405 protein-coding genes, 3 tRNA genes, 3 rRNA genes and 9 pseudogenes (2 of these 420 running past the window's edge) are annotated in these 461373 nt (G+C 59.9%); 211 read left to right on the top strand and 209 right to left on the bottom strand.

What is annotated here, in order from left to right:
* The 8 genes from pqqB to pedF form a co-directional block, all read right to left on the bottom strand.
* On the bottom strand, positions 1–485 hold the 5' portion of the coding sequence (gene pqqB, locus WHX55_RS12840; protein WP_150754663.1) for a pyrroloquinoline quinone biosynthesis protein PqqB. The gene continues 430 nt to the left of window position 1, outside the view; 485 of the gene's 915 nt are visible here — the first part of the coding sequence; the start codon lies at positions 483–485; its stop codon lies beyond the left edge, outside the window.
* Between the two features lie 55 nt (positions 486–540).
* Positions 541–612, bottom strand: coding sequence for a pyrroloquinoline quinone precursor peptide PqqA (gene pqqA / locus WHX55_RS12835; protein WP_003253598.1), 72 nt, complete (start codon positions 610–612; stop codon positions 541–543).
* Between the two features lie 262 nt (positions 613–874).
* On the bottom strand, positions 875–2395 hold the full coding sequence (locus WHX55_RS12830; RefSeq protein ID WP_150673238.1) for an aldehyde dehydrogenase family protein: 1521 nt from the start codon (positions 2393–2395) through the stop codon (positions 875–877).
* Between the two features lie 259 nt (positions 2396–2654).
* On the bottom strand, positions 2655–4430 hold the full coding sequence (locus WHX55_RS12825) for a PQQ-dependent methanol/ethanol family dehydrogenase (RefSeq protein ID WP_150724129.1): 1776 nt from the start codon (positions 4428–4430) through the stop codon (positions 2655–2657).
* 286 nt (positions 4431–4716) lie between these two features.
* Entirely contained in the window at positions 4717–5652 is a 936-nt protein-coding gene (locus tag WHX55_RS12820) for a quinoprotein relay system zinc metallohydrolase 1 (RefSeq protein ID WP_353742777.1), read from the bottom strand.
* Positions 5653–5698: 46 nt separating this feature from the next.
* On the bottom strand, positions 5699–6460 hold the full coding sequence (locus WHX55_RS12815; protein WP_353742776.1) for a quinoprotein dehydrogenase-associated SoxYZ-like carrier: 762 nt from the start codon (positions 6458–6460) through the stop codon (positions 5699–5701).
* A 10-nt stretch (positions 6461–6470) separates the two neighbouring features.
* Complete coding sequence (locus WHX55_RS12810) at positions 6471–7346, bottom strand: transporter substrate-binding domain-containing protein (protein WP_353742775.1); 876 nt, start codon at positions 7344–7346, stop codon at positions 6471–6473.
* Between the two features lie 3 nt (positions 7347–7349).
* The gene (gene pedF, locus WHX55_RS12805) at positions 7350–7811 is read right to left on the bottom strand and encodes a cytochrome c-550 PedF (protein ID WP_015095433.1); all 462 of its coding nucleotides are present in this window, start codon (positions 7809–7811) and stop codon (positions 7350–7352) included.
* Between the two features lie 210 nt (positions 7812–8021).
* Here pedF and WHX55_RS12800 point away from each other — a divergent pair, with 210 nt between their 5' ends.
* From WHX55_RS12800 to WHX55_RS12775, 6 genes are all read left to right on the top strand, one after another.
* The gene (locus tag WHX55_RS12800; protein WP_353742774.1) at positions 8022–9206 is read left to right on the top strand and encodes an ABC transporter substrate-binding protein; all 1185 of its coding nucleotides are present in this window, start codon (positions 8022–8024) and stop codon (positions 9204–9206) included.
* 30 nt (positions 9207–9236) lie between these two features.
* Positions 9237–10196, top strand: a complete 960-nt coding sequence (locus WHX55_RS12795; RefSeq protein WP_150754656.1) for a YVTN family beta-propeller repeat protein — start codon at positions 9237–9239, stop codon at positions 10194–10196.
* Positions 10193–10924 (top strand): ABC transporter ATP-binding protein, encoded by a 732-nt coding sequence (locus WHX55_RS12790; protein ID WP_353742773.1) that lies wholly within the window; start codon positions 10193–10195, stop codon positions 10922–10924. The genes WHX55_RS12795 and WHX55_RS12790 overlap by 4 nt, the downstream gene beginning before the upstream one ends.
* The gene (locus WHX55_RS12785; RefSeq protein ID WP_353742772.1) at positions 10921–11712 is read left to right on the top strand and encodes an ABC transporter permease; all 792 of its coding nucleotides are present in this window, start codon (positions 10921–10923) and stop codon (positions 11710–11712) included. Before WHX55_RS12790 ends, WHX55_RS12785 begins: the two co-directional genes overlap by 4 nt.
* A 224-nt stretch (positions 11713–11936) precedes the next feature.
* Complete coding sequence (locus WHX55_RS12780) at positions 11937–12494, top strand: PQQ-dependent catabolism-associated CXXCW motif protein (RefSeq protein WP_353742771.1); 558 nt, start codon at positions 11937–11939, stop codon at positions 12492–12494.
* Positions 12495–12550: 56 nt separating this feature from the next.
* Complete coding sequence (locus WHX55_RS12775; RefSeq protein WP_108215949.1) at positions 12551–13216, top strand: response regulator transcription factor; 666 nt, start codon at positions 12551–12553, stop codon at positions 13214–13216.
* Between the two features lie 108 nt (positions 13217–13324).
* Here the strand turns inward: WHX55_RS12775 and nahK are convergent, their stop codons facing one another.
* The 6 genes from nahK to WHX55_RS12745 form a co-directional block, all read right to left on the bottom strand.
* Positions 13325–15919, bottom strand: a complete 2595-nt coding sequence (gene nahK, locus WHX55_RS12770; protein WP_191625004.1) for a hybrid sensor histidine kinase/response regulator NahK/ErcS' — start codon at positions 15917–15919, stop codon at positions 13325–13327.
* Positions 15888–17045, bottom strand: coding sequence for a nitric oxide-sensing protein NosP (gene nosP, locus WHX55_RS12765; RefSeq protein WP_353742770.1), 1158 nt, complete (start codon positions 17043–17045; stop codon positions 15888–15890). The genes nahK and nosP overlap by 32 nt, the downstream gene beginning before the upstream one ends.
* Positions 17046–17199: 154 nt before the next feature.
* Positions 17200–18384 (bottom strand): porin, encoded by a 1185-nt coding sequence (locus WHX55_RS12760; protein ID WP_353742769.1) that lies wholly within the window; start codon positions 18382–18384, stop codon positions 17200–17202.
* 209 nt (positions 18385–18593) lie between these two features.
* Positions 18594–19400, bottom strand: coding sequence for a sulfite exporter TauE/SafE family protein (locus WHX55_RS12755; protein WP_150754649.1), 807 nt, complete (start codon positions 19398–19400; stop codon positions 18594–18596).
* 9 nt (positions 19401–19409) lie between these two features.
* Positions 19410–20654, bottom strand: coding sequence for an FAD/NAD(P)-binding oxidoreductase (locus WHX55_RS12750; protein ID WP_353742768.1), 1245 nt, complete (start codon positions 20652–20654; stop codon positions 19410–19412).
* 166 nt (positions 20655–20820) lie between these two features.
* Positions 20821–21162 (bottom strand): metalloregulator ArsR/SmtB family transcription factor, encoded by a 342-nt coding sequence (locus tag WHX55_RS12745; protein ID WP_223455981.1) that lies wholly within the window; start codon positions 21160–21162, stop codon positions 20821–20823.
* Between the two features lie 118 nt (positions 21163–21280).
* Here WHX55_RS12745 and WHX55_RS12740 point away from each other — a divergent pair, with 118 nt between their 5' ends.
* A complete protein-coding gene (locus WHX55_RS12740) occupies positions 21281–22144 on the top strand; it encodes an MBL fold metallo-hydrolase (RefSeq protein ID WP_353742767.1) in 864 nt (287 codons plus the stop codon).
* Between the two features lie 9 nt (positions 22145–22153).
* Here WHX55_RS12740 and bkdR read toward each other — a convergent pair whose 3' ends face one another.
* A complete protein-coding gene (bkdR, locus tag WHX55_RS12735; RefSeq protein WP_007976593.1) occupies positions 22154–22642 on the bottom strand; it encodes a Bkd operon transcriptional regulator BkdR in 489 nt (162 codons plus the stop codon).
* A 185-nt stretch (positions 22643–22827) separates the two neighbouring features.
* Here bkdR and WHX55_RS12730 point away from each other — a divergent pair, with 185 nt between their 5' ends.
* The 5 genes from WHX55_RS12730 to WHX55_RS12710 all read left to right on the top strand — a co-directional run bounded on the left by WHX55_RS12730 (position 22828) and on the right by WHX55_RS12710 (position 29062).
* On the top strand, positions 22828–24063 hold the full coding sequence (locus WHX55_RS12730; protein WP_150754646.1) for a 3-methyl-2-oxobutanoate dehydrogenase (2-methylpropanoyl-transferring) subunit alpha: 1236 nt from the start codon (positions 22828–22830) through the stop codon (positions 24061–24063).
* A gap of 1 nt (position 24064) precedes the next feature.
* On the top strand, positions 24065–25123 hold the full coding sequence (locus WHX55_RS12725; RefSeq protein WP_015095444.1) for an alpha-ketoacid dehydrogenase subunit beta: 1059 nt from the start codon (positions 24065–24067) through the stop codon (positions 25121–25123).
* Positions 25124–26398 carry a dihydrolipoamide acetyltransferase family protein gene (locus tag WHX55_RS12720; protein ID WP_353742766.1) on the top strand — a complete coding sequence of 425 codons (1275 nt, stop codon included), beginning with the start codon at positions 25124–25126 and terminating at the stop codon, positions 26396–26398.
* Between the two features lie 18 nt (positions 26399–26416).
* Positions 26417–27799 carry a dihydrolipoyl dehydrogenase gene (lpdA, locus tag WHX55_RS12715; RefSeq protein ID WP_353742765.1) on the top strand — a complete coding sequence of 461 codons (1383 nt, stop codon included), beginning with the start codon at positions 26417–26419 and terminating at the stop codon, positions 27797–27799.
* 243 nt (positions 27800–28042) lie between these two features.
* Positions 28043–29062, top strand: coding sequence for a branched-chain amino acid aminotransferase (locus tag WHX55_RS12710; protein WP_008052737.1), 1020 nt, complete (start codon positions 28043–28045; stop codon positions 29060–29062).
* Between the two features lie 159 nt (positions 29063–29221).
* On the opposite strand, the gene WHX55_RS12705 is transcribed toward WHX55_RS12710, so the two are convergent.
* Complete coding sequence (locus WHX55_RS12705) at positions 29222–29986, bottom strand: metalloregulator ArsR/SmtB family transcription factor (RefSeq protein ID WP_353742764.1); 765 nt, start codon at positions 29984–29986, stop codon at positions 29222–29224.
* Between the two features lie 79 nt (positions 29987–30065).
* On the opposite strand from WHX55_RS12705, the gene WHX55_RS12700 reads away from it, so the two are divergent.
* Positions 30066–31175: a cytochrome P450 gene (locus WHX55_RS12700; RefSeq protein ID WP_353742763.1), complete on the top strand. Its 1110-nt coding sequence runs from the start codon at positions 30066–30068 to the stop codon at positions 31173–31175.
* An 11-nt stretch (positions 31176–31186) separates the two neighbouring features.
* On the opposite strand, the gene dmeF is transcribed toward WHX55_RS12700, so the two are convergent.
* The 4 genes from dmeF to WHX55_RS12680 all read right to left on the bottom strand — a co-directional run bounded on the left by dmeF (position 31187) and on the right by WHX55_RS12680 (position 33376).
* Positions 31187–32119 carry a CDF family Co(II)/Ni(II) efflux transporter DmeF gene (gene dmeF, locus WHX55_RS12695; RefSeq protein WP_353742762.1) on the bottom strand — a complete coding sequence of 311 codons (933 nt, stop codon included), beginning with the start codon at positions 32117–32119 and terminating at the stop codon, positions 31187–31189.
* Between the two features lie 13 nt (positions 32120–32132).
* Complete coding sequence (locus WHX55_RS12690; protein WP_108215964.1) at positions 32133–32408, bottom strand: metal/formaldehyde-sensitive transcriptional repressor; 276 nt, start codon at positions 32406–32408, stop codon at positions 32133–32135.
* A 128-nt stretch (positions 32409–32536) separates the two neighbouring features.
* Positions 32537–33016, bottom strand: coding sequence for an MEKHLA domain-containing protein (locus WHX55_RS12685; protein WP_353742761.1), 480 nt, complete (start codon positions 33014–33016; stop codon positions 32537–32539).
* Between the two features lie 21 nt (positions 33017–33037).
* Positions 33038–33376: an FKBP-type peptidyl-prolyl cis-trans isomerase gene (locus tag WHX55_RS12680; RefSeq protein ID WP_353742760.1), complete on the bottom strand. Its 339-nt coding sequence runs from the start codon at positions 33374–33376 to the stop codon at positions 33038–33040.
* 172 nt (positions 33377–33548) lie between these two features.
* On the opposite strand from WHX55_RS12680, the gene WHX55_RS12675 reads away from it, so the two are divergent.
* The 3 genes from WHX55_RS12675 to WHX55_RS12665 all read left to right on the top strand — a co-directional run bounded on the left by WHX55_RS12675 (position 33549) and on the right by WHX55_RS12665 (position 37870).
* On the top strand, positions 33549–34619 hold the full coding sequence (locus WHX55_RS12675; RefSeq protein WP_353742759.1) for a sensor domain-containing diguanylate cyclase: 1071 nt from the start codon (positions 33549–33551) through the stop codon (positions 34617–34619).
* A gap of 201 nt (positions 34620–34820) precedes the next feature.
* Positions 34821–36629: a monovalent cation:proton antiporter-2 (CPA2) family protein gene (locus WHX55_RS12670; protein WP_150754635.1), complete on the top strand. Its 1809-nt coding sequence runs from the start codon at positions 34821–34823 to the stop codon at positions 36627–36629.
* Positions 36630–36772: 143 nt separating this feature from the next.
* Positions 36773–37870, top strand: a complete 1098-nt coding sequence (locus tag WHX55_RS12665) for a DNA alkylation repair protein (protein ID WP_353742758.1) — start codon at positions 36773–36775, stop codon at positions 37868–37870.
* A 133-nt stretch (positions 37871–38003) separates the two neighbouring features.
* On the opposite strand, the gene WHX55_RS12660 is transcribed toward WHX55_RS12665, so the two are convergent.
* The gene (locus WHX55_RS12660) at positions 38004–38906 is read right to left on the bottom strand and encodes a LysR family transcriptional regulator (RefSeq protein ID WP_353742757.1); all 903 of its coding nucleotides are present in this window, start codon (positions 38904–38906) and stop codon (positions 38004–38006) included.
* A gap of 132 nt (positions 38907–39038) precedes the next feature.
* Here WHX55_RS12660 and WHX55_RS12655 point away from each other — a divergent pair, with 132 nt between their 5' ends.
* Positions 39039–40688: a GMC family oxidoreductase N-terminal domain-containing protein gene (locus WHX55_RS12655; protein ID WP_353742756.1), complete on the top strand. Its 1650-nt coding sequence runs from the start codon at positions 39039–39041 to the stop codon at positions 40686–40688.
* 154 nt (positions 40689–40842) lie between these two features.
* Positions 40843–42465, top strand: coding sequence for an MFS transporter (locus WHX55_RS12650; RefSeq protein ID WP_353742755.1), 1623 nt, complete (start codon positions 40843–40845; stop codon positions 42463–42465).
* Between the two features lie 54 nt (positions 42466–42519).
* Here the strand turns inward: WHX55_RS12650 and WHX55_RS12645 are convergent, their stop codons facing one another.
* Positions 42520–42888 (bottom strand): DUF427 domain-containing protein, encoded by a 369-nt coding sequence (locus WHX55_RS12645; protein WP_057715236.1) that lies wholly within the window; start codon positions 42886–42888, stop codon positions 42520–42522.
* A gap of 258 nt (positions 42889–43146) precedes the next feature.
* Between WHX55_RS12645 and WHX55_RS12640 the strand changes: the two genes are divergently transcribed.
* The 3 genes from WHX55_RS12640 to WHX55_RS12630 all read left to right on the top strand — a co-directional run bounded on the left by WHX55_RS12640 (position 43147) and on the right by WHX55_RS12630 (position 46521).
* Positions 43147–45093 (top strand): DNA topoisomerase III, encoded by a 1947-nt coding sequence (locus WHX55_RS12640; RefSeq protein WP_353742754.1) that lies wholly within the window; start codon positions 43147–43149, stop codon positions 45091–45093.
* A gap of 72 nt (positions 45094–45165) precedes the next feature.
* On the top strand, positions 45166–45669 hold the full coding sequence (locus tag WHX55_RS12635) for a GNAT family N-acetyltransferase (RefSeq protein WP_353742753.1): 504 nt from the start codon (positions 45166–45168) through the stop codon (positions 45667–45669).
* Between the two features lie 522 nt (positions 45670–46191).
* On the top strand, positions 46192–46521 hold the full coding sequence (locus WHX55_RS12630) for a hypothetical protein (protein WP_032829393.1): 330 nt from the start codon (positions 46192–46194) through the stop codon (positions 46519–46521).
* A 113-nt stretch (positions 46522–46634) separates the two neighbouring features.
* On the opposite strand, the gene WHX55_RS12625 is transcribed toward WHX55_RS12630, so the two are convergent.
* The gene (locus WHX55_RS12625) at positions 46635–48137 is read right to left on the bottom strand and encodes an aldehyde dehydrogenase family protein (RefSeq protein ID WP_353742752.1); all 1503 of its coding nucleotides are present in this window, start codon (positions 48135–48137) and stop codon (positions 46635–46637) included.
* Positions 48138–48487: 350 nt separating this feature from the next.
* Here WHX55_RS12625 and WHX55_RS12620 point away from each other — a divergent pair, with 350 nt between their 5' ends.
* The gene (locus WHX55_RS12620; RefSeq protein ID WP_353742751.1) at positions 48488–48994 is read left to right on the top strand and encodes a DoxX family protein; all 507 of its coding nucleotides are present in this window, start codon (positions 48488–48490) and stop codon (positions 48992–48994) included.
* A gap of 70 nt (positions 48995–49064) precedes the next feature.
* On the opposite strand, the gene WHX55_RS12615 is transcribed toward WHX55_RS12620, so the two are convergent.
* Positions 49065–50039 (bottom strand): nitrilase-related carbon-nitrogen hydrolase, encoded by a 975-nt coding sequence (locus tag WHX55_RS12615; protein ID WP_353742750.1) that lies wholly within the window; start codon positions 50037–50039, stop codon positions 49065–49067.
* A gap of 101 nt (positions 50040–50140) precedes the next feature.
* Positions 50141–51073, bottom strand: a complete 933-nt coding sequence (locus WHX55_RS12610; RefSeq protein ID WP_353742749.1) for a GlxA family transcriptional regulator — start codon at positions 51071–51073, stop codon at positions 50141–50143.
* A gap of 157 nt (positions 51074–51230) precedes the next feature.
* Here WHX55_RS12610 and WHX55_RS12605 point away from each other — a divergent pair, with 157 nt between their 5' ends.
* Entirely contained in the window at positions 51231–51893 is a 663-nt protein-coding gene (locus WHX55_RS12605) for a glutathione S-transferase family protein (protein WP_353742748.1), read from the top strand.
* Between the two features lie 99 nt (positions 51894–51992).
* Here WHX55_RS12605 and WHX55_RS12600 read toward each other — a convergent pair.
* A tRNA-Gln gene (locus WHX55_RS12600) sits at positions 51993–52067 on the bottom strand.
* A 321-nt stretch (positions 52068–52388) separates the two neighbouring features.
* Between WHX55_RS12600 and WHX55_RS12595 the strand changes: the two genes are divergently transcribed.
* Positions 52389–52817, top strand: coding sequence for a hypothetical protein (locus tag WHX55_RS12595; RefSeq protein WP_150724323.1), 429 nt, complete (start codon positions 52389–52391; stop codon positions 52815–52817).
* Between the two features lie 165 nt (positions 52818–52982).
* On the top strand, positions 52983–53525 hold the full coding sequence (locus tag WHX55_RS12590; protein WP_353742747.1) for a hypothetical protein: 543 nt from the start codon (positions 52983–52985) through the stop codon (positions 53523–53525).
* A 41-nt stretch (positions 53526–53566) separates the two neighbouring features.
* On the opposite strand, the gene WHX55_RS12585 is transcribed toward WHX55_RS12590, so the two are convergent.
* From WHX55_RS12585 to WHX55_RS12575, 3 genes are all read right to left on the bottom strand, one after another.
* Positions 53567–55555, bottom strand: a complete 1989-nt coding sequence (locus WHX55_RS12585; RefSeq protein WP_353742746.1) for a U32 family peptidase — start codon at positions 55553–55555, stop codon at positions 53567–53569.
* 270 nt (positions 55556–55825) lie between these two features.
* A complete protein-coding gene (locus WHX55_RS12580) occupies positions 55826–56206 on the bottom strand; it encodes a RidA family protein (RefSeq protein ID WP_150724167.1) in 381 nt (126 codons plus the stop codon).
* A 76-nt stretch (positions 56207–56282) separates the two neighbouring features.
* Complete coding sequence (locus WHX55_RS12575; protein ID WP_353742745.1) at positions 56283–57077, bottom strand: AraC family transcriptional regulator; 795 nt, start codon at positions 57075–57077, stop codon at positions 56283–56285.
* Between the two features lie 187 nt (positions 57078–57264).
* On the opposite strand from WHX55_RS12575, the gene WHX55_RS12570 reads away from it, so the two are divergent.
* The 5 genes from WHX55_RS12570 to WHX55_RS12550 all read left to right on the top strand — a co-directional run bounded on the left by WHX55_RS12570 (position 57265) and on the right by WHX55_RS12550 (position 63861).
* Positions 57265–58911, top strand: a complete 1647-nt coding sequence (locus WHX55_RS12570; RefSeq protein WP_353742744.1) for an APC family permease — start codon at positions 57265–57267, stop codon at positions 58909–58911.
* Between the two features lie 45 nt (positions 58912–58956).
* Positions 58957–59883, top strand: a complete 927-nt coding sequence (locus WHX55_RS12565) for a 4-hydroxyproline epimerase (protein WP_353742743.1) — start codon at positions 58957–58959, stop codon at positions 59881–59883.
* A 57-nt stretch (positions 59884–59940) separates the two neighbouring features.
* Entirely contained in the window at positions 59941–60888 is a 948-nt protein-coding gene (locus tag WHX55_RS12560; protein WP_150724171.1) for a dihydrodipicolinate synthase family protein, read from the top strand.
* Positions 60889–60993: 105 nt separating this feature from the next.
* The gene (locus tag WHX55_RS12555; RefSeq protein WP_353742742.1) at positions 60994–62571 is read left to right on the top strand and encodes an aldehyde dehydrogenase (NADP(+)); all 1578 of its coding nucleotides are present in this window, start codon (positions 60994–60996) and stop codon (positions 62569–62571) included.
* 3 nt (positions 62572–62574) lie between these two features.
* On the top strand, positions 62575–63861 hold the full coding sequence (locus WHX55_RS12550) for an FAD-dependent oxidoreductase (RefSeq protein WP_353742741.1): 1287 nt from the start codon (positions 62575–62577) through the stop codon (positions 63859–63861).
* Positions 63862–63885: 24 nt separating this feature from the next.
* Here WHX55_RS12550 and WHX55_RS12545 read toward each other — a convergent pair whose 3' ends face one another.
* Positions 63886–64509, bottom strand: coding sequence for an NIPSNAP family protein (locus WHX55_RS12545; RefSeq protein ID WP_353742740.1), 624 nt, complete (start codon positions 64507–64509; stop codon positions 63886–63888).
* A 267-nt stretch (positions 64510–64776) separates the two neighbouring features.
* Between WHX55_RS12545 and psrA the strand changes: the two genes are divergently transcribed.
* The 4 genes from psrA to phnX all read left to right on the top strand — a co-directional run bounded on the left by psrA (position 64777) and on the right by phnX (position 69135).
* Entirely contained in the window at positions 64777–65868 is a 1092-nt protein-coding gene (psrA, locus tag WHX55_RS12540) for an iron-containing alcohol dehydrogenase PsrA (protein WP_150754620.1), read from the top strand.
* Between the two features lie 130 nt (positions 65869–65998).
* Positions 65999–67294, top strand: coding sequence for an MFS transporter (locus WHX55_RS12535; protein ID WP_353742739.1), 1296 nt, complete (start codon positions 65999–66001; stop codon positions 67292–67294).
* A gap of 54 nt (positions 67295–67348) precedes the next feature.
* Positions 67349–68221, top strand: coding sequence for a LysR substrate-binding domain-containing protein (locus WHX55_RS12530; protein ID WP_150754618.1), 873 nt, complete (start codon positions 67349–67351; stop codon positions 68219–68221).
* A gap of 86 nt (positions 68222–68307) precedes the next feature.
* A complete protein-coding gene (gene phnX / locus WHX55_RS12525; protein WP_353742738.1) occupies positions 68308–69135 on the top strand; it encodes a phosphonoacetaldehyde hydrolase in 828 nt (275 codons plus the stop codon).
* Positions 69136–69176: 41 nt separating this feature from the next.
* Here phnX and WHX55_RS12520 read toward each other — a convergent pair whose 3' ends face one another.
* Positions 69177–69950 carry a helix-turn-helix transcriptional regulator gene (locus WHX55_RS12520; protein WP_353742737.1) on the bottom strand — a complete coding sequence of 258 codons (774 nt, stop codon included), beginning with the start codon at positions 69948–69950 and terminating at the stop codon, positions 69177–69179.
* A gap of 123 nt (positions 69951–70073) precedes the next feature.
* Here WHX55_RS12520 and WHX55_RS12515 point away from each other — a divergent pair, with 123 nt between their 5' ends.
* The 3 genes from WHX55_RS12515 to WHX55_RS12505 all read left to right on the top strand — a co-directional run bounded on the left by WHX55_RS12515 (position 70074) and on the right by WHX55_RS12505 (position 72706).
* Positions 70074–71303, top strand: coding sequence for an MFS transporter (locus WHX55_RS12515; protein ID WP_353742736.1), 1230 nt, complete (start codon positions 70074–70076; stop codon positions 71301–71303).
* Positions 71304–71326: 23 nt separating this feature from the next.
* Positions 71327–71722, top strand: a complete 396-nt coding sequence (locus WHX55_RS12510; RefSeq protein WP_353742735.1) for a VOC family protein — start codon at positions 71327–71329, stop codon at positions 71720–71722.
* 159 nt (positions 71723–71881) lie between these two features.
* Positions 71882–72706: a LuxR C-terminal-related transcriptional regulator gene (locus tag WHX55_RS12505; RefSeq protein WP_150754614.1), complete on the top strand. Its 825-nt coding sequence runs from the start codon at positions 71882–71884 to the stop codon at positions 72704–72706.
* Positions 72707–73042: 336 nt separating this feature from the next.
* Here WHX55_RS12505 and WHX55_RS12500 read toward each other — a convergent pair whose 3' ends face one another.
* A complete protein-coding gene (locus WHX55_RS12500; protein ID WP_353742734.1) occupies positions 73043–73402 on the bottom strand; it encodes a DUF6124 family protein in 360 nt (119 codons plus the stop codon).
* Between the two features lie 517 nt (positions 73403–73919).
* Here WHX55_RS12500 and WHX55_RS12495 point away from each other — a divergent pair.
* The 7 genes from WHX55_RS12495 to WHX55_RS12465 all read left to right on the top strand — a co-directional run bounded on the left by WHX55_RS12495 (position 73920) and on the right by WHX55_RS12465 (position 81244).
* Positions 73920–74132: an MbcA/ParS/Xre antitoxin family protein gene (locus tag WHX55_RS12495; RefSeq protein ID WP_353742733.1), complete on the top strand. Its 213-nt coding sequence runs from the start codon at positions 73920–73922 to the stop codon at positions 74130–74132.
* 100 nt (positions 74133–74232) lie between these two features.
* Positions 74233–75348 carry an ABC transporter ATP-binding protein gene (locus WHX55_RS12490; RefSeq protein ID WP_150759439.1) on the top strand — a complete coding sequence of 372 codons (1116 nt, stop codon included), beginning with the start codon at positions 74233–74235 and terminating at the stop codon, positions 75346–75348.
* 39 nt (positions 75349–75387) lie between these two features.
* Positions 75388–76530: a spermidine/putrescine ABC transporter substrate-binding protein gene (locus WHX55_RS12485; RefSeq protein ID WP_150754609.1), complete on the top strand. Its 1143-nt coding sequence runs from the start codon at positions 75388–75390 to the stop codon at positions 76528–76530.
* Between the two features lie 31 nt (positions 76531–76561).
* A complete protein-coding gene (locus tag WHX55_RS12480; protein WP_102670073.1) occupies positions 76562–77479 on the top strand; it encodes an ABC transporter permease in 918 nt (305 codons plus the stop codon).
* 1 nt (position 77480) lies between these two features.
* A complete protein-coding gene (locus WHX55_RS12475) occupies positions 77481–78308 on the top strand; it encodes an ABC transporter permease (RefSeq protein ID WP_150754607.1) in 828 nt (275 codons plus the stop codon).
* Positions 78301–79773: an aldehyde dehydrogenase family protein gene (locus WHX55_RS12470; protein ID WP_353742732.1), complete on the top strand. Its 1473-nt coding sequence runs from the start codon at positions 78301–78303 to the stop codon at positions 79771–79773. The genes WHX55_RS12475 and WHX55_RS12470 overlap by 8 nt, the downstream gene beginning before the upstream one ends.
* A 703-nt stretch (positions 79774–80476) precedes the next feature.
* Positions 80477–81244, top strand: a complete 768-nt coding sequence (locus tag WHX55_RS12465; protein ID WP_353742731.1) for a metallophosphoesterase — start codon at positions 80477–80479, stop codon at positions 81242–81244.
* A gap of 13 nt (positions 81245–81257) precedes the next feature.
* Here the strand turns inward: WHX55_RS12465 and WHX55_RS12460 are convergent, their stop codons facing one another.
* Complete coding sequence (locus WHX55_RS12460) at positions 81258–81458, bottom strand: CstA-like transporter-associated (seleno)protein (RefSeq protein WP_150724196.1); 201 nt, start codon at positions 81456–81458, stop codon at positions 81258–81260.
* A 199-nt stretch (positions 81459–81657) separates the two neighbouring features.
* Between WHX55_RS12460 and WHX55_RS12455 the strand changes: the two genes are divergently transcribed.
* Entirely contained in the window at positions 81658–82689 is a 1032-nt protein-coding gene (locus WHX55_RS12455) for an NAD(P)-dependent alcohol dehydrogenase (protein ID WP_150754603.1), read from the top strand.
* A gap of 54 nt (positions 82690–82743) precedes the next feature.
* Here the strand turns inward: WHX55_RS12455 and WHX55_RS12450 are convergent, their stop codons facing one another.
* From WHX55_RS12450 to WHX55_RS12430, 5 genes are all read right to left on the bottom strand, one after another.
* Positions 82744–84294, bottom strand: coding sequence for a glycosyltransferase family 39 protein (locus WHX55_RS12450; RefSeq protein WP_353742730.1), 1551 nt, complete (start codon positions 84292–84294; stop codon positions 82744–82746).
* Between the two features lie 3 nt (positions 84295–84297).
* Positions 84298–84576, bottom strand: coding sequence for a lipid-A-disaccharide synthase N-terminal domain-containing protein (locus WHX55_RS12445; protein ID WP_150754601.1), 279 nt, complete (start codon positions 84574–84576; stop codon positions 84298–84300).
* Complete coding sequence (locus WHX55_RS12440; protein ID WP_150754600.1) at positions 84573–85313, bottom strand: glycosyltransferase family 2 protein; 741 nt, start codon at positions 85311–85313, stop codon at positions 84573–84575. The genes WHX55_RS12445 and WHX55_RS12440 overlap by 4 nt, the downstream gene beginning before the upstream one ends.
* 48 nt (positions 85314–85361) lie before the next feature.
* Positions 85362–86339, bottom strand: a complete 978-nt coding sequence (locus WHX55_RS12435; RefSeq protein ID WP_150759449.1) for an NAD-dependent epimerase — start codon at positions 86337–86339, stop codon at positions 85362–85364.
* Positions 86340–86537: 198 nt separating this feature from the next.
* Positions 86538–87158 (bottom strand): cell wall hydrolase, encoded by a 621-nt coding sequence (locus WHX55_RS12430; protein ID WP_150724202.1) that lies wholly within the window; start codon positions 87156–87158, stop codon positions 86538–86540.
* 142 nt (positions 87159–87300) lie between these two features.
* Between WHX55_RS12430 and WHX55_RS12425 the strand changes: the two genes are divergently transcribed.
* The gene (locus WHX55_RS12425; RefSeq protein ID WP_353742729.1) at positions 87301–88152 is read left to right on the top strand and encodes a CAP domain-containing protein; all 852 of its coding nucleotides are present in this window, start codon (positions 87301–87303) and stop codon (positions 88150–88152) included.
* 869 nt (positions 88153–89021) lie between these two features.
* On the opposite strand, the gene WHX55_RS12420 is transcribed toward WHX55_RS12425, so the two are convergent.
* The 4 genes from WHX55_RS12420 to WHX55_RS12405 form a co-directional block, all read right to left on the bottom strand.
* Positions 89022–89177 carry a DUF2474 domain-containing protein gene (locus WHX55_RS12420; RefSeq protein WP_353742728.1) on the bottom strand — a complete coding sequence of 52 codons (156 nt, stop codon included), beginning with the start codon at positions 89175–89177 and terminating at the stop codon, positions 89022–89024.
* Complete coding sequence (gene cydB / locus WHX55_RS12415; RefSeq protein ID WP_353742727.1) at positions 89164–90180, bottom strand: cytochrome d ubiquinol oxidase subunit II; 1017 nt, start codon at positions 90178–90180, stop codon at positions 89164–89166. Before cydB ends, WHX55_RS12420 begins: the two co-directional genes overlap by 14 nt.
* 17 nt (positions 90181–90197) lie before the next feature.
* Positions 90198–91619 carry a cytochrome ubiquinol oxidase subunit I gene (locus WHX55_RS12410; protein ID WP_150724206.1) on the bottom strand — a complete coding sequence of 474 codons (1422 nt, stop codon included), beginning with the start codon at positions 91617–91619 and terminating at the stop codon, positions 90198–90200.
* Between the two features lie 121 nt (positions 91620–91740).
* Positions 91741–94065 (bottom strand): FdhF/YdeP family oxidoreductase, encoded by a 2325-nt coding sequence (locus tag WHX55_RS12405; RefSeq protein ID WP_353742726.1) that lies wholly within the window; start codon positions 94063–94065, stop codon positions 91741–91743.
* Between the two features lie 437 nt (positions 94066–94502).
* Here WHX55_RS12405 and moaA point away from each other — a divergent pair, with 437 nt between their 5' ends.
* A complete protein-coding gene (gene moaA, locus WHX55_RS12400; protein WP_353742725.1) occupies positions 94503–95501 on the top strand; it encodes a GTP 3',8-cyclase MoaA in 999 nt (332 codons plus the stop codon).
* Between the two features lie 5 nt (positions 95502–95506).
* Positions 95507–96406 carry a bestrophin family protein gene (locus WHX55_RS12395; RefSeq protein ID WP_353742724.1) on the top strand — a complete coding sequence of 300 codons (900 nt, stop codon included), beginning with the start codon at positions 95507–95509 and terminating at the stop codon, positions 96404–96406.
* A gap of 259 nt (positions 96407–96665) precedes the next feature.
* Here WHX55_RS12395 and WHX55_RS12390 read toward each other — a convergent pair whose 3' ends face one another.
* Complete coding sequence (locus WHX55_RS12390; protein WP_353742723.1) at positions 96666–96962, bottom strand: DUF1330 domain-containing protein; 297 nt, start codon at positions 96960–96962, stop codon at positions 96666–96668.
* Positions 96963–97032: 70 nt separating this feature from the next.
* Between WHX55_RS12390 and ribBA the strand changes: the two genes are divergently transcribed.
* The 6 genes from ribBA to WHX55_RS12360 all read left to right on the top strand — a co-directional run bounded on the left by ribBA (position 97033) and on the right by WHX55_RS12360 (position 104384).
* The gene (ribBA, locus tag WHX55_RS12385) at positions 97033–98142 is read left to right on the top strand and encodes a bifunctional 3,4-dihydroxy-2-butanone-4-phosphate synthase/GTP cyclohydrolase II (protein WP_150754589.1); all 1110 of its coding nucleotides are present in this window, start codon (positions 97033–97035) and stop codon (positions 98140–98142) included.
* A gap of 320 nt (positions 98143–98462) precedes the next feature.
* On the top strand, positions 98463–99488 hold the full coding sequence (locus WHX55_RS12380; RefSeq protein ID WP_150754588.1) for an ABC transporter substrate-binding protein: 1026 nt from the start codon (positions 98463–98465) through the stop codon (positions 99486–99488).
* Entirely contained in the window at positions 99485–100417 is a 933-nt protein-coding gene (locus tag WHX55_RS12375; RefSeq protein ID WP_150754714.1) for an ABC transporter permease, read from the top strand. Before WHX55_RS12380 ends, WHX55_RS12375 begins: the two co-directional genes overlap by 4 nt.
* A gap of 6 nt (positions 100418–100423) precedes the next feature.
* Positions 100424–101233: an ABC transporter permease gene (locus WHX55_RS12370; RefSeq protein WP_007976227.1), complete on the top strand. Its 810-nt coding sequence runs from the start codon at positions 100424–100426 to the stop codon at positions 101231–101233.
* A gap of 16 nt (positions 101234–101249) precedes the next feature.
* The gene (locus WHX55_RS12365; protein WP_151214963.1) at positions 101250–102404 is read left to right on the top strand and encodes an ABC transporter ATP-binding protein; all 1155 of its coding nucleotides are present in this window, start codon (positions 101250–101252) and stop codon (positions 102402–102404) included.
* Between the two features lie 264 nt (positions 102405–102668).
* A complete protein-coding gene (locus WHX55_RS12360; protein ID WP_151214964.1) occupies positions 102669–104384 on the top strand; it encodes an amidase in 1716 nt (571 codons plus the stop codon).
* Between the two features lie 45 nt (positions 104385–104429).
* Here WHX55_RS12360 and WHX55_RS12355 read toward each other — a convergent pair whose 3' ends face one another.
* Positions 104430–105428, bottom strand: coding sequence for a bile acid:sodium symporter family protein (locus WHX55_RS12355; RefSeq protein WP_151214965.1), 999 nt, complete (start codon positions 105426–105428; stop codon positions 104430–104432).
* An 85-nt stretch (positions 105429–105513) separates the two neighbouring features.
* Between WHX55_RS12355 and WHX55_RS12350 the strand changes: the two genes are divergently transcribed.
* The gene (locus WHX55_RS12350) at positions 105514–106302 is read left to right on the top strand and encodes a helix-turn-helix transcriptional regulator (RefSeq protein ID WP_353742722.1); all 789 of its coding nucleotides are present in this window, start codon (positions 105514–105516) and stop codon (positions 106300–106302) included.
* A gap of 178 nt (positions 106303–106480) precedes the next feature.
* Here the strand turns inward: WHX55_RS12350 and WHX55_RS12345 are convergent, their stop codons facing one another.
* Entirely contained in the window at positions 106481–107581 is a 1101-nt protein-coding gene (locus tag WHX55_RS12345) for a polyamine ABC transporter substrate-binding protein (RefSeq protein WP_151214966.1), read from the bottom strand.
* 225 nt (positions 107582–107806) lie between these two features.
* On the opposite strand from WHX55_RS12345, the gene WHX55_RS12340 reads away from it, so the two are divergent.
* Positions 107807–109399 (top strand): hypothetical protein, encoded by a 1593-nt coding sequence (locus WHX55_RS12340; protein WP_353742721.1) that lies wholly within the window; start codon positions 107807–107809, stop codon positions 109397–109399.
* 386 nt (positions 109400–109785) lie between these two features.
* Here WHX55_RS12340 and WHX55_RS12335 read toward each other — a convergent pair whose 3' ends face one another.
* Complete coding sequence (locus WHX55_RS12335) at positions 109786–111111, bottom strand: OprD family porin (protein WP_353742720.1); 1326 nt, start codon at positions 111109–111111, stop codon at positions 109786–109788.
* 356 nt (positions 111112–111467) lie between these two features.
* On the opposite strand from WHX55_RS12335, the gene WHX55_RS12330 reads away from it, so the two are divergent.
* Positions 111468–112088, top strand: coding sequence for a glutathione S-transferase family protein (locus tag WHX55_RS12330; RefSeq protein ID WP_151214969.1), 621 nt, complete (start codon positions 111468–111470; stop codon positions 112086–112088).
* Between the two features lie 100 nt (positions 112089–112188).
* Here the strand turns inward: WHX55_RS12330 and WHX55_RS12325 are convergent, their stop codons facing one another.
* Positions 112189–113595, bottom strand: a complete 1407-nt coding sequence (locus WHX55_RS12325; RefSeq protein WP_353742719.1) for a cytosine permease — start codon at positions 113593–113595, stop codon at positions 112189–112191.
* 323 nt (positions 113596–113918) lie between these two features.
* On the opposite strand from WHX55_RS12325, the gene WHX55_RS12320 reads away from it, so the two are divergent.
* The 5 genes from WHX55_RS12320 to WHX55_RS12300 all read left to right on the top strand — a co-directional run bounded on the left by WHX55_RS12320 (position 113919) and on the right by WHX55_RS12300 (position 118018).
* Positions 113919–114404: a flavin reductase family protein gene (locus tag WHX55_RS12320; RefSeq protein ID WP_103397475.1), complete on the top strand. Its 486-nt coding sequence runs from the start codon at positions 113919–113921 to the stop codon at positions 114402–114404.
* Positions 114405–114536: 132 nt separating this feature from the next.
* Entirely contained in the window at positions 114537–115580 is a 1044-nt protein-coding gene (locus tag WHX55_RS12315; RefSeq protein WP_008000482.1) for an LLM class flavin-dependent oxidoreductase, read from the top strand.
* Between the two features lie 146 nt (positions 115581–115726).
* Positions 115727–115879, top strand: a complete 153-nt coding sequence (locus WHX55_RS12310; RefSeq protein WP_008021288.1) for a hypothetical protein — start codon at positions 115727–115729, stop codon at positions 115877–115879.
* Between the two features lie 91 nt (positions 115880–115970).
* Positions 115971–116648 carry an isochorismatase family cysteine hydrolase gene (locus WHX55_RS12305; RefSeq protein ID WP_150754574.1) on the top strand — a complete coding sequence of 226 codons (678 nt, stop codon included), beginning with the start codon at positions 115971–115973 and terminating at the stop codon, positions 116646–116648.
* Positions 116649–116653: 5 nt separating this feature from the next.
* Entirely contained in the window at positions 116654–118018 is a 1365-nt protein-coding gene (locus tag WHX55_RS12300; protein WP_151214971.1) for a cytosine permease, read from the top strand.
* A 183-nt stretch (positions 118019–118201) separates the two neighbouring features.
* Here WHX55_RS12300 and WHX55_RS12295 read toward each other — a convergent pair whose 3' ends face one another.
* From WHX55_RS12295 to WHX55_RS12280, 4 genes are all read right to left on the bottom strand, one after another.
* On the bottom strand, positions 118202–119548 hold the full coding sequence (locus tag WHX55_RS12295; RefSeq protein ID WP_151214972.1) for a glutamine synthetase family protein: 1347 nt from the start codon (positions 119546–119548) through the stop codon (positions 118202–118204).
* A gap of 20 nt (positions 119549–119568) precedes the next feature.
* Positions 119569–120123, bottom strand: a complete 555-nt coding sequence (locus WHX55_RS12290) for an XRE family transcriptional regulator (protein ID WP_007976194.1) — start codon at positions 120121–120123, stop codon at positions 119569–119571.
* 25 nt (positions 120124–120148) lie between these two features.
* The gene (locus tag WHX55_RS12285; protein WP_353742718.1) at positions 120149–121438 is read right to left on the bottom strand and encodes an FAD-binding oxidoreductase; all 1290 of its coding nucleotides are present in this window, start codon (positions 121436–121438) and stop codon (positions 120149–120151) included.
* A 137-nt stretch (positions 121439–121575) separates the two neighbouring features.
* Positions 121576–122778, bottom strand: coding sequence for an NAD(P)/FAD-dependent oxidoreductase (locus WHX55_RS12280; protein WP_353742717.1), 1203 nt, complete (start codon positions 122776–122778; stop codon positions 121576–121578).
* A gap of 310 nt (positions 122779–123088) precedes the next feature.
* Here WHX55_RS12280 and WHX55_RS12275 point away from each other — a divergent pair, with 310 nt between their 5' ends.
* Entirely contained in the window at positions 123089–123649 is a 561-nt protein-coding gene (locus WHX55_RS12275) for an Rrf2 family transcriptional regulator (RefSeq protein WP_151214974.1), read from the top strand.
* Between the two features lie 94 nt (positions 123650–123743).
* Here WHX55_RS12275 and WHX55_RS12270 read toward each other — a convergent pair whose 3' ends face one another.
* The gene (locus tag WHX55_RS12270) at positions 123744–124079 is read right to left on the bottom strand and encodes a hypothetical protein (protein WP_151215006.1); all 336 of its coding nucleotides are present in this window, start codon (positions 124077–124079) and stop codon (positions 123744–123746) included.
* Between the two features lie 252 nt (positions 124080–124331).
* Between WHX55_RS12270 and WHX55_RS12265 the strand changes: the two genes are divergently transcribed.
* Together WHX55_RS12265 and osmE are read left to right on the top strand one after the other, a co-directional pair.
* Positions 124332–124571, top strand: a complete 240-nt coding sequence (locus tag WHX55_RS12265; protein WP_150724234.1) for a hypothetical protein — start codon at positions 124332–124334, stop codon at positions 124569–124571.
* Positions 124572–124584: 13 nt separating this feature from the next.
* Positions 124585–124935, top strand: coding sequence for an osmotically-inducible lipoprotein OsmE (gene osmE, locus WHX55_RS12260; RefSeq protein ID WP_150724235.1), 351 nt, complete (start codon positions 124585–124587; stop codon positions 124933–124935).
* A 51-nt stretch (positions 124936–124986) separates the two neighbouring features.
* Here osmE and WHX55_RS12255 read toward each other — a convergent pair whose 3' ends face one another.
* On the bottom strand, positions 124987–125187 hold the full coding sequence (locus WHX55_RS12255; RefSeq protein WP_150724236.1) for an SPOR domain-containing protein: 201 nt from the start codon (positions 125185–125187) through the stop codon (positions 124987–124989).
* A gap of 216 nt (positions 125188–125403) precedes the next feature.
* Between WHX55_RS12255 and WHX55_RS12250 the strand changes: the two genes are divergently transcribed.
* Positions 125404–125766, top strand: coding sequence for an NUDIX hydrolase (locus WHX55_RS12250; RefSeq protein WP_150724237.1), 363 nt, complete (start codon positions 125404–125406; stop codon positions 125764–125766).
* A 3-nt stretch (positions 125767–125769) separates the two neighbouring features.
* Here the strand turns inward: WHX55_RS12250 and WHX55_RS12245 are convergent, their stop codons facing one another.
* The 9 genes from WHX55_RS12245 to WHX55_RS12205 form a co-directional block, all read right to left on the bottom strand.
* The gene (locus tag WHX55_RS12245; RefSeq protein ID WP_150724238.1) at positions 125770–126468 is read right to left on the bottom strand and encodes an alpha/beta hydrolase; all 699 of its coding nucleotides are present in this window, start codon (positions 126466–126468) and stop codon (positions 125770–125772) included.
* Positions 126469–126510: 42 nt separating this feature from the next.
* Positions 126511–127284 (bottom strand): 1,6-dihydroxycyclohexa-2,4-diene-1-carboxylate dehydrogenase, encoded by a 774-nt coding sequence (locus tag WHX55_RS12240; RefSeq protein ID WP_150754567.1) that lies wholly within the window; start codon positions 127282–127284, stop codon positions 126511–126513.
* 157 nt (positions 127285–127441) lie between these two features.
* Positions 127442–128455, bottom strand: a complete 1014-nt coding sequence (benC, locus tag WHX55_RS12235; RefSeq protein WP_353742716.1) for a benzoate 1,2-dioxygenase electron transfer component BenC — start codon at positions 128453–128455, stop codon at positions 127442–127444.
* Between the two features lie 10 nt (positions 128456–128465).
* Positions 128466–128954, bottom strand: a complete 489-nt coding sequence (benB, locus tag WHX55_RS12230; RefSeq protein WP_150754565.1) for a benzoate 1,2-dioxygenase small subunit — start codon at positions 128952–128954, stop codon at positions 128466–128468.
* Complete coding sequence (benA, locus tag WHX55_RS12225) at positions 128951–130315, bottom strand: benzoate 1,2-dioxygenase large subunit (RefSeq protein WP_353742715.1); 1365 nt, start codon at positions 130313–130315, stop codon at positions 128951–128953. Before benA ends, benB begins: the two co-directional genes overlap by 4 nt.
* Before the next feature lie 273 nt (positions 130316–130588).
* On the bottom strand, positions 130589–131548 hold the full coding sequence (locus WHX55_RS12220; RefSeq protein WP_150724243.1) for an AraC family transcriptional regulator: 960 nt from the start codon (positions 131546–131548) through the stop codon (positions 130589–130591).
* Between the two features lie 196 nt (positions 131549–131744).
* Positions 131745–132674 (bottom strand): catechol 1,2-dioxygenase, encoded by a 930-nt coding sequence (catA, locus tag WHX55_RS12215; RefSeq protein ID WP_353742714.1) that lies wholly within the window; start codon positions 132672–132674, stop codon positions 131745–131747.
* Positions 132675–132726: 52 nt separating this feature from the next.
* Positions 132727–133017: a muconolactone Delta-isomerase gene (catC, locus tag WHX55_RS12210; protein ID WP_353742713.1), complete on the bottom strand. Its 291-nt coding sequence runs from the start codon at positions 133015–133017 to the stop codon at positions 132727–132729.
* Between the two features lie 10 nt (positions 133018–133027).
* The gene (locus tag WHX55_RS12205) at positions 133028–134167 is read right to left on the bottom strand and encodes a muconate cycloisomerase family protein (RefSeq protein ID WP_353742712.1); all 1140 of its coding nucleotides are present in this window, start codon (positions 134165–134167) and stop codon (positions 133028–133030) included.
* 127 nt (positions 134168–134294) lie between these two features.
* Between WHX55_RS12205 and WHX55_RS12200 the strand changes: the two genes are divergently transcribed.
* Positions 134295–135182 carry a LysR family transcriptional regulator gene (locus WHX55_RS12200; RefSeq protein WP_151214979.1) on the top strand — a complete coding sequence of 296 codons (888 nt, stop codon included), beginning with the start codon at positions 134295–134297 and terminating at the stop codon, positions 135180–135182.
* A gap of 69 nt (positions 135183–135251) precedes the next feature.
* On the opposite strand, the gene WHX55_RS12195 is transcribed toward WHX55_RS12200, so the two are convergent.
* Positions 135252–136151: a polysaccharide deacetylase family protein gene (locus WHX55_RS12195; protein ID WP_150724245.1), complete on the bottom strand. Its 900-nt coding sequence runs from the start codon at positions 136149–136151 to the stop codon at positions 135252–135254.
* A 197-nt stretch (positions 136152–136348) separates the two neighbouring features.
* Between WHX55_RS12195 and WHX55_RS12190 the strand changes: the two genes are divergently transcribed.
* Positions 136349–137029: an SOS response-associated peptidase family protein gene (locus tag WHX55_RS12190; RefSeq protein WP_353742711.1), complete on the top strand. Its 681-nt coding sequence runs from the start codon at positions 136349–136351 to the stop codon at positions 137027–137029.
* A gap of 197 nt (positions 137030–137226) precedes the next feature.
* Here the strand turns inward: WHX55_RS12190 and WHX55_RS12185 are convergent, their stop codons facing one another.
* From WHX55_RS12185 to WHX55_RS12175, 3 genes are all read right to left on the bottom strand, one after another.
* Positions 137227–137373, bottom strand: coding sequence for a hypothetical protein (locus WHX55_RS12185; protein WP_008051909.1), 147 nt, complete (start codon positions 137371–137373; stop codon positions 137227–137229).
* Positions 137374–137437: 64 nt separating this feature from the next.
* Positions 137438–137749, bottom strand: a complete 312-nt coding sequence (locus WHX55_RS12180; protein ID WP_191628003.1) for an AzlD domain-containing protein — start codon at positions 137747–137749, stop codon at positions 137438–137440.
* Positions 137749–138447 carry an AzlC family ABC transporter permease gene (locus WHX55_RS12175; protein ID WP_223444469.1) on the bottom strand — a complete coding sequence of 233 codons (699 nt, stop codon included), beginning with the start codon at positions 138445–138447 and terminating at the stop codon, positions 137749–137751. The genes WHX55_RS12180 and WHX55_RS12175 overlap by 1 nt, the downstream gene beginning before the upstream one ends.
* 168 nt (positions 138448–138615) lie before the next feature.
* Here WHX55_RS12175 and WHX55_RS12170 point away from each other — a divergent pair, with 168 nt between their 5' ends.
* The 3 genes from WHX55_RS12170 (at position 138616) to WHX55_RS12160 (ending at position 141135) form a co-directional block, all read left to right on the top strand.
* A complete protein-coding gene (locus WHX55_RS12170; protein WP_353742710.1) occupies positions 138616–139551 on the top strand; it encodes a sensor domain-containing diguanylate cyclase in 936 nt (311 codons plus the stop codon).
* 285 nt (positions 139552–139836) lie between these two features.
* Positions 139837–140712: a 4-hydroxy-tetrahydrodipicolinate synthase gene (dapA, locus tag WHX55_RS12165; RefSeq protein ID WP_353742709.1), complete on the top strand. Its 876-nt coding sequence runs from the start codon at positions 139837–139839 to the stop codon at positions 140710–140712.
* A 60-nt stretch (positions 140713–140772) separates the two neighbouring features.
* Positions 140773–141135, top strand: coding sequence for a DUF2784 domain-containing protein (locus WHX55_RS12160; protein ID WP_353742708.1), 363 nt, complete (start codon positions 140773–140775; stop codon positions 141133–141135).
* Between the two features lie 78 nt (positions 141136–141213).
* Here the strand turns inward: WHX55_RS12160 and WHX55_RS12155 are convergent, their stop codons facing one another.
* Together WHX55_RS12155 and WHX55_RS12150 are read right to left on the bottom strand one after the other, a co-directional pair.
* Positions 141214–142758, bottom strand: a complete 1545-nt coding sequence (locus WHX55_RS12155) for a sensor domain-containing diguanylate cyclase (RefSeq protein WP_353742707.1) — start codon at positions 142756–142758, stop codon at positions 141214–141216.
* An 84-nt stretch (positions 142759–142842) separates the two neighbouring features.
* Positions 142843–143370 carry a DUF3087 domain-containing protein gene (locus WHX55_RS12150; RefSeq protein WP_191625008.1) on the bottom strand — a complete coding sequence of 176 codons (528 nt, stop codon included), beginning with the start codon at positions 143368–143370 and terminating at the stop codon, positions 142843–142845.
* Between the two features lie 236 nt (positions 143371–143606).
* Between WHX55_RS12150 and ppnN the strand changes: the two genes are divergently transcribed.
* Positions 143607–144980: a nucleotide 5'-monophosphate nucleosidase PpnN gene (gene ppnN / locus WHX55_RS12145; RefSeq protein WP_150724253.1), complete on the top strand. Its 1374-nt coding sequence runs from the start codon at positions 143607–143609 to the stop codon at positions 144978–144980.
* An 88-nt stretch (positions 144981–145068) separates the two neighbouring features.
* Positions 145069–145509, top strand: a complete 441-nt coding sequence (locus tag WHX55_RS12140) for an NUDIX domain-containing protein (RefSeq protein WP_151214984.1) — start codon at positions 145069–145071, stop codon at positions 145507–145509.
* Positions 145510–145692: 183 nt separating this feature from the next.
* Here WHX55_RS12140 and WHX55_RS12135 read toward each other — a convergent pair whose 3' ends face one another.
* From WHX55_RS12135 to WHX55_RS12060, 16 genes and pseudogenes are all read right to left on the bottom strand, one after another.
* The gene (locus tag WHX55_RS12135) at positions 145693–146016 is read right to left on the bottom strand and encodes a DUF6124 family protein (RefSeq protein ID WP_353742706.1); all 324 of its coding nucleotides are present in this window, start codon (positions 146014–146016) and stop codon (positions 145693–145695) included.
* A gap of 1020 nt (positions 146017–147036) precedes the next feature.
* Positions 147037–147576 carry a type II secretion system protein gene (locus tag WHX55_RS12130; protein ID WP_150756510.1) on the bottom strand — a complete coding sequence of 180 codons (540 nt, stop codon included), beginning with the start codon at positions 147574–147576 and terminating at the stop codon, positions 147037–147039.
* Positions 147551–147925, bottom strand: coding sequence for a type II secretion system protein (locus WHX55_RS12125; protein WP_150759549.1), 375 nt, complete (start codon positions 147923–147925; stop codon positions 147551–147553). The genes WHX55_RS12130 and WHX55_RS12125 overlap by 26 nt, the downstream gene beginning before the upstream one ends.
* 4 nt (positions 147926–147929) lie before the next feature.
* Positions 147930–148403: a type II secretion system protein gene (locus WHX55_RS12120; protein ID WP_150756508.1), complete on the bottom strand. Its 474-nt coding sequence runs from the start codon at positions 148401–148403 to the stop codon at positions 147930–147932.
* A gap of 2 nt (positions 148404–148405) precedes the next feature.
* The gene (locus WHX55_RS12115) at positions 148406–150232 is read right to left on the bottom strand and encodes a secretin N-terminal domain-containing protein (protein WP_150756507.1); all 1827 of its coding nucleotides are present in this window, start codon (positions 150230–150232) and stop codon (positions 148406–148408) included.
* A complete protein-coding gene (locus tag WHX55_RS12110) occupies positions 150229–150747 on the bottom strand; it encodes a hypothetical protein (protein WP_151214987.1) in 519 nt (172 codons plus the stop codon). Before WHX55_RS12110 ends, WHX55_RS12115 begins: the two co-directional genes overlap by 4 nt.
* Positions 150747–151295, bottom strand: coding sequence for a pilus assembly protein PilO (locus WHX55_RS12105; protein WP_150724261.1), 549 nt, complete (start codon positions 151293–151295; stop codon positions 150747–150749). The genes WHX55_RS12110 and WHX55_RS12105 overlap by 1 nt, the downstream gene beginning before the upstream one ends.
* Positions 151282–151827, bottom strand: coding sequence for a PilN domain-containing protein (locus WHX55_RS12100; RefSeq protein WP_150724262.1), 546 nt, complete (start codon positions 151825–151827; stop codon positions 151282–151284). The genes WHX55_RS12105 and WHX55_RS12100 overlap by 14 nt, the downstream gene beginning before the upstream one ends.
* Before the next feature lies 1 nt (position 151828).
* Positions 151829–152632, bottom strand: a complete 804-nt coding sequence (locus WHX55_RS12095) for a hypothetical protein (RefSeq protein WP_353742705.1) — start codon at positions 152630–152632, stop codon at positions 151829–151831.
* Entirely contained in the window at positions 152613–154319 is a 1707-nt protein-coding gene (locus WHX55_RS12090; protein ID WP_353742704.1) for a GspE/PulE family protein, read from the bottom strand. Before WHX55_RS12090 ends, WHX55_RS12095 begins: the two co-directional genes overlap by 20 nt.
* A gap of 84 nt (positions 154320–154403) precedes the next feature.
* Positions 154404–154937 carry a response regulator gene (locus WHX55_RS12085; RefSeq protein WP_150724265.1) on the bottom strand — a complete coding sequence of 178 codons (534 nt, stop codon included), beginning with the start codon at positions 154935–154937 and terminating at the stop codon, positions 154404–154406.
* Between the two features lie 369 nt (positions 154938–155306).
* Positions 155307–156857, bottom strand: coding sequence for an ABC transporter substrate-binding protein (locus WHX55_RS12080; RefSeq protein WP_150756503.1), 1551 nt, complete (start codon positions 156855–156857; stop codon positions 155307–155309).
* Between the two features lie 9 nt (positions 156858–156866).
* A pseudogene (locus WHX55_RS12075) lies at positions 156867–157214 on the bottom strand (hypothetical protein); the annotation flags it as partial.
* Between the two features lie 8 nt (positions 157215–157222).
* Positions 157223–157879, bottom strand: coding sequence for an SCO family protein (locus WHX55_RS12070; RefSeq protein WP_150724268.1), 657 nt, complete (start codon positions 157877–157879; stop codon positions 157223–157225).
* 42 nt (positions 157880–157921) lie between these two features.
* A pseudogene (locus WHX55_RS12065) lies at positions 157922–158152 on the bottom strand (hypothetical protein); the annotation flags it as partial.
* Positions 158153–158465: 313 nt separating this feature from the next.
* Positions 158466–159074: a lytic transglycosylase domain-containing protein gene (locus tag WHX55_RS12060; protein ID WP_353742703.1), complete on the bottom strand. Its 609-nt coding sequence runs from the start codon at positions 159072–159074 to the stop codon at positions 158466–158468.
* A 195-nt stretch (positions 159075–159269) separates the two neighbouring features.
* On the opposite strand from WHX55_RS12060, the gene gspG reads away from it, so the two are divergent.
* The 3 genes from gspG (at position 159270) to WHX55_RS12045 (ending at position 161597) form a co-directional block, all read left to right on the top strand.
* A complete protein-coding gene (gspG, locus tag WHX55_RS12055) occupies positions 159270–159704 on the top strand; it encodes a type II secretion system major pseudopilin GspG (RefSeq protein ID WP_057715501.1) in 435 nt (144 codons plus the stop codon).
* Positions 159705–159718: 14 nt separating this feature from the next.
* Positions 159719–160906 (top strand): type II secretion system F family protein, encoded by a 1188-nt coding sequence (locus WHX55_RS12050; protein WP_353742702.1) that lies wholly within the window; start codon positions 159719–159721, stop codon positions 160904–160906.
* A gap of 187 nt (positions 160907–161093) precedes the next feature.
* Positions 161094–161597 (top strand): hypothetical protein, encoded by a 504-nt coding sequence (locus WHX55_RS12045; protein ID WP_353742701.1) that lies wholly within the window; start codon positions 161094–161096, stop codon positions 161595–161597.
* Positions 161598–161748: 151 nt separating this feature from the next.
* Here the strand turns inward: WHX55_RS12045 and WHX55_RS12040 are convergent, their stop codons facing one another.
* Complete coding sequence (locus WHX55_RS12040; protein WP_150756498.1) at positions 161749–162645, bottom strand: LysR family transcriptional regulator; 897 nt, start codon at positions 162643–162645, stop codon at positions 161749–161751.
* Positions 162646–162790: 145 nt separating this feature from the next.
* Between WHX55_RS12040 and WHX55_RS12035 the strand changes: the two genes are divergently transcribed.
* Positions 162791–164218 (top strand): mechanosensitive ion channel family protein, encoded by a 1428-nt coding sequence (locus tag WHX55_RS12035; RefSeq protein WP_353742700.1) that lies wholly within the window; start codon positions 162791–162793, stop codon positions 164216–164218.
* Positions 164219–164341: 123 nt separating this feature from the next.
* On the opposite strand, the gene ycaC is transcribed toward WHX55_RS12035, so the two are convergent.
* From ycaC to WHX55_RS12010, 5 genes are all read right to left on the bottom strand, one after another.
* Entirely contained in the window at positions 164342–164968 is a 627-nt protein-coding gene (ycaC, locus tag WHX55_RS12030) for an isochorismate family cysteine hydrolase YcaC (RefSeq protein ID WP_007977200.1), read from the bottom strand.
* A 71-nt stretch (positions 164969–165039) separates the two neighbouring features.
* Positions 165040–166878: an amidohydrolase gene (locus tag WHX55_RS12025; protein ID WP_353742699.1), complete on the bottom strand. Its 1839-nt coding sequence runs from the start codon at positions 166876–166878 to the stop codon at positions 165040–165042.
* Positions 166878–167486, bottom strand: a complete 609-nt coding sequence (locus tag WHX55_RS12020) for an antibiotic biosynthesis monooxygenase (RefSeq protein WP_353742698.1) — start codon at positions 167484–167486, stop codon at positions 166878–166880. Before WHX55_RS12020 ends, WHX55_RS12025 begins: the two co-directional genes overlap by 1 nt.
* Complete coding sequence (locus WHX55_RS12015) at positions 167479–167895, bottom strand: DoxX family protein (protein WP_353742697.1); 417 nt, start codon at positions 167893–167895, stop codon at positions 167479–167481. Before WHX55_RS12015 ends, WHX55_RS12020 begins: the two co-directional genes overlap by 8 nt.
* Before the next feature lie 666 nt (positions 167896–168561).
* The gene (locus tag WHX55_RS12010) at positions 168562–169482 is read right to left on the bottom strand and encodes a LysR substrate-binding domain-containing protein (RefSeq protein WP_353742696.1); all 921 of its coding nucleotides are present in this window, start codon (positions 169480–169482) and stop codon (positions 168562–168564) included.
* Positions 169483–169644: 162 nt separating this feature from the next.
* Between WHX55_RS12010 and WHX55_RS12005 the strand changes: the two genes are divergently transcribed.
* A complete protein-coding gene (locus WHX55_RS12005; RefSeq protein ID WP_150756492.1) occupies positions 169645–170106 on the top strand; it encodes an AraC family transcriptional regulator in 462 nt (153 codons plus the stop codon).
* A gap of 36 nt (positions 170107–170142) precedes the next feature.
* On the opposite strand, the gene WHX55_RS12000 is transcribed toward WHX55_RS12005, so the two are convergent.
* Both WHX55_RS12000 and WHX55_RS11995 read right to left on the bottom strand, forming a co-directional pair.
* Complete coding sequence (locus WHX55_RS12000; protein WP_150756491.1) at positions 170143–170967, bottom strand: alpha/beta hydrolase; 825 nt, start codon at positions 170965–170967, stop codon at positions 170143–170145.
* Positions 170968–171001: 34 nt separating this feature from the next.
* Entirely contained in the window at positions 171002–171577 is a 576-nt protein-coding gene (locus WHX55_RS11995) for a flavodoxin family protein (RefSeq protein ID WP_150724281.1), read from the bottom strand.
* A 365-nt stretch (positions 171578–171942) separates the two neighbouring features.
* Here WHX55_RS11995 and WHX55_RS11990 point away from each other — a divergent pair, with 365 nt between their 5' ends.
* Positions 171943–174747, top strand: coding sequence for a winged helix-turn-helix domain-containing protein (locus tag WHX55_RS11990; RefSeq protein WP_353742695.1), 2805 nt, complete (start codon positions 171943–171945; stop codon positions 174745–174747).
* Here the strand turns inward: WHX55_RS11990 and WHX55_RS11985 are convergent.
* Both WHX55_RS11985 and WHX55_RS11980 read right to left on the bottom strand, forming a co-directional pair.
* The gene (locus tag WHX55_RS11985) at positions 174712–176196 is read right to left on the bottom strand and encodes a winged helix-turn-helix domain-containing protein (RefSeq protein ID WP_151215001.1); all 1485 of its coding nucleotides are present in this window, start codon (positions 176194–176196) and stop codon (positions 174712–174714) included. The genes WHX55_RS11990 and WHX55_RS11985 overlap by 36 nt on opposite strands.
* A 162-nt stretch (positions 176197–176358) precedes the next feature.
* Positions 176359–177309 (bottom strand): GlxA family transcriptional regulator, encoded by a 951-nt coding sequence (locus WHX55_RS11980; RefSeq protein ID WP_151215002.1) that lies wholly within the window; start codon positions 177307–177309, stop codon positions 176359–176361.
* Positions 177310–177652: 343 nt separating this feature from the next.
* Here WHX55_RS11980 and WHX55_RS11975 point away from each other — a divergent pair, with 343 nt between their 5' ends.
* Entirely contained in the window at positions 177653–178375 is a 723-nt protein-coding gene (locus WHX55_RS11975) for a pirin family protein (RefSeq protein WP_150756188.1), read from the top strand.
* 212 nt (positions 178376–178587) lie between these two features.
* Here the strand turns inward: WHX55_RS11975 and WHX55_RS11970 are convergent, their stop codons facing one another.
* A complete protein-coding gene (locus WHX55_RS11970; RefSeq protein WP_353742694.1) occupies positions 178588–179598 on the bottom strand; it encodes an AraC family transcriptional regulator in 1011 nt (336 codons plus the stop codon).
* Between the two features lie 163 nt (positions 179599–179761).
* Here WHX55_RS11970 and WHX55_RS11965 point away from each other — a divergent pair, with 163 nt between their 5' ends.
* From WHX55_RS11965 to WHX55_RS11945, 5 genes are all read left to right on the top strand, one after another.
* Positions 179762–180613, top strand: a complete 852-nt coding sequence (locus WHX55_RS11965; protein WP_150756685.1) for a 3-hydroxybutyryl-CoA dehydrogenase — start codon at positions 179762–179764, stop codon at positions 180611–180613.
* On the top strand, positions 180600–181259 hold the full coding sequence (locus tag WHX55_RS11960) for a TetR/AcrR family transcriptional regulator (protein ID WP_353742693.1): 660 nt from the start codon (positions 180600–180602) through the stop codon (positions 181257–181259). Before WHX55_RS11965 ends, WHX55_RS11960 begins: the two co-directional genes overlap by 14 nt.
* Positions 181260–181348: 89 nt before the next feature.
* Entirely contained in the window at positions 181349–181762 is a 414-nt protein-coding gene (locus WHX55_RS11955; RefSeq protein ID WP_150756683.1) for a VOC family protein, read from the top strand.
* A 138-nt stretch (positions 181763–181900) separates the two neighbouring features.
* A complete protein-coding gene (locus WHX55_RS11950) occupies positions 181901–182329 on the top strand; it encodes a hypothetical protein (protein ID WP_353742692.1) in 429 nt (142 codons plus the stop codon).
* Positions 182330–182375: 46 nt separating this feature from the next.
* Positions 182376–183128 (top strand): hypothetical protein, encoded by a 753-nt coding sequence (locus tag WHX55_RS11945; protein WP_353743045.1) that lies wholly within the window; start codon positions 182376–182378, stop codon positions 183126–183128.
* A gap of 65 nt (positions 183129–183193) precedes the next feature.
* Here the strand turns inward: WHX55_RS11945 and rrf are convergent.
* From rrf to WHX55_RS11910, 7 genes are all read right to left on the bottom strand, one after another.
* A 5S ribosomal RNA gene (gene rrf / locus WHX55_RS11940) occupies positions 183194–183309 on the bottom strand.
* Between the two features lie 150 nt (positions 183310–183459).
* A 23S ribosomal RNA gene (locus tag WHX55_RS11935) occupies positions 183460–186353 on the bottom strand.
* A gap of 241 nt (positions 186354–186594) precedes the next feature.
* Positions 186595–186670: transfer RNA gene (locus tag WHX55_RS11930), tRNA-Ala, on the bottom strand.
* Between the two features lie 9 nt (positions 186671–186679).
* Positions 186680–186756, bottom strand: a tRNA-Ile gene (locus tag WHX55_RS11925).
* Positions 186757–186878: 122 nt separating this feature from the next.
* Positions 186879–188415, bottom strand: a 16S ribosomal RNA gene (locus WHX55_RS11920).
* Together the 16S, 23S and 5S rRNA genes with 2 tRNA genes alongside form the textbook arrangement of a ribosomal RNA operon.
* A 697-nt stretch (positions 188416–189112) precedes the next feature.
* Positions 189113–191317 carry an OsmC domain/YcaO domain-containing protein gene (locus WHX55_RS11915; protein WP_353742691.1) on the bottom strand — a complete coding sequence of 735 codons (2205 nt, stop codon included), beginning with the start codon at positions 191315–191317 and terminating at the stop codon, positions 189113–189115.
* A gap of 77 nt (positions 191318–191394) precedes the next feature.
* Complete coding sequence (locus WHX55_RS11910; RefSeq protein ID WP_008047600.1) at positions 191395–192273, bottom strand: LysR family transcriptional regulator; 879 nt, start codon at positions 192271–192273, stop codon at positions 191395–191397.
* A gap of 100 nt (positions 192274–192373) precedes the next feature.
* On the opposite strand from WHX55_RS11910, the gene WHX55_RS11905 reads away from it, so the two are divergent.
* On the top strand, positions 192374–193765 hold the full coding sequence (locus WHX55_RS11905; RefSeq protein ID WP_353742690.1) for an aldehyde dehydrogenase family protein: 1392 nt from the start codon (positions 192374–192376) through the stop codon (positions 193763–193765).
* Between the two features lie 107 nt (positions 193766–193872).
* On the opposite strand, the gene WHX55_RS11900 is transcribed toward WHX55_RS11905, so the two are convergent.
* The 12 genes from WHX55_RS11900 to WHX55_RS11845 form a co-directional block, all read right to left on the bottom strand.
* Complete coding sequence (locus WHX55_RS11900; RefSeq protein WP_353742689.1) at positions 193873–195651, bottom strand: FAD-binding protein; 1779 nt, start codon at positions 195649–195651, stop codon at positions 193873–193875.
* 123 nt (positions 195652–195774) lie between these two features.
* Positions 195775–196965: a Rieske 2Fe-2S domain-containing protein gene (locus WHX55_RS11895; RefSeq protein ID WP_353742688.1), complete on the bottom strand. Its 1191-nt coding sequence runs from the start codon at positions 196963–196965 to the stop codon at positions 195775–195777.
* Between the two features lie 124 nt (positions 196966–197089).
* Entirely contained in the window at positions 197090–198292 is a 1203-nt protein-coding gene (locus tag WHX55_RS11890) for a flavin-dependent monooxygenase (RefSeq protein WP_353742687.1), read from the bottom strand.
* Positions 198293–198406: 114 nt separating this feature from the next.
* The gene (locus WHX55_RS11885; protein ID WP_353742686.1) at positions 198407–199294 is read right to left on the bottom strand and encodes a VOC family protein; all 888 of its coding nucleotides are present in this window, start codon (positions 199292–199294) and stop codon (positions 198407–198409) included.
* Positions 199295–199335: 41 nt separating this feature from the next.
* Entirely contained in the window at positions 199336–200367 is a 1032-nt protein-coding gene (locus tag WHX55_RS11880) for a ferredoxin--NADP reductase (protein WP_353742685.1), read from the bottom strand.
* Between the two features lie 72 nt (positions 200368–200439).
* Entirely contained in the window at positions 200440–201291 is an 852-nt protein-coding gene (locus WHX55_RS11875; protein WP_353742684.1) for an alpha/beta hydrolase, read from the bottom strand.
* Positions 201292–201619: 328 nt separating this feature from the next.
* Complete coding sequence (locus WHX55_RS11870) at positions 201620–202864, bottom strand: helix-turn-helix transcriptional regulator (protein ID WP_353742683.1); 1245 nt, start codon at positions 202862–202864, stop codon at positions 201620–201622.
* A 203-nt stretch (positions 202865–203067) separates the two neighbouring features.
* The gene (locus WHX55_RS11865) at positions 203068–203841 is read right to left on the bottom strand and encodes an SDR family oxidoreductase (RefSeq protein ID WP_353742682.1); all 774 of its coding nucleotides are present in this window, start codon (positions 203839–203841) and stop codon (positions 203068–203070) included.
* A 71-nt stretch (positions 203842–203912) separates the two neighbouring features.
* Positions 203913–206438, bottom strand: a complete 2526-nt coding sequence (locus WHX55_RS11860; protein WP_353742681.1) for an MMPL family transporter — start codon at positions 206436–206438, stop codon at positions 203913–203915.
* 57 nt (positions 206439–206495) lie between these two features.
* Positions 206496–207608: a YCF48-related protein gene (locus tag WHX55_RS11855; protein ID WP_353742680.1), complete on the bottom strand. Its 1113-nt coding sequence runs from the start codon at positions 207606–207608 to the stop codon at positions 206496–206498.
* A 323-nt stretch (positions 207609–207931) separates the two neighbouring features.
* A complete protein-coding gene (locus tag WHX55_RS11850) occupies positions 207932–209281 on the bottom strand; it encodes a DUF1329 domain-containing protein (RefSeq protein WP_353742679.1) in 1350 nt (449 codons plus the stop codon).
* A gap of 71 nt (positions 209282–209352) precedes the next feature.
* Positions 209353–210996 (bottom strand): DUF1302 family protein, encoded by a 1644-nt coding sequence (locus WHX55_RS11845; RefSeq protein WP_353742678.1) that lies wholly within the window; start codon positions 210994–210996, stop codon positions 209353–209355.
* Between the two features lie 340 nt (positions 210997–211336).
* On the opposite strand from WHX55_RS11845, the gene WHX55_RS11840 reads away from it, so the two are divergent.
* The 14 genes from WHX55_RS11840 (at position 211337) to WHX55_RS11775 (ending at position 224178) form a co-directional block, all read left to right on the top strand.
* Positions 211337–213082, top strand: a complete 1746-nt coding sequence (locus tag WHX55_RS11840; RefSeq protein ID WP_353742677.1) for an FAD-dependent oxidoreductase — start codon at positions 211337–211339, stop codon at positions 213080–213082.
* Between the two features lie 118 nt (positions 213083–213200).
* Positions 213201–214229: an acyl-CoA dehydrogenase family protein gene (locus WHX55_RS11835; protein WP_353742676.1), complete on the top strand. Its 1029-nt coding sequence runs from the start codon at positions 213201–213203 to the stop codon at positions 214227–214229.
* The gene (locus WHX55_RS11830) at positions 214230–215360 is read left to right on the top strand and encodes an acyl-CoA dehydrogenase family protein (RefSeq protein WP_353742675.1); all 1131 of its coding nucleotides are present in this window, start codon (positions 214230–214232) and stop codon (positions 215358–215360) included.
* Positions 215361–215377: 17 nt separating this feature from the next.
* Positions 215378–216136: an SDR family NAD(P)-dependent oxidoreductase gene (locus WHX55_RS11825; RefSeq protein WP_353742674.1), complete on the top strand. Its 759-nt coding sequence runs from the start codon at positions 215378–215380 to the stop codon at positions 216134–216136.
* Between the two features lie 33 nt (positions 216137–216169).
* Complete coding sequence (locus WHX55_RS11820) at positions 216170–218287, top strand: acetate--CoA ligase family protein (RefSeq protein ID WP_353742673.1); 2118 nt, start codon at positions 216170–216172, stop codon at positions 218285–218287.
* Positions 218288–218300: 13 nt separating this feature from the next.
* The gene (locus tag WHX55_RS11815) at positions 218301–218780 is read left to right on the top strand and encodes a MaoC family dehydratase N-terminal domain-containing protein (protein ID WP_353742672.1); all 480 of its coding nucleotides are present in this window, start codon (positions 218301–218303) and stop codon (positions 218778–218780) included.
* A 53-nt stretch (positions 218781–218833) separates the two neighbouring features.
* Positions 218834–219244, top strand: coding sequence for a MaoC/PaaZ C-terminal domain-containing protein (locus tag WHX55_RS11810; protein ID WP_353742671.1), 411 nt, complete (start codon positions 218834–218836; stop codon positions 219242–219244).
* Positions 219237–219617: an OB-fold domain-containing protein gene (locus WHX55_RS11805; protein ID WP_353742670.1), complete on the top strand. Its 381-nt coding sequence runs from the start codon at positions 219237–219239 to the stop codon at positions 219615–219617. Before WHX55_RS11810 ends, WHX55_RS11805 begins: the two co-directional genes overlap by 8 nt.
* A complete protein-coding gene (locus tag WHX55_RS11800) occupies positions 219614–220786 on the top strand; it encodes an acetyl-CoA acetyltransferase (RefSeq protein ID WP_353742669.1) in 1173 nt (390 codons plus the stop codon). Before WHX55_RS11805 ends, WHX55_RS11800 begins: the two co-directional genes overlap by 4 nt.
* Positions 220783–221550: an enoyl-CoA hydratase-related protein gene (locus WHX55_RS11795; RefSeq protein ID WP_353742668.1), complete on the top strand. Its 768-nt coding sequence runs from the start codon at positions 220783–220785 to the stop codon at positions 221548–221550. The genes WHX55_RS11800 and WHX55_RS11795 overlap by 4 nt, the downstream gene beginning before the upstream one ends.
* 22 nt (positions 221551–221572) lie before the next feature.
* Entirely contained in the window at positions 221573–222382 is an 810-nt protein-coding gene (locus WHX55_RS11790; protein WP_353742667.1) for an enoyl-CoA hydratase-related protein, read from the top strand.
* A 7-nt stretch (positions 222383–222389) separates the two neighbouring features.
* Entirely contained in the window at positions 222390–223598 is a 1209-nt protein-coding gene (locus WHX55_RS11785; RefSeq protein WP_353742666.1) for an MFS transporter, read from the top strand.
* Complete coding sequence (locus WHX55_RS11780; RefSeq protein ID WP_353742665.1) at positions 223595–223774, top strand: hypothetical protein; 180 nt, start codon at positions 223595–223597, stop codon at positions 223772–223774. The genes WHX55_RS11785 and WHX55_RS11780 overlap by 4 nt, the downstream gene beginning before the upstream one ends.
* A gap of 20 nt (positions 223775–223794) precedes the next feature.
* Positions 223795–224178 (top strand): nuclear transport factor 2 family protein, encoded by a 384-nt coding sequence (locus tag WHX55_RS11775; protein WP_353742664.1) that lies wholly within the window; start codon positions 223795–223797, stop codon positions 224176–224178.
* Here WHX55_RS11775 and WHX55_RS11770 read toward each other — a convergent pair.
* Complete coding sequence (locus WHX55_RS11770; RefSeq protein ID WP_353742663.1) at positions 224175–224972, bottom strand: class III extradiol ring-cleavage dioxygenase; 798 nt, start codon at positions 224970–224972, stop codon at positions 224175–224177. The genes WHX55_RS11775 and WHX55_RS11770 overlap by 4 nt on opposite strands.
* A gap of 277 nt (positions 224973–225249) precedes the next feature.
* Between WHX55_RS11770 and WHX55_RS11765 the strand changes: the two genes are divergently transcribed.
* The 13 genes from WHX55_RS11765 to WHX55_RS11705 all read left to right on the top strand — a co-directional run bounded on the left by WHX55_RS11765 (position 225250) and on the right by WHX55_RS11705 (position 244869).
* The gene (locus WHX55_RS11765) at positions 225250–226077 is read left to right on the top strand and encodes a fumarylacetoacetate hydrolase family protein (protein WP_353742662.1); all 828 of its coding nucleotides are present in this window, start codon (positions 225250–225252) and stop codon (positions 226075–226077) included.
* 32 nt (positions 226078–226109) lie between these two features.
* Positions 226110–226997: an acetaldehyde dehydrogenase (acetylating) gene (locus WHX55_RS11760; protein ID WP_353742661.1), complete on the top strand. Its 888-nt coding sequence runs from the start codon at positions 226110–226112 to the stop codon at positions 226995–226997.
* Between the two features lie 22 nt (positions 226998–227019).
* The gene (gene dmpG / locus WHX55_RS11755; RefSeq protein ID WP_353742660.1) at positions 227020–228054 is read left to right on the top strand and encodes a 4-hydroxy-2-oxovalerate aldolase; all 1035 of its coding nucleotides are present in this window, start codon (positions 227020–227022) and stop codon (positions 228052–228054) included.
* A gap of 292 nt (positions 228055–228346) precedes the next feature.
* A complete protein-coding gene (locus WHX55_RS11750) occupies positions 228347–229378 on the top strand; it encodes a flavin reductase (RefSeq protein ID WP_353742659.1) in 1032 nt (343 codons plus the stop codon).
* A 769-nt stretch (positions 229379–230147) separates the two neighbouring features.
* Entirely contained in the window at positions 230148–231314 is a 1167-nt protein-coding gene (bcsQ, locus tag WHX55_RS11745) for a cellulose biosynthesis protein BcsQ (RefSeq protein WP_353742658.1), read from the top strand.
* Positions 231311–233542, top strand: coding sequence for a UDP-forming cellulose synthase catalytic subunit (gene bcsA, locus WHX55_RS11740; protein ID WP_151213010.1), 2232 nt, complete (start codon positions 231311–231313; stop codon positions 233540–233542). The genes bcsQ and bcsA overlap by 4 nt, the downstream gene beginning before the upstream one ends.
* Positions 233543–233583: 41 nt before the next feature.
* The gene (gene bcsB, locus WHX55_RS11735) at positions 233584–235842 is read left to right on the top strand and encodes a cellulose biosynthesis cyclic di-GMP-binding regulatory protein BcsB (RefSeq protein ID WP_151213011.1); all 2259 of its coding nucleotides are present in this window, start codon (positions 233584–233586) and stop codon (positions 235840–235842) included.
* A 22-nt stretch (positions 235843–235864) separates the two neighbouring features.
* Positions 235865–237091 carry a cellulose synthase complex periplasmic endoglucanase BcsZ gene (bcsZ, locus tag WHX55_RS11730; RefSeq protein ID WP_353742657.1) on the top strand — a complete coding sequence of 409 codons (1227 nt, stop codon included), beginning with the start codon at positions 235865–235867 and terminating at the stop codon, positions 237089–237091.
* Positions 237067–240930, top strand: a complete 3864-nt coding sequence (locus WHX55_RS11725; RefSeq protein WP_353742656.1) for a cellulose synthase subunit BcsC-related outer membrane protein — start codon at positions 237067–237069, stop codon at positions 240928–240930. The genes bcsZ and WHX55_RS11725 overlap by 25 nt, the downstream gene beginning before the upstream one ends.
* A gap of 17 nt (positions 240931–240947) precedes the next feature.
* Entirely contained in the window at positions 240948–241616 is a 669-nt protein-coding gene (locus tag WHX55_RS11720) for an SGNH/GDSL hydrolase family protein (RefSeq protein ID WP_150727297.1), read from the top strand.
* Positions 241613–242287, top strand: a complete 675-nt coding sequence (locus WHX55_RS11715; protein ID WP_150727296.1) for an alginate O-acetyltransferase AlgF — start codon at positions 241613–241615, stop codon at positions 242285–242287. Before WHX55_RS11720 ends, WHX55_RS11715 begins: the two co-directional genes overlap by 4 nt.
* 18 nt (positions 242288–242305) lie before the next feature.
* Positions 242306–243715 carry an MBOAT family O-acyltransferase gene (locus WHX55_RS11710; RefSeq protein WP_353742655.1) on the top strand — a complete coding sequence of 470 codons (1410 nt, stop codon included), beginning with the start codon at positions 242306–242308 and terminating at the stop codon, positions 243713–243715.
* A complete protein-coding gene (locus WHX55_RS11705; RefSeq protein ID WP_353742654.1) occupies positions 243715–244869 on the top strand; it encodes a cell division protein FtsQ in 1155 nt (384 codons plus the stop codon). Before WHX55_RS11710 ends, WHX55_RS11705 begins: the two co-directional genes overlap by 1 nt.
* Here WHX55_RS11705 and WHX55_RS11700 read toward each other — a convergent pair.
* From WHX55_RS11700 to WHX55_RS11685, 4 genes are read right to left on the bottom strand one after another with little or no spacing between them, the layout of a single operon-like run.
* A complete protein-coding gene (locus WHX55_RS11700; RefSeq protein ID WP_353742653.1) occupies positions 244866–245705 on the bottom strand; it encodes a sugar phosphate isomerase/epimerase in 840 nt (279 codons plus the stop codon). The two genes, WHX55_RS11705 and WHX55_RS11700, sit on opposite strands and share 4 nt — an antisense overlap.
* 1 nt (position 245706) lies before the next feature.
* Positions 245707–246948 carry an FAD-dependent oxidoreductase gene (locus tag WHX55_RS11695; RefSeq protein WP_353742652.1) on the bottom strand — a complete coding sequence of 414 codons (1242 nt, stop codon included), beginning with the start codon at positions 246946–246948 and terminating at the stop codon, positions 245707–245709.
* An 18-nt stretch (positions 246949–246966) separates the two neighbouring features.
* A complete protein-coding gene (locus WHX55_RS11690) occupies positions 246967–247287 on the bottom strand; it encodes a MocE family 2Fe-2S type ferredoxin (protein WP_007991153.1) in 321 nt (106 codons plus the stop codon).
* A 36-nt stretch (positions 247288–247323) separates the two neighbouring features.
* Complete coding sequence (locus tag WHX55_RS11685) at positions 247324–248436, bottom strand: fatty acid desaturase family protein (RefSeq protein WP_151213018.1); 1113 nt, start codon at positions 248434–248436, stop codon at positions 247324–247326.
* A gap of 181 nt (positions 248437–248617) precedes the next feature.
* Here WHX55_RS11685 and WHX55_RS11680 point away from each other — a divergent pair, with 181 nt between their 5' ends.
* Positions 248618–249667 (top strand): substrate-binding domain-containing protein, encoded by a 1050-nt coding sequence (locus tag WHX55_RS11680; RefSeq protein ID WP_353742651.1) that lies wholly within the window; start codon positions 248618–248620, stop codon positions 249665–249667.
* A 31-nt stretch (positions 249668–249698) separates the two neighbouring features.
* Here WHX55_RS11680 and WHX55_RS11675 read toward each other — a convergent pair whose 3' ends face one another.
* Complete coding sequence (locus WHX55_RS11675; protein ID WP_353743044.1) at positions 249699–251702, bottom strand: sigma 54-interacting transcriptional regulator; 2004 nt, start codon at positions 251700–251702, stop codon at positions 249699–249701.
* A gap of 211 nt (positions 251703–251913) precedes the next feature.
* On the opposite strand from WHX55_RS11675, the gene WHX55_RS11670 reads away from it, so the two are divergent.
* The 3 genes from WHX55_RS11670 to WHX55_RS11660 all read left to right on the top strand — a co-directional run bounded on the left by WHX55_RS11670 (position 251914) and on the right by WHX55_RS11660 (position 254749).
* A complete protein-coding gene (locus tag WHX55_RS11670) occupies positions 251914–252936 on the top strand; it encodes a Gfo/Idh/MocA family oxidoreductase (protein WP_353742650.1) in 1023 nt (340 codons plus the stop codon).
* Positions 252933–253721 (top strand): TIM barrel protein, encoded by a 789-nt coding sequence (locus WHX55_RS11665; RefSeq protein ID WP_150752331.1) that lies wholly within the window; start codon positions 252933–252935, stop codon positions 253719–253721. Before WHX55_RS11670 ends, WHX55_RS11665 begins: the two co-directional genes overlap by 4 nt.
* A 101-nt stretch (positions 253722–253822) precedes the next feature.
* The gene (locus tag WHX55_RS11660; protein WP_223533714.1) at positions 253823–254749 is read left to right on the top strand and encodes a sugar ABC transporter substrate-binding protein; all 927 of its coding nucleotides are present in this window, start codon (positions 253823–253825) and stop codon (positions 254747–254749) included.
* 114 nt (positions 254750–254863) lie between these two features.
* On the opposite strand, the gene WHX55_RS11655 is transcribed toward WHX55_RS11660, so the two are convergent.
* Positions 254864–255316: an Lrp/AsnC family transcriptional regulator gene (locus WHX55_RS11655; protein ID WP_151213024.1), complete on the bottom strand. Its 453-nt coding sequence runs from the start codon at positions 255314–255316 to the stop codon at positions 254864–254866.
* A 185-nt stretch (positions 255317–255501) separates the two neighbouring features.
* Between WHX55_RS11655 and WHX55_RS11650 the strand changes: the two genes are divergently transcribed.
* On the top strand, positions 255502–256119 hold the full coding sequence (locus WHX55_RS11650; protein ID WP_150727283.1) for a LysE family translocator: 618 nt from the start codon (positions 255502–255504) through the stop codon (positions 256117–256119).
* A gap of 80 nt (positions 256120–256199) precedes the next feature.
* On the opposite strand, the gene WHX55_RS11645 is transcribed toward WHX55_RS11650, so the two are convergent.
* The 12 genes from WHX55_RS11645 to iolC form a co-directional block, all read right to left on the bottom strand.
* A complete protein-coding gene (locus WHX55_RS11645) occupies positions 256200–257222 on the bottom strand; it encodes an ABC transporter permease (RefSeq protein ID WP_151213026.1) in 1023 nt (340 codons plus the stop codon).
* 56 nt (positions 257223–257278) lie between these two features.
* Positions 257279–258844: a sugar ABC transporter ATP-binding protein gene (locus WHX55_RS11640; protein WP_353742649.1), complete on the bottom strand. Its 1566-nt coding sequence runs from the start codon at positions 258842–258844 to the stop codon at positions 257279–257281.
* 70 nt (positions 258845–258914) lie between these two features.
* Positions 258915–259841: a sugar ABC transporter substrate-binding protein gene (locus WHX55_RS11635; RefSeq protein ID WP_007994285.1), complete on the bottom strand. Its 927-nt coding sequence runs from the start codon at positions 259839–259841 to the stop codon at positions 258915–258917.
* Positions 259842–259997: 156 nt separating this feature from the next.
* Positions 259998–261050, bottom strand: coding sequence for a Gfo/Idh/MocA family oxidoreductase (locus WHX55_RS11630; RefSeq protein ID WP_353742648.1), 1053 nt, complete (start codon positions 261048–261050; stop codon positions 259998–260000).
* A 149-nt stretch (positions 261051–261199) separates the two neighbouring features.
* The gene (locus WHX55_RS11625) at positions 261200–262060 is read right to left on the bottom strand and encodes a sugar phosphate isomerase/epimerase (protein ID WP_353742647.1); all 861 of its coding nucleotides are present in this window, start codon (positions 262058–262060) and stop codon (positions 261200–261202) included.
* Positions 262061–262097: 37 nt separating this feature from the next.
* Complete coding sequence (locus WHX55_RS11620) at positions 262098–263123, bottom strand: Gfo/Idh/MocA family oxidoreductase (protein WP_353742646.1); 1026 nt, start codon at positions 263121–263123, stop codon at positions 262098–262100.
* A 31-nt stretch (positions 263124–263154) separates the two neighbouring features.
* Positions 263155–265086: a 3D-(3,5/4)-trihydroxycyclohexane-1,2-dione acylhydrolase (decyclizing) gene (gene iolD, locus WHX55_RS11615; protein WP_353742645.1), complete on the bottom strand. Its 1932-nt coding sequence runs from the start codon at positions 265084–265086 to the stop codon at positions 263155–263157.
* Between the two features lie 186 nt (positions 265087–265272).
* Positions 265273–266094, bottom strand: coding sequence for a TIM barrel protein (locus WHX55_RS11610; RefSeq protein WP_353742644.1), 822 nt, complete (start codon positions 266092–266094; stop codon positions 265273–265275).
* A gap of 25 nt (positions 266095–266119) precedes the next feature.
* The gene (locus tag WHX55_RS11605) at positions 266120–267622 is read right to left on the bottom strand and encodes a CoA-acylating methylmalonate-semialdehyde dehydrogenase (protein ID WP_353742643.1); all 1503 of its coding nucleotides are present in this window, start codon (positions 267620–267622) and stop codon (positions 266120–266122) included.
* Between the two features lie 58 nt (positions 267623–267680).
* Positions 267681–268523 carry a 5-deoxy-glucuronate isomerase gene (gene iolB / locus WHX55_RS11600; protein WP_150752341.1) on the bottom strand — a complete coding sequence of 281 codons (843 nt, stop codon included), beginning with the start codon at positions 268521–268523 and terminating at the stop codon, positions 267681–267683.
* Entirely contained in the window at positions 268520–269413 is an 894-nt protein-coding gene (iolE, locus tag WHX55_RS11595) for a myo-inosose-2 dehydratase (RefSeq protein ID WP_150727274.1), read from the bottom strand. Before iolE ends, iolB begins: the two co-directional genes overlap by 4 nt.
* A 101-nt stretch (positions 269414–269514) precedes the next feature.
* Positions 269515–271452: a 5-dehydro-2-deoxygluconokinase gene (gene iolC / locus WHX55_RS11590; protein WP_353742642.1), complete on the bottom strand. Its 1938-nt coding sequence runs from the start codon at positions 271450–271452 to the stop codon at positions 269515–269517.
* A gap of 310 nt (positions 271453–271762) precedes the next feature.
* Between iolC and WHX55_RS11585 the strand changes: the two genes are divergently transcribed.
* The 3 genes and pseudogenes from WHX55_RS11585 to WHX55_RS11575 all read left to right on the top strand — a co-directional run.
* Complete coding sequence (locus WHX55_RS11585) at positions 271763–272683, top strand: MurR/RpiR family transcriptional regulator (protein WP_353742641.1); 921 nt, start codon at positions 271763–271765, stop codon at positions 272681–272683.
* A 159-nt stretch (positions 272684–272842) separates the two neighbouring features.
* Positions 272843–273958, top strand: a complete 1116-nt coding sequence (locus WHX55_RS11580) for a Gfo/Idh/MocA family oxidoreductase (RefSeq protein WP_353742640.1) — start codon at positions 272843–272845, stop codon at positions 273956–273958.
* Positions 273959–274142: 184 nt separating this feature from the next.
* Positions 274143–274368 (top strand): annotated as a pseudogene (locus WHX55_RS11575) (glycosyltransferase); the annotation flags it as partial.
* Positions 274369–274432: 64 nt separating this feature from the next.
* Here WHX55_RS11575 and WHX55_RS11570 read toward each other — a convergent pair.
* Positions 274433–275398 carry a LysR family transcriptional regulator gene (locus WHX55_RS11570; RefSeq protein WP_150727270.1) on the bottom strand — a complete coding sequence of 322 codons (966 nt, stop codon included), beginning with the start codon at positions 275396–275398 and terminating at the stop codon, positions 274433–274435.
* Between the two features lie 295 nt (positions 275399–275693).
* On the opposite strand from WHX55_RS11570, the gene argH reads away from it, so the two are divergent.
* The 8 genes from argH to WHX55_RS11530 all read left to right on the top strand — a co-directional run bounded on the left by argH (position 275694) and on the right by WHX55_RS11530 (position 284350).
* Positions 275694–277121 carry an argininosuccinate lyase gene (gene argH, locus WHX55_RS11565; protein ID WP_150752345.1) on the top strand — a complete coding sequence of 476 codons (1428 nt, stop codon included), beginning with the start codon at positions 275694–275696 and terminating at the stop codon, positions 277119–277121.
* Between the two features lie 140 nt (positions 277122–277261).
* Positions 277262–278140 (top strand): amino acid ABC transporter permease, encoded by an 879-nt coding sequence (locus WHX55_RS11560; protein ID WP_150727268.1) that lies wholly within the window; start codon positions 277262–277264, stop codon positions 278138–278140.
* 10 nt (positions 278141–278150) lie between these two features.
* Entirely contained in the window at positions 278151–278915 is a 765-nt protein-coding gene (locus WHX55_RS11555; protein WP_150727267.1) for an amino acid ABC transporter ATP-binding protein, read from the top strand.
* A 53-nt stretch (positions 278916–278968) separates the two neighbouring features.
* Positions 278969–279793 carry an ABC transporter substrate-binding protein gene (locus WHX55_RS11550; RefSeq protein ID WP_150727266.1) on the top strand — a complete coding sequence of 275 codons (825 nt, stop codon included), beginning with the start codon at positions 278969–278971 and terminating at the stop codon, positions 279791–279793.
* Between the two features lie 152 nt (positions 279794–279945).
* Positions 279946–280794 carry a polysaccharide deacetylase gene (locus tag WHX55_RS11545; RefSeq protein ID WP_150727265.1) on the top strand — a complete coding sequence of 283 codons (849 nt, stop codon included), beginning with the start codon at positions 279946–279948 and terminating at the stop codon, positions 280792–280794.
* Positions 280787–281674, top strand: coding sequence for a polysaccharide deacetylase (locus WHX55_RS11540; RefSeq protein WP_150752346.1), 888 nt, complete (start codon positions 280787–280789; stop codon positions 281672–281674). The genes WHX55_RS11545 and WHX55_RS11540 overlap by 8 nt, the downstream gene beginning before the upstream one ends.
* Positions 281671–283020, top strand: coding sequence for an MmgE/PrpD family protein (locus WHX55_RS11535; RefSeq protein WP_151213040.1), 1350 nt, complete (start codon positions 281671–281673; stop codon positions 283018–283020). The genes WHX55_RS11540 and WHX55_RS11535 overlap by 4 nt, the downstream gene beginning before the upstream one ends.
* 151 nt (positions 283021–283171) lie before the next feature.
* Positions 283172–284350: an MFS transporter gene (locus WHX55_RS11530; protein ID WP_150752348.1), complete on the top strand. Its 1179-nt coding sequence runs from the start codon at positions 283172–283174 to the stop codon at positions 284348–284350.
* Between the two features lie 85 nt (positions 284351–284435).
* Here WHX55_RS11530 and WHX55_RS11525 read toward each other — a convergent pair whose 3' ends face one another.
* From WHX55_RS11525 to treP, 5 genes are all read right to left on the bottom strand, one after another.
* Positions 284436–284732 carry a PTS transporter subunit EIIB gene (locus tag WHX55_RS11525; RefSeq protein WP_150752349.1) on the bottom strand — a complete coding sequence of 99 codons (297 nt, stop codon included), beginning with the start codon at positions 284730–284732 and terminating at the stop codon, positions 284436–284438.
* Between the two features lie 2 nt (positions 284733–284734).
* Positions 284735–287269, bottom strand: coding sequence for a phosphoenolpyruvate--protein phosphotransferase (gene ptsP, locus WHX55_RS11520; protein WP_353742639.1), 2535 nt, complete (start codon positions 287267–287269; stop codon positions 284735–284737).
* Positions 287270–287330: 61 nt separating this feature from the next.
* Positions 287331–288554, bottom strand: a complete 1224-nt coding sequence (locus WHX55_RS11515) for a carbohydrate porin (RefSeq protein ID WP_353742638.1) — start codon at positions 288552–288554, stop codon at positions 287331–287333.
* Between the two features lie 95 nt (positions 288555–288649).
* Positions 288650–290299 (bottom strand): alpha,alpha-phosphotrehalase, encoded by a 1650-nt coding sequence (gene treC, locus WHX55_RS11510; RefSeq protein WP_353742637.1) that lies wholly within the window; start codon positions 290297–290299, stop codon positions 288650–288652.
* A 116-nt stretch (positions 290300–290415) separates the two neighbouring features.
* Entirely contained in the window at positions 290416–291858 is a 1443-nt protein-coding gene (gene treP / locus WHX55_RS11505; protein ID WP_150752351.1) for a PTS system trehalose-specific EIIBC component, read from the bottom strand.
* Between the two features lie 228 nt (positions 291859–292086).
* Between treP and treR the strand changes: the two genes are divergently transcribed.
* A complete protein-coding gene (gene treR, locus WHX55_RS11500) occupies positions 292087–292791 on the top strand; it encodes a trehalose operon repressor (RefSeq protein ID WP_150727256.1) in 705 nt (234 codons plus the stop codon).
* 266 nt (positions 292792–293057) lie between these two features.
* Here the strand turns inward: treR and WHX55_RS11495 are convergent, their stop codons facing one another.
* Positions 293058–293528, bottom strand: a complete 471-nt coding sequence (locus WHX55_RS11495) for an Lrp/AsnC family transcriptional regulator (protein WP_353742636.1) — start codon at positions 293526–293528, stop codon at positions 293058–293060.
* Positions 293529–293708: 180 nt separating this feature from the next.
* On the opposite strand from WHX55_RS11495, the gene WHX55_RS11490 reads away from it, so the two are divergent.
* On the top strand, positions 293709–294974 hold the full coding sequence (locus WHX55_RS11490; protein WP_353742635.1) for an MFS transporter: 1266 nt from the start codon (positions 293709–293711) through the stop codon (positions 294972–294974).
* A gap of 306 nt (positions 294975–295280) precedes the next feature.
* On the opposite strand, the gene WHX55_RS11485 is transcribed toward WHX55_RS11490, so the two are convergent.
* Positions 295281–297140 carry an ABC transporter ATP-binding protein gene (locus tag WHX55_RS11485; protein WP_353742634.1) on the bottom strand — a complete coding sequence of 620 codons (1860 nt, stop codon included), beginning with the start codon at positions 297138–297140 and terminating at the stop codon, positions 295281–295283.
* A 436-nt stretch (positions 297141–297576) separates the two neighbouring features.
* Between WHX55_RS11485 and WHX55_RS11480 the strand changes: the two genes are divergently transcribed.
* The gene (locus WHX55_RS11480) at positions 297577–299226 is read left to right on the top strand and encodes a DUF1254 domain-containing protein (RefSeq protein WP_224789125.1); all 1650 of its coding nucleotides are present in this window, start codon (positions 297577–297579) and stop codon (positions 299224–299226) included.
* A 39-nt stretch (positions 299227–299265) separates the two neighbouring features.
* Positions 299266–300879: a DUF1254 domain-containing protein gene (locus tag WHX55_RS11475; protein ID WP_219098044.1), complete on the top strand. Its 1614-nt coding sequence runs from the start codon at positions 299266–299268 to the stop codon at positions 300877–300879.
* A 328-nt stretch (positions 300880–301207) separates the two neighbouring features.
* Here the strand turns inward: WHX55_RS11475 and WHX55_RS11470 are convergent, their stop codons facing one another.
* From WHX55_RS11470 to nirB, 3 genes are all read right to left on the bottom strand, one after another.
* Positions 301208–301648, bottom strand: coding sequence for a CBS domain-containing protein (locus WHX55_RS11470; protein WP_150727255.1), 441 nt, complete (start codon positions 301646–301648; stop codon positions 301208–301210).
* Positions 301649–301749: 101 nt separating this feature from the next.
* Positions 301750–302136 (bottom strand): nitrite reductase small subunit NirD, encoded by a 387-nt coding sequence (gene nirD, locus WHX55_RS11465; protein ID WP_353742633.1) that lies wholly within the window; start codon positions 302134–302136, stop codon positions 301750–301752.
* Positions 302136–304697, bottom strand: coding sequence for a nitrite reductase large subunit NirB (nirB, locus tag WHX55_RS11460; RefSeq protein WP_353742632.1), 2562 nt, complete (start codon positions 304695–304697; stop codon positions 302136–302138). The genes nirD and nirB overlap by 1 nt, the downstream gene beginning before the upstream one ends.
* 356 nt (positions 304698–305053) lie before the next feature.
* On the opposite strand from nirB, the gene WHX55_RS11455 reads away from it, so the two are divergent.
* The 3 genes from WHX55_RS11455 to WHX55_RS11445 all read left to right on the top strand — a co-directional run bounded on the left by WHX55_RS11455 (position 305054) and on the right by WHX55_RS11445 (position 306001).
* The gene (locus WHX55_RS11455; protein ID WP_150727252.1) at positions 305054–305287 is read left to right on the top strand and encodes a hypothetical protein; all 234 of its coding nucleotides are present in this window, start codon (positions 305054–305056) and stop codon (positions 305285–305287) included.
* 20 nt (positions 305288–305307) lie between these two features.
* Positions 305308–305649: a hypothetical protein gene (locus WHX55_RS11450; RefSeq protein WP_353742631.1), complete on the top strand. Its 342-nt coding sequence runs from the start codon at positions 305308–305310 to the stop codon at positions 305647–305649.
* Positions 305650–305758: 109 nt separating this feature from the next.
* Complete coding sequence (locus WHX55_RS11445) at positions 305759–306001, top strand: hypothetical protein (protein ID WP_151213052.1); 243 nt, start codon at positions 305759–305761, stop codon at positions 305999–306001.
* 209 nt (positions 306002–306210) lie between these two features.
* On the opposite strand, the gene WHX55_RS11440 is transcribed toward WHX55_RS11445, so the two are convergent.
* Positions 306211–306492: an excalibur calcium-binding domain-containing protein gene (locus WHX55_RS11440; RefSeq protein ID WP_151213053.1), complete on the bottom strand. Its 282-nt coding sequence runs from the start codon at positions 306490–306492 to the stop codon at positions 306211–306213.
* 96 nt (positions 306493–306588) lie between these two features.
* On the opposite strand from WHX55_RS11440, the pseudogene WHX55_RS11435 reads away from it, so the two are divergent.
* Positions 306589–306803, top strand: a pseudogene (locus tag WHX55_RS11435) (integrase); the annotation flags it as partial.
* Positions 306804–307164: 361 nt separating this feature from the next.
* On the top strand, positions 307165–309219 hold the full coding sequence (locus tag WHX55_RS11430) for an acyltransferase family protein (RefSeq protein ID WP_353742630.1): 2055 nt from the start codon (positions 307165–307167) through the stop codon (positions 309217–309219).
* A gap of 46 nt (positions 309220–309265) precedes the next feature.
* On the opposite strand, the gene WHX55_RS11425 is transcribed toward WHX55_RS11430, so the two are convergent.
* From WHX55_RS11425 to WHX55_RS11375, 11 genes and pseudogenes are all read right to left on the bottom strand, one after another.
* Positions 309266–309784 carry a DUF2514 family protein gene (locus WHX55_RS11425; RefSeq protein ID WP_353742629.1) on the bottom strand — a complete coding sequence of 173 codons (519 nt, stop codon included), beginning with the start codon at positions 309782–309784 and terminating at the stop codon, positions 309266–309268.
* Positions 309781–310254 (bottom strand): annotated as a pseudogene (locus tag WHX55_RS11420) (glycoside hydrolase family 19 protein); the annotation flags it as partial. The gene WHX55_RS11425 and the pseudogene WHX55_RS11420, both read right to left, overlap by 4 nt.
* 173 nt (positions 310255–310427) lie before the next feature.
* Positions 310428–312281: a polyurethanase gene (locus tag WHX55_RS11415; protein ID WP_353742628.1), complete on the bottom strand. Its 1854-nt coding sequence runs from the start codon at positions 312279–312281 to the stop codon at positions 310428–310430.
* A 105-nt stretch (positions 312282–312386) separates the two neighbouring features.
* Positions 312387–314084 (bottom strand): polyurethanase, encoded by a 1698-nt coding sequence (locus tag WHX55_RS11410; protein WP_151213058.1) that lies wholly within the window; start codon positions 314082–314084, stop codon positions 312387–312389.
* Between the two features lie 23 nt (positions 314085–314107).
* A complete protein-coding gene (locus WHX55_RS11405) occupies positions 314108–317056 on the bottom strand; it encodes an autotransporter serine protease (RefSeq protein WP_257605496.1) in 2949 nt (982 codons plus the stop codon).
* Positions 317057–317131: 75 nt separating this feature from the next.
* Positions 317132–318499: a TolC family outer membrane protein gene (locus tag WHX55_RS11400; protein WP_353742627.1), complete on the bottom strand. Its 1368-nt coding sequence runs from the start codon at positions 318497–318499 to the stop codon at positions 317132–317134.
* A gap of 2 nt (positions 318500–318501) precedes the next feature.
* A complete protein-coding gene (locus WHX55_RS11395) occupies positions 318502–319851 on the bottom strand; it encodes an HlyD family type I secretion periplasmic adaptor subunit (RefSeq protein WP_353742626.1) in 1350 nt (449 codons plus the stop codon).
* Positions 319848–321623 (bottom strand): type I secretion system permease/ATPase, encoded by a 1776-nt coding sequence (locus tag WHX55_RS11390; RefSeq protein WP_353742625.1) that lies wholly within the window; start codon positions 321621–321623, stop codon positions 319848–319850. Before WHX55_RS11390 ends, WHX55_RS11395 begins: the two co-directional genes overlap by 4 nt.
* 111 nt (positions 321624–321734) lie before the next feature.
* Positions 321735–322139, bottom strand: a complete 405-nt coding sequence (locus tag WHX55_RS11385; RefSeq protein WP_353742624.1) for an AprI/Inh family metalloprotease inhibitor — start codon at positions 322137–322139, stop codon at positions 321735–321737.
* An 86-nt stretch (positions 322140–322225) separates the two neighbouring features.
* On the bottom strand, positions 322226–323683 hold the full coding sequence (locus tag WHX55_RS11380) for a serralysin family metalloprotease (protein WP_353742623.1): 1458 nt from the start codon (positions 323681–323683) through the stop codon (positions 322226–322228).
* A gap of 516 nt (positions 323684–324199) precedes the next feature.
* Positions 324200–325087: a LysR family transcriptional regulator gene (locus WHX55_RS11375; protein WP_353742622.1), complete on the bottom strand. Its 888-nt coding sequence runs from the start codon at positions 325085–325087 to the stop codon at positions 324200–324202.
* A gap of 116 nt (positions 325088–325203) precedes the next feature.
* On the opposite strand from WHX55_RS11375, the gene WHX55_RS11370 reads away from it, so the two are divergent.
* The 4 genes from WHX55_RS11370 to WHX55_RS11355 all read left to right on the top strand — a co-directional run bounded on the left by WHX55_RS11370 (position 325204) and on the right by WHX55_RS11355 (position 328059).
* Positions 325204–325623, top strand: a complete 420-nt coding sequence (locus WHX55_RS11370) for a nuclear transport factor 2 family protein (protein WP_353742621.1) — start codon at positions 325204–325206, stop codon at positions 325621–325623.
* Positions 325624–325626: 3 nt separating this feature from the next.
* Positions 325627–326670 carry an SDR family oxidoreductase gene (locus WHX55_RS11365; protein ID WP_353742620.1) on the top strand — a complete coding sequence of 348 codons (1044 nt, stop codon included), beginning with the start codon at positions 325627–325629 and terminating at the stop codon, positions 326668–326670.
* 79 nt (positions 326671–326749) lie between these two features.
* Positions 326750–327292, top strand: a complete 543-nt coding sequence (locus tag WHX55_RS11360) for a histidine phosphatase family protein (RefSeq protein WP_353743043.1) — start codon at positions 326750–326752, stop codon at positions 327290–327292.
* 98 nt (positions 327293–327390) lie between these two features.
* A complete protein-coding gene (locus WHX55_RS11355; protein ID WP_353742619.1) occupies positions 327391–328059 on the top strand; it encodes an MFS transporter in 669 nt (222 codons plus the stop codon).
* 384 nt (positions 328060–328443) lie between these two features.
* Here WHX55_RS11355 and WHX55_RS11350 read toward each other — a convergent pair whose 3' ends face one another.
* Both WHX55_RS11350 and WHX55_RS11345 read right to left on the bottom strand, forming a co-directional pair.
* Positions 328444–329352 (bottom strand): carbohydrate kinase, encoded by a 909-nt coding sequence (locus WHX55_RS11350; RefSeq protein WP_353742618.1) that lies wholly within the window; start codon positions 329350–329352, stop codon positions 328444–328446.
* Between the two features lie 160 nt (positions 329353–329512).
* Entirely contained in the window at positions 329513–331078 is a 1566-nt protein-coding gene (locus WHX55_RS11345) for a carbohydrate porin (RefSeq protein ID WP_353742617.1), read from the bottom strand.
* A 167-nt stretch (positions 331079–331245) separates the two neighbouring features.
* Here WHX55_RS11345 and WHX55_RS11340 point away from each other — a divergent pair, with 167 nt between their 5' ends.
* The 6 genes from WHX55_RS11340 to WHX55_RS11315 all read left to right on the top strand — a co-directional run bounded on the left by WHX55_RS11340 (position 331246) and on the right by WHX55_RS11315 (position 338080).
* Positions 331246–332520: an ABC transporter substrate-binding protein gene (locus WHX55_RS11340; protein ID WP_150727229.1), complete on the top strand. Its 1275-nt coding sequence runs from the start codon at positions 331246–331248 to the stop codon at positions 332518–332520.
* 21 nt (positions 332521–332541) lie between these two features.
* Complete coding sequence (locus WHX55_RS11335; RefSeq protein ID WP_150727228.1) at positions 332542–333504, top strand: sugar ABC transporter permease; 963 nt, start codon at positions 332542–332544, stop codon at positions 333502–333504.
* Positions 333501–334343: a carbohydrate ABC transporter permease gene (locus tag WHX55_RS11330; protein ID WP_151213068.1), complete on the top strand. Its 843-nt coding sequence runs from the start codon at positions 333501–333503 to the stop codon at positions 334341–334343. Before WHX55_RS11335 ends, WHX55_RS11330 begins: the two co-directional genes overlap by 4 nt.
* A 27-nt stretch (positions 334344–334370) precedes the next feature.
* Positions 334371–335513, top strand: a complete 1143-nt coding sequence (gene ugpC, locus WHX55_RS11325) for a sn-glycerol-3-phosphate ABC transporter ATP-binding protein UgpC (protein ID WP_151213069.1) — start codon at positions 334371–334373, stop codon at positions 335511–335513.
* Positions 335510–337012, top strand: a complete 1503-nt coding sequence (locus WHX55_RS11320) for a glycoside hydrolase family 32 protein (RefSeq protein ID WP_353742616.1) — start codon at positions 335510–335512, stop codon at positions 337010–337012. The genes ugpC and WHX55_RS11320 overlap by 4 nt, the downstream gene beginning before the upstream one ends.
* 75 nt (positions 337013–337087) lie before the next feature.
* Positions 337088–338080, top strand: coding sequence for a LacI family DNA-binding transcriptional regulator (locus tag WHX55_RS11315; RefSeq protein ID WP_353742615.1), 993 nt, complete (start codon positions 337088–337090; stop codon positions 338078–338080).
* 161 nt (positions 338081–338241) lie between these two features.
* Here WHX55_RS11315 and WHX55_RS11310 read toward each other — a convergent pair whose 3' ends face one another.
* Both WHX55_RS11310 and WHX55_RS11305 read right to left on the bottom strand, forming a co-directional pair.
* Complete coding sequence (locus tag WHX55_RS11310) at positions 338242–338883, bottom strand: LysE family translocator (protein WP_150727223.1); 642 nt, start codon at positions 338881–338883, stop codon at positions 338242–338244.
* 116 nt (positions 338884–338999) lie between these two features.
* Positions 339000–339500, bottom strand: coding sequence for an Lrp/AsnC family transcriptional regulator (locus WHX55_RS11305; RefSeq protein ID WP_056724899.1), 501 nt, complete (start codon positions 339498–339500; stop codon positions 339000–339002).
* A 119-nt stretch (positions 339501–339619) separates the two neighbouring features.
* Here WHX55_RS11305 and WHX55_RS11300 point away from each other — a divergent pair, with 119 nt between their 5' ends.
* From WHX55_RS11300 to WHX55_RS11290, 3 genes are all read left to right on the top strand, one after another.
* Complete coding sequence (locus WHX55_RS11300) at positions 339620–340654, top strand: histone deacetylase family protein (RefSeq protein ID WP_150752375.1); 1035 nt, start codon at positions 339620–339622, stop codon at positions 340652–340654.
* A gap of 50 nt (positions 340655–340704) precedes the next feature.
* Positions 340705–341760 carry an ornithine cyclodeaminase gene (locus WHX55_RS11295; protein ID WP_353742614.1) on the top strand — a complete coding sequence of 352 codons (1056 nt, stop codon included), beginning with the start codon at positions 340705–340707 and terminating at the stop codon, positions 341758–341760.
* A gap of 175 nt (positions 341761–341935) precedes the next feature.
* Positions 341936–343351: an amino acid permease gene (locus WHX55_RS11290; protein WP_353742613.1), complete on the top strand. Its 1416-nt coding sequence runs from the start codon at positions 341936–341938 to the stop codon at positions 343349–343351.
* A 316-nt stretch (positions 343352–343667) separates the two neighbouring features.
* On the opposite strand, the pseudogene WHX55_RS11285 reads toward WHX55_RS11290, so the two are convergent.
* Both WHX55_RS11285 and WHX55_RS11280 read right to left on the bottom strand, forming a co-directional pair.
* Positions 343668–343760: pseudogene (locus WHX55_RS11285) on the bottom strand (transcriptional regulator); the annotation flags it as partial.
* 63 nt (positions 343761–343823) lie between these two features.
* Positions 343824–344423, bottom strand: a complete 600-nt coding sequence (locus WHX55_RS11280) for a TetR/AcrR family transcriptional regulator (RefSeq protein ID WP_150727219.1) — start codon at positions 344421–344423, stop codon at positions 343824–343826.
* A gap of 167 nt (positions 344424–344590) precedes the next feature.
* Here WHX55_RS11280 and WHX55_RS11275 point away from each other — a divergent pair, with 167 nt between their 5' ends.
* The 5 genes and pseudogenes from WHX55_RS11275 to WHX55_RS11255 form a co-directional block, all read left to right on the top strand.
* The gene (locus WHX55_RS11275) at positions 344591–345691 is read left to right on the top strand and encodes an alkene reductase (protein WP_353742612.1); all 1101 of its coding nucleotides are present in this window, start codon (positions 344591–344593) and stop codon (positions 345689–345691) included.
* A 74-nt stretch (positions 345692–345765) separates the two neighbouring features.
* A complete protein-coding gene (locus WHX55_RS11270) occupies positions 345766–346554 on the top strand; it encodes an SDR family oxidoreductase (protein WP_353742611.1) in 789 nt (262 codons plus the stop codon).
* Positions 346555–346650: 96 nt separating this feature from the next.
* Positions 346651–347520 carry an alpha/beta hydrolase gene (locus tag WHX55_RS11265; protein ID WP_353742610.1) on the top strand — a complete coding sequence of 290 codons (870 nt, stop codon included), beginning with the start codon at positions 346651–346653 and terminating at the stop codon, positions 347518–347520.
* Positions 347521–347565: 45 nt separating this feature from the next.
* On the top strand, positions 347566–348564 hold the full coding sequence (locus WHX55_RS11260) for an NADP-dependent oxidoreductase (RefSeq protein ID WP_353742609.1): 999 nt from the start codon (positions 347566–347568) through the stop codon (positions 348562–348564).
* A 270-nt stretch (positions 348565–348834) separates the two neighbouring features.
* Positions 348835–349702: pseudogene (locus WHX55_RS11255) on the top strand (site-specific integrase); the annotation flags it as partial.
* Between the two features lie 264 nt (positions 349703–349966).
* Here the strand turns inward: WHX55_RS11255 and WHX55_RS11250 are convergent.
* Complete coding sequence (locus tag WHX55_RS11250; RefSeq protein ID WP_353740938.1) at positions 349967–351403, bottom strand: IS1182 family transposase; 1437 nt, start codon at positions 351401–351403, stop codon at positions 349967–349969.
* A 332-nt stretch (positions 351404–351735) separates the two neighbouring features.
* On the opposite strand from WHX55_RS11250, the gene dctP reads away from it, so the two are divergent.
* The 8 genes and pseudogenes from dctP to WHX55_RS11210 form a co-directional block, all read left to right on the top strand.
* Complete coding sequence (gene dctP, locus WHX55_RS11245) at positions 351736–352680, top strand: C4-dicarboxylate TRAP substrate-binding protein DctP (protein ID WP_224789721.1); 945 nt, start codon at positions 351736–351738, stop codon at positions 352678–352680.
* A 62-nt stretch (positions 352681–352742) separates the two neighbouring features.
* The gene (locus WHX55_RS11240; protein ID WP_150758669.1) at positions 352743–353375 is read left to right on the top strand and encodes a TRAP transporter small permease; all 633 of its coding nucleotides are present in this window, start codon (positions 352743–352745) and stop codon (positions 353373–353375) included.
* Positions 353372–354655 (top strand): C4-dicarboxylate TRAP transporter large permease protein DctM, encoded by a 1284-nt coding sequence (gene dctM / locus WHX55_RS11235; RefSeq protein ID WP_150758668.1) that lies wholly within the window; start codon positions 353372–353374, stop codon positions 354653–354655. Before WHX55_RS11240 ends, dctM begins: the two co-directional genes overlap by 4 nt.
* An 85-nt stretch (positions 354656–354740) precedes the next feature.
* Positions 354741–355691 carry a TAXI family TRAP transporter solute-binding subunit gene (locus WHX55_RS11230; RefSeq protein WP_353742608.1) on the top strand — a complete coding sequence of 317 codons (951 nt, stop codon included), beginning with the start codon at positions 354741–354743 and terminating at the stop codon, positions 355689–355691.
* 75 nt (positions 355692–355766) lie between these two features.
* Positions 355767–357794 carry a TRAP transporter permease gene (locus tag WHX55_RS11225; protein ID WP_150752387.1) on the top strand — a complete coding sequence of 676 codons (2028 nt, stop codon included), beginning with the start codon at positions 355767–355769 and terminating at the stop codon, positions 357792–357794.
* A complete protein-coding gene (locus WHX55_RS11220; RefSeq protein ID WP_150727209.1) occupies positions 357791–358219 on the top strand; it encodes a DUF1850 domain-containing protein in 429 nt (142 codons plus the stop codon). The genes WHX55_RS11225 and WHX55_RS11220 overlap by 4 nt, the downstream gene beginning before the upstream one ends.
* 454 nt (positions 358220–358673) lie before the next feature.
* Positions 358674–358850 carry an IS66 family insertion sequence element accessory protein TnpB gene (gene tnpB, locus WHX55_RS11215; protein ID WP_353742607.1) on the top strand — a complete coding sequence of 59 codons (177 nt, stop codon included), beginning with the start codon at positions 358674–358676 and terminating at the stop codon, positions 358848–358850.
* A 15-nt stretch (positions 358851–358865) separates the two neighbouring features.
* Positions 358866–359582 (top strand): annotated as a pseudogene (locus WHX55_RS11210) (IS66 family transposase); the annotation flags it as partial.
* Positions 359583–359609: 27 nt separating this feature from the next.
* Here the strand turns inward: WHX55_RS11210 and WHX55_RS11205 are convergent.
* Positions 359610–360116, bottom strand: a complete 507-nt coding sequence (locus WHX55_RS11205; protein WP_353742606.1) for a GrpB family protein — start codon at positions 360114–360116, stop codon at positions 359610–359612.
* Positions 360117–360554: 438 nt separating this feature from the next.
* Between WHX55_RS11205 and WHX55_RS11200 the strand changes: the two genes are divergently transcribed.
* The 9 genes from WHX55_RS11200 to WHX55_RS11160 all read left to right on the top strand — a co-directional run bounded on the left by WHX55_RS11200 (position 360555) and on the right by WHX55_RS11160 (position 372572).
* Complete coding sequence (locus WHX55_RS11200; protein WP_353742605.1) at positions 360555–361583, top strand: AraC family transcriptional regulator; 1029 nt, start codon at positions 360555–360557, stop codon at positions 361581–361583.
* Positions 361584–361959: 376 nt separating this feature from the next.
* The gene (locus tag WHX55_RS11195) at positions 361960–363150 is read left to right on the top strand and encodes an outer membrane protein transport protein (RefSeq protein WP_353743042.1); all 1191 of its coding nucleotides are present in this window, start codon (positions 361960–361962) and stop codon (positions 363148–363150) included.
* Between the two features lie 120 nt (positions 363151–363270).
* The gene (locus WHX55_RS11190; RefSeq protein ID WP_353743041.1) at positions 363271–364722 is read left to right on the top strand and encodes a DUF1254 domain-containing protein; all 1452 of its coding nucleotides are present in this window, start codon (positions 363271–363273) and stop codon (positions 364720–364722) included.
* 151 nt (positions 364723–364873) lie between these two features.
* Positions 364874–365548 carry a DUF3313 domain-containing protein gene (locus WHX55_RS11185; protein WP_150672736.1) on the top strand — a complete coding sequence of 225 codons (675 nt, stop codon included), beginning with the start codon at positions 364874–364876 and terminating at the stop codon, positions 365546–365548.
* Between the two features lie 96 nt (positions 365549–365644).
* The gene (locus WHX55_RS11180; RefSeq protein WP_353742604.1) at positions 365645–366457 is read left to right on the top strand and encodes a transporter; all 813 of its coding nucleotides are present in this window, start codon (positions 365645–365647) and stop codon (positions 366455–366457) included.
* 197 nt (positions 366458–366654) lie between these two features.
* Positions 366655–368079 carry a DUF1254 domain-containing protein gene (locus WHX55_RS11175; RefSeq protein ID WP_353742603.1) on the top strand — a complete coding sequence of 475 codons (1425 nt, stop codon included), beginning with the start codon at positions 366655–366657 and terminating at the stop codon, positions 368077–368079.
* A gap of 246 nt (positions 368080–368325) precedes the next feature.
* Positions 368326–368802 (top strand): 2,4'-dihydroxyacetophenone dioxygenase family protein, encoded by a 477-nt coding sequence (locus WHX55_RS11170; protein ID WP_353742602.1) that lies wholly within the window; start codon positions 368326–368328, stop codon positions 368800–368802.
* A gap of 79 nt (positions 368803–368881) precedes the next feature.
* Positions 368882–371245 (top strand): arylsulfatase, encoded by a 2364-nt coding sequence (locus WHX55_RS11165; RefSeq protein ID WP_353742601.1) that lies wholly within the window; start codon positions 368882–368884, stop codon positions 371243–371245.
* Between the two features lie 58 nt (positions 371246–371303).
* Entirely contained in the window at positions 371304–372572 is a 1269-nt protein-coding gene (locus WHX55_RS11160) for an anaerobic sulfatase maturase (protein WP_353742600.1), read from the top strand.
* A 4-nt stretch (positions 372573–372576) separates the two neighbouring features.
* Here the strand turns inward: WHX55_RS11160 and WHX55_RS11155 are convergent, their stop codons facing one another.
* The 8 genes from WHX55_RS11155 to WHX55_RS11120 form a co-directional block, all read right to left on the bottom strand.
* Positions 372577–374211, bottom strand: coding sequence for a 3-(methylthio)propionyl-CoA ligase (locus WHX55_RS11155; RefSeq protein WP_353742599.1), 1635 nt, complete (start codon positions 374209–374211; stop codon positions 372577–372579).
* A 95-nt stretch (positions 374212–374306) separates the two neighbouring features.
* Positions 374307–376742: an MMPL family transporter gene (locus WHX55_RS11150; protein ID WP_353742598.1), complete on the bottom strand. Its 2436-nt coding sequence runs from the start codon at positions 376740–376742 to the stop codon at positions 374307–374309.
* Positions 376743–376778: 36 nt separating this feature from the next.
* Complete coding sequence (locus tag WHX55_RS11145) at positions 376779–377804, bottom strand: YCF48-related protein (RefSeq protein ID WP_353742597.1); 1026 nt, start codon at positions 377802–377804, stop codon at positions 376779–376781.
* Between the two features lie 116 nt (positions 377805–377920).
* A complete protein-coding gene (locus tag WHX55_RS11140) occupies positions 377921–379282 on the bottom strand; it encodes a DUF1329 domain-containing protein (RefSeq protein WP_353742596.1) in 1362 nt (453 codons plus the stop codon).
* A 33-nt stretch (positions 379283–379315) separates the two neighbouring features.
* The gene (locus tag WHX55_RS11135) at positions 379316–381145 is read right to left on the bottom strand and encodes a DUF1302 domain-containing protein (protein ID WP_353742595.1); all 1830 of its coding nucleotides are present in this window, start codon (positions 381143–381145) and stop codon (positions 379316–379318) included.
* Positions 381146–381213: 68 nt separating this feature from the next.
* Positions 381214–382377: an acetyl-CoA acetyltransferase gene (locus WHX55_RS11130; protein WP_353742594.1), complete on the bottom strand. Its 1164-nt coding sequence runs from the start codon at positions 382375–382377 to the stop codon at positions 381214–381216.
* A gap of 216 nt (positions 382378–382593) precedes the next feature.
* The gene (locus WHX55_RS11125) at positions 382594–385194 is read right to left on the bottom strand and encodes a LuxR C-terminal-related transcriptional regulator (protein WP_353742593.1); all 2601 of its coding nucleotides are present in this window, start codon (positions 385192–385194) and stop codon (positions 382594–382596) included.
* Positions 385195–385443: 249 nt separating this feature from the next.
* Positions 385444–386298 (bottom strand): AraC family transcriptional regulator, encoded by an 855-nt coding sequence (locus WHX55_RS11120; protein ID WP_353742592.1) that lies wholly within the window; start codon positions 386296–386298, stop codon positions 385444–385446.
* 161 nt (positions 386299–386459) lie between these two features.
* Between WHX55_RS11120 and WHX55_RS11115 the strand changes: the two genes are divergently transcribed.
* The 7 genes from WHX55_RS11115 to WHX55_RS11085 all read left to right on the top strand — a co-directional run bounded on the left by WHX55_RS11115 (position 386460) and on the right by WHX55_RS11085 (position 394125).
* Positions 386460–387434 (top strand): NmrA family NAD(P)-binding protein, encoded by a 975-nt coding sequence (locus WHX55_RS11115; RefSeq protein WP_353742591.1) that lies wholly within the window; start codon positions 386460–386462, stop codon positions 387432–387434.
* Positions 387435–387491: 57 nt separating this feature from the next.
* Positions 387492–388775, top strand: a complete 1284-nt coding sequence (locus WHX55_RS11110; protein ID WP_353742590.1) for an acyl-CoA dehydrogenase family protein — start codon at positions 387492–387494, stop codon at positions 388773–388775.
* A gap of 40 nt (positions 388776–388815) precedes the next feature.
* Positions 388816–389946, top strand: coding sequence for a DUF5938 domain-containing protein (locus WHX55_RS11105; RefSeq protein ID WP_353742589.1), 1131 nt, complete (start codon positions 388816–388818; stop codon positions 389944–389946).
* Between the two features lie 21 nt (positions 389947–389967).
* Positions 389968–391524 carry an AMP-binding protein gene (locus WHX55_RS11100; protein ID WP_353742588.1) on the top strand — a complete coding sequence of 519 codons (1557 nt, stop codon included), beginning with the start codon at positions 389968–389970 and terminating at the stop codon, positions 391522–391524.
* 55 nt (positions 391525–391579) lie between these two features.
* Entirely contained in the window at positions 391580–392818 is a 1239-nt protein-coding gene (locus WHX55_RS11095; RefSeq protein WP_353742587.1) for a thiolase family protein, read from the top strand.
* A gap of 58 nt (positions 392819–392876) precedes the next feature.
* Complete coding sequence (locus tag WHX55_RS11090; RefSeq protein ID WP_150727188.1) at positions 392877–393671, top strand: SDR family NAD(P)-dependent oxidoreductase; 795 nt, start codon at positions 392877–392879, stop codon at positions 393669–393671.
* 64 nt (positions 393672–393735) lie between these two features.
* Positions 393736–394125 carry a hypothetical protein gene (locus WHX55_RS11085; protein WP_353742586.1) on the top strand — a complete coding sequence of 130 codons (390 nt, stop codon included), beginning with the start codon at positions 393736–393738 and terminating at the stop codon, positions 394123–394125.
* On the opposite strand, the pseudogene WHX55_RS11080 reads toward WHX55_RS11085, so the two are convergent.
* Positions 394126–394488: pseudogene (locus WHX55_RS11080) on the bottom strand (transposase); the annotation flags it as partial. It lies immediately after the preceding gene.
* Between the two features lie 263 nt (positions 394489–394751).
* Entirely contained in the window at positions 394752–395945 is a 1194-nt protein-coding gene (locus WHX55_RS11075) for an XdhC family protein (RefSeq protein ID WP_353742585.1), read from the bottom strand.
* A gap of 314 nt (positions 395946–396259) precedes the next feature.
* Between WHX55_RS11075 and WHX55_RS11070 the strand changes: the two genes are divergently transcribed.
* Positions 396260–396910 (top strand): TetR/AcrR family transcriptional regulator, encoded by a 651-nt coding sequence (locus WHX55_RS11070; protein WP_110658847.1) that lies wholly within the window; start codon positions 396260–396262, stop codon positions 396908–396910.
* Positions 396911–396918: 8 nt separating this feature from the next.
* Here the strand turns inward: WHX55_RS11070 and WHX55_RS11065 are convergent, their stop codons facing one another.
* From WHX55_RS11065 to WHX55_RS11050, 4 genes are all read right to left on the bottom strand, one after another.
* Positions 396919–400488 carry a molybdopterin cofactor-binding domain-containing protein gene (locus tag WHX55_RS11065; RefSeq protein ID WP_353742584.1) on the bottom strand — a complete coding sequence of 1190 codons (3570 nt, stop codon included), beginning with the start codon at positions 400486–400488 and terminating at the stop codon, positions 396919–396921.
* Positions 400489–400502: 14 nt separating this feature from the next.
* Positions 400503–400991, bottom strand: a complete 489-nt coding sequence (locus WHX55_RS11060; RefSeq protein WP_353742583.1) for a (2Fe-2S)-binding protein — start codon at positions 400989–400991, stop codon at positions 400503–400505.
* A 255-nt stretch (positions 400992–401246) separates the two neighbouring features.
* On the bottom strand, positions 401247–401711 hold the full coding sequence (locus WHX55_RS11055) for a MarR family winged helix-turn-helix transcriptional regulator (RefSeq protein ID WP_353742582.1): 465 nt from the start codon (positions 401709–401711) through the stop codon (positions 401247–401249).
* Between the two features lie 105 nt (positions 401712–401816).
* Positions 401817–402869, bottom strand: coding sequence for a 2,5-dihydroxypyridine 5,6-dioxygenase (locus WHX55_RS11050; protein ID WP_353742581.1), 1053 nt, complete (start codon positions 402867–402869; stop codon positions 401817–401819).
* 347 nt (positions 402870–403216) lie between these two features.
* Between WHX55_RS11050 and WHX55_RS11045 the strand changes: the two genes are divergently transcribed.
* The 11 genes from WHX55_RS11045 (at position 403217) to WHX55_RS10995 (ending at position 413834) form a co-directional block, all read left to right on the top strand.
* On the top strand, positions 403217–404365 hold the full coding sequence (locus WHX55_RS11045) for an FAD-dependent monooxygenase (protein WP_353742580.1): 1149 nt from the start codon (positions 403217–403219) through the stop codon (positions 404363–404365).
* On the top strand, positions 404362–405180 hold the full coding sequence (locus WHX55_RS11040; protein ID WP_353742579.1) for an alpha/beta hydrolase: 819 nt from the start codon (positions 404362–404364) through the stop codon (positions 405178–405180). Before WHX55_RS11045 ends, WHX55_RS11040 begins: the two co-directional genes overlap by 4 nt.
* An 81-nt stretch (positions 405181–405261) precedes the next feature.
* Positions 405262–405966, top strand: a complete 705-nt coding sequence (locus WHX55_RS11035) for an Asp/Glu racemase (protein WP_353743040.1) — start codon at positions 405262–405264, stop codon at positions 405964–405966.
* 9 nt (positions 405967–405975) lie between these two features.
* Entirely contained in the window at positions 405976–406608 is a 633-nt protein-coding gene (locus WHX55_RS11030; RefSeq protein WP_150727180.1) for an N-carbamoylsarcosine amidohydrolase, read from the top strand.
* Positions 406609–406877: 269 nt separating this feature from the next.
* A complete protein-coding gene (locus WHX55_RS11025; protein WP_353742578.1) occupies positions 406878–408194 on the top strand; it encodes an MFS transporter in 1317 nt (438 codons plus the stop codon).
* Positions 408195–408399: 205 nt separating this feature from the next.
* A complete protein-coding gene (locus WHX55_RS11020) occupies positions 408400–409692 on the top strand; it encodes an OprD family porin (RefSeq protein WP_224789715.1) in 1293 nt (430 codons plus the stop codon).
* Between the two features lie 871 nt (positions 409693–410563).
* Complete coding sequence (locus WHX55_RS11015; RefSeq protein WP_353742577.1) at positions 410564–410773, top strand: hypothetical protein; 210 nt, start codon at positions 410564–410566, stop codon at positions 410771–410773.
* Between the two features lie 252 nt (positions 410774–411025).
* Positions 411026–411913: a hypothetical protein gene (locus WHX55_RS11010; RefSeq protein WP_353742576.1), complete on the top strand. Its 888-nt coding sequence runs from the start codon at positions 411026–411028 to the stop codon at positions 411911–411913.
* A 346-nt stretch (positions 411914–412259) separates the two neighbouring features.
* Positions 412260–412463: a hypothetical protein gene (locus tag WHX55_RS11005; RefSeq protein ID WP_353742575.1), complete on the top strand. Its 204-nt coding sequence runs from the start codon at positions 412260–412262 to the stop codon at positions 412461–412463.
* Positions 412464–412800: 337 nt separating this feature from the next.
* Positions 412801–413055 (top strand): hypothetical protein, encoded by a 255-nt coding sequence (locus WHX55_RS11000; protein WP_353742574.1) that lies wholly within the window; start codon positions 412801–412803, stop codon positions 413053–413055.
* A 176-nt stretch (positions 413056–413231) separates the two neighbouring features.
* A complete protein-coding gene (locus tag WHX55_RS10995; protein WP_353742573.1) occupies positions 413232–413834 on the top strand; it encodes a hypothetical protein in 603 nt (200 codons plus the stop codon).
* A gap of 146 nt (positions 413835–413980) precedes the next feature.
* On the opposite strand, the gene WHX55_RS10990 is transcribed toward WHX55_RS10995, so the two are convergent.
* From WHX55_RS10990 to WHX55_RS10955, 8 genes are all read right to left on the bottom strand, one after another.
* A complete protein-coding gene (locus WHX55_RS10990; protein WP_353742572.1) occupies positions 413981–414421 on the bottom strand; it encodes a DUF2514 family protein in 441 nt (146 codons plus the stop codon).
* 11 nt (positions 414422–414432) lie between these two features.
* A complete protein-coding gene (locus tag WHX55_RS10985; RefSeq protein ID WP_353742571.1) occupies positions 414433–415071 on the bottom strand; it encodes a glycoside hydrolase family 19 protein in 639 nt (212 codons plus the stop codon).
* A gap of 477 nt (positions 415072–415548) precedes the next feature.
* Positions 415549–417747 carry a hypothetical protein gene (locus tag WHX55_RS10980; protein WP_353742570.1) on the bottom strand — a complete coding sequence of 733 codons (2199 nt, stop codon included), beginning with the start codon at positions 417745–417747 and terminating at the stop codon, positions 415549–415551.
* Between the two features lie 211 nt (positions 417748–417958).
* The gene (locus WHX55_RS10975) at positions 417959–418414 is read right to left on the bottom strand and encodes a hypothetical protein (RefSeq protein WP_353742569.1); all 456 of its coding nucleotides are present in this window, start codon (positions 418412–418414) and stop codon (positions 417959–417961) included.
* Positions 418415–418442: 28 nt separating this feature from the next.
* Entirely contained in the window at positions 418443–419846 is a 1404-nt protein-coding gene (locus WHX55_RS10970) for a host specificity factor TipJ family phage tail protein (RefSeq protein WP_353742568.1), read from the bottom strand.
* Positions 419843–420046, bottom strand: coding sequence for a hypothetical protein (locus WHX55_RS10965; protein ID WP_353742567.1), 204 nt, complete (start codon positions 420044–420046; stop codon positions 419843–419845). The genes WHX55_RS10970 and WHX55_RS10965 overlap by 4 nt, the downstream gene beginning before the upstream one ends.
* Positions 420039–420695: a replication protein P gene (locus WHX55_RS10960; RefSeq protein WP_353742566.1), complete on the bottom strand. Its 657-nt coding sequence runs from the start codon at positions 420693–420695 to the stop codon at positions 420039–420041. Before WHX55_RS10960 ends, WHX55_RS10965 begins: the two co-directional genes overlap by 8 nt.
* Positions 420695–421468, bottom strand: a complete 774-nt coding sequence (locus tag WHX55_RS10955) for a helix-turn-helix domain-containing protein (protein ID WP_353743039.1) — start codon at positions 421466–421468, stop codon at positions 420695–420697. Before WHX55_RS10955 ends, WHX55_RS10960 begins: the two co-directional genes overlap by 1 nt.
* A 274-nt stretch (positions 421469–421742) precedes the next feature.
* Between WHX55_RS10955 and WHX55_RS10950 the strand changes: the two genes are divergently transcribed.
* A complete protein-coding gene (locus WHX55_RS10950; protein WP_353742565.1) occupies positions 421743–421961 on the top strand; it encodes a hypothetical protein in 219 nt (72 codons plus the stop codon).
* A 189-nt stretch (positions 421962–422150) separates the two neighbouring features.
* Here the strand turns inward: WHX55_RS10950 and WHX55_RS10945 are convergent, their stop codons facing one another.
* Positions 422151–422573: a phage regulatory CII family protein gene (locus WHX55_RS10945; RefSeq protein WP_353742564.1), complete on the bottom strand. Its 423-nt coding sequence runs from the start codon at positions 422571–422573 to the stop codon at positions 422151–422153.
* An 83-nt stretch (positions 422574–422656) separates the two neighbouring features.
* Positions 422657–422851, bottom strand: coding sequence for a Cro/CI family transcriptional regulator (locus WHX55_RS10940; protein WP_353742563.1), 195 nt, complete (start codon positions 422849–422851; stop codon positions 422657–422659).
* A gap of 104 nt (positions 422852–422955) precedes the next feature.
* On the opposite strand from WHX55_RS10940, the gene WHX55_RS10935 reads away from it, so the two are divergent.
* Genes WHX55_RS10935 through WHX55_RS10925 form a run of 3 tightly spaced genes read left to right on the top strand, consistent with a single transcriptional unit; the run spans position 422956 to position 424692 of the window.
* Positions 422956–423843, top strand: coding sequence for a S24 family peptidase (locus WHX55_RS10935; protein ID WP_353742562.1), 888 nt, complete (start codon positions 422956–422958; stop codon positions 423841–423843).
* Positions 423844–423880: 37 nt separating this feature from the next.
* Complete coding sequence (locus WHX55_RS10930) at positions 423881–424132, top strand: hypothetical protein (RefSeq protein WP_353742561.1); 252 nt, start codon at positions 423881–423883, stop codon at positions 424130–424132.
* A gap of 56 nt (positions 424133–424188) precedes the next feature.
* Positions 424189–424692, top strand: a complete 504-nt coding sequence (locus WHX55_RS10925; RefSeq protein WP_353742560.1) for a hypothetical protein — start codon at positions 424189–424191, stop codon at positions 424690–424692.
* Between the two features lie 48 nt (positions 424693–424740).
* Here the strand turns inward: WHX55_RS10925 and WHX55_RS10920 are convergent, their stop codons facing one another.
* Positions 424741–425052 (bottom strand): DUF1654 domain-containing protein, encoded by a 312-nt coding sequence (locus tag WHX55_RS10920; protein WP_353742559.1) that lies wholly within the window; start codon positions 425050–425052, stop codon positions 424741–424743.
* A 407-nt stretch (positions 425053–425459) separates the two neighbouring features.
* Between WHX55_RS10920 and WHX55_RS10915 the strand changes: the two genes are divergently transcribed.
* The 6 genes from WHX55_RS10915 to WHX55_RS10890 all read left to right on the top strand — a co-directional run bounded on the left by WHX55_RS10915 (position 425460) and on the right by WHX55_RS10890 (position 428034).
* Positions 425460–425621, top strand: coding sequence for a hypothetical protein (locus WHX55_RS10915; protein WP_353742558.1), 162 nt, complete (start codon positions 425460–425462; stop codon positions 425619–425621).
* Positions 425622–425684: 63 nt separating this feature from the next.
* The gene (locus WHX55_RS10910) at positions 425685–426122 is read left to right on the top strand and encodes a TerB family tellurite resistance protein (RefSeq protein ID WP_353742557.1); all 438 of its coding nucleotides are present in this window, start codon (positions 425685–425687) and stop codon (positions 426120–426122) included.
* Entirely contained in the window at positions 426119–426325 is a 207-nt protein-coding gene (locus WHX55_RS10905; protein WP_353742556.1) for a hypothetical protein, read from the top strand. Before WHX55_RS10910 ends, WHX55_RS10905 begins: the two co-directional genes overlap by 4 nt.
* Positions 426326–427048: 723 nt before the next feature.
* Positions 427049–427330, top strand: a complete 282-nt coding sequence (locus WHX55_RS10900; RefSeq protein ID WP_353742555.1) for a hypothetical protein — start codon at positions 427049–427051, stop codon at positions 427328–427330.
* Positions 427327–427641, top strand: a complete 315-nt coding sequence (locus tag WHX55_RS10895; protein ID WP_353742554.1) for a hypothetical protein — start codon at positions 427327–427329, stop codon at positions 427639–427641. Before WHX55_RS10900 ends, WHX55_RS10895 begins: the two co-directional genes overlap by 4 nt.
* Before the next feature lie 81 nt (positions 427642–427722).
* On the top strand, positions 427723–428034 hold the full coding sequence (locus WHX55_RS10890) for a hypothetical protein (RefSeq protein ID WP_353742553.1): 312 nt from the start codon (positions 427723–427725) through the stop codon (positions 428032–428034).
* A 6-nt stretch (positions 428035–428040) separates the two neighbouring features.
* On the opposite strand, the gene WHX55_RS10885 is transcribed toward WHX55_RS10890, so the two are convergent.
* The 3 genes from WHX55_RS10885 to WHX55_RS10875 all read right to left on the bottom strand — a co-directional run bounded on the left by WHX55_RS10885 (position 428041) and on the right by WHX55_RS10875 (position 429846).
* A complete protein-coding gene (locus WHX55_RS10885; RefSeq protein ID WP_353742552.1) occupies positions 428041–428298 on the bottom strand; it encodes a hypothetical protein in 258 nt (85 codons plus the stop codon).
* A gap of 251 nt (positions 428299–428549) precedes the next feature.
* Complete coding sequence (locus WHX55_RS10880; protein WP_353742551.1) at positions 428550–428897, bottom strand: hypothetical protein; 348 nt, start codon at positions 428895–428897, stop codon at positions 428550–428552.
* A gap of 136 nt (positions 428898–429033) precedes the next feature.
* Entirely contained in the window at positions 429034–429846 is an 813-nt protein-coding gene (locus WHX55_RS10875; RefSeq protein WP_353742550.1) for a hypothetical protein, read from the bottom strand.
* Between the two features lie 594 nt (positions 429847–430440).
* Between WHX55_RS10875 and WHX55_RS10870 the strand changes: the two genes are divergently transcribed.
* The 3 genes from WHX55_RS10870 (at position 430441) to WHX55_RS10860 (ending at position 432414) form a co-directional block, all read left to right on the top strand.
* The gene (locus WHX55_RS10870; protein WP_353742549.1) at positions 430441–430881 is read left to right on the top strand and encodes a hypothetical protein; all 441 of its coding nucleotides are present in this window, start codon (positions 430441–430443) and stop codon (positions 430879–430881) included.
* Between the two features lie 208 nt (positions 430882–431089).
* The gene (locus WHX55_RS10865; RefSeq protein ID WP_150715352.1) at positions 431090–431302 is read left to right on the top strand and encodes a hypothetical protein; all 213 of its coding nucleotides are present in this window, start codon (positions 431090–431092) and stop codon (positions 431300–431302) included.
* Entirely contained in the window at positions 431302–432414 is a 1113-nt protein-coding gene (locus WHX55_RS10860) for a phage integrase Arm DNA-binding domain-containing protein (protein WP_353743038.1), read from the top strand. The genes WHX55_RS10865 and WHX55_RS10860 overlap by 1 nt, the downstream gene beginning before the upstream one ends.
* A gap of 938 nt (positions 432415–433352) precedes the next feature.
* Here WHX55_RS10860 and acs read toward each other — a convergent pair.
* From acs to gabT, 4 genes are all read right to left on the bottom strand, one after another.
* The gene (gene acs, locus WHX55_RS10855) at positions 433353–435308 is read right to left on the bottom strand and encodes an acetate--CoA ligase (RefSeq protein ID WP_150752392.1); all 1956 of its coding nucleotides are present in this window, start codon (positions 435306–435308) and stop codon (positions 433353–433355) included.
* A 212-nt stretch (positions 435309–435520) separates the two neighbouring features.
* Complete coding sequence (locus WHX55_RS10850) at positions 435521–436009, bottom strand: winged helix-turn-helix transcriptional regulator (protein ID WP_150752393.1); 489 nt, start codon at positions 436007–436009, stop codon at positions 435521–435523.
* 47 nt (positions 436010–436056) lie between these two features.
* Positions 436057–436713 carry a 2-haloalkanoic acid dehalogenase gene (locus WHX55_RS10845; protein ID WP_150752394.1) on the bottom strand — a complete coding sequence of 219 codons (657 nt, stop codon included), beginning with the start codon at positions 436711–436713 and terminating at the stop codon, positions 436057–436059.
* A 93-nt stretch (positions 436714–436806) separates the two neighbouring features.
* Positions 436807–438099 carry a 4-aminobutyrate--2-oxoglutarate transaminase gene (gene gabT, locus WHX55_RS10840; protein WP_108219350.1) on the bottom strand — a complete coding sequence of 431 codons (1293 nt, stop codon included), beginning with the start codon at positions 438097–438099 and terminating at the stop codon, positions 436807–436809.
* Positions 438100–438386: 287 nt separating this feature from the next.
* Here gabT and WHX55_RS10835 point away from each other — a divergent pair, with 287 nt between their 5' ends.
* The 6 genes from WHX55_RS10835 (at position 438387) to WHX55_RS10810 (ending at position 444671) form a co-directional block, all read left to right on the top strand.
* Positions 438387–439313: a glyoxylate/hydroxypyruvate reductase A gene (locus tag WHX55_RS10835; RefSeq protein WP_150752395.1), complete on the top strand. Its 927-nt coding sequence runs from the start codon at positions 438387–438389 to the stop codon at positions 439311–439313.
* Positions 439314–439734: 421 nt separating this feature from the next.
* Entirely contained in the window at positions 439735–441075 is a 1341-nt protein-coding gene (locus tag WHX55_RS10830) for an OprD family porin (protein WP_150752396.1), read from the top strand.
* Between the two features lie 338 nt (positions 441076–441413).
* Positions 441414–442271, top strand: a complete 858-nt coding sequence (locus WHX55_RS10825) for a GNAT family N-acetyltransferase (RefSeq protein ID WP_353742548.1) — start codon at positions 441414–441416, stop codon at positions 442269–442271.
* A gap of 57 nt (positions 442272–442328) precedes the next feature.
* Entirely contained in the window at positions 442329–443036 is a 708-nt protein-coding gene (locus WHX55_RS10820) for a cupin domain-containing protein (RefSeq protein WP_150752398.1), read from the top strand.
* A gap of 84 nt (positions 443037–443120) precedes the next feature.
* Complete coding sequence (gene tatA, locus WHX55_RS10815; RefSeq protein WP_150752399.1) at positions 443121–443345, top strand: twin-arginine translocase TatA/TatE family subunit; 225 nt, start codon at positions 443121–443123, stop codon at positions 443343–443345.
* A 141-nt stretch (positions 443346–443486) separates the two neighbouring features.
* Positions 443487–444671: an aminotransferase class V-fold PLP-dependent enzyme gene (locus tag WHX55_RS10810; protein ID WP_150752400.1), complete on the top strand. Its 1185-nt coding sequence runs from the start codon at positions 443487–443489 to the stop codon at positions 444669–444671.
* 85 nt (positions 444672–444756) lie between these two features.
* Here the strand turns inward: WHX55_RS10810 and WHX55_RS10805 are convergent, their stop codons facing one another.
* The 13 genes from WHX55_RS10805 to WHX55_RS10745 all read right to left on the bottom strand — a co-directional run.
* A complete protein-coding gene (locus WHX55_RS10805; protein ID WP_224794435.1) occupies positions 444757–445581 on the bottom strand; it encodes a transporter substrate-binding domain-containing protein in 825 nt (274 codons plus the stop codon).
* Between the two features lie 235 nt (positions 445582–445816).
* Positions 445817–446896 (bottom strand): tartrate dehydrogenase, encoded by a 1080-nt coding sequence (locus tag WHX55_RS10800; RefSeq protein WP_150752402.1) that lies wholly within the window; start codon positions 446894–446896, stop codon positions 445817–445819.
* 41 nt (positions 446897–446937) lie between these two features.
* Complete coding sequence (locus WHX55_RS10795; RefSeq protein WP_150752403.1) at positions 446938–448395, bottom strand: NAD-dependent succinate-semialdehyde dehydrogenase; 1458 nt, start codon at positions 448393–448395, stop codon at positions 446938–446940.
* 204 nt (positions 448396–448599) lie between these two features.
* Positions 448600–450681 (bottom strand): methyl-accepting chemotaxis protein, encoded by a 2082-nt coding sequence (locus WHX55_RS10790; protein WP_150752404.1) that lies wholly within the window; start codon positions 450679–450681, stop codon positions 448600–448602.
* A 207-nt stretch (positions 450682–450888) separates the two neighbouring features.
* Positions 450889–452046, bottom strand: coding sequence for an acetylornithine deacetylase (gene argE, locus WHX55_RS10785; RefSeq protein WP_150752405.1), 1158 nt, complete (start codon positions 452044–452046; stop codon positions 450889–450891).
* Positions 452043–453197, bottom strand: a complete 1155-nt coding sequence (locus tag WHX55_RS10780) for an FAD-dependent oxidoreductase (RefSeq protein WP_150752406.1) — start codon at positions 453195–453197, stop codon at positions 452043–452045. The genes argE and WHX55_RS10780 overlap by 4 nt, the downstream gene beginning before the upstream one ends.
* Entirely contained in the window at positions 453194–454585 is a 1392-nt protein-coding gene (locus tag WHX55_RS10775; RefSeq protein WP_150752407.1) for an FAD-dependent oxidoreductase, read from the bottom strand. Before WHX55_RS10775 ends, WHX55_RS10780 begins: the two co-directional genes overlap by 4 nt.
* Positions 454567–454875, bottom strand: coding sequence for a (2Fe-2S)-binding protein (locus WHX55_RS10770; RefSeq protein ID WP_108232305.1), 309 nt, complete (start codon positions 454873–454875; stop codon positions 454567–454569). Before WHX55_RS10770 ends, WHX55_RS10775 begins: the two co-directional genes overlap by 19 nt.
* On the bottom strand, positions 454872–456716 hold the full coding sequence (locus WHX55_RS10765; protein ID WP_150752408.1) for an ABC transporter ATP-binding protein: 1845 nt from the start codon (positions 456714–456716) through the stop codon (positions 454872–454874). The genes WHX55_RS10770 and WHX55_RS10765 overlap by 4 nt, the downstream gene beginning before the upstream one ends.
* Position 456717: 1 nt before the next feature.
* Positions 456718–457590, bottom strand: coding sequence for an ABC transporter permease (locus WHX55_RS10760; RefSeq protein ID WP_150752409.1), 873 nt, complete (start codon positions 457588–457590; stop codon positions 456718–456720).
* Entirely contained in the window at positions 457587–458543 is a 957-nt protein-coding gene (locus WHX55_RS10755; RefSeq protein WP_150752410.1) for an ABC transporter permease, read from the bottom strand. Before WHX55_RS10755 ends, WHX55_RS10760 begins: the two co-directional genes overlap by 4 nt.
* A 46-nt stretch (positions 458544–458589) precedes the next feature.
* Positions 458590–460236, bottom strand: coding sequence for an ABC transporter substrate-binding protein (locus WHX55_RS10750; protein WP_150752411.1), 1647 nt, complete (start codon positions 460234–460236; stop codon positions 458590–458592).
* Between the two features lie 85 nt (positions 460237–460321).
* On the bottom strand, positions 460322–461373 hold the 3' portion of the coding sequence (locus WHX55_RS10745) for an FAD-binding oxidoreductase (RefSeq protein ID WP_150752412.1). 223 nt of this gene lie beyond the right edge of the window; only the last 1052 of its 1275 coding nucleotides appear in the window; its start codon lies beyond the right edge, outside the window; it ends in the stop codon at positions 460322–460324.

Here is a 461373-nt window from a genome sequence, read left to right as displayed (position 1 = left end):
AGAGGAATCGCGCGAAATTGCAAATGCCCGCAGGCCGGGATGCTGAATGGCTGACGCTCAAGACCGACCGGTTGCCAGTGCAACCCACCGTTCCAGTGTCCGAGCATGTTGAACAACGGGAAACCGCTGCTCAGGTCCTGGTGCACACGCTCGGTGCACCAAACGTCATGCGGGCAGCCTTCGCGCAGGCTGAGCAAACCGGTGCAATGGTCGATCTGGCTGTCGAGCAGCACGATGCCGGCGATGGCGCTGTCACGCAGGCGCCGCGCCGGTTGCAATGGCGCAAAACTCTCGAGTTGCGCGCGAATGTCCGGTGACGCGTTGCACAGCACCCACTCCACGCCGTCGTCACTCAGGGCAATCGACGACTGCGTACGGCGCTGGGCCCGCAGGCTGCCATTGCGCACACCGGCGCACTGGCGGCAGTTGCAATTCCACTGCGGGAAACCACCGCCAGCGGCGGAACCGAGAACGCGGATGTGCATGGCGGATGCTCCAGAAGGCAGGCCCGGCCAACGCATCGGCTGGCCGGGTGGTCAATCAACGGTTGGCGAAATACATCGTCACTTCGAAGCCAATGCGCAGATCGGTAAACGCGGGTTTAGTCCACATGGGTCATTCCTCTTCTTGTGCCCGGGTGATTCCGGTAGAGCCATTAATGCACGGGGCGATGAGCGCCCGAATGCTACTTTCGAAGGAGCTTTGGGGGTGATTTGGTAGGGGGTGTTGCGCGGTCATTGGCATCACACAAACCCCATGTGGGAGCGGGCTTGCTCGCGAAAGCGGTGTGCCAGTCAACATCTCTGCTGAATGACACTGCGCATTCGCGAGCAAGCCCGCTCCCACATTTTGGTTTGTGGTGTTCTTGGGGAAGTTAGAAGAACCCCAGCGGATTGATGTCGTAGCTCACCAGCAGGTTTTTGGTCTGCTGGTAATGATCGAGCATCATCTTGTGGTTTTCCCGACCGACGCCGGACTTCTTGTAGCCACCGAACGCCGCGTGGGCCGGGTACAGGTGGTAGCAGTTGGTCCAAACGCGCCCGGCCTTGATCGCCCGGCCCATGCGGTAGGCGCGGTTGATGTCGCGGGTCCACAGGCCGGCACCGAGGCCGAACTCGCTGTCGTTGGCAATGGCCAGGGCTTCGGCTTCGTCCTTGAAGGTGGTGATACCCACCACCGGCCCGAAGATTTCTTCCTGGAACACACGCATCTTGTTGTGGCCCTTGAGCAGGGTCGGCTGGATGTAGTAACCGCTGGACAGGTCGCCTTCCAGGCGTTCGGCCGCGCCGCCGGTGAGCAGCTCGGCGCCCTCCTCCTGGGCAATGGTCAGGTACGAGAGGATCTTGTCGTATTGCTGCTCGGACGCTTGGGCGCCAACCATGGTCTCGGTGTCCAGCGGGTTGCCGCGCTTGATCTTGACGATCTTCTTCATCACCTCGGCCATGAACGGCTCGTAGATCGACTCCTGCACCAGCGCCCGGGACGGACAGGTGCAGACTTCGCCCTGGTTGAAGAACGCCAGCACCAGGCCTTCGGCGGCTTTTTCGATGAACGCAGGTTCCGCGTTCATGATGTCTTCGAAGAAGATGTTCGGCGACTTGCCGCCCAGTTCGACGGTGCTCGGGATGATGTTCTCGGCGGCGCAATGCATGATGTGCGCACCCACCGGGGTCGAGCCGGTAAAGGCGATCTTGGCGATGCGCTTGCTGGTGGCCAGGGCCTCGCCGGCTTCGCGACCGAAGCCCTGGACGATGTTCAGCACGCCCGCCGGCAGCAGGTCGGCGATGAGCTCGGCGAAGACCATGATCGACAGCGGCGTTTGCTCGGCCGGCTTGAGCACGATGCAGTTGCCGGCGGCCAGGGCCGGGGCGAGTTTCCAGGCGGCCATCAGCAGCGGGAAGTTCCACGGAATGATCTGCCCGACCACGCCCAGCGGTTCGTGGAAGTGATAGGCCGTGGTCAGTTCGTTGATCTCGGCAGCCCCGCCTTCCTGGGCGCGGATGCAGCCGGCGAAGTAACGGAAGTGGTCGGCAGCCAGCGGCACGTCGGCGTTCAGGGTTTCGCGCACGGCCTTGCCGTTGTCCCAGGTTTCGGTGACGGCCAGGACCTCAAGGTTCTGCTCGATACGGTCGGCGATTTTCAGCAGCACCAGGGAGCGGTCCTGGGCCGAGGTCTTGCCCCAGGCGTCGGCAGCGGCATGGGCGGCGTCGAGGGCCTTGTCGATGTCGGCGGCGCTGGAGCGCGGGAATTCGGCAATCACTTCACCGTTGACCGGCGAGGTGTTGGTGAAGTACTCGCCATTGACCGGGGCGACAAACTCGCCACCGATGAAGTTGCCGTAGCGCGGCTTGAAGGTAATGACGGCGCCTGGGGTTCCGGGTTGTGCGTAGATCATGGTGGGCCTCTGTCTGGGTCGATGCCTGTCGTACTGACAGGCGATGAGCCGATACTAGAGAGCCCCGCGTGCCAGACGAATGCATCGTTGGCAGGAGGGGCTCTCGTTATTTGGTCGTAGATTTCACACAGATCACTGTAGGAGCGAGCCTGCTCGCGATGAACCCGAGAACGCCGCGGGGTATCAGGTTTCAAGCGTTATCGTTGACGACCATCGCGAGCAGGCTCGCTCCTACAGGGGTTATGCGGTGGATTCGGGATCAGTGCTTGGCGACGAGGTCCTTGGGCAGCTTGAAGGTCCAGAGCATGCCGCCCTGGTTGAAGTCCTTCACCCGCTTGGCCACTTCGCCGCCCCACAGCGGTACCGCGCCGCCCCAGCCGGAGAGCACCGAGACGTACTGTTCGCCGTCCATTTCCCAGGTCACGGGCGAGCCGAGTACGCCGGAGCCGGTCTGGAATTCCCAGACCTTTTCGCCGGTCTTGGCGTTGAACGCCTGCAGGAAGCCTTCCGGCGTGCCGGTGAACACCAGGTTGCCCTTGGTGGTCAGCACCCCGCCCCACAGCGGCGCGTAGTTCTTGTGACGCCAGACTTCCTTGCCGGTTTTCGGATCGATGGCCCGCAGCACGCCGATGTAGTCTTCGTTCAATGGCTTGATGGTGAAGCCGGCGCCGAGGAACGCCGCGCCTTTCTTGTAGGCGATGCCTTCGTTCCAGATGTCCATGCCCCATTCGTTGGACGGCACATAGAACAGCCCGGTGTCCTGGTTGTAAGCCATCGGCATCCAGTTTTTCGCGCCGAGGAACGCCGGTGCTACGAAGACCGAACTGCCCTTGGCTTCGGAACCCGGGGCACCGGGACGGCTGGCTTCGTTGTAGATCGGCCGGCCGTTCTTGTCCAGGCCGGTGGCCCAGGTGATCTTGTCCACGAACGGGAAGCCACGGATGAATTTGCCGTTGGTGCGGTCCAGCACGTAGAAGAAACCGTTACGGTCGGCAGTGGCTGCCGCCTTGATTTCCTTGCCGCCTTCGCTGTAGTTGAACGACACCAGCTCGTTCACGCCGTCATAGTCCCAACCGTCATGGGGCGTGCTCTGGAAGTGCCACTTGATGGTGCCGTCGTCCGGATTGAGCGCCAGACGCGATGAGGAGTAGAGGTTGTCGCCAGGGCGCAGGTGCGAGTTCCACGGCGCCGGGTTGCCGGTACCGAACAGCAGCAGGTTGGTTTCCGGGTCGTAATAGCCGCCAAGCCAAGGGGCCGCGCCGCCGGTTTTCCAGAGATCGCCCGGCCAGGTCTTGCCCGCCTCGCCGCCGGAGATGCCGTTCTCCACCGCTTTACCGTCCTTGTAGACGTAGCCCATATGGCCTTCGACCGTTGGCCGGGTCCACAGCAGATCACCGTTTTTCGGGTCGTAGGCCTCGATCTTGCCCACCACGCCGAACTCGCCACCGGCCACGCCGGTAATCAGCTTGCCGTTGATCACCAGCGGCGCGGCGCTGATCGAGTAGCCTTCCTTGTGGTCAGCGACTTTCTTGCTCCAGACCACCTTGCCGGTGTCCTTGTTCAGCGCCACGAGCTTGGCGTCGAGGGTGCCGAAAATCACCAGGTCGCCATACAGCGCGACGCCACGGTTGATCACGTCGCAGCAAGGGCGGATGTCATCGGGCAGGCGTGCATCGTATTGCCAGAGTTTCTTGCCGGTGCGCGCGTCCACGGCGAACACTCGCGAATAGGACCCGGTCATGTACATCACGCCGTCCTTGACCATCGGCTGCGCTTGCTGGCCACGCTGTTTTTCACCGCCGAAGGAAAACGCCCACGCCGGGCGCAGCTCCTTGACGTTGTCGACGTTGAGAATATCCAGCGGGCTGTAGCGCTGACCCTGAACGCCGAGGCCGTTGGTCACGACTTGTTCCGGGTTCTTCGGGTCCTGGAGAATGTCCTGGTCGGAAACCCCGGCCAATGCCTGGCCGGACAACAGCATGGCACTGAGCAGCAGGCTCAAGACGAAGGGCTGGCGACGTGCGGGTTGGGTCATGACGGCTTCCTCTGCGGATTTTTGTTATTTCCGGAAAATTTTCCCGGTGTGGTGCAGATTCTTGAGCGCCGCCGCCCTGGCAACAATTGCCCGCAATGAGGAGATTGCTAGTTCCTTGGTACAGGTTCGGAGGAGATGGACACGAGATTTTGTGAACGGCACCGGCCCCCTGTAGGAGCGAGCCTGCTCGCGAAAAACGTCAGACCACCGCGTTCATCCAGGCAGCTTGCGTTATCGTTAACGTCCATCGCGAGCAGGCTCGCTCCTACAGGGGATCTGTGGTCGACTATTTTCTGGGGGAATCCACCCGCGTCATCCGCTCGCGCTCGTAGCGCGGGTACAAATGGCTGACGCTGCGGATCAATTCGTAGCGGCTCAGGTTGATCCCGGCGAAACGTTCAGGGATGGGGCTGCGGATCATCTCGGCCATGTCGCTGCCATTGGCGGCGCCGTCGCGCATCAGCTGATCGAGCCAGGTCAGGTAATCGCGCATCTGTTCGAAGGGCTGCGGGTCACTGGCCACCGGCCCATGGCCCGGCACAATCAGCGTCCAGGGCAAGCCTTGCAGGGTCGCGATGTCCGCCAGCCACACTGACAGCCCGGGACTGTTGGGCGTGGTCAGCGCCCGCTGATAAAACACCAGGTCCCCGGCAAACAGCACGCCAGTTTGCTGGTCGAGAATAGCCAGATCCGCGCCCGTATGCCCACCCAGGCTCAGCAGACGCAGATCGTGATTCCCAAAACTTTTCACGCCGGGTGTCAGCGTCTGCGTGGGCAGCACCACTTCGGTGCCACGCATCCAGTCGCCGACCATCCGGTACATATTCTCGGCCATCGCATCGCCTTGCTGGTGCAGCAGCTCGGTGGTGCCGGCCAAGGCGCCGATCGGCACGTCGCTGAAGGGCTGATTGCCCAGCACATGGTCCGGGTGGTGATGGGTCAGCAACACCTCGATCACCGGCTTGTCGGTCGTGGCGGCAATGGCCTTGCGCATCGCTTCGCCGTAACGCCGGGACGGCCCGGTGTCGATCACCACCACACCGCGTTCGGTGACGATAAACGCGGTGTTGACGATGTTGCCGCCGTTGGCCTTGGCGAAATTATCGGTGCTGCCTTCCAGCAGCCAGGTGTCCTGGGCGATCTGCCGGGGCTTAAGTGAGTAGTCGAGATCGGCCAGGGCCGGCAGACTGACGCTTAACACCATCAACAGGATCCAGCGCATGCCACGCTCCTTGGGGTCGCGCTTCTTGGGGGCACGCTTCTTGGGATCAGAGAATCGACGCATCGAATTCATTGCCGCTGTTGTCCCGTAGTAGCAGCCGCGTTTGCCCTGTTCCTTCGATGTCGAAGGCCAGGTTGGGGTTTTCGCTGACCGCGGGAAACAGCTCCAGCCGGGCCAGCACTTGCTCGTTGTGGTCGCGCAGTTCGGCATGGTTGATGAAGAATTCCGGAATGCCGCTGACCATGCCGTTGTCCATGGGATGGGCCACCTGCATACGCAAACGGCTGAACTCGCCCCGGGGATAGCGCCCGCCGAGCACTTCGCCGATGCGTTCCTCCCAGCCCGGTTGAGTCCGCACCACGCTCGGCGCGGTGCAGCCGCCACCGGCTGCGTCGATCAGGGTCGAACCGACATGCCACACGCCGTCGCGGGTCAACACCGCTGCGCGCAAGGGCGTGGCCTGTTCGATGCGAATGCGCAACGACAGCCAGGGCAAAACCGAATTCAGCGGCTGGAAGTCGACGATTTTCGGCAAGGGATTCAGCTCTGCCCAGGCGAGGATTTTCACCACCTCACCCTTGAACGCCCGGGCGTCGATTTCCAGCGGCACCTGCCGGGCATCTTCGGCAAACGGCGGCGCCAGCAGCTTGACCCGCTCATCGAAAACGAACGGCGCATTGCCCAGAAACTGCTGCTGATAGAAAGCCCACATCACCGATGGCACCGGGTCTTTACCGGGATCGATAGTGCCAGCCTGTGCCGCCAGGCTTAACCAGCAGGCCAACAGACAACTCCCTCGCCATTTCATCGCCTGCTCCTTATTGATACATCTCGGGCACGTCGTAACGCAGGTCGTAATGGCCGTAGATGGTCTTCACCGAACCCTCGCGGATCAGCGCTTCTAGCGCCTCTTCCACGGCATAGGCCATTTGACGGTTGCTTTCGTGCACCGCCATGCCGATTTCCCAGAGCTGCTTGCCCATGTTCGGGTAGGCATTTTCTGCCAGCGCCACCTGCGGGTCGGCCGCTTCGTGAACTTGCCAGTCGATTTCGCCGCGCATGGCCATCACCGCGTCGACCTCGCCGGCCTTCATCGCGGCAAACGCCTGGGGCACGCCAGGATAGTGATGGGTCTTGCCGGCGAGCATGCCGTTGAACACCGAGGTCAGGTAGAACGAAGGCACGCTATCGACTTCAACACCAATCGGGTGCTGCTCGAACACCGCGACGCTGGCGACCTTGTCCAGCCGCCGACGGTCATAAGCCACCTGCCATTGTTCGTTCTGGTACGGACCGAACATCACCACTTGGCCGTTGACCAGTTCACCGAACTCGTTGCGCTTCTGCGCGTAGTCACGGTCATAGGGCACGCGCATCATCAGGTCGGCCAGCTGCTGGTTGTGCAAGGCACTGGCGCGCCAGATGTAGTCGCGCAGGTCGTCATCGAGCTTTTCCCCGGCCGGCGCCCAGATCAGTGTCAGGCGCACGCCGAGCGCCTTGGCCAAGGCTTCCGCGAGTTCGACATCGACACCCTGGGGTTTGCCGGCGCGTTCAAAGCTGTAGGGGGCGAAGTCCTTGTAGACCGCCACCTTCAGTTCCCCGGCGGCGATCATTTCGTCGTAGTTGCGAACCTGCGCCTGTGCCGCCTGGCAGCACAGCCACAGAGCGCTGATCAACACCGCGAGCAGGCGCATGGGTCACTCCTCGACGTGCACAGTGTCCAGATAAGTGCGCACCGCCCACAGGGCTTCCTGGCTCAGGTAGTCGGCCATCTTCGGCATGTACACCCGACCGTCGCGCACCGCGCCATGGCGCACCCGCTCGGCGAACCACTCATCGCCCGCCTCGCCGACATCGAGCATGCGCAAGTCAGGGGCGATACCGCCTGACTTGGCTTCCAGGCCATGGCAGGCCGCGCAGTTCTGGGTATAGGCCGAAGCTCCGATCTCAACCGCCTTGTCATGTTCCGGGGCGGTGCGATACGGGTTCACCGCCGCCCAGCCATCGGCATCGAGCTGTACACCGGCATCTTTTATCGGGGTCAGGCCCTGGGTGGCGACAGCCTGTGGCACCACATTGCCGTGGGCCCAGACGGAACCTGCGCTGATCAAACTGGCCAATAGCCCGGTCACGAGCAAGGCGTTGCGTTTTGTTGTCATTGTTATGCCCTCTGGATTGCACGCAAAACCTCTTGGCAGAGGCTATGGCAGCCATCTTAGAAACGGCATCGCACTCACCCCATGCTGCTTTGGTGGTCGCTACCTAGTCCCTTGGTAGTAAGGCGCTGGATGGACACCACCGGTACTTTCTGCATATTTCCTAAGCCTCACGGGCTACCTAAGCTGGCGCTACCAGTAATGGAGTGCCCCATGCGCCAGCTCATCCCTTACCTTTTGACCTACCTGCTGGCGATTGCCTGCGCCGCCGGCCTGGCCACCCACAGCCAGGCCGCCGATGCGCCCTTGCAGGTGCGGATCGGCTACCTGGGTTATCGCCCCGACCCCGGCCCGCTGCTGTCCAACGTCATCCCCGAGCCCACCGATGCCGGGCTGCGCGGCGCCGAACTGGCGATCACCGACAGCAACAGCACCGGGCGTTTTCTCAACCATGGCTACAGCCTGGTCAGCGCCAGTGCCGACAGCCCCGAGGCCTTGCTCGAAGCGGCAAAGATGCAGCATGAACAGGGCCTGCGCCTGTTTGTGGTGAATGCCCCCGCGACCAGCCTGCGCCAATTGAGTGCGGCACTGCCCGATAGTCTGCTGTTCAACGCCGGTAGCCCCGACGACAGTCTGCGCACCACCGATTGCCTGCCGAACGTGCTGCACACCTTGCCGAGCCGGGCGATGCTCGCCGATGCACTGGCGCAGTTTCTGGTGCTGCGCAAATGGCAGCGGGCGTTGCTGATTGTCGGCCCGACCCCGGACGATCAAGCCTATGCCGCCGCCCTGCGTCGCGCCGCCAAGCGCTTCGGCTTGCAACTGGTGGCGGAAAAACCCTGGAGCTTCGATAACGACCAACGCCGCAGCGCCCAGGCCGACATGCCGCTGTTCACCCAGACCGCCGAGTACGACGTGGTACTGGTGGCCGATGAACGCGGCGACTTCGGTGAATACGTGCCCTACCAGACCTGGTACCCGCGCCCGGTTGCCGGCACCCAGGGCCTGACCCCGGTGGGCTGGCACAAGACCGTGGAAACCTATGGCGCCGCGCAGCTGCAAAAACGCTTCGAAGCCCTGACCGGGCGCTGGATGAATGACCGCGATTTCGCCGCCTGGATGGCCGTGCGCAGCATCGCCAGCGCCGTGAGCAAACTGCGCCAGGCCGAGCCGATGGCGATCCGTACGCTGGAAATCAGCGACCAGTTGCCCCTCGACGGCTTCAAGGGCCGCAAGCTCAGCTATCGGCCTTGGAACGGTCAGTTGCGCCAGCCGATTCCCATCGTCCAGCCCCGGGCGCTGGTCAGCACCTCACCCCAGGACGGCTTTCTGCACCCGTTCAACGAGATGGACACCCTGGGTTACGACAAGCCCGAGGTCAGCTGCCGTTTTCCCTGATCCGATAACCACAACAACAAGGAATCCGCCATGCGCCGCACCCTGCTCTCTTGCACCTTGCTGCTCGCCGCTGGCCATGCCGTTGCCAGCACTGCCTGGGTCTCCAACGAAAAGGACAACAGCCTGAGCCTGATCGACCTGCAGACACTGCAAGTCACCGACACCCTGCCCGTCGGCCAGCGCCCCCGCGGCCTGCTGCTGTCCCATGACAACAAGCTGCTGTACATCTGCGCCAGTGACTCGGACCGGGTCCAGGTGATGGACGTGGCCACGCGCAAGATCATCAAGGAACTGCCCTCGGGTAAAGACCCCGAGCAATTCGCCCTGCACCCCAACAATCGCTGGTTGTACGTCTCCAACGAAGACGATGCGCTGGTCACGGTGATCGACACCGAGACCTCCAAGGTACTCGGCCAGATCGAAGTCGGTGTCGAGCCCGAGGGCATGGCCGTCAGCCCTGACGGCAAATGGGCGGTCAACACCAGCGAGACCACCAACATGCTGCACTGGATCGACACCAGCACCCAGACCCTGGCCGACAGCACTCTGGTCGACCAGCGCCCGCGTTTCGTCGAGTTCTCCCCGGATGGCGCGAAGCTCTGGGCCTCGGCGGAAATCGGCGGCACCGTGACCATTCTCGATGTGGCCAGCCGCACCGTGCTCAAGACCCTGAACTTCCAGATCAAGGGCGTGCACCCGGACAAGGTCCAGCCGGTCGGCATCAAGCTCAGCGCCGATGGCAAGTACGGCTTCGTCGCCCTCGGTCCGGCCAACCATGTGGCGGTGATCGATGCCAAGACCTTCGAGATTCTCGACTACCTGCTGGTGGGGCGACGGGTCTGGCAGATGGCGTTCACCCCGGATCAGAAGCAGTTGCTGGCCACCAATGGCGTCAGCGGCGATGTCTCGGTGATCGATGTCGACAGCCTCAAGGTCAGCAAGTCGGTGAAGGTCGGGCGCTATCCGTGGGGCGTGGTGGTGACGCCATGAACGCACTTGAAGTCAGCGACCTGAGTTTCGCCTACGGTTCCCGAGAGGCCTTACGCAAGGTGAGTTTCAGCCTGGAGCCCGGGCGTTTCGCCGCGCTGCTGGGGCCCAACGGTGCGGGCAAGTCGACCCTGATTGCCCTGCTGACCCGGCTCTATGATCTGCAGCACGGCGAGATCCGCGTCGGGGGCTGCTCATTGCGCAGTGCGGCACGCCCGGCTCTCAAGCAGTTGGGCGTGGTGTTCCAGCAAAGCACCCTGGACCTGGACCTCAGCGTCGAGCAGAACCTGCGTTATCACGCTGCATTGCATGGCCTGTCCCGGCGTCAGACCGACCTTCGGGTCGACGCCGAACTGGCCCGCCAGACCCTGACCGACCGCCGCCGCGAACGGGTGCGCGAACTCAATGGCGGCCATCGTCGCCGGGTGGAGATTGCCCGCGCCCTGTTGCATGAGCCACGCCTGTTGCTGCTCGATGAAGCCAGTGTCGGCCTCGACCCGGCGAGTCGCCTGGCGCTCAACCAGCACATCCGCAGCCTGTGTCGCGAGGAGCGCATCAGCGTGCTCTGGACCACCCACCTGCTCGACGAAGTGCAGCCCAGCGATGACTTGCTGATCCTGCATCAAGGCCGGCTGGTGGCCAGCGGACAGGCCGATGCCCTGAGCCTGGAACACGGCGGTGATCTCGGTTCGGCCTTCACCCGCCTGACAACATCAGGAGCTGCCCAATGAACGCTTACTGGCAATGCTTTAGCGGTATCGTGCTGCGCGAATGGCTGCGCTTTGTGCTGCAACGCACGCGGTTTCTCAGCGCCCTGGTGCGGCCGCTGCTGTGGCTGCTGGTGTTCGCCGCGGGTTTTCGCGCAGCGCTGGGGATCGCGATCATCGAGCCCTACGACACCTACATTCCCTATGAGGTCTACATCATTCCCGGGCTGGCCTGCATGATCCTGCTGTTCAACGGCATGCAGGGCTCACTGTCGATGGTCTACGACCGCGAAATGGGCAGCATGCGCGTGCTGCTGACCAGCCCCCTGCCCCGCACCTTTTTGCTGTGCAGCAAACTGTTGGCCACTTCGCTGATTTCGCTGTTGCAAGTGTATGCGTTCCTAGCGATTGCCTGGATCTACGGCGTGCGGCCACCGGCCATGGGCCTGTTGCTGGCGTTGCCGGCCCTGCTGCTGGTGGCGTTGATGCTCAGCGCGCTGGGCCTGTTGCTGTCGAACGCGATCCGCCAGCTGGAGAACTTTGCCGGGGTGATGAACTTCGTGATCTTCCCGCTGTTTTTCCTGTCATCGGCGCTGTATCCGCTGTGGAAGATGCGCGAGGCCAGCGAATGGCTGTACTGGCTGTGTGCAGTGAATCCGTTTACCCACGCGGTGGAACTGGTGCGTTTCGCCCTATATGAGCGCTTCAATCCGCTGGCATTGGCGGTGTGCACGGGGTTGACGCTGCTGTTTGCGCTGCTCGCCGTGCTGAGCTTCAACCCGCAGCATGCAGCCTTGCGCAAAGCCAACTGACAACACAATTCAAATGTAGGAGCGAGCCTGCTCGCGATGGCGGCGGCACATTCAAGAAATGAGCTGGCTGACACTACGCTTTCGCGAGCAGGCTCGCTCCTACAGGGGATCTTCATTGAACGTCGTGAAATTACTACTTTAGTACTGGTTTCCCTGTCTATCGTCGCATTCCCAACGCCCCCCGACTGGCATGTAATAGGTCCATAACTATAAGGACTGAACCCATGCCACGTGCCCGACGTTGCCTGTTGCGCCCTGCTCTCGCCGCCCTGTCGCTGGGCCTGCTGCTGAGCACCGCGCAGGCCGACACTGCGCTGTTCTCCGCCGATGGCTATCGCATCGGCCTGTACCGCAGCCCGACGCCCGACCAGTTGCAAGGCGCAACCATCATCGACACCCCCGCCCTGCAAACCCTGCTCGGCCAAACCCCGCGCCCGGTGCTGATCGACGTCTACCGCCGTCAGTGGCTGCAGGGGCAATTCATCGAAGACCAGCCCCATGAAAACCTGCCCGGCAGCCATTGGCTGGCCAATACCGGGGACGGCGACCTGACGCCGCAATGGCAGGACTATTTCGCCGCCAACCTGAAAAAGCTGACCGCCGGCGACCCGACGCAACCGCTGGTCTTCTACTGCCGCTCCGACTGCTGGTTGAGCTGGAATGCGGTCAAGCGCGCAGCCACCATGGGCTATAAGACTCTGTATTGGTATCGCGATGGCCTGGACGCCTGGCAAGCGGCCAATCTGCCGGTTTCGCCAGCCCGGCCCGAACCCTTTCCCTGAGCTTTACGCGTGCGTGTTGTTGCCACACCATAATCAAAATAATGAGGTGAAAGGCCATGTACAAAATCCTGATTGCCGACGACCACCCGCTGTTTCGCGAAGCCATCCACAACGTCATCAGCGACGGTTTTGCCGGCAGCGAAGTGATGGAAACCGCCGACCTGGACAGTGCCCTGGCCCTGACCCAGGAACACGACGACCTGGACCTGATCCTGCTCGACCTGAACATGCCCGGCATGCACGGGCTCAATGGCCTGATCAACCTGCGTAACGAAGCGCCGACCATCCCGGTAGTGATTGTCTCCGCCGAGCAGGACAAACAGATCGTGCTGCAAGCCATCACCTACGGTGCAGTGGGCTTCATCACCAAGTCGTCACCCCGCACCCAGATGACCGATGCGATCCAGCAGATTCTCAACGGCAATGTCTACCTGCCCCCGGACATCATCCGCACCGCCAAAAGCAGCACCCACCGGCGCATGAACGACACCCCGAGCTTCCCGCCCGAACTGCTCCAGGCCCTGACCCGCAAGCAACTGCAGGTGCTGGAACGCATGACCAAGGGCGAATCGAACAAGCAGATCGCCTACACCCTGGAAATCGCCGAGACCACGGTCAAGGCCCACGTCTCGGCGATCCTGCGCAAGCTCAACGTGCACAACCGGGTGCAGGCGATCCTGAGTGCCGGAGATATTGATTTCGGGTCATATCTGCGGCGTTGATTCAAGACCGCGGCGCCTCCATCGCGAGCAGGCTCACTCCTACAGGGACAGCGATGTACCTGTAGGAGTGAGCCTGCTCGCGATAGCGGTAGTGAAAACGCCGAGATCTCAAGGCCTGCCAAGCAAATGACTCATCGCCGTCTTCAGCTTCATCGGCCGCACCGGCTTGTGCATCAGGGTATGGCCCAGTTCGCGGATCTGCTGCTTGAGTTCATTGCTGTAGTTGGCGGTGATCATCATTGCCGGGATCGGTGACGCGCGCCGGGCATTGATCCGGGCCACGGCATCGACACCATTGCAATCGTTATCCAGGTGATAGTCGGCAATCAGCAGATCCACCTCGGCATGGTCGTTGTCCACTTGCCGCGCCAGGTCCTCCTCCGACAGCGCCGTCACCACCCGACACCCCCACCCCTCCAGCAAGGTGCGCATGCCGGCACAGATGGTCGCGTCGTTGTCCAGCACCCATATCCGGGCACCACGCAGGCGCTCAAGCATCGGCTCGCTCATCTGCAACGCGAGCTGCGGTTTCGGCGCGGTGGCGCTCAATGGCACTTCGACCGAGAACATCGAGCCCCGGCCCGGCCATGAACGCACATGAATGCGATGCCCGAGGATGCCGGCAATCTTCTCGACAATCGCCAGGCCCAGGCCCAAACCGCGATCCTGATCGGGTCGCTGCACATCACCGCGCTTGAACTCCTGGAAAATTTCCTCCAGGCGATGCTCGGCAATGCCCATGCCGCTGTCCCAGACTTCGATCGTCAGGCACTGATGATGCCGCCGGCAACCGAGCACCACGCGGCCACTGTAGGTATAGCGAATCGCATTGCTCAGCAGGTTGCGCAGAATCCGCGCCAGCAACTGGATATCACTGCGCACCAGCGCCGAACAGCCGATGAAGTGCAATTGCAGGCCTTCACTGCGCGCCACCTGGGTGTATTCGGCGGCCAGGGTGTCCAGCAGTTCACTGAGGGCGAACGGCGCAATATCGGCCTTGATCACCCCCGCATCGAGCTTGGAAATATCCACCAAGGTGCCGAGCAGGTTCTCCACGTCTTCCAGGGAATTGCTCACGTTGCGCACCAGAATCTCGCTGGACATCGGCTCGCGCCGTTCCAGCAAGGCACTGGTAAACAGGCGCGCGGCATTCAACGGTTGCAACAGGTCATGGCTGACGGCGGCGAGGAACTTGGTTTTCGACAGGTTGGCCTGCTCGGCTTCCTGCTTGGCCTCGCGCAAGCGTGACTCGACCAGGCGACGCTCATCGATCTCGCGCAGCAGCTGGTCGTTGAGGGTGGTCAATTCCGCCGTGCGCTCGCGTACCCGCAGCTCCAGGTTCTGATAAGCCTGATGCAGCGCCTCGGCGGTGCGGCGGCGTTCGGTGATGTCGCGGATCAGCACGAATATCCCCACCACCTCGCCACTGGCCAGACGGTTGGGCACATAGGAACGCAGCATGTAGCGCTCCTGGTTGTTGACGTTGGTTTCGGCGAACTCGAAGGTCACGCTCTCGCCGGCCAATGCCCTGGCCACGTAGGACTCCAGCCGCTGGTAATGCTGTTCGCTGTGCACTTCGCGCAGGCTCTGGCCGAGCATCACGCCCCGGGGCCAGCAGTACCATTCTTCGTAGACCTTGTTGGTGAACTCGTAGACCAGGTCGGCATTGAGGTAGGCAATCAATGCCGGTACGTGATCGGTGATCAGGCGAATCCAGTGTTCGCTTTCACTCAGCGCCTCGGCGTGCTGGTAGCGTTCGGTGATGTCGGTGAAGGTGTTGACGAAACCGCCGGTGGGCAACGGATGGGTGCGGATTTCCAGGACCCGGCCATCGTACAGGCGCTGCTCGCATTCCCTTACCGGTCGTCCGTTGCCATCGCGACTGGCCGGGGTCAACAGGTTCAACTCGCTGTCGGCGATCACTTCGGCAAAGGGGCGATGGGCCGCCACCGGCGCCAGGCCGCTCAATTCCAGAAAGCGCCGGTTCCACAATTCCAGGATGCCCTCGGCGCTGACCATCGCCACCCCTTGGGACAGGTTGTCGACCGCTCGCTGCAACAGGTGCGACTTCTGCGCCACCGCCTGCTCACGGCGCATGGTTTCGCTGAGTTTGACGTCGGTAATGTCGGTGAACAGAATCACCCGCCCACCCTCCTGGGTCGGCCGCTCGCTGACCTGCAGCCAGCGCCCGTTCTGCAGGCGGTACAGCAGGTTTTCGTCGGCATGCCCGCGAGGCTCTTCGGTGAACAGGGCGTTGTTCAGCATCAGCCGCTTGACCTCGGTCAGGCGCATGCCGGCGTTGATCCGCACCCGGCTGTTGCTCCAGAACGCCTTGAAACGACTGTTGAACAGCACGATGCGCTGTTCGGCGTCGAACAGCACGAAGGCGTCGGAAATGCTTTCGATGGCATCGATCAGGTGTTGATGCGCCGTTTCCGCGCGCAGGCGGGCTTCGCTGAGCAGATGATTACCGGCCTTGAGTTCGGCCATGGCCTGGTTCAGGGCATCGGTGCGTTCGCGCACTTGTTCGGCCAGCACCACCGAATGCTGGAATGCCGCGTACGGATCGTTGCCGCGGGTCCCCCCGGACTCGACCCGTTCGATCAGCGCGCCATTGATGCGCTGCAGTTTATGGTTTTCCAGGCGCAGCCTGGCCAGTTCGGCCTGCAGCTCAGCGATGTCCTGGGGCACGGCCACGGGCAATGGCAACGCCGGTGAAGGTCTGGTTGATGTGCATGCCATTGAACTGTTCTCCATAGGTGTTGAAACCCATCACCCGTTGCTCACGCAAAAACGAGCCGATCTGATCAAGACTGCCGTCGTCTTCGAGTTCCAGACGCCGCAGGAAACAGTCGCAACCGATGGTCAGCAGCAAATCGCCCAGGCGCTCCTGCAACCCCTCGAACAGGCTCTGCAGGTTCGGCAGCATCGGCCCCGGGGTCATGGCAGTGAGGACGATGCCGTTTTCCACGGCGCAGTAGAAACTCAGGCTCAGGTCCGGATGCACCTGCTGGATGGCCCGCACGTAGTACTGCTGGTTGATCCGCACCGCCAACGGGTGCGCGGCGAAGACCCGGTGATCGAGTTGCGCCACCGGCACACCGATGTGCCGGGCGTACTCCTCGGCGGCCGGCTCGGCATTGAGTTCGAAGACCCGGCGCAAGGTGCTGTCGGCCCCGGTGACCACCAGCTTCTCGGCGCGGGGTAGCACGTGGTGGGTGGTGAACACTTCGAAATCCAGCCAGGTATTGACCAGCACCACCACCGCCGCGCCGCTGTGGAACTCGCCATCGAAGTACACATGAGTATGGGTCAGGTAGTTGTCGTCGCCGGCCGAGCCGCCGAAATGCGGAATGTCGCCCAATGCCGCGCTCAAGGCCGCCAGGACCATTTCTTCGCGGCTGGACAGGCCATCGAGCAGGGTCAGGGCAAAGCTGTTGCCCTTGATCGGCGCCAGGGTGTTGCTGCGACAGCCACTGACCAGGCGCTCGACCATTTGCTGGGCGTCGATCAGGCTGAAGTGTTCCATCTGGTCGATCAGCTCGATCGCGATGGAAAAGTGCCGATGATCGAAGCCCACCGCTGTCACGCAATTGCGTCCATAGCCCAGCGGGGTGATTTCCCCGGCGCTGGTGCAGCCCACCAGGCGAATGCCGCCGAAGCTTTGCTGCAAGGCCTGGCCCAGCGCCCGCAAGTCGTACTCGGCGGAACAGAAGAACAGCACGAACCCCAAGTGCGGATGCAACAACTGTCGTGCCAGTTCCTGCGCGACCTGCCGGGCATCGGTGGCCTGGGACATTGCACTGACGACGCCTTCGCTCTGCTGCATCCTTACCTCCCGCAGGTGCGTGTGTATGAGGCACGAGTGTACGAAGTCTGTGGGGGGCGACGAATGCTACTTGGGTAGCGGGTAGCCGCTTCGATGGGATGAGACGGGTGGCGACCCTCGCCGCGATGCGCACGGCCAGGGCCACCTCCCGGGGTTACCAGGTCAGCACCGCGCCCACGGCGAAGGTGTCGGTGTCTTCGTTCTGCTCATCGGTGTCGTGGCCGTTGATTTCGAACTGGTTGTACTCGGCCACAAGCTTGAGGTTGTCGTTCACGTCATGGAACAGCGCAATGCCGCGGGTCTCGTAGTCCGCGCCGCTGCCGACCACGCCATTGCCATCGTCATTGGTCTTGCCATAGGACAAGGCCAGGCGGTTCTTGCCCAGTTTGTAGGAGCCCTGCATCAGGTAGCCGTCGCTGTCGACGTTGCGCAGGGTCGGCTCGCCGGCATTGTTGGTGAAAAACGGATTGATGCCCTTGGCCTGGAAACCGGACCCGGTGAGGGACAAGCCGCCCATCTTCGCCTGCACGCCATAACCGACGCCCTTGGAGGTGACGGTCTCGACCGTGGAATCGGTGTTGTCTGAGGTCTGGTAGCTGCCGTTGACCCAGCTGTAGATCTTTGCCCCGGCCAGGTCGAACTGATAGGTGACTTCGCTCTCGGTACGCGGGTTTTCCTGATAGGCCTTGCCCGTCGGGCTGCTGTCGTTGGTGTCCACCGGGTCCATGATGCCGACCGCCACGCGCAGACCGTCCATCACCGGGGTGCGATAGGTGATCTGCGAGGTCGGGAACGGATACGGGTAACCGGTGCCGATGTTGCCGAACGACACCCCGCCGCCATCCACCAGCCCCAACGTATCGCTGACCTGACCGTAACCGGCGAGCATTTCGTCGAGCAGGATGTTGGAACGGGCGAACAACCCGAAGTCTTTGCCGATCAGCACTTCGCCCCATTCCGGGTTGGTCACGGTGCCGAAGAACTGCCGCACATCGATGGCGGTGGCGGTGCCGTTGGTTTCGCTGTCGTTGATGGTGACCCAGAACGAGGCGCGGGCACCGAGCTTGAGGTCGTCTACCTGCTTGCCCATGTTGAACCCCAGGTAGTTGGGCAGGAACCCCATCTTGACCCGCGACTGCCGACGGTCGAACTGCTCGCCGGCGCGGTCGACATCGCTGTTCACGTAGAAGGCGTTGATGTAGCCGTCGGTGGAGAACGTGGTCTGGTCCTTGTCGTACAGCATGATATCCGCCTCGGCCACCTGGCTCAGACCAAGGGCAGACAAGCTGGCGATAAAGGCCGGCAGAAAACGATGCGTGACGTTCTTATTGTTGTGCATGGCGCGCTCCGAAACGGGGGACTAAGTGTCGGAGGCGATTATCGAAACCTGACCGGCGGCGCCATACGCTGCCTTGGGGGTGGTTTTCAGGTGCTTTGGATGGGCCGGCGGTGCGCGACCACTATGGCGTAAGACCGCTGGTCGGCGAGGCTCGCCACTTAGGGTGTAGGCCTGTGGACCCGAGTGGCGTCCACAGGAACCGGTAGCGGCTAGGCGTTGGCCCTGAACAGCATGTAGGCGGCGACCACGACGCAGATGCTGGCAAAACCGACCTGCAACGCCCGCGCCGGCACCCGGGCACAGAGCTTGCGGCCGATGATCATGCCGACGATGCTGGAGACGATGAAGGCTATGCCCGAATCGTCGATGCGCACCCCGGCATGGAAGGCGCCGATCACGCCGATCGCCGAAATCAGGCTGATCACCATCAGCGACGTGGCAACGATCCCGCGCATCTGCACGTCGGTCAGTTGCTTGAAGGCCGGGACGATCAGAAAGCCGCCGCCCACCCCCAGCAATCCAGAGACCACGCCGGTCACTGCCCCGAGCGCGGCGAGGGTCGCGGTGCATTTGGCGGTCCAGGAAAAGCGCCCGGTCTGTTGATCGAGCATGCAGTTCTTCTGGCCCCAGTTGGCCTGACCGTGATCGCTGGGGCCCTCATCCTTGCGTTCGCGACGCAACATCCGCCCGGCCACCACGACCATCAGCAGGCTGAACAGGATCATCAGGATCTTTTCCGGCAACTGATGGGCAAAGTAGATGCCCACCGGCGAAAACACCGCGCCCAACGCCGCGATCAGCAGCGCCGCGCGATAACGCACCAGGCCATGGCGCAAGCCATCGATGGCACCGACCGCCGCCGCACTGCCCACTGCGAACAACGCCACCGGAGCGGCCTGGGTCATGCTCCAGCCCAACCCCAACACCAGGGCCGGGACCGCAAGGATACCGCCACCAGCGCCAGTCAAGCCGAGCACCAACCCCATCACTACACCAAACAGACTTGCCAGCAACATAGGGAGTTCTCAGTCGACCCTGGACACACGTGTCAGCCACTCGCGGCCCTTGAGCATGCCGTTCCAGTAGAACCACGGTAGCAGTGTCGCCTTCAGCCACCACGCCGAGCGGCGCGGGGTCGTCGGGTCAAGGGGAAAGGTCGGCAGCAACTTGCCCGCATAACCGAACTCGGCAAGGATCACCTTGCCCTTCTCCACCGTCAGCGGACAGGAGCCATAACCGTCGTACTTCAGCGGCAGCGGCTGTTGCTTGCGCAAGGCCAGCAGGTTTTCGGCCACCACCACGATCTGCTTGCGCACCGCCGCGGCGGTTTTTGCATTGGTGGTGCCGCAGATATCACCCAACGCAAAGACGCCGGGATAACGCGGATGCTGCAAGCTGTGGGGATCGACCTCGCACCAGCCAGCGCTGTCGGCCAGCGGGCTGCGTGCGACGAAATCCGGGGCCACCTGAGGCGGAACGACATGCAGCAGGTCAAAGGTCTTTGCCTGGCGGGTGACATTGCCATCGGCATCCCTGACGTCGAACCACGCGGTTTTCGCCGGGCCGTCGACCTTGACCAGGTTCGAGTTGAAGGCCAACCGGGCTTTGTACTTCTCGATGTATTTCATCAGCGGCGGAACAAAGGTCGCCACTCCGAACAGCGCCGCGCCCGCCAGATTGAATTCGACGTCGAGGTTGTTCAGCACACCGGTCTTGCGCCAGTGATCGCAGGACAAGTACAGCGCCTTTTGTGGCGCTCCGGCACATTTGATCGGCATGCCCGGCTGGGTGAACAGCACCTTGCCGCCGCGCAGTTTCTGCACCTGGTCCCAGGTGTAGGTCGCGTGCCGATAGCTGTAATTGGAGGTCACGCCGTGCTGGCCGAGGGTGTCCTCCAGGCCTTCGATCTTCTCCCAGGCCAGGCGCAGGCCGGGGCAGACCACCAGGTTTTGATAGCTGACCGTGCGCGCGTCACCGAGGGTGAGCTGGCGCTTGTCGGGATCGATGCCCGTCACGGCAGCCTGCAGCCAATGGGCCCCGCGCGGCATCACCGACGCCATCGGCCGCACGGTGTTTTCCACGTTGTAGGCACCGCCGCCGACCAGCGTCCAGGCCGGTTGATAGTAGTGCCGGGAGTCGGGTTCGATCACGGTGATGTTCAGATGCGGGCTACGCTTGAGCAGGCTGGCGACAAGGCCGATACCCGCCGTGCCGCCGCCGATGACCACGATATCTGCACTGATGGATGGGCCCCAGTGTTGATCGTTCATTGCTTGTTCCTTTTGCTGCACGCAAGGATTGAGGCTAGTCGAAACGAAATCTCATTGTGGGAGCGAGCCTGCTCGCGAAAGCGGTGGATCAGCCAATAAAGGCGTCGGCTGACACTACGCTTTCGCGAGCAGGCTCGCTCCCACAGATTCGGTGTGTTGAACAGGATCAGGGTTGAACCCAGCTTTTAAGCACCGCCCCGCAATAAAGCCCGGAGAGGGTTTTCATCACCTGGATCACTTCGTGACTGGCGAGACCGTAAAAAATGTACTTGCCTTCACGACGGGTGGCGACCAGTCCTTCATCGCGCAGGATCCCCAATTGCTGGGACAGGGTCGGTTGGCGCACGCCGGTGATTTTTTCCAGTTCGCCTACGTTGCGTTCGCCCTGGGTCAGCTGGCACAGGATCAACAGGCGATCCTCATTGGCCAGGGCCTTGAGCAGCGCACACGCCTTGGAGGCCGAGGCGCGCAGTTGGGCGACTTCACATTCGGTCAGACTGGATTGCATTTGCAGGATGCCTTCAACGTCACTTAAGCTGCGAACATTATGTCTTTACATAAAGTGTTGCAACCCATGGCTGACTTTCCGTCGTCCGACTTTTCTACCCCTGCACAGGTTCGTGTCCATGCCCGCGCTGATTGAAGCTTTCCTCGACCCCGCCTCCTCGACCTACAGCTACGTGGTCTACGAGGCTGATGGCGGACAGTGTGCAGTTGTCGATCCGGTGCTCGACTACGACGGTGCCGCCGGGCGCACCGCGACTACCCAGGCCGACAAAATCATCGCCTTCGTCCGCGCCCGTCACTTGCAAGTGCAATGGCTGCTGGAAACCCACGCCCACGCCGATCACCTGTCCGCCGCGCCGTACCTGCGCGGGGAGTTGGGCGGCAAGATCGCCATTGGCGAGTCGATCAGCAAGGTCCAGGACGTGTTCAAGGCGCTGTTCAATCTGGAGCCATCCTTTCGCATCGACGGTTCCCAGTTCGACCACCTGTTCGCCCCCAACGAATCGTTCATGATCGGCAACCTCAAGGCGACCGCCCTGCACGTGCCCGGCCATACCCCGGCGGACATGGCCTACCTGATCGGCAACGATGTGATCCTGGTCGGCGATACACTGTTCATGCCGGACGTGGGCACCGCGCGCTGCGACTTTCCCGGCGGCAATGCCAACCAGATGTACGCCTCGATCCACAAGCTGTTGGCCTTCCCCGCCGACGTGCGTCTTTACATCTGCCACGATTATCCGCCCGAGGGCCGCGCGCCCCAATGCATGACCACGGTGGGCGAACAGCGCAAAAGCAACATCCACGTGCGCGACGGCATCGACGAAGCCGCCTTCGTCGACATGCGCACCCGGCGTGATGCCGGGCTGGGCATGCCGACGCTGCTATTGCCGGCGATTCAGGTGAATGTGCGGGCGGGGGAACTGCCGCCGGCAGAGGACAATGGCGTGACTTACCTGAAGATTCCGCTTAACAAATTTTAAGATCGACGTTTAATTCCCCAGGGTCAGCCCATTCGCCGGCAACGGCAGCGCAGTCTTGTACCGCACCTGCTTGAGCGCAAAGCTCGAACGGATATTCGCCACCCCCGGCACCTTGGTCAGAAAATCCATCATGAAGCGCTCCAGCGACTGGATGGTCGGCACCAGCACCCGGATCAGATAGTCCGGGTCGCCGGCCATCAGGTAGCACTCCATCACTTCGGGGCGATCGGAAATCGCCTCTTCGAAATGCTGCAACGCCTCCTCCACCTGCTTCTCCAGGCTGACATGAATGAACACGTTCACATGCAGCCCCAGCAGGTCGGCATCCAGCAGCGTCACCTGCTCGCGAATCACCCCCAGTTCTTCCATGGCCTTGACCCGGTTGAAACACGGCGTCGGCGACAGGTTCACCGAACGCGCCAGGTCGGCGTTGGTGATGCGCGCGTTCTCCTGAAGGCTGTTGAGAATGCCGATGTCGGTACGGTCCAGTTTGCGCATGAGATAAAACCACCTGTTTTTTATGTTTATGCAGGTTTTTTATCTGCAAATGATCTTCAGCGCAACGAAACAGAGAGAAATATTCTTCTTGGGCGGGCCTATGATTGTTGTAGGACAAGATTTCTTCTACCGAACGAAATCTGTCAGCTCACTACAAGAAATTCACAAGATCGAGCGTAGAAGCCATGACCCAAGCGTATGAACCGCTGCGCCTGCACGTCCCCGAACCCTCGGGCCGTCCCGGCTGTAAAACCGACTTCTCCTACCTGCACCTGACCGATGCCGGCACGGTGCGCAAACCCCAAATCGACGTTGAACCGGCTGACACGGCTGACCTGGCCCGTGGCCTGATTCGCGTGCTCGACGACCAGGGCAATGCCCTCGGTCCCTGGGCCGAAGGCGTCTCTAGCGAGATCCTGCGCAAGGGCATGCGTGCCATGCTCAAGACCCGCATCTACGACAACCGCATGGTGGTCGCCCAGCGTCAGAAAAAGATGTCGTTCTACATGCAGAGCCTTGGCGAAGAAGCCATCGGCAGCGCCCAGGCCCTGGCCCTGAACATCGACGACATGTGTTTCCCGACCTACCGTCAGCAAAGCATCCTGATGGCCCGCGACGTACCGCTGGTCGACCTGATCTGCCAACTGCTGTCCAACGAGCGCGATCCGCTCAAGGGCCGTCAGTTGCCGATCATGTACTCGGTCAAGGAGTCCGGTTTCTTCACCATCTCCGGCAACCTCGCCACCCAGTTCATTCAGGGTGTGGGCTGGGGCATGGCTTCGGCGATCAAGGGCGACACCAAAATCGCTTCGGCGTGGATTGGCGACGGCGCCACCGCCGAGTCGGACTTCCACACCGCCCTGACCTTCGCCCACGTGTACCGTGCGCCGGTGATCCTCAACGTGGTCAACAACCAGTGGGCGATCTCCACCTTCCAGGCGATTGCCGGTGGTGAAGCCACCACCTTCGCCGGTCGCGGCGTCGGTTGCGGCATCGCCTCCCTGCGGGTCGATGGCAACGATTTCTACGCGGTCTACGCCGCCTCTGCCTGGGCCGCCGAACGCGCCCGCCGGGGCCTCGGCCCGACCATGATCGAATGGGTCACTTATCGCGCCGGCCCGCACTCGACCTCCGATGATCCGTCGAAATACCGTCCGGCCGATGACTGGAGCCACTTCCCGCTGGGTGATCCGATTGCGCGCCTCAAGCAGCACCTGATCAAGACCGGTCACTGGTCCGAAGAGGAGCACACCGCGGTCAGCGCCGAGCTGGAAGCCGAAGTGATCGCCGCACAGAAAGAAGCCGAGCAATACGGCACCCTCGCCGGTGGCCAGATTCCGAGCGCCGCGACCATGTTCGAAGACGTCTACAAAGAGATGCCGGAGCACTTGAAGCGCCAGCGCCAAGAGTTGGGGATCTGACATGAACGATCACAACAACAATATCGAGCTGGAAACCGCCATGACCACGACCACCATGACCATGATCCAGGCCCTGCGCTCGGCCATGGATGTGATGCTTGAGCGTGATGACAACGTCGTGGTCTTCGGCCAGGACGTGGGCTACTTCGGCGGCGTGTTCCGCTGCACCGAAGGCCTGCAGAACAAGTACGGCACCTCCCGGGTGTTCGACGCGCCGATCTCCGAAAGCGGCATCGTCGGTGTCGCCGTGGGCATGGGTGCCTACGGTCTGCGTCCGGTGGCCGAGATCCAGTTCGCCGACTACGTGTACCCGGCCTCGGACCAGATCATTTCCGAAGCCGCCCGCCTGCGTTATCGCTCGGCTGGCGAGTTCACCGCGCCGATGACCCTGCGCATGCCTTGCGGCGGCGGCATCTACGGCGGCCAGACCCACAGCCAGAGCATCGAGGCGATGTTCACCCAGGTCTGCGGTTTGCGCACGGTGATGCCATCCAACCCGTACGACGCCAAGGGCTTGCTGATCGCTTCCATCGAAAACGATGACCCGGTAATCTTCCTCGAGCCAAAACGCCTGTACAACGGCCCGTTCGACGGCCACCACGACCGCCCGGTAACCCCGTGGTCGAAGCACCCCGCCGCGCAAGTGCCGGACGGGTACTACACCGTGCCGCTGGATGTCGCTGCGATCACCCGTCCGGGCAAGGACGTCACCGTGCTGACCTACGGCACCACCGTGTACGTGTCGCAAGTCGCTGCTGAAGAAAGCGGCGTCGACGCCGAAGTCATCGACCTGCGCAGCCTGTGGCCGCTGGACCTGGAAACCATCGTCAAGTCGGTGAAAAAGACCGGCCGTTGCGTGGTGGTGCACGAAGCCACACGTACCTGCGGTTTCGGTGCCGAACTGGTGTCGCTGGTGCAAGAGCATTGCTTCCACCACCTGGAAGCGCCGATCGAACGCGTCACAGGTTGGGACACCCCTTACCCGCACGCGCAAGAGTGGGCGTATTTCCCAGGCCCGTCCCGAGTGGGCGCGGCGTTGAAACGGGTCATGGAGGTCTGAATGGGCACGCACGTCATTAAAATGCCGGACATTGGTGAAGGCATTGCAGAAGTTGAATTGTCGGTATGGCACGTCAAGGTCGGCGACATGGTCGTCGAAGATCAGGTACTGGCCGATGTCATGACCGACAAGGCGATGGTCGATATCCCGTCGCCGGTGCATGGCAAGGTCATTGCCCTGGGTGGCCAGCCGGGCGAAGTCATGGCGGTTGGCAGTGTGCTGATCAGCATTGAAGTCGAAGGCGCGGGCAACGTTAAGGAGTCGGCGCAACCGGCACCTGTTAAAGAAGCGCCTGTGGCCGCACCTAAAGTTGAAGCCGTGGTGGAAAGCAAACCGGTCGCTGCCCCGGCGCCGAAAGCTGCCGTATGCCAGGGCCCGATGGTGGCTCGCGCAGCCGATGAACGCCCACTGGCCTCCCCGGCCGTGCGCAAACATGCGCTGGACCTCGGAATCCAGCTGCGTCTGGTCCGTGGCAGCGGCCCGGCCGGTCGCGTGCTGCATGAAGACCTCGACGCCTACCTGGCCCAGGGTCAGTCGAACGCTTCGGCACCGGTGGCGGCGGCTTACGCCCAACGTACCGATGAACAGCAGATCCCGGTGATCGGCATGCGCCGCAAGATCGCCCAGCGCATGCAGGACGCCACCCAGCGTGCCGCCCACTTCAGCTATGTCGAAGAAATCGACGTCACCGCCGTGGAAGAACTGCGCGCGCACCTCAACGAAAAACACGGCGCCACCCGCGGCAAGCTGACCTTGCTGCCGTTCCTGGTCCGCGCCCTGGTCGTCGCCCTGCGCGATTTCCCGCAGATCAACGCCCGCTACGACGACGAAGCCCAGCTCATCACCCGCCTTGGCGCGGTGCATGTCGGTATCGCCACCCAGGCCGACATCGGTTTGATGGTGCCGGTGGTGCGTCACGCCGAAGCCCGCAGCCTGTGGGACAACGCGGCCGAAATCTCCCATTTGGCCACTGCCGCACGCAATGGCAAGGCCAGCCGCGACGAGTTGTCCGGCTCGAGCATCACCCTGACCAGCCTCGGCGCCTTGGGCGGCATCGTCAGCACGCCGGTGCTGAACCTGCCGGAAGTGGCAATCGTCGGCGTCAACAAGATCGTCGAACGGCCAATGGTGATCAAAGGCCAGATCGTGATCCGCAAGATGATGAACCTCTCCAGCTCCTTCGATCACCGCGTGGTCGACGGCATGGACGCGGCGCTATTCATCCAGGCCATTCGTGGCTTGCTCGAACAACCCGCTACCTTGTTTGTGGACTGATTTTTGTTGGAGAGCACCATGCAAACTTTGAACACCACGCTGCTGATCATCGGCGGCGGCCCCGGCGGTTATGTGACGGCGATCCGTGCCGGTCAGCTGGGCATCCCGACCATTCTGGTGGAAGGCCAATCCCTGGGCGGCACCTGCCTGAACATTGGCTGCATTCCGTCCAAGGCACTGATTCACGTCGCCGAGCAGTTTCATCAGACGCAGCACCACCATCAGCTTTCGGCCCTGGGCATCAGCGTTTCGGCGCCGACCCTCGACATCACCAAGAGCGTCGAATGGAAAGACGGCATCGTCGATCGCCTGACCACCGGCGTTGCGGCGCTGCTGAAAAAGAACAAGGTCCAGGTCGTTCAAGGCTGGGCCAAGGTGGTTGACGGTAAAACCATCGATGTTGGCGACACGCGCATTCAGTGCGAGCACCTGGTGCTGGCCACCGGTTCGAAAAGCGTGAACCTGCCGATGTTGCCGATTGGCGGGCCGATCATCTCGTCCACCGAAGCCTTGGCGCCGACATCCGTGCCCAAGCGCTTGATTGTGGTCGGCGGTGGCTACATCGGTCTGGAGCTGGGCATTGCCTATCGCAAGCTCGGCGCCGAGGTCAGCGTGGTGGAAGCGCAGGAACGCATCCTGCCGGCCTACGACGCCGAACTGACCCAGCCGGTGCACGACGAACTGAGAAAACTCGGCGTGAAACTTTACTTGAAACACAGCGTTCAAGGCTTTGATTCAAAAGAAAATGCCTTACAAGTACTGGCCCCGAACGGTGCGACCCTGAACCTGGAAACCGATCAGGTGCTGGTGGCCGTCGGTCGCAAGCCGAACACCCAGGGCTGGAACCTCGAAGCGCTGAACCTGGACATGAACGGTTCGTCGATCAAGATCGACCACCGCTGCCAGACCAGCATGCGCAACGTGTATGCCATCGGTGACCTGAGCGGCGAACCGATGCTCGCGCACCGGGCCATGGCCCAGGGCGAGATGGTCGCCGAGCTGATCAGCGGTAAATCCCGCGAGTTCAACCCGACCGCCATCGCCGCCGTGTGCTTCACCGACCCGGAACTGGTGGTGGTTGGCAAGACTCCGGACGAGGCCAACGCCGCAGGTCTGGACTGCATCGTGTCGAGCTTCCCGTTCGCCGCCAATGGCCGGGCGATGACCCTGGAGTCGAAAAGCGGCTTCGTGCGCGTGGTCGCCCGTCGCGACAATCATGTGATTGTCGGCTGGCAGGCGGTGGGCGTCGGGGTGTCGGAGTTGTCCACGGCGTTCGCGCAAAGCCTGGAAATGGGCGCGCGGCTGGAAGACATCGGCGGCACCATCCATGCGCATCCGACGCTGGGTGAAGCGGTGCAGGAAGCGGCGTTGCGGGCGTTGGGGCATGCGTTGCATCTGTGATTCAGAGCGATTGATGGCGGCTGTGATGGCCTCTTCGCGAGCAGGCTCGCTCCCACAGGGGGAATGCATTTCAAATGTGGGAGCGAGCCTGCTCGCGAATTCTCAAGGTCAGCGCGAATTATCTGTCTGTCATCCGATAGTCCGGGCTGCGAAACAGGCCCGGAATGAAGTATTGTTGTCCCCATCCAAAAAACGTCAGAAGCCTTGAACCGTTTCGGCGGTTGTTAAGTGATAGAGGGTGTCATGGGTAACGAAAGCATTAATTGGGACAAGCTGGGTTTTGACTACATCAAGACCGACAAGCGCTATCTGTCGTACTTTCGCAATGGCGAGTGGGACAAAGGCACCCTGACCGAAGATAACGTGCTGCACATCAGTGAAGGCTCCACAGCCCTTCACTATGGCCAGCAATGCTTCGAAGGCATGAAGGCCTATCGTTGCAAGGACGGCTCGATCAACCTGTTCCGCCCGGACCAGAACGCCCTGCGCATGCAGCGCAGCTGCGCCCGCCTGCTGATGCCGCAGGTGGAAACCGAGCAGTTCATCGAAGCCTGCAAGGCAGTGGTCCGTGCCAACGAGCGTTTCATTCCGCCGTACGGCACCGGCGGCGCGCTGTACCTGCGTCCGTTCGTGATCGGCGTGGGTGACAACATCGGCGTGCGTACCGCCCCCGAGTTCATCTTCTCGATCTTCTGCATTCCGGTCGGCGCCTACTTCAAGGGCGGCCTGACCCCGCACAACTTCCAGATTTCCAGCTACGACCGCGCCGCGCCACAAGGCACCGGTGCCGCCAAGGTCGGTGGCAACTACGCCGCCAGCCTGATGCCGGGCTCCAAGGCCAAGAAAGCCCACTTCGCCGACGCCATCTACCTGGATCCGATGACCCACACCAAGATCGAGGAAGTCGGTTCGGCCAACTTCTTCGGGATCACCCACGACAACAAGTTCGTGACCCCGAACTCGCCATCGGTACTGCCGGGCATCACCCGTCTGTCGCTGATCGAGTTGGCCAAGACCCGTCTGGGCCTGGAAGTGATCGAAGGCGACGTGTTCATCGACAAGCTCTCCGACTTCAAGGAAGCCGGTGCTTGCGGTACTGCGGCGGTGATCACGCCGATCGGCGGCATCGACTACAACGACCACCTGCACGTGTTCCACAGCGAAACCGAAGTCGGCCCGGTCACCCAGAAGCTCTACAAAGAGCTGACCGGCGTGCAAACCGGCGACATCGAAGCGCCAGCGGGCTGGATCGTCAAGGTTTGACCTGACGCCAGACACACAAAAGCCCCCCATCGGGTGACCGATGGGGGGCTTTTTGTTTGCATTGTACTGACGATTCCACCCCCCCTTGTGGGAGCGAGCCTGCTCGCGATGACGGCATTGCATTCAATACAGAAGCATCCGGAATACACCTATCGTCAGTCAGCGAATGTTCCCGAACTCCACCGAACCTGCCGTCATTTGCGAAACTTTGACATTACCCTCAACCACCAGCGGCAATTCGATTCCAAACCGCCTTCCAAACTCCTTGCGCCCCAACGCCGTCAATGCCAACGCCCGACTGTCCAGATCCTGGGTCACCCACTTGCGCTTGAGCGCCGTTTGCAGCAACGCCGCCCCCAGCGACCCGCCCAGATGTGGCCGGCGCATGCTCCAGTCCAGGCACGGGCAGGCAAAGCGGCGGCGCAAGGTGCTCAAGTCCTGTACCTCGATCCCGAGTCCTTGAAACATTGCCGTACCGCTGTCGCTCAAGCGATAGGCCTGTTCGTCGGTTTCCTCAAGCCAGCCCGCCTCAAGCATCCGGTCATGCAACAGCACGGCCAGGGTTCCCGCCATGTGGTCGTAGCAGGTGCGGGCAAATTGCAGGCGATCCGGGGTCCGAGACTGAAAGCTCGGCGCGGTGTTCTGGCCGATCACCATCAGTGCCTCCAGGGCCTGGGCCACGCGTTTGTCCGCCAGGCTGTAATAGCGATGACGCCCCTGGACGTGCAACCGCACCAGCGCCAGTTCCTTGAGTTTGGCCAGGTGGGCACTGGCGGTCGACGCGCTGACTTCGGCCACCGCCGCCAGTTCGGTGCTGGTGCGGGCGTGGCCGTCCATCAGCGAACAGAGGATTTTCGTCCGCGCAGGCTCAGCGATGGCTGCCGCCACCTGCGAGACGCCGATGTCGTGTTGTTCTGCGCTCATATTTCGCTCCCGGACGAATCAATGCCCTTTCGGACTGGAGATAGTAGCAACACTTTCCAACAACAAAAGGCTGTGACCCATGGACCCGATCATCGCTGCGACCCATGCCGATCCTTATCCCTACTACGCACAACTGCGTGCCAACGGTGGGCTGGCTTTTCATCCAGGGCTGAACCTGTGGGTGGCCAGCAGCGCCCGGGCGGTGGCCGCCGTGCTGGCGCATCCCGATTGCCACGTTCGACCGGCGCAGGAGCCAATCCCCAGGACGATTGCCGACGGCATGGCCGGCCAGGTGTTCGGCCAATTGATGCGCATGAATGAAGGTGAACGCCAGCGTTGCCCACGGTCGGCGATTGCGCCGGGGCTGGAGTTGATCGATGCGCGGGAAGTCGAGGCCCTGGTCAGCGCCCGATTGATAACTGCGGATACCGCTGGCCTGTACAACGCCATGTTTCGTGGGCCGGTGTGCGTGGTGGCGGCGTTGCTGGGGTTCACCCCGGCCCAGGGCCGCGCCATCAGCGAATTGACGGCGGATTTCGTCGCCTGCCTGTCGCCCTTGAGTGACGCAGCACAATTGGCCGCCGCCCACGCTGCCGCCGAGCAATTGAGCGGTTACTGCATCGAATTGCTCGATGATCCGCACAACCACAGCCCTTTGCTTGTGGGCATCCGCCAGCGCTTCGCCTGCGGCGCACCGCAAACCCTGATCGCCAACCTGATCGGCCTGTTCTCCCAGACCTTCGAGGCCACTGCCGGGCTGATCGGCAACGCCGTGCTGGCTTTGATTCAACACCCGTCGTTGCGCAGCGAATCAACCCCTGTCGAAGACCTGCTGGCCGAAGTGCAGCGCTTCGACCCACCGGTACAGAACACCCGTCGCTTCGTCGCCGCCCCCTGCGAGATTGACGGCGTGAGGCTGAACGCCGCAGACGTGATCCTGGTGCTGCTGGCCTCAGCCAATCGCGACCCGCAGCTCAACGACAACCCCGACACCTTCCTGCTCGACCGCCCGAACCGGCGCAGCTTCACCTTTGGTGCAGGGCGTCATCAATGTCCGGGGCAACGCCTGGCGTTGAGCATTGCCGGCGCCACGCTCAAGCAGTTTCTGGCAATGGGGCCGGCACTGGAGCAGCTGAAATGGCAATACCGCCCATCCACGAATGGACGGATTGCGCTGTTCCGTGATTGAGCGAAAGCCGTTCAAACCGTGCGGTATTCGACGGTCAGGTGAGACAGTTCATGGACCGGCGCCAGGCGTTCGCGAATGGTGTCGGCACTGACATTGGCCGCGGCCACAACGCTGACAATCGCGGCCCGCGCCTGGGGGCCGACCTGCCAGACATGCAGATCGCTGATACGCACATCGTCCGATGACTCCAGCAGCTCACGGATTTCATCGGCAACCTGTGTATCCGTGACATCGAGCAACACCGCAGCGCTGTCACGCATCAATCCAACGGCCCATTTCGCGATCACGATAGCGCCCACGACGCCCATCACCGGGTCAAGCCACACCCACCCCAGATAGCTCCCGGCCAGCAATGCGGCAATCGCCAGCACCGAGGTCAAGGCGTCGGCCAACACATGGACATAGGCCGAGCGCAGGTTGTTGTCGTGATGGTGATGATGGCCGTGGTCATGGCTGTGTCCGTGATCGTGGCCATGATGACCGTGGTCGCCCGCCAACAAAAAGGCACTGACAATGTTCACCGCCAGCCCCACCACCGCAATCACCGTTGCTTCGGTGAATGCCACCGTCGTTGGCTGAAACAGGCGATAAACGGATTCAGCGGCAATGCCGATCGCCACCAGCCCCAGCACCATGGCCGAGGCAAAACCGGCGAGATCCCCGACCTTGCCGGTGCCGAAGCTGTAACGCGCGTTATTGGCATTGCGCCGTGCGAACCCATAGGCCGCCGCCGCGATGCCCAAGGCCCCGGCATGGGTGGCCATGTGAAAACCATCGGCCAGCAGCGCCATGGAACCGGTGATGTAACCGGCGGCAATTTCGCCAATCATCATCACAAACGTCAGCGCCACCACCCATAAGGTGCGTCGGGCGTTTTCATCATGGGATGCGCCGAGAAATACATGATCGTGAGCGAAACGCGAAGCCTGGGGTGTCTGTTTCATGGGATTCAGGCCTCTACTTGGCGTAACGACGGATGGCCAGCAACAAGTCTTCCACGCCCTGGGCGCGCTCTTCATCGCTCAGGCCTGGATGGGCCACGTGCTCGCGGGCATGGGCGTCGATGAACTGCTCCAGCAGACCATTGACCGCGCCCCGGATGGCGGCGACCAGGTGCAGGGTCTTGGCGCAATCGGCATCGGACTCAAGCGCTCGCTCCACCGCTTCCACCTGCCCGGCAATCCGTCTCACCCGCTTGATCAAGTCATCCTTGTGTTCGTGAATGTGCGACATACCTATACCCCCTACCCCTATATAGCGCATATGTTCGCCGATAGAGCGGAGCCTGGCAAGGCACAACCCGATGACAGGTCGGCCTGACATCGATTTTCGTCAGCCAGTCGGCCACTAAAGGTCTGGGCTCAACACCCCAACTGCCCGACACGCTCTGCATCCGGCCAGAACAACGCCGCCTGCCCCACCCGCCCACCGTGTTGATCGATCAGCGTCCACACCTTGCCTTCATGAATCATGAAGGCATTACCCTGCCGATCCACCCGATAGCCGCTGTAACCGTGGGCAATGCCATGGGCCGTGACCTGTTCCAGCAGGGTCTGGCGCACCGCGCGGTCCAGTGGCGAGGCGCTGAACCGTGAGGGCATGCCCAGAAATTCCGGGCGCGGGTACTTGAAGCAGGCCAGCGCCTGTTCATTGGCGTAAAAGAACAGAGGGTCGTCTTCAGTGCCGTGGGCCAGCAAGCTGTAGGGCGCGTGGGCGTGCAGCCAGTGCAGGCGTTCAAGCCCGGTCAGCGACTGCGGGGCTGGCAGGTGTTCACCGGTCCAGTGCCGATAAGACTCGTCCAGCAGTTCGATGGCCGTGGCGTATTCGTTGATTGGTGACATAGGCCTCCCGGGCAACCGCGGTCAATCATCCCGCGTCAGCACTTCCAGCAATTCAATTTCGAAGATCAGGTTCGAATTCGGCGTGATCTTGCCCATGGTGCGTTCGCCATAGGCCAGGTGCGCCGGCACCAGCAACTTGCGCTTGCCACCGACCTGCATGCCGATGATGCCCTGGTCCCAGCCCTTGATAACCCGCCCGGTGCCGATCACGCACTGGAAGGGTTTGCCACGGCTGTAGGAAGAATCGAATTCGCTGCCATCCTCCAGCCAGCCACGGTACTGGGTGGTGATCAGTGCGCCTTTGATGGCGGCTTTTCCGTCACCCGCCTGTAGATCGATTACCTGAAGCTCGTCATTCATTGATTTCACTCGTATGCTCTCTCGCCCTCAAGGGCCTGACGGGCGCCGTTTTCCCAGATTTGCCCTCGATTGGCAACCATTGCCACCTCCCGCGCGACGTTTAAAGCTGTTTGCTGAACTAAAATAATCAACAATTACCCGTACGGTTCACCGCCCTGATGGCCATCCCCGAATGATCCTGCTCTGGACCAGCGTCATCCTTGGTTCAACGACGCTCAGCCTGATCGTCACGCTGGTCTGGCGCGAACGCTCGCTGCAAAAGCGACTGGCGGAATATCGCGCGATCATCAACAACCTGCCCGAAAGCCAGAGCATCCACCAGGATGGCGACGCCGAACGCTTCAAACGCAGCCAGTACTTTGCCCGCATCGGCACCTGGGATTGGGATGTCGACACCGACCGGTTGTATTGGTCAGATGCCATTTTCGGCATGTTCGGCTTCAAGATCGGCGAAGTGACGCCCTCTTACGCCCTGTTCTGCTCCTGCGTGCATCCGGATGATCGGCCCAGAGTTCGGGCCGGCGAACTGCGTTGCCTGGAAACCGGCGAAAACCATGACGAGGAATACCGCGTGGTCTGGCCCGACGGAACGATCCGCTGGCTGCGCGAAACCGGCAACGTGGTCAAGAATGACCACGACGAAACGGTCAAGATGATGGGCGTGGTACGCGACATCACCGAAGAAAAGGCCTCGGCCAACTACCTCAAGCACCTGGCCCATTACGACCCGTTGACCGGCCTGCCCAATCGCCTGGTGCTCGAAGAGCGCCTGTCCGAAGCGCTGGAGCTAGCGCGCACCAGTGCCACGCGGGTGGCGTTGGTGTTTGTCGACCTCAATGGTTTCAAGGCCATCAACGACCGCTATGGTCATGCGGCCGGCGACCGCGTGCTGGTCACGACCGCCACGCGGCTCAAGCGCATTCTGCGCGGCACCGACACCGTCGCCCGGATCGGCGGCGACGAATTCGTGGTCATCCTCCAGGGCCTGCCCCAGGGCAAAAGCCTGCAAGACGAAGCGCGCACCATCTGCCAGAAAATCCTCGTCGAACTCTCCCCGCCCGTCACCATCGGCAACGACCAGCGCCACATCGGCACCAGCCTCGGCGTCGCCGTGTTCCCCGATCATGCGCCGAGCATTGACCGCCTACTGCACATTGCCGACCTGGCGATGTATGAGGCCAAGCGCAGCGGGAACAATCAGTATCGGCTGGGCACCGAGAGCGTGGTGCGGGCACATGGCTAGTAGCACTTCGTCAGAGGGTGCCCACAGTGATTTGTTCCGTACACGGAGTTTGCGTACGACCAGAAACATTGTGGGAGTGAGCCTGCTCGCGAAGGCGGCGGCCCAACTGTAAGGATCCAACTGACAACCCACGGTAGATCTTCGGCAAGCCCAGCCTTTATCCTTGACGCCCCCGCTGTGTCGAGTTCTGGAGTTTCACCCATGCCCCATGAAGGCAACCTGCTACAAGCCGCTGTCGTATTTCTGATGGCGGCCGTGCTCATCGTTCCTTTGGCCAAGCGCCTGCAACTGGGGGCGGTTCTGGGTTATCTGTTTGCCGGGGTGATCATCGGCCCGTCGGTGCTCGGCCTGATCGACAATCCGCAAAGCGTCGCGAACATTTCCGAACTCGGCGTGGTGTTGCTGCTGTTCATCATCGGCCTGGAACTGTCGCCGCGGCGCCTGTGGGTGATGCGCAAGTCAGTGTTCGGCGTAGGTCTGGCGCAAGTGTTGCTCACTGGCACGGTGATTGGCGTGGTCGCGCTGTGGCTGTTTGGCCAGCCGTTGAACACCGCGATCGTCCTCGGCCTGGGCCTGGCGCTGTCGTCCACGGCATTCGGCCTGCAAAGCCTGGCTGAACGCAAGGAACTGACCAGCCCCCACGGGCGGCTGGCGTTCGCGATTCTGTTGTTTCAGGACATCGCCGCGATCCCCTTGATCGCCATGGTGCCGTTGCTTGCCGGTGGCGATCACAGCACCAGCGCCAGCGAAAACCTGAACCACGGCCTGCAAGTGTTGGCCAGCATCGCCGTGGTGGTGATCGGCGGGCGTTATCTGCTGCGGCCGGTGTTTCGCGTGGTGACCAAAACCGCGCTGCCAGAAGTCTCCACCGCCACGGCGTTGCTGGTGGTGATCGGCACGGCATGGCTGATGGAGTTGGTCGGCATTTCCATGGCCCTGGGCGCCTTCCTCGCCGGCCTGCTGCTGGCGGACTCCGAGTATCGCCATGAACTGGAAGCCCAGATCGAACCGTTCAAGGGTCTGTTGCTCGGGCTGTTTTTCATCAGCGTCGGCATGGGCGCGAACCTGAGCCTGTTGCTGAGCATGCCGGTGGCGGTGTTGGGCCTGACCTTGCTGCTGATCGCGATCAAACTGCCGCTGCTGTTCCTGGTCGGTCGCCTGGCCGGGGGCTTGAAAAAGGTCAGTGCGATCCGCCTGGGAATCGTGTTGGCGGCTGGTGGTGAGTTTGCCTTTGTGGTGTTCAAGATCGGCCGCGACCACGGGCTGTTCGCCACCGAACTGTATGACTTGCTGGTGCTGACCATCACCCTGTCCATGGCCGTGACGCCGCTGTTGCTGCTGCTTTGCGCACGCTTGGTCAGCCCGAAGGTGCAACCGGTGGAAGTGCCGGAGAAGTTCCGTGAAATCGACGCCGACGCGCCACGGGTGGTGATCGCCGGCATGGGTCGCATGGGCCAGATCGTTGCGCGGATTCTGCGCGCACAGAACATCAAGTTCGTGGCCCTCGACACCTCGGTGGAAACCATCGAACTGTCCCGCAGCTTTGGTGGCGTACCGGTGTTCTACGGCGACCCGATGCGCCCGGAAATCCTCAACGCGGCCAAGGTCGGGGAAGCCGAGTATTTCGTGATCGCCACCGACGACCCGGACACCAACATCAAGACCGCCGAACTGGTGCGCAAGCTCTACCCACACATGAAAATCATCGCCCGTGCCCGTAACCGCCAGCACGTACATCGACTGATGGACGTCGGCGCCCACGCCGTGCGCGAAACCTATTATTCGAGCCTGGAAATGAGCCGGCAAACCCTGATCGGCCTGGGATTGACCCAGGCCCAGGCGGATGCACGGATCAAACGCTTCAAGCAGCACGACGAAGAGGTGCTTGAAGCCCAGCATGCGGTGTATGACGACGCAGTGAAAGTGATGCAGACGGCGCAGGAAGCGCGGGTTGAACTGGGCAGGTTGTTCGAGTCGGATCAATTGCAGGAGCAAGCGGGCACCAAATGAGGTGAATTTGAGGGACCCTTCGCGAGCAGGCTCGCTCCTACATTGGATCTTTGTCGCTTACACGCTTTTCTGTGGGAGCGAGCCTGCTCGCGATGAACGATGACGCGGTGTGATGGATCAACAACAATTGCCAGGGAACCACCATGACTGACCAACAATCTCCGGCGCTCAAGGAAATCTTCAACACCGAGCGCCTCCAGCACATCGCCAGCGAAATGACCGCGGTCTATCCGCCATTCGAGGCCTGGCGCTTCCTGAAACTGGCCCAGTCCGGCCTGGCAGACCTCAGCGTCATGCAGCGCATGGCCCGGGTCAGCGAATGCCTGCACGCCGTACTGCCCCTGGACTACGAGGGGTCGCTGCAGGTGCTGCGCGCCCTCGCCCCGCGCCTGAACAGCGGCTTCGTCAGCATGTGTCTGCCGCACTACGTCGCCAGCTACGGCGCCCATGCGTTCGAACACTCGATGGACGCGCTGAAGTACTTCACTGCATTTGGCTCTTCGGAATTCGCAATCCGTCACTTTCTGCGCAGTGACCTCGAGCGCTCGCTCAAGCTGATGCATGCCTGGTCGCTGGACGACAACGAGCATGTGCGGCGCCTGGCCAGCGAAGGATGCCGGCCACGCCTGCCCTGGTCATTCCGGCTGGAGACCATCCAGGCCGATCCGACACTGGCCGCGAACATCCTCGACAACCTCAAGGCCGACACGAGCCTGTACGTGCGCAAATCCGTGGCCAACCACCTCAACGACATCACCAAGGATCATCCCGACTGGGTACTCGGCCTGATCGAAGGCTGGTCGCTGGACAACCGGCACACCGCATGGATCGCCAGACACGCCCTGCGCAGCCTGATCAAACAGGGCAACCAGCGGGCACTGGCGATTATCGGCGCGGGCGGCAAGCCCGAAGTCGAGATCGTTGATGTGAAAGTCGAACCGCCGGTGATTGGCCTGGGAGAAAAGATCACCCTGTCGTTTGCCGTCAAATCCACGGTAGAAAGCAGTCAGCGCCTGGTGATCGACTACGCCATCGATTACGTCAAGGCCAACGGCAGCACCTCGGCGAAGGTGTTCAAGCTCAAGGCGCTGACGCTGCCGGGCAACGCTGTCGAAGCCGTCAGTCGCGGCCAGCAGATCAAGGAACTCACCACCCGCCGGCATTATGCGGGGCGCCATGCGGTGCATATCATGGTTAATGGCGAACGGTTGGCCAGTACGGCGTTCGAGATTGTTGGTTAAACCATTAGATCAATTGTGAATCTACCGACGCCTTCGCGAGCAAGCCCACTCCCACAGGGATCTGCAGCGCTACACAGTCGGTGTGAACAGCACAAAAACCTGTGGGAGCGGGCTTGCCCGCGAAGGCGTCCGTTCAGGCACCCTGAGCAACAGCCCCCAACAACAACCCCTGCTCCCGCTCACACAACCCCACCACATAATCCCACAACACCCGCAACCGCACCGATTTGTGCAGTTCGCGGCGGGTGCTGATCCAGTAGCTGCGCTGGATGCTTTCGTCCGGCAGCAACGGCACCAGACCGGGATCGGCACTGGCCATGTAGCACGGCAACACGGCAATCCCCAGGCCCGAGCGGGCCGCCTGTTGCTGGGCGATCACGCTGGTGCTGTGAAACACCACCCGCGGGTTGCGGCAGAAGCTGTTGAGGAACATCAGTTCCTGGCTGAACAGCAGGTCGTCGACATAGCCAATCCAGGCATGCCGCCCCAAGTCCTCGCGACTGCGCAACGGCGGTGAGCGATCGAGATAGTCCTGGCTGGCATAGAGTGCCAGGCGATAGTCGGTGAGTTTGCGGGTGACCAGCATATCGGCGGCCGGGCGTTCGAGGTGGATGCTGATTTCCGCCTCGCGGTTGAGGATGCTGACAAAACGCGGCACCGCCACCAGTTCCACCTCCAGCCCCGGATAGCGCTCGAACAAGCCGTTCATGCGACTGGCGAGGAACATGATGCCCAGCCCTTCCGTCACCCCAACGCGGATCTTGCCCAGCGGCGCGGTGGACTGGGTGATTTCCTCCTGGGCCAGCAGCGCCACGTTCTCCATCGCCTCGGCGTGTTTAAGCAACGCCTCGCCCGCCGGGGTCATCTCGTAACCCTGGGCATGCTGGACGAACAACGCCGTACCGAGGCTCTTTTCGATGGCCTCGATGTGCCGCGCCACGGTGGCATGGGTGGTGTTCAAGCGCCGGGCAGCCGTGAGCAAACGCCCGCTGCGCTGCAATTCGAGAAAAAACCGCAGGTCATTCCAGTCGAACATGAAGCGTCCTTGTTTGTAGCCGTTCGGGATGCTGTTTAAAAACGCACAGCGGCTGCGCAAAAACTAACATTCTTTTGACGAAAGCTAACAACTAGGATGACAGACAACAAGAACAACAACGCGAGGTCAGGGATGCAGACTTCCCTTGATGAATACGATTACATCGTGGTCGGGGCCGGGCCGGCCGGATGTCTGCTGGCCAATCGACTATCGGCCAATCCGCAACATCGCGTGTTGCTGCTCGAGGCCGGTGGCCGCGACAACTATGCGTGGATTCACATCCCCGTGGGTTACCTGTTCTGCATCGGCAACCCGCGCACCGACTGGTGCTTCAAGACCGAAGCGCAACCGGGCCTGCAAGGTCGCGCCCTGAGCTACCCGCGCGGTAAGGTGCTGGGTGGCTGCTCCTCGATCAACGGCATGATCTACATGCGCGGCCAGGCCGGCGACTACGACCGCTGGGCCGCCGACGGCAACCCTGGCTGGAGCTGGCAAGAGGTGTTGCCGCTGTTCAAGCAGAGTGAAAACCACTTTGCCGGCGCCGCCGAATTTCACGGCGCCGCGGGCGAATGGCGGGTCGAACGCCAGCGCCTGTCATGGCCTATTCTCGATGCGTTCCGCAGTGCCGCCGAACAAAGCGGCATTGCCAGCATCGATGACTTCAACCAGGGCGACAACGAAGGTTGCGGCTATTTCCAGGTCAATCAGAAGGCCGGCATCCGCTGGAACGCGTCCAAGGCCTTTCTCAAACCCATTCGTCAGCGTCCCAATCTCACCGTGCTGACCGCTGTCGAAGTCGACCGCGTGCTGCTGGACAATGGTCGCGCATCGGCGATCAGCGCCCGCTGGCAAGGCCAGGCGAAAACCTTCAAGGCGCGCAAGGAAATCGTCCTGTGTGCCGGCTCCGTCGGTTCGCCCAGCATCCTGCAACGCTCCGGCATCGGCCCGCGTCCACTGCTGGAGCGGCTGGGCATTGGCGTCGCCCATGAGCTACCCGGCGTCGGTGGCAACCTGCAGGATCACCTGCAACTGCGGCTGATCTACAAGCTGGAAAATGCCCGCACCTTGAACCAGATTGCCGGCAGCCTGTGGGGCAAGATGGGCATGGGTCTGCGCTACCTGTATGACCGCAGTGGCCCGCTGTCCATGGCGCCGAGCCAGTTGGGCGCCTTTGCCCGCTCGGGGCCGGAGCAGACTTCAGCCAACCTCGAATACCACGTGCAACCGCTGTCGCTGGAGCGCTTTGGCGAACCGCTGCATGCGTTCCCGGCGTTCACCGCATCGGTCTGCGATTTGCGCCCGCAAAGCCGTGGCCGGGTGGACATCCGCTCGGCCGATCCGCAAGAAGCCCCGCTGATCCAACCCAATTACTTGAGCCATCCGGAGGACCTGCGGGTCGCCGCCGACGCCATTCGCCTGACCCGGCGCATCGTCGCCGCGCCGGCCCTGCGCGCCTTCAATCCGGTGGAATACCTGCCCGGCGACAGCCTGCGAAGCGAAGAACAGTTGCACGAAGCCGCCGCGCGGATCGGCACTACGATTTTCCATCCGGTGGGCACCTGCCGCATGGGCAATGACGCCGACGCCGTGGTCGATGCGCAACTCAAGGTCCATGGCATCCCCGGCCTGCGCATTGCCGATGCCTCGATCATGCCGCGCATCACCTCGGGCAACACCTGCTCGCCAACGCTGATGATTGCCGAGAAGGCTGCGCAGATGATCCTCAACTCCGCTTCAAACACAATCCCTGTAGGAGCGAGCCTGCTCGCGATGACGGAATGACAGTCAACATCTTCGTTGATTGACCCACCGCCATCGCGAGCAGGCTCGCTCCTACAATGACCGCATTAGATTCACGGACATCGAGCATTACCCCTGAAATGGAACACGCAACACCAGTGGAACAACAAAAACAATCACTGTGAGGGATACCGGTATGTCAGAAAACGTTCAAACCCTGGAAGCCGTGCGCAGCGCGGGCACCAGCCAGGAAACCCAGAAAGTCATCTTCGCCTCGTCCCTCGGGACGGTCTTCGAGTGGTATGACTTTTTCCTCTACGGCGCCCTCGCGGCGGTGATCAGCAAGCAGTTCTTCGCCGGGGTCAACGACACCACGGCGTTTATCTTTGCCCTGATGGCCTTCGCCGCCGGCTTCATCGTCCGGCCGTTCGGCGCGCTGGTGTTCGGGCGGTTGGGGGACATGATCGGGCGCAAGTACACCTTCCTCGCCACCATCGTCCTCATGGGCCTGGCGACGTTCTGCGTCGGATTGCTGCCGACCTACGCCAGCATCGGCATCGCCGCGCCGATCATCCTGGTGGTACTGCGCATGCTCCAGGGCCTGGCCCTGGGCGGTGAATACGGCGGCGCCGCGACCTATGTCGCCGAGCACGCGCCCGTCGGCAAGCGGGGCTTCCACACCAGCTGGATTCAGTCCACCGCGACCCTTGGCCTGCTGCTCTCGTTGCTGGTGGTGCTGGGTTGCCGCTACTTCACCGGCGATCAGTTCGAAGTCTGGGGCTGGCGCATTCCGTTCCTGTTTTCCATCGTGCTGCTGGGCATCTCGACCTGGATTCGCATGAGCCTGCACGAGTCGCCGGCCTTCGTGAAAATGAAAGAAGAAGGCAAGCTGTGCAAACAGCCGATTCGCGACTCCTTCGGCAAATGGGAAAACCTCAAGGTGGTGTTGATCGCTCTGTTCAGCATCAACGCCGGGCAAGCGGTGACCTTCTACGCCGCGCAATTCTATGTGCTGTTCTTCCTCACCCAGTTCCTGAAAATGGACCCGGCGGTGGCCAACGGTCTGCTGATTGTCAGCGTGACCATTGGCGCGCCGTTCTTCATCTTCTTTGGCTGGCTGTCGGACAAGGTCGGACGCAAACCGGTGCTGATGATCGGCCTGCTGCTGGCCACCGCGCTGTACTTCCCGATCTTCAAGACCCTGGCCCACTACGCCAACCCGGCCATCGACCAGGCCAGTCGCCAGGCACCGATCACCGTGATGGCCGACCCGGCCACCTGCACCTTCCAGTTCGACCCGGTGGGCAAGGCGAAATTCGACAGCCCGTGCGACAAGGTCAAGACCTTCCTGGTCAAGCAGGGCCTGCCGTACCAGAGCGCAGCGGCCCCGGCCGGCAGTGACGTGCAGGTCAGCGTCGGTGACATGAAGATCGATGGTTTCGACGAAGCCGCCTTGCGCGGTGCCGTGACCCTCGCCGGTTACCCGAAACAGGCGGACATGCAGCAGATCAACAAGCCGATAATCGTGGCGCTGATCGTCGCGCTGATCATCATCTCCGCGATGTGCTACGGCCCGCTGGCGGCGTTGATGGTCGAACTGTTCCCGACCCGCATCCGCTACACCTCGATGTCCCTGCCCTACCACATCGGCAACGGCTGGTTCGGCGGCTTCCTGCCGACCGTGTCGTTCGCGTTGGTGGTGTACACCGGGGACATCTTCTACGGGCTGTGGTATCCGGTGGTGATCACCGGGGTGAGCCTGGTGGTGGGGATGATTTGTCTGCGTGAGACACGCAACGTGGATCTCGACAAGAACTGAGGTAATGCATGGCGACGAGGGAGTTGGCTCCCTCGTCGCGACGATCAACCCCGATCAGACCTCGGCATCAAGCAACTCGAACTTCACTTGATCCGGGTAGAACGCCAGGTATCCACGGATTTGTTCCACCGACACCTTGGGATCTTCATAACTCCACACCGCATTGGCGCTTTCATGCCCCGGCACCTGCAGGCTGAAATAGCTGGCATCGCCCTTGTACGGGCAATAGCTGGTGTGGTCGGTGCGGGCGAAATACTTCTCGTCGATGTCCTCTCGCGGCACGTAGTACACCGGCGGGTAATTGGCCTCCAGCAACACCAGGGCCCGTGCCGAGGCGGCTACTTGAATACCGTGAAATTTCACCAGCAGACAGCCAGGCTGCTCGGCGATGGTGATGACAGGGCTAGGACCGGAGCTTTTCATGGAAAACGTTCCTCATGACGGTGATGGACCTGCAAATCGATGATGTGGGAGCGTGGCTTACCCGCGATGGGCTGCGCAGCAGCCCCAAAACCTGAGACCTCGGTTTATCAGGTATAACCCAAGTTTTACCCTCGCGACGGCTTCGCAGCCGAACGGGAGCGACACACAAAGCTGTACATCCATACAGATAAAGATTGCTCCATCGTCCATCAAGCGCCATTCTGTGCACCCTTGGCACATTGATCGACGATGGTGGTTATGCGGCTGTACCTCTGTGAAAAACCTTCCCAGGCCAAAGACATTGCGGCAGTCCTCGGCGCCCGGCGCCGGGGCGATGGCTGCTGGCTGGGAACGGACGTCACGGTGACCTGGTGCATCGGCCACCTGCTGGAAACCGCACCGCCGGATGCCTACGACGCGCGCTACAAGCGCTGGGTGCTGGCCGACCTGCCGATCATTCCCGAAAAATGGAAAATGACCGTCAAGCCGCGCACCGCCAGCCAGTACAAGGCGGTCAAGCGCCTGCTCGGCGAAGCGTCCGAACTGATCATCGCCACGGACGCCGACCGCGAGGGCGAGATGATCGCCCGGGAACTGGTGGAGCATTGCCGCTATCGCGGGCCGATCCGCCGCCTCTGGTTGTCGGCGCTGGACGATGCGTCCATCCGCAAGGCCCTCGCGGCCCTCAAACCGGGGAACGAGACCTTCAGCCTCTATCACTCGGCCCTGGGGCGTTCCCGGGCCGACTGGCTGATCGGCATGAACATGAGTCGACTGTTCACCCTGCTGGGGCGTCAGTCCGGCTATCAAGGCGTGTTGCCGGTCGGCCGGGTGCAAACGCCGACCTTGCGCCTGGTGGTGGATCGCGATCGCAGCATCACCGACTTTGTGCCCGTCCCCTATTGGGCCATCGACGTGCAGCTGCTGCACAACGGCACCGCGTTCACTGCGCAATGGCGCGCGGCATCGGAGCTTTGCGACGATCAGGACCGCTGCCTGAATCAGGCATTGGCACAACAGGCGGCCGCCGCCATGAGTGGCGCGGCCAGTGCGCGGGTGATCAAACTGCGCACCGAACGGATGCGCGAAGTGGCCCCGCTGCCGTTCGACCTGGGCACCCTGCAGGAGGTCTGCTCGAAGAAGCTCGGCCTCGGCGCCCAGGAAACCCTCGACATCGCCCAGGCGCTGTACGAAACCCACAAGGTCATTACCTATCCGCGCAGTGATTGCGGCTACTTGCCCCTGAGTCAGCACAGCGAGGCACCGGCCATTCTGGCGGCGTTGCGCCAGGCCGATCCAGCGTTGAACGTCTTGCACGATCACCTTGATCCGCAACGGCGCTCACGGGCCTGGAACGATGCCAAGGTCAGCGCGCACCACGGCATCATCCCCACCGCCGCGGCGAAGAATCTCGACAAGCTGGCGGGCAAACAGCGTGCGGTCTACACCCTGATCCGCGCGCGATACCTGGCGCAGTTCCTGCCCAATCACGAATACGACCGCACCCAGGCCGACTTCGACTGCGCCGGCGAGGCCCTGCGCGCTGTCGGAAAGCAGATCATCGAGCCGGGCTGGAAGCGCGCCCTGCCCGAAGCACTGGCTCCGGCCAAGGGGCGCGAAGCCCCGGCGCCGCAGACTCTGCCCAACCTGGCCGAAGGCATCGATTGCGCAGTGGCCGGCGTGCAATTCAAGGACCTGTGGACGCAACCGCCAAAGCCGTTCACGGAAGGCGATTTGATCAAAGCCATGAAGAATGTCGCCAAACTGGTGCAAGACCCGCTGCTCAAGCAAAAACTCAAGGACACCACGGGCATCGGCACCGAAGCGACCCGCGCGTCGATCATCCAGGGCCTGCTCGATCGTGGTTATCTGGTCAAGAACGGCAAGGCCCTGGCCGCCACGCCGGCCGCGTTCAGCCTGATCGACGCCGTACCACGGGCCATCGCCGATCCGGGCACCACGGCGATCTGGGAACAGGCCCTGGACATGGTGCAAAGCGGGGAAATGAGCCTGGAAGAGTTCGTCACCAAACAGGCGGCGTGGATGAGCAAACAGGTCAGTCGCTGTGCCGGGCTGAGCCTGACCATCAGCGGCCCACCGCCCGGTGGCTCCGCCGCAGCCCCATGGAAGAAAAAACGAAAAGCCGCCCCGCGCAAACCAGCAAGCGGCACCAAGCGCAGGGCAAAGCCGGCAAGCAAAACCTGAACCCGGCACCGAACCCTGTGGGCAACCATAATGAACGGTGTCCCTGTCCCGGCGTAACTGGAGCCAACCCGCATGCCTTCGATAGAACTGCACGCCGCCGAACGCGATGAACTGGAAACCATCGAGAACCTGATGCAGTTCTACACCTACGACTTCAGCGAATGGTTGCCGCTGAAACTGGGCGAATACGGTTTGTTCAACATCCTGCCCATGCCCGACTACTGGCGAAACCCGGCCACCCGGCCATTCCTGATCAAGGTCGACGGTGAACTGGCCGGCTTCGTCACCGTGGATAACCAGGTCCATCTACCCGGTGCCGACTACAACATCGGCTATCTGTTTGTCAGCCGACGCTTCCGTGGCCAGGGTGTCGCGCGATTTGTCATTTCCACCCTCTTGAGTCAATTCCCCGGTCAATGGCAGATTTTCCACATCGAGGCGAACCGGCCGGCGCGCCTGTTCTGGGCCGCCGTGATGCCGGGGCTCAACGTTGGCGGGCTCACCTTGCATCAGCAGGTGGTTGACCGTTATCCCTGCACTTTTTACCGCTTTGAGTGTCCGCCTTTGTCGTCCTGACCGACACGACCTCGCCCCCCACGCTAATTCCCAACAGCTTTGTCCGACAATATGTAGTGACTGAAAATATTCACTACAAAACCGTTGACGCCTCCGATTTGCCCTTGCATGATGCAGACGTCTCCCCGATCGGGAGTACAGGCAACACGTTTGAGCAAGCTCGTCTGACCGCCGAGCTGTTTTTCCCGGATACACGCTGCCCACAAGGCAGATTGAAGAAGCTGACCTGGCCTGAACGTCCAGTACAAGGGCGAGAAGACTTGGCGAGCAATCCTCATGATGCTTGTGGCCGACCCTGAAAACGTCGGCAGTGGCCTTAAGGTTTTCGCCGCTTCTCTTCGTTGTGACGCTATTGCGTAGCAGTTATTCAACACGACTACATGCAACAGACGCAGGACCCCGCCCGATAAGGCGGTCGAACGCTGACGTCCTGGTTTCGGTGCCAGGGATCAACTAACCGATGGGCTACCTGTATTAGCGAACCAACTTTGAAAGATCACCAATTGGTCAAGGGGCTTTATGATGAATCTGAACAATCAACCAACTATCGATGAACTGGCTCGTATCTTCGCTGCAAAGAAAGACAGCCACGACAACCATATTCTCTGGATCAGCAAGTGTGGCCAGGTTCATATCGACTGCCTGTCGCCGCACGCCCATGAAGCAGAGTTCGACCAGAACAACCAGAACCTGCTGGCCCGACTGAAGATGTACCGTCGCGGCCAGGGCTATGTCGGCAAGAAGGCCGCGGCCGACAAGGACTTCATCGGTAATGTTCTGCAAACCCTGAAACAGGCCTGGGCCTCGATGCAGAATCAGAACGAAGTTCGGGTGATTGACCGGTTCTACTAATTGAATGAGTCATTACTGAGTTATAGATAAACAAGGCCTGCTCCCGATAAGGAGCAGGTTTTTTTATGCCGGAACGAAAACCAGATGTGGGAGCGAGCCTGCTCCCACAAGGTTCAGCGCTTGACGCCCAGTTCGACCTGGGTCATGCGGCTACGAATGGTGAACACGCCATCACCGGAGAGAATCGCACTGCGAGCAAACAGGCGCCCGCTCTCCCAGTTCGAAAGCCCCAGTTCCGGCTTGTTCAGCGCGTACTGGCCGTCGACCCAACGGGTGATGCCGTTGCCGACAAAAGGCGCGTTGACCGCGTTGTAGAAACGCTCCTGGGCCTCGGCACTTTCACTGATCAAGGACACCGTGAATTGCGGGCTGTAGCGATTGAACAAGGCAATGGCACCGTCCAGGTTGTCGACGATTTTCAGGCTGACTTCCGGAGTTTCTTCCCACTCCCACTCACGGCCCAATTGATCTTCCGGCAACGGCTCGGCCTGTGCCTCGCTCTGATAGCCTTCGGCGCGGTACACCTCGACCGTTGCAGCCAGCCAGTCCTGCGGCAGGTGCGGCTCGCTGCCTTCGACGATGTGCAGCTTGCAACCCTGCCCCCGTGCGGTGCCGGCCTGTTTGAGTGCGTCGAGGAACAGCGGCACCAGTTCAGCGGCGCGGTCGCGATGAATCAGGCAGACGTTCAGGGTGTTGCAGACTTTGCGGTCCAGGGAGTTGCGCACCACGGCGGCAAAACGCTTGGCGTCGGCATCGGCGTTGGCGATCAGCCACGCGCCACCGGTGCCGTGCAGGCTGACCGCCGTGCCGGCCTGCTGGGCGATGCTGCCCAACTGGCTGACGGCGCGACCCGAACCACGGGCCACCGCCAATGACAGGCGCCGGTCAGCGAACATCGCCCAACCGGCGGCGTGGTTGACACTTTCCACCAGCGACACCGCACCGGCCGGCAAGCCGGCGTCGCTCAGCGCAGGGTTCAGTGCATGGGTGACGATCGCCTGGGCCGTACCCAACGCATCACTGCCGATCCGCAGCACGGCGGTGTTGCCGGTGCGCAATACACCGGCCGCATCGGCAAACACATTCGGTCGGCCTTCGAAGACGAACGCGACGATGCCCAGCGGCGAGACTACTTGCTCGACTTTCCAGCCATCGTGCTCGACGCAACTGATCACCTTGCCACGGCTGGCCGCTGCATCACGCCACGCGCGCAGGCCGGCGATCATGTCGCGACGCATGCGCTCATCGGCCAGCAACCGGGTGGTCGAGCGACCGCGCGCCTTGGCCCGTTCGATGTCGGCCAGGTTGGCGGCTTCGATCAAGGCCCAGCACTCCGGGGTTTCCAGGCGTTGGGCAAACAGGTCGAAGAAGGCGCTGATCGCCTGGTCAGACACCGCCGACAGCGCGGTGAATGCCGCCTGGGCGCGCTCGATCGCAACGTTGGCCGCTTGCTGGTCCGCCACGGGGATCAACAGCAACTCACCACTGACCTGCTCCACCAACAGGTGGTCACCGGGCTGGAAGCGTTGCGCCAGTTCGGGGCTGACGACCGTGACACGATTACCGGCGAAAGGGATTGGCGTGCCAGCGACTAGACGTTCGAGCGCGAGGGACATGAAGCGGTTCACCATGCAGTGGGCGGCCGGAAAATGTATAGCAATTTCCCTGTGGGAGCGAGCCTGCTCGCGAAGAGGCCCGCACATCCAACATAGCTGCAGCCTGACACTCCGCCATCGTCGGATCGCCGCCCGGAGCAGGTTCGCTCCCACAGGGGTACCGGTTACGTATCTCAATGTATACAACCCCGCCCCAGACACACCCCGCACTCAAAACCCCGCCACAACGACACACCGCAGATACACCCCATTGATGAAATACGCCTGTCGATTGGCCACGCCGATCAAAGCGCTCAACTCACGGGGCATGCCGTTGCCCCGCCGCCCTGACCTGAAAGAGAGCAACGTCCATGAGCACCTCCATTTCTTCGGCCGTCAAAGGCCTGCACCTGAACCTCGACCGTGCTGGCGACTGGGTTGCCCCCCTGGCGTTGCGGGTGTTCCTCGCCTGGGAATTCCTCGAGTCCGGCCTGGAAAAATTCAACGGACAGAACTGGTTCGCCGATATCCAGGCGCGCTTCCCGTTTCCGTTCGACCGCCTTCCAGCGACGCTGAACTGGGAACTGTCGATGTGGGCCGAACTGATCTTCGCCTTGACTCTGCTGGTGGGCCTGGGCACACGTTTTTCGGCGCTGAGCCTGATGGTGGTGACCCTCGTCGCAACCGCCGCCGTCCACTGGCCCGCCGACTGGCACACCCTCAGTGAACTCGCCCAAGGCTATGCCATCAGCAACAAGGGTTACGGCAACTTCAAGCTACCCTTGATCTACCTTGTGGCCCTCACCCCGCTGCTGCTGTCGGGTGCCGGCAAGTTCAGCATCGATGCGCTGCTGGCGCGTTTCATCTGGCGTCGCTGAAACGAAAGCTGCAACACCGACAAACAAAAAGGGGACTTCCATGAAGTCCCCTGTTTTTTTTTGCCCGGAACTAACCCATCACTTCCTCCAGCCCGGTCTGTTCGGCCAACTTCGGATGCGCGCTGCGTTCATGCACATGGGATTGCGGGGTGCGGTCGATCAGCAGGCTCAGCAGTTCCGGGCGGCTGTAGTGGCCGCGGGAATCCATCATGCGTTTGCGCTTGTCGATCAGGCCCATGTCGAGATCAGCGATCACCTCGCCCTCACCTTCCTGCAACGAACCCAGGACCGTGCCATCCGGGCTGATGATCGCGGTATAGCAACCGCCGGAAATCGGGCCGATGGCGCAACCGGTGTCGGCCATGATTTGCGCCTGTTGCTCTGGGTACAGCCACGCCGTGGAGTTCACCACAAAGCACGCGGCCTCCAGGGCATGCTGGCGAATGCTGACTTCCATTTGCGAGGCGAACAACGGACCTGCAAACGACCCCGGGTACATCGCCGCATGGATCTGTTCGCCATCGGCCATCAAGGCATAACGGGCCAGCGGGTTGAAATGCTCCCAGCAGGCCAGTTGCCCGATGCGCCCTACCGCGCTGTCGACGGCACGCAGACCGGAGCCGTCGCCCATGCCCCAGATCATGCGCTCGTGGTAGGTCGGGGAAATCTTGCGGCGACGCTGGATCAGCGAGCCGTCGGCATCGAACAGCAACTGCGTGTTGTACAGCGTGCCGCCATCGCGCTCGTTGACGCCGATGGACACGACCATGCCCGCTTGCCTGGCCGCAGCGCCGATGGCATCGGTGGCGGCCGAAGGCACGGTGACCGCCTGGTCCAGCAGCTTGAGGTGTTCGGCGGCCATTTCGAACGGCGACTGCACGTAGGAAAAGTACGGGTAGTACGGCACGACGGTTTCCGGGAACACGGCGAATTGCACGCCCTGCTCGCCGAGTTCGAGAATCTTCTGCACCACTTTGTCGACGGTGCCTTCACGGCTGTAAAGAACAGGGCTGATTTGTACGGCGGCGGCTTTGACGAGGGACATGGCGGTGATCTCATTGAGGGATACGTTTCAACGAGATCAAGATTACGCAGATAATAAAAAGGCTTGAATGTCGTATACACCACCTTTCAGGACATCACGACTCAGCCCCGACTGGCACGCTGAATCACCTGTGGCGGCTGCCCGAACGCGCGAATAAACGCGCGACGCATACGCTCCCGATCCCCAAAACCAGTGTCCGTCGCCACCACATCGATGGAGTGCCGTCCGGTTTCCATCATCAACCGGGCCGACTCGACCCGCAGGTTTTCGATGGCCTTGGCCGGAGACTGGCCGGTTTCGGCATGAAACACCCGGCTGAATTGCCGAGGGCTGAGATTGGCCGCGCTGGCCAGTTCCTCGACCGACAGTGCGGACTTGAGATTCTGCTTGGCGTAACTCAGCGCGGCCTGTATCCGGTCGGTCTTGGGTGCCAGTTCCAGCATCACCGAAAACTGCGACTGCCCGCCGGAACGCCGGTGGTACACCACCAATTGCCGCGCGACCTTGCGTGCAATGTCGGCACCCAGGTCCTTCTCCACCAGCGCCAAAGCCAGGTCCACGCACGCGCTCATGCCCGCCGCCGTCCACAGGTGGCCATCGTTGATGAAGATCCGGTCTTCCTCGACTTTCACGTTCGGGTACGCCTTGCGAAAGGCCGGCACATGCGCCCAATGCGTGGTCGCCCGCCGACCGTCGAGCAAACCGGCCTCCGCCAAGGCAATCGCCCCCGTGCAAATCGAGCCCAGACGCCGGGTGCCGAGACTGGCGCGGCGCAGAAACTCCAGCATGCCCGGCGTGGTCGGGCGGATCAGGTTGTCGCCCAGGACCAGCAGCGTATCGAACCCGCGCTGGTCGAACGCTTCGGTCTGCACAGCAAAACCGGCGGACGTTTGCACCAGGCCACCCGGCTCGGACAGCAAGGCAATGCGGTACAACGGCTCGTCACCGGCGCTGTTGGCCAACTCGAAGGCGGCACACATGGCCAGGCCCAGAACCTGGAAACCGGGATAAACAATGAGTCCGATCTGGTGCATGGCAATATGACCCTAAACGTGGCATGCCTGAAGTTCAGGCCAGAGACTTGTACTCTAACCCGAACAACAGGCGCCGGACATCAGGGTGGAGCACCTCGCGCATTGGCGGATGGCGATGGATAATCAAGAGGTTTCCATCTCACCGAGGAATTGAAGGATGTCACTGACTCTGTATTTCCATCCGCTCTCGTCGTTCTGCCACAAAGCACTGATCGCTCTGTATGAACTGGAAATCGAATTTGAAAAAAGGGTCATCGACCTGGGCAACGAGGCTGACCGGGCCGAGCTTCAAGCGCTGTGGCCGATCGGCAAGTTTCCGGTGCTGCGCGATCACGCCCGGCAAAAGAATGTGCCGGAGTCGAGTGTGATCATTGAGTACCTGGACCGGCTCCATCCCGGCCAGGCGCATCTGATTCCGGACGATTGGGAAACCGCGCTGGAAGTCCGTCTGTGGGATCGTTTTTTCGACCTGCATGTCCAGGTGCCCATGCAGAAGATCGTCAGTGACCGCCTGAATGCCGCCCATGGCGACCTGACCCGCGAACGCGCCGCGCTGATGACGGCGTACGGCATGCTTGAACGTCAGCTGACGGCAAGAACCTGGGTCGCCAGCCCGGCGTTCAGCATGGCCGATTGCGCCGCCGCCCCGGCGCTGTTCTACGCCAGCACTCTCGTAGCCTTTCCCGACGATCATCGCCACTTGGGTGCTTATTTCGACAGGCTGACCCAAAGGCCCTCGGTCAAGCGGGTGATCGACGAGGCCAGGCCGTATTTTTCCTGGTATCCGTTTGCCGAGGCCATCCCGGAGCGCTTTCGGTAGTGGCACCAGCACGACTGGGGAACGGGAGGCAAAAAACCAGCGAATCGACGAATAATAACCGCCGGTCGAGTGTTATCTGATTACGCAGGAATAAAAAAATGGCAGGGGCGGCTGGATTCGAACCAACGCATGGCAGGATCAAAACCTGCTGCCTTACCGCTTGGCGACGCCCCTGTATCTGTTGCGATGAGTGCCAGGCACTCGCTTTCTTGAGTGGCAACAGGACCTGTTGCCTGCTTGCGTGACGGGCTCCCTGAGGGCCGCTGCAAGAGTGGGCGCAAATTTACCAACATTTTCTTCGTCTGGGAAGCCCCAACAAAAAAAATTGTTCATTAAAACAGGCGCTTAGTGTTGAGCCGAATCTCGGGGTGCTATCGGCGCACATTCAGCCCGAACAGCTCTGCTACGCTTTTCTTTACTCGAATTGAATCGGGAATCGTTTATGCAACACCCTTCCCTTGCCATTTGAGGGCGCCAAAAGTGAAAGGCAAATTAATGGGGGCCGCTGCAACCCTTCTGGTACTCGGGACCGCGATTTATGGGTTGAACACCTGGGAACACATCCAGAGCCAGCGACAGGAAGCGGTCTGCAAGGCCGCCCGGGAGCATCTCAATCGCCTGGAAACCCAGACGCGAGCGTTGGCCTCCGGGTTGACGGTCGAAGCCTATGCCGAAGCCGAAAAAGCCGAGGCCGGCCAGTTGGTTTTAGCGCTCGATACGGCCAAAAATGAAGCCGAGGTCGATGCCGTCATCGACAAGCACGCCGCTGCCATCGAGGCGCAGATAACGGCCGAGGACGCTGAGGTCCAGTCCCGAGGCGAACAACCCTTCCTCGGTCAGGAACTGAAAAAGCAACGCATTCCCACCGACGTCAAACAGGAATTCAAACGAGCTGAAAAGGCCGTCGCCGACACCTGCGGATAGTGTCGACCGCCAGCTCCAGGTTTGCCACCAGCGTCTAGACTTCAGTAAAAGCAGGTTTCAAGCAGACTCCGCGTTTAGAACAAGAATCCTGTAAAAAACGAGGGAGTCTCGACTTTGAAAATATCAGCCCTCTGTGCCATCGCGAGCCTGCTGGTATCGACCGCGGTGTCCGCCACCGGCGTCATTCCTGTCCTGGAAATGGACTTCACACGCTCCGCAATGGAAACCCTGAAAAAACTCGGCATCGACGATGCGTGCATCATCGGCGCTTCGAGCGCCTCTGCGTTCACCTATTGCCGGGAAGGATCGACGACGCTCTGGAAGTATCAGGCACTGGATCTGGAACAAATGGCGGCCAGACACAGTGATGCACAGCGGCCCTCGACGGTCTACCAGCCCATTTCTGTCGTGGAGTTCGAGAGCGCTATCTGTGAAGAAGAGATGAACGAATCCGCCGCTGGAAAGCCGGCAACCATACGTTGGCTGATCCTCGGCCTGTTGGCCATTTCCCTGCTGATCGGCTTGCATTACACCTATAGGGCCATGCTGCAGCGCCGCCATGACGCCGCCGCGTACACGCAACCCCAGGAGCAGGCGTCGAGCGAAGCCCTGCCGCCATTCCAGGCAACCGCACGAATAAAAGCCGTGGCGGCGATTGGTCTGGCTGTTGTCGTGGCATTCGCTTACTTCAACTTCACAGGGTATTGAACAACAGGTGAGCGCGCCGTTGCGGCGCGCTCACCGGTCACTCAGTGCGGTGCGCGCGGGATGGTCTTGAGCAGGTCTTCGGGGCTGATGTGACCGACCACGCTGCCCGGTTGCGGCAGGTTGAGGATGTGGCCTTTCATCTTGCCAATGATGTGCATTTCACAAGGCTTGCAGTCGAACTTCAGCGTCAGCACTTCATCGCCGTGGATCAATTGCATCGGCGCGACCTTGGTGCGTACACCGGTCACGCCCTTGGCCTGTTTCGGGCACAGGTTGAAGGAGAAACGCAGGCAGTGCTTGGTGATCATCACCGGCACCTCGCCGGTTTCCTCGTGGGCCTCGTAGGCCGCGTCGATCAGCTTGACGCCGTGGCGGTGATAGAAGTCCCGGGCCTTCTGGTTGTAGACGTTGGCCAGGAACGACAGGTGCGACTCCGGGTACACCGGCGGCGGCGTGGTTTCGGCCTTGCGGCTGCCACGCGGGTGGGCGGCGACCCGCGCTTCGGTCAAGGCCTCGATCACTTCACGGCGCAAGGCCTTGAGCTGCGAGTTCGGGATGAAGTACGCCTGCGGCGCGTCCAGCTTGATGTCGATGGCGTGGTACTGCGTGGTACCCAGTTGGCCGAGCAGATCCTGCAACTGCTCCAGCGCCTGTTCCGGCTTGTTGGCGGCGCCGAACGGGCCCGCCAGGGTGACGCTGGCGCTGATGCCTTCTTCGCTGGTAGCGGTCAGTTCCAGCTGTTCTTCACGCAGGCGAGCGACCCAGCTCAGTGCGATGCGACGCTCGGCGGAGGTCTTTTGCAGCGCCTGTTGCCAGTTGTGATCGAGATTGCGATTCAGCGGATGGTTGGGGCGTAGCTTGTACATCCCTTCCGGCATCTCGTTGGGCTCGACGCGATAGCGATAACGCTTCTCGCCGTCCTCCTCGAATTCGCCTTTGGGTTCGGCGATGTTGGCGCGGAAACCCACCACTTCACGCTTGACCAGCACGTTGAGGCCGTCGCCGTTGGACAGCGGCTCGTGCGTCACGACCTGCATGTCACGTTTGGCGACTTTCTCGACCACACCCACCGGCAGACCGGTGAAGGTCGGCGAGTCAAAGGCGCCGATATCGATCTTGCGGTCAGTGACAAAGTAATCGGTGCTGCCACGGTGGAAGGTTTTTTCCGGGTCGGGCAGGAAGAAGTGCGCGGTGCGGCCGCTGGAGGCACGGGCCAGGTCCGGGCGGTCTTCGAGTACGGCGTCGAGGCGCTGGCGGTAGTAGGCGGTGATGTTTTTCACATAACCCATGTCCTTGTAGCGACCTTCGATCTTGAACGAACGCACGCCGGCCTCGACCAGGGCGCGGATGTTGGCGCTCTGGTTGTTGTCCTTCATCGACAGCAGGTGCTTTTCGTAGGCGATCACCCCACCCTTTTCGTCCTTGAGGGTGTACGGCAGACGGCAGGCCTGGGAGCAGTCGCCACGGTTGGCGCTGCGCCCGGTTTGCGCGTGGGAAATGTTGCACTGACCGGAAAACGCCACGCACAACGCGCCATGGATAAAGAACTCGATGGCCGCGTCGGTTTCGTCGGCGATGGCGCGGATCTCCTGGAGATTCAACTCGCGGGCCAGCACCAGTTGCGAGAAACCGGCCTGATCGAGGAACTTCGCCCGCTCCAGGGTGCGTATGTCGGTCTGGGTACTGGCGTGCAGTTCGATCGGCGGAATGTCCAGCTCCATCACCCCCAGGTCCTGGACGATCAGCGCATCGACGCCAGCGTCGTACAACTGGTGGATCAGCTTGCGGGCCGGCTCCAGTTCGTTGTCGTGCAGGATGGTATTGATGGTGGTGAACACCCGGGCGTGGTAGCGACGGGCGAATTCCACCAATTGGGCGATATCGCTCACTTCGTTGCAGGCGTTGTGGCGGGCGCCGAAGCTTGGGCCACCGATGTAAATGGCATCGGCGCCATGCAGGATGGCCTCGCGGGCGATGGCGACATCGCGGGCAGGGCTGAGCAATTCCAGGTGATGTTTGGGCAAAGACATAATTTTTTTAGTCGGGCTTGTCACGGTCGAGGCGTGCATTGTAGCGGCGAAACGCCTGACCGGCACCCGTATGCTGCCGGGTGGCGTTTCGGGTAGGCCTGGCCTGCCTCAACCCCTGTAGGAGCGAGCCTGCTCGCGAAGACGGTACAACAGTCAAAGTTGATGGTGACTGACACGCCGCTTTCGCGAGCAGGCTCGCTCCCACATTTGATCGGCGTCGACCACAAATCGAGCCCGCTCCCACAGAGTTGTGTGTATGCCTGGCTGAGATCAGCCCTTGGCCGCCATCGCGGTCACTTCCACGCGCATGCCTTCAACCGCCAACGAGGCAACCCCGACAGCGGCGCGCACCGGCCATGGCTTGGCGAAGTAGCGTTTGTAGACTTCGTTGAACGCGGCGCGGTCGGCCATGTCGGTGAGGTAGATGGTCAGGTGCATCACGCGGTCCATGGAACTGCCGGCACGCTCCAGCGCGACCTTCAGCGCTTGCAGGGTGCATTCGCTTTGCAGGGTGATGTCGCCCAGTTCCAGGCTGCCGTCGGCGCGGGTGGGGATCTGGGTGGAGACCAGCACACCGCCGAAACCGACGACGTCGGAGGAAATCGAATCCGCATCGGGATCGGGGGTAAAGGTCAGGTCGTGGTTTGCCATGAGGACTCTCTTGCTTGAAGTGATGAGGCTGGCGCCTTTTGCGCGGCCAGTTTACAGAGCCATTGGCAGCGCGTCGCTAATCCAGCCCGGGCGGCTGCTCGTGACCGGTGGCCTGGCGGTACTGGCGCGGGGTGAAACCGGTCAAGGCCTTGAACTGCCGGGTGAACGCACTGTGGTCGGTGTAGCCGCATTGCAGGGCGACCTCGGTGATCGGCAGATCGGTGTGGAGCAGTCGATGGGCGTGCTCCAGACGCACCTTCTGGATCATTTGCCGTGGCGTCAAATGGAACACGCGCTTGCAGTAGCGTTCCAGTTGCGCCACTGAAATCCCGGCGATGCGCGTCAACTCGCCCAGGGTGACGCGCCGGTTGAAATGCGCGCGAATGTGCTCGTCCACTGCCGCCAGGCGCTGGTACGCCGGGTGCGTGTCGCTGGCCGATTGCAGGTCGACCGAAATACCCGCCAGACCGATGATTTCATTGCGGCGGTTATACAAGGGTCGCTTATGGGTCAGGCACCAGCCCGGCTCGCGGCTGCCGTACAGATGCAGTTCCAACTGGTCTTCCAGCACCAGACCTTGCTCCAGCACTCGCCGGTCCTGTTCGGTGTAACCGGGCCCCAATTGCTCGGGAAACACCTCGGCGCTGGTTTTCCCCAGCAGCGGTTTCAGCTGCTTCAAACCACAGCGTTGCACCAGCGTGCGGTTGGCCATGACATAACGCGCCTGCACATCCTTGATGAAGATCGCCGCATTCGGAATGACGTCGAGCATGGGCAGCAAAAGCGCGACACCTGCCAGCAGTTGCTCGATGGATTCGGGGCGGTTCGAGTCGTCGCCCTGGCACAACAGCGCAAACGCATCCTGAGTCATCTACCTGTTTCTCCCAATGATCGGCATCTGCCCATTGTGCTGATTTCGTCATCGACACCCAAGGAAAACATCAATCGCGAGTAAGCCGCCAAGTTCACTCTATGGCCACCGCCCTCCTCGGCAAAACCGACCGGGGCGTCTTGAAGTGCACACCTGCCTATCCAATAACTCACAAGAAGGCGATGCCATGTCAGGCCAAGGCAAGTTCAAAAAACAACTTTCGTTGATAGACCTTACGTTTATCGGACTGGGTGCCATCTTCGGCTCCGGCTGGTTGTTCGCAGCCAGTCACGTGTCCGCCATTGCGGGACCGGCGGGGATCTTTTCCTGGCTGCTGGGCGGTTTTGCGGTACTGCTTTTGGGCATCGTCTACTGTGAACTCGGCGCCGCATTGCCCCGAGCCGGCGGTGTGATTCGCTACCCGGTTTACTCCCACGGCCCGCTGCTGGGCTACCTGATGGGCTTCATCACGCTGATCGCGTTTTCCAGCCTGGTGGCCATCGAAGTGGTCGCCGCGCGCCAGTATGCCGCTGCATGGTTTCCCGCATTGACCCAGGCCGGTTCCAGCAATCCAACAGCGCTTGGCTGGCTGGTGCAGTTCGGCCTGCTGTGCCTGTTCTTCATGCTCAACTACTACAGCGTGAAAACCTTCGCCAAGGCCAACAACCTGATCAGCCTGTTCAAGTTCATCGTGCCATTGCTGGTGATCGGCGTGCTGTTCACCTTCTTCAAACCGGAGAACTTCCAGTCCCAGGGCTTCATGCCGTTCGGGCTGTCAGGTGTCGAGATGGCGGTGTCCGCCGGCGGCATCATCTTCGCCTACCTGGGGCTGACGCCGATCATCTCGGTGGCCAGCGAAGTGAAGAATCCGCAACGCACCATTCCCATTGCCCTGATCCTCTCCGTGCTGCTCTCCACCGCCATCTATGTGTTTTTGCAAGTGGCGTTCCTCGGCGGCGTGCCCACCGAAATGCTCGCCAACGGTTGGGCCGGCGTCGCCAAGGAACTGGCCCTGCCATACCGCGACATCGCCCTGGCATTGGGTGTTGGCTGGTTGGCGTATCTGGTGGTGGCCGACGCGGTGATCTCCCCCAGCGGTTGCGGCAACATCTACATGAACGCCACCCCGCGGGTGATCTACGGCTGGGCGCAAACCGGCACCTTCTTCAAGGTCTTCACCCGCATTGACGAAAAGTCCGGCATCCCGCGTCCGGCGCTGTGGCTGACCTTCGCCCTGTCGGTGTTCTGGACCCTGCCCTTCCCTTCCTGGGAAGCCCTGATCAACGTGGTCTCCGCCGCGCTGGTATTGAGCTACGCCGTCGCCCCGGTGTCGGTGGCCGCCCTGCGCCGCAATGCGCCGGACATGCCGCGCCCGTTCAAGGTCAAGCGCATGGGTGTCCTCGGCCCGGTGTCGTTCATCATCGCCGCGCTGATCGTCTACTGGTCCGGCTGGAGCACCGTGTCCTGGCTGCTCGGCCTGCAGATCCTGATGTTCGTGGTGTACCTGCTGTGCGGACGTTTCGTGCCGACCCAACACCTGAGCCTGGCCCAGCAAGTGCGTTCTTCGGCATGGCTGATCGGCTTCTACGCCGTGACCATCGTGCTGTCCTGGCTCGGCAGTTTCGGCGGCATGGGCGTACTGACCCATCCTTTCGACACCGTGGTCGTGGCGGCCTGCGCGATGGGCATCTACTACTGGGGCGCAGCCACCGGCGTGCCGGCGCATCTGGTTCGCCTGGAAGAAGAGGACGGTGAAAGCGAAGCCGATCCTGTTCACAGCGGCACTACCACAGGCCAGCGTCCGATCGGTGTGTCCGCCCAGACCTCTCGCTGAAATTCAGGCCGGCAAAGCCTGCGTGTTCCTCTAATGGAAAGGTTTATGAAAAAAGTACATGTCATTGATTCCCACACCGGCGGCGAACCGACTCGCCTGGTGATGTCGGGCCTGCCCCAGTTGTCCGGCCGGACCATGGCCGATAAGCGCGATGCATTGCGCGAGCAGCATGACCAATGGCGTCGCGCCTGCCTGCTGGAGCCCCGTGGCAACGATGTGCTGGTGGGTGCGCTGTACTGCGAACCGGTGTCGCCGGATGCCACCTGCGGCGTGATCTTCTTCAACAACGCCGGCTACCTCGGCATGTGCGGTCACGGCACCATCGGCCTGGTCAACTCGCTGCATTACCTGGGGCATATCCAGCCCGGCGAGCACAAGATCGATACACCGGTCGGCCCAGTCAGCGCCACGTTGCACGAGGACGGCAACGTCACCCTGCGCAACGTGCCCGCCTACCGCTACCGCCAACAGGTGCCGGTCGAAGTGCCGGGGCATGGCCGCGTGTACGGCGACATCGCCTGGGGCGGCAACTGGTTTTTCCTGGTGTCCGATCACGGTCAGGCGTTGCACATGGACAACGTCGAGTTCCTCACCGAGTACACCTGGGCAATGCTCAAGGCCCTCGAGGCTCAGGGCATCCACGGTGAAGACGGCGCGCTGATCGACCACATCGAACTGTTTGCCGACGACGATCACGCCGACAGCCGCAACTTCGTCATGTGCCCCGGCAAGGCCTACGACCGCTCGCCCTGCGGGACCGGCACCAGCGCAAAACTGGCATGCCTGGCAGCCGATGGAAAACTGGCCGCCGGTGAACGCTGGGTCCAGGCCAGCATCACCGCCAGCCAGTTCGTCGGCAGCTATGAATGGGAAGGCGAACGCATCATCCCTTTCATCACTGGCCGCGCCTACATGACCGCCGACAGCACCTTGCTGATCGACGAACAGGACCCCTTTGCGTGGGGCATTTGAGCCCCACGCCTCTTCTCTCAATCGATCTGAATGAACGCTTCAAGGAGTAACAACAAAATGAGCGACAACATTTTCACTGGCTGCATCCCTGCACTGATGACCCCATGCACCGCCGAGCGCAAGCCGGACTTCGACGCACTGGTGGCCAAGGGTCGCGAACTGATCGACATCGGCATGAGCGCGGTGGTGTATTGCGGCTCCATGGGCGACTGGCCGCTGCTGACCGAAGCAGAGCGTCAGGAAGGCGTGGCGCGCCTGGTGGCCGCCGGCGTTCCGACCATCGTCGGCACCGGTGCCGTCAACAGCCGCGAAGCGGTGTCCCATGCGGCACACGCGGCCAAAGTCGGCGCCCATGGCTTGATGGTCATCCCTCGTGTGCTGTCTCGCGGCGCTTCGGCCACCGCGCAAAAAGCCCACTTCGCCGCGATCCTCCAGGCCGCTCCAGGCCTGCCGGCGGTGATCTACAACAGCCCTTACTACGGCTTCGCCACCCGCGCCGACCTGTTCTTCGAACTGCGCCGCGAGTACCCGAACCTGATCGGCTTCAAGGAGTTCGGCGGTGCCGCCGACCTGCGCTACGCCGCTGAGCACATCACCTCCAAGGACGATGACGTGACCTTGATGGTCGGTGTCGACACCCAGGTGGTTCATGGTTTCGTCAACTGCAACGCCACCGGCGCCATCACCGGCATCGGCAACGCACTGCCGCGCGAAGTGTTGCGCCTGGTGGCCTTGAGCAAACAAGCGGCCAAGGGCGATGTCAAGGCGCGTCGCCAGGCACGGGAGCTGGAATCGGCACTGGCGGTGCTGTCGTCCTTCGATGAGGGCTGCGACCTGGTGCTCTATTACAAGCACCTGATGGTGCTCAATGGCGACAAGGAATACACCCTGCACTTCAACGAGACCGATGCGCTCAGCGATGCCCAGCGTCGTTACGCCGAGAACCAGTACGCGCTGTTCCGCCAGTGGTACGAGCAGTGGTCGGCCGAGCAGAACTTCGCCTGACATCCAGCCTGTACAGCGGCGTGCCAATGCGCGCCGCCTTTATTTTCGCCCACGGCGGTACGGCGTTTTTTCGCAAACGTCTCCCCTCTTTTTTCAGGAACGACCATGATTCTGACAGGCAACATGTTGATCGGCCAGCAGGCCATCGCCGGCAACCGCGAAGCGATCCGCGGCATCGATCCCGCTACTGATCTACCCCTTGAACCGGTCTATCACGGTGGCAGCGGCGAACAGGTCGAACAGGCCTGCGCCCTGGCCTGGAGTGCCCTGGACAGCTATCGCGCGACGTCCCTGGAGGCCCGCGCCGAATTCCTCGAAACCATCGCCAGCGAAATCGAAGCACTCGGCGATGAGTTGATCGACCGCGCTGTGGCCGAGACCGGCCTGCCGCGCCCGCGTATCCAGGGTGAACGGGGCCGCACTTGCCAGCAGCTGCGCACCTTTGCCCGCACCGTACGTGCCGGCGAATGGCTGGATGTACGGGTCGACTCCGCGCAGCCGGAGCGTCAGCCCCTGCCTCGCCCGGACCTGCGTCAGCGTCAGGTGCCCCTAGGCCCGGTGGCGGTGTTCGGCGCCAGTAATTTCCCCCTGGCCTTCTCCGTCGCCGGCGGTGACACCGCGTCGGCACTGGCCGCCGGTTGCCCGGTGATCGTCAAGGCCCATGGCGCACACCCCGGCACCAGTGAGCTGGTGGGCCGGGCGCTGGCCCGTGCGGTCAAACTTTGCGGATTGCACGAAGGCGTGTTTTCGCTGTTGTTCGGCTCCGGCCGCGAAGTGGGCATCGCCCTGGTCACCGATCCGCGCATCAAGGCCGTGGGTTTCACCGGCTCGCGCAGCGGCGGCATTGCCTTGTGCAACGCCGCCCAGGCACGCCCCGAGCCGATCCCGGTGTACGCGGAAATGAGCTCGATCAACCCGGTCTTGTTGTTCCCGGCAGCATTGCAATCGCGAGCCGAAACCCTGGCGCAAGGCTTCGTCGCTTCCCTCACCCAGGGCGCTGGCCAGTTCTGCACCAATCCGGGTCTGGTGATTGCCCGCCGAGGCCCGGACCTTGAACGCTTCATCCAAACCGCTGCGCAACTGCTACGCCGCAGCCCGGCGCAGACCATGCTCACCCCCGGAATTTTCAAGGCCTACGAGGCTGGCGTCGGCGCGCTGGCCGAGCATGCCCACGCGCAATCGGTGGCGGTCGGCCTGAGGGGCGAAACCCCGAACCAGTGCCAGGCTCACCTGTTCGTCACCCAGGCCAGTGAGTTTCTCGCCGACCCAACGTTACAGACAGAAATGTTCGGCGCCGCGTCGCTGATCGTGCAATGCGCCAACGACGAGCAAATCCGCCAGGTCATCGAACACCTCGAAGGCCAGTTGACCGCCACCCTGCACCTGGACGATGCCGACGTGGAGAGCGCCAGGGCCTTGCTGCCGATACTGGAGCGCAAGGCCGGGCGCCTGTTGGTCAATGGCTGGCCGACCGGGGTCGAGGTGTGCGATGCCATGGTCCATGGCGGCCCGTTCCCGGCGACGTCCGATGCGCGCACCACCTCGGTCGGCACCGCCGCCATCCTGCGTTTCCTGCGCCCGGTCTGCTACCAGGACTTCCCGGACGCCCTGTTGCCGGCCGCCCTCAAGCACGACAATCCGTTGCAGTTGCGTCGCCTGCTCGACGGCCAGAGAGAAGCCTAGGCCATGTCCAACGACTCCCTTTTCAACAGCCCCCACGCCGCGGCGGACGTTGCCGTGATCGGTGCCGGAATCATCGGCGTCGCCTGCGCTCTGCGCCTGGCGCGCCAGGGCCGGCGGGTGGTGGTCATCGATCAACAGGAGCCCGGCCGTGGCGCCTCGTTCGGCAACGCCGGGCACCTGGCCACCGAGCAGGTGTTCCCCATCGCCGACCTGTCGATCCTCAAACGCCTGCCCGCCATGCTCATGGACCCGATGGGCCCGCTGCGCCTGGACTGGAAATACATGCCCCGAGCCCTGCCCTGGTTCATGCGCCTGTTGCTCAACCTGCGACCGGCGCCGTTCCAGCGCACCGTGGCCGGCATCCGCGCCCTCAACGAAAGCAGCCTGGGTGCCTGGCAGCGCTTGCTGGAAACCATAGAGCGCCCCGGGTTGCTCAAGGAGGACGGCTCTTTGCTGGTGTTCGAGCGGGCCGACTCGCAACAGGCCATCGAAGCGCTACAGACCCGCATGCGCCAGCAGCAAGTGCCGGTGGATTTCTGGCAGGCCAAGGCGGTACGGGATGCGGCGCCGCAACTCAGCGAGCAGATCCAGGGCGGCTTGTTCTTTCCGCGCACCGGGCATTTTCTCGATCCCTTCCGGGTGGTTGGCGAACTGGTTCACGCCGCTAAAAGCAGCGGCGTGCAGTTCCTCAAGCAGCGGGTCGAGGGCGGGCAATTGAATGAACACGGCGTGTCGTTGATCACCGATCAAGGCCGCATGAGCAGTCGCCAAGTGCTGGTTGCCTGCGGCGCCCATTCAGCAAAACTCACCGCCGCGCTGACCGGCAAGAAGGTGCCGTTGGACACCGAGCGCGGCTATCACCTGATGCTGCCCCACGAACACGAGCGCTTGCCGTTTGCCGTCACCTCACTGGAGCGTAAGTTCATCATGACGCCGATGGCTGATGGGCTGCGCCTGGCCGGCACCGTCGAATTCGCCGGTCTCGACTGCCCACCGACCATGGAACGCGCCTGGCAGTTGCACCGCCTGAGCAAAGGCCTGTTCAAACGCGACCTGAGTGCCGAAGCCGCCACACCGTGGATGGGTTTCCGCCCCTCGCTGCCCGACTCGCTGCCGATCATTGACCGGGTGTGCGACGGCAAAGTCCTGCTCGCCTTCGGCCATCAGCATCTGGGGTTGACTCAGGCGGCGGTCACGGCGGAAATGATTGCGCAGATGGCCTCGCCTTTGACCGACGCCCAGCCTCAAGGCCTGCCGGCGACTGCGCCGTACCGGCTGGATCGTTTCTGAGGCCCCGGTCAAGCCGAGCCCTCGTCATTGCAAGGGCGAGAACTTCGCGGGCAGGTAGATCGTCGAGCGCATGTCGCGCAGTTGCGGGCCGGAGTTTTCCGGCGGCCAGACGCCGTCGGCGACCGCATGGGTGCGCACTTGCAGGCGCTGCTCCAGGGTGGTCCAGGGCCAGATGTGCAAATAGCGTGGCAGCGCACCGTCGGTGGCGTAGAACGCCGCGTACACCGGCGAATACTGTTCAGCGGTTCGCGCTTCGATGGCTTTGCTCCAGCCGTCGAGGGTGGGCTGCAACCCGCTGCTGACCAGGTCGTAGACGCGCAGTTCGTAGAATGGACCGTGCCGGCCCGCGCTCAAGGGTTCGAGGAAGGGAAACAACGTGTAGTTTTCGATGCGCAGATCGGTGATCCATTCGTTGATGCCAAACGCCCCGCCCCCCAGCAAAAAACGCTCGCGCTCCGCTTGTCGAAGGCTTTCGTCTCCATAGCCACGCAGCACGGCGATCTGGTTCAACTGACCGATTTCCGAGGCCCAGCACCCCATCAACACCCCGCCGACTTCCGGCTTCGCCAACTCATTCTCGATGCGTGCCAGCGCATCGGCCACCGTGCGCACGCGCACGGTAAAAGTGATCAGTTCAAATAAACGCATAACGACTCCGCCCACCGGTTTGCCAAAAGCACACAGCCTAGGGCAGCCCCCGCAGGCGGGCTATTGAGACGAACCCCATCGGTAACGGCAATTACCGCAGTGTTGTAGGTAGTTTCTTTATTGGGATTGAAAGCGAAACATCAGCCCGGTCCTTCCAATCGGCCGTTATCGGCCCAGCCGATTCAAACCTGCGAATTATCGATTTGTGCAGCAGTCCGTGGACCGCGAGCATGGCGTCACTTCCAACAACAAAAACAAGGACCCGCCATGACCGCCCGATTTCACAATCCAGTGGATACCCGTTTCGGCTGGGGCAGCCTGCAAGAGCTTGCCGCCATCACCGAACACCAGAACGTTGCCGTCGTGACCTTTCCCGAAGCCCGTGGCCTGGGGCTGGTGGATCGCCTTCAAGCGCTGCTGGGCGAACGCTTGGTCTACGTGATCGAAGATGTCCAGCCCAATCCCGATGTCGCGCAACTTCGCGCAACCTATGAACGCTTCTGGCAAGAGGCCGGTGATTGCCATGCGGTGATTGCCGTCGGTGGCGGCAGTGCGATCGACACCGCCAAGGCGCTGATTGTCGGCACCGAGTCAGGCCGCTTCGATGAGCTACTGGCATTGCTGGCAAGCGGTAAACCCTTCGTTCCGGCACGCAGTAAACAGCTGATCGCAGCCCCGACCACGGCAGGCACCGGCAGTGAAGTCACGCCTTGGGCGACGATCTGGGACTCCGCTAACCACAAGAAGTATTCCCTGCACCTGGACTGCACCTGGCCACGCGTCGCCATCATCGATCCGCAACTGATGCTCACGGTGCCGGCCAGCGTCACCGTTTCCACCGGGCTGGATGCTCTGTCCCACGCACTGGAGTCGATCTGGAACATCAACGCCAACCCGCTTTCCGACACCTTCGCCATCTCTGCTATCGAGGACATCCTCGAATGCCTGCCCTTGCTGCGGAGGGACCTGTCCAGCCAGGAACTGCGTTCACGGATGGCCCTCGCCGCACTCAAGGCCGGCATGGCGTTCTCCAACACCAAGACCGCACTGGCTCACTCCATCTCCTATGAGATGACCTTGCACTACGGCTTGCCCCATGGCATTGCCTGCTCCTTCACCCTGCCACTGGTTCTGGGCCTTGCCTGGGGCCACGACGCGACGCGCGACAAGACCCTGCAACGGGTTTTCGGGCCAGACCTGGATAAAGCCCAGGCCCGTTTGCGCGCCTTCCTGCACAGCCTGGAAGTGAAAACCGAGTTCGCCGACTACGGCGTAACGGCCGAAGAGGCCCAAACCATGATCGATTTCGCCCTGCAGGGCGCACGCGGCAAGAACTTCATCGGCTCACGAGCGGCCTAGGGCTCGCCAGCCCCCAAAGACACTACACTGCCAGCGGCGTAACGAGCCGCGACGATTTCCTGCTGCACCTGAAAAAGAGTGCACCCTGCGATGCAATTCGCAGGGACCGAACAAGAATAAGGAAAAGATCATGAATCGTGCCCAAACCATGCCAGGTCTCGCCGTACACACCGCATCGTTTCGCGTCGCCCAGTGGCGGATGCTGCTGGCAGCCATGTTTTGCTATCTGTTTTTCTACACCGGACGCCAGACCTTCGGTTTCGCCATCCCGGGTATCCAGGCCGAATTCGGCCTGAGCAAGGAAACCCTCGGCTGGGTTTCGGCCGCCATGCTCTGGGCCTACGCCATTGGCCAGGCCATCAACGGCAACCTCGCCGACAAATTCGGTGGCCGGCGCATCATGACCCTGGGCGCCGTACTGTCCTGCGGCGCCAACTGGGTGACCAGTTTCGCCAGCGGTTTCGCCGGGCTGATCCTGCCCTGGGGGATCAATGGCTACTTCCAGGCATTGGGCTGGGCACCGGGCAGTCGGCTGATCTCCAACTGGTGGAGCGCGGGCGAACGCGGCAAGGTCTACGGCTTCTATGTGTTCGCGGCCGGCTGCGCGTCAGTGCTTTCCTACGTGACCTCGATCGTCGTGCTGGAAGTGATGCAACTGGAGTGGCGCTGGATCTTCCGCCTGCCCGTGTTGCTCATGCTGGCGGGCGGCATCATCTTCTACCTGGTGGCCCGCGAGCGTCCGCAAGACCTGGGTTTCGAGCCGCCTGCCGACACCGGTGTGGCCAACGCCGAGGACAAAAGCCATGAAGTGGCCCAGGGCGAAGTCGAAACTTCCGCGCAGCGTTACAAAGCTGTTCTGAAAAACTTTCGCCTGATCATCGCTGCCGCATCCCTCGGGTTTCAGAACGCTGCCCGCTATGGCTTGATCGTCTGGGTGCCGGTGCACTTCCTGGGCGCCAACTGGAAGACCGGCGACAGCATGATCGATCCGAAGTGGATCACCGTGGCCCTTCCGGTCGGCATGGCCATCGGCGCGCTGAGCAACGGCTGGATCTCGGACAAGCTGTTCGGCTCCAAACGCTACCTGGCGATCATGCTCTATATGTTCCTCGGCGCGGCGACCAGTATGTGGATGTGGACCCTTGCCCCCCACAGCGCAACCGGCCTTGTGGCGTTGTTCCTCTGCGGTTTCTTCGTGTACGGCCCCGCTTCCAGCTTCTGGGCGCTGTGCCCGGACCTGGTGGGCGCCAAGCGCGCCGGCACCGCGACCGGTGTGATGAACTTCTCGTCCTACCTGTTCGCCGGCCTGGCGGAACCGCTGATCGGCAGTATGCTCGACAGTACCGGCAACACCTCGCTGATCTTCATCGTGGTCACCGCTGCCTGTCTCTGCAGCGCGTCGGTGGCGCTGTTCATCAGGCGTTGATGGCCCGGCCGGACAGATTGAATCAATGGCAGCGGCTCAGGAACAGGATCGTCTATGTACCAGTACCACAAGTGGCTACGTTCATTTCATGCGGTGGCCAAGACCGGCAGTTTCACCCTCGCCGCCGAGTATTTGAGCGTCGGCCAGCCCACGGTCAGTGAGCAGGTCAACGCCCTGGAGAAGAAGTTTTCCGTGGAACTGTTCCATCGCCGCGGCCGCTTTATCGAAATGAGTGCCGCCGGGCACCAGCTCTACGCGATCACCCAGGGCCTGTTCGGCCAGGAGGATGAAGCCGTGCAATTGCTGCAAAGTTTCAAGCAACGCAAGACCGGCATGCTGCGCCTGGGTGCAGTGTCGCCGCCGATTGCCATGAACCTGACCTACGAGCTGATGCAACGGCATCCGGACATCGAGCTGGAAACCTCGTTCTCCCCGGAAAAAGAGACCCTGGATCGCCTGTTCAACTTCGATATCGATGTGGCGATCCTGGCCCTGTCGGAATTCGACCAACGCTTTGACACGCAGCTTTACCGGCGCTACCCGATCATCGCCGTGGTGCGTGACGACCATCACTGGGCCCGGCAGAAAGAAGTGCATGTCGAGCAGATCAGCGAGGAGAAATGGGTGCTGCGGGAAAAAAGCTCCCGCACTCGTCAACTGGTGGAGGAAAGCTGCAAGCAGCTGGGCGTCGCGCTGAACTGCGTCATGCAGTTGAACAGCCGCGAGGCCATCGTGCATGCCATCGCCAAGGGCATCGGCATCGGTTTCGTCTCGGCCGTCGAGTACGCCGAAACCCCGGGCACCAAACCGATCACCTTCGTCAATCACCCGTTTTCCATCGACTACCACCTGTGCTGCCTGGGCATTCGCCGAAACCGGCCAATGATCGCGGAGCTGTTCGACTCGAGCCCGACCCCGGCCACCTGATTTCGTCTCACCCTTGAGCAATCCATAGGCCTACTTCCTGGCAACAGGAGGGACGGCCTGCCCACAACAAAAAATGGAGAAATACCATGAACTACCAACAACCGACCCAACTGCAAGCCGTGGTCCTGGACTGGGCCGGCACCGTCGTCGATTTCGGCTCCTTCGCCCCCACGCAGATTTTCGTCGAAGCCTTTGCCGAATTCGGCGTCGCCGTTTCGCTGGAAGAAGCGCGGGGTCCGATGGGCATGGGCAAGTGGGATCACATCCGCACCCTGTGCAATCAACCACAGATTGCCGAACGCTACCGTGCGGTGTTTGACCGCCTGCCGACCGATGACGATGTCACCGCACTGTACGAACGGTTCATGCCACTGCAGATCGAGAAAATCGCCCTGCATTCGGCCCTGATTCCCGGCGCGCTGAACACCATCGACGCCTTGCGCGACAAGGGCCTGAAAATCGGTTCCTGCTCCGGTTACCCGGCCGTGGTCATGGAAAAAGTGGTCGAGCTGGCGCGACACAATGGCTACGTGGCGGACCATGTGGTGGCCACCGACGAGGTCCCGAACGGCCGCCCCTACCCGGCCCAGGCCTTGGCCAACGTGATTGCCCTGGGGATCAGCGACGTCGCCGCCTGCGTCAAGGTCGACGACACCTGGCCCGGCATTCTCGAAGGCCGGGCCGCCGGGATGTGGACGGTCGCGCTGACCTGTTCCGGCAATGCCCTGGGCTTGACCTACGAGCAATACAAGGTCCTGCCCTCCGACAGGCTGGACAGTGAGCGGGCCCGCATCGTCAGGATGTTCGAAGGCTCCCGCCCGCACTACCTGATCGACACCATCGTCGATCTGCCGGCGGTCATCGAAGACATCAATGCGCGACTGGCGCGAGGTGAAACGCCGCAAGGATCCTGAGCTGATTCAGGCGTCAAGCGGCCGTCCCACGGGCGGCCGCCTCACTTGAAAAAATCACTCGGCGTCTTGCCGAACTGCTTCTTGAACATGGTGGTGAACGCGCTGGGGCTGTCGTATCCCAGTTCACCGGCAATGTCGATGATCTTCTCCCCGACGGCTATTCGTTCCAGCGCCAGCAGCAGTCGCGCTTGCTGGCGCCATTGGCCGAAGGTCATGCCGGTTTCCTTGCGGAACCTGCGCTGGATGGTTTTGGCGTCGAGGCTCAAGCGGGCGCTCCAGTCCGACAACGTCGAGCCATCCCCCGGATCACGCTGCAACGCGCTACAGATCAGGTTGATACGCTGGTCGGCGGGCTGCGGCAGGTTCAACGGCAAGGTCGGCAGGATCGTCAGTTCATCCAGGATCAGGCACAGTACGCGGGCCTCCCGTGAGTTCGGTTCTTCGCTGAATTCGAAATCAACCGAGACTTTGATCAGCTCACTCAGGAGTGCAGAAACGCTCACAGCCCGAGGTTCGGCGGGCAGTCCGACGCTCGCGTCAGGGTGCACAAAAACACTGCGCATCTTGATTGGCCCGACACAGCGAATCGAGTGCACTTCCCCACTCGGCATCCAGATTCCACGGCTCGGCGGAACGGTCCATTGGCTGCTTGCGGCGTGCACCACCATCACACCTTCGATGGCATAGATCAGTTGATGCTTCTCGTGGGAGTGCGGCTGGATAAACCAGTTTTCCGGGTAATCGGTCGCGCTGCTGCGAACGTCCCAGTCGCCTTGGTCGATGTCCGCGAGAAATTTATCCAGTGGTTTGATCATGACGCCCTTTTTGCGATTGTCGATGCCCGATCTGCGCGAGACGGGCGTTTTCAAGACCCATAGGATAACGCCGAACCCTGAAATTGACTGCTTCGCAGTTCGCGTTTATCCGGAAGATCGCCCATGTCGACCACCACCCTCAGTTCACCCTCATCCACCGCTTCGGTGGCCAGCCAGGCCAGCCCCTTGGTCATGCGCGTCATCGGCGCCTGCGCGCTGGCGCACCTGATCAACGACCTGATCCAGGCCGTGCTGCCGTCGATCTACCCGATGCTCAAGGCCAGCTATGGTCTGAGCTTCACCCAGGTCGGCCTGATCACCCTGACCTTCCAGCTCACCGCCTCACTGCTGCAACCGTGGATCGGTTTCTACACCGACCGTCATCCCAAGCCCTGGCTGTTGCCGGCGGGCATGGTCTGCACCCTGATCGGTATTCTGATGCTGTCGATGGTCGGCAGCTTCCCGGCCATTCTCGTGGCCTCGGCGCTGGTGGGGGTTGGCTCGTCGACCTTTCACCCGGAGACCTCGCGGGTTGCGCGCCTGGCCTCGGGTGGTCGCTACGGCCTGGCGCAGTCGACCTTTCAGGTCGGTGGCAATGCCGGTAGTGCCTTCGGCCCTTTGCTGGCCGCCGCGATCATCATTCCCTATGGCCAGGGCAACGTCGCCTGGTTCGGTCTGTTCGCGGTGTTCGCCATCCTCGTGCAATACGGCCTGAGCCGCTGGTACCGCAATCACCTGAACCTGTTCAAGCTCAAGCAAGGCAGCAAGGCCATCCACGGCCTGTCGAAACGGCGGGTGACCTTCGCCCTGGTGGTGCTGGCGTTGCTGGTGTTCTCCAAGTACTTCTACATGGCCAGCTTCACCAGCTACTTCACCTTCTACCTGATCGAGAAGTTCAACCTGTCGGTGGCCAGTTCGCAGCTGTACCTGTTCCTGTTTCTTGGCGCTGTCGCAGCGGGCACGTTCTTTGGTGGCCCGATCGGCGACCGGATCGGCCGCAAGCGGGTGATCTGGTTTTCCATCCTCGGCGCCGCGCCCTTCACCCTCGCCCTGCCCTACGTCGACCTGTTCTGGACGGGCGTGCTGAGCATGATCATCGGCTTCATCCTCGCCTCGGCGTTCTCGGCCATCGTGGTCTTCGCCCAGGAACTGGTGCCCGGTAACGTCGGCATGATCGCCGGGGTGTTCTTCGGCCTGATGTTCGGTTTCGGCGGGATTGGTGCAGCGCTGCTGGGGCACCTGGCGGATATTCATGGCATCGAATATGTCTACACGTTGTGTTCGTTCCTGCCGTTGCTGGGAATTCTGACCATACTGTTGCCGTCTACTGGACAACGCTCGTCGGGAGCGTGAATAGCCATCAGGAGGCCCCCCTCATGAAAATCGTAGTCACCAGCGTGCTCGTCGATGATCAGGCCAAGGCGCTTGCCTTCTACCGGGATGTGCTCGGTTTTGAACTCAAGCACGACATCCCCATGGGCGAACATCGCTGGCTGACGCTGACCTCTCCCGGCGATCCCGGTGGTGTCGAACTGTTGCTGGAGCCCAATGCCCACTGCGCGGCTAAGACATTCCAGAGCGCGATCAAGCAGGACGGCATTCCCTGCACCTTTTTCGGTGTCGAAGACGTGCAAGCCGAATATGCCCGGCTCAGCGCCGCCGGCGTGCAATTCACCCGCCTGCCGACGGTGATGGGACCGGTCACCCTCGCGGTACTGGACGACACCTGCGGCAATCTCATCCAGATCGTCCAGCACAACTCAACCGCCTGATCATTTCTGCTACCAACCCTGTAGCACTCGGTAACACCCGGCCCCAATGCAGTGCGTCTTTTAAACGCCTTGCCGTGCGCCACCCCGCTCCACACGGGGGCCACCCGCCATGGCGTACTTTGTGCATCCACAGGCCATCCTCTTCTGCCTGTAGCCGCCATGCGCCCCAAGGAACTGAAACTCTGGACCACCGGAGTCGCCCACCTGCTCGACCTGCCTGCCGGGCATGGGCGACTGTCGGGGTTGAGCCATTGGCTTCGGCAAATCTGCCCGGTCGATCATTTCGTGTTGTTCGTCTACGAAGGCAATCACCGGCCACTGGCGTTGTTCGATACGTTCTCGGCGGACAAGCGGGCGGTGTATGTCGACGACTATCAATGCGGGCCTTACCTGCTCGATCCGTTCTACCTGGCTTGTACACGCGGGCAGGCGCCGGGGTTGTGGCGTTTGCGCCAGTTCGCCCCCGACCACTTCTACCTCGGCGAGTACTTCCTGACCTATTACCAGCAAACCGGACTGGCCGAGGAAGTGGCGTTCTTCGTCGACCTCGGCGGTGGTGCCACGGCGGTGTTGTCGTTGATGCGCTCCAGCGCCAGCTGTGCGTTCAGCCGGGATGAAATGCAATTGGTCGAGTGTGCGCAAGCAGTGGTCGAACAGGTCATCAATGAAGCCTGGCGCTTGCGTCAGGCTCAGGAGCCGCGACCGGCGCAGGACCTGGACTTCAAGATCCGCGAAGCCTTCGACCAGTTCGGCGCGCATATCCTCACCGGCCGCGAGCAGGAAATCGTTCAACTGTTGCTGCGCGGTCACTCAAGTGCCTCGGTGGCTGAGCAACTGAACATCAGTCCCGGCACGGTGAAGATTCACCGCAAGAACATCTACGCCAAGCTGGGGATTGGCAGCCAGTCGGAATTGCTGGGGTTGTTTATTCGGGAGTTGACGGAGGATCCGTTGCAGGCGCCCGGTTTCAAGCTGCAAGCCTGATACCTGTCGGTTAACAGAAACCCCCTGTGGGAGCGGGCTTGCTCGCGAAAGCGGTTTTTCGGCCAACATATAAGTTGCCTGACACACCGCCTTCGCGAGCAAGCCCGCTCCCACAGGTCTGTCGATGATCCGGAGATTGTGGTCAGGGCGGATCAAGTTGATCCAGTGCCCCTGGGCTCAAGTTGCAGACCTGATACCTGTCGGCCAGCAGAAACCCCTTGTGGGAGCGAGCCTGCTCACGAAAGCGGTGTATCTGCCAACATCCGCGTTGGATGTGAATCCGTATTCGCGAGCAGGCTCGCTCCCACAGGTCTATCGGTGATCTGGAGATTGTGGTCAGGGCGGATCGAGTTGATCCAGCGCCCGGTTCACCGCCAACTCCCCCAGCATGATCACCTGCGCAATCCCCAGCAGCGCATTGCGGCTCGTCCCTTCCAGATGATCCACCAGATCGTTGGCCATGACATTGGCCGACGCCAGCGACTCACACGCGTGCACCAGCAAGGTTTCGGCACTGAGATCGGGATTGACGATGAACATCGTGCTGGGTGTGCGCGGGGTGGCCATGATCGCAGGGCCGGGGTTGAGGTAATGATCGAGGGCGCGCTCGGCGGCTTCGTGGAGTTTTTTGGAGTCGAGGCTTTCGTATGGGGATGCTGGATCGGTGTCCGGCGGGTTGGGTGTGACCTTGAACATGGCAAGTCTCCGTCTACGAGTTGGAGCTGCTCCATTCGGTTCCAAGCGAAGGGGTGGCAGCTGTACGCAGGTTGGAACCCGGGGTAAACGGAACCCGGCAGACCCTAAGGTCTCCCGCGCACAGCCGCCATAACGGAGTGCACACTTGAAGGTGCGCAGCATATGTTAAGCGGCACGCCTTGTGCCGTTTATTCCTCGGGGTTCCAAGCCCGGTCGCTGAATTGGCAGCGACGCGGGAACGATAAAACCCAGCCCCAAGGCGCACAAGCCGGCGGATTCTGGCGTACCTGTAGGCAACGACGCAAGGTGTTGTAGCTTTCATGAAGTAACGTAGAGCGCACTTAAACAACAACACTAAAACAACGGCAGACGCGCGAATTTTCGCGGCCTAGCAGCGTTTAAATCTGCCTGGAAACACGGGAAATATCCGACGTACTTTTAGGGTTTGTCGTCGGAAATGCGAAGGTTAACGTGGAGGCTGCTGACACGTATCAAACTGGCAACGGAGATCACATCAGTGCGGCTAAAACAGCAAAACAAAACCCTGCATGCAAAAGCCCTGAAACACGCCATCAACGTATTTGGCAATCAACAGTTGGCAAAGGCGTGGCTAAAAAAACCCTGCAAGCCACTGGAAAACCACGTCCCGCAGGAACTGCTCGATGACTCACAGGGATTCCAGAAGGTTGAGGATTATCTGACTCGAATTGAGCATGGGGTCTATCAATAACCCCACCCTCCTATCCCCCAAGGGATATATACACCGTAAAACCCCGATTGCTAGTTTGGCCCCCGACGCACTGATTCATCACTGCAAGGGAGCCCGCCTCGTGAACAACACCCCGCCAAGCGATATCGAATTCTGCAATGTGGTCAAACGCTATGGCGAGGTGCAGGCCGTCAGCGGTCTGGATTTCGCGGTGCGGCGTGGCTCGTTTCATTCCTTTCTCGGCGGCTCGGGCTGTGGCAAGACCACCACCCTGCGCATGATCGCCGGCTTCGAGCAGCCCACCAGCGGCGAGGTTCGTCTGGCCGGCAAAAGCGTGGCCGGTGTGCCGGCCTTCGAGCGGCCGGTGAACATGGTGTTCCAGCATTACGCTTTGTTCCCGCATTTGACCGTGGCGCAGAACATTGCCTACGGCCTGCGTTATCGCAATCCACGCCCGGACAAAAAACAGCAATTGCGCATGGCCGATGAGGCGCTGGAGATGGTGCGCCTGAGCGGCTTCGGCCAACGCAAGCCGAGTGAACTGTCCGGCGGCCAGCAACAGCGCGTAGCCCTCGCCCGCGCCTTGGTCAACAAGCCGACGGTGTTGCTGCTCGACGAACCACTGGCTGCGCTGGACCGCAAGCTGCGCAAGGAGATGCAGTCGGAACTGCTGCGTTTGCAGCGCGAGGTCGGCATCACTTTCGTGCTGGTCACCCACGACCAGGAGGAAGCCCTGTCGATGAGCGACAGCATCAGCGTGATGCACAACGGATCGATCATCCAGACCGCCACCCCGGAACAACTCTACGAAGCGCCGGCCAGTCGCTACGTCGCTGACTTCATCGGCGAGTCCAACCTGTTCGACGGCACCGTGCGCCAGCTCAACGGCAATTCGGTGGTGCTGCGCACCGAGCAAGGGCTGGAACTGACCAGCCCGCTCACCCCCACCGGCAAGGGTCTGAGCGCCAACGCCGCCGGTTGCATTGCGGTGCGGCCGGAGCTGATCAGCATCGCCGGGGCCAACGCCGAGATGGCCCGGGAAGTGAAGCTGCAAGGCTGCGTCGAGGACCGCATTTACCTGGGCAATTCCACCGAGTACCGCGTGCGCACCCAGGCCTTCGGCGTGGTCTGCGTGCGGGTACCGCGCCAGCAGGATCACGGCGCCAATGCATTCGAACACGGCGCGCCAGTGCGCGTCGGCTGGGATCACGCCAATGGGTTGGCCATGGCGTTGTAAATCATCGATTCGTTTCATCAACCGGATGTGGAGCGTGCTATGGACCAGAAGACTTTTATAAAAACCCTGCGCAGCTGGCAGAACGGCTCGATCAGCCGCCGCGAGTTCCTTGGCCGCACGGGCCTGGGGATCGCCGCCGCCGTGGTCGCCACCAACATGCCCGGCCTGCTGACCTCCACCGCTGAGGCCGCCGAGCAAACCAAACTCGGTGATCGCCTGGCGCTGGCGACCTGGCCGAACTACCACAGCCAGGAAAACCTCGACGCGTTCAGCAAGACCACCGGCGCCCGGGTGTCGATGAGTGTTTTCGGCTCCAACGAAGAAATGCTCGCCAAATTGCAGGCCGGCGGCAGTGGCTGGGACGTGCTGGTGCCGACCAACTACACCATCAGCACCTACGTCGGCCTGGGGCTGATCGAGCCGCTGGACCTGTCGCGCATTCCCAACTTCGACGCCTCGGCGTTCCAGCAGAAGTTCATGGCCCAAGGCACGGTGGACGGCAAGGTCTACGCGGTGCCGAAAAACTGGGGCACCACCGGCATGCTCTACGACGCCGGCAAGCTGAAAAACGGTCCCGCCAGCTGGAAAGAATTCTGGGCCGCCGCCCAAGGCCCGGCCAGCGGCCGCACGATCGTTCACGACTACCAATTGACTGCCATCGGCAACGCGCTGAAAAGCTTCGGCTACAGCTTCAACTCTCTGGACCCGATAGAACTGGCCGACGCGGAAAAGCTGCTGATCGAGGTCAAGCCGCACCTGTTCGCGATCAACTCCGACATTCAACCATCAATGCGCAGCGGCGATGCCTGGCTGGCGATGGCGTGGACCGGCGATGCTTCGCAACTGCACCGCGATAACGCGCAAATGCAGTTCGAACTGGGCAAGGAAGGTGGCGAGTTGTGGAGCGACTTTTTCGCCATTCCGAAAAGCTCGGAGCACAAGGACGCCGCCTACGCGTTCATCAATTACCTGCTCGACCCGCAGCACAACAAGCTGGAAGTGCTGAGCCACGGCTACCCGAGCGGCGACAAGCGTGTCGACGCGCTGCTGCCGGTGGCGATGCTCGACGATCCGATCATGTACCCGGCCGCCGAAGCCCTGAGCCCGCTGGAGTTCGGTGCCGCCGCGACGCTGACCAGCCCGGCGCGTGCCGAACTGATGGCGCGTTTCAAGTCCGCCTGATCGCCTGACCATGGCCAATGAGGAGTCACCCATGAATGCCGCCGCCCACCCGCAAACGGTGCAGCCTGGCCATGCCCTGTCGGCCGAGGTTCGCCAACGGCGCAGCCTCGGCCGGCGCATCACCCTGCTAATGCTCTTGCCTTCGACCCTGTGGTTCCTGCTGCTGTTGTTGATGCCGCTGGTGATCATCCTGGTCTTCAGTTTCGGCGAGCGCAGCGCCGTGGGCGGTTACGCCGGTGGCTTCACCCTGGCCAACTACCTGAATCTCGGTTCTCGCGGCGCGGCGTTCAGCAACACGCTGATGCTGGCGCCGCTGGGCACCCTGGTGTGCCTGGTGGCGGCTTATCCATTGGCGTACTTCCTTGCGGTCAAGGTCACGAGGAACCGTTCGCTGTTGCTGACCCTGGTGATCGTGCCGTTCTGGACCAGTTTCCTGATCCGCACCTACGCGTGGATTTTCATCCTCAGCGGCAAAGGCATTCCGGCGCTGCTGGCCAGCCTGGGTCTCGAGGATGTGCGGCTGATCAACACGCCGTGGGCGGTGTTGATCGGCATCGTCTATGGCTACCTGCCGCTGATGGTGTTCCCGATCTACGTCAGCCTGGAAAAACTCGACAAGCGCCTGCTCGAAGCCTCGGCGGACCTGGGCGCCAGTGCCTTCGAAAGCTTTCGCCGGATCACCCTGCCGCTGTCCGCGCCGGGGATCATCACCGGGGTGATGCTGGTGTTCATCCTGTTGATGGGCGAGTTCCTGATCCCGGCCATTCTCGGCGGCGGCAAGGTGTTCTTTGTCGGCAACGCGCTGGTCGACCTGTTCCTGCAATCGCGCAACTGGCCATTCGGCAGTGCGCTGGCCATGACGTTGGTGGCGATGATGCTGCTGATCATCGGCGTGTATTTGAAACTGGTGGCGCGCTACGGCGGCCGCCCTGCCGACGGAGGCCTGTGACATGTGGCTGCGCAGCTATTCAACCTCGCTGTACCTGTTCCTCTATGCGCCGATTGCCTTGATCGTGCTGTTCAGCTTCAACGCCGGGCGCAGTGGCCTGGCGTTCCAGTGCTGCTCGGTGCAATGGTTCGGCACCGCATTCGGCAACCCGTTCATCATGGAAGCCCTGGGCAACAGCGCACTGATCGCCTTCAGTTCGGCAGTGATCGCCACGCTGTTCGGCACCCTCGCGGTGTTCGGCTTGCAGCGCTGCGGCACCAAAGTGCGCTTGCTGTTCGACGCACTGACCTACTGCGCGATCATCGTGCCCGGCATTGTCATCGGCATCTCGACACTGATCGCCTTCATCAGCCTGTTCGACCTGATCAACCCGCTGCTGGCGAGCTGGCTGCCGACAGTGCCGAAATTGAACATGGGGTTCTTCACCGTGATCGCCGCGCACTCGTTGTTCACCATGGCCCTGGTGATGGTGATCGTGCGCAGCCGCGTCGACTCGCTGGACAAGGCCTTGCTGGAAGCCTCGGCGGACCTGTATGCGCCTCCGATGGACACCTTCTGGCGGGTGACCCTGCCGCAGATCAGTCCGGCGATCATGGCCGGGTTCCTGCTGGCGTTCACCTTCAGCTTCGACGATTTCATCATCGCGTTCTTCGTCGCCGGCTCTGAAACGACGTTGCCGATCTACATCTTTTCCTCCATCCGCCGTGGCGTGACACCAGAGATCAACGCGATTTCCACGGTGATCATCTGCGTGTCGCTGGCCCTGCTGTTCACTTCCCGCCATCTGCAAAACCGCCGCACCGGCGTCAAGGAGTCGCACCATGCGTGATCAGCTCTACATCAACGGCGAATGGGTCAGCCCGGACCTGGGCGGTTATCTGGACGTGATCGATCCGGCCACCGAACAGGTCTTCCACCGGGTGGCCGCGGGCACTGAAGAGGATGTCGACCATGCCGTGCGTGCGGCCCGTCGTGCCTTCGACAATGGCTGGGGCCAGACCAGCGGCACCGAACGTGCACAGTGGCTGGAAGCCTTGGCCGATGAACTGGAAAGTGGCCAGCAGGCGCTGGCGGAACTTGAAGTGCGCGACAACGGCAAGCCCCTGCCCGAAGCGCAGTGGGACATTGGCGATGCGATTGGTTGCTTCCGTTACTACGCCGGTTTGGCCCGCGAGCTGGATCAGCAGCAGGATCAGCCGCTGGCCTTGCCGGACGCGCGATTCCGCTGCCGCATCCGCCACGAGCCGATTGGCGTCGCCGGGCAGATCATTCCCTGGAACTACCCGCTGCTGATGGCCGCGTGGAAGGTCGCGCCAGCCTTGGCTGCCGGGGCCACGGTGGTGTTGAAACCGTCCGAACTGACGCCGCTGACCGCCCTGGAGCTGGCGGCCGCTGCCGACCGTATCGGCTTGCCAGCCGGAGTGTTGAACATGGTCACCGGCCTCGGCGCCGACGCCGGCAGCCCGCTCACCGAGCATCCGGGAGTGGACAAACTGGCCTTCACCGGCAGCGTGCCCACCGGGGCGAAAATCATGTCGGCGGCGGCGCGGGACATCAAGAACATCAGCCTGGAACTGGGGGGCAAGTCTGCCTTCATCGTGTTTGATGACGCCGATGTCGAAGCCGCTGTGGAGTGGATTCTGTTCGGGATTTTCTGGAACCAGGGCCAGGTGTGCAGCGCCACGTCACGTCTGCTGGTGCAAGAAAGCATCGCCCCGCGCCTGATCGAACGTCTGGTCGAAGAAACCCGCAAGATCAGCATTGGCCCCGGCATGCAGCCCGGTGTGCTGCTCGGGCCGCTGGTCAGCCAGGGTCAGTACGACAAGGTGCTCGGTTTCATCGACCAGGGCCTGGCCAGTGGCGCCCGTTTGCTCACCGGAGGCAAGCGGCCGGCGCATCTGGCCGAAGGGTATTTCATCGAGCCGGCAATCTTTGATGAGCCGGGGCACAGCAGCATCTTGTGGCGCGAAGAAGTGTTCGGCCCGGTGCTGTGCATCAAGCGTTTCAAGACCGAAGAGCAAGCGGTGCAAATGGCCAACGCCAGCCGCTTCGGCTTGGCTGCCGCCGTGATGAGCGCCGACTTGCAGCGCACCGCTCGGGTCGCCAACCAGCTGCGTGCAGGGATCGTCTGGGTCAACTGCTCGCAACCGACCTTCGTCGAAGCGCCCTGGGGCGGGATGAAACACAGCGGCATCGGCCGGGAACTGGGGCAATGGGGATTGCACAATTACCTGGAGGTCAAGCAGGTGACCGAGTACGTCAGTGAGCAGCCTTGGGGGTGGTACTTGAAGTAAGCAGGTCAACTGTGGCCGGCCGGGGAATTAGCGTTCACTGAAGATCAAAATTGTGGGAGCGGGCTTGCTCGCGAAAGCGCTGGGTCAGGCAATATCTCTGTTGGATGTGCCGGCCTCTTCGCGAGCAGGCTCGCTCCCACAGGGGTTGTGGCCAACCGTGGGATTGGTGGTCACTGAAGATCAAAATTGTGGGAGCGGGCTTGCTCGCGAAAGCGCTGGGTCAGGCAATATCTCTGTTGGATGTGCCGGCCTCTTCGCGAGCAGGCTCGCTCCCACAGGGGTTGTGGCTGGCGTGGGATTGGTGGTCACTGAAGATCAAAATTGTGGGAGCGAGCTTGCTCGCGATAGCGCTGGGTCAGGCAATATCTCTGTTGGATGTGCCGGCCTCTTCGCGAGCAAGTCGGATCGCCGCACCGCCGCTCCCACAGGGATTGTGGTCGGCCGCGGGATTAGCGTTCACTGAAGATCAAAATTGTGGGAGCGGGCTTGCTCGCGAAGGCGGTGGGTCAGCCAATATCTGTGTTGGATGTACCGGCCTCTTCGCGGGCAAGTCGGATCGCCGCACCGCCGCTCCCACAGGGATTGTGGTCGGCCGCGGGATTGGCATTCACTGACGATCAAACTGTGGGAGCAGGCTTGTGACAAGGGGTAATCAACGCGTAACTTGAATGACCTGCCCTTCAAGACACGCCGGAGTTGATCCATGCGCATCGCCTTGCTGTCCGACATGCACCTGTCCGTCAACGCGATCCCTTTTCCCGCTGTGGATGCCGATATCGTCGTGCTCGCCGGGGACATCGCCCGGCCGGCCAAGGCCATCGAGTGGGCCAGAGCCTGCCCGGTTCCACTGCTGTATGTGGCGGGCAATCACGAGTTCTATGGCAGTGACCTGGTCTCCACCTACGAGCAATTGAACAGCCTGTCGCAAGGCACGCAGATCCACGTACTGGAGCGTACGGAGTACGTCCACGAAGGCGTGCGTTTTCTCGGCTGCACCTTATGGTCTGACTATCGCCTGCTCGACAGCCCGGAGGATCGGGCGCTGGGCATTGATCTGGCGACCCAACTGATCCGTGACTTCAGCCACATCAGGATTGCCCCCGACTTTCCGGACCTGTTCACACCAGCCATTTCCCAGTTGGTGTTTCTGCAAACGGTCGCCTGGCTGGAGGACTGCTTCACCCGCGACAGCAGCACGCCCACGGTGGTGGTCTCGCATTTCGCCCCGACGCGGTCGAGCATCAGCCCGACCTTTGCCGGTTCGCCGATCAACTCAAGCTTTGTCTCGGACCTCGAAGCGCGGATCAAAGACTGGCAGCCGGCACTGTGGCTGCACGGCCATACTCATGGCAGCTTCGATTATCGGGTGGGCAACACCCGGGTGGTCTGCAACCCCCGGGGCTATGCCAAGAATGGCATCAATGAAAATCCTGATTTCGATGATGCCTTCGTGATTGATCTGGATTTCTGAGGTAACTCTCGGGTCAGCAGCACCGCGTGTTGCACTTGCCCCGGCCAAAACGCGCTTCCTGACGTTCGCGGAAGAACATCTCATAACTCATGACCGGCTCGCCCGGATGGTTGCGGGCCATTTGCGCCACGTAGTTGTCGTACTCGGGAACACCCACCATCAATCGGGCACTCTGGCTGAACAATCTGGCGACCTGCTGCAGTTTGCGGAACATGGCTGATCTCTCTGTGAGTGTGGGACCTGGCTCATGAAACCGCGCTGATGTATCTGCAATGTGTCCACTTCGGGCGCCTTTGTATGTTCAAGTATCCAGGCTCGCACCCGATGGAACGCCGGCAACCCGCTACACTTTCTTCGCTCCGCCGCGGCACCGAAGCGGCCAAGACCCCTGACTTCTGATCTGGAGGTATCCCATGAGCGACAGCAGCGAACTCACCACCTTTACCGGCTGGGCCGCCACGGCAGCGGGCGCGCCACTGGAACGCTACAGCTACGATCCCGGTCCGTTGGCCAGCGATGAGGTGGAAGTCGCCGTGGAATATTGCGGCGTCTGCCACTCCGACCAGTCGCTGATCGACAACGATTGGGGCATCAGCCGCTACCCGTTCATCCCCGGCCATGAGGTGGTCGGTCGTATCGTGCGCCTGGGCGACCAGGTTCGCGGTCTGGAAATGGGGCAACGGGTGGGCATCGGTTGGTACAAGGGCAGTTGCATGCATTGCGCCTCGTGCATCGAAGGCTCGCATAACCTGTGTCGCACCGTGCAACCGACCATCATCGGCAGCAACGGCGGCTTTGCCGACCGCATTCGCGCGCACTGGGCCTGGGCCCTGCCGATCCCGGCCGGGCTCGATCCGGCGATGGCCGGGCCGTTGTTCTGTGCCGGCTCGACCGTGTTCAACCCGCTGCTGGAATTCGGCATCAAGCCCACCGACCGGGCCGGCGTGGTGGGCATCGGCGGCCTCGGTCACCTGGCGCTGCGCTTCCTTAACGCCTGGGGCTGCGAAGTCACGGCGTTCACCTCATCGCTGAGCAAGCAGGACGAAGCCAAGCGCCTGGGCGCGCACAAGGTGGTCGCCTCGACCGATACCGATGCGCTCAATGCCATTGCCGGCACCCTGGATTTTCTCCTGGTCACCGCCAACGCCAACCTCGACTGGAGCGCCATGCTCGCCACCCTGCGCGGCAAGGGTCGCCTGCACTTTGTCGGCGTCGTGCCCGATGCCATCCCCATGCACGTGTTCGAACTGATTCCCCAGCAAAAAACCATGTCCGCCTCACCAGTCGGCTCCCCGGCCAACACCGCGACCATGCTGGAGTTCTGCGCACGCCACCAGATTGTGCCGCAGGTGGAGATGTTTCCCATGAGCCGGATCAACGAGGCCATCGATCATTTGCGCAGTGGCAAGGCGCGCTACCGCGTGGTGCTGGACGCCAGTCAGTGACAGGCGACGAACGAAGAGAAAGGGCCGCTTGTTCAAGCGACCCTTTTTTTGCCCTCAGGGATTGGCCACTTGCAGCGGCGGCGCTGGCATGTGCGGGTCATTCCAGGTGAACCGATAGGCTTTGCCGGCCTCTTGCGGCAGACATTTGCCGTTGTCGGCAGCCGCGCCCACGATCGACCAGTTCGCCCGGGAGTTTTCCCCCAGCTCACGGGCCGCTTCGGGATTGAAGCACTGGTTCAGCACGTCATCGGGCACCAAAGCGTAGGCCTTGGGGTGTTCGCGCAGGTACAGCGCGGCCTTTTCGATGGTCGAATTGTCCATGCCGAAATGTACGATCGGCTGCCGGGCGAACAACCAGTGCCCCTCCTCCCAGTTGACCAGCACCAGATCGGCGCCCTGGGTCATGGTCGCAGCCTGGGTCATGAGCACCTGATCAACGTTGGTGCCGTCCTTGAGCGGTTCGATGAAACCACGGGCGAACCACAACGCGAACCAGGTCGCCACCAGTGCCGGGAACACCCGACGCAAACGCGGGTGGCGTTTGAACCAGCGCTTGAGCAGCCACGGGATCAACGGCGCGGCGACCAGCACCAGCCCAGGCAGCGCCGGGTAGATGTACAACTTGCGCTTGCCCGTGCTGATGCAGAAAAACAGCACCACCAGCAGCACCCAACCGAGCAATACCAACACCCGGCCATCGCGTTTTTGTAGCTGACGGCGCCAGGCCGGCACCAGCCATGGCAGTACCAACACCAACGGCAGCCAGTACTGCGGAATCACCTTGGTGAAGAAATACCAGAACGGTTCGCGGTGATGCCACGCGGCGGCATAGCGGCCTGCGGTCTGACGCAGGAGGATCTCCCGCGCATAGGCAATTTCGTCTGCGCTGCCATTGAAGAGAATGGACAAGGCCAGGGGCAACAGCCAGATCGCAATCGCCGCGAGCATCACTGCAAACCCCAGCAACCACTTGCGCACTTCACCTGGCATCGCCACCACACCGGGCCAGCCTTTGCGCACCCCATAGGCGTATGGAATCAGCAACAGCGCCGGCAGAAAACCCACGCCTTTGGTGATCACGCCAATGCCCATGGCCGCGCAACCCGCGTAGAACCAGCGCCACGCAGGTCCCAGCAGCAGGTGCCGCGCCAAGCCGTACAGGCCCAGGGAGGTGAACAGAATCAGAAAGCTGTCGATCTGACCGGTGCGCAGGATGCTGTAGGTCTGGTACGTCGCCAGGTACAGCAGCGCGGCGTTGCGCCCGGTACGCTGGGTCCACAGGCGACGGCCCAGGTCATAGACCATCGCCGTGACCGTCACCGCCGAAAACAGTCCCGGGATATAAAGGGCGATGTTGGGCTTGCCGGTCAGCCAGGTGAAGAACGCCACCGTCCACATGAAAATCGGTGGCTTGTCGCCGTAGATCTCGGCGGCCCGGTGCGGGATCAGCCAGGAACCGTTCTGCAGCATCTCCAGCGCGACACCGAGGAAGCGCTCCTCGTCCACATTCTGCGCCTGACGCAGCCCCATTCCCGCGCCGATCAGCAACAGGGCAAGCAGCATCAGGCCCAGGCACTCGACCCTGGGCGACAACGATCTACGCATTGCTTATTCCTTTACGCTTCTGCTTTTGGCAATCAATTGCAGGTTGCGAAAATAGACGAGGGAGCCAAAGGCCTGCCCGACGATGAACACCGGGTCCTGGCGGTAAATGGCGTAGGCGAGCAACAAGGTGCTGCCGACGATGCTCAGGTACCAGAAGTTGGTCGGGATCACGCTGCGTTTCTTGTACTCGCTGTACAACCACTGCAAGACAAACCGCCCGGTAAAGGCAGCCTGCCCGGCAAAACCGACCAGCAGCCACAGGGTTTCACGGGTCAGAATCATCCTTCGAGCTCCTGGGCCTGGGTGTTCAGGCGCGTGCGTTTGATCAGCCACCAGACGCCGATCAGGTCAAGAATGCCAACCAGCGCGCGGTCGAGATTGCCGTATTTCGACACCCCGGCCGTGCGCGGCCGGTGGTTGACCGGGTGCACGATCATGCGCCCGTTATGGCGCTGGATCAGCGCCGGAATGTAGCGATGCATGTGGTCGAAGTACGGCAGGCGCAAGAACGCCGCGCGCTCGATCAGCTTCAGGCCGCAACCGGTGTCCGGAGTGGCATCCTTGAGCAGACGCCGACGCAGATTGTTGGCGAAGCGCGAGGCGTAGCGTTTGCTCGCGGTGTCGCGGCGATTGACCCGATGCCCGGCCACCAGTTGCACATCGACCTTGCCCGGTTCGCCGCGCACCAGTGCGAGCATGCCAGGAATGTCCGCCGGATCGTTCTGACCGTCGCCATCGAGGGTCGCCAGCCACAGCCCGCGAGCCTCCCGTGCGGCGTGGTACAGCGAGGTGCTCTGCCCCAGCGACCGCTCGTGATGCAGGATGCGCAGAGTGTTCAAGCCGTTTTGGCGAATCTGCCGCAGCTCATGCAGGGTCCCGTCGGTGCTGCCATCGTCGACCACGATGATTTCGTAAGCCTCGTCGGCCAGCGCCACGCGAATTTCCTCAAGCAATGGCTTGAGGTTGTTTGATTCGTTCTTGGCGGGAATCAGTACGGATACAAAAATGTCTTGGCTCATGAGGACTCTCTCGCCCTTTTTGATTTTTCGAGATCAGAGGCGAATGCTTCAAATCCGGTAGAACTGCCGATACCACTTCACAAATGCTCTTACGCCGGTTTCCAGGGTCACCTGCGGGCTGAAACCCACCCACTCGGCCAGTGCCGAGACATCGGCCCAGGTCTTGACCACGTCACCGGCCTGCATCGGCAGGTAGTTGCGCCGGGCCTGCAGGTCCAGGGCTGATTCCAGGCACTCGACGAAATCCAGCAACGCCACCGGCATGCCGCGACCGATATTGAAGAGCCGGTTGACCCCGGCGACAGAGCCTTCCGGCACCGGAGGCCTTGGGCGCAGTCGGGCGATCCCTTCGACAATGTCGTCGACATAGGTGAAGTCGCGGGACATCTGCCCCTGGTTGTAAATGTCGATGGGCAGGCCTTTGAGGATGGCGTCGGTGAACTTGAACAGCGCCATGTCCGGTCGGCCCCACGGGCCATAGACGGTGAAAAAGCGCAGGCCACTGGCTTTCAGGCCATACAGGTGGCAGTAACTTTCAGCCAGCAGTTCATTGGCGCGCTTGCTGGCGGCGTACAGTGAAACGGGATGTTCGACAGGGTCCTCGACACTGAACGGCAGCTTGCTGTTGGCGCCGTACACCGAGCTGCTCGAGGCGTAGATCAGATGCTCGGGGCGATGGTGCCGACAGGCTTCGAGCACATTGAGGAAACCCACCAGGTTCGATTGCCCATAGATATCCGGATTGTCCAGCGAGTAGCGCACCCCGGCCTGGGCGGCCAGATGCACCACCTCGGTAAAAGCGTGCTCCTGAAACAGGCTGATCAGGGCCGGTTTGTCGACGATGTCCATTTTCTGGAAACGAAAACCCGGCAAAGTCTCCAGCACCTTGAGGCGTGCCTGCTTGAGTTCCACGTCGTAGTAGTCGTTGAGGTTGTCGATACCGACGACCTCCTGACCCTCGCGGCACAAGCGCTGGACCGTATGAAAGCCGATGAAACCGGCCGCACCGGTGACCAGGACGGTCATGGGAAACGCGCCGGCGACTGCGTCGCAATCGACGCGAGGTTACTGCTCCGGACCCTCGTCAACTTCATGTGTAGTCCCTGCTTATGGCGTCATTCGCGCACGGTTGCGTTATGAAGCTTATAAAACAGACACATTTCAGTTTGGATAACGCCTCGCACTACCTCGGAAAAATAAAATATCTGGCCGAAAACACCGCGGCTATCTGGCCGATCCGCCATGGGGTTTGTAAAACCGGAACAAGCCGATATCCACGGTCCAGATGTATTCCCTGGCCCAATCCGGCTTGACGGTACGATCATGGAAATACAGGGCACCCTGGGTACGATCCGGCAGCTCCTTGTTCAGGGCCTTGCGCGCGATTTCCTTGGCCATCGCGTAAGGCACCTCTTCCTGGACCGAATCGGATTTGCCGTCACACCACCAGGAAAACTCGCAGCTCTTGGTCTCCGAACCTTGCTTGACCACTTTGCACACCGTGTCTGGAAAGCCCTCGTGACCCAGGCGATTCATGACCACATTGGCCACCGCCTCCATGTCGGCGGCGTCCTTGCCCCTGGCTTCCCAGTAAATGGACCGGGCCAGGCAGGTGATCGCATCGTCCAGCGGCGCGGCGCCCGCCGGGTCGACGGCCTGGACTTCGGACGGGGTAATCGCTTCAGCCTTGGGCGCCGGTGCGGGGCTTTTATTCTCGGCGGCTTTCTGTTCCAGCACCTCGGCCTTGTTCTCGGCCGCTTGCTGTTTTTGCGCTTGATCCGCAGCGGACACCGGGCCGGCAAGCAACGTCAAGGCGAGGCAAGTGGCGATCCAGTCGAAGCGCATGGTCGGTGTCACTCGGTGAGTGGTTCAATTGAGTCTAGTAGTGAAATGATTTCGCCCACCCCACTACACTCTGGATAAATCCGTTGTCTTGGATGGGCCAACTTCGCGCATCATGGGCGCAATCTGCTCAAGGGGGATTTTCATGGGTTTCATTTCATCCGCAATGCGTTTGGCCGGTGTGTCACTGGGCCTGGTATTCGCCGCTAACGCCGTGGCGGCCGACGAAGCGCAATTGGTCGAATCGATCAATGTTTACCGCAGCCAACTGCAGCGCTGCGCCGGCCAGGTTTCATCGGAGCTTCCGCCGCTGTCGGCCGACCCGCGCCTGGTGCTGACCGCCCCAAGCATCGGCAATCTGCAGCAGGCCATGGCCACTGCCGGTTATCCCATGAAGAATGTGCAGGCCATCAGCCTGTCCGGGCCTCGCGATGCGGCGTCGGCGATGAAAGCGATCCAGGAGAGTTTTTGCCAGATCGTTCTTGACCCGCAATTCGTCGATGTCGGCGTCAGCCGCCAGGACAATCAGTGGCGCATCGTCGTGGCACGACCGTTGTTGAGCGCACGCCTGGGCGACTGGCAGACCGAGGGCCAGAAGCTGCTCATCGAACTCAACGCAGCACGGGCCAAACCGCGTCAATGCGGCACACAGTCATTCAATGCGACCGCGCCATTGGCCTGGAACGCCATACTGGGCACGGCCGCCGAAACCCACTCCCGCTCCATGGCCAACAACAACTACTTCGATCACAAGGACCGCGACGGCCGCACCCCGGGTGACCGCGCGGAATTGGCAGGCTACAACTTCCAGCAGATCGGCGAAAACATCGCCGCCGGGCAAGACAGCGTACGCAAGGTGGTCGAAGGCTGGCTGACCAGCCCCGGTCATTGCGCCAACCTGATGAACCCTCAGTTCCGCGAACTGGGCGCGGCGTATGCAACCGATCCGAAGAGCGATGCGGGGATTTACTGGACGGCGGTGTTTGGGGCTCAGTAAAGACAAGACTCTGTGCCCTTTAAGAAAACTTTTGTGGCGAGACTGAAGTCCTTGGCGCACAGAGTGTGTCGCGGGCGGACTCTGCAGCCGATGGTGTACATATCCGTTTCTTTGGTAACGGCGGGTGACGGTTCCGCTTTTACAGCGGGTCACTTTGAAAAGCGGAGCGCCGCCCGGCGCAAAGTAACCAAACGCTTTTGCCCCTGACGTACGGTGCCTCGCCTAGGCTCGGCATGCCCTCGCTCCGGTCCTGCTCCGTGGGCCCGCCGCGATCGGCCATCCATGGCCGTACGCGGCTAACCCGGCATCCATGCCGGGTTGCCCACTGCGCAGAACCTGCGCTCGGCCTTCCGACGGGGCAGATCAAGATCAAAAGCCAGAGCTACTCCGTACCTGTAGGAGCGATGCTTGCTCGCGAAAAACGTCTGAACAACGCGATCATTCAGACAGCACGCGTTATCGTTGACGTCCATCGCGAGCAAGCTTCGCTCCTACAGGGAAATGAGTTCATTTGCGATCAGGTCGGCTGTAAGGCCGCCTCGCTTTTGCTGTTGCGGTGCACGCCCCCTCGAGAGGCCGAGTGGAGGTTCTGCGTAGTGGGCAACCCGGCATGGATGCCGGGTTAGCCGCCGCCGGCCATGGATGGCCGATGGCGGCGGGCCCACGGAGCAGGACCGGAGTGAGGGAATGCCGAGCCTTGGCGAGGCACCGAACGTCAGGGGCAAGAGCCCTTGGTTACTTGGGGCTCTTCCAAGTGACCCGCCGTAAGGGCGGAACCGTTAGTGGCCATTACCGCAAAAATGGATGTTCACCCAATCCAATCCATACATACGCCTCAAAGTGAACTGGAACCCTTTAATGACTTGCCATCAGTGGCTACTCATCCCGGCCGCATGCATCAACATCCGCAACGCCCCCGCCACCACACCCAAGGCAACCACGCTGCCCAGCCAGATCACCACCAGCCATCCCAGGCGCTTGTACCAAGGCGCCGGTGCTGGTTCACGGGAATCAATGGTAGCCATCGCCAATCCTCACTTTGCCGCGGAACACGTAGTAGCTCCAGACCGTGTACATCAGGATGATCGGCAGGATGAACAGCGCGCCGATCAGGATGAACAGCTGGCTGGTCGGTGGTGACGCCGCTGCCCACAGGCTGATCGACGGCGGCACGATGTTTGGCCAGATGCTGAACGCCAGGCCGATGTAACCGAGAAACACCAGCATCAGGGTGAAGGCGAACGGCCAATGGGTGTGGCGCTGGCGCAGGGTCTTGAGCAAGCCGAACATCGCCAGCAAGGCCAGCACCGCCAGGCCACCGAACACCGCCAGGTGCGCATGGGCAAACCAGCGGGTGGCGATTTCCGGATGCAGGATTGGCGTCCACACGCAGATCACGCCGATCACCGCCAACAGCAGCCAGGCCAGGGGCCGGGTGAACAGGCGCATCCGCGATTCGAGCATGCCTTCGGTCTTGACCAGCAGCCAGGTGCTGCCGAGCAGCGCATAAGCGACGATCAGACCGACTCCGCAGAACAGCGGAAAGGGTGCCAGCCAGTCCAGCGAACCACCGGCGAACTGGCGGTCGACCACCGGGATGCCGGCAATGTACGCACCGATCACCACGCCTTGGGAGAAAGTCGCCAGCAGCGAACCACCGATGAACGCCATGTCCCAGACATGCCGCTTTTCAGGGCTGGCTTTGAAACGGAACTCGAACGCCACACCGCGAAAAATCAAGCCGCACAACATCAGGATCAGCGGCAGGTACAACGCTTCCAGAATCACCGAATAGGCCAGCGGGAACGCGCCATACAGCGCCGCGCCGCCCAGCACCAGCCAGGTCTCGTTGCCGTCCCAGACCGGTGCCACGGTGTTCATCATCACATCGCGTTCCTTCGCATCCGGGATCAGCGGAAACAGAATGCCCAACCCCAGGTCGAAGCCGTCCATGATCACGTACATCATCACGCCGAAGACGATGATCACGCCCCAGATCAGCGATAAATCGATACCTTGAATACCCATGACTCAACTCCCTTCCTTCAATTGACGCGGGCGTCGGTTTCGAGGATTTCAGCGTCGGCGGACAGCGGCCGGCGCGGTGTGATGACCTGATCGGAATGCCCGTCGGCGGCATGCCCGTGATGGGGCTGCGGCCCTTTGCCGACCAGTTTCATCATGTAGCCGATGCCCACCGTGAACACCGAGAAGTAGATCACCACGAACAGCGCCAGCGAGATGCTCAATTGCGCGACACTGTGATTCGACGCGGCATCGGCGGTACGCAGCAGGCCATACACCACCCACGGCTGGCGCCCGACTTCGGTAGTGATCCACCCGGCCAACATGGCGATCAGGCCACTTGGTCCCATCCACAGCATCAGGCGCAGGAACCAGCGATTGCGGTAGATGGCGCCGCTGCGGCGCAGGGCCAGGCCGAGCACGCCGGCCAGCACCATCAACATGCCGAGTCCGGCCATGACGCGGAAACTCCAGAAGACCACCGTCGCATTCGGCCGATCCTCTTTCGGGAAGCTCTTGAGCGCCGGGATCTGCTTGTCGAGGCTGTGGGTCAGGATCAGGCTGCCCAGGTAGGGAATTTCGATGGCGTATCGGGTCTTCTCGGCCTGCATGTCGGGGATGCCGAACAGCACCAGCGGCGTCGCTTCGCTGCCGTTGTTTTCCCAGTGCCCTTCGATGGCCGCGATCTTCGCCGGTTGATGTTCCAGGGTGTTCAAGCCGTGGGCGTCACCGACCACTGCCTGGATCGGGCAGACGATCAAGGCCATCCACAACGCCATCGACAGCATCTTGCGCACTTGCTTGGTGTCGTTGCCGCGCAGCAGGTGCCACGCCGCCGACGAGCCGACAAAGAACGCCGTGGCCACGAACGCTGCAATCGCCATGTGCGCCAGGCGGTACGGAAACGACGGGTTAAACACGATGGCCAACCAGTCCAGCGGCATCACCCGACCGTCGACGATCTCGAAGCCCTGGGGTGTTTGCATCCAGCTGTTGGAGGCAAGAATCCAGAACGTCGAAATCAGCGTGCCGATGGCGACCATGACCGTCGAGAAGAAGTGCAAGCCGCGCCCTACCCGGTTCCAGCCGAACAGCATGACCCCGAGGAAACCGGCCTCAAGGAAGAACGCCGTGAGCACTTCATAGGTCAGCAAGGGCCCGGTGATGCTGCCGGCGAAGTCGGAGAAACGGCTCCAGTTGGTGCCGAACTCGTAGGCCATGACCAGCCCCGAGACCACGCCCATGCCGAAGTTGACGGCGAAGATCTTCGACCAGAAATGGTAGAGATCGCGGTAGGTGTCGTTGTGGGTCTTCAGCCAAAGCCCTTCGAGCACCGCCAGGAAACTGGCCAGCCCGATGGTGATGGCGGGAAAGATGATATGGAACGAAACCGTGAACGCGAATTGCATACGCGCCAGGTCCAGTGCCTCCAGGTTAAACATGTCGATATCCTCATCGCGGCTGAAAAACGGCGGCACACGGCCGGGCCACCGTCAGGCCGGGGGGCCTGCAGCCAACACAAGTCGAAAGGGTCAGGTGAGCGGCTTTGGGCCGCCCCCGGTACTAGGCGGCGGAAGTCGAAATCAGGTTGCTGGCCTTCGCCTGTTCCAGCCGGATGGCGATGAACTTGGAAGTCGGGGTGAAGGTGCGATCACCGTAACTTTCCAGCGGCACCAACGGGTTGGTCTCCGGGTAGTACGCCGCCGCCTGACCGGCCGGAATGTCGTAGGCGATCAGGGTAAAACCGCTGACCCGACGCTCGCGTTCGTCGTCCCACAGCGCCACCAGGTCGACCTTCTGCCCAGGCTCGAAACCCAGCCGGCGAATGTCCTGCTCGTTGGCGAACACCACGTCGCGCATGCCGTACACCCCACGATAACGGTCATCCAGGCCGTACAGCGTGGTGTTGTACTGATCGTGGGAGCGCATGGTCTGCAGAATCAGGTGCGGCTTGACCGCCAGGTTGCGCACGCCCTCGCTGATCAAGTGCTCCGGCAACACGCTCGGGGTGAACTGGGCTTTGCCGCTGGCGGTTTTCCAGATGCGCTTGGCCGCGTCGTTGGGCATGTGGAAACCGCCCGGATGCAGCAAGCGCCGGTTGAAATCCTCGAAGCCGGGAATGGTGTCGGCAATCATGTTGCGGATGCGACCGTAGTCGCCGATGGCCCAGTTCCAGTCGATCGGGTGCTTGCCCAGGGTCGCGGCGGCGATACCGGCAATGATCGCAGGCTCGGAGCGCAGGTGTTTCGACTTCGGTTTCAGTTGGCCGTGGGAGATGTGGATCATGCTGAAGGTGTCTTCCACGGTGACGCCTTGCGGCCCTTCGGCCTGGATGTCGATGTCGGTGCGGCCCAGGCACGGCAGGATCAGCGCTTCACGACCGGTGACCAGATGGCTGCGGTTAAGCTTGGTGGCGATGTGCACGGTGAGGTCGCATTTGCGCAACGCGGCGTGGGTGCGCGGCGTGTCGGGGGTGGCCTGGGCGAAGTTGCCGCCCAGGGCGATAAACACTTTCGAACGCCCCTGCTCCATCGCGCCGATCGCCATCACGGTGTTGTGACCATGCTCGCGCGGTGGCTTGAAGGAGAAGCGTTTTTCCAGGGCATCGAGCAAATCCGCAGGCGCCAGTTCGTTGATGCCCATGGTGCGGTCGCCCTGCACGTTACTGTGACCGCGCACCGGCGACAGCCCCGCGCCGGGACGGCCGACGTTGCCGCGCAGCAGCATCAGGTTGATGACTTCCTGCAGCATCGGCACCGAGTGCGTGTGCTGGGTCAAGCCCATCGCCCAGCACATGATCACCCGCTTGGACCGGGCGTACATGTGGGCGGCGAGTTCGATGTCAGCCAACGTCATGCCCGACTGCTGCTCGATGTGCTCCCAACTGGTGGCGTCGACTTCCCCCAGGTAGGTACCCATTCCCGAGGTGTGTTCGGCGATGAACGCGTGGTCGAACACCGGCTCGCTGCCGTTGACCTGTGCTTCGCGCTCCCACTGCAGCAGGAACTTGACCATGCCGCGCATGACCGCCATGTCACCGCCCAGTGCCGGGCGGAAGTACGCGGTGTTGGTCGGCTCGGAGCCGTTCAGCAGCATTTCGATCGGGTGCTGTGGATGCTGGAAGCGCTCCAGTCCACGCTCCTTGAGCGGGTTGATGCAGATCACCTGTGCGCCGCGCTTGACCGCTTCGCGCAAGGGCTCGAGCATCCGCGGGTGGTTGGTGCCGGGGTTCTGGCCGATGACGAAGATCGCATCGGCATGCTCCAGGTCGTCAAACACCACGGTGCCTTTACCCACGCCGAGGCTTTCGATCATGCTCACCGCGCTGGCTTCGTGGCACATGTTGGAGCAGTCCGGGAAGTTGTTGGTGCCGTAGGCGCGGACAAACAGTTGATAGAGATAGGCGGCCTCGTTGCTGGCCCGGCCCGAGGTGTAGAACTCGGCCTGATCCGGCGATTCCAGCGCATTGAGGTGCCGGGCGATCGTCGCGAACGCTTCGTCCCAGGTGGTTTCGACGTAGCGGTCGGTGGCCGCGTCATAACGCATCGGGTGGGTCAGGCGGCCCTGATACTCCAGCCAGTAATCGCTCTGCTCGGCCAGCGCCGAGACGCTGTACTTGTTGAAGAAGGCCGGGTCGACCAAACGCCCCGTGGCCTCCCAGTTAACCGCCTTGGCGCCGTTCTCGCAGAACTTGACCATGCCGTTTTCCGGCGACTCGCCCCAGGCACAACCGGGGCAGTCGAACCCGCCGTTCTGGTTGGTCTTGAGCATGGCGCGAATGTTCTTCAGCGCGTTTTCACTGCCCAGCCAGTTCTTGGTAACAGCGATCAGCGCCCCCCAACCAGCGGCGGCACCTTTATAGGGTTTGTATCGGTCGACTTGAGACATGGTACTTCTCCGTGACAATGCACACAGGCTTCGACCTGATTCAGGTCATTGCTCGATTTGACGGAGAAAGCATATGAATGGCGTTTAATTATTGTCTAATCGCTATTTATGACCACATTATCGAAACGCTCTATCACGGATATTTTTTGTTATTTTTCAATAGCCTGAAATCCATTACAGCTCTTATTAAAACAAAATAAAGTTCATCATAGATCCGGTCGATCACCCGGTCATCAATAGTGATTGGACGCCAGCCAAAGTTGCTCTTAGCCTGCGCTCAACAAATCCGTTATTAACGGAATTCATAACTGTAGGAGCGAGCCTGCTCGCGATGGACCCAAGAGCACCGCGTGTAACCAGAAAGCACGCGTAATCGTTAACGACCATCGCGAGCAGAGCTCGCTCCTACAGTTTTTTCGGTGCCAGGAGAGGAAATCATGTCAGAACGAGTCCTGATCGATGGGTTTGCAAGGCGCGTGGACTACCTGCGGATGTCGGTCACCGACCGCTGCGATTTCCGTTGCGTGTATTGCATGGCCGAGGACATGCAGTTTCTGCCGCGCCAACGGGTGCTGACCCTGGAAGAGATTTATCAACTGGCACAAAGCTTCGTCGCGCTGGGCACCCGCAAGATCCGCCTGACCGGAGGCGAGCCGCTGATCCGTCCAGGCGTGGTGCAACTGTGCGAGAAGATCGCCGCCCTGCCCGGCCTGCGTGAACTGTGCATGACCACCAACGGATCGCAGCTGGCCAGACTGGCCGGACCGTTGTTCGAAGCCGGGGTCAAGCGCCTCAACATCAGCCTCGATTGCCTGGACCCGCAACGTTTTCGCGAACTGACCCGCACCGGTGACCTGACGCAGGTGATCAAGGGCATCGACGCCGCCAACCAGGCCGGATTTCGCAACACCAAGCTCAATTGCGTGGTGATGAAAGGCCGCAACGACCATGAGATCAATGATCTGGTGAGCTTCGCCATCGACCGTAACCTCGACATCTCCTTCATCGAGGAAATGCCGCTGGGCACCATCCACGAGCACAGCCGCACCGAATCGTTTTTCGCAAGCAGCCAGGTCCGCGAACGCATTGCCGAACGCTACACTTTGATTGATTCCGCCGAGTCGACCCAGGGCCCGTCGCGCTACTGGCGCCTGGCCGAGGCGCCGCAGATTCGCCTGGGGTTCATCTCGCCCCACAGCCACAACTTTTGCGGCACCTGCAATCGGGTGCGGCTGACCGTGGAAGGACGTCTGCTGCTGTGCCTGGGCAATGAGCACTCGGTGGATCTCAAGGCTGTGTTGCGCAGCCATCCCGGACAGCCCGAGCGCCTGGAAAAAGCCATTATCGAGGCGATGAAACTCAAGCCTTATCGACACAATTTCGAAGTGAACGACGATGTTCAGGTTGTTCGCTTCATGAACATGACGGGCGGCTGAAACCCATGATCGTTAGACCCAAACCCAACCTGATCGGCGTTTTGACGTCGCTCAAGGGTTCGATTGCCAAACGCATTGCCTGGCGCAGCTTGATGGTGACGCTGCTCGCCTCGGCCATCGTGCTCATTGAAACCCTGCATCCCAGTTATTTTTCCAAGGTCAGTGCCACGCCCTTCACGCTGCTGGGTTTGTCGTTGTCGATCTTCATGAGCTTTCGCAACAACGCCTGCTACGACCGCTGGTATGAAGCGCGCAAGGCGTGGGGCGATGTGATCGTGGAGATCCGCTCGATGATTCGTGAAACCCTGGTGATCAAGGACACGGCAGAGCGACACACGATCCTCAGCAACCTTTGCGGCTTCGCCCATGCCCTCAACGCGCGGCTGCGCCAGGAAAACGAAATGGCCGCCAGTGGCGACTGGCTGCACCCGATGCCCAAAGGCAACACCACGGACATCAGCGGGCAGATCCTGATGCAGGTCGGTCAGCAGTGCTCGACACTCAACGAGTCCGGGGCGATCAACGACTGGCGCTACACACTCATGACCAACCATCTGACCAGCCTGACCCATGCCCAGGCCGTCTGTGAACGGATCAAGAACACCCCGCTACCGTTCCCTTACACCCTGTTGCTGCACCGCACCATCTACCTGTTCTGCATCCTCTTGCCGTTTGCCATGGCCGAACCCCTGGGTTGGCTGACACCGATTTTCACGGCGATTGTCAGCTACACCTTTTTCGGCCTGGATGCGATTGCCGATGAACTGGAAGACCCCTTCGGCCGCGATGAAAACGACCTGCCCACCGACGCCATCGTGCGCAACATCGAGCGCGATGTGCTGGCTGCCTTGGGTGTGACGGAACTGCCGCCACAACTGGAGCCGGTGGATTTTGTGTTGAACTGAGACTCAGGAAATACACAAAAACTGAGGGAACGAGCTTGCCCGCGATAGCGGTGGGTCAGTCGCCATCTCTGTTGAATATGCCGGCCCCTTCGCGGGCAAGTCGGATCGCCGCACCGCCGCTCCCACAGGGATTGTGGCCGGCCGTGGGATTGGCGTTCACTGAAGATCAAAACTGTGGGGGCAAGTCCATACATAAGGGCGAAACCGCCAGCCGCCGTTATCGCAGAAACGGATATGCACTCAGCCAACAAAGCGTTTTTTAGAGCAGCGCCACGCCCTCGACAATAATCACCTCAGCCAAAGCCACCCCCTCACGGTACCCACGCGCCTCCTGATACAACGCCGAGTGATAGCAAGCCACCGCCTGCTCATAGGAATCAAACTCAATCACCACACTACGTTGCGGCGTCGACCGGCCTTCCATCGCCTCGCTACGCCCACCCCGCGCCAGAATCCGACCGCCATACAGAGCAAACGCCTTCGGCGCGCGCTGAGTGTATTGACTGTATTGATCGGGGTCAGTGACATCCACATGAGCAATCCAGTACGCCTTCATAGTGACCTCTCAGCTTGTTTTGTATTATGGTATACCACATTACCAATCCAACAAACACTGAGACTCCAGCATGGCCTTCAACAGCATCGAAGAAATCATCGAAGATTACCGCCTCGGCAAAATGGTCCTGCTGGTCGACGATGAAGACCGGGAAAACGAAGGCGACTTGTTGCTGGCCGCCGACTGCTGCACACCCGAGGCGATCAGCTTCATGGCCCGTGAAGCCCGGGGCCTGATCTGCCTGACCCTGACCGACGAACACTGCAAACGCCTGGGCCTGGAGCAGATGGTGCCGAGCAACGGCAGCGTGTTCAGCACCGCCTTCACCGTGTCCATCGAGGCCGCCGTCGGTGTGACCACCGGTATCTCTGCAGCAGATCGGGCATGCACCGTGGCCGCCGCCGTCGCCGCCAACGCCGGCCCTGCCGACATCGTGCAACCGGGCCACATCTTCCCGTTGCGCGCCCGCGAAGGCGGCGTGCTGACCCGCGCCGGCCACACCGAAGCCGGCTGCGACCTGGCACGCCTGGCCGGCCATACCCCGGCCTCGGTGATCGTCGAAGTGATGAACGACGACGGCACCATGGCCCGCCGCCCGGACCTGGAAGTATTCGCGCGCAAGCACGGGATCAAGATCGGCACCATCGCCGACCTGATCCACTATCGCCTGAGCACCGAGCACACCATCGTGCGCATCGGTGAGCGTGACCTGCCGACCGTGCATGGCACCTTTCGTCTGATCACCTTTGAGGATCGCATCGAAGGCGGTGTCCACATGGCCATGGTCATGGGCGATTTGCGCCGCGAGCAACCGACGCTGGTGCGCGTGCATGTGATCGATCCGTTGCGCGACCTGGTCGGTGCCGAATACAGCGGGCCGACCAACTGGACCTTGTGGGCCGCCTTGCAGCGTGTCGCCGCCGAAGGCCACGGCGTGGTGGTGGTGCTGGCCAATCACGAATCCTCCCAGGCATTGCTCGAACGCGTGCCGCAATTGACCCAGCCGCCCCGGCAGTTCAGCCGTTCGCAGTCACGGATTTATTCGGAAGTGGGCACCGGTGCGCAGATCCTGCAGAACCTGGGTGTCGGCAAATTGCGCCACCTCGGCCCGCCGCTGAAGTATGCGGGCTTGACCGGGTATGACCTGGAGGTGGTGGAGAGTATTCCATTCACTGAGTGACCCTCGGTTTGGCGCAACTCCCTGTGGGAGCGAGCCTGCTCGCGAAGAGGCAGGTACATCCAACATCTTCGTTGACTGTTACCCCGCCTTCGCGAGCAGGCTCGCTCCCACAGGGGATTGCGTCGCCGGGCAATCTTCAGAACCACCGAAAATCCACTTTTGGCTGATAGCCGGTACGGCAAAGTGCTTGCACAAAGTTTGGAATACCATAATATGATATTCCATAGACCGGACAGTCAGCACTGACTCGACGGACCTGTTGCTCCCGATAGGCGGGCACTCAAAGCCCCGCTCATAAACACAACAATGAGGGCGTGAAAATGGTGTTGAACAAACGTGCGACCGCGGTTCTTTTTGCGGGACTGCTGAGCGTGACCAGCCAGGCACTGATGGCGGCTGAAAGCGTCAACTTCGTGAGTTGGGGCGGCAGCACCCAGGATGCGCAAAAGCAGGCCTGGGCCGATCCGTTCAGCAAGGCCAGCGGCATCACCGTGGTGCAGGATGGTCCGACCGACTACGGCAAGCTCAAGGCCATGGTCGAGAGCGGCAACGTGCAGTGGGACGTGGTCGACGTCGAAGCCGACTTCGCCCTGCGCGCCGCTGCCGAAGGCTTGCTCGAACCCCTCGATTTCAAAGTCATTGAACGCGACAAGATCGACCCGCGCTTCGTCAGCGACCACGGTGTCGGCTCGTTCTTCTTCTCCTTCGTCCTCGGCTACAACGAAGGCAAGCTCGGTGCCAACAAGCCCCAAGACTGGTCCGCGCTGTTCGACACCAAGACCTACCCCGGCAAACGCGCCCTGTACAAATGGCCAAGCCCTGGCGTGCTGGAACTGGCGCTGCTGGCCGACGGTGTAGCGGCGGACAAGCTCTACCCGCTGGATCTGGACCGCGCGTTCAAAAAACTCGACACCATCAAGAAAGACATCGTCTGGTGGGGCGGCGGCGCGCAGTCGCAGCAGCTGCTGGCCTCCGGTGAAGCGAGCATGGGCCAGTTCTGGAACGGCCGGATTCATGCCCTGCAAGAAGACGGCGCCCCGGTCGGCGTAAGCTGGAAGCAGAACCTGGTCATGGCCGACATCCTGGTCATTCCCAAGGGTTCGAAAAACAAGGACGCGGCGATGAAGTTCCTGGCCAACGCCAGCAGTGCCAAGGGCCAGGCGGACTTCTCCAACCTGACCGCCTACGCCCCGGTCAACGTCGACAGCGTGGCACGCCTGGACTCGACGCTGGCGCCGAACCTGCCGACCGCTTACGCAAAGGATCAGATCACTCTTGATTTCGCGTACTGGGCCAAGAACGGTCCGGCCATCGCGACACGGTGGAACGAATGGCTGGTCAAATGAAAATGGCGGTAACCGCATCCCGTCCATCCACGTCAGTCGGGAGCGCCCCTGGCGCTGCCGGCAAGGCAGCTGCGATGACGCAATCGCCGAGCCTGGCCCAGCGCTGGCGTGGCGCGAGCAACCTGGTGCCCGCCCTGCTGTTTCTCGGCCTGTTCTTTCTCGCGCCGTTGATTGGCCTGCTGCTGCGCGGCGTGCTGGAACCGGTGCCGGGCCTGGGCAACTACGAACAGCTGTTCGCCAACTCGGCCTATGCCCGGGTGTTGCTCAACACCTTCTCGGTGGCCGGCCTAGTGACCCTGTTCAGTCTGTTGCTGGGCTTCCCGCTGGCCTGGGCGATCACCCTGGTGCCCCGTGGCTGGGGTCGCTGGATCCTGAACATCGTGCTGCTGTCGATGTGGACCAGCCTGCTCGCCCGCACCTACTCCTGGCTGGTGTTGCTGCAAGCCTCCGGGGTGATCAACAAGGCGTTGATGGCCATGGGCATCATCGATCAACCGCTGGAGATGGTACACAACCTCACCGGCGTGGTGATCGGCATGAGCTACATCATGATCCCGTTCATCGTGCTGCCGTTGCAGGCGACCATGCAGGCCATCGACCCGATGATCCTGCAGGCCGGCTCGATCTGCGGCGCCAGCCCCTGGACCAACTTCTTCCGGGTGTTCCTGCCGCTGTGCCGGCCGGGGCTGTTCTCCGGCGGCCTGATGGTGTTCGTGATGTCCCTCGGTTACTACGTGACCCCGGCGCTGCTGGGCGGTGCGCAGAACATGATGCTGCCCGAGTTCATCATTCAGCAGGTGCAGTCGTTCCTCAACTGGGGCCTGGCCAGCGCTGGCGCCGCGTTGCTGATCGTGATCACGCTGGTGTTGTTCTACTTCTACCTGAAGCTCCAGCCGGAATCCCCGGTTGGCGCCAGCAACGCGAGGTAAGCCGTCATGCTCCTGACCCCCAATGCCATGAGCCGGCGCATGCGCTTCGGCCTGTATGCCACCACCGGGCTGATCGGTCTGTTCCTGCTGCTGCCGATCGTGTTCATCGTGCTGCTGTCGTTCGGCTCGTCCCAGTGGCTGGTGTTCCCGCCGCCGGGCTGGACGCTGAAATGGTACGGCCAGTTCTTCTCCAATGCCGACTGGATGAACGCCGCCATGGCCAGCCTGAAAGTCGCGGTGCTGACCACGTTCTTCGCCGTCGCGCTGGGCCTGCCGACTGCGTTCGCCCTGGTGCGTGGCCGCTTCCCCGGCCGGGAAATGCTCTACGGCCTGTTCACCCTGCCGATGATCGTGCCGCTGGTGATCATCGCGGTGGCGGTGTACGCGCTGTTCCTGAAACTGGGTTACACCGGGACCATGTTCGCGTTCGTGGTCAGCCACGTCATCGTCGCGCTGCCGTTCACCATCATCTCGATCATCAATTCGCTGAAGCTGTTCGACCAGTCGATCGAGGATGCCGCGGTGATCTGCGGCGCCTCACGCCTGCAAGCGGTATTCAAGGTGACCTTCCCGGCGATCCGTCCGGGCATGGTGGCCGGCGCCCTCTTCGCCTTCCTCGTCTCGTGGGATGAAGTGGTGCTGAGCGTGATGATGGCCAGCCCGACCCTGCAAACCCTTCCCGTGAAAATGTGGACCACCCTGCGCCAGGACCTGACGCCCGTGATCGCCGTCGCTTCGACGCTGCTGATTGGCCTCTCGGTATTGGTCATGGTCATCGCCGCTGCCCTGCGCCGGCGCAACGAAATCAGCGCTTGAGCGCCAGGAGTACGACATGAGTGCAGTGATCAAAGATTCCGCGCAGCAAAATGACAAACCCCTGGTCAGCCTGCGTAACCTGAACAAGCACTACGGCGACTTCGCCGCCGTGGACAACATCTCGCTGGACATCAAGGACGGTGAATTTCTCACCTTCCTCGGCTCCAGCGGCTCGGGCAAAAGCACCACGCTGTCGATGCTGGCCGGCTTCGAAACCCCGAGCAGCGGCGAGATCCTGGTCAACGGCCAGTCGCTGGTCAACGTGCCGCCGCACAAACGCGACATCGGCATGGTGTTCCAGCGCTACTCACTGTTCCCGCACCTCTCCGTGCGCGACAACATTGCGTTCCCGTTGGCCATCCGCAAACTGGCCGCCGCCGAACGCGAGCGCCGGGTCGATGCGATGCTCAAGCTGGTGCAGCTTGAGCAATTTGCCCATCGCCGCCCTTCGCAACTCTCCGGTGGCCAGCAGCAACGCGTCGCCATTGCACGGGCGCTGGTTTACGAACCACGCATCCTGCTGATGGACGAACCTCTCGGTGCACTGGACAAAAAACTGCGCGAAGACTTGCAGGATGAACTGCGTCAGCTGCATCGGCGCCTGGGCATCACCATCGTCTACGTGACCCACGACCAGGAAGAAGCCATGCGTTTGTCCCAGCGCATCGCGATTTTCAGCCACGGCAAGATCGTCGGCCTCGGCAGCGGTTATGACCTGTACCAGAATCCGCCGAACGCCTTTGTCGCCTCGTTCCTCGGCAACTCGAACTTCCTCAAGCTCAAGGCCCAGGGTAATGCGGTGGCGACCTTCGAGGGGCAGCCGCTGTCGATCCGACTCACCGCCGGCCTGCAAACCGATCAGGACGTGCTGCTGATGGTACGTCCGGAAAAAGCCCTGGCCCTGAGCAATGAACAAGCCACTGCCGAACCGCTGGCCGCCGGCTGGAACGAAGTGACGGCCAAGGTCGTGGAAGTGCTGTTTCTCGGCGAAAGCCAGACCTGCAGCGTGGTCACCGCTGGCGGCACCTCGATGACGGTCAAGGCGCTGTCCGCCGCCGGCATGCCGCTCAAGGCCGGCGACCCGGTGCGGGTGCGCTGGGCCACGGCAGATGCCTGCGTCTACACCGAATGGGCCGAAAGCGACCTGAACAAGGCCGCCGGCGCTCACTGATCCATTGGCCTGCGCGCGCGGGCCACTATAATGAGTCACCCTCGGGCCACCACAACGTCGGGTTGTGGTGGCCTTTTTTCTGTCGCCTGTAAGATAAATTGGACAACGGATTCCTAAAATCCCGGTTTAATGCTAAATAGTGCTCAGTATTTTTAACACCCGACCCTGTCGTGCCACACAGTGCAACGAGAATAACGATATGAAAGTCCATTTCGAGAAAAGTGAAGTGTTTGGGACCCTCCACCTGCAAGCGGCGGTGGCAGCATGATCGAAGTTACCGAAGTTTCCATTGCCGAGCTGCGCGCCGCGCTCGAATCCGGCCAGACCACCTCGGTTGAACTGGTCCAGGCTTATCTCGCGCGGATCGACGCCTATGACGGCCCCGAAACGCCTACGGCGCTGAACGCGGTCGTGGTGCGCAACCCCAAGGCGCTTGCCGAGGCCCAGGCGTCCGACGCCCGTCGTGCCAAGGGCCAGACGCTGGGCGCGCTGGACGGTATCCCTTACACCGCCAAGGACAGCTATCTGGTCAAGGGCCTGACCGCCGCTTCCGGCAGCCCGGCCTTCAAGGACCTGGTCGCCTATCGCGATGCGTTCACCATCGAACGCCTGCGCGCCGCCGGGGCGATCTGCCTGGGCAAGACCAACATGCCGCCGATGGCCAACGGCGGGATGCAACGTGGCGTCTACGGCCGCGCCGAGAGCCCGTACAACGCTGACTACCTCACCGCCCCGTTCGCCTCCGGTTCGTCGAACGGCGCGGGTACTGCCACTGCCGCGAGCTTCGCGGCATTCGGCCTGGCGGAAGAAACCTGGTCGAGCGGCCGTGGCCCGGCCTCGAACAATGGTTTGTGTGCCTACACGCCTTCGCGCGGAGTGATTTCGGTGCGCGGCAACTGGCCGTTGACCCCGACCATGGACGTGGTCGTGCCGTTCGCCCGGACCATGGCCGACCTGCTCGAAGTGCTCGACGTGGTAGTGGCCGATGACCCGGACACCCGTGGCGACCTGTGGCGCCTGCAACCCTGGGTGCCGATCCCGAGTTCGTCCTTGGTGCGCCCCAAATCCTACCCGGCGCTGGCCGCCAACAGCGAGGCACTTGCCGGCAAGAAGTTCGGCATTCCACGCATGTACATCAACGCCGACCCTGAAGCGGGTACCTCCGAAGCGCCGGGCATCGGTGGGCCGACCGGCCAACGCATCAACACCCGTCCTTCGGTGATCGGACTCTGGGAACAAGCGCGCAAGGCCCTCGAAGCCGCGGGCGCCGAAGTGCTCGAAGTGGACTTCCCGCTGGTCTCCAATTGCGAGGGTGATCGCCCTGGCGCGCCGACCGTGTTCAATCGTGGCATCGTCTCCAAGGAATTTCTGCACCACGAATTGTGGGACCTGACGGCTTGGGCCTTCGATGACTTCCTGCAAGCCAACGGCGATCCGAAACTGAATCGTCTGGTCGATGTCGATGGCCCGCAGATCTTCCCTCACGACCCAGGCACCCTGCCCAACCGCGAGGGCGACCTGGTTGCCGGCATGGACGAATACGTGCGCATGGCCGAGCGTGGCATCACCCCGTGGGACCAGATCAGCACGATGCCGGACGGCCTGCGCGGGCTGGAAAAAACCCGCAAGATCGATCTGGAAGACTGGATGGATCGCCTGGGCCTCGATGCGGTGCTGTTCCCGACGGTCGCCGATGTGGGCCCGGCGAATGCCGATGTCGATCCGCAATCGGCGGATATCGCCTGGAGCAACGGCGTGTGGGTCGCCAACGGCAACCTCGCCATCCGTCACCTCGGCGTGCCAACGGTCACCGTGCCGATGGGCGTGATGCCGGACATCGGCATGCCGGTCGGCCTGACGTTTGCCGGGCGCGCCTATGACGACTCGTCGCTGCTGCACCTGGCGTCGGCGTTCGAATCGACCGGGAATAAACGCATGATCCCGCCGCGCACCCCGCCATTGGTCGCTGACAAGCGCTGACCGGTAAAACCGTGGCGGCTCACTCGAGCCGCCATGGCTGGCAAATCAGGGGTCAACCTGAGCCATCAGTTCCGAAATCGATTCCGGCCGCTTGGCATAACGCTGCGCCAACACCGCACAGACCATCAGTTGAATCTGGTGGAACAGCATCAGCGGCAAGATCAGCAAGCCAATGGTGCTACCGGCAAACAGCACCTGCGCCATCGGCACGCCGGTCGCCAGGCTTTTCTTCGAACCGCAGAAGAGAATGGTGATGCGGTCCTCCTGGTTGAAGCCGAATGCCTTGCCCAGTACGGTCGACGCCAGCAACACCAGCGCCAGAACGATGCAGCAGACCAGCACCAGCCCGACCAGATCCAGCAGCGGAATCTGCTGCCAGAGGCCTTCGATCACCGCCTCGCTGAACGCGCCGTAGACCACCAGCAAAATCGAACCCTGATCGACGAACTTCAACCAGCTCTTGTTGCGCGCCACCCAGTCGCCGATCCAGCGCCGCGCGATCTGCCCGGCAATGAACGGCAGCAACAACTGCACGCTGATCTTGAGGATGGCGTCGAGGGTCGAGGAGCCTTCGCCGTGGACATTCAGCAGCAGGGTCACCAGCAACGGCGTGAGAAAAATCCCGAACAGGCTCGACGCCGCCGCGCTGCAAATCGCCGCCGGGATATTGCCCCGCGCCAGCGAAGTAAAGGCAATCGCCGACTGCACCGTGGCGGGCAGCGCACACAGGTAAAGCATGCCCATGTACAGGTCATTGCCGATCAACGGCGACAGCAGCGGCTTGAGCGCCAGGCCGAGCAGCGGGAACAGCACGAAGGTCAGGCTGAACACCAGCAAATGCAGGCGCCAGTGCCCGGCACCGGCGATGATCGATTCGCGGGACAGCTTGGCGCCATGCAGAAAAAACAACAGCGCGATGGCGATGTTGGTCAGCCAGCCAAAACCGACCGCGACCTGGCCGCTGGCAGGCAGCAGGCTGGCGAGCGTCACAACGCCGATCAGGGTCAGTGTGAAGTTGTCGGGTAACAGACGGGGGCGAGTCATGGGGTTGATCATCCGGGGGTTGCCAGTACGTGAAAGCGACTCTAACGTGACTGGGAATTACCGACTAACGCCGATGAGCCAGCTGATGCCGCCCAAAGGACATGACAAGAGTGTTCGACGCAGTATTCCCGGGCTGTCCAGCCTGCCACGACCGCTCTACGGTCGTACCGAATCGCTGCCCAATCGCGCCCTGACCCGGCGCCACAGCCATCCGTGGGTGCAGCTTTCCTATGCGATTGCGGGCGTGCTCGAAATACAGACCGGCGTCGGCCGTTTCGTCGCCCCGCCGGAGCGTGCGGTGTGGATTCCGGCGGGCATGCCGCACCGGGTGTTCAGCTCGCCGCGCACGGAAATGCGCAGCCTGTACATCGATTGCAGCGTTTCGACGTGGGCGCCGCCGGGCTGTCATGTGTTGGGGGTCAGCGATTTGTTGCGCGAGTTGATCCGTGCCTTCAGTCAGGTTCCGGTGGAATACGATCAGGACGGTCCGCACGGCCGGTTGGCCCAGGTGATTCTGGATCAATTGGCGGAGGCGCCACAGATCGATTTGATGCTGCCCCTGCCCCAGGACAGCCGATTGCGGCAAATCGCCCAAAGCCTGGAGTCGCACCCGGAGCAACAGACCACCCTCAGTCACTGGAGCAACCAATTCGGCGTCACCGAGAAAACCCTCAGTCGCCTGTTCTTGCGCGACACCGGCCTGACCTTTCGCGCCTGGCGCCAGCGTTTGCGCCTGCTCGGCGCCCTGACGCCACTGGAACAGGGCGAGCGAGTGACCGACGTCGCGTTGGCCTGTGGCTACGACTCGACGTCAGCGTTTATCGCTGCCTTCCGCCAGCAGTTCGGCGAAACACCGGGGGAGTTTTTTCGCTGAGCCTTGCACCTTCCCACACCGGATCATCGTCGTCCGCGGGATTTGTGTTCGACATCAATCAACTGTAGGAGCGAGCCTGCTCGCGAAGGCGGAGTGTCAGTCAATGCAGATGTGGACTGATCCACCGCCATCGCGAGCAGGCTCGCTCCTACAGGGATTTCACATAAATATCCCGGGGTTACTGATCGGACTTGATGCTGGTCCAGACCCGGGTACGCACCCGCTCAAGCTTTTGCGGCAATGGCTGCACGACGTACAGCGTCTTCAATGCCTCGCTGGTCGGTGTCAGGTTCGGGTTGCCGGTGATGTCCTTGTTGATCAGCGCCAGCGAGTCCTTGTTGGCATTCGGGTAACCGAGGAAGTCGCTGATCGGCGCGATGACTTTCGGGTCCAGCAGGTGGTTGAGGAATTCGTGGGCCTCGGCGACGTTCTTCGCGCTTTTCGGGATGGCGAAGGTGTCGAACCAGATCGGCGCGCCTTCTTTCGGCAGGCGCCAGTCGACGACCACACCGTTGCCCGCCTCTTTGGCGCGATTGCCGAATTGGTAGAAGCTGCCGGAGTAACCGATGGCCACGCAGATATCGCCGTTGGCGATGTCGGTCATGTACTTGGCGGAGTTGAAGTAGGTGACGTAAGGGCGAACCTTGAGCATCAGCGCTTTGGCTTTTTCGTAGTCATCCGGGTTCTGGCTGTTCGGGTCCAGCCCCAGGTAATGCAGGGCCAGCGGCAGGATCTCCGACGGCGAGTCGAGCATGGCAACGCCACAGGCCTTGAGCTTCTCCATGTTCTCGGGCTTGAACACCAGGTCCCAGCTGTCCACCGGCGCATTCTCGCCCAGCGCCGCCTTGACCTTGGCCGGGTTGAAGCCGATCAGCACGGTGCCGTACATGTAGGGCACGCCGTACTGGTTGCCCGGGTCGTTCTTGTCCAGCAGCTTGAGCAAGGCCGGGTCTTGGTGCGACCAGTTCGGCAGTTTGGACTTGTCGAGTTTCTGGAACACGCCTGCCTTGATCTGGGTTTCGATGAACTGGTTCGACGGCACCACCAGGTCGTAGCCCGAGTTGCCGGTCAGCAGCTTGGCTTCCAGGGACTCGTTGGTGTCGAAGGTGTCCCAGGTCACCTTGATCCCGGTGTCCTTGGCGAAATCCTTGGGCACGGACGGCAGGATGTAGTCCGCCCAGTTGTACACCCGCAATTCGCGCTGTTCGGCGTGCACTGCGCTGGCCAGCAGCGACAGTCCGCAAACGGTGGCGCCCAGTATGCGTTTCATTGAGTCCATGGATCGTTTCCCCAAGTGTGGCGTGAGTTCTCTGATTCTTGCTGACGGCGTGGCCGGTTCACAGCGCGAGACAGGCCAAAAGGGGATCGAAAAGGCCAATATAACTGTCCGCTTTGATCAGCGATGTACGGCAATCAATCGCCGGTTAGTCCAAACTGCCGATGCCCGCGCAGCCTGTTTGCTGCTTATTACGCATTACACCAATAACAAGATCGCGAGGCTTCGATGCGTGCTCCACTCCTGCTTGCCCTGCCCCTGCTCGGCCTGCTCAGTGCCTGTTCCGAACCCTATGACCCACAGCCGTTGGCCAGCGCCGGACATGCCACAGCATTGATCGGCAGCGCCGCTGTCGCCCGACCGTTGAGCGGCGCCATACCCGCCAACCCCTTCATGGCCAGCAACGGCAGCAGCTACATGCATGCCGATGGCTACAGTTCCGACTCGCACCCCGGCCCCGGTCCATTGGGTGGTGACATGCAAGTGAGCAGCCGTGACGGCAGTCGCAAGCCCGGCGGCATGTGCCCGATTCACACCTTCGATCAGCAGGGTCGCCTGGTGGTGCTGTGCGCCAACCTGATGCAGTTCGAACTGCAACTGCTCGAACCGCGCACCCTCGAACTGCTGGCCCGCTACCCGCTGCCACCGCGTCCGTCGACTTTCCACGCGCTGATTACCCTGGACCCGGACAAGATCATGGCGGACACTTCCGGCGCCTATTTCTATGTCGACGAACACAATCGCGTGGTTATCGCCGATGCCGAGCAGCACATCCAGCGCGTCGTGCATCGTCAGGATCAATCCGGTGCGTGGTCGTTCGAAGAGGTCGACAACTGGGACCTGAGCGACAAGGTTCCCCACGATTGCGTGCGGCCCACCAGTTGGTTCCCCAAAGGCGAATGCGACCCCATCACAGGAGTCATGCCCGATCACCAGGGCTTGATCTGGTGGATCACCCGACGCGGCCGCATCGGCACCCTGAACCCCGACACCGGCAAGGTCCAGGGCATCCAATTGGCCAACGAAGAAATCCAGAACGGCATGTCGGTGGCGGCCGATGGCGTCTATCTGGTGTCCGACCACGCCATGTACCGCTTCGCCGCCGATGCCGATGGCAAGCCCATGCAAGGCTGGCGCGAAGTCTACGACCGTGGCACCGGGCGCAAGGTCGGTGCGATCAATCAGGGCAGCGGCACGACCCCGACCCTGCTCGGCGAGCGCTACGTCACCATCACCGACAACAGCGACGGGCGCATCAACCTGCTGGTCTACCGTCGCGAACAGGACTATGCCGGCAACCGGCTGATCTGCAAGCTGCCGGTGTTCGACAACAATGCCTCGGCCACCGACAACTCGGCCATCGGCTGGGGGCGCTCGATCATCCTCGAGAACAACGCCGGCTACACCAGCGCCTTCGCGCAGAAAGATTGGCAGGCCGTGCATGGCGGCATCAGCCGCATCGACATCCGCCCCGATGAGTCGGGCTGCGACCGGATCTGGGAATCGAAGGAGCGTTCGCCTTCGGTGGTCCCCAAGCTCTCGGTGAGCAACGGCCTGTTGTACTTCTATACCTTCGAGCCGCAGCCCGACGGCGAGAACGCCTGGTACCTGATGGCGCTGGATTTCGACAGCGGCCAGACCCGGTTCAAGGCGCTGAGCGGAGTCGGTCAGGCCTTCGACAACAACTGGTCGCCGATCACCCTGGCGCCGGATGGCACGGCCTATGTCGGGACTTTCGGTGGGTTGGTTGCGCTTTGGGACAAGGGTGTGAATGCAACAAGCGAGCAACCACACGTGAGCGCAAGCGGCGACCAACCCTGAAAATCGATTTTTTTGTGGGAGCGAGCCTGCTCGCGAAGAGGCCGGCACATTCAACATCGATGCTGCCTGACACGCCGCCTTCGCGAGCAGGCTCGCTCCCACAGGTTCAGCGGCTGTACGCAAAATCAGCGAACCACCCAAATCATTGTGGGAGCGAGCCTGCTCGCGATGAGGCCGGCACATTCGACATCGATGCTGCCTGACACTCCGCCTTCGCGAGCAAGCCCGCTCCCACAGGTTTCAGTGATTGAACGCAAAATCTGCGAATTACCCAAATCACTGTGGGAGCGAGCCTGCTCGCGAAGAGGCCGGCACATTCGACATCGATGTCGCCTGACACTCCGCCTTCGCGAGCAGGCTCGCTCCCACAGGGGGTTGTGGCGCGATTACAACAACGACAAGGTGTAATTGATGATGACCCGGTTCTGATCCACGTTGCGCCCGGCATCGGTATTGGACTTGGCGTTACGCAGTGTGAAACCCACCCCCTTGAACGTGCCCGACTGCAACACGTAGTCCAGGGTCATGTCGCGCTCCCACTCGGACTGGTCACTGGCGTTTTGCGCCTTGATGTCCGTGCCCTTCAGATACACGATCGAGGCTTTCAGGCCCGGCACGCCCAAGGGCGCGAAGTCGTAGGTGTATTGCCCGAAATTGGTCTGCTCTCCCGCCCGGGCAAAGTTCTGGATCATCTTGTCGGTGGGCAGGTAGACACTGCCGCCGCCCGCCCCCTTGTCCACCAGGCTGCCCTGGTTGGGCTGGACGAAGTTGCTGCCATCGCCCACCCGTTGATGCCCCACCGACACCGCGTGCCCACCCTGGGTGTAGGTGACCATCGCAACCCAGGTGCTGTTGTCGATTTCACCGTCGTTGTCGTCGGTGTAGCCCGACACCCGATAACCTTGCGCGCGGCCGGAGGCAGAGCTGTTGGCACCGCTCGACGTGGTGCGGAAGTAGCGCAGGTCGGTGGTCAGTGAGCTTGCGCTGTCGATGGTCAAAATGTGCGTCAGGCCGAGGAAGTTCTGGTTGTAGAAGTCTTCCAGCTGCGCGAAGTAATACTGGGTCTTCAGGTTCCTGGTGAGGTTGTAGTCACCGCCGGCGTAGTAGAACTTGTTGCTGTCCTGCGTGCTGCCAGCGACCGACAGGCCTGTGCGGTCCGTCGAGGCGCGTCCTACCGCGTGCTCCAGCACACCGCCGGTCAACGTCAGGCCATCGATGTCGTTCGAGGTGACCTGCGCGCCGGTAAACGATTGCGGCAACACACGGGCATCGTTCGCCAGAAGGATCGGTAATTTCGGCAGCAAGGTGCCGTAGCGAAGTTCAGTCCTGGCCAGGCGCATTTTCGCCGTAGGGCCGAAGCTGCTCCAGGCGGCGGCCGCGCCGTCGCCGTCAGTGGGAATCATACCGCTGCCGACGTGGCGCCCCGCTCCGCTGTCCAGCGTGATGCCGAGCAATGCCTGGGCATCGAGCCCGAACCCCAGCGCGCCCTGCGTAAACCCGGACTCATAGCGCAACACGAAACCCTGGGCCGCCTCTTCGGTTTTCGAAGGGGCTGCGCTGCCATCGCGATTATCACTGTTGAAGTACAGGGTGCGCATCGAGAGGCTGGCCTTGCTGTCTTCCAGAAATCCATGGCCTGCGGTATCGGCAGCCTGGGCGCACACCGAACTGGTGGCCAGCAGGACTGCGGTGGGAATCGCTCGTTTGAACATAGGGTGCTCCTGGGTGTTTCTTATCGTTATTTGAAGGTTTCACCGCCAGACAGGACCCGATTGCCGCCCACGCAACAGCGCTCAACACGGGCGCGAAAACAGGCGCGCTCGATGAGTGACATGAGTCATCGGACGTTCGAGGTGAGGGTTGACTGGTTGGCTTGTGAAACTCTTAAAACATTTCGAGAGGCTATTATCAAACGCGCTGAAAGTAGTTTTCGTTGAGGGACAAGGCTTGTCGCACAGGGGTATGGACGATCACTGTTTTTGCATATCGGTGCGGCGGATTTTCATCATACTGACATCATCGGCAGTGTTCGGTGACTGCTTGCATGTCCCAACAAGAGCAATGACCCATGAACGATCAAATCGAACTGTACGGCGCGAACACCGGCAACAGCCTGCGGGCAGCGATTGCCCTGGAAGAGTCGGGCATCGCCTACACCGCACGCCGGCTCGACCTGTACGCACAGGAGCAGCGTGGCCCGGCCTTCCTGGCGCTTAACCCGGCCGGAAAAGTGCCGACCCTGATCGATCACGGGACAACGCCGACACTGATCATCAACCAGTCCAACGCCATCATCCAGTACGCCGATGCCAAGGCGCCCGGAAGGCTGGCACCGGCGCAACCGGGACCTGCGCGCATCCGGGTGATTGACCGCTATTTCTTTTTCGTGACCGATGTCATCGCCCCCAGCCATGCCGCCTTTTTTCTGCACCAGGCTGGGCAGGGTAAGGCTGCGGCGATCATCGACCGGCGGGTGATCGAGCAACTGACTTACGCGGAAAGCTTTCTGACTGCCGGCTTCATGGCCGGAGAGCAGTTCTCCATGGCCGACATTTCGGCGTTCACCATCGCCACAGCGTTCCGTGACCGGCTGGACTGGAAGCAACTTCCACAGCTATCGCGCTGGTTCGACACGGTCGAAGCCAGGCCGACGGTACAACGCGGCCTGAATGCGTTCAAGGAGATGTAGGAGCGAGCCTTGCTCGCGAAAGACGCAAGTGCGCCGCATTTAACCGGTAGGCACGCGTTATCGTTGACGTCCATCGCGAGCAGGCTCGCTCCTACCTGGATCAATCGGTGTAGCCGAACTTCACCGAACGGCTTTGCTGCGACTGGCTTCGCGTAGCCAGGCAGTAATACAACGGGCACGTCACCACCAGCCCCACCAGCCACGACAGGTCCGCGCCCTCGACCAGGTTGGCGTATGGCCCGACGTACAGCGAAGTATTGGCGAACGGTAGTTGCACGATGATGCCGATGAAGTAGGCAATGATCGCGTGCAGGTTAAAGCGACCGTAGATGCCGCCGTCAGCCCGGAAGATCGAGGCGATGTCATAGCGACGACGCTTGATCAGGTAGAAGTCGATCAGGTTGATCGAGGCCCACGGCACCAGCACCAGCAACAGCGCCAGGATCAGGCCGATGAACTGCGAAATGAAATTCGCCGAGGCCCCCAGCGCCACCACGCAGCAACCCGCCAGCACGATGCTCGACAACACCACGCGCACCTTGATGCTGGGCGTCCACTGGCTGGCGAAGGTCTGGATCGAGGTGATGATCGACAGCACCGCGCCATACAGATTCAAGGCGTTGTGGCTGATGATGTTGAGCAGGAACAACACCATCAGGATCGGCCCCAGCCAACCGGTGGACTGCTTGACCGCCGCCATCGCCTCAGTGCCTTCCGGGGTTGCCAGTACCGCCACGGCGCCGAAGGTGAACGACAGGATCGTGCCCAGGGTCGCCCCCAGATAAGTGGCGAAGAACGGCCGGGTGATGCCGATATCCGCTGGCAGGTAGCGCGAGTAGTCCGACACGTATGGCGAGAAGCTGATCTGCCAGATGATGCCCAGCGACACCGTGGCCAGCCAGCCGGACAGGTTGAACCCACCGCGGGTGAAGAAGTCCGTCGGCAGATCATGGGCGAAGATATAGAGGAAACCGGCGAGCAAGGCACTGCCCATCACCCAGGTGCCGATGCGGTTCAGGGTATGGATGAAGCGATAACCGATCACCCCGATGGCCGTGGCGCTGAGGGCGCCGATGAGAATGCTGGCCGGCACCGGAACCGACGGCGCAATGCCGACAATCGATTTGCCTGCCAGCACGATGTTGGAAATGAAGAAACCGATGTAGATCAACGCCGCGAAGAACACGATCAGCAGCGCACCATAGCGGCCGAACTGACCACGGCTCTGCACCATCTGCGGAATGCCCATGCACGGTCCCTGGGCCGAAGCCAGCGCAATCACTACGCCGCCGACCATGTGCCCGAGGGCAATCGCCAGCAAACCCCAGAACAGATCGAGGTGGAACACCTGGACCACCATGGCACCGGTGACGATGGGCAGTGGCGCGATGTTGGTGCTGAACCACAGGGTGAAGAGATCGCGGGCCTTCCCGTGGCGCTCTGCGAGTGGAACGTAGTCGACCGTGTGGTTCTCGATCAACGGATCTTGCCGGGACATCTGGGACATGTGCATGAACTCGAGTTTGTCTGTTCTTATCTTTGTATGAAGCCAAACCGGGGGGACTCTCTGGCCGCCCCTCAGATGCGAACCATATTATGGTATTCCAAACTTTAAACAAGACTGATCCGGTCTTTGAACAAGCATCTGAGCCGGCATCCTGCCTGATTCACGTCAGCGCTGGCTAGCTGAAAGCCCCGTAATCATTGGGTTTCAGACGGAATCTGTACGTTTATCGGTTCACCTAAAAAGACCTTGCAATAGATGTATTACGGTATACCATCAGACCCACAAACACATAAAAACGCGTCACACCACCCGAGGACCGTCCAATGATCGATGCCGCCATCTACAAACAAGTCATGGGTTCGTTCCCGTCCGGAGTGACCGTGATCACCACCCTGGATGACGACGGGCAAATCGTCGGCCTGACCGCCAGCGCCTTCAGCTCGCTGTCGATGGACCCGGCCCTGGTGCTGTTCTGCCCCAACTACAGCTCCGATTCCTACCCGGTCCTGATCAAGAACAAGCGTTTCGCCATCCACGTGCTGTCCGGCGGCCAGCAGAACGAAGCCTATGCCTTCGCGCGCAAGGGCAAGGACAAGGCCCAGGGGATCGAGTGGACGTTGAGCGAGCTGGGCAACCCGATTCTGGCCAACGCCACGGCGGTCATCGAATGTGAACTGTGGCGCGAATATGAAGGCGGTGACCACGCCATCATGGTCGGCGCGGTGAAAAACCTGATCGTGCCACGGCAGAACAGCGGGCCACTGGTGTACTGCCACGGCAAGATGGGCGCCCTGCCCGTTCTGGCCTGATCTCCGGTATTGCTCCCACAGGTTGCTCACTGACCAGAGAGAAACATTTGCACATATTTCGTATTATGGTATACCAACTAACAACAGGCCCGCGATCGACCGGCCGACAACAATAGATCCGAGGTAAGCGTCATGAAGTTTTCCCTGTTCGTACACATGGAACGTTGGGACGAAAGCGTCAGCCACCGCCAGTTGTTCGAAGACCTGACCGAGCTGACGCTGATGGCCGAGGCCGGTGGTTTCAGCACCGTGTGGATCGGCGAACACCACTCCATGGAGTACACCATCTCGCCAAGCCCGATGCCGCTGCTGGCTTATCTGGCGGGCAAGACCACCACCATTCACCTGGGCGCCGGCACCATCATCGCGCCGTTCTGGCATCCGCTGCGGGTAGCCGGTGAATGCGCGTTGCTCGACGTGATCAGCAACGGACGCATGGAAGTCGGCCTGGCCCGTGGTGCCTACCAGATCGAGTTCGACCGCATGGCCGGCGGCATGCCGGCGTCCTCCGGCGGCCAGGCGTTGCGGGAAATGGTGCCGGTGGTGCGGGCATTGTGGAACGGCGACTACGCCCATGACGGCGACATCTGGAAATTCCCGACCTCCACCAGCGTACCCAAGCCGATCCAGCAGCCGAACCCGCCGATGTGGATCGCTGCCCGCGACCCGGACTCGCACAACTTCGCCGTGGCCAACGGCTGCAACGTCATGGTCACGCCGCTGATGAAAGGCGACGAGGAAGTCCTCGACCTGAAGAACAAATTCCAGGCTGCGCTGGACAACAACCCGGACGTACCGCGCCCGCAACTGATGGTGCTGCGTCACACCCACGTGCACACCGCCGACGATCCGCAGGGTTGGGAAGTCGGGGCCAAGGCGATCTCGAAGTTCTACCGCACCTTCGATGCCTGGTTCGGTAACAAAACCACCCCGGTCAACGGCTTCCTCGCGCCGAGCCCGGAAGAGAAATTCGCCGGTCGCCCTGAGTTCGAACTGGAAAGCCTGCACAAGACCGCCATGATCGGCACCCCGGAAGAAATCATTCCGCGCATCAAGTACTACCAGGAACTGGGGGTCGACGAATTCAGCTTCTGGTGCGATAACAGCCTGCCCCACGCGGAGAAGAAAAAATCCCTGGAGCTGTTCATCAAGCACGTGGTGCCAGCGTTCCGGTAGGAGCGAGCTCGCTCGCGATGGACGCCAACGATAACGCGTGCCATCTGAATGACCGCGTTGTCCAGAGTTTTTCGCGAGCAGGCTCGCTCCTACAGGTACGCATTTGTCCTGTGGGAGCAGGCTCGCTCCCACAAGGGTCGATTCCAATGATGACTGGTCGTCTCCCATCACTCGCCCTTCCCTCCGGCGCCGCGCGGGCTTACCTGCGCGGTGAATGGACCGCTTCGCACCTGCATTTCAAGCGCCTGCGCGCCAGCGTTTCGGCCAAGCAGAACGGCTTCTGGCAAATAGTTCACTGAGCCCACCCGAACAGCCAATCACGCACCCCGCGTCTCGCCATTGCATGGCGCGTACGGTGCATCGTGTTTCGCCTTTGATCAGGTTTGCCCAATGAACAATAACAACGCGCTGTTGATCATCGACATGCAGCAGGAGGACGGCTTCGTCCTGGAAAACCTCGACAGGGTGGTCGCCCATACCGCCGCCCTGCTCGATACCGCCCGCCATCAGCGGATGCCTGTCATCTATACCCGCCACATCAATCCGGCCGACGGCAGTGACCTGCCCCACGGCGAACCGCTGGCCGCCGACGGTGGCCCCGGCAGTTACCGCGCCGGCACCCGGCAGGTGGAAATCATCGAGTCGCTGACGCCGCAGCCCGGTGAATTGATCATCGACAAGGGTCGTTACAGTGCCTTTCACCGCACCGACCTCGATGCCCGACTCAAGGCAATGGAAGTCGACACGCTGATCGTCTGTGGCGTGCTGACCGACGTCTGCGTGCTCACCAGCGTGTTCGATGCCTTCGCCCTGGGTTATCGCGTCCGCCTGGTCAGCGATGCCTGCACCACGACCACCGAGGCCGGGCATTACTCGGCCCTGTTGATCATGGCCAACTGGGTCTACGCGCTGGAAATCCTCACAAGTGAACAGTGCCTGCGCGCCCTGCAACAACTCGACTACGTCAGCCTGATCCCCGAGCGTCCGGACCTGTTTGCCCACCAGCCCCATGAGCTGCAAAGCACCATCGCCCGTCTGCAATCCCGTCTCGTCCGGACTCAGGAGTGATCGCCATGCAAGTCGAAAAAAGAAGCATCGATTTCATCCCCGAGACCGAACGCCACGGCAAGCCGGGTTCGCTGTTCTATATCTGGTTCGGCGCCAACATGAACATCACCACCATCGCCTCCGGCGTGTTGCCGGTGGTGATGGGGCTCAACCTGTTCTGGAGTGCGCTGGCGATCGTCATCGGCTCGTTGCTGGGGGCGATTTTCATGGCCTCGCACTCGGCCCAGGGACCGAAGCTGGGCATTCCGCAAATGATCCAGAGCCGGGCGCAATTCGGCGTGTTGGGGGCGGTGTTGCCGCTGCTGTTCGTGATGCTGATCTACCTGGGCTTCTTCGTCAGCAACACCTTGCTCGCGGCCCAGGCGCTGGAGTCCGTCAGCCCGCTGCCGATGTCCGGCAATATCTACCTGATCGGCGCGTTGTGCTTCGTCGTCGCGCTCTATGGCTATCGATTGATTCACCGCTTGCAGAAGCTGCTGTCGATTCTGTCGCTGGTGGTGTTCGTGGCGGCCACGGTGCTCGCCTTGCAGTTGCCGATCCCGGCCGAACAATGGCTACCGACAGGCTTCTCGCTGTCGAAGTTCCTGGTGGCGGTGAGCATCGCCGTGACCTGGCAACTGTCCTACGCGCCTTACGTCGCCGACTACTCACGCTACCTGCCGAGCAACACGCCGACCGCCCAGGTGTTCTGGTACAGCTACGCCGGCACGGTCAGCGGTGGTGCGTGGATGATGATTCTCGGGGCGATCCTGAGTGTCGGCATCGGCGACTTCTCCAGCAACGTCGGCGGGCATGTAGCCGGTCTGTTCGGCGCTGGCTCGGTGCTGCTGTTCGCCTTCATCGTCTATGGCCAGGTGTCGATCAACGTGTTCAACCTGTACGGCGCGTTCATGTCGACCATCACCGTGATCGAACCTTTCGCCCGACTCAAGGTGACCCCGCGAGTACGCGGTGTGTTCATGCTGCTGATCAGCCTGGTGGCCACGGCCCTGTGCACCATCAGTCAGGACGACTTCATCACCTTCTTCCTGAACTTCATCTTCTTCATGAGCTACTTCCTGATCCCGTGGACGGCGATCAATCTGGTGGACTACTACTGCCTGCGCAAAGGCCATTACCGGATTGACGACATCTTCGACCTGAACGGGATCTACGGACGGGTCAACCGGATCGCCTGCGGCAGTTTCCTGCTGGCGATTGCCCTGGAAATTCCGTTCATGAACACCACGCTGTACGTCGGCCCGGTGGCTACGGCGCTGGATGGGGTGGATCTGGCGTGGATCGTCGGGTTGCTGGTGCCGGCGTTGAGTTATTACTGGCTGATGAGGCTCGGCAAGCGAGCGCCGATGATGGAGTCAGCGGCCGACTAAATTTCAGGCAAAAAAAATCCCAGGCAGCTGATGGACGCCTGGGATTTAAAAATGCATAAACCGTGGTGGTGAACGCGGCGCGGATATTACGGAATATTTCGGCCTGTAACAAGATATTTTTATTCACTATCCAGTTACTAATCCTCCTAACCCCTTCAATATCCACATCTTTTCTAAGGGCGACTAGAGGAACCAGCGATACTCCCGCGCGCTGATGTCATGCAGAAATGCCAGATGATCCTGACGCTTGTTTTCGCAGTAGACGTCCACGAACTCCGCCCCCAAGCCTTCGCGCAGCGATGCATGACTTTGCATGGACTGCACCGCTTCGAGCATTTCCAGCGGAAAATCGATGCCACTGCCGCGGTCTTCGTTGAGCGGTGCAATCGGCTCGCGCTCCCCTTCCAGGCCTTGTTCCAGTCCTACCAGAATCGCCGCCAACGCCAGATAAGGGTTGGCATCGGCGCCCGCCAGGCGATGTTCGATGCGCAGGTTCTTGATGTCCGACTCCGGAATACGCAAGCAGGCATCGCGATCCTCGAAGCCCCAGCTGGCGCGGGACGCGACGTTCACGGTGCCGCTCAAGCGGCGCATGGCGTTGTGGTTCGGGGCAAAGATCGGCATGCAGTGCGGCAACACATCCAGGCAACCGGCCACCGCATGGCGCAACGCCCGCTGGCCGTTCGCCGCCAGCAGGTTGTTGCCGGCCTGGTCATACAGGCTGACATGCACGTGCATGCCACTGCCGGGGTGCTGCAGGTAGGGTTTGGCCATGAAGCTGGCGCGGTAGTTGTGCTTGAGCGCCACGCCCCGGGTGCTGCGGCAGAACAGGGCCGCCCAGTCGGCGGCGCGCAGGCCGTCATCGCAATGGCCGAAGTTGATTTCGAACTGGCCCGGGCCGAGTTCGGCGGTGATCACCGTGGCATCGACGCCTTGGGCTCGCGCGGTCTCAACCATTTCATCGAGCACCGGGGCGAAGCGCGACAAGCGTTCGATGTGCATGTTCGGCTGATCGTCGGCATCGCCGGTCAACTCATCACGGGGAAATTGCGGCAAGCCGTCCTTCAAGCGGCTGTCGAACAGGTAGAACTCCAGCTCGAAGGCCACCACCGGGAAAATGCCCTTGCGCTTGAGTCGGTCCAGCACCTGCGCCAGCACTTCGCGGGGTTCGAACTCGATGGGTTTTTCGGTGCCGTCGGAGGTAATCAACATCTGGCCCAAGGGCTGTTTTTCCCAGCTCACCAACTTCAAGGTGCCAGGCACCAAACGGCGCAGCGCATCCGGGTCACCATCGTTGAAGCAGTAATCACCGATCTTGAACAGTCCTCCCTGGGTGCCGAGCAGCACGCAGTTCTGCGGCAGCTTCAGTGCACTGCCAGCAGCGACTTTTTCCAGCATCTCGATCGGGTAGCGCTTGCCGTAGAAATGCCCCGGAATGTCCAGGGAGATCAGGTCGACGTAACGCACTTCGGGGTTGGTGTGGCGGAAGTTGCGAACCTCGGCCAGCAGTTCAGAGCACACAGCATCCATCGTTTTGTTCCTTGTTGTTATCAGGTGTAAACCCAAAGCACACGGGTCAGTTGGTCGGACAGGTTGCCGTAGCGGCAGTGCGCATGGCTGGCCAGTTGAAAGCTGTCACCGGGATGCAGGGTCACCGGTTCGTTGTCGTCGAGCCACAGGGTCAACTGCCCTTCCAGGACGTAACCGCCCTGCTCGGAGCTGTCCTTCATGTGTCGGTCACCGCTGCTGGCGCCGGGTTCGAGCTGGCTTTCGAGCATCGAAAAGGACGCGCGCATTTTTGGCGAGACGAGGATGTCGGTGATGCCGTCGGCGTAGTACAGCGTGCGGCGCTCGTCGGGGCGGGTGACCCAGGACAAGGCCATGGGTTTGGGCAGGCTGTAGAAATAGGTGGTCGGCACCCCCAGGGTTTCGCTGATGGCGGTCAGGTCCGCCACGGTCGGACGCGACAGGCCGCGCTCGACCTGGGACAGAAAGCCCACGGAGCGGCCGATTTTGTCCGCCAGTTCCTTCAGGGTGTACTTTTTGTGTTTGCGCAGGTCCTGGATCAGGATCGCCAGCGCCGAGATTTCTTCTTGCATGTCCATCCAGAGGCTTCCAGAAAGTGTCGCTTCAAATGCTGTCGCGCAGTCGATACCAGGCCTTGCCGATGGCTTCCAGCGGCGCGGCCAGGTATTTGCCGCCGGGAAAACGGCTGTTGTTCAGGCCCTGGTACAGGGACAGTTCGTCGGGCTGACCGAGCACCGCGTCGGACACCGCCCGGGCCGCGGCCAGTGTCGGCAGTACGCCATGCCCGGAATACCCCTGCATCCAGTACAGATCGCCCCGGCGGCCGATATCCGGTGTGCGCTTGAGGGTCAGGTCGATGTGGCCGCCCCAGGCAAACTCCAGCCCGACGCCGGTGAGTTGCGGGAACACGCGTTCCAGGAACGGCCGGGTCGCGGCGGCGATGTCCTTGGGCATGCCGCCCAGGTAAGTGCAACCGCCGCCGAACAGCAGGCGGTTATCGGGGGTGCGGCGGAAATAATCGAGCACGAACTGATTGTCGGTCACGCACACGTTGCTCGGCAGCAGCGCGGTGGCTTGCTCCTCGGTGAGCGGCGCGGTCGCGACCTGATACGTCCCGACCGGCAACACGCAACTCGCCAGTTGCGGGTCGAGTCGATCGAGGTAAGCGTTGCACGCCAGCACCAGCACATCGGCGCGAATACGACCGCGCTCGGTGGTCACCACAAACCTGTCGCCCTCCTCGCCATAGCTCAGCGCCTTGCTTTGCTCGTGGATGCGGCCACCGGCGCGCTCGATCGCATCGGCAAGGCCGAGGGCCAGTTTCAGCGGGTTCAAATGCCCGCCTTCGGGATCGAACAGCCCGGCCTGATAGCGCTCGCTGGCAACCCACTGCGGCAAATCGCTGCGCTCGATGAATTGCAGTTTGTCGTGGCCCCACTTGTGGCTGGCCTCGTGTTGCCATTCGGTCAACAGGCCTACCCGACGGGGCATCACCGAGGTCCAGAGATGGCCGGCGCGGTAGTCGCAATCGAACTCATGGCGGCCGGGCAAGTCACGCAACTCGCGCGCGGCCCAGCGCATGCCGTCCCACAGTCGCCGTGCCCGTTCGTAACCCAGCGCCGCTTCCAGCGGTGGCATGTCGCACGACCAGCCGAGAATCGCCTGCCCGCCATTACGCCCGGACGCGGCCCAGGCCACCCGGCTGGCTTCGAGCAAAGTCACGCGCTTGCCGGCCAGCGCCAGGCGCAAAGCCGTGTGCAATCCACTGAAACCGGCCCCGATGATCAGCACTTCGGTGTCTTGCTCACCTTCCAGTGCGGCTCGATCGACCAGACGATCGGCGCAGGTATGGGCGTAGTAACTGGCGACATGCCGGGTGGATTGCTGAAACATACGGCCTCGTGAAATTTTGTATTTTTAATTTCATGAAAAAATACACGGTAAATTTCACACAGGCAAATGGCACGCAAAAAAAATCCCGCCCAAGAGGACTTGGGCGGGAGGTTTAATCAGACGCGTCAGCGAACGAATCAGGCAATCGGGATCAACGGATCCGCTGCGGCCCACGCGGTGTCGCGGTTCGCCGCTGGCGGGTAGATCCATTGGGTGTTGATCTGGGTTTTCAGCGACTTGGCCTCCTCCTTGACCAACTTGACCTGACGATCCCAACCCTCGGTGTACACCGCGCCCCAGGCCCCCAGGTCCAGGCAGGTCACGTATTTCGGCTGGCTGTACGGCGTCGGGTCCACACCGAGGATCTGTGCCGCCACGTTATTGCCGGCGTGACGCCCCAGGACAATGGCGTGCTGGCAGGTCATCAAGGCGTGGTTGCCGATCTCGTCACTGGCCGCGTAGGCGACGTCTCCGGTGGCGAAGATGTCGTCCTGGCCAATGACTTTCAGGTGCGCGTCGACATGCAGACGCCCCAGGTGATCGCGTTCGGCCGGAATCTGCTCGGTCAGGGAGCTGGCGCGAACGCCGGTGGTCCAGACCACGGTGTTGGCATCGATACGAGTACCGTCGGACAGGGTCACGCCGTTGGCATCGACTGACACAACCGAGGCGTTCAAGTGCCATTGCACGCCGGTTGCCAGGCTGGCCTCGACGATCGATTCGGCGATTTCCTCACCCATCGAGCCGCCAATCTTGTCGCCACGGTCGACGATAATCACATTGATGTCGGCACGGTCGCCGAGGATGGCCCGCAGGCGGCTCGGCATTTCAGTCGCCGTTTCGATCCCGGTGAAACCGCCACCGGCCACCACCACCGTGTTGCGCGCCTTGCTTTCGGGTTGGCTGGCCAGCGCCTTGAGGTGGTTTTCCAGACGCACGGCCTGTTCGATCTGATCGACGTCGAAGGCATGTTCGGCCACGCCCCGCGTGTTCGGCGAAGCCAGGCGGCTGCCCGTGGCCAGAACGAGTTTGTCGTAGCTGCAGACTTGTCGGGCACCTGCGGCATCGACATAGCCGACCTGTTTTTGCCCGACGTCGATGGTCTGCACCGCGCCCTTGACGAACTTGACCCCTACTGCATCGAACAGGTCGCCAATCGGCGCGGCCAGCTGGTGGGCGTTCGGCTCGTAGAAGCGCGGACGCACACGCAGCTCGGCCTGAGGAGCCAGCACGGTCACTTCAACGTCGTTGTGGCCGTGAATGTCGAACAGGCGCGTGGCACTCAAAGCGGTCCACATGCCACCGAAACCTGCGCCGATTACCAGAATGTGCTGCTTCATTTTTGACTCCAGGGGGATAACCGAGTGTAGAAAATCGTTGAGGGCCTTACGGACTGCCGCCAGGTTGTACCCGGATAAGCGTCTGCCACTGCGATCGAACAACTACGACTGTATTGATCCAAGTTAAATCCTGCAACAGGTTTTTACCAAGGGTGGCCATCGAAAACCGTGATCCATGACCTGAACACCCCGTATTCAGCGCACCACAGGAGCGTTCGCTGTCATGAAAAAAAGATTGAGTGAGGAGGGATTCGTTGCCTTGCTTGCTTTCGGCTGCTAAAATTTGCGACTAATTCAGTCGGAGATCTGCATGTCTCTTTACAGCGCGGGTGTCGAATACGGCATCCACTGCCTGCTTTTTCTGGTGGGTAACGGTGGCGACTCGCGCGAAGCGAGCGTTCGCGACCTTGCCGATCTGCAAGGCGTCCCCCAGGACTACCTGGCGAAAATCTTCACCAAGCTGGCCAAGGCCAATCTGGTGGTCGCCACCGAAGGCATGCGCGGTGGCTTCAAGCTGGCCCGGCCCGCTGACGAAATCACCTTGCTGGATATCGTCAACGCCATCGATGGCCGCAAGTCGATCTTCGATTGCCGGGAGATCCGTGGCCGTTGCGCAGTGTTTGACGGCGCCCCGCCTGAGTGGGCATTGGACGGACTGTGCGCGATCAATGGCGCGATGATGGTTGCGCAAAAACGCATGGAAGAGGCTCTCGCCCAACAAACCATCCTCGACATCGCCAGGAAATTCGGGCGCAAGGCCCCGCCAGAATTCGGCGTCAAAGTTGAAAGCTGGATGAATGAGCGTCGGGAACGTAAAAGCACCGCCCAGGCCAGCGAGCAAATCATCCCGACCACCAACCTTCCGGACTGATCCACACAAAAAAAAACCGGATGCACGCCAGGCATCCGGTTTTTTCTCAATGGAGTCGAAAAGCGGTCGGTGACCGATTTTCACCCTCTCGCGCTTACAAACAGTCGCGCACGATTTTGCGCAGGTCGCCGGACTTGGCCCAAGGTGGCCCCTGATACAGCGAAACCCGGCTGCCGTCCTTGTACTTCACGATATCCACCACTTCGTCGGCCGTGATTACGCTGGGCGCGGTGATGCGAAATCCGTTGGATATCGAAACCTGGGTCGTATTCGATACTTCCTTTTGCCAGGCAGGCAACACGCACGCCGCATACTCTTTTGGCGTCTTCTCGCTGTGCTTGCTGACATTCGGCTCGCCCGGTACCAACGACGCCGGCAACGAGCACCCGCCCAGCAATGCCAACACGATTCCCCCCATCAACATCCGCATGCTGTTTCCTTTAATTCGAAATAAGAAAATGTAGCTCGCCGTCGTCCCTACAGCCATCCCCAACGATTCGGCGACTTTCATTGATATCACTTCGCCCGGTTAGTTCCTTGCGTTCAGATAAAGTAGGACAGCGTACTTTCATGTTCGCATTTATTTTCCCGACCAAAGAAAACCCCGCTGAATCTGACGAATACAACATCCGGCCCAGTAAACAGGTCTAAAATTTCGGTGTGCAGAGTTCAGGAGGTCATCATGTGGCTTAACGAATCGGAACAGGAACTTCGGCGTGATCTGCAAGGACTTGCGTCAGATTTGCGCTGGTCGGCCGTGGAGCTGTTGCGCATCGAGCAGCAATTGCGTCTGCTCGGGAACGACGTCGACGCGCAAGCCGTTCAGAAACTGTGTTCTTTGTTTCAGGGTGATGAAGCAAAACTGTCCGGCTACGCCGAGGAAGTGAAAGCCAAGGTCATTAGCCGCAACAAGGCTCAATAGCGGGAGCGCTGCCATGAACAGGCCTCTATTTACGTTGGTCGTCGCACTGACCGCGTTGGCAGGCTGCAGCACCAACTCGATCTACCAGGACCAGCCGCTGGTCGCGAAAGTCGATACCGGCATGACCCAGGAGCAAGTCCGGCAAATCGGCGGCCAACCCCTGGCGGTCACCAACCGGACTGTCGTACCCGGTACGTGCTTTGACTACAAACTGACTCAGTCCGGCCATCAACAAGCGTTCAATGTCAGCTTTGACGGCCGAGGCATGGTCGATCACAAAAGCTTCATGACCTGCGCGCAGTGGAGCCACACGCAACAAAAGGCCCGGGAACCCTCCCGCCCCAGCGGAGGCGGCGGCTATTAGCACCGTCGCATCATGAAAAAGCCCCGGAAAACCGGGGCTTCGGGCTTGATTTCATTTTGTTTGATGGCTGCCCGCAGACCTGCCAGCACGCGCCCTGTAGCCGGGCAGCGAAGCGGCAAACGCCAGTGCTTCTTCCCGACTGGCAAACGAGCCCAGCCGGTCGCCCTGGGTGCACACCCGCCAGGGGCCGTGGTTCACGCTGAGTACGTCGTAACCGTTCATGTGCATTTTGTTCAGCATCGGAACGCTCATAGTCACCTCCTCTTGGGCAGTAATCTCAGGTTGACTTGCTTACCTTACACCCACCCTTGTCCAAAATACCGACCAGATGTCGCCATGGAAATTCCTTCTGGTTGCACTTTTCATCACATTGGCACCTCAAATTACTCAGATAGCAGCACAATCGCGGCCCTCGCCCGAATGCTGCACGTCCATGCCTGTTCCATGACAACGGCCATCGGGTAATCCATGAAAGTACGCGCAACGATCATCTTCGAGCAGGACAGGCATGTACTGCTGGTACGCAAGCCAGGAGGACGCTGGACGTTGCCCGGCGGCAAGCTCGAACGGGGTGAAAGCGCAGCCGATGCCGCCGTTCGCGAGCTGCTGGAAGAAACCGGGTTGCGGGTCGACGAGTTGATGTACGTGCTGGAGCTGGAATCGGACGGCACCCGACACCACGTATTCGAGGTGTCGGTGCTGAACCTGGAGCAATTGCGACCGCTGAACGAAATCACCGATTGCATCTGGCACCCGCTGGATGCGCTACACAACCTGAACATCAGCGACACCATGCGCAGTATTGTCAGCACCTTTGTGCGCCGCTTGTAGGCCCTAGCCGTTGGCCAACGCCGTCGCCGCCCTGTCGATCAATGCCGCCACTTCGGCGGGCATCGACGCCAATGACGCATGGCTGGCGTTCAAGGTCAAAATCTCCCGGGCGTTGAGCCGCGCAGCCATCCATTGCTGGTTCTGTGGCGCGATCATCCGGTCTGCGGTCGAGATCTGATACCACGATGGCTTTTTCTTCCAGGCTACCGTGCCAATGGTGTCGCCGAAGGTACTCGCCAGCGGCGCTTTCTGGGTGAGGCCCATGACCATCCCTTCGGTCGCCGGCAGGTCCTGACAGAAGCTCTCGTGGTAGAGCTCGGGCTTGACCCACAGGTAACCGTCGCTATCCGGCGTCAGGTTGGCCGCTGCCGCAGGCAGGTGCCGTTGCGTGATGCCGCCGGGGCTTTCACCGGCGTCAGGCGCAAATGCGGCGATGTACACCAGCCCGGCCACATTCGGCATATCCCCCGCTTCAGTGATGACCGCGCCGCCATAGGAATGCCCCACCAGCAGCACCGGACCGGGCACCTGGGCGACCATCTTGCGCGTACGCTCGGCATCCTCGGCCAAGGACGTCAGCGGCAACTCGACGGCACGAATATTCGTGTCACCCCGGCTGAGCAATTTAACGATGACCTTGTTCCAGTGGGCGGCTCCGCCCCAGAAACCATGGACCAGCACGATCGTGGGTTTGTCACTCATCACCATGACTCCGTTTGCGGATGGGGTTGTCTGTCGCTCGCCTCAGCCCTGATCGCCACCGCCCACAGGCATGACCATGCCGGTGATATAGGACGCATCGTCGCTGGCCAGAAACAGAATAGCCCCCGCCTGCTCATCCAGGGTGCCGTAGCGCTTCATCAGACTGCTGTCGAGGGTCTGGTCGACGATCTGCTGGTACCAGAGTTTTTCCTGCTCACTCTGCTCGGCACCGTTGCGGGGTATGCGTCGCGGTGGTGCTTCGGTGCCGCCAGGCGCCGTGGCGTTGACCCGCACGCCACGACCGGCGGTTTCGAACGCCAGACAAGCGGTCAAGGCATTCACCCCACCCTTTGCCGCACCGTAAGGCACTCGATTGAGGCTGCGAGTGGCGATGGAGGATACGTTGACGATCGCACCACTGCCCTGCTCCAGCATGAACGGCAGCGCGGCATGGCAACACCACAAGGTCGGGAACAGCGAACGGCGCACCTCGGCCTCGATCTGCGACGCCTCGTAGTGCTCGAACGGCTTGGCCCAGATCGTCCCGCCGACGTTATTGACCAGCACATCGAGGCGACCGAAGCGCTCGACGGCGGTTTGCATCACCCGACTGCATTCCTCGTATTGCTCAAGGTCGGCGGTCAGGGCCAATACCTGGGTGGTCGAGGCCAGCTGCTGTTGAACTTCGAACACCAGGTCGGAGCGATCCACCAGGATCAGCTTCGCCCCTTCGGCGGCCATACGCTCGGCCACCCGCCGACCGATGCCTTGGGCAGCGCCGGTGATCAGAGCGACTTTGTCTTGAAATCTGTTCATGTGTACCTCTTGAAGAAGGTTGCAGTTCAACTGTGGGAGCGAGCCTGCTCGCGAAGAGGTCCTTCCAGTCGACACAGTGGGTGACTGCCAGACCGCTTTCGCGAGCAGGCTCGCTCCCACAGGGGGTCTTTACCCAGCCAGGGAAATCACGTGCGACTCAAGCCGCGCTGGCAGCAAACTTTTCGTAGTAGAAGTTGGCCGGTGCGATGCCTTGTTCGCGAATGAACTGGCTGACCGCTTCGACCATCGGCGGCGGGCCGCACAGGTAGACGTCGACGTCGCCATCGTTCAAATGCCTGGGCTCGATGTGCTGGGTTACATAGCCCTTGAGCGGGTGCTGGCTCTCGGGGCTGGCGACGCAGGCGCTGAAGGTGAAGTTGGGGATGCGCGCGGCAAAGGCTTCGAGGCGGTCGATTTCCACCAGGTCGAAATCGTGGGTCACCCCGTAGATCAGATGCAGCGGGTGATCGCTGCCCTGCTCGGCGATCTTCTCCAGCATCGCGGTGAACGGCGCCAGCCCGGTGCCACCAGCCAGCAGCAACAGCGGCCGACGGATGTCCCGCAGGTAGAAGCTGCCCAGAGGACCTGCCAGGCTCATGCAGTCGCCGGCCTTGGCCATGCCGGTCAGGAAGCTGCTCATCAGGCCGCCGGGCACGTTGCGGATCAGGAAACTGACCTCGCCGTCGCGCTGCAACGAGCTGAACGAGTAGGCACGGGTCTGCTCGCTGCCGGGAATCCCCAGGTTCACATATTGCCCCGGTAGGAACGCCAGCTTGCTCAGGGCATCGCCCTTGATCGACAGCGCGATGGTGCTGTCGGACAACTGGCGCACGGCGCTGATGGTCGCGTCGTAGCTGGCCTGACGGGTTCGGCAGACCTCGGAGGACGTCGGCACCCGCACCACGCAATCGCTCTGCGCACGCATCTGGCAGGTCAGGACAAAACCCTGTGCGGCCTCTTCCGGGTTGAGGGCGTCTTCGATGTACTCCTCGCCCAGATCGTAGGTGCCGGCTTCGGCAAAACACTTGCAGGTACCACAAGCGCCGTCGCGGCAGTCCAGCGGGATGTTGATGCCCTGGCGGTACGCAGCATCGGCCACGGTTTCGCCGACGTTGGCGTCGATGAACCGGGTGACGCCGTCTTCAAAGTTGAACGCAATGGAATGGGTCATGACGGCAGTCTCACAAGTGATAAACATCGATGACCTGGCGAACGTAGTCGTTCTTCAGGATCACTTTTTTGGCCTTGATCTGCGGGTTTTCACCGCGCACGTCGAGGGTGTAGAAACTGCTGCCGAAATAGCTGTCGACGGTCTTGTAGCGAAAACTCAGGGTGTGCCAGTTGAAGCGCACCTTGCACAGTCCGTCGGCCTGTTCGAGCAGCTCGATGTTGCTGATGTTGTGGGAGGTGCGGGTGTCCGGCACGCTGGCGCTGGAGCGCTCGGTCTTGATGCGGAAGATGCGGTCTTCCAGGCCGGTGCGGTTGCCGTACCAGATCAGCGAGATTTCCCGCTGCGGGTCTTCGGTCAATTCATCGTTGTCGTCCCAGGACGGCATCCAGTACGTCGCGTCGGGGGCGTACAGTTCCAGCCATTCGTCCCACTGGCGGTCATCGAGGTAGCGTGCTTCGCGATAGAGGAAATCGCGCACCGCTTCATAGGAAATGGTCATAACACGTCCTCCACGGCGATCAGCTTCGACTGCTCGGCCGCCAGGGCCTTGAGCATGGTCTGCTGCCAATACTTGTGCTGCAGCACGAACAGGCCCTCATCTTCGGTGCGCACGCCGCTGAGCAGCGGGTGCAGGTCGATCTCTTTGGCGGCTTCGTCTGCACCTTCGATCCAGTGCTCGGCGCCCCGGGACATGTCGTTCCAGGTGGTGACGCTGCCCTGATAGCTGGTCTGGCAGGAACGGAACTCCTCCAGATCGTCCGGCGTGGCCATGCCGCTGACGTTGAAGAAATCCTCGTACTGGCGAATCCGGCTCGAACGGGCGTGATCGCTTTCGCCTTTGGGGGCGATGCAGTAGATGGTGATTTCCGTGCGGTTGACCGAGATCGGCCGAGCGATGCGGATCTGCGAGCTGAACTGGTCCATCAGGTACACGTTCGGGTACAGGCACAGGTTGCGCGAGTTCTCGATCATCCAGTCGGCGCGGGCCTTGCCGAAGTCTTGCGCCAGCTCATCGCGACGCTCGTACAGCGGACGGTCCTCGGGGTTTGCCCAACGGGTCCAGAGCAGCATGTGGCCCTTGTCGAAGGAATAGAAACCACCGCCTTGCTTGGCCCAGCTGCCGGCGCTCATGGTCGGGTTGGCGTCACCGGCTTCACGCTGCTTGCGCTGGTTCTGGGTGGCCGCGTAGTTCCAGTGCACGGAGCTGACGTGGTAGCCGTCGGCGCCGTTTTCCGCAGTGAGTTTCCAGTTGCCTTCGTAGATGTAGCTGGAGGAGCCACGCAGCACTTCCAGGCCATCGGCGGACTGGTCGACGATCATGTCGATGATCTTCGCCGACTCGCCCAGGTGCTCGACCAGTGGCAGCACATCGGCCTTGAGGCTGCCGAACAGGAAGCCGCGATAGGACTCGAAACGCGCGACTTTGGTCAGGTCGTGGGAGCCTTCACAGTTGAAGCTCGACGGGTAGCCGGCGTTGGCCGGATCCTTGACCTTGAGCAGCTTGCCGGAGTTGTTGAAGGTCCAGCCGTGGAACGGGCAGGTGTAGGAGCTCTTGTTGCCGGACTTGTGCCGGCACAGGGTCGCGCCACGGTGGCTGCAGGCATTGATGAAGGCGTTGAGTACGCCGTCCTTGTTGCGCGCGATGAAGATCGACTGACGCCCCATGGTGGTGGTGTAGAAATCGTTGATGTTGGGGATCTGGCTTTCGTGGGCCAGGTAGAGCCAGTTGCCCTCGAAGATGTGTTCCATCTCCAGGTCGAACAACCGGGGGTCGGTGAACATCTCGCGTTTGCAGCGATAGAGGCCCTGCTCGGGATCGTCTTCAAGCAGGGAATGCACGTATTCGGGTCGCAGGGTCATGGCCGCCGCCTCCATTGTTATTGTTCAGGCAGGGGTCATGCTAGGACGGGGCGATGGGGCGGAATATCCGCGGGGTGCAGACCTTTATCCGTTTTGTGCAGTCACTGGCGGCGTGTCAGGCGCCATCGATGGTGAATGTGCCGGCCCCATCGCGAGCAAGCTCGCTCCCACAGGGATTTCGGTTGAACGCAAAACTTGTGTCCAGCCAATAACACTGTGGGAGCGAGCTTGCTCGCGATGGGGCCAGACCAGACAACAAAAAACCTGAAGGTCTCAGTGCCGACGCTTGAGGGTATCGGACGGCAATTCGCCGAACTGCTTGCGGTAGCTGTCGGAGAACCGGCCCAGGTGCAGGAAGCCGTAATCCATCGCCACTTCGGTGACGTTGCGCACGTTGCAGGTCGGGTCGCTGAGGCAGGCGTTGATGCGTTCCAGGCGTTTCTGGCGCAGGTAGTTTTTCGGCGTAAGGCCGGCATTGCGCTCGAACAGTCCGTACAGCGAGCGCAAGCTCATGTGGGCCTGGCGCGCCAGTGCTTCGCTGTCGATGTCCTGTTTGAGGTTGTTGGCGATGTAATCGGCAATCGCTTCGAACGTGGCCGTCTGCGAGCCCAGTTCGAGGCGGCAGACATTGGTCTTCATCAGGCTGAGCATCTTGCTGACGATGATCTGCGTGTAATGCTCCTGCACCCTGGGGATCTGCTCGGTGGATTCGGCCTCCTGGCAGATCATTGCCAGCAGGTTGACGAAACCTTCCAGTTCATTGAGCTGATATCGGTTTTCCAGAAACCGCACGCCTTGCCCCGGATAGCGCCAGCGCTGCTCATCGCAGACCGATTCAAACAAGCGGGTCGGGACTTTGAGGATGAATTTTTCGCAATCGGCGGAATACGTCAGGTCCACCGGATCGTCGGGATTGATCAGCAGCAATTCGCCGGGAGCGAAGTAATGTTCCTGGCCGTGGCCACGCCACAGGCAATTGCCGCGCAGCAGCACTTGCAGGTGATAAATGCTGTCCAGCGCACCGGACGTCACGCGCACACTGGCGCCGTAGCTGATGCGGCACAGGTCGAGGCTGGCGAACTTGCGATGGTCGAGACTGGCCAACGGGCTGCCGGCACGGGGCATGAGAATGCAGTGGTTACCGACGTGCTGATTGACGTAGCCCGACACCGCATAAGGGTCGGCATGGTCGAATACTCTGCTGCGCTGACTCAACAGTTGAGCTTGCATCATCGGGTCACTCTCATTGTTGTTATAGGTTGCGTCGGGCCATTCTAGAACACTGTGTCAGTCGCTTGAGATATTTCCGGCCAGTTGCACAAATACCCTGTAGGAGCGAGCCTGCTCGCGATGACGGAATGCCAAACAACATGGATGTTGAATGTTAAACCGCTATCGCGAGCAGGCTCGCTCCTACAGGATTGTACTATCAGTCCTCCAGTGCGCGAACCCGCTCGTGGCGCTGTTGCTCTTCAGGCTGTGCAGACGACTGCAGGGTGAAATCGAATTCGATTTCGGCAAAGCGACCACTCACACCGTGGGCCGCTGCGCGCTGTTGATCGTCGCTGAAGGTGATCTTGGCGATCAGCTCGTCGCGGGTGGCGTAGGCGAAATCGTCATGCAGGTATTGATCGCCGTCGAGGTTGATCTGGGTGGTCAGGTGGCGATGATCCGGCGCGGAAATGAAGAAGTGCACGTGCGCCGGACGCTGACCATGACGGCCCAGTTGATCGAGCAGTTGCTGGGTCGGACCGTCCGGTGGGCAGCCATAGCCCGACGGCACGATGCTGCGAAAACGGTAGCGGCCTTCGGCGTCGGTAACGATGCGGCGACGCAGGTTGAATTCCGACTGAGTGGTATCGAAGTACGAGTAAGTACCGCCAGTGTTGGCGTGCCAGACGTCCACCACAGCACCGGCCAGGGGCTCGCCAGCGGTGTTGAACACGCGGCCTTGCATGAACAGAGTCACACCCGGATCGACGCCGTCGTCCAGACGCGCTTCGCCATGCGACAGCGGCGCACCCGCCACGTACAGCGGGCCTTCGATGGTGCGTGGGGTGCCGCCGGACTTGCCGGCCTGCTCATCCTCTGCGTCCATCAGCAGGTCGAGGTAATGCTCCAGACCGAGACCGGCCACCACCAGCCCGGCTTCCTGGCGCGCACCCAGCACGTTGAGGTAGTTGACGGCTTTCCAGAACTCTTCCGGGGTCACTGCCAGGTCTTCGATGATGTTCACCGAATCACGCAGGATGCGGTAGACCAATGCCTTGGTCCGTGGGTCGCCGGCGTCGTTGAGCAGGCCGCTGGCCTCTTCGAGAAATTTCTGGACTTCGGCAGTGTGGGAAATCTTGACGTTCATTCTGGGTTCCTCATCTTGTAATTATTAGCGTAGCGCGCTGAACAGGCTGGGCTCAGCGGTCATCGTCACGGATGGAAGAAGGATGCCGGCACATCGCGTCGATCTCGATGGCCATGTACGGAAACAGTGGCAATTGCATCAACAGGTCATGCAGTTCCTGAACGCTGTCGACATCGAACACGCTGTAGTTGGCGTAGTGTCCGGCAATGCGCCACAGGTGGCGCCACTTGCCCTGCTCTTGCAGACGCTGGGCCTGGGCTTTTTCGTCAGCCTTGAGTTTGGCGGCTGCCTCCGGGTTCATGTCGACCGGCAGGTTCACGGTCATTTTTACGTGGAACAGCATAATGCTCTCCTCAGGCTTGATGAATGGTCTTGTCGCGGCGGAAGAACGCCAGGCGCTCTTCATCCAGGCTCAGGCCCAGACCCGGGGTGTTCGGCACGTGCAGTTCAAAATCGCGGTACACCAGCGGTTCGCTGAGAATGTCTTCGGTCAGCAGCAACGGGCCGAACAGTTCGGTGTCCCACGCCAGTTTGTTCAGGGTGACGAAGGCATGGGCCGAGGCCATGGTGCCCAGGCCACCTTCAAGCATGGTGCCGCCGTACAGGGCGATACCGGCCGCTTCGGCGATCGAGGCGGTGCGCAATACAGCGCGTGGGCCGCCGTTCTTGGCGATCTTCAGGGCGAACACCGAAGCCGCGCCTTCGCGGGCCAGGTTGAACGCATCTTCCACGCATTCGATGGATTCGTCGGCCATGATCGGCGCCGGGCTCATGGCGTTGAGGCGGGCCATGCCGGCGCGGTTGTTGCGCGAGATGGGCTGTTCGATCAGGTCGATGCCGTTGGTGCCGAGAATCCGGCAGGCCCGCAGCGCCACCGCTTCGTCCCAGGCCTGATTGACGTCGACCCGCACGCTGGCGCGGTCACCCAGGGCTTTTTTGATGGCGATGACATGGGCCAGGTCGCGGTTGACCTCACCGGCGCCGATTTTCAGTTTGAAGATGCGGTGGCGACGCAGGTCGAGCATTTTTTCCGCTTCGGCGATGTCTTTCTCGGTGTCGCCGCTGGCCAGAGTCCAGGCCACGGGCAACGCATCGCGAACACGGCCACCGAGCAATTCGCTGACCGGCAGGCCGAGGCGTTTGCCCAGGGCATCGAGCAGTGCGGTTTCGATACCGGATTTGGCGAAGGTGTTGCCGCGAATGCTGCGCTCCAGGCGCAACATGGCAGCGTTGACGTTGTTGCTGTCCTGGCCGATCAACAGCGGTGCGAAGTGCGTGTCGATGTTGGTCTTGATGCTGTCCGGGCTTTCATTGCCGTAGACCAGGCCACCGATGGTGGTGGATTCGCCGATGCCTTCGATGCCGTCGGCGCAACGCACGCGAATGATCACCAGGGTTTGGTTCTGCATGGTGTGCATCGCCAGCTTGTGCGGGCGGATGGTCGGCAGATCGACGATGATCGTCTCGATCGACTCAATGGCTGTTGCAAGCATTTCGATACCCGTCAGGTTCTTGAAGTTCTGGAATCGATTCTCGTACGGCTTTTTTCGCGATGCCAATATAGAATTGGTCTGACTTGATACCTTAAAGGTATGCAACCGATCCACGTCTGGAGGCTCCATGGAACTGCGTCACCTGCGTTATTTCCAGGTATTGGCTCAAACCCTCAACTTCACCCGCGCCGCCGAGTTGCTGCACATCGCCCAACCGCCCTTGAGCCGGCAGATCCAGCAACTGGAGGACGAACTGGGGGTGATGCTGCTGGAGCGCGGCCGACCGCTGAAGTTGACCGACGCCGGGCGGTTTTTCCATGAACACTCCACCGCCCTGCTCGAACAACTGAACAAGGTCTGCGACAACACCCGGCGTATCGGGTTGGGAGAAAAGACCTGGCTGGGTATCGGTTTTGCGCCGTCGACACTGTATGGCGTGCTGCCGGAACTGATCCGCCGCTTGCGCAGTGGCGAGCCGCTGGAGCTGGAGCTGGGGCTTTCGGAAATGACCACCCTGCAACAGGTGCAGGCGTTGAAGGCCGGGCGCATCGACATCGGTTTCGGCCGGATCCGTATCGACGACCCGGCCATTGTCCAGACCGTGCTCACCGAAGACCGCCTGGTCGCCGCCCTGCCCGCCGGGCATCCGTTGCTCGCCGGTCCCATCAGCCTGCGGGAACTGGCCAGGGAACCCTTTGTGCTGTACCCCGGCAATCCACGGCCGAGTTACGCCGACCATGTGATTGCCCTGTTCGAGTCCTACGGCGTGCGCATCCACGTCGCGCAATGGACCAACGAGCTGCAAACGGCGATCGGTCTGGTGGGGGCAGGCATCGGGGTCACGCTGGTACCGGCCTCGGTGCAGTTGCTGCACCGCGACGACATCGGCTTCACCCCGCTGCTCGAAGATAACGCCACCTCGCCGATCATTCTCAGCCGACGGGTGGGCGATGTGTCGCCGGGGTTGAACCATTGTTTGCGGATGATAGATGAGCTGCTGCCACCGGCAGCGTAAAGCGATGATCAGCCGGCAAAGGCCCGGCACCCTGCCTTCATCTCGGTACGCAACTCGCGGACAAAACGTCTAATGGGCGTTCCCGCCCCAGATCCAGTTCCAGAACCCCGGCAACTCGACCGGCTGCGAATCGTCGCGCACGGTTCGCGCCATGGCCGCGCGCTGCAACGCGAACTGATCGTCGTAAAACGGCTTGTCGGCGGTTTTCACCCCGGTCTCCCGGGCGCTGTCGAGCAGGATCTGCAGGTATTCGCGGGTATGCCGGGCGGTATAGCGGTTGAGGTCGTGGAAGGTCACCACCACCGGAATCACCCCATCGACCACCGGCAATTCGCCGCGGGCAATGCGCTCGCGAACTTCAGACATCGAGCGCAACATGTGCGACCGGCGCCGCGGGCTGGCGTTGAAGCCCCAGATCTTGCCGTCGTTGGCGCTCAAGTCGGTGAGCAGCACGTGCAGGCCATGCTGCTGATAGGCGGCGAAGGTGCGTTTGTCGTAGTTCCAGAATGGCGGGCGCAACAGGGTTGGCGGAGCGCCGGTAATCGCGGCGATGTCGGCGCTGCCATCGATGAGGGCCTGCTCCAACTCTGGCGGGTCAAGGGAGCGATGATTGGTGTGCCGGGGTGTCGCCGTGTGAAAGCCCAGGACATGTCCTTCGGCGTGTTCACGACGCATGATGTCCCGGCCCAACTCGCTGCCACCGGCGCGCGGAGCGCGGGTTTGCACGAAGAACACGGCTTTGATGTCCGGTTGCAGCGGGTTTTGCGCCAGGCTCTCAAGCACCGTGACGGTCGGATTCCACCAACTCGATGCGCTGGGGCCGTCATCGAACGTCAGCAGAAACCGGATAGGCGGTTGCGCCTGCAAACGCTGTTCGGTTTGCGGAGTCATTTCGATCGGTGCGGCGATACAGCCCAGCAGACCCACTGCCAGGGCGCACACCGTTAAACACTTGAACAATCGTTTCATCTTTTGCCTTGGACCAGACCATCACGGTCGATACTTCAATGGGCAAGGATCCTTCGCCCGCTCATCCGTCGTCGGCCCGCATCGAGACGGCGGGCCGAGGTTGGATAGGGTACACAGGGTTTGGTTCCAGTGCTTACCAGGCCTGTTTCGTCGCCACCAACTAAACTGAAAAAAATGCTCAACCAGAGTGTCAGGCCATGTGCGGACGACTGTCGCAATACCGCGGAATCCACGACTTCGTGGCGGTGCTGAGCATCCCCGACGCGCTGATCAACCACGTCGGCAACGAACCCCTGGCGCACTATAACGCCGCGCCCACCACGCAACTCGCCCTGTTGCACCTGGAGAATGATCGGCTGCACGCCGACGCCGTGCGCTGGGGTTGGCGACCGCACTGGGCGACGGATCGCACGGAGCCGGTCAATGCCCGGGTCGAGAAAGTCGCCCACGGCCCGTACTTCCGGGCGATCTGGCCCCATCGCGCGATCTGCCCGATTGATAACTGGTTTGAATGGGTCGACGCCGGTGACGGCAACAAACAACCGTGGTTGATCCGGCGACGGAACCGGGCACCGGTCTTCTGCGCGGCCATCGGCCAGTACCCCATCGGCGGAGCCCCTCACAGAGAGCACGACGGTTTCGTCATCCTGACGGCCGACAGCGCAGGCGGCCTGCTTGACGTGCATGACCGGCGACCGGTGGTGTTCTCCCCCGAGCTGGCGCGGGAATGGCTGGACCCGGCCACGCCCAAGGAACGAGCCGAGGAAATGGCGCTATCCCAGGGTGAAGTCAGTGAGGTATTTGAGTGGTACAAGGTCGACAAGGCCATTGGCAATGTCAGAAACCAGGGCGCCGCGCTGATTAAAGAAAGTCCCTGAACCTGTCAATAACGACAAAGCTCCACTCAATGGCGCAATGTTGTTCACTTAAGCGAAGTGATTCGTTGTAGGAGCGAGCTTGCTCGCGATGGATTCAAGAGCGCCGCGTTTAGCCAGTAAACACGCGTTATCGTTAACGACCATCGCGAGCAAGCTCGCTCCTACAATGGCGGGGCTTTGTTGTATTCGCGTGCCGGTCAGAACTTGCGGTCAGGCTCTGACAGTTCCTTACCGTCGTCAGGATGCTTCCAGTCCGGTACCGAACGCTTCTGCTGCTCAATCTCTTCCTCCGTGGGTTCGTCCTCGTCTTCTTCCAGGTCCGGTTGCTTGGGTTCATTGGCCATGTTCACCTCGCTTCCTGAAGGGATCGGTCATCAACTTAAGCTTAGATCAGTTCCCCTGCCCCGCTCAGAGCCACCAGCGCAGCAAAAAGAAGAATCCCATGCTCAACAGCATGCTGAGCAACGTATTGCGCGTGTAAAGCACCAGAGCGACCGCCACCAGCGAGCTGATCAGATAGGGATTGTCCCAGTGCAGATTCAGCTGTTTTTCCGGCATGAACACAATCGGCCCGCAGATGGCGGTCAACATGCCCGGTACGGCAAACCCGAGGAACTGCCGGGCATTGCTGCTCAAGCGTAGCGGCAGTCGCGGCTCCAGAAAAACATAGCGGTTGAGGAACACCAACAGGCCCATTCCGATAATCACTGCCCAGACCATCATGTGCGGCCACCGTAGAATTTATTGCAGACAAACCCGGCGGTCATGCCCGCCAGCCCCGACAGCACCAGCGCCGAGCCCCATTGCCAGTAGCTGAACAGCACCGAGCAGAACAGCGACACCGCCACGCACACCACGGTCGGCACGTTGCGCACCACCGGGGTGATCAGGGCGATGAAGGTCGCCGCGATGGAGAAATCCAGGCCCAGGTGTTCAAGGCCCGGAATGCTGCTGCCAAGCACAATGCCCGCCAGGGTGAACAGGTTCCAGGCGATGTAGAACGTCAGGCCCACGCCCAGGGCGTACCAGCGGTTGAACTGCTGTTTGTCGTGCTGGCTGGTCAGGGCGAACAACTCATCGGTGAGCAGGAACCCCAGCCCTGCACGCCAGCGCCCCGGCAATGGCGAAATCACCGAGCGCATGCTCATCCCGTAGAGCAAATGCTGGGAAGTCAGCAGCAGCGTGGTCAGCAAGATCGAAAAAATCCCGGCACCACCCTTGAGCATGCCGATGGCCACCAGTTGCGCCGCACCGGCAAACACAATGCTCGACAGGCCCTGGCCTTGCAGGGGCGTGAGGTTGGCTTCGATGGCCATGGAACCGGCCAGCAAGCCCCAAGGCGCAGTGGCCAGGGACAACGGCATGATCGCCGCTGCGCCGCGCAAAAATGCACTGCGCGGCATGGTTGAGTTGGACATAACGCTCTACAGATAGGGAAAGACCCCAGACTTTGCCAGCAGTCGCGGCCGAAGGCTTGAACAATCTTGCTCACTCATACGACAACGTGCCATTCATCGGCTGCCCGCTTGATTCGCCAAAGTGCTAGCAACATGATTGCGCTGCATTTTCATCGAGGCAGGCCCTTCATGAGTTCAGTCGAAACCGACAGCGACGTTTATAAAACCCTGCTTGAGTCAACCCGGGCGATTCCCTGGCGCATCGACTGGAAAACCATGACGTTCAGCTACATCGGGCCACAGATCGAAGAACTGCTGGGCTGGAAACAGGACAGTTGGGCGTCGGTCAACGACTGGGTCGAGCGCATACACCCCGATGATCGCGACTACGTGATGGACTTCTGTGTCTCGCAATCGCGCGCCGGTATCGATCACGAGGCCGACTATCGCGCACTCACCGAAAGCGGCGAGTACGTGTGGATCCGCGATGTGGTGCATGTGGTGCGCAAGAACGGTGAAATCGAGGCGCTGGTGGGCTTCATGTTCGATATCAGCGAGCGCAAGAAAACCGAAGAGCACCTGAGCCGCCTGCAAAAGCAGCTTGAAGAGTATTCCTTCCAGGACGGCCTGACCGGCATCGCCAACCGGCGCATGTTCGACACCGTGCTGGAGCGCGAGTGGAACCACGCCCAACGCACCGGTTTGCCATTGTCGGTGCTGGTGCTGGATATCGATTACTTCAAGCAATACAACGACCATTACGGCCACATCAAGGGCGACGAATGCCTGCGCCGCGTCGCGCAGACCTTGTCCCTGGCGGCGAACCGGCCACGGGATTTCATTGCGCGGATCGGCGGTGAAGAGTTTGTCTGGCTGCTGCCGGAAACCGATGCCGAGTCCGCGCAGATGGTGGCGCACAAATGCCTGCACCTGATTCGCCAGCAGCAGATCCCCCATGAGTTCTCCAGGGTGTCGAACCTGCTGAGCGTCAGCCTCGGCGTCGGTACCACCGCCGTTTCACCGCATGCCACGGCGCTGGAATTCGTCGAACAGGTCGATCAGTTGCTCTACAAGGCCAAGCACAATGGCCGGATGCGCGCCGAGTTCGCTGATTTTCGTGATTGACAAACGGCGCGCCGCCTTTTAAAACTGGGCGCCTCACTCAGGGTGTAAGCAAGTATGTCCGCAACCTTCAACCTCAACACTTCCGTCATTGGCTTGATTGCCAAGGCGCAAGGTTGCGTTGCGCACGCCCTCAAATCGAAGAAACAGTCGCTCATGTGACCGGGGCGCGCTGTCCCGTCAGATGAGCTGACAGGACATTGAGCGCGACGGACCACCCTCCCCTTGCTTACTCTCCTTCCATGCCCCTGACGGTGACGAAATCGGTCAACCATCAGGAGAAAGTGCATGTCAGCGTTTCAAGGTATCTGGGTTCCACTGGTCACACCCTTCCACAACGGCGCCATCGATTTCGTCGGCTTGCGCCGGCTGGTCAGCCATCTGCTGGAAAAAGGAGTCGACGGTCTCATCGTTTGCGGCACCACCGGCGAACCGGCGGCGATGGGCAAGCATGAGCAACTGGCGGTGCTCGATGCCGTGCTGGAGCTGGTGCCGGCGCAACGGGTGGTCATGGGCCTGGCCGGTAACAACCTGACCGAGTTGTTGCAGTTCCAGAGCGAGATCCTCAAGCGCCCGGTGGCTGGCCTGCTGGTGCCGGCGCCGTATTACATCCGCCCGTCCCAGGCCGGCCTCGAAGCGTTTTTCCGCACGGTCGCCGATGCCTCCAGCGTTCCGCTGATTCTCTACGACATCCCTTACCGTACCGGCGTGGCCTTCGAACAGGCGACCCTGCTCAACATCGTCGCCCACGAGCGGATCGTCGCCATCAAGGATTGCGGCGGTAATTTTTCGAACACCCTCGCCTTGCTCAATAGCGGCCAGGTCGACGTGCTGTGTGGCGAAGACAACCAGATCTTCAATGCCCTGTGCCTTGGCGCCAAAGGCGCGATTGCCGCGTCGGCGCATGTCCATCCCGAACTGTTCGTGCAGTTGCACCGGCAGATCCGCGACAACCAATTGGCTGAAGGCCGCGCCACGTTTTTCCGTTTGCTGCCACTGATCAACAGCCTGTTCCTGGAGCCCAACCCGGCCCCGGTGAAAACCGCGCTGGCCCTGGAAGGTCTGATCGGTGACGAACTGCGCGCACCGATGCAACGCAGCAGTGAATCGATGACCGAGCGTTTGAAAGGCGTGCTCGGCGCATTGGGCCGCGACAATCGATAGAGCGTCCGCCGCCGGCCCGAGTACCATGAAGCGATTCGTTCAGCCTTCAGGGGCACCCACATGCTGTACCGAATCGCCGCCGATGGGCTGATGCTGTTTCACTTGCTGTTCATTGTGTTCGTATTGTTCGGCGGGTTGCTGGTGCTCAAATGGCGCCACCTGATCTGGTGGCATCCGCCGGCCGCCGTCTGGGGTGTGGCAGTGGAGTTGTTCCACCTGCCCTGCCCGCTGACCGACTGGGAAAACCGCATGCGCCATGGGGCCGGGCAAACCGGCTATGGCGGTGGATTCATCGAGCATTACGTTTGGCCGGTGATTTACCCAGCGAGCCTGACACCCAGCATTCAGTTGGGATTGGGCGGCGTGGTGTTGGTGATCAACCTGCTGGTCTATCTTCGATTGTTCAAGCGATGGGCCGCCTGAATTCTCACCCCCCTGACGGTCGCGCCCTGGGCTGGTGGCTGGTTCAGGGAACGGACCGGCTTGTCTGACGCCGGGCGTTCAGTTGGCAATCACACTCATGTTCCGCCCACCGGCCTTGGCCACGTACAGCGCCTTGTCTGCCGCACCGATCAGGTCCTCGGGGCGGACCTGGCTAGCGGTATTGCAGGCACACACGCCGACGCTGACGGTCACGGTGCCTTCCGGGCTGTCACTGTGGGCAATGTCGGCCTGTAGCACCGCGCGGCGGATTTTCTCCGCCACCAGAAATGCCCCCACGTAGTCGGTGCCGGGCAGCACCACGGCGAACTCTTCACCGCCATAACGGGCGGCCAGGCCACCGGGGCGCTTGATATTGTCCGTGATGATCGCACTGACCTTGCGCAAACACTCATCACCGGCCAGGTGGCCGTAGCGGTCGTTGAACGGCTTGAAATGATCGACATCGATCATCAGCAGTGCCAACTCGGTCTGGCTGCGCCGGGCACGTCCCATTTCGGCATCGATGAAAGCGTCGAGCTGACGCCGGTTGGCCAGCCCCGTCAGCGCGTCCTTGAGGGCCAGGCCTTCGAGGTTGCGATTGACCTCCAGGAGCTTGTCCTGGGTGTCCAGCAACTCGACCTGCACCAGGTTCTGTTGCCTCATCAGCTTGATAAGCCGCAATCCCAGTACCCCGAGAAAACCCAGCAACAGCGTGACGATGCCAGCGCTGAGCGCCGTCTCCTTGCGCCAGCTGCCGAGCACTTCATCCTTGTTCAACGCGGTAAAAACGATCAGCGGATAACCCTCGACCCGGCGATACCCTATCACCCGCTCGACACCGTCGATGATCGACCTGATCGTGGCCGTACCCGCGTCGCCCTTGGGCAACAACTGAGTGAACAACGGGCTCTTGGCGAGGCTGGTGCCGATGTCCGCCTCCTTGAAGGGTCTGCGAATGACAACGGTGGCATTGTCGGCGATCAGGTTGATCACGCCGTTACTGCCCATGTCGATGCTGTCGTAGAGCTGCAGGAAATGACTGAGGTAGATCGACGCCAGCGCCACCCCGGCAAAGCTGCCGTCGGGATGATTGACCCGGCGCGAAACCGTCATGATCCATTCACCGCTCGAACGGCTCTTGATCGACGGCCCGATGTGCGGCCCACGGCTGGGGTTATCGCGATGGAAGATGAAGTATTCGCGGTCGGAATTGTTGACGCCGGTTTGCCCGGCGCCATTGGAATTGGCGATCCACTGCCCTTTTTCGTCGAAAACAAATACGCCATGGAGCTGGCTCAACTCACTGCGCTGGGCGTTGAGCAACAGCGGCAACCGGGATTTATCCACGCCGTCGTGTTCCAGACGATCGACCAGGGTGAACAGCAGCGTGTCGGCCTGCTTGATCGTGGCCTGCGCTTGCGATGCCAGGGTCTGCGCAAGGTTGGACATCGCCACTTCCTTGTCATGCAGGTAGTACTGGCGCGAGCTCCAGGCTTCCCAGATCACGATCGCCGTCATCGACAGGCACACCGCGACCAGCAGGATCACCGCCGAGCGGACCTTGAGCCGGGTCACGGCTGGCCGGAGCATTTCAATATGATCGTTGATCGACGGATGTCCCATGGTGCTCCCTGAGTGTCTATGACCGGACGAGTCTTCCTGATCGCCGCTGTTGCTCACTATGCCTGATCCAGGCTCGCGATGATGTTAGCGCGACGCCTGCTTTACCGCCTCCAGCCACGCCGGATCCAGCCGCGTCTGTTCGGTATCGATCCCCAGCGCTTGCATTCGTTCCTTGTGCTGATCCATTTCGCGGATCAACTGGCCATGGTCGCTGGAGTTGCCATCGAGCTGATGCATCTGGTTCAACCCCAAATGGTAGAAACGCAACAGCTTCATGGCAACCGGATCACCCTTTTCCACGGCCGCCGTTACATGATGCATGACATTGGTGATGCCCATCAGGCTGCGCTTGAGTTGCCAACTATAGACCGCTGGCGCCATCCATTCCTGGCGCCAGAACACCTTGCGCATCAGCGCCGCCATCGCCAGCACCGCAACAAACACGCCACCGATGTTGAAGCGCAGATTGTCGCCCCCCGGCGTGCCGAACAGAGCCACCGCCGCCGTGGACAGCACCATCGCCAGCGCCAGAAAGATCAGGGCAATGATGACCGTGCTGCGCCGTGTCTGTTGCCGGTAGGTGTCGGCGTTCATCGGCTGGATTTCGAACATTGCGTCGGGTTTCCTAAGCTTCAATGGTAAAAAGGGGTCTGAGGCAAAAAGACAGCGGGCCATTATCGCCTCTGCGCGGGATTTAGCTATGCTGGGGCTCCTTTTCATCTTTTCATCGTCAAGCGGGGGGGAAATGGCGAGACCGCGCAGTTCGTGCCATCTTCTTTCATGAATACACATTATTCGGATGCCATTCGTAGTTGCTGTGTGAATGACATCGTTTTAAGGATCATTGAATGACCCAACGCCAAGTAATCAACGCCTCCGTCAGTCCCAAAGGCAGCCTGGAAACGCTCTCGCAACGGGAAGTCCAGCAATTGAGCGAAGCCGGCTCCGGCAGCACCTACACCCTCTTCCGCCAGTGCGCCCTGGCCATCCTCAACACCGGCGCCCATGTCGACAACGCCAAGACCATCCTTGAAGCCTATAAGGATTTTGAAATCCGCATTCACCAGCAGGACCGCGGCGTACGCCTGGAACTGCTGAACGCCCCGGCCGACGCCTTCGTCGACGGCGAAATGATCGCCAGCACCCGGGAAATGCTGTTCAGCGCCCTGCGCGACATCGTCTACACCGAAAACGAACTCGACAGCCAACGCATCGATTTGAGCAGCTCCCAGGGCATCAGCGACTACGTCTTCCACCTGCTGCGCAACGCCCGCACCCTGCGCCCCGGCGTCGAACCGAAGATCGTAGTGTGCTGGGGCGGGCACTCGATCAACACCGAAGAATACAAATACACCAAGAAAGTCGGCCACGAACTGGGCCTGCGCAGCCTGGACATCTGCACCGGTTGCGGCCCCGGCGTGATGAAAGGCCCGATGAAAGGCGCGACCATCGCCCACGCCAAGCAACGCATCCACGGCGGCCGCTACCTGGGCCTGACCGAACCCGGGATCATCGCCGCCGAAGCGCCGAACCCGATCGTCAACGAACTGGTGATCCTGCCGGACATCGAAAAACGCCTGGAAGCCTTCGTCCGCGTCGGCCACGGCATCATCATCTTCCCGGGCGGCGCCGGTACGGCCGAAGAGTTCCTGTACCTGCTGGGCATCCTGATGCACCCCGACAATAAAGGCCTGCCCTTCCCGGTCGTCCTCACCGGGCCGAAACATGCCGCGCCGTACCTTGAACAACTGGACGCGTTCGTCGGTGCGACCCTGGGCGAAACCGCCAAGCAGCACTACCAGATCATCATCGATGACCCGGCCGAAGTGGCGCGGCAGATGACCCAGGGCCTCAAAGCGGTCAAGCAGTTCCGCCGCGAGCGCAACGATGCCTTCCACTTCAACTGGTTGCTGAAAATCGACGAAGGCTTCCAGCGCCCGTTCGACCCGACCCACGAAAACATGGCCAACCTGAAACTGAGCCTCGACCTGCCGTCCCACGAACTGGCGGCCAACCTGCGTCGCGCGTTCTCCGGCATTGTCGCCGGCAACGTCAAGGACAAGGGCATTCGCCTGATCGAAGAACACGGGCCGTACCAGATCCGTGGCGACGCGGCGATCATGCAACCGCTGGACCTGCTGCTCAAAGCCTTCGTCGCCCAGCACCGCATGAAACTGCCGGGCGGCGCGGCGTATGTGCCGTGTTATCGAGTGGTGGCATAACCTTTTCGGTGTAATAACGCCGACATGAGCTTCACCGTCGCGAGCCGCAGTGAAAGCTGCGGCTCGCGGCACTCTATGGAAAGAAAAAATGCGCCAACGCAATTCCGCCAGACTGCTGGTGATCAATCCCTCGCAACAGGTCCTGCTGTTTCACTTCCAACACAAAAACGATGCCCTCGCGGGCCAAAGCCACTGGGCGACACCTGGTGGAGGTCTTGAACAAGGTGAATCCTTTGAGGTTGCGGCGGTTCGTGAACTGTTTGAAGAAACCGGACTGAATGTCGCTGCCGTGGGAGCCAGCGTTGCAGAGCGGCGTTTTCCGATGATGTTGCCCAGTGGTGAAACGGTGCTGTCGGTTGAACGGTATTTTGTGGTTCATACCGACAGTGAACGCCTGTCCCGTGAGGGGTGGACGGCTAACGAAGTCCAGGTAATGGCGGACCATAAATGGTGGTCCGTAGCCGAGTTGCGAGAGACCCGAGAAACGGTGTGGCCGGAGCAGTTGATCACGATGCTGGAAAACGCCTGAAGCATACAAGCGAACACAACCCCTGTGGCGAGGGGGCTTGCCCCCGTTGGGCAGCGCAGCGGCCCCGAAATCAGACAATGCGGTTTTCCAGGATTATCGCAGTGAATGGATTTGCGACTGCTGCGCAGCCGAACGGGGCGGTGCGGCGGTCCGACAAGCCCCCTCGCCACAAAGGTTCTGTGTTTAGTCCAATGGGGCAACGTTATCCAGTGCGCGGTTGACTGCCAGATCCGCCAGCATGATCACCTGCTGGATGCCCAACAACATGCTGCGTTGCGGGCCATCCAGAAACGTGGCGAAATCAGTCGCCATCACGCTTGCTGAAGCCAGCGATTCACAGGCGTGGGCCAAGAGGCTTTCGGTGTCGATGTTCGGGGCGATGATGAACATCGTGCTGGGATTGTGCGGTGCGTTGTTTTTGAGGATGGCGGGTTTGAGGTGCAGACCGGATGGACGTTGAGTGGTATCGGTTTCTGATTCGGGGGGATTTGGCGTGGGTTTGACCATGACGAAGCTCCTTGATTGATGGAACCGCCACAATTCGCTGCGAAACGAAGAAGGTGGCGGCCATACGCAGGTTCGCAGACCGGGAATCAAGGAACCCGGCAGACCCGAAAGCCTCCCGCGCACAGCCGCCATAACGCAAAACAGTGGGCGAACAAAAGCGCCAACTGCAAGGAAACGGTGGCGCTGAGCGCCTTGATTAACCTGGGCTGCGAAACCCGGTCGCTGAATTTGCAGCGACCCGGCAACGATAGAGTCAGGGTCCAAGGCCCACAAGCCGGCGGATTCTGGCGTAGTTGTAGGCAACGACGCAAGGCGGTGTAGCCTCACTCATGGTCCTACAGCCGCCTCTGACATCCACAAATTCCTGTGATGTGAGCCAAAGGATTATCGTTGGTTGTAAGACCGCCATCGCGAGCAGGCTCGCTCCTACAATTTGACCGGTGGACATCCGCAAGAATTTGGTCGGCTGTCAGGCCGCCTTCGCGAGCAAGTCGGATCGCCGCACCGCCGCTCCCACAGAAAAGCAAAAGCACAGCAGCCCACACCACCGCGTCGCTCTTCACCACTCATCAGGCCGAGCGTTAGCTCGCCTGCAGCTCTTGATCTTGATCCACCCGCCCCCTCGGCAGGCTGAGTGGAGGTGTTCATCCGGGGGTGGGCGCGCAGCGCCGTTCGGCGCAGCCGAACACATCGAGAGGAGGTCGAGCGAAGCCGACCGGAGGCGATGCCCCCGGATGAATGCCGGAGCGAAGGAACCCCGAGCCTTAGCGAGGGGCCGTACGTTCGGGGCGAGCGTTTTTTGGGTTACTTTTTTTAGGCGCTTGTAAAAAAAGTGACTCGCCGTCAGGGCGAAACCATAAGTGGCCGTTACCGAAGAAACGGATATGTACTCAATCAACAAAAGACAGGTCGGCTGTCAGGCCGCCTTCGTCGGAACGCCGCCCGGAGCAAGCCCGCTCCCACAATTGGACCGGGTACATCTGGCGGAAATGTGTTGACTGTCAAACCCGCTCCCGAGGTTCAAGGCTGCAATGCCTGGGGCCCGGTGGACTGTTCTTTCGGCGGTCCCTCGGTGCCATCGAGGACAACTTTCTCGGCCACGAACTGCCAATCCTTGTAGCTGGCCATGCCCTTGAAATCCGACCACTCGCTGGGAAAGTTCTCTTGCTTGAGCGGCTTCTGCTCGGACGGGCAGTACACACCGCTGATCCGCCCGTCGAAATCACGCATCAGCTCCCACTCGCCACCCGTCATCGGCTCCGGGTACAACTGCCGAAGATGGTGCTTGGCCGACGGAAAACGCTCATCCTGCACCAGGTCCGCGAGCTCTTTCGGGTACTGGGCCATACCGGGCGAACTGCGGTAATAGCTGCGCAACGCCTGGGCATATTGCGTACCGACCCAGAGCAACTGATTTTCGCGATCGCGGCGCGCAGCGGTGGCCCACAATTCGCCGGCACTGGCCAGGCCCATGCCCAGCACGACGATCAGAAACAGCACACCCAGGTAGGTAAAGCCACCCTGGTTCGAAGGTCTACCACTCGGAATACAGGCTGCCATCTCGCGCCCTCCCGCTGGCCCCACTCTTGATATCGGCCACCCCGCCCGCCACGCCATCCGGTGGCGCGACTATGACCCAGGTGTCCTTGCGCTCGGAAATAGGGTCCAGCGGCTGGTTACGCAAATAGCGCAGTTCGACCAGCTGTTCGATGGAATCGGGATATCGCCCGGTGTCCCCGTAATAGTGATCCAGTGCCTCGCGCATGGACGACAGGCTCTGGTGCAAGGTGGTCTCCCTGGAGGCCTCCAGGCTGCTGAAGTAACGTGGCAAGGCGATCGTCATCAAGGTCGCGATGATTGCCATGACCACCATCAGTTCAATCAGGGTAAAACCCTTTTGCCGACGCATATGCTCACCACTTTCGGTAGGCGATGCCATTGAGACCCTTGCCGCGGGCCTTGGAGTAAACGTCAAAGACGTCCTGGCCCTCCCGCGGGTTCTCAGCCGAACTGTCATAGGAACGCAGGCCCCAGCCGCCCTCGTCGTCACGCTTGACGACTGCCAGCGGGTCACGGGGGATGCGCCGCAGGAAGTAGAACTTGGCTCCCTTGGGGCTGCGCGTGTCACGCACACCCTCGACCAGTACTTGCAGGTTCGGCGGGTAGCCGCTGCTGTCGAGCGACTTTTCGATGTAGCCGGCGTCAACGGCGTGTTTGTAGGCGTCGATGGCATCGCGAATCTGGTACAACGCGGTCCGCAGATCCTGCTCTTTGCCCCGGCGCACCACGGTCTCGGTCAGCGGTGCGGCCATGCCGGCCAGCAGGCCGACCAGGGCGAGCGTCACCACGACTTCGACCAGGGTAAAACCGCGTTGCGAGGTGTTCATGATCAAGGCTTCCCAACGGTAACGGTGGTGGCGATCGGGGCGCTCATGGGGTTGGTCTGAACCGTGGTGCTCATCGAGCGGTCCGGTGCCTGGATGTGCATGCTGGTTTCGGTACCGGTCGGGAATTCCATGTCCGACGGGCTCTGGTACGGCAGGTTGCGCACGATCCGCGGAGTGATCGACAGCACCAGTTCGGATTTGATGACGTCGTCCCTGTTGCTGCCGAACAGGCGACCCAGGCCGGGAATGTCGCCAAGGCCGGGAATCTTGTTGCCGGTGGCGCCGTGGTCGTTGCGCACGAGCCCTGCGAGGATCTGGGTTTCGCCGTCATGCAGACGCAAGGTGGTCTGGGCGTTGCGGGTATCGACCTGGACCGGAATGGTGCCCTGGGCGGTCGGCGTCAGCGGCGTGGCGTTACTGACTTCCAGCGCGATCTTGATCGCCACTTCGTTGTTCAGGTGCACGATGGGCTGCACTTCAAGCTTCAGACCGACATCGAGGTAGGTCACGCTTTCGGTGATCACCGGGCCCTGGGTCGAAGGCACCGAGGTGGCGCTGATGATCGGCACGCGCTGACCGATGTGGATGCGCGCCTGTTCGCGGTTGCTGACCCGAATCACGGGGCTGGCCAGGGTATTGATGTCCTTGTCCTGGGCATTGATCTTGGCCTGGGGCGATGGCGAGATGGTAATCCGGCTGGAGTCGATGCCTTTGAGTTGATCAAGAAGGGTCACCGCCGAGCCGTCGCTGTTGACCACGCCGAAGGTGTTGGGCCATTGCAGGCCAAGGTCGAGAATGCGTTGACGGGCGACTTCCATCACTTCCACTTCCAGCACCACTTCCGGGTTGGACTGATCCTGCGATTGCAGGAGTTTTTCCGCCATGCGCACCGCGTCACCGGTATCGCGCATGGTCAGCGTGTTGAGGCGCTCATCGACAAACACGTCGCGGGTCTTGAGCATGGTCTTGATCATGTTCAGCGCCGTGTTGGCATCGATGCTGGTCAGGTAGAAGGTGCGCATCACCAGCTCTTGGTAATCCTTGAGTTTCTGCGGCGAGTCCGGGTAGATCAGCAAGGTGTTTTCATTCACCACTTTCTGATGCAGCTGGTTCTGTTGCAGCAGCAGCTCCACGGCGTCTTCGATACGCACGTCACGTACGAAGATCGTGGCTTTCATGTCCGGGCGCAGGTCCTTGTCGAAGATGAAATTCAGGCCGGCGACCTGGGACAGCACTTCGAAAATGGTCTTGAGGTTGGCGTCGCGAAACTCCAGGGTCACCGGCCGGTCCAGGCGCGTGCGCAGTTGCGGGTACTGCACCACGTTGCGGCTCTGCACCAGACGGATGCTGCCTTGCAGTTCCAGGGCGCCTTCGTTCTTCGGGTCCAGTTCGAGAATCTGTCTGACCTGGCGGTCGGCACCGTAGATGTCACCGCGACGCAGGTCGCCACGGGCCATTTCGAGTTTCTCATCCATGCTGCGCAGGTAGTCGAGCTGGCGCAGGGAATCCTGGGCACGACGGTTGTTCGGTTCGATGTTCAAGACCCGGCTGTAAGTCATGCGGGCCCCGGCGAAATTACGCTGGGTGCGGTCCATGTCGGCCTGGGCCAACAGCGCCTTCACGGCGAGGGCCCGTCCGTTGTTGAGGGCCATGTGCAGTTCGGTATCGCGAGGGTTTTCGCGCAATCCCTCTTCGATGCGCGCCAGACCGGCTTCGTACTGGCCCGATTCGATCAGGGCCGAAGCTTCATCCCTGGCAACCTGCGCCGAACTGCATGCGGCCAGCCCCGCGCAGAGACAAAGGCTCATCAGCAACCGGGATTTGTTCATTCCGTACTCCCCACAGGCAAGGTCTGCGCCAAACGCAAAGGCAGGTAGACCAGGCTCAGTTCCTTATCGGAAATCCGCTCGATCCGCCAGGTTTCGTCGATGACATCCCCTTTGCGTACGACGTATATTTTTTCGCCGCTCTGCAAGAACACCTGCAGGTCGGAACGGTCATGCAGCCTGCCGACAAACTGGAAGGGCAACGGTGGCGCAGTGGGGACTTGCACCACCGGAGTAATGACTACCGGCTGTTCAGTGACGCTGCCCAGGGCCGGCGCCGCTTTCCAGCTGCGGGCGGCGAACAGGTCGCCTGCCGGGCTCAGGTCCTTGATCGGCGCCAGCGCAGCGGCGTTCGATGCACCCGCCGATGCGCCAGGGGTCTTGCCCTTGGCTGGCGTAGCCACGGTGGCCACCGCAGGGTCGCTGTCATCGGTCTGATCGAAGAATGCGGGGAGCCAGGCGAGCGCTGCCGCTACACCGAAGAACGCCACCCAACCCGCCACTTGTTTGGTATTCATCATGACCTCGACAGGTAAAGGGTCATGCGAATCCGCCCGGTCAGGTCGGTATCGGCGATATTCTTGCGCGAAAGCTCCACATCCTCGAGCACCACCGCCGGCAACTGGCCGAGCAAGGCGTGCAGGAAACGCCGCAGTTGCGGATAGCTGCCACGTACCGGCAGCAGAATCTGATAACGGGCCAGGTGTGTCTTGGGGTCCACGCCCAGGGAATACTCACCCCGGGACAAGGTGATGCGTTCCTGGGCGGCCAGGGCGTAGATCTTGTCGATGGCCACAGTGGCCTGAGGCTGGGACGGCAACTTGCTGCGGAAATCGTCGAGCTCGCGCTGTGGCACCACCGGCGCGGCCACGCTGCCGTCTTCGACCTTGGCAAGGTACTCGGTGGCTTCGCGAGTCTGCTGGTTGAGGCTTTGCAGCGATTCCCAGTCCGGCAGCAACCCGACCAGGCCATAGCTCAGCGCCAGCACCAGCATGGTCATCCCTGCCAGCCCCGGAACGCCCAGGCCTTGCAGGTATTCGTGGACGATCAATTTATGGATTTGCATCGCCGATCTCCCAGGTAGCCGACAGGTTGAACTGCACCGGGTGTTCCGGCACGTTGGCGACAATTTCGTGGCTCAGCAGCGACACGTCGGACAGCTCGTCGCTGGCTTCGAGGCGGCGGTGGAAATCGAGCATGGCGTCCAGGTCCTGCGCCTCGGCGCTGATCCGCACCTGGCCTTTGCGGGCGTCCGGGGTCAGGGTCAGCAGGGCAATGTTGTCCCGCGGCATGGCTTCAAGGGTGGCGAACAAGCGCTCCCAAGGGCGGCGCAACTGCTGGGAGACCTTGCGCATTTCCGCCAGGTTATGCGCCTGCTCGCGAATTTGCGCCGGGGTCAGGCTGAGCTTGCTGCCGGTATCGCCGGTGAGCACCCGCTGTGTGGTTTGCAGGTGGCCCTGCTGTTGTTCGGCCTCGTTACTCAGGTGCTGTTGCACCAGCAGACAAGTCAGTGTCAGCACCACGCCCCCGGCCAGCAGGCTCCAGCCCAAGGGGCCTGCACGGCGGCGCGGCTGAAAGTCGAGCATCAGGGGGCGCATGTCAGGCCACCGCCCGAGACATGAGGTACAGGCAATCGCGTACGGCTGTCCGGTCTTCTTCGAGGGTGCGCAGATGCACACCTGGCACGTCGGGATGCGAATCGATGCGCGCCGGTGCATGCAGGTAGACATTCAACGGCCGTTCGCTGGTGGAAGCCTGCAACTGGTTTTCACGACCGATCAGCGCGGTCAGCGCTGCATCGCTGTCGCTGCTGCCCACCGAACGCACCGAGGTCCAGCGACCTTCCCGGGCCAGCAGCAACACGCTGCGCACCGGTTCGGCAACGACGAACAGGAAGTCCCCGGCATCAAAGCTCTTATCGAAATGGTTGAACGCCGCCATCAGGTACGGCTGCACCGAACGCAGGCGCAAACCGCGAGCACTGACCAAGGCGCGCAGGCGTTCGAGCAAGTCCTGTGGCAGCGCGGTGGCGATACGGTCGTAACCGGCGGGTTCGGCCGAGAGCACCAGGCTCCAGGGTTGCGTCGGGGCACCGTAGAGGTCTTCGAAACACAGGTGGGCGTAGCCGAGCAATTCGGCCGGGCTGCTGATCTGCTCGCTCCAGGGCACCAGGCAATAGCGGCTGAAATGCCCGGAGATCACCACGGTCAGTTCCGCCCTGGCAAAGCTGTGTTCGGCGAGCAACCGGTCGAGGGTGTCGAGGGCCACCGTCCAGGCCTGGAAGCCTTCATCGATGTAGCCGACGCTGCCCAGCCAGTGGGTTGCGCCGCCTTGGCGATGCCCCAGGCCAACACCGCTGGCGCCGAGCACCGCGACAAATTGCTCACGAGATAAAAGTGACACGATTGATCTCCTCGAGCGTCGTCCGGCCCTGCTCCACCATCTCCAGCGCCGACTCGCGCAACAGGCGCAAGCCACGCTTGCAGGCATGCGCCTTGATTTTCGAAATGGGTTGGCGCTCGACGATCATTTGCCGCAGTTCGTCGTCCAGGTGCAGCAGCTCGGCAATTGCGCTACGCCCGCGATAACCGGTGCCCCGGCAATGCCCGCAGCCCTTGCCGTGGACAAACTGGTAGTGAGCGACCTTTTGCGGATCAAGCCCCGAGACCTCCAGCTCCTCCTCTGTCGGGCTGTAAGGGCTGCTGCAGCTGGTGCAGACCAGGCGGATCAAACGCTGGGCCAGCACGGCATTGAGTGCCGAGACCAGACTGTAGGGATCGATTTCCATCTGGGTGAATCGGCCGATCACGTCGAACACGTTGTTGGCGTGAATGGTGGTGAACACCAGGTGACCGGTGAGCGCCGATTGCACGGCGATCTGTGCGGTGTCCGGGTCGCGGATTTCACCGACCATGATCTTGTCCGGGTCATGCCGCAGGATCGAGCGCAGGCCCCGGGCGAAGGTCAGGCCTTTTTTCTCGTTGACGGGGATCTGCAGCACGCCCGGCAGTTGATACTCCACCGGGTCTTCAATGGTGATGATCTTGTCCACGCCGTGGTTGATCTCGGTGATCATCGCGTACAGGGTGGTGGTCTTGCCGCTACCGGTCGGCCCGGTCACCAGCACCATGCCGTAGGGTTCGGCGGCCAGCCGGCGCAGCTGGCGCAGGGTTTCTTCTTCAAAGCCCAGGGCCTGCAGTTGCACGCCGCAGACTTTGTCGGCGAGGTCCTGCTTGTCGAGTACCCGCAGCACCGCGTCCTCGCCGAAGATGCTCGGCATGATCGACACCCGGAAGTCGATCTGCCGGCCGCTGATGCCGATCTTGAAGCGGCCATCCTGGGGCACGCGCTTTTCGCCGATGTCCAGTTCGGCCATGACCTTGACCCGGGAAATCACTTGCTCGGCGAATTCGTTGCCCTGGATCTTGCTGATGTTGTTGAGCACGCCGTCGATGCGGTACTTGATCACCAGGCCGCTGCCCGTGGTGCCGAGGTGGATGTCGCTGGCGTGCATTTTCAGCGCGTCGTACAGGGTCGAGTTGACCAGCTTGACCACGACGCTGGAGTCTTCGCTGATGCTGGTCAGGGACAGGCTTTGCAGGTTATCGATTTCGGCGCCGGCGTCGCTCTGGGCGTTGAGCGACTCCACCGCATGGAAGCTTTCTTCGTGACGCGCCAGGTAGGCCTTCAGGTCATCGGCATGCACCAGGTACAGCGGCGCGCCTTGCAAGCATTCATCGATCCAGGCCAGGCGTGCACTGTCGAAGGGGTCGGCGAACACACCGATGACCGCATCGTTATGACACAGCAGGATGAATTCGCGCTTGAGGCATTGGGCCAGGGTCACCCGGTCGAACACCGGGGTGGAATTGAACAGGCTGTCGGTGTCGAGCACCGGGTAGTGCAGGGTTACACCGAGGCATTGAATGAAAGGCATGGGAGCCAGTTCGCACAGTCCCCCCAGGGCGTCCAGCATCCGCTCGCCGGAACTGGTGGCCAGGGCTCGGGCCTGGGCCAGTTGTTCACTGGTAAAACGAGTCGGTGCACATTTCGGTTGCGCCGGTTCTACGGCAAGGGATAGACGGTCCATGGCTTGCTCTCCAACGCCCGGGGCTTTGGGCCCTGTCGGCGCGGCGAGCCATTTCGGCGGGGGCCGGAACGTCTTGTCGCGCCACTACTCCCCGGTGAGCAATTGTTCGTCGTCTGGCGCCTTGGAGGCCGATGTACTTTTTCGGCGATCTGCCAGCACCCAACTACCGTCGTACAACTGCAGCGGGAAACTCTCGGTCCTGCTCTGGCGTCGTTCGACAAAGCCTTCGCAAGTGCCCACCCCCGCTTTGGGTTCGCGTTGCCTGCCCAGAAGATCAAGCACGGCACGGGCCAGTTCCGCCAATGGAAACGGTTTGAACAGGATATGGCTGACGCCCAGTTGCCGGGCCCGCTCGCAAACTTCTGCAGTGGGATGCCCTGTGATCAGCACAAAATGACACTTCCTGTTCTGGCGGACGGCATCGAGCACCTGAAAGCCTTCCATATCGGGCAAGCGGTAATCGAACACCATCACATCGGGCGCGAAATCGTCAGCTTCAACGATTCCTTGCGCACCGTCGTGGGCAATCCGGACTTCCAGTGCTTGCGCCTGCAGGTAACCCTGGAGGTTCTCCGCCAGCAACTGTTCGTCATCAACAACCAGTACTTTGTTTAACAAGGTGGACTCCTTGAAACCGCAGGTCCGGGTTTTGAACCTGACGGAGTGCGCGCCCTGACTGGACTAACGCACACTTCATGCCAGGCTGGGCGCCGGTAATTTTAGGACTTCATGTCCTTGAATTTAAAAAACAATGCCTTTTCGTAGCGCAATTCCATCCCCCAAAAACGGGGAAAGCGACCGGACTGGCACTGAATTTTCCCCCCACTGTTGGGGAAACCCCCCTATTGATCGTCAATCCGTTCGATTCGATTCGATTGCGCGAGCGCAATGGCACCGACGCCCTCATCCCGGTTAAGCGTAGCCCTGCGGTTTCGACAGTGGAAGCGACTGCACCGAGTGGTATCGAGTTTCATCATCAGCCTCCGGTCAGGGCGTGGCAGCAATGGGTTTATAGGGGGCGACCAGGTAGAAACGCTGGCCCGGCAGATCCACCGTGACGATATGGGCACCGCTCAGGCCCAGGCGCCGGCCCGGACCAAAGCTCATCAGCGGCGTCAGCCCGGTATCGAAGTCACGCAGGCCTTCCAGGGCACTGACCAGCTTCTCGCGACTGGCATTGCGCCCGGCCTGCTTCATCCCTTCGCTGAGTAGCATCATCGAACTGAACGCGCCCACTTGCAGCACCGCGTGCTGGCCGCCGAGGCCCTGGTGTTCGCGCAGCTGGGTCAAGGCCAGGCGCCCGGCCAGGGTCCAGTCGCTGGGCACGAACGGATAAGCCAGGAACACCCGCCGGGAAAATCCGCTGGGCATCTGCGTCAGATTGCCCGCCACCTGGTTCGAGACGGCGAACAGGTAAGGCACCTGCCCCGCCGTTTGCAAGCGCTCGGCCAGACGACTGAAGCCGCTGCTGCTGCCCAGGTAGAACACCGAGCGCGACCCCAAGGGAAAATCATCCCCGGCCGGGTCGTAGGCTTGCAGGCGCACCTTTTGCCAGGCGTGTCGCTGCAAGTACTGGCTGAGCTCCTGCGCCGCCAGCCGTTGGCCGGGTTCGTCCGGGTAGGCGATCAGCGTCGGCCCCTGAAGCACCCGCAGGCTGGCCCTGGCGTAGTCGGCCAGGGCGATCAATTGCTCGCGAAGGCCCGGCAGCGGTTCGAATATCTGCGGGCTGGTGTGGGGCGTGCCCTGCAAGGACAACGGCCCGATCAGGGGAATGCCGGCCTGTTCCAGACGCACGGCAAAGCTCACGTCCAATGCCGGCGCCATCGGTGCGATCAGGGCAAACACCTGCTCTTCATCGATTAACCGGTCCAGCGCCTTTTCGGCACTGGCGCGATCGGCGCCGGGGTCGAGGATGGTCAGGCGCAATTGCCGGCCATGAATTCCGCCTGCCTCGTTGATACGCGCCACGCAGCCGTTGAGCACCGCCGCCACCGTGATGCCCTCCTCGCCCAAGAGTCCGGCACCCGGCAACAACGTGCCCAGGTGCAGACTGTCGGGGGCCAGGCCCGGGTCGCCGTCTTCGGCCAGGTGCTTGAGGTACGCCGTGAGGTTACGTTGATCGATCATCGACAACACGAACCGTGGCATCGTCGGATCGAGCCGATTGTTGCCCGGGTCGCGCCCCTCCTGCACCGCCCGCGCCAAGGTGATTTCGCTGTAGGCCGGATAACTACGACCGTTGATGTGCTGCTGGCCATGGCTGCTGGCCAGCCGCGACCAGCGCAGGTCTGGCGGTCGCACCTTGCCTTCCGGGCGCCCGAGGCCATCCTCGCCATGACAACTGGCGCACGGCAGGCGGGTGGCCGGCAGCAGCATGCCCGCTGCGCCAACCCGGACCATGACCGGTTCACCGTTGGCCGACACGCCTTCGTGGTACAGCCGCTTGCCGGCACTTTCACTGGGGGTCAGCGGCAGCGCCTGGGCACTGAGCGCGATGCCGCCGAAGAGCAGCAGGCCAAGGACGAGGGCAGCATTCATGGCCGTGGCTCAGCGACCGGCCACGGGCATTGCCAGCAACTGCAAGCGCTGGGCAATGGCCGCGGCCGGGGTGGCGGGACGGCTTTTGCTCCAGCGCCTGTTCGCCGCGTCACCGACGATCAACAAGCTGGAGTGTTGCTCGGGATTCGGCACGATCTGGCCGATGCGGCCCCATACAAGGTCCATTTGCACCTTGTCGTCGGTAAGAAAAAACCAGTGGGGCCCATCGATGCCCTGTTTCAAGGTGCAAGCCTTGAGTACCGCCGGGGTGTCCCGCAGCGGATCACTGGTAAGGGAGATTAAGGTGCTGCCGTTCTGGTCCTGCAAGGGTGTGTCGGGGAAGCAGGTTTTCCTGTCGACGGCGCTCATGGCTGATGCTCCATGGCGATGGCGGTGTGCTTGGCGTGGGCGTTGCGTTCACCCCTGAGCTTCTCGACGGCCCGGGCCAGCTCCGTCGGTTCGGTGAGACCGTAGTAGCGGGTCCAGAAACGGTTGTTGCCGTCCCCCACCAGAATCAGCGGCGAGTGGTTCTCGAAGCCACCGCTGTAGGCGCCCAGGCCCTTGAGGGTGGCTTCGACCGACTGTGGCGAACCGGTCAACCAGCTCCAGCCCGGCCCCTTCTGGAAGTTGCGGGCGTAGTCGTTCAGGCGTTGGGGATCATCACGCTGCGGGTCGATGCTGATCGACACCAGTTGCACCTCGGTGCCGACCCGCGCGCCCAATTGTTTCTGCACCTTGCCCATGATCGAGGACACCACCGGGCAGACCGTGGTGCAACTGGTGTAGATGAAGCCCATGACCACGATCTTGTTGCTCACCAGGTCCTTCTCCAGACTGACGACCTTGCCGTCCTGGTCCAGCAGGGCCACGTCGGCAAACCTGATCCGGGCGGTCTCCGGGCTGGCGGTGCTGGCCGCCATGTCGTGCCCGGTGTGCTCGTCCGCCGAGTGAGCCAGCGCCAGGCCGATACCGAAGGCCAACAGGCAGAACGTCAGCAGTGCGCGATGCGCGAATCGGTTCATGTCAGTTTCCTCTTAGTGGGTATCGCCGGGTTCGGCCCGAACACCCGGTGCGACGCCAGACAAGGGCTGGCCCGAGGCTTTGTCCGTCAAACGAAATTGCACGTCGGCAAGGGCCACCGAAACCTCGTCACGCTCCAGCGTCTGCTCGCTCCAGGTGTCGGGCAAAGCGACTTCGTCGAGTGCAGTCGGGGGCGCGGTCCGCCATACCCCGAACCCGATCAAGGCCATCCCGAGAATCACCGCACTGCCAGCGACTGTGATGGTCCTGTCCATGTCAAAACTCCCCTTCAGAATCTGCTAGCCGGCAATCTCGATGCCGAGCATCGATGTCACCAACAACAGCAAATTGATCAGGAACGAAGGGTGGGATATGCCGATCATGGACTCGGGCCTCGCTACGGGTTATCGGGGGAACACTTCTCGACAAATCGACCGGAGCAATCCGCATGCCACAAAAAAATACGTTGTTAATCAGCTTGTTATAATCACGACTTGATCGGTCGGGGGATATTCCCCACCCAATCCCCCCACTTTTTCGTCGGGGCCACCATTCCCCACTATTGGGGAAAATTCCCCGGAGTTTCGATCACAGCGGCGCATCCGCGGACAACCCCTGTAAACGCCGATAGTGGTTCAGCACGTTAGGCACGTAACGTTGGGTTTCGGCGAACGGCGGGACTACATTGCCCCGGCTGAGCACCGCTTGCGGGCCGGCGTTGTAGGCGGCCACGGCGAGGCGGATATCGTTGTCGAACATCGTCATCAGGCGCTTGAGATAGCGGGCGCCACCCTGGATGTTGGCTTTCGGGTCGTAGGCATTGGTCACCCCCATTTCGCGGGCGGTGGCGGGCATCAACTGCATCAGCCCGCGAGCGCCTTTGGGTGAAGTGGCGCGGGCGTTGTAGCGCGATTCGGTCTTGATCACTGCATGCAGCAGCGCCGCCGGTAGTTCGTTGGCCCTGGCTGCCGCCGAAACCAGCTCGGCGTAGGGTTGCGCGGCGATCATCTGCGGTTGCTGATCGAGGCGGACCACCGCCGCATCGGGCTCACGAATCACCCGTACATAGTGGCGTCCGGGGCGGTGGACATTGGACAGGACGTAGCTGCCATTGGCGTCCACGGAAACAAACACATCGGCCTGTGCGGCGCCAGCGAGCGCGAGTAATCCGAGCAATCCTGCGTTGATGGCTTTCATTGGTACGCCTCCCCTGCCCGGCCCCGAAAAATGGGGGTATTGCCCCAATGGCCGGTAGTAAAACAGCCATACGCAAGCACTGTGCCGTAAGTGAAAAGGCCCGTAGCACAGGGGGTGCAAAAGGATGTCCAGTCATGAGCATGGCAATTGCATGCGCTTGTATAGCGACTCTGCTGTCGACTGAGGGAGATCATCATGAATCAGCGACTGTGTTATGCCCGGCGAACCCAAAGCGGGTTCACCTTGCTCGAACTGTTGGTGGTGCTGGTGGTACTGGGGCTGTTGGCCGGCATCGTGGCGCCGAAGTATTTCGCCCAACTGGGCCGCTCCGAAGTGAAAGTGGCCAAGGCGCAGATAGAAGGCTTGAGCAAGGCCCTGGACCTTTACCGTCTGGAGGTTGGCCATTACCCATCCACCGAACAAGGCTTGCAGGCACTGGTCACAGCCCCCGCCGACGAACCGCGCTGGACCGGCCCGTACCTGCAGAAAAAACTCCCGCAAGACCCCTGGGGCCGAAACTACGCCTATCGCTATCCCGGTGAAAACAGCGAGTACGACCTGTTGTCCATGGGCAAGGACGGGCAGCCCGGTGGCGAAGGCGAGAACGCCGAAGTCACCAACTGGAACTGACGGGAATGGCGACCATGCGCTTTCATCTCAAGGCCGTCGGCAAGGCCGGTGTCGTCTCGATGACCGTCGAGGCGCCGGGGCACAGCGAAGCCAGGCGCATCGCCGAAGACCAGGGCCTGCGGGTGGTCAGCCTGCACGCCGAGCGAAATTGGCGCGCGTTGCGCCTGCACAAGCGCGAGACGTTCAACCTGGTGTTGTTCAGCCAGGAACTGACCACCTTGCTCAACGCCGGCCTGCCGTTGATCGATGCGCTGGAAAGCCTGGCGGAAAAGGAAACCGCGCCACAGGTCCGCAAAACCTTGAGCGAGCTGGTGCGCCTGCTTTACGAGGGCAAATCGTTTTCCCAGGCCCTGGGGCAGCTGTCGGCCGTTTTCCCCCCGCTGTACATTGCGCTGGTGCAGTCCAGCGAAAAGACCGGGGCCGTGGGCGATGCCCTGGGCCGCTATGTCAGCTATCGCCAGCGCATGGACGAGGTTCGCCAGAAGATCATCAGCGCTTCGATCTACCCCTTGTTGTTGCTGGTGGTGGGCGGTGGCGTGGTGTTGTTTCTGATGGGGTATGTCGTACCGCGCTTCAGCCTGGTGTTTGAAGGGCTGGGGTCGAATCTGCCATGGATGTCGCAGATCCTGATGAGCAGCGGCATGTTCCTGCACGCCCACCAGGGTGAATTCTTCGGTGGCTTGCTGGCCATCATCGTCGCCCTCACCCTGCTCCAGCGCCAACCGGCGTTTCGTCGGGGGCTGGACCGCCTGATCGAAAAACTCCCCGCAGTGCACCAGCGCATCTTCATGTATGAACTGGCGCGCTTCTACCGCTCACTGGGGATTCTGCTGCAAGGCGGCATTCCCCTGGTCACCGCCATGGGCATGGTCCGTGGCTTGCTCACCGTCGCCTCCCGCGCACGCCTGGACCAGGCCTGCGAGCGGGTGCGCGAGGGGCAATCACTTTCTGCCGCGCTGGAACTCAATCACCTGGTGACCCCCGTGTCCCTGCGCCTGCTGCGCGCCGGCGAACAGTCCGGCAACCTCGGGCAGATGATGGAGCGCAGCGCCGACTTCTACGACGAAGAAATCAGCCGCTGGATCGAATGGTTCGTGCGGCTGTTCGAACCTCTGCTCATGACCTTCATCGGCCTGTTGATCGGGGTGATCGTGATCCTGATGTACATCCCGATTTTCGAACTGGCCTCAAGCATTCACTGACCCCTTGGAGCTGAGCCTTTGGAGCTGCCCCTTTAGAACTGGGTCCGGCTGTACGTTGCATTCTTTTTCAACGTTGCAGCCGAATAAACCGGTGCGTTGAACTGTTCATCAAGTTCCCACGGGGAAAAAAGCAGCACATGGCAAAGTTCATCTACGTTCCAATCTGAATAAAAAGACGGAGAACGACATGCTCATCAATAAGCTTTTACTGGCAGTAGCTATTGGCGCGGTTCTGTCGGCGTCTACCGTATTGATTCCGGACAGCCTGTCCGGAGTTTCCACTGCTCAGGCCAAGGATGGGGGTAGTGGCGGTAGTGGCGGTGGTGGCGGAAGTGGTGGGGGCGGCGGCAGTGGAGGCGGTGGCGGCAGCGGTGGTGGTGGCGGCGGCAGTCACGGCGGTGGCAGTGGAGGCGGTGGCAGTCACGGAGGAAGCGGCAGTGGTGGCAACAGCGGCAGCGGCCATAGTGGCGACCATGGCAGCAACAGTGGCCATGGCAGTGCCAACAGTGGTTCGAGCCACTCCGGATCGGTCTCGTCCTCAGGACGCAGCGGCACCCATGATGAACCCGGGGACGACCATGGCGTTCATCGGTCCGGTGAAGTCGGCGACGATCACGGCGTTCATGCCAATGGCGAGCCTGGGGATGACCGTGGTGTCCATGCCGAGCCCGGTGATGACAAAAGGAGCTGATTTACACTGATCCCCATACAACACAAAACCCTGTGGGAGCGAGCCTGCTCGCGAAGGCGGAGTGTCAGACGACTTCAATGTGAATGACACAACGCCATCGCGAGCAGGCTCGCTCCCACAGTGGCGAATGTGAGTCAGACAATCAGCCGTTCTACAGCCCACCTTCAACCCGATCCAGCCGTTCGCGCAAGAACTCGACCAGCGCCTGCACCGGCCGCGAACTCTGCCGGTGTTGCGGGTAGACCGCCGATAACGTCAGCGGCTCCGGCCGCAAATCCTCCAGCACCTCCACCAGCCGTCCATCCTTCAACGCCGAACCGACGATGAACGTTGGCAAATACGTGATCCCCAGCCCGGCAATCGCCGCGTCCTTGAGCAATTCACCGTTATTGACCCGCATCCGCCCGCTGACATTGACGCTCAATGGCTTGCCCTGCCCCGCAAAACGCCATTGCACCTGTCGACCATGGCCGTACGGCAGGCAGTCGTGACCGTGCAAATCCTCTGGCTTGAGCGGTGTGCCGCGTTCGGTCAGGTACGCCGGGCTTGCGCAATACACCCGTTCAATGGAGGCAATCCGTCGGGCGATCAGTGTCGAGTCTTCCAGTGTGCCGATGCGCAGCGCCAGGTCGTAGCCCTCACCGAGCAAATCCACGGGACGATCGCTCAAATCCATCTCTACCGTCACGTCGCGATAGCGCTGCAAAAACACCGGCAACAGGCAGCCCAGATGCGCCAGTGCGAACGACAGCGGCGCACTCACACGAATGGTCCCCCGTGGCTCGGTGGTCTGGCCGGCGATGCCCTGCTCCACTTGTTCGACTTCGCTGAGCAGGCGCAAGGCTGACTCGTAATAGCTCTGCCCCAGCGGCGTGACATCCAGGCGCCGGGTCGAGCGATTGAGCAAGCGCACGCCCAGGCGCTCTTCGAGTTGCATCAAGCGGCGGCTGACAAACTGCTTGGACAGGCCCAGTTGATCGGCGGCTGCCGTGAAGCTGCCGGAATCCATCACCTGGCAAAAAATACGCATATCTTCGAAGGGGTTCATTGTCACATCCCGGTTGACAGTCAAACACTTTATAGCCGCTTTTTCCCTTCCGGTCACACCATTAATCTTCGTTCACCGCACTGAAATCACCTTCCCCGAAGGATCTGCGATCTGTTTGCCGCAAGCATTTAAATGGAGTTTCCCCATGTCCTTGCTCCTTGAGCATTTGCTTTCCCTGAGCGCACTGCTGTTGGTAGTCGACGCCCTGCTCTGGCACCTCGCGCCATTCAAGCATCGCGTCAGCCGGGTCGGTGTGCGCCTGGCGCTGTTTGTGCTGTTCAGCGCGGTGATCATCAACGCCGGCGTTAGCCCTTTGCAGGCGCCATTGTTTGCCGATGATCCCGTGGCGCAGCTGGGGGCCACGGCGCTGGGGATTCTCTGGTGGCTGTACGCCGCGCGGGTGCTGACCGAAGTGATCGGCCTGGCCCTGATGCGGCGCATCGGCCACAGCGGCCGGCTGCTGCAGGATGTCATTGGCGCACTGGTGTTCCTGATTGCCGTGGTGGCCGCTGCCGGCTACGTGCTGGAGCTGCCGGTGAAAGGTTTGCTGGCGACCTCCGGCGTCGTCGCCATCGTGGTGGGCCTGGCATTGCAGAGCACCTTGAGCGACGTGTTCTCCGGCATCGTGCTCAACACCACCAAGCCGTACCAGGTCGACGACCGGGTTTCCATCGACGGTATCGAAGGCAAGGTGCTGGACATCGACTGGCGTGCCACCCACCTGCTGACCAGCGCCGGCAGCACCGCGGTGGTGCCGAACTCGGTGGCGGCCAAGGCAAAGATCGTCAACCTCAGCCGCCCGTTCAACATGCACGGCGTGTCGATCAGCATTCAGGTGCCCAACCACATCCGTCCGCGTCGGGTACTCGATGCACTGGACCGCACCCTTCAGGGCAGCAGCAGTCTGCTGCTCGATCCTGCGCCGAAAGCCGTGCTCAAGGAAGCTGGCGAAACCATGTCCGAATACGTGGCCAGCGGCTTCATCGCGGAACTCGGCAAAAAGGGTGAAGTGCGCAATCAACTGTTCGACCTGGCCCATCGGCACCTCGAAGCGGCTGGTATTTCCCGGCAACCCGATGGTGTGATCGAGCCGTCGACCCGCGCTCGGGCGTTGCTCGATGAAGTGAAGATCTTCCGTTCCCTGAGCGCCGAGGAACGTGATCGCCTGGCCCAGAACATGGTGGCGCAGCAATACGCGGCCGGTGAGGTGGTGCTGGATCTGGAAGAAGTACCGGACAGCCTGTTCGTCATCGCCACCGGCGTGGTCAGCGCTACCGTCCTCGACGGCAGCACGCAGATCGAAGCCGGGCGCATGGGGCCGAGTGAAGTCATGGGCGAACAGAGCATCCTCGCCGACACCCCGTCCCAGGCACGGTTCACCGCCATGACTTCAAGCATTATCTACCGCCTCGACAAATCCCTGACCCGCAGCTGCATGGAGCAACGTCGCGAAGTCGACCGGGCGTTGAACAAGCTGCAGGCGGTGCGCCAGCAGAACAGTCGGATGGCGTTGATGGCCAAGTCGGTGGTGGTAAGGAAAGGTGGTTTTTTGAGTTGGCTGCAGAACCGCTGATCAGCAGATCACACAAAGCCCTGTAGGAGCGAGCCTGCTCGCGATAGCGGTGGATCAGCCAGCATCGATATTGAATGGCAGACCGCAATCGCGAGCAGGCTCGCTCCTACAAGTGCAGCGTACTTACTTGGCCGTGAACTTCATGTAGCTGTTGATCAGGTTGCGATAGTTCGGCAGGCGCTCGGACAGCAAATTGGCCAGACCTTCCATGTCGTTGCGCCAGTCGCCTTGCAGCTCGCAGGCCACGGAGAACCAGTTCAGCAGGTGTGCACCGGCGGCCGACATGCGCGCCCACGCAGCTTGTTGCACGGTGGTGTTGAAGGTGCCGGAAGCATCGGTCACCACAAACACCTCAAAGCCTTCGGCAATCGCCGACAGGGTCGGGAACGCCACGCACACGTCGGTCACCACACCGGCGATGATCAGTTGCTTGCGACCGGTGGCCTTGATCGCCTTGACGAAGTCTTCGTTGTCCCAGGCGTTGATCTGGCCCGGGCGTGCAATGAACGGCGCGTCCGGGAACTGCGCCTTGAGCTCAGGCACGATCGGGCCGTTCGGACCGCTGTCGAAACTGGTGGTAAGGATGGTCGGCAGCTTGAAGAACTTGGCGATGTCGCCCAGCGCCAGCACGTTGTTCTTGAACTCGTTGGGCGAGAAATCCTGTACCAGCGAGATCAGGCCGGTCTGGTGGTCGACCAGCAATACCACGGCATCGTCTTTGTTCAGGCGTTTGTACGGAACGTTGCTCATTGGAAACTCCTTGATGGATGGTTGTCGCAGTCAGCGCCGAACTGTTGGGTCGGCGCTTTTTTTTGAATTCGTCAGAAGGCAAAACACGAGCAGCCAAAGGCGCCCCAGAAACCGGCGAAATCGCTGACCGGCGCGTTCGACAGGCGCGCCCGTTCATGGCTGTGTGAATGCACCGCGCACGGCCCGCTGCAATGGTGAACCTGGGCCTGCATCGGCGACGTCGGGCGCCAGTGACCGGGCACCTTCACCACCGGCGACCAGTCAGGCAGCACCGGCACACTGGCCGGCCCGAGCTTCTCGAAGTCACCGGCGCCGTACACCACCTTGCCGCCGACCACGGTCAACACCGACTCGATCCACTTGATCGCCTCTTCATCGACGCTGAAAAAGTCCGCGCTGAGGGCCGCGACGTCGGCCAATTGCCCGACCTTGATCTGGCCCTTCTTGCCTTGCTCCGATGAGAACCAGGCGCTGCCGTGGGTGAACAGCTCCAGCGCCGTCAGGCGTGAAAGGCCTTCGGCGTGCAGCTCCATGCCGCCGACGGTGCGACCGCTGACCATCCAGTACAGCGAGGTCCACGGGTTGTAACTCGACACCCGCGTCGCGTCGGTACCGGCGCCCACCGGTACGCCCTCGGCCAGCATGCGTTTGATCGGCGGCGTGGCTTCGGCCGCTTTCGCGCCGTAACGCTCGACGAAATATTCCCCCTGGAAGGCCATGCGATCCTGAATCGCAATGCCGCCGCCCAGGGCCCTCACCCGCTCGATGTTCTGCGGGGTGATGGTTTCGGCGTGGTCGAAGAACCACGGCAAGCCGTTGAACGGAATGTCGCGGTTGACCTTCTCGAACACGTCGAGCATGCGGCTGATGGATTCGTTGTAGGTGGCGTGCAAACGGAACGGCCAGCGTTGCTCGACGAGGTGGCGCACCACCGGCTCCAGTTCGGCTTCCATGGTTTGCGGCAGGTCCGGGCGCGGTTCGAGGAAGTCTTCGAAATCCGCCGCCGAGAACACCAGCATTTCCCCGGCGCCGTTGTGCCGCAGGAAATCGTCACCCTGGTGCAGCTTCACGCTGCCGGTCCAGTTCTTGAAGTCGGTCAACTCTTCCTTGGGCTTCTGGGTGAACAGGTTGTAGGCGATGCGCACGGTCAGTTGCTCGTCCTTCGCCAACTGTTCGATCACCTGGTAATCGTCCGGGTAATTCTGGAAACCGCCACCGGCATCGATGGCGCTGGTCAGGCCCAGGCGATTGAGTTCGCGCATGAACTGACGGGTCGAGTTGACCTGATACTCCAGCGGTAGCTTCGGCCCCTTGGCCAGGGTCGAGTACAGAATCATCGCATTGGGCCGCGCCACCAGCATGCCGGTAGGCTCGCCATTGGCGTCACGCACGATCTCGCCACCCGGCGGGTTCGGCGTGTCGCGGGTATAACCGGCGACGCGCAACGCCGCGCGGTTGAGCAAGGCGCGGTCGTACAGGTGCAACACGAACACCGGCGTGTCTGGCGCCGCCTGGTTGAGCTCCGCCAGGGTCGGCATGCGTTTTTCGGCGAACTGGAATTCGTTCCAGCCACCGACCACCCGCACCCACTGCGGCGTTGGCGTGCGGTCAGCCTGATCCTTGAGCATGCGCAAGGCATCGGCCAGTGACGGCACACCTTCCCAACGCAGTTCCAGGTTGTAGTTCAAGCCGCCACGGATCAGGTGCAAGTGCGAGTCGTTGAGCCCGGGGATCACGCAACGCCCCTTGAGGTCGATCACCTGGGTGTTCGAGCCACGCAGGGCCATGGCTTGGGCATCGCTGCCGACCGCGACAAAACGCCCGTCGCTGATCGCCACGGCGCTGGCGAGCGGTTTTTCGCGGTCGACGGTATGGAATTGACCATTGAACAGAATCAGATCGGCGTTCATCACGGTTCCTCGTGCAATGTGGCGGGAGACAGCCAGGGCGCGAACAGACGCGTCGCCATGGGCATGAAGATGTAAACCACCGACAGCACGATGGTCAGGGTGATCAGGAAGGTGGCCACCACGTAATTGGAGAGCAAGGCGTTGAGCTGTAGCAGCGGCCCCCAGAGCAGCGGCACCAGCAAGGTGTGCGGCAGGATCACCAGCAGCGTCACCACGGCCTGCTTCCAGCGCGGCGGTGGCGTACCGGCTTCGGCCTGGGGCGAGAACCAGAACTCGTTGACCGGATTGACTTCAGTCTGGTCGCCATCGGCCAGCATCGGCGCGGCTTCGTTGACCAGTTCCTGGCGCTGCGGTGAATCGAGCCAGTTCTGCATCGCCTCGGTCGAGCAAAAGCGCAGCACGCAGGTGTAGGTGTCCAGGCCAGCATTCTTGCCACGCACCACATCCACGCCCAGGTGCCCGACGTTCTGCGCGGCCACCTTGACGATGTTGCGCAGCCAGGCTTCATAAGGCACTTCGAAACCGGCCTTGACCCGGTGCTTGACGATCAGGGTCACCACCTCATCAGGCCCGGGACTTGCCGGCTCACGGCGATTGGATTCAGACATAACGCAAGGCTCCGGCGAAACGGACATTGAGCGCCAGCCGTCCCGGCCCGGCGATGAAAATGCTGGTGAACACGATCAGCAACAGCCAGCCGAACTGGCCTTCGAAGAGGGTCCACTGCGGATGCACGACCAACATCGACACCCACAGCAAAAACAGAATAGGCAAACACGCCAGACGCGCCAGCAACCCGGCGACGATCAGCAGCGGGCACACCACCTCGGCGAAAATCGCCAGCAGCAGCGTCAGGTTCGCGCCCAGATGGAAAGGGTCTTCGATGTTTTGCAACTCGGCACTGTAGTGCAACAGCTTGGGCAAACCGTGCACCCACAACAGCAACAACCCGCCGCTGACCCACAGGAACAGCAGCCCCCAGTCTTGCGCCCGATCATCGCGTCGCGAAGCGTCCATGGCCCACCCGCACAAATGAAAAACCACCGGCGTCGATGCGCCGGGACCGGATTCGATAGTGCCGGGACGGGGGGAGGAAAAATTGAATGTACGTGCTCTGTTTGCGATGTGGACTGAGAACTGCTCATCGACACAGATCCCTGTGGGAGCGAGCTTGCTCGCGATGGCGGCATCACATTCAGCATGGATGTTGACTGACCCACCGCAATCGCGAGCAGGCTCGCTCCTACAGTGGATCAGCGTATGTCTGTGAGAGATTGGTTGGCTAGCAGGCCGCCTTCGCGAGCAGGCTAGCTCCCACAGAAGAGCAAAGGCAGGTCGGCGTACACAGACGCTTCTCACCACTCATCAGGCCGAGCGTTAGCTCGCCTGCAGCTCCTGATCTTGATCCACCCGCTCCCTCGGGAGGCTGAGCGGAGGTGTTCATCCGGGGACTGGCGCGCAGCGCCGTTCGACGCAGTCGAACTCATTGCATGTAGGTCGAAGCGAAGCCGACCGGAGGGCAATGCCCCCGGATGAATACCGTAGCGAAGGAACGCCGAGCCTTAGCGAGGGGCCGTACGTAAGGGGCGAGACCTTTGGTTCCTTTGGGGCGTTTGCCAAAGGGACTCGCCGTAAGGGCGAAACCATAAGCCGCCGTTACCGCAGCAACGGATATGTACTCAGTCAGGAGGGAATATCCAAAGCCAAAGACATGAACTCGCCAATCCGCGACCGCAACCACCGCTCCGCCGGATCATTGTCATGCACCCCGCTCCAGGCCATCGACAACTGCGCCGCCTCAATCTCGAACGGCGGATCCTCAGCCCGCAACCCACACCCCTCCACCAACGCACACGCCGCATAATCCGGCACGGTGGCAATCATCTCGGTCCCGGCGAGCAACGCCCGCAACCCACTGAACTGCGGCACCCCAAGCACCACACGACGACTACGCCCGACTTTCGCCAGATCCAGGTCGATATTGCCGCTCAAGTCCCCCGAGAACGACACCATCGCATGGGGCCGCTCACAGTACTCATCCAGGGTCAGCGGTCCTGGCCGGGTGTCGCCGCGCAGCACTTTGCAGGGAATATCGCGCAGTTTCTTGCGCTTGGCATTGGCCGGCAGATCCGTGGTGTAACTCACGCCCACCGAGATTTCCCCCGACGCCAGCAGCGTCGGCATCAACAGGTAATTGGCCCGCCGCACGACCACGACAATGCCCGGCGCTTCCTCTTGCAACTGACGCAGCAACGGCGGAAACAAACCGAACTCGGCATCGTCCGACAACCCGATGCGGAACACATCGCAACTGGTCGCCGGATCGAATTCCTTGGCCCGGCTGACCGCGCCGGAAATGGTGTCCATCGCCGGTTGCAACTCCTTGAGAATCGCCAGCGCCCGCGCCGTCGGTTCCATGCCGCGACCGTTGCGCAGCAGCAACGGGTCGTCGAACAGATCGCGCAAACGCCCCAGCGCGGCACTCACCGCCGGTTGGCCCATGAACAGTTTTTCCGCGACGCGGGTCAGGTTCTTTTCGAACATCAGGGCTTCGAAAATCACCAGCAGGTTCATGTCGACGCGACGCAGATCGTTACGGTTCATTGGCACGGGTTCCTTGTGTGTGTGTTCGGCCAGGCGCGAGGATGAGAAGTGTGTCTGACTTTACCCAAGACTTCCCGCGGTGAGCGAGGAATTAACAACGATTAACTCGCAAGCCAGAGCCTTCGGGTCCAAGAATGAAGCCTACCGACACGGACATTCGCCATGGCTCACGTTCAGCAAAATGCCGCCCCCGCGCCATTCACGCCGGTGCCAAAGAAAAGCACCGGCGGCCTCAGCCCGCAACGCGAAAAACGGGTTAAACAACTGATCCTCGAACGCCTCGGTGACAGCCTTGAAGTCACTGAACTGGCACAGGCTTGCGCCCTCTCGCGCAGTCACTTCTCCCGCGCGTTCAAGTGCAGCACCGGCCTCTCGCCACAGGACTGGATTCGCCAGCAGCGCATTGCCCTGGCCAAGCAATTGATCCAGTACACCAACCTGAGCCTTACGCAGATCAGCCTCGAATGCGGCTTCTGCGATCAGGCGCATTTCTGCCACATCTTCACCCGCAGCGAAGGCATCAATCCGTTTGCCTGGCGCTGTCAGTTTGTCCGCGGCACCGCCCTCAACGGCAAAAGATCGCAGCCTTCGGCAGCTCCTACGGGCATGCACGCAACCGTGTAGGAGCTGGCGAAGCCTGCGATCTTTTGATCCGGCTTTTTAACCTTTCAAGAACGCCAACAGGTCAGCGTTGAGCTGGTCCTTATGGGTGTCCGTCAAACCGTGAGGGGCGCCCGGGTAAATCTTCAGGGTCGAGCCCTTCACCAGTCTGGCGGAGGAGACGCCCGCCGCTTCGTACGGCACCACCTGATCCGCGTCGCCATGCACCACCAGGGTCGGCACGTCGAACTTCTTCAAGTCTTCGGTGAAGTCGGTTTCCGAGAATGCCTTGATGCAGTCATAGGCATTCTTGTGGCCGGCCATCATGCCTTGCATCCAGAACCAGTCGATCATGCCCTGGGACGGTTTTGCGTCAGGTTTGTTGAAGCCGAAGAACGGGCCGCTGGCGAGGTCGATGTACAGCTGCGAACGGTCGGCCAGCGAGGCCTGGCGGATGCCGTCGAACACTTCCAGCGGCAGGCCGCCGGGGTTGGCTTCGGTCTTGAGCATCAGCGGCGGCACCGCGGAAATCAGCCCGGCCTTGGCCACGCGCCCGGTGCCGTGGCGACCGATGTAACGCGCCACCTCGCCACCGCCGGTGGAGAAGCCGAACAGCACGGCATTTTGCAAATCGAGCCGCTCGATCAACTGCGCCAGATCGTCGGCGTAATGGTCCATGTCATTGCCCGACCACGGCTGGCTGGAGCGCCCATGACCGCGACGGTCGTGGGCGATGACCCGGTAGCCCTTGGAGGCCAGGAAGATCATCTGCGACTCCCAGCTGTCGGCGTTCAGCGGCCAGCCGTGACTGAAGACAACCGGCTGACCGGTGCCCCAGTCCTTGTAGTAGATCTCGACGCCGTCGCGGGTAGTGAAGGTGCTCATGGGTGATGCCTCCTTGATGAGGGTTGGGGGTGAATCAAACCGGTATCAGGTTCATGCGATCGGCCAGGCGCGCCACTCGCTCGCCCAGGTGCGCGGCGGTGCAGCGATCCTCGGGCGGTGGGGCATCGTCGGGGGATTGCTCGACATTCGACTGGGCCATGGCGCCGAGGGAGCTGCCCAAGCGATTGAGTTGGCCGTTGAACGCGCCAGTGCTGGAGCGTGCCGGCAGCAGGTCGAGGCCGACCCAGATCATCGAGTGCTGCGCGGCGAACACCGCCATCTGCAGCAAGGTGTTGAGCTTGTCGCCGCACAGGCAGCCGGAATTGGTGAAGCCTGCCGCGAGTTTGTCGCGCCAGGGCTGGGTCAGGTAGAACGCCGCCGTGGCCTCCATGAACGCCTTGAAGGCCGCCGAGGCGCTGCCCATGTAGGTCGGCGCGCCAAAGATGATGGCATCGGCGCGGTGCAGCCGCGCCCAGTGCTCGTCCACTTCCTCGACCGGGATCAACTGGCAGGTGCTGCCCAGGTGCCGTTCCACGCCCGCGGCCACGGCTTCGGCCATGACCCGGGTGTGCCCGTAGCCACTGTGATAGACCACCACCACGTTGCTCATTCAGGTGTCCTAGTGATGAGTTGATCTCCCTTGTAGGAGCGAGCCTGCTCGCGATGGTGTGTCAGCCACATTGGTGTCGACTGATACTCCATCGCGAGCAGGCTCGCTCCTACAGGACCAGAGTTTTGGCGTAGACCGGACGCAGGACGAGTTAAACGTTGTTAATTTTCCATGGCGCGCAAAAAGCCCCGGCAACCGAGATCCATCTGTCGCGCCCAATGATCACGGGGCCGACAGCCGCTGGCCGATACGCTAGAGTCAATGCCTGCCCCTCCAGTCACCCGGGCGGCGCATTGCGCTCTGTAAAAAACCTGAGGAATATGCTCGAAAACCGCGTACTAGACGGATGCAGCAGGAGCGACTCGTTGACCCTTCCCCCCGAACAGGCTGTGCATTTCGGCCCCTACCGGGTCTACCCCGGACAACGCCTGGTGATGGAGGCCGACCAGCCCTTGCGCCTGGGGCGACGCGCCATGGACATCCTGTTGATCCTGCTTGAGTACGCTGGCAACGTGGTCAGCAAGCAGCAACTGATCGCCCGGGTCTGGCCCAACAGCGTAGTCGAAGACATCAACCTGCGGGTGCACATGGCCGCGTTGCGCAAGGCGCTCGGCGACGGTCAGGCCGGCCAGCGCTACATCGTCACCGTGGCCCAGCGCGGGTACAGCTTCGTCGCACCCCACTCACTGGAACAGGCGGAGCAACCGCCAGCGCCCGTGGCCTGCGCGCCGAGCCAGCATAACCTGCCGGTGCGTCGCACACGCATGATCGGCCGGCAGACGCTGGTCGACAACCTGATGGAGCAACTGCCCCGCCAGCGCTTCATCACCCTGGTCGGCCCCGGCGGCATTGGCAAGACCACTGTGGCCTTGCGGGTCGCCGAACGAATGATCGGTCGCTACCGGGACGGCATTCGCCTGCTGGACCTGGCCCCGATCAACTGTCCACTGATGATCGACGGCCACCTGGCGACATTGCTCGAACTGGCCCTGCACGACGACGCCCCCCTGAGCGGTCTTGCCGACTGTCTGCGCGACAGGCAAATGCTGTTGGTCATCGACAACTGCGAACACCTGGTCGACGCCATCGCCCTGCTCTGCGAAAACATTCTGCGTAGTGCACCGCACGTGCACATCCTGGCCACCAGCCGCGAGAGCCTGCGGGCCGAAGGGGAATTCGTTCAGCGTCTGGAGTCGCTCGACTGCCCGCCGCCCATCGCCGTCCTCGACCGCGCCCAGGCCATGACCTTTTCCGCCCTGCAATTGTTTGTCGAGCGGGCCATGGCCAGCCATGACAGCTTTGAACTGACGGACGATGAACTGCCGCTGTTGATCGACATCTGCCACCGACTGGACGGCATTCCACTGGCCATCGAACTGGCGGCGGCGCAAGTGGGCAACTTCGGATTGCCAGGCTTGCTGGCGCAGTTGCAAAGCAGCTTCCGGGTGTTGACCCAGCCCTGCCAGACGCCCCTGGCACGCCACCAGACCCTGCGCGCGACACTGGACTGGAGCTTCGAGCTGCTCAACGTCTGCGAAAAGACCTGCCTGCGTCGACTCAGTGTGTTTCGCGGCAGCTTCACCCTGGAGTCGGCAGCGGCGGTGATTGTCGGCGAACACATCGAACCTCGCGAAGTGTTCGGCTCGATCACGCAACTGGTCGCCAAGTCGCTGTTGAACGTGGAGGTGGGCGACGAGGATGTTTACTACCGCCTGCTCGATACCACCCGCAGCTATGCCCTGGAAAAACTTGCGCAAACCTGCGACCTGCCCGGCACTTGGGAGCGGCATGCCGAGCGTTGCCTGGCGCTGATGCAACAGGCGCAGGACGACTGGGAGAAAACCTCGACCGGCCTGTGGCTCGAACGCTATGGCCGGGCCCTGGAGGACATCCGCGCGGCCCTCGATTGGGGTTTGCACGCGCAAGGGCCGCAGGCACTGGCGATACGCCTGGCCGCGACGTCTACGCCCCTGTGGCAGGAGTTGTCACTGCTCAAGGAGCACGGCGGTTATGTGCGCAAGGCGCTGGCCTTGCTCGAGCAGTCTGCCGAACCTTGCCCGCGCTTGCAGATGGCCCTTAAGCTGGCTTTGGGCAGTGCCTGTTACCACGTTCAAGGAGGTTGCGCCGAAACCGTTGGCGCCTTCGTCAGCGCCAGAGCCCTGGCCAGCCGACTCAAGGATGTGGCCGGTCAGTTGCGGGCGATTTCCGGGCACCTGGCGGTCAACCTCAGCTGCGGCCAATACCAGATGGCCCTGGAACAGAGCCGGCAATTCGATCGACTGGGGCTGCATGACGACGCCCTGATGTCCCTGAGCATGCATCGATTGCGGGTACTCGCCCTGCACTTCTGCGGCGACCAGCGACAGGCTGGGGAGCATGCCGAACAGGTGCTGCAACGCATGGCCCACAGCGGTCATCTCAACCGTTTCACCCATGGCTTCGGCGTGCAATACGACCAGAGCGTCGCGGCGCTGACCATCCACGCGCGCATCCTCTGGCTGCGAGGCCAACCGGAACAGGCCTGGCGCGCAGCCCGGCAGGCGCTGGACATCGCGCTGCAGATCAACCACGGCACGTCGATCTGCTACACCCTGGCGCTCGCCGGCTGCCTGATCGCCCACTACAACGGCGACACCCGCAGCGCCCGCGAACTCCTGCGCCTGCTGCTGCAACAGACGCAGAAACACTCGGTGCTGCTGTTCCATGACTGGGCGCAACACTACGCTCAGGTGATCGGCGGCACCGACGTTCGGCCAACCAGCCGCCAACGTGTCGGTTTGATCAAGGACATCATGGTCACGCTGGATTCAACCTGTGTCGACGATGATCTGCTCGAACGTGCGCAAAGCGGTGTTTCAGACTGGAGCACGGCAGAGATTCTGCGGGCCAGGGCCACGACGTTGCTGGTAACCGATTGCCCGGTCAAAACCGCGACGGCAGAAACCGTGCTGCTGAAGGCACTCAACGTGGCCAGGACTCAGGGTGCGCTGGCCTGGGAATTGCGCAGCGCCACCTCGCTGGCGCAGTTGTGGCAACGTCAGGGCAACCCCCAACGGGCGCATCAATTGCTGGCCCCGATCTACCAGCGCTACACCGAAGGTTTCGCCACGCCCGACTTGATGACCGTTCGCCGGCTACTCGACGAGTTGCAATGCCACCTGCGCGCCTGAAGGCCGGTGCGTCTGACTGACGTAACCGGCATAGCGAATTTCGAGGGCGCGCAAGTCTCCACTGAGTTCGAGTTTTTCCAGGGCGTAGGTGCGGGTGGTGTTGAGGAAACGGTAACGGGTCACACCGCCGCCCTGCTCCTGGGACAGCAGTGACTTGAGTGTGAGGTTGTCCAGCACCTCGATCAGCTCGGCGACGGGCAACGCGTCGCAGCTGATCACGCCGATCGCGGCGTCCTGGGTGAAGGCCATCTTGAACACCGCCAGCTGCTGCAATACGGATTGTTCCAGCGGACTCAACCGTTCGTAGCTCCAGTCCAGCGCAGCCTTGAGCGTCTGGTGCCGGGGCACGGCCGTGCGGCGGCCCTGGGACAGCAGCTGAAAACAGTTGTCGAGTTGCGCCTGCAACCCCACCAGCGCCAACGCATCGATTTGCGCCGCCGCCAATTCAATCGCCAGCGGCAGGCCGTCGAGGCGCCGGCAGATTTCCCGTACGGTCTTGAGGTCTTGCTCGCGCAGGGTGAACCCTTGCTGACGAGTTCGGGCACGGCTGACGAACAACTGCACCGCCGAATAGCCCATGACCTCGGCAACGCTGCGCAGCGCTGACGCTGGCGGCACCGCCAGCGGTGGCAGACGCAATACGGTTTCGCCCGCTGCCTTTAGCGGCTCGCGGCTGGTGGCGAGGATCGACAGTCGCGGCAGCGAAGCCAGCAGCGTTTCGATCAACGTCTGGCAGCGTTCGAGCAGGTGTTCGCAATTGTCCAGGACCAACAAGGCATGCCGCTGCGCCAGCGCCTCCAACGTGGTGCCGACCTCCAGCCCAAGGGTTCGTGTGAGGTGATCGGTCACTTGCGCCGGGTCATCGATCGCCGCCAGGTCCACCAGCCACACGCCGTGCCGATAGTGCGGCAACAACAGTTCGGCCACGCGCAGCGCCACGGTGGTCTTGCCGATCCCGCAAGGCCCGACCAGGGACATGAATCGGCGTACCGGCAACTGCCGCACCAGGCTACCGACAACCGCATCGCGCCCGGTGATCGGTGTGAGCCGCGCCGGCAAGTTGTGCAGGGGCTTTTTCAAGGTCTCGCTCGGGAACGCTACGGGCTGCGGCGAATGCTGTACCGGGGCGACAAAACTGTAGCCGCGCTGGGGAATGTTGACGATGTAGCACTGGCCGTTCTGGCCGTCCCCCAAGGCTCGGCGCAGGGCGGCAATGTGAACCCGCAGGTTGATCTCTTCGACCACGGAGCGCGGCCAGACCTGCGCAATCAACTCTTCCTTGCTGACCACCGAACCTGCGTGCTCGACCAGCACCTGCAACACATCAAGGGCGCGGCCGCCCAGGCGCAGCGGTCGATCACCTTGTAGCACCAGGCGCTGACTGAGGTGGAAAGCGTAGGGCCCGAATTGCAACACCGCTTCGCTGTTCAAATCTCTGAGGCTGTTCATGCGCTGTCACCCGCTGGAAGCCTGGCTCGGTACGTGAGTCCATCCCAGGCTCCGCACCTTCCTTGCAATGAGTTCACCGGTATCTTGGCAGGCCTCGGTGACGGTACAACTGCCACGGGGGGAGCGTCACGGCCATTGCGGTGCGCATGACGGACACGCGCGCTAGCTGAACTGCTCGCGGTATTGGGTCGGGGTCAGTCCGAGCTTTTCACTGAACAGAAAACGCATGTGCCGCACACTGCCGAAGCCACTTTTGAAGGCCACGGTCTTGAGCGGCAACTCGGTGGTTTCCAGCAGGCTCCTGGCGCAATCGATCCGCGCGCTTTGCAGAAACTCCATCGGCGTCATGCTCACTTCCCGGGCGAACACCCTGGCGAAATGCCGCGGGCTCATGTTGGCCAGACCGGCCATGCGCTCGATGCTGTAGGTTTCATCGAGATGTTCAAGCATATGGTTCTGCACCCGGGTAATCGCCGTTTCGTGAGGGGCCACCGCCGCCATCAACGGGCTGAACTGCGCCTGCCCGCCCTGGCGTTTCATCACCACCAGCAACACCTTGGCCACGTCCTGGGCGACTTTTTTGCCGTGGTCCTGGGCCACCACCGACAAGGCCAGATCGATCCCGGCGGTGACGCCACCGGAGGTGATCAGGTTGCGGTCCTGGACAAAGATCTGATCGGTCTCGACGGTCGCCTTCGGAAAGCCCTTGATCAGCCGCTCGGTGTAGTGCCAATGGGTGGTGACGCGATAGCCGTCGAGCAAACCCGCGTGCCCCAGCACGAACGCCCCGGTGCAGATCGAGCCATAAGCGGCGGACCGGCTGACGTTGTGCCTGAGCCAGTCGAGCAACCGCGGATGCTTTTCGTTGTAGGCACCGGGACCACCGGGCACCAGCAGCAAATCAAAACCCTCGCAGGCCTGATCGATGTGCCGGTCGGCGTGCACGCTCACCCCGTTGGACGCCCGCAGTGCGCCGTGCTCGGTGCCGATGGTCGACAGCACATAGTGATCGTCGGGTTTCAGGTATCGATTGGCGATGGAAAACACTTCCATGGGTCCGGCCATGTCGAGCAGGAGAAAGTCGGGAAACAGCACCATTGCCACGGTTTTCATGGATTGGAATTCACTGGGATCAATAGGGTCGGCACACCAAACACCGGGCCCTTGTGGGAGCGAGCCTGCTCGCGAAAGCGGTGTATCAGCCAACGTTGATAGCGACTGACACTACGCCTTCGCGAGCAGGCTCGCTCCCACAGGGTCTGCGCCCGGCATCAGGGAGTGCTGTGCATTATGGCCAAACACAAGCCAGACGTCGGAAAAAATAGCTGATTCACGTTCAGAAACTGTCAACCTGATCGAGACAGTATTTCAATTTCCATCTACTTATTGCACCAACCAGTAACCATTAACCTTCTCCTCACTCGGACGAATTCACGTCCCCACAGGAGATTTCATCATGCTGACTCTTCGCAAAGCCTCGGATCGTGGCCTGGCCAATCACGGCTGGTTGAAGTCGTTCCATACCTTTTCCTTCGCCAACTATCGCAACCCGAAAGAGCAGGGTTTTTCCGACCTGTTGGTGATCAACGACGACCGCGTCGCCGCCGGCAAAGGCTTCGGCCAGCACCCGCACCGCGACATGGAGATTTTCTCCTATGTGCTTGAAGGTGCCCTGGAACACAAGGACACCCTGGGCACCGGTTCGGTGATCCGCCCCGGCGATGTGCAACTGATGAGCGCAGGCAGCGGCGTGGCCCACAGTGAGTTCAACCACTCCGGCACCCGGGCGGTGCACTTTCTGCAGATCTGGATCGTGCCCGACGTCAGCGGCGCCAAACCGCGTTATCAGCAAGAGCATTTCAGCACCCAGAAGAAACGCGGGCGCCTGCAACTGATCATCTCGCCGGACGGCGCCAAGGGTTCGCTCAAGGTACGTCAGGATGCACGGGTGTATGCCGGCCTGATCGACGGCAAGGAAAGCGCCACTCTGGAGCTGGCCGCCAACCGCTACGCCTATGTGCATGTGGCCCGGGGCAGCGTCGAACTCAACGGAGTGTTGTTGCAGGAAGGCGACGGTGTGCGGGTCCGCGAAGAACAGGCACTAACCTTGAACAACGGCGTGGATGCTGAAGTGCTGGTGTTCGACCTGCGCCCACAGGAACTGCCGGAAATGCCGTAACAAAACCCTGTAGGAGCGAGCCTGCTCGCGATGCGTTGTGTCATTCAACAGTGATGTCGTCTGACAGTCCGCCATCGTCGGAACGCCGCCCGGAGCAGGCTCGCTCCTACAGGTTATTCGCCGGTCCTGGCGAACCCCGCGACAATCTCATCGATCACCGCCTGGACCCTGGCTGGCTCGCAGGACTCCTGAGGTTTCGCGATATCTACGCTCTATTCCCCCTGATAACGGGCCCGATAGCGCCCCGGGCTTTCCCCGGTCCACTTCTTGAACGCCCGATGGAAGGCGCTGGGTTCCTGGAATCCAAGTCGCTCGGCGATATCGCTGATGCTCGCATCGCTCTGACGCAATTGCTCAAAGGCCACGCCACGGCGTACTTCGTCCTTGATCTCCTGATAGGAACAGCCTTCACGCTCCAGTTTGCGGCGGAAGGTGCTGGGGCTCAGGTGCTGTTCCAGGGCAAAGGCCTGCAAGGTCGGCCACTCACTGTAATGACTGCCGCGCAAGCGCTGATGAACCTGGGATGCCAGACCATGCTGGTTACGGAAGCGGATCACCAGCCATTGCGGCGCGGTACGCAGGAACACTTTCAACGACGCCAGGTCCTGAACCACGGGCAGGCGCAAGTAGTGGCTGGCAAATTCGATTTCGGTACGCTCGGCACCAAAGGTCAGGTTGGGGCCCCAAAGCAGGCGGTCGTCACCCAGCGACAAGCGTGAATGGCGGAAGTCCGCACGGTCAATGGGAATGCGCCGCCCGCCCAGCCAGCACAGCAGGCTGATCATCAACACCAGGAAGGTTTCTTCACCAAACCGGCTGGCATCGTTGTCCGTCGAACGGGTTTCCAGGCTGATCACCGCACGCTTGCCACGCACCGCCAGCGAGCCGCGAAAGTCGCGCAGGAACAAGCCGAAGTTGGCCAGGCACTGACGCATGGCCTTGTGCAGATCGGGCTCCTGAATCAGGGCGCGGCAAATCAGGGCGAAACTGCCCGGCGGCATGCCATGGGAGTCGAGCCCGAAAAACTCATCGTCGAGCTCGCGGATCTGGATCAGCCACAACGCCGCAAACGCGTTGGCCGGCACCCGCGCCGTGGGTTGGTGCATGACCGCCGGATCAATGCCCGCCTGTTCGAGCACGGCCATCACGCGCTGCGGATCATCCCTCAGCCCATGGATCATTGCCTGCACGAAATAGGCGGCAACCGAGTCCTTTTCCCGCATTGGTTCGTTTCTCTCTCATCACCCGAATGGCAAAAAACATCAGTGCCGTTGAACAGTTTTGGCATAGGACAACCGCCCTGCCGGCTCTAGACTCGCGGCAATAGTACGCCTTCGGCCGCCGTCGCGGCCAAGGTATCGCAGGGTTTGATCGAAGGATGGGAAGATGAATCTGCAAAACATCGGGGTGATCGGTGCGGGCACCATGGGCAACGGCATCGCACAAGTCTGTGCCATGGCCGGTTTCAACGTGACCTTGCTCGACATTTCCGAAAGCGCTTTGCAAAAAGCCGTCGCAACGGTCGGTAAAAACCTGGACCGGCAGATCGCCAAAGAAACCCTGACGCCGGAGCAGAAACAGGCGACCCTCGACAAAATCCGCACCAGCACCGATTACAGCAGCCTGCAAAACGCGCAACTGGTCATCGAAGCGGCCACTGAAAATCTCGACCTGAAACTGCGTGTGCTGCAACAGATCGCCGCGCAGGTCGGCAACGAATGCGTCATTGCCTCCAATACCTCGTCGCTGTCGATCACCCAACTCGCCGCCAGTGTCAGCCAGCCTGAGCGCTTCATCGGCCTGCATTTCTTCAACCCGGTGCCGGTGATGGGCCTGATCGAAGTCATTCGCGGCCTGCAAACCAGTGACGCGACCCACCAACTGGCGCTGGACATGGCGACCACCCTTGGCAAAACAGCGATTACCGCGGGTAACCGTCCGGGGTTCGTGGTCAACCGGATCCTGGTGCCGATGATCAACGAAGCGATCCTGGTGTTCCAGGAAGGCCTGGCCAGCGCCGAAGACATCGACGCCGGTATGCGCCTGGGCTGCAATCAGCCTATCGGCCCATTGGCCCTGGCGGACCTGATTGGCCTGGACACCCTGTTGTCGATCCTCGAAGCCTTCTATGACGGTTTCAACGACAGCAAATATCGCCCGGCGCCGTTGCTCAAGGAAATGGTCGCCGCCGGTTACCTGGGACGCAAAACGGGGCGCGGCTTCCATGCCTATGCCTGAGCGTTGCTCGCGCTTTGCCGAGTACCGGGACAAGGTCCTGGAGCTGTTTGCCTGCAAGGGGTTCGGCCAGGTCGGCATGCGTGAGCTCGCGACGTGCCTGGGGCTCTCCCCAGGCTCGCTGTATCACCATTACCCCAGCAAACAGCATCTGCTGCTCGACCTGATCGAGGAGTTCTACGAGGAGCTGCTGGCCACCCTGGGACGTATCCAGCAAAAGACCCCGGGCAAGCGCGACAAGCTCAACAGCCTGATCCGCGCCCATCTGAATCTGCATCGGGAGATGCCCTGGCATTTCCGCCTGGTGGAGCGCGACAGCGGTTGCCTGAACGAAGAGCAACAGGCTCGGGTCCGGCAATTGCGCGAGCAATACGAACGCACATTGCTGAGGATGCTGGGCGCGAAGTCGCGCTTCAGCGAGCAAGGGCTGCTGGCGGCCGGGCATGCCATTGGCGCCCTGCTCAACAGCGCTCCCTGCTGGCTGACGCCACACGTGCTGGACGAGCAGGAACGTGATGAGCTGCTGGAGAGCATGGTCAGCGGCGCCATCGAACGTGTGCTGGCGCCGCGACGTGCACCGGAGGCGATAAGCCTCGCGCGTCCTATAGAAAAAACATCTAAAGAAACACAAGCTTCGACAAAGATTTAGCGCTTTGCTTGTCGGCTCGACACAATCGGAATTCGCCGAAAAAACCGGCGTCCAAACCGATGTATGTACTCGAGCACCTGGAGCCGACCATGAAAATCAATCCCTACCTTATCTTCAACGGCGACTGCAAAGCGGCCTTCACGTTCTACGCGAAGTGCCTGCAAGGCCAGATCGAAGCCATGATGACCTTTGGCGAAACGCCGGCCGCCGAGCATGTCCCCACGGATCTGCACAACCTGATCATCCATACCCGCCTGATCGTGGGCGATCAGGCGATCATGGGGTCAGACACCACACCGGATCGCCCCGTCCAGGGCATGAGTGGTTGCTCGATTTCACTCAACGTCGACAGCATTGCCGAGGCCGAGCGGGTCTTCAATGCGCTGGCCGACGGTGGCACTGTGCAAATGCCACTGGAGACCACGTTCTGGGCGGCGCGCTTCGGCATGCTGGTGGACCGTTTTGGTGTGTCGTGGATGGTCAACTGCGAAAAGGATCAGTGAGAGGCCTTGGTTTATCGACAGTCTTCAAGGCACAAAAAAGCCCAACCTGAAAAGATTGGGCGTTCTGGCAACTCCCGGCCTGTCTGCTACCGTCAACTAGCCACATGGATAGCAGCGAACCAGAGGAGCGAACCCACCATGCCAGCCCACGACCGGTCCTGGTCCACCCGATTCAAATGCTTGCTACTGGCCGGTGGACTGATCACCAGCCTGCTGGCCCTCAATGGTTGCGCCACTGTCGATGCACAGACCACCGCCTATGTCGGCGTAGAACATCCGGCACCGACATCGCCAGACCAGGTAGTCGTACTGCGCTCGGAGCCTCTGCGTCCACATGTGCGTCTGGGTGAAGTGCTGATCGACGCCAGCATCGACCCTGCCCCACCGATTACCGAAGTCGAACAGAAGCTGCGGGAAGAGTCCGCCAAACTCGGTGGCGACGCGGTGGTAGTGGTCTATGACCACATTCAGGCGGTGGGTGCCTACGCCAGCGGGCCGCTGTGGGCTCGCGACGTGACGACCATCGAGGGACGCAAACTCAAAGGCATCGTGATCAAGTACCAGTAGATATCTCCCCGGAAGACAGCGTCAACGGAGGTTGAATTTGAATGACGTGGTGATCGCCCTCATCGTCTTCGCCTGCCTGTCCGCCAGCGCACTGCTGGGCTCGTACGTGAGGGAGCGGTTACCGAGCCATCATCTGAGCGATGACTCCGTGGCGGTGGTGAAGCTGGCCACCGGCCTCATCGCAACGATGTCGGCGCTGGTCCTCGGTCTGCTGGTTTCCTCTGCCAAAGGTACCTTCGATACGGCCAATGCCGAACTGGAGGGCGCGGCGGCGAAAGTCGTTCAATTCGACCGCGTGCTGGCCCGCTACGGCCCCGACACCCAAGGCATCCGCACCGAGCTCAAGCACAACTACGCCGAAGTCACCCAAGTGCTCGCGACCCGCGATCACGGGCAGATTGAAAAACTCGATAGCCCCGAAGTCATCCGTCGCTCCGAAGGCCTGCAACGCCAGGTCGAATCACTGACGCCCGGCAACGATGATCAGCGCTCGCTCAAGGCCAAGGCATTGCAAGACATGGACACCGTGTTTGCCACCCGCTGGCTGACCCTGCTGCAGGCCAATCAATCGATTCCACCGGTGATGCTGGTGATCCTGGTGACGTGGCTGGGGATTATCTTCGGTTCGTTCGGCCTGTTTGCACCCTGCAACGGCACCATTGTCGTCGTATTGCTGATGTGTGCCCTGTCGACGGGGGCAACCATCTTGCTGGTAGAGGAACTCAATCGTCCGCTTGATGGTTTTATCTATGTGTCGCTGGAACCCTTGGAGCACACGCTGGAGCGGTTGGGGCAGTAATTTCCATTTCCTGCGGACAAAAACAAAACCCCAACTGCTTTCGCAATTGGGGTTTCGGAATTTAATCTTGACGATGACCTACTCTCACATGGGGAAACCCCACACTACCATCGGCGATGCATCGTTTCACTGCTGAGTTCGGGATGGGATCAGGTGGTTCCAACGCTCTATGGTCGTCAAGAAATTCGGGTACTGAGTCGTGACCAGATGGCCGCGCTTCAGCAAATTGGGTATGTGACAGCTTGGTGTTTTGTGAGTATCACGAACTTTCGGTTCTTTCGTCTTCACACACCGCAATCTGGCCTTTCGACGCAAATTGCTTGGGTGTTATATGGTCAAGCCTCACGGGCAATTAGTATTGGTTAGCTCAACGCCTCACAGCGCTTACACACCCAACCTATCAACGTCGTAGTCTTCGACGGCCCTTCAGGGGACTCAAGGTCCCAGTGAGATCTCATCTTGAGGCAAGTTTCCCGCTTAGATGCTTTCAGCGGTTATCTTTTCCGAACATAGCTACCCGGCAATGCCACTGGCGTGACAACCGGAACACCAGAGGTTCGTCCACTCCGGTCCTCTCGTACTAGGAGCAGCCCCTCTCAAATCTCAAACGTCCACGGCAGATAGGGACCGAACTGTCTCACGACGTTCTAAACCCAGCTCGCGTACCACTTTAAATGGCGAACAGCCATACCCTTGGGACCGGCTTCAGCCCCAGGATGTGATGAGCCGACATCGAGGTGCCAAACACCGCCGTCGATATGAACTCTTGGGCGGTATCAGCCTGTTATCCCCGGAGTACCTTTTATCCGTTGAGCGATGGCCCTTCCATACAGAACCACCGGATCACTAAGACCTACTTTCGTACCTGCTCGACGTGTCTGTCTCGCAGTCAAGCGCGCTTTTGCCTTTATACTCTACGACCGATTTCCGACCGGTCTGAGCGCACCTTCGTACTCCTCCGTTACTCTTTAGGAGGAGACCGCCCCAGTCAAACTACCCACCATACACTGTCCTCGATCCGGATAACGGACCTGAGTTAGAACCTCAAAGTTGCCAGGGTGGTATTTCAAGGTTGGCTCCACGCGAACTGGCGTCCACGCTTCAAAGCCTCCCACCTATCCTACACAAGCAAATTCAAAGTCCAGTGCAAAGCTATAGTAAAGGTTCACGGGGTCTTTCCGTCTAGCCGCGGATACACTGCATCTTCACAGCGATTTCAATTTCACTGAGTCTCGGGTGGAGACAGCGCCGCCATCGTTACGCCATTCGTGCAGGTCGGAACTTACCCGACAAGGAATTTCGCTACCTTAGGACCGTTATAGTTACGGCCGCCGTTTACCGGGGCTTCGATCAAGAGCTTCGCGTTAGCTAACCCCATCAATTAACCTTCCGGCACCGGGCAGGCGTCACACCCTATACGTCCACTTTCGTGTTTGCAGAGTGCTGTGTTTTTAATAAACAGTCGCAGCGGCCTGGTATCTTCGACCGGCGTGGGCTTACGGAGCAAGTCCTTCACCCTCACCGGCGCACCTTCTCCCGAAGTTACGGTGCCATTTTGCCTAGTTCCTTCACCCGAGTTCTCTCAAGCGCCTTGGTATTCTCTACCCAACCACCTGTGTCGGTTTGGGGTACGGTTCCTGGTTACCTGAAGCTTAGAAGCTTTTCTTGGAAGCATGGCATCAACCACTTCGTGTTCCAAAGGAACACTCGTCATCAGCTCTCGGCCTTGAAATCCCGGATTTACCTAAGATTCCAGCCTACCACCTTAAACTTGGACAACCAACGCCAAGCTGGCCTAGCCTTCTCCGTCCCTCCATCGCAATAACCAGAAGTACAGGAATATTAACCTGTTTTCCATCGACTACGCTTTTCAGCCTCGCCTTAGGGACCGACTAACCCTGCGTCGATTAACGTTGCGCAGGAAACCTTGGTCTTTCGGCGTGGGTGTTTTTCACACCCATTGTCGTTACTCATGTCAGCATTCGCACTTCTGATACCTCCAGCAAGCTTCTCAACTCACCTTCACAGGCTTACAGAACGCTCCTCTACCGCATCACCCGAAGGTGATACCCGTAGCTTCGGTGTATGGTTTGAGCCCCGTTACATCTTCCGCGCAGGCCGACTCGACTAGTGAGCTATTACGCTTTCTTTAAAGGGTGGCTGCTTCTAAGCCAACCTCCTAGCTGTCTAAGCCTTCCCACATCGTTTCCCACTTAACCATAACTTTGGGACCTTAGCTGACGGTCTGGGTTGTTTCCCTTTTCACGACGGACGTTAGCACCCGCCGTGTGTCTCCCATGCTCGGCACTTGTAGGTATTCGGAGTTTGCATCGGTTTGGTAAGTCGGGATGACCCCCTAGCCGAAACAGTGCTCTACCCCCTACAGTGATACATGAGGCGCTACCTAAATAGCTTTCGAGGAGAACCAGCTATCTCCGAGCTTGATTAGCCTTTCACTCCGATCCACAGGTCATCCGCTAACTTTTCAACGGTAGTCGGTTCGGTCCTCCAGTCAGTGTTACCTAACCTTCAACCTGCCCATGGATAGATCGCCCGGTTTCGGGTCTATTCCCAGCGACTAGACGCCCTATTAAGACTCGCTTTCGCTACGCCTCCCCTATTCGGTTAAGCTCGCCACTGAAAATAAGTCGCTGACCCATTATACAAAAGGTACGCAGTCACCCAACAAAGTGGGCTCCCACTGCTTGTACGCATACGGTTTCAGGATCTATTTCACTCCCCTCTCCGGGGTTCTTTTCGCCTTTCCCTCACGGTACTAGTTCACTATCGGTCAGTCAGTAGTATTTAGCCTTGGAGGATGGTCCCCCCATATTCAGACAAAGTTTCTCGTGCTCCGTCCTACTCGATTTCATGACCAAGAGATTTTCGCGTACAGGGCTATCACCCACTATGGCCGCACTTTCCAGAGCGTTCCGCTAATCTCAAAGCCACTTAAGGGCTAGTCCCCGTTCGCTCGCCACTACTAAGGGAATCTCGGTTGATTTCTTTTCCTCAGGGTACTTAGATGTTTCAGTTCCCCTGGTTCGCCTCTTGCACCTATGTATTCAGTACAAGATAACCATCTTATGATGGCTGGGTTCCCCCATTCAGACATCTCCGGATCAAAGTCTGTTTGCCGACTCCCCGAAGCTTTTCGCAGGCTACCACGTCTTTCATCGCCTCTGACTGCCAAGGCATCCACCGTATGCGCTTCTTCACTTGACCATATAACCCCAAGCAATCTGGTTATACTATGAAGACGACATTCGCCGAAAATTCGATTGAGCTCCTAAGAGCAACTCACAAATTTTACCTTAGCCTGATCCGTTACCAGTGAAAGTAACGTTCAGTCTATCTTTCTATCACATACCCAAATTTTTAAAGAACGATCTAATCAAAAGACTAGAAATCAATATTCACCTTGGAATATTCATTTCTAAACTCTCAAACGCTTCGAAGCAGTTAATGGTGGAGCCAAACGGGATCGAACCGTTGACCTCCTGCGTGCAAGGCAGGCGCTCTCCCAGCTGAGCTATGGCCCCATACAAAATTGGTGGGTCTGGGCAGATTCGAACTGCCGACCTCACCCTTATCAGGGGTGCGCTCTAACCAACTGAGCTACAGACCCAATTTCGAGCGCGTAACTGTTAGCTTGGAGCTATCAGCTTGGAGCTTAAAGCTGCTTCTATCGTCTTCTTCAATGAATCAAGCAATTCGTGTGGGAACTTATGGAGCAGCTGAGTCGTCGATTAAGGAGGTGATCCAGCCGCAGGTTCCCCTACGGCTACCTTGTTACGACTTCACCCCAGTCATGAATCACACCGTGGTAACCGTCCTCCCGAAGGTTAGACTAGCTACTTCTGGTGCAACCCACTCCCATGGTGTGACGGGCGGTGTGTACAAGGCCCGGGAACGTATTCACCGCGACATTCTGATTCGCGATTACTAGCGATTCCGACTTCACGCAGTCGAGTTGCAGACTGCGATCCGGACTACGATCGGTTTTGTGGGATTAGCTCCACCTCGCGGCTTGGCAACCCTCTGTACCGACCATTGTAGCACGTGTGTAGCCCAGGCCGTAAGGGCCATGATGACTTGACGTCATCCCCACCTTCCTCCGGTTTGTCACCGGCAGTCTCCTTAGAGTGCCCACCATGACGTGCTGGTAACTAAGGACAAGGGTTGCGCTCGTTACGGGACTTAACCCAACATCTCACGACACGAGCTGACGACAGCCATGCAGCACCTGTCTCAATGTTCCCGAAGGCACCAATCCATCTCTGGAAAGTTCATTGGATGTCAAGGCCTGGTAAGGTTCTTCGCGTTGCTTCGAATTAAACCACATGCTCCACCGCTTGTGCGGGCCCCCGTCAATTCATTTGAGTTTTAACCTTGCGGCCGTACTCCCCAGGCGGTCAACTTAATGCGTTAGCTGCGCCACTAAGAGCTCAAGGCTCCCAACGGCTAGTTGACATCGTTTACGGCGTGGACTACCAGGGTATCTAATCCTGTTTGCTCCCCACGCTTTCGCACCTCAGTGTCAGTATCAGTCCAGGTGGTCGCCTTCGCCACTGGTGTTCCTTCCTATATCTACGCATTTCACCGCTACACAGGAAATTCCACCACCCTCTACCATACTCTAGCTTGTCAGTTTTGAATGCAGTTCCCAGGTTGAGCCCGGGGCTTTCACATCCAACTTAACAAACCACCTACGCGCGCTTTACGCCCAGTAATTCCGATTAACGCTTGCACCCTCTGTATTACCGCGGCTGCTGGCACAGAGTTAGCCGGTGCTTATTCTGTCGGTAACGTCAAAACACTAACGTATTAGGTTAATGCCCTTCCTCCCAACTTAAAGTGCTTTACAATCCGAAGACCTTCTTCACACACGCGGCATGGCTGGATCAGGCTTTCGCCCATTGTCCAATATTCCCCACTGCTGCCTCCCGTAGGAGTCTGGACCGTGTCTCAGTTCCAGTGTGACTGATCATCCTCTCAGACCAGTTACGGATCGTCGCCTTGGTGAGCCATTACCTCACCAACTAGCTAATCCGACCTAGGCTCATCTGATAGCGCAAGGCCCGAAGGTCCCCTGCTTTCTCCCGTAGGACGTATGCGGTATTAGCGTTCCTTTCGAAACGTTGTCCCCCACTACCAGGCAGATTCCTAGGCATTACTCACCCGTCCGCCGCTGAATCCAGGAGCAAGCTCCTGTCATCCGCTCGACTTGCATGTGTTAGGCCTGCCGCCAGCGTTCAATCTGAGCCATGATCAAACTCTTCAGTTCAAACATCTTTGGGTTTTGAGAAAACCCTAAACTTGGCTCAGCAATCGTTGGTTACATCTTTGATTTCTCGCGGAGTAACTTGTGATGCTGATAATCTGTTGACTAGCAGTCTGACTCCACAAGCACCCACACGAATTGCTTGATTCAGTTGTTAAAGAGCGGTTGGTTAAGATCTTTCGTCTCAACCGAGGCGCGCATTCTACAGCAGCCTCATTTGCTGTCAAGTGGTATTTTTCAGAAGTTTTCCAAGTTTCCTTTTCAACTTCAACCACTTGCGCTTCAGATCTCTCATCAGCGGGAGGCGAATTCTACAGCGTTACACGCTGCTGTCAACACCTCTTTTTCAACTCCCTTTCGGCTTCGATGAACTGAAGCAACCTGCTGTCGAAAACTGCGTAACTCTTTGTTTACCAAGGAGTTTTCCGTTTCGACTGCGCCGGAAGTGGGGCGAATTATAGACATCTATAATCTGCCGTCAAGCACTGATTTGGGTTTTCTATCAATAAGCTGCAGAAAGCAGTAAAACGCCCCAAAGGACGCCTATATAGAAGAGCCAGAACGCCCTTCTATATAGAAGAGATTTCTCATAGGCAGCCACAACCCATGTCATAGCCAAAAAGCGGGACCACCGCGTACAGACGATTAGCCGGCCGCCAAAAAACAAAAAAGCACCCAAGGTGCTTTTTTGTTATCGCTATCAGCTGAACAAGGCCGCCACCCTCGCCCGCGCCATGTGCAGCTTTTTATAGCTGTCGATCAAGCGAAGGTGCCTGTCGAGCCCTTCCAGTTTCATGCTCGTCGGCGTCAGACCATAGAAACGTACGCTGCCATCCACGGACCCTATCGCTGCGTCCATCCGCTCGTTGCCGAACATCCGGCGGAAGTTGACCTCGTAGTCGCTCAGTTCCAGATCATCGTCCAGCTGCATTTCCAGCACGACGTTCACGGCTTGATAAAACAAGCCGCGCTCGACGGTGTTGTCGTTGTATTGCAAGAAGGCTTCCACCAGATCCTTGGCCTGGTCAAACTTCTGCAAGGCGAGATAAATCAGCAGCCTCAGCTCCAGGATCGTCAACTTGCCCCAGGGCGTGTTGTCGTCGAACTCGATGCCGATCAAGGTGGTGATGTCGGTGTAATCATCCAGCTCGCTGTTTTCCAGACCCTGGGCCAGCGATCTCAGGCCGACCTTGCTCAGGCTGTGCAGATTGAGGATGTCAGCGCGGAACTGCAGCGCTTTGTTGGTGTTATCCCAGATCAAATCTTCTACCGGATAAATTTCCGAGTAATCCGGCACCAGAATGCGGCAGGCCTTGGCGCCAATGTGCTCATAGACCGCCATGTACACTTCTTTGCCCATGTCTTCGAGAATGCCGAACAAGGTCGTGGCCTCTTCGGTATTGGAGTTTTCGCCTTGACCGGAGAAATCCCACTCAACGAATTCGAAATCCGGCTTGGCACTGAAGAAACGCCACGAGACCACACCGCTGGAATCGATAAAGTGCTCGACGAAATTATTCGGCTCAGTCACCGCCTGACCTTCGAAGGTCGGCTGTGGCAGATCGTTCATGCCTTCGAAACTGCGGCCTTGCAGCAGTTCCGTCAGACTGCGCTCCAGCGCCACTTCCAGACTTGGGTGCGCGCCGAACGAGGCAAACACGCCACCGGTACGCGGGTTCATCAGGGTCACGCACATCACCGGGAACTCCCCGCCCAGCGATGCATCCTTGACCAGCACCGGGAAGCCCTGCTCTTCCAGGGCCTGGATACCGGCCAGGATGCCCGGGTATTTCGCCAGTACTTCCTGCGGCACATCCGGCAGGGCCATTTCGCCTTCGAGGATTTCGCGCTTGACCGCGCGCTCGAAGATCTCCGACAGGCACTGCACCTGGGCTTCGGCCAGCGTGTTGCCGGCGCTCATGCCATTGCTCAGGAACAGGTTTTCGATCAGGTTGGACGGGAAGTACACCACCTCATTGTCCGACTGGCGCACAAACGGCAATGAACAAATGCCACGCTGGGTGTTGCCGGAGTTGGTGTCGTACAGATGCGAGCCACGCAACTCGCCATCCCGGTCGTAGACCTTCAGGCAGTACTCGTCGAGGATTTCAGTCGGCAGTTCGTCCTTCGGGCCAGGCTTGAACCAGCGCTCGTCCGGGTAATGCACAAACGCCGCGTTGGCGATGTCCTCGCCCCAGAACTGATCGTTGTAGAAGAAGTTGCAGTTCAGTCGCTCGATAAACTCGCCCAATGCCGATGCCAGCGCGCCTTCTTTGGTCGCGCCTTTGCCGTTGGTAAAACACATCGGCGAGTGCGCATCGCGGATGTGCAGCGACCACACATTGGGAACGATATTGCGCCACGAAGCGATTTCAATCTTCATGCCCAGGTCGGCCAGGATGCCCGACATGTTGGCGATGGTTTGCTCCAGCGGCAGGTCCTTGCCCACGATGTAGGTGCCCGCTTCGCCAGTCGAGTGCGGCATCAGCAACGCCTGGGCATCGGCGTCGAGGTTTTCGACCTCTTCAATCACGAACTCAGGCCCGGTTTGCACCACCTTCTTTACCGTGCAACGGTCGATGGAGCGCAAGATCCCCTGACGATCCTTGGCGGAGATGTCCGCCGGCAATTCAACCTGAATCTTGAAAATCTGGTTGTAGCGGTTTTCCGGATCAACAATGTTGTTCTGCGACAGGCGGATATTTTCGGTGGGGATATTGCGAGTTTCGCAATATAACTTCACGAAGTACGCCGCGCACAACGCCGACGAAGCCAGGAAGTAATCGAACGGCCCCGGTGCCGAGCCATCGCCCTTGTAGCGAATGGGTTGATCGGCGATCACCGTGAAGTCGTCGAACTTGGCCTCAAGTCGAAGGTTGTCGAGAAAGTTGACCTTGATTTCCATGCGTGCTTACCAGAATAACGAGCTATACGATTTGGCCGCCATTATCCGGTTTTTCAGCACAGACCGTTAACTTTCCACTATTTTTCGACCAACACCACCCCGCGCTCCTCAAGCAAACGCACAAACATCGTCAGGCTCTGCGACACCGTCCCCCTACGCCACACCAGCCAGGTGCGCAGATAGCGGAACGACTCCGACAACGGCCAGACGCTGACCGTCGTGCATCCAGGCATGCTTTCGAGCATGCTGCGGGGCATCAGCGCCAGGCCGGCACCGGCGCTGACGCAGGCCAGCATGCCGTGATAGGACTCCATTTCGAAAATCTTGCCGGGTACCGCCGCGCCATTGGCGAACCAGCTTTCGAAGTGGTGGCGATAAGAGCAGTTGGAGCGGAAGGCATAGATGTTTTCGCCATTCACATCCTTGGCCCGATGAATCGGCTCATGGTTGAGCGGTGCGATCAGGACCATTTCCTCCTCGAATGCAGGCACGCCTTCCAGCGCCGGATGCAACACCGGCCCATCGACGAATGCAGCGGCCAGCCGCCCCGACAACACCCCATCGATCATGGTCCCGGAGGGGCCGGTGGACAGGTCCAGTTCGACCTTGGCGTGCTTCTGGTTATAGGCGGCCAATAGCTCTGGAATACGTACCGCTGCAGTACTTTCCAGCGAACCCAGGGCGAAGGCTCCCTGGGGTTCTTCACCCGCCACGGTGGCGCGCGCTTCCTGAACCAGGTCGAGAATACGTCGAGCGTAATCCAGAAAGCTCCAGCCGGCCGGCGACAGGCGCAGTCGACTCTTCTCGCGGATAAACAGGTCCACACCCAGGTCCAGTTCAAGCTGCTTGATTCGGGTCGTGAGATTCGATGGCACCCGGTGGATATGCTGGGCGGCCACGCTGATGCTGCCGTGCTCGGCGACAGCCTTGAAGATTTCGAGCTGAACCAGATCCAAGTCATTCTCCAAACGTGAACGTTATGCTCAGTATTATTCAGTTTCCAGAAAACATACAGCCCCATACCCTGAGCACATTCCTACCTCGCAGGACGGTGCCATGACCAACGTATCCAGCCTTACCCATGCCATTTCGATCAACCCCACTACTGGCGAGCAGATCGGCCATTACCCTTTCGAATCCGATTTGGCACTGCAGGCCGCGCTGACGCGGGCCGCTACCGGGTTTCGTGCCTGGCGCGGCAAACCGGTTGAACAACGCGCGCAGCTGTTGATCAACCTCGGCCAGGCCTTGCGCAACAATGCCGAGGCCATGGCGAACATGATCACCCTGGAGATGGGCAAGCCGATTGCTCAGGCCCGCGGCGAAGTTGAAAAATGTGCACAGCTCTGCGAGTGGTACGCCGAACACGGCCCCGCCATGCTTAGCCCGGAACCAACCTTGGTGGAAGGCGGCAGGGCACGCATTGAATATCGCCCTCTCGGCCCGATTCTCGCCGTGATGCCGTGGAACTTCCCCATCTGGCAAGTCCTGCGCGGCGCGGTCCCCACCCTGCTCGCCGGCAATACCTACGTGCTCAAGCACGCGCCAAACGTCATGGGCAGCGCCTACCTGCTGCTGGAGGCCTTCAAGCAAGCGGACTTCCCCGAAGGTGTTTTCGAGGTCATCAACGTCACCCCGGAAGGTGTATCCAAGGCTATTGCCGACCCACGCATCGCGGCTGTCACCCTCACCGGTAGCGTGCGCGCGGGCATGGCCATCGGTGCTCAGGCCGGAGCTGCACTGAAGAAATGTGTATTGGAGCTCGGTGGTTCCGACCCATTTATCGTGCTCGACGACGCCGACCTCGATGAGGCGGTGAAAGCCGCCGTGATCGGGCGCTATCAAAACACCGGGCAAGTCTGCGCCGCTGCCAAACGCCTGATTGTCGAGCAAGGCATTGTCGAGGAATTTACCCGCAAGTTCGTCGAAGCCACCCAACAACTGGTTGTCGGTGATCCACTGGCTACCACCACCTACATCGGCCCGATGGCTCGCTTCGACCTGCGCGACGAACTGGATCAACAGGTGCGCGACACACTGGAAGAAGGTGCGACCTTGCTGATGGGTGGAAACAAGGCGGAAGGCCCTGGCAACTACTATGAGCCCACCGTACTCGGCGACGTGACCGATCAGATGACATCATTCAAACAGGAATTGTTTGGTCCTGTGGCTTCAATCATCACGGCCCGAGACGCCGCCCATGCGCTGGAGCTGGCCAATGACAGCGAGTTCGGCCTCACCGCCACCCTCTACACGCGCAATGTCGAACTTGCCCGGCAGATGGCAGGCGAACTTGAAACCGGCGGCGTGTTCATCAACGGCTATAGCGCCAGCGATCCGCGTGTCAGTTTTGGTGGCGTGAAGAAGAGTGGCTTTGGCCGGGAGCTCTCGCATTTCGGGGTGCGCGAATTCTGTAATGCACAGACTGTTTGGCTGGATCGGCGCTAGGGGCAGCGTAGTGCTCCCGGGATAAAACCGGCGGGTATTTTTCAGACATGAAAAAGCCCAATCTTTTCAGATTGGGCCCAGTCATTGAAAAATCCCGGACGACAGCCTTAAGTCAAATCCAAAGGCAAATTCTCGGGTGCAGTCAGGCAGGGCTCCTTGGTCGCCTGGCTGCTGGCATGCCTGGCCGCACGGCGCCCGGAAAACACGCAATCCGCTGCAGACAGTCCACTCACATACAGGTTCGATGGAAGTCCGATTGCCGTACGACCGGCCGCATACAAGCCGGTGATCCGGGTGCGGTCCTCGCGCAACACCTGACCGCTGTCCTCATCAACCCGCAGGCCGCCTACCGTCATGGCAGAACAGGGGAAGAGCTTGCTGGAGGCCGAAACATCCACGGCATAGAACGGTCCATCGCTAAGAGCTTGGCATTCCGAGCGACTCTTGCCGAACGCGTCTGGCTCCAGCCCCTCGGCCGCCCGGTTGTAGCGGGCCACGGCCTCCCGAAGGTTGGCCGCCGGCATCCCGAGCTTTTCGGCCAGACCTTGCAGAGTGCTCGCCTTGCGGGTCTGGAAGAGCAGCGCCAGCACCAGGGGCAGACGCATGAAGGGAAACAGGTTCTCCAGCACTGCAGACTTCCAGGCACCGCGGTAAAGCGTTCGGTCGAGGATGATGTAGCCCCGCCCCTGCTGATGCTCGTTCATCTTGAGGCCGATAGCCGCGCCATAGAGTTCCTCGTTTACGAAGCGCTGCCCCTGGCTGTTGACGAGAATGCCCTTGGGCCACTGAGAAGGCGGGTTTATGAAGCGCCAGCTGCTCACCCGCTCCATCAGCGCAGCCTCTCCTCCCGCGCTCTGGCCCAGGCGGATGCCACTACCGTTGTCCCCGCCAGGGGAGCCCATCGCCATATTGGAGATGTACTTGGGGGAATGGGCGGCGAGCATCTGCCGGTTCCAGATGAACCCGCCGGCACTCAAGCACACCCCACGCGTCGCCCGGATTCGCTGGACGACGCCATGCTGGCGCTGCAACTCGTCGGCCTTGCGCCAATAACGTTCGGCCTTGCGCTCCAGATGGGCGAATCCCGGCATCGATGAGGGGAGCTTCTGCAGCAGTTGCCGGGCCATTTCCTGCGCGTCGATGTACGCCTGGGTATGCGGCGAGCCGGGTGGCATCCGGATGACCACCAGCCCAACCACCTCCCCTCTTGCGCAAAGCACCAGACGGCGAGCTTCGGTTCGTGGCCAGAACTCCACCCCCTGGGCCCGCGCCCGCTGCTGCAGGGGCTCGGTCAGATGAACACCGAAGCCTACCGCCTGATTGACCGGCGGATGCCAGTACTTGTGTCCCCGTGGCGCAGGCTCGGCAACTGCCGCACAGGACTCGGCCAGCGAGCTGTCGGAGTGGTAGAGAAAATAGCCGGAAGGCGGATAGAAAGTCTTCTTCGTGTAGTAGGTGCTGTCGAACCGTACCCCATGCCCCTGCAGCCATTCCAGATCGGCCACACTGCCTTCGCAGAAGCGGCGCAGTGTTTGCGGGCTGACCACGTCCTGTACCTCAAGGTTCAAGTAACTGTACATAGCCTCGACACTGTCCGTAACGCCTGCCGCACGCTGAATCGGTGTGCCGCCCCCGGCATAGAAAATGCCGCCGTTCATCGCCGTCGCCCCGCCGCCACCAAAGGCATCGACCGCCAGCACTTTCAGACCTTTTTCCGCCGCCTGCAAGGCCGCGCTGATGCCTGCGCCTCCATAGCCGACCACGGCGAAGTCGGTGGTGACATCCCAAGCAACCTGGTCAGGGCTCTCGACTCGTTCCGGCGCCTCGATACGACTGAACCATTGAGGCGAGTGCGGACCAAAATCGGACGACATGGCGTTCTCCATGATGCCGCCCCTCTATCGAAAAGGCTGGTGTGAGGATGACCGGCTGCGCTGCAGTGCCCCGCACCGAAGGCCAGCCGGAAACAGGAAATCGGGACACCGCTCTAGCGCGGTGCCCCTCGTACATCAGTCTTGCGACTTGGCTGCCGCCGCAGGTGCGTACTGAGCGAGCTTTTCGGCAGCCTGCTGCTCCCACACGGGCTGTGCGTGGCGGGTGTCGGTTTCGGCCTCGAAGCGGTTGACCATTTCCGGCTTGATATCGGCAATGTCCTCGAAGAACTGCTGGTACCAGCGACGCAGTTGGTACAACGGACCGTCGCTGTCGCAGAGCAGCGGATTGTCGATGCGGGTCTTGGTTCGCCAGATCGCCACGTCCTGCAGAGTGCCCACGCGATACGCCTCGGCTACGGCAGCGGCGCGAGCGGCATTGTGCTCGGGCGGCAGCATCGGGCTATTGCGGGTGATAAAGCCCATGTGCAGTACGAACTTGTTCGCATGAACCGGGTAGTGCGCGAGGATTTCATAGGTCTCTATCGGCTCGTTGCCCGGAATATTGGTCAGCAAGCGCGACACCAGATAGGAGGGACCATGGTAGGTCGTTTCTCCACGTGAAAAACCATCCAGCTTGCTCAGATCGCCGGTATAGGCGGCATCCTTCTGATAGCCGGGTTGCTCTGGTTGCGGCCCCATCTCCAGGTACTGGGTGGCGAAATGGTCCTCGAAGACGTTCTTGAAGTAGGTGCTGCCGCCGCCCATGCCCTCGCCATGCACGTAGAAGAAATGCGCGACGTCCACCAGATTGTCGACCAGCTCCCGACTGTTGGTATCGACCTCATGGGTTGACCAGGACCAGTCGCTCCAGTCATCGCTGAAAGCGCCTTCCAGGTGGGGAATGATCACATCCGGCGGTGGCGGATTGCCCTCGGGGTCGTGCCAGACGAACAGCTGCTTGTTTTCCTCGCAGGTCATGAAACTTTGCGTGCGCGCGCGCGGCGGCACGCGCTTGGCATAGGGGATGGCCGCGCACTTGCCGTCACCGGCCCAGCGCCAGTCATGGAAGGGGCAGGCGATGGTGTCGCCCTTGATGCTGCCCTCGCCCAGGTTACCGCCCATGTGCGGGCAGAAGGCGTTGATGACATTGAGCTGCTTGTTGTGTTCGCCCTCGAACACTACCAGCCTGAGGCCGAATGCCTCGAGGGTATGCGGTTTGCCATCACGGAACTGTTCACTCAGCCCCAGGCAGTGCCAACCGCGGGCAAAACGTTCGCACTGGTCGCTCACGATGATGTGGGGCTTCTCGTTGGCCAGGTTGCTCATAAAGACCTCCAGTCGTTTTTATTGTTTGCAGGCTAAAGACAGTGGTTGTCGCGAGACCCGTGTCCACCCTCTGTCTATCCCGGGAATACCAGTGGGTCGGGGGTATGTCCCCGATCCCGGGGCGTTACAGGAAAAAATCCAGGCTCTGCTGGCCCAACTGCACCTTGGCCCAGTTCGTGCCGAACATCTGGAACTGATTGGCGGCATGCTGGCGACAGACATTGATGTCGGCGAGAAAGCGCCCATACGGGTTTCGGGTGTAGACCGCCGCACCGCCGGCCGCCTTGAACAGGCGCGAGGCCAGCTCCGCGACGCGCTCCGGCGGGTAGCTGGCCTGGAAGCGATACTTCACCCGCTCCTCGATCGGCGGAACCTCGCCCCGCTCGGCATAACCTTCGAGCGCCTCGAAGTTGCGCTTGAGCACCAGGGTCAGCTCGTCGATGGTGTTGATCGCTTCAGCGATCGCCAGCTGCGCTACCGAGTCGTCGCTGGTTTTGGCACCCACGACGTTGACACGGGTCTTGGCGGTCTCCACGAAGCTGTCGACCATGCCGCGCAACGCCCCGATCGAGGCCGTGGACACCGCCCGGCTGAATACCTGGCCGAATGGCATGCGATACAGCGCCGCGGTATTCATCTGGTTGCCGGGGCTGTTGCAGGTAAAGCCGTCGATCATCTTGTGCGTGCGGTACTCCGGCACAAAGGCATCCTTGATGACGATATCCTTGCTACCGGTCCCCTTCAGGCCCGCGGTATGCCAGGTATCGACGATTTCGTAGTCCTTGCGTGGAATCAGCCAGGTGCGCGCATCAACAGGTTGCCCCTCGGCAGTTTCCACCAGGCCACCGAGGAACACCCAGTCGCAGTGGTCGCAACCACTGGAGTAGCCCCAGCGCCCGCTGAACAGGAAACCACCCTCGACAGGCTTGGCACGACCCGTGGGCATATAGGAAGAAGAGATCCGGACATTGCTGTCCTCACCCCATACTTCCTGCGCCGCACGGTCATCGAACAGCGCCATCTGCCACGCATGTACCGCGACCACCGAGTAGACCCAGCCCACCGACATGTCGCCTTCGGCCAGGGTCATGACGATGTCGTAGAACACCTTGGGACTCATCTCGTAGCCGCCATAGCGCTTGGGCTGCAGGACGCGGAACAGCCCTGCGGCCTGCAGGTCGGCAATGGTCTCCTGCGGCAGACGGCGGTTCTCGTCGCCCAGCACCGCTCGCTCGCGCAACACCGGAACCAGGGCCCGGGCTCGGGCGATCAGCTCTTCGCTGCCGGGAATGTTCGCGGCAGGCTGTTTCATCTCGACTGTTTGCATTGTTCTCGACTTCCCAAGTAGTGAATCCCGCTTTGGCGCAAGGGTGGCCACAGGCTCATGTTCCACAACAAAAGGCCCCCGGCGCGCCCTGCATCAGGAGTAGATGGCGCTAAATCACGAGGCCGGCGGCGCGGCCCACTGGTGTCCCCAATGGCTGCCACGGGTCGTTTCGAAAACCGTGTGATCGTTCTCCCAGTCCACAACCATGCCGCCGCAGCCGAACTCCAGGGCGAAGCCGCCCGGCGTCCAGACGTAGAACGAAACCATATCGTCGTTGACATGGCGTCCAAGCGTGGCCGCCAGCGGGACCTTGTGCCGGGCGATGCGGTCCAGCGCGCGACCCACATCATCGAGCCCGGGCACCTCCATCATGATGTGCACGCAGCCACTGGGCTGGGGCATCTCGGCCAGCGCCAGGCTGTGCTGGCGTGGGTTGCAGTGCAGGAAGTGGATGCGCGCCCGGTACTCGGGCGAGAGCTGGACATGCAGCATGTCGGACAGCTGGAATCCGCAGACGTCGGTCCAGAACTGCTTCGATTCTTCGAACTTCATCGACGGCAGCACCACGTGCCCCATACCCATGGGACCGGTGACGAAACGCTCGACGCCGACCGGCGAAACGAAGGGCGCGAAGTCCGAGATCGGTCCCCAGGTCACCTCTTGCCGGTTCCCGGACGGGTCCACGAAGGAAAACATCCCGGTGACGCAACGAAGATGTCGATCCAACGGTGTCGACTCGACGATCTCCACACCCGCCCTGACGAGCGATTCTCTCGACGCGAGATACTGCTCCTCGGAGGCAGTCTCCCAGCCCGCCGCATAAAGGCCGTCCCTCGCCCCCGGCACCACCAGGATGCGATAGCGGCGGCCATCGGCCTTCAGATACAGCGCGCCATCCTCGCCCGACTCTTCGGCCAGGCCGATAATCTGGCTGCCAAAGAAGCGCCACTTTTCGATATCAGTGGACTCGACTACCGCGTAAGCGAATTGATTGATGCTCATGAGCCTCTCCCTAATGATGTTTCTTGTTTTTCACCCAAACGTCAGCCGTCGAAGCTGACCGAGACCTTGTCGCTCAGTGGTCGAGCCTGGCAGGCCAGCACCCAGCCCTCGGCCAGATCGACGGCACTCAGCACCTCGTTGCTACGCATGCTCACCTCGCCCTCCGCCACCCGGCACATGCAGGCACTGCAGCGCCCCTCGCGACAGGAAAAGGGCGCACCGACCCCTGCCCCGAGCAAGGCATCCAGCAGATCGACATCCGGACTCCAGGGCAGCACGTGATGCTCGCCGTCGAGCTGCGCCATGAGTTCAACCCGTGGGCCGTCGGCTGCCGCTGCAGGGGCATCGGCCAGGACGCCGGGGTCGCTGCTCAGCGAAACAAAACGCTCGACATGAATCCGGCTGCGCTCCACGTTCAGGTCAAGCAGCGTCTGCTCCACGGCATCCATGAAGGGGCCGGGGCCACAGACGAAGGCGTACGCATCCAGGCGCCCGTGGCAGACGCCGGCCAGCTGCGCCGCTGTCGGCAACCCCTGAACTGACTCCAGCCAGTGCATGACCGTGAGGCGTTGCGGGTAAGCACGCCCCAGTTGCTGCAACTCATCGCGGAAGATCACCGAGCGCTCATCGCGGTTGGCGTAGAACAGCTGAACCCGACCGCTACCCTGGTGCAGGCAGGACTTGATAATCGACATCACCGGCGTGATGCCGCTGCCGCCGGCGAACAGCAGAAAATCGACATCCAGAGAAGCCGGACAGAACACCCCGGCTGGCGGCAATACCTCCAAGACGTCACCGGCGCGCAGGTTGTCGCAGATCCAGTTGGAACCCAGACCATCGCGTACACGCTTGATGGTGACCTTCAGTGCAGCGTCCACCGCCGGCGCACTAGCCAGCGAATAGCATCGGGCGATGCTCTGCCCCTGGACAGGGATGCGCAGAGTCAAGAACTGGCCCGGCTTGTAAGCGAATGCCCGCGGCTCCACGGGAGAGGCAAACACGATCGACTTGCTATCGTGCGTTTCCTCGATGACCTCGGCCACCTGGAGCCGGAGATAAAGGGACGTCGACATAACTTCAACTCTTGCGCTAGCAACGGAGACGAGCTCCATCACGTGCTCCCCGACTGGCGAGCACCCCCTGACTCAGCCGAGGAAATCCAGCACTTCCCGGTTGAAGTAGTCCGGTTCCTCGAGCATGAACCAGTGCCCGGAGCGGCCGGAGATCACCACCCGCACATCCTCGACCTGCTCCGCGACGATCAGGGCATGGCGCACCGGCAGGAAGTTGTCCTTCTGCCCCCACAGGCACAGCACTGGCATCTTCAGCTCGGCCAGGCGTTCGGTGAGCACCTCGACCTTTATCGTGGCGTACACCGCCAGGGGCTGTTCGAGCCAGATCGGCAGGCGCGAATCGATTACGTCCTCAGTGATCGTCTGCGGCGAGGCAACTATGTGATGCAGCAGCTCACGAAAGGACTCGCGATCGGTCTTGCGCCCCTGGATCAAGGCGCCCATGCAGCGCAGCCCGCTCATCTGGGCGGCCCATAATGCAGGCTCCTCGACCCCGCCCGGGCCCATTACCACGAGCTTGCTGATCTGCTGCGGGTAGGTCAGGCCGTACTGGAAGGCGATGGCCCCCCCCATGGAATTGCCGATCAGCACCGTACGGTGCACGTTCTTCTTGCTCAGCAGCTCGTGCAGCAGCTCCACTTGCAAGGTGGAGGTGTAGTGGATGTCTTGCGGCTTGTCCGAAAGCCCGTAACCCAGGAGATCCGGGATCAGCACGTGAAAGCCCTGCTCGGCGAAGAACGGGAAATTCAGGTGGAAGTTGCTGTAACCGCTCGCGCCTGGACCACTGCCGTGCAGGAAGACCAGCGTCGGGCGCTCCGCCGAGGCTTGGCCAACTTCGTGACAATGCAGGCGATAGGAATCACCGACCTCGATGAAATGGCCCACCGGAATCGGTGATCGAGAAGTTTCTGCTTGCAAGGACATAACCGTTCTCCACATGTTGTTATGGCCTGACTATGCTGCGGCAACCGCGCGCTGCGCATGATCCGCATGCAGTAGACGTTCAAATTTAGTTCGCTGCGAAAAGCCACCGGACAATGCCAGGAGCAGTTCATCGACGGCGGCTGCCAACCGGACAGGGAAGCCCTGCCCTGCTGGCCGATAACCTCGGGGACGGGATTTCGAGATGAAGGGATTGGTCATGGCAGCGGTGCGCGTGAGCGCGCGCACCGCGTCCTTGCCGATACTGCGAGGTGGTTGTATGCAGGCGGGCGCGGGCCGAAGTTGACGCCGTGTCGCCCCCGTCTACCCGCTAGCCCGCCGGGCTGGGAGTCGAAAGGCAGATCACCCCATTGAGCACCAGCCTGACCAGCTCCGCCTGCCGAGTCACCCCGGCTTTGGCGAAGATCGCGCGCAGGTGCGTGCGCGCGGTGTTACGCCGGATACCCAGCAACTCTGCCGCCTCGTCCAGCGACAGCCCGTTGGCCAGCTCCATCGCCAGGTTCGCTTCGGCGGGGGTGAACTCGAACACCTGGCGCATGATTTCACGCGGCGCCGTGGTTTGTGCATCCGGGTCACAGACGAAGATCATCCAGGCCGGGCGACCTTTACCTTCGGACCCCTCGCGCAGGGGGATGCTCCTGACCACCAGCCCCAGCTTGCGTTTGCCGGAAGCCCGGGAGATGGACATCACCTGCGCCGCCGGGCCCGCCGAGTTGATGAGCTCCTGGAGCATGCTGCGCTCGTTGCGGTAGTAGGCTTCCACACCATTTCCCGCCCGCTTCAGGCCATCGCTGTCATTGAGCAGCGACTGGGCCACATGGTTGCAGCGCAGCACCTTTTGATTCTCGTCGAGCACGATCGCACCAATGTGCAGCCGGTCCAGTGCCCCTTCGTACAACTCGCTCTGCGTCGCTTGGCACTCGAGCCGGGCCGCCAGGCTCAACGCCTTCCGGAAATGAGCAACCAGCTCGCGCAGGCGATCCTTGTCCACCTGGGTGAACGCGGGTTGCTCGGGCAGGCGGTACAGGCGGATACGGCACAAGGTGCCATTCTCGGAGACTATGTTGATGCCCAGGCCGTAACGCGCTCCGCCCTCGCCGATAATGCGCTGATAGAACTCCGAGGAAAGCCAATTGTCCGCCCCGAGGTGCTCATCGATAGTGAGCACCTGATCGATGGGTATCTCGAGAAACGGATCCTGAGTCCAGAAATGGGCACGATAGGCATGCTCGATTTCCGGATGGCGGGGATGGCAGACCAGAAAGCCAAGATCCGTGCTGGAAGATGGCCGAATCACCATGATCGCAGTGGACGACATATAGGCGCCCAGGTGCTGGGTCGTTTCGCGCCAAGGCTCTCGACCCAGTACCCCCTGGTAGATCGAGAGGATCATGCGACTCTGGTCGACAATCCCGAGCGCGGCTTCGACAGCCAGGTCCTCGGCCGTCAGCGCGGCCAGCTCCGGGCGGGGTATGGTAGAGGGAAGAGTGTTCAAAATTTCAATCAGGTCGAGTCTGGAGCTTGCGCCTGCACGAGGCATTTTCACGGCATGCATCTCATTAACCTCCTGTTATTGTTTTTGTTAGTTTGAAATTATTTACGCCTAACTGATCTTATGGTCAATCTGCCGCTGGTCGCCTCGCCAGGGTCGGGTCATTCGGTGCGTTCAGCACACAGCGCACTCCGTTGGGGTCATAGATACCCATGACGCAACGATTGCAACTGGTGCAACCGGACTGAGTCAGCTCACCACCCCCATCAACCGTGAGTGCCGCCATCGATTCGCAGGATCGCCCCATTGACGAAAGCGCCGTCGGCAGACGCCAGCATGGCAATCGCACCCGCCACCTCCTGAGGCTCACCCAGTTTTCGATCCGGGCGAGTCAGGTGCATGTACAGGGAGAGATCGGCTCCGGGCGGGAAGCTCTGCGCCTGAGCCGCCACCATAGGCGTGGCAATCCCGCCCGGCGCCACGGCGTTAACGCGTACACCACGCTTGATGTACTCGCGCGAGAGCGCCTGGGTCAGCGCTGCCACACCGCCCTTGCTGGCCGAGTAGGCGGCCATGTAGGCATGGCCGAAGAAGGCCGAGGTGGAGGCCGCGTTGACGATGTTGCCCTTGCTTTCCAGAAGGAAGGGCAAGGCTTCACGGCAGAAGAGGAAGGTACCGCCCAGGTTGGTCTGGACGACCCGCATGAAGTCTTCGAAGGAGGTGTCGGTGGTATGCGTGGAGCACAGCACCCCCGCCATGTTGACCAGCACATCCAGACTGCCGTGTTCCTGGGCGAAGTTCTGCACCGTGCTGCGCACCGCCTGTTCGTCGGTGATCGACAGCCTTGCCGCGAACGCCCGGCCACCCTTCTCCAGCGCATTGGCCTGCGCCAGGGTTTCCTGCAGGCCAGCCTCGTCGAGGTCAACGGCAAGCACCGTGCCCCCTTCGGACACCAGTCGGATCACGGTCGCCCGGCCAATACCGGACGCACCGCCGGTAACGATGATGTTCTTGTTCTGGAAGCGAGATGCAAGGGTCATAACAGGTACCTTGTTGTCATTGTTGACTTTGCCCGGGGAGCGACATCGCCCACCGGTTGCGAAACGTCTTGCTAGCGGCCGGTCAAGGCCGACTGACGCCCCGCTTCCTTGAGGGACTGTGCGGATCGTTCCGCGTCAGCTACGGCCTGCTCTGCAACCTTGTCGACCGCCGGCTGGCGAGTCTCACCACGCAGCAGGAAGTACGACAGCGCCGGAGTCAGCACGAGAACCCCGAGCATGTTCCAGAGAAACATGAAGGTCAGCAGGATGCCCATGTCGGCCTGGAACTTGATCGGCGAGAACACCCAGGTCAGCACACCGGTCGCCAGTGTCAAACCGACCAGTGCTACGACCTTGCCAGTAAAGCGCAGGGCGCCGGCATAGGCCTCTTCCAGACTCGCACCGCGCCGTTGCAGGGTCAGCTGTACGCTGATCAGGTAGAGGGCATAGTCCACGCCGGCGCCCACCCCCAGGGCAATGACCGGTAAGGTCGCGATCTTCACACCGATCCCCATTACCACCATGAGTGCTTCGCACAGCAGCGAAGTGATGATCAGCGGTATCAGCGCCACCAGCACAGCGCGCCAGCTGCGGAAAGCGATCAGGCAGAGCAGCACCACCGAAGCGTAGAGCAACAGCAGTACCGTCAGGCTGGCGTCGGCAACGACCTGATTGGTCGCGGCTTCGATGCCTGCAGGACCCGCCGCCAGCAGGAACTGGCGGTCGTCGCTGTTGTGTTTCACTGCAAAGGTTTTTACGGCGTCCACCACGCCCTGCAGCGTCCCGGCGCGGTGGTCGGACAGATAGGCGATGACCGGCGATACAGAACAGCTGAAGTTGGCCAGCTCCGGCGATTGCACGGATGCGATCTGTGAGGCCTGTGCCGCCACTTCATCCTGGCGCGGGATGCTCATCCACTTCGGGTTCGCCTCGCCATAGCTGGCATTGATGAAGCGCACGGAACTGGCCAGGCTGGCGACCGACTGCACGCCGGGTACGTCGCGCAACATCTGGGCGAGGCGGTCGAGCTCGGTCAGGGTCTCGAAGGTGGAGCAGCCGCCCGGCCTGGTCTTGACGATCACGGCGAACTGATCGGTGGAGCGGCCAAAACTCTGGTTGAAGAACGCCACGTCACGGTTGTAACGAGACTCGGGACGAAGCTCCGGTGCCCCGGCATCCAGATCGCCGATCTGCAGCCCGGAACGCACCTGGTAAGCGCCGATGCCCACCAGCAGCGACAGCAGTACCAGCACATGGGCATGTCCCGGTCTGGTGCATTTCACCATCCGCGTGCCGATGGCTTCGAAAAACCGGCCACCGCCTGCCCGCGCGCCCTCGACTTCGTTGCGTACGCTGCGCCGTGCCGCCGACTGGCTGACGCCCAGGTAGGAGAGCATCACTGGCACCATAATCAGCTGCGTGAAGATCAGCACGCAGACACCGATGCTGGTGGTAATGGCCAGGTCGCGGATCACCGGGATGTCGATCACCATCAGGACGGCGAAGCCGAAGACGTTGGCCAGCAGGGCCGACAGCCCGGCGATGAACAGGCGGCGAAAGGTATAGCGGGCGGCCACATACTTGTCGGTGCCACGGCCGATGTCCTGCATGATTCCGTTCATCTTCTGGGCGCCATGGGACATGCCAATAGCGAAGATCAGGAACGGTACCAGGATGGAGTAAGGATCGATTTGGTAACCCAGCAGCTGCATCAGACCGAGCAGCCAGACCACGCTGCCAAGCGAAGCCATCAGCAGCAGCAATGTGCTGCGCAGGCAGTGGGTGTAGCCAAAGATGATCAGCGCCACGATCACGGCTGAGGCGGCGAAGAAGCCCATGACCAGCGTCAGTCCGTCGATCAGGTCGCCCACCAGTTTGGCGAAGCCGATGATATGGACACGCACCTTGGGCTGGCCATCGGCACCAGGCACCTCGTACTGCCCACGAATCTCTTTCTCCAGGAAGGTCGCGAACTGCCGGTAGTCAAACGCGTCACCGGTGACCGGATCCTTGTCTATCAATGGCACCTGGATTACCGAGGAGCGCATGTCCAGGGACACCAGGTCGCCGATCAGGTTGCCGCGCAACACGTTCGCCTGCAGCTGCTGCAGCTGCTCAGGCGAACCGTCGTAGTCGTTAGGCATGACCGGGCCGCCTTCCATGCCAACCTCGGTGACCTCGTTCCAGCGTACCGCCGGCATCCACAGCGAACGCATCCAGGCGCGGTCAACCCCGGGCGCCAGGTTGATCTTGTCGTTGATCTCCTGGAGCGCCTGCAGGTAGGCGGGGTCATAGATGGACCCGCGCGGGTTCTCCACCATGACGCGTACGGAGTTGCCCAATGCCGCGAGGTCTATCTTGTTGTTCAGGTAGTTGCGGATGAACTCATGGGAGCTCGGCATCATTCGCTCGAAGCTCGCGTTGATGCGCAGGTCGGTGGCCTTGTAGCCCAGCAGCACCGTGAGAATAAAACATAGCAACACGAAGAACAGGCGATTGTTGAAGATCAGTCGCTCGATGAAGTTTCCGGAGCGGACATCGAACTGAGCGCGATCCTGCATTACCGGTGTCGCATTGTTATCCTGGGATTTGGCCATTTTGTCTTTCCTCTGAGTCAGGCCCGATTGAGCACGCGCTCCCCTTCCGGCCCGGCTCTACTTGAGATTCATGGTGGTGACGCCATTCAGGCCAACCAGTGCCAACTGGTGGTCGGACACCCCCACCACCCCGGAAAACAGGCTTGGGCGCTGGATGTCGAGTGCCGTGAAAGTGCCCCCTTGATCGCGGCTCATGGCTACCTGCGCGGACTGGCTGACCAGCACCACTCCTCGACCAGACAGGGCGGCACCGGCGACCACCCCGGTAGTTAAATCACTCTTCACCGGGGACCAGGTGTGCCCCTCATCGGCACTGCGGAACACATGGCCGCGCAGCCCATAGGCCAACAGCGCCCCCTGACCACCGGTGATACCGAACAGGGTGCCCTCGTAACCTGTCTGCAGAGCGCTGAAGCGACCCGTGCCGGGGTCCAGGCTCCAGACATGGCCACGCTCGCCGGTGATGAACAGTCGCCCGCCCACCTCGCCGATGGCGGTCAGGTGCAGCAGGTCGTTGTTGTCGATCCGGGTATTCCAGGGCTGCCAGGTCTTGCCGCCATCGTGGCTGCCGACGATCAGACCGAAGGGGCCGACGGCAAAGCCGTTGCTGCCAGACTCGTCGAACCACACGCCCATGAAGAACTGGCCGGGGCCCGGCCGGCTCATGGAGAGGATTGCGGACAGGTAGCTTTCGGCTTGCGCAGGCTCCAGGCCGGACTTGTTCTTGAAGTAATCGACAACCAGGGTCTCGAGCTGGCGCCCGTCGAGCTGCTTCGTCCAGGTCTCGCCGCCATCGCTGCTGTGGAGGATGACTGCGCCGTGGCCGACCGCCCAGCCGTGCTGCTCGTCGGCGAAATGCACCGCATTGAAGTCGACGCTGACCGGGACCTGCGCCTGGCGCCAAGTGCCTGCCTGGTCGTCGGAAAAAATGATCAGCCCGTTGTCGCCGACCGCGATCAGGCGCTTGCCGGTATTGACGATATCCCGCAGGGGTTTCTGCGCGGCCTGGAGTACCGTACTGGCCGGCTGATCAAGGGGATCGACGAAGCTCTTGGCGGTCACGGAGAGCGCGGACAGGGATAATGCCAGTGCCAGCATTGCCCCTGACGCCAGCTTCAGGCCCGTTGAGGTGATACCCGAACTGGCAAAGGCAGTCCTCTTTGCACACATGTTGTTCTCCGCAAGATCAAGTCTGCTGTTGTTATTGTTCAGCTTGCTGCTTTGCCCTTTGACCCGGCGACAGCCCGGTCAGGCATGACTTCAGTCTCGGGAAAAACCTGCTGCCCGGCATGCCCCATCTGTAGTAGGCCTTGAAAAAAAACGCGTATTGGTCAACCGGGCGAATGGAAACTGGAAAGACCGTCCAGGCGCAGGCCCGCGGCACGGGTAGATACGATGAGCCCGGCCAGGCGGCGCACATAAAAAAGCGACACCGGCCGGTGTCGCTGAGGAGGTGACGGGGTGTGGCACCGGATGTCGATGCCACCGCGCATTCAACGAATGCCGCTGCCCGCCATGGAGTCCGGTGTCATCTTGCTGTTGGGCCAGCGCGGAATACGAATGTAACCAGAACCACCCGCCAGATGCATGGAGCTGCCGTACTGCCCCTTTCCCAAGTCGTAGATGATCATCGGCGTGTTAGGCACGGACTTGGTATTCCAGTCGTAGGTCAGGAGGCCCTGGGCTGAACGCATCATCTTCCCGGCCTGGTCGTAGCCCTCGTAGAGAACGATCGACCAGCTGTCCTCATCCACGTAGAACACCTTCTTACTCTGTGCATGGCGCATTCCCGGCTTCAGCGTCGCCTCTACTACCCAGACACGATGGGGTTCCCAGCGAACCAGATCAGGGTTGGCAAACTGCTTGCCATAGGCCAGCTCGGGCGAGCTATGCATGATGAACTTGTAGTTGTTGTACGGAACCAGCATCTCTTTCTTGCCAACCAGCTTGAAGTCGAAGCGGTCCAGTTGCCCCTCCCACATCCCGAGCTCGTCGAAAAAATACGCCCCGCCGGCCATGGCCATCGGGATGTCGTAGCCGAAGTCCGGAGTCAGGCGCACACGACGCTGCCCCTGGTTGTAGATCCAGTTCTTGTTGCGCCCATCCTTCTTGAAGTTCGTCACCATATAGTTGAGCGACTTTTCACCCACGCTGCGCGGCGGACCGATATAGGTGCTCAGACGGCGCTGGAAGTACTGGGCAGGTTCATCCGGGCGCTCGTGATAAGGCGACTCCGTATAGTTCTCCAACTCATGGGTCATGACGCGATTACCCGACGAGTCGATCAGATAACCCGAGAACGTGGAGCGATAGGCCGGTCCGTAGTAGCGCAGGTTGTGATTCCAGATCACCTCGGCGCCGCTCTTGGGAATCGGGAACGGATAGCCCCCCATGGCGCCGTTCAGATCGGAGCCGTCGCTCGTGTTCTGCACGCGGGTGGCGTTTTTGGCGGTGTCTTCCTTCAGCCAATCGGGGAAGTCGACTACCCGATGACTCTTATAGACCTCGACCTTGAAGTCCGGCCAGCGGGAGAGCAGCACCTTGGTGCCCTCGCTGAGCTTGTCCGCATACTGCGCCATGTTGGCCGCACTGATGCTGTACTGCGGTTTTTCGCCGGGAAAGGGATCGGGGTAGATCCCGCCCGCCTGGGGCATGTCCGGCCCCTTCCAGTTCGGCGTCCAGGCCGGAATGCTGCCATCGGCACTTCCCGCCCGCTCGGCGCCGATACCGGTCAGTTTGTCACCACCGAGCTGCGCGGCTTCCTCGGTGGAAACAGTGGCCAGAGCAGACATCGACAGCGGCAGGGACAACGCAAATGACAAGGCGACTTGACTGATTTTCATCTTTTTCTCCTCTTTGGGCGCGCCCCCACGAGCACGCGCAACCCCTCCCGCCCCGCCGGGGCGCAAGGACCTTACAGACTGGTTTGGAAAGTCAGGGTGATACGACCGCGGTCCGTACTGCCCATCGCACCGAGGCGCTCTTCGGCATCTCCGGCATCCGAGTAGAGGAGGCCAACCTTGTACCGCATGTTGATGTCGGCAGTGACGCCGGTCGACCAGGCATATGCGCGCTCCGCAGACCCTGTCGGGACCGGTGAATTGCCGTGCAGGCCGTAGCCGGCCAAGATCAGGCTGCCGGTCAGGTCGACGCCAGGCAGTACCTGCAACCAGGTTGGCAGCAGGATCAACGAGAAGCTGCTGGCGTCGCGACTGCCGCAGCCAGGGCCGTCCAGGTCGTCGACACACTCGTTGTAGACAGATTGATTGTGCGTCACCTTGTCCAGATAGGTGTAGGAGAGCTCCGCAACCACGACCCCGGTGTCGTACAACGGCAACACTGGCATCGACGCCTGGGTATTGAGCAGGGCATGCCAGGTATTGCCGGTCGCACCGTCGAGGCTGCCATTTGGCAGCGGCCCCCCGGTGCTATCCAGCGCAGTGCCACGGCGATAGGAAACCTCTGCCCCCCAACTGATGTCCTGCCAACTGAAGTTGGTGAAGGCGCCGAAAAGGTCGACACCACGGTTGTACACCTGATGGAAGCGCAGGCCAGTGATTTCGCTCGGGTCAACCGCGAAATTGACCGGCCACGGCTGCATCTCGTCCAGATGGCGATACACCAGACCGACGGTGCCGCCGTACCAGTCCGGACTCAGGCTCAACTGCATGCCAAAATTGCCGTTCTGCTTGTCATCAGGTTCGATGATGTTGCCCTGGTTGATGTAGATATTGCCGAAGCCGGGCGCGGAAGCCACAAATATCCGGCCATCGTCGTCATACAAAAAGTCTGGTCCGCCCAGGAAGGTACCGCCCTCGCTCTGCCGGTTCGGCTTCCAATCCAGGTGGTAGTAGCCGGACAGGGAAACCGTGTCACTCAGTTGGCTCTGGAACGACAGCTGCGGTAGCGGCAAAGCCAGCTCCTTCGGCGAAGCTCCGGGGATCTCCGCCCCCTTCTGGAAGTTGGCCGGCTGCTGGCTCCAGGAAATCGCGTCACTGCCATTGACCTGGGATACGCCCCAAATCAGCGCGTACTGGCCTGCCTTCACCGACACAGGGATGCTGCCCAGATTGAAGGTACCGAACACGAATGCGTCGAGAATCTCGCCAGACGGGCCGTTGTAGTATCGCTGCGCCTGCCGCGAAAGCTTGCCGTCGGCGTAAGCGGAGATCCCTGGCAGGTCGGGATTGCCCTTCAGGTCATGATCGTCGTAAGCGTTGTCGTACCAACCCGTGGCACTGACGCGAACGCCATAATCGCCCTTGTAGATGACGTCCATCTCGGTCAGCACATCGAGGCGCCGCTTCCACATATCGCCGCTGTGGGTGGAGTAATCAGACTGTTGGTTGGTGGGATCGTCGCCGATATGCGAGTCGATCGACTCCGCGCGCCACCCAAGCCCAAGACGCAAGTCCGTGGTCCAGTTGATCTGCAGGTCGGGATTGCCGGTATCGATGGATATGGCATGGGTCAAGGGGCTGGCCACTGCACCGAGCAACAGCATCGGCGCCAATAGCCTGCGACCACCAAGGGTCGCAGCCTTCTCTGTCTTGTGCATGTTGTGCTCCGCAAGTCCAAGTCTGGTTTTGTTTTTTGTTCAACTTGTCCTGATGACAGCCCTGGCCGGTTCCCCGGGCCGCGACTTCGGAGCCAGTTTCAACACAACGACCCAGTGCCAACATCAACCGTTTGCAGTAGCCAATAAAATAAATTCTCCCCGCATGTCTGCATCGTGCTCAACGAATGAGCTCATCTACTGCATACGGTTGATGATTACGTAGAGGCATCGCGATCAACCTATGTGCATCGAAGCAGCGCCACCGAAAACCGGCGGCGGCCTTCGCTCCCCAGAACAGGAAAGCGCCCCCGATGGCGCGTGACAACGGAGATCGCATGCCATGAATGCATTCGTCGAGGACAAGCACTGCGCGGTCCTGGTGGTCGGTTCCGGGGCGGGCGCCCTGCTCGCCGCCAACCGTGCCCATGACCTCGGGCTGAAGGTCATCGTCATTGAGAAGAGTGATCGCTACGGCGGTACCTCCGCGTTGTCCGGGGGCGGCATCTGGATCCCCAACAACTCAGGAATCCAGGGGCAGGACAACTACGAACAGGCGCTGACCTACTTCAGGGCCTGCACCAAGGGTCGGGTCCCGGAAGGGAAGCTTCGTGCCTATCTCGACTCGGCACCGGAAATGGTCGAGTACATGCGCCAGCAAATCGGGGTGAAGTACAACGCCGTCACCGGCTACGCCGATTACTGCCAGCACCTGCCGGGCGCCTCGGACAACGGCCGCACCATGTTCGTCGAGCCAGTGGATGCCGGAGTGCTGGGAGATGACTTCTTTGCCCTGCGTGAAGCCGACATGGGCGCCAAACTGTTCGGTCGCATCGCTCTGGACTACTACGACGGCCAATTGCTGGGCGCCCGCGCCACGGGCTGGAAGCGCAAGATTTTCTCACTGATCTGGAACTACTGGTCGGACATCGGCTGGCGCCTGAAGACCCGCCGTGATCGGCGCGTCACCATGGGCAGCGCCCTCATCGCCGGTCTGCGCATCGGTCTGCAGGAACGCGGGGTTGAGCTGCTGCTCAACACCCGCCTGGAGCATTTCATTGTCGAGAATGGCGTCGTCCAGGGAGCGGTCGTCAGCCAGAACTGCAACGAGTACCGCATCCTGGCCAGCCGGGCGGTGATCGTCGCATCCGGCGGTTTCGAACAGAGCCAGCCGCTGCGCACCGCCCACCTGCCGGGCCAGACACTGGTGGAGTGGAGCGTGACGCCCATGCACAACAACACCGGCGATGCGCTGATTGCCGGCCAGAACATCGGCGCGGACACCGAGTTCCTCCACGAAGCCTGGTGGGCGCCGACCGTACGCATCCCGGCGGCGGACACGCCGAACGTGAACATGCGCAGTGCGCTTTTCATCGAACGCAGCTACGCCCACAGCCTCTGCGTCAATCGCCAGGGCCGGCGCTTCGCCAACGAGGCCATGTCCTATAACGACTTCGGCCACGCGATGATCAAGGACGGCGCCAGCACCGGCGCAAATACACCCTGCTGGTTCATCTTCGATGCCAACTATCGCAAGAAGAACATCCTCGGCCGGATCATGCCCGGCTCGATCATGCCGGACGCAAGCCTGCCTCCCGAGTGGTGGGACAGTGTGCTCTACCGCGCCGGTTCCATTGGCGAACTGGCCCACAAGATCGCTATCGATCCCGCCACCCTGGAAAATACAGTGTCGGTCTTCAACGATTACACCAAGACCGGCGTCGACCTCGATTTCAATCGCGGTCACCACAGCTTCGACCGCTTCTACTGCGACCCCCGGCACCAGCCGAATCCGAGTTTGGGCGCGCTCGACCGGGCGCCCTATTACGCGATTCGCGTCGACCTCGGCGACCTCGGCACCAAGGGCGGCCTGAAAGTCGATCGCGACGCCAACGTACTGGACGTCGAGGGTCGCCCGATCCCCGGCCTCTACGCCATCGGCAACGCCTCGGGCGCGGTGACGGCGGACTCCTATCCCGGCGCGGGCGGCACACTCGGCCCCGCTCTCACATTCGGCTACCGCGCGGCCAACCACATTGCCCGCTCCACGCAATTCGCAGCCACCACGCCGTCTGTGGCCCGCGTCTAGTACTGCATTTGCGGCATGACACCCAGGCCAGGGCTCATGAAAAATGAGTCCGGCATGGGCAACAAGTACCAGATACCTCGCAGTCGCCCCATCCACGACTCAAAGAAGGAGCCCACCCGTGCTCGCGCTATTCAACGACGAACAGCAGATGTTTGAAAACTCGGCCAAACGCCTGGCGCAGTCCATTGGCATCGCCAACCCGCATGATCTCCAGACCCGCGACGCCCAACGGGACTGGCAGAAACTCACCGAAGTGGGCCTGCTCGGCCTGCGCATGCGTGACAACGGCACGCCCCTCGCCTCCGGCGTGGAAGTCATGATCGCCGCCCAGGCCCTGGGCGAAACCCTGGTCCCCCAGCCCTTCGCCTCAGCCGTACTGGCCAGCGAGCTGCTCGCCCAGGCAGACGCTCCGTACGAACTGATTGAAGAACTCGCCGCCGGTGAAACCCGCTATGCGCTGCTGCTGGACCGCACTCTGGAGCGTCTGGCCGCCCCCGACGAAGTCGGCTGCATCGCCTGGGATTGCGAAGGCGCCGACTATGCCCTGGGCCTGGCCGATGGCCGCCTGGTGCGTATCAGCCTGCAACAGGGTTTTGCTGCGGGCCACGCCCCGGCCGACCTGACCCGCGCCGTATTGCACCTTCGCACTGCGCATGACGCAGCGCAGGTGCTCGGCCAACCGATAGACGCCGACGCCCTCAAACGCTGGTACGCCCTGGCCCTGACCACCGTGGCGGCGGACATCGTCGGCGCACTCAACGGCGCCCATGCCGGTGCAGTGGCCTACACCAAGGAGCGCGTGCAGTACGGGGCACTGATCGGCAGCTTCCAGGCCATCCAGCACCTGTGCGCGGAAATGCTCGTCCAGGCCCAGGCCGCCCACAGCATTACCTGCTACGCCGCCTGGGCGGTGGACCAACTGGACGCCGACGAGGCACTGCTGGCCGCCCGCACCGCCAAGGCCTACGCCTCTTCCGTGGCACTGCCGGTGACCGAAGCGGTGATGCAGGTCTACGGCGGCATCGGCCAGACCTGGGAGCACATCGCCCACGTCTACACCCGCCGCGCCCTGCTCGACGCCCGACTGTTCGGCGGCGAGTCCCATCAATTGCAGCAGATCGCCGACGCCCGACTGGGAGCACGCTGAATGGACTACCGAGATACCCCCGAAGAGGCCGGATTCCGCCTCGAACTGCGCGAGTGGTTCAAGCACAACACTCCCGCCAACTGGCGCGAAGTCACCGACCCGCAAGGCCTGCGCGTGCTAAGCAAGAGCTGGCACAAGGCACTCTACGCCAGCGGCTACATCGGCCTGAACTGGCCGAAGGAGTACGGTGGCCAGGGGCTGTCCGCAACTTTCGACGCCATTCTCAATGACGAAGCGGGCCGCGCCGATTCGCCTCGCCTGCCGGCGATGGTGAACTACCTTGGGCGGGCGATCTTCACCTACGGTACCGAGGAGCAGAAGCAACACTTTCTGCCCACCCTGCTCAGTGGCGAGGTGCAGTGGTGCCAGGGTTTCAGCGAACCCGGTGCCGGCTCCGACCTGGCCTCGCTGCGCACCCGCGCCGAGCAGGACGGCGACCACTACGTGGTCAACGGCCAGAAAATGTGGACCAGCGGCGCACTGCAGGCCGACTGGTGCCTGCTGCTGGCACGCACCGACAGCAATGCGGCCAAGCACAAGGGCATCTCCTGCCTGCTGACCCCGCTCGATGCACCCGGCATCACCGTCAAGCCGATCGTATTGCACAGCGGCGAACCGGAAACCGCCGAGGTGTTCTTCGATGATGTGCGCATTCCTGCGAGCCAGCGCATCGGCGCGCCAGGCGACGGCTGGCGCATCGCGATGACGACGGTGTCCTACGAACGTGGCGCTTCCGACACCGGCTCGATTTCCGCGCTGCGTCGCCAACTGCACGAGATCGAACAGATCGCCGCCGAACGCGGCCTGCTCGCCGATACCAGCACCCGCCATAAGCTGGCGCGCGCCCATGTGGACATCGAAGCGCTGAGCCTGAACGTGGCGCAGCAACTGTCGCTGCGCCTGGCCGGACGCGACCCGGGGCCGGAAGGCTCAGTGGGCAAGCTGCTCTGGTCCAAGGCCGCCCAGTACACCCTGCATGTCGCGCTCGACGTACTCGGCGCCGACGCCCTGACCGGCAATGCCCCCCGCTGGCTGGCCGAGTACTTCACCTCGCGCCCGGTCAGCGTCTACGGCGGGTCCTCGCAAATCCAGAAGAACATCCTCGCCCGCATGCTCGACATGCCGCGCTGACCACAAGGAGCCCCATCATGCGTTTGAACAATCGCGTCGCCGTAATCACCGGCGCTTCACAAGGAATCGGTCGCGCCGTGGCCCGCTGCTATGCGGCGCAAGGCGCCAGCGTGGCCATAGTCGACATCAACGTCAGTGGCGGTGAAGAAACCGCCGCGCTGATCCATGCCGAGGGCGGCAAAGCCCTGTTCGTGCGCTGCGACATTGCCAACCAGGTCGACGTCAACGCCGCCGCCGCCATCATCAAGGCCGAGCTCGGCCCCATCGATATCCTGGTGAACAACGCTGGCATCACCCGTCCGGCCATGCTGCACAAGATGACCGGCGCCGAGTGGCACCAGGTGATCGATGTGCACATGCACGGTTCCTTCTACTGGCTGCAGGCGGTGGTCCACGACATGATCGAACGCCAGTGGGGACGCATCGTCTTCGTCACTTCCTCCACTGCGCAGAACGGCTCCATCGGCCAGATCAACTACGCCGCTGCCAAGTCCGCGATGCTCGGCATGGTGCGCACCGCCGCCCGCGAGCTGGGCAAGTACAACATCCTGGTCAATGCCATCGCTCCGGCGGCGGCCACCGAGATGACCAAGACCATCATGAACGACCCGAAATTCGCCGAAGCCCATGCGGCAGCGCTCAAACAGCACCCGCTGCGGCGCTCGGCCGAGCCCGATGAGATAGCCCCGGCCTTCCTCTATCTCGTCAGCGAAGAGTCCTCCTACGTCACCGGCCAGGTTCTGTCGGTGGATGGCGGCTCGATGATGGTGCGCTAAGCGCGCAAACCACCACGGAACAGGACAACGACAATGACTCGTATCGACACTGCAGCTCCCGATCTCGATCGCCTGCTGGCACCTCGCTCCATCGCCCTGGTTGGCGCCTCCAACAACCTCTACAGCTTCGGCGGCCTGCTGTTCGCCAACCTCAAGCGCGCCTTCGGCGGCGCGCTCTACCCGATCCATCCCAAGGACGACAGCGTCCAGGGCAGCCCTGCCTACGCCAGCCTGCACGATGTACCGGGAACCGTGGACCTGGTGGTCATCGCGGTGGCCTGCCAGGCCGTCGAAGGCATCATGGAACAGGCCGTGGCCAAGGGCGTGGGGGGCGTCGCGCTGCTCTCCTCCGGCTTCGCCGAGGCCGGTGCCGAAGGAACCGCCCTGCAGCAGCGCATCGCAGAGCTGGCCAAGGCTGGCGGCGTGCGGGTGATTGGTCCGAACTGCATCGGCTACCTGAACATCGCCGGGGGCGTCATGGCCAACTTCGCCCTGACCCCGGACGAACCTTTGCCGCCGGGCGGCGGTGTGGCGCTGGTTTCCCAGAGCGGTGGCTTTGGCTCCTACCTGACCACCAAGGGCCTGCTCACCGGCCTGCGCCTTGGCTGGTTCGTCAGTACCGGCAACGAGCTGGACGTGAACGTCGCGGCCGTTTTGCGCTACCTCGTGGAGCGACCGGAAGTTCGTGTGCTGCTGGCGTTCAGTGAGACCCTGCGTGACCCGGAGGTATTCATAGAAGCGGCCCGCCGCGCCCAGGCGCTCGACAAGCCACTGGTGGTCCTCAAGGCGGGGCGCTCCGAAGCTGCGGCCAAGGCCGCCATGAGCCACACCGCGTCGGTGGTCGGTGCCGTCGATGTATTCGATGCGGTCTGCCGACAGTACGGCGTGATCGTGGCTCACAGCCTGGAGGAGATGCTCGATCTGGGCATGATCTTCCAGGACGGTCGCCGGGCGTCCGGCAAACGCCTGGCGATCATGACTGCCTCCGGCGGTACCGGCGTATTGCTGGCCGACGAAGCCAGTCTCAATGGCCTGGATATCCCGACCTTCCCCGAAGCGGAACAGGCACAGATGCTCAGTGTGCTGCATACGCCCTTCTTCGGCAGCGTGGCCAACCCCATCGACACCACCGCAGCGGTGAAGCAGGAGTCACTTTTCGCACTGCAGAACCTGGTCGCCCAGAGCCCTTCGGTCGACATGCTCACCACGGTCACCTGGGCTCGCGCCACCGAGGCAGCCAGGGAACTGGCCGCGCTCTACCAGCGCACCAACAAACCCATGGCTGTGCTGTCCACCGACCTTGTGGAGCCCTTGAAGCAGGCTGGCGTGCCGACCTACACCGATCCGCAGAGGATCGCCCGCTCGCTCGCCGCCCTGCAGCGTTTCTCCTCGCGACCGTCCCTCGCGGCGGACCACGCCCGGGAACCCGATGCCGAACGTGCCCGGCGCGCGCGGCAGCACCTGCAGTTGCCCCAGGGAGAGCAGGTGTTGATGGAGGCCCAGGGTAAGCGCCTGTTCGCCGAGTACGGCATCCCCATCACCCGCGAAGAGTGGGTACACAGCGAGGAGGACGCCATCGCGGCGGCGACGCGCATCGGCGGCAAGGTGGTGCTCAAGGTCATGTCCTGTCAGCTGCCGCACAAGTCCGACGTGGGCGCCATCCGCCTCGGTCTGCAGGGGCCGGACGCGGTGCGTGAAGCCTATGGAGACATGTTCGACGAAGTGCGGCGCCGGGCGCCCCATGCCGTCCTCGACGGCGTGCTGGTGCAGGAGATGGTACCCGCACGCATGGAACTGACCTGTGGCTTGCAGCGTGACCCGGTGTTCGGCCCCATGGTGGCGGTGGGCCTGGGTGGCGTACTGGTCGAGCAACTGGCGGAAACCACGCTGTTGCGCCCGCCGTTCGGGCTCGATACCGCCCGCGTCGCGCTCGGAAAACTGCTCCAGGGTCGTCTGGTCCAGGGGCGGCGTGGCCTCAGCGCCGAGGAACAGACGCAGATCGCCACCATCATGATGGGCGTCGGCGACCTGGCCCTGGAGCTCGAGGAGGTCAGCGAAATCGACATCAACCCGATCCGGGTCGACGACGGCAAGGTCTTCGCCGCCGACGCTCTGGTGGTGCTGGCCGGGTCATCCGGGCCGGCGCACTGAAGGAGTGAACGCGATGGCAGATCAATCCCTGGTCGGTTACCAGTTCCCCTCGTTCCGCTTCAAGGTCGAGGAAGGCAAGATCGCCGAGTTCGCCAAGGCGATCCTCTGTACCGATGCCTGTTACTTCGACCCTGAGGCGGCGCGCCGGCAGGGCTTCTGCGCCCCACCGGCACCGCCGACCTTCAGCACCGTCTCCATGCACTGGCACCCCCCGCAGGAAGGCAACCCGCTCAACCTCGACCTCAAGCGCGTACTGGCCGGCGGCAATGAATGGGAATACCTGCGACCGGTGCTGGCCGGCGAGGAATTCACCGTCCGCTCGCATATCGCCGACGTGACCTGCAAGCGGGGCGCCAAGGGCGAGATGACCCTGATCGTGCGCGAGACGGGTTTCTACGACGAACACGATCAACTGGCGCTGATCGCCCGCAGCACCATCATCGAACTGCCCCCGCCGCCGCCCATGGACGAGCACGAGGTACTGCCCACATGAACAGCACCAACCACGACGCTTCGCCTCGTTTCCAGATCGGAGACACCGCCCCCGTGCGCCGTGTCGGGCCGATCACCCGAACCGACATCGTTCGCTACGCCGGCGCCGGTGGCGACTTCAATCCCATCCACCACGACGAGACCTTTGCCCACCGAGCCGGCTACCGCAGCGTATTCGGCCATGGCCTGCTGACGGCGGGCATCCTCTCGGCCTACACGACTTCCTGGCTGGGCCTGGCGGCGCTGCGCAGGTACTCGGTGCGCTACGTCTCCCAGGTCTGGCCAGGCGACACCCTGATCCTCAGCGGCCGGGTTACCGCCATCGACCCCGAACGCCCTGACGGCATGCAGGTGAACTGTGAACTGCTGGTACAGCGCGAAGCAGCCAACGGTCAGCGCCAGGACGTCCTGACGGCAACCGCCGTCGCCACCTACGGCACCCCCGGAGGAAGCCAGAATGAATGATGTCCGCGAACCGGCGCCGTACCAGCGCTATCTCGAAGGCCTGGCACGGGGTGCCCTGGCTTATCAGCACTGCCAAGACTGCGATCAGGCAGTCTTCTACCTGCGCCCCTGCTGCCCGCATTGCGGCTCGGTGGAACTGGGCCTGCGCGACAGCCAAGGGCTGGGCACGCTCTATTCGTCCAGCGTGGTCTTCGACAAAGATCACAACTACAACCTCGTGCTGGTGGACCTGGACGAAGGCTTCCGAATGATGAGCACTGTCCCGGGTTGCGATGCACCACCCATCGGCGCCCGGGTCCGGGCGCGGGTGGAACGCCTCGATGGCCAGGAGCCGCGCGTGGTGTTCGACCTCAACGAAGGAGAACGACCATGACTCACCATGATCTGCGCGGCGCTGCCGCTATCGTCGGGGTCGCCGAATCGGACCTGGGTGACGTCGGGCCACAGCGCTACCCCATCGAACTGGCCGCCCAGGCGGCGGTTCACGCGCTGAATGACGCGGGCCTGCGCACCCGGGACGTCGATGGCCTGTTCGGCTGTGTCGCCGGCCGTTTCATGTCGAACCTGGACCTGGGTGAATACCTGGGTATCCGCCCCCGTTACAGCGATAGCGGCAATATCGGTGGCAGCTCGTTCCTGTCCTACCTGTTCCACGCGGCGGCGGCCCTCAAGGCCGGGCTCTGCGACACGGCGTTGATCGTCTATGGCAGTACTCCGCGCGCGGATGCCCAACGCCGGCAGCCGCTGACCGGGCCACTGGAGATGCCGAGCTACGAAGCTCCCTACAAGCCGCGCCACCCGGTGTCCGGCTACGCCCTGGCCACCGCCCGGCACATGCATCAGTACGGCACGACCCGCGAGCAGTTGGCCGCGGTGGCCGTCGCCGCACGCGCCTGGGCACAACTCAACCCCGTCGCCTTCTGCCATGACAAAGGGCCGCTCGGCATTACCGACGTGCTGGACAGCAAAATGGTCTGCAGCCCGCTCAGCATCCGCGATTGCTGCCTGGTCACCGATGGCGGCGGCGCCCTGGTGGTTACCCGTGCCGATCGCGCACGTGACCTGCCAAGGCCGCCGGTCTACCTGCTCGGCGCGGGCGAAGCGCACTCGCACCGCAGCATTTCCCAGATGCCTGATCTGACCACCACCTGTGCAGTCGAGTCCTGCGCCAGAGCCTACGCCATGGCCGGGGTCAGACCGGCGGACATCGGCGTGCTACAGCTCTACGACGCCTTCACCATCAACACCATCATGTTCCTGGAGGACTTGGGCTTCTGCGCCAAGGGCGAAGGCGGTGCCTTCGTCGCCGATGGCCGCATCGCCCCGGGAGGCGTACTGCCGGTCAACACCAACGGCGGCGGCCTGTCCTACTGCCATCCGGGCATGTACGGCATCTTCGCCCTCATCGAAGCCACGCGGCAGCTGCGCGGTGAGGCCGGAGCACGGCAGCAGGCCGGCGTGGAGCTGGCGCTGGCCCACGGCAACGGCGGTCAGTTCTCCAGCCAGGTCACCGCCATCCTCGGCACGGGAGCAGCGCTATGAGCACTGTCTTGCGCGAACGCCAGGGCGCGGTGCTGCTGGTGACACTCAACCGCCCTGAGGCGCTGAACGCGTTCAATGCCGAGCTGCACCTCGAGCTCTGCGATGCCTGGCACGAGGCCGGTGATTCGCAGGTTCGCGCAGTGGTGCTGACCGGTTCCGGACGCGGCTTCTGCGCGGGTGCCGACCTCAACGCGCCACCCGCCTCCGGGGCACTGGGCCATAGCACGCTGCGCCACGCACTGAATGCGAACACCCTGGCAATGGCCGCGCTGGACAAGCCTGTCATCGCAGCCGTCAACGGCGCCGCAGCGGGTGCCGGACTCTCGCTGGCTTGCGCCGCCGATATCCGGATCGCGTCCAGCGACGCCAGGTTCGTACCGGCGTTCGTCGACATAGGGCTGGTCCCGGATGCCGGTGGCAGCTGGTTCATCACCCGGCTGCTGGGTTACGCCCGGGCCTTTTCCTGGTTGGCCAGCAATCGCCGGCTGAGCGCCGAAGAGGCCCGCGAGTGGGGCCTGGTGAGCGAGATGCTGGCCCCGGAACGGCTGCTGGGACACGCGCTGGAGATGGCCGAGCAACTGGCCACCAAGCCCGGACTCGCCGTGGGGCTGACCAAGCGCCTCCTGGCCCAGGCCGCACGCAACAGCCTGGCCGAGCAACTGGAGGCCGAAGTCACGCTGCAGAACCTTGCAGTCCTTGATCCCGATCGGGCGCGGGCCCGCGCGGCGATGCTGGAAAAACTCGGGCGCCGCTCAATCCCATAGACAACAAAAACGGAGTTTCCCCATGACCGATTACGGACGTTTTAACAGTATCCTCGCCGAGCGCCGGGACCATGTCCTGGTGCTGACCCTCAATCGCCCCGAGCGCCTCAATGCCGTGGGAGCCGACATGCATGAAGGCCTCGAAGCCATCCTTGCCGACCTGCGCCACGACTCCAGCGTCCGGGCCGTGGTACTGCAGGGTGCAGGACGGGCCTTCTGTGTCGGTGGCGACGTCAAGGCGTTTGCCGAGACGCCGGCCATCGAGCAGACCCCATGCGAAGTCATGGCCATGGTCACCCGCGGCGCCGGGAACCTGATCGAGCGCTTCCTCGATGTGCCACAGCCGATAATCGCTGCGGTGCAGGGCTACGCCATGGGGCTGGGGGCGACTCTGGCCTTGCTCTGCGATGTGGTGCTTATCGCCGACGACGCCCAGATCGCCGACACCCATGTGCCCATGGGCCTGGTCGCAGGCGATGGTGGCGCGCTGGCCTGGCCCCTGGGCATGCCCCTCGGCGCCGCCAAGTACTACCTGATGACCGGCGAGCGACTCAATGGCAGTGAAGTTGTCCGGCTGGGCCTGGCCTTGCGGGCCATGCCGGCCACGGAGCTGCATGATCAGGCGCTGCAGATGGCAGAGCGCATGGCCGCCCTCCCTCCTCTCGCGCTGCAGGGCACCAAGCGCGCGCTGAACCAGATCCTGCGCCAGCGCAGCCAGTTGGTGACCGACTTGGGGCTGCAGCTGGAAGCGGCGACCTTCCTCAGCGCAGATCACAAGGAAGCCTCCAGCGCCTTCGCGCAAAAGCGCCAGCCGGTCTTTCATGGGCGCTGAGCACAGCATGTCCAGAGGCGCTGGAGACACCGGCTGGCTCGGCGGCATTTCCACGGAAGTGCGCTGCCTGTGCGTAATCAGCTTTATCTCCGCCGTGGGCTTCGGCATCCAGTCACCGGCCATTCCGCTGTTCGGCCAGGCGCTAGGGGTGGGCAGCAGCATGATCGGCATGATCATCGCGGCCTTCCCCTTCGCCCGCCTGCTGATGGCTTGGCCAGGCGGCAGACTGGTCAATCGCTGGGGCGAGTACTGGTTGCTGTGCGGCGGTCTTGGGCTCATGGCGCTGGGCAGCGTTGCCGCCGGCTTTTCCGCTTCCGCCGAGCAGTTGCTGGCATGGCGCGGTCTGTGCGGAATGGGCTCGATCCTTTACAGCGTGTCGGCCATGAGCCTCATGCTGCGCACCACCGCCGCCAGACATCGGGGGCGGGCGGCGGGGCTGTTCATGGGTGCCTATTACGTCGGGACGGTCGCCGGTCCCGCCATCGGCAGCCTGTTCGTGGACATGTCTGTGCGCCTGCCGTTCTTCCTCTACGGAGCCGGAACGGGAGCGGCGGCCCTGGTCGCGGCACTGCTGCTGCGCCACCTGCGCCACGCTCACAGCGCGGCGAGCGACTCCGGGCAAGCGGCGGTCAGCTTTGGCCAGGCGCTACGCCTGGCACCTTACCGATCCGCGATCGCCAGCAATTTCGCCATCGGCTTTGCCGTTTACGGGGTCAGGGTTTCCGTCCTGCCGCTGTTCCTGCTGACGGTGCTCAACCAGCCGGCGAAATGGATCGGCATCGGTCTGACCGTCGGTGCACTGACCCAGACACTGCTGCTGCCCAAGGCTGGCCGATGGGTCGACACCTGGGGCCGCAAGCCAAGCCTGATGCTGGGCATGACCCTGGTGCTGTGCAGTTTTCTGCTCATCCAGGGCGGGCAATCGCTGGCAACCTACCTGGGCGGGCTCGCGCTGATGGGGCTCGGAACCGCGTTCTGCACCACCGCCGCAGCCGCAGTCGCCGGTGACGCCGCCAATGGCCGTGGGGGTACGGTGATAGCCGGCTACCAGATGGCCGCCGACCTCGGCATGGTCATCGGCCCCATTCTCATCGGGGTACTCGCCGAGCGGCACTCCTACGCCCTCGCCCTCGGCTGCACCGCCGCTCTGCTGGCACTGGCCGCCTTGACGACACTGACCACCCCCCACGACAAGAACCAGGGGAGCCCCCCATGAGCGAACGCAGCCAATCGGCCTTGATCCGCGCCAACCTGCAGTTCTCCCGTGAATTGCGCAGAGGTGGCGGCCGGGTTGAGGGAAGCCTCGGTGCATCTGACCAGGGTGGAGTTCCAGCCGCTTACGCAAACCACATCCGCCATAAACCAGCAGGCAATCGCCTGAGCAAGGAGTAGACATGCCAACGGAAATCCAAATGAAAAGCGCCCTTCAGGCCTACATCGACGCCTTCAACCGCAATGACCTGGAAGCCATCATCGCCCTCTACCACGACGACGCAACGGTGGAAGACCCGTACGGCTCGTCGCCGCGCGAGGGCAAGTCGCAAATCGTCGAGTTCTACCGCAGCGCCATGGCCAACGGTGCCACCCTGCAGCTCTGCGCACCGATCCGCGCCTCTCACGGCGATGCTGCCGCAATGGCCTTCGATGCCGTGGCGAAGCTACCCCAGGGCGAAGCGCGGGTACGGGTCATCGATGTGATGACCTTCGACGAAGCCGGGCTCATCACCTCCATGCGCGCCTATTTCGGCCCAGGCGACATCGAGATCAAGGCCTCCTCCGACAGCCGCAACGACTAGCCAAAGCGATAAGCCGAGACCGCGACGAGGCCCCCCAGCCGCTCGGCGTAAACGCGCTGTGCGGGCTGGTCACCTGCTGCAGCGCAAGCCACCAGCAACGGCAGCAAGTGTTCCTCGCGCGGATGGGCGAAACGCGCCTGCGGGGCCTCGACCCAATGGCGCAGGCGCTGACTTCGTTCCTCCGGCGTCCCCATCAGCGTATCGAGCAGCCAGTCATCGAATGCCTGCGCCCGCGCAGCCAGGTCCTCTGCAGATGCACGGACGTTGTGGAAAGACATGCCACTGCCCACGATCAACACCCCCTCCTCTCGCAACCCCGCCAGCGCCGCCCCCGCAGCCAGGTGTACTGCCGGGTCCAGATCGCTGCGCAGTGACAGCTGCAGCATCGGGATATCCGCCTGCGGATAGATCAGCTTGAACGGGATGAACGCACCGTGATCCAGTCCGCGTGTGTCGTCGAGCGTTGCCGGTAGTCCAGCGCCGCGCAAGCGTTCGCACACATCCCTGGCCAGCCAGGGTGCACCGGCGACCGGGTATTGCAGTCGATAGGTGTGCGCCGGGAATCCGCTGTAGTCGTAGATCAGGCCAGGGGCCGGACTGGACGTCAGCGTGAACCGCTCGGCCTCCCAGTGTGCGGAAACGACCAGGACGGCCTTCGGCCGTTCCGGCAGGCTCGACGCCAGGCCCTGCAGCCATGCCCCCAGTGAATGCCACATCTCGGCCGGGCCGAAGTCCCAGCGCATGAAGAAGCAGGGACCCGCCCCATGGGGAATGAACAGACTCGGAAGGCTCATTGAAGATGCAACCTCAGGCTCAGGAGCAGGATTGATGACGCTGCCGGCAGAGCGAGCGCCAGGCTCAGGACGCATGCCAGTAACGGGTTGATTGGTCACCTGTAATTTGTCGCCAGTGTGCGGGCTTCTCAACCCCGGACGCCTCGTCCAGATCGATTACCCCGACTCCGTAGAAATGCAGTGATGCAGAAAGAGTGCTGAAACTACTGCATGCGGGTGAGGGCACGCGCCGACACATCCGGCATGATTTGGACAAGCCCGACAAGAGGACAGTCCAATGCCCCCCGTAATCGAACCCATCTCCAGTGCCTCGCAGGAAAAAACGCGACTGCGCCAGCGACTCGCCGAGCGTCTCTACAGGGCGCTACGCAATGGCGAGACGATCGAGCCGCTGACCACCACCGATTCGCTGGATATCGAAGACGCGTACCACATCTCACTGGCCATGCTGGAACAGCGTCAGGCCGACGGCGAGCAGATCATCGGCAAGAAAATCGGCGTGACGAGCAAAGCCGTGCAGGAAATGCTCGGCGTCCACCAACCGGACTTCGGCTTCCTCACCGACCGCATGCATTTCGATAACGATGCCTGCGTCAGCCTTAGCCAGGCCAACCTCATCCAGCCCCGTGCAGAAGGTGAGATCGCCTTCATCCTCAAGCACGACCTGATGGGCCCTGGCGTCACCCTTGTGGATGTGCTGCAAGCCACTGACTCGGTCATGGCCTGTTTTGAGATCGTCGATTCGCGCATCTGCGACTGGAAGATATCCATACAGGACACCATCGCCGACAACGCCTCCTGCGGTGTCTTCGTCCTGGGTAGCCCGCGCGTCTCCCCTGCCGGCCTCGACCTCGCCAATGTCCGCCTGGATATGAAGCGCAACGGAGAGCCACACTCCAGCGGGCTTGGCTCGGCCGTGCAAGGGCACCCAGCCGAGGCCGTGGCCTGGCTGGCCAATACCTTGGGTGCCTTCGGCATGCCCCTGCTCGCTGGCGAAATCATCCTGTCGGGATCGCTGGTTCCCCTGGTACCCGTAAAAGCTGGCGACCACTTCGAACTGACCATTACGGGTATCGGCTGCGCCTCGATTCGCTTCACCGACTGACTCTGCCCTCCCTAGATGCGAGAGAACTGGCCATGACACGCAAAATCAGATGCGCCCTGATCGGACCCGGCAACATCGGTACCGACCTGCTCTACAAACTGCAACGCAGCAAAGTGCTGGAGCCGGTCTGGATGGTCGGGATCGACCCCGAATCCGACGGTTTGAAGCGCGCCCGGGAAATGGGCCTGAGCGTCACCTGCGAGGGCGTCGATGGGCTCCTGCCCCACGTCAAGGCCGACGACATCCGGATCGCCTTTGACGCGACCTCCGCCTACGTACATGCCGAGAACTCGCGCAAGCTCAATGAACTGGGCGTGCTGATGATCGACCTCACGCCTGCGGCCATCGGCCCGTACTGCGTGCCACCGGTAAACCTGGCCGATCACTTGGGCAAGCAGGTGCTGAACGTCAACATGGTGACCTGCGGGGGACAAGCGACCATTCCCATGGTCCACGCGGTGTCACGTGTGCAGCCCGTTGCCTATGGCGAGATCGTGGCGACGGTGTCATCCCGTTCGGTCGGCCCCGGCACCCGCAAGAATATCGACGAGTTCACCCGCACCACTGCCGGCGCGGTGGTCAAGGTCGGTGGAGCCAGGGAAGGCAAGGCGATCATCGTGATCAACCCGGCCGAACCTGCGCTGATCATGCGCGACACCATTCACTGCCTGACGGAAAGCGAACCGGATCGCGAGGCTATCACCCAATCGGTGCACGCAATGATCAAGGAAGTACAGAAGTATGTGCCCGGCTACACACTGAAGAACGGACCGGTATTCGACGGCAATCGCGTGTCGATTTTCATGGAGGTGGAGGGCCTGGGCGACTACCTGCCCAAGTACGCCGGCAATCTGGACATCATGACCGCGGCGGCCGCCCGTACCGCGGAAATGTTTGCCGAAGACATGCTGAACGCCTAACCACTCTCGAATGGAAATTGCCATGACCTCTTTACGCGGCAAGCAAATCAAACTGCACGACATGTCATTGCGCGACGGCATGCACCCAAAGCGCCACCAGATCACCCTGCAGGAGATGGTGGATGTGGCCACCGGCCTGGACGCAGCCGGTGTTCAGCTGATCGAAGTCACCCACGGCGATGGCCTGGGCGGCACCTCCGTCAATTACGGCTTTGCGGCACACAGCGACGAGGAGTACCTGCGGGCGGTCATTGCGCAAATGAAACAGGCCAAGGTATCGGCCCTGCTGCTGCCCGGTATCGGCACCGTCGATCACCTGCAGATGGCACATGACTGCGGCGTACACACCATTCGCGTGGCAACCCACTGCACCGAGGCCGACGTTTCCGAGCAGCACATCCAGTACGGCCGCAAGTTGGACATGGATACGGTCGGTTTCCTGATGATGGCTCACATGCTCGACGCCGACGGCTTGGTGAAACAGGCCAAATTGATGGAAAGTTACGGCGCCAACTGTCTCTACATCACGGACTCGGCCGGGTACATGCTCCCCGAAGACGTTCGCGTACGCATCGACGCGGTTCGCCAGGCGCTGAAACCGGAAACCGAGCTGGGCTTCCACGGCCACCACAACCTCGGCATGGGCATAGCCAATTCGCTGGCAGCCATTGAAGCCGGTGCCAATCGCATCGACGGCTCCGCCGCCGGCCTCGGTGCCGGTGCCGGCAACACGCCGCTGGAAGTCTTCAATGCGGTCTGCGATCGCTTGGGCATCATTACGGGCGTGGACGTGTTCAAGCTCGCTGATGTCGCCGAAGAGAAGGTGTTCCCGATGATGGAGCACATCGTCCGGGTCGACCGTGACTCGCTGATGCTAGGGTACGCTGGCGTCTACTCCTCGTTCCTGCTGTTCGCCAAACGTGCCGCAAAGAAGTACGGCGTGCCCTCCCACGAGATCCTGTTGGAACTGGGCCGACGCAAGACTGTCGGCGGCCAGGAGGACATGATCGAGGACCTGGCGCTGGACATGGCGCGTGAACGCGCAATCAGCCACTGACGCGGCCAGGTCCCGACATCGGAGATCGTTTACCCCTGCCCCCTTACGGGGGCTTTTTTTCCCATGAAATCAATGTCCGGCGCACACGAAATCGCGCCGATCAGGTCCATTTCAATCGACATCCAGCCTGAGCCACCAAAATCTCCTCCATGCCCGCTTTCCTTGGCCCTCACGCAGTTTTGCAATCACCTCGATATCAACAAACATCGTCCGTTCTGACCATGCTGGAAAGTGCTGCACGTTAGACAATTCAAGCCACAGATACGGCTCCCAGTACCAGAGGAAAACGGGCATGAATAACAACGCACAACGCTCACAAGCCGGCCAGCAGAAACATGGCAGTACCACACTGGATCCCCGGGAGTTTCGCCACGCTCTGGGGACGTTCACCACGGGTGTCACCATCATTACGGCTCGCGACCAGGACGATGCCCCCGTCGGCGTAACGGCCAACAGTTTCAACTCGGTGTCCCTGGACCCTCCACTGGTGCTCTGGAGCCTGGCTCGCAAATCACAGAGCCTCGCCACCTTCGAAAACGCCAGCCACTGGGCTGTGCATATCCTCGCCCACGACCAGGGCGAACTCTCGGCGCGTTTCGCCCGTAGCGTCTCCGGTCCGGAGAAGTTCGACGGAATCGAGTACGAAGGCGGCCTGGGCTCGGCGCCGCTGCTGGCCGGCTGCACCACTCGGCTGCAGTGCCGCACGGCCCATATCTACGATGGCGGCGATCACATCATCCTGGTGGGCGAAGTACTCAAGTTCGACAAGTCCGATACCCCTCCGCTGGTATTCCAGAGTGGCAACTACGCCATCGCCACCAGCACCACGCAAACCATCATGCCACCTCCTGACGAGGACCCTCGTAACGTCAGCGAAGCCAGCCCCCTTGGCTATTTGCTGGCCAGCGCATACCTGCACTTCTCCGCCAGGACGCAGGAACATGCCTCTGAGCTCAAACTCAACAACATCGAGTATCTGGTCCTCAGTGCACTGGGTACTCGGGAAGGACGCACCTACCACGAGTTGATCTCCCTTGCCGCGTACACCGGACGCGAAGTCGGCCCTGAATCGATCAACGACCTGGCAGCGAGAGGGCTGATACGCATCGATGACGAACGCACCGCACCGGACGATGAAGACCACGCGCAAATTTTCCTGACACCCGAAGGCAAGAAAGTCGTCGCTCGCATCCTCATCCAGAGTCAGCAGGTGGAGGATACGATGATGCGACAGCTCGGAGTCCCCGAGACCATTGCGCTACGTACTCTACTGAGCCGCTTCGTGAGGATCCACAGTCCGCTTATCCCTTATCGCTGGTTCTGAGGCTGTCCCGCGAGTTCTGCATGACTTGCACAGCCTGGTGCGCTCCGTAATAGCGAGAGGTGCACTCGCCAGGCCATCAGTCTGTTTTCGGAGATCGTTCAGATGTCTGGATGGGCGCAGAAACGCCAGCCATGGAACGGCTTCAGGGTGTATCAATGGCAGAAATAGAATGATTCCAGGCCACACTTCCAAGTTCTATCCATGGCTGGACTGGCCACACTGGAGTCGAGTCTTCAGCGGGAACTTGCCAACTGCAGCCACGCATTCCCATTCCAGCTCGCCGGTCAACTTACAACTTGTCGGTGCTGATTGAAAACTGGCACACCAAGAGCTTCCCTTGCTGCTCTAGCAAACTAGCGCCCATAACTAGATACACCTGCGACATCCGTCGCATTATCCGAACAAGTATTATTTGAAACCCCTCGCCATTCCTTAAAATACATCAGTCAACTTCTTTAATGGATAACCCGACATCAAACCATCTAAGACTTCACCCGATGAATACGCCCATTACCTATCATCACATTACACCTCATTGCACAGTCATTGCCGGGCGCTCTCTAACACTCATACTTTCCACGAACAACACAACACTTCAACAACATTCAGACCAACACCAATAAGCCTCACTGACCAATTATAACATTCGTTGACACTAAGATGCAGACACCCTACATTAGTGGCACTCTGCCAATGCCAAGACTACGCATCAACTTTACAAGTTAATGGAATGCTGAGTTTCTGAGTTATTTCATTCCTGGTACAACGCATGAAATATGTAGACGATATTGCGAAACTCTTTACACGTTTTGGCGCCAATGCGGAGAGCTACCAGGAAATACAACCGAACTATAAAGATTTCAAGGACGACCCGGTTACACCTGCGCTGGCTGAGCCAGAACCGTCGGTGGCCTTGCCTCCCCCAACACCAACGCCCCCTGTGTTTCTACTGGACGAGCCACAGCCTTCTTTGTTGATTGGCGCGCCGGTCGAGCCTGTGAAGAATGCTGTCCTCTCGCCACCTTCGCCCATATCCCCTCCCCTGACCAAGCCAGCTGCGAGTCCTGCTACGGGTGACCGTCAGCGATTGAGCGACCTGTTGCGTGAACTCAACCAGGTTCGTCGAGACGGTCTGCCGGAAACGACTCGCAAGCGGACCAAGGCGAAGGTCATCGCTATCGTTTCGGCGAATGGTGGAGTGGGTAAAAGCACCATCGCCGCCGGCCTCGCAAAAACACTTCGCAGCTCTGGCGGGCGAACCATCGCGATTGATCTGGACCCTCAGAACGCGCTGTCCAGCCACTTGGGTATCACCAGGCTGGCTCCCGGGCTGATCCAGCTCAAAGAGCAGAACGCAGACTGGGGCGCTTATCGCCTACCGGGCTTTGGCGACAGCGAGTGCCTGCCCTTCGGCACTGGCGAGGTGAACGATCGTCGATTGCTCAAGCAGTTGATGCTTGAAGATACTGACTGGTTGAATCGGCACCTGGCGTCTATGAACCTCAGCGAAAACGATACCGTGATCCTGGACACGCCTTCGGGTGCGACCGTCTATTCGCAACAGGCACTCGATGCCGCCGATCTGGTGTTGGTGATGACAGTGGCCGACGCGGCCTCCTACCTGGCACTGGACACCATGACCCAGTGGCTGGAAACCAGCCGACGACGTGCACAGCGGCACCGGTATGTGCTCAACCAACGGGATGACTCGCGTTCGTTCAGCAGGGACATGGGCGTGCTGTTTCTGCGGCGGCTGGGCGCTAACCTGATCGGGACGATTCGCCTCGATCATCAATTCAACGAGTCGCTGGCCTATGGTCGGGACCTGTTGCAGTTTGCACCTGAGAGCATTGGCTGTCAGGACATCCTCTCGCTGTCAGGCGCGGTTCATGCCCTGCTTTTCGCGGATGCTTGCAGCCAGCAGGGCACACCATGACCGCCCAGCTGAATCAGCTACCTGCAAAGACGTGGTGGTTGCAGGGGCTGGTGGATACTTTCCTGGCTCGCGTCAGTCGATGGCCCCTGCGTTGCCGCCAGGGCCTGAAGATCTCAGCCGGGCTGAGCGCAGCATTGTTGGTGCTGGGCATCCTCACTGCGCCGCTGAACCTGTATTCCCAGGCTGCGTTTGCCGCCGTCTGTTTTGCCGCCAGCCTGATCATCCGCAAGCAAGCCGGGCGTCTGGCGATCCTGACCCTGATCACCCTCTCGCTGATCGCTTCGCTGCGCTACATGTACTGGCGCCTGACCGACACCCTGGGCTTCGACAACTGGCAGGATGCCGTATTTGGCTACGGACTGGTGCTGGCCGAACTGTATGCCTTGCTGGTCCTCGTCTTCGGTTACGTACAGACGGCCTGGCCGCTGCACCGCACACCGCAGTTTCTGCAACAGCCGCCCGCTGAATGGCCGACGGTAGATGTCTTCATTCCCACCTATAACGAAGCGTTGGGCATCGTCAAACTGGTAGTGCTTGCCGCCCAGGCCATCGACTGGCCCGAGGGCAAACTGCGGGTGCACATGCTCGACGACGGACGCCGGGAAGAATTCAAGGTTTTCTGTCAGCAGATCGGTGTCAACTACATCACCCGCGACAACAATCAACATGCCAAGGCCGGCAACCTCAACGAGGCACTCAAAGTCACCGATGGCGAGTTCATCGCCATATTCGACGCCGACCACGTGCCCACCCGCTCCTTCCTGCAGATCACCATGGGCTGGTTTTTAAAGGACCCGAACCTGGCGTTGCTGCAAACGCCGCACTTCTTCTATTCACCCGATCCGTTCGAAAAGAACCTCGACACCTTTCGCTCGGTGCCCAATGAGGGTGAGCTGTTCTACGGCCTGGTGCAGGACGGCAACGACCTGTGGAACGCGGCATTCTTCTGTGGCTCCTGCGCGGTCATCCGGCGCACTCACTTGCTGGAAGTCGGCGGCATCGCCACCGAAACCGTGACGGAGGATGCGCACACGGCACTCAAGCTCAATCGCCGTGGTTTCAATACGGCCTACCTCGCCATACCACAAGCGGCGGGCCTGGCCACCGAAAGCCTTTCCCGCCACATCAGCCAGCGCATACGCTGGGCACGGGGCATGGCGCAGATTTTTCGCACCGACAATCCGTTGTTTGGCAAAGGACTGAACCTGGGGCAGCGCATCTGCTACCTCAACGCCATGATGCATTTTTTCTACAGCCTGCCGCGCCTGGTGTTCTTGACCGCACCCTTGGCCTACCTGATGTTCGACGCGCAGATTTTCCATGCCTCGGCGCTGATGGTCACGGTCTATGTGCTGCCGCATATTTTCCATTCCAGCCTGACCAACTCCGCCATCCAGGGGCGCTTCCGCCATTCCTTCTGGAACGAAGTGTATGAGTCGGTGTTGGCCTGGTACATCATGCGCCCGGTACTGATGGCCCTGATCAGCCCTTCGCTGGGCAAGTTCAACGTGACCGACAAGGGCGGCACCATCGAAAAGGACTATTTCGACTGGAAGCTCGCACGGCCTTACATCGTCCTGCTGACCTTGAACATGATCGGTCTGGTGATCGGCGTGGTGAAACTGATCGGGAGTGATTCGGCCCAGGTCACGACCCTGCTGATCAACCTGGCCTGGACCCTGTACAACATCATCATCGTCAGCGCCGCCGTGGCGGTGGCCACTGAGTCCTCTCAGGTGCGCAACGAACCCAGGGTGCCCGCAGATCTGCCCGTGCGCATCTATCGCGAAGACGGCACCTGGTTCGATTGCAAAACCCAGGACTTCTCGCAAAACGGCGTGGGTCTGGCACTGCCACCGCAGGTTCAGCTCAGCGTCAATGAGAAGCTGCGGCTGTGCATTCTGCGCACGCCTCCCTCAAGCCTCTTTCCCGCCACAACGATCTTCAGCAACGAAAACGGGGCGGGCGTGCAATTCGAGTCTCTGACCCTGCGCCAGCAAAGTGAGCTGGTGCGACTGACCTTTTCACGGGCCGACACCTGGGCCAACACCTGGGGTAACGGCCGCCTCGACGCGCCCATGTCGGCGTTGCGCGAGGTCAGCAGCATTGGCTTACGCGCCATCCTGCGCCTGTTCGTTGCAACCCTGAAGGACAGCCGCGCGCTGCTGCGCAAACGCCCGGTCGCTCCATCACCTATCGACTCCACCGCGGACACGCAACGATCTTGAAGCCTTCCACTCGCCGGACCTTTCTTCCTCGTCGCTCACTCATGCTGATTGCCTGCTCGCTAATGGGCTGGAGCGGCTGTGCCTTGAGTGCTGCCGACCAAATCAGCGCCACGGCCCCGGCGGTGATGCCGGTCGCATCGTTGCCCGAAACCGATGCCCCGGGCAACAGCTATACCCGCACCCTCAAGGAGCTGGGCAAAAGCTATTCGATGACCCTTAAAGGCGTGGAGGCTACCGACAGTGTGAATTTCGATGTGCGCGCCGATGAAGTCGTCACGGCTGCGCAGGTCACGCTGCAGTACAGCTACTCACCGGCGCTGCTGGCCGATCTTTCGCAAATCAACGTGCTGATCAACGATCAAGTGGCCGCCAGCCTGCCCCTCCCGAAGGAAGAGGCCGGTAAATTGCAGACCCGGACCGTGCAGATACCGCCGCAGACCATCACCGAATTCAACCGGCTCAGCCTGCAGTTCATCGGTCACTACACGATGCAATGTGAAGACCCTTTGCACTCCAGCCTGTGGGCCAGGATCGGCAACGAGAGCCAGCTGAGCCTCCAGGTGTCGTCGATCAGACAGCCCAACGATCTGTCCGCGCTGCCGCTGCCCCTGTTCGATCGTCGAGACGCCTTGCCCCTGAAGCTGCCTTTCGTGTTCGCCACGCGCCCAAGCGGTCCGGAGCTTGAGGCCGCGGGCATCCTGTCTTCCTGGTTCGGCGCACTGGCCAGCTACCGCGGCGCAACCTTTCCCGCCAGCCTCACCAGCCTGCCGGCCAAAGGCAACGCGGTGGTGTTTGTCATCGGCAGCGAGTCAACGACCTTGAGTGGTTTGCCGATCAAAGAGGCCACCGGGCCGACATTGACCCTCGTGAGCAACCCGAATGATGCTCAGGGCAAACTGTTGATCGTCTCCGGGCGCGATGGCGCCGACCTCAAAGTCGCCGCGACAGCGCTGGCCCTCGGCGGCTCGGCCTTTTCCGGGCAGAGCGTGGTGATCGACCGGATCGACTCGCTCAAGCCACGCCAACCGTACGACGCGCCAAACTGGCTGCCCTCCGATCGCCCGGTTCGCCTGGGTGAGTTGGCGAAACCCGCAGAACTCAATGTGTCGGGTTATAACCCGGGCCAAATGACGGTTGCCCTGCGCTTGCCACCCGACCTGTTCAACTGGCGTGAGCCCGGTGCGCAACTTGACCTGAAGTACCGCTACACGCCGCAACCGGTCTCCACCAATTCTTCGTTGCTGATCAGCTTCAACGACACCTTCATCAAGTCGATCGACCTGCCTTCGATCGAGAAACTCGGCAACAGCGACGGCCTGCTGTCGATGCTCAAGACCGACGACAGCCTGGCCCGCACGTCGCGCATGCTGTTGCCGCTCAACTCAGTCGCGCTGCAATCGCGCCTGCAATTTCGTTTCATGTATGACTACATCAAACAGGGCGAATGCCGCGACATCATCATCGACAACATGCGCGGTGTGATCGACCCGGACTCGACCCTGGACCTCAGCCAATACGAACATTTCATGGCCATGCCCAACCTCGGGGTGTTCAAGGACAGTGGCTTCCCGTTCACCCGCATGGCCGACCTGTCTGAAACATCGGTGATCCTGCCCAACGAGCCAGGCCCGGCCGATCTGAGCGCCTATCTGACCCTGCTGGGTCGCTTCGGCGACTCCACCGGTTATCCGGCTACCGGCGTGAAGGTGGTCCGCGCCGACCAGGTCGCCGAGCAACGCGACCGGGATTTGCTGGTGCTCGCCTCGGGCAACAATCAGCCGCTGCTGGAGCAATGGCAAAGCCTGCTGCCGGCCAGGGGCGAAGACGCTGCGCAGTACTTTGAACTGTCTGACCTGCCGTTGCGTCTGCGCAACTGGATCAGCCCGGATACGAAAACCAATCTGCGTGAAGCGCGCAGCAGCTTCAGGTTTAGCGCCGAGGACGGCAGTGCTTATCTGACCGGATTCGAATCACCGCTCAAGAGTGGGCGCAGCGTGGTGTTTATCGCCGGCACAAGGCCCGGCGGCCTGGCCGACGTGACCAACGCCCTGCTCAGCAGCGAAGAAAATGCCAACGAACTGCAAGGCAGTCTGGTGGTGGTCAGGGGCAAGCATGTCGAATCGCTGGTCGCCGAGCAGGATTACTACGTCGGGCGCTTGGGTCCGTTGCGCTATCTGCAGTGGTACCTCTCGCAGAACGTCATGGCGCTCATGCTGTTCACCCTCATCGGGGTCCTGCTGCTTGCTTGCATGGCCTACCTGGCCCTGCGCCTACGGGCCAAACGTCGTCTTGGCCAATGAGCCGCGCGGGCCTGTGTCGTCCATGAGCAGCCGGGGTATTTCACTTCGCCAGGGCCTGCGCGGTAACGCGCGCAGGTTGAGCGCTGTGCTTGCGCTCGCCCTGCTGGCGCCGGCGATAGCGGCCGCACAATCCTGCGAGCCGCCGGCCTGGCCACTGTGGCAAACCTATGCAACACGCTTCGTCCAGGCCGACGGCCGGGTTCTGGAATCGAGCCTTGAGAACAATCACAGCACCTCTGAAGGGCAGTCCTACGGCATGCTCTTCGCACTGATCGGCAACGATCAGCCACGCTTTGACAAACTCTGGCGCTGGACCTCGGCCAACCTCGCAGGCTCCGCCAGCGCCACACGCCTGCCGGGCTGGTTATGGGGGCAAGGCAAGGACGGTCAGTGGCGCCTGCAAGACGCCAATTCGGCCGCCGACGCCGACCTGTGGATCGCCTACGCCCTGCTCGAAGCCGCACGCCTGTGGCATCGGCCGGACTATCACCGGGACGCCCTGCAACTGATGGCGACGATCGAAGCGCAATTGGTGGTCAAACTGCCCGGGCTCGGCCCGATGGTCTTGCCCGGACCACAAGGTTTCGTCCAGCCGGGCGCTCTCTGGCGCCTGAACCCCAGCTACCTGCCACTGCCGCTGTTACGGCGCCTGGCCAAGGAAGCACCCTCCGGGCCCTGGCAAGCGATTGCCAACAACACCGCGACGATGATTGCCCAATCCAGCCGCCACGGTTTCATTGCTGACTGGGTCGGTTATCAAGGCACTTCAGCACAATCGGGTGCCTTCGTGAGCGACCCGATCAACGGCGACACGGGCAGCTACGACGCCATTCGCGTGTACCTCTGGCTGGGCATGAGTGATACCTCCGAACCGTTGGCAGCGCTGCTGCTCAAGCGGCTGGACGGTATGGCCCGCAGCACTGTCGCGACGGGTTCCCCCCCGGAAACGGTCCAGGTTCTGCGCGGCAGTGTCCAGGGTCAGAGCCCTTACGGATTCTGGGCGGCACTGATTCCCTACCTTGAGGCCAAGGGGCAACCCAAGTTGGCCGATCAGCAACGACGCCGCGTGGAACTCGCCTTGCACGAGGCGCTGGCCAGGCCCGATGCCGACGCGGGTCCACCGCGTTACTACAACTTCATGCTCAGCCTGTTCGCGCTCGGCTGGGCAGATAAACATTACCGATTCCGGGAAGACGGAACGCTGAAACTTTCCTGGGAGACCGCATGCACCCGCACCACCGCACGCTAGCCATCGCCGTCATGAGCGCATGGACGGCCGCTGCTGCCCACGCTCAAAGTCCGACGCCACAGACATTACTCGTCGAGCAAGGGCAGTACTGGCAGTTGCACAACAACCCTCAGCGCGCTGCGGAAGTCTGGCTGAAAGTCCTGTTGCTGGACCCGGTCCAGGTTGACGCACTGTATGGCCTGGGCTTGATCGGCGTGCAACAGGCCAAGCCCCAACAGGCGCAGCAATACCTCACCCGGTTGCAGGCCATCCAGCCAGCGCCTCGGCAGGCACTGCAATTAGCGCAGGACATCGCCCTGGCGCAACCGCAGAACCAGCAGCGTCTGGAAGAGGCTCGGCGCCTCGTCGATGCCGGTGAACGTGACAAGGCGACCGTGGTGTTTCGCTCGCTGTTCGATGGCCGTCCACCTCAAGGTACGATCGGCCGCGAGTATTACAACAACCTTGCCTTCAATCAGGCTGACTGGACTGAAGCACGCAGTGGACTTCAGCGCCTGCAACGTGAGATGCCCAACGACTCGATCGTCGCGCTGTTTTACGCCAAGCATCTGGTGCGCCATGAAGACAGCCGTGCCGAGGGCATCCGCGCCCTGGCCGCGCTGACCCAGCGTACCGACATTGCCGGTGATGCCGACGAAAGCTGGCGCCTGGCGCTGACCTGGATCGGCCCGCCCGATCCGGCACAGGTGCCGTTGTTCGAGGCGTACCTCAAGACGCATCCGGATGACGTGGAAATCCGGGCGCAGATGAACAAGGGCAAGCAACAGGCTGCAACGACGGCCAACAAGGAATGGCAGCCGCCCGCCGAAGTCGCGCGCGGCCTGAAGGCACTCAAGGAAGGTGATCAGGCCACCGCCGAACAGGCCTTTCAAGCGCGCTTGAAAACCCGGCCCGACGATGCCGACGCGCTGGGCGGCCTTGGGGTTGTTCGCCAGCAGCAACACCGACTGGCCGAAGCGGAAAAGCTCCTGGGTCAGGCCACGCGTCAACACGACGGCAGCCACTGGCAAGTTGCGCTGAACGAAGTGCGCTACTGGTCGGCGTTGCAGCAGGCCCGCGACACCCAGGCCAAAGGCCAGACAGCCCAGGCACTGGCCTTGGTAAACCAGGCGCTGCGGCTCAATCCAAACGGGGTGGACGCTCGCCTCGCCCTGGCGGACATTCAGGCCGGCGCGGGCCAGTTCGATGACGCTCAGGGCAACTATCGCCAGGTGCTGAGCCAGCGCCGCGACGACCCTCAAGCGCAGGAAGGGCTGGTCAACGTGCTGCTCAAGAGCGGCAAGAACGATGAAGCCCTGCAACTGATCAACAGTCTGCCAGCCACCGGACAGGCAAAGATCGGCCAGTCCGCACGCCTGCAAGCCTTGCGTGCGACGCAACTGGCCGCCCTCGCCGAACAACGCAACGACCTGCCCGCTGCGCGCAACGCCTTGCAAGACGCGCTGCGCTACGAACCGGACAACATCTGGACGCGTTTCGCCCTGGCCCGCCTGAACCTGGCGATGGGCGAACCGCAAAAGGCTCGGGACCTGATCAACGCCATGCTCCAGGCCCATCCCGCCAATGCCGATGCGCTTTACGTCAGCGCCTTGCTGTCGGTCCAGATGGGTGAGTGGAAAGCCGCCCAGACAACCTTGGCACGCTTGCGCCCCGACCAGCGCACTGCGGACATGGAAGCGCTGGCCGCTGATGTCAGCCTCAACCTGCAACTCAGCCAGGCGATCGAGCTCGGCAAGCGCGGACAACGCCAGGAAGCCCTCGCCCTGCTCGAGCGCATTCAACCGATGGCCAACAACAGTCCAGACCGCACGGCCAGCCTGGCCTCGGCCTATGTCGACCTCGGCGAGCCGACCCGTGCACTGGCCCTCATGCGCGGCCGGTTGCAACAGACCACAGCGCCCTCGGCGGATTTCATCCTGCAATACGCCGCGGTCCTGCTTAAAACCGGAGAAGACGCGCAGGTCAACGAGATTCTGCGCGACCTGCAGAACAGACCCTTGAACGCGCCGGCTCGCAAGCGCTTCGACGACCTGCTCTATCTCTATCGCATCCGCCAGGCTGACCAGCTGCGTGAGCGCGGCGATCTGGCCAACGCCTATGACACGCTGGCGCCCGCACTGGCGCAACGTCCCGGTGACAGCGCGGCCGTCGCGGCCCTGGCGCGGATGTACTCGGCCAACGGCGACACGGCAAAAGCCCTCGAACTCTACAAACCGCTGTTACAGCGCCAGCCAAACGACCCGCAACTGCTGTTGGGCGCTGCCGACGCGGCGGTGCTGGCACATGACCCGGCCTTTGCCGAACAGGCGCTGCAACAGCTCCTCAAGACCGAAGCCGGTAACCCTCAAACGCTGACCGAGGCCGCACGCCTCTACCAGAACATGGGCAAGTCCGGCACGGCGACCGATCTGCTGCGCAAAGCCGTGGCCATCGAACAGAGCGAGAAACGCAGAAACCAGGGCGGCCAACTGGCCGGCTCGACGGTGGCGCCCAACCCTTTTGCCGGGGTGTCGGGCTCACGTAACGAAGTCAGTCGCGACACCTTGCTGGCAGCCATCCCGCCACCGGCTCAGGAAATGCCGGGCAGCGTGACGTCCCGCCCCCCTTTTGGCATCGACGCCTCGCCAAGGCCGCAGCAGGCGAGCAATCCATTCGAGTCGCAGTTGCCGCGCGCAGCACTGGTGAGCGAGGACATCAGCCCCGCGCAACTGGCGCTGAATAAAATCCTTCAGGAGCGCAGTGCCTACGTCACCCAGGGCGTGAGCATTCGCAGCAACAACAGTGAGTCGGGACTGAGCAAACTGACCGACATTGAAACTCCGCTGGAAATCAATATTCCGCTGGATGAAAGCCGCATCGCCCTACGCGTGACACCGGTCTCGCTGAACGCCGGCAGTGCCAATAGCGAGGCGCTGTCGCGTTTTGGCAACGGTGCGCAGAGCGGCAGCGTCGGTTCGCAAAAAACCGAGGGTGTCGGCCTTTCCGTCGGCCTTCAACGGCCCGCCGATGGGCTCAAAGCCGATCTCGGCAGCACCCCGCTCGGCTTCAAATACACCACCGCCACGGGCGGCATCAGCGTTGATCGCCCCGTGAGCGACACCTCTAATGTCCGTTACGGCGTGAGCGTTTCCCGGCGTCCGGTGACTGACAGCGTCACCTCGTTTGCCGGCACCACGGACAAACGCAGCGGGCAGTCCTGGGGTGGTGTGACCGCCAACGGCGGGCGCGGCCAGTTGAGCTATGACGACAACGAAGTCGGCGCCTATGGCTATGCCTCCTGGCACCAGCTATTGGGCAACCATGTCGAGTCCAACAGCCGCAGTGAACTGGGCAGCGGTGTGTACTGGTACCTGCAAAATGCAACGGACAGCAAACTGACCGTCGGCTTGAGCATGACCGGCATCAGCTACGCCAACAACCAGGACTTTTTCACCTACGGTCACGGTGGCTATTTCAGCCCGCAGACGTTCTTCGCCCTGGGCGTGCCGGTGACCTGGGCACAACGCACCGGGCGCTTGACGTATCAAGTCAAGGGTTCGGTCGGCGTGCAGCATTTCGAGCAAGACAGCGTCGACTATTTCCCCAACGACAAAGCCATGCAAGCGGCCTCGGGCCTGCGCTACGAAGGGCAAAACAAAACCGGGATCGGCTACAGCGTCGCCGCGGCGGCTGAATACAAGGTCGCTTCGAACTTCCTGCTGGGCGCCAATCTGGGCCTGGACAACGCCCGCGACTACGAACAACTCAGCGGTGCCCTGTCCTTGCGCTACCAGTTCGAGGAGATCAGCGGCCCCATGAGCCTGCCGGTCAGCCCGTACACCTCGCCTTATTCCAACTGATCATTCTGGAGCTTTCGATGCCCACTTCTGCCATTGCCGGTCTGACTCTCCTTGTCCTTGGGGAGAGCCATATGAGCCTCGCGGACCATTTGCTGGAGCCGCTGCACGACAACCTGACTCGCCAAGGCGCCCAGGTCCACTCCATCGGTGCCTGCGGCGCCAGCGCCGGTGACTGGCTGATCAGCAAGAAGGTCGACTGCGGTGCCGAACGCAAAGGCAACGACAAGATCGTGATCAAGGGGCGCGAGGCAACCACCACACCGATCCAGGACCTGATCGCCGCCGACAAGCCCGACCTGGTGGTACTGGTCATCGGCGACACCATGGCGTCCTACGACAAGCCGGTGTTTCCAAAGGCCTGGGCATGGCAAAGCGTCACCAGCCTGGCCAAGGCCATCGCCGCCACCGGAACCCGTTGCGCCTGGGTGGGCCCGGCCTGGGGCAAAGCCGGTGGCATGTACCAGAAGAATGATGCCCGCACCCAATTGATGTCGCAGTTTCTGGCCGCGAACGTGGCGCCTTGCACCTACATCGATTCGCTGACGCTCTCCAAACCCGGACAGTGGATCACCACCGATGGGCAGCACTTCACCGTCGCCGGTTATCAATCCTGGGGCAATGCGATTGGTGGTGCGTTGGCCAAACTGCCCGCCGACACCGTCAGCAGCACAGGAGCCGGCAAATGATCCGATCCGCCTGTGGCTGGGCGCTGTTCGCGCCCTTGATGCTGAGCCTGCACGCCCAGGCCGCCGACATTGCCCTGTACCCGACGGGCCCGGATCAGGACTCGGCCTTCCTGCGCTTTATCAACGCCGCCGACCGCCCCTTGCAGCTGCTGGCCGAAGGCTCTCGGGCAAGCCTCAAACTGGAAGGCTCGAATGCCGTGTCCGACTACCTGCCCGTGCCCGCCAACCAGCCGATCAAGGGCACTCTGGAACGCAACGGCAAAAGCCAGCCGCTGGACATCCAGGTGGCAGCCGGCGAATTCGCCAGCGTGATCGCTTTGCCAGACAGCGCTCAAGGTATCCGCCAGGTCGTCATCCGTGAGCAACCCGACGACTTCAATAGCCTGAGAGCCTCGCTGGCGTTTATCAGTGCCGATCCAGCATGTACCCAGGCCGGTTTGCGCGCTGCGGGGAAGAACGCCGACCTGTTCAAGGAGGTGGCCGACGGCAGCGTACAACGCCGAGCGATCAACCCGGTCAGCCTGTCGGTGCAATTGGTCTGCGCCCAAACCAACGTCGGTGCGCCGCTTGACCTGGGTCGGCTCAAGGCCGGCGAACGCTACAGCGTTGTGCTGCTACCTGGCGCAAATGGCCCATACCTGCTGCTCGCGACTGACGTCCTGGCTCACTGATCGGATCGCGCCACCACCATGGTTTTTGCCTCTCTCGAGTTTCTGACGTTGTTCCTGCCGCTGTTCCTGTGTGCCTATGCACTGTGCCCGGCGGCCTGGCGCAACATCACGCTACTGATCGGCAGCTGGCTGTTCTATGGCTGGCTGAGCCCACGGTTCCTCGCGGTGCATGTGGTGCTGACGATCATGGCGTGGGTCGGCGGCTTGCTGATTGACGCCCTGCGGGAAGAAGGCAAGGGCCGCGTGCGGCTACTCGTGACGCTGATCGTGCTCAATACCTCGGTGCTGTGCTGGTACAAGTACGCCAACATCGTCGCCGGCACCTTGATCGATGCCGTCACCGGGTACGGCGCCATGCCCCCGGACTGGCAGCGGGTCGTCATGCCCGCCGGGCTGTCGTTTATCGTCTTGCAGGCGATTTCCTATCTGGTGGATGTGCATCGCCGTACCGTACCGGTTGAACGCAGCTTCATTAACTACGCCACCTATATTTCGATGTTCGGCCATTCGGTCGCCGGCCCCATCATTCGCTATGACTGGGTTCGGCGCGAGCTGAATCAGCGTTACTTCAACCGGCAGAATTTCTCGCTGGGCGCACGCCGGTTCATGGTCGGGATGTGCATGAAGGTCCTGGTGGCCGACACCCTGTCGCCGGTGGTCGACGTTGCGTTCAATGTACAGAACCCCAGCTTCTCTGATGCCTGGATCGGCTGCCTTGCCTATTCCTTGCAACTGTTCTTCGACTTCGCCGGCTACAGCGCCATGGCCATTGGTCTGGGCCTGATGCTGGGCTTCCACTTCCCCGAGAACTTCGACCGTCCTTATCTGGCCAACAGCATCCAGGACTTCTGGCGCCGCTGGCATCTGTCGCTGTCCAGCTGGTTACGCGACTATCTGTATATTTCGCTGGGCGGCAATCGCAACGGCACCTGGAAAACCTACCGCAACCTGTTCCTGACCATGGCCATTGCCGGCCTCTGGCACGGTGGCGATAGCTGGAACTATCTGCTGTGGGGCTGCGCCCATGGCCTTGCGTTATGCGTTGATCGTGCCTGGAACCGCTCCACCCTGCCCGCTGTACCGCCGTTGCTGTCCCATGGCCTGACTCTGCTGTTTGTGTGCCTGGCCTGGACACTGTTCCGCGCCCCCGACTTACATAGCGCGCTGAGCCTGTATGCCGGACAGTTCGGCCTGCAGGGCATCGCCCTCGGTGACGAACTGTCCACGACCCTGCGCCCGGTGCACGGCATTGCGGGTTTGCTGGGTGTGTTCGGTGTCGTCGCACCGCTGCTGCGCCCTTACTGTGAGAAACGACTGGGCGGCCTTTTGCTCTACGCCGCCGCCCTTTGGCCCATCGCCGGTTTCATGCTGTCGTTCGCACTGATCGCCAGTCGCGAAACCGTCCCCTTCCTGTATTTCCAATTCTGATGACGATCCCAAAGCACACCCCGCCCTCCACTCAGCCAGATGATCCGGCGACACGCAGCAGTCGGTTGGCAGGCGTGGCGCTGCTGATATTCCTGGTCGTCGGGCTGCTGTCCACTGGCCGTCTGATCGTTTCAGGGCAGATCTCGCTGCTGCCCGATAAAGTGCTGGCCACACAGATTCTTGACGGCGATATCACCCATCGGATCGCCAAGGAACTGTCGAACGCGCACTTTCCCACCACGCTCGCCGAGCTGGAGCGCGGTGCCAGTTGGCTGCTCCTGCGCGACACGGGTCCGAGGGTTCGCCCGGGTTGTCCTGACTGGCTGTTTTTGGCCGATGAACTCAGGATCAATCACCAGGCGCAGCGTAACGCCGATGCCAAGGTCCAGGCAGTGATTGATCTGAAGCAGCAACTCTCCCAGCGTGACATCAGCCTGCTGGTGGTCATCGTTCCCGACAAGAGCCGCATCGCTTCCGGGCAGCTTTGCGCACTGCACCGCCCAGCCGCTCACGAAGGGCGCATCCAGGCCTGGACCTCGAAGCTGGATGCAGGTGGCGTATCGAATCTGGACCTCACCGGTGCGCTGACGCCACTGGGGGCCAGTGCCTGGTTGCGCACCGATACGCACTGGAGCGAATCCGGAGCGAAGGCCGCGGCCGAGGCTATCGCGCAGCGACTGAAGACCCTGGGCATCAGCGCAACGCCACGCAGGTCGTTCAACGAAAGTCATGCCCCGCTCGCGGTGCGACCTGGCGATCTGGTCCATCTGGCGGGCATCGACTGGCTGCCGCTCAAATGGCAACCCGCAGCCGAAATGGTCGCCCAGACCAGCACTGACGAACTTCCCGTTGCGTCAGCCGCCAGCCCTGACACCGAGGCAGACCTCTTTGGCGATGCCGACCTCCCCGACACCGCGCTCATCGGCACTTCATTCTCACGCAACTCCAACTTCGCAGGGTTTCTGCAGCAGGCACTGGGTGCCCCCGTAGGTAACTTCGCCAAAGACGGCGGCGCGTTCTCTGGAGCTGCAAACAGCTACCTCAACAACCCGGCCTTCAAGGAAACGCCGCCAAGGCAAATCATCTGGGAGATCCCGGAGCGGGACCTGCAGTCGGCTGACATCGACCCCATTGCCTATCGCTCGTTGCGCTAAGCCAATCGCATCCGGCAGTCGCTCCAAACCCCACGGATCAGCGCCTTCAACATCAACGCCTCCTCCCAGCGATCCGTGATGTCACGCCCATCAGCCCCCGTGATCGCATAGGGTGGCGGGCCGAGTTCGCAGGTGAAGGACAGGCTGGCGGGTGTGTTCGGGCGGGCCAGCCAATCCTCGATCCCGTAGCGCCACCAGCCCAGGAATCGGTCCAGCCAGGGTCGATGCTGGGCAAAACTCAAGGGCACCTGAACCTGTTCGCCGTTGGCGACCCGACCGTGAAAGCCCCAACTGTGGCGCAGGATGGTGAGGATCTGTTCGTCGTCTTCAGCGGTAGCCGACTCAGGCAATTCCCGGCCCACGACGTAGTGGGACAAGTCGGCCAACAGTTTGAGGTCGGGCATTTGCGCGAGAATGTCGAGGGTGAACAACAGGTCGCTGGTGAGGCGATAACGGTGGGTTTCCAGCAGGATCGGAAAGTCCACCTGCTCGGCCAGACGCTGCCAGCCTTCGATCAGTTCGATGGCTTGCGCCAGCGTGCGCGGCCGGACGTCGGCCTGCAACGTGAGGTGGTGGCAGCCGTAGCGGGAAACGACATCGAGCGCGGCCGCCAGATCATCCACGGTCCGGGGGAACAGTTGACCTTCGATTTGCAGGCCTTGCGCCTTGGCGGCGGCGCTCAGGCGTGCAGCCTGTGGCGCCTCCCAGAAATGGTCGGTGATGCCGTCGAAACCGGCGGCGGCGATTTTCTCCAGTTGCGCTTCAATGGAAAGGTCGCATTGGCCACGGTGATCTTGCATGGCCCACAAGGACTGAAATACCAGGAGTTCGCGCATGTCAGTTCCTCGACAATTGTTTGAGCGATACATCGGCATCGGTTAAAGCGACCACCGAGAGGGGGTTATGGTTGGCGATCAGCCGCTCGCATAACTTGATGTCCTTGGCGACGCTATTGCCCTGACCCCAGCCGCAAGCCCCTAGCAGACGTTGTTCGGCATCGAGGTAGAACAACAGGAAACCGCCCCCCGGAATTGTCCGGCTCGCCGTCGGTTCGGTGTTGGCGATGACGCCCACGGTTTGCAGCCCCCAGTCGTACTGATCGGACCAAAAGCCGGGAATGACGTCGAAGGGCTGCTCACCCCCCAGCAGGTTCAGAGCGGCGTGATGGCCCTGGGTTTCGGCGTTGCGCCAGGTTTCCTGACGCTGGAAAACTCCTTGCGGGTGCAGACGAAACTCACAGACGTCGCCTGCCGCAAAGATATCCGGCGCACTGGTGCGCAGCTGCGCATCGACGCGAATGCCCTGGCCAACCTCCAACCCGGCGGCCATGGCCAACTCGGTGTTGGGTTGCATACCGATGCCCACCACGACCAGGTCGCAGGGCAACAACTGGCCGTCGACCAGTTGCACCGCTTCAGCGCGGGTGGAGCCCTGCACCGTTTCAATCGCCACGTTCAGCCGGACATCCACGCCCTGACGACGATGCAATTCCAGCAGGACACTGGACAATCGCTCCGGCAGGACGCGGCCCGCCAGGCGCGGCCCGGCTTCGAGCAAGGTCACCGTGCAACCCAGGGCACGGGCCGTCGCGGCGACTTCGAGGCCGATAAAGCCACCGCCAATGATCACCAATCGGGCGCCTGGCCGCAGCGACTCGCGCAGTGCGACCGCCTCGTCATGGGTCCGCAGATAAAGTACGTTGGCCAGATGCCCGGGTACCGAGGGCAACAGGCGCGCCCTGCCCCCGGTCGCGAGCAACAGACGGGCGTAATGCAACCAACTGCCGTCGGCCAACTGCAATCGATGCTGCTGCGGATCGAGGTTTTTCACCGGGTTACCGGCCAGGTGTTCGATGTCCAGTGCCGCGAGTTGAGCGCTATCGCACAGACTGCAACCCGCCAGTTCAACCGTGCCCTGTAACAGCCCTTTGGACAGCGGCGGACGTTCGTAGGGCGGGTGGATTTCGTCACCGATCAGGATCAGGCGACCGCGATAACCTTCGGCCCGCAGGGTCAGGGCCGCGCGGCCACCGGCATGCCCGGCGCCAACGATGATCAGTGGAGCATTGGCAGGATTCATGGCACAGACTCCGAGCAGTTAAACCGAAATGGCGAGCAAGACACGCCCCGCCTCGACCCGGACCGGATAGGTCTTGAGGTTGACGCACACCGGCGCCCCCAGGGCTTTGCCGGAGCGGTAGTCGAAGCGTCCGTTGTGCTTGGGGCACTCGATGACATGCTCCATCACCAGGCCGTCCGCAAGGTGGATGGACTCGTGGGTGCACAGACCCGCGGTGGCGAAGAACTCGTCGTCTGCGGAGCGGTAGACGGCATAGGTGTGCGGGCCATGGTCGAAACGAATGACATCTTCTTCATTTATTTCGCCCACGGCACAGACATCGATCCATTGATCGGTCATGGCGTTTTCTCTTGTAGTGGTACAGCCAGGAAGGTGTCAGGCCGGCGTTGCTTCAGGTTCTACCTGGGCGGTGGCGGCCGGCGCTACGCGCGGGGGCAAAGGGCGACGGACATAATGGGTCGGGTCTTTGCGCTGCTTCCAGATAGTCGGAAGGATTTCTTTGAAGGCCTCGAACAGGCTGGCGTACGGCGGCGGGCAGTCTTGGCGGATCTCTTCGTGAAGCTGCGCCAGCGCATGAAACGGCACCATCGGGTACATGTGATGCTCGAGGTGATAATTCATGTCGAGGTACAGAAAGCGCAGCAGCGGGTTCATGTAAATGGTCCGGCAGTTGCTGCGATGATCGAGCACATCCTCGGCCAGGCCGACATGCTGCGTCAGGCCGAACAGGTAGGACAGCCAGCCGCCGTACAGGGTTGGCAAACCGATAAACATCAGCGGCAACCAGCTCTGCAGATACAGCGCAGCCGCCAGAGTCAGCCCATAAATCACCAGCCAGATGCGCGCCGCCGTAAAGACCTTGGGCCACTCGGACTCGGGGATGAAGGTCTGCTCTTCTTCAGCCATTCGCCCGGTCGCATGCCGGCAGACCGACCACATCGTCTTGATTGCATAAGGCATCCTGAACAGGCTCAACACCATCATGATCAGGCTCGGCGGGCGCGGCTCGACGATCTCCGGGTCGCGCCCGACGATGATGGTGTCGGTGTGGTGCCGGGCGTGGCTCCAGCGCCAGACATGGGGTTCGAACATGAACATGAAGCTCGACAACTGGTAGACCGCATCATTCATCCAGCGGGTTTTGAATGCCGTTCCGTGACCGGTTTCGTGCCAACGGGCATTGGACGCCGTGCCGTAGAGCAGCCCATAGGCGAAGAAGAACGGAATGCAGGCCCAGGAGCCCCAGAACCAGTAACCACCGAACCCGGTGACAACCATCGCCAGCAGCCAGATCGCGGTATCGCGCAAGGCCGGGCCATCGCGGCGTTGCATCAGTTCCTTCATGCGTTTACGGGGAATGGGTGATTGATACCAGTTAGCCGAGACCAGGCCTTTTTGCGCTGCTTTAGCGGCTTCGGGACCCGTCAACCGATAATCCCGAGGCACGGGTTTACCGGAGTTTTCAGATGCTGCGTGTTGTTCAGGCATTTTATTGTTCTCCGCAAGCTTGATGGTTTTAGGCACTTGCTTCGATGCGGGATCACATCGCTTACGAAAAGATAGAGAGCGCACTGATTACCCTCAAGCCCTTGATTACATTCCCTATCAAGCTATCATCCAGGCCCATTGAAGCTTGATAGTTTTCTATCAAAGCGCCCGGGGGCTCGCCATGAACAACACTAAACGCCCAACCATCGCCACTGTCGCCGAGCGTGCCGGTTTGAGTGTCGCCACCGTGGACCGGGTGCTCAATGCCAGGGCTCCGGTGAACCCGGCTACCGCCGAGCAGGTGTTCCAGGCCGCCGAGGCGGTGGGTTATTTCGCGGCCAGGCTGATCGGCCAGCGGATCCGCGAACGGCGCCCCAGCTATCGTTTCGGCATCCTGTTGCTCGGCACCGCCCAGGCGTTCTATGCCAACGTTGCCGCCGCCATCACCGAGGCGGCACAACGTCAGGCCGGCGCCAACATCAGCTGCCAGTTCGAGTACGTCTTCGATCGCTCACCCAGCGCCATCATTGCCCAGATCGAACAACTGGCAGTGCAGTGCGATGGCCTGGCGGTGGTCAGCTTCGCTCACCCACTGATCAATGCCGCCATCGCTCAGATCAGGGCCGCGGGCGTGCCAGTGATCGCACTGCTGTCCGACATCCACGAGGCGGCAAATGAGCCTTACGTCGGTCAGGATAATCATGTAGTCGGACGCACCATGGGCTGGCTTCTGGCTCATACCTGCGGTGCCCACAAAGGCAGCGTCGGGGTGCTGCTGGGCGGCCACCGTTTTCTCGGCCATCAGGCGCGGGTGGAGGGGTTGCGCAGTTATCTGACGGAGCACGCACCGGGGTTGCAGCTACTCGAAGCGGTGATCAACCTGGATAACTGTGACGTCACCGAAGAGGCCACTCTGGAACTGCTGGCGCGACATGACGACTTGCGGGGTTTGTGCGTGGTCGGCGGTGGCGGCGACGGCATCATCAGTGCCCTGTCGCAGCTACCAAAACAGCCGTCGCTGTGCAGCATTCTTCAGGAATCGACCGAGCTGTCGCGCCAAGCCCTGGCCCAGGGATTGATCAGCCTGGTCATCGACTCCCAGCCGCGATTGCTGGCGGCTGCGCTGGTCGACTTGCTGATCGAACTGCAAACCACACCGGACTTCGATCCTGTCCGGCATCGAATTCATATTCCATTGCAGATCATGACTTGCGAGAACGCTCGAGGCTGAACCTGTGGCGAGGGCATTTTTGGTTAACCCCTCAGCGCTCGGGTTCCGCACGAAAAGCATCGGCACTCAACCCAAACCGGTTCATCTTGTTGTACAGCCCGCCACGGGAAACGTTCAGCTGTTTGGCGGCCAGGCGGATGTTGCCGCGGGTATCCCTGAGGGCCGTGATGATCGCGTTCATTTCATGGGTGCCGAGGTCCATGGCCGCCCGAGGCTCAGGCACGTTTCCCGGCGCCGAAGGCCGCAGTCTTTGCTTGATTTCGAGCGGTAGGTCTTCGGGTTGAATCAGTTCGGTCACTGCCAGATTGGTCGCCCGCTCAATGGTGTTTTCCAGCTCGCGAACATTGCCTGGCCAGTGGTAGGCGCAAAGAATATCCAGCGCCTGCGGCGAGATGCCCTGCACCGATTTGCGCAGCGAGCGTGCGCAACGACCAAGAAAATGTTGCGCCAGCAAGGGCACATCCTCGCGGCGCATCCTCAGGGGTGGAACCGTCAGATTCAGTACGTTGAGCCGGTAGTAAAGATCCTCACGGAACGCACCATCGGCCACTGCCTGACTCAAGTTGCGGTGGGTGGCGGCGATGATGCGGACATTCACCTGCCGGGATTTCTTTGCGCCCACCCGCGTCACCTCGCCTTCTTGCAAGACCCGCAGCAGGCTGACCTGGGCATCAAAAGACATGTCACCGATTTCGTCGAGGAAGATCGTCCCCCCATCGGCCAATTCGAACTTACCGGCCGAACCGCCACGGGCCGATCCGGTGAAGGCGCCCTCGACATGCCCGAACAGTTCGCTCTGCACCAAATCTCGCGGAATGGCCCCGCAATTGACCGCCACAAACGGACCACTGCAGCGGTCACTGCCATTATGAATCGCCTGGGCGAACAACTCCTTGCCGGTGCCGCTTTCGCCCAGGATCAATGTGGTCGAGTCACTGCGACTGGCGATCCGTCCCAAGTGCAACGCGTCCTGAATGGCTCGCGAGCTGCCCTGAATGGTTTCGAAGGTGTAGCTGGCCTGAGTACCGATGATCCGCCGGGTAATTTCCCGGATGCGTCGGTTCTCCCGTAGCGAAACGATGCGCCCGCCTTGCTCCAGTGAGCACACGGACACCAGGCACGCCAGCTGGCTGCGATCATGCAATTCAAAGGTGCAATCCAGATCTCTTATCCCTTCAGACTGCTGCCCTTCCCCGCCGCGCAGCAGAACCTCATTGGTCAGTTCGCTGCGGCCCAGACGCTGGAACGGACTGCCCAGCAAATCCAGGCCCACGCGAAACAATTGCCGGGCATAACGGTTGAGCGCCTTGATGCAGCCGCGCTCATCCAGCACCACCAGTCCCTCGTTCAGCACTTCAAGCACGGCTTGTTGTTCTTCCAGCAAGGCCTGTAGCGCCATCTGCCGCGAAACCGCTTCGGCTGCGGCCTGGACGGTGCCCAGAGTATGGAAATGAAACCAGCCGGGCTCTGCGGTCAGGGTCAGCATGGCCAGTGTCCGGCCCTGGGCATCCCGGATCGGCGCGGCGGCACAATGCATGCGCCGCCGACGCAGGTCGACCCCGAAGTTTTCCTCGGCCAGCACATACACCAATCGGTCTTCGGCAAGCGCCAGCCCCGTGCAGTTGGTGCCCTGCACCGACTCCAGCAGTTGGCTGCCCACCGGCGTGAGATCGAGGCCGCAGGAATACAGCATCGTTCCTTGGGCATCGGTCAGATTGATATGACCTCTGGGGTTGTACGCCAGCAATCCGCGCATGACCTCCGCTGCCGCTGCGATCAACGCGCGATTGGCTGCCAGCGTCGCGGCCAGGTCGGCGGGGGCGACAAACCGGTACACACCATCCTCAGGGTTGAGGCCAGCACTGACGCTGCGCAACCAGGAGTCCCAAATCACCTGCCTGACCCCGGCAGGTCGATCGACACTCCCCCTCAGACACGCCAGCCAGGCCTGTTCCAGCTCTGCGATCGGTCCTTCGTTCAACGACGCCGGTCCGATTGCGGCGATGTAATCGAGGTCTTGCGCGCTGAAGGCCATCGGCTGTGGATTCACTCTGCGTCCCTATGTTCATATTTTCGACATGTCAGTATAGACATGTCATCTGAATGAACACTTAATTCAAACAACTATTATTAAACCATTAAATATCAATCACTTAAAAATTGGCATGGCGCTTGCTCCCTGCTTTGTACCAGCGAGGACATTCCTGCTGTCGAGTCGTTGAACAACAATAAAAGGGAGTCATTTCATGAGTGCATCCAAAGTCATCCGCCTGGGTCTCATCGGCGCCGGCCGCATGGGCAGCTTCCACGGTCAGACCGCGGCCCGGCACATTCCCGGTGCCTGCCTGGCCGCCATCGCCGACCCGACACCCGGCCAGGCCGCGCGCCTCGCCGCAGAGTTGGGTGTACAGCGGGTCTACACCGATCCACAACAATTGCTCGATGACCCGGAAATCGACGGCGTGTTGATCGCCGCCCCGGCCCGCAGCCATGCCGAATTGGTGATTAGTGCGGCACGGGCCGGCAAAGGGGTGTTTTGTGAAAAACCCATGGCCATTACCCTGGACGAAGCCGACCGCGCCATCGCTGCGGCTGCCGATGCGCGAGTGACGCTGCAGGTCGGCTTCAACCGCCGCTTTGCCAAAAGCTTCCGGACGGCTCACCTGGACGTGGTCGCCGGACGTATCGGTACGCCGCAACTGCTGCGCTCGCTGACACGCGATCCGGCCCTGAACAATCCCGCCGCCTCGCCGCAGTGGGTGATTTTCCTCGAAACCCTGATCCATGACTTCGATACCCTGCGCTACCTCAATCCCGGCGCCGAAGCGGTTGAGGTGTTTGTCATGGCCGATGCCCTGATCGCTCCGGACTTCAAGGACAAGGGTTTGCTCGACACCGCCGTAGTCACGATCCGTTTCGACAACGGCGCCATCGCCACCGCCGAGGCGAATTTCCAGGCGGTGTATGGCTACGACGTTCGGGGCGAAGTGTTCGGCAGCGCCGGCATGCTGAGCATGGGCAGCATCAATGACTCTGACCTGGTTCGCTACCTGGCCAATGGCATCCAGGCCGACACCCAGCGTTTGGACACCGACCTGTTGCGTGATGCCTATGTGGCAGAGCTCAACCACTTTGTCGACTGCCTGCGCAGCGGCGAGAAACCACTGGCGAGCGGCGAAGATGCGAAGGCCGCACTGGCCATTGCCCGCGCCTGTATCGAGTCCTTCCAGCAGGGCAAAGTGGTGCGTGTGCAAGGAGGCCGTCCATGAGCTTCACTCCGTTCAAACTGGCGATCAGCGCCGAAATGGTGTTCCTCGACCTGCCGTTCACCGAACGGGTCAAACGCATTCATGCACTGGGCTTCAGCGCCGAAATCTGGAGCTGGACGACCAAAGACATTCCGGCCCTGGTCGCCACCGGCGCTGACTTCACCTCCATGACCGGCTACATCTCGGGCAATTTGACCGACCCCGAGGATATCCGGCACCTGCTCGACAGCGCACGGGAATCGCTGGCCGTTGCCGCCCAATTGAATTGCCCGAGCCTCAACTTGCATGGCACGGGTCTGGGCGATCAAGGTTTGCCAGTCAAACCCGTGGCTCACACCACCGGACGCATGTGGTTGAGCGCCTGCAAGACCCTGGAGAAAATCGCTCGCCTGGGCGAAGACGCCGGCCGGGTGTTCCTGCTGGAGAACCTCAATACCGAAGTGGACCACCCCGGCACGCCGTTCGCTCGCGCCGACGATACCCTGGCGCTGATCGAGGCCGTGGGCAGCCCTCACCTGAAGATGAACCTGGACCTTTACCATGCGCAGATTGGCGAAGGGAACCTGATCGAACTGATCCAGCGTGCTGGCAGCGCCATCGGTGAAATCCAGGTCGCTGACGTCCCTGGGCGCATGGAACCGGGCACCGGCGAAATCCATTACCCGGCCATTGCCAAAGCCTTGTTCGGTATGGGATACACCGGTGTCGTCGGGCTTGAGGGCTGGGCCAGCGGCGACAGCGAAGCGGCACTCGAACGTTTCCGGCAAGCGTTCACACTGGATTGAGGAGCCTGCGGCGCGCCCGGATGTAGATTCCACGCGCGCCAGCAACCCTGCCCCCCTGATCTTGATGAATGTCGACTTATAACAACAAAAGGAAAACCATCATGCGTCGCTGCACACTACTTTTTGCCACGCTGCTACTCGTCTTCAGCCAATGGGCCGCCGCCAGCTATCGCATCGGTGTCAGCATTGCCAGGGTCGACGACAACTTCATGACCTATGTGCGCAGCGGCCTGGAGGAAGCCGCCAAAAAGGACAACGTCCAGATCCAGTTCGAGGACGCCCAAGGCGATGTGGTTCGCCAGCTCAATCAGGTCCAGGGCTTTCTCAACCAGAAAGTCGATGCGGTTATCGTCTTGCCCGTGGACACCGCTGCCACCGCCAACATGACCCGCGCCGCCGTCGAAGCGCAGACGCCACTGGTCTACGTCAACCGTCACCCGGACGAACGCGTCTTGCCCAAAGGCGTTGTCACCGTAGCGTCGAACGACATTGAGGCCGGGCAACTGCAAATGCGCTACCTGGCCGAAAAACTGGGGGGCAACGGCACCCTCGCGATCATCATGGGCGACCTCGCGCAAAACTCTACGCACGACCGCACCGAAGGCGTCAAACAGGTGCTCAAGGACTATCCCGGGATCAAGATTGTCGAACAGCAAAGCGCCGAATGGCAGCGCAATAAAGGCATGGACCTGACCAGCAACTGGCTGCTGGCCGGCACGAGTTTTGATGCCATCGTCGCCAACAATGACGAGATGGCCATCGGCGCCGCCATGGCACTGCAGCAGGCCGGCAAAACCAAGGGCGAGATTGCGATTGTCGGCATCGACGGCCTGCCCGACGGCCTCGCGGCGATCAAGCGCGGGATGCTGGTGGCCTCGGTCTTTCAAGACCCCAAGGCCCAGGCGGCCACTGCGCTGCAAGCGGCCATCAAAATGATCAAGGGTGAGCCGGTCGAGACGGATGTCTGGGTGCCTTTCCAACTGATCACGCCGGAACAGGTTGCCGTCTATGAGAAACATTACAAATAGCGCCCGACACTAACCGTTGACGCCGCTGTCCCGGTCTGGAATCAGCGGCGTTTTTCGTTGAGCGAACAGCGTTGTGCGAAATCGAAAGACCAAACCGCAGGCCTTGCCACGCCATCACAAAGGAAGCGGCCTATCCTGAACGACCCGTTTCATAACGAGGGTCGAGGTCAACCGCTGTACGTTGGGCAAGGTCGAAAGGCTCTCATCGTATAGCTGCTGGAAGGCTGGCAAATCCTGAGTGATGACGTGCAGCAGGTAGTCCGGCTCCCCGAATAACCTCTGGGCATCGACCACTTGCGGGATCTCGACGAGCGCCGTCTCGAAAGCCTCGACAGCTTGCCTGTCGCCCTCACGAAGCGTGGCAAACACCATCGCTGAAAAATTCAGGCCGAGTGCGCCTGGGTCCAACTGTGCTCTGTAGCCGAGCAACACACCTGACTCTTCCAGTGCCCGTACTCGCCGATGACAAGGGGAAAGGCTCAGTCCCACTCGCTCAGCGAGTTCTGTGACCGAAAGGCGACCATCCTTTTGCAGCTCAGAAAGAATCTTTCGATCAATCCTGTCCATTTAGAAAAATCTCCCCTTCCAGCACACATGAACGATTACTTTTGAAATTTAATTCTAACAACATTTCATTATTCTTCCTCTCACCATTAACGCCGCACTCCCTTGACCAAAGATGAGGCGGCCTGTGATTCGCGGAGCGGGACGATGCAGAGAGCGGTGTGTCATCAACGGGAGTGCCTGGCGCCATGACCTTCAGTATTTTTGTTGCTTTCTGGGCGGTGTCGATTCTGTTCATCATCACGCCCGGTGCAGATTGGGCGTACGCGATTTCGGCGGGTTTGAAGGGCCGGGTCGTCCTGCCCGCTGTGGGTGGGCTTTTGTCCGGTCATTTGATTGCAACCGTGATTGTTGCCGCCGGTGTTGGCGCGCTGGTCGCCAACCACCCTGTTGTCTTGACGGCGCTTACGGTTGCCGGGGCGGCTTATCTGTTCTGGTTAGGTATCAACATGCTTGCCCGTCCCTCCACACCCCATGCTGACGACATCCAGGTGTCGGGCTCCTGGAAGCGCTGGGCGCTCAAGGGGCTTTGCGTCAGCGGGCTGAATCCGAAAGTGTTCCTGCTGTTCCTGGCGCTATTGCCACAATTCACCGACGCAACCGCTACCTGGTCTGTCCCAATGCAGATGATTGCGCTGGGGCTCGTCCACACCGTCAGTTGTGGCGTTATCTATCTGCTGGTGGGATTTGGCTCACAGGCCGTTCTCCAGGCACGTCCAGCCGCCGCTCAGTGGGTCAGTCGATTCTCCGGAGCGGCCATGATCATCATCGCGGTCGTTCTGCTCACCGAGCAGATGTCGGACTGATTCATTTTCAGCGAGACAACCATGAGGGGGTATTGCGAAGCGAGAGCCAGAACTGGCCCTCGCTGTTTTTGCAGTCAAATTCAGCGTTTGAGTTTGCGCTTGTTGCGGTACTGGTCGATGACCACCGCGACCACGATGATCAAGCCTTTGATGATGTCCTGGATGTAGGCATCGACCCCGACGAAAGTGAATCCGCTGGCCATCACCCCAAGGATCAGCGCACCGATGACCGTGCCGGTGATGCGCCCGACTCCGCCCGCCAAACTGGTACCACCGATGACCGCTGCGGCAATCGCATCCAGTTCATAGGACATGCCCATCCCGGCCTGGCCGGTGGCGGCACGGGCCGAAGCCACCACGCCCGCCAGCCCCGCCAGCAACCCGGCGATGCTGTAGACGATGACCAGATGGCGTTTGACGTTGATCCCGGACGTACGCGCCGCCTGCATGTTGCCGCCGATGGCGTAGGTGTATTTACCGTACTTGGTGTAGCGCAGCGCGATATGGAAGATCACCGCCACCACCAGAAAAATGATCACCGGCATCGCGCCGTGACCGATGGCCGTGTAGGAGTCCGATAGCATGCTCACCGGCTGGCCTTCGGTGTAGTAACGCGCCAGGCCACGGGCCGAGACCATCATGCCCAAGGTGGCAATGAACGGTGGAATCCCGGTAATGGCAATGATGCTGCCGTTGATTGCCCCCGCCAGCAGCCCGACGCCGAGCCCGACAATCACTGGAATCCACACCGGCAAGTCAGTCAGCGACGGGAATACCGCACGGGCGAAATCCGAGGTCTGCGCCAGGCTGGCGGCAATCATCGCCGACAACGCCAGCACCGAGCCTGAGGACAGGTCAATGCCGGTGGTGATGATCACCTGGGTCACGCCGATGGCCAGCAGGCCGATGATCGACACTTGCAGGATCATCAGTACCAGGCGTTGGGAGTTCATCAGGAAGCTCTGGTCGCGCACGATCCAGCCGAATACCTCGAACACCAGGCCGATGCCAATCAGCACCAGGAAAATACTCAGTTCAGTCGGAAAGCGCCGGCGACTCTTGGCCGGTGCCGTTGCCGGTTTGTTTTCCAGTATCGCGTTCATAACCACTCACCCTTCTATCGCGTCGTCGACGCTGGCCGAGCCAGCGCCGGCATCCATTAGTGAACCGCGGACATGCCCGAGGCCAGTTGCATCACTCGTTCCTGAGTCGCTTCGCTGCGATCGAGGGTGCCCATCAGGTCGCCCTCGTGCATGACCATGACCCGGTCGCTCATGCCGAGCACTTCCGGCAGCTCAGAGGAAATCATGATCACCGCCATGCCTTCGCTGGCGAGGTAGGAGATAAGCCGGTAGATCTCGGCCTTGGCGCCGACATCGATGCCGCGGGTCGGCTCGTCGAGAATCAGGATTCGCGGGTTGGTCATCAGCCAGCGCGCCAGCAAGGCCTTCTGCTGATTACCGCCGGACAGCGTGTCGATGCACTGCTCGAGCGACGGGGTTTTCACCCGCAATTTCTTGCACATGTCTTCGCACAGGGCGCGCAGGGCTTTTTGCTGGATGAAACCGTGGCCGGCGTAGTGCGGCAGCACCGCCATTTCCATGTTCTCCAGCACCGACAGGCACGGGAACAGGCCGCTGAGCTTGCGATCCTCGGTCAACAGGGCGAAGCCCTTCTCGATGGCCATGTGCGGATCGGTAATGCGCACCACTTCACCGTCGAGGCGAATCTCGCCACCGTCGCTCGGGGTGATGCCAAAGATCGCCTCGGCGACGTTGGTCCGCCCCGAGCCCATCAACCCGGCAATGCCGAGAATCTCACCCGCATGCAGATCGAAGGACACGTCCTTGAAAATGCCATCGAGCTTGAGGTCGCGCACCGACAGCAGCAGATCGCCAATCGGCGTCTCGCGTACCGGGAACAACTGGCTCAGTTCACGCCCGACCATCATCGAAATCAGGCTGTCGCCATCCATGCTGTCGGCCCGTTGCAGGCCGATGTAGGCACCGTCGCGGAACACTGCCACTTCGTCGGCGATGCTGAACACTTCATTCATTTTGTGGGTGATGTAGATGATGCCTTTGCCCTGGCTCTTGAGGTCGGCAATGATCGAAAACAGGTGGGCGACTTCCTTGTCGGTGATGGCCGAAGTCGGTTCGTCCATGATCAGGATGTCGGAGTCGTAGGACACTGCTTTGGCGATCTCGACCATCTGCCGTTCGGCGATGCTGAGGTTGCCGACATGCTCCTCCGGATCAAGGTTGATGCGCAGACGCTCCAACAGCTTCGCCGTGCAGCGGTGCATTTCCCGGTGGTCGATCATGTGGAAACCGTTGAGCTGCTCACGGCCGATCCAGATGTTCTCGGCGATGCTCATGTGCGGCATCAGGTTGAGTTCCTGGTGGATCATCGCGATCCCGGCCTGCAGCGCCGCCAGGGGCGTTTCGAAGATCACCGGTTTGCCCCGCAGGCGCAGTTCGCCGGCGTCCGGCTGGTAGATGCCGGCGATGATTTTCATCAAGGTGGATTTGCCCGCGCCGTTTTCGCCCATCAGGGCCAGCACGGAACCGGGGCGTACCCGCAGCTGCACGTCGGACAAGGCCACCACCCCGGGGAAACCCTTGCTGACGTTGACGATCTCCAACAGGTACGGCTCATCGACAGGCGTTACAGTTGGCTGGACACCCATCAATGGGGTGCTCGAAGCAGTCGCTGAAGCGAACATGATCAGGTACTCCATCAGCAAGGTCGCGGTTGCCACCTTGCGTGTTTATTGTTGTTATTGAACGGACGGACTATTTGAACTGGTCAACGTTTTGTAGCGTGATCAAGCGATACGGCACCCACACGGCCGGCTCGACCGGCTCGTTTTTGGCCATTTTCACTGCCGTCTCGATCGAACCGTCGGCCTGACCCTTGGCGTCCTGGAACACCGAGACGACCAGAGAGCCCTTCTTCACTGCGTTCAAACCGTCAGGCGTACCGTCGACACCGGCGATCAGGATGCTGCCCTTTTCCACTCCGGCCTGTTGCAGGGCCATCGCGGCGCCAATGGCCATCTCGTCGTTGTTGGAGACGACCGCGTCGAACTTGCGGCCCTGGGTCAGCCAGTCGTTGACCAGGGTCATGCCCTTGTCCCGCAACCAGATGCCGGTTTGCTCTTGCTCGATCTTGATGTTCGGGTACTTGGCCAGCACCTCTTTGACGCCCTTGGTACGGTTGGTGGTGGAGTTGTTCGCCAGGTCGCCCAGCAGAATCACGATGTCGCCTTTGCCGCCCATTTTGTCGGCCAGGTATTGCATCTGCATCTGACCGGCCTCCAGATCGTTGGAGGCGACAGTGACCACGCCTTTGGGCAGGTTAAGGTCATCGGGACGGCGGTTGACGTAGACCAGCGGAATGCCGGCCTTGACCGCCGATTCGGTGATTTTTTTGGTCGCTGCGGTATCCACCGGGTTGACCACAATGGCGTCGACCTTCTGACTGATGAAGCTTTCTACCTGGCTCAACTGCCGGACCACGTCGCTGCGCGCGTCTTCGAACTGCAGCTTGACGCCATCGGGATAGGATTTGGCTTTTGTGTCCATGGATTCGCGCAGGTAGGTCAGCCAGGTGTCATCGAACTGCGACATGCTGACGCCGATCTTCATGTCAGCGAGTGCAGCGCCGCTGGCGAACATCAGGGACAAGGCGAGTGAGGCGAAACGGATCTTGGTCTTCATGAAAAGTCTTTCTCCACATTCTTGTTGGTTTTATGGATAAGGCGTGACGATTTCAGTAAGCGGGCAAGCGGGAAAAGAGTTGGAACCGGGTGCGAGGCAGCTCGCTGGAAATGACTTTATTGGAAAATATTTTCCATATCAACTAATTTTAGAATTTTATTCTGATTTTATTCCATGACTCTCGAAGGCGCTCAATTGCACCACCTGATGGCGCTCGAAACTCAGCCGCGCAGCGTCTAGCACGCGGGTGGTCGCCAGTGCATCACGGGCCTCCACAGGCAGTGGGCCACCGCTCTGCAATGCGCCTTGCAGCTGTAAATAGAACTGATTCCAGCAACCACGCTCGGAGGGAACTCTTTCGCGCACTTCGCCCTGTTCGAACCAGCCCCAGCGGCGATGCTCTTCCACGCCCCAGCGTTCACCTTCGGATTTCGGTGTCAGCCCGGCGAGCGCCGACGCCTCCTGCCCGTCGAGACCATCGACGCTGTAACAGCCTTGAGTGCCGGTCACGCGAAAGCGCGGGCCGGGAGTGTTTTGCAGGCAACTGCCGCCCAAGTGCGAGGTCACACCGCTAGCGTGGGTCAGGGACATAAAGAAGCCGTTATCGAACGGCTGGTCTTTCTCCAGATAATCCAGCTCGGCGTAGACCCGTGTCACCGGACCGAACAGCAACAACGCCTGATCCACCAGATGGCTGCCCAGATCACGCAGGAAACCACCGCCACTGCCGTTGTTCACCGACTGTGGCGAATAGCGTTCGATCCGCGATTCGAAACGGGTGACCTGCCCCAGCGCACCGGACTCGATGAGTTTGCGCACGGTGAGAAAGTCCGAGTCCCAGCGCCGGTTCTGGTAGACGCTCAGTTGCACACCCTGGCGCTCGGCCATGGTGATCAGGGTTTGCGCCTGTTGCGCGTCAGCGGCGAACGGCTTGTCGCTGACCACCGCCACATTGTGTTCGATGGCGTCGAGCACCAGCGCCGGGCGACCTTTGAGCGGTGTGGACACTACCAGCACATCGACCCCGATTTCGACCAGTTGGCCGATGCTGTCGAAGGCCGGCACGCCGGGGTGTTCTGCCGCCAGCAACTGGCGCCGCTCCGCTGAACGAGTAACCACACCGACGAAGGTTGCACCCGGCAAACTGCTGATCAGTGGAGCATGGAAAAACCGGCCGCCATGGCCGTATCCGACAAGTCCGATGCGCATGAAAGTATTCTCCTTATAGAACGCGACCTCTGTGGGAGCGAGCTTGCTCGCGATGACGGCAGCACACTCAACATCTATGTGACTGTCAGACCGCAATCGTCGGAACGCCGCCCGGAGCAAGCTCGCTCCCACAGGATTTTCGTAGGTATTCAACGGCAGAGTTCGCTTTTGACGCGCTCGAGCATCATCCGGTTGGACTCATCCGGCCGGTCCTCCCAGGCGAACACCGAGACGGTGGCAATGCCATCGAACTTGATCTCGCGCAAGGTGCCGAAGAACGCGTCCCAATCGACCTCGCCCTGGCCGATGTCCAGATGCTGGTGCACGGTGGCGGTGACGCCCGGCGGGTTGACGATGTAGCGCAAGCCCGAAGACGCCTTGTGGTTGTAGGTGTCGGCGATGATCAGGTGCGTCAGTTTCGACCCGGCGTACTTGAGCATCGAGGCGATGTCACCGACGCCATCGTCATAGAAAAACGTGTGCGGCGCAGCGTAGAGGTAGTTGATCCAGTCACGGTCCAGACCACGAATGATGTCCACCGACTCGTTATTGCGCTCGCAGAAATCATACGGGTGAGCCTGGATATCGAGCTTGATGCCTTCGCGTTCGAACACCGGGATCAGCTCATCCATGGAGCGCATGAACTGGTTCTCGCACACCAGCGGGTTGTCCGACTGGCCGGTGAACTCGGTGTTGACCAGTTCGCAGTCCATCTCTACGGCAATCTGGATCGCGCGCTTCCAGTTGCGCACCGCGGCCACGCGCAAACCTTCATCGGCAGCGGCCCAGTGGTACATCGGTAATAAAGAAGAGAGTTTGACCCCGGTGTCGCTCAGGGCTTTGCGAAATTCCTTGATCCGCGCCTTGTCGACCCGTGGGGCTTTGTAGAACGGCAGGAAATCTTCCCGAGGCGACAGCTCGATGTGTTCGTAACCGAGCTCGGCGACCTTGTCGACCATCTTGCCCAGGGACAGGTTGCGGTACATGTAGGGGTCTAGTGCGATGCGCATTTTTATTCTCCTTCACCACTCCCACAGGGGATCATCGTTAACCGTAGAAGTGTGGGCGCTCTGGCAGGCCGACTTTGACAATCGCCCCGCTGTTCTGCGCCTCGATGCACGCATCCGCCGCCACCGCCGCTGCGAAACCATCCCACGCCGAAGGCCCGCCAACCTGCCCGGCGCGCACAGCATCGATGAACGCCTGCAATTCGACGTCATACGCGGCGATGAACCGGTCCTTCCAGTCCATCAGAATCGCATTGGACAGCTTCGCGCCACTGCGCAACTGCACCTGGGACGGTTCCGGCAGTTTGGCGATACCGGTCTCCCCCACCACTTCGCACTGGATGTCGTAGCCGTACTGGCAGTTGACGAACACTTCCACATCGATGCGCGTGCCCTTGGCGGTTTCCAGCAGCACGATCTGCGGGTCTTTCAAATGGGCGTGGGCCTTGCTGGTCTTGCGCGGGAACACCACCTGCACCGACACGTAGTCGTCATCGAGCAACCAGCGCAGCACATCCAGCTCATGGATCAGGGTGTCGGTGATCGCCATGTCGGTCTTGTAGTTCTCGCCCACGGTCGGGTTGCGGTGGGCGCAATGCAGCATCAACGGCTCGCCGATCTGGCCGCTGTCGATCACTGATTTCAGCGCCCGATACCCCTCGTCGTACGGACGCATGAAACCGACCTGTACCAGCCGCTTGCCGTGAGCCACTTCGGCCTCGACGATCTTGCGGCAGCCTTCGGCAGTGACCGCCAGCGGTTTCTCGCAGAACACCGGCTTACCGGCGGCAATCGCTGCCAGCACGAACTCTTCGTGGCTCGGACCCCAGGAGGTAACGAGGATCGCCTCGACTTCCGGCGCCTTGATCAGCGCATGACCGTCGGGATAGACCTCGGCGGTCAGCTTGAGATCGGCAACGACCTTGGCCGCTTGCTGCAAATTGATGTCGGTCACCGCCACGACCTGGCTGTTGAGCAAGGTCTGGCTGCAACGACGGATGTGGTCCTGGCCGATGGCCCCGGTGCCGATGACGCCAATGCGCAACGAATTAGAAAGCAAAGACATATAAACACTCCTGTGGGTTCGTTCAGGGCAATCAGTATTGACGGGCCTTGGCCAGTCGTTCGTTCAGGGTCTTGGCCACCGCATCGGTACGGGCACTGGTGGAAACCTGCGCCACACCGACCCGCCACCACGACAGGTATTTGTGAATCATGGTCTTGGGCAAAACCTTGATATCGATCAGCGTCGAAACCGTCTGCAAGCGCGCATCCGCCAGTGCAGCCTTCAGCTCTTCAACGGTGTTCACTTTGTAAGTCTTGCAGCCATAGGCCGCCGCGCTCATGGCGAAATCCACCGGCACAAAGCCGCCATCGAGCTTGCCGGTTTGCGGGTTGCGGAAGCGGAACTCGGTGCCGAAGCTGTCCATGCCGTGTTCCATCTGCAGGTTGTTGATGCAGCCAAAGGTCATGTTGTCCAGGAGCACCACGTTGATCTTGCGCCGCTCCTGAATCGAGGTCGCCAGCTCCGAGTGCAGCATCATGTAGGAGCCGTCGCCCACCAGCGCATAGACCTCACGATCCGGCTCGGCGAGTTTCACGCCCAACGCAGCGTTGACCTCGTAACCCATGCAGGAATAGCCGTACTCGACGTGGTAGGTGTTCACGCCCTTGCTGCGCCAGCTGCGCTGCAAGTCGCCAGGCAAGCTGCCGGCGGCGGCGACGATCACTGCGTCGTCCGCCAGGGTTTCATTGAGCACCCCGAGCACGCGGCTCTGGGTCAGGCAGGAGCCGGTCAGCTCGATGAATTCGCGCAGCACCGCCGGGTCCATGTGGTCGTTGATTTCCGGGACGAAATCCTTGGCCTGGTATTCCACCTGATAGATGCGATCGACTTCCTCATCCAGTTGCGCCTTGGCCTGACGGGGTTGATCGCCCCAGCTCGAGCGATAATCACCCAGCGCTTCGGCCAGCGCCGACAAACCGGTTCTGGCGTCCGCCAGCAATTGCACGCCGTCGAGTTTCAGGGCATCGCTGGGGCTGATATTGAGGTTGAGAAATTGCACCTGCGGGTGCTGAAACAAGGACTTCGACGCGGTGGTGAAGTCGCTGTAACGGGTGCCAATGCCAATGATCAGATCAGCGTCCCTGGCCAACAAATTCGCTGCCAGGCAACCGGTTTCGCCGATCCCGCCGACATTCAGCGGATGGCTGGACACCACCGCGCTCTTGCCGGCCTGGGTTTCGGCGAAAGGAATGTCGAAGCGCTCGGCAAATGCCTGCAATGCGACGTTGGCACCGGAATAACGAACCCCGCCACCGCAAATGATCAACGGTTTGCGCTTGCCTTTGAATAACGCCAGTGCATCACCGAGCATGGCTTCGGTAGCCGGACGACGCTCGATGCGGTGCACGCGTTTTTGCAGGAAATAATCGGGATAGTCGTAGGCCTCGGCCTGCACGTCTTGTGGCAAGGCCAGGGTCACGGCGCCGGTTTCCGCAGGGTCGGTGAGCACTCGCATGGCGTGGATCGCCGCCGTCATAAGTTGCTCGGGACGGTTGATGCGGTCCCAGTATTTACTGACAGCCTTGAATGCATCGTTGGTGCTGATGCTCAGGTCGTGGAACTGCTCGATCTGTTGCAACACCGGGTCCGGTTGGCGGCAGGCGTAGACATCGCCGGGCAACAGCAGCAAGGGAATACGGTTGGCCGTCGCCGTGGCGGCAGCGGTCAGCATGTTCGCCGCGCCAGGCCCCACAGACGAAGTGCAGGCGTAGATCTTGCGTCGCAGGTGCTGCTTGGCGAACCCGATGGCGGCATGGGCCATGCCTTGCTCGTTGCGGCCCTGATGAACGACCAGGTCGCCGCTGTCCTGCTCCAGAGCCTGCCCCAGGCCCAGCACGTTGCCGTGGCCGAAAATGGTAAAGATCCCGGCGACGAATTTACTCTGGACCCCATCGACCTCGATGTACTGGTTATCGAGGAATTTCACCAGGGCCTGGGCCATGGTCAGTCTTGTTGTGGTCATGCTTGCACCTTCCTTTGAAGCTAAATCCGGTATGTGCTGTGAACACTGATCATTGTGGGAGCGAGCTTGCTCGCGATGGCGGACTGGCAGCCAGCGTCAATGTTGAATGTGCAGGCCCCATCGTCGGAACGCCGCCCGGAGCAAGCTCGCTCCCACAAGGGTTCTCCAATCAGTTCGATAACTGCCTCAGGCCAGGGATTTCTGCAAGTGATCCATACTCGCGCCGATCGCCCGTTCGATATCCGCCAGCCCATGCACGCTGTCAGCGAACGGTTCGAACGACAGGTAGCCGCTGTAGCCGCTAGCGAGCAAGGTGTCGATCTGCGCCGCATTGCCGAGGATGTCGCCCTCGCCCACCAGCACCCGGTGACCATCGCGAATGGTTGCCAGCGGGGCCTCGGCATCCTCGACCCCGGAGATGTGCACCAGCCCGGTCAGCTCAGGGAAGAACTCCTGCTCGCCGGCCAGGTGATGGTGAAAGGTGTCATGCACCAGCCGGAACACATCCAGCCCGCCGATGGCCTTTATCGCGTCCACCGCCGTGCGTTTACGGCGCAGCGAGCACTCTTCGAAACCCAGCGGTTCGATGAACCCGAGAATCCCGTGATCGCGCAGGATCGGCGCCAGCTGACTCAACGCCGTGCGCAGGCCTGAAGCGCGCTCGGCTTCGGTACGCGGGTCGGCACGGTCGTTCAACGGGCACATGACCAGCCCTTGCGCGCCGCAGTCCCGGGCATAGGCAGCGAGTTTCGAGGCCTGCTCCCGGCGCTCGTCGTTCCACACATCAAACGGATACAGCGCGTTGATCGAGAGCACGGTGATGCCTTTGGCCGCGCACAGCTCACGCACGCACTCGGGTGAGGTGCCGTCTTCGATCTCGACACCTTTGAGGTCATTGCGGATCTCGATGGCGTCGGCCTTGAGGGTCACCGCCAACTCGATGAACGCGGGCAGGGACAAACGTGGGGCGACCATACGGTTCAGGGCGAAACGCAGGGGTTTGCTCATTATTGTTGTTCTCCACACAAGTGAATTATTTGGCTGTCGGCATGCTGAATTCAGGGCCCTTGGCGATGCTGTCGGGCCAGCGTTGCATCACGCTTTTGTAGCGACTGTAGAAGCGGATGCCTTCTTCACCGTAGGCATGGTGGTCGCCGAACAGCGAGCGTTTCCAGCCACCGAACGAGTGCCAGGCCATGGGCACCGGAATCGGCACGTTGATGCCGACCATGCCGACCTTGATGGTGCGGGCGAAGGCTCGGGCAATGCCGCCGTCGCTGGTGAAGCAGGACACACCGTTGCCGAATTCGTGGGCGTTGATCAGCGCCACCGCGCTGGCGAAGTCCGGCACACGCACGATGCCCAGCACCGGACCGAAGATTTCCTGTTGGTAAATGCTCATCTCGGTCGTGACCTTGTCGAACAGCGTCGCGCCAACGAAGAAGCCGTTCTCGGCGCCCGGCACCTTGAAATGACGACCATCGACAATCAGCTGCGCACCTTGAGCCACACCCTGGTCAATGAAGCCTTCGACCTTGGCCTTGTGCTCGGCCGTCACCAACGGCCCCATGTCGCTGTCGCTCTGCATGCCGTTGCCGACCTTCAGTTGATCGATGCGCGGCAGCAACTTGGCGATCAAGCGGTCGCCGACATCACCCACCGCCACGGCAATCGAGATCGCCATGCAGCGCTCACCGGCCGAGCCGTACGCCGCGCCGATCAAGGCATCCGCCGCTTGATCCAGATCCGCATCGGGCATGACGATCATGTGGTTCTTCGCCCCGCCCAGGGCCTGCACGCGCTTGCCCCGGGAGGTGGCTTGCTGATGGATGTACTCGGCAATCGGCGTCGAGCCGACAAAGGAAATCGCTTCGATGTCCGGGTGTTGCAGCAGCGCATCGACCGCGGCCTTGTCGCCCTGGACCACGTTGAACACACCATCCGGCAACCCGGCCTCGGTGAGCAAACGGGCCATCAGCAAACTGGCGGACGGATCACGTTCGGACGGCTTGAGGATGAAGCAGTTACCGGTAACCAGCGCCAGCGGGATCATCCACAGCGGCACCATCACCGGGAAGTTGAACGGCGTAACCCCGGCACAAACACCCAGCGGCTGGCGCAGGTTCCAGTTGTCGATGCCGCCGCCGATGTTGTCGCTGAATTCGGTTTTCAACAGGTTCGGCGCACCACAGGCGTATTCGACGATTTCGATGCCACGGGTGACTTCGCCCTTGGCGTCGGAAAACACCTTGCCGTGTTCGCGGCTGATGATTTCTGCCAGTTCATCGTGATGGCGGTCGAGCAATTCCTTGAACTTGAACATCACCCTCGAACGGCGCAGGGATGATTGCTCGGACCAAGCTGGAAAGGCCTTGAGGGCCGATGCGACTGCCTCGTCCACAGTCTTCTCGCTGGCCAGCCCGACCCGTGCCTGCACGCTGCCGGTGGCCGGGTTGAAGACATTGCTGAACCGCTCACTGCCGGTGTCTTGCACCTGACCGTCTATGTAATGGCCGATTACCTGGGCGTCGCTCATCGTTATTGTTCTCCGTGCAGATAGTGGAATTCAGACGTTGGAATTCAGGCTTTTCAGTTCACAGATCAAGCAGCCAACTGTGCTGCGGATCGTTATGGAACTGCCAGACGCGTTTCGGGCCGGCCATCACGTTCAGGTAATACGACTCGTAGCCGTACGGCACACTGACCGGGTGATAACCCTTGGGCACGACCACCAGGTCGCTGTTTTCCACGGCCATGGCCTGATCGATGCTGCGATCGTCGGTGTACACCCGCTGGAACACGAAGCCCTGGGGCGGGTTGATCTGGTGGTAATAGGTTTCTTCGAGAAAGCTCTGGTGCGGCAGGTCGTCGGTGTCGTGCTTGTGTGGCGGGTAGCTGGAGGAGTGTCCGGACGGTGTGCGCACTTCGACCACCAGCAGTGAATGGGCGGGCTCGGTGTCCGGCAGGATGTCGCAGACGTAGCGGGTGTTGGCGCCCTTGCCGCGCACGCTGCGCTTCATCGTGTCGGGCTTGATCAGGCGTGGGCTGTAGGAGCTGCCGAAGGCTGCGATCTTTTCGCTACTGGCTTCAGTAGTGAAGCCAGGCGCGGAACACACGGCAATTTGCACATCACTCAGGGCGACCACCTGGGCTTGACTGCCGAGTGGCAAGTACGCGGCGAACGGAGACTTGTCTTCGAACACCGACTGCCGATCGCCAATGTTGTCCCAGTCGAACGCGCCCTGCCCCGGCGCTTCGCCCTTGATGCTGACCCGGCCGCTGAGCAGCACCAGGCACAGTTCTTTATCACCCGCCGAGACCGGCAGTGTTTCGCCCAGGCTCAAGCGGTAGGCGGCGAAGCCGACGTATTCCAGCTCGCCGTTGCCCAACTCGACCATGGTGCGGCCGCGGGCGTTGCTTTTGACCAGCAGGCTCATGACGCGATCCTCTCGTCGAGCAACGCACGCAAGGTGTCGTAGCCTTTTTTCGCGTAGACATAACTTGGCGCCACCGCCGGGTCCTGCTCGGCTTCGACCACCAGCCAGCCGTGGTAATCGGCGGCCAGCAGCACATCGAGCAATGAGCCGAAGTCGATATCACCATCGCCGGGCACGGTGAAGGTGCCGTTGATGATGCAGTCCGGGAAGCTCCACAGGTTGTTGCGCGCCAGCTGCACCACCGGTTTGCGCACGTCCTTGAAATGTACGTGGCAGATGCGTTCGATGTGTTTGCGCAGCACCTGCAAGGGTTCGCCGCCGCCCATGTAGCAATGGCCCGAATCGAACAGCAGGCCGACTTCGCTGCCGGTCAGGGCCATCAACTTGTCGATGTCCGCCGGGGATTCGACGTAGGCGCCCATGTGGTGGTGATAGGCCAGGCGCACGCCCTGGGACAGGGTGAAGCGCGCCAGTTCGGTGAGCTTGTCGGCGTACTCCTGCCAGGCCTGTTCGGTGTGCAAGCGCGGGCGTTCGACCAGAGGAATGCGCTGGCCCTGGATGGAGTCCGCGACCTCGCCATAGACCAGCACCTTGGCGCCGTTCTTCGCCAGCAGCTCGACATGACTGCCGATGGCGTCGATTTCCTCGGCCACGGAACGCCGTGCCAGACGGCTGGAATACCAGCCGGACACCAACGCCAGGTCATAGGGCCGCAGCACGTCGCCGACGCCTTTGGCGTCCTTGGGGAATTTGCCGTTGAGTTCAAAACCTTCGTAACCGATTTCCTTGCCTTCGCCGAGGGCGGTGCTCAATGGCGTCTCGCCACCGAGGGACGGCAGGTCGTCGTTGCTCCAGGAGATCGGGTTGATGCCAATTCGGATAGCGGGCATGGCTGCACCTTTTATTGTTGTACCTAACCGTTGAATACGGCACTGAACCCTGTGGGAGCGAGCTTGCTCCCACAGGTTCAGTGTTCACACATTGAAAATGTTCAGCTCCGCGCCGCACGCCAGGCATCGATCAATTCGACAAAGGTGCCTTGCACCTGCTGAATCAGCGCCTCATCGTCGATTTCCCCGGCCAACCACGCACGGCTCGGTTCCTGGAAAATCGTCCGGCCCACGGCGAACCCGCGGCAGGTCTGGCTCTGGCTGGCCTGTTGAAAGCCTTCGGCCAACGCTGATGCCGGGGCGTTCAAGCCCAGCAGCACCACCCCTCGGCAGTACGGATCGCGTTCCTGGATCAGTTCGTCGAGTTGCTGCCACTCCTCGGCGCTTTGCGCTTCGATCTTCCACCACGCCGGGTAGATGCCCAGGTTGTAGAGGCGCTTGAGGGCGCGATACAGCACGTCCGGGTGAGCCGAGGGGTGATCCTTGGGCGGGATGATTTCCAGCAGCAGTTCATGACCACTGACCTGGGACGCCTGATACAAACCCTTGATCTGCGCTTCCTGTTCCAGACGCAGCAACGGTTCGTCGTCGGGATGAAATTGCACCAGGCACTTGATGATCTGCTCTTGCGGCCAGGCGATCAGGTTGCTGCCGATAGAGCGACCGTGTTCGAAGGCCAATGGCCGCGAACCCTGGACTTCCACCGGCCGCGCCACCCACCAGCCGCGACCGGTGGCGGCATTCAGTGAGTCCTGGCCGAAACGTTGATCGGCCAGCAGCCCGACATTGGCGTCGGTACCTTGCTCGCGCAAATCGGTTTCGACCCGCTCCACGGCCTGGATAAAAAGTTGCTTGAGTTCGCAGATGGCGTTGAGGTCACGGCCGCCCTTTTGCGCCAGCTCCACCAGTTGCCCGCGATGGTCGAAGGCAAAGATGAACAGTTGCTTCCACTGTTTGCGCGGCACGCTGACCTGATGCAGGCGCTGCAACACCGCGTCCTGGTCCGGGCGGGTAATCGGCACCGGGCTGTTGAACAGGTAATCCAGTTCGGCGCGGGTCGGCATCGCCGGGGCGCAGGCATGGCGCGACACCACCAGGCCGCCACAGGCGTTGGCCAACTGGCAGCAGCGCTCATCGCTGGCGTCCTCCAGCCAACCGCTGAGGAAGCCCGACATGAAGGCATCGCCGGCCCCCAGCACGTTAAGCACTTCCACACGCACGCCGGGATAAATCGCACCGTCTTCAAGACGGGTCGGGATCTCTCCATGAATCACCGTGCAGCCTTGCGGACCGAGCTTGACCACCAGGGTCGCAGCGCTCAGGCGCCGGACATTGCGCAGCGCAGTGAGCAAATCCTCGGCACCACCGGCAATCAGGAACTCTTCTTCAGTGCCGACGATCAGGTCGAAACGCGGAAGGATTTTCTGCACATGCTGGCTGACGTTCTGGTCGGCGACGAAACGGGTCTCACCGTCCGCCTTGCCGGCCAGCCCCCAGAGCACCGGGCGGTAGTCGATGTCCAGCACCCGCTTGACGTTGTGCTTCTGTGCATATTCCAGGGCCAGGATGCTCGACTTGTACACACCGTCGGTGGAGAAATGCGTGCCGGTGATCAGCAAGGCTTTACTGGAAGAGATGAAGGCTTCGCTGATGTCTTCGGCCCGCAGTGCCATGTCGGCGCAGTTTTCGCGGTAGAAGACCAAAGGAAAGGTTTCGCGGTCCTTGAGCCCCAGCAGGACCATGGCGGTCAAGCGCTCCGGATCGACCTTGATGCCACTGACATCGCAGCCTTCACGGGTCAGGGACTCAACGAGGAAGCGCCCCATATGGTCGTCCCCTACCCGGCTCAGCATCGCCGACTTCAGCCCCAACCGCGCGGTGCCGAAGGCGATGTTGGCGGACGAGCCGCCGAGGTACTTGGCAAAGCTGCTTACATCCTCCAGCCGCGCCCCGACTTGCTGCGCATAGAGGTCGACGCCTAGGCGCCCCAGGCAAATCAGATCCAATTGACGCCCACTGGCAAAACGAGTCTGGCCCATGCTGGCTCCTGTTATTTTTATCAGCCTGCGTTCGGGGCGATGGCCGTACCGAACACTCTTGGTGGATGCAGACTAAAACGACCGGGACCGAATAATCAATAATTATTCCAAATATTTTTACATGGAATATTTTTTCCAATAAGCTTTGGCACATGCGTTCCAGAAGCAGTGCATCGTTTCAGCAAGCTTCACACTGCTGCAAGCTCAAGATTTTATTCGGGCCTACCCTGTAGACTGCGCACAGCCAACCTATTGTCAGGGGACGAAGTGAAAAATCGGCCCTATAAGAACAAGCCAGAAGGATTCCCCAATGTCCCGCACCGATCAGCCGGCTACGACCGAGAGCACGCCCGACAGCGATCTCACCAGCCCCCCGATCAATGCCGAGCGTCTGCTGCAGCTGATCACCGATGAATACGAAAGCCTGCCGCGCCAGCTCAAACGCATCGCCAGCTACATGAGCCAGCAGAGCGACCGGATCATGGTCGACCGCATCAGCGACATCGCTCGCGAATGCGAAGTGCACCCGTCGGCCATCGTGCGGTTTTCCCAGCGTTTCGGCTTCAGCGGCTTCAGCGAAATGCAGGCGCTGTTTCGCGAGGCGTATACCCACAAGACCACGCCGGTGCAGAACTACCAGCAGCGCATTCGCAGCATGATCGCCAACAAGTCACAGAAGGCCAGCGGCGGCGACCTGGCGCGCGAATGCATCGACGCCACCCTGTCGGGCATCGAACGGCTGGGGCTGGAACTCGATGATCAGGCCTTCGACAAGTCCGTGGATCTGGTGGTCAACGCTGACAACATCTACGTGGTCGGCGTGCGCCGCTCGTTCGCGGTGGCCGATTACCTGGTCTACAACCTGCAACACACCAACAAGCGCATCCACCTGGTATCGGGGCTCGGCGGCAGTTACCGCGAGCAGATGCGCAGCGTGCGCGCCAATGACCTGGTGATCGCCATCAGCTTCACGCCGTATGGCAAGGAAACCCAACACTGCCTGCGCATCGCCCAGCATCATCAGGCGAAAACCCTGATCATCACCGACAGTAACCTTTCACCTTTGGCCAAGCGCGCCAACACCGTGCTGCTGGTCAACGAAGGCAGCTCGTTTGCCTTCCGCTCGTTGAGTGCGACCTTGTGCCTGTGTCAGGCGCTGTTTATCGCCGTGGCTTATCGACTGGAATTGAAAGTCGATGAGATTCACGAGCAGGTCGGGTTCGAAGACTGACCGAGACACTGGCGTTACGGCGCCGCGCGCAGCGAAGAACTCCCGCGTTTGCACGCGAGCGCTCAGCGGCCACATGTAAATATTTATTCCATAATTGATGAAAAGGAATTTTTATTCTATAAACGGGTTTCCTGAAAACAAAAACCAAAGGATCCTGTCATGCGCGAACTCGGAATCGGACTTATCGGCACGGGTTTCATGGGGCGTGCCCATGCCCTGGCCTTTCGCAACGTCAGCGCAGCATTCGAACTGCCCTTCACGCTTCGCCTCGCCGCCCTGGCCGACGCCGATTCCGTTCGTGCCCAGGCATGCGCCACTGCCTGGGGCTTTGAGCAGGCCTATGGCGACTGGCAGCAATTGATCGACGACCCCAAGGTCAACCTGATCGCCATCACCACCCCCAACCACCTGCACTACCCGATGGCCATGGCCGCGCTTGCCGCTGGCAAACCGGTGTACTGCGAAAAACCGCTGGCGGTGAACCTCGAACAGGCCAACGCCATGCACCTGGCGGCCAAGGATGCGGGCGTGGTCACCCGTGTCGGCTACAACTACCAGCACAACCCGATCATCGGCCTGGCGCGGGAGTTGATTCAGAGCGGCAAACTCGGTGAGATCATCAGCTTTCAAGGCGAATTCAGCGAAGACTTCATGGCCGATCCAGCGTCACCCTGGTCGTGGCGCTGTGAGGCCGAACATGCCGGTGGCGCGCTGGCGGACCTGGGCAGCCACTTGCTGGGCATGGCGCGCTATCTGCTCGGCAATGTCGAAGCGGTATGCGCCGATTCCCAGACCGTGCACCGCCAGCGCCCGGCCACAGCCGGTAGCCAGGAACAACGCACAATTGCCGTCGACGATCAGGCCCATGCGTTACTGCGCTTTGCCAGCGGCGCGCGTGGCACCTTCAGCAGCAGTTGGCTCAAGCACGGCTACAAGAATCACCTGAGTTTCGAGATCAGTGGCACCCAAGGGACCCTGTCATTCGATCAGGAGCGTTTGAATGAGTTACGCCTGTGCCGTGTCGGCCAGGACGGTTTCCAGCGTTTACTGGCCGGGCCGAACCTGCCCGGATATGCAGCGTTCAGTCCCGCGCCGGGGCATCAGCTGGGCTACAACGAGTTGAAAACGCTGGAAGTGCATGAGTTGATCATGGCCTTGGCCGGGCACGGACAAGCCGGCACCGACTTCGAGCAAGCCCTGGAAGTGGAGCGGCTGGCGACGGCGATTCGATTGGCGGCGCGGGAACAGCGCTGGGTCAATATCAGCGAGGTCTGATCGCCGATAAGGCTGCCGCCAATAGGCGGTAGCAGGACGGACGCCGGGCGAAAGTCTGTGGAGCCTGTACCTGTTCACAGCTGATCTCTGCGAAATTCGATTCCGTCGGTGGCAGCCGCAAGCACCGGGGTATCACCGGCCGGGGCCACGCGTTGCGCTTCACCGCGGGAGAGCGTGGCCGGATAAGGACGCCAAGGTGATCAAGTTCATGGTCAATATCGCAGGACTTGCAACCAGTCTTCAGCCAATCGTTCCTGGGACTGGAAAGTGTTGCGGCGCCTGCTTGTGTGATGATGGATCTCAGCGATTATCGCGCTCTTCACGGCACGGCATTGGGAACTCTACAAGCAGTATTGAGCGGGTGTTTCGATAAAAACGATTTCGTGTTGCTGCAAGTGCTGAAGCCTTAAACCTGGTCCAATCATCCCCATTGGCCGCCAGTGTTCGTTAGTTAGTGTTCAACGCGGCGAACAATCAAACCGAGGCTTTTAAATCCACGCCCAGTGCCTGGGCAAATGCCTTCACCAAGGGGCTGCGCACAGTGTTATGGCGCAGGATCAGACTGAACGGCGTGACGATGTTGATCAGGTCCGGGCGCACCGCGCGAAACTCTCCCCGCGCCACCATCGGTGCGGCGTAATGCTGGGGCAGGAACCCCAGGAAACGACCCGTCTTGATCAGCAGCGCAACGGCCTCCACCTGGGTTGCCGAGGCCGAAAAGCTGTCGTAGTGGGCAAATTTCAGTTTGTCGCGATGAATCGCGTAGCGATGGTTGATGCACTCGTAATCCTTGAGCACATTACCACCCATGTCCGCGTCCGCCATGGAGAACAGCGGGTGGCCGAGCGCGCAATAAACCTCCGAGCGTTCTTCGTATAGCTCGTAGTAATCGAACTCTTCGCGTTTTTGATAAACCGGCACAATTCCCGCCACCAACCGCCCCTCGACGACACCTCTTTCAACCTCATCAAGTTGCGTGGCCTGAAGTTGAAATCTAACCTTGGGAGATTGTTCGTTTATACGTCTAAGCGCGGCAACTAACGGCGAATTGGCGTCAGAGATAGTGTTATCAATAACCCCCACACCAAGATCACCGACAAGTTCGTTTTGCGCTGAACTAAGACGGTCGCGAAAATTGTCGACCGAGGCAAATAAGTCTATCGACGCCTGATACACCAGACGCCCTTCTTCCGTCAGGTGAAAGCCCTCTCGCCCCCGCGTGCAAAGGCGCATACCGATACGGATTTCCAGGTCGGAAATCTGTTTACTGATGGCTGCCAGCCCCACATTCAGCTCATTTTGCGCGGCACTGAAGCCACCTGCCTCGACCACGGCCTTGAACACTTTGAGCAGTTTGAAGTCCAGCCCGCTGAGGGCCAGCGGTGCCCGTTGCAGCGTTTTCGGCGGCGGGTTTCCGGAATTGGAAAGTGGGGTTTCCATAATGCTTATTTACCTCTGGCGCCCTATTCAACAATCTGTGCCCAACAACAAAAATATAGCTGGCCTAATAATAATGAACACAGAAAACCAGGCTTGGCAACCGCCAATAAACCCCGAACATCAGTGCCAAACCACTGATCTCAAAACATTAAAAGCTGACACTTCGATCAGCTCTCGCAACGATGCAACTGCCCTCTTGAAAACTGCTCTGGCCTGATTTCGTTCGCTGACTTTTTAGCGACGTTGCGGCCCGGCATACCCATTTCAGTTCGCGTTACCGACGAGGAAAACAACAATGTCTCAAACCACCGACCGTCTCTGGGGTGCTCGCTTCAAAAGCGGCCCTAGCGAAGCCTTGGCGGCCCTGTCCCGTTGCCCTGAGCGCTACTTCCGGCTCACCCCGTACGACCTCGCCGGCTCCAAGGCCCATGCCCGGGAACTGCAGCGCGCCGGACTGCTGAGCGAGCAAGAAACCCAGACCATGCTCGACGCCCTGGAACGTATCGGCGCTGACTTCCGCGCCGGCAGCATTGCCCCGACCCTGGACGACGAAGACGTCCACACCTTCATCGAACGCCTGCTGACCGAACGCCTTGGCACCCTCGGTGGCAAGCTGCGCGCCGGTCGTTCGCGCAACGACCAGACCGCCAACGACCTGCGGCTGTTCCTGCGTGACCACGTGCGCACCCTGGCCGTTGAAGTGCTGGGCTTGCAGCAGGCGCTGGTGGACCAGGCCGAGCAACACATCGAGAGCATCTGCCCCGGCTTCACCCACCTGCAGCAGGCACAACCGATCGTGTTTGCTCATCACCTGCTGGCCCACGCCCAGTCGATGCTGCGCGACGTGCAGCGCCTGGTGGACTGGGACGCGCGCACTTCGCTGTCGCCACTCGGTGCGGCGGCCATGGCTGGCTCGGCTATCGCTCGTTTACCTCAGCAATCGGCAAAAGAAATGGGCTACAGCGGTGTTTGCGAAAACTCCATCGACGCCGTGGCCAGCCGCGATCACGTCGCCGAGTTCCTGTTCATCGCCAGCATGCTCGGCATCAACATCTCGCGCCTCGCCGAAGAGTTCTGCCTGTGGTCGTCGCGGCAATTCCGCTGGGTCGCGCTGGACGATGCCTACGCCACCGGTAGTTCGATCATGCCGCAGAAGAAAAACCCGGACATCGCCGAACTGGCGCGGGGCAAGGCGGGTCGCCTGATCGGCAACCTGACCGGCCTGTTGTCCACCCTCAAATCCCTGCCGCTGTCCTACAACCGCGACTTGAGCGAAGACAAGAACGGCGTGCTCGACAGCGTCGACACCCTGCTGCTGGTGCTGCCGGCCATGGCCGGAATGGTCGCGACCATGACGGTCAACGTCGAAGAGCTACGTCGCCAGGCACCGCTGGGCTTCACCCTCGCCACCGAAGTCGCCGACTGGCTGGCGGTGCGCGGCGTGCCGTTCAAGGAAGCTCACGAAATCACCGGTGCGTTGGTCCAGGCTTGCGAGAAACACGACATCGAATTGTGGGAAGCCTCCCCGGCACTGCTGGCGGAAATCGACCCGCGCCTCACACCAGAAGTACGCGCAAGCCTGACCCTCGAAGCCGCCATCGCCGCCCGCAGCGGCTGGGGCGGGACCGCGCCACAACAGGTGCGCGAACAGATCGGCCGCCTGAAAACCGCCCTCGCCGCCCAGCAGTTATGGACCGAGGACTATCAGGGCTTCCGCCTTTAAGCAGTGATGCAAAACCTGTGGGAGCGAGCTTGCTCGCGATTGCGGTTTCACATTCAACATCAATGTGAACTGACCCACCGCTATCGCGAGCAAGCTCGCTCCCACAGGGATAGCGTTGAAACCGAGTTCGGAGAAACAACATGAGCCAGACACAGGCAGAACGACTCCAGGCGGAGCGCAAACTGGCGGAAAACCAGTTCGACATCACCCAGTACGATCATGTACCGCGGCGTTACTACGGGCGGATTTTCTTCGCCACGGTGATCGTCATCGCGATTATCGGCCTGGTGCGCGCCTTCGCCGAAGGCAAGATCGAATGGTCGTACATCGGCCAGTTCCTCACCTCCCAGGCGATCATGTGGGGCTTGCTCAACACCATCGTCATGGCGGTACTGGCAATGGCGCTGGGCATCGTGTTCGGCGTGATCACCGCGATCATGCGCATGTCTGCCAACCCGATCCTGCGCTATGTGGCGCTGATCTACACCTGGCTGTTTCGCGGTACGCCGCTGATTCTGCAACTGCTGTTGTGGTTCAACCTGGCGCTGATCTTCCCCACCATCGGCATCCCCGGCCTGTTCGAAATGGACACCGTGAGCCTGATGACCCCATTCGTGGCGGCCCTGCTCGGCTTGAGCATCAACCAGGGTGCCTACACCGCCGAAGTGGTGCGAGCCGGCCTGCTCTCGGTGGACACCGGGCAGTATGAAGCCGCCAAGTCGATCGGCATGCCGCGCCTGCAAGCACTGCGCCGGATCATCTTGCCCCAGGCCATGCGCATCATCATTCCACCGGTGGGCAACGAGTTCATCGGCATGGTGAAAATGACCTCGCTGGCGAGCGTCATCCAGTACTCGGAACTGCTCTACAACGCGCAGAACATCTACTACGCCAACGCCCGCGTGATGGAGCTGCTGATCGTCGCCGGTATCTGGTACCTGGCCACCGTCACCGTCCTGTCCTTTGGTCAAAGCCGTCTGGAGCGTCGTTTCGCCCGCGGCGCCGGCAAGCGTTCCTGAGGAGCCGCACATGAGAAGCATCGTCAAGGCCGTGAGCCTGAACAAGTACTACGACCATTTCCACGCGCTCAAGGACATCAACATCGAAGTCGAGCAAGGCGAAGTGCTGTGCATCATCGGCCCGTCTGGCTCCGGCAAGAGCACCTTGCTGCGCTGCGTCAACCAGCTGGAAAAGATCGACAAGGGCGGCCTGTGGGTCGACGGCGAACTGGTGGGTTACCGCATCGCCGGCAACAAACTGCACGAACTCAACGAGTCGCAGATCGCCCGTCAGCGCCTGGCGACCGGCATGGTGTTCCAGCGCTTCAACCTGTTCCCGCACATGACTGTGCTGCAAAACATCATCGAAGGGCCGTGCCAGGTGCTCAAGCGTTCGCCCAAAGAGGCGCACGAAGAAGCCCTGGAATTGCTCGCCCGCGTCGGCCTGGCCGACAAACGCAACAGCTACCCGATCGAGCTGTCGGGTGGTCAGCAACAACGCGTCGCCATTGCTCGTGCATTGGCCATGCGCCCCAAGCTGATGCTGTTCGATGAACCCACTTCGGCACTCGACCCGGAACTGGTCGGTGAGGTGCTGTCGGTGATGCGCGATCTGGCGCAGACCGGCATGACCATGATCGTCGTCACCCATGAACTGGGCTTCGCTCGCGAGGTTTCCAACCGCATGGTGTTCATGGACGAAGGACAGATCGTGGAGGCTGGAAGCCCCGAAGAAATACTAATAAGTCCGCAAAACCCACGCACCCAAAGCTTCATTTCTGCCGTTCGAACCTAAGGGCCTGGCTCGCAAATCAAGAGCTGCCTCACAACACTCATAAGAGAACGACCATGAAGAACTTCGTTATTCCAGCTGTACTCGCAGGCGTTATGGCATCCGGCTTCACCTTCGCTGCCGAATTGCCGGCCAGCATCAAGGCCAAGGGCGAGGTCGTTGTGGCGATCATGCCGAACTACCCGCCGATGGACTTCAAGGACCCGGCCACCAACACCCTCACCGGCCTCGACGTTGACCTGGGCAACGCCTTGGCCGAACGCCTGGGCGTGAAGATCAAATGGCAGGAAACCGGTTTCGAGCAAATGATCAACGCGCTGACCACCGACCGCGTCGACATGGTGATGTCGGGCATGACCGACACCGCCGAGCGTCAGGCCAGTGTGACCTTCGTCGACTACTTCACCAGCGGTCCGCAGTTCTACACCTTGCAGAAAAACAAGGACACCAACGAGATCATCGACCTGTGCGGCAAGAAAGTCGGCACCAGCCGACGTACCACCTTCCCGGCGGAAATCGCCGAGTGGAGCAAGGCCAACTGCGAAGCCGCCGGCAAGCCTGCGATCAACGTGATCGGCACTGAAGGCTCGGCAGACGCCCGCGCGCAACTGCGTCAAAGCCGTATCGACGCGGCCATGCAGGGCAGCGAAACCCTGCCGTACCTCAAGACCCAGGAAAAGGACATGTACAAAACCGTGGGCCTGCCGATTTCCAAGCAGTTCACCGGGCTGGGCGTGAGCAAGAAAAAGCCTGAGCTGAGTGAAGCGGTGAAAGTGGCGATGCAGAGCATGGTCGATGACGGCAGTTACCAGGCGATCCTGAAGAAGTGGGATCTGGAACTGGGTGCGATCAAGACGGTGACGGTTAACGCCGGGAAGTAATTGCAAAGGCGTCCCAAATCCATTGTGGGAGCGAGCCTGCTCGCGATAGCGGTGTATCAGTCAATGAAGATGTTGAATGTACTGGCCTCATCGCGAGCAGGCTCGCTCCCACAAGGTCTTGTGATTGTTTATAGATCGTCGGAGCACTAACGATGTCCTCCTCACCCCAACCCACCTGGCCTGACCAGCACAAAGCCTGCCTGGCCCTGGCCTTCGACCTCGACGGCCCCACCGGCGATGCCATGCTCAACGGCTCGATCTGGCGCAAGCCCGAGTATTTCGGCTTCGGCGGTTATGGCCCGTACCGGGCGCTGCCGCGGATTCTCGATCTGCTCGACGAATTCCGTCTGCCGACGACGTTCTTTGTCCCGGCCTGGGTCGTGGAGAACTGGCCGAAACAGTGTCAGGCGATTGTCGAGCGCGGGCATGAGGTGGCTTATCACGGCTACAAACACGAATCCTTCTACGCCCTGACGCTGGAACAGCAAAAGGACGTGATGAAGCGGTCCCGCGAGGTGTTCTGGAAGCACCTGCACATCCGCGCCGAAGGTTTCCGCACGCCGTCCGGCGACTGGCGGGCCGAAACCCCGGCGATGCTGGTAGAGGCCGGCGTGACTTACTCCAGCAGCATGCGCGGCGATGACCGGCCGTACCTGGTGAATGTTCCGGGCCACGCCACGCCGCTGGTGGAAATCCCCGGTCGCTGGGAAATGGACGACTACGCCTCCATCGCCTATACCCGCGCGCCGGACTTCCCTTCGGGGCTGGACCGTACCGCCAGCTACGCCCTGACCCTGGACAACTGGTGCCGCGAATACGACGGCGCCATGGATGAAGGGCTGTGCCTGACCACCCTGTTCCACCCCAAGATCACCGGCAAACCAGGACGCATCCTGTTGCTGGAAAAACTCTTCGAACACATGCGCCAACGCGACGACGTCTGGTTCGCCACCTGCCGTGACGTCGCCCAGTGGTGGCTGAAGGAACATCACCATGGTTGATTCCACTGTCTGGCCGAAGGGCTACCGCTGCGCCGTGGTACTGACCGTCGACTACAACGACGTCCACGGCATTCTCACCCAGGCCCCGCAAGTTGCCGGACGCGACAAGACCCTGTCGGTCTGGCGCTACGGCACCCAACGCGGCGTGGAGCGTTTGCTCGCTCTGTTCAAGGAGCTCGGTGTTTCCAGCAGCTGGTTCGTACCCGGTATCGTCGCCGAGGAAAACCCCGAGCATATTCGTGCGATCCAGGCGGGCGGGCATGAGATTGCCTGCGCCGGGTATCACCATCAGAACTACGACACCCTCGACCTCGCCGCGCAGAGCGCCGACATCGCCAAAGGATGCGCGGCGTTGACGGCGCTGACCGGTCAGCGTCCCACCGGTTTGCGCATCCCCGCCGGCAACGGTGCACCGGGCTTCATCGAGGCGTTGAGGGATCAAGGCATTCGCTGGTCGTCGTCTTGGCGTGGTGATGACTTGCCGTTCGCTCACCCGACCGCGCCCGACGTGATCGAGTTGCCCCTGCATTACGAACTGGAGGATGAACCCTACTTCGCCTTCAATCTCAGCCCGGCGGTGCCGCCGGCGCAATCGCGGATCGCATCCTACAGCCACACCCTGGGCAACCTGCAAATGGACTTCGCCGGGTTTCATCGCTTCGGCCTGTGCTACGTGTTGCGCCTGCATCCGGAAATCATCGCTACGCCGGGGCGCATTGGTGTGTTGCGTGAGTTGCTCGAAGGGATTTTGCAGCACGATGACGTGTGGATCGCTACCGGTGCTGATGTCGCCCAGTGGTGGGCGCAATCCGCAGCGCCGATCACTGAAGATCATCCGGCGTCGGTGTATGAGCGGCATTATCGGGACTACGTGCTATGACAGAGCGCATGCAACGACTGGCGAAATTTTGCGTGGATACGCGGTTCGAGGACCTGCCGCCCGCACTGGTGGAACAAGCCAAGCGCCACATCCTCGATACTTTCGGCGCGACCCTCGCCGGGGCAGACAGCGAAGTCGCGAAAACGGCACGGCAGGTATTCGAAGACGAAACGGGCGACACCTTGGTCTGGAGCACTCGCCAGCGGGTCGGCGCCGCTCAGGCAGCCATGCTCAACGGCATCGCCGCCCATGCCCTGGAACTGGACGACACCGGTGGCTGCGACCACTCCGGCGCCGTGGTGCTGCCGGCGGTCATGGCGGCGGTGTCGATGGCCGGGCAACCGGTGAGCGGCCGCGAGTTCATCACGGCCGTGGTGATCGGTTACGAAGTCGGGCGCCGGGTGCTCGAAGCTTGCGGCGGCTACTCAGCCCATAACGGCGCTGGCTGGCACTCCACGGCGACCTGCGGGGTGTTCGGCGCGGCAGCCGCCAGTGCACGGATTTTTCGATTGAATGCCGGGCAAACCTTGTCGGCACTGGGCATCGCCGGCAGCTTCAGCGGTGGCTTGTGGGCTTTCATCCACGACGGCTCGCAAAGTAAAAAACTGCACAGTGGCCGGGCCGCCGAAGGGGGTTTGCTGGCGGCGCGGTTTGCGCAGCAGGGCATCAGTGGTCCAACAAGGTTATTCGAGGATGTCTGGGGCGGCTTTTTGCAGACACTTGCCAGCGCCACCTCAACCCCCGAAGCACTGGATGCCGATCTCGGTGCCGTATGGAAACTCGCCCGCTGCTCGATCAAGCCCTACGCCTCGTGTCGCGGCACGCATTCGGCCATCGATGCGTTGGGGCTTTTGCTCGACCAATTGAATGTGCCGGTCGATCAGGTCGAAGACATACAGGTTTCGCTGTGCAGTTTTCTCAAGGACATGTGTGGCGGCCAGGATGTCGGCACCCTCGCCGCGGCGCAGATGAGCCTGACGTATGCACTGGCGGCACGGCTGGTACATGGTCATTGTCGATTGCAGGCCTATGACGATGAAGCGCGCAACGATCCACGCATCGTCCAGTGGATGTCACGCATTCGCCTTGAAGTGGACCCGCTACTGTCCGAGGATGGCGAGCCCGTGGTGACACTGCGGACCGTGGACGGTCGGCAAGCGAGCCTGTGCGTTGAAGTGCCGTTGGGCGCGCCGGGTAATCCGCTGAGTGATGAGCTGCTTGCGGAGAAGTTTTTCAGTTTGGCGACGCGGGTGATGCCGCGGGAGCAGGCGCAGGCGTTGTTTGAGCAGTTGTGCCGGCTTGACGCACTTGAATCGGTTCGTTCGCTGGATCGGTGGATGGCTTGAATCTCGCGCTATCTATGCAGACCTCTTCGCGAGCAGGCTCGCTCCCACAGTTGAAATGCATTCCCCTGTGGGAGCGAGCCTGCTCGCGAATGGCCGCGACTCGGTACATCGGCGAACACTACAGAATCTGAATAAGGACATTTGCACCACCGTGGCCACTTACTCGCTCGTTATCCGCCGCTTGATGATCGTTTCACTGACCATCGTGGTCAGCCGCGCCATCACCAGCCCCTTGCTCACGCTGTTCCTGAGCAACAAGCTGGGCCTCAACCAACAGGACGTTGGCTTGCTGCTCGGTATCGCGGTGTTCATCGCCACCCTGCTGGCTCTTTACGGCGGCTATATCATCGACCGCCTGGAAAAGCGCCGGCTGCTGATCCTGGCGATGCTCTCCAGCGCCATCGGCTTCGTGCTGCTGACCTTTGCCGAAAACCTCTACCTGACCACCGCCACCCTGGTGATCACCGAGACCGCTTCAGCGCTGTTCCTCATCGGCTCCAAAGCGATCCTCAGCGAAAACCTGCCCATGGGCCAGCGGGCCAAGGCGTTTTCCCTGCGCTACACGCTGACCAACATCGGCTATGCCACAGGCCCCATGCTCGGCGTGGTGATTGCCGGGGTCTATCCGATCGCACCCTTCCTGATTGCCGGTGGCATCGCGTTCTTCAGCATCTTCCTGATGATCGGCATTCCCAGGGATTCGGCGCAGACACCCGCCATCGGGCAACCCCAGAGTTTCCTGAAAACCCTGGTCACCCTGAAAAACGACCGCACCCTGATCATGTTCACTTGCGGCTGCCTGCTCAGCACCGTGGTGCACGGGCGTTTCACCCTCTACTTGTCGCAATACCTGCTGGTGACCCACGATTCCAAACGCGCCCTGGAAATCATGGCCGCCCTGCTCGCCTGCAACGCCATCAGCGTGATCCTGCTGCAGTACCAGATCGGCCGGTTCCTCAATCGCGAGAAGCTGCGCTACTGGATTGCCGCGGGCACCAGCCTGTTCATCCTTGGCCTGATCGGCTTCAGCCTGGCCGACAGCATGGTGAGTTGGTGCGTGGCGATGTTCATCTTCACCCTCGGTGAAATGATCATTTACCCGGCCGAGTTCCTCTTCGTTGACACCCTGGCCCCGGAAGAGCTGCGCGGCAGCTATTACGGAGCCCAGAACCTCGCGGCCCTCGGTGGCGCCCTGAGCCCGGTGATTTGTGGCTTTCTATTGATGCACACCCCCGCACCCACGATGTTCTATGCCTTGAGCGCACTGACCGCGATGGGTGGGCTCCTGTGCTTCATGAGCGGTCGTCGGGTGGCTATGGTGCAAAAATAATGCACTGGAACTGCATTGATATGAACCTTTGAGCGGCACGAGCGGGTGAACGACAGCGAACCCTGCGCGGATCACGCGCAGGCCGTCAGTCCCACTTTGGGCACCGGGTTAATACATGCACCACGCCATCCGCCAGCACCATCACCCCCGGCACACCCGCCGCACGCAAGGCCTGTTCGTCCAGTCGGGTTACATCACGCAACTGGACCCGCACTCGCGTTATCGCAATGCGCTGTTGCGACGCCAGGTTATCCAGCCCACCCAGCGCGGCGACCACGCTCGACGGCAGGTCCGTAGAAAGCCTGGCAGCCACCTTCGGCTCTTCCACCAGCAGATCCGGGGTCAATGCCTTCCAGAACGCCCGTTGCATTTTCTCGAACATGTTCAGTTCTCCAACACCTGTGAAGTTTCGACCATCGCCTGCTGCTGCGAAGACAAGGCCTCGCGGACCTGCTCAGCGCTCTCCAGCCCGAGTATCTGATGCGCGACGGCCTGACAGTCGCTGAGCTCGACCTCGCGAATCGCGGCCTTGATCGCCGGAATCAGCGGCACGCTGACCGACAGTTCATCCACCCCAAGCCCCAGCAACAGCGGCACCGCCAGAGTCTCCGAAGCCAGCGCGCCACACACCCCGACCCACTTGCCATGGGCATGGGCGGCCTTCACGGTGCTGGCGATCAGACGCAGTACCGAGGGGTGAAAACTGTCGGCCTGACTGGCCAGACGTGGGTGATCGCGGTCCATGGCCAGGGTGTATTGGGTCAGGTCGTTGGTGCCGATGGAGAAGAAATCCACCTCGGGGGCAAACAGGTCCGCCATCAATGCCGCGGACGGGACTTCGATCATGATGCCCAGTTTCGGCAGCGCCTTGAGCCCGAGCGCCAGCGCCTCTTCTTCCAGCATCTGCCGCGCCAGGCGCAACTCCGACAACTGGCTGACCATCGGCAGCATGATGTGCAGACGGGCCAGACCGGCGCTGCTCAGAATTGCCCGGAACTGCTCGCGCAACAGCTGCGGACGCTCCAGGCACAAGCGAATTCCGCGCATGCCCAGAAACGGATTGGCCTCGCTGTCCATTGGCACGTAGGCCAGCGGTTTGTCGCCGCCCACATCCAGTGTGCGCACCACCAGATTGCGCTCTGGCCCAAGGGCCCGGGCAATGGCACTGTAAGTGACCGCTTGCTCGTCATGGCTGGGCGCGTTGTTGCGCTCCAGATAAAGAAACTCCGAACGCAGCAGACCGACACCCTCGCCGCCTAGCGCCATCGCCTGCTCGACCTCAAGCAGCGAGGCAACGTTGGCCGTCACCTCGAAGTGATGGCCGTCACGGGTACAGGCCGCCAGCGAAGCCTGCTCGAGTTCACGCTGATGCCGTTGCCGTTGCTGCTGACGTTTGCCGTGCAGCTGTTCGATAGCCGCCAGTTCAGGGTCCAGGTGCAACTCACCCTTGTCCGCATCGAGCAGCACCCGGGTTCCGCTGGCCAGCGACAGCACCTGCACCGGCAAACCACACACCGCCGGTAAACCCAAGGCCTGGGCGAGTATCGCCACATGGCTGGTGGCACCGCCGCCCACGGTGGCGAAACCCAACACCTTGTCGGTATCCAGGGCAGCGGTCTGCGACGGTGTCAGTTGTTCGGCAATCAGAATCGCCTGGTCCGGCAACTCCCAGATACCGTCCGGCACCCCGAGAATCAGCTTGAGCACGCGCTGGCCGACATCCATCAGGTCCAACGCCCGCTCGGCCAACAAGGTGTTGCCCAGCGACTTGAACAGCGCAGCGGTGGCTTCAGTAGCACTGTTCCAGGCAAACGCCGCGCTCTTGCCCTCGTCAATCAGGGCCTGGGCTTGCTCCAGCAGACTCGGGTCTTCCAGTAACTCCTGATGTGCCTTGAAGATATCCTCCTGCGCCTTGCCTTTCGCGTTGTCGCGCAAGTGTTGCAGTGCCTGCGTCGCGCGGGTCAGCGCACGCTCCAGCGACTCGCGCTCCACGCGTTGATCCGCGGCAAACTCAGGCACCTCCAGGGTGCGCTCAGCCACCTGCACCACCTGCCCAAAGGCTGAACCCGCCGAAGCACAGACACCGCGCAACAGCTTCGTCGACACCTCCTGCACCTGAGCCGCCGGCGTTACGACCGCCACCGCAGTCACGGCCTCACCGCAGCCATCCGCCAGTAGTTGGGCCAACGTGCTGATTGCCAATTCGGCATCTTCGCCCACTGCACTGACCTGCAGCGCATCGCCGTGAACCGTCTGCAACGCCATGATCGCCACCAGGGACTTGGCGTTGGCGCTGTCCTGCTGCTTGTGCAGGCAAATGCTTGCCGCAAAACCTTTCGCCGCCTGCGCAAAGATCGCCGCCGGCCGCGCGTGCAGGCCATTGGCGTTGGGCAGGTGGACCGGTTTGGAGAACAGCGCTTCGCCCTCCTCCTGCGCAACGCTGGAACGCGGATCGCCGAGGCTCAGGCGCAACACGGGCTGGGCACACGCCACCAGACCATTGTCAGGTGTCAGCAGGCTGAAGGACTCGCCACTGACCAACAGCATCAAGGTCAACAGGCTGCGGGCATGCAGGGCTACATAGTCGGCATCGAACTCGATCAACGGCTGTCCGGCCTCGACACGCTGGCCCTGCTCGACCAAGGCGCTAAACCCCTTACCCGCCAGGTTCACGGTGTCCAGACCAATGTGCAGCAACACCTGTACGCCGCTGTCATCGGTGATGCTGATCGCATGGCCACTGTGTTGAAGGTTGCTGATCACGCCGGCCAACGGCGCGCAAAGGGTCTGCGAGGTCGGATCGATGCACAGGCCGTCGCCGATCACCCGGCTGGCGAACACCGGATCCGGCACGTGATCAAGTGGCACCAGCACCCCGGACAGCGGCGCCAGCAATTGCAATGGTTGGGTTATGGTCATGACTTCACCTGCGGTTTTGTTCTTTGAAGTGCCGATGGAGCGCGAGCTCCTACAGCATCGCTTATTTCCACCAGTACTCGACTTGCAATCCGACGTTCGCACCATGCAGCGCCGTGCCGAACGCGCCGGTATCGGACAACGCTGAACCTTGTGCCAGTTCATTGGCCGCACGTTTGGCCGCTTCGTTCCAGGTGGCATAGGTGTAGTACACACGCACCTCGGGACGTTCCCAGAACCCCGGGCCTTTTGGCGACCAGGTCGGGACAAAGGAGAATTTACTCAACTTGCGCGTACCGCCTGGGGCCTCGACCTGATCGTGTCCCAGTTCAGTCACCAACTTGAATTGATCGGTGATCGCGTAAGCCGGGCGAACGCCCAGGGAAATCCAGTTCTGGCCGTTACCGTCCGGGCGGATATCCTTCTGATAGACCGCTTCGACCTGACCACCAAAACGCGGTGTCACTTGCCAGTCGAAGAACTCCACCAGCCGGTAGCTCCTGTTGCTGTCGTCCAGGCCCACATCGCCGGTGTAACCCAACCCGGTGCCAGGCCCTTCGCCGTATTGCAGCGCCAGTTTGTTCTTACCGCCGAGGAAGTTTTTCTGCACATGCTGGGCGGTGATGGCCCAACCTGCGTGCGCATCGCTGCGGTCAGGTTTATCGATGTAACTGAGGCCAAACTCCAGTTCACCGCCGGGGTTGGTCTGAAAACCTGCGACGTTGAAATCCTGCCGGGTGACATAATCCTTCTGGTACAGGTTGTCCTTGCGCGAAAAGGCGTAGCTGTATTTCAGGTCGCGGATCTTCACATCCTCGATACCACCACCCGTGGCGCTCTGGTTCCAGTAGTAGAAGTCGGAAATATGGATGTCGTTTCGCTTGTAGTAACGCCGCCCGGCCCACAACGAACCACCATTGAGACTCGGCAAGTTCGACCATTGTGCGTACATCTGCGGCATGCGCACCGAGCCGTTATCACCGTTGAACGTCAGGTCTTTGTCGTACTGGTTGTACAACGAAGCCATGCCGTCGACGCTCAGCACCGAGCCGTCATCCAGGGTGTACACGTCCTGACGCAACTCCAGCTCGGCGTACTGCTCGCATTCGTTGCCCAAGCGGTATTTCGACTGGGCACCCTGCAGTTGAAAACACTGCTGGGAACCGCTGTTGACCGAAGTCCCGACGCCGCTACGCAAGTAACCGGCGAACTCCAAAGCCTGGGCCGAGAACGGCAATATCAGGCATGCGCACGATGCTGCAAGTTTGCGATTAATTGTTGTTATCAAGAGGCATCTCATTATTTTTATTGTGCTCATCCGGTAAAATCTGCGCGCAAGAAACCCCACGCAGTGCTCTGCGCGTTGTTTGAAGTGCGTGTTTTTTAGTGGTCGGTCAGGTGCAAGACGAACGACTCGTATGGCCGCAGGAACAGCTGGCGACTACGTGCCTCACAATCCGGGAAGTTGCTGATCACCAGGCGCTGCAACATACAGTCGGTGATTACCTGCTCCGGCAACTCGACTTCACACGCTGAGCCATAGAAGTTATTCACCACCAGCAGGCGCTCACCTTCGCCCTCACGCAGGTACACCCAGACCTGCGGGTGCGTGGGCAGGAGCTGGCGAAACACACCGTCCTGAATCAGCGGTTCGCTGTGGCGCAGGGCAATCAACTGGCGATAGTGGTGCAGCACCGAAGTCGTGTCGTCGAGCTGGTTTTCGACGTTGATCTGCATGGCGTTGGCCGGCACGCCGATCCAGGGTTCGGCACTGCTGAAACCGGCATTGGGTTGCATGTTCCAGTGCATCGGGGTGCGACTGTTGTCGCGGGATTTCTGCATGATCGCGCTCATGCTCGATGCCTCGGACTCCCCGGCATCACGCTTGAGCCGGAAGATGTTCAGCGTCTCGACATCGCGGTACTGCTCGATGCTCTCAAAGCCCGGGTTGGTCATGCCCAACTCTTCACCCTGATAGATGAACGGCGTGCCCTGAAGAAGATGCAGCGCGGTGCCGAGCATCTTCGCCGACACCACGCGGTGTTCGCCGTCATCACCAAACCGCGAAACCACTCGCGGCTGATCGTGGTTACACCAGAACAGTGCATTCCAGCCGCCACCGGCCTGCATGCCGGTCTGCCAGTCGGAAAGGATGCGCTTGAGTTCGAGGAAGTCGAAGTCAGCGCGAACCCACTTCTGCAGGTTCGGGTAATCAACCTTCAGGTGATGAAAGTTGAAGGTCATCGACAGTTCTTTCGAGTCCGCTCGCGAGTAACGAATGCAATGTTCCAGGCTGGTGGAAGACATCTCGCCGACGTTGATCAGGTCATGGCCTTCGAAGACTTCGCGGTGCATTTCCTGCAAGTAGTCGTGCACGTTCGGGCCGTCAGTGTAGAAACGCCGACCGTCGCTGTTGTCCTCGGGAAAGTCCGCCGGCTTCGAGATCAGGTTGATCACGTCCAGGCGGAAACCGCCGACGCCCTTGTCACGCCAGAAGCGCATCATCCTGAAGACTTCAGCGCGCACCTGCGGATTATCCCAGTTCAGATCGGCCTGAGTGTGGTCGAACAGGTGCAGGTAGTACTGACCGGTTTGCGCCTCGAACTCCCAGGCCGAACCACCGAACTTTGATTCCCAGTTGTTCGGCTGATCGCGCCAGATATAGAAGTCGCGGTACGGGTTATCGAGACTGCTGCGGGCCTGCTGGAACCACTGGTGTTCGATGGAGGTGTGATTGACCACGATATCGAGCATCAACTTGATACCGCGTTTGCCAGCCTCGGCGATCAGCAACTCGCAGTCAGCCATGGTCCCGTAGCTCGGGTCGATGGCGTAGTAGTCGCTGATGTCGTAGCCATTGTCGCGCTGGGGCGAACGCAGGAACGGGGTGATCCACAGACAATCGACACCCAGCCATTGCAGGTAATCGAGCTTGGCCACCACCCCGAGCAGATCGCCCGTGGGGTTGCCGGCGTGGCTGTGAAAACTCTTCGGGTAGATCTGATAGATCACCGAACGTTGCCAGTCTTGCATGGCGTATTCCTTCAATTGGTTTTGTACTGGCCCTGAGGGCCTCATCGCGAGCGAGCTCGCTCCCACAGTTGATCGCATCCCAATGTGGGAGCGAGCCTGCTCGCGATAGCGATCTGTCAGGCGACTCGATATCCAGGCCGGACAATCTTCATGCTCAAGCCACAGGTCAAAACGAACGGCACGACCATGGCGATGACCATCCCGACCACGAACATCGGAATGAACTGCGGGATGATCGAGATGAAACCGGGCAAGCCACCGACACCGATCGCCGAGGCCTGAATCTTGTTCAGCGACAGGAACATGCAGCCCAGCGCCGAGCCGATCAACGCTGCGTAGAACGGAAACTTGTAGCGCAGGTTGACGCCGAACATCGCCGGTTCGGTGATGCCGAAATAGGCGGATATCGCTGAGGTCGAGGCCATGCTTTTATCCCGCGCACTGCGGGTCATGTAGAACACTCCGAGTGCCGCGCTGCCTTGTGCGAGGTTGGACATGACGATCATCGGCCAGATGAAGGTGCCGCCCTGAGTGGAAATAAGCTGCAAATCGACCGCAAGAAACATGTGGTGCATGCCGGTAATCACCAGCGGCGCATACAGCAGACCGAAAATGGCCCCACCGACCATCGGCGCCAGGTCAAACAAGGTCACCACGCCTTCAGTGATCAGAATCCCCAGGTGACGGGTCACCGGACCGATCACGGCTAGCGCCAACACCCCGGTCACGACGATCGTGGTAATCGGCACCACCAGCAGTTGAATGGCATTGGGTACCCGCGCCCGCAGCCATTTTTCAATGACGCTCATGACGTAGGCGGCCAGCAGGATCGGCAGAATCTGACCTTGGTAGCCGACCTTCTCGATCTTGAACCAGCCAAAAATATCGAAATACGGCAGGCTCTGGCCGTCCAGCCCGGCCACCGCCTTACCGTAGTTCCAGGCGTTGAGCAGGTCCGGGTGAACCAGCATCAGACCCAGCACGATGCCAAGGATTTCACTGCCGCCAAAACGCTTGGCTGCCGACCAGCCGACCAGCGCCGGGAGGAACACGAACGAGGTGTTGGCCATCAGATTGATCAGGCTCCAGACACCGTCCAGCGTCGGGTAGGCCTCAAGCAGGGTCTTGCCGGCAATGAACATGCCTTTGGCGCCGATCAGGTTGTTCACCCCCATCAGCAGGCCGGCAATGATCAGCGCCGGCAGAATCGGCATGAACACATCGGAGAACACCCGCACCAGACGCTGCATGGCATTGGTTTTATCGACACCCTTTTGTTTCACGTCGGCGATGGTCGACGCAGCAAGCCCTGTCTGCTCGCGCAGCGCGGCGTAAACCTTCTCGACTTCGCCGGGACCGATGACGATCTGAAACAGGCCGCCGGTGAAGAACGAGCCTTTGACCAGGTCGATCTGATTCAGCGTCGTGCTGTCGACCCGCTGTGGGTCTTTGAGGGCCAGGCGCAGACGCGTGACGCAATGTGCGGCCTGTTCAAGGTTGTCAGCACCACCGAGGCTATGAAGCAGCTCGCTGGCGATAGTCGCGTAATCGTGGCTCATGCTTTTTCATCCACTGTGTTTTTTGTTGTTTGGCAGCATGCCGAAGCGAAAAATACTCGTCTGTACGAGTTAAAGCAATAACTCGTACAGACGAGTTGGAATTTATTTATCGATGGCCCGCCCAGCGGCGATATTTGTGACAGCCACGACCGCCCCGCCATTTGTGCAATAGACAAACCCTCACGCGTTCCCTAAGGTTCCTCCCTTGAGCACAACGCAGCCATTCCCATGAGCAAATACAGCCAGATCTACAGCGATCTGCTTACCAGCATCACCACCGAACGGCTGGAACGCGGCGCCCGACTGCCTTCCGAAACCGAATTGATGGAGAGTTACCGGGCCAGTCGCGGTACTGTGCGCCAAGCCATAGAACTGCTTCAGGAACGCGGTTTCGCGCAAAAAATTCACGGTAAAGGCACCTTCGTGCTGTCGCCCAATCCGATCGAATTCCAGCTCGGCGGTATCGTCAGTTTCCAGGAAACCCACCCAAGGCTGGGCAATGATGTCAGCACCGAGGTGGTGGCGTTCGAGCAGTTCCCCCTGCAAGGTGCCTTGCGTGAACACCTGAAAGCCGAAGAAGGTAGCCTGATCACGCGGATCAAACGCGTGCGTCGAATCGATGGCAAACGGGTCATCCTCGACATCAACCACTTCGTCGCCGATCTTATTCCGGGGCTGAATTGCGAGATTGCCGAGCATTCGATCTATGCCTTCATCGAACAGACGCTGCAACTGCAAATCAGCTACGCCCAGCGCACCATCGAAGCCGTACCGCGAGGCAAGGACGACCAGCAGCACCTTGATCTTGAGGGGCAGAGCCATGTGATTGTGGTCAGCAACCAGACCTTTTTGCAGGACGGCCGGCAGTTCGAGTACACCGAGTCGCGGCATACCCTGGACAAGTTTTACTTTTCGGATGTGGCCAGGCGATGAAGGGGTATCAACATGCCTGCTGCAGAACAAGGTCAAGTCTTACCTTGATGTGGGTTATGACATAAAAGTTGATAAAGGATGCGAAATTGCACTCTACTTGACCACCCGCTTGCATTCGACCTGACCAGTCATTTGCATTCGTTCTGAGCACCGATTACATCGGATTTGACCAGCACGCTTTGTAACCATGATCGGCAGAGAACGGCCAGGAGCGGACTCTGGCGTCGGTAATGCAAGCGGCCGTTTAAACGCTACGGAGATCTGGTTCAGACCGGCACACTAGTGGTGTACTTCACCCGCGATAGCGCGAACTGTGAGCTGGCATTCGCGACAGATGAATGTCGCAACAGGGTGCGCATCAAGAATTGCTCATAATCTCGAATATCAGCTGCAACGATCCGAAGCAGATAATCCCATTCGCCCGATACGGTATAGCACTCGAGAATGTTCTCCTGGTCTGCGACGAAACGTTCGAAGGCTTCGGCATCGTGCTCGCCGTGGGACTTGAGCCGCAGCGAGCAGATCACGTCAACATCGCGATTGACTGCCCGCCTGTCAATCAAGCGAACGGTAGCCCCCAGGATGCGTGCTTCTTCCAATGCCCGGACTCTTCGCCAACAGGAGGCTGGCGAACTGGACACCGCTTCAGCCAGCGCAGTGCCATTGAGGCTGGCATCGGCCTGTAAGGTACGAAGAATACGTCGATCCAGATTATCGAGCTGAATGGATTGTTCCATTTTAAGCCTACTTGTGAATTCAGGATTTCATAGTAGTGCACCACCGCGGAATACTGATCAAACAATTTCTGCTTCAGCCGGCAAACTAGTCACTCAGTTTGTTCGTCACTCTTGCGCCCAAACGCAAACCTCAAAGTGCTCCGCGCCTACGTTCGGGCGCGCTGTCGCGGTGGAGATATCATGCAGAAAATCAGTTTTTCGCCGGCCGGCATCGTCATCCTGTCGGGCGTGGTCGCTGCCCTGCACTTGGGCAAGGTGTCCCCGGCCATTCCCGCTCTCCAAGTCTCGTTGAACCTGACGATGGTACAGGCAGGGTTCCTCCTATCACTCATGCAACTGGCGGGCATGCTTGCCGGCGTTATGATTGGTGTATTCAGCGATGGCCTGGGGCTTCGCAGAAGTATCATTAGCGGTCAGACTATCCTGTGCCTCGCCAGTGTCGTTGGTATGGGGGCGCGGCAGCCTGATGAGCTGCTGATGCTTCGAGCCTTGGAAGGCTTAGGCTTCTTACTCACAACATTGTCGACGCCTGGATTGATACGACAACTGGTTTCTCGCGAGCGCCTGGCTTTACATCTGGGGTTGTGGGGATGTTACGTAGCGATGGGTACGTCCATGGTTTTTGTCGCCGGCCCCACATTGATAGCAGCAATGGGATGGCAAGGGTGCTGGGGCGTTCCGGCCATATGTTCGGCTGCAATGATTATCTGGCTTGTGCGAGCCGTGCCATCCGATCGACAGCGACGGCCACCAGAGAGCACCTCTGCGCGGTGGATTACAGCACCCAGTGAAGCCTGGGCCCATCGACTATGGACAGTACTGAAGGCGTGCGGCCCTTGGCGTGTGGGTATCGCCTTTGCCATGTACTCGGGGCAGTGGATTGCCGTCATCGGTTTTCTGCCGTCTATCTATGCCGATACCGGCTTGTCGGGGCCGAAGGCAGGCGCGCTGACGGCGCTGGCCGCGTTCATCAATATCAGCGGAAGTGCCTCGGCAGCTTTGTTGCTGCATCGGGGTATCAGTGCCAGGCGGCTGTTATTGGTCGGATACAGTTGCATGGCAATCATGACGCTGTTCGCTTTTGGCCAGTTCACTCAAGGCATGCCTGTCGTGCGTTATGGCGCCGTACTGATTTTTTCAGCCGTTGGCGGCGTAATCCCGGGAACGCTATTCATGATCGCCGTGAGCGTTGCGCCCAACGAACGAACAGTGTCGACAGCTGTGGGTTGGGTGCAGCAAATTTCATCAATGGGCATGTTTGTAATGCCCCCACTGCTGGCCAAGTTGGCCGGTTGGGCTGGTGGATGGCATTGGACTTGGATAGCGTCAGGACTGGTATCTTTGATTGGCCTACTGCTTGCGACTGGCTTAGCAAAAGACGATTACGTTCCCTCTACACCTATACCAGAGAAGGATTATCTGTCAGGGCAGGATAGGTGCAACTGATTGTTTTGAGGCAAGTGAGCGTCTGTTTTTGGTCGATTGCAATCCTTCACGACAGGCAGCAATCGGCCATTTTCCGACCGGCAGCTATGGGTCCAGAGTGTGTAAAAACGCATGCGCCGTTTTGAAGTCTGCGTTGCTACGTAAAATCTGCTGGTGCTTGTGTAATCAGCAGACCAGAAATTTGCGTAGGAGCGCAATTTTTGTTCCAGCCCCGACGATCAAACGTGTTCTAAAACATTTTTTACACAGCCTCGGTCGAGAGCAGCCCTTGCCAAGTGGCAATGGCCGTGCCCCTCCCCTTCACGCTCACACCTGATCCATAGCCTCGACTACTCCCATATCCTCACCCAGGAACCCGCCGCTTTGATGCTGCCACAGCCGCGCATAGACGCCGTTCTTCCCAAGCAATTCGGTGTGAGTGCCTTGTTCGATGATGCGTCCGTCATCCATGACGATGAGCCGGTCCATGGCCGCAATCGTGGACAGCCTATGGGCGATCGCGATCACGGTCTTGCCCTGCATCATTTCATCGAGGCTTTCCTGAATGGCGACTTCGACTTCCGAGTCCAGCGCGCTGGTGGCCTCGTCAAGCAGCAGGATCGGGGCGTTCTTGAGCATCACACGGGCAATCGCGACGCGTTGGCGCTGGCCGCCCGACAGCTTGATGCCGCGCTCACCCACGAGAGTGTCGTAGCCGGTATTGCCTTGCCGGTCGCTCAGTTGGCTGATGAACTCATCGGCCTGGGCATTGGCCGCGGCGTTGCGGATTTGCGCGTCGGTCGCATCGGGACGGCCGTAGGCGATGTTGTCGCGAATGGAACGGTGCAACAGGGAGGTATCCTGCGTGACCATGCCGATGGAGCTGCGCAAGCTATCTTGCGTCACGTGTGCGATGTTTTGGCCATCGATGCGAATCTCCCCGCTGTCAACGTCATAGAAGCGCAGAAGCAAGTTGATAAGCGTGGATTTGCCGGCGCCGGAGCGGCCAACCAGGCCGATTTTTTCGCCCGGGCGGATGCTCAGGCTCAGGCCATCGAGCACCTGACGTTCGCCGTTGTAGTTGAAGCTCACCTTATCGAAGGTTACCGCGCCACCGGAGGTCACCAGCACGCCCGCACCCGGCGCATCCTTCACCTTTGGGCCACGGGTAAAGGTTGCCATGCCATCCTGCACGGTGCCGATGCTCTCGAACAGCGAGGTCATTTGCCACATGATCCAGTGCGACATGCCATTGATACGCAACGCCATGGCGGTGATTGCCGCCACGGCACCTGCGCCGACCTCACCCTGGTGCCATAGCCACAGAGCATAGCCACCGGCTGCCATGATCAACGCCACCACCAACGCCTGGTTGACGATCTCGAACTGGCTGACCAGGCGCATCTGGCGAAATCCGGTTTGCTTGAAATCCTCCATTGCTGCACGCGCGAAGTGCGCTTCACGATTGGAGTGGGAGAACAGCTTCACCGTCGTGATGTTGGTGTAGGCGTCTGAGATACGCCCAGTCATCATCGACCGCGCATTGGCCTGTTCCTGCCCGACTTTCCCCAGGCGAGGCACGAAGTACAGCATGGCCAGCCCGAACAACACGACCCAGGCAACGAAGGGCAGCATCAGTTTCAGGGCGAAGCCGCCGGCCAGTGCGATGATCGCAATGAAATACACCCCGATCCCGGGGGCGATCTCGATAAGGGTGAACAGCACGTCGCGCACGGCTAGCGCCGTCTGCATCACCTTGGTAGTGACCCGGCCGGAAAACTCATCGGAAAAAAACGAAAGGCTCTGCCGCAGCATCAAGCGATGGAAGTCCCAGCGCAGCCGCAACGGCAAGTTAATCGCCAATATCTGGTGCTGCACCATGGTGCGCAACGCCACCAGCCCGACACTGGCCACCATGACGATGCCCATGCCCCACAACACGCGACTTTCCTGCTTAGCCGCTTCACCGCCTGCCTGCCAGGTCGAGAGCAGGTCTACGACCTGCCCGAGGAAGGAAAACAGCCAGGCTTCGTAAATCGACACAGCGGCACTGAGCAGCGCCAGCGCAAGGATGTAACCGCGGGCGCCCCGCGTACAGGCCCACAGGAAGCGAGCCAGGCCGGCGGGTGGCGGAGGTACCTCGTCAGGAGGAAAAGGGTCGAGCCTTCGTTCAAACGCACGAAGCATGGTGTTCTCCAAAACGATCAAGTTGAGGAGATTCTGCCATCGAACGGTTGCATTGAGGGTTTTGCGAATTTGAGGTATCGCGCTGTTGGCAGGTTCCTTTAAGAGTTGGATTGCCCGGTGCAGGGCACTCATACATTGCCAAAGGTTTGCTCGACAAGTCTAAAACGGCCGGTATCGGGGGGGGATATTGGCCGGTTGCGGCCCTTCGCGACGGGCCGCGATCGGCCAATAGCAGACTTTCAGCCGAAGGCAGCAGATGGCCAACCCGAGTCTCATTAGGCCAATTCAGACGATCGTATCTTCTGAAAACTTATATTTTCTTTCCGGCATTGAGGGAGCAGCCTACTAAACTACAGAGGGCGGAAAATCCAGTTCATTGTCAATGCATTGCTGTCGAAATCCGCTGCCTTCGCCTTATCCTCTCAGAGGATTCCCCATGAACTCTGACATGAAGCATCTCCTCAACCAAATTGTGCTGAGCGTTGCACTGTTCGGGACTCTTCAGTCATACGCCCTCGCACAGATACCACCCTCAATCGCCACGCCTGACAAAGTCGAATCACGAATTGGTACGTTGGAGTATAAGGACGGTGCGCCGAGCACTGAGACCGTGGCGAAGGTCTATGATTACCTCGATCTGATGCACGGCGTCGAAGCATTCATGAACGCCTACCAGGGCGCTTCGGTGGCATCGATCTTCAAAGGTATTGAGGCGGCTGGGGTACCGAACAACACCGCCCTGATCTTCTCAGAGTTGATGGATGCCAAATCCCGTTTTCTGACCGCTAATGCGGACACTATCTATTTCTTCGTCAATTTGGACGCCTCCAAGGGCCCCATCGTGATTGAGACGCCACCACTGGCACTCGGTGTTGTCGACGACATGTGGTTCCGGTGGGTAACCGACTTCGGTCTGCCGGGTCCGGACCGGGGGGCGGGGGGCAAGTATCTATTTGTGCCGCCTGGCTACACGGGGGAATTGCCAGAAAGTGGCTACTTCGTTCAGAAACTGTCTACGACTCGTGCCACCCTACTTGGGCGCTCCTTTCTAGAGAAGAACGATCCGAAACCGGTGGTCGCGCGGATCAAGAATACGCTCAAGGTCTATCCCTACCTACCCGGCGGATACGGCACTAGCATCGGTTCTGCGCTGCAGGGGAAGGCGACGTTGGCGCACACGCCGGACCACAAACTGGATTGGGCCTTTCTGCGCCCCGTAGAGCCGGTGACGTTCACTGAAGGTAGCGGCAAGATTATAAACACGGTGCCGCCCAACGATTTCAGCTATTTCGAGCTGATCAATGACCTGGTGCAGAAGGAGCCGGCAGAGGCCCTCAATCCAGAAATCATGGGGTCGCTAGCGGCAATCGGCATTGTGAAAGGCAAGCCGTTCGAGCCAGATACGCGAATGAAGCAAATCCTGACGGAGGCGGCGGCCATCGGAACGGCGTCGGCCCGAACTCTCAATTGGCGACCACGACCAGCCGAGAGGTTCGCTTATTATTCCGACTCCGCCTGGTCGATGATGCTGTGGGTCGGTGGGTACAACTTCGAGACTCCGCCACCACAGGTCAGCGCCGAAGGCGCCATCACGCCTTACCCTCCCACCGGTGCCCGGACGCTCAACGCGCGCACGGCATTCTTCTTCTATGCCACCTACATCACCCCGGCAATGATGATGCGATTGACCGCCATTGGTTCGCAGTACATTGGCGCTTTCGTGGACTCCAATGGCGAATACTTCGACGGCGGCAAGACCTACAAAGTGACGCTACCACCCAATATCCCCGCCGAGAAGTTTTGGTCCCTGACCGTTTACGACAACCAGTCGCGCTCGATGCTCGATACTCCGCAACGCTACCCGAGAGCAGGCAGCCAGAGCTATCCGACGCCTGCCGCCCAACCGAATACAGATGGTTCCACGACGGTTTACTTCAGTCCCTCGCTGCCTGAAGGGGTCAACAGTGGTAACTGGATTCAGACCACTGCCGGCAAGGGGTGGAGCGTGATGCTGCGTCTCTACAGTCCGCTTGAACCGTTCTTTACCAAGGCCTGGCGTCCGAGCGAAATAGAATTAGTGAAGTAGTTCAACGACATTTAATTGCACCTTAAAAGGAGCAAAGCATTGAACAAGTCATGTTACGCAAGCTTCGGATTGTGGGTGGCGCTGGTGACACCCATATCGGCAGTGGAGCAAGTGTCCGAGCAAACGCGAGCATCGATCTCAACGCCTGACAGGGTCGAAACGCGTATCGGCGCGCTTGACTTCAAGGACGGCGCACCGGACCAGGCCACACTCGACAAGGCCTACGACAACCTTGACTTCACCTACGCGCAGCGCGCTTTCGCGGACACCTATCAGGGTGTAAGTCTCCACGCGATCCGCAAGGGGTTGCAGAGTGTCGGGGTGAAAGACAATGAAGCCATCATCTTCTCCGAGTTGATGGATTCCAAGTCACTTTTTTTGACCACCAATGCCGACACGATCTACGCAGTGGGTGCGCTCGATCTGACAAAGGGCCCCATGGTGCTGGAGACGGCACCGGGAATACTCGGCGCGATCCAGGACTACTGGTTCGGTTGGATTGTCGATATTGGCTTGCCTGGACCCGATCGTGGCGAGGGTGGCAAGTACCTGATCGTGCCGCCGGGCTACAACGGCCCCCTTCCCGAAGGTGGGTTCACCATTGCCCATTCGCCCACCAACCATGTGATGTGGTTCGCCCGTTCATTTCTAGCTGACCACAATGACCCGAAGCCGGTGGCTGACGGTATTCGCAAAGCCACGAAGATCTATGCCTACGAGCCGGGCGGCGCTGGCACCGCCATCGCCGAATTTCTATCGGGAAAAGCGCCGTTTGCGCGGATCAGTCCGTCGACGCCAGCGGTGTTTCATGAAGCAAGCGGCATGGCGATGAACACCATTGCGCCAAACGATTTCAGCTATTTCGAATTGCTCAACGAGGTCGTCCAGCAGGAACCGGCCAGCTCCCTCGACCCGGAGTTGATGGGGCCGATCGCCGCCATCGGCATCATCAAGGGCAAGCCTTTTACACCCGATGCACGGATGAAAAAAATCCTCACCGAAGCAGTCACCACTGCCAATGCCATCTCACGCAGCCTGTTCATGAAGCCGCGTGATGCCAGTTGGTACTACTACCCCAACTCGACTTGGTTTAACCCGCTTTTCGTTTCCGGCTATCAATTCGAAACGCCGATTCCAATGATTACGCGCGAGGGTGCCAAGCCCTTCCCACCCACAGGCTATCGCCAAATGGACGCCCGCCGTTGGTACTTCTATGGCGTGACCGGCATCACACCTGCTATGGCCATGCGTGTGCCAGGGATCGGCTCGCAATACCTTTTCGCTACGGTCGATGCCGACAAGGATTACTTCGACGGCGCCAAGACCTACAAAGTATCGCTGCCCAAGGGGATTCCGGAGTCGAATTTCTGGTCGCTGACGCTCTACGACAACCAAACACGCTCGATGCTCGACACGCCACAACGCTATCCGCGCGCCGGTAGCCAGAGCTATCCATCGCCCTCTGCCGAGGCAAGTGGCGATGGCTCCACCACGGTGTATTTCGCTGCGACACAACCCAGTGGAGTGAGCGCTGGTAATTGGATTCAAACCGATCCTAAGAAAGGTTTTTTTGTCATCCTGCGCCTTTATAGCCCCACGGAACCGTTCTTTGCCAAGCAATGGCGGCCGAGCGAAATCGAACAGGTGAAGTGAACGCCTCAACGCACCCAGGAGGCGCAACTACGGAGCTTTCCTGTGAGCAGGCTCACTGGTGGCTGTTTTGTGACATACATCAATCGGCAAATAGATGCCTGTCTGAAGGGCATAGGGTCGTTCTCTGCCGGTCATGGCCACGCAGCGTGATGGTCAAATCCGATGCAAATGATTGGTCAGGTCGAATGCAAATGGGTGGGCAAGTCCGTGCAATTACCTATAAAGGAAACTTCAGTAAGCCGTGCGGTTACGATAGGGATGTTTATAACGGGTTGTTTACCCTGGTCCTGTACTCATAAGCCTTCGATCCACCCTCCCCCCGGTCGTTTCAATGCCCGCGAATGTAGTGTTCCAGTTGCCGGATCAGCTCGGCCTGCTCGACGATGGCTTCTTTGACCAGATCACCAATCGACAACAGGCCAATCAGTTGGTCGCCCTCCACCACCGGTAGATGGCGCAGATGACTGTCGGTCATGACCGCCATGCAACGTTCAATGCTCTGCTGACTGTCTGCTGTCACGACGGGCGCGCTCATGATGGCCCGGACCGGCGTACCGACCGAAGAGCGCCCCTGTAGAACGACCTTGCGCGCATAGTCGCGTTCGCTGATAACGCCGACCACCTGCCCCTCCTCTATGACGGGTAGAGCACCGACATTTTTTTCCGCCATCATCTTCAACGCTTCAAGCACCATCTGGTCTGGCGCGATGCTATGCACCCGCCGGTTCTGCACGGCCTTGAGCTTCAGCAGTTGTGCGGCTGTTTTCATACGAACCTCCGATACTGTTTGTCATTGATCATCGACTCCGCCGGAGCCTGGCATACATCATTAATAGAATGAGCGCTCAGACCCCGGCGAAATCCATGTGGTCAGGCCACCGCGACCTCCACCTTGCCTCCGCTCAGCCGCACCGGCCAGACCCGCAGGCGTTGCTGCGGATACTCCAGGCAACTGCCGTCCTCAAGGCGGAAATGCTGTTTGTAGAGTGGCGAGGCAATCACCAGATCGTCCTTGATGCTGCCGATCAGCCCGCGACCGATGACATTCGCCCCGGATTGCGGGTCATGATTATCGATGGCATAGAGGGTCTTGCCTTCGGCAGCCGGCAGGTAGAACAGCGCCACTTGTGCACCGTCGAGCCAGACGACGACGCCGGAGTTACTCACCAGATCCTCCTGGCTGCACACCGCTTGCCAGGCATCGGGATTGACCAGGGAGGGACTGGAATAGGCTCGCTGGGTATCGGACTGGCTCATCAGACAATCTCCTCGATGACAGGGATAAGGTGGAGTTCAGAGGCCATGATCGGCCGGCGCTGACCGCGTTCCTGGACAAAATGGATGTCCGGGTCCGGGCGTTGATCGTTGACGAAGGTGCGGAAACGCTTGAGCTTTTCCGGGTCTTTCAGGGCGTTGGCCCATTCGCATTCGTAGCGGTTGACCACCAATTGCATCTGCGATTCGAGCTCAAAGCCAAGCCCCAGGCTGTCGTTGATGATCACGTCCTTGAGGTAATCCAGGCCGCCCTCCAGGCTCTCGCGCCAGACCGAGGTGCGCTGCAATTTGTCGGCGGTGCGGATGTAGAACATCAGAAACCGGTCGATGTAACGAATCAGGGTGGCGTCATCGAGGTCGGTGGCGAACAACTCGGCGTGGCGCGGGCGCATGCCGCCGTTACCGGCCACATAGAGGTTCCAGCCTTTCTCGGTGGCGATTACGCCAACGTCCTTGCTTTGCGCTTCGGCGCACTCACGGGTGCAACCGGAGACCGCGAACTTGAGCTTGTGTGGCGAACGCAGCCCCTTGTAGCGATCCTCGAGGGTCAGGGCCATTTGCACGCTGTCCTGCACGCCATAACGGCACCAGTTGCTGCCGACGCAGGACTTCACCGTGCGGGTCGATTTGCCGTAGGCGTGCCCGGTTTCGAAACCGGCCTCGATCAACTCGGACCAGATGTTCGGCAACTGATGCAATTGAGCGCCGAACAGGTCGATGCGCTGGCCGCCGGTGATTTTGGTGTAGAGGTCGTATTTCTTCGCCACCACGCCAATCGCGATCAGCTTGTCGGCGGTGATTTCGCCCCCGGCGATGCGCGGCACCACCGAATAGGTGCCGTTTTTCTGCATGTTGGCCATGAAGGTGTCGTTGGTGTCCTGCAACGGCACCAGCGACGTGTCCATGATCGGCTGGTTCCAGCACGAGGCGAGAATCGAACCCACGGCCGGTTTGCAAACGTCGCAACCGGTATGACCACGGCCGTGCTTGGCCAACAGTTCGTCGAAGGTGATCACCCCTTCTACCCGCACCAGCGCATAAAGCTCCTGACGGGTATAGGCGAAGTGTTCGCACAGGCTCTTGTCGACACTGACGCCACGGGCAATCAACTCATGCTCGAAGACTTGCTTGAGCAGGCCGGCGCAACCGCCGCAGCCGGTACAGGCCTTGGTCTGCGACTTGAGCTGGCCGAGGTCGGTGCAGCCGCCGTCGATGGCCGAACAGATGGAGCCCTTGGTGACGTTATGGCATGAGCACACCGTGGCTGACTCGGGCAGCGCACCCGGGCCCAGGGTCGGCGCGCCTTCGGAGGACGGCAGAATCAGGCTGGCGGGTTCTGCCGGCAAGGCGATGCCATTCTGCATGTATTGCAGCAGGGTGTCGTAATAGCTGTTGTCACCCACCAGCACTGCACCGAGGACGTGCTTGCCACTGGCATCCACCACCAGGCGGCGATAGCTGGCGCTGGTTTCGTCGATGAATTGATAGCTGCGCGCGCCCGGGGTGTTGCCGTGGGCGTCGCCGATGGAGCCGACATCCACCCCCAGCAGCTTGAGCTTGGTCGACATGTCGGCACCGGTGAACGGCTCGGCGACTTCGTTGCACAGACGGGCCGCGACGCTGCGCGCCATCTGGTAGCCCGGCGCGACCAACCCGAACAGGCTGCCGTTCCATGAAGCGCATTCACCGATGGCGTAGATGTTCGGGTCGCAACTGAGGCACGTGTCGTCGATCACCACGCCACCGCGCGGACCGATCTCCAGCGCACATTGGCGAGCGAGCGCGTCTTGAGCGCGGATACCGGCGGAAAACACGATCAGGTCGGTTTCGAGGAATTCGTCATTGGCGAAATTCATGCGATAGCGGTACTGCTCGCCCGCGCTGATCGATTGAGTGGCGCGGGACAGGTGTACACCGACGCCCAATCGTTCGATCTGCGCCTTGAGCGCCTGGCCACCGAGGTCATCGAGTTGTACCGGCATCAAGCGCGGCGCGAATTCCACCACGTGGGCTTCAAGACCCAGGCTCTTCAACGCGTTCGCGGCTTCCAGCCCCAGCAAGCCACCGCCGACCACCACGCCGCGCCGGGCATTGGCCGCCGCAGCCCGAATGGCATCGAGGTCTTCCAGGGTGCGATAGACCAGGCGCGATTCACCTTCGGCGCCTTCGATTGGCGGAACAAACGGATAAGAACCGGTGGCCAGCACCAATTTGTCATACGTGACGCAACCTTGCGCGGTGACCACCTGGCGACGGACGCGGTCGATTTCCAATACCGGCACACCCAGATGCAGCGTAACGCCGAGCGTCTGATAAAGCGACGCATCGGACAGCGCCAGCGACTCGGCATCACGACCGGAGAAGTACTCGGAAAGATGCACACGGTCATAGGCACGCACCGGCTCCTCACTGAAGACGTGCAGCCGGTAATGGTCAAGCGCTCCCCGCTCGATCAGCTGTTCGACACAATGATGTCCGACCATGCCATTACCGATCACGATCAGCGTTTGCATCTTGTTCAACGTGGCAACATTGGAATTCATAGAAAGCACCCAGCCCGAGCCAATCACGGTTTTAAAAGCAAAAAAAAACGCCTGAAACCTTTCGGTTCCAGGCGTCTTTGCCTGTTCTTTTGCGGTGTTGAAACCAGGCATCTATGCCTGATCCACCGATGCTGCCCACGACCTGTTCGGCCAATCGATCGTCGTTGACCGAGGGGGCTGTCCACACGAATGCTCTCCAGGTGGACCTGATGACAGCCTTGCAGCCTTTGTGCCAGTCAGCCACAGAGAGGCTTCAACTATCTGGAAACACGGACTCTTGAGCCAGGGGGGATTGTCACGGCGACTGCTGTCCAGGCGCGTTTCGGCAAGTGTGAGCCGACTTCCAGGGAAGGCGAATGATCAAGGGCAACCATTCGAGACGCTGGAGCGACCGCAGGCGAAAGCGCTTTGCGACGCTTCCGACTGGTGCGTTGTTACGCATGGCGCTTTATAAAAGTGCATGTACATCGGTGATGCCGAGCGCGTGGCGCAAGCGGGTTGCGTTCGTCATGCTGACTCCAATGTCGCGACACTTGCCATTCGGCGATAAACACCAGGAACGCGCCTACACTGAGATGAAGAACGATTGAGAGGACATGGAGCTCCACACATGCGCACTAGCGCCCTTGTGATACTCCTTATCAGCTATGCCGTGCTGATGGTGGTTTTTTTCAAGCTGAATGCTCGAAACAATCGACGTCGTAGAGAAACTCTTTACGAAGCCTTTGAAACTACAATGCAACAGCATGGGATCAAGTCTTTCGAGATCCTCAAGGAAAGTATTTATATCGGTAACAACTTTCGGCCATCAGAACTGTACCGGGTATTGTTAGACGATTCAGGGCACTTCTTTCTTTACTTGCACGCCAGCAATACACAGCCAACTTTAATGCCGCTGACCGAGGAGCGAGCGTTACAAGCTGCACAGAGTGAGATCGGAATTCAGGCATAGACCATCGCAACCGCTACCACCAGGCACCATGAAGAGGTGGCGCTTACCCGGCCCAGCGCCGGGCTTTTTGCCACCTGCTACGCTTTTCTTAGACACAGGAGAAGCGGCCATGCCCCTACCAGACGATCCTACCCCCGCCCTACTCAGCCGACTCAATCAGAACATCATGGCCTTGGGTTGCGCCATTGAAGAAATAGGCATTTGGATCAAACAACGCGGATCCACGGAAGTGTCCATCCGTATTGAGGATCATCTGGCCGTGATCACCGCAAATGCGGACTTCATAGCTGAAACCATTGCCGAACTGATTGCCAGGTGTGAGCCTGAAGAAGAGGAAGATCCCGAGGACTGAGCTCTCAGCATCGCCATGGTGGCAACTGTCGTCCGATGGGCGCCGCGTTCCCCCGAACCTCTTCATACCAACAGTCACCTCTGGGGAGAGTGTGTGTAACGCAACTGGCGAGGTGAACCAATAAAACGTACCTCACCTTCAAACGTGCCTTACGCCCTCCATCAGAATTCCACAATCCACCTACTAGCTTGCCGGTGAACGGCGAATAGTCACTGGCACCACTGCGCCTCACAGGGTATCCCGTCGTTGTCGCCGTCCATTTTCATTCCTGGGCAATTTTGCAGAAAGTTTTTGGCCTCTGCGCACGAGGTCATCTGCGAGCAATATTTACGCCCATCGCATTTGACTGGAGCCGAAACAGGCTTCGGCGCAGCCACTACCGTAGCGGTGATTTGGGGATTCGATAGCCGAGCCTCAGCCCAGGACTGTAATTCAGGGGAAAGCTTCCAAGCCAACAGACCAACAACAAGCATAACCAAAATCAGTTTCATCTTGATCCATCCATGATGAGAGACCGTTTGTGTTCTCACGCTGCCTGCTTTACAGCGTAACTCACTAATCCACATACAGCCTGCCGGTGGGAGGTGGCCAACTGCTACGCAGGTTGGAAGGAAGAAGAGATGCCAGGCTTCCACGAAGTGCGAGTGCTGTCGCTGCCCTTGTACGAGAAAGCCGGAAAAGATGGGCAGAAAATCGCGGGGCATACAGCGAAGGCATGACCAAAAACCACCAACGAGACCAGGAGAAAATCATCTGGTCAGAGGCGATTCCGGACCTGAATATCAGCGAAATCACCGGGTAGTTTTGCGCAAGCCTGAAACGAGAAAGGGGATCAAGCCGCTAAGTACTTGATCCCCCTTGCGAAATATGGCAGAGACGGAGTGATTCGAACACTCGATCCCTAGCACCCCATGCACGCAGGCCCCATGCAAGCCCCTTTGTAATGGCCGTTTTTACTGGCGCTCGCTGCAATCGAACGCCTACAAGAGCTTACAAGTGCGTGAGAAAGTCACGCAAAAGTCACGCACGCCTTATTGGCCCATCCCCGGCGTTCTGCCGACCGTCCCCTTATAAATTGTAGAGCTTATGTAACCGCTTTGTACCGCGTATGATACGCACGTGCCAGAAACAGGCCCGATATCAAGCATGGAACACAACCGACAATGACGTCTCTCGCCGAACCGACCAGCACGCTATTAACCCTAAACACCCACAATACGAAATACCGGCCGGACATTGATGGCCTGCGCGCAATCGCCGTCCTGTCCGTGGTCGGCTTTCACGCCTTCCCGGAATGGGTGACTGGCGGCTTCATCGGCGTGGATATTTTCTTCGTGATTTCCGGGTATCTGATCACCACGATCCTGCTCGAAGGCCTGGCACGCGGGAAGTTCAGCATTCCGGACTTCTACGTTCGGCGCGTCAACCGCATATTCCCGGCCTTGCTTACGGTGATGATCGCCAGCTATGCGTTCGGCTGGGTGACACTGTTCCCCGACGAGTTCCAGCAGCTCGGCAAACACATTGCTGGTGGCTCTGCCTTTATATCCAACCTGGTTCTGTGGAACGAAAGCGGGTACTTCGACACGTCGGCCGAGATAAAGCCGTTCCTGCATCTATGGTCATTGGGCATTGAAGAGCAGTACTACATCTTCTGGCCGGTGATCATGTGGGCCACTTGGAAAAAACAGTTAAACCTGCTGACCATCGCGGTGTTGTTGCTCGGCGCTTCGTTCGCCCTGAACATGGAGTACATCAAGGAAGACCCTACGTTCACCTTCTACATGCCCCAGACTCGTTGCTGGGAACTGTTGATCGGCTCCGTGCTGGCCTACCTGTCACTCTATAAAATCTCGGCCTTTGATAAAGCCTTTGCAGCGACAGACCGATTTTTAGCCGCGATCATTCACAAGCCGGTGCCTGTCGAGAGCGGCCAAATAATCAGAAACGTCCTGTCGTTTATCGGGCTGGGGTTCATTGCCTACGGCCTGGCAACCATCACCAAGGACGATCAATTTCCAGGGTGGCGCGCAATCTTTCCAACAGTCGGAACCGCGTTGATCATCGCCGCCGGCTCGCGGTCGTGGCTCAATCGCTCAATTCTTTCCAACAAACCGATGGTGTGGGTCGGCCTGATCAGCTTCCCGCTGTACCTGTGGCACTGGCCTCTTTTGACATTCCCCCGCATCATTCAGAGCGATGTACCATCCCTAGAAATCAGAATTGCGGCCGTGTTCACCGCTATCATTTTAGCTTGGCTGACATATCGCTTTCTTGAGCGCCCTTTACGAACCAACCAAAGTAAATTCAAAACTCCTATTCTTGTCATCCTGATGGCGAGCATTGGAGGTGTGGGTTTTGCAACTTTCAATCTGGGTGGGCTGCCTGACCGCGAGGCAGTCAAAAGCGCGGAAGAGTTCAATAGCCAGTTTGTAGGGCCGATATGGAAGTTCACCAACAACGACATGTGTATCAATCGATACCAGTTTAAAGAAGCAGAATCATATGGCTGGTGGTTTTGCATTACAAATAGAGATGAAAAACCAACCTTGCTCTTATTGGGCAACAGCTACGCAAACCATTTGTATCCTGGGCTTGCGGCGGAAAACAAAATAAATAATCAGACCATTCTTTCTATTGGTGCCTGCTCTCCGAACCAGGGCATTCCATCTGATGAAAATACAGAAACGACGGTAACTCCGTGCTCTGGCAGTCGGGCTTACCATCAGAAACTTCTGATCAACAGCATCATTGAGAAAGACAAAACAATAAAATATGCAATTCTAGACGGCCTCGACCCGAAACCAGACGAGAATTCAATTGCAACAATTGAAGAGCGGATAAGCTATCTTGAAGGCAACGGAATTCAAGTCATACTTTTTGTTCCTCACATCACAACAACCCATGACCTAAAAGGCTGTTTTTCTCGCCCACTTAAAAGTGGACCAGCCTCTTGCGACGTTAGTCCACAAGCAAGGGAAACAGCATTCAATGACTTCAAGCCATTAGTCGATAAAATTTCAAGCAAACACCCAACCGTACGGGTTTTTGATCAGAATGAATTATTTTGCAACTTCCTTGGCTGCTCTCTTACAAAAAACGGGATGCCTCTGTTTAGAGATGAATATAGTCATTACTCCGAGTACGCGAGTACAGAACTAGCAAAATTGTTTGTGAAGTGGGCAGAGAAAAACGTACCGGGGATTTTAGAAAAATAATCAAGCAAGCTGCCAAGGCGATCAACCCGTAATCGCCAGCTGTATTTTATTGTTCGCGGAGTGAAATGTAGGCCTGCTCACAGGTCAGTCCCCGGACCCGGGCTTGGTTAGCCATTGCAGCCAGGTCGCCCGCTCGCTGGTCAGCGCATTTGAACACGTCGGCAAGCACAGCGGCGGCGCGGGCAGCTGTCTTGCTTGCGGCGGCAGTGCAGGAATTGCCGCTGGCTTCACTGGTTGCGAATCGACGGGCAAGGTTGTCGGCGGCGAGCTGCACGCCGTCAGCAGAAGCGCGAGCGGCAGCAGCATCAGTCGTTGCTTGATCGATGATGCGTTGGCCATCTTGAACTGCCTTGTTGATTGACTGTTGGCAGGCCTGCTCTTTGGCTCGCTCGGCGTCCTCATTGAGCGCTCTCGCCTCTGCGTCCCGGGTGTCTTGGGCATTCCACTCGGCCTGCCACTTTCCATCTGTGACCGTCACACCATGGTGATAGGCGCCAAACAGCGCGCCGGCCACCAATGCGAGCACAGCTATATAAGGAAGGATGTGGAGCAGTAGCGAGTTCATGCCAGCACCTTCAGCGCTATGTTGTAGAAGGTCATCCGCTCGGCATAGCCGTTTAGGCCGCCATTGATGCGCCGGGTGATCATCTCAACCGAGCCGGAATCGGCCAGCGCATTCAGATTGCGGGAGTTCCAGAACCACGCCGCCGACTTCGCCGCCCACTCTGCCTGCTCCTGCCACTCAGGCGTTCGCAGCAGCCGATCATCGCCGAACAGAGCCTTGCTGCATGCCAGGTAGTTGTCGTATCCGGTGATCTGGATCAGGCCGCGTCCGCGATACTTCTGGCCGTCACCATCTGCCTCTGGCGTGTTGCCTAAACGCTTGGCCAGCGGGCCGGTGTCGTACTTGCTCAGGTACTGATCGCCGCCCAACGCCTTCACATACCGAAACTGGCTCGACTCATGTCCCACCTGGGCGATGAAGGCCGCCATGCGCAAACGGGTATTGATCTGGTAGCGATCCATCGCCAGGTTGGCTTGACGGTCACCATCAAGGATACGGATCGCAATGTCCCTCTCCTCTGCCCACTCGGTATGGGCAGTTTTCCATATCGTTCATCGCGGGCAAGCCTGCTCCCACAAGGTTGGCGCATATCCTGTGGGAGTGGGCTTGCTCACGATGAGGCCCTGCAGAAGCCGCATCACACTCAGGCGATAACGATCCCGCCGCTGGACAGACTGTCCAGCCCCACGCCAACCAGCGTCACCGAATCATTGCCAAACGTCAGCACGGTATCCTGCCCCACCACCGTGGCATGGGTCCGGAAGTCGTCGTTCGGCGTCACGCCCTGAACCCCGAGAAACACCAGTTTGTCGTTCGCCTGATACCCAACCACCCGGTCCTGGCCGAACGCGCCGCTGAACAGGAACGTATCGATCCCGCCCCCTGACTCCAGCAGGTCGTTGCCGGCCCCGCCGACAAACACGTCGTTGCCCTTGCCACCGATCAGATGATCGTTGCCGTCCAGGCCAAACAACCAATCACCAACAACCTGTGCCTTTAGCGTATCGGCCCCTGCACCGCCCTTCACCGTTGAGGCGTACTGAGTCAGTTGATTGCCGATCGCGAGGCCATTGGCGGTCACGCTGTGAGTCACGTCATCCTTGAACAGTCCCCACAGGAAACCCGGCTCTTCGGTCACGATGCTACCGATGTCGCGGGTGATGCTGATGCCGCCATTGGCGTCGCGGATGTACAGGTTACCGGCGCCGTCATTGGCAAAATCGAAATTCTTCACCGTCTGCTGCAAATCGAACACGTTATTGCCCTTGCCGCCCAGCAGGATGTTGTAGCCGCCGCTGTCTCGAAAGGTGTCGTTGCCGTCACCGCCGTCCAGATAGTCATTGCCCTTGCCGCCCTGAATCAGGTCGCTGCCGTCACTGCCAATGATGAAGGTACTGCCCTTGTGGGTTTCAGCATTGCGGTTCAGGTCCTGGACCCAGGTGTTGGCGCGTGCCGGGTCCGAAAGATTGGCAACGATGATCGTCGAGTCTTTGCTGGTGAGGTCGTAGAACTTCGACTCCAGCACCCGGGTCATGCCGTCGCCGTAAGCGGTGGGCAGGTGCGAAATCCAGGTCGGGATGTTGAGGATGGAAAATGGCAGCAGGTTCCACGCCGTCGACGCGTAGTGGTCGTTGAAGCTGACGATGTTGTTGGTCGCCGAGTCTTGATGGGCATCGTGTACGCCGACCGATGCCAGGTTGAACGATGAGCCGTCGAGCGCACGGAACACCGGATCGTTTTCATAGCCGATATTCAGCACTTTATCGGTGGTGCTTTGGGTCGGTGAGGCATAAGCGACGTAGTTCGAGTCTTTGAAGAAACCGCCCCATTTATCGTTGCTCAAATCCGCCAGGCTGTTGACTGCCAGCCCGCCGAGGCTGTGCCCGCTGACCAGTACGTCCTTGCCTGACAGGCCATTGGCGCTGGCGAACGCAGCAACGTCGCCGAACAGTTTTGCGAAGGCCTCGCCTGCGTAGTTTTTCGCATAATCCTGGGGACCCAATGCCGCCAGCAGGTCATTGATCACATCGCCGATGGAGTCGCTGATCTGGCTTTCCCGAGGGCCGCTGGTGCCGCGAAAGGCGATGCCGATTTCCGTGAGCTGACCCTGTGCATCGTACTTGCCGAGGATCTCCACCTGAGCGCTGGTGTACCCGGCCTTTTCACCAAAGAAGGTTCCGCGCGCATCCGTCTTGCCGTCATAGCCCAGCTGTGTGGCGGTGATGGGAGTCCAGCCGGCCTTCTGCACCGCATCCAGTGCGGCCTTTTCGGAATCGGGGTTCCAGGGAATGCCGGGAATCACGCCTTGGGAATCAGTGCCGCCAATCAGCGCCGTGACCAGGGTTGCCGGCAAACCTGCGCCGAATCCGTTGTGCTGGTAACCGGTGGCAAAGCCGTTGTCGAGGTTGTGATAGGAATACAGCGTGATTGCCATCGCGTCGGTAAACAACGCTTTGGCGTCTGCTGTGCCGAGGTTTTTGTAGTCGTATACACCCATGGGTATTGCCTCTCTCTCTTTGTTGGAATTGTCAGAGATAGCTCACGACCAGGACGCCTCGATCACGAGGCGCCCCGGAGCATCCAGTGCAGTTGTTTGAACCCGTTACGCAAACACGAACCCGGAAGCCGAAAGGTTATCCAGCCCGACGCCTACCAGGGTCACGGAAAAGTCGCCGACCTTGAGTAGTGTGTCTTGACCGGCCTGTGACGCATGCTGCCGGTAGTCGTAGCCCTGCCCCGCGCCTTCAACGCCCATGAACACCAGTTTGTCGCTTCCCTGGTAGCCATTGATCGCATCGATTCCGAAGGCGCCGCTGAACAGGAACGTGTTGCTGCCGCCACCGGAATGCAGCACATCGTTGCCGGCGCCGCCGACGAAGGTCACTTGGCCCTTGTCGCTGCGCAGCAAATCATCACCGCCGTTACCGAACAGCCAGTCGCCCACGACACTGGCCACCAGCGTGTTGCCCAAAGCGTCACCGTTGAGCGAATGGTTGTAGTGGGTCAATTCGCTGTCATTGAGCAGACCATTGGCAGTCACGCTGTAGGTGACTTCCTTGCTCCCCCACCACGACCCGGACTCCTTGCCCACCAGTGCGCCGATGTCCCGGGTCATGCTGATACCGCCATACGCGTCGCGCACGAACAACGTGTCGTCGCCGTCATTGGCGATGCTGAAGTTCTGCAACGGTTTCTGCAGTTCGAAGGTGTTGACGCCCTTGCCCCCCGACAAAATGTTGAAGCCGCCGTCATCACGGAAGCGGTCGTTGCCGTCCCGGCCTTCGATGAAATCATTGCCGAAGCCGCCCTTGAGCAGGTCGCCGCTGTCGGTTCCGATGATGAACGTGCTGCCGGTGTGTGGTTCACCGCTGCGTCCAAGATCCTCGACCCAAGTGGAACCTCGTGCCGACTGCGAAAGGTTGGAAACGATCAGGGTCGAATCCTTGTCGGTCAACTCATAGAAGCGTGAGTCGATCACCCGGTTCAATCCGTCGGCGTAGCCCAGCGAGCCATGGGCCGACCAGTTCAACGGATTGAGAATGCTGAATGGCACCAGGTTTTGCGCAGTGGACGCGTAGTGATCGTTGAAGTTGACGATGTTGTTGGTGGCCGACGCTTGGTGAGCGTCATGTTTGCCCAGCGAGCCACTGCTGAAGGTGGTGCCGTCGAGTACCCGAAACACCGGATCGTTCTCGTAACCGATGTTCAGCACGTTATTGCCAGTGGAGCTCTGGGTTGGCGAAGCGAATGCTACGTAACTGGCATCCTTATAGAAGCCGCCCCAATTGTTCCCACTCAACTCGGCGACGCTGTTGACCCCCAAGCCACCGAGGCTGTGACCGCTGACCAGCACGTCCTCGGCACTGAGGCCATAGGCGATGGCGAACGCAGCCACTTTACCGAGCAGCGTATCGAAGGCGTTTTTTGCGTAGTGGGTCGCGTAATCCACCGGCCCTACCGCCGCCAACAGATTGTTTTTCATGTCGCCGAACGTGTCGTTGTAGCCAAGCCCGCCGGTGCCACGAAAAGCAATGCCGATGCCGATCAGTTTTCCGGCGGCGTCGTACTTGCCGAGCACTTCGGCTTCGGCGCTGGTGAAACCGTCCTTCTCGCCGAAATACGTGCCCTGCGCCCCGACCTTGCCTTGATAACCCAGGGCATTGGCGCCGATCGGCGCCCAGCCATTGGCCGGTAATGACTGGCCGGTAGGTGCGTAGGCATACAACGTCAGGGCGATGGCATCGCTGTACAACACCTTGCCCGCCTCGCTGCCGGCATTTTTGTAATCAAACAGTCCCATGTTGTGCTCTCTCTTCCTTCAAGTCAGAACTGCCAGGCCAGGGTCAGGCCCACACCGTGGTCCTTTTCCTTTGAGCCAAGCAGTCCGTTGTAGTCCAGGCTCAACCGGGTATCGCGGCCCAGCGCCAGACCGGCCCGAGCGCCGACCAACGCAGCATTGCGATCCAGCGACACGCTCTGCACGGTGAAACCGCTGTTGCCATTGGCGAAAGCCAGGTGGCTTTCAGAACTTGTATTGCTCAGGTTGTGCTGCCAGCCAAGCGTGGCCGCCAGTTCCAGTTGTTTGTTCTCGGACAACGCAAAGGCCTTGCTGGCCCGCACGCCGAGCGTCGACAGCAGCACGTCGCGATTGTCCTCGCCGCCCTTCAGCGCGGCGGCATCGCCCTTCTCGGTGAAGCTGTCGCTGTGCAAGTGCACGTAGGCCAGATTGGCGAACGGCTCCAGCGCCAAGGGTTGCAGATCGAGGCGATACGCAGCTTCGGTGAACAGCTGCGCGGTGGTCGCATCGCGTTTGGATTTCTGCTGGCCGCTGACCGCGCCCAATTGCAGGTCGCGTTTGACGTCGATGCGATGCCAGCTATAAGCGCCACCGACGCTCAGGCGCAGGGCATCGATTTCATGCCCCAGATATGCACCCAGGTGATAGCTGTCGACCGAGGCCGACGAGTGCGTGCCATCGCCCATACTCAGCGAGCTGTCGCTATAGCCGGTCACGAAACCGAGCCGGGTATCTTCAGTGACCAAGCCGTCGACACCGGCCAGCAAACCGCCGATGGCGCTGGTGGAATCGGCATTGTCATGCCCACCGTCACTCTTGCCCCAGGCGCCGAGCACCTTGAGCCAGGCGTTGCTACGATCATCGGTCGGTGCACCGGTATCGAACAGATCGCGCTCACGCAGACGCTCGCCCACCGCATCGCGCAGGTAACGGCTGTCGTTGATCAGCAGCGTGCCGATCGCCGGGTGAATCTCGCCGGACAGTTGCTGGAAGGCTTGTTGCGCGACGGCTGCGGTTGGCGACAGCAGCAAGGTTTCGTACAGCGGATTGCCCGCGCCCAAATGCTCGGCAGCCGCGCCGACGGCACGCTGGTTCGGCGTCAGGCCGACACTGGCGAACGACGCGGCACTGCGTTCCACCGCCAGTTGAATACCGTTCACCGAATAGTCGAGGGTACCGCCGAGGAACACATAATTGGGCACCACCTCACCGAAGCGCCCTTCGATGCCACCAGCCGCCTGCAGGATGTTGTACTGGATGCCGAGCAGGGATTTCGCCTCGCTGGTGGTCAGCAGCGTCGGGCTGTCTTCCAGCGCCAAGCTGACGGTGGCGCCTTCAATCACTGCTTTACCGCCCGCAATGATCTGATCGCTGCTGGTTGGCGATAGCTCGACCGCATAGGTCGAACCGGGTTCGAAGGTCACGTCACCGGCCACATTCAAGATGCCGATGGAGTTGCCCGGCGCCACGGTACCACCGCTGTGCGCGGTCAGCGCGCCGATCCGGCCGGAACCGCCGAGGGTGCCGCGGTGATTGACGGTAACGGCCGACGTCAGCGAACCGTTGACCGTCAGCAGACCGCCATTGACCGTGGTCGCGCCACGATAGGTGTTGTCACCGGTGAGAATCAGGCGACCGGCGCCGGATTTGATCAGGCTGCCCTGATAAAGCCGGTTGGCTGCCGCTGCATCACGGGCCATGCCGACCGCGTAGTCGGACTGCTCCTGCTGACTGGCACCCGCGGCAACGCCATGCTGCCAACCCTTGTCTTGCAGGGTTTGCTGCCAGGCGTTGTGTTCGGCGAGGTCTTCGCTCTGCCGCTGAATCAGCGCCTTGTCAGAGATGTCGTTGCTCCAGACATCGCTCTGCCCTGCCTCCAGGTTGGCGTCAAACGTCGCGAGCAATTGCCCTGGCCCGCGCATCGCCCTGTCCAGGCTGGCCACACCCCAGCCGATCTGCCCGTCCGGCGCATCAGTGACCGAGCCATCAAGCTGGGTGGCGGTAGTCAGCAACACTTCGAGTGCCTGCTGATTGTTCATGTACGGGTAGCGTTCCATCACCAGTGCCAGCGCGCCAGTGGCATGCGGCGCAGCCATCGAGGTGCCGGACTTGATCGCGTAACCGCCGCCGGGAATGGTGCTGTCGATCTTCGCCCCCGGTGTGGTGATACACCAGTATTTGGCGATGCCGCACTGGTTGTACTTCTGCCGATTGCTTTGGTCCAGCCCCGACACCGCCAGCCAATGGCCCTCGAGATCCGGCTGAAAGTACGGCAGCGCCGAACGCACGCTGGCGTTCGGGTAGCCACTGTTACCAGCGCTGAACACGTTGATCACGCCACGGCGGGACACATCGGCAGCGGCATCGAGCCAGGTGCCTTTATTCCAGTGTTGGGCGTAGGCGTTGTGCAGATCGGCCAGTGTACGGTAGCTGACGTCAGGTGGCTGACTGCCCCAACTGTTGTTGATCGCCCGCACGCCAGCATCTGCCAGGGCGTTGTACACCGCGCTGAAGTAGCGCGGATCGGGGTTGGGGCCGAACAGGAAACTGTCGTTCCTGTTGGTGTTGCCGACATGGATTTGTGCGTTGTACGCCACGCCGTGCATGCCGAAACCGTCGCGGGAGGCGCCCATGGTGCCGACCACGTGGGTGCCATGGGAGTCGTTGTTGGCGTTGAACGAACCGTCGACGTTGAACGCTGAGCCATCAACATAAGTGCCACTGGCCATGACCGCGTGATATCGGTCGGTGGCGAATTCGGGATGGGTGGAATCGAAGCCGGAATCAAGGGCGCCGATCTTCACGTTTTTACCGGTGATACCGACCGCGTAGGCTTGATCGGCTTGCATCCGGCCCAGGCCCCAGTCGCGTTGAAACTCGGCGCTGCGCCAACTGGCGGGATCGCCGAGGGTGCCGGTGTCCAGCCAGGCCGCGGCGGCCTGTTCCGAGCCTGCGCCAATCAAAAGCAACAGCATGCCGACCGGGGCCGGTTTGATGCGTACGTCCATGTTGAACACTCACTTTTTTGTTTTTGTGTAGGTTCTGCGGTGTTACCGAGTCCTCGGCCCCTGGCCAAACGCCTCGTCCACCCGAGCCAGATCCTGCTCGCTCAAGGTGCCCGCGTAGTAATGCAACTTGGTCCAGGCCATCAGATAGTCGTAGCGGGTCTGGGCCAGGTCTCGGCGGGTGGTGAACAGTTGTTGTTCGGCGTTCAGCGCATCGAGGTTGACCCGCTCACCGCCCAGGATGCTTTGCTTGGTCGACACCACTAGCGCTTCAGCGGAAGTCAGGGCTTTTTGATAGGCCCGCAGCTTGCTCACCCCCGACAGGCAGGCGCTGAACTGCCGACGTAGCTCGATCAGGGTTTCCCGGGTCTTGCCGTCCAATTCGTACTCGGCCTGTTCCATCGCACGGCTGGCCTGCCGGGTCGAAGCCGAGACCCCGCCGCCGGCATACAACGGCACATTGACTTCGATGCCGATGGTGTTGGTGTCGTAACGCTGGTTGTAGGTGTTGCCGCTTTCGGATTCGTTCTGGCGCACCGTGGCGTAGGCGCTGACCTTGGGCAGGTGCCCGGCGCGGTTGCGTTCGACTTCGTGGCGCGCCACCTCCAGCGCCTGACGCTGGGAGGCCAGGTTCGGGTTGTTGGCCACCGCCATCTCGTGCCAGGTGTCGTAATTGGCCGGTTGCAGGGTGAAGGTCTGAAAGTTCTGCTCCAGCGGCGCCAGATCGGCGATGTCGATAGTGGGCACGCCGACGAGCGCACCCAGTTCGCGCAAGGACGCATCCTGTTCGTTACGCGCCTCGATTTCCTCGGCAGTTGCCAGTTCATAACGCGACTCGGCTTCGAGTATGTCGGTACGCGTGCCTTCGCCCTGGCGAAACATCTGCTCGTTCTGCTGGAACTGTTGCTCGAAGGCTTTTTTCTTGGACAGGGCAATGTCGATCTGGTCCTGGGCGAACAAGGCCTTGGTGTAGTTCTCCAGCACCCGAACCAGCAACTCCTGGCTTTTGCCGCGAAAGTTTTCATCGGCGAACAACGCCTGCGCCACGCCCTTGCGATAAGCGGCGTAGGCCTCGTAGTCGAGCAACGGTTGTTGCAAGGTCAGGCTTGAACCGTAACTGCTGTAGTTGCGGTCGTCGGTCTGGTTTTGCCGGTGCTCGTTCAAGTAGGTGGCCTTGGAAGAGTTGCGGCCCTTGTTGTAGTTATAACCCAGCCTCGGCAACAGCCCGGCGCGGCCGATGGCGCGGTTTTCCAGGCCGGCGTCGCGCTCCTTGATCGCGCCGAGGAATACCGGGTCGTTGCGCAAAGCCTGTTCGTAAATCTCGAACGGCCCCGTGGCCGCTACTGCCGGGTTGCCCGCCAGCAGCAGGAGTGTCGCCCCAAGCATGGAAAGCTTATTCATACAACCGAACATCCTTATTCCTCGGTCAACGCGGAGCCTGCCCGGTCGAGCAGCGGTTTGAACAAATAGTTGAGGAGTGAACGTTCACCGGTGCGCACAAACATTTCCGCCGGCATACCGGGTTTGATCACCAGACCGTTGAGCTTTTCCATGGCCTGATCGCTGACGCTGCTGCGCAACACGTAATACGGTGCGCCGGTTTTCTCGTCGAGCATCTGGTCCGCGGAGATCAGGCTGACTTCGCCTGGTACTCGCGGGGTGCGGCTCTGGTTGAACGCTGTGAACAGGATGTCCACCGGCAAGTGCGTGCCAACCTTGTCGATCAAGTTGATCGGCAAGTGCCCTTCCACTTCCAGGTGCGTGCCCTGGGGCACGATCTCCAGCAGAATTTCGCCCTGGCGCACCACCGCGCCGACCGTGTGAACCCCAAGACTGACCGCGATGCCATCGGCCGTGGCGAGGATCTCGCTGTGTTGCAGGTCGAATCCGGCGGAGGTCAGTTGTTCCTCCAGGGTCACGCTTTTGAGCTGTGCATCGGCCAGTTGGGTACGGACTTCCTTTTGATACTCCTCGCTGTGTTGTTGCAACTTCAGGTGCGATTCGAGGATGCCCTGCTCCACGCGTCCGCTTTCGCCGGTGTTTTCTGCCAATTGTTGTTGAACTTGCGACAACTGCCGCTGGTACTCCATCAGCCGGTTGCGCGGGATGTAGCCGTTGTCCGCCAGGGGTTGAAGATTGCTCAGCTGTTGTTGCAGCGAGTTGGCCTGGGCGCTCAGGTCGGTACGGGCGCGGCGCATGCCGGCCAATTGCGCGCCGGCGCCTTCGATGCTGGCACGCAGGGCCGCTTGTTCGCGGGAGAAAGCATCGCGGCGGCTGCTGAACAACTGGCGCTGGCCTTCCAGCACCAACGCCAGGCGCGGATCGGGATCGTTGCTCAGCTCGGTGGGGAAACTCACTTGTTTCAGGTTGTCCCGCTCGCTCTGCCAACGCGCCAGGCTGGCCCAGGCCATGCGGTACTGCGCTTGCAGGGATTGCACGTCGGCGGCGACCTGGGTCCGGTCGAGCTGGAACAGCGGCTGGCCCTGTTTCACCACCTGACCTTCGCGCACCAGAATCTGACTAACGACGCCGCTGCTCATCGATTGCACTGCCTTGCGCTTGCCCGACACCACCACCGTGCCTTGCACCGCAATGCCCTGATCGAGCGGCGCCAGACTGGCCCAGGCGAAGAAACTGCCAGCGCCGACGATCGCCAGAATCCAGCCCAGTCGGACAAAATAACGTGCGTCGCGCTCAGGACGTTCCGCGAGGTAATCGTGTTCCATCGTGGCTTCATTTTGACTGCTCATGTGTGCGCGGCTCATACACCCGAGTTCCTTGTCGTGGGCTGATACTGCCGGCTCATGCTGAGCCCGCCCGGTGTCTGTGCAGCTTTTTCACGTTGCTGTTCCTGGGCGCCGGAAAGTGCCTTGAGTACCTCCTGGCTCGGGCCGAATGCCTGCAAGCGACCGTCATTGAGCACCAGCAGCTTGTCGGCCTGGGCCAGCGCGGAGGAGCGATGGGTGACCAGAATCACGCTGGTACCCTGGGCCTTCATTTGTGCGATCGCACCGGCCAGGGCCGCTTCGCCCACGGTGTCGAGGTTGGAGTTCGGTTCATCCAGCACCACCAGGCTCGGTTGGCCATACAGCGCACGGGCCAGCGCCACGCGTTGTTTCTGCCCACCGGACAAACCACTGCCGTCCTCGCCGAGTACGGTGTCGTAGCCCTGGGGCAAACGCAGGATCAATTCATGCACGCCGGCCTGCTGCGCGGCTTCAACGACTTTATGTGCATCGGCTTCGCGGAACCGCGCGATGTTTTGCGCGATGCTGCCGCTGAACAATTCGATGTCCTGTGGCAGATACCCGATGTAGGGACCGAGGTCGTCGCGGTTCCAGCGATGGATATCCGCACCGTCGAGCCGCACCGTACCGCCGAGGGTCGGCCAGACACCGACCAGCACCCGGGCCAATGTCGACTTGCCGGAACCCGAAGCGCCGAGCACGCCCAGCACTTCCCCCGCAGCGAGGCTGAAATTGACCATATGCAAGGTCGCCGCACGTTGCCCCGGAGGACCGGCGCTGACTTGTTCGAAGCTGATCCGGCCCTTCGGGGCAGGCAGCGCCATGGCATCGTCACTCGGTGGAAACGCTTGCAACAAGGCATTGAGACGACGGTAAGCGAGTTTGGCGCCGCTCCACTGTTTCCACACGGCGATCAACTGATCGATGGGGCTCAGGACGCGGCCCATCAGGATGGAACCTGCGATCATCATCCCGGCAGTCATGTCGCCCTTGATCACCAGCAAGGCGCCAAGGCCCAGTACCAGGGATTGCAGACACAGGCGCAGGGTTTTGCTCAAGGAACTGATAACGGCACCAGTGTCACTGGCCTGGTTCTGCAGGCCGAGGAAACCTGAATGCACCTGGAACCAGCGATTGCGCAAAGCCCCCAGCATGCCCATGGCCTGGATGGTTTCGGCGTTATGCAGGTGACTGGTGGCCAGTTGGCTGGACTTCTGGGAAAAAACCGCCGCTTCGCCCAAGGGATTTTTGGTCATCGCCTCATTGAGCCAGGCCAGCCCGATCAGCAGCACCGCACCCGCCGTGGCAAAGACCCCGAGCCAGACGTTGAACAGATAGATCACGAACAGGTAGACCGGAAACCAAGGCGCATCGAAGAAGGCAAACAACGCCGGGCCGGTGACAAACTGACGAATGTGCGTCAGGTCGCCCAATGCCTGCCCGGCGTTACCCTCGCCCTTGTACAGATTACGTTCGAAAGCCGCCTGATAGACCCGCAGGTTGAAGCGCCGCTCCAACTGACTGCCAATACGGATGACGATAAAGCTGCGAATAACTTCCAGCAAACCGATAAAGGCAAAGAACCCGACAACCATCAGCGACAACATGGCCAATGTCGTTTCATTTTGCGAAGACAAGACCCGATCATAGACCTGGAGCATGTAAATAGAGGGCACTAACATCAGAATATTGATCAGTGCGGTGAAACTGGCGACGCTAATCAAAATACCCTTGTAATCACCCAGCGCTCGAACTAGAGGTGCAGCAGGAGTGGTCTTCGCCATCTTCATTAATCTTCCTTGAGTTGATTACTCACAGGCACAACCCATTACGCCATTCGTTAAACGAACAGACCCACTTTTTAGATAGAAGCATTGGGCCACCAACTTGACCTGATGCTTTTACTCTGGCGCTCGCTGCAACGACACATTGAATCCAACAGGCAATGTCAGCTTATAAAACTCACTCTTCTGTCGACTGAAAAATGCTGTTTTCGAACCTTCATGGTTGGTCAACGCAATCCCGTCCGGCTCGGGAAACCAGCCGGAGGGAGCCTGACCCAGCCAGCGCACCATACAATCGAGTTGCCCGCCCAGCGTCTGGTCCAGTTTCAATTCAATCAGGCAACCATTTGGCTGTCGGTCCTGCAACAACGCGGACGAGCCTTCCCGGACTTGCCATTTTCCGGCGAGTTCCGACGGGTCCGCTAATTTCAGGCTGTTTGCCATGGTTACATCTCCAAAAAACATCATCAGCACCGCCGATAGCCACACGCTGTTTTTGCAGGTAAAGACGCTTTGCGTCATGGGACGTTTTACTCCGCACCGTAGCTTTGTTCGCAGCGAGGACAGAGGGCAGCGCATGAAGCGCCGTCCTCCTTTCTCCCGTCACATCACGCCACGATGTCCGAGTACGCCGCCTGGCCCACGGTGCTGACCAGGAAGTCAGCCACGCCATGCCCGGAGAAGTCCACCGACAACAGGCTGTTACCGCCCGAATTGCTCAACACCGCATCGCCTGCCGCACCGGTGAATGCACTGACAAAATGCAGGCCTGCGCCGTTGGTGATGCCGGTCAGGTCGATCTTGTCCAGGCCGCTGACAAAATCGAGGATCTGGTCAACCGCACCGGGTTTCGAGTCGCTGCTGGCCGCGAACACGAAAGTGTCCGAGCCGACGCCGCCCCACAACTTGTCCGCACCACCAGCGCCGTAAAGGATGTCGTTGCCGGCACCGCCCTTCAGCTCGTTGGACACGTTGTTGCCGATCAGCAGGTCGCTGCCCGAACCGCCGATAGCGTTCTCGACAGTGACGCCCTTGGCAATGGAGACGTTACCCACCATGCCGCCAACGTCGGAGAACGAGGCTTCATTGAGGTTGATCTTCTGGTTTTGGGTGAAACCGGAGAAATCCAGAGCGTCCTTGCCGCCCGCGTCCCACACCGAGAACACCACTTTATCCGACGATGAAGACGCGCTGAGGAAATCGCGCCCGGCGTTGGAATTGAAGCCGTAGGTGGTGTCGCTGGTACGGATCGTGGTGTTGGCGCCGTAGAGCTTCTGAATGGCTGCGATATCGTCCATCAGCGGGCCGGACGAATAGGCTTCGACGCCACCCTTGCTGAAGTTCTGGCTGGTATTACTTTCACTCCAGTAGCTCATGACGCTGTAGCCGCGGGTGTCTTGCCCGTAGGACGCGTCGCTGTAGGTCGGCGCGCCTTCGCCGGCGTTGTAGTCGCCAGGGTGGGCCAGGCCCAGGGAGTGACCGATTTCGTGGGTCAGGGTTTGCCGGCCATAGTTATTCAGGTCCGGGGTCTTGTTGGGCGTGTAGCTGCTGTTGATCAGGTACCAGGAAGTTCCGTCATAACCGGCGCCTGTGCCAGGCAGGTAAGCAAACGCCGCTGCGCCATCCTGGCCGCCGCTGTAGTTACCGAAGGTCATGTGACCGTCGCCGCCGGCAGTCTTGTCAGTGAAGGTGACATTGGCCACGTCGGCCCAGGATTGCATGGAGAGCACAGCCTGGGCTTTTTGTTGCGCGCTGAACTGACTGAACCCGGTAATCCCGTGCTTGTACATGGTGCTCGACGAGGCCGAGGTCAGGAACGTATAGGTGAGTTCGATTTTGCCGCTGCCGTCCTTGTCCTGGTAGGCAGCACCGTCGCGCAGCAATTGGGTGGCGGCTTGGTCGACGGAGAACGAGGGTTTGCCATTGACCGTGAGGTTGCCACCCCGATCATATTGATGGCTGAAGCTATTGATCTGGTTGAAAGCAGAACTGGCTACAGCCAATGCTTGCAATGGCTGGAATGCCTGTTCGGCGGAATCAATAGCGTGGACTTTTACTTTCGACATAAACACACTTCCTTGTTTAGCTATGGAACAGTTTTTGTCAGATAGCGACAATCTCTGGCGAGATCGCCTTATCACTCGCCCATTGAAGGCGAAAGAAAACTGACACAATTCGAAATCAAACGTCTACTACTTTTTTGACGTCAAATTGTGTTACCCAAGCAAATGCCCGAAAACAATAGGTGTGCTGTAGGCACTGTCATCTAAAAAACAGGCGGAGCGGAATAATTGTCTGACAATCGACAATTTAATTATTAAATAATGGTAAATTTATTTTGTAGACTCCTTCGCACTTCTCACGTTTATTCATAGATGTGCCCGCACACTCTTTTCATTGAATTAAACGTTTAGTGAGTTATCTCGGCGGTTGTGCTCATCCTTTGAGTGGGTATTTGATAAGCGCTCCACGCTCCACGCTCCACGCTCCACGCTCCACGCTCATCGCAAAACCCAGTCTATTGCACGGTGACCCGTACGCAGTAGAGATCGTTATTGTTCCGATACTCACGGGTCACCCCCTCAGAGGTAACCTTCGACATTTTCTATGGATAGAGCTTCGAGCAGCACCTGCTCCAGGATGGCAAAAAAACATTTGATGTGAGCCTGCTTCAATGCCTGCGGCCGGGTCACCAGATAGACCTCCATATCTGGAAGGTGGAGATCCGGGAACAACCCGATCAGATCCTTCGCCAATATACGGGGCAGTACAGCCACCCCCATACCTCGCCTCACCGATTCGAGCTGCACCGCGAAAGAGTTCACGCTGATCTGCGTGCGGTCCAGACCACCGGCCTTTGCCGCACGCATTTGCGGCAACATGTCCAGCGGGGGAAGCAAGGCAACATTGACCGCCGTGGCCAGGGTCACCCCTGGAAACCGCTTCAGATAACCTGCATCAGCGAAGACACCGTAGGCGAGCCGGCCTATGGGTCGATAAATCAGCGACGGCTCACCCAGATGAGCTGTACGCACAGCAATGTCTGCCACGCCGCGGACGATCTTGTGAAAGTCGGCTGTTACCATCAGCTCCACCGAGCAACGCGGGTGCAGAGAAGTGAAGCGACTCGCGGCCTCCAGCACACAAGACGAGAACCCCTCTCCTGCACTGACCAGGACACTGCCAAATAGCTCTGTGTGCAGCTCGGATATGCCAGCAGCGGTTTGACGCCTCAAGCCAGCTTCCGCAGCCAGGGCAACTTCCACGAGGGATTGGCCCCGCGAGGTCAACCAGCATCCTTCAACGCCCCGCTCGACGAGTGGCTCGCCCAGTGCGACCTCAAGTTGGGTCAGGCGGCGGGACACGGTAGACGCCGCGATACCCAGCAACTGGCCAGCTTGAAGGAAGCTGCCACGCCGCGAGACTGCCAACAGCAGACGAAGATCGTCCCAATTTGCTTGCAACGCCATGCGTCCTGTCCTCCCTGGTCTGCATATGTGCAAAGCCATTATGCAGTAGTCGCTGTTTTTCGGGAGATGCCTCAAAGGTATATCTACAGCCCCTCGAAACGAATGGAACGGATTGTATGTCTACTGGCCCCAACGACTATGCGGAACGCGCCTCAAGAGCCTTCAATCGCCGTGATGTGGAGGCGATGCTTGCGTTGGTTTGCGAAGACTTCATCTACCTCGATAGCACTGGGATTCAAACCGGTCGCGAAGCCATGCGCAAACGAGAGATCGCATTGTTCGAAGCGCTCCCCGATGCCCAAGTGATTTTCAGCCCATTCGCCGTCAGTAACGATCGTTTGGCGCTGACGGCCTTCCTGACCGGTACCTTCGCCGCACCCTTGGTGTTGCCAGACCGGGTGATTCCACCTCATGGACGCCATATTACCGCGCACTACGCCGCACATTTCACCTTCAAAAACGGCCTGGCCATTCGTGAAGAGGCCTTCTTCGACAGTGCGGTGCTGATGCCGTTCGCCTATCCGGCCGAGGGTTGAGCCATGCACAGTGCATTCGTTACTGGCGCAACCGGTTTGTTGGGCAACAACCTGGTGCGTGAATTGGTCGCTCGTGGCTACGCGGTCAAAGCCCTGGTCCGCTCAAGAGCCAAAGGTGAACAGCAGTTCGACAATCTGCCGAGTGTGGAACTGGTCGTTGGTGACATGGCCGATGTCGGCGCATTCGCAGCATCGCTGCAAGGCTGCGATACGGTGTTTCACACCGCGGCGTTCTTTCGCGATAACTACAAGGGTGGCAGGCACTGGAAGGAACTCGAAAAGATCAATGTCGCCGGTACGCGGGACCTGATTCACCAGGCTTACCGCGCCGGTATACGACGGTTCATCCATACGTCTTCCATTGCCGTGCTCGACGGCGCACCTGGCTCGTCCATCGATGAGACCTGTCTGCGGGCCGATGCCGACGCGGATGACTATTACCGCAGCAAGATCCTCGCCGACCGCGTCATCTTGACGTTCCTGGAAGCACATCCCGAGATGCATGCCTGCATGGTCCTGCCCGGTTGGATGTGGGGTCCTGCCGACATTGGCCCGACCTCCTCAGGACAATTGGTCAACGATGTCGTGAACGGCAAGTTGCCCGGGCTGATCCCTGGCAGCTTCTCCGTTGTCGATGCCCGTGATGTGGCATGGGCGCTGATCGCGGCCGCCAAGCATGGCCGACGAGGTGAACGCTATCTCGCGGCGGGCCGGCATATGACGATGCGTCAGCTGGTCCCTGTTCTAGGACGTATAGCGGGCGTCAAGACACCCTCTCGACAACTACCGTTCCCCTTTCTATACACCTTGGCGGCTGTGCAGGAGATCTATGCGCGCCTTACCGGCAAGCCCATTCTGCTGAGCATGGCCACGTTGCGTCTGATGATACGAGAGGAGTACCGCACCTGCTTCAACCACCGCAAGAGCGAGCAGGAGCTTGGCCTGAGCTTCCGGGCGCTGGAGCTGACAATCACTGACACCGTGGCGTGGTACCGTGATCACGGCTGGTTTGAAAACAACAGTGCTGGCACGCGAGGCGTACCTTGAGCTCCCGAAACCGCACTTCCTGGTCATTTACCACACACCAGAACAAGGACGTAAATTTGTGAACAGGGAAATCATCCTGATGCGTCACGGCCAGCCAGAACTGGCCGCAACCGACAAAATCTCAGCGCTCGAGATGAAAGACTGGATCGAGCAATACGACCGATCCGAAATTACCCACCACCCGGTCCCGCATGCCAGTATGCAACTCGCCTCAACCGCCACGGTGATTGTTTCAAGCAGCGCGCCTCGTGCGCTGACCTCCGTCCAGGCGCTCGGCCTGAAGCCTGCACTGGTCGCCGCACTTTTCTGCGAAGCACAACTGCCTTGTGGTCATTGGAAACGGCCAAGGCTATCGCCGTTTACCTGGGCATTTATCCTTCGAGTCTTATGGCTGTGCGGTTACTCACGCAACGTCGAATCCGCCGGCACTGCGAGGATGCGCGCCAGTGTGGCAGCCAAACGATTGCAGTCCCTTGCCAGCGATGGACCGGTTCTGCTGCTCGGTCATGGCTTTATGAATCGAATGATCGCCAATCAACTGGTAGCCGACGGATGGGCTCGCCAAAAAGGTAACGGCAACCAGTATTGGAGTGCGACCGTGTATCAGTACGGCGGTGTGTAAGAGGCGCCAACGGGTCGGCAGAGAGGCCTGTCAAATGCAGCACTGCGTTCATCGTCATCCGGGTAAACCGTCTTGGCGATGCATCGGCAGCCGCATTAATGGCAGTGGTTTCGGCGGCGGTGCTGTCAGGTGTCGATTTGCCACGCCATGAGGCGGCTGTTCGTACTCCAGGTCGCCCGCTTGCGGTGATCGTTCGGCAGCCTCGACTCATCAACGCCATGCTTTGTGGCGTCATAACTTACACCTTGATGAATTTCCTGATGACTTCGGCCCCACTGGCAATGAAGCATGAGGATCTTTCACTGGAATCATCGAACCTGGCATTGCAGTGGCACGTCATTGCAATGTACGCACCCAGTTTTTTCACTGGAAATCTTATCCGCCGTTTTGGAGCAAACCGCGTTGTGTTGATGGGGTTGATGTTAACCGGCGCCTCTATTGCTGTCGGGCTTTCCGGCGCGCAGTCCTACCACTTTTATCTGTGTTTGGTGCTTCTGGGGATTGGTTGGAATTTCGGTTTTGTCGGCGCCTCTGCGCTCGTCCTTCAGTGCCATAAAACAAGCGAAAGAAACAGCGTCCAGGCGCTCAATGATTTCATTGTCTTTGGCGCCGTGGTGCTCGGCTCGTTTGCATCGGGAGGTATATTGAATCGATACGGTTGGACCGTTATCTGTGCGCTTGCCTTTGTACCTGTGCTGGTTGCTATAGCGACGTTGATGTTGAGCGAGCATCGCGCCTGGCGTTCAATCCAAGAAGGCACAAGCTAGTTCCGCGGGACTGGCTTAGCCTCCGGACCATGATTCGATTCACGCTGGATAACCGGTTTTGCGCAGTGGCGATGGCGAGCGCACCTTGTTCAACTTGCTGACGCCTCCTTTGTGTGAGGGTGTGATCAGGCGCATGCATCCCCTGTTCCAAGCTCAACAGCAATCGTGCAATAGAGTGTATGCTCGCCAACCTCCGCAATGATCTCAACGCCCATACCGAGCAACTTTCGCTCGTGCGTAATCATTGAGCCCCAGAACCCCGACTTGATCGCTACCTGAACTTGCCTGGTTTTTTTGGCGAGCTTGCGAGCTCAGCAACGCTTGTGGCCAGGGTCGGTGCCGCGTCTTTTTACTTAGACAACTCCTCGGCGCCGGCAACCATTCTCAAGTATGTTTTAGCAGCTGCAGCAAACCTTCCACATCAGCTAGCGCTGGAGCATGGGCTCCGGCATGGCGGCAAGATATGGATGCGCAAGCCGCTGAAAATTGCAGGCGCTCTCTCAAGTCTGCGATCCCCAGCAACTGCGCAGCAAGCCAACCAGCCATACAAGCGTCTCCTGCTCCAACCGTGTCTTCCACCGTCACGGCAATAGCCGGTTGATCGAGTTGGCTGTCCGGGGTGTGGAGAATCATCCCATGTTCCCCTCGGGTAAAAAGGATCTGCGCCTGAGGATTAAGAGCGCGAAGCTCATCCATTGCCTGGTGTTCTGTCAGCCCTGGATAAATTTGCCGAAGGTCTTCATCGGAAAGCTTAATCATGTCAGCAAGGGTGGTCATCGTAGGGAAGGTCTGCTCCCGATAATGGCTATCCATCAAATTGCGCCAGTTCGGATCATAGCTAATCCGTTTACCGGCTTCTTTGGCCTGCCGAGCAATTTTAACCAGCCTGTCTGCGAGTGGCTGTCGAGCCAAACTGATGCAGCTGAAATGACACAGCTCTGCTTGGTTGATCCATCCTTCGGGCATCAGGTCCGGATCAAAAAACAGATCGGCTTCTCCAGCAAAAAAATATCTTGGAGGACGGCTCGATGGAACGATGGCAACCAAAGGATCTCGGTCTACCCGTTGGATAAACCTCATATCCAATCCTGCCGCTTCCGACTGCGAAACTATCTCGTCACCCAGTGAATCCATGCTCACCGATCCAGCAAAAGCGCTGCTGATACCCAAGCGGCTTAGCGCTCGTGCAACGTTCCAGGGAGCACCACCCGGGTAGCCCTTCCACTGTCCAGGAGTACCTTGGACAAGATCGGTCAGGGCTTCGCCAAACACTATTGCGCGAGGCAATACCATCGTCATTTCCTCAATATTTTGTCATAGGGAACTGCTGGCTGATCAGCGTCGACCGGCAATCACTTACTCAATGCGCTTTGATGAACGGCAGGGTTTGTTGAAGTCAGAGAAGTTCTCATAGCCAACCTCCAAGCAGATGTTGGCCGAACACGTTCAAATATTAAAACCAGGTTTCCATTTGTATACCGTATTGCCATACACCTCCGGCTTTGAAGTCCGTCATGCCAAAGGAGTCTGTGGTACTGAAACTGTCCAGATCCGAAGACCAGTTCATGAAGCTTGCGAACACTCGCAATTCGGGACGGGTAAGAAGATCTCCAACCTCGGGTTTGAATGTCGGGGCGACAGTGAATTTCCAAAAGTTACCGTCGACCGCATTACGTTGTAGATAGTCCTTCGGGTCGAGGTTCATGGTTTGCCAGCTTACTTCGTAGGCCATCTCGAAATTGCTGTTGATTTTGTTAGCCAATCGCACGTTCAGGGTCAGCCAGCGGTAGTCGTCACCCTTGACGTATCTATCCTTGCTCTGTTCGGCCAGCAAGCTGGGCCCGATGCGCCAGTCAGGCGCAAGGGGTGTCTCACCGTAAAGTGCCAGACGCAGAGCGCGGGCATCATCAATCAGTTCACCATCCGAGCCGACGTTCTTGACCTCAGCTCCCAGACCTTGCCCATAGAGCAGCGCCGTTTTGAAGAAGCCTTCCCTGCCGAAAAAGTTTTTCTGGTGATTGGCCAACATGCTGTGCAAGCCGGAATCCGCAGGCGTCAAACCCGCTGCATTGGTTCGGGTAGCGAAATCGTTTTTCTTTGCGCCGATGGCATTGAACATCCACTGCCACTGACCATCCTCGAAGAACTGGTTGGAGGTCAGGATGTAGCTTTCCACATCGGCACTAAGATCGCCTTGACTGAAATCCCCGTAGTTACGCCCGATCAAAGAGTAGTTCGAGCGCCAATTCTTGTTCATCTGCATATCGTAGATTCCACCCCCGGTGCCGGCCAGATAGACAACGTCCGAGTCCAGCCAGTGGATATCGAAATTATCTCTATCGAATCGCTTGCCTGCCCACAGGGTGGCGTTCTCGAACACTGAATTGCCCTTGAACGCAGCGAGATGGTCAAGCGCTGTGAATACCTGGCGAACGTTCAGTTTGCTTTCGTCGGCCGTCCAGTCATTGGAACTTTCCACTCCGTCGGCGATGGAGACCGTGAATTTGGAACGGGTGCCGTTTTGCGCATAGATTTCTTTCGACAGGTCTATACGCATGTAGGTGTCGTCTTCGTTACCGAGTCGCCCGACTGCACCACCGACTGAACCGGCAGGAGTTGCATAAGGGCCGCCACGACCACCACCCAGCCCATCGTTGATCAGCAATCCGGAGCGGGCGTAGCCGTTGAAGCTGAACCCATCAGTGAGGTGTCCGGTACTGCCCTCTTTCTCCAGACTTTGCTGACGGGCTTCGAGTTTTGCCAGTCGGGTATCCAAAGCGGGCGCCGAAATTACTGCCGCAGTAGACGCGGCGGGCTGCAAGGAAGGAGTGGCGAGTTTGATCTGCTGCAATTCCCTGGCAAGTGCCTGGGTTTGCTGCTCGGCTGCGGCTGCACGCTTTTCCGCGGCGCTGGCACGGGCTTCAAACGCGGCCATGCGTTCTTCCAGAGTAGCGGCCTGAGAGGTCGTCACCGAGGTGCTGAGCACGCCTGCGAGTAGCCAGCTTGATGCTTTCTGCATGTGGATTTCCTGTTTTGTTTTTATTGTTTTGTTCCCGCGACCGGCCATTTTTCATGAGTTGCGAATTGTCGCAATCGACGAAAAAAAAGGTGCCTCATCGCAAAGACGCTGCTACATTTGGCGATGTTAACGTTAACTTTTCTAAAAACAAAAATAAAGAGGGCTTTATGAAAGCGCTTAAATCTCTTCTTCCAGCAGCACTGCTCACCCTTTGTGCCGGCCTTCCATCCCTCTCGAGCGCAGCTGATTTGACGATCTCCTGCGGCGCGGTGGGGGCGGAATTACAACTCTGCAAGGAGGCTGTCGAGGCGTGGTCGAAACAGACCGGCAACCACGTTGAAGTGGTTTCCACGCCTAATTCGGCAACCGAGCGGTTGTCGTTCTACCAACAGATCCTCAGTGCGCAGTCCAGCGACATCGACATCATTCAAATCGATATGGTGTGGCCGGGAATGCTGGCCAAACATCTGATGGATCTGCGCGAGGTGCTTCCCGCCAATGCGACCCAAGGCTACTTCCAGGCACAAGTGGATAACGCCACGGTGAACGGACGGCTGGTGACGATGCCGTGGTTCACCGACTCGGGCCTGCTGTATTACCGCAAGGACTTGCTCGAAAAGTACAACCAGCCGGTTCCCCAGACCTGGGAAGAAATGACCGCGACCGCCCGGAATGTTCAACAGGCCGAGCGCACTGCCGGGAACCCCAATGCCTGGGGTTACATCTTTCAGGGGCGCGCCTACGAGGGCCTGACGTGTAATGCGCTGGAGTGGATCAGCAGCCAACCGCAAGGCGGGCTGGTCAATCCGCAAGGCGACATCGTTGTCAACAACCAGGCCTCAAGAACGGCGTTGACCCTGGCGAAAAGCTGGATAGGAGACATCTCCCCGCGTGGCGTACTCAACTACACCGAGGAAGAAGGACGTGGCGTATTCCAATCGGGCAATGCGCTGTTCATGCGTAACTGGCCTTATGTCTGGGCCTTGGTGCAAAGCCAGGACAGTGCGGTAAAAGACAAAGTCGGCGTCGCTCCCCTGCCCCGTGGCGGCGAGACCGGCAGCCATGCTTCCACCCTCGGTGGCTGGGGCCTGGCGGTATCGCGCTACAGCGCCCATCCAAAACTTGCCGCCGAGCTGGTGAGCTACCTGACCCGTGCCCAAGAGCAAAAACGCCGTGCCCTGATCGGCGCCTATAACCCGGTTATCGAGTCGCTGTATCAGGATCCCGAATTGCTCGCGGCCATGCCTTATTACGCTCAGCTGCACAGCATTCTCAACGATGGGGTCATGCGCCCCGCCTCCATCACTGCTGATCGCTATCCACGGGTCTCCAATGCGTTCTTCGATCGAGTGCATGGTGTGCTGGCGGGCGAGTTGCCTGTGGATCAGGCGCTGGCCGAGCTGGAAAGCGAACTCACGCGCATCAAACGCCGGAACTGGTAAGCCACAAGGAAGAAAATCACCATGTCTGTCTCTACGACCCATGTCCCCTGTGACGAGCTTCTGCTCACCAGGGAAACGCCCGTACAACGACGCCGGGTACGCGCCGCCTGGCTGTTTCTGACACCGATGCTGTTGTGTCTGACGCTGGTGGCAGCCTGGCCGCTACTGCGTACATTCTGGTTCAGCCTGACCGACGCCAGTCTGTCGGACACCGCTGGCGGATCCTTCGTCGGCCTGAGCAATTATCTGTTTCACAACGGTTCCACCTGGTCGGGCATCCTGGTCGATCCTCAGTGGTGGAACGCGGTGCGCAACACGTTGCATTTCACCGTGGTGTCGGTGGGACTGGAAGTCGTGCTGGGACTGCTAGTGGCGTTGCTGCTGAACATCAAGTTCACAGGCCGTTCCCTGGTGCGTGCGATGATTCTGATTCCCTGGGCGATTCCGACCATTGTCTCGGCAAAGATCTGGTCATGGATGCTTAACGACCAGTTCGGCATCATCAATCACCTGATGCTGAGCCTCGGCCTGATAGACGCGCCCCTGGCCTGGACGGCCGATGCGGACCTGTCGATGTGGGCGGTGATCCTCGTCGACGTCTGGAAGACCGTGCCGTTTGTCACGCTGCTGATGCTGGCGGCCTTGCAGATGTTGCCGAGCGATTGCTACGAAGCCGCGAGGGTCGATGGCATTCATCCGCTGAAAGTGTTCTGGCGTGTCACCCTTCCCCTGCTGATGCCCGCACTGCTGGTGGCGGCGATCTTCCGCATCCTCGACTCGCTGCGGGTGTTCGATGTGATCTATGTGCTGACCTCGAACTCGTCGAGCACCATGAGCATGTCGGTGTATGCCCGCCAGCACCTGGTGGAGTTCCAGGACGTCGGTTACGGCAGCGCGGCCTCGACGCTGCTGTTTCTAGTGGTTGCGGTGATCGCCATGCTTTATCTCTACCTCGGACGCCGTCAACTGGAGGTCCGGTCATGAACCTGCGCCTACTGAAAAAAGCACTGTTGCGCCTCGGGTTCTGGTGCCTGATCGGGGTATTGCTGCTGTATGCGGTTTTCCCTTTCTACTACGCCATCGTGACTTCACTGAAGCCGTCCAGCGCCTTGTTCGAGGTGAGCTACTGGATCGACAACCCCGACTTCTCCAACTACGCGGCGGTACTCCATCAAGCTTCATTCCTGCGGGCGATCGGTAATTCGCTGGTGGTGGCGCTGTGTGTGGTGACGCTGGCGCTGTTCCTTAGCCTGACCGCCGCCTATGCCTTGGGCCGGGTGAAGTTCCGAGGGCGTGGCACGGTGTTGATGATGGTTCTAGGCGTGTCGATGTTTCCCCAGGTCGCTGTGCTGTCGGGGCTGTTCGAAGTGATCCGCGCCCTGGGTCTGTACAACACGTCCTGGGCGTTGATCCTGAGCTACACGATTTTCACCCTGCCTTTCACCGTCTGGGTGCTGACCACGTTCATGGGGCAACTGCCGCATGAACTGGAAGAAGCGGCAATCATGGATGGCGCGTCGCCTTGGGTCACGCTGATCCGCGTGCTGTTGCCGCTGCTCTGGCCCGCACTGGTCACCACTGGCTTGTTGGCCTTCATCGCCGCGTGGAACGAGTTCCTGTTTGCCCTGACCTTCACCCTTACCGACACGCAACGCACGGTGCCGGTCGCCATCGCCTTGATTTCCGGCGGGAGTCCTCATGAGCTGCCTTGGGGATTGTTGATGGCCGCATCGGTGGTGGTCACCGTCCCACTGGTGATTCTGGTGCTGATCTTCCAGCGCCGAATCGTTTCCGGTCTCACTGCCGGCGCGTTAAAGGGTTGATGCCCGACAACTACAAGGAACAGCATCGTGATCAAGTTGAAGCTAGACAACGTGAACAAACAATTGGGCGGCGCGCGGATTCTTCGCGACGTCAACCTGGAAATCGCTACGGGTGAATTCGTGGTGTTCGTTGGCCCTTCGGGCTGCGGAAAGTCGACTCTGCTGCGACTGATCGCCGGACTGGATTCGATCTGCGGCGGCGACCTGCTGATCGACGGGCGACGGGTCAACGACCTGGAGCCGCGCGAGCGCGGCGTCGGCATGGTGTTTCAGTCTTATGCGCTGTACCCGCACATGAGCGTCTACGACAACATCAGCTTTGGTCTCAAACTGGCCAAGACTGAAAAGAGCAGCCTGCGTGAGCGCGTGCTGAAAACAGCGCAAATCCTTCAATTGGACAAACTGCTGCAACGCAAGCCAAAAGAACTGTCTGGAGGGCAGCGCCAGCGTGTGGCAATGGGCAGAGCCATGGCGCGTGAGCCGGACATTTTGTTGTTCGATGAGCCGCTCTCCAATCTGGATGCATCCTTGCGCGTGCAGATGCGCAACGAAATCGCCCGACTGCATGCTCGACTGGGCTCGACCATGATCTACGTCACCCACGATCAGGTTGAAGCGATGACCCTGGCCGACAAAATTGTCGTGCTCAATGGCGGTCGCGTCGAACAGGTCGGCTCACCGCGCGAACTCTATGAGCGCCCGGCCAGCCGTTTTGTCGCCGGCTTCCTGGGTTCACCCAGAATGAATTTTCTTGCAGCGCGCCTGCAGGCTCCAGGCGAAACCAGCCTGGTCGATTGCCCTATCTTGGATATGACCTCCCTGCCCTTCGACAGCTCGAACCTGACAGCGGACGCGCAGCTGAGCCTGGGGATTCGCCCGGAACACGTGTCGCTCAAGGCGGCGCAGGGAACCGCCGGCGTCGTCGTGACCGCGGTCGAATACCTGGGTAGCGAAACCTATGTGCACCTCGAGACAGGTCAGGACGAGCCACTGATCTGTCGTTGTGAGGTCAACGCCGGATGGCAGGCGGGCGATCGGGTCGAGCTGCAACTGGACGTCGACAAGCTGCACCTGTTCGACGCCGACGGCACGGCCTTGAAGCGCCACCCACACGCCATTGAAACCCTGCCTGGCGTCCCTCTACGCTCGGCACGAGCAGGCGCCCTATGACTGTGTCTTTGAATTCCATGAGTGTTCCAATGTCCGCTGCCCTTGAGATTGCGCAGCATGCGCTGAGTGATGGCCTGTCTCGTGTCATCCACGATTATCGACCCGATTATCATCTTGCCCCCCCCGTGGGCTGGATGAACGACCCCAACGGGGTGGTGTACTTTCGTGGCGAATACCATGTGTTCTATCAACACCACCCTTTCGAAGCGAAATGGGGCCCGATGTATTGGGGGCATGCCAAAAGTGTCGATCTGGTCCATTGGCAACATTTGCCCATTGCACTGGCGCCCGGCGACGACTTCGACCGTGACGGATGTTTTTCCGGTAGCGCAGTGGTGTGCGGAGATACTCTGGCACTGATCTACACCGGACACACCTGGCTGGGGGAAGTGGGTGACGAACGCTCGATCCGCCAAGTCCAGTGCCTGGCCACCAGCACTGACGGCATCCGGTTCGTCAAGCATGGCGCCGTCATCGAGAACGCGCCGCAAGACACGATCATGCACTTTCGTGACCCCAAGGTATGGCAGGAGGATGACTATTGGTACCTGATTGCCGGCGCGCGTCTGGGTGATAAACCGCTACTGCCGCTATACCGCTCCACGGATCTGCACGCCTGGGAGTTCCTCGATTATGTGTCCAGCGGCAGCGAGGGCGATGGCTATATGTGGGAGTGCCCGGATTTGTTCCGACTGAACGGGCGCGATGTGCTGCTGTACTCCCCCCAGGGCATGCAACCCGAGGGTTACGAACGGCTCAACAAGTACCAGACCGGTTATCGAGTGGGCCGACTCGACAGCGAATGGCACTTCACCGGCGGGCCTTTTATCGAGCTGGATAACGGCCACGATTTCTATGCCGCGCAAACGCTACTGGCCGCCGACGGTCGGCGCCTTGTGTGGGCGTGGCTCGACATGTGGGAAAGCCCGATGCCGAGCCAGGCCCATCACTGGTGCGGCATGCTCGGGTTGCCGCGCGAACTTGAACTGCATGCAGATCGTCTTTGCGTGTATCCGGCACGGGAGCTCACCGCACTGCGCAAGGAGCCATTACCGGGCACGTCCTGGTGGGATGGTTCGGGAGCCCGATGGGTGCGGGAAGTGAATGGCGACAGGCTCGAAATCCATGTGCATCTGGATTTGCTCGGCTGCACCGACGGCCACCTGGGAATCGCCTTGCGTTGCAGCGATGATGGTCAAGAAGAAACCCTGCTCTATTACGATGCATCACTGCAGCGCCTGGTGCTTGACCGCAGCCGCTCGAGTGCACAAGTCACCGGTCAGCGCAGCGTGGCGATAGACCCGACACAAGAGCGACTGGAACTGCGTGTGTTTCTCGATCGCTCGTCCATCGAAGTGTTCGACGAGAACGGGCGCTTCAGTCTCAGCAGTCGCTTCTATCCGGGGCCCGACAGTCTGGGCGTGAAGCTGTTTGCCAGCGGAAGTGGCGGGCGTGTCTCGATTCCCAAGGCATGGCCTCTCGGCTCTGGATGGCTATGAGCAGCGTCATTCGGGTCGCGAGAAGCCCGGGCCCTGTGTCATGATTCTGCGTCAACCTGACCGGCCTCACTTCGCATGACTTCAGTGAAAGACGTTGCACAGCTGGCCGGCGTGTCCCTGATGACGGTTTCTCGAGCGCTCAATAATCCGGAAAAACTGAGCCCCGAAACCCTTCTGCGGGTGCGTCGCGCCATTGATGAACTGCAGTTCGTACCGAGCCTGTCGGCGCGCAAGATGCGCGGCGACAACCTCCAGTCGCGAACCATCGGAGTGTTCGCGCTGGACACCGCGACCACACCGTTCGCGGTCGAACTGTTGCTGTCCATCGAACAGACCGCACAGCAAGCCGGCTGGAATGTGTTCATCCTTAACCTGTTGAGCAACCCGCCCACCGACCAGAACATCGACCTGATGTTGTCGCACCGTCCCGACGGGTTGATCTTCAGCGCCATGGGGTTTCGCCAGGTGTGCATTCCCGAGCGATTGAAGAGCAAACCACTGGTACTCGCCAATTGCCTGGCCGATGACAGTCACCTGGTCAGTTATGTGCCGGACGACGAATCGGGGCAGTATCGCGCCGTACATCACGCGTTGAGCCAGGGCTATCGGCGCCCTCTGTGTATCAATCTGCCCAAACAGAGCCTGGCCTGGGGCCTGCGACAAAAAGGCCTGCAGCGTGCCTGTCAGGCATTCGGCCTGGCGCCTGACGCACTGCTGCAATACGACCTTTCCGATCATGATGCCTATGGTGAAACCGCAGCCATCCTCGACCGGCACATCATTGAGGGTCGTCCCCAATTCGACATTCTGATCTGTGGCAACGACCGCATTGCCTTTTGTGCCTATCAGCTATTGTTGGGCCGTGGCCTGAAAATTCCCGACGATGTCGCCGTGCTCGGCTACGACAACATGATCGGTATTGCTGAGCTGTTCATCCCGCCGCTGACCACGGTGCAACTGCCGTACTACGAGATCGGTCGCAAGGCTGCCCGGCACCTGATCGAGACCCTCGACGTATCGGGAGCCCAGCCAGTTGATTGTCCATTAGTGGTTAGGGCATCGCTATAAGATTTAGTTGTGTGCGCGCAGAGCGCTGGCAACGATCAAAAAGAACGAAGAGTTCATCAACATCACGCTTGCGGTGCTCATGACACTAGAGTGAGTAGGTCTCAAGTTAGGTTGGCTAGCCGGGCCTCGATGGCCCGAACAAGCGACTAGCCGCCCTCTTCTTATGCAGCCTGTCGACGCATGGTCAGGATGGCGGCCCCGAAGCAGATGAACGTCGACCCTACCACCCGGCTAACCCACCGGGACAAATCAGGCCGCGTCAGCACCCCCTTGGCCCGGGAGGCAAGCGCCGCATACAGGCTCAGCGACGCAACCGACAACGCCATGAAGATCGAGGTGAGGATCAGGAACTGCGGCAGCAACGTCGCGCTCTGATCGATGAATTGCGGGAACAGCGCAGTGAAGAACATCGTCGCCTTAGGGTTGGTCACCGCCGTCAGGAAAGCCGACTTGTACAGTTTTAAGCGAGTGGGCCTGCTCTTCTTCGAGCCATCCTGCATACCTTCCGCGAGCATCGGGCTCTTTTTGAACAACTGCCTTAGCCCCAGGTAGAACAGATAGCCGGCACCGATGATCTTCACCGCATTGAACAACCATTCGGAACTGGCAAGTAACGCCCCCAGCCCCAGCATGGCAGCGCTCGACAGGCAGAACAGGCCACTCGCATTACCAAGGGACGACCACACTGCGCTGCGCTGTCCGTGGGCCAAGCTGTTGTTGATCGCCATCAGGGTCGCAGGCCCTGGACTCGCAATGGCAATCGCAGCGACCAGGGTAAAAGCAAGAATCGAGTGAAACTCCATTTTCAACGCTCGTAGTGGGATATGCGTTGCATATTACAGAAGATGATCTAGCGCGGACTACCATGTGTTGGTCATGGAGTCGGTTGGTTTCAAAAGGTGATCCAACCCTTGCCCATTCACTCCTTGCTCGATTTGGGTATCGCTATACGGCTACTGGTCTTGACCTCGCGTAAAGCCAGACTGGACTGGATGGACGCAATACCCACCTGACGCCTGAGCACCTGCTCGATAAAGTCACTGTAGCTATCAAGATCCTCTGCCAACACTTGCAGCACGTAATCGGCATCCCCGGTGATCTTGTGACAGGACAACACTTCAGGTAATTGAGCAATCACAGCCTCGAAAGCGTCGGGAGCGTGATCGGCGTGGGTGGAAAAACGGATGTGCACGAACGCCATAATATCCAACCCCAACATTCGTCGATCAAGGTTCGCCTGATAGCCCTTAATCACGCCCGCCTCCTCCATTCTCTTACGCCGCCTCCAGCAAGGTGTCAGGCTTAACGACAAGCGCTCACTGAGCTCAGCGTTGGAAATACTCGCATCTTCTTGCAGCAATGCGAGGATTGCCAAGTCGGTATCGTCGAGACTGATGCGTTTGGATAATTTTTTTTGCATTACGCCATTCCAGAGTAAAAACGCCCGAATAATCTAGCAAACCACGAAAACAAAGCAAAGAAAGCGCATCCCGGCCGGAACAGAATATTTGCACTGGCTCACATTAACGGATGCGCAGAATGTTTACAGTTTTCAGTGATTCCCACCGCTTGCACCACGGCACCGAATTGAAAGACGGCGTCCTCAAGCCGTCGTTCGAACAGCCCAGTCGGGCCGATACCGTCCATAACCGTGTCAAGCAGGTAGGCCTTGGCCAGATCGTCGAACCGCGAGCATTTGACCGGTCGTGTTACGTCAATGCGCACAGCGAGCGCTACGTCAGCTTTCTAGAAGGCGCCTGGTCAGAATGGTGCGCGACCGGACGTACGCACGACGCCCTACCGCTGGTATGGCCAGTGCGTGACCTGTCCAACGAGCAAGTCCCGACGTTCATCGACGGCAAGCTCGGTTTCTACGCCATGGACGCCGGCTCCCCGATTACCGCCACTACTTGGCAAGCGGTGAAAACCAGTGCCGACATCGCCCTCACCGGACTGGCACTGATCGATGAAGGCCATGACAGTGCTTTTGCCCTGTGCCGACCGCCCGGCCATCACGCAGCGCGTGAATACATGGGCGGCTATTGCTATCTCAACAACGCCGCCATTGCTGCACAGCAGGCCATTACCCAAGGTGCCAAACGTGTCGCCGTACTAGACGTCGACTTTCATCACGGAAACGGCACCCAGAACATTTTTTACAAGCGTAGTGACGTCATGTTTGTCTCGCTGCACGGGGAACCGGCGGTGTCCTACCCGTACTACTCAGGCTTCAGCCACGAAGTCGGCGCAGGGCAAGGCGAAGGATACAACCTGAACTACCCGATGCCGAAAAACACCACTTGGGAAAGCTACCGCAACGCCCTGCTACACGCCTGCAAGAAACTCCAGCAATTTGGGCCTGAAGTGCTGGTTATTTCACTGGGCGTCGACACGTTCAAGGACGACCCCATCAGTCACTTCCTGCTGGAAAGTGAAGACTTCATCGGCATCGGAGAGCTGATTGCGAGCGTCGGCTGCCCCACCCTGTTCGTCATGGAAGGCGGCTACATGGTCGATGAGATCGGGATCAATGCGGTCAACGTACTGCATGGCTACGAGAGCAAACGCGCCTGAGTCATCCCCTGAATCGCAACGCTTCAACTATTGAATCGGAGAATAAAAACATGACTCTTTTTATAGACGTCGATCATGCTGCACGCCTGTTCGCCACGGTGGGAATCCGCCGGGCAATCCGCGAAATGGCTACTTATATTGAAGCGGACTATTTGCGCTGGGCGCGGTTTGATAAGTCGCCCCGTACCGCCAATCATTCGGCCGACGGTGTGATCGAGTTGATGCCCACCGACGATGGCCAACAATACTCCTTCAAATACGTGAATGGTCACCCGGGCAACGGTCAAAGCAATTTGCTGACGGTCATGGCCTTCGGTGTCCTGGCCGATGTCCACAGTGGCTATCCCACCTTACTCAGTGAACTGACGCTGACCACAGCTGTGCGCACGGCAGCGACCTCCGCCCTGGTCGCGCAGTCCTTGGCGCGCCCGGGTGCAAGCACCATGGCAATCATCGGAAACGGTGCCCAGAGCGAATTTCAAGCCCTCGCCTTCCACGAAATGCTGTCCATCAAGGAAATCCGCATTTTCGATATCGATCGCGACGCTTCACTTAAGTTGAAGCAGAACCTGTCAGCATTCCCGGAAATTGAGGTGATTCTGGCCAACTCGGTACAGGAAGCGGTCAAGGGCGCGCACATCGTCACCACGGTCACCGCAGACAAGTCCTATGCAACGATTCTGACGCCCGAGATGATTGAGCCCGGCATGCATATCAACGCCGTAGGCGGTGACTGCCCAGGCAAAACCGAACTGCACGCCGACATCCTGCGAAACGCCCGGGTCATCGTTGAATTCGAACCGCAAACCCGGATTGAAGGCGACATTCAACAGCTGGAAGCCGACTCTCCCGTCGTCGAATTCTTCCGGATTGTTCAGGGCGAAGTCCCGGGCCGCGAGAACGACGCACAGGTCACCGTGTTCGATTCGGTGGGTTTTGCCCTCGAAGACTTTTCGTCACTGCGCTACGTGCATGACCTGGCGCGGGAGCATGCAATCGGTGAGTGCATCCATCTGGTGCCGACGCCTGACAACATAAAAAACCTCTACCAACTGCTTGATCAGCAGCCAGCAATCGTCCCCTCACGCCTGCGCACAGTGAGTTGATAGCCATTGGTGATGCCCCTGAGCAAAGTGCCAAGGGGCTACTCACCGTGTGAGTGGAGGACCAACCCTGCCGCCAGCAAATCACCACCGTCAGTAGCCGTTACATCTCCAACAAGAACGCTAAACACCCACTTTTCTGCCAAAACTCAAAAACATAAAATCAAGAGGTTTTGTAATGAAATCGACTCCGTCCGAGCGGGTTGAACAGCCCGCGCTGCAGCGCACGCTCAGCAATCGTCACATTCAGTTAATGGCCATGGGAGGCGCCATCGGTACCGGTCTGTTTATGGGTTCCGGGAAGATCATCGCCCTCTCCGGCACGTCTATCATCCTCATCTATATGATCATCGGTCTGTTCGTCTACTTCGTCATGCGTGCCATGGGCGAACTGTTACTTTCCAACTTGAACTTCAAAACCTTCGCGGATTTTGCCGGTGCCTATCTTGGCCCACGCGCAGCATTCTTTCTCGGCTGGTCATACTGGCTAAGCTGGAGCGTTGCAGTGATAGGTGATGCAGTCGTGGTGGGTGGGTTTTTTCAGTATTGGTTCCCCGATGTACCCGCCTGGATACCGGCGATCGGCATGCTGATGACACTGTTCGCGTTGAACGTGCTGACTGTCAGGCTCTTTGGTGAAGTGGAGTTCTGGTTCGCGATCATCAAGATCATTGCCGTCGTCACCCTGATTGGCGTCAGCGTGGTGATGATTGCCAGCTCCTTTGTATCACCCAGTGGCGTCACCGCATCCCTGAACCACTTGCTGGATAAACAGGCCGCCTTCCCCAACGGCCTGTTTGGCTTCTTTGCAGGATTCCAGATGGCAATCTTCTCCTTTGCCGGCACCGAGCTGATCGGTACTGCAGCCGCCGAAACGCGATCCCCCGAGAAGACCCTGCCTAAAGCCATTAACTCGATTCCGCTGAGAATCATCCTGTTCTATGTGCTGGCACTGACCTGCATTATTGCAGTGACTTCCTGGCAACAGGTTTCGCCCAACAAGAGCCCCTTTGTCGAGCTGTTTCTGGTCGCAGGGTTTCCCGCAGCAGCCGGCATCGTCAACTTTGTAGTACTGACATCCGCCGCCTCATCGGCCAACAGTGGCGTATTTTCATCCAGTCGCATGCTATTTGGACTGGCCAATCAGGACAATGCTCCGGGGATTTTCCGGCGTCTGTCGAGCAATAGCGTTCCTTTGCTGAGCCTGGCGTTCACCACACTGTTGATGCTGGTCGGCGTGCTGTTGCTGTTCATAGTTCCAGAAGTGATGACAGCGTTCACCATCGTTTCTACCGTGTCAGCAATCCTGGTGATATTCACTTGGTCGACTATCCTCGCGTCGTACATTGCCTATCGCAAAACTCGTCCTGAACTGCATGCGAAATCGATCTACAAGATGCCTGGCGGCGTGCCGATGGCCTGGTTCTCCTTGGCCTTTCTGGGCTTTGTTCTTTGTCTGCTGGCATTGAGACCAGACACCCGAATTGCCTTGATTGTCATGCCGGGGTGGTTCATATGGTTGGCAATTGCTTACCAGTTGACCTGTTCCAGAAAACCCAAACCCGCTGACGGTTCGGCAAATCAATACAGCTGATGTTCACCTGGTGCCTTTCGGTGCCGATTAGTGAAGATCGCCTCGGCGACGCGGCACTTCTAGGATAACTACAGGCTTAAGAGCCCCAACTGAAGGCCGTCATATTTCATTGACGGCCAACTGTACGGATGAACGATTCGGTTTGCTGACAAATGGTGAGACGCCGTAAGCAAAACTGTACCAACTCGTCCCTGTGACTCTCATTGCCAACTTCTCAAAATTCTCCAGAAAGTGTCGGGCCGTTTTTCCGTCCCGGTAAGCCATTACATACCAAACAAAAAAGGCCCTCTCGGGCCCTTTTGTACTCAAACCAAACTCATTTGGTCAGCCAGGATTCGACGGTGTCGGAACCATATGTCGCTTTCCACTCTTTCAAGGTTCGGTGATTCCCGTCCATTGTCTCAACGACAACATCTCTCGCAACACCTTCAATGCCCGGCCAAATGATCAAGATCTGCCAGAAAGCGTCCATTTATGTGTTCCCCTGCGGCTCACTGACTGGCGACAACGGCAATGACGCAATTATCTCAGCGTGGCAAACGTCGAGTATTTCATCAGCCAGAGAAGAATCATCTGGGCAGGCGCGCGACAACATGACCGCACCGATTGCATGCGCCAGCATGTCGATCATTTTTGCCCGTACCCCATCCTGCGGCGCGTCTTGCCTCGCCTTGTACTTTTCTTCGAGCGCTGCCAGCGTGCTTTCTACCCCGCTGGCAAAGGTGGCTTTCAACTCATCTGATTGACGCGCAGCGTCTCCACAAAGGGCCGCCATGGTGCAACCGCTGCCCCTGCCGTCTCGGTGATCCCTCGACACATACAAATCGATGAACTCAGCAACTTCGAGACCTTCGGAACTGGTCAGCGAATGCGAAAGACTGTTCGCTGCCGCTTCAGCCATCAAATCAGCCTTGGAGCCGAAGTGTTTGTAGAAACCGCCTTGCGTAAATCCGGCTGCTGCCATGAGTTCAGCCACCCCCACGCCATCGTAGCCACGCTCGCGAAACAGCTCTGAAGCCGTCTCGACGATGTGAGCTCTATTGGCGAGCGATTGCGCCTTGGTGATCTTCATTTCCTGCGCCTCTGCATCTCAAAGCAATGTCCTCATCATACTATGATGTCGATCATAATCAAAAGCATTGACAGCTTTGAGTATGATCGACATCATAAATACGCCAACACGAATCTTCCCTGGCACGGCGCATGTCGCCCTCATTAATCAACGAGTATGGAAACGATATGAACGATAAGACGTTATTTGAGCCGTACACGCTCGGCTCGCTGACACTTTCCAACAGAATCGTGATGGCTCCGCTGACGCGTAACCGTGCGGGAGAAGGCTTCGTCCCGAGCGAGTTCGCTGCAACCTATTACAGCCAGAGAGCCTCTACAGGCCTATTGATCTCCGAAGCCTCGCAGATTTCGCAGCAGGGACAGGGCTACCAGGATACGCCCGGTATCTACACGCAGGCGCAGATTGATGGCTGGCGCAAGGTTACCGATGCCGTCCACGCAAAAGGCGGACGAATTTTCCTGCAACTGTGGCATGTCGGACGCGTATCGCACGTTGACCTGCAGGAGAACGGTGCCGCTCCGGTAGCACCCTCCGCTCTCCGTCCCGCAACCAAGGTCTTCGTCAATAATAGCTTCGTGGACGTTTCAGAGCCGCGAGCGCTTGATATCAGCGAGCTTCCCGGGATCGTCAATGATTTTCGCCAAGCGGCGGCAAATGCCATCGCTGCGGGATTCGATGGCGTAGAGATCCACGGCGCAAACGGCTACTTGCTGGATCAGTTCGTCAAGGACGGTGCCAATATCCGCACCGATGCCTACGGTGGCTCGATTGAAAATCGCGCTCGCCTACTGCTGGAAGTGACGGTGGCGGTAGTAAACGAGGTCGGTGCCGAACGCACAGGCATCCGTATATCGCCAGTTTCGCCAGCCAATGGTGTCTCCAGCAGCGAACCGCAGGCCCAGTTTGACTACATTGTCGACCAACTCGATGCCTTGGGCATTGTGTACCTCCATGTGGTCGAAGGCGCGACTGGCGGGCCGCGCGATATTGCGCCCTTCGACTTTGGTTCTTTGCGCCACCGCTTCAAAAACACTTACATCGCGAACAATGGCTACGACGTGAATCTGACCACCTCTCAACTCAACGATGACAAGGCTGACTTGATCGCCTTTGGACGTCCCTTCATAGGTAACCCGGACTTGGTGGAGCGCCTTAAAACTGCTGCCTCTTTGTCGGCATTCGATCCTGCGACCCTATATGGCGGCGGTGCAGAAGGCTACATCGACTACCCAACCCTTGCTGAATCCAGTACCCGGCACGGCTAAAAATCAAGTCTGCGCACGTCCTCCGGGCACCACGCATGACTCGCCTATCGATATCCGAAACTGAGGATCAATTCATGAGCATCCCTACCACCGTTCTCATTACCGGCGCCTCCACTGGCATCGGCGCTACCTATGCCGAGCGCTTTGCACAGCGCGGGCACGACCTCGTACTGGTTGCCCGCGACAAAGGGCGGCTGGATGCTCTTGCAGCCCGGCTGCGTGAGAAACACAACATCACCATTGATATTCTCCAGGCTGACCTGACCCAAATCAGCGATTTGACCACGGTCGAGGCTCGCCTGCGCGACGACGCCAGTATTGGCATCCTGGTGAACAATGCAGGCGCCGCACAATCCGGCAGCTTTATCGAACAATCCACCGACAGCGTTGCTCAGTTGGTTACGCTCAACACTACCGCACTGGTACGGCTTGCCAGCGCCATCGCCCCACGCCTGGCACAAGCCGGGGACGGAGCGATTATCAACATAGGCTCGGTCGTTGGCCTGGCACCGGAGTTCGGGATGACGGTCTACGGCGCGACCAAGGCTTTTGTGCTGTTTCTATCACAAGGTATGAGCCTGGAACTTTCGCCCAAAGGCGTCTACGTGCAAGCCGTTCTGCCGGCAGCCACTCGCACCGAAATCTGGGAGCGAGCGGGCATCGATATCAATACCCTCAGTGACATCATGGAAGTGGGTGATCTGGTCGATGCGGCGCTGGTCGGTTTTGATCGTCGCGAGCCCGTGACCATTCCACCCTTGCAGGACGCCGCACGTTGGGATGCATTGCAGGGTGCTCGTCAGGGCTTGCTGTCGCAGATCAGGCAATCCGATGTCGCCGAGCGTTATCAAGCTAAGGCGTAATCATCGTGCAGCAGGCGCTGGTGCGCAGCACTCGATTTAAAAGCGCCTGCAACACAGTCTCACTTGCAGCTTTTCGACCCGCATCACGGGGCAAACATGAATATTCAAGACACAAAACTTCATCCCGGATCGCGCACGCCGTTCGTAAATGCAGCGAACAAATGGATCAAGGTCGAAGGAATAGCGTTCGCTTACCGTGACATAGGCCCCAAGGGTGAGTTGCCGCTCGTTCTGCTTAACCATTGGGGCGCAGTGCTGGACAACTTCGACCCACGGATCATGGATGGGCTCGCAAGCACCAGGCGCATCATCGCAACTGACTATCGGGGAATCGGCGCCTCAGATGGCACCGCCCCTGCGACGGTCAGTGAAATGGCAAGCGATGCCATCGCTTTGTTTCGTGCGCTGGGTTTCGACAAGGTCGACCTGCTGGGTTTTTCACTTGGAGGGTTCGTGGCCCAGCAAATTGCCCTGAGCGCCCCTGACTTGGTGCGCAGACTGATTCTGACCGGTACGGGGCCTGCTGGCGGTAGCGGCATCGACAAGGTCTGGTCAGTGTCATGGCCATTGATGCTTAAAGGTTTGCTGACGTTGCGCGATCCGAAGACCTACCTATTCTTCACCTCGACGGTCAATGGCCGGCGAGCCGCCAAGGATTTTCTGAGTCGCCTGAAGGAGCGCAGGAAAGATCGAGACAAAAATCCAACGCCAACCGCTTTTTTTCGGCAGTTGAAAGCCATTCACGCATGGGGCAGGCAGCCCCCACAGAACCTAAGTCGCATACAGATACCGACGCTTATCGCCAACGGTGACCACGACATCATGGTTCCCTCGGTGAACTCTACTGACTTGGCGAACCGGATCCCGAATTCACAACTGATCATTTACGAAGACGCGGGGCATGGCGGAATTTTCCAACACCATGCTGACTTCGTGGCCAAAGCAACGGTATTCCTGGATGCCTGAGCGTGTTCAGCCATTTCCATTTGAAACTATGAGAGTTGAATCAACATGAAGGCATTTCTAATCGACCGTTACGGCAAGAATAATGGCCGTGTCGCCGAGGTGCCCGCACCTGAGGTGGGTGCACATGACGTCCTGGTTCAAGTGCATGCCACAAGCGTCAACGTGCTTGATTCAAAGATCAATACAGGCGAATTCAAACTGATCTTGCCGTATTCATTCCCGTTGATATTGGGCAATGACCTGGCTGGGGTCGTGGTCAGCGTTGGATCCGGTGTGCGGCGCTTCAAGCCAGGTGACGAAGTCTACGCGCGCCCACCTCAAGAGCGCATAGGCACGTTCGCCGAGCTTATTGCAGTGGAAGAAAATGCTCTCGCGTTGAAACCCAAAAATATCAGCATGGAAGAAGCTGCTTCCCTCCCCCTGGTCGCTCTGACGGCCTGGCAGGTGTTGGTTGAAACAGCCAGGTTGCAAAAAGGACAGAAGGTCTTTATTCACGCCGGTTCCGGCGGTGTTGGCACCATCGCCATCCAGCTCGCCAAGCATCTGGGCGCCTTCGTTGCGACAACCACCAGCACAAACAATGTTGAATGGGTTAAAGCGCTGGGAGCGGACGTTGTCGTCGACTACAAGAAGCAAAACTTCGAAAGCGTTTTGCAGGACTACGACGTCGTATTGAACAGCTTGGGCGCTGAAGAACTGGAAAAGTCGCTCACCATTCTGAAGCCTGGTGGCCAGCTCATTTCCATCTCGGGGCCGCCGACGCCGCAGTTCGCTGAAGAGCAAAAACTGTTTTGGGGATTGAGCCTGGTCATGCGTATGTTGAGCAGTGGTATCCGCAGAAAAGCGCGTAAAAAAAATATCAACTATGCGTTCGTCTTTATGCGTGCCAGTGGTGGCCAGCTGGATGAGATAACGGAGCTCATCGAGTCCGGCATTATAAAGCCGGTGATCGACCGAACCTTCCCTTTCGAATCGACAGCCGAGGCGTTGAGCTATGTCGGGCAAGGGAGATCAAAAGGCAAGGTCATCATTAAAATACAATAACTAACCGCCACCACTCTGTGACGGGAGTTTAGGTTGAGCAGCATGTCTTGGCATTCCGATGCTATGTATGTCAGCAGCAAACTCCATTGATTGAAGATATTAATAAAAGAACCTGCTCGTCAGCCCGGCGTCATTACTGATTACTGGCTTCCACATATCGGCAATGAATTATGATCGCAATACCTAATTATGCTCATAACAAAATTGTTTACATCTAGCCCTTTGGCATTGGAGTGGATTGGTGCCAAAGGCAGCGCGAAAAAGGGCCAGACCGTCCAGGATCTGGCCAAGGCGTGGCTGTTGGATGGCGTGGCGCGCAAAGACGGTAATGCTGAATTGCAGCGCCGTTTTACCAAGGATCTTTTTCCGGCCCTCGGCAAGACCGCGGTGAGCAGCGTCTCCGAACACGATGTTAATGACCGCCGATTACAACGCCCTCCCCGCCGGGCAAAAGTACGAGGGTATTCGTCCATTAAAGAAGGAGACTCAACTCGCGCTCTGGATCAGCTTGGGCACGCTGTGCCGGATTGGCGAATTGCTGCAGACCGAATGGAAAAATGTCGATCTGGACCGGCAGAGCTGGTTCCTCCCCAGTGAAAACGTCAAAGGCACCCGGGGCAAAAAACAGGACCACCATGTCTTCCTCTCGCCCTTCGCCCTGCATTTCTTTCAGGAACTCAAGACCCTCACAGGTGACTCTCAGTGGTGCTTTCCCAACAAGCAGGATGATGGGCATGTCGACGTGAGAGTGGTGAGCAAACAGGTCGGCGACCGTCAGGCCCGGTTCAAAAATCGTAAGGCCCTCTCCAGGCGGCGCCATGACGACACGCTGGTCCTTGCCGACGGCCAGAACGGTGACTGGACGCCGCATGACCTGCGCCGCACAGGCGCGACCATGATGCAGGCCTTGGGGGGCAGCCTGGACGTCATCGATCGCTGTCAAAATCATGTACTGGCCGGGTCCCGGGTGAGGCGGCACTACCTGCATCATGATTATGCCGAAGAGAAAAAACGCGCCTGGAACCTGTTGGGCGACCGACTCAGTGCCGTGCTGTCCTCGACCTACGAGCATTCTCCGGCCGAATCGATGATGTCTTTTCCTGCATATACCGCGACTGGTTCTTTACCGCCCTCTTAAGTCGGCGCCTTCAGTGTTGAGTCCTCATAGTTGCGCACCGAGCACGTTCTTCAGCTTGATTTCGGCTTCATGATCGGCAGAAATCGACCCAGGCTGTGTGAAAACGCGCTAAATACCTCGAAAACTGAGAGTCGCGAGGGTTGCCTATGGAATCAGCGGGCGAAAGCACGAATTAGCTTAGTCAGTGACATAGACGTTCGTAATGCCGTTTGGGCCGCGTCTGCGGCCCAAACGGCTTCTAACTGGCGAGCCAAGCGGCTGGGTTCACGCCCTGATCGCCTCAAGCAGTCCTGCGATGCCGAAGATGCTCATCATTCGTTTGAGGTTGTAGGCGAGCACATGAAGGCTCATCTCAGTGCTCACCCTCGGCAGGGTTTTGGTCAGGAAGTGGGTACTTCCCATCCAGTACTTGAGCGTTCCAAAAGGATGTTCAACGGTCTGGCGACGAACCCTCATCATCGCTGGATCATGTTCTAGCCGAACCTGCATCGCGTCGACTACAGCCTCATGTTCCCAGCGCTTCACACGGCGCTCCTTACCCGTCGTACATTGCTTTTGCATTGAGCAGGACTGGCAGCCCGAGAAGTAGTAACAATGCAATAACATGCCGTCTTCCATCGACGAGTACCGCCTGGTTAGTAACTGCCCCGCAGGGCATTGATACTCGTCCGACGCAATAAGATAGATGAAATCCTGTTTGCCGAATCTGCCTTCGGCTTTGCTGCCAGATGTGAGGGGTTTCGGTACGAAGGTAGTGATGCCGGCTTGCTCGCAAGCAAGGATTTCCAGACCTTTGTAATAGCCTCGGTCGGCCACCACCGTTAGCGATTCAGCCTCGATTTCTTCACGCGTTTGGTTCGCCATATTGCTCAGTTGCCCACGATCATTACCAACGTTGGTCACCTCATGGGCAACGATCAGATGGTGTTTGTCGTCGACAGCTGTTTGTACGTTGTAGCCAACCGTTCCGGTGCCTCGGCCGCTCGTAGCCATTGAGCGTGCATCTGGGTCTGTGAGGGAGATTTGCTGGTCTGGACTTTCGTGGAGCTGCGCCTCGATGTCCTTGAGTTTCTGTATCTGCTTTTTCAGTGTTTCTATCTTTTCTTTAAGCCGCTCTGCTTTGGCCTCGGCCACTTCGGGCGTTGCCCGATCCGCCGAATCCATCGCCGCCAGATATCGATCAATGCTCTGCTCGATCTGCTGCATGCGTGCCTTCACCTTGCCCTGAGTGAAGTTGCGGTCGCGATTATTGACGGCTTTGAATTTGCTGCCGTCGATGGCGATGATCGATTGGGAGAAGAGATTGAGGTTGCGACAAAGAACTACGAACTGGCGGCATACGCTGCGAATGGCTTTGCCGTTGTCTTTGCGAAAGTCGGCAATGGTTTTGAAGTCCGGAGCCAAACGCCCCGTTAGCCACATCAACTCGACGTTGCGCTCGGCCTCTCGCTCAAGTCGGCGGCTGGATTGAATCCGATTGAGATAGCCGTAGATATAGATCTTCAGCAACACCGCTGGGTGATAGGCCGGACGACCAGTTGCGGCAGGATCGACGCCCTCAAAACCAAGCGCGCCCAAGTCGAGTTCATCGACGAAAACATCGACCACGCGCACTGGATTTTCTTCGGTTACGTAATCGTCCAGACACTCCGGCAGTAAGGTGACTTGCGCCCGAGCCTCACCTTCAATAAATCGCTTCATGATCGCCCCCGCTACGATCTCGACGATCAGAAGATTAGACAATTGCGGGAGTTTTCACACAGCCTGGACCAAAAGCAGTCATCCATTCAGGCGTCCAATCAGCGGCAAAAAATCCAATAAAGTCAGGTTTGAGAATCTTGCCATCTACCAGCAGTTTTTTACCTTCCTGGTTATTACCCTCCAACAGATAGTTTTCTGCCTAGACTTGTTTCTGTCCTGACATACAAATGCGCTCAAGGCATCGAGCCATATGAAAAACAAAAACAAGAGGAATCCCCCCGATGTTCAGATCTCTATACACAGTACTCGCCTGCGCACTTGCGTTAAGCACAATGAACGCGGCCATGGCGGCAGATCCGGTGATTATCAAGTTCTCGCATGTCGTCGCTGAACAGACGCCCAAGGGCCAAGGTGCCTTGCTGTTCAAGAAACTGGTAGAGGAACGCTTGCCTGGCAAGGTCAAGGTCGAGGTCTATCCCAACTCGTCGTTGTTTGGTGACGGCAAGGAGATGGAAGCGCTGTTGCTGGGAGATGTGCAGATGATTGCGCCGTCCCTGGCCAAGTTCGAACAGTACACCAAGACCCTCCAGCTATTCGACCTGCCCTTCCTGTTTAATGACATCGCCGCCGTCAACCGCTTCCAGTTGAGCCCGCAGGGTCAGGGGCTGCTCAAATCCATGGAAAGTAAAAACATCACCGGCCTGGCCTACTGGCACAACGGGATGAAGCAATTGTCGGCCAACAAGGCACTGCGTGTCCCTGCCGATGCCCGTGGCCTGAAGTTCCGAGTGCAGGCGTCTGCCGTGCTCGAAGAACAGTTCAAGGCTGTGCGCGCCAATCCGCGCAAGATGAGTTTTGCCGAGGTTTATCAGGGGCTGCAGACCGGTGTGGTCAACGGTGCGGAGAACCCTTACTCGAATATCTACAGCCAGAAAATGCATGAAGTACAGAAGTACATCACTGAATCCAACCACGGTGTACTGGATTACATGCTGATCACCAACACCAAATTCTGGAACGGCCTGCCACCGGACGTTCGCAGCGAACTGGACAAGATTGTCGTGGAAGTCACCGCTCAGGTGAACAAGGAAGCGGCGCAGCTGAATGAGAGTGACAAGCAACGCATAATCGCGGCCAAAACGACCGAAATCATCATCCTGACACCGCAAGAACGCGAACAATGGCGAGAAGCGATGAAACCAGTATGGAAGATGTTCGAAGGCGATATCGGCCCTGAACTGATCTTTGCAGCCGAAGCCGCCAACAAGGCTCAATGATCGCAAGGCAGGTGCTGCCGGCGCGGCGCCTGCCAGTCGTCACTCGATGTGAGAAGCCATCCATGAAAGCGCTTCGGCGAATCTGGGAACACTTCGAGGAAGGCTTTATCGTCTTCCTTCTGACCGCCATGACCCTGGTCACGTTCGTTTACGTGATCCTCAACAATTTCTATAGCCTTTTCTACTGGCTTGCTGATCGTTGGCCAGGTGCAAGCGTCCCGCTGTTCGCCATTGGCGACGAAATCATGGGGATGGCTCAGGCGATGACCTGGAGCACTGCCCTGACCAAGGCCCTGTTTGGCTGGCTGATCTTTTTCGGACTGGCCTATGGCGTGCGCACGGCCGGGCATATCGGTGTTGACGCACTCGTCAGGCTGACCAGCCGATCGGTGCAAAAGTACATAGGTATTGTGGCCTGCCTGTGCTGCCTGGCCTATGCAGCACTGCTCAGCGTAGCCAGCTTCGAATGGATTCGGACGTTGATGATTGCAGGCATCGGTGCCGAGGATCTGGGCCATTTCGGTATCATGCAATGGCATATCGGGCTGATCGTACCTTTGGGTTTTGCCCTGGTCTTCATCCGCTTCGCTGAAATTCTCCTGCGCATCCTGCAGAACCGCCAGACCGGCCTGGGCCTGGCCGACGAAGCCGCTGACGTGTTGAAACTCGCCGAGCACAAGGATGACAAGTCATGACCATTGCTTTCTTGTTCGTGGCCCTGTTCGTCCTGATGTTCATCGGCGTTCCCATCGCCATTTCCCTCGGTCTGGCCGGTTCCTTGACCATCATTTTCTTCAGTCCCGATTCGGTGCGCTCGCTGGCGATCAAGCTGTTCGAGACCTCGGAGCATTACACGCTGCTGGCCATTCCGTTTTTCCTGCTCGCCGGCGCCTTCATGACCACCGGTGGTGTTGCCCGCCGGTTGATTGACTTTGCCAATGCCTGTGTCGGACATATTCGCGGCGGCCTGGCCATCGCTGCGGTGTTGGCCTGCATGCTGTTCGCCGCCCTCTCCGGCTCAAGTCCGGCGACGGTGGCTGCCGTGGGTTCAATCGCCATTGCCGGCATGGTCCGCTCCGGTTATCCGCAAGCCTTTGGCGCGGGGATCATCTGCAACGCCGGGACGCTCGGCATCCTCATCCCACCGTCAATCGTGATGGTGGTCTATGCCGCCGCCACCGAAACTTCCGTCGGCAAGCTGTTCATGGCCGGTGTGGTGCCAGGTCTGTTGTTGGGAACAGCACTGATGGTGGCGATCTATATTGTCGCCGTTAAGAAAAACCTGCCCGCCTTGCCGCGCGCGACATTTCGGGAGTTGATGGGTACCGCACGCCAGGCAATATGGGGCCTGTTGCTGATGGTAATCATCCTGGGCGGCATCTATTCCGGGATGTTCACCCCGACCGAGGCGGCGGCGGTGGCGGCCGTTTACTCGGCGTTCATCGCCTTGTTCGTCTACAAGGATCTGACGTTTCGTGAAACGCCAAAAGTCCTGCTGGAATCCGCCAAGCTGAGCATCATGCTGATGTTCATCATCGCCAACGCCATGCTTTTTGCCCACGTCCTGACCACCGAACAGCTCCCGCAGCAGATCACTGCCTGGGTGATTGACGCAGGCCTGACGCCCGTGACTTTCCTGCTGGTGGTCAACATTGTGCTGCTGATTGCCGGCGCGTTCATGGAGCCGTCGGCCATCATCCTGATCCTGGCGCCGATCCTCTTCCCCATCGCCATGAAACTGGGTATCGACCCGATTCACCTCGGCATCATCATGGTGGTCAACCTCGAAATCGGTCTGATTACCCCGCCGGTGGGCCTGAACCTGTTCGTCACCTCGGCGGTGACTGGTATGTCATTACCCGCCACCGTAAAAGCGGCTATGCCCTGGTTGACGATTTTGTTGCTGTTCCTGGTGCTGATTACCTATGTGCCGTGGATTTCGCTGGTGCTGCCAGCGTGGCTGGGCATGAACTGATCTCGCCTGCCCACCCCCTACTGCGCCGGAATCAACTAGAGTGGAATCACTCTGCACAAGCCATAACAAGACGGAGAGGTTCCCCATGCGAGTAAAAACACGCTTCGCCCTGCTGGCCGCCGCCACGCTGGCAATCAGTACCGCTGCGCAAGCCGCGCCGGTGTTCATCAACATCCTGACCGGGGGAACCAGCGGGGTTTACTACCCGATTGGTGTCGGCTTGTCACAGATCTACAGCGATGGCATTCCAGGCTCGAAGACCTCGGTTCAAGCCACCAAGGCCTCGGTGGAAAATCTCAACCTGTTGCAAGCCGGTCGAGGCGAGTTGGCGCTGGCACTGGGTGATTCGGTTGCCGATGCCAAAAACGGCGTGGAAGACGCTGGTTTCAAGGCACCGCTGACCAAGTTGCGTGCCATTGGCGGGGCCTACCCCAATTACATTCAGATCGTTGCCAGCAAGGAATCGGGGATCAAGACCCTCGCGGATCTCAAGGGCAAAACCATTTCGGTCGGGGCGCCCAAATCAGGTACCGAACTGAACGCGCGCGCGATCTTCAAAGCAGCAGGGCTAACCTATGAGGACATGGGTAAAGTGCAATACCTGCCCTTTGCCGAATCGGTCGAACTGATCAAGAACAGACAACTGGATGCGACATTGCAATCGTCCGGGTTGGGCATGGCGGCCATTCGCGACCTGTCCTCTGTCATGCCACTGAACTACATAGCGATCCCGACTGAAGTGGTCGCGAAAATCGGCAACCCGGCCTATCAGAGTGCAATGATTCCGGCCAACACGTATGACGGACAAGCCGAAGCCGTGCCGACGGTTGCCATCACCAACATTCTGGTGACCCGCGCCGATGTGTCCGATGAAGTTGCCTATGAGATGACCAGACTGTTGTTCGATAACCTGACGCGTCTCGGTAACTCACATTCGGCAGCCAAGGACATCAAACTGGAAAGTGCAGCCAAAAACCTGCCGATCGCGCTGCATCCAGGTGCCGAACGCTACTACAAGGAAAAGGGCGCGCTGTAACCGCGCGAGGCGCAGTGGGCTTGGTTACCACTGCCCCATCGATTCTATCCAGCGTGGTCATGAGGCAGGCAGCTAATGAGTGACGAGCATCAGGGCATTTCCGCGAACCCGAGGGACTGGCCAAAAACCCTGTTTTACGTAGCGTTGCTGTTTTCGATTTTTCAAATCGTCACTGCGGCCTTTTCACCCATTTCAAGCCAGGTGCTACGTGCAGTACACGTCGGTTTCCTGCTCTGGGTGGTCTTTCTGAGTTACCCGGCTCACGGCAAGGCTCGTCCCTGGCAACCGCTGGCCTGGCTGCTCAGCCTGGGAGGGATCTTCACCGCCTTGTATCAATGGGTGTTCGAGGCTGACCTGATCCAGCGCTCCGGCGACCTGACGCCGGCAGACATGGTGATGGGTGTGTTGCTGATCGCTCTGGTCTTCGAAGCCGCCCGACGGGTGATGGGGATTGCGCTGCCGATCATCTGTGGCCTGTTCCTGGCCTACGGTTTGTTCGGTGAGTATCTACCCGGCGAACTGGCCCATCGGGGCTATGGCTTCGACCAGATCATCAATCAACTGTCCTTTGGTACCGAAGGGCTGTATGGGACGCCGACCTATGTTTCGGCCACCTACATCTTTTTGTTTATCCTGTTCGGCGCTTTCCTTGAAGAAGCCGGCATGATCAAGCTGTTTACCGACTTCGCCATGGGATTGTTCGGCCACAAGCTGGGGGGGCCGGCCAAGGTCGCCGTCGCCTCGTCAGCGTTGATGGGGACCATTACCGGCTCGGGGATTGCCAACGTCGTGACAACAGGGCAATTCACCATTCCACTGATGAAGCGCTTTGGCTATCGGCCCGCGTTTGCTGGCGGAGTGGAAGCCACCTCCAGCATGGGCAGCCAGATAATGCCGCCGGTGATGGGCGCGGTAGCCTTCATCATGGCTGAAACCATCAATGTGCCGTTCGTGGAAGTTGCCAAGGCTGCATTGATACCCGCCATCCTTTATTTCGGTTCAGTGTTCTGGATGGTTCATCTGGAAGCCAAGCGCTCCAACCTCAAGGGATTGCCCAAAGACCAATGCCCCAGCGCATTAGGCGCCGTAAAGGAACGCTGGTATCTGCTGATCCCTCTGCTGGTGCTGGTTTACCTGCTGTTTTCCGGGCGCACTCCACTGTTCTCCGGCATGGTCGGATTGGCATTGACCGCCATCGTGATTCTCGGCTCGGCGATCATTCTCAAGGTGCAAAACTTCGGTCTGCGTTGTGCGTTCTGGGTTGCACTGGGCGTGCTGTGCACAGGCTTTTTTCAACTCGGAATCGCTGTGATTTTTGCGGTCATTGCGGTGCTGATGTTGATGTGCTGGTTCATCAAGGGCGGCCGGGAAACGCTGATTATCTGCCTGCACGCACTGGTCGAAGGCGCACGTCATGCGGTTCCGGTGGGGATCGCCTGTGCGCTGGTGGGCGTGATCATCGGTATAGTTTCACTCACGGGCGTCGCCTCTACCTTTGCCGGTTACATATTGGCCATTGGCCGGGACAACCTGCTGTTGTCACTGATACTGACAATGGTCACCTGCCTGGTGCTGGGCATGGGCATTCCGACCATACCCAACTACATCATCACCAGTTCGATCGCAGCACCTGCCCTGTTGGAACTGGGTGTACCGCTGATCGTGTCGCACATGTTCGTGTTCTATTTCGGCATCCTCGCCGACCTGACACCACCGGTCGCCCTCGCCTGCTTTGCCGCAGCCCCCATCGCAAAAGAAAGCGGATTCAAGATCAGCCTGTGGGCAGTGCGCATTGCGCTGGCAGGTTTCGTCATTCCGTTCATGGCCGTCTATAACCCGGCGCTGATGCTGCAAGGTGACAATTTGTGGATGACGGCCTACATGCTGATCAAGACCATTCTGGCGGTCGGTCTCTGGGGAGTGGCGTCCACCGGCTATCTGCAACAGAAAATGGCCATCTGGGAACGCTTGTTGAGTCTTGGCGCGGGGGGCCTGTTGATCGTGGCGCTGCCGCTGACCGATGAAATCGGCTTCGCACTTGGGATTCTGGTGTTACTTCAGCACGTCTGGCGGTCCAGACACTCAGGGATGGCCAATGCATGATCGGCCTGTGCCTGGGCCTGGCCGGCGGCGTCTGGGCCCAGTTGCCGGTGTCCCATTTCACGCTCGCGTGGAACCACAGCATCGAAAAGATTCGCTGGGAGGAAGACTATCGCGTCACCCGCAAAGGTCTGGTCCTGGAAGAAGCCAGGATCCGCGGTAACGGTGCGGGAATGGAGATGCCTGATGATGCTCGATTGGAAAACGGTAGTTGGCACTTCCAGCGCCGTTTGCCGCCCCTGCAACCCCTGAAATTGGGACGAACCCCCGAGGCTGGCGACTACCAGCTGTGCGTTGACGGGACGTGTCAATTTATGAGCCGGTGGGTCGGATCACCCACCAGCAGCCAGCCTTTTCTACAGTTGTGGAGTTGCGAGACCGTCGGACAGCCGCCACAGGACAACATTCGAGCACGAAATCCCTACTGAAAAACCCCGCCAATCTGTTGCATCGACGGTTCAACTAGCAGTCGATAACGGCCCTTCTCAAAGGACAGTAACCGGCCAACTCTGTTGAAAAGTCGGTCTGTCCAAACTGCCTGCTCATTGGCTGGTGAAAACGCTTTTTTGCACACTGCCATGTGAAATCCGAATCCGGAAGTCTCTGACAAAAGCAAGGATTTCAATCTCGGACGCTTACTTTTCTGATGCGCAAACCATGGCCAACTTTTTCAACAAAATCGGCCAAAAAAGCAGTCACTTGGTAATCACGCAAAAAGTAGTACCGCTGCAAAGCGGCCGAATCCTGGTATTACGCAGACAGATTTGTCCTAACCGCTTGCTGCAAAACTTCGAGTGTCCATGGCTTATGCAGGAACATTGCGTGGGAAGGCAACCCCCCTTCGGGCATTGATCTATCGCCAGACGTGACGATGACAGGCAAGTGCATGACGGTGTGGGGATTTGGCTTGCAGCCCGGCGTTTGAATCAAGGGCGTTTCTTTTGGCCTGGTGTGCGACACGGCTCCGAAGTTGGGTTGGATGCCGAGCAACTTCAGGCCCTGGTACTCGGTTTACCTTGGCAACGCGTCGGTGCAGGCGGAATTATCTCGATGCTTTAACACTCGCCATGGCGCGCTTATGCCACCAGTCAGTTCTCCGATCTGGCTGCGGTCGTTTACGACTTCAGCCCGAGCCGTGCAGGCGAACATGCTCGAAACTTCCTCGGCCACTGGAACGGCAAGCTGGTCTGCGATGACTTCGCGGGCTACAAGGCAGGCTTTGAGCTGGGCATTACGGAAATCGGCTGCATGGCGCATGCGCGCCGCAAGTTCTTCGATCTGCACGCGACCAACAAGAGCCAGATCGCCGAAAAAGCGCTGCACTACATCGCGGCCTTGTACGAAGTTGAACGAGAGGCTCGCGAGCTGGAACCGGGTATCCGGCAGCGCATACGGCAGGACAAAGCAGCGCCGATCATCGACGCACTTCATACGTGGATGATCGCTCAGAGGCAGCTTGTGCCTGAGGGATCGGCCATCGCCAAAGCGTTGGATTACAGCCTCAAACGCTGGATAGCGCTGACGCGCTATATCAATGACGGTGCCGTGCCCATCAGTAATAATTGGTGTGAGAACCAGATTCGGCCGTGGGCAATTGGACGCTCGAACTGGTTGTTTGCAGGCTCGTTACGCAGTGGCAAACGCGCGGCTGCAATCATGAGTTTGATCCAGTCTGCGCGGTTCAATGGGCATGATCCGTATGCTTACTTGAAGGATGTTCTCACGCGTCTGCCGACGCAGCGGGCGAGTGAGGTTGCTGAGCTTCTGCCACATCAGTGGATACCCGTTTAGCTCTGGAGAACTGATATGAACACGGACTTAATCCCCTAGGTGCATATCCATCAAGGCGTCAATGTAGGGCGCCTTATGAGCGAGATATTCAGCAATTCCTCCCCGGTTGTTAGCTGCGAGCCGCAGCTTCAAATCCTGATATTGCTTGCAGATAGTGCTGTCTTCTCTCAACAGGTCGCGGAAACGTAACATTCGTGCAATCTGTCCATGACCAGCAACGCACACGTGTATTTTATGAGTTCTCACCCCATCAACATCGCGACGATAAAAGTGGTGTCCGGCGGAAAGATCTGCTCCCCGCACATAGCCCAATGTACGCATGAACTCGCTACGAGTCGCCTCATTTATATGCTCTAACACCACAACCAAGATGTCGATTTCTGGTTTGGCAGAAAGCCCCGGAACGGCGGTGCTACCAATATGATGAGTTTCGATAAGCTCAGCACCGAAGCCCTCCGCTATTCGTCGGTTTTCGGCGGTAAAAAGTAGCGGCCACTGAGGGTTATATGGAGAGATTTCACTGGTGAGGGCCATCAGTTGTCCTTGCATCATAGTCGAAGGGGTAGAAGATTAACCTCGGTTCAAAAATTTTGAAATTTCTCTGCGACAGCTGTGTTGGTAGACGAGTTTCGAAAGTCCCGACTGATGATTTCGAAGGGGCGTCTTGGCCGGACGCTCACGCTTCCTCGATCTATGGAAGTGGCTATTAGGGGGGAGCATAGTCTCTATGGACCATTTGAAAAAAAACGCATCCGTGCTAAAACCAATGTATTCAATATTATGTATTTTTGGATGCAATTAATGCGCACGACTCGTGTATTCGATGATTCGGCCCAAGGACTGAGGGGCGGCGCAGGACGGCCGCGAGGTGCCAGGCGCTGGCTCATGGGCGCTACGCTCTTTTGCTCGTCATGTGTCAGATGTTCGCCAGCGTGGCCAATGCGTCAGTTTCAGGAATGATAGCGAGCTAATATGCCCTCCAAAAAATCATCTTTAAGAATGAGCGGGCCTGGAGAAATTAGTACAAGCCCATTCCGTAGGTTCCCGGAAGTAGTTGACGCGATAGGGGGGTCCTCGCGAGGCGTTTTCAAAGACGCTGGTATCAGCCTTGAGCAATTTGCATATGAAGACAACCATCTCGCCTACATCGACGTTGCTCGACTGTTCAACACGGCATTCGAACACACTCAGTGCCCCCATATTGGCCTGTTGATCGGTGAGCGCTTTTCGCTGGATAATTTGGGTCCGGTGGGTCAGCTTATGCGTCTTGCGACTACACCAGGCGATGCATTGAACGACCTGGTCGGGCATGCCAATCTCTATGATCGTGGCGCGACCCCACTCCTTCTTCCCTTGGCGGGCCAACACAGTTTGTTGGGATATGTCATTTATCGCCACGACCTGCCCAATCAATCATTACTTGTTGACACTGCCGTCATGGTTGGCCTCCAAATGCTGCGGGCCTTATTAGGCGCTAACTGGACGCCAGTTCGCGTGCAGTTTTCATATCGCAAGCCATCCGATATCACCCCGTACGTCAGAAAATTTCGCTGCAACATTCAGTTCAACGCAAGCATCTCCGGACTTGTAATAAACAATCAGCAACTCCGGCAAATTCAATGTACGGCGAACCCACGCTTACACCATCTGCTAAAACTGGCTATTTCGACCGCCACGTCACCTTTGACGATTTCAGAACAAATAAAGAGTCAGGCATACGCTCTATTATTGAAAGGCCAGGCAAACTCCAGGCACATCGCCAGTCAATTCTCATTGAATGAAAGAACATTGCGACGCCGGCTGGATGCGGAAGGTTCTCACCTTAAAGAACTGATCACCGACTCCAGAAGCAACTTCGCGCGGCAGCTCTTGAAAGATACGGATTTGCCGATATCCACAATCTCTCAGGCCCTTCAATACCAGGATCCAAACGCCTTTTCCCGTGCATTCAAAACGTGGACCAATACGTCACCACAGCATTGGAGAAATGGGCTGGGGTAGCCTCCATTGAGGGTTGATTCGCCGATTTCCATACACCCGCGATACCGCGCGCACTGTCCGAAAATGCAAGGTGCCTTTCTGATGATTGCCGTAAAGTGAACGCAACAACAGGCTGGCTGCAAAGCTGATCTTCGGTTTTTGTGTGCTGTTCATGAGGCTGGCGATTAGTTGCACCTGCGGTTGGAGTTCCGCGCAGACACTCAAGAAAGCCGCACGAGTAAAAGACGATGCCCTGGCCTTGGGGCGATCCAAGCGATATCGATTGAGTGATCTGGTAGAGAGGGATTTCATGCCATTAAATAGAAGTGTGTTGTCGATTACTGTACTTGGTGCACTGACACTCTTGACCAGTGGCCGCAGTGTTGCCGGTGGCCTGATGTTGTACGAAACCGCCACCGACAACGTCGGACTGGCCAATGCCGGTGCAGCGGCCCGGGCACAAGGCCCTTCGACCATCGCCAGCAACCCCGCAGGCTTGAGTTACCTCAGCGGAACACAGATCTCCGCTGGCGCTCAGGTTCTTTTTGGTGACTTATCTTTTGATAAAGACAGTGAAACCAATACACCGGGCACTGGCAGTGGTAACGCGCTCAATCCCATACCGGGCGGCAGTTTCTTCATCAGCCATCAACTGGATGATCGGTGGTCCGTCGGCTTCGGCTCCTATGGCGATTTCGGCCTCGCTGAAAACTACGACAACGACTGGTCCGGCCGTTATTTCGTGCAGAACGCGAGCATTGCGGGACTGTCACTGGTACCCAGTGTCGCCTATCGCTTCAACGATCAATGGTCCGTCGGCGTCGGACTGAAAGCCATGTACGGGACGCTGAAGAGTGAAGCTGCGATTGATCAGGCGCCGCTCGGACTGACACAACGGGGTGACGGCCAATACAAATACCGGGACAGCACCTGGGGTTACGGCGCCAACGCAGGCGTGATTTATGCCCCAAAGCCCGGTACCCGGATTGGCCTGGCTTACACCAGTCAGGTTGACCTCGACTTCGAGGATCGCCTGGATGTGAAGAGCAGTGCTCCGTTGGTGAGCCGCCTCAACAGCGTCAACACCAAGATCGATCTGAAAGTACCGCAAACGGCGACCCTCAGCCTGTACCAGCAACTGGATACGCAATGGGCTTTTCTGGCTACAGTCAATTGGCAGGATTGGTCGAAATTCGGCGACATCGGCATTGACGTAGACACGTCCGGAACCGGTTCACGAGCCACCTCAATCGATGCGCATTACAAAGACACGTATCAATTGGCGCTTGGCGCTCAATACCAGATGAACCAGGACTGGGTCTGGGATTTCGGTGTCGCCTATGACACGTCCGCTGTGTCCGACGGTAATCGTACGCTCACCGTGCCCATGGGCGCCGCCTGGCGCTTCGCCACTGGCTTTACTTATTCGCTGAATAAAGAGACAGACGTGAATTTCAGTTGGGTCACAGTGTGGATGGGGGACATGCCAGTCGATCAGCAAAAAACGCTGTCTGGCAATCGTGTATCAGGCGAGTTCGACAACGCCTGGATTCAGGCCCTGACCGCCAACATGACTTGGCGCTATTAAAAAGTCGGCGAGGGTTTCAGGTCTTCAGATGACTTGACCGTGGACATGAACACTCACGACGTCAGCTTGCACAAAACCAACGAGGTGAAAATGAACAGGAAGTCTAACAGGGGCTGGACAATGGCTGCGGCGGTCGTCGTCGTGGGTTCAACGCTTTTCGCGGGGTGTGCGGGCAAGAACGATCCGATCGCGCAGGCCGACAAGGCAGATGTGGCCAAGGGCGTGGCCGCGCCGAGTCTGGAGCAGACCAAGGCGATCGCCGAGGAAGGCTTTATCTATGGCTTGCCGCTGGTCATGAACTACGCCGTGATGAACGAATTCGCGGTGGACTCCAGCTCCAGCCAGTTCAAGGCCCCCTTCAACCAACTGCACCACGACCATAAGGTCGCGACCCCCGCTGACACGGCCATCATTACACCCAACAGCGACACGCCGTACTCCTTTCTCTGGACCGACCTACGCGCCGAGCCGCTGGTGATCACCGTGCCGGCCGTCTCCAAAAAACGTTACTACTCGGTGCAGTTGATCGACGGCAACACCTATAACTACGGCTACATCGGCAGCCGGGCCACGGCCAGCGCGGCCGGGAGCTACCTGATCGCAGGCCCCGACTGGAAAGGTGCGACACCTCCAGGCATCGACAAGGTGTTCAACTCAACGACCCCTTTCGCACTGACACTGATCCGCACCCAGTTGTTCAATCCGGCTGACATGCCAAATGTCGAGAAGCTGCAGGCGGGTTACAAGGTCCAGCCGCTGTCCGCTTTCCTCCATCAACCCGCGCCACCCGTTGCGCCGAAGATCGCTTTCGTGCCGGCCACCACGGAGGGTATCAAGGCCAATTTCTTCGAGTACCTGTCGGCCGCGTTGGAGTATGTGCCAGCATCGGCTGAGGACAAGGCGATCCGGGCGAAGCTGGCCAGCATCGGGGTAGGCCCCGGTCGCAGCTTCGAATTCAAGGACCTCTCGCTCGAGCACAAGGCCGCGATCCTGCTGGGGATGAAGGCCGGCGACGAGAAGGTCGACAAGTTCCTCTCGAGCGGAATGAAAAATATCAACGGCTGGAGCGTCGGCGCATTCTTCGGCGACCAGGTGTTCTACAAAGGCGACTGGCTGATGCGGGCTGGCGCTGCGAAGGCTGGTCTGTACGGTAATGACGCCGCCGAGGCGATGTACCCCATTACGCGTACCGACGGCAGCGGCCAGACGTTGAATACCGGCAAGCACAGCTACACGCTGACCTTCCCCGCCGGCAAACTGCCACCCGTCAATGCCTTCTGGTCGGTAACCATGTACGACGGCAAGAGCCAACTGCTGATCAAGAATCCGATAAACCGCTACCTGATCAATTCGCCGATGCTGTCGGCCATGAAGAAGAACGCGGATGGCTCACTGACGCTGTACATCCAGAAGGATTCGCCGGGCAAGACCAAGGAGTCCAACTGGTTGCCGGCGCCTGACGACACGGCCTATCTGGTGATGCGCCTCTATTGGCCGAAGGCCACGCAGCCTTCGATTCTTCCCGCAGGCAGCGGCAGCTGGCAGCCGCCGGCAGTGGTGGCATCGAAGTAACGCGAACTTGCGGCTGCTTGCAGTTGGCAAGCAGTCGTTCGATTGCTCAGGCAGAGATCCAGCGGGCCTTATTGCCGAAAGGGCTGAGGCCACAGGGTCTGGCCTTGAATAAAAGACATTCAGGAACACAGCCCTCAAGGAGTACCGCTATATGAACTTCTCGCACAAATGGATAACGGGTGCCGCACTGAGCAGCTTGTTATTGACCGGTTGCGTATCGAAAGTTACCGAGCAACAACAGTACTCCGGCTTTCTGAAGAGTTATGGCGGCCTGCAGGAAACCACCTCGCCAAGTGGCGTGGAAGTGCTGCGCTGGGTGGCGCCAGGATTCAAGCCTGCGGATTATTCCACGGTGGTCTTCGAGCGTTTGGAACTGTATCCGGCGCCCAAGCCGGATGAACGCGTGGACCTGAAAACATTACAGGAACTGCAGGCCTACACCACTGAAAGCGCCAAGCAGGCATTGTCCCAAAATTACCTGGTCGTTCCAGACTCCAGAGATGTTCGCAAAGGCGAGCGAGCGCTGATCCTGCAGGCGGCAATCACTGGCGTGACAGCCACCAACGAAGGCATGAAATGGTACGAAGTGGTGCCGGTCGCGGCAGTCATAGGTGCAACTCAGGCCGCCACGGGGCATCGCGACCAGAATACCGAGCTGTATATCGAGGCGGACTTGATCGACGCCAAAACCGGTGCACCGGTCGCAAAAGCCGTGCGTAAAGTGTTTGGCGAGAACCTGAAGAACGCCAGCCAGAAAATCACCGCGAATGACTTCAAAGCGGCCATCAAGGGAATGACCAGCGACATGCAGACGTTACTCAAGTAATCGTCACTGCGGGTGCTCAAGCAGTTTCTGCCGATCGTTAGCGGGCCCCCTTGATAGTCGAGGAGCCCGCGGCGATCCGCATTCAAGGATTTCAACATGTACAAGCGCATTGAACGGCTTTTGCTCGCACTTGCGGCTTTCGGTATATCCGTTTCCAGTCAGGCTGACGATCAGGCGGAACTGGCTAAACAGTCATTGAATCCAGTCGCGGCACTGTACAGCTTGCCCATCCAATACAACTGGAATCAGAAAATGGGTCCCTCCGGCAATGGAATCCAGAGCGTCACCAATATCCAGCCGGTTCTACCCTTCTCACTCAATGACGATTGGAATCTGATCTCTCGCACGATCCTCTCGGTCATTGATCAGCATGGACTGGCACCGAGGGGCATCGCCGATAAAAGCGGAGTGGGCGACACCACGCAAAGCTTCTTTTTCTCTCCCAAAAAGCCGACCGAGGACGGCTGGATCTGGGGTGCAGGCCCCGCGCTGTTGTTACCGACCGGTAGTGATGAGCTACTGAGTAGCGAACAATGGGGGATTGGACCGACAGCGGTGGCGCTGAAGCAGGCCAACGGTTGGACGACCGGTATTCTGGCGAACCACATCTGGTCGCTGGACAACAACCCGGCCAATGACAAGGAGAAGGTCAATCAGACGTATCTGCAACCCTTTCTGGTCTATACCACAGCGTCGTACACCAGTTTTGGCATTAATACAGAATCCACTTACGACTGGGAAGCCAGGGAGTGGAATGTGCCGATCAACCTGTTCGTGACGCAATTGTTCAAAGTCGGCAAGCAGCCCATGAGTCTTCAGGTGGGGCCGCGATACTGGGCGGACAGTCCTGAGGATGGTGCACACGGTTGGGGCTTTCGGGTGGCGTATACACTACTCTTTCCCAAGTGAAACGATCCGAGAGATGTGCGTTTAGCGCTCGAATGATTGATCGCCTGCGATTCGGTGAGATTCGAGAAGTTGCCTCCTTGATGGGCACAGATATGCATCAAGATCGTCAGGGGGTTCCTGCCTTTGGGGAGTATCGCCTGATTAGCAGTTAGCTGACCGACACCCCCATCTAACACGAAAAATGGAGTTTCAGGTTCATGATAACCACACTACCGAGAACATTTGGCTGTGCGATGGTATTGCTCGCGTCCTTGGGATTTACGCACGCCCAGGCAGCGGACATCACTCCCGCCGAGACGAAAGCCATCGCCGAGGAAGGCTACATCTACGGTCTGCCCATCGTGATGAACTACGCGACCCTGTACGACTATGCCGTGGACAAGAACTCCGGCCAGTACAAGGCGCCGTTCAACCACATCCACAGCATGCACAATGTCTTTAGCTACAAGGACACGGCCATCGTCTCGCCGAACAGCGACACGCCATATTCCTTGATGTTCATGGACCTGCGTAGCGAGCCGATCGTGCTATCGGTACCGACGGTGGAGAAACCGCGGTACTACTCGGTGCAACTGATCGATAACAACACCAACAACTTCGGTTACATCGGCAGCCGTACCACCGGCAGCGAAGCCGGCGATTACATGCTGGTCGGCCCAGACTGGAAAGGCGTGACCCCGCCTGGCATCAAGAAGGTGTTTCGCTCCAATACACAACTCCTCTTCGTGATCTTTCGCACCCAACTCTTCAATCCGGCGGACATGCCAAACGTCGAAAAGATCCAGTCTGGTTATGCGGCTCAGCCGTTATCGGCTTATCTCAAGCAGCCCGCGCCGCCTGCCGCGCCGGCGATCAACTTCCCGAAGTTCGACAAGGCCCTGGCGAAGACCGACTTCTTCAAGTACCTGGGCTTTGCCTTGCAGTTTGCCCCGACCACACCGGATGAAGTGGCGATCCGCGCGAAGCTGGCCCGTATGGGCATTGGCGCCGGCAAGGACTTCAACTTCCAGGAGCTCTCCGCCGAGCAAAAGGCCGCTGTGGTCGAGGGCATGCAGGCTGGGCATGCGAAGGTCCAGAATGCGGTCAATCATCTCGGCACGCAGGTCAATGGCTGGAACATCGTGAGTTCCGGCGGTGATGCCGCGTTCTACAATGGCGATTGGCTAAAGCGTGCCGCCATCGCACAAGCGGGCATCTACGCCAACGACGCCGAAGAGGCCACCTATCCGATGGCCAAGATCCTGTCCGATGGGACGCCGCTTGACGGCAGCAAGCACAACTACACGATCACCTTTCCCGCTGGACAACTCCCGCCGGTCAACGCCTTCTGGTCGGTGACCATGTACGACGGCAAGTCGCAACTGCTGATCAAGAATCCGATCAATCGCTACCTCATCAACTCGCCGATGCTACCTGACATGAAGAAAAACGCAGACGGCTCGTTGACGCTCTACATCCAAAAGGACTCACCCGGCGCGGACAAGGAAAGCAACTGGCTGCCCGCACCGAATGATCTGATCTACATGGTGATGCGCCTGTATTGGCCAAAGACGGAAAACCCTTCCGTCCTGCCTCCTGGCAAAGGCACGTGGAGTCCACCCGCGATCGTTAAAATCAATTGAGCACCTAAGGGCGTCAGGGTTTCGCAGAGGCCCTGACGTCCGATTTGATCACCCAAAGGCCGACGGTGGCCGCAAACCGTAGATATTGTTGTTTTGGCGTTATTTGCACGGCACTCCGAATGCCGCGATTCAACGCCATTGGATGGATACCCCTCCTCAAGAGGGGGGCGGTGTGAGCACAGCCTGTTCACGATGCTCTTAACGCACCGTGTAAATCCTTCCACCGTCCAACAGAGAACAACAAGCATGTTTTATGAAAACATCGACACCTCCTCCATCAACGACGAGGACCTGCCGTGGGTTCCGTTCGCACCTTACAGCGATGAAATCTTCATCAAATACATCAAATGCGATCCGGTTCGCGGGGAAACCATCACCCTGCTCAAGGCCCCGGCCGGGTCTGCTCTGCCCAAGCACTATCACTCCGGTACGGTCATCGTTTACACCGTCAAGGGTGGCTGGAAATACCTGGAGCACGACTGGATCTCGACACAGGGCGGCGTAGTGTTCGAAACCGCGGGGTCCAGCCACACGCCGATCGTGCTGACTGAATATGGCGATGAACTGATCACCTTGAACATCACCCAGGGCGATCTGCTGTATTACGACGATAACAACAACGTCGTGGCCGTCGAGAACTGGAAATCCAGCGTGGATCGTTACCTGGCGTTCTGCAAAGCCAATGATATCGAGCCCAAAGACATCACCAGCTTTGCGGTCTGACCAGCCCTCCAACCTCCCGGCCGTCCGGTGTTCGACCGGGCGGCTGCGCCGTTGTAATGAATAAAAAACGGAGACACCCATGTCCCAGAAGCTGCAACCCGCCGGACGTTTCACCCTGAAACTCTGCGCACTGTTGGCCAGCTCGGTCGCATCCGCACAAGACTCGCTGCCCTTCCCGCCGACGCCTTCGGCCAGTGACGCCAAACCGACGCTGCAAGAATCGAAGCACCAGAAACGTCAACATCAATCCCGCCTTCCTGCCGAGGCCCCCAATATTCTGGTGATCATGCTTGATGACGCCGGCTTCGCGCAGTCCGACACCGTCGGCGGCGCAGTCCATACGCCGACCCTGAGTCGAGTCGCCGACAGCGGTGTGCGCTACAACGCTTTTCATACCGCTGCCATCAGCTCCGCAACTCGCGCCGCTTTGCTTACCGGACGCAACCATCACCGAGTTGGCAACGGCGTCATCGCAGAACTGGCCACCGACTGGGATGGCTACACCGGCAAGATACCCAAAAGCTCGGCGACCATGGCCGAGGTGCTCAAGCAATATGGCTACAGCACCGCCGCGTTCGGCAAATGGCATAACACACCACCCATGGACACCACGGCGGCCGGTCCTTTCGATACTTGGCCGACGGCCTACGGTTTTGAACATTTCTACGGTTTCCTGGCCGGCGAAACCTCTCAGTACGAACCGCGTCTGTACCGCGACACAACGCCAATCGAACCGGCGCGAGATCCGAAATATCACCTTAGCGAAGATCTCGCCAATCAGGCCGTAAACTGGCTGCAAGACCATCAGACCTACGCGCCGGAAAAACCATTTTTCATGTATTGGACACCGGGTGCCGTGCATGGCCCGCACCAGGTTAATGCGCAATGGACCGATAAATACAAAGGCAGATTCGACGGTGGTTGGGACGCCTATCGTGAGCAGACGTTTGCTCGCCAGAAAGCTCTGGGCTTTATCCCGCGGGACGCCGTCCTTACGCCGCGCCCGGCGGAACTCCCAGCCTGGGACAGCTTGTCTTCCGAACAGAAACAGTATCAGGCGCGGTTGATGGAGGTGTATGCCGGCTTCCTGGAACATGCCGACACGCAGGCCGGCAAGATCCTCGACGAACTGGAGCGTGAAGGTAAGCGCGACAACACGCTGATCTTTTATGTCTTCAGCGACAACGGGGCCTCTTCCGAGGGGATGGAGGGCACGATTAATGAGTTGCTGGCCCAAAACGGGATTCCAGTCCCCAAAGAGCAGCAGTTGAAAGTCCTCAACGAGATGTATGGCGGCTTGTCCGCACTCGGCGGTCCTAAACTTGAGAACATGTACAACGCCGCGTGGGCCTGGGCAGGTTCAGGGCCATTCGTAGGCACTAAACTGGTCGCCGGCTACTTCGGCGGTACGCGCACGCCGCTGGCCGTTTCCTGGCCGAAACAGATCAAGGCCGACGCCAGAGTTCGCGCACAATTCCACCATGTCAACGACATTGCCCCGACTGTCTACGACGTGCTGTCGATCACGCCACCCAAAGAGGTTAACGGTATCGCTCAGGATCCAATGGATGGCATCAGCCTGCGCTACACCTTCAACGACGCTCAGGTGAGATCGAAAAAACCGGCGCAATACTTCGAAGTCCTAGGCAGTCGTGGCATCTACAAGGATGGCTGGATGGCCTCGGTTTTTGGCCCGCGCAAACCCTGGGTGCAAGGTTTTGCGCAGTTCATGGGCTGGAATCCGGCGAATGATCAATGGGCGCTCTACAACCTGCAAGACGACTACTCCCAGGCCAACGATGTAGCCGCGAGTAATCCCGAAAAACTTGCGGAGCTGAAGGCCGAGTTTGACGTGCAGGCCAAGGCTAACCATGTCTTTCCGATTGGTGCCGGTCTCTACCCCTTCCTCGATCCGACTGCACGAATCTCCAGCAGCCAACGCGAATGGCATTTCAGCGATCGCGTCCATCGCTTTCCGGAATTTGCGGCCCCCAACCTGCGCAATCAGAACAGCAAAGTTGTCGTCGACGCCGACGTTCCAGCTAACGCCACCGGCGTGTTGTATGCCTTGGGTGGTATCGGTGGCGGGGTCAGTCTGTACATGGATGACGGTTTCCTGATCTACGAGTACAACGCGCTGGCTATCTCTCGAGTCAAACTGCGTTCGGCCGAACGAGTACCCGCTGGCAAAGTCAGTATCGAAGTGCTGACGACCCTGTCGTCAGCCAAGCTCGGAGGGCCGGCCAGCCTGAGCTTGCGACTTGACGGGCAGGAAGCCGCCAAAGGGGTGACGCCGTTCACTCCGGCACTGACGTTCACCGCCAGCGAAACCTTCGACGTGGCTGAAGACCTCGGTTCCCCAGTCACCCTGGACTATTTCGAGCGTGCGCCCTTCGCATTCAATGGCAAGGTCAAGGATGTACACGTGACGTATTTGCCTTGACCCTCAATGCCGCCCGGATAACCGGGCGGCAGACTGATGACTCCCGGACCCTGCCCCCATGCCTACCCACGAAACCCCGCCCCAGGGCTTGCATCTCATGGCCAAACCCGTCGGGCCGATCTGCAACCTCGATTGCAGTTACTGTTTCTACCTCGAAAAAGAACAGCTTTACCCGCCTCGGGAACGCTTCAGCATGACCGACGAGGTGCTGCGTCTGTATGTGCAGCGCTACATCGAGGCCCAGCCCACGCCTGAAGTCGAATTTACCTGGCAAGGCGGCGAACCGACGTTGCTGGGGTTGGATTTTTTTCAACGCGCGGTCCTGTATCAACGCCAGTTCGCAGGGAACAAAGTCATTCGCAACACGTTGCAGACCAATGGCACGTTACTCAGCGACGACTGGTGTGCATTCCTCGCCCGTGAACGCTTCATGGTGGGGATCAGCCTCGATGGCCCGCGATTCGTCCACGACCTCTATCGCCCCGACAAGCGCGGACGCTCCAGTTTCGATGACGTGATGCACGGTCTTGAACTGCTCAAGCAGCATGGCGTCGACTTCAACGTGTTGGTTACCGTGGCGTGCGATGTCGCCAGATTCCCCTTGGAAATCTATAGATTCCTCAAGTCTGAAGGCGTTCGTCATATTCAGTTCAACCCCGTGGTGGAACGCGAGCCCAGCGCCTCACAGGTCGGTCTGGGTCTGCATTTCGCTATCCCGCCAGAATTGCGCTTGCACGTGGTGCCGGAGCCCGCGATGGTGACGGAGCAAACGGTTGCCCCCGAGGCCTATGGCGATTTTCTCATCACGATTTTTGACGAGTGGGTGCGCCAGGATGTCGGCGAGGTTCATGTCATGAACTTCGAATGGGCACTGGCTTCATGGTGTCAGCTGCCGGCCTCGGTGTGCCTGTTCAGCCCGCGCTGCGGCAAAGCGGCGATCGTGGAGCACGACGGCAATGTCTACTCCTGCGATCACTACATGTATCCCGAGTATCGGCTGGGCAACCTGAAGACCGATGATCCTGCCGTGCTACTCGACTCTGCTGCGCAACAAGCCTTTGGCGCCGCCAAAGAACAGACACTGCCGACGTATTGCCAGCAATGCGATTACCGCTTCGCCTGCCATGGCGAATGCCCGAAAAACCGCTTCATGAATGCGCCCAACGGCGAGCCGGGCCTGAACTACCTGTGTCCGAGCTACAAGAAATACTTCCGTCACCTGACGCCCTACATGAACGCCATGGCCCAACTGGTCAGCCACAAGCAACCCGTGGCGTTGATCATGCAGGCCTTCGCCGGCCCGCTGATCGTGCCCCTGGATAAATAGCCTTTCAGCTCTGAAATCTGAAGTCGCGAAACTGTTCTCGAAGCTTCATCTTTTGCAATTTGCCGGTGGCGGTATGCGGCAGCGCTTCGACAAAGGCCACATCGTCCGGCAGCCACCACTTCGCCACGCGGCTTTGCAGCACCGTCAGCAGATCGTCTTTGCTCGCGGTTTTACCAGGTTTGAGCACCACCACCAACAACGGCCGTTCCTGCCATTTGGGATGAGGGATGCCAATCACCGCCGCTTCGGCGACGGCCGGATGACTGACGGCAGCGTTTTCCAGATCAATCGAGGAAATCCACTCGCCACCCGACTTGATAACGTCCTTGGCGCGGTCGGTGATCTGCATGTAGCCGTCAGTGTCGATCGTTGCGATGTCACCGGTATCGAGCCAGCCCTCGCTATCAAGAATCTGCCCTCCCTCGCCACCGTAATACTGGCTGGCGATCCACGGTCCCTTGACCAGTAGTAGACCGCAAGCCTTGCCATCTCGCGGTAGTTCCGCGCCTTGCTCATCGACAATCTTCATCGACACCCCAAACAACGCCCGCCCTTGTTTGGCCTGCAAGTCGAGCACTGCTTCCAGCGGAGCATCACGGTGTTTGGGCAACGGATTGCAGATGGTGCCCAGCGGGGACATCTCGGTCATCCCCCAGGCATGCAAAACACGCGCATTGAAACGTGTTTCAAACGTATCGACCTGGCTGCGCGGCGCGGCGGCTCCGCCGATCACCACCCGGTTCAGGCACAGCTCTGTCGCCGGTTGCAAAGCCTGCGCCTCAACATGCTGTTGCAACATCATCCACACCGTCGGCACACCCAGCGCCAGAGTCACCTGTTCATCACGCATCAGCGTGTAGAGGCTCTCGCCGTCAAGTGCGGCGCCCGGCAACACCAATTTGGCGCCACACATTGCGGCGGCATACGGCATCCCCCAGGCATTGACATGGAACATCGGCACGACCAACAACGCTGAATCCGCCGCCGATAGACCGAAGCCATCCGAGGTACACAGCGCCAGCGAATGCAGGATCGAAGAACGGTGCGAATACAGCACACCCTTTGGATTGCCAGTGGTGCCCGAGGTGTAGCACATTGACGATGCCGTGCGCTCATCGAACTCAGGCCAGATGAAGTCATTGCTGTGCTCGGCGATCAGGTCTTCGTAGCACATCAAACCAGGCACATCGATTGTCGGCATTTGCTCCCGGTCACACAGAGCGATGAACGCCTTGACTGTCTTCAGGCGCGGTGCGATCTGCTCGACCAGCTCAGCGAAAGACAGGTCGAAAAGCAGGTACTGATCCTCGGCGTGGTTGGCGATGAATTCGATCTGCTCGGCGAACAGCCGTGGGTTGATCGTATGCAGTACCGCGCCCATGCCCGACACACCGAAATACAATTCCATGTGCCGGTAACCGTTCCAGGCCAGGGTGCCGATTCGCTCGCCAGGTTGCACGCCCAACGCAACCAGCGCATTGGCCACTTGTTTAGCGCGTTCGCCGATGTCGGTGTAAGTGCAGTGATGCACCGCTCCATCTGCCGTGCGTGAGGCAATTTCGGTGTGCGGATGCGCCTTCAGCGCATGTTCCAGAACGGAAGAAATCAACAGCGGTTGATCTTGCATCAAGCCCAGCATGGTTTGTGTTCCTTTTATTCTTGTTTGATGTCGATGTTTCAGAAATGGCAGAGACTCGCAGGTAGCCGAGCGGATAAATCATGCAAGCAACCGTTTCAAGGAGCACGACGGAGCAGGAAATGCGACAGTGCAGGGATCAGCACCAGGGCGCCGACCATGTTCCAGATGAACATGAACGTCAGCAGGATGCCCATGTCGGCCTGGAACTTGATCGGCGACCAAGCCCAGGTGATCACGCCCGCCGCCAGGGTGATGCCGACCAGCGCCACCACTTTGCCGGTGAACGCCACGGAGTTTTTGTAGGCTTCGGTCAACGACAGACCGGCACGCTGCTGAGCCAACTGAACGCTGAGCAGATATAGCGCGTAATCGACGCCGATGCCGACACCCAAGGCAATCACCGGCAAGGTCGCGACCTTCACGCCCATGCCCAGCCAGACCATCAACGCCTCGCAGAGAATCGACGTCAGCATCAACGGCACGACCGCCACCACCACCGCTCGCCAGCTGCGGAAGGTGATGAAGCACAGCACGATCACCGCGCCATACACGTAGAACAACATGGTGCGATTGGCGTCGCGCACGACGATATTGGTCGCCGCTTCGATCCCGGCGCTACCGGCGGCGAGCATGAACTGCCGATCGTCGTTGCTGTGTTCACGGGCGAACTGATCGGCCACTTTGACCACGTGATCGAGGGTTTCGGCCTTGTGGTCAGAGAGATAAGCGATCACCGGCATCATCGAACAATCACTGTCGAACAGTTCCGGGTTGTTCACCGAGGCCTGTTGCGCGCCGTAGTTCAGCACGTTCTGGTTGCGCGCGACGGTCAGCATTTTCGGGTTGCCTTCATAGGAACCCGCCGTGATCTGGCGCACCGCGTTGACCAGAGACACGGTAGTCTGCACACCCGGTTGTTGTTGCAGCAGCCAGCCGAGACGATCGGCTTCCACCAGGGTTTCGTACTTCAGGCAACCTTCGCTGGCGGTTTTGACCATGACCGCAAACTGGTCGCTGGACAGCGAATAGTTGGCCGTGATGTAGGCGTTGTCGCGGTTGTAACGTGAGTCGGCGCGCAGCTCGGGTGCGCCCGGATCGAGATCACCAATTTTCAAATGCGTGCTGACCATGAAGCCACCTGCCGCCAGCAACCCGGCCACCACCACCGCCACCGTCGCCCAGCGACGCTCGGTAAAGCGGTCAAGCAGGCTCCACAAATTGCCCAGCCCTTTCCCCTCCACCTCCTGTCTTTCCTGACGCAAGCTGCGCGCCGCCGCCTTGGGACTGACACCCCAATAAGACAGCAGCACTGGCAGCAACACCAGGTTGGTAAAGATCAAGACCGCCACACCAATGCTCGCGGTGACGGCCAGGTCCTGGATCACCGGAATGTCGATCAGCATCAGTACCGCAAAACCCACGGCATCGGCCAGCAATGCGGTCAGCCCGGCCAGGAACAGGCGGCGGAAGGTGTAACGCGCGGCGACCAACTGATGGGTGCCGCGTCCGACGTCCTGCATGATCCCGTTCATTTTCTGCGCACCGTGGGACACGCCGATGGCGAACACCAGAAACGGCACCAGAATCGAAAACGGGTCGAGTGCATAACCGAACAAGGTGATCAGGCCCAGTTGCCAGACCACCGCAACCACCGAGCACAGAATCACCAGCGCGGTGCTGCGCACGCAACGGGTAAAGCCAAAGATGATGGCCGTGGCAATCAGCGCTGCGGCGCCGAAGTACATCATGATCAGCATCAGGCCATCGATCAGATCGCCCACCAATTTGGCGAAACCGATCACGCGAATCTTGATCGGGCCTTTGCCCTCTTCACCGGCAACGTGTACCGCGTTGCTGCCGGCAAACTCAAACTTGTTGCGTAGCTGCTCTTCAAGTATCCGCGAAAAATGGTGATAGTCGATTGCGGCGCCCGTGACCGGATCCTTCTCCAGCAGCGGCACCACAATCATGCTCGATTTGAAATTATTGCCGACGAGACTGCCGATGATGCCGGAACGGGCAATGTTCAAGCGCAGTTGCTCGACCCCACTGGCCGAGCCGTCGTAGGAGTCCGGCATGACCGGGCCACCACGAAAGCCCTCCTCCGTGACCTCGGTCCAGCGCACGGCAGGCGTCCACAATGACTTTATCCAGGCCCGGTCCACGCCCGGGGTCAGGAACAAGGTGTCATTAACCTGCTTGAGCACCTCCAGGTATTTCGGGTCGTAGAGGTCGCCGTCGGTGTTTTCCACCACCACTCGAACCGTATTGCCCAGCCCGCGTAACGACTGGCGATTCTCAAGGTAGTTTTTGATGTACGGCTGACTCTGCGGAATCATCTTTTCGAAGCTGGCATTGAGCGCCAGCCCAGTGGCCGCGAAATAGCCCAGCAATACCGTCACGATCAGGCAGGTCAGCACCACCAGCAGGCGGTTGTTGAAAATCAGGCGTTCAAGGACATTGCCGGAGCGTGCATCGAAGCCCTTCAGCTCTCGGATCACCGGCATCGTATCGAGGTTGTAGTTACCCATGAAGTGGCTCGTCTCTTTTTATTATGTGGGGTGGGCTCATTCGAAGGGCAACTGGCGCAAGCCCCGTGCGCCTGCAACCACCACGGTGCCTGATACGATGGCCTGCGCCGCAGCGGCGGGCCCCAGGCGGTCTTGTGGCTTTTGCGTGAAACTTGCTCCGTCGTCGGTGCTGACAAGCACATGCCCTGCCTGGCTGATCAGGATGATTCGGCCGTCGGCGGTGATCGTGCTCGCAGTGATGCTTGAGGACAAACCCAGTTCAACCTTGTCCCAGGTCACGCCGTGATCGACGCTGCGATAAACATTACCCCGCAGGCCATAAACGAGCACAGCGCCCGGTTTGCCGGTGATGCCGAAATAGCTGCCGCTGTAGGGCGTCGGGATGTTGATGAAGCGTTGCGTTGCAGGGTCCAGTTTCAATACCAGGCCTTGCTCGCCGACAATGAACAGGTCATCGCCGATTGCACGCATCCCATAGAAATTCAGCGCCCCCGGATTTTCGGTGCGATCCATCAACGGAACCCAGTTCCGGCCGCCGTCTTCGGTGCGGAAAATCAGATTGAATGCGCCGACGATATATCCGGTTTTGTCATTGGCGAACCAAACGTCCAGAAAAGGTTTGTCAGCCCCTTCATCGACCATTCGTTGAGCCTCGGCCAATAACGCATCATTGGGCTGTTGCCCTTCTTGCCTCTTAAAATGTTCGAGCATGATCTGCCCCACCTGACGGCCATCGAGCTGACGCGTCCAGGTTTCACCCCTGTTATCGCTGTGCAACACAATGCCGTCGTGCCCGACCGCCCACCCCTGCGTCGGGCTCGGGAACTGCACGGCCACCAGATCGGAACTCACCGGCACTTCTGCCTGGTGCCAGCGGACGCCGTTATCATCGGAATAAAAAATATGGCCGCGTTGACCCACGGCGACCAGGCGCTTACCTGCACTGGCCAACCCGGTGAACGTCCCGCCAATCGCCTTTTCACTCTGAATCGCGGGGCTCGACAGCACGTCGACAAAATCGGCGGCGACGACGCATCTGGTAAATGGCAGGGCCAACGCCACGGTTAGCGCAGTGAGCGCAATCCATCTAAATGTATTCATGAGGTTTACTCGGCAAAAAAAGCCACCGAACAGTGCGGTACACACTGTCGGCGACAAAAAAACATCTGCGTTATGGCTCAGCGAATACCCGTGCCGGCCAATGACTCAGGTGCCCACTGCGCTTTCGAAAGCGGGTCGATGTATTTGACGCCGCCGTACGGGCCGTAGATGCCGGTGATGTTGTAGCTGCCAGAGACAAAGTCATAAATCATGTGGTTATCGGAATTCGGCGCCTGCACGTCATAGCTGTATGCCAGGTGTGCAAAGGATCCGCGGTACAGCTTGTCGCTGGCGTCGTATTCATCCGAAGCCAGGGCGATCCAACTGTCTTCGTCGAGGTAGAAGGTGCGCTTGCTGTAGATGTGGCGTTTGCCTGGTTTCAGCGTGGCTTCAACCACCCACACGCGGTGCAACTCCCAGCGCATCAGGTCCGGATTGACGTGATGCGGCGTGGTGATATCCGCAGCGACCTTGTGATAGTTCAACTTGTAAGTGTTGTAAGGAATGATCATTTCCTTCTTACCGACGAGTTTGAAGTCGTAACGGTCCATTGCGCCGTTGAATACCCAGGCATCGTCATAGGTCGAAGCACCGGCCGAGCCAGGGTTTGGCGTGTCGTAGGCGATATCCGGTGCGAGTTTCACGCGGCGCTGACCTGGCAGGTATTGCCAGCCACGGCGCTCCATTTTCAGAGGGTTGACGGCATCCTGCACCAGGATGGCTTCGCCTGCGCGACGAGCCGGGGCCTGGTAGTAGAGTTTGGTCTTGAAGAACAGATCCGTCTCTTTCGCCGGTTCCATACGCTTGGGATCGTACAGCGGGTATTCCAGATAGGCATTACCAGACGTGGCCAGAATTGCCCTCCCGGAACTGTCGACGTTCCAGGAGTCATATTTGATATTGGTGGCATAACCCTGATAACGCAGCAGGTGGTTCCACATGGCCTCGTAGCCATCTTTCGGGATCGGGAACGGAACGCCCGGCAACGCGTTTTCCAGTGCGACTCCGCCTTCGAGTGTTTTGGTGCCGACGGCGTTTTTTGCGGTGTTATCCAGCAACCGCTGAGGCAGCGCAACGCTGCGATGGGTCGGAAACACATCGACCCGGAACGTCGGGTAACGCTTGAGCAGTTCTTGCGTGGTCGCGGTCAGTTTGTCAGTGTATTGACTGACGTTTTTGCCATCGACGACAACGCGTGGCTTGTCGGCCTCATAAGGGTCCGGACGGAACGAACTACCCGGTTGAAAACTCGCCGGCGCCTTGGTGAGGCCGCCGGTGTAGGGCGGAATGGTGTTGTCGGCATTGCCGGCCTTTTCAGCGCCGACGCCTGTCAGGCTGTTGCCGAGTCTGGCCGCTTCATCGGGGGACACGGCTGCGTGTGCCGCACCAGCGATGGTAACGGTCAATGCGGTGAACAAAAGCGTGTTGACGAATTTCATGGAGTGACTCCTGCTATCAAGCAAAGACTTCGATCAAATGGTCGTTTTGAAGGTAAAAGTGACCATGCCCCGATCCTTGAGCTGAGGCTGGGTACCGCCGAAAGCAGTGGTCTGCCCCGGTACGCAGTTGTATTGGCCATTGGCCCCTGGTGCGGCGCCTTGGCCCTGTGCACCTGCACCACCAGCTGAGCCGCAAGTGTCGAACGGACCAAAGTTGTCCACGTACTTCAGGTCAAACCGGTACTGGTTATGCACGTCCATGCCTACGCCCACCGAGTAACTTCCGGAGTCCTTGTTACCCCCGAGCTGAACCGACGAGTTGCCCGCAAGGCCGACGCTGTAGTTGGCCGGCAGGTACATATCGATGCCGGGGAACACCTGATACCAGGTCGGGTTAAAGTTGACGCCCAGGACGTAGTTGTCCTTGGTGACCTTGTCGACACCGCGATACCAGTCTTCGCCTTTGAACAGCTGCTTGTTCTCGGTGACGTCCAGCCAGCGGCTGTAGGCGAGTTCAACCAGCAAGGTCGAGCTGTCCCAGACTGGTGTCGCACCGAAAGTGGTCAAACCGTTGAGCACCGCGTGCACGGTGTTGCCTCGGGCCACGCCGTTGTCACCATCAAAACTGCTGATGAAGCCTGGCAAACCGGCAGCACCGGCTGCCGGACTGACCGTTGCCGGCACGCTGGCTAGCGGCATGTTGTGGCGATAGTTCAGGTCGAGACCGACGCTGACACCTTCTATGCTTTTCGACAGGCTGATGCCGTAGATGTCGATGTCGTCGACATAGAACTGGTTGTAGCTGCCGGCATTGCCGGAGATCAGTTGCGCAGGGCCGATTGCCGTTGGTTGCAACACCAGGTTCGGCAGAATGTCGGAGGTTTTGCGGTAGTAGAAACCCAGCGTGCCCTGCAGCCATTCCGGGCTCCACTTGGCCATCAGGCCGAAATCACCTTGCTTGTCCGGGGTAAACGTATGCCCGTTGGTCAGCCGTAAAAACTGGTTGGCACCCAGTGGACCGGGTGTGCCAAACAGAGGGTTTTGGCCGCCGATCAACGACAGGTTGTGCCCGCCATTTTGAATGCCGTCGTTGAACCCCAGATAAGTACCCGACTCCGGCAACCGCGCGGCGTCCCAGTCCAGGAAGTACTGCGCGGCGAGGGTCAGTTCCGGGTTAATCGTTAAACTGGTGGACAACTGATTACGCGGAATGAAAAGTTCTTTGGCTTCTGTTCCCGGGACCGCCAGCGACTTGGAAATATCCAGGCCGGACTGGCCATAACTGTTGCTATGGGCAAAGGCGAGGATGCTTTCGCCCCAGTAAACGGTGTGCTTGCCGAGCTTGCCGCTGAGCAGTGATTCATCGCCGACTTCAATGCTGCCAAACACGAAGGCATCAAGGATTTCCGAAGAAGGACCGTTGTAATACCGATCGGCGTAACCACTCTGGTGCCGGGAATCCGGCCGGCCGCTGTTGAACTGATTGGTCGAGGCGTTGTCGCTGCCTATATCGTCGTAGGCGTGGTCGTACCAGGTGTTGGCGCTGACACGGAAACCGACTTTTTCTTTGTAAACCACGTCCAGTTCAGACAGCACATCCAATCGTTGAGCCACCGCACTGCCGGAGGAAAAGTTGCGATCCCCGTCATTGTTGTTCCACGAATTGGCCAACTTACTGTTGGGGGCCTCCACACGCTGGGCGTAGTTGAACTTCAGCGTGTTGTCGAAACGAACCGCAAAGTCTTCATTCCCCGTGTTGATCTCCACAGCCCCCACGGGCGCGATGCCCAGGCCGGTGAGAATGGCGGAGGCCAACAACCCTTTGCGAAGGTTTGCATGGCAGATCTTATTATTTTTGTTCATCTAGCTTGCCACCTGCTCTATGGTTTACGAAAAGTCATGGGTTGAATCACGGCGTAGTGAGCCTCCTCTCAGGTGCGCTGCAAAAGGGTGACCGATACCGCCCGGCCAAGGGCGGTGCTATGTTGTAAAGCCGTGCGGGCACCAGCAATTTGCCTGCCGTCGGCCATGCCGCGCAGTTGCCAGACCAACTCGACCAGTTGCGCCAACCCGGTGGCACCCGGGGCGTGACCACGTCCCAGCAAGCCACCCGATGGGCACACCGCATTCATCTGTCCTTTCAGGCAGTGTCCTTGATGCACGAATCGATCGATCTCGTCCTCCCGGCAAAAGCCCAGCGCGGCGCTATTGATCATGAAGTCGCCGACGCTTTGGTCGTGCAGTTCAACCACGTCGATGTCTTCCGCACCGAGGCCCGCCTGCTGATAGGCCAACTGCGCGACTCGCCGGGTGGTGGCCTGTCCGAGCACATCCAGCACGCAACCCGATTCCTGCTCTGAAGCGCTGTCACTGCCCCTGGCACTGGCCAGCACGGTGACGTCCGCCCGAGCGCCGAAGCGCAGGGCGAAGGCCGGGGTACAGAGCAAGATGGCCGCCGCACCACAGGCTGGCGGGCACAGATAAGGCGGGAGCCAGCCGTCGCGATCCGGCACGCGGTTCAACACGGCGTAGGGATTGAGCCCGGCCTGGGCCCGCGCCCGCTCAAGCACTTGATCGAAGCTGCTTTGAGCAATGCCCATGCGTGTCAATAACCAGCTGCTTTGGGCAGCGAACAACAGCGCCGGTTGCTGTCGACGCTCGATAAAGCCGATGGGGTTCTCACCCTGCCTGACCTTTGCCGACTCATCACTAGCAAGATCTTTCAAACCGAAAAACTCACGATTGGAAATGCGTGCCGGCATGCACTCGACGCCAACCAACAGGACACATTCAGCCTGGCCGCACAGCAGGCTATTGCGGGCCAGCTGGAAAGCACTACTGCCCGACCCACAGCCATCGCCGAGGCTGAAAATCGGCACGCCCGAGTAACCAATCTGCGACAGCATCTGCTCGGCGATACCGGCTTCACCGTGTACGCAGGAAGTAAACACCTGGTCGACCAGGTCATAGTCGATCCGCGCATCGGCCAGCGCCGCACGAATGGCTTGCCCCGCCAATGCCGCATGACTGTCAGAACCACCCAGCGGTAGAAACGGCACCATTCCTGCGCCGGCGATCAGCACTCTTTCAGACATGAACCTGCTCCCACTCGCCGATACGTTGGCGCTTTTGTGAGGTCAGACTATTGCGAAGTCGAAAAGCGAACCCCCCCATTGACTGGGGGGGCGGCTGGAAATCGATTTTTTTTGAGGGGCGGGGGGGTGGAGAGTGTGTGGTGGGGGGGGGGGGGGGGGGGGGGGGGGAGAATTGAAGGATGATCCGAACGGATCACCTCGGGTGGCGGACCCGCATTAGCCCGCTGTCTCGAGAATTCCCAGCATGTATGCGCGCGCGACTACATGCTGTCTTGTGCCGGCCTGGAATTTTCCAAACAGGTTTTTCAGGTGCCACTTCACGGTTTCCTCGCCGACATTCAGCGTCAGGGCGATTTGCTTGTTGGACAGGTTGCGAGCCAATAACTGCAACACCTCGCGTTCCTTGGGCGTCAAAAGACGACTTGGGGACACGGTCAATGGGGTGGATTCCGGTCGCGGAACAGGTGCGGGCGTAGAGGTCGCCGCGAGCAAATTGACGGTATCACGCTGGAGCGTCTGCTCCCATTTGATCAGGTCCGGATGGGTGTCCTGCACCACGCGTAACATACCGTTTTCTTGCGCGAGGCTGACCGCCTCCAGCAAATAGTCAGTACCGCCCTGTCCGGTCGCCCTGAGTGCCAGTGCCCTGAGCAGCTTGATCTGCACGATGTCTCGCCCACGACGCAGGTATTCGGCAGTTTCGCCAACCTTGTCCAGCACCTCCAGCATAGCCTCCCAATCACGTTGGGCCAGTAAGGCATAAGCGTTGGCTACCCCGGCCAGCAAGTCCAGCTCCGGACCAAGCAACCCTGCTCGCTCACGGGTAACAACCGGCCTGAAACTGTCCAGCCGTCGCCATAATGCCTGACAGGTATCGCTGCGTCCCTGCAAGGCATGCAGGCGTATTTGTTCTCCCAGGGAGGCAATGCAAAATCGTGGAATATTTCGCTCTTCTCCAAGGGCGAATAACGCCTCAAGCAGATCCTGCCCGCGATGCCCCTGCCCCTGGATTGAAGCCAGCCGAGCGGCGGCGAGAAAACCCTGCACAATGGCATCGGGGGACGCCAATCGTTCAACGATATCCAGCCTGTTCGCCAGCACCGTAGCGGATTCCTGAATTTCCCCCTGTTCCAGTAACACCGTCGCCAGAGCGCTCGCTAAAATGACCGCCACCGGACTGCGCCGACCGATGTCCCGTTCGGCCTGCAACAGGCTGTCGTGCAACGCTGTGCGCGCCGACACCATTCGGCCTTCGTGTAAATAAGCAAGACCGACCACCCACTCGCCATACCCGCGAATGGCATCAAGGCCAGGACTACCCGCGTAACGCGGTGCTCGCTGAAGGATTCGTCGGGCTTTCTCCGGTTGTCCCTGCAACAGTGTCAGCCGGGCGATCTGGCTCGCGACAATGGCTTGCACCTTGATTGAGAATGAAGGCAATCGATCGACCCAAGGCATGATGAGTTCATGCGATTCATCCGGATGGTCCGCAAAGTAGGCGGCGGCGGCGGCGATGGCGGCCGCTTCACAACGTGTCGCCTCGTCGGCGGATGGATGCTGTTCAATAGCAGCAATCAATTGCGCCGCTTCTGCCTGACGCTCTCCCAATGCTAATGTCCAGGCCGCCGCCAGGCAGATGCGTGGATGCGACAACACGTCAGCGGGGCCAAGCTCCTCGACCCACTCCAGCACCCGGCTGAACTGCCCTTGCAACATGACTTCGTACAGGCATTTGCCGATCAACGTATAGGCCGGTTGGGGCATGCCGGCCAACAGATATTGCCGGGCGGCCTGCTCCAGGAAACCGTGGTGCTCCAGCCACACAGCGCCGCGCCGGTGATAACCCTGACGTTCCTCCAACGGCAAGTCGGCAAAACGGCCGAGCAACAATTCCCGCGCCAATGGATGGATGCGCACCCAGTCACTGTCGATACTTTCAACAAAAATCGGTGTCGAGGCACATAACTCCTTCAGCAATTCACCCGAGCGACAGTTACCCGTCAGCGCCTCGCATAACAAGGGCTGGACCATTTCCAACAATGCAATGCCGGTCAGAAAGCGAACCTGCTCCTCCCGAAGATGTGCGAGCAAACTGTCGACGAAATAACGCTGGATATCACCCAGACAAGTCGACAGCTCTTCGACTGCCGCACTCCGATTCGAGCTCTTTTCCAACGCCGAAATCGCTAATTGCAGGCCGAGCGGCCAGCCTTCGGTTATCTCGTGCAGCCGCACGCAGAGGTCGGCATCAACCCTTGCGCCGAAACGGTCATTGAGGATGGCGATCGCCTCTTCCACATTCAGTCGTAAAGCCGCAGTCATGATCGTCGTGAAAAGCCCTTTTGCCGCGAGGTCCGTCACTTGCAGATTCAACCGTGTGCGAGAGGCCATGATGATGCGCAAATTGGCCGGCGCGTTGTGCAACAGGTACGTCAGGGAGTAACGGATCGTCAGCTCGGGCAGGGTATCCACTTCATCCAGAATCAATACGGTTTCGCTACCCAGATCGGCCACTTCCGCCAACCACTGCGTCAGCCCTTCCTGTTCGTCACGCCCCAGTCCCGCAATAGGCTCGAATGCGCGGGCAAACGACGGCCGACCGCTGCCAATTGCCATGGCAACTCCCAGCCCCTGGACAAAACGCGCACCATCATCCTGTGCATCCAGCGTCATCCAGGCCACCACGGCGCCGAGAGACAAACATTCACGGCGCCATTGGGTCAGCAGAAAGGTTTTGCCAAAGCCTGCCGGCGCTTGAACGGCGATCACCACTTTGTCTGTCAGTTCCTGGGTATGGATACCCAGGCGGTTTCGCATCCGTGCTGATTTCTGACTACGCGGCGGTGTCGTTTTGAGGATCAGTTGGGGCTCTATGCAATCCATTTTTTTCAGACCCTGGTGGTTGAGAGACGCTTACCCAAGGAGCGTCTGAAGGTCGCTGGATACAGTTCCAAACGGTCGAACACTACCATGGAATAGTCCGAGGGCTTGAACCCCGGTGCAATCCAACGCAAACCGCTTGCGTACTTTCGGTGGAGTGATCTGCGCGCCACGCCAAAGCATCCGCTACCTTCCGGCCAGGGCTCTGTATTCGGCCGGTGTACTGGCGTGCGCAACTTTGAACGCTGCAGTCAGGTGGCTCTGAGAACTGAAGCCACACTCCAGTGCCACATGCAAAATAGGCAGGTCGGTTTGCATGAGCAGATCACGTGCATGTTCAAGCCGTACATTCATCACATAGCGATGGGGCGGCATACCCATGGCGCGCTGAAACAGCCGTCGGAAATGAGCCGGGCTGACACCCGCCTGGCCAGCCAGCGTGCTGATCGAGAGTTCCTGCCCAAGATTTTCGCGAATGAAGACCAGTACTGTATGCAGGCGCGCCAGATGAATATGCGGCGGATAAATACCTCTGCTCGCGTCAACTCGCAGCGCACGATACACCTGCTCAAGCATGACCATGGCCAGTCTTGCCATGAACCCCTGGTCAGCCCCTTTGCCAAGACTTAGCTCATCCATCAATTGCCGGGCCGCGGCGCTCACCAAACCATCACTGAAGGGAAATGGTGCCTGCGCGTCAGCGCATATCTCACGCAATTGTCGAAACACGCCATCAGTGCGATCGGGCAGATAAAAAACCGCGAAATCAATGCTGCCGGAATAGTGCCATTGAGTGGCACAACCTGCAGGCAGCAGCATTGACAAGCGGGGCATCGATGTTGAGCGCAACTCGCCCCCGGCCCCCTCATCCGCCCGCGAGCCACCGAACTGCGTCAGCAGGGCCATGAAGTCAACCGGCGGGACGGATAGATCGGTTGTATGCAGGAAGTAGCGCTCCGCATACAAGGGGATGTCACTGCACACCAGGCCACCCAACAAGGGCAATCCCAGTGTTTCATGGACCTGTTGTTGCGGATTCATGGGCATCTCGGGATGAGCATATTTTGACAAATATGACCGCTTTTCAGGTGAGTTGTCGATGTCGGGAAGAACAATAATCGGCCAAATATTGCGCCACTCGCCTTAATGCGAGGCAGGCACAACCGCTCGCCCGCATGACTGATCACAGCCAGGAGAACAGCATGAGCAAGAAGACCGTCACTGTATTCGGCGCCACCGGGACTGCCGGTGTCGCCTGCGTCAATGAGTTCATTCGCCAGGGCCTGGTCAATATCAATGTGCTCGCGCGCCGCTCCGGCCAGGTGGAACGCTCATCGTCGGGCATCAGCAAGAGCGAGGCGCAAAAACAGCAGCAGTACGCCGAATGGACGCACCAGGGAGTGACCATCAAGGAGGTCGACGTCACCATTGCCGAAACGCTGGTCCCGGCGCTGCGCGGCACCGACTACCTGGTGTCCTGCGTGCCGCTCTACGCCACCGAATCGCAGATGCCGCTGATTTTTGCCGCCAAGGAAGCCGGGGTCGAACGCTTCGTGCCATCCGAGTACGGCGCGATCTACGAGTTCGAGCAGTTCTGGCAGACCGACACCACGCACCGCTTGATGGCCCGGCAGAAGGCGTTCATCCGGCGCATGATCGAACTGGCCGGCATGGACTACACCATCATTCCGGCCGGTGCCTGGATCGAGTACTACATGCTCGAGCCGGTGATGGTGATGGGTGATCCCGACGCCAGGCTGGCCTGGTCGACCGGCGCGGATGTCGGCCGCATCATTCCACATGTGCTGGCCCACCCGGCCTCGCGCAATGCGATCTGCCCAGTCGCGGCCACGGCCTGGTGTTCGTGGAACGAGCTGCTGGCCGCGCGCGAACAGGCCGTGGGTCGCCCGATCGAGCGTAACGAGTTGACGCCCGAGCAGTGGCGCGCAGCCTACGCGGCTTCCCGTCCCGGCGCCATCCAGACCCTGCTGGCGATCGGCGTCGCCATGGTCGATACCCCAGCAGGCATGTCGCTGTGCGGCCACTGGAACAAGACCTTCCTCCCCGAATTCAAGGGGACACCGCTGCAAGAGCTGTTCGTCGACACCGTAGAGCCTTTCGTCGAGGCCACGCGCGCCGCGCTGATCGCCGCTGGTGAACTGCCAGCCGACGCCTGACGCGTCTCGATGCCCAGAGTGCAGGCCATAAAAAAACCGAGTGAGATGACGAGGCCCATGATGAAGCTAAGTAACCGGATCAACCTGCCTGACATTTCAATGACCGGCTTTGAAACGCCCCTGAACGAGGTCGAGCGCGGCATCCAGGACAGCGTGCATCGCTTTGCCAAGGATTTCATGCGGCCCCTTGGTCAGGAACTCGACAAGATGACCGCAGAGCAGGTGGTTGCCCCCGGCTCGCCGTACTACAGCCTGTTCAGCGAAGCCGCCAAGTTGGGCCTGAGTTCCGATCTGCTGGCCGAACTGCCGCCGGAAACGGCTGTACGCGTCGAGTCTATGATCGGCGAGGAAATGGGCTGGGGCGATGCCGGTCTGGCGGTTTCCCTGGGCGTCAGCACCTTCCCGAACGAGATGGCCAAAGCCGTAGGGAACCAGGAGCTGATCGATCTGAGTGCCGGGAAAATCGGCTGCTGGATGATTACCCATCCGGACAAGGGCACTGATGTCAGCGCCTTCGACTTGCAGCGCGACTGGGTGCCAGGGCAGTTGGGCAACAAGGGCAATCTCTTCGCCAAGGTTGGCGAGCACGAGATCGTCATTAACGGCCAGTGCTCGGCCTGGGTGTCCAACGGCGCGGTGGCCCAAGTGGCTCTGGCCTACATGACCGCCGACTATGGCAACGGCTTCTACGATGCCAATGGCTTGCCCTATGGCATCTCCATCATCGTGCCCCTGGACTTACCCGGTGTCAGCAGAGGCAAGCCACTGGAGAAGATCGGTCAGCGCGCCCTGCCCCAGGGCGAGGTGTATTTCGACAACGTGCGGATTCCCAAGCGCTTCGCCGTGGCCCTGCAGGACGAGTACTACGGCAACGTCGTGTCGACCTGGTCGTTCGCTGGCACCCACATGGCGCAATGGTTCACTGGCGTGGCACGTTCCGCCTTCGAACTGGCCCTGGCCTACTGTCATGAGCGCAAGCAGGGTGGCCAACTGCTGATCAACCACCAGCTTACCCGCTACCGCATCGGCGACATGATGCGGCGTGTCGAGCTTTGCCGGGCTGTCGCCCGCCGCTCCCTGGCCTATGCGCGCCTGTCCCCGCAGGGGCACCCCTGTGCCACGGCTTCCAGCAAGGTCACCGTGACCGAAGAGGCCATGCGCGTGGTCAGCGATGCCATGCAGTTGTTCGGCGGCAATGGCCTGACCCGCGAGTACCCCATGGAGAAGTTGTTCCGCGATGCCCGCGCCGCGCTGATCGAGGATGGCGAGAACATGATGCTCACCACCCGCCTTGGGTTCCTTGTCCAGGAGCTCTACGAAGACGGCTGGCCCCAGTACTGATCCCAAACCCGACTGACAATAAACTTTGGAGACAATAGAAATGGCTAAGTATCCCGTAGTTGTCTATGGCGCCAGTGGCTACACCGGCATGCTGACCATGGACTGGCTGATCGACCAGAACATCCCCTTCACCGCTGTGGCGCGCAATGCCAGGCGCGCGCAGGAAATGATGGCGCAACGTGTGGTACGCCTGGAGTCCGCGACCTATGAAATCATCGAGTCCGAGCACAACGTCGAGTCGCTGAGCGCCGCCTTCAAGGGGGCCAAGGTGGTCTGCAACACCGTTGGCCCCTTCGTCAACTTCGGTCTGACCACCGTTGAGGCCGCGCTCAAGGCCGGCTGCCACCACATAGATACCACCGGCGAGCAAAGCTACGTCCGTCAGGTTCGCGAGCAATTTGGCGAACTCTATCGTCAGGCTGGCTTACTGGTTTCGCCATCGCTGTCCTACATGTTCAGCTTCTCCGAGATCGCCGCCGAACTGGCGCTGGAAACCCCCGGCATCGACGTGCTGGAAACCGCCGCCCTGTGCCGCGGCCCGCGTGATGTCGCAGGGGTCAGCCTGGGCTCGGCGGCGTCGATTTTCGAATTGTTCCACAGGGAGCAGTTCTACCTGTGGGAAAACAAGCTGGTGCAGCACCCAGCCACCGCTTCGTTCAACATTGTCGACCCCAACTTCATGCAGCCGGTTTTCTGCTTGCCTTGGGGCGGAACCTCGCTGCCGATTTACTTCGAGCATGATCCGCGCGTGCGCGCCTGCACCTCCGCGGTCGGTTTCTACGACAACAATGTGATGCCGATGGTGCATGGCCTGAGCCAGAAGTGGGAAGCGGAATACAAGCACCTGTCCAAGGAGCAGCAGGACGCGGTGGTGAGGAGCCTGGTAGAGGCCACCACGCCGAGCATGCCGCCCCGCGAACGCACCACCTTGCAACGCAGCGTCGACATTGCTATCGGCCGCGGTCACCTGGCTGCCGTGCGCGCTACCGTGCATGGCGTCACACCCTATATTTCCACCGGTGCCCTACAGGCCGCGGCGGCGATCAAGCTGCTCGATGGCGACACCAACAAGGTCGGCTTCGCTTCCGGCTCCAAGGCTTTTGGACACCGCTATCTGCTCGGTTTCCTGGAAGAGCGCGGCCTGGCCCGTGCCACCGTTACCAAACTCTGATTACCGGCACAGGAACCACTTATGGCCATCATCGACTTTTACGATCGCGGCTGGGGCATCAACCCTGCCGGGGTCGCCTACATCCAGGGCGAGCGCTCTTACACCTTCAACGAAATCGGCGAACTCTCGTGTCGCATCGCCAACAAGCTGCTCGCACTGGGCTTGCCGAAGGAAACCAAGGGTGCCGTCTGGTCAGGTAACGACGTCACCGCCTGGGCCTGCACACTGGGTCTATGGCGCGCCAACATGACCTGGATTCCCGTCAACGCGCGCAACTCGAGCGAAGAAAATCACTACATCCTCGACGCATTCGATTGCGAGGTGATGTTCTACCAAAACGATTTCGCGCCAATCATTGCCGAGCTACGGCCCAAGCTGCCGAAGATCAGGCACTGGATCTGTATCGATGCCGACGCCGTCGATGCACCCTCGTTGGAGCTATGGAGTGCCGGCCAGCCGGCGAGTCGTCCCGAAGTCGCCTATGACATGGACGATGTGGTGGCGGTCTCACCCACTGGTGGCACAACGGGCACGCCAAAGGGAGTGATGAACACCCACCGCAGCGTGCAGACGTTCATCGCCCACTTCATGCTGACCTGTGCTTATCGCAATGGTGAAAAGCCGGTGAATATGGCCGCTGCACCGATGACCCACACTGCCGGCCTGTTGTCCGTACCCTGCACGGCGCAAGGTGGCACTGTCGTGGTTATTACCAAACCCGATCCGGCATTGATGTTGAACGCTATTGCGCAACACAAGGTCAGCGAGCTCTTTCTGCCACCAACGGTGATCTACAGGCTGTTGGAAATTCCCGGTATCGAGAAGCTGGACTTCTCCTCGGTGAAGTACCTGATGTACGGCGCTGCTCCAATGTCGGTAGACAAGCTGAAGAAAGCTATCGAGATTTTCGGCCCGGTCATGACCGGCGGCTATGGTCAGACCGAAGCACCGGCCAGCATCGCCAACTTTCGTCCTGACGAGCATCTGGTGGGCGACCAATTCGCCGACGACGAACGCCTGTCCTCGGTCGGCCGCCCTAACCCGCTGGTCCGCGTCGAAGTGATGAGCGACACCAACCAGATCCTGCCGCGCGGTGAAACCGGTGAAATATGCGTGCGCGGCGACCTGATCATGAAGGGTTACTACAAGCAGCCGGAGAAGACCGCCGAGACCATCGTCGACGGTTGGCTGCATACCGGCGACATCGGCCATATCGATGCCGAAGGCTATCTGCACCTCACCGATCGCAAGAAGGACATGATCATTTCCGGCGGTTTTAACGTCTATCCCAGCCAGGTCGAGCAAGTGCTGTGGGGACATCCGGCCGTTCAAGACTGCGCCGTGATTGGCGTGCCCGATGAGAAATGGGGCGAGGCCGTCAAGGCCGTGGTCGAGCTCAACCCAGGCCAGGAAACCACCGAGCAGGAGCTTATCGAGCTGTGCAAAGTCAAGCTGGGCAGCGTGATGGCACCGAAGTCTGTCGACTTCACTACCAGCCTGCCACGCAGTCCGGTGGGCAAGGTACTGAAAAAAGAACTGCGTCAGCCGTACTGGGAAAACGCAGCTCGCAAGATCTGACACAACCGGAGGGGTGCGAACTGGACACCGACCAACTGAATATAAGGAATTTTCAATGAGCAATATCTATATCGCCGGCATCGCCATGACCGTCTTCGGTCGCCACACCGAACGCAGCCTCGACGACTTGGCACGCGAAGCTTTCCAGGGTGCATTGAAGGACGCCCACTGCAGTGCCGCCGATCTCGATATCGCGTTTTATGCCGGCATGACCAATGGCCCATTGCAAGGTCAGCTCTCGATCCCTGGTCAAGTCGTGTTCAGCAAGATCGGTATTGAAGGCATCCCTATCTACAACGTCGAGAATGCCTGCGCCTCGGGTAGCTCAGCCTTCAATTTGGCCGTGCAAAGTCTCAAGGCAGGTACAGCCAGTATCGCGCTGGCGTTGGGTGCGGAAAAGATGAACATCCCGGATAAACTGAAGGCCCTCTCGCTGTTCGAGGCTGGTTGGGACGTATCTCGCGCCGAAGAGAATTATCAGACGCTGGTAAAAATGGGCGAAGGTGTGGTGCCGCCCGCCGGGTCGGAATCGGACAAGCCTTACAGTAAGTTCATGGCCATCTATGCCGCATTATGCCGCCAGCATATGAAAACCTACGGCACCACGCAGCGGCAGATCGCAGCCGTCTCGGCAAAAAACCACACTCACTCGGTCCATAACCCCTACTCGCAATTTCGCAAAGCCTTCGGTATCGACGAAATCCTTGCCGCCCCTCCGATCACCTACCCGCTCACCCTGCCAATGTGCGCGCCGCTGTCGGACGGCGCAGCAGCAGCCATCCTGTGCACTGAGGAAGGACTCGCACGCATCGGTGCCGACAAGAGCCGCTGCATCAAGGTAGCGGCCAGCGTTATCCGTAGCTTCAGCCATCGCCGGCTCGATCAGCCGGAACTGAACGTCGGTCGCCTGGCCGCGAACCTGGCCTATGAACAGGCGGGCCTGGGGCCGCAAGACATGCATGTCGCCGAAGTCCATGACGCCTCGGCGATGGGCGAAATCATTCAGGTCGAAAACCTGGGCCTGGTTCCGCTTGGTCAGGGCGGGCCGGCAGCTGAACGTGGCGAATTCACCCTGGGCGGGCGTATCCCGGTCAATACCTCAGGAGGCCTGGAATCGAAAGGCCATCCACTCGGCGCTACCGGGATCGGCCAGCTCTACGAACTGGTGACGCAACTGCGCGGGGAGGCTGGCGCACGCCAGGTTCATGGCGCACGCCATGCAATCCAGGAGAACGGCGGCGGTTTGCAGGGTATTGAGGAGGCAGCGGTCGCGATCCACATTCTCAGCAAATAGTTCTTGTCAGCAAAAAAATTGTAGTGGCGAAACCAATCAAAACAAGAAGGATAAAAACATGTTCCAAAACAAAGTGGTCGTCATCACTGGCGCAGGATCAGGCATCGGTCGGGAGTTGGCTATCCAGATGGTGGAAGCTGGCGCACATGTCGCCCTGTCGGACATCAACCAGGTGGGTCTCGACAAAACCATGAAGCTATTGCCTGACGCCAGCAAAGCGAAAGGTTACATCCTGGACGTATCGTCCTGGGACGCCTTCCAGGCTCATGCCGACGAGGTGAAGCGCGATTTTGGCACGGCGCACTTCGTCATCAATAACGCAGGCGCCGCCGTCATCGGGACAGTTGCCAACACCTCCATCGATGAGTACGAGTGGCAACTCGGTATCAACCTGTGGGGCGTGTTGTACGGTACCAAAGCGTTCCTGCCGATGATGCAGGCCCAGCGAGAAGGCTGCATCGTCAACATTTCCAGCGTATTTGGCCTGGTGGGTTTCCCGATGCAAAGCGCTTACAACATGTCGAAGTTCGCCGTACGTGGTCTGACCGAAGCATTATGGTCGGAACTCGAAGGTAGCGGTGTACGCGCCGTGTGTGTGCACCCCGGAGGAATTCGAACCAATATCGAGAAGTCCGGACGACGTTGTAAAGCCGCCGGCAAAACAGAAGAAAGGTTCACGGCACTGGCAGACAAAATGCTACTGACGCCAGCGGCGGATTGTGCCGGCGACATCATCAAGGGGCTGCGCAAAGGAACCAAACGCATTATCACAGGGAACAAATCGAGCACCTTGTTCTGGATAAGCAGGCTGTTCCCCAATAGCTATCCAGCATTGCTCAAGCTGCTTGGCTGAGCCCCAGAAGTTACAAGATGTCTTTGCATGGTGCGAGGCGTCACCACCTATCAGGAACAACCCCATGATCGACAGTTATACCCGCAAGCTTTTTATTTCTGCCGCTTGTTTCAACGTACTCGCGGGTCTTCCATTACTTGTAGCTCTGCGCCCCGTAGCTGCACTGTTGGGGCTGCAAATTACCCCCACCTCAACCCTCTTCATTCAACTCACCACGTGCCTGGTTATCGTATTCGGCTGGGCCTATTGGATGATCGCTCGCGATCCGCTGCACTATCGTCCCTATATCCTGCTCGGGGTAATCCTGAAAGTACTGTTCGTTGTGGTGGTTTATGGTCACTGGCTGGCGGGCAGCATCCCCTGGCCATTGCCAGTAGTGGCATCGGGAGACATCGTCTATGCATTACTGTTCTGGCGTTATTACGTGTGCGTCCAGCCATCAGGCCTTGCATAACTAAACCGGTTGCCACTTATGCGGCAGTAACTGATCGATTTCACTCACCGCTGCGTCGGCAGGCGTGTGAGAGTATCTTCAGGTAGGCATACGGATCATGACCATTCAGCCGCGCAGACTGGATCAAACTCACGATCACGGCCGCGCGTTTACCGCCGCACAACGAACCTGCGAAGAGCCAGTTCTTACGTTCAAGAACCCAGGAGCGGATCTGGTTCCGGGCCCAATTGTTGTCGATTGGGCCGGCCCCCTATTGAGGTAGTGTGACAGCGCTGCCCACCGTTTCAGGCTGTAATTGAGCGCCTTACTGATGGCCGAGCCTTCGGGAGCCAGATGACGCTGGGCGATCATCCATGCATGTAACACTAAAAAGCGTAAATTTTCTCCAGCCTTGCTCATGAGACGACTGCCAGATAAGGCATCAACTCACTCGAACGCAGTGAGGATGCCACTGAGAGCCAGTCCCAGATCGATCCCAACGAACACAAGGAAACCGCCAAGGCACCGGCATACGCCGCGGCTAACGTGGAGGCCGAACAAATAAAAACGGCGGTACAGAGGGCACAGCAGGTGATCTGCCAGTTTAGAAAGCCTGAACCACAAAGCTGCACAAGTCCCTGCAGCCGCTACGCTTCCATTTTCGCCTGCAGGCCGCCCACCGCTGGAGAGTGGGTTGGCTCACAAGCTTGGTGAATGGTGGTCTTGCGGTATTTCAACATGCCGCCACTGCGCTCATTGAAGTAGGCCGTGATCTCGCCAACAATGGCCAAGGCCACGCTCGCCGGGGTATCGCCCCCCAAATCCAACCCAATCGGATAATGAAACCCGGGCACAACTTCTGGCGAACAGGCCGATGCGCCCATCTCATCAAGCAGTCGTTCTGTTCGCTCTCGAGGACCCAACTGCCCGACATAGGCAGGTGAACATTGCAAAACGTTTTCCAGCCAATACCGATCTTGTCGATAGCTGTGGGTCATGATCACCACTGCGGCACCGTCGACAGCTCTGGATAAGTTAAAGGGCTCGTCGATAGGCGCAACAATGACCTGGCTTGCTCCAGGGAATCGTTCAGGGCGAGCAAAGTGCGCACGCCCGTCCACCACCGTGACATGCCAGTTCAAATCCCTGGCGAACCGCACCAAAGGCTGGGCGTCATGACCCGCGCCAAAGATCATCAGTCGACGCTGTGGCGCGATGTATTCAAGAAAGACCTCGACTTCATCGGCTCCGCTTGCGTAAATCATCAACTGAGACTTCTTGCGCGCAAGGGTACTGCGCAAATCACCCTGCAGGGTGTGTTGAAGCGCTTGGCAGTGAATACCCTCACACGCGTTCATAAAGGCGTTCAGTCCCATTCGAGCACCGACTCGCACACGGGCTGTCCGACCCGCCGAAATGACCGTTGCCAGTACTGCCGGTTGGCCGGTGGCCTTCACCCGTTGCAGCACATCGAACAACAGACTCCGCTTGCCGGCATCATGGCGTTCCAGGAGTACATGCACGGTACCGTTGCAGCCCAGACCAAACGTCAGCGCCGCGTCTTCATCATCGGCGCCCTGATGTTCCTGGGCTGCCGTGCTGTAACGACGAACCACTGCGCCCCCGGACTCGGTTAACCACCAGGCCTTCCTGGCCAATTCCTGTTCCAGACAACCGCCGCTGATGGTTCCGACTGTCTGGCCAAACAGTGGAATCAGCATCCTCGCACCTGGACGCCGATAGGCCGAGCCCTCGACCTTGACGACCGTGGCGAGTACAGCATCGATCTTTGTGCTGTTGGCTTGATCCAATGCATCGAGCAAGGCGTATAAATCAGACATGGCCACTCTCCCGGGTCAAATTCAGTTGATTGCTGCGCATCGTCTTCAAGTGATCGGCCCCTCGTTTGCGGGGAAAACAGCGTTGCCAACAACCCGACGAACGCAGTGAACGGGAGTACTATTCATTCCCTTGCATTCGTCGAAGAACAATGCGACATCGATCTGATGCATACGGTGTACGAGAAAACCCGGGGCGCCCAAAGAAACCCTTTGGCCGGAGTGCCCAGTTCAGAGATCGGTGGCGCACTACCACGCAATGTCATGTCATTTCCTGGCCATAAATATCGCTACGCATAATCGTCAAGGGCAACAGCGTGAACAAAAAAACAGGTATCAGAGCCCAGCAGGCCGACCAGACCAAGGCTCGTATTCTCAAGGCCGCGGTCAAGGTCTTCACCCGTGATGGTTATGCGGGCGGGCGGATCGAACAGATTTCCAGTGAAGCCGAGTCCAATGACCGGATGATCTATTACTATTTCGGCAGCAAGGAAAACCTCTTTGTACGGGTGCTTGAGCACACTTATGAAGCATTCAACCAAGCCGAAAGCATGCTACGCCCGGACCTTTCGAACCCCGTGCAGGCCCTGCGTGATCGGGTAGCATTCGTCTGGCATTACTACGTAAAGCATCCGGAATTCGTCGCTATCCTCAATATCGAAAACCTGCACGAGGGTACGCACGCCAGGCAGTCCAGTGAGCTTCGTCGCTTGTCCGGCACCACGCTGGGCGTGATCACACCGATCATCGAAGCGGGTCAGCGGCAGGGGGTGTTTCGCCAGGACATCGACATCAATCACGTCTACTTGATGATCGCCTCACTCTGCTACTTCTATAACTCCAACCGGCACACCCTCACCTCATTTCTGGGTCAAGACCTGGCGGATCAAGGCCAGCAGCAGGACTGGCTGGCGTTCATCAGCGATCTGGTGGTGCGCGGCGTGCTGACACTGCCTGCGTCTCAGTGACTCTCTGATCAATGAGTTCCGGGATTGGCCCGCAAGTGCGCGACCTTCTGCTCCAGCCCTTGCCACGCAGGTTCAGCTGAGGAGAAGCGATTGCGCAGGTATGCCGTCAGTTCGGCGATCTGCCTGTTGGACAGGCTGTCCTTGAAGCCTGGCATATAACCAAGGTCCGGGGTCGCCGGGTTGGAGATGCCTTGCAAAATGACCTTGAGCAGGTTGTCTGGCAGCGTACTGTGAAGGCTGGTATTAGTCGCCAACGAGGGACTGACACCAAACAGTTTTGGCCCAAGACCATCGGCGTGACAGCCTTGGCAGGAACCTTCAAACACCCGCCGACCATTGTTCAACGACACCTCTGTGACGCTGGGTTGCGCTACAGTTTCCGTGCTTGAGCGGGTCTGTGCTTGCACCGTGCCATCGAGCGACGCGAGGTAAACCGCCATCGCCCGTATGTCTGCTTTGGGCAGTTTCGCCAATTCGCTAACCACCGGCCCCATAGGGCCCGCCGCGACACCGTGGGCATCGGAATAACCACTGCTCAGGTAGGTGAACAATTGGTCTTCAGTCCACGGCGTAGGCGATTTGGATAAGCCATTGAGCGCAGGGGCTTCCCAGCCATCGACCATGCCGCCCGCCAGGAAATTTTTACCGCCCTTCTCCGCGCCCATCAGGTTGCGCGGTGAATGACAGGCCGCGCAGTGACCCAGCCCATTGACCAGGTAGGCGCCGCGATTCCACTGCTCGCTGCGTTGCGGCTGCACCTGGACTTCACCCTTACGCAGGAATAAAGCGTTCCAACCCGCCATCAGCGGCCGCATGTTGAATGGGAACTGCATGTCGTTGACCTCGGCTGGCTGGCTCACCGGGGCCTGTGACATCAAGTACGCGTACAGCGCCTGCATATCGGCGTCGTTGATATTCCTGAAGGCAGTGTAAGGAAATGCCGGATACAGATTCTTGCCATCGCGACTGATGCCATCGCGCATGGCCCGTTCGAACGCGGAATAGGACCAACTGCCAATCCCGGTTTTCGGGTCAGGTGTGATGTTGCTGCTATACAGCGTCCCGAAAGGCGTCTGCATGGCCAACCCGCCCGCATTGGTCGCGCCGCCTGGCGCTGTGTGGCACACCGCGCAATCGCCGACGGCTGCCAGCAAACGCCCTCGCTCCAGCGTCGCCGCAGACCAGGTGCCCGCGCTGGGTGGCGTGATCGGTGCGATTTCCGCACGCCAGGGCAAAGCCGTGGCAGCCACGCCAAGTATCGCGCCGAACGCTGCGAACAATGAGCCGAACAACCATTTCGAGCGCTTGGCCTTTGGCGAATCAGGGGGATTGGCATTCGCTTCGTCCGCCGAGCCTTTGAGCGCGGCCAGCACACGCTCAGCGGTGATCGGTAGTTCACGAAAGCGAATCCCGGTGGCGTCGTAGATCGCATTGGCTATCGCTGCCGCGCTCGGCACTGCCGCCGACTCACCCGCCCCCATGGGTGCTTCGTTCTGGCGCGGCATCATCAGCACATCGATTTGCGGCACCTGGGGGAATGTCAGGATCGGGTAACCGCCCCATTCCTTGCTGGCAACGGCGGACTCTTCAAAGGTCACGCGTTCCTTGAGCACGCGACTGGTGGACTGAATCACATTGCCGTGAATCTGATGCTGAACACCGGCCGGATTGATCATCATCCCGGCGTCATGACCGATCACTACGCGGGTGACTGACACTTCGCCACTACGCTTGTCCACCGCCACGTCCGCGACCCACGCCGCCCATGCAGCGCCGAAGCCTGGAAATTTGCTGTGAATGTAACGGGCATAGGCAAAACCCCGGCCACGAAGGATGTTGTCTTGTTCCGGGATTTGCATCGGCTGCGTACGCGGCGTCCATTCGGCGCGGGCAGCCGTGGCCTTGACCAGATCCGAGGCGCGCTCATCATTCAGATAACGCAAGCGGTATTCGACAGGGTCGACGCCCGCGGCAAAGGCCAACTCATCGATATACGACTCATGGGCGAAAGTATTGGGCAGCGCCGACACGCCCCGCATCCACGAAGCCCGGACAATGGGTGCCATGTCATTTACGCTCACGCGCATGTGTTCAAAATCATACGGAGGGATCGAAGTGCGGTCGCCCATTTCGAACATCGCCGCTACCGGTTCGACACGCCCTGTCAGCAGCAGCGCCAGGGTCGGCGCACCGTTGGACGGGTAGCTGGTCTGGAAATCGTAACCGGCCACACCACCATCGGCATTGATGCCGCCATCGACTTCCATCAGTTGCGCCGTACCCTTGGGCTCCCAGACATGCTCCTGCTCGCGGGTCAGTTGCACCCGTACCGGCAGGCCGACGGCCCGGGACAGCAACACGGCATCGGCGCACACGTCGTCGGCGCAATTACGCCCGTAACAACCTGCCGCTTCCATGCGGATGATCTCGATCCGCTCTTCCGGGTACTCCAGCAACCATGCCAGGTCAGCGCGCAGCAAGTGCGGATTTTGTGTGCCCGACCAGACGCGAATGCCATCCTCGTAATAATCCGCCAGTGCGCATGAAGGGCCAATGGAGCCGTGCATCTGATACGGCCACAGATAGGTGCGAGTCATGCGTTCGCTGGCCTGCTCCAGCACCTGGTCTACATTGCCCTTGTCCAGCACTACGCGCTGTACCCGGGGGTTGTCGCGAATGGCCTGCGCGATGTCATCCATGTTCGGCAATTTGTGGTTCCAGGCTTTCCAGGTGACTTTCAGTGCCTGGGCGGCTTTCGCGGCCTGCTCTTCACGCATGGCTACCACGCCGACAAAATCGCGAATCACCACCACCCGCACGATGCCGGGAATGTGGGCGATGGAGGACTCGTCTACTTCCAGCAGGCTGTTGCCGACGAAATCACCGCTGTCGAGCCCGGCATAAGGCGGGCGAATCACCCGGCCATGCAGCATGTTCGGCAGCCGCATGTCATGCACGTAGGTCAGCTCACCGGTGGCTTTGCCCGGAATGTCCACCCGCGCTGCGCCCTTGCCCACCAGCCGATAATCTTCCAGACGCTTGAGCGGCGCATCACCAGAAATCGTCAACTGGTCACGCTCGCCCTCCACCAGTTTGGCAAACGTGAGCTGGCGACCGTCTTCGCTGCTGACTACCCCGCTGTTTATACGCAAGGTGTCAGCCGCAACGGCTAAACGCCGGGCCGCCCGTGCCAGCAAAAATCGCCGGGCTTCAGCCGCCGCGTTACGCAAGGGGATGGCCGAAATCTGGATGGTCGCACTGGCGATGGTTGCACCCTGGTTCGGCGCGCTATCGGTATCGCCAAGGACCATACAGACTTGATCCAGCGCCAGGTCCAGCTCTTCAGCGACGATTTGTGCCAGCGAAGTACGGATCCCGGTGCCCAGATCCACGTGGCCGTTGAACCCATAGACCTTGCCGTCGTCGTTGACCGCAATGAATAACGCCAGCTCCTGGGGTTTGATCACGGGTACGCCACCTTTGGCCACAGGGCCGGACGGTGGCTGGATCTGATCGACGATCAACAAGACGCCGGACTTGGTCAACAGCTGAGCACGGGTGAGCGTTGCATGGGTCATGGTCATCAATCCGTTCAAGACTTTTGACGGGCGGCACGCAGTACCGCACGAAGAATTTCGATATGGGTGCCGCAGCGGCAGAGATTGGCCGACAACTCGTTGCGAATCTGCGCCTCGCTGGGGTGCGGATTGCGGTCGAGCAAGGCCTTGGCCGTCATGATCATGCCGTTCATGCAGTAGCCACACTGCGCCGCCTGCTCATCTATAAAGGCCTGCTGCACCGGGTGCGGATGCTCTCGGCTGCCAATGCCTTCGAGGGTGATGATTTCCCGGCCCTCGGCACCGGACAACGGGAACACACACGCCCGCGTCGCAACGCCATCAATGATCACCGTGCAGGCACCGCACTCGCCCAGGCCACAACCGTATTTCGGGCCGTTGAGCTGTAAATCGTTACGCAGTACCAGTAACAGCGGCGTGTCGGCCATGGCACAGACCGTAGTGGTCTGGCCATTGACTCGCAGCGTCACGGTCTTTTCCGGCACTAGTGCTTGCTCACTCATATCGCACTCCCTGGGTGTTACCGCCCGCCCTCTTGAGGTGCGGATTTTTTATGAAGTAACCACTACATTAAAAAGGCGTGACCGGGGCCGCGAGTGCGTACTGCGCAGGTCGAGCGCAGTGCCATTGCGGGTGCTAGAGCTTGAAGAGGGGGATGGCTACCCGACTCCTCACGTTACCCCTGACTACATTTTTTAATGAAGTATCTACTTCATGAATCAGACGCAAGAAGAATGCCAGGGGCGGTTTCTTACTCGTCAATCGTCGACGTCATCGATCATTTTGCGCAGCAGATACAGGATCGCGACGCGCTCGGCCGGGTTGAGGTTACCCATGGTCAGTTCGCTGACGCGGGCAGCATGAGGCACGGTGTCACGCACTAATTGATGGCCACTGTCGGACAGGCCAACGATGACTTTGCGCCGATCTTGAGGGTCTGGCTCCAGGGTGATCAGGTCGCGCGCCTTGAGCCGCTCGACGATACCTCGAATGGTCGCCTGGTCCACCGCAGTGGCCTTGACCAGCTCGGTCAATGAGCTAGGTCCGGCATCACGCACGGCGCACAGCGTGATGAACTGCACAGCGGTCAGCTGCGAATCGTCGACGTTCTGCTGGAAGATCGCCATATTGCGCTGGTAAGCCTTGCGCAGCAAATGACCGACCTGCTCGGAAAAGGCATAGGGAGCGGTTGTCTGTGGGGTGTTGTCTGTCGTATCCGGCACGGCGGGCTCTATCAAAAAAAAGTAAGTGGCGTTTACATTAACCTGCAAGGGGGATCAAGGTAACTCAATCGTGGTGGGTCACTGTCCCGCCCCCCCTCTTTTATATCACCGCACGATAGATGCCTGCGGCGCTACCACATCACCGCCCAGGACCACCGCCTGATCATCGAGGTAGATATCGCAATGGCGTAGCGGGATGTCCAGGTGGCACGGGGTTTTTCGGGTACCGCCAACCTCGGTATTGGGCCCGGTGGAGAACAGGAAGTTGCCGTAGAACGCCCGGGCATCCATGCACATGCCGTCGTTTTTGTCATGCAAGCCCATGGCGGTCCACTGCGCACGCGGCTGCAAACCCCAGCCGATATGGGAGATGCCGTACACCTCGGGATCGTTGAAGTACTTCATGTAATCGCGCAGGTATTCGGCCTCGAAGCCACCATGGATCGAGGTAATGAAGCCCTTTTCGATTTCCAGGGTGATCTTCTCTCGCGAGTAATTCTTGAACGGCAACAGGATATCGCCGACGTCGATCACCAGTACTCCCTCGGCGGTTTCCTCGTTTGGCCAGGAGAATAGAAAACCGCTGGGCCAGTGATCCCAACGCCCCGGCTCATCGGCAAAACCGTACTCGGTGACCGCAGGGTATTGCCCGAGCAACGCCTTGAAATCACTGCCGGCCCTGGACTTCACGTGGATCGAGCGCGCCTGCTTCAGCAGCTTCTCGGCCGCCATCACCCGCTCTTTGTCCGCCAGCGTAGGCAGCATCCGCGCCAGCACTTCCGGTGGTTCGACCGCCAGCAGTATGCGCGTCCCGGTCTTGAGGATCTGCTCCTGCTCCGGCGAGTGCAGCAACATCATGGTGTCGACCACAAGGTCCGCTGCTTCCAGCGCCCGTTGCGCGGCGATATTGCCGGTCAGCGCGGTGTCGCCGCAGTAAGCGGTCATGTCATTGCCCATGGCCATAGGGTGATTGAATGACGGCAACTCGACCGCATAGACCTTGGCCCCAAGACGCTGCGCGGCGTCCATGGCCGCCCGCACGGTACGCGAGTCGGAGTAGTGGCTTTTCAGCACCGCGACACTTTGAGTCGAGTCCACTTTCGACAGTTTCAACACGTGTTCAAACATCTGGGTCAGTTCGCAATCGCTTACCGGCATTTCTTGTCTTCCTCTTAACCTGTTGAGTTCGTTCGACGCCTCGCACCCTGTGCACCAAAGCAAGGCGGCGAACTTGGCACCTGCACGAATTTGAAGTGTATACGCTATTTATTGACGATAAAACATTAAATTTACGGACGCATGACGAGAAGGATCTAAACGTTACAAAGCAACACAACTCCACAAAATAAGGGTTACCTAGCGTTACGCGCGCCGTTTATCGCTGGTTTTTTATTTTTCAAACGGGCTCTTCCAATTCAAAAACAATAGCGTATACACTTCAAATCGCGGCGAGACGACAACCCGATCTCACCAGCCACATATTCAAAACGAAGGAAAAGCCCCCCATGCGAAACAAACAAAAAATCGCAATCGTCGGCGCCGGTCTAGGTGGCGCTGCTGCTGCCACGCTGTTACAGAAAGCCGGGTTCGAGGTCGATATCTATGAACAGGCCCCAGAGTTTTCCCGTATTGGTGCGGGCATTCACATGGGCCCGAACATCATGAAAATCTTCCGTCGCATGGGTATTGAACAGAAGCTGAGCGACATGGGTTCGCACCCCGACTTCTGGTTCAGCCGCGACGGTGCCAGCGGTGACTATCTGTCCCGCATCCCCTTGGGTGAATTCGCTCGCAAGGAATACGGCGCGGCTTACATCACCGTGCACCGCGGGGACCTGCATGCACTGCAAATGTCGACCATTGCGCCGGGCACTGTGCACTTCAACAAGCGCCTGACCGGGATCGAGGAAACCGATGAACTGGTGCGCCTGCACTTCGGCGACGGCAGCACCACAGAGGTCGATATTGTCATCGGCGCCGATGGCATCAACTCCAGAATTCGCGAAGAGTTGCTCGGTGTGGAAAGACCGCTGTACAGCGGCTGGGTTGCGCATCGCGCCTTGATTCGCGGCGAGGTGCTGGCCAAGTACAACATGGACTTTGAAAACTGCGTGAAGTGGTGGAGCGAAGATCGTCACATGATGGTCTACCACACCACCAGCAAGCGCGATGAGTACTACTACGTCACCGGCGTACCGCACCCGGCCTGGGACTTCCAGGGCAGCTTTGTCGATAGCAGCCGCGACGAAATGTACGACGCATTCCAGGGCTATCACCCCACCGTTCAAGCGTTGATCGAATCCAGTGAAAGCGTGACTAAATGGCCGCTGCTCAATCGCAATCCGCTGCCGCTCTGGAGCCGTGGACGGATGGTGTTGCTGGGTGATGCCTGCCACCCGATGAAACCGCACATGGCGCAAGGCGCGGGCATGGCCATCGAAGATGCCGCCATGTTGACCCGCTGCCTGCAGGAAACCGGGCTCACCGATTACCGCACCGCGTTCAAGCTATACGAAGCCAACCGCAAGGACCGCGCCTCGCGAGTACAGGCGGTGTCCAATGCCAACACCTGGCTGCGCACACAGGAAGATCCGGCCTGGGTCTACGGTTATGACCTCTACGGCCACCCACTGAAATCGGAAGTGGCCGCATGAGCACCTTCATTCAGGGCGGCAACGTTCAAGCCAATGGTGTCCGCCAGCACTACCTGCGTTACGGCGGTCAGGGCAGCACCGGCAAACCGATAGTGTTGCTGATTCCCGGCATCACCAGCCCGGCGGTCACCTGGGGGTTTGTCGCCGAGCGCCTGGGCCAGCATTTCGATACCTACGTACTCGACGCACGTGGCCGCGGCCTGTCCTCCACCGGACCGGAACTGGATTACGGCACCGACGCCTGCGCCGATGACATCGGCGCATTCGCCAAGGCCATGGGCATCAATGCCTATCACCTGGTGGGCCACTCCATGGGCGCGCGCTTTGCCGTGCGCAGCGCCGTACGCAATCCAGAAGGCCTGCAAAGCCTGGTACTGATCGATCCACCCGTCTCCGGTCCCGGCCGGCGCGCGTACCCGAGCAAGCTGTCGTGGTACGTGGATTCGATCCGCCAATCACTGAGCGGGATGGACGCCGACGCCATGCGCGCCTTCTGCCCGACCTGGACCGAGGAGCAACTGCAAGTCCGCGCCGAGTGGCTGCACACCTGCTACACACCGGCCATCGTCCGCGCCTTCAACGATTTCCATGAGGTGGACTTTCATCAAGATCTGCCGCACCTGCCTGTTCCTGCCCTGCTGATCGTTGCCGGCCGCGGCGGCGTGATTCAGGCCGGGGACGAAGCAGAAATTCGCGATCTACAACCCGGCATCCAGATTGCTCGCGTTGAAAACGCGGGACACATGATTCCGTGGGATGACCTCGAGGGTTTTTTCGCGGCTTTCGGCGATTTCCTCGGCCAGCCCCTGACCTGAATTCAACGCACGTTGCAAAGGAGACAGATTGTGATCAAGCCTTATCGAATCGGCCAGATTGTGCCAAGTTCCAACACCACCATGGAAACCGAGATCCCGGCGATGCTGGCAGCACGCCAATTGATCCGCCCCGAACGTTTCACCTTTCATTCCAGCCGCATGCGCATGAAGCAGGTGCGCAAGGAAGAGCTGGCGGCAATGGATGGCGAATCCGATCGCTGCGCGGTCGAGCTGTCTGACGCCAAGGTCGACGTGCTGGGTTATGCCTGCCTGGTGGCGATCATGGCCATGGGCCTGGGTTATCATCGCCAGTCCGAGCAGCGGCTGCGCAAGGCCACCGCCGACAACGACGCCAATGCGCCGGTCGTCACCAGCGCCGGCGCCTTGATCGAAGGCTTGAAAGTAATGGGCGCCAAACGCATTGCCATTGTCGCGCCGTACATGAAGCCGCTGACCGAGCTGGTAGTGGATTACATTCGCGAAGAAGGTTTCGAGGTGGTGGACTGGCGCGCCCTGGAAATTCCCGACAACCTGGCCGTCGCCCGCCACGACCCGGCCAACCTGCCCGCCATTGTGCGCGACATGAACCTTGAAGGCGTGGATGTGATCGTCCTGTCGGCCTGCGTGCAGATGCAATCGCTGGGAGTGGTCTCACAAGTCGAGGCCGAAACCGGCAAACCGGTACTCACCGCAGCCATCGCCACCACCTACGCCATGCTCAAGGCACTGGACCTGGAGCCCATCGTTCCGGGTGCGGGCGCGCTGCTGTCTGGCGCTTATAAATAGGAGCGTGTCATGAGCCAAGAACAAAGTGCCGACGCCAACTATCAGGGCGTGTGGGGCCAGCGCATCGGCTTTGGCAATAAGCCTGCGCTGTTGATGATCGATTTCATGCAGGGCTATACCCAAGAAGGCGCACCGCTGTACGCGCCAGGCGTGGTCAGCGCTGTAGCCGAGAGCGTCGAACTATTGGCCTGCGCCCGCCAGCATGAAATCCTGGTAGTGCATACAAACATTCGCTACCACCCAGGGCATTTTGCCGACGGCGGCATGTGGGTCAAAAAAGCACCCGTCATGAAAGACATGGTCGAGGGCAACCCACTGGCTGCTTTCTGCGAGCCAGTGCTGCCCAACCCCGATGAAGTGGTACTCAGCAAGCAGTACGCCAGCTCGTTTTTCGGTACCAGCCTGGCATCGATGTTGCGCGCCCAAGGCATCGACACAGTGGTACTGGCCGGCTGCTCGACCAGTGGCTGTATTCGTGCGACAGCGGTGGATGCCGTGCAGCACGGATTCCGGACCATCGTTGTTCGCGAATGCGTCGGCGATCGACACCCCGCACCACACGAAGCCAACCTGTTCGACATTGATAGCAAGTATGGCGATGTGGTGAGTAAACAGGAGGCCATGACGCAGTTCAGAAAATGAGAGGGCCATTGGTTTTCCCGGGCTAATACAGCGCCCTCCCGGGCAAGCCTGCAACCTCCACAGATTCATGGCTTTACCGAATAACCGGCAGAAATGGATATCTGCCGTCGAACCAGGCCGTAGAGCACTGGTCGCCAAATACTGAGCAAGGGTCGACATCAAACCCTGCCCAGTCTTCTGACACTGCCTTTGGAAGCCGCCAACCGGTGCTACCAAAGCATTGATCCGCGGCTAAACAACAATCACAAAGTCACCGCCAGGAGACACCCATGCCCTCTGCAAATGTAGGTACACCCACTGCGACCACCGTCGCAGACCCAGTCCAGGCGCTTTACCGCAAGATCACCTGGAAGCTTATTCCCTTCCTCTGCTTCTGCTATCTGGCCTCATATCTGGACCGGATCAACGTCGGCTTCGCCAAACTGCAAATGCTCGAGCATCTGCAGTTCAGCGAAACGGCTTTCGGCCTGGGCGCCGGTCTGTTTTTTGTCGGCTATATCATTTTCGAGGTTCCGAGCAATCTGGTCCTGGAAAAAGTCGGGGCGAAGATCTGGATCGCCCGCATCATGATCACCTGGGGGCTGCTCTCGGCCTGCACCATGCTCGTCACTTCCACCACACAGTTCTACATTCTGCGCTTCCTGCTCGGCGCCGCCGAAGCGGGCTTTCTGCCGGGGGTGCTGTATTACCTGACCACCTGGTTCCCGACCTATCGCCGCGGCCGCATCATCGCCTTGTTCATGATCGGCCTGCCGTTGTCCAGCGTGCTCGGCGGCCCGCTGTCCGGCTGGATCATGGGGCATTTCGATAACGCTGGCGGCCTGCGCGGCTGGCAGTGGTTGTTCCTCCTCGAAGCGATACCCAGCGTGTTGCTTGGTGTGCTGACCTTCTGGGCCTTGCCGAACAACTACCGCCAGGCCAAATGGCTCAATGATGACGAGAGAAACCTGCTGGAACAGGAACTGCGCGCCGACGACGCCGACTCCACCGGCAGCAAGCACAGCTTTCGCGACGGTTTCTTCAACCTGAAGGTGTGGATGCTCGGCGGCATCGACTTCTCGATCCTGCTCAGCGCCTATGCCATGGGGTTCTGGATGCCGACCTTCATCCGCAACGCAGGCGTCGTCGATACCTTTCACATCGGCGTGCTCACCGCGCTGCCGAGCATCGCCGCGTTGCTGGGCATGCTGTTGATCGGCGCCAGCTCCGACAAACACCGCGAACGCCGCTGGCACATCATCGTGCCCTTTCTGGTGGGCGCGGCAGCCATGGCCAGTGCGCCCTTCTTTGTCGATAACGTGGTGGCGACCGTGGCGCTGTTCGCTATTGCGTCGGCGGCGATCATCGGCGCGGTGCCGGTGTTCTTCAGCCTGCCGGCAACCTTTCTAAAAGGCACCGCGGCGGCCACCGGCTTCGCCCTCGCCTGCTCGGTGGCGAACATCGCCGGGCTAGTCAGCAACTCGCTGATGGGCGTGGCCATCGACGTCACCGGCAGCAGCGCCGGCGCACTGTGGTTCTTCGCCGGCTGCCTGATTCTCAGCAGCTTCCTGGTGATCGCCCTGCCGGCCAAGCTGGTCAATCGTTGAGACACGTCAGCCAGGCGACTGCGTGTCCTGGTGTGAGTCGCAAGGGGATCTCATGCAGCCCCCCTTGCGGCTGATCCCACCGACGCGGAGCAGCTCAAGCCAGGCCCGCGAGCCATCAGCCACCTCATGTTCAAACCCCTCCTGCGGACAGGCCTCGACCTCGTCTGACGGGAGGCGCTTTGTCCTCATTCCAGAGATCAACAGCATGCACACTCCTGCACTGCGCAAAGCCCATGCAATCAGCGGCACCCTCGGCGGCTGCCTGACGCTGGGCCTGGCCCCGCCACTGCTGGCCGAAGAAGCCGGCTTCATCGAAGGCGCGACGGCCAATCTGCAACTGCGCAACTACTACTTTAGCCGCGACTTCTCCGACATCGTCGGCCCCAACAAGCAATCCAGGGCCGAGGAGTGGGCCCAGGGCTTTATCCTTGATGCCCGCTCAGGCTACACACCGGGCAGTATCGGTGTCGGCGTGGACGTGCTCGGCCTCTACGGTGTCAAGCTCGACAGCAGCCCGAGCCGGGCCAGGACCGGACTGCTGCCGACACACGACGACGGCATATCCGCCGATGAGTACGGCCGCCTGGGTGCGGCGATGAAACTCAAGGTCTCCAGCACCGAGCTGAAGGTTGGTGAGCTGCGGCCCAACCTGCCAGTACTGGTCTACAGCGATCTGCGCCTGCTGCCGCCGACCTACCAGGGCGCTTCGCTGGTTTCCAACGAATTGTCCGGACTAACCGTAAACGCTGGCCAGCTGCACTCCACTAGCCTGCGCGACTCGAGTAACACCCAGGAGATGTATGCACTGATCAATGACCCGATCAACCCGGCGCGTATCGCCAATTTCACCAGCGACCGTTTCAACTATCTGGGTGCCGACTACAGTTTCAACTCCAATCGCACCAGCGTCGGTCTCTGGCAGGCGCAACTGGAAGACATCTACCAGCAGCGTTACTACAGCTTCAAGCACGCCGAGCCAGTAGGTGACTGGACGCTAGGCATAAGTGTCGGCTACTTCGATGCCCGCGACGACGGCCGGAGCATCGCCGGCAAGCTCGATAACCATGCACTGTTCAACCTGTTGTCAGCGAAGCGCGGCGGCCATACCTTCTACCTGGGCTACCAGCAGATCGGCGGTGACGATGGTTTCATCCAGGTTGGCGCCAACACCAACCCGCTTGGCAATACCCTGCCCACCTACGAGTTCGCCGCACCGGATGAACGCTCCTGGCAAGTCCGGCACGACTACGACTTCGTCGCCCTCGGAATTCCCGGCCTGACCACCACTCTGCGCTACGTGACTGGAGACAACGTCACCACTGGGCGGGGGTTTGAAGGTCAGGACTGGGAGCGCGATCTGGATATTGGCTACGCAGTCCAGAGTGGAGTGCTGCGTGGAGTGGGCGTGCGCATCCGCAATGCTACTGCGCGCTCCAACTACCGTAGCGATATTAACGAGAACCGACTGATCCTCAGCTATAACATCAGCCTTTTCTGATAGCCGTACCCGCCGGAACTTTCAGGCAGAGTAAGCCAAGAACCTGGGCACCATCAGCGACGGTGCCCAGGAGCCGACATGGCGAAGCAGAGCCTCAGCGAGCATCTCACCCTCGGGAAGATCACACCGTGGTGAACCGGCGGTTGAGGCGCCACTACGCAAGGACCCAACATAAATCAGTAGCACGCTTCGGGCAGACGCTACGCTTGCATTTTCGCCTGCAGGCCGCCCACCGCTGGAGAGTGGGCTAGCTCACAAGCTTGGTGAATGGTGGTCTTGCGGTATTTCAGCATGCCGCCACTGTGTGTTCACGCCGACACCGAATTGACCCATGTGCCGGCGCAAGACTGCCCCACCTCCAATTGGTACGAATCCAGCGTAGGCGAAGGTTCGAGAGGGGTCAGACTGGATCAGTGGCATTTCGGCAACTGGATCAAATCGGCGTCGGCACGAACACCGGGGGGGGCATTGGCACACCGAAATCTTGCGTCCATCTCCTTCCCAAGAGGTGAGGATTCCACCGAAAGCCAGCCGTTTTGTAGGGGTAAAAACGATCAAAAATAAAAAAGGGTCGCGAGTAAAAATCTCGCAACCCTTTGATTTATATGGTCGGGACGGAGTGATTCGAACACTCGACCCCTAGCACCCCATGCTGGGGACTATACCTACCTAACCTATTGTTTTATAAGGAATAAAACCACAATTCAGAGTGACAAAAAATCCTCTTTTTTGTGATTTCGCAAATGATAATCCGCGGCTTTCAGCGGAGGTTTTGCGCACACCCATCCCGGCGTTCTGCCGAGCACCACTCTCCCTCTGACACCCCGATTATCGCCGACTGCTACGCTGAAATCTCCACGGAGGATTCGCGATGCCAAGCTCAGATCTACTCCCTTCCCTGCTGTTCAAACTCAACGAAAACCAAATAGCTCTCGAAGCTGCCATCCTGGAGCTATCGAATTGGGTGGAGCAGCGCGGATCGGCCGATGTCGCCGACAACGTGCGTTGTGCGCTGGAAGCCATCGATAAGAACGAAGAGTTCATCAAGATGACACTCGCAGTGATGATGGCGCCGGAGTGACGGCTATCAGCTGTGGATTCAACCGGTTGATGCAATACACTAGATTCTGTGTAGTCAGGAGGAATGTTGCAGATGAAGCAGAGACCTCAGTTCCCCACTCAATGCTCGCCTTGGCTAGTAGCCAGCCAGAGCTGACTACGCCAAAACCGCTGGATGACGGCCGCCACAAGCAGCTGATTCGTCGTCTAGAGTTGCGCTCAACTGTTGCTCACTTCGTTAGGTCAATTTCTATATGTCTTTGAGGTGCTGTAGATGACTCACATCCAGGTTAGAAAATTACTGAGCGGTCGCACGCAATACGCAGGCCGAGATTGGTGGTACGAGTTTCAGCAGCTTCCAATGCTTTGCAATGAAAATTTTGTTTCTCGGCGCGCACAAAATTTAATGAAACAATTTTCTCTGCTGACCAAGAACTGGAGCGCGGACCTAAACTCTGAATGGACGGTGCGAATTTACTTTTCGGCCAAGATGGTGCTGGCTGCTTCCGTGATGGCTCAAAGTCTGAGGTATGCTGAAGAAAAAAATCTTCGTGCAGTAACGTCTTACCTTAGCTACTACACCGTCATGCATTCTCTTCGTGCAATCGCATTCACCAGCCCCAACGCGGCTTGGAATAACGGTGAGATATTGCTGATGACGCACTCAAAGACAATCAATATCGCGTGCGACGAAATCGCAAATTTCGATCGGGAGCTTTCGGGACGTGTAAAGAAGGCGGTTCTTCATCTCAAGGCCTTCAGAGAGTTGATCTCGTACAGAGCGCCGTCCAGCGGTGATCGATTTCCAAAACCAGACTTCGATATTTACGAATACTCTCGCTTATTTCTCGAAATCGCGCAGTTGCAGTCTGAGTTGCTTGAAGCATCGATTGAGAAGAACGTAACCGAATCCTTCGAGTTGCAGAACGAAGTAATCTCCCACGTTACCGATGTCGAGATTGAGGGTATCAACTTCCACGATAACGAGGATAAGTATCGGCTCGGGTATTTGTCGCAAAAGCATCCGGCACCAACAAACATTCTCCACATCATGTCTGAAGGACACGTCGAAGACTTTTTTGGTTCGTGGTGCTCTGACGACGAGCAGCCAGGCTCCTTTGATCCAGATGAAGATTGGCAAATATTGTTCGATGTCCCGTAGCAAGTCGGCACATAAGAACACATTGCAGGTGACGCTTTGGCCGCAGTGCAAGGTCTCGCATGGCTTCAAACGCAACTGAACATGGGCGTTAGGCGGCAGCTATGGATTGATTGAAGCCCTACACGATAGGCAGCGCTGGCCTAATTCCGTGCAGAATTACACCGCGATTCTAAAGGGGTAAGGCAAAGTACGCAGGGCCAATGAAACCGGGCACTTCCTTACTTTGGAATACCCGGTTTAACCTGCTTTACACGGTCAGTGGTACAAAAATTGGTACAAGATGCAGTCACTTTCGGCGAAGAGCCGGAAGTCTCACAACCAGTTTGAACCGGTAAGGAATGCACTGATGCCAACAAACTCCGAACACCTTGATCACGCCAGAGAGAAAGCAAACCTGGCCTTTGATCACCACTGCGCACAATGGGATCTGCTTCAAGCCAAACCGGCGCCCACCGCAGAGGATTTAGATGCCTGGCTGTCTGCGCGGGATTTGTTCTACGAAGCGCAGGACGCGTTTGAGAAAATCATTCGCCAAATGTCGACAGTATAAATCCGCTGAAAACCAGCGCGTGCCAGTCACCTTGACCCCCACCATGTCAAGGTGACCGGAAACCACCATAAGTTACTAATTTATAAGAGAAAATTGTCTTTTTTCAATACTCTCAAAACCACTACATCCCCCTATAAGAATCAATAACTTAGCGTTGTATATTCCTACAGTAGTGCCATCCTTTCCAGGCGTTCTGCCGACCAAAACCCTTCCAAAATCCAATACGCTCGTCGCCTGGCCTCGCCAAAGGTTTACGACTCGACAACTGTATGCACAGCCAGTATAGAGCGCAAAAGAAGTCAGTGACCTCGACGAAGATGTCTTCGGCGCGCTCGGCATGCCGACGCCCCTCCAAATGTACAAACAACACGTGGTGCTGCTCGAAAGTGAGATCGAGCAGCTGCAGCAAGACCTGGCCCAGGCCAAGCAAAACATCGCCAAGCTGGTGGCGATACAGCAGACCCAGGAAAAAGAGAAGACTGATCTGAGGGTCGAGAACTCGAGCATGAGCAACCAGCTGCGCTCGGCTGGACTCATGCCGCCTGATAATCCGCTCAGTGAGTCATCCGTTCTGGCTGAACGGCTTCCATGAGCGTCTTCGACGTAATGCTTGGACGCCCAACGACAACGGTACCCAAGTGCGGCATAAGGTGAAGACCAAAGGCTGTTATTTCGCTAGCATGGGCAAGCGCATCAATGTGCCGGCATCGGGGCTGCGCGAATAAACCTCTGATGAAATGATAGGTCTACATCATAAAAGGAATTAAAATGAGCGATCCATTGAAGCTGCCAAAAGCGGAACTCGACGCAGCAGAAAAAGCTATCGTGCAAATGAAAGCATCCACAAGCATGGGCGAATTTGAGATCCACTGGAAACACTTTCTTTCATGCTTGGAAAAAACATTTAAAAAAATCGAAAGAACCTGCCAACCTCAAGCCAATATTTTTCAACCATGGCAAGGTAGTTATCAGAGATTAAGAAAAAAAGATATGCTACTGCGATACCTTAAACAAGCAAGAGACGCGGATACTCATTCTATTCAAGAGATCACCCAAGTCAAGCCGGGGCGAACTCAGATGCACAGCGTAGGGCAAAGTGTACATATTAGGCACATGAGTACAAATGACGACGGGACGATCAATTATGACGGTACTCCTATGGTAGTTTCTCACACGCCGGCCACCCCAATTGCAGTCCCGGTAAAGAATAATGGCGAATGGTACAACCCTCCCACCACGCACTTAGGTATTACAGTACCAAGCCATAATCCTGTAACCCTTGCAGAGCTTGGGCTGTCTTTCTACAAGAACTATTTGAATTCGGTAGAGAAGAAATTTTTCCCTCCGACCGGACAACAACCGGCATCTTAAAATATTAGTTCTCGCAATTTGCCATCGAGAATAAATTTTACATTATTTTATCAATCACCCCCGGCCACACGGGGGTGATTTCTATGCGATATCCTATAGCCTATTTTATAATCAACACCCCGTAAGCCGACTCACACGCCTGCCGGTTACTCTAGCTCTGTCGTAAGCTTTAGCCAGCTTTCCCGCTCGAGCATCAGCCTGCTAGGTCGGAGAGCACCATTGCGGCGCGGGTGGCTGCTTCGCCTCAATCGGACAACGCCGGGATCGCTGACGCAGCCACCGGCAGTGGCTGCCAGCCTGTCGGCGGCGTCGTGCACGCGCTCACCAGTAACATCGGTGTCAGCAGCAACAGTGTCCACCGCCTGGCTCTGTGCTTTGGCATCTGTCCTTATCTCATCCACTGCCGACTGACGGCGTAGCTCTTCAGCCCGGACCAAGGACTCGACCCGCTGGCCGGTCTTGGCCTGGGGCTCACCCTGCTCTGCCCTGCGCGCCCGCCAGCTGGAATCAGCCACGCTCCAGCCATGGCGGTAGCTGCTGTATAGAGCGGCGAATGCCAGCGCCAGGGCGGTGGCGATACCCACCATCCGCCCCGCGGTCACGCCAGAACCTTCAGGCAGAGTTCATACAGTGCCTTACGCTCGGCCGCACCGTGCGGGACACGGCCCAGTTTGCCGGTGTTGATCAGGCTACTGATGTCCTGAAAGCGACCGGCGTCGGCCAAGTCGTTCAGCCTGTTGGTTGACCAGTGCCAAGCTGCGGATAACGCCGCCTGCTCCGGCTGCTCGAGCAATTCTGGCTCGGACTCCAGCGGGAGACCCAAGCCGGTACCGGCGTTACGGTAGTTGTTGCGCCCGGTCAACTGGATCAGACCACGGCCCCGGTACCGCCAGCCGTCCCCCACGTGGCTGTTCCCGTTGCGGCCGGCATAGGCATCGTTGGCGATTGCCTCGGGCCGTCTGGACAGGATGACAGCCTTGGTGTTCGGGTTGCCGTCTGCAGCGCGGTACCGGCTCGGCCAAGTTACGGCCAAGCCCTTTGCGTCGTAGTTCAGGTTTTCCACCAGTCGGCGTAGATGGCCCGACTCATGACCTACCTGGGCGATGAACGCCGCCTGGCGTACGCGGCTATCGATCTTGAACCGCGCCATCGCTCGGTTGAGCGCAGGAACAAAAACGCCCGCGACTGGGCGGGCGTTCGGGAGGATCTGCAGTAACTGCTGCTCGGTGATCGGCATGTTTTCTCCAGACGTAAAAAAGCCCGCCGGACAGGCTGTGTGAAAACGCAGGCAGCGTTTTTAACTCCATGCTCCTACGTAAAATCTGACAACGTTCGGTTAGTCAGCCAGGCTTGGAATTTGCGTAGAAGCGAGGTACTTGCTCTATCTTTGAACGCTGCGATTGCTCGAAAGAGTTTTCACACAGCCCGCCGGAACGAGCTGTTCAGAAAACTTAAGAGGTTTTCCACTGACAAGAAATCATTGGCTTGCTCGTTATAAGTCACGTTCCCAGATAAGGCTCATCCCAACCAATCGAGATTCGTCAAATGCGCACTCATCAACATAAGAGAGACTAAAATCCGGCCGTGCCCACGCATCAGTTTTTTGAGTTACATATTCATCGTACATCAGGCCGAACGACCTATTAACCGCTATGTATATTTCTCGGCCACCCGGGGTACTAACCCCCTGATACATCTGAATCATAAGTCCCCCTTAAATTCTCGCATCGACAGCAAGCGTTGCCGTACCGGTTCCGGCAGTTGAGAACCGAATCTTAACCGTGATGTTATTTGCGTCAGTCGACTCGACATAACGCTGCGCAATATCGCCCATCGTGCTGCCAGCATTTGGCACAAGATTGACCGTGCAGTTGATGGCCGGTGGTGTGCCCACAAGGCCATGCGCAACAACAAGCGTCTGCACTAACGTAGACGTCAAGTTGATATTGTTTATGGATACCGACTCGCTTCTCTGTGTGGTTCCACCGCCGACAGGGACATGAGTAATATTAAACATCCTTGCCTGTCGTCGCGACATTGATGAAAGCCCAATGACTGGCGTTGTACAGCGATCACTGACTAGATCAAAAGTACTGCTATAGTCGCCACTGCTTGGCAGTGATACGAAATTAATCCCAACATCGCACAACTGGGCATGAACCTTCAGCGTAGACGCGGTAAAAGCGCTGGTTACTTCAGCAACACAACTTGCAGAGCCGAGTATCGTTGTACCCTGCATGGCCGTACCAACGACCTCAATATCGCTCAGAGGTGCCGCACATACCACTCCACGCCCTGCCGTTTGACCTGCAGTAGTTTCGATATGAAATTTGAGTTTCTGCTTAACCCCGGTCACTACGGCAGCATCCGATGCATGCTCGGATAAATACCCCGCCTCTCGCTTGATCTTGACGTTTTCGCACACTCCACCAAAAGCAGCAGCAATGGTAACGTGAGGACGAGTACCGTCCCCACCGGTATTGTTATGCGAATCCATCATGCCAATTTGATAGCGGACACTTGAGCCTATGTAAATGTTACCAAAGCTATTTTCTCCCATGATGTACTCAGCATTGAAGCGCACTGAGGGCCTACCTTCACCCTCGCGGTCGACATAAATTGCATATCCGAACCTGTTATCGAACGAGTGAATGTATCCAACCTCACAGGATCTAAGAACAACAGCTCCATCCACAGTACGAGCTGGGTACAATTTGGAGCGCTTGCCGGGTACATACTCATTTCGACGAGAGCCAGCAGGCCAACCCACATAGACATCTCTCACTTGTATGTCAGCGGGACCAACAAATACAAAGCCTTCCTCCCCTGTATCATGAATATACAAACCACGGATGCCGACCCCACCATATTCATCATGGGGATCAAAAGGCTTTGGTTCATCAGCATCTGAATTGTAATAGGTTCCACTCGGGGCAAGCGCAGAATAAAACCCAACACCAGCGATCCTGCTGAGTTTCAAATCAATGACAGAGTAACCGCCGCCATAAAGGCGAATGCCGAACCCGTTTGAATCAGAAACAACTCCACCAAATTTATCTGCATTACCGTCTAATGCGAACCCCGACAGAATAAAACGCTTAGGCACTGGGTTTATTGGGTCATTTACAGAAACTGACTGGGCTGCTTTCAAGCCATCGAAGTTGAGCGTGTCGATCATGTTCCCATCATAACCATCAACAGCCTTGATTGTTACCAGCCCACACCCCGGCCCAACCAACACACAGTCGGTACGAACAAGCAGATCCGTACCGCTTGTATAAAATGGCTTCCAAACGTAGACCCCAATACCATCGTCCCATGCAGCGTTAATAATCGCGCCTACATCACTGATCGGTAAATTGTACTTGGTACTTAGAACTTCTACTGGCATGCAGCGCTTCGCCATCAACGCGGCATACACGCTTCCCCCAAGAAAGCCCAACGCGCCAGCACCTTTGTTTGGATCAAAGGGGTTGATCAGGTCTTGACGAAGCGTTTCATCCCCGAGCAGCACAAACGCATCGCTTTCAGCCCCCCAATCCCCTGTAGTGGTATATGGAGCAGCGACAAAAGAAGATAGCCGGTATGGCTGGCCATCCTTCATCACGTACTGACTGTGGCGCTCAATCACTAAGCCAGGACCGTAGTCGCCAATCAGTGCGTACGCACTGGATTCCATGAAGCGGTCGAACTGATCAGTTCGCTCATCTTGCGCACTTTGAAAATTTGAATCTCGCTGCGACTGATCTGAGTCGAACTCAGCAATCATGCCGGGGATGCTTTTGCGATTCACCCCAAGCCGATCTTTGTAGGTGGTCGCCGGACCGTTGGCGAAGCTATCGAAGCATTTCGCATTGTCCGACAAATCGCGCGGATCGGTGCTGCCGATCGGGTTACGGGTGTTGTAGCTCATGGTCATCTCGCTCACACAGTAAGCCGCCGGCGCCGCAAATGAAGCGGTGCCGAGTGCACTGATTTTTATCAATTGCCGGCGACTAACCATTACGACCAACCTCAAAAAAGAATCGGTTGGCAGTGTACCGGCGCAGGCGTTGTAGGCCGAATGAAGAATGTACGAATCGTTGCAACAGACTGACGCAGACGCAGCCAAACACCATGCAGACCTACCCTGCTGGCCACTCGTGGTTTATGGCGCGGTCGAAGATGTCCGCCATAGCAACGTAGTCGGGTACAGTGATAATCCAGCCCGCGTCCAGAATGGGGCGCTTGAACAATTCGACTTTGGCGGTAAAGCGCCAATGACTCACACCCACCAGATTCGGCCCGTCGTAAATATCAATGAAGCGGGCTCGGTGATCATCTAAACCTAGCGGTGTCTTAAGTAGGCATTGGAACCATAAACTGCCCGAAAGCAGGATGTGCTCGAACCATCCCTCAAACAGCTGCGCTTCTGTGTCATTCAGAAGCCACGTGACTGTCGCCACGGTGGGGACTGATGTGAATCGACGCCGCTGTCTGGCTCGCCCACTCTGCAGATCAGAGCGAGCAATCGGGCTCACGGATTGAAAGCCATAACCTTCGCGCTGCGGCAGGGGCAGAAACTTCGGATACTCAATCATTTGCTGCCTCTATGGACCGATAAATGCTTCATGCCGGAGCGCTGTTGTCATAGAGGTACACCCGCGCGTCGTAGGACATGCCTTCCACCGCGACGCTTCCGCTGCCTGATGGATTCACGACGGTGACCAGCGTGGGGTAACTCCACCGATTAACCGGGCCGAATAGGAGGTGCGGTGGCTCCGGATCCCAGGAGGTGTCGGGATCAAAATCCAGGCTGCTCACGCTCACCCGGTATTCATCCACGTAGGTCGCCGGCCACGGACCGGAGAGCTTTCCGTCCTGCTTGCGCAAAGCGACCACGTGCGCCCCGCCGGCCGACCAATCGAAGGGCTCGGTGCTTTCCAGCACAATGCCTTCCGGCCCATCCACGACGCTCATCAGGATCGAGCTCTGGCCGTACCCAGGCACATCGTCAGCTGTCGCCACATAACTCAGATAGCTGGAGTTGAGCGCATCGAGCTCGGTTTCCCACCTGTACGTATCGCCGCGGTATTTTTGGTGGCCACGCCGGCGCATGCCAATTCGCCAGGCTCGGGTGCGGTCGGAGATCCCTGGCACCTTCACCTTCTCGACCTTGTTGCCGAGATCACCTGGCCAGCGACACTCCACCGTCTCCCATGCCCAGGTGATCGAACTGAAGTACTCCACGTCCACACCGTCGAAGTCATCGGGTGACGGGAAGACCAACTGCCGTTTCAACGCCTTGGTCATGTTCTGCGGGGTATACATGTGCTCGAACTGCGAGCGCGGTTCATCACGAACCGGCAGAAGAAGCCCGCGATTGATCGTCAGTTCGGAGAAGCCGGCGGCCAGCGCATCGTTCATCGCATCTTTGACCGTGGTGGCGTCGTCGATGGTCATATCGAAGGTGTCACCGCGTGCACGGTACACATCGTGCAATCGGTCTAGCTCGGTTAGGTCCAAATCGGCATCGGCGTACCCGGCCGACTTGGCGATGTACAGGAACCACGGAACGATATCCCGAGTCGGCTCTTCCCCGACCCAGGCACCACCAGATCGCACCGGCAATACCCGAGTTGCCTCGACACTGACCAAACTCTCGGACTGGGCCGAGAGCCTGTCACCGTTGCGAACACGCACGGCGATAACGGTCATATCCCCGTAGCGCGTCGGGGCGCCCATCATCTTGCCGCGCAGGCCGTACCACATCACGTCATCCATCACCTCGCCCGAATTGACTCCGCCAACCTTGGGCATGCGTTTGATACGGCACTCTGGGCGCATCGGATAGGGCAAGACTTCATGAAACGTGAAACCCTGAGCATCCATCGAGTTACCACTGATCGACTGGGGTAGTACCGTCCAGGCGCCTGACGTGGCCATGTCTCGGTACTCAAACTGATGACCACGGTCGATTGCCTTGGCGCGGACGGGCTTCTGCTTGAACAGTTTGGGGGTGGCTGGCGTCATACTGTTTCTCCAGTAAATCGGTCGATCACTTCAAAGGTCGCAGGCCACATCCGCGCACCGTAGGCTTTGGCCATCTCGATGGATCTGAAAATGGCCGCAGCGTGGTCCTGCTCGAAGGTGAGATCCCACTTGTAGCCGCAGCAGTGCACGGCGTAGCGGTAGTCAGACGGGTCCGTTGGTGCGAGATATTGGTTAGGCACGGGCACCGCCAAGCGTGGCACGCAGCTGTGCAAGGGCACCCTTGCCGACCTCAGGTGTGCGACGCCCCTCTACCCGCGCCGGCAGTGCCAGCGGCATCTTTTGCAGCGGCAGCCCCTCAACCAAGCGGCGCAGAGTGATCACGTAATTGCGCTCGAATAACTTCCGCGCCAACGAGGTTTCCAGACGGTTTAGGCTCTCGAACCCGGACTCCTTCGCCGTGTGCCAGACTGCGTTGTGAGACCAATTCGCCTGACCGGCCATGGCCGGGTGAGCGTTGCGACAGGCTTCTCGGAAGGCGGACTCCAGCGTCGGAAGCCCGAGCATTTCAGGAGTGGGCTGACACAGCTGTATGAACTTGCCGACACTTGGAGCGAAATCAGAGCCCACCTTTCGGCACTGCTCGATGCCGAAGCGGATCTGTTCAATCTTGGTGATGCGCTCGGCCATGAAGGCCTTAGTCCAGGTCGCCTTCGCCGCGCTGATCGCGTCCTGATCTGGCCAAGCCCGCTTCCAGGCCGGGAAAATCGCCACCAGTTCGCGAAACAAGGCGTTGATCACCTGCACCGTGCCTGCATCAGCCTTGAGCGGTACAACCTCGGCGGATGAAACGTTGGGAAGTTTTCCCAGCATGTTCGAAACAGACTTCATTACAAACCTCCCAGGTCATCGCCCCAGCTGGTGTCATTAAAATCAGGCTCTTGCCCCCGGCCTGCCGCCTGAACACGCTCACGCTTGACCCACTGAACAAGGCGATAGCACCAGCCAGCAGTGGAATCGAGGGTGTTTGGTTTGGCGCAGTGGAAGCCTTTGAACTTACGAACCGCTTCGTCAGGCACGCAGCCGGCTGGAAGCCCGGCGATCGCGATCTGATCGGACAGGGACTTAGCGTCAGGCACCCAGAGGGCGAACATGGCGAAGCGAGCCGTGGAAGGAATGCATTCGGCGGCAGCCTGGTCTTGCCGAGAAATCTCATCAGCCAAATCGCGCTGCAGCTGCTCTTCGGTTACTTGATGGTTAAGTGACGGATTGGGTGCAGATTCTGCACCCCGTTTTGTTCCAGGCTGCACCCCGTTCTGTTGTGAACTGCACCCCGTTGCGTCATCTGCACCCCGTTTTGCACGGGGTGCAGGATTTGCACCCCGAGATAGTTGGAGGTCGTAAACAACTGGTCGTCGGTCATGGCGATCGATGTGTACGGCGGCAATGGCCTGATTGCCCTTCTGGATGAGCCCGACCGTCTCCAAATCGTCCAGCTTGTAGCGTACGGTGCGCTCAGACAGGCCGGTGTCCTGAGCCAGAGTCAAGGCAGATGGAAAGGCGCCAGCACCATTCGAACCGGCGTAGTTGGCCAGACACAAAAGCACGTGACGCGCACTGGAGTCTTTCAGGGATTCAGTGGGCAATGAAAGCGCCCAGGACATTGCTTGGACGCTCACAGCGAGGCTCCGATATTGAGTTCGGCAATCTCGCGTGAGGACATGGTGTGACACGACACCTTTTGCGATTGCACTAAAAGTGTCGCGACATGGCGGGTATTGCCGGGAGTAGCGATCGTGTTCATAATGGCCCCTCAGTGTTTTACAAGTTGTTGAAAGAACCGCCCTGCCAGGCGGTTTTTTTATGCGCGCGATTTAGGCGTCCGGCGCATCCGTGGAAGCTTTTTGCTTCCACACGAAAAGGCCTCGGAGGCCGGACATGAAACGTTTGAAGGAAGCGTTTGCTCGCTGGAAGACAAAGCATTGGGATGAGAAGGCGTACATCCATGACGAGCCTATGTTTCTGATGATGGGATTCGAACGGCCGCCGCTGCGGGCCTTCTGGGAAAAGCACAAAGTCTCAATTCTCAAAGCCGCCCCCTGGCTTGCCAGCCTTATTGGAGGCGCGATCATTCTTAAAATCGTTGGGCTCGGGTAAGCGGCCCTCTTCCACCGCGACGGTCACTTCAGCAAGGAAGCGCAGGCGATCCTGAGTAGTCATCGATGAATCGAAGCTGACGTGGCAGAGCGGGTAGGTAATCATTCGCTTTGCCGCCAGCGGTCGATGGAAAAAAACTGCTACCACGTAACCGGCCAAAGCTGCGCAACCAAGCTGAAGAAGGTCCATTCACGCCACCCTTACCGACTGCTCCATCACATCCAGGCTTTGCCGGACATGCCCTAGCTCTTTGCGAATCGCTGCCTTCTCGAGCGGTGAAACGTGGTTGTCATCCAAGGCTTCGTGCACTGCGATGGTCAGATCCGCGACCTCTTTACCAACATTGATCAGCGAAGCAGTCAGCGCCTTCGGCTCCGGCGCAATCTTTGCGACCAACTCAAAACCGAATTGCTCTGCCAAGGTCATCAGCGGGCGCATGTCGCCGGTGTGCAGCAAGATCCCGAACAGATGTTCGATGGTCAGGTGATGCCCCGCGTTGTCCGGATTCGAGCGTTGAAGCAGGCTCACGTGGGCCATGCACATTTTCCCCGCCAGCTCCTCTGCCCCGCTTTCCTTGACGGAGGTGTGGCAAGCCCTCAAGAAATCTTCCATTCGTAAAACCTCAACTTTGTTTCCGTAGCACCGCTGAAGATGCTCGGCGATCATTCGCTCAACAGATCAACGACAGGGATGACTTATGCAGCGGATTTTTGGGATGGAAACGGACGCAGTTCACTTGCCTGGAAGCTCCCATCGGGGAGCTCAATCACACGAATATCCCGTTTTGCGGATAAAGCTTTATGGATGGCTGGGGCAGTGACGCGGAGAAGCCTTGCGGCTTCGGACTGCCCTTTGTCAGCCACGAACTTGTCGAGGGAAGTCTCATTCATGGTCGTGCCTCTCTTGTAGATGAGGCAGATATTAACCATCTGTTAACTTATAATCAATACCGATGGTTTCTTCTCATTTTTAACCATTGGTATAAATTCGCGCGATGACTAAAAAACGAATCCTGCCGCCGGACCGCATGGCCGAATGCGAAGCTGCGCACGCTCTGTTTCTTTCAAAAAAGAATGAGATGAAGCTGAGTCAGAAGAAAATCGCCGACGCTGCCGGAATGACACCCGCTGCGGTAAATCTCTATTTCAAAGGGATTAACCCGCTCAATGCACAGTTCGCTTCAGTTCTTTCGCGCATGCTCCAAGAGCCGGTTGAGTCATTCAGCCCTCGCCTGGCAGAAGAGATACGCAAACTTACCAGCGCCCCGGTTCCCATGGCTGGACATGACATAGGCGCCCAAGATGAAGGGGCAAGCGCAGCCGACTTGGTGAAGGAAATGCTTGCTCGGAGCGGAAAGCGGCTTTCTCCTGATGCCCGACAGCGTTTGCTTGATGCTGCTGAAGAACCCCAGAAAACCAATGTAATTACGGCTGACTTTTCGCGACCTGGCCTGGTCGGCGATGAAGTTTGGATCGCTCATTACGACATCCGCGCTGCAATGGGTGGCGGGCAGATAGCGCATGACTTTCCGGAGATGTTTCAGGACGTCCGGGTAAGTCCAAAGCATTTGCGCGAGCTGGGGGTGGACTTCGAAGAGCACTTCCACTTAAAGATGGTCACCGGCTGGGGCCAGTCGATGGAGCCGACGATCAAGCATCGCGACCCGCTGATCGTCGACGTGCACATTCGGGAGTTCGTCGGTGACGGGATCTATCTGTTTTCGTGGGACGACCACATCTACATCAAGCGTCTGCAAGTGGCCGATGAAGATCACTTCGAGATGATTTCTGACAACACCCGGCACAAAGACCGGATGATTCGTCGAGATATGACGTTCATCCAGGCGCGAGTGCTTCTGGTGTGGAATGCACACCTGGTGTAAGCCTCGTCGAAATTGGCCATTTAGGTGGGAGTTGATCTTGGGACCGAACAAAACAGAGCAAGACCTGAAACGCGACCTCCAAGGCATTGCCTCAGATCTGAAGTGGTCAGCGGTCGAGCTGATGCGAATAGCCGAGCGATTGAGTCTTGCCGGCAATGAGGTGGACGCCCAGGCCGTACTGAGGATGTGCACCGTGTTCCATGCTGATGAGGATCGACTAACTGTTTACGCTGATGAGGTGAGGGCAGGAAGGATTGTGCGGGAAAGACACAACGAGCATGAAATTTAACCTTACTCATCACAAGTCGTGCTGGGATAAGCAAACATAGTTACGGGAGGGATACCATGCGCTTGAAGACCAGCATTAAGCTTGCTCTTACAACAACTTTATTGGCTGGCTGTGTAGCACCACAACAAAAGCCAGCAGACTCAGCACTGTCCGCCCGGGCGCCGCACGTCTTCAAGCCTCTTGAGTTCCAGTACGATCCTAAGTCGCCAGAAGTTCTTAACTTCTCTCGCCAGCTAGCTCTGCCAGCCTTGCAATGTGAACTGGAAGCAAACACGGGCGGAATGGCAGTGCGAACCGGAAACCGCCAAATGATTGAGGAGTACAGCAACTCACTCATGGAGTGCATCAAGCATTCAAAATCTCAGGGTGATGAGGCTATAGCTCGTCTTAAGGCAGCCAAAGTCCCGGAAAAACAGATCGAGCTAAGCAAGGATCTTTATTCCAAATGGTCAGCCTACCTCATGACCATGAGCGCTTACCGTACCACTGACCATCGGGCCAAGGCTGAATACCAAGTCGCAAGAGAAGCTCTCGCCACCGAGGTCAAATTCTCCAACTAGCCAGTTTTTCAATTCAAGCCCGCCGCTGAGCGGGCTTTTTGTTGTCCGTCAAAAAGGCGCTGGTTCCTCAACCGGCTCGAAAACCTCTACAGGTCGATCTTCTTCGGCACTTGCCTCCCACCGAAGCGTCACCGATTCGTCGTCGTTGAATGTCATGTCTATACCGTCCGTTTCGGATAGCAGGCCCATCACCTCCTCCCACTCTCGCTCACCGTCCGTATCCAGACGGTGGATGGTCACCCAGCGCTGAGTCTGCGCGAGCGGGTGGTTGATCATCGAAGATACGCGTAGGCCAAGCTTTTCAATTCCGCTGACCTCCTGTCGCTCTACTGGTTTTGTTTGCTTCTTCGCCTTTGCCATACCGCCCCTCAATTACTGTACATACATCCAGCTAAAACAAAGCATACCGTACGACCAACGAAATTAAATTAACTATCGGTATTGACTCATAAATATACCGATGGTTAACTACTACCATCGCAGTAACACAGCCACTGCGAAGGGCCTTAAGTCCGCCGCTCTTTAAAAGTCAGCGCAACAAACAACAGACCGCATTGCCTCTACCGGCGACCGGCGAGCAGACAGGCCCGAAAGCCTGCCAACGACAGGAACAACCTGGACGGCTGCTCGATGGTGAAACGCCTTAACCGTGTGAGCGACCCGGTAAGCAATGTGCCCCGCTCCTCCAGCGGTAATAGGACGGACAGCATCACTGAGCAGCCTTCCACAGAGGGCTGCTTGGGATGACAACCGATAGGTGATCAACCATGAAGCACGCAACAGCAATCGCCCAGCTCGAAATTCACGCTTCCAACTGCGAGAACAACGCTGCGATCCAGGAGGCCGAAGGCCAGTTCGAAGACGCAGCGAACAACCGCACTAACGCTGCCGATTACCGGCAGGCAATCGAAGCGCTCCAGGCTGAATAGCATCACTGCTGCACCTTGGCGACAGGGTGCAGCGGGATGCAACCCAACCCAGAGGATTCACCCATGTTCGGTATCGGTAAGAAGTTGTTCGGCGCCAAGCGCGCAGTCAAGAAGCTGGAAAATCGCGACCTGATGCAAGCCATCGTCGGTGGCTGCCTACTGGTGGCGGCGTCGGACGGCGAGATCAGCAAGAACGAAGCGGCTCAGATCGATATTCAGATCCGGGCCAACAAGGCGCTGGAACACTTCGGCTCCGAGATCACCAGCACGGTCAACCTGTTCACCGAGCAGTTGCAGGCTGGCTTCCGCCTCGGTCGCATGAACATCCTGCGCGAGATCCGCGACATCAAAAACAACCCGGCCGATGCGGAAGAGGTGTTCGTGAACATGCTCACCGTTGCGGAAGGCGACGGCAACATCAGCGCCGAAGAGCTCAAGGTTCTCGCCGAGATCGGCAATGAACTTGGCCTGCGCCTCAAAGACTTCGGTATCGACGCGTGAGCACGCGGCTGCGCAAAGTGCTGATCATCTCCGGGGCGACCTTCGCCCTGGGGCTGCTCCTAAACAGCCTCGCCAATCGGGGCGCCTGCTCCTACTACGGCTACCAGACCGACAGAGAAACCAAGTACGCCGCCTTCGTTGGCTGCATGGTGAAAGTCTCCGGCAGCTGGGTGCTTCGTAGTGAACTGCGAGCAGTTCAGTAGGCATCACTTCTGCCCATTCACTGAGTGGGCACAAGGGTTACAACCAGGAGATCGCCGACCCAATTAGTTAGAGCGACTCAGTTGTAGGTTCTGAGTCGTGCACTCGGTGGTACTAACGGTTCCCATGAATGCATTCAGTTTCACTGCACACTTTTCAACGTTCAGGCCGTTGCGGCCATCGCTCGATATGTTTGTAACGTAAGGGCCGGCAGTAGTGCAGCCGGACAGAACTGCAACAAGACCCAGTGCAACGATATGCAGCTTCATGTGATTCCCTTCTTTATTGGCCGAGGCCGGATTTAGATACTCGGAATTCTAGAGTAGCCGGCCACCCGGAATAATCCCAGCCCTCCCCTAAAGCCCGGGCAGTACCTGACCAATAATCACTTCTGCCCATTCGCTGAGTGGGCAGCGGGATGCGGACGAAACCGCGGCCTATAACCGCCCACCTGCATGCAACAAACAGAGAACGGCGAGCGCCCGCCAAGATGCCAACGGCGCGCATTGGAGGATGACAATCATGAAATAACCAACATTGAAGCCCGCCCTCTTGGCGGCACCTGCGATCACGTAGGGAGGTCTTCGTGACGCAAACAAAAGCCCGGTTCCGATCGGGCTTTTTTACGCCTGCCTTTATCCGTCAACACTCTCCCCTGCGCCCAACGGCAACCAGCAGGCAGCCCGAGTGCTGACGAATACACGCAACCCCATCGAGGAATCGCCATGCATCCATCACTTCAACAGCGAGTCGACGGGGTTGCCGCCCTGCGTGCTCGTGCAAGCATCGCCACCGCCGCGTTCTACGCCCTGATTGGCAAGGAGCAGCCTGTGCAAGAGATTCGCTATCAGGTCGTCACCAAGGGCAACGCCTATCACATCGTCGAGCGCTCCACAGGCTTGACCAAAGGCTTTCGCTGGACGTGGAAAGACGCCATCAACTTTGCACAGGTTTTGGAGGCGCGCGCCGACGGTATCAAGGTCTCGCTGTCAGGTGAGCAGAAATGATCGGCGCCCCAATGCCCAACCCGCGTGACTCGATCATCGCGAACCTGAACCAGCAGCTGGATCAGTTCTTCGGTGCCGGCCGTTCAGTGCAGGAAATCGCCCCGGGCGTCAGCGGCGAACGGGAGTTGATGTTCGGCAGCTCCCACAGCAACAAACTGAAAATCGAGCGCGACAAGCTCGCGCCGCGACTGAAGCAGTTGGCCGACGCCGGCAAGACCGTCATCGAAGCAGCGGAAGAGACGGGCATGGAAGCCAAGCGCGCCAGGCTCATCGCCCGCGAGAACAACATTAAGTTCCCGGGGCCGCCGTGAGACGAATCAGCAACCAGGTGCGCCAGCGCCGACGACAGACATGGCTGGATCTACCGGCCCACGGAATTGAAGAGGCAGGCCATGGCCAAAGACAATGTGCAGATTCAGCGAGACAAGCGCGCCAAGGAGAAAGCCTTGCTGGAGCGGATCGGCGCCGAGAAGCGGTCGTTGATTGTGTCGAAAGCGCTCGATGATGCGCTTCAGGTGCTCGGCGAGCGCCACGACTTCGAGGAATGGCAGGAAACGGTATCGACGTTTCTGATCAACCTGGCCGCAGCGCCTGCCGATGAGTCCGCTCGCTTCGCAAGTATGTCGCGACCTGAAATCGTTGTGTCTGAAAAGTGGTCGCGACAGCTGGAAGAGTTTGCAAAGACGGGCGGGGAACAGATTTAGCTCTGTTTACTGGTCTTCCTCGTCTTCTTCATCGAAGTCGATAGGTCCAGTGTTGAGATAGAGATTTTCACCAAGCCCATCAACCTTGTCGCGGACATCTCGTGGAATCGCGATCGAGAAGTAGATCACCAATCCGGTGCCGTTGTCCTGCTCCTGAATGTCCGTCACGTACTCAGCAACCTCATCAGCAGATAGGCCGATATAGTCACCGAGAATTTCATTCCGGCGATATTCTTGCGCTTCTTCTAGTTGACGGCTGCTCATGTTCAACGCCTCGTTTAGTGAATGCAGAGAGTACTCAGCTCACGATCACCGGCGCAACCATCAATAAAGTCCTACGACTAAAAACCTCACCCGGTCATGGAAAGCGGCGCCTGACTGGAGAAAACCATGACCGATGCCACCCAAAGGCAGCTCGGACTGATCTGGTACACGCTCGGCATCAGACTGGGTTACGAGATCACCGCTCCACCGTGAGACCAACTACCGACTAAATGCTGGTCTGTGAGCTGGCCTTAGTTGTTTGTCTTATGGCCGGTATCTACCCTGAGCATCCACATGTCGGGATCATCGCCCAATGAGAGTCTCCACCGAATATCGTGACTACAAATAAATCGAACACGATCCTCAGTCAGGTTATTATTACTCGCAATTGCTCTAGTCGATCGGTATTTTTCTCGACCGGTCTTCCTCTCTCTCGTCATCCAACTATGCACCCGGCAAGTATCGCGCTTGACTCCCAGAGCGATGAAAAGAGCTTGCGTTCCGTAAAGAGCTAAACCAGCAGCTGCCCCACCGAATGACGTTGAGATGATGTCGTTAAGCAGATCTTTAGTAATTTCGAAGCCCAGAATCGTGATCATGTTTCTCCTTTGATTCGGCTCCGTGCCGGGCCGAACACAAATATCCCTACTTCAAGCCGGCGAGGCAGGCGCCTACCTGGAAACGTGCCTGTAACCGCCCTGACCTAATGTGCAGAAGGTGGTAGCAGCACGCGTCTCAATCTGCAAAACTCACGGAAATTTTTTCGAGCTGATTTATCGCCACATAACGCTTTGCGTTTTTTGAAACTTTCAGTACTCCGAAAACAAGTATGTAAGCCCCGGCAAAATCATCTGTATCGGTGCAAGGAAATCTTTTGATAAAACCATCACTTAAATCGCCGTTAACAACAACACTTACCGCCTCTCTACCGCCGCTATTCAGCCAAAGGCTGCCAGAGGAAATGCCTGCATCCGAAACCATCCCCCAGTAACCTCTGAACTCGTCAAGATGGATTTCAGAAACTTTCGAGAACTCGACAAAGAAATTTTTTACCCGAAATTCTCCCTCAGGCAGTGCAATTATTTGATCAGAATCTCTGAAGTCTTGGCTGTGTATCAGGTTCTTGAGGAGAGTGCTCAAGCGGCGATGCATCGACGAGCGAGATCGAACCCCGTGACCTCTGGCATATCGCCCCCCCCTTCCATTTGGGTCTTCAGGCTCCTCGGGATTGGCATGCTCTACCGCGTGAGCTCCAAAATTGAAGTCGACTTCAATTCTTTCCCCATAATTGATTCGCTCCTCTTTGTCTGGACCAAGCCCTCCTCCTTGTTTTGCCTCAGCGGCAGCGAGATCGCAGTCCCTACCATGCGGACGCGCCCCGAAGCATGCGGCCTGACCGCTTTTTGACTCCTTCCGATAGAAGGCCGGCCCCCGACACTCAGGGCATACTAATTGTCTTCGATACGAAGAAATAATGTGGTCGCCCAAATCCTCAAACGATTTGGCGCTGTAATTTTTACCGTCCGCTAAACAAAGTGCGATATCCATCCTGCTGGTCCCCTGACTTAAACCTTGGATAATGGCACAAAGCCTTCCATGCCAACATTAGTAGGCGACTAAAGTCGAATGGTGCAATGAAAAACACCACGCGACTTTTTCTTAGAATTGTTAATTCTCCCCTTTCCACCGCCCGGGCATGCCCCGGCATAGGACGCCCCATGCCCACAGAAAACAAAATCGTTGAGCCGATCAACAATTACTTTGTGGGCAAGTCACTCTCGAAAAAAACGTTCACTATTCGTTCATCATCATCCACCAAAAAGGAAACTCGCCCTGGTTCGTAACCCTGCGGTTCCTTTCCGTGCTCTCTCACGACCCTAACTTTTCTGCCTATCAACTCCTCGATTGCCGTGGGCGCTCCCGGCTTCGATGCTGGCCAAGGTGTGTAGTCGTTACCGTCTTTTTGTAGCGTCGTAGACCAAGGCCAAGGATGAGAGCCGCCGCCATTATCTCCACCACTCATAAGCCACCTCCTCAATCCGGCGCTGATTACCGGGTGTTTAACAGATAGCCCAGATTCATTGACTGCGCCATAACCCCTCCCCCTTCAAAGTCAGCCGCTATAGCGGAAGGGACGAAGTCATGCCTGAAGAAAAGATAACGTTCGTGAACGGCGAGCCAGCGAAGTGCGGCTGCCAGATAAAGTTCAGCTCCGGCGGTGGTGAGTACTCCGACGTGCTCTACGTGACGCCGCGTGTAGCGCACAGCCCAAAAGCCTTTGGACCAGTTGAAGTGAAGCGCGACGAAGATGGCTGGTGGTGGCACCCGGACATCCCAGACTTTGGCGGCGACGAAGATCCGGCGCCGTACATTGCCTGGGCCGATGAACAGATGCTGGAGCGCAAAGGCTGGCACATGTTTGATGAGCTCGATGGTCACCCCTACGAGGACGGTGAAGCACATTGCAACGGCTGGGAACCAGAGTCGCCAGGCCCTGAGTGGTTCTTGATGGGGATCTTCGACACTGAAGACGGACCGTACGTGAACTGGGCGCGGCGTATCTCGCAGCAGGTGACCCAATGATCTTCGCCCCGCTCTGCATGCTCTGGCTTATCTACAAAGGGCCGCGCCGGTAAGGGTTCACCCCGCCAGTCACCTCAGGGGAGAAAGCGTGTACGCAACTGGCGAGGTGAACCAATAAACCGTAGCTCACCTTCAAAGCGCCCTTCACACCCTCCATCTGAAATTTACGTAACCACCCACTGCCGCCCCGGGCGGCTTGGAGCACCCAATGAGAAAAGAACTGATCAAGATCAGTGAGTTTCAGCGCCGGCGCTGGGGCGAGAACGGTACACCGCAATGCCCCCAGGCGATTCGCAACCACATCCGTAACGGCGTTGTACCGGGCGAGCAGATCGGAAAACTCTGGTACGTTGACTGGACCGCATTCACCCGCTCGGACGGCAACGACCTGGTGGCGATGGTATTGAAGGGAGCTGCATGATGGCACCACGGCCGCGCAATACTGCGAACAAAAGCCTTCCGCAGAACCTGTACTTCGATGCGCGGCGCTCGACCTATCGCTACCGCCGGCCTACCGACGGGAAGTGGTTCCAGTTTGGTATCGACCGCATCAAGGCCATCGACGCTGCGAAACAGTTGAACCTGGAGTTTATGCGTGGTGCCGACCTGGTCGGTGCTGTGCTGAACAACTCTGCTGAATCCTTTGCCGGCTTCCTCGATACCTACGAGCGCGAAGTGCTGCCGCCGCGAGAACTGGCCAAGGGCACGCTGAACCTGTACGCGGTGCACTTCCGGCGCTTTCGCAAGCAGTTCGAGGGCAAGGCCGTCGACCAGATCACGATCCGCATGGTCGCGGAAATGCTGGACCCGCTCACCCCCCGGACAGCGAATCAGTGCCGCGCACTGCTGATCGACATTTTCAATCATGCCGCCGCGAAGGGCCTGTGCCCCGATAACCCGGCGGCCAGCACGATCAACCGCATCGAGAAGAAACAGCGCAAACGCCATACCATCGAAGGCTTGAAAGCCATCCGGGAGAAAGCGCCAGCCTGGCTACAGAATGCAATTGACCTCGCCCTGATCACTGCCCAGCGCCGGACGGACATTCTGGACATGCGCTTCGACGGAGTTCGGGAGGGGTTTCTGTACTTGGTGCAGAAGAAAACGGCCAAGGCCAGTGACGCGGCGTGGATTCGCTTTCGAGTGACGCCCGAGCTACAGGCTGTAATCAGCCGATGCCGTGACGACATAGCCTCGCCATACCTGGTGCACCGCAAGCCTGAACGCCGGAAACAGAAACAGGCTCAGCACAAGGACCACTGGACGAAGATTGAAGAGCGTTATTTGACGCGAGCATTCAAGGACGCCCGGGAGGCGGCAAACTGCTACGCAGGTTGGAAGGAGGAAGAGATGCCGGGCTTCCACGAAGTGCGAGCACTGTCGCTGCACCTGTACAAGAAAGCCGGGAAGGATGGGCAAAAAATCGCAGGTCATGCGAGTGAAGGCATGACCAAAAACTACCAGCGAGACCACGAAGAAATCGTCTGGTCAGAAGCAATTCCAGACCTGAATATCAGCGAAATCACCGGGTAGTTTTGCGCCAGTTTTGCGCGGGTTTTGCGCAGGCACAAAAAAGCCGATCTATCTGATCGGCTTAAGCGTCTGATTTTACTCAGTAAATATGGTCGGGACGGAGTGATTCGAACACTCGACCCCTAGCACCCCATGCAAGCGGCCCCCTCTACAGGCCGCTAACCACAAGGCTTCGCGCTTGGCGCTCGCTGCAACGATGCCCAACTGTGCGGAACAGGGAATTACAAAGTCACTCGGAAAGTCACTAGGCCTTTTTCAGGCCCTCGCCGGCCAAGCCAGCTTTCGACGCTCGGCTACTGCGTTGCGAACATTGCACGACTGGACGGGGGGTTAAAATCCTCAAGCTCCACAAAATAAGCGTTACAAATCAGGCAATTAGTGATTATCGCAAGTGCCTTTTTGTGCCTGGATGGGCCGTTTTTGCTCAGTAATGCCAGCTTAATGACAGCCTTCATCCAAAGGGAGCAGTGATAGATGGGGTCGGAAGTAGCGCGAATTCGTGAGCGGTCAAAAAGCCGAAAATTTATAGAGAGCTTGTATGAGTCGGCACAGCAAGCTTACGTCATCCATTATTCCTGCGAGTCGTTTTACGAGAATTCCACAGGTGGGTTGCTGGGCATCGCCTTCGAGCGAAATATGGATAGGGATTCGAACCCCTTCATGCATCCGTGAAGACCGCTCCAGACCATAAAACACGGCGCTTTCGCTCTCTTCCTGTGGCGTATTACGGTCTATTGCGGTCCTGAATCTGCCCTAATTTTACCCTAACCCCCTTCCTGATTAGTAAAGCCAGCCGTGATTGAATTGGGCATTTCCGGTGGCAGCCGGCAATCCCAATGATTGCCAATATGAAGTATCTCGATAGACCACTTTCGGCTGTGGATTCAACCGGTAAATGACCGGGCGAAACTTCATGCTCGACGTGGCTTTTTTGTAGTTTATGAAGCGTTCATGGTTTTGTGGGTGTCGATCAGATGCTGCACCACACCCGGATCGGCCAGGGTGGAGATATCGCCCAACCCATCGTACTCAGCCGTGGCAATCTTGCGCAGAATCCGGCGCATGATCTTGCCCGAGCGAGTCTTCGGCAGCCCCGGCGCCCACTGGATGACATCCGGCGAAGCAATCGGGCCGATCTCCTTGCGCACCCAGTTTTTCAGTTCCAGGCGCAGTTGCTCGTTCGGCTCTTCACCGTTTTTAAGGGTGACATAGACATAAATGCCCTGCCCCTTGATGTCGTGCGGCACACCGACCACCGCCGCTTCGGCGACTTTCGGGTGCGCGACCATCGCGCTTTCGATCTCGGCGGTGCCCATGCGGTGACCGGACACGTTGAGTACGTCGTCCACGCGACCAGTGATCCAGTAGTAGCCATCGGCATCGCGACGGGCGCCGTCACCGGTGAAGTACATGCCACGGAAAGTCTTGAAGTAGGTGTCGACGAAGCGGTCATGGTCGCCAAACAGCGTACGCGCCTGGCCTGGCCACGAATCGAGAATCACCAGGTTGCCCTCGGCCTCGCCTTCGACGATGTTGCCCAGGTTGTCCACCAGTGCCGGCACCACGCCGAAGAACGGACGCGCCGCAGAGCCTGGCTTGAGCGCATGAGCACCCGGCAGCGGGCTCATCATGTTGCCGCCGGTTTCGGTCTGCCACCAGGTGTCGACGATCGGGCAACGGGACTTGCCGACATTCTTGTAGTACCAGTCCCAGGCTTCCGGGTTGATCGGCTCGCCCACCGAACCCAACAGGCGCAGGCTGCTGCCATCGGCACCCTCAACCGCCGCAGTACCCGAGGCCATCATGGCGCGGATCGCGGTCGGTGCGGTGTAGAGGATGTTGACCTTGTGCTTGTCGACGATCTTCGCCACCCGGGTGATGTCCGGGTAGTTCGGCACACCTTCGAACAGCAGCGTGGTCGCGCCGTTGGCCAGCGGGCCGTAGACGATGTAGCTGTGGCCGGTGACCCAGCCGACGTCGGCGGTGCACCAGTAGATTTCACCCGGGCGGTAGTCGAACACGCGCTCGTGGGTCATGGCCGCGTACAGCAAGTAGCCGCCAGTGGTGTGCTGCACGCCCTTCGGCTTGCCGGTGGAGCCGGAGGTGTAAAGGATGAACAGCGCTTCTTCGGCGCCCATTTCTTTTGGCGCGCAAACGGTGCCGGCCACTTTCATCAGGTCCTCGAACCAGATGTCGCGATGCTGGTTCCACTTGATGTCGCCACCGGTACGCTGGCACACGATGACTTTCTGGATGCTGCTGGTTTCCGGGTTGGTCAGCGCGTCGTCGACGTTGGCCTTGAGCGGGATCCTCTTGCCCGCACGAATGCCTTCGTCAGCGGTGATCACCACCTTGGATTTGCAGTCGATGATGCGACCGGCCAGGGCTTCCGGCGAGAACCCGCCGAACACCACCGAGTGAATCGCGCCGATCCGGGTACAGGCCAGCATGGCGACCACGGCTTCGGGGATCATCGGCATATAGATCGTCACCACGTCGCCGCGGTGCACGTCCTGACCACGCAGGGCGTTGGCGAACTTGCACACTTGCTCGTGCAGTTCGCGGTAAGTGATGTTGCGGCTTTCGGCAGGGTCATCGCCTTCCCAGATGATTGCCACTTGATCGCCGCGCTCGGCCAGATGACGGTCGAGGCAGTTGTAGGAAACGTTCAGGGTGCCATCGGCGAACCATTTGATGTCGACATGGTGATCGTCGAAGGAAGTCTGCTTCACCGTGGTGAAAGGCTTGATCCAGTCGAGGCGCTTGGCTTGCTCGCGCCAGAAACCGTCCGGGTTGACGACCGACTGCTGGTACATGCCCTTGTAGGTCGCCTCGTCGGTCAGCGTGTTAGCCAGAACCTCGGGACGAACGGGATACAGGGAAGCCGCACTCATCTTTCTTACCTCGGTGGAATAGTTGTTTTTGTTAATTGTTTTTCACTGATTAATCGTGCTCGGCTCGCAAGCGCTACAGCCGACGTCTCAAGCCAACCCGTGATGGTGTTGTGCTCTTTTAACGACAAGTCATATCCGGAAGTGGCTGAGCAACATGGATTTGGACTTCGTACTGTTTCTAACTTCGTCTGATCCCATTGCTCTGGGTGACATCAGTGACGCAATAGCCTACGTAGCGGGACCCCATCTTTAAGTACTGGGGATTTAATGACGATGTAACTGAAGTACTTGGAAATACCGATATTCTTGTCCAGCAGCCCTTCCATCACTTCCTGATAATGCTGAATACTGCAGGTCATGAAGCGCACCAGGTAATCGTAACCACCACTGACTAAATGGCACTCCAGTACCTCATCGACCAAACGAATATTGGACTCGAACTTGGCGAAGTCCTCCCGTTTATGGTCGCTGAGCGTGATTTCAGTAAATACCGTGACCGAGTCGGTGATCTTGGCAAGGTTTAGATGAGCTCTATACCCGGAAATATAGCCGGCCGATTCAAGTCGCTTTACCCGCTGCAAGCATGGACTGGATGACAGACCCACCGCATCGGCCAGACTGACGTTGGTCATCCGACCGTCTTTTTGAAGCTCAACCAGGATACTGATATCAATTCGGTCTAGTTTAATTAAACCTTCCATCGGGTACCTCTTGATTGCCGTTCAGATAGACAGTGGTTTTAGCAAACTCAACGTCGCAAAGATAGCTGATGCTGAGCGACCAGGTCGGCCATGCTTGTGATGTAAAAATCTGCGGAATATTCCTGAGTATAATTCTCATGGCTACGGCGGATCAGGCACAAACCAGCCGATTTTGGCGGCTGCGCAGGAGGTCTGGAAACCTGCAGAATATTTTTGGGCTCCAGGTTGTTGGCCAGCAACCACTCGCTGTCCTCCAATGGATTACTGGCTCGGGAATGCAGGTCTTCGGGCACAATCCCCAAACGCTCGCAGAGCTGTTCGCGATCCTCGGCATCTCGATCGCAGTACACCAGCAGCCGATAGAATTTGCGCAGATACAACATGGCACCGGGCGCGTCCTCGAACAGCGACCAGTTGCATGCCGAACGGGCGAAACTCATGCCCTCTTCCCAACTGGCCTTGAGCCCAAAACGCTCTGCCAGCTGGCGATGGGCAAAGCACAATAAGCCACTGAAGCCCAGCTCGGAAAAACGTGGATAGAGCGTGTGCACCGCCTCGTCAAACTCAGCCAATACCTCTTCCCTGCCTGGCATGCCCGGATGGTTTTCGAGCAAAGGTTGCAGGGCCGTCCAGATACCGGAATCCCGATCGACCAGGACTTCGTCGCAATCGATCAGCAGTGCACGATAATCAGTCAGGTACATGGTGTGTAGCCTCCCATGATGCATTCATCAATCCATGTGCTCTAAATGCCCTCGGTCGGCGCATTGCTACATTGCGCCAACCGAGACCTGAGATTAATCCAACACTCGCAACAATGCCGCTTCAAGAATTGTCAGCGCTTCGTCGATCTGATTTTCTTCGGTTACCAGAGGAGCCAGGAAGCGCAGCACATTTCGGTACACCCCGCATTTGATCACCAACAGCCCGCCAATCCTGGCCTGATCGATCAGTTGTTGGGTGAGCTCTGCATCGGGGCTGCGGGCCTCATCGTCTTTGATCAATTCGATTGCCAGCATGAAGCCGGTGCCGCGCACGTCACCAATACGAGGGTGACGTGCCTGCAAGCGCAGAAGGCCCTGACGCAGCCGCTCGCCCAATACCTCACCACGCTCGAGCAGCTGATCCTGCTCGTAAGTTTCGATCACCGCCAACGCAGCCGCACAAGCCAGGGCGTTACCGCCGTAGGTACCGCCGAGACCACCGGGTAATGGCGCGTCCATGATGTGCGCACGACCTACCACGCCCGATATTGGCAAACCACCTGCAAGACTCTTCGCGACGGTGACCAGATCCGGCTGAATCCCTGCGTGCTGAAAACCGAACCATTTGCCGGTCCGGCCGAAACCGGTCTGAATTTCATCGAGAATGAGCACGATGCCATGTTGTTCGGTCAGAGCCCGCAGCGCCTGGAGAAATTCCGGCGGCGCGGAAAGGAAGCCTCCGTCGCCCTGCACCGGCTCGATGATGATCGCAGCTACTCGATCCGGAGCGACTTGGGTCGCCAGCAATTCGTTCAGAGCTTGCAGCGCCATCTCACTGCTGAAACCACGATAGGCGTTAGGGTATGGGGTATGGAAGACTTCGGGAGCGAAGGGCCCAAAGTTCTGCTTGTAGGGTTGGCTCATGCCAGTCAGGGTCGTACCCAGTAAAGTACGCCCATGGAAACCGCCACGAAAGGAGATAACGGCTGAACGATTGGTATGCGCGCGGGCGATCTTCACCGCGTTCTCTACCGCCTCTGCACCGGAAGTAAACAACGCCGCCTTGTAGGCTTCTTGGCCACCCACCAACTCGCACAAACGCTGTACCAGGTCTATGTAGGGTTTGTAGGCCACCACCTGGAAGCAAGCATGGCTGATCTTTTGCAATTGGGTCTGCACTGCCGCGACCACCTTCGGGTGATTGTGACCGATGTTCAAAACGCCAATGCCGCCGACGAAGTCCAGGTAGCGCGTCCCGTCCACGTCCCACACTTCAGAACCCTGGGCCCGGTCGATGACCAGCGGGTGTGCCGTGACCAAACCCCGTGGCACGAATTGATCGCGCTGACGGAGCAAACTCGGGGTTTCTTCGACTTTACTGTTCATGGCATCTCCCATAGTGAACCTGGCAACCGGGAAACGGCTGCGATGTGTTCCAAAGGTTAAGCTTTCGACGCAATTGTCTAAGCCGAACTTGGCCTCTGAGAAATTCGGATCGACTGTTTTCACCCTGGTAAACAGCAGAATCCTTCAGCTGTAGCCAGCGCCCATGGAATCTGCCGACATGCGCCCCATACATCGCAACGTTATGCGTTTACGCAGATTCTTTCGACATATCCTGCTCTGCCACTCGGGCATGCTGGATACTCCCAATCTAAAGCGAGAAGTTACCCATGGCCCTGCTCTATAAAGCTGACCCGGTGCGCGGCGAACAATGGAAGCGCCTATTCGCTGAGCACGCTCCGGATATCGAATGGCGTGCCTGGCCGGACATCGGCGATCCGAAGGATATTCGCTACCTGGCAGCCTGGCAGGCGCCGGACGATCTCGAAACATTGTTGCCAAACCTGCAGGTACTGTTCGCCTTGTCGGCCGGCGTCGACCAACTTGACCTTGACCGTCTGCCAACGACCCTGCCGGTGGTACGTTTACTCGACCCGAGCATCACTCGGGGCATGTGCGAGTACGCCAGTTTTGCGGTGCTCAGCCTGCACCGGGATATGCTCCGTTATCGCCAGCAACAAATGGCTCGGTGCTGGCAGGCTCACCTGCTGCAACCGGCAGCCAAACGGCGGGTAGGTGTCATGGGGCTCGGCACGCAGGCTCAACAGATTCTGGCCACCTTGCAGACCTTTGGATTCGACTTGTCAGGCTGGGCACGCAGTGAGCATCGCATTGCCGGGGTGGACTGCTTTGCGGGTGCCGAGCAACTTCCAGCGTTCCTCAGCCAGTGCGACATAGTGCTTTGTGTCCTGCCATTGACCGAGCAGACTAAAGGGATTCTCAACCGACAGTTGTTCCAGCACCTGCCCAAAGGTGCTGCCTTGGTCAACATGGGTCGGGGTGGGCACCTGATAGAAGAGGATCTGCTGGAGGCTTTGGCCAGCGGCCAGCTCAGCGCGGCGGTGCTCGACGTACTGGAACAGGAGCCGGCGGCGCCGGACCATCCCTTCTGGCACCATCCGCAGATATTGCTGACACCGCATATCGCTGCGATGACCCAACCGGAAAGTGCGTTTAGCGTGTTGCTGGAGAATATCCGCCGACATCAACGCGGTGAGTCAATGCTTGGCCAGGTTGACCGCGAGCGAAGTTACTGAGCAACGGCTGTCAACTCACCAGTAACAACCAACCGGCGCCAGATTTTTTACTTCTCTGAGGTAAATCTGGCGCTATACAAAACAAACCTGTTACTCATCCAGATTTTCTGTTTCTACGCATACCAGCCCCAAAAAATCAGCCGACATTTGCTGCTGATCTCCCCTCCCGATTGAGTAGTAATTGCGGCCCGTCAAACCACAACTGATGCAATCTACCGAATTGACTGCCCCCCATTGTCAGGTCTCGTCGTAACTGCGATACAGCCACCGCTGCGGCCCCCGGCTGCTGGTCAAGTCCACTGCAAAGCACTGATCAACAGGACTCTCCCGGGCTTACTTCGCAGTGATTTACCTGACCTGCCGCAAGAGCATCGCCTGCCGCGCAGATAACCAACACTAATAAGATCAAATGGGGTAAGCGATGAACATCGCAAAACTAAGCTCTCTCTCCTTGGCTGTCATTGCCGCTACCACGCAACTGGCAATAGCGGGTCAGCAACAGCAAGCCAATGGCTTCATTGAAGACAGCAGCCTCGGCTTGCTCAACCGTAATTTCTATATGAATCGCGACTTCCGTAATGGCGGCAGCAATAGCCAAGGTACCAACGGCTCCAAGCCGGCCAGCGAGCGCAATGGCTATCGCGAGGAGTGGGCACAAGGGGCCATGCTCAACTTCGCCTCCGGTTTCACCCAGGGCACCATCGGTTTCGGCACCGATGCCTTCGCCTTCGGTGGCGTCAAGCTGGACACTGGCCGTGGCCGGGTCGGCAACGGCCTGCTGCCCATCAGCAACAACCGCACCGCCGAAGCCGAAGTGCCAGATAGCTATGGCGAGATCGGCGGCGCAGTGAAGATGCGCATTTCCTCCACCGTGCTGAAGTACGGTGAACAACGCCCCACCGCTCCGGTATTCGCCACCGGCGACAACCGCTTGCTGCCGGAAACCGCTACCGGCTTCCAACTGTCGAGCAAAGAGTTCGACGCCTTTTCTTTCGAGGCTGGCCACTTCACCGCATTCAACAATCGCAATTCGACCAACTCCGATGACAAACTGCTCACCACTTACGGAGGGACCGAAGCTGACAGTGTCGACTTCATTGGCGGCACCTATAAAGTCAACAACAACCTCAGCCTGATGGCGTACACCAGTGAGGCCGAGAATGTCTGGCGTCAGCACTTCGGCAGTGCCTCCTATACGATTCCTCTGGCTGACCAGCAGTCGCTGAATTTTGGCTTGATAGCCTATAAGACCCAGGACCAAGGCGAAGCGCGTGCTGGCAAACTGGACACCACGAGCTGGTCGGCGAAGGCAGCCTATTCCTTGGGTGCCCACAAGCTCACCCTGGCTTATCAGAAGATCGATGGCGACGAGTATTTCGACTACATCGGTGTGGACTCGATCTGGCTGGCCAACTCGATTCAGTACTCCGACTTCAACGCCCCCAACGAGCGCTCCATCCAGGCTCGTTATGACCTGAACATGGCTCCATTCGGCATACCGGGGCTGAGTTTCATGGCCCGCTATGTCAAAGGTGATCAAATCGATGGCACCAAGGCCGATCCGAAGGGTGCCTATGCCAACAAGGCGGGTGACGACCAGAAGGAGTGGGAGCGTGACCTGGAAGCCAAATACGTGGTCCAGGCAGGGGCCGCCAAGGACCTGTCCTTCCGCCTGCGCCAGGCTACGCATCGCGCGACCTCGTTCGAGAGCGATATCGACGAAGTCCGCCTGATCATCGAGTACCCGCTGAGCATTCTGTAACGTTTGGTCCTGGCCGGTTTTACCTGTGGACCGGCCGGTTTTGTTGAAGGTCTGCTCCTCGCTCCCTTAGCCTTGAGGCGCCCATCCGGGCGCCTTTTTTTTAAGCAATTTCCCCCATCAGCAGTGCCTTTTGCTTTGCTCTGCATCCTGAAAGCCGATCCAGTATTTGCTGCCGATCCTGCTTCTCATTTGAGCAGTAAATGTGGCCTACAGAGCTGCCGCTTTAAGAATCTACCGAATCAATGGGGGCCTCTTGTCAGGCCTCGCAGCAGGTGAGATACAAATACTTTCCGCGGAGAAATCCGACCAGCCACGCTCCCTGTATTCGGAGATCTGTCATGTCCAACTCGCAACGCCCTGCGTATAGCTATCGCCCCATGACCCCGGCCGATGTGCCGTTGGCCCACGCCTTGTCCGTACAGCTGAAATGGCCCCACCGCCTGGAGGAATGGGCCATGTTGCAGCGCATCGCGCAGGGTTTTGTCGTAGAAGATGGAGGTCGCCTGATAGGTACCGCGTTCACCTGTGCGCAGGGAGATTACGCCACTATCGGCCTGGTGATCGTCAGTGATGAGTACCAGGGCCAGGGTATAGGTCGCAAGCTGATGGAACTGGCACTTGAGGCTTGCGGATCACGTACCGCCATGCTCAATGCGACGCTAGCCGGTGCCCCACTTTATGCCAGCCAGGGATTCATTGACTTTGGACATATTCAACAACATCAGGGGCATGCGCTGTCTCCAGTACCAAATGATCTGCCAGCCGGTGAGCACTGCCGCCCGCTGACCGAAGCCGATCGAAGCGATCAAATCGAACTGGCCAACGCCGGCAGCGGCCTGAACAGACACGCCGTGCTCAATGATCTATTCGATGTTGTCGAACACTCGGTCGGTATCGAGCGCGAGGGTCAGCTACGCGCCTTCGCCATGCTGCGCCCATTCGGCCGTGGTCGCTGCATCGGCCCGGTCATCGCGGAAAGTCCAGAGCAGGCCAAGCACTTGATCGCGGTGTTGTTGGCCCAAGTGCCGGACGCATTCGTGCGCATGGATATACCGTCCGATAGCGGACTGGCCCCTTGGCTGGAAGAAGCCGGGCTGAAGCAGGTCGACACCGTTGCGCAAATGGCTCGTGGTACCCCACCGCAGGCTATCGGCGCAGTGCGCCAGTTTGCGCTGGTGACTCAGGCCATCGGCTAACAAACCCCTTAGATCCATTCAACGCTACACGACGCATTTTCCTGGAGAAACTCCTTCATGCAAGAGCCCACTGCAGTGCTGCTGGCACACGCCGACGGCAGTCCCGTTCTAACAAAATTCACCCCCGGTTCGTTAGGGGCAAATGATCCTTTCGACAGGCATCTTGCTTATGTCGGACCGGATGACATTGCTGCCGGCGTGGTCCAGGCGAGCGGACAATTCAGCGTCGATGAATATCCCTACAGCGAAATGATCGTGGTGCACGCGGGACAAGTCATCCTGCAGAGCCAGGATGACACGCTCCAACTCAATCCCGGCGACAGCGCCGTGATTGCCCGGGGAACATCGATTCAGATCGATGCGCAACCCGACTCTCTCTGGGCATTCTGCGCCGATACACAGCCCGTTGAGGTATGCAATCCCAGCTTAACGCCTCTACCCCAGCAAACCCTGCTCTCTGCTTCGGCAGCACCGGATGCAGAAATTCTGCTAAGTCCGGCACCGCAATGTCGCTCGCACAATTTGTTTGTCGAAGAAGCGACCAACCTGCGCATCGGCGTCTGGGACTCGACACCGTATACCCGCAGGGCGAGGCCGCACATGCTGCATGAACTGATGCACTTGCTCGAAGGTAGCGTCACCCTCCAGGTGGCAGACGGAACTCATCTGACGGTCAACAGTGGCGATACGGTGTTCGTGCCCCGAGGCGCCCCATGCGCCTGGAAGAGCAGCGCCTATGTACGCAAGTTCTACGTCGTCAAATAACTCGAACCGCGTTAGTGCCGGCAGATGAGTTTTCCTCCGCCGGCCCCACCACAAAACCGATCAATCAGTTGCGGAGTACAGACAATGGGATTGGGTGGCTTCAGTACCGGAAAACTCCTGATCATCCTGTTGATCGTGATCATGCTGTTCGGAACCAGGCGCCTGAAAGGCTTGGGGTCGGATCTCGGCGACACGATCAGGGGGTTCCGCAAATCCATGGGCGACGATACGCCAGTCACCGAGGAGCCCAGGGACCCGCCCATTGACGCTCAGGCGCGCACGCTCGAAGACTCGGTAAAAAAATACTGACCCCTAATTTTATCGGCTTCAGTGAACTGCTATTGATGGTTTAGGCAGCTCTAAAGAGATCACTAATCGTGGCGTTGAAGATCGTGGGTGTGGCGAACACCCAAGCCACAGTCACAATGCAAACAGAGGTGAGAAGCGGGAATGGAAGTGCAGTTGATGTCAGACAAGTCTGTCGGTGGGGAAGCATTCTGGGAGCGCGTGTGCGCAGCCTATCCTGAGCAGCGCCCCCTCTTGAACCTGAACAACGCGGCAGTGAGTCCGCCACCGCTGGTGGTTGAGCAGGCCATGATTGATGCCTATCGGCTGATCAGCCACAACCCGGACGTCAATATGTGGAGCAAGCTCGACGCCGAGCTCCCTACGATCAAGCAACAGCTGGCTGACATGGCCGATTGCGATCCCGATGAGATCGCCCTCAACCGCAACTCATCCGAAGGCTTGTCGACAGCCATCTTCGGCATTCCATTGAAGGCCGGCGACCAAGTGCTGGTCTCACAGTGGGACTATCCGAGCGTGATAACCGGATGGTTGCAGCGTCAGCAGCGCGAAGGCATCGAAGTGGTGACCGTCGACTTCGACCTGATGGACGATGAGAATGTCATCGTGCAAGCGTATGCACAGGCAATTACCCCGCGTACCCGGGTGATCCAGCTGACCCACATGCTGCATTGGACCGGGCGAGTCCTGCCGGTCAAGCGCATCTGTGCGCTAGCCCGAGCGCGGGCGATTATCACAGTGGTGGACGGTGCCCAGACGTTTGCGCAGATGCCTCTCAGCTTCCGCGAACTGGATTGCGATTACTTCATCACCAGCCTCCACAAATGGCTGGGGGCGCCGGTCGGCAATGGCATGCTAATTGTGAGGCACGACCGAATCGACAGCACCTGGCCATTGCTGGGGCCTTTCGATCCGCCGCCGCTTCAAATCGACAAATTCGACCACTGGAATCTCGGCACCTATAACTCGGCGATACAGGCGGGCATTGCCCCGGCTATCCGTTTCCATGCACAAATCGGCACGCGAGTCATTCACGCGCGCCTACAGGAGCTGACCCGTTACTGGGTTGACCTCGCCAAAGACATTCCCGGTTTCAGGCTCCACACGCCACTTGATACCGTCGAGCTGGGCGCAGTAAGCCTGTTCTCTATCGATCAATGCGATGCTCGATGGATTGATCAGGAGCTTCGAAAAACCCACAAGGTGCATGTCAAGTTCCGCCAGATCAGGCACATAAGCGGACTTCGGGTATCGCCGGGCATCTACACGCAGAAGAGCGATCTGTGCCGCTTTGTCGAGGCGCTAAAGCAGGTGGTTGCAAGCAGGTAGCCCGGCTGGCCAGGGGATACACTTGAGACCCTCGGAGGCAGAAGCCCCCTGAAGGTGACTTGGGTGTGTTCCCCCCCCACCGAAGCTAGATGCCATCGCCCGGGGAGTACAAAGGGTTAACCAAATCGTAACTCTTTGTCAGGCGCTCGATGCTGCCATCACGTTCCAACTCCGCCAGAACCTTATCGAGACGCTGCATGAACTGGGGCTTGTAAGGATAAGCCGAAGCATTGAGCCGGGTATAACCAAGGTACCCCGCCTCACCGGAGAGCCAAGGTCCTTCGACCAGCCAGTTGAGATCGTTCTGGGCAAAGACGCCCTCGCGTTGCATCTGGTCAAGTTCCCATTGGATCGAACGGCGGTCATTGATATAGACATCTATTCGCCCATGATAGAGCCTGGCTAGATTGGTACGGTTGTCATTGGCATAACTCTGCTTCAGGGCACCTGTAGCGAGCATGCTTTGGTAGTCCTGATCGTCAATGCTCATGAACCCTCTGTTCACGCCAATACGTAGACCGCTATAGGCGAACGGGAAACGTTCGACCGGCCGTTTTCGCGCCAGTTCGGTGCGCACGAAAACCACCACCTTCTCTTTCAATATAGGCCGCGAGTAGTCCATCCAGGGTCGTGCGTTGGGACGAAAGTAGGGCGGATAGAGAGTAAAGGCACGGCCGCTGGCAACTTCCGCCAGGCCGCGCGCCCAGGGTACGGGACGAATGTGCACGTTGTATTCCGGCATGCGGGTAAAGGCGGTCCGCAGAATATCGGTGTAAAGCCCTTTGGCTTCATCCCCCTCGGCATAGCTGTATGGCGGATAGCCGGCGTCACAGAGAATGACCACGTCTATGGGAGAGCTCGCCCAACTCTTGGCGTGCAGCGCGCAGCCCAGTAAAACCACCAGTAACATTCGCACGCAAGATTTCCTTCCGTTGATCTATCTTCGCTGCGCCATCGCACAGTAAAGGAAAGGAAAGGAAAGGGGCGTTAAAACAGTTTCACAGCGCTCGCGCAGACAGGCCCGAGCGGCGTCTGCGGGAGGGGAGTTTGGGCGCGATAAAAAAAGCCCGCAGTGTCGACGGGCTAAAAGGGTGACCAACCCAGAAATGAATGAAGCTTTCCAGCCGGCCTGTTGTTATCTGGGCTCAAAGCGCCGCGGCGATTGCCATTCCGACATCCTGGGTCGAGCCCTGTCCACCCAGATCAGGGGTGATCGGTCCCTCGGAGATGACCTGCTCAATGGCCTTCAGAATACCGTCATGGGCCGCACGGTAGCGCTCATCGCCATTGCCCAGGAAATCCAGCATCAAGGCACCGGACCAGATCATTGCAATCGGGTTGGCGATGTTCTGCCCATAGATATCCGGCGCCGAGCCATGGACCGGTTCGAAAAGCGAGGGGAAGCGCCGCTCCGGATCGAGGTTGGCCGAGGGGGCGATGCCAATGGTGCCGGCACAGGCAGGTCCCAGGTCGGACAGAATGTCGCCGAACAAATTCGACGCCACCACCACATCGAAACGATCTGGTTGCAGCACGAAGCGCGCACAGAGAATGTCGATGTGTTGCTTGTCCCAAGTGACGTCCGGGTACTGCTGCGCCATTAGTGCCGTGCGCTCGTCCCAGTAGGGCATGCTGATGGAAATGCCATTGGACTTGGTGGCCGCGGTCAGACGTTTGCGCGGCCGGGTCTGGGCCAGATCGAAGGCGAACTTGAGAATCCGGTCCACGCCGCGCCGGGTGAACACCGACTCCTGCAGCACGAACTCATGCTCGGTGCCTTCGAACATCTTGCCGCCTACCGAGGAATACTCGCCCTCGGTGTTTTCGCGGATCACCACGAAATCGATGTCCCCCGCTTCGCGTCCGGCCAGCGGACACGGCACACCGGGAAACAGCCGCACCGGACGGATGTTCACGTATTGGTCGAAGTCACGGCGGAACTTCAGCAGCGAACCCCACAGGGAAATATGATCCGGCACTTTGTCCGGCCAGCCCACGGCGCCAAAGTAAATCGCGTCGAAGCCCTTTAGTTGTTCGAACCAGTCAGCGGGCATCATCTGCCCGTGCTCCAGGTAGTAATCGCAGTGAGCCCAGTCAAGCACCTCGATGCTCAAATCCAGTTGCCATTTTTTCGCGGCTTGCTCCAGTACCCGCAGCCCTTCAGGCAAGACTTCCTTGCCGATACCATCGCCGGCAATCGCGGCGATTCTAAATGTTTTACTCATCAATCGTGGCTCCTCAATGTCCTGTTCAAACGGTGACCGGATCACAGCCCACCGATGTGGAAGGCTTTGACTTCAAGGTATTCATCCAGGCCGTACTTGCTGCCTTCACGGCCCAGACCCGATTGTTTGATACCGCCAAATGGGGCGACTTCCATGGAAATGAGCCCGGTGTTGAGACCGATCATGCCGAACTCCAGCGCCTCGCCGAACCGCCATGAACGGCGCAAATCCTGGGTGAAGAAATAGGCGCCCAAGCCATAAGGCGTGGCATTGGCCAGGGCCAGCGCTTCTTCTTCACTGGTAAAGCGCATCAGCGGTGCAACTGGGCCGAAGGTTTCTTCGTTGGCCAGCAACATCCCGGCATGGGCCTCTCCGAGCACCGTTGGCTGGACGAACTGGCTGTCGCCCTCAGGGATACCACCACAAAGCAGACGAGCTCCCTGACTCAAAGCATCGTCGATATGCCGGGCAACCTTGCTCACCGCCGCTGCATTGATCAGTGGGCCGATGGTGGTATCCGCGTCCAGGCCATTGCCGACCTTGAGTTTGCCCACCTCCTCCACCAAGCGCTGGGCGAAGCGCTCGTAAATCCCATCCTGCACCAGGATCCGGTTGGCGCAAACGCAAGTCTGGCCAGCGTTGCGGAACTTGCTGAGCATGATGCCGGCCACTGCCTGTTCCAGATCAGCGTCGTCGAACACAATGAATGGCGCGTTACCGCCCAGTTCCAAGCTCAGGCGCTTGATGTGTTCGGCGCTCTGACGCATCAGCAGCCGACCGACAGCGGTGGAACCGGTAAAGGATATCTTGCGCACCGTCGGGTTGCCGGTCAGTTCTTCGCCGATGCCGACGGGCATACCGGTCACTACGTTGAACACCCCGGCCGGAATGCCGACGCGCTCGGCGAGCACTGCCAGAGCCAAGGCGGACAGCGGAGTCAGATCCGAGGGTTTGACGATGACCGGGCACCCGGCGGCCAGGGCCGGCGCGCACTTGCGAGTGATCATCGCGTTGGGGAAGTTCCACGGGGTGATCGCGGCACAAACTCCGACTGGCTGCTTGAGCGTGAGCAAGCGGCGGTCGCCACTGGGTGCCGGTATGGTCTCGCCGTAAACCCGGCGGGCTTCTTCGGCGAACCATTTGACGAAACTGGCGCCATAGCGGACCTCGCCCTTGGCTTCATTCAGCGGCTTGCCCTGTTCGCAGGTCATGATCAGCGCCAGGTCGTCGAGGTTGTCGATCATCGCCTGATACCAGCGCTCCAGCAGCGCTGCCCGTTCTGCCGCCGGGCGTGCGCGCCAAGCCGGCCAGGCGCGTTCGGCAGCTTCGATGGCGCGTCGGGTTTCGCTGCCTTGCATCGCGGGTACGCGGGCGAGCAACTGGCCGCTGGCCGGGTCGATAACATCAAGGGTCGCGGCGTTGTCGGCGCTGATCCACTGACCGTCGATGTAAGCGAGTTCTACCAGCAGGCTGGGGTCTTTCAGGCGATTCTTGAGCATGGTCGAGTCCTGTTCCGAGACAGCCTTCAGTCTATTGTGTCGCCACAGACGAGGATGCTGAAAGCGCCGCCCCGGCAGCCTTGAATGCTGAAAATCAGCATTCGACAGCAGGCTCTACTGTTGGTTTGTGAAGGCTATCGTCACGCTCTCCGGTGCCGAGATGCAGCCGGTTATCGGGCATGAATGAGGCGCAACGAGTCTCGATCAGACGATAAAATGCTTGACCATGCCATTCAGCTCACTGGCCAAGCCCGCGAGTTCCCGGCTAGAGGCCTGGCTCTGATTGGCCCCGACCGTGGCCTGTTGGGAAACATCACGGATATTGAGCAGGTTGCGATCCACCTCACGGGCAACCTGGGATTGCTCTTCGGTGGCACTTGCAATACACAGATTGCGTTCATTGATCTGGGCGATGTCGTCTACGATGGCATTCAGTGCCGAGCCCGCCGCGCGGGCGACCTCCAGGGTCTCCCGGGTTTTACCATTACTGCTTTGCATGGCTCGCAGCGTGCCGTGACTGCTTGTTTGCACTGAGCCGATAATGCTCTCAATCTGCTTGGTCGACTCCTGGGTTCGTTGCGCCAAGGCCCGAACCTCGTCGGCCACCACGGCAAAACCCCGTCCGCTTTCGCCCGCACGAGCCGCCTCGATCGCCGCATTCAAGGCGAGCAGGTTCGTTTGTTCGGCAATGCCACGAATCACATCCAACACCGAGCCGATGTCACCTATCTGACCTGCCAGGGCTTGCAGGGTGCTTGCGGTATCCTCGATATCCTCGGTCAACGATTCGATGGCACCGACTGTACGGCTGACGCTCTCTTGCCCCTGACGCGAACGCTGGTCTGCCGCTTGGGAAACCTCCGAGGCCCAGGCGGCATTACGCGCCACATCTTCGATCGCACCCGTCATTTCTGTGACCGCAGTGGCCGCCTGGTCGAGTTCAGCGCTCTGGCGTTGCACACCACGGGTGGCGTCATCGGTCACTGCACTTAACTGAGCGGACGTCGTGGCCAGTCGTTCGGAAGAACTCAAAATCTGCCTGACCGTACTGCGCAGGTTCATTTGCATGCGCCCAAGCGCCTGTAACAGGCGCGCCGCTTCATCCCTACCAACGATATCCAGTGGTCGGGTCAGGTCCCCCTCGGCGATACGCTCGGCTGCCGCCATGGCAATCGCCAACTGTTTAAGCAGACGCAGTACGATCAATGTTGCCAAGGTACCGCCGGCTAACAACAGTGCCAACAGACCTGTGGACATCAGGACGAGTCGGTGCTGGTCACTGTCGCGGCGTTTCTCCAGCGCCTCATCGAGTGCCATCAGCGCTGAACGGCCAAGGGCGTACAAGGCTTCAACAGGTGTGTTGTAAGCTGTCAGATAGTCGCCGACCGGGTAATTCAGCTTAAGCGCGTACAGGGCATCGGTAGGCTCGTTATTACCTGCGGAGTTTACGCTGGGCGCGAAATCCAGGTCCATTTCGACGGCCGATACCAATCGCGCATTGCTGAGTTCAAGCGCCTGCTGGATTTGCGGACCTAGCGCCGTGAGCGGTGCTTCCAGCAGAGTCTTGAGTTCGGGCTTGGCCGCACTCGCCTTGGTCAAGGCACGTGTCGTCTTGTCTACGCTGCTCAGCGCCTGGGTAGCCAAGCCACGCAGTGCACCTTGTTGTTCAGGCAAGATCCGGCCCTGCGCCAGATACAGGCTGCCGGCACTGCGCAACTGCCCCAACAACTCGGTGGTTTGCGGCAACTCGATCAAGGCGCCCGCCATCAGCGAGTAGGTCTCTAAAACCGGATCCAGGGACAGTTTGAAGTGATCGAGCATTGCATCCTCGATCAACAGGTAGGCGGCGATCAACTGGCTATGCCGGGCCAGACTCTGCGGGCCCTTGACTGTGGACTGACCAACCTGGCCGGCCAGCTCTTGCCATTGTTGTTGCGCCTGTCGCCAGGCAGCCAGAATGGTGGGGGCGACTTGGGCCTCCTGTAAAACCTGCTCGGTTGCCGCGACGGCGCGATCCACTTCGGCCTGTTTGTCCAGACGGGCTTTGTAGAAGTCCCGGTTGCCGGCCAGCACGATGGACGACACATCGCGATGCTGCTGTGTCAGGTGGATCAGTTGGAGCAACGCCTGCACCGGTCGTATGCCGCGCAGCTCCAGATTGGTCTGGCGGCTATTCTGGTACGCGCCCAGTACGTAGAGGCCGGTTGGGATGGCAATCAGGGTCACGGCCAGCAAGCCGAGCAAGATGAACTTGCCAGCGAATGACAGGCGCTCAAGCACTTTCATGGGGGGACTCCGGAAGAGATGCGAGTGGCTAGCGATTTTTCTGAGCAGGCACAACTGAGCAAATCCGCAAAGCCTTTCTCAGCACTTCACAGACTGCCTGTACGGTGAATGGGTGAACTCAGGTTCGAAGGTCACGCGTTCCTGGACGCCATGCCTGAACAGGGCCAGGCGCGTGACAATCAAAGTTGGGAGTCAGCGAGCCGAACCCTAAAGCCGCATCGAGCCCAACAACCCTTGAAGAAAATGCTCGCCGGCTTCCATCTGGCTGATTTCGATGAACTCGTCAGGCTTGTGCGCCTGTTCTATCGAGCCCGGGCCGCAGACCACCACCGGCACATCCAGCCGCTGTTTGAACAACCCGCCCTCGGTGCCGAAGGAGACCTTGGCGGTACCGGTATCCGGCGCGGCAAAGTTCTTCAGAAAACGTACCGCTTCAACACTCGGGTGAGTATCGAGGCCGGGATAGACGTTCAGGGTTTCGATCTCGATATCCGCCACACTGGACAGCTTTTTGGCTTCGCGCACGATCACTTCGGCACGCTCGCGCATCTGTTCCAGGAACTGATCCAGGTCGTCCGCCGGCAAGTTGCGCACTTCGAAATCCAGGGTGCACAGGTTCGGCACGATATTCAGCGCCTTGCCGCCGACAATCTGCCCGACATGCACGGTGCTGTAGGGCACGTCAAAGTCGGCATCCTGAGCGCCCTGCTCTTGCAATTGCTGCTGGCCCTGACGCAGCGCGGCGATGAAGTCGCAAGCCACGTGAATCGCATTGACCGAGCGCGGTGCCAGGGAGGAATGGGCTTCCAGGCCGCGACAGTAAGAACGGTAAGAGCCCTTGCCCTTGTGCCCAAGCACGAACTGCATGTTGGTCGGCTCACCGATCACGCACAGAAACGGCCGCACCGGCGCCAGATGCAGTACATCCAGTAAGCGTCGAACACCCACGCAGCCGATTTCTTCGTCGTGGGACAGCGCCAGTTGCAACGGCCGACTCAACGGATGATCGGCGGCATCGAGAATGGCGTCGATAGCCAACGCGACAAAGCCCTTCATATCGCAACTGCCACGGCCATAGATCCGACCGTCCTGCACGGTCGCCTGAAACGCCGGAAAGGTCCAGGCCTGCCCCGCTGCCGGCACCACGTCGGTATGCCCGGACAGCAAAATCCCCGGCACCTCCCGCGGACCAGTACTGGCGAACAGGTTGGCCTTTTTGCCGCTGGAGTCCTTGACGATCAGCGACTCGATGCCCTTGGTCAGCAGCAGATCGCGCACGTACTCAATCAAGGCCATGTTCGATTCCGCAGAAACGGTTTCAAAGGCCATCAGGCGTTTGAGAATGTCCAGCACGCGGGGTTTCATGAGACCTTGCTCCGTTGCTCGACTGAAGAAGCGAACCGGTTGATGGAAAACGGCGAAATCGAAGTGCTGGTGCTGCCGGTGCTGATCAGTTCGGCCATCACGTCGCCCACGCCCGGACCGAGCTGGAAGCCATGGCCGGAGAAACCGAAGGCATAGAACAAGCCATCAACGGTGCCGCTTGGCCCCATTACTGGCAGGGAATCAGGCAAATAACCTTCGATACCACTCCAGACCCGAATGATGTTCAGGTTGCCTACACCCGGCAGCAAACGACGCATTTGCTCAAACTGATTGAGGATGCTGCGTGGCTCTACCTGAGCCCGACGAAGGAGCATGTCGGGCTTACTGCGGTAGCCGCCACCAATGACGATGTTGCCGCGGGGGATCTGGCGGAAATAAATCATTTCCTCGGGAATCTTGGTGTAAACGCCGATCACTGTCGGCAAGGCGTAAGGCACTGGCTCGGTCACGGCCATTTGCGGACCATGGGTTTCCAGCGGCACCGGTTCGCCGAATTGCGCCGAGAGTTTTTGGCCCCAGGCGCCAGCGGTGATCAACAGCTGAGCGGCGCAGAACTGACGACCGTCGGTGGTGCTGATGTGGAACTCACCGCCGACCTTTTGCACCTCGGCCACTTCCGTGCGCTCTTCGATCTGCGCACCGAGGCGTCGTGCCGCGCGGGCAAATGCCGGGGCCGCCAGACGCGGGTTGGCATGCCCATCGTGGGGGGCATAAGAGCCGCCCTTCACATCCGGGCCGAGAAACGGAAAGCGCTTATGTAATTCGTCGCCACTAAAGATCTTCAGCTCCAGCTGCTCTGCCTCAGGGGCGTCTGCGTAGGCTTGCAGCTCGGCGATCTCGTCTTCGCGGTAACTCACCCGCATATGCCCACTGGTGATGAATTCCAGGTCATCGTCAATCAGTTCTGGCAGACGCTTCCATAACGCCCAGGAACGATTGGCCAGTTCCAGCTGCCCGAGGTAACGCCCTTGACGTCGCACGTTGCCGAAATTCACGCCGCTGGCGTACTGACCGATCTGGTCGCGTTCCAGCAAAATCACCGACTGCCCGCGCAGACGCAGGAAAAACGCCGCCGCCGAGCCCATCAGGCCGCCGCCAACAATCACGACATCGGCTTTCTGTACCGTCATGGCGACACCTCCTCGGTGAGTATCGAAAGGGGTTTGACCGGCGCCTGCCCCCGTTGTCGGCCGACCTGTTGCACGCTGACACCCGCGGCGGCAGCAATCACCTCAGCGCCGGCCTGGGAGCAATAACGCCCCTGGCAGCGGCCCATGCCGACCCGGCTGAAGGCCTTGGCCCGATTGACTTCACAGGCCCCCTTCTCACTGACGGTCCGGCGCAACTCACCGGCCGTGATCATTTCGCATCGGCAGACGATCGCCTCGTCCGGCAGCGCTTTGGCCTGGGCGCTTGGCCAGGGAAACGCCTGCGCCAGGCCGAGGCGAAATTCATCCATCACCGCCAGCGCGTGCCGTTGTTCGTCGCGCAACCCGACGTTCATCGGTTGCTGCTGATCCTCCAGCAGCGCCATGGCCACCAGTCTCCCGGCGTGTTCGGCCGCATCGGCACCGCGAATCTTCGAACCGTCACCGGCGGCATACACACCGCTGACCGAGGTCCGGCCGTCTTCATCCGTGGCCAGCCACCATTGGCTCGACGCTTCATCGAAGCGCATACGGCAACCGGCCAGGTCGGCCAATTGGGTTTCCGGGCGCAGGTGATAACCGAGGGCCACGGCATCGCAATCCACCGTCAAGTCCTCACCGCGCGCCGTGCGCACGCGTACGCCACTGACACCGCTGGCCGCATCGCCCAGCACTTGAAGCGGCGAAATGCCCAGGTGCACCGGGATCTTCGCGCGATACAACTGCGCCAACAGCTTCATTCCGGTGAACAGCAAGCCCGGACGCGCCAGCAGTTTCGGCATGGCAAGGATGCGTTTGCTCAGAGGCGAAGTGTCGAGCACTGCCGCGACCTTGGCGCCCGCCTTCACATACTGACTGGCGACCAGATACAGCAGCGGTCCGCTGCCCATGAACGCCACGCGGTGGCCGATGGACACAGCCTGAGATTTCAGGGCGATCTGCGCACCACCGAGACTATACGTGCCCGCCAACTGCCAGCCTTCGATCGGCATTAAGCGGTCGGTGGCACCGGTGCAGAGGATCAGCGCGTCGTAATCCACTGTCGAGTGCTTGCCCTGGCTGACACAGCACAATTGTCCCGGTGTCAGGTTCCACACCAGCGTGTCCGGGCGATAGTCGATCTGCCCGCGCAAGCGATCGAAGCTCTGGTGCAAATCGTTGGCCTTGGCGGCTTCGGTGCCATACAGCGTGGCGTAATCCCGGGTAAAACCTTCGGGCTGTCGACGGTAGATCTGCCCGCCATCCCGGCGATTCTCGTCGATCAGGATGGGCTTGAATCCAGCGGCGACCAGGGTTTCGGCACAACGTGTACCGGCCGGTCCGGCGCCGACGATAACGACTCGATGAGTGCTCAGCCGCGCAGTGGCCATATTGCCTCCGGTTGTGTGGTGACAATATCCAGGCCTTCACGGACCTCATTGGAACAGGCCCGTAGACGCTCGCCGCTGCGGGTCCAGACCCAACAGTCCTGGCAGGCTCCCATCAGACAGAAACCGGCGCGCCGACCCGGATCGAACTCCGACTGGCGCAACGCCGAGCCCTGAGTCAGCAGCGCGACCATCAGCGTATCGCCCTGCAGCGCCTCGATGGGCATGCCGTCTACCTTCAGTTGGACGGTTGGCCGACCCTGTTCGGCCAGCCTGACGAAACGCCCGTTCATGCGTAGGCTCCCACGATCATGTTGTTTGAATGCTGCTGGGTTTCCAGCAACTCGGAACTGTCGTGATGGCAAAGGATTTCACTGCCGCCAACAATCATCCGACGGTCCGGCGCAACGCAATTGCACAGACCGTCAACCCGCACCGGGCAGCGATTGAGGAAGGTGCACAGCCCTGGCACATTGGCCTTTGCACCTATGGGCGGCAGCGTGCCACAGGTGGTTGTACCGCAGCTTTCCAGCCAGCCCTGACGCAACTCCGGCACCGAATGGATCAACAGATCGGTATAGGGATGGAATGGTGCTTCAGCGTACGATTGTCGAGTCCCGGCCTGAATCTTGTGGCCGCTGTACATCACCACAATGTCGTCGCACAGGGCTCGCACGGTGGAGATGTCATGGCTGATGAACAGATAGGACACCCCCAGTTCCTGTCGCAGGTCGCGCAGCAGTTCGAGAATCGCTGCACCGACCACGGTATCCAGTGCCGAGGTCACCTCGTCGCAGAGAATCAGATCCGGCTTGGCCGCCAGGGCCCGGGCCAGATTGACCCGTTGTTTCTGCCCGCCGGACAGTTCGTTCGGACGACGTTCAGCCATCGTGCGTGGTAAACGAACGAGATCCAGCAACTCACCGATACGCTCGCGCAATGCCGCACCCTTAAGCCCGAAATACATTTTCAGCGGGCGGCTCAGAATAGTGCTGACGCTGTGCATCGGGTTGAGTGCGGTGTCGGCATTCTGAAAGACCATTTGAATGCGTCGGAACTGCTCGTCGGTGCGCGACGACAGGCTGCCACTCAGGGGCTGGCCATCGAAGGTCAGCCCGCCGAGGGCCGGCTCCAACAACCCGGCCACCACCCGCGCCAAAGTCGACTTGCCAGAACCTGACTCACCGATGACTCCAATCGCCTGGCCCCGCCGCACGGTCAGATCAATGTCCTCCAATACGAGGATCGATGGCATGCCATGCGCGTTCTTGTTGCCGTAACCGGCGGTCAGCCCCTGGATGGTCAGCAAAGGCGTGTCTTCAGCAACACCACAAGGTGGACGAATTGTGGTGTCCGGCCGTGCTGCCGCCAACAAGCTGCGGGTGTATTCGTGGGCCGGGCCTTTGAGCAACGGTGCCGTGGCGCTCTGTTCGAAGATTTCGCCGCCATTGAGCACCACGATCTGATCGGCCATCTGCGCCACCACGGCCAAATCGTGGGATACGTAGACCGCTGTCGCGCCACGTTCACGGACCACCCGTTTGAAGGCGCGCAGTACATCGATCTGGGTCGTCACATCAAGCGCCGTCGTCGGCTCGTCGAGCACGACCAGCAATGGATCGCTGATCAGCGCCATGGCCGCCATCACACGTTGCAGTTGCCCGCCGGAAACCTGATGGGGGTAACGCTGGCCAATGTGATCGGGGTCTGGCAGGGCCAGGTCGCGGAACAACTCGATGGCCTTGGCCTCAAGCACAGCCTGGCTACCCAAGCCATGAATCAACGCCCCCTCAATCACTTGATCGATGAGTCTTTTCGCCGGATTGAACGCCGCTGCGGCGCTCTGGGCGATATACGAAACCCGGTTGCCCCTCAACTTTTGCAACTCGCTTTCGTTCAACGCCAGCATGTCGTGCTCGCCGATTTGCACCATGCCGCCAGCCAGCCGACAACCGCGCCGGGCATAACCGAGTAACGCCAGGGCGATAGTGGTCTTGCCTGACCCGGACTCACCGATCAACGCCAGCACTTCGCCTTTCTGCAGGGAGAAGCTTACGCCCTTGACGATTTCCACCTCACCAAGCTCGCCACAGGCGACCACTCGCAGGTCCTGAACGCTAATTAATTCACTCATTTCAATGGCCTCCCGAACGTCGACTACGTCGCGACGACAGTCGGTCGATAAACAGATTCACACCGATGGTCAGGGTGCCAATGGCCAGCGCCGGTATCACAATGGCCGGCGCGCCCTGATTGAGGCCGCCGATGTTCTCGCGAACCAGCGAGCCGAGGTCGGCATCCGGTGGTTGCACACCCAACCCCAGGAAACTCATGCCACTGAGCAGCAGCACGATGAAGCCAAAGCGCAACCCCAGGTCCGTCAGCACGGGGTTGAGCATGTTCGGCAGGATTTCCACGCAGGCGATGTACAGCCGACGTTCGCCGCGAGTACGGGCTACTTGCACATACTCCAGCGCTTCGATGTTCACCGCCATGCTGCGGGCGATGCGGAATGCGCCCGGGGTGAAGCTCAATACCGCCGTGCAGATCAGCAAGGTGACCGAGGAGCCGAAGGCCGAGACCATGATCAGCGCCAGCATCTTGCTGGGGATTGAAATGAAAGCGTCCATCAGTCGACTGATCAATTCATCCAGCCACTTCGGTGACACCACCGACAACAATGCACAACTGGTCCCCAGACTGCTGGCCAAAACCGCGGCCACCAAGGCCAGGCCGACGGTGAATCGTGCGCCGACGAGGATCCGACTGAGCATGTCGCGGCCCAGGTAATCGGTGCCGAACGGGTAAGTAGCGCTCAGGGTGTCGAAGACATTATCAGAGACCACTTCCCCGACCGGATGCGGTGCCAGCCATGGGCCGAAGATGGCCACCAGCAACCAGATCACACACATCGCAGCGCCGATCAGGCCGACCCAGGACGATCCGTGGGAAACTTTGCCCAGCGCCAATTTGGTAGTAGTCGGCGATTTCACAATGAGATTGTTCATTGATTTCTCAGCCTCGGATTGGAAAGAATCGCGCACAGGTCGGCAATCAGCACCAACGTCAAATACGCCGTACAAAACAACATGGTGCAGGCTTGAACCAGGGCCATGTCGCGGTTGGTCACGGCATCGACCATCAGGCTGGCGATGCCGGGGTAGTTAAAGATCGTTTCAACGATCACCACCCCGCCCAACAGGTAAGACAGGCTCAGGGCGATGGCATTGGCAATGGGTCCGATTGCGTTGGGCAAGGCATGGCGTAAAACGATCCGAATCTTGCTCACACCTTTGAGCCGGGCCATTTCCACGTAAGGGCTGTCGAGCTGATCAATCACCGCCGCCCGGGTCATGCGCGCCATTTGCGCGACTATCACGCAGCACAGCGTCATCACCGGCAATGCGTAAGTGCGCATGAATTGCCAGGGTGAAGTGATGTCACTGGCATAGGACAGCGCCGACAACCAGCCCAGGTTCACCGCGAAAATCAGAACCGCCAGGGTAGCGACCAAAAACTCTGGCACCGCCACCATGGTCAAGGTGAAAAAGCTCAGGAAACTGTCGATGCGCCCGCCCCGGCCCATGGCCGAACCGATGCCCAGAAACAACGCCACCGGTACTGACACCAGCGCCGTCGCAGCCGCCAGCATCAGGGTGTTGGGCAGACGCCCGGCCATCAAGTCACTGACCGGCATGGCGTTGGACACCGACAGCCCCATATCACCGCTAAGCAGGTTCATCAACCAGTGCAGGTAACGCAACACACCGGGCTGATCCAGCCCCATTTTCAGGCGCAAGGCTGCCACTTGTTCCGGCGTGGCGAACTGCCCCAGAGACTGCTGTGCCGCGTCCCCCGGCAGCACCGCCGTGATGGCGAAAACCACCATGGACACAATCAACAAGGTCACGATCGCCGCGCCCAGGCGCCGGCCGATCAACCACAGTGTGTTGCTGTTCATCACCCTATCCTCATGCAATGTAGCTGCAGCAAAAACCCGACTTTCATCAAGCGTCCAGCCAGACCTGTTCGGCGAACATGTACCCCATGAAACCGCCCAGGGGGTTGGTGCCGTAGCCCTTGACTCGCTGATCGGCGCCATCGATGTTGCTGATGAACACCGGCACGCCGATACCGCTGTGCTCATGCACCAGGGTTTGCATATCTGCGTACATCTTGCCGCGCTTGGCCTCGTCGGTTTCACCTCGGGCTTGTACCAACAGTTGGTCGAACTGTTCGTTTTTCCAGCCGGACTCATTCCAGGGTGCTGTCGACTGGAAGAACTGCGAGAAAAGCATGTCGGCATTGGGCCGCGGATTGATGTTGCCAAAGCTCAGTGGGTGCTTCGCCCAATGGTTGGACCAGTAGCCATCACTCGGCAGACGGTTGACGTCGAGCTTGAGCCCCGCCTGTTTGGCTGACTGCTGCAGCAGCACGGCGATGTCTACCGAACCGGTCGCAGCCGGCGAGCACATCAGCGGCATAGTGATGCTTTCCATACCGGCCTTTTTGAGCAGGAACTTGGCTTTTTCCGGATCGTAGGCACGTTGTGGTAGGTCGGCGTTGAAGAAGCGCGCACCGGGTGCGATCGGTTGATCGTTGCCGACCCTGGCGTAGCCGCGGAATATCGCCGACTTGATCTGCTCGCGGTCCAGCAAGTATTTCATGGCCTGGGTGAATTCCGGGCTTTTGCCCGGCAGTTGGTCCTGACGGATGATCAGGTCAGTGTAGTTACCCGACGGCGAGTCCACGACCCGATGCTTGGTGCTGCCCTTGATGCGAACCGTCGAGCGCGGGTTAACCTCGTTGACGATGTGTACGTCGCCCGACAACAGGGCGTTGACCCGTGACGACTCGTCGGCAATGGCGATAAATTCGATCTCGTCCAGATATGGCAAGCCGGGTTTCCAGTAATTGGAATTGCGCACACCAATCGAACGCTCCCCTGGTTTGAACTCCTTGGCCTTGAACGGGCCGGTACCGATGCCCTGGTTGAAATCGCTCGTACCCTCGGGAACGATCAACATGTGAGAGATGGCAAGAACCGACGGCAATTCAGCATTCGGGCCGCTCAATTGTATCTGCACTTCGTGGGTGCCGACGGCCTTGACCTCGGCGAACTGCGATGCCAGCGGCAGGACCTTGGAACCGGTGAGTGGATCTTTGTGCCGCAATAGAGAAAACACCACGTCGGCGGCGGTCAGCGCCTTGCCGTTGTGGAAGGTCACTTCCTTGCGCAGGCTGATTACCCAGAGCGTGGCGTCAGTAGTTTCGATACGCTCGGCCAACTCCAGTTGCGGCACCATATGGTTGTCGAAACGCGTCAGACCGTTGTAGAACATGTAATGACGCACGTAGTCGGTGGAGCCTGAACCTTTGGCCGGATCCAGGGTGTCGGCGGTTGAACTGGAGGAGCCTGCGACACGGATACGACCGCCTGGCTTGCCTTTGCCAGGGCTTGCAGCTTCATCATCGGCAAACAGCTTGCCAGCGGCGCCGAACAGACTACTGGCACCCGCGACAGCCACCCCGGCCAACCCCAGCATTTGCAATGCATTGCGACGCGACATGCCGCGATTGAGCCCTTCGAAAACGCGCAGACTTTCTTCACCGGTGATCAGCTGGGAGTCGATATTATTTTTTTTGTCAGTCATGTCAGTCCTACCTTTCGTCAATGATCAGGCTCAAGTGCTGCTGATTAAGCGCAGCGTGGTTGAAACGTAAAGCAACACCATGAACTCAGTGCAGGTAGTCCTGCAGGCGGTAATACGCACCCACCAGAGGCAGGAACCAGGGTTTTCCGAAATGCCCGGGAATGGCTGGCCAATCGAGTTCGCGCCACGGATTGGCCTCAACCTTGCCGGTCATTACTTCAGCCATGACCTGCCCCATGTGCACCGACATTTGCACCCCATGACCGCTGTAACCCATGGAGTAATAAACCCCTCCATGCTGCCCGGCGCGGGGTAACCGATCGGAGGTCATATCCACCAGGCCACCCCAGCAGTAATCGATCTTCACGCTAGCCAGTTGCGGAAACATCTGGACCATCGCCGCCTGCAACACCTTGCCGCTCTTGGCGTCGGAAATGCTGTCGGACATGGCAAACCGGGCACGACCGCCAAACAGCAAGCGGTTGTCCGGCGTCAGGCGGAAGTAGTTGCCGATCATGCGGCTGGTAACATAGGAACGCCGTGCCGGCAGCAAGCTGTCGATCAGGGCCTGCGGTAGCACCTCGGTGGCGATCACGAAACTGCCCACCGGCACGATCCGCCGCCGATACCAGCCCAATCCGCCCTGCTGGCAAGTGCCTGTGGCCAGCAGAATCTGCGTGGCGTGTAGTGAGCCCTTGGTGGTATTGACCTGATAGCCGCCGGCACTGGCTTTCCAGTCCGTCACTGACACGCCCTGAAAGATCAATGCGCCATGACGAGCTGCCGCCTCGGCCAACCCAACACCGAAGCGCCCGACGTGCATCTGCACGCCGTTGCGCTGCAGCAAGCCTCCATGGAACTGGGCCGAGTTGGCTTCAGCACGGGCCTCTTCTGGAGAGAGCAACTCGACCTCGGCGTCGACCTCCCGCCGAATCAATTCGCAGGTGCGCGCCAAACCTTCGTAATGCATCGGTTTGGCAGCCAGCTTCAGCTTGCCATTGCGTTTGAGGTCGCAGGCAATTTGCTCCTGCTCCACCAATGAAACGACGCTCTGTACGGCGCTTTCATAGGCTTGGTAATAAGCACGCGCCTTATCAGCGCCGAGGCTGGCGCTGAGTGCCGCATAGTCCTGGGCAA

This window comes from Pseudomonas fluorescens (assembly GCF_040448305.1).
GTDB lineage: Bacteria > Pseudomonadota > Gammaproteobacteria > Pseudomonadales > Pseudomonadaceae > Aquipseudomonas > Aquipseudomonas fluorescens_BH.
The sequence above is the reverse complement of the archived record's forward strand: the minus strand, read 5'-3'. Positions and strand labels throughout refer to the sequence as shown.

Excerpts from the sequence above, each read along its gene's own strand:
- WHX55_RS12830 (WP_150673238.1), bottom strand. The coding sequence starts at position 2,395 with ATGATCTACGCACAACCCGGAACCCCAGGCGCCGTCATTACCTTCAAG.
- WHX55_RS12825 (WP_150724129.1), bottom strand. The coding sequence starts at position 4,430 with ATGACCCAACCCGCACGTCGCCAGCCCTTCGTCTTGAGCCTGCTGCTC.
- WHX55_RS12820 (WP_353742777.1), bottom strand. The coding sequence starts at position 5,652 with ATGCGCTGGATCCTGTTGATGGTGTTAAGCGTCAGTCTGCCGGCCCTG.
- WHX55_RS12815 (WP_353742776.1), bottom strand. The coding sequence starts at position 6,460 with ATGAAATGGCGAGGGAGTTGTCTGTTGGCCTGCTGGTTAAGCCTGGCG.
- WHX55_RS12810 (WP_353742775.1), bottom strand. The coding sequence starts at position 7,346 with ATGCGCCTGCTCGCGGTGTTGATCAGCGCTCTGTGGCTGTGCTGCCAG.
- pedF (WP_015095433.1), bottom strand. The coding sequence starts at position 7,811 with ATGACAACAAAACGCAACGCCTTGCTCGTGACCGGGCTATTGGCCAGT.
- WHX55_RS12800 (WP_353742774.1), top strand. The coding sequence starts at position 8,022 with ATGCGCCAGCTCATCCCTTACCTTTTGACCTACCTGCTGGCGATTGCC.
- WHX55_RS12795 (WP_150754656.1), top strand. The coding sequence starts at position 9,237 with ATGCGCCGCACCCTGCTCTCTTGCACCTTGCTGCTCGCCGCTGGCCAT.
- WHX55_RS12790 (WP_353742773.1), top strand. The coding sequence starts at position 10,193 with ATGAACGCACTTGAAGTCAGCGACCTGAGTTTCGCCTACGGTTCCCGA.
- WHX55_RS12785 (WP_353742772.1), top strand. The coding sequence starts at position 10,921 with ATGAACGCTTACTGGCAATGCTTTAGCGGTATCGTGCTGCGCGAATGG.
- WHX55_RS12780 (WP_353742771.1), top strand. The coding sequence starts at position 11,937 with ATGCCACGTGCCCGACGTTGCCTGTTGCGCCCTGCTCTCGCCGCCCTG.
- WHX55_RS12775 (WP_108215949.1), top strand. The coding sequence starts at position 12,551 with ATGTACAAAATCCTGATTGCCGACGACCACCCGCTGTTTCGCGAAGCC.
- nosP (WP_353742770.1), bottom strand. The coding sequence starts at position 17,045 with ATGCAGCAGAGCGAAGGCGTCGTCAGTGCAATGTCCCAGGCCACCGAT.
- WHX55_RS12760 (WP_353742769.1), bottom strand. The coding sequence starts at position 18,384 with ATGCACAACAATAAGAACGTCACGCATCGTTTTCTGCCGGCCTTTATC.
- WHX55_RS12755 (WP_150754649.1), bottom strand. The coding sequence starts at position 19,400 with ATGTTGCTGGCAAGTCTGTTTGGTGTAGTGATGGGGTTGGTGCTCGGC.
- WHX55_RS12750 (WP_353742768.1), bottom strand. The coding sequence starts at position 20,654 with ATGAACGATCAACACTGGGGCCCATCCATCAGTGCAGATATCGTGGTC.
- WHX55_RS12745 (WP_223455981.1), bottom strand. The coding sequence starts at position 21,162 with ATGCAATCCAGTCTGACCGAATGTGAAGTCGCCCAACTGCGCGCCTCG.
- WHX55_RS12740 (WP_353742767.1), top strand. The coding sequence starts at position 21,281 with ATGCCCGCGCTGATTGAAGCTTTCCTCGACCCCGCCTCCTCGACCTAC.
- bkdR (WP_007976593.1), bottom strand. The coding sequence starts at position 22,642 with ATGCGCAAACTGGACCGTACCGACATCGGCATTCTCAACAGCCTTCAG.
- WHX55_RS12730 (WP_150754646.1), top strand. The coding sequence starts at position 22,828 with ATGACCCAAGCGTATGAACCGCTGCGCCTGCACGTCCCCGAACCCTCG.
- WHX55_RS12725 (WP_015095444.1), top strand. The coding sequence starts at position 24,065 with ATGAACGATCACAACAACAATATCGAGCTGGAAACCGCCATGACCACG.
- WHX55_RS12720 (WP_353742766.1), top strand. The coding sequence starts at position 25,124 with ATGGGCACGCACGTCATTAAAATGCCGGACATTGGTGAAGGCATTGCA.
- lpdA (WP_353742765.1), top strand. The coding sequence starts at position 26,417 with ATGCAAACTTTGAACACCACGCTGCTGATCATCGGCGGCGGCCCCGGC.
- WHX55_RS12710 (WP_008052737.1), top strand. The coding sequence starts at position 28,043 with ATGGGTAACGAAAGCATTAATTGGGACAAGCTGGGTTTTGACTACATC.
- WHX55_RS12705 (WP_353742764.1), bottom strand. The coding sequence starts at position 29,986 with ATGAGCGCAGAACAACACGACATCGGCGTCTCGCAGGTGGCGGCAGCC.
- WHX55_RS12700 (WP_353742763.1), top strand. The coding sequence starts at position 30,066 with ATGGACCCGATCATCGCTGCGACCCATGCCGATCCTTATCCCTACTAC.
- dmeF (WP_353742762.1), bottom strand. The coding sequence starts at position 32,119 with ATGAAACAGACACCCCAGGCTTCGCGTTTCGCTCACGATCATGTATTT.
- WHX55_RS12690 (WP_108215964.1), bottom strand. The coding sequence starts at position 32,408 with ATGTCGCACATTCACGAACACAAGGATGACTTGATCAAGCGGGTGAGA.
- WHX55_RS12685 (WP_353742761.1), bottom strand. The coding sequence starts at position 33,016 with ATGTCACCAATCAACGAATACGCCACGGCCATCGAACTGCTGGACGAG.
- WHX55_RS12680 (WP_353742760.1), bottom strand. The coding sequence starts at position 33,376 with ATGAATGACGAGCTTCAGGTAATCGATCTACAGGCGGGTGACGGAAAA.
- WHX55_RS12675 (WP_353742759.1), top strand. The coding sequence starts at position 33,549 with ATGATCCTGCTCTGGACCAGCGTCATCCTTGGTTCAACGACGCTCAGC.
- WHX55_RS12670 (WP_150754635.1), top strand. The coding sequence starts at position 34,821 with ATGCCCCATGAAGGCAACCTGCTACAAGCCGCTGTCGTATTTCTGATG.
- WHX55_RS12665 (WP_353742758.1), top strand. The coding sequence starts at position 36,773 with ATGACTGACCAACAATCTCCGGCGCTCAAGGAAATCTTCAACACCGAG.
- WHX55_RS12660 (WP_353742757.1), bottom strand. The coding sequence starts at position 38,906 with ATGTTCGACTGGAATGACCTGCGGTTTTTTCTCGAATTGCAGCGCAGC.
- WHX55_RS12655 (WP_353742756.1), top strand. The coding sequence starts at position 39,039 with ATGCAGACTTCCCTTGATGAATACGATTACATCGTGGTCGGGGCCGGG.
- WHX55_RS12650 (WP_353742755.1), top strand. The coding sequence starts at position 40,843 with ATGTCAGAAAACGTTCAAACCCTGGAAGCCGTGCGCAGCGCGGGCACC.
- WHX55_RS12645 (WP_057715236.1), bottom strand. The coding sequence starts at position 42,888 with ATGAAAAGCTCCGGTCCTAGCCCTGTCATCACCATCGCCGAGCAGCCT.
- WHX55_RS12640 (WP_353742754.1), top strand. The coding sequence starts at position 43,147 with ATGCGGCTGTACCTCTGTGAAAAACCTTCCCAGGCCAAAGACATTGCG.
- WHX55_RS12635 (WP_353742753.1), top strand. The coding sequence starts at position 45,166 with ATGCCTTCGATAGAACTGCACGCCGCCGAACGCGATGAACTGGAAACC.
- WHX55_RS12630 (WP_032829393.1), top strand. The coding sequence starts at position 46,192 with ATGAATCTGAACAATCAACCAACTATCGATGAACTGGCTCGTATCTTC.
- WHX55_RS12625 (WP_353742752.1), bottom strand. The coding sequence starts at position 48,137 with ATGTCCCTCGCGCTCGAACGTCTAGTCGCTGGCACGCCAATCCCTTTC.
- WHX55_RS12620 (WP_353742751.1), top strand. The coding sequence starts at position 48,488 with ATGAGCACCTCCATTTCTTCGGCCGTCAAAGGCCTGCACCTGAACCTC.
- WHX55_RS12615 (WP_353742750.1), bottom strand. The coding sequence starts at position 50,039 with ATGTCCCTCGTCAAAGCCGCCGCCGTACAAATCAGCCCTGTTCTTTAC.
- WHX55_RS12610 (WP_353742749.1), bottom strand. The coding sequence starts at position 51,073 with ATGCACCAGATCGGACTCATTGTTTATCCCGGTTTCCAGGTTCTGGGC.
- WHX55_RS12605 (WP_353742748.1), top strand. The coding sequence starts at position 51,231 with ATGTCACTGACTCTGTATTTCCATCCGCTCTCGTCGTTCTGCCACAAA.
- WHX55_RS12595 (WP_150724323.1), top strand. The coding sequence starts at position 52,389 with ATGGGGGCCGCTGCAACCCTTCTGGTACTCGGGACCGCGATTTATGGG.
- WHX55_RS12585 (WP_353742746.1), bottom strand. The coding sequence starts at position 55,555 with ATGTCTTTGCCCAAACATCACCTGGAATTGCTCAGCCCTGCCCGCGAT.
- WHX55_RS12580 (WP_150724167.1), bottom strand. The coding sequence starts at position 56,206 with ATGGCAAACCACGACCTGACCTTTACCCCCGATCCCGATGCGGATTCG.
- WHX55_RS12575 (WP_353742745.1), bottom strand. The coding sequence starts at position 57,077 with ATGACTCAGGATGCGTTTGCGCTGTTGTGCCAGGGCGACGACTCGAAC.
- WHX55_RS12570 (WP_353742744.1), top strand. The coding sequence starts at position 57,265 with ATGTCAGGCCAAGGCAAGTTCAAAAAACAACTTTCGTTGATAGACCTT.
- WHX55_RS12565 (WP_353742743.1), top strand. The coding sequence starts at position 58,957 with ATGAAAAAAGTACATGTCATTGATTCCCACACCGGCGGCGAACCGACT.
- WHX55_RS12560 (WP_150724171.1), top strand. The coding sequence starts at position 59,941 with ATGAGCGACAACATTTTCACTGGCTGCATCCCTGCACTGATGACCCCA.
- WHX55_RS12555 (WP_353742742.1), top strand. The coding sequence starts at position 60,994 with ATGATTCTGACAGGCAACATGTTGATCGGCCAGCAGGCCATCGCCGGC.
- WHX55_RS12550 (WP_353742741.1), top strand. The coding sequence starts at position 62,575 with ATGTCCAACGACTCCCTTTTCAACAGCCCCCACGCCGCGGCGGACGTT.
- WHX55_RS12545 (WP_353742740.1), bottom strand. The coding sequence starts at position 64,509 with ATGCGTTTATTTGAACTGATCACTTTTACCGTGCGCGTGCGCACGGTG.
- psrA (WP_150754620.1), top strand. The coding sequence starts at position 64,777 with ATGACCGCCCGATTTCACAATCCAGTGGATACCCGTTTCGGCTGGGGC.
- WHX55_RS12535 (WP_353742739.1), top strand. The coding sequence starts at position 65,999 with ATGAATCGTGCCCAAACCATGCCAGGTCTCGCCGTACACACCGCATCG.
- WHX55_RS12530 (WP_150754618.1), top strand. The coding sequence starts at position 67,349 with ATGTACCAGTACCACAAGTGGCTACGTTCATTTCATGCGGTGGCCAAG.
- phnX (WP_353742738.1), top strand. The coding sequence starts at position 68,308 with ATGAACTACCAACAACCGACCCAACTGCAAGCCGTGGTCCTGGACTGG.
- WHX55_RS12520 (WP_353742737.1), bottom strand. The coding sequence starts at position 69,950 with ATGATCAAACCACTGGATAAATTTCTCGCGGACATCGACCAAGGCGAC.
- WHX55_RS12515 (WP_353742736.1), top strand. The coding sequence starts at position 70,074 with ATGTCGACCACCACCCTCAGTTCACCCTCATCCACCGCTTCGGTGGCC.
- WHX55_RS12510 (WP_353742735.1), top strand. The coding sequence starts at position 71,327 with ATGAAAATCGTAGTCACCAGCGTGCTCGTCGATGATCAGGCCAAGGCG.
- WHX55_RS12505 (WP_150754614.1), top strand. The coding sequence starts at position 71,882 with ATGCGCCCCAAGGAACTGAAACTCTGGACCACCGGAGTCGCCCACCTG.
- WHX55_RS12500 (WP_353742734.1), bottom strand. The coding sequence starts at position 73,402 with ATGTTCAAGGTCACACCCAACCCGCCGGACACCGATCCAGCATCCCCA.
- WHX55_RS12485 (WP_150754609.1), top strand. The coding sequence starts at position 75,388 with ATGGACCAGAAGACTTTTATAAAAACCCTGCGCAGCTGGCAGAACGGC.
- WHX55_RS12480 (WP_102670073.1), top strand. The coding sequence starts at position 76,562 with ATGAATGCCGCCGCCCACCCGCAAACGGTGCAGCCTGGCCATGCCCTG.
- WHX55_RS12475 (WP_150754607.1), top strand. The coding sequence starts at position 77,481 with ATGTGGCTGCGCAGCTATTCAACCTCGCTGTACCTGTTCCTCTATGCG.
- WHX55_RS12470 (WP_353742732.1), top strand. The coding sequence starts at position 78,301 with ATGCGTGATCAGCTCTACATCAACGGCGAATGGGTCAGCCCGGACCTG.
- WHX55_RS12465 (WP_353742731.1), top strand. The coding sequence starts at position 80,477 with ATGCGCATCGCCTTGCTGTCCGACATGCACCTGTCCGTCAACGCGATC.
- WHX55_RS12460 (WP_150724196.1), bottom strand. The coding sequence starts at position 81,458 with ATGTTCCGCAAACTGCAGCAGGTCGCCAGATTGTTCAGCCAGAGTGCC.
- WHX55_RS12455 (WP_150754603.1), top strand. The coding sequence starts at position 81,658 with ATGAGCGACAGCAGCGAACTCACCACCTTTACCGGCTGGGCCGCCACG.
- WHX55_RS12450 (WP_353742730.1), bottom strand. The coding sequence starts at position 84,294 with ATGCGTAGATCGTTGTCGCCCAGGGTCGAGTGCCTGGGCCTGATGCTG.
- WHX55_RS12445 (WP_150754601.1), bottom strand. The coding sequence starts at position 84,576 with ATGATTCTGACCCGTGAAACCCTGTGGCTGCTGGTCGGTTTTGCCGGG.
- WHX55_RS12440 (WP_150754600.1), bottom strand. The coding sequence starts at position 85,313 with ATGAGCCAAGACATTTTTGTATCCGTACTGATTCCCGCCAAGAACGAA.
- WHX55_RS12435 (WP_150759449.1), bottom strand. The coding sequence starts at position 86,339 with ATGACCGTCCTGGTCACCGGTGCGGCCGGTTTCATCGGCTTTCATACG.
- WHX55_RS12430 (WP_150724202.1), bottom strand. The coding sequence starts at position 87,158 with ATGCGCTTCGACTGGATCGCCACTTGCCTCGCCTTGACGTTGCTTGCC.
- WHX55_RS12425 (WP_353742729.1), top strand. The coding sequence starts at position 87,301 with ATGGGTTTCATTTCATCCGCAATGCGTTTGGCCGGTGTGTCACTGGGC.
- WHX55_RS12420 (WP_353742728.1), bottom strand. The coding sequence starts at position 89,177 with ATGGCTACCATTGATTCCCGTGAACCAGCACCGGCGCCTTGGTACAAG.
- cydB (WP_353742727.1), bottom strand. The coding sequence starts at position 90,180 with ATGGGTATTCAAGGTATCGATTTATCGCTGATCTGGGGCGTGATCATC.
- WHX55_RS12410 (WP_150724206.1), bottom strand. The coding sequence starts at position 91,619 with ATGTTTAACCTGGAGGCACTGGACCTGGCGCGTATGCAATTCGCGTTC.
- WHX55_RS12405 (WP_353742726.1), bottom strand. The coding sequence starts at position 94,065 with ATGTCTCAAGTCGACCGATACAAACCCTATAAAGGTGCCGCCGCTGGT.
- moaA (WP_353742725.1), top strand. The coding sequence starts at position 94,503 with ATGTCAGAACGAGTCCTGATCGATGGGTTTGCAAGGCGCGTGGACTAC.
- WHX55_RS12395 (WP_353742724.1), top strand. The coding sequence starts at position 95,507 with ATGATCGTTAGACCCAAACCCAACCTGATCGGCGTTTTGACGTCGCTC.
- WHX55_RS12390 (WP_353742723.1), bottom strand. The coding sequence starts at position 96,962 with ATGAAGGCGTACTGGATTGCTCATGTGGATGTCACTGACCCCGATCAA.
- ribBA (WP_150754589.1), top strand. The coding sequence starts at position 97,033 with ATGGCCTTCAACAGCATCGAAGAAATCATCGAAGATTACCGCCTCGGC.
- WHX55_RS12380 (WP_150754588.1), top strand. The coding sequence starts at position 98,463 with ATGGTGTTGAACAAACGTGCGACCGCGGTTCTTTTTGCGGGACTGCTG.
- WHX55_RS12375 (WP_150754714.1), top strand. The coding sequence starts at position 99,485 with ATGAAAATGGCGGTAACCGCATCCCGTCCATCCACGTCAGTCGGGAGC.
- WHX55_RS12370 (WP_007976227.1), top strand. The coding sequence starts at position 100,424 with ATGCTCCTGACCCCCAATGCCATGAGCCGGCGCATGCGCTTCGGCCTG.
- WHX55_RS12365 (WP_151214963.1), top strand. The coding sequence starts at position 101,250 with ATGAGTGCAGTGATCAAAGATTCCGCGCAGCAAAATGACAAACCCCTG.
- WHX55_RS12360 (WP_151214964.1), top strand. The coding sequence starts at position 102,669 with ATGATCGAAGTTACCGAAGTTTCCATTGCCGAGCTGCGCGCCGCGCTC.
- WHX55_RS12355 (WP_151214965.1), bottom strand. The coding sequence starts at position 105,428 with ATGACTCGCCCCCGTCTGTTACCCGACAACTTCACACTGACCCTGATC.
- WHX55_RS12350 (WP_353742722.1), top strand. The coding sequence starts at position 105,514 with ATGCCGCCCAAAGGACATGACAAGAGTGTTCGACGCAGTATTCCCGGG.
- WHX55_RS12345 (WP_151214966.1), bottom strand. The coding sequence starts at position 107,581 with ATGGACTCAATGAAACGCATACTGGGCGCCACCGTTTGCGGACTGTCG.
- WHX55_RS12340 (WP_353742721.1), top strand. The coding sequence starts at position 107,807 with ATGCGTGCTCCACTCCTGCTTGCCCTGCCCCTGCTCGGCCTGCTCAGT.
- WHX55_RS12335 (WP_353742720.1), bottom strand. The coding sequence starts at position 111,111 with ATGTTCAAACGAGCGATTCCCACCGCAGTCCTGCTGGCCACCAGTTCG.
- WHX55_RS12330 (WP_151214969.1), top strand. The coding sequence starts at position 111,468 with ATGAACGATCAAATCGAACTGTACGGCGCGAACACCGGCAACAGCCTG.
- WHX55_RS12325 (WP_353742719.1), bottom strand. The coding sequence starts at position 113,595 with ATGTCCCAGATGTCCCGGCAAGATCCGTTGATCGAGAACCACACGGTC.
- WHX55_RS12320 (WP_103397475.1), top strand. The coding sequence starts at position 113,919 with ATGATCGATGCCGCCATCTACAAACAAGTCATGGGTTCGTTCCCGTCC.
- WHX55_RS12315 (WP_008000482.1), top strand. The coding sequence starts at position 114,537 with ATGAAGTTTTCCCTGTTCGTACACATGGAACGTTGGGACGAAAGCGTC.
- WHX55_RS12310 (WP_008021288.1), top strand. The coding sequence starts at position 115,727 with ATGATGACTGGTCGTCTCCCATCACTCGCCCTTCCCTCCGGCGCCGCG.
- WHX55_RS12305 (WP_150754574.1), top strand. The coding sequence starts at position 115,971 with ATGAACAATAACAACGCGCTGTTGATCATCGACATGCAGCAGGAGGAC.
- WHX55_RS12300 (WP_151214971.1), top strand. The coding sequence starts at position 116,654 with ATGCAAGTCGAAAAAAGAAGCATCGATTTCATCCCCGAGACCGAACGC.
- WHX55_RS12295 (WP_151214972.1), bottom strand. The coding sequence starts at position 119,548 with ATGGATGCTGTGTGCTCTGAACTGCTGGCCGAGGTTCGCAACTTCCGC.
- WHX55_RS12290 (WP_007976194.1), bottom strand. The coding sequence starts at position 120,123 with ATGGACATGCAAGAAGAAATCTCGGCGCTGGCGATCCTGATCCAGGAC.
- WHX55_RS12285 (WP_353742718.1), bottom strand. The coding sequence starts at position 121,438 with ATGTTTCAGCAATCCACCCGGCATGTCGCCAGTTACTACGCCCATACC.
- WHX55_RS12280 (WP_353742717.1), bottom strand. The coding sequence starts at position 122,778 with ATGAAGCAGCACATTCTGGTAATCGGCGCAGGTTTCGGTGGCATGTGG.
- WHX55_RS12275 (WP_151214974.1), top strand. The coding sequence starts at position 123,089 with ATGTCTCTTTACAGCGCGGGTGTCGAATACGGCATCCACTGCCTGCTT.
- WHX55_RS12270 (WP_151215006.1), bottom strand. The coding sequence starts at position 124,079 with ATGCGGATGTTGATGGGGGGAATCGTGTTGGCATTGCTGGGCGGGTGC.
- WHX55_RS12265 (WP_150724234.1), top strand. The coding sequence starts at position 124,332 with ATGTGGCTTAACGAATCGGAACAGGAACTTCGGCGTGATCTGCAAGGA.
- osmE (WP_150724235.1), top strand. The coding sequence starts at position 124,585 with ATGAACAGGCCTCTATTTACGTTGGTCGTCGCACTGACCGCGTTGGCA.
- WHX55_RS12255 (WP_150724236.1), bottom strand. The coding sequence starts at position 125,187 with ATGAGCGTTCCGATGCTGAACAAAATGCACATGAACGGTTACGACGTA.
- WHX55_RS12250 (WP_150724237.1), top strand. The coding sequence starts at position 125,404 with ATGAAAGTACGCGCAACGATCATCTTCGAGCAGGACAGGCATGTACTG.
- WHX55_RS12245 (WP_150724238.1), bottom strand. The coding sequence starts at position 126,468 with ATGAGTGACAAACCCACGATCGTGCTGGTCCATGGTTTCTGGGGCGGA.
- WHX55_RS12240 (WP_150754567.1), bottom strand. The coding sequence starts at position 127,284 with ATGAACAGATTTCAAGACAAAGTCGCTCTGATCACCGGCGCTGCCCAA.
- benC (WP_353742716.1), bottom strand. The coding sequence starts at position 128,455 with ATGACCCATTCCATTGCGTTCAACTTTGAAGACGGCGTCACCCGGTTC.
- benB (WP_150754565.1), bottom strand. The coding sequence starts at position 128,954 with ATGACCATTTCCTATGAAGCGGTGCGCGATTTCCTCTATCGCGAAGCA.
- benA (WP_353742715.1), bottom strand. The coding sequence starts at position 130,315 with ATGACCCTGCGACCCGAATACGTGCATTCCCTGCTTGAAGACGATCCC.
- WHX55_RS12220 (WP_150724243.1), bottom strand. The coding sequence starts at position 131,548 with ATGATGCAAGCTCAACTGTTGAGTCAGCGCAGCAGAGTATTCGACCAT.
- catA (WP_353742714.1), bottom strand. The coding sequence starts at position 132,674 with ATGAACGTCAAGATTTCCCACACTGCCGAAGTCCAGAAATTTCTCGAA.
- catC (WP_353742713.1), bottom strand. The coding sequence starts at position 133,017 with ATGCTGTTCCACGTAAAAATGACCGTGAACCTGCCGGTCGACATGAAC.
- WHX55_RS12205 (WP_353742712.1), bottom strand. The coding sequence starts at position 134,167 with ATGCTTGCAACAGCCATTGAGTCGATCGAGACGATCATCGTCGATCTG.
- WHX55_RS12200 (WP_151214979.1), top strand. The coding sequence starts at position 134,295 with ATGGAACTGCGTCACCTGCGTTATTTCCAGGTATTGGCTCAAACCCTC.
- WHX55_RS12195 (WP_150724245.1), bottom strand. The coding sequence starts at position 136,151 with ATGAAACGATTGTTCAAGTGTTTAACGGTGTGCGCCCTGGCAGTGGGT.
- WHX55_RS12190 (WP_353742711.1), top strand. The coding sequence starts at position 136,349 with ATGTGCGGACGACTGTCGCAATACCGCGGAATCCACGACTTCGTGGCG.
- WHX55_RS12185 (WP_008051909.1), bottom strand. The coding sequence starts at position 137,373 with ATGGCCAATGAACCCAAGCAACCGGACCTGGAAGAAGACGAGGACGAA.
- WHX55_RS12180 (WP_191628003.1), bottom strand. The coding sequence starts at position 137,749 with ATGGTCTGGGCAGTGATTATCGGAATGGGCCTGTTGGTGTTCCTCAAC.
- WHX55_RS12175 (WP_223444469.1), bottom strand. The coding sequence starts at position 138,447 with ATGTCCAACTCAACCATGCCGCGCAGTGCATTTTTGCGCGGCGCAGCG.
- WHX55_RS12170 (WP_353742710.1), top strand. The coding sequence starts at position 138,616 with ATGAGTTCAGTCGAAACCGACAGCGACGTTTATAAAACCCTGCTTGAG.
- dapA (WP_353742709.1), top strand. The coding sequence starts at position 139,837 with ATGTCAGCGTTTCAAGGTATCTGGGTTCCACTGGTCACACCCTTCCAC.
- WHX55_RS12160 (WP_353742708.1), top strand. The coding sequence starts at position 140,773 with ATGCTGTACCGAATCGCCGCCGATGGGCTGATGCTGTTTCACTTGCTG.
- WHX55_RS12155 (WP_353742707.1), bottom strand. The coding sequence starts at position 142,758 with ATGGGACATCCGTCGATCAACGATCATATTGAAATGCTCCGGCCAGCC.
- WHX55_RS12150 (WP_191625008.1), bottom strand. The coding sequence starts at position 143,370 with ATGTTCGAAATCCAGCCGATGAACGCCGACACCTACCGGCAACAGACA.
- ppnN (WP_150724253.1), top strand. The coding sequence starts at position 143,607 with ATGACCCAACGCCAAGTAATCAACGCCTCCGTCAGTCCCAAAGGCAGC.
- WHX55_RS12140 (WP_151214984.1), top strand. The coding sequence starts at position 145,069 with ATGCGCCAACGCAATTCCGCCAGACTGCTGGTGATCAATCCCTCGCAA.
- WHX55_RS12135 (WP_353742706.1), bottom strand. The coding sequence starts at position 146,016 with ATGGTCAAACCCACGCCAAATCCCCCCGAATCAGAAACCGATACCACT.
- WHX55_RS12130 (WP_150756510.1), bottom strand. The coding sequence starts at position 147,576 with ATGGCAGCCTGTATTCCGAGTGGTAGACCTTCGAACCAGGGTGGCTTT.
- WHX55_RS12125 (WP_150759549.1), bottom strand. The coding sequence starts at position 147,925 with ATGCGTCGGCAAAAGGGTTTTACCCTGATTGAACTGATGGTGGTCATG.
- WHX55_RS12120 (WP_150756508.1), bottom strand. The coding sequence starts at position 148,403 with ATGAACACCTCGCAACGCGGTTTTACCCTGGTCGAAGTCGTGGTGACG.
- WHX55_RS12115 (WP_150756507.1), bottom strand. The coding sequence starts at position 150,232 with ATGAACAAATCCCGGTTGCTGATGAGCCTTTGTCTCTGCGCGGGGCTG.
- WHX55_RS12110 (WP_151214987.1), bottom strand. The coding sequence starts at position 150,747 with ATGAATACCAAACAAGTGGCGGGTTGGGTGGCGTTCTTCGGTGTAGCG.
- WHX55_RS12105 (WP_150724261.1), bottom strand. The coding sequence starts at position 151,295 with ATGCAAATCCATAAATTGATCGTCCACGAATACCTGCAAGGCCTGGGC.
- WHX55_RS12100 (WP_150724262.1), bottom strand. The coding sequence starts at position 151,827 with ATGCGCCCCCTGATGCTCGACTTTCAGCCGCGCCGCCGTGCAGGCCCC.
- WHX55_RS12090 (WP_353742704.1), bottom strand. The coding sequence starts at position 154,319 with ATGGACCGTCTATCCCTTGCCGTAGAACCGGCGCAACCGAAATGTGCA.
- WHX55_RS12080 (WP_150756503.1), bottom strand. The coding sequence starts at position 156,857 with ATGAATGCTGCCCTCGTCCTTGGCCTGCTGCTCTTCGGCGGCATCGCG.
- WHX55_RS12070 (WP_150724268.1), bottom strand. The coding sequence starts at position 157,879 with ATGAACCGATTCGCGCATCGCGCACTGCTGACGTTCTGCCTGTTGGCC.
- WHX55_RS12060 (WP_353742703.1), bottom strand. The coding sequence starts at position 159,074 with ATGAAAGCCATCAACGCAGGATTGCTCGGATTACTCGCGCTCGCTGGC.
- gspG (WP_057715501.1), top strand. The coding sequence starts at position 159,270 with ATGAATCAGCGACTGTGTTATGCCCGGCGAACCCAAAGCGGGTTCACC.
- WHX55_RS12050 (WP_353742702.1), top strand. The coding sequence starts at position 159,719 with ATGCGCTTTCATCTCAAGGCCGTCGGCAAGGCCGGTGTCGTCTCGATG.
- WHX55_RS12045 (WP_353742701.1), top strand. The coding sequence starts at position 161,094 with ATGCTCATCAATAAGCTTTTACTGGCAGTAGCTATTGGCGCGGTTCTG.
- WHX55_RS12040 (WP_150756498.1), bottom strand. The coding sequence starts at position 162,645 with ATGAACCCCTTCGAAGATATGCGTATTTTTTGCCAGGTGATGGATTCC.
- WHX55_RS12035 (WP_353742700.1), top strand. The coding sequence starts at position 162,791 with ATGTCCTTGCTCCTTGAGCATTTGCTTTCCCTGAGCGCACTGCTGTTG.
- ycaC (WP_007977200.1), bottom strand. The coding sequence starts at position 164,968 with ATGAGCAACGTTCCGTACAAACGCCTGAACAAAGACGATGCCGTGGTA.
- WHX55_RS12025 (WP_353742699.1), bottom strand. The coding sequence starts at position 166,878 with ATGAACGCCGATCTGATTCTGTTCAATGGTCAATTCCATACCGTCGAC.
- WHX55_RS12020 (WP_353742698.1), bottom strand. The coding sequence starts at position 167,486 with ATGTCTGAATCCAATCGCCGTGAGCCGGCAAGTCCCGGGCCTGATGAG.
- WHX55_RS12015 (WP_353742697.1), bottom strand. The coding sequence starts at position 167,895 with ATGGACGCTTCGCGACGCGATGATCGGGCGCAAGACTGGGGGCTGCTG.
- WHX55_RS12010 (WP_353742696.1), bottom strand. The coding sequence starts at position 169,482 with ATGAACCGTAACGATCTGCGTCGCGTCGACATGAACCTGCTGGTGATT.
- WHX55_RS12005 (WP_150756492.1), top strand. The coding sequence starts at position 169,645 with ATGGCTCACGTTCAGCAAAATGCCGCCCCCGCGCCATTCACGCCGGTG.
- WHX55_RS12000 (WP_150756491.1), bottom strand. The coding sequence starts at position 170,967 with ATGAGCACCTTCACTACCCGCGACGGCGTCGAGATCTACTACAAGGAC.
- WHX55_RS11995 (WP_150724281.1), bottom strand. The coding sequence starts at position 171,577 with ATGAGCAACGTGGTGGTGGTCTATCACAGTGGCTACGGGCACACCCGG.
- WHX55_RS11985 (WP_151215001.1), bottom strand. The coding sequence starts at position 176,196 with ATGAACAGCCTCAGAGATTTGAACAGCGAAGCGGTGTTGCAATTCGGG.
- WHX55_RS11980 (WP_151215002.1), bottom strand. The coding sequence starts at position 177,309 with ATGAAAACCGTGGCAATGGTGCTGTTTCCCGACTTTCTCCTGCTCGAC.
- WHX55_RS11975 (WP_150756188.1), top strand. The coding sequence starts at position 177,653 with ATGCTGACTCTTCGCAAAGCCTCGGATCGTGGCCTGGCCAATCACGGC.
- WHX55_RS11970 (WP_353742694.1), bottom strand. The coding sequence starts at position 179,598 with ATGCGGGAAAAGGACTCGGTTGCCGCCTATTTCGTGCAGGCAATGATC.
- WHX55_RS11965 (WP_150756685.1), top strand. The coding sequence starts at position 179,762 with ATGAATCTGCAAAACATCGGGGTGATCGGTGCGGGCACCATGGGCAAC.
- WHX55_RS11960 (WP_353742693.1), top strand. The coding sequence starts at position 180,600 with ATGCCTATGCCTGAGCGTTGCTCGCGCTTTGCCGAGTACCGGGACAAG.
- WHX55_RS11955 (WP_150756683.1), top strand. The coding sequence starts at position 181,349 with ATGAAAATCAATCCCTACCTTATCTTCAACGGCGACTGCAAAGCGGCC.
- WHX55_RS11950 (WP_353742692.1), top strand. The coding sequence starts at position 181,901 with ATGCCAGCCCACGACCGGTCCTGGTCCACCCGATTCAAATGCTTGCTA.
- WHX55_RS11915 (WP_353742691.1), bottom strand. The coding sequence starts at position 191,317 with ATGGAAATCAAGGTCAACTTTCTCGACAACCTTCGACTTGAGGCCAAG.
- WHX55_RS11905 (WP_353742690.1), top strand. The coding sequence starts at position 192,374 with ATGACCAACGTATCCAGCCTTACCCATGCCATTTCGATCAACCCCACT.
- WHX55_RS11900 (WP_353742689.1), bottom strand. The coding sequence starts at position 195,651 with ATGGAGAACGCCATGTCGTCCGATTTTGGTCCGCACTCGCCTCAATGG.
- WHX55_RS11895 (WP_353742688.1), bottom strand. The coding sequence starts at position 196,965 with ATGAGCAACCTGGCCAACGAGAAGCCCCACATCATCGTGAGCGACCAG.
- WHX55_RS11890 (WP_353742687.1), bottom strand. The coding sequence starts at position 198,292 with ATGCAAACAGTCGAGATGAAACAGCCTGCCGCGAACATTCCCGGCAGC.
- WHX55_RS11885 (WP_353742686.1), bottom strand. The coding sequence starts at position 199,294 with ATGAGCATCAATCAATTCGCTTACGCGGTAGTCGAGTCCACTGATATC.
- WHX55_RS11880 (WP_353742685.1), bottom strand. The coding sequence starts at position 200,367 with ATGTCGACGTCCCTTTATCTCCGGCTCCAGGTGGCCGAGGTCATCGAG.
- WHX55_RS11875 (WP_353742684.1), bottom strand. The coding sequence starts at position 201,291 with ATGTCCTTGCAAGCAGAAACTTCTCGATCACCGATTCCGGTGGGCCAT.
- WHX55_RS11870 (WP_353742683.1), bottom strand. The coding sequence starts at position 202,864 with ATGCATGCCGTGAAAATGCCTCGTGCAGGCGCAAGCTCCAGACTCGAC.
- WHX55_RS11865 (WP_353742682.1), bottom strand. The coding sequence starts at position 203,841 with ATGACCCTTGCATCTCGCTTCCAGAACAAGAACATCATCGTTACCGGC.
- WHX55_RS11860 (WP_353742681.1), bottom strand. The coding sequence starts at position 206,438 with ATGGCCAAATCCCAGGATAACAATGCGACACCGGTAATGCAGGATCGC.
- WHX55_RS11855 (WP_353742680.1), bottom strand. The coding sequence starts at position 207,608 with ATGTGTGCAAAGAGGACTGCCTTTGCCAGTTCGGGTATCACCTCAACG.
- WHX55_RS11850 (WP_353742679.1), bottom strand. The coding sequence starts at position 209,281 with ATGAAAATCAGTCAAGTCGCCTTGTCATTTGCGTTGTCCCTGCCGCTG.
- WHX55_RS11845 (WP_353742678.1), bottom strand. The coding sequence starts at position 210,996 with ATGCACAAGACAGAGAAGGCTGCGACCCTTGGTGGTCGCAGGCTATTG.
- WHX55_RS11840 (WP_353742677.1), top strand. The coding sequence starts at position 211,337 with ATGAATGCATTCGTCGAGGACAAGCACTGCGCGGTCCTGGTGGTCGGT.
- WHX55_RS11830 (WP_353742675.1), top strand. The coding sequence starts at position 214,230 with ATGGACTACCGAGATACCCCCGAAGAGGCCGGATTCCGCCTCGAACTG.
- WHX55_RS11825 (WP_353742674.1), top strand. The coding sequence starts at position 215,378 with ATGCGTTTGAACAATCGCGTCGCCGTAATCACCGGCGCTTCACAAGGA.
- WHX55_RS11820 (WP_353742673.1), top strand. The coding sequence starts at position 216,170 with ATGACTCGTATCGACACTGCAGCTCCCGATCTCGATCGCCTGCTGGCA.
- WHX55_RS11815 (WP_353742672.1), top strand. The coding sequence starts at position 218,301 with ATGGCAGATCAATCCCTGGTCGGTTACCAGTTCCCCTCGTTCCGCTTC.
- WHX55_RS11805 (WP_353742670.1), top strand. The coding sequence starts at position 219,237 with ATGAATGATGTCCGCGAACCGGCGCCGTACCAGCGCTATCTCGAAGGC.
- WHX55_RS11800 (WP_353742669.1), top strand. The coding sequence starts at position 219,614 with ATGACTCACCATGATCTGCGCGGCGCTGCCGCTATCGTCGGGGTCGCC.
- WHX55_RS11795 (WP_353742668.1), top strand. The coding sequence starts at position 220,783 with ATGAGCACTGTCTTGCGCGAACGCCAGGGCGCGGTGCTGCTGGTGACA.
- WHX55_RS11790 (WP_353742667.1), top strand. The coding sequence starts at position 221,573 with ATGACCGATTACGGACGTTTTAACAGTATCCTCGCCGAGCGCCGGGAC.
- WHX55_RS11785 (WP_353742666.1), top strand. The coding sequence starts at position 222,390 with ATGTCCAGAGGCGCTGGAGACACCGGCTGGCTCGGCGGCATTTCCACG.
- WHX55_RS11780 (WP_353742665.1), top strand. The coding sequence starts at position 223,595 with ATGAGCGAACGCAGCCAATCGGCCTTGATCCGCGCCAACCTGCAGTTC.
- WHX55_RS11775 (WP_353742664.1), top strand. The coding sequence starts at position 223,795 with ATGAAAAGCGCCCTTCAGGCCTACATCGACGCCTTCAACCGCAATGAC.
- WHX55_RS11770 (WP_353742663.1), bottom strand. The coding sequence starts at position 224,972 with ATGAGCCTTCCGAGTCTGTTCATTCCCCATGGGGCGGGTCCCTGCTTC.
- WHX55_RS11765 (WP_353742662.1), top strand. The coding sequence starts at position 225,250 with ATGCCCCCCGTAATCGAACCCATCTCCAGTGCCTCGCAGGAAAAAACG.
- WHX55_RS11760 (WP_353742661.1), top strand. The coding sequence starts at position 226,110 with ATGACACGCAAAATCAGATGCGCCCTGATCGGACCCGGCAACATCGGT.
- dmpG (WP_353742660.1), top strand. The coding sequence starts at position 227,020 with ATGACCTCTTTACGCGGCAAGCAAATCAAACTGCACGACATGTCATTG.
- WHX55_RS11750 (WP_353742659.1), top strand. The coding sequence starts at position 228,347 with ATGAATAACAACGCACAACGCTCACAAGCCGGCCAGCAGAAACATGGC.
- bcsQ (WP_353742658.1), top strand. The coding sequence starts at position 230,148 with ATGAAATATGTAGACGATATTGCGAAACTCTTTACACGTTTTGGCGCC.
- bcsA (WP_151213010.1), top strand. The coding sequence starts at position 231,311 with ATGACCGCCCAGCTGAATCAGCTACCTGCAAAGACGTGGTGGTTGCAG.
- bcsB (WP_151213011.1), top strand. The coding sequence starts at position 233,584 with ATGCTGATTGCCTGCTCGCTAATGGGCTGGAGCGGCTGTGCCTTGAGT.
- bcsZ (WP_353742657.1), top strand. The coding sequence starts at position 235,865 with ATGAGCAGCCGGGGTATTTCACTTCGCCAGGGCCTGCGCGGTAACGCG.
- WHX55_RS11725 (WP_353742656.1), top strand. The coding sequence starts at position 237,067 with ATGCACCCGCACCACCGCACGCTAGCCATCGCCGTCATGAGCGCATGG.
- WHX55_RS11720 (WP_150727297.1), top strand. The coding sequence starts at position 240,948 with ATGCCCACTTCTGCCATTGCCGGTCTGACTCTCCTTGTCCTTGGGGAG.
- WHX55_RS11715 (WP_150727296.1), top strand. The coding sequence starts at position 241,613 with ATGATCCGATCCGCCTGTGGCTGGGCGCTGTTCGCGCCCTTGATGCTG.
- WHX55_RS11710 (WP_353742655.1), top strand. The coding sequence starts at position 242,306 with ATGGTTTTTGCCTCTCTCGAGTTTCTGACGTTGTTCCTGCCGCTGTTC.
- WHX55_RS11705 (WP_353742654.1), top strand. The coding sequence starts at position 243,715 with ATGACGATCCCAAAGCACACCCCGCCCTCCACTCAGCCAGATGATCCG.
- WHX55_RS11700 (WP_353742653.1), bottom strand. The coding sequence starts at position 245,705 with ATGCGCGAACTCCTGGTATTTCAGTCCTTGTGGGCCATGCAAGATCAC.
- WHX55_RS11695 (WP_353742652.1), bottom strand. The coding sequence starts at position 246,948 with ATGAATCCTGCCAATGCTCCACTGATCATCGTTGGCGCCGGGCATGCC.
- WHX55_RS11690 (WP_007991153.1), bottom strand. The coding sequence starts at position 247,287 with ATGACCGATCAATGGATCGATGTCTGTGCCGTGGGCGAAATAAATGAA.
- WHX55_RS11685 (WP_151213018.1), bottom strand. The coding sequence starts at position 248,436 with ATGCCTGAACAACACGCAGCATCTGAAAACTCCGGTAAACCCGTGCCT.
- WHX55_RS11680 (WP_353742651.1), top strand. The coding sequence starts at position 248,618 with ATGAACAACACTAAACGCCCAACCATCGCCACTGTCGCCGAGCGTGCC.
- WHX55_RS11675 (WP_353743044.1), bottom strand. The coding sequence starts at position 251,702 with ATGGCCTTCAGCGCGCAAGACCTCGATTACATCGCCGCAATCGGACCG.
- WHX55_RS11670 (WP_353742650.1), top strand. The coding sequence starts at position 251,914 with ATGAGTGCATCCAAAGTCATCCGCCTGGGTCTCATCGGCGCCGGCCGC.
- WHX55_RS11665 (WP_150752331.1), top strand. The coding sequence starts at position 252,933 with ATGAGCTTCACTCCGTTCAAACTGGCGATCAGCGCCGAAATGGTGTTC.
- WHX55_RS11660 (WP_223533714.1), top strand. The coding sequence starts at position 253,823 with ATGCGTCGCTGCACACTACTTTTTGCCACGCTGCTACTCGTCTTCAGC.
- WHX55_RS11655 (WP_151213024.1), bottom strand. The coding sequence starts at position 255,316 with ATGGACAGGATTGATCGAAAGATTCTTTCTGAGCTGCAAAAGGATGGT.
- WHX55_RS11650 (WP_150727283.1), top strand. The coding sequence starts at position 255,502 with ATGACCTTCAGTATTTTTGTTGCTTTCTGGGCGGTGTCGATTCTGTTC.
- WHX55_RS11645 (WP_151213026.1), bottom strand. The coding sequence starts at position 257,222 with ATGAACGCGATACTGGAAAACAAACCGGCAACGGCACCGGCCAAGAGT.
- WHX55_RS11640 (WP_353742649.1), bottom strand. The coding sequence starts at position 258,844 with ATGTTCGCTTCAGCGACTGCTTCGAGCACCCCATTGATGGGTGTCCAG.
- WHX55_RS11635 (WP_007994285.1), bottom strand. The coding sequence starts at position 259,841 with ATGAAGACCAAGATCCGTTTCGCCTCACTCGCCTTGTCCCTGATGTTC.
- WHX55_RS11630 (WP_353742648.1), bottom strand. The coding sequence starts at position 261,050 with ATGCGCATCGGACTTGTCGGATACGGCCATGGCGGCCGGTTTTTCCAT.
- WHX55_RS11625 (WP_353742647.1), bottom strand. The coding sequence starts at position 262,060 with ATGCGCATCGCACTAGACCCCTACATGTACCGCAACCTGTCCCTGGGC.
- WHX55_RS11620 (WP_353742646.1), bottom strand. The coding sequence starts at position 263,123 with ATGTCTTTGCTTTCTAATTCGTTGCGCATTGGCGTCATCGGCACCGGG.
- iolD (WP_353742645.1), bottom strand. The coding sequence starts at position 265,086 with ATGACCACAACAAGACTGACCATGGCCCAGGCCCTGGTGAAATTCCTC.
- WHX55_RS11610 (WP_353742644.1), bottom strand. The coding sequence starts at position 266,094 with ATGAGCAAACCCCTGCGTTTCGCCCTGAACCGTATGGTCGCCCCACGT.
- WHX55_RS11605 (WP_353742643.1), bottom strand. The coding sequence starts at position 267,622 with ATGAGCGACGCCCAGGTAATCGGCCATTACATAGACGGTCAGGTGCAA.
- iolB (WP_150752341.1), bottom strand. The coding sequence starts at position 268,523 with ATGAGCCTGCTGGTCAAAAGCAACGCCCGCGGCCGCACCATGGTCGAG.
- iolE (WP_150727274.1), bottom strand. The coding sequence starts at position 269,413 with ATGCCCGCTATCCGAATTGGCATCAACCCGATCTCCTGGAGCAACGAC.
- iolC (WP_353742642.1), bottom strand. The coding sequence starts at position 271,452 with ATGGGCCAGACTCGTTTTGCCAGTGGGCGTCAATTGGATCTGATTTGC.
- WHX55_RS11585 (WP_353742641.1), top strand. The coding sequence starts at position 271,763 with ATGTCCCGCACCGATCAGCCGGCTACGACCGAGAGCACGCCCGACAGC.
- WHX55_RS11580 (WP_353742640.1), top strand. The coding sequence starts at position 272,843 with ATGCGCGAACTCGGAATCGGACTTATCGGCACGGGTTTCATGGGGCGT.
- WHX55_RS11570 (WP_150727270.1), bottom strand. The coding sequence starts at position 275,398 with ATGGAAACCCCACTTTCCAATTCCGGAAACCCGCCGCCGAAAACGCTG.
- argH (WP_150752345.1), top strand. The coding sequence starts at position 275,694 with ATGTCTCAAACCACCGACCGTCTCTGGGGTGCTCGCTTCAAAAGCGGC.
- WHX55_RS11560 (WP_150727268.1), top strand. The coding sequence starts at position 277,262 with ATGAGCCAGACACAGGCAGAACGACTCCAGGCGGAGCGCAAACTGGCG.
- WHX55_RS11555 (WP_150727267.1), top strand. The coding sequence starts at position 278,151 with ATGAGAAGCATCGTCAAGGCCGTGAGCCTGAACAAGTACTACGACCAT.
- WHX55_RS11550 (WP_150727266.1), top strand. The coding sequence starts at position 278,969 with ATGAAGAACTTCGTTATTCCAGCTGTACTCGCAGGCGTTATGGCATCC.
- WHX55_RS11545 (WP_150727265.1), top strand. The coding sequence starts at position 279,946 with ATGTCCTCCTCACCCCAACCCACCTGGCCTGACCAGCACAAAGCCTGC.
- WHX55_RS11540 (WP_150752346.1), top strand. The coding sequence starts at position 280,787 with ATGGTTGATTCCACTGTCTGGCCGAAGGGCTACCGCTGCGCCGTGGTA.
- WHX55_RS11535 (WP_151213040.1), top strand. The coding sequence starts at position 281,671 with ATGACAGAGCGCATGCAACGACTGGCGAAATTTTGCGTGGATACGCGG.
- WHX55_RS11525 (WP_150752349.1), bottom strand. The coding sequence starts at position 284,732 with ATGTTCGAGAAAATGCAACGGGCGTTCTGGAAGGCATTGACCCCGGAT.
- ptsP (WP_353742639.1), bottom strand. The coding sequence starts at position 287,269 with ATGACCATAACCCAACCATTGCAATTGCTGGCGCCGCTGTCCGGGGTG.
- treC (WP_353742637.1), bottom strand. The coding sequence starts at position 290,299 with ATGCAAGACTGGCAACGTTCGGTGATCTATCAGATCTACCCGAAGAGT.
- treP (WP_150752351.1), bottom strand. The coding sequence starts at position 291,858 with ATGAGCCACGATTACGCGACTATCGCCAGCGAGCTGCTTCATAGCCTC.
- treR (WP_150727256.1), top strand. The coding sequence starts at position 292,087 with ATGAGCAAATACAGCCAGATCTACAGCGATCTGCTTACCAGCATCACC.
- WHX55_RS11495 (WP_353742636.1), bottom strand. The coding sequence starts at position 293,528 with ATGGAACAATCCATTCAGCTCGATAATCTGGATCGACGTATTCTTCGT.
- WHX55_RS11490 (WP_353742635.1), top strand. The coding sequence starts at position 293,709 with ATGCAGAAAATCAGTTTTTCGCCGGCCGGCATCGTCATCCTGTCGGGC.
- WHX55_RS11485 (WP_353742634.1), bottom strand. The coding sequence starts at position 297,140 with ATGCTTCGTGCGTTTGAACGAAGGCTCGACCCTTTTCCTCCTGACGAG.
- WHX55_RS11480 (WP_224789125.1), top strand. The coding sequence starts at position 297,577 with ATGAACTCTGACATGAAGCATCTCCTCAACCAAATTGTGCTGAGCGTT.
- WHX55_RS11470 (WP_150727255.1), bottom strand. The coding sequence starts at position 301,648 with ATGAAAACAGCCGCACAACTGCTGAAGCTCAAGGCCGTGCAGAACCGG.
- nirD (WP_353742633.1), bottom strand. The coding sequence starts at position 302,136 with ATGAGCCAGTCCGATACCCAGCGAGCCTATTCCAGTCCCTCCCTGGTC.
- nirB (WP_353742632.1), bottom strand. The coding sequence starts at position 304,697 with ATGAATTCCAATGTTGCCACGTTGAACAAGATGCAAACGCTGATCGTG.
- WHX55_RS11455 (WP_150727252.1), top strand. The coding sequence starts at position 305,054 with ATGATCAAGGGCAACCATTCGAGACGCTGGAGCGACCGCAGGCGAAAG.
- WHX55_RS11450 (WP_353742631.1), top strand. The coding sequence starts at position 305,308 with ATGCGCACTAGCGCCCTTGTGATACTCCTTATCAGCTATGCCGTGCTG.
- WHX55_RS11445 (WP_151213052.1), top strand. The coding sequence starts at position 305,759 with ATGCCCCTACCAGACGATCCTACCCCCGCCCTACTCAGCCGACTCAAT.
- WHX55_RS11440 (WP_151213053.1), bottom strand. The coding sequence starts at position 306,492 with ATGAAACTGATTTTGGTTATGCTTGTTGTTGGTCTGTTGGCTTGGAAG.
- WHX55_RS11430 (WP_353742630.1), top strand. The coding sequence starts at position 307,165 with ATGACGTCTCTCGCCGAACCGACCAGCACGCTATTAACCCTAAACACC.
- WHX55_RS11425 (WP_353742629.1), bottom strand. The coding sequence starts at position 309,784 with ATGAACTCGCTACTGCTCCACATCCTTCCTTATATAGCTGTGCTCGCA.
- WHX55_RS11415 (WP_353742628.1), bottom strand. The coding sequence starts at position 312,281 with ATGGGTGTATACGACTACAAAAACCTCGGCACAGCAGACGCCAAAGCG.
- WHX55_RS11410 (WP_151213058.1), bottom strand. The coding sequence starts at position 314,084 with ATGGGACTGTTTGATTACAAAAATGCCGGCAGCGAGGCGGGCAAGGTG.
- WHX55_RS11405 (WP_257605496.1), bottom strand. The coding sequence starts at position 317,056 with ATGCTGTTGCTTTTGATTGGCGCAGGCTCGGAACAGGCCGCCGCGGCC.
- WHX55_RS11400 (WP_353742627.1), bottom strand. The coding sequence starts at position 318,499 with ATGTTCGGTTGTATGAATAAGCTTTCCATGCTTGGGGCGACACTCCTG.
- WHX55_RS11395 (WP_353742626.1), bottom strand. The coding sequence starts at position 319,851 with ATGAGCCGCGCACACATGAGCAGTCAAAATGAAGCCACGATGGAACAC.
- WHX55_RS11390 (WP_353742625.1), bottom strand. The coding sequence starts at position 321,623 with ATGAAGATGGCGAAGACCACTCCTGCTGCACCTCTAGTTCGAGCGCTG.
- WHX55_RS11385 (WP_353742624.1), bottom strand. The coding sequence starts at position 322,139 with ATGACGCAAAGCGTCTTTACCTGCAAAAACAGCGTGTGGCTATCGGCG.
- WHX55_RS11380 (WP_353742623.1), bottom strand. The coding sequence starts at position 323,683 with ATGTCGAAAGTAAAAGTCCACGCTATTGATTCCGCCGAACAGGCATTC.
- WHX55_RS11375 (WP_353742622.1), bottom strand. The coding sequence starts at position 325,087 with ATGGCGTTGCAAGCAAATTGGGACGATCTTCGTCTGCTGTTGGCAGTC.
- WHX55_RS11370 (WP_353742621.1), top strand. The coding sequence starts at position 325,204 with ATGTCTACTGGCCCCAACGACTATGCGGAACGCGCCTCAAGAGCCTTC.
- WHX55_RS11365 (WP_353742620.1), top strand. The coding sequence starts at position 325,627 with ATGCACAGTGCATTCGTTACTGGCGCAACCGGTTTGTTGGGCAACAAC.
- WHX55_RS11360 (WP_353743043.1), top strand. The coding sequence starts at position 326,750 with ATGCGTCACGGCCAGCCAGAACTGGCCGCAACCGACAAAATCTCAGCG.
- WHX55_RS11355 (WP_353742619.1), top strand. The coding sequence starts at position 327,391 with ATGGCAGTGGTTTCGGCGGCGGTGCTGTCAGGTGTCGATTTGCCACGC.
- WHX55_RS11350 (WP_353742618.1), bottom strand. The coding sequence starts at position 329,352 with ATGGTATTGCCTCGCGCAATAGTGTTTGGCGAAGCCCTGACCGATCTT.
- WHX55_RS11345 (WP_353742617.1), bottom strand. The coding sequence starts at position 331,078 with ATGCAGAAAGCATCAAGCTGGCTACTCGCAGGCGTGCTCAGCACCTCG.
- WHX55_RS11340 (WP_150727229.1), top strand. The coding sequence starts at position 331,246 with ATGAAAGCGCTTAAATCTCTTCTTCCAGCAGCACTGCTCACCCTTTGT.
- WHX55_RS11335 (WP_150727228.1), top strand. The coding sequence starts at position 332,542 with ATGTCTGTCTCTACGACCCATGTCCCCTGTGACGAGCTTCTGCTCACC.
- WHX55_RS11330 (WP_151213068.1), top strand. The coding sequence starts at position 333,501 with ATGAACCTGCGCCTACTGAAAAAAGCACTGTTGCGCCTCGGGTTCTGG.
- WHX55_RS11320 (WP_353742616.1), top strand. The coding sequence starts at position 335,510 with ATGACTGTGTCTTTGAATTCCATGAGTGTTCCAATGTCCGCTGCCCTT.
- WHX55_RS11315 (WP_353742615.1), top strand. The coding sequence starts at position 337,088 with ATGACTTCAGTGAAAGACGTTGCACAGCTGGCCGGCGTGTCCCTGATG.
- WHX55_RS11310 (WP_150727223.1), bottom strand. The coding sequence starts at position 338,883 with ATGGAGTTTCACTCGATTCTTGCTTTTACCCTGGTCGCTGCGATTGCC.
- WHX55_RS11305 (WP_056724899.1), bottom strand. The coding sequence starts at position 339,500 with ATGCAAAAAAAATTATCCAAACGCATCAGTCTCGACGATACCGACTTG.
- WHX55_RS11300 (WP_150752375.1), top strand. The coding sequence starts at position 339,620 with ATGTTTACAGTTTTCAGTGATTCCCACCGCTTGCACCACGGCACCGAA.
- WHX55_RS11295 (WP_353742614.1), top strand. The coding sequence starts at position 340,705 with ATGACTCTTTTTATAGACGTCGATCATGCTGCACGCCTGTTCGCCACG.
- WHX55_RS11290 (WP_353742613.1), top strand. The coding sequence starts at position 341,936 with ATGAAATCGACTCCGTCCGAGCGGGTTGAACAGCCCGCGCTGCAGCGC.
- WHX55_RS11280 (WP_150727219.1), bottom strand. The coding sequence starts at position 344,423 with ATGAAGATCACCAAGGCGCAATCGCTCGCCAATAGAGCTCACATCGTC.
- WHX55_RS11275 (WP_353742612.1), top strand. The coding sequence starts at position 344,591 with ATGAACGATAAGACGTTATTTGAGCCGTACACGCTCGGCTCGCTGACA.
- WHX55_RS11270 (WP_353742611.1), top strand. The coding sequence starts at position 345,766 with ATGAGCATCCCTACCACCGTTCTCATTACCGGCGCCTCCACTGGCATC.
- WHX55_RS11265 (WP_353742610.1), top strand. The coding sequence starts at position 346,651 with ATGAATATTCAAGACACAAAACTTCATCCCGGATCGCGCACGCCGTTC.
- WHX55_RS11260 (WP_353742609.1), top strand. The coding sequence starts at position 347,566 with ATGAAGGCATTTCTAATCGACCGTTACGGCAAGAATAATGGCCGTGTC.
- WHX55_RS11250 (WP_353740938.1), bottom strand. The coding sequence starts at position 351,403 with ATGAAGCGATTTATTGAAGGTGAGGCTCGGGCGCAAGTCACCTTACTG.
- dctP (WP_224789721.1), top strand. The coding sequence starts at position 351,736 with ATGAACGCGGCCATGGCGGCAGATCCGGTGATTATCAAGTTCTCGCAT.
- WHX55_RS11240 (WP_150758669.1), top strand. The coding sequence starts at position 352,743 with ATGAAAGCGCTTCGGCGAATCTGGGAACACTTCGAGGAAGGCTTTATC.
- dctM (WP_150758668.1), top strand. The coding sequence starts at position 353,372 with ATGACCATTGCTTTCTTGTTCGTGGCCCTGTTCGTCCTGATGTTCATC.
- WHX55_RS11230 (WP_353742608.1), top strand. The coding sequence starts at position 354,741 with ATGCGAGTAAAAACACGCTTCGCCCTGCTGGCCGCCGCCACGCTGGCA.
- WHX55_RS11225 (WP_150752387.1), top strand. The coding sequence starts at position 355,767 with ATGAGTGACGAGCATCAGGGCATTTCCGCGAACCCGAGGGACTGGCCA.
- WHX55_RS11220 (WP_150727209.1), top strand. The coding sequence starts at position 357,791 with ATGATCGGCCTGTGCCTGGGCCTGGCCGGCGGCGTCTGGGCCCAGTTG.
- WHX55_RS11205 (WP_353742606.1), bottom strand. The coding sequence starts at position 360,116 with ATGGCCCTCACCAGTGAAATCTCTCCATATAACCCTCAGTGGCCGCTA.
- WHX55_RS11200 (WP_353742605.1), top strand. The coding sequence starts at position 360,555 with ATGCCCTCCAAAAAATCATCTTTAAGAATGAGCGGGCCTGGAGAAATT.
- WHX55_RS11195 (WP_353743042.1), top strand. The coding sequence starts at position 361,960 with ATGTTGTACGAAACCGCCACCGACAACGTCGGACTGGCCAATGCCGGT.
- WHX55_RS11190 (WP_353743041.1), top strand. The coding sequence starts at position 363,271 with ATGGCTGCGGCGGTCGTCGTCGTGGGTTCAACGCTTTTCGCGGGGTGT.
- WHX55_RS11185 (WP_150672736.1), top strand. The coding sequence starts at position 364,874 with ATGAACTTCTCGCACAAATGGATAACGGGTGCCGCACTGAGCAGCTTG.
- WHX55_RS11180 (WP_353742604.1), top strand. The coding sequence starts at position 365,645 with ATGTACAAGCGCATTGAACGGCTTTTGCTCGCACTTGCGGCTTTCGGT.
- WHX55_RS11175 (WP_353742603.1), top strand. The coding sequence starts at position 366,655 with ATGATAACCACACTACCGAGAACATTTGGCTGTGCGATGGTATTGCTC.
- WHX55_RS11170 (WP_353742602.1), top strand. The coding sequence starts at position 368,326 with ATGTTTTATGAAAACATCGACACCTCCTCCATCAACGACGAGGACCTG.
- WHX55_RS11165 (WP_353742601.1), top strand. The coding sequence starts at position 368,882 with ATGTCCCAGAAGCTGCAACCCGCCGGACGTTTCACCCTGAAACTCTGC.
- WHX55_RS11160 (WP_353742600.1), top strand. The coding sequence starts at position 371,304 with ATGCCTACCCACGAAACCCCGCCCCAGGGCTTGCATCTCATGGCCAAA.
- WHX55_RS11155 (WP_353742599.1), bottom strand. The coding sequence starts at position 374,211 with ATGCTGGGCTTGATGCAAGATCAACCGCTGTTGATTTCTTCCGTTCTG.
- WHX55_RS11150 (WP_353742598.1), bottom strand. The coding sequence starts at position 376,742 with ATGGGTAACTACAACCTCGATACGATGCCGGTGATCCGAGAGCTGAAG.
- WHX55_RS11140 (WP_353742596.1), bottom strand. The coding sequence starts at position 379,282 with ATGAAATTCGTCAACACGCTTTTGTTCACCGCATTGACCGTTACCATC.
- WHX55_RS11135 (WP_353742595.1), bottom strand. The coding sequence starts at position 381,145 with ATGAACAAAAATAATAAGATCTGCCATGCAAACCTTCGCAAAGGGTTG.
- WHX55_RS11130 (WP_353742594.1), bottom strand. The coding sequence starts at position 382,377 with ATGTCTGAAAGAGTGCTGATCGCCGGCGCAGGAATGGTGCCGTTTCTA.
- WHX55_RS11125 (WP_353742593.1), bottom strand. The coding sequence starts at position 385,194 with ATGCGAAACCGCCTGGGTATCCATACCCAGGAACTGACAGACAAAGTG.
- WHX55_RS11120 (WP_353742592.1), bottom strand. The coding sequence starts at position 386,298 with ATGAATCCGCAACAACAGGTCCATGAAACACTGGGATTGCCCTTGTTG.
- WHX55_RS11115 (WP_353742591.1), top strand. The coding sequence starts at position 386,460 with ATGAGCAAGAAGACCGTCACTGTATTCGGCGCCACCGGGACTGCCGGT.
- WHX55_RS11110 (WP_353742590.1), top strand. The coding sequence starts at position 387,492 with ATGATGAAGCTAAGTAACCGGATCAACCTGCCTGACATTTCAATGACC.
- WHX55_RS11105 (WP_353742589.1), top strand. The coding sequence starts at position 388,816 with ATGGCTAAGTATCCCGTAGTTGTCTATGGCGCCAGTGGCTACACCGGC.
- WHX55_RS11100 (WP_353742588.1), top strand. The coding sequence starts at position 389,968 with ATGGCCATCATCGACTTTTACGATCGCGGCTGGGGCATCAACCCTGCC.
- WHX55_RS11095 (WP_353742587.1), top strand. The coding sequence starts at position 391,580 with ATGAGCAATATCTATATCGCCGGCATCGCCATGACCGTCTTCGGTCGC.
- WHX55_RS11090 (WP_150727188.1), top strand. The coding sequence starts at position 392,877 with ATGTTCCAAAACAAAGTGGTCGTCATCACTGGCGCAGGATCAGGCATC.
- WHX55_RS11085 (WP_353742586.1), top strand. The coding sequence starts at position 393,736 with ATGATCGACAGTTATACCCGCAAGCTTTTTATTTCTGCCGCTTGTTTC.
- WHX55_RS11075 (WP_353742585.1), bottom strand. The coding sequence starts at position 395,945 with ATGTCTGATTTATACGCCTTGCTCGATGCATTGGATCAAGCCAACAGC.
- WHX55_RS11065 (WP_353742584.1), bottom strand. The coding sequence starts at position 400,488 with ATGACCCATGCAACGCTCACCCGTGCTCAGCTGTTGACCAAGTCCGGC.
- WHX55_RS11060 (WP_353742583.1), bottom strand. The coding sequence starts at position 400,991 with ATGAGTGAGCAAGCACTAGTGCCGGAAAAGACCGTGACGCTGCGAGTC.
- WHX55_RS11050 (WP_353742581.1), bottom strand. The coding sequence starts at position 402,869 with ATGCCGGTAAGCGATTGCGAACTGACCCAGATGTTTGAACACGTGTTG.
- WHX55_RS11045 (WP_353742580.1), top strand. The coding sequence starts at position 403,217 with ATGCGAAACAAACAAAAAATCGCAATCGTCGGCGCCGGTCTAGGTGGC.
- WHX55_RS11040 (WP_353742579.1), top strand. The coding sequence starts at position 404,362 with ATGAGCACCTTCATTCAGGGCGGCAACGTTCAAGCCAATGGTGTCCGC.
- WHX55_RS11035 (WP_353743040.1), top strand. The coding sequence starts at position 405,262 with ATGGAAACCGAGATCCCGGCGATGCTGGCAGCACGCCAATTGATCCGC.
- WHX55_RS11030 (WP_150727180.1), top strand. The coding sequence starts at position 405,976 with ATGAGCCAAGAACAAAGTGCCGACGCCAACTATCAGGGCGTGTGGGGC.
- WHX55_RS11025 (WP_353742578.1), top strand. The coding sequence starts at position 406,878 with ATGCCCTCTGCAAATGTAGGTACACCCACTGCGACCACCGTCGCAGAC.
- WHX55_RS11020 (WP_224789715.1), top strand. The coding sequence starts at position 408,400 with ATGCACACTCCTGCACTGCGCAAAGCCCATGCAATCAGCGGCACCCTC.
- WHX55_RS11015 (WP_353742577.1), top strand. The coding sequence starts at position 410,564 with ATGCCAAGCTCAGATCTACTCCCTTCCCTGCTGTTCAAACTCAACGAA.
- WHX55_RS11010 (WP_353742576.1), top strand. The coding sequence starts at position 411,026 with ATGACTCACATCCAGGTTAGAAAATTACTGAGCGGTCGCACGCAATAC.
- WHX55_RS11005 (WP_353742575.1), top strand. The coding sequence starts at position 412,260 with ATGCCAACAAACTCCGAACACCTTGATCACGCCAGAGAGAAAGCAAAC.
- WHX55_RS11000 (WP_353742574.1), top strand. The coding sequence starts at position 412,801 with ATGCCGACGCCCCTCCAAATGTACAAACAACACGTGGTGCTGCTCGAA.
- WHX55_RS10995 (WP_353742573.1), top strand. The coding sequence starts at position 413,232 with ATGAGCGATCCATTGAAGCTGCCAAAAGCGGAACTCGACGCAGCAGAA.
- WHX55_RS10990 (WP_353742572.1), bottom strand. The coding sequence starts at position 414,421 with ATGGTGGGTATCGCCACCGCCCTGGCGCTGGCATTCGCCGCTCTATAC.
- WHX55_RS10985 (WP_353742571.1), bottom strand. The coding sequence starts at position 415,071 with ATGCCGATCACCGAGCAGCAGTTACTGCAGATCCTCCCGAACGCCCGC.
- WHX55_RS10980 (WP_353742570.1), bottom strand. The coding sequence starts at position 417,747 with ATGAGCTACAACACCCGTAACCCGATCGGCAGCACCGATCCGCGCGAT.
- WHX55_RS10975 (WP_353742569.1), bottom strand. The coding sequence starts at position 418,414 with ATGATTGAGTATCCGAAGTTTCTGCCCCTGCCGCAGCGCGAAGGTTAT.
- WHX55_RS10970 (WP_353742568.1), bottom strand. The coding sequence starts at position 419,846 with ATGACGCCAGCCACCCCCAAACTGTTCAAGCAGAAGCCCGTCCGCGCC.
- WHX55_RS10960 (WP_353742566.1), bottom strand. The coding sequence starts at position 420,695 with ATGAAGTCTGTTTCGAACATGCTGGGAAAACTTCCCAACGTTTCATCC.
- WHX55_RS10955 (WP_353743039.1), bottom strand. The coding sequence starts at position 421,468 with ATGTCCTGGGCGCTTTCATTGCCCACTGAATCCCTGAAAGACTCCAGT.
- WHX55_RS10950 (WP_353742565.1), top strand. The coding sequence starts at position 421,743 with ATGAAACGTTTGAAGGAAGCGTTTGCTCGCTGGAAGACAAAGCATTGG.
- WHX55_RS10945 (WP_353742564.1), bottom strand. The coding sequence starts at position 422,573 with ATGGAAGATTTCTTGAGGGCTTGCCACACCTCCGTCAAGGAAAGCGGG.
- WHX55_RS10940 (WP_353742563.1), bottom strand. The coding sequence starts at position 422,851 with ATGAATGAGACTTCCCTCGACAAGTTCGTGGCTGACAAAGGGCAGTCC.
- WHX55_RS10935 (WP_353742562.1), top strand. The coding sequence starts at position 422,956 with ATGACTAAAAAACGAATCCTGCCGCCGGACCGCATGGCCGAATGCGAA.
- WHX55_RS10925 (WP_353742560.1), top strand. The coding sequence starts at position 424,189 with ATGCGCTTGAAGACCAGCATTAAGCTTGCTCTTACAACAACTTTATTG.
- WHX55_RS10920 (WP_353742559.1), bottom strand. The coding sequence starts at position 425,052 with ATGGCAAAGGCGAAGAAGCAAACAAAACCAGTAGAGCGACAGGAGGTC.
- WHX55_RS10915 (WP_353742558.1), top strand. The coding sequence starts at position 425,460 with ATGAAGCACGCAACAGCAATCGCCCAGCTCGAAATTCACGCTTCCAAC.
- WHX55_RS10910 (WP_353742557.1), top strand. The coding sequence starts at position 425,685 with ATGTTCGGTATCGGTAAGAAGTTGTTCGGCGCCAAGCGCGCAGTCAAG.
- WHX55_RS10900 (WP_353742555.1), top strand. The coding sequence starts at position 427,049 with ATGCATCCATCACTTCAACAGCGAGTCGACGGGGTTGCCGCCCTGCGT.
- WHX55_RS10895 (WP_353742554.1), top strand. The coding sequence starts at position 427,327 with ATGATCGGCGCCCCAATGCCCAACCCGCGTGACTCGATCATCGCGAAC.
- WHX55_RS10890 (WP_353742553.1), top strand. The coding sequence starts at position 427,723 with ATGGCCAAAGACAATGTGCAGATTCAGCGAGACAAGCGCGCCAAGGAG.
- WHX55_RS10885 (WP_353742552.1), bottom strand. The coding sequence starts at position 428,298 with ATGAGCAGCCGTCAACTAGAAGAAGCGCAAGAATATCGCCGGAATGAA.
- WHX55_RS10880 (WP_353742551.1), bottom strand. The coding sequence starts at position 428,897 with ATGATCACGATTCTGGGCTTCGAAATTACTAAAGATCTGCTTAACGAC.
- WHX55_RS10875 (WP_353742550.1), bottom strand. The coding sequence starts at position 429,846 with ATGGATATCGCACTTTGTTTAGCGGACGGTAAAAATTACAGCGCCAAA.
- WHX55_RS10870 (WP_353742549.1), top strand. The coding sequence starts at position 430,441 with ATGCCTGAAGAAAAGATAACGTTCGTGAACGGCGAGCCAGCGAAGTGC.
- WHX55_RS10865 (WP_150715352.1), top strand. The coding sequence starts at position 431,090 with ATGAGAAAAGAACTGATCAAGATCAGTGAGTTTCAGCGCCGGCGCTGG.
- WHX55_RS10860 (WP_353743038.1), top strand. The coding sequence starts at position 431,302 with ATGGCACCACGGCCGCGCAATACTGCGAACAAAAGCCTTCCGCAGAAC.
- acs (WP_150752392.1), bottom strand. The coding sequence starts at position 435,308 with ATGAGTGCGGCTTCCCTGTATCCCGTTCGTCCCGAGGTTCTGGCTAAC.
- WHX55_RS10850 (WP_150752393.1), bottom strand. The coding sequence starts at position 436,009 with ATGGAAGGTTTAATTAAACTAGACCGAATTGATATCAGTATCCTGGTT.
- WHX55_RS10845 (WP_150752394.1), bottom strand. The coding sequence starts at position 436,713 with ATGTACCTGACTGATTATCGTGCACTGCTGATCGATTGCGACGAAGTC.
- gabT (WP_108219350.1), bottom strand. The coding sequence starts at position 438,099 with ATGAACAGTAAAGTCGAAGAAACCCCGAGTTTGCTCCGTCAGCGCGAT.
- WHX55_RS10835 (WP_150752395.1), top strand. The coding sequence starts at position 438,387 with ATGGCCCTGCTCTATAAAGCTGACCCGGTGCGCGGCGAACAATGGAAG.
- WHX55_RS10830 (WP_150752396.1), top strand. The coding sequence starts at position 439,735 with ATGAACATCGCAAAACTAAGCTCTCTCTCCTTGGCTGTCATTGCCGCT.
- WHX55_RS10825 (WP_353742548.1), top strand. The coding sequence starts at position 441,414 with ATGTCCAACTCGCAACGCCCTGCGTATAGCTATCGCCCCATGACCCCG.
- WHX55_RS10820 (WP_150752398.1), top strand. The coding sequence starts at position 442,329 with ATGCAAGAGCCCACTGCAGTGCTGCTGGCACACGCCGACGGCAGTCCC.
- tatA (WP_150752399.1), top strand. The coding sequence starts at position 443,121 with ATGGGATTGGGTGGCTTCAGTACCGGAAAACTCCTGATCATCCTGTTG.
- WHX55_RS10810 (WP_150752400.1), top strand. The coding sequence starts at position 443,487 with ATGGAAGTGCAGTTGATGTCAGACAAGTCTGTCGGTGGGGAAGCATTC.
- WHX55_RS10805 (WP_224794435.1), bottom strand. The coding sequence starts at position 445,581 with ATGTTACTGGTGGTTTTACTGGGCTGCGCGCTGCACGCCAAGAGTTGG.
- WHX55_RS10800 (WP_150752402.1), bottom strand. The coding sequence starts at position 446,896 with ATGAGTAAAACATTTAGAATCGCCGCGATTGCCGGCGATGGTATCGGC.
- WHX55_RS10795 (WP_150752403.1), bottom strand. The coding sequence starts at position 448,395 with ATGCTCAAGAATCGCCTGAAAGACCCCAGCCTGCTGGTAGAACTCGCT.
- WHX55_RS10790 (WP_150752404.1), bottom strand. The coding sequence starts at position 450,681 with ATGAAAGTGCTTGAGCGCCTGTCATTCGCTGGCAAGTTCATCTTGCTC.
- argE (WP_150752405.1), bottom strand. The coding sequence starts at position 452,046 with ATGAAACCCCGCGTGCTGGACATTCTCAAACGCCTGATGGCCTTTGAA.
- WHX55_RS10780 (WP_150752406.1), bottom strand. The coding sequence starts at position 453,197 with ATGACGGTACAGAAAGCCGATGTCGTGATTGTTGGCGGCGGCCTGATG.
- WHX55_RS10775 (WP_150752407.1), bottom strand. The coding sequence starts at position 454,585 with ATGGCCACTGCGCGGCTGAGCACTCATCGAGTCGTTATCGTCGGCGCC.
- WHX55_RS10770 (WP_108232305.1), bottom strand. The coding sequence starts at position 454,875 with ATGAACGGGCGTTTCGTCAGGCTGGCCGAACAGGGTCGGCCAACCGTC.
- WHX55_RS10765 (WP_150752408.1), bottom strand. The coding sequence starts at position 456,716 with ATGAGTGAATTAATTAGCGTTCAGGACCTGCGAGTGGTCGCCTGTGGC.
- WHX55_RS10760 (WP_150752409.1), bottom strand. The coding sequence starts at position 457,590 with ATGAACAATCTCATTGTGAAATCGCCGACTACTACCAAATTGGCGCTG.
- WHX55_RS10755 (WP_150752410.1), bottom strand. The coding sequence starts at position 458,543 with ATGAACAGCAACACACTGTGGTTGATCGGCCGGCGCCTGGGCGCGGCG.
- WHX55_RS10750 (WP_150752411.1), bottom strand. The coding sequence starts at position 460,236 with ATGACTGACAAAAAAAATAATATCGACTCCCAGCTGATCACCGGTGAA.